Here is a 461,373-nt window from a genome sequence, read left to right as displayed (position 1 = left end):
CTTCCGCCTTCTGCAAGGCCAGCCGTTTAGGAACAAGCTCACCCAGCACCAGCGTGAAATAGGAAAGCACTAAAGTGATAACAATCGTCGAAATCGTCTCCAGCAGATCCAGATCCAGAGGCACCCCCCAACCGTACAGCGTGTCCGCCAGTCTTCCCGCGAAGCTGTCGGCCGCAAAGGCACTCGCCAGAAACCCGGCGAGCGTGATGCCGATCTGAATGGTAGCCAGGAAGTTGCCGGGCTGTTCCAGCAGGGTCTGCACCTGCCGCGCCTTCTTGTGGCCTTCCCCGGCCATATGCTTGATTTTGTTATCGTTGAGCGAGACCAGTGCCATTTCGGAAGCGGCGAAAAATGCATTCACCAGAATCAGAACGAACAGCACCATGATTTCTATGCCCACTTTAGTACCCTCCAGTTATAAATTAGTTTTGGTTAGTTCCAATGCTTTTAGTGCTGTACTTCGGTTTTACCGCTTTTATCCTTGGATGTGAACCAGCCCACGGCACCGATAATGATCAGCACACTGTAGAAGATCAGCTTCCAGAGCGTGGAATGCGCGAAGTCGTGCGAGATAACACCCACGTCCTCATGACCCAGTGTAAGCACGGCCAGCTTGACGCCGACCCAGCCTACAATGGCGAAGGCGGCAATTTCGAGGCCCGGTCTTTCCTTCAGCAGCTTCACGAAGAGGTTCGCCGCAAAACGCATAATGATCAGTCCGATAAATCCGCCCAGGAAGACTACGATAAATTTCCCGCCGTCCATACCGCCGATCGAAGGCAGCGTAGTGTTCGGAAGAGACATCGCCAGAGCAACCGCCGCGAGAATGGAGTCAACGGCGAAGGCGATATCCGCCAGCTCAACCTTCAGTACAGTGCCCCAGAAGCCGGAGACCTTCTTGTCTTTCTTTTCCTTCTCCACTTTCGGTTTAAAGATAATCTTCCGTAAAATGTGGTTAAGGGCGATGAACAGCAGGTACAGCGCTCCGATCGCCTGAATCTGCCATACATCCACCAGGAACGAGATGATGAACAGGGAAGCAAGCCGGAATACAAATGCACCCGCCAGACCGTAGAACAAGGCCTTTTTGCGTTCCTCGTCGGGAAGATGCTTAACCATAATCGCCAGCACCAGCGCGTTGTCCGCTGCAAGCAAGCCTTCCAATACGATTAATAATAAAAGTACCCATCCGTATTCGAGTAGAATCGAAATATCCATATGAAATGCAGCTCTCCTTTAAGTGATTGGTTTGAGGTATTGTACCCTTTAGACAAGTGAACCACTCATCTGTCTTATACCCTTCTGTTTCAGACCAAGAACCGCATCCCCCTCTACGCGTCATATTAAACAAAAAAGACCTCTGCCGGTTAATGGCAAAGGTCTTATGGATATGAAGACCCTTACCGTTAACAGGTAAAGGTCTGGCTAACAACGCTGCGCGCCGCCAACAAAGCCGGAAGATTGACGCCTCCGAATTGACGACTTTGTTGTAAAAGCTACTCCCCTTTAGGAAGATCATTTAATTGTTATTTAAAATATAAGTGATGTACTGGGGATTGTCAAAGGATTTCTTTACGGGCGGCGGGAATGACCACCTGAACCCGGTATTCGGCCTTGGGCCGCACATCGCGGATCAGGCCGTCCGGGGCCAGCGCTCCGTCCACATATACTTCCGTTTCCGTGGCTCCCGGTTCGCGGCGGATTTCGATCTGCAGCACAGCACCCCGGAACTCCCGCTTAAGTCTGGCTTCATTCCATCCGGAGGGAAGCTGCGGCTGAATACGGATGCCTTCGGCCGTCCCCTGGACTCCGAACAGCCCGTCGATCAGGCAGCGGTATACCCAGGGAACCGTGCCCGTATTGAACAGGTGGCTGGAACGCCCTGCCGTCCGCGGGAATTGCCGGTAGGCGCCGCGGTAATAGTTCGGGATGAAGACCGGCAGCTGGCCGCGCTGGACGATATCTTCCATGGACGGGCCGGGCAGCATCTTGCGCAGCAGGCGGTAGGCATTATCCGCCTCTCCCACCGCATACAGGGCATAGATATAGAACGCTGCCGCATGATTATACACCGCTCCGTTCTCGGCGGAGCCGGGATGCTTTTGCGTTACCCGTCCGACATCCTCGCGCATCGCGGTGAAGGAGGGGGCCAGCTTCTCCACGCCGTAAGGCGACTCGAGCTGTTCTTCCACAGCACGGATCAGCTTCGCCTGCTTCTCCGCATCCGCTGCGCCGCTAAGCAGCGACCAGCCCTGCGGGTTAACGAAGATCCGTCCTTCCGTATCCGTACGGATACCGAACCGGACATTGTCGTCTGTAATACCGCGCGCATACCATTCGCCGTCCCAGAAATGGACGTTGGCGGCTTCGTTGGTCCGTTCCGCCTCCAGGCGGTACTCACGCGCGGCACTCTCCCGTCCGCTGGCTTGGCAGATGTCCGCCCATACCTTGAAGGCATAGGCCGTAGCAATCGTCAGCCACCCGGAGACGCCCTTGCCCTTGTAGCCGACCATATTCATCGGATCGCACCAGTCGCCCTGGTTGATATAATTGAGGCCGCGCTCATCCCGGTCGCCGATCAGCCAGCGCATCGCCAGGTCGATGTGCTCGTATACCGAAGCCTCCCGTTCGTCGTCCGCGAACGGAACCTTCTCATCAAGCAGTGCATAATCTCCCGTCTCATCCAGGTAAGTGCTCAGGCATACCGGAAGCCATACGCAGTGATCGGTATGCGGCACCTGATTGATATATTTCAGCTCGGCATCCGGGTGCAGAATGATCCCGTCCGGCATCGCGCCGCTGGCCTTCTGCTGCGCCAGGGCAACCAGGAAGGAATTCCTTGCCGTCTGCGGCTTGATATAGCTCATCCCCATGTTGTCCTGCAGGTAATTGCGGGTCTGGGGATCGGTGCTCAGACGGTTGGTCTGGCCGTGATAGTACATCTGGCGCGGGAGCCAGTGGTTGACGAAGTTATCCAGGCCGGGATCGGGCGTGGCGATCTCAATGCAGCCCCTGCCCTCCCGGACATAAGCGTCATATTCCGTCTCCGCCAGGGCGAATCCATCGGCACCCTCCGTACCGGAAGGCCCGAACATGCGGCTGCGGATAGCCTCGATTTCCTGCTCATCATGGGCCGGTCCGAAGATAAAGCGGTAATCCTCCGCCTCGCCTGGCGCCAGCCTTACCCGGTATTGCAGCGCGCAGACCGGTGTCTCATAACGTGCATCTCCTCCGGCCAGCTCCTCGCTTGCCAGTGCAGAGGGCCGCATAATTCCGCCTTCACCCTCAAACGCTTCGTGGTTGACCTCCCAGGCAGCCGGTTTACGCTCAGCAAGCAGATATGTCTTATCAGCAAAGTTCTTGATCGTGTAATAATCCTTATATTTCTGGTATGGAGTGATGGAGGAACAGATAATAGCCTGTAAATCGGCGTTGTACTCGCCGGACTGGTTCATCCAGGACATGTACCCCACTGTAAAATACGGATAGACGCTTAAACGGCGGGCTGCGGATGAAAGGTTCGTGACTTTGACGCGCCACAATTCCATCGGCTCATCCTTCGTCAGCCGGAGACTCATCTCAACACGAACGCCGTGACACTCTACCTTCCAGTGAATGCTGCTCTTGCCGGCTGCGAACGTATAGCTGTCGGCAGGCACCCGTACCGGTTCATACGGCGCGGAGAAGATTTCCCCGCTCTCCTCGTCCTTCACGAACACGAACCGCCCCGGATGATGGGCATAGTAGGGCTGCTCGGGCTGCATGAAGGTCTTGGCCTCCAGGTTCGGGGCATGTGAATATTTGGCCGGCTCCGGCTGCATAAACTGCGCCACGGCATAGCCGCGGCAATTCATGTGGATCATCATCTTCTCGTTCCATAGAAACCCCGAGGCCTTCGGCAGCAGGGTCGGGCTGGTCAATTCATAGAACTCCTGGTCTTCGGTCGCTCTGATCATTTCTGGATACCTCTTTCCGGTAGATGGATTTATACACTTGCCGATCGGTGCATACGGGCATAAGGCGTATGTACCGGGGGGGAACCCGCATGCTACAGCAGCGGAGACATCAGGCGGGCGGCCGATTCCAGCAGACGCTCGAGGAATTTTTTGTTCATGAAATTCTCATGCTCAATGACCCGGGTCGACAGCAGGTCCCGTTCAAAATCCGCCACGATCCGGGCGACGCTCTCCGTCTGCAGCAGCAGCGCATTGACTTCAAAGTTCAGGTGGAAGCTGCGCATGTCCATGTTGGCCGTGCCGATGGTGGCGACTTCGCCGTCTGTAATCAGCAGCTTGGAGTGGATGAAGCCCTTCTCGTACTCATAGATCTTCACACCCGCCTCCAGCAGCGACGGAAAATAGGAATGGGACGCCAGGAACGGAATCCATTTATCCGGCTTGGCCGGGAAGAGCAGCCTTACATCAAGCCCGGACATCGCTGCTGCGCGGATCGCCGTCAGGATATCCTCATCGGGAATAAAATAAGGGCTGGCGATCCAGACCGATTTCTGGGCGGAGGTAATCATGGAGAAGAAGATATTCTTCAGCGCCCGCCGCTCGTTGTCCGGTCCGCTCGCGATGATCTGCACCGCGCCGTCCCCGGTCGTAAACCGCAGCTGCGGGGAGAGATAGTCCTGCTCCAGAATCTTCTCGCCAGTCGTGTGCATCCAGTCCTGCAGGAAAATAATCTGCAGCGTCCGCACCGCTTCGCCCCGCAGCAGCATATGGGTGTCGCGCCAGAAGCCGTAAGTTTTGCTGCGGCTTAAGTACTCGTCCCCGACATTGAGACCGCCCATAAAGCCGACATCGCTGTCGATGACGACAATCTTGCGGTGATTGCGGTAGTTAACCCGGCTGGAGAAAAAGGATGTCGAATTGCCGTAGGCGGCAACCTGTACACCGGCATCGCTCATCTCCTTCAGGAAAGAATTGGCCAGCTGCATGCTGCCCACCGCGTCATACATGAATCTGACCTTGACCCCCGCCCGCGCTTTCTCGATCAGAATCTGCTGAATCCGCGTACCGATATGATCGGCCCGGAATATGTAATATTCCATGTGGATATGATGCTGGGCGCGCCGCAGCTCCAGCAGCAGCGTGCCGAAGGTCTCTTCCCCGTTGGTGAGAATCCGCGTCTCCGAGCTGAAGGAGATCGGGGAACGGGCAAGCTTCTGGGACAAGCCCAGCAGCTTCCGCTGCTCAGGGGTAAAGACCGACCAGTCCTGATGCATCCGCAGAGCATCGCTCTCGATCCGTTCATAGGCCTGGAGATCTCGCTCCGCCTTTTTGTCATACTTGCGTTTCTTGAATACGTTCTGTCCGAACAGGAAGTAAAAAATCAGGCCGAGCACGGGAATCAGCGCCAGCAGCAGAATCCAGGAAATGGTGGTCGAAGGGTTCCGGTTCTCCATAAATATCCCGAGTCCGATGGAGATTACTGTCAGCGTGGAGAAAATACTGATGATCGTGGCGACGGTGCTGCCGAATATGCCGAAACCGAAATAATAAAAGGCAATTAATGCCGCGATAATGACTAAAGCCTGCAGCCCTCTTCTCATAGATAACCTACCTTCTCTTTCTACCGTTCATCACTGAAAAGACACAATTATATATTACATGAGAAATCCGTTTCTTCCTACTGGTTCCCCGGCAAAATTAAGCGCTGCAGCCTGTAACCAAGACTGCTCCGCCCCGTATTTGTATTGGGCGCCCGGCTGTATTATAATCTTTTCTGACCATTTAGTCATTTCAAGAACTTATTGGTCAGAATAAGGAGTGGTTCCCATCGTTGCCGACAAAACCCATGACCGGAAAGAGCAAATTATCAAGACCGCCATGCAGCTATTCGCTGTCAAAGGCTCATCCTCCACCTCCATGCAGGAGATTGCCGAGCTCTGCGGAATATCCAAGGGCAGCCTGTATCTGGTGTTCAAATCCAAGGAAGAGCTGGAGAACAGCATTTATATATACTGCTTCCGCATGATCCGCGAGCCCCTTGAGCGCGAAGAGCAGGCCATCCGCAGAAGTCCGCGCGAGAAGCTGCGCAACCAGATTGAGATTCTGCTGGTCCATGTCTATGAGCTGCGCGAATTTCTGCAGCGCCAGATCCAGGATTATCTGGGTCAGGGCGTCACGCAGGCGCCGGATTGGCTGCGCAAGAGCAACGGACCGCTGCTGGGCCTGTTCCGGAGCAAGCTTGAGGAAATCTACGGCAAGGAAGCGCTGGCCTATACGGGCGATGTCGGGCTGCTGGCGTGGGGGATGCTTCACGCCAGTGTCATGGCCCTGTTCCAGCAGGAAACGCCGATCTCGATTCCCCGCCTGGCCGACTACCTGATGGATATGCTGGACATCGTCGTCTCCGGCTTGACAGCCCGGCGCCCGGAGCCGCTGTTCTCGGCAGTGATGATGGAATCCTGGCTGCTGAATCACGAGAGCAACGCACAGCAAAGCCCGCTGCAGCTGATCAAGGCGATGAAGACGCTGCTTGGCACGGCGGAAGCCGAGCCGGACCATGACGAGGAAGCTCTGGAGTCCCTGGACGTCATGGAGAATGAAATGCTGATGCCCCACCCCCGCAAAGCCATTATCAAAGGAATGCTTCTGAATCTCCGGGAGGTTCCGCTCCTGCAGAAGGAGCTGGCGGAATTGGAACGGCTGATTTCGCCTTACTTGCAGCAGGCCTGTTATTTCCGCTAGAAAGCGGAGACAGCCAAGAGAGAATAATTCGGATAGCAGTGACTAAAGCTCTGCATCTAAGCTGGTGGCCCATACATACGGCCAGAGAGGAGAAGAAACGTACTTATGAAAAGCCTGATTAATTTCTCACTGAAGAACAAGTTCGCAATCTGGCTGCTTACGGTCATTATCGTATTCGCAGGCTTATACAGCGGGCTGAACATGAAGCAGGAGACACTGCCTAATATCAGCATTCCTTATCTTAGCGTCACCACCGTATATCCGGGTGCCGCGCCGGAGGGCGTCGTCAACGACATCAGCAAGCCGATGGAGCAGACGCTGCGCAATGTCGACGGCGTCAAGACCGTCACGTCGATGTCGCTGGAGAACGCCTCAAGCCTTACCATCGAATTCGATTACGGCACTAATCTGGACAACGCCACCGCGGCTGTCCGGGAGGCCCTCAATGAGGTGGATCTTCCCGACGACGCGCAGAAGCCTTCGCTTTCCCGCTTCAGTCTGAGCTCCCTGCCGGTCATCTCGCTCAGCTTAACGGCGGACGGCAGCGAGGATCTGGAGGAGCTCACGCGCATCGCCGAGAATGACATCCGCCCTGAGCTGGAGGATGTTGAAGGCGTAGCCTCGGTGCAGATTTCCGGCCAGTATGTCAATGAAGTATCTCTGAAGTTTAACCCGGAGAAAATGAATCAATACGGACTGAGCGAAGATACCGTCAAGACACTCGTTCAGGCTAACTCCCTGCGCGTTCCGCTCGGCCTGTTCCAGCTGGAAGATGCGCAGAAGGCCGTAGTCGTGGACGGCAACGTGACCACGGTTGAAGACCTGAAGAATCTGAGCATTCCGGTCGTTCCTTCCGGCGCCGGAGCAGCAGGCGCTGCGGGTGCCGGTGCTGCGGGCGCTGCTGGAGCTGGTGCTGGCACTGCGGGTGCTGGTGCTGCCGGTGCCGCCGGGGCGACTGCCGGGGCTGGCGCTGCGGGTGCCGGTACGGCAGGTGCTGCAGATACTGGTGCTGCGGGCGTTGCCGGCGCAGAGGCTATGGCCGCTGCCGGGCTGCCGACCGTGAAGCTGGGTGACATTGCCGACATTGAAGTCATCGGCACCTCGGAGTCCATCTCGCGCACCAACGGCAAGGAATCCATCGGCATTCAGATCATCAAGGACAACGACGCCAATACGGTTGAAGTGGTTAACGGCGTCAAAGATGCCGTCAAGGAACTGAAGGAGCTGTACCCTTCCGCAAATATCGATGTCATGCTCGACCAGGGTAAGCCGATTGAAGACTCTGTCAGCACCATGCTGTCCAAGGCCGTCTTCGGCGCTTTGTTCGCCGTGCTGATCATTCTGCTGTTCCTGCGGAATATCCGCTCGACTATTATCTCGATTATCTCCATTCCGCTGTCACTGCTCATCGCCGTGCTGCTGCTGAAGCAGATGGACATCACGCTCAATATGATGACCCTCGGCGCCATGACCGTCGCGATCGGCCGTGTAGTCGACGACTCCATCGTCGTCATCGAGAACATCTACCGCCGGCTGTCCCTTTCCGGCGAGCAGCTGCGCGGACGCGAGCTGATCAGCGCCGCTACGCGCGAGATGTTCGTGCCGATCATGTCGTCGACGATCGTCACCATCGCCGTCTTCCTGCCGCTGGCCTTTGTCAGCGGGATGGTCGGCGAGCTGTTCCTGCCGTTTGCGCTGACGATGGTCTTCGCCCTGCTGGCGTCCCTCGTCGTCGCCATTACGCTTGTGCCGGCGCTGGCGCACTCGCTCTTCCGCAATGGACTCAAGAAGGGCAAGCAGACCCACGAAGACAAACCGGGCAAGCTGGCCGGCGGATACCAGCGCATTCTGAGCTGGACGCTGGACCATAAGCTGATTACCTTCGGCGCCGCAGTTCTCCTGCTCGTGGGCAGCCTGTTCCTGATCAAGCCGATCGGCGTCAGCTTCATGCCGGAGCAGGAAGAGAAGAACATTATCATGACCTTCTCGCCGCAGGCCGGCCAGACGAAGGAAGAGGTTCAGGAGCAAGCGCTCAAAGCCGAGCAGTACATTCTGGGCCAGGAGCATCTGGAGCAGCTGCAATACTCCATCGGCGGAGGCGGCATCATGGGAATGGGGTCCGGCAACTCCGGCCTGTTCTACCTGACCTATGAGAGCGATACGCCTGATTTTGAGACCGTCAAAGAAAATCTGATCGAAGGCCTGACCAAGGAAGTGCCTACCGGCGAATGGGGCGATATGTCCGGCCTGGCCGGGGGCGGCCTCGGCGGCAGCACGCTGACCGTCAATGTCTTCGGAGACACGCTGGAGCAGATCAAACCGGTAGCTGACGATATTCTGGCGATTGTCAACGAAGACACCGAGAACTTCAAGGATGCCGACACCAGCCTCTCCGAGTCTTACGAGCAGTACACCATCGTTGCCGATCAGGCAAAGCTCAGCTCACTGGGCCTGACCGCCGGACAAATTGCGATGAAGCTGGCTCCGGTGACCACCCGTCCGGTGCTCACAGAGGTTGACGTGGACGGCAAGAATTACAACGTCTATATTGAAGCCGACACCGAAACGTACAGCAGCATTGCAGAAATGGAGGCCGCCACGCTGACGTCCCCGCTGGGCATCACCGTGCCGATCGGTCAGGTGGCCAGCATCGAGAAGGGCTCTTCGCCGGATACCATTACCCGGATCGACGGCAAGATGACCGTTGATGTGACCGCAGATATTACTGCCAGCGACGTGAACAGCGCCTCCAACCAGGTAAAAGAAAAAATCGATGCCATGGACCTGCCGGAAGGCGTCACTGTCTCCTTCGGCGGGGTGACAGAGCAAATCAATGAAACCTTCGGCCAGCTCGGAGTAGCCATGGCGGCTGCCGTCGCCATCGTATACTTCGTACTCGTCGTAACCTTTGGCGGCGGTCTTGCCCCGTTTGCCATCCTGTTCTCGCTGCCGTTCACAGTAATCGGTGCACTTGTCGCGCTGCTCCTGGCCGGCGAGACGCTGAACGTCTCGGCGCTGATGGGCGCCCTGATGCTGATCGGTATCGTCGTCACCAATGCGATCGTGCTGATCGACCGGGTCATTCACAAGGAGAACGAAGGCATGCCGACCCGGCAGGCGCTGCTGGAAGCCGGAGCAACCCGTCTTCGTCCGATCCTGATGACGGCCCTCGCCACCATCGGCGCGCTGCTGCCGCTGGTTACCGGCCTGGAGAACAGTGCGGGTATCATCTCCAAGGGCCTCGGCGTTACCGTAATCGGCGGTCTGGTCAGCTCCACCCTGCTGACGCTGGTCGTTGTGCCGATTGTGTATGAGTTCCTGATGAAGTTCCGCAAGAACAAGACGGTAGAATAAGCAACAGGTACACCAAAGGGGGTGTTCCAAGCGCCGGGCAATGGCTGCTTGGAACACCCCCTTTTCCATGGGAATATCAATTGACGAGATATAAGAATCGTTCATGCAGTTGAGTGAGAACGGCTCTTTCAAGATTTCAGTACTTGCAGTAACCCTTACCTCCAGCTCATTACTGTCCGCTTAAAGAACCCACCGCTTGCCCTTCCGCTTACACTATCGCTGCCGCGCCGCTCTCCAGCGCTCCCTTGAACTCGCGCAGCATCTTCAGGTCGTACGGCAGGAACTCCTCCAGCATACGGCTGAGTCCAAGATACAGCGGGCTTTCGGTAGCCGCATTCAGGCGTTCGCAGAACTGCGGCGTCCACTTCAGCAGATGCTCCTCCAGGAACTTCTCCTGAATCTCCAGCAGCTGCAGGGCGCTGCGCGCCGAGAAGCTGTTGTACAGCATCCGTTCATGCAGTACAGCCATGAATTCCAGCTCAATCGCAATATGGTCATCGGCTTCGCCGCGGCATTTCTTAAAGACTACCCCTGCCGATGCATACACATCGGACAGCACGTTGCAGAACGCTTCCTCCCTGCCAAGCTGCGCCGCTTCCCGGGTGACGAAGGCACTGGATGAACGCTGGCTCATCAGCCTTGTGTACTCCTGACTCTCTTTCTCGCAAATCCCCGGCAGCATCGCAGGCTCCTGGCTGCACAGATACCGCTTCAGCTCGCGTCCGCCTTCCGTCATCTCCGCCGCGACACTCATCTGCGGATTGCGGCTCCACTGGGCGACCAGCGAAAGCGTCGGCTTTCTTCCGTAGAAATCAACCAGCAGCTGATATATTAGTCCCCGACTTTCCAGCCAACGGTTGAACGTTTCCGGCACGACAAGCGGTGGGACAGTTGATATGGTCATTTTGCAAATCCTCCCTATTGAATTGACCGGGCGTTATATTCCTGCAGAGTGCAGTCGCGCATATCCGGCCTCATAGCTGTTCTCTTCGCAAAAGTGAGCGGTGAATCCATCATTCTTTCCGCACTCCCATTATATCGGAAAAATAAAGCGCTTTCGGTGAGCATTCTTTGACCATTGCCGCAAACCGTCACAATTCTGTTAAATATAGCCTTTCGCAACCCCGCCGGCTCACCATATGATAAAGGTTGCCTTGCCTTGTTGACGTAGAATCAGGCAATCTTTAAAATTTGAGTTAAACCAAGACGACAAAAAAGGGGGCAACGCCATGGAACCGTTGACGGACCCATTTGGAAGACTGCATGATTATCTCCGCATCTCGGTGACAGACCGCTGCAACCTGCGCTGCATTTATTGTATGCCTGCGGAGGGAATGCAATTCCAGCCGCAGGACGAGATTATGAGCTACGAGGAGATCACCGCTGTGGTCCGTGCGCTGGCTCCGCTGGGGCTGCGCAAAGTACGGCTCACCGGCGGCGAGCCGCTGGTCCGCAAGGATCTGGAGAAGCTGGTCGCCATGCTGGCGGATATTCCCGGTATCGAAGATTTGTCGCTTACCACGAACGGACTGCTGCTCCCGGCCAAGGCCGCCGCTCTGCGGGAAGCCGGTCTGTCCCGGGTGAACATCAGCCTGGATTCGCTGCGCCAGGACCGCTTCGAACGGATTACCCGCGGCGGCGAAGTCGCCAAGGTGCTGAAGGGAATTGAAGCCGCCCAGGCAGCGGGCTTGTCGCCGATCAAGCTGAATGTGGTGCTGATGAAAGGCATCAACGACGATGAGATTCAAGACTTCATCTCATTGACCATAAACAGTCCGCTGAATGTGCGGTTCATCGAATATATGCCGATCGGCAGCGCCAGCGATGCCTGGAGGCAGACTTACCTGCCGCTGGAGCGTGTAGTCGCCGCTTGCACGGAAGCCGGGTGGGAAACCGAGGAAGCCGATATGCCCTCCGGCAACGGCCCCTCCCAGAACCGCCGCGTAACCGGCGCCAAAGGCACCTTCGGGCTGATCCATCCGGTCAGCGAGCATTTCTGCGACAACTGCAACCGGCTGCGGCTCACCGCCGACGGCCATATCAAAGCCTGCCTGTACTGGGAGGACGAATATAATGTCCGCCCGCTGACCGGCGATCCGGCGGCTGTGCAGGCCCTGTTCCGCCAGGCGCTCGGCAACAAGCCGCACAACCATGAAATGGCGCTCGCCCTTGAGCGCAAGCAGCAAAGCCACACCCCGACCAAACGCCGCATGTCCCAAATCGGCGGATAGCTGCGGGGTGGCACCCTAGTTAAGCGGCCGCACCTGCCCGGCAACGGGCGGTGCGGCCGTTTTTCATGTCTATCATGGTATTGAGAATTTATGGAAGTGTGGTAAACTTGGGGCGCTGGCTCTACTGGCCAACTCCACCTCTTAAGAGGTGCGCCGTTCCAGAATCCCAAACGAAGAGGTGGACCTTTGCAGCTCATAGTCTTCTATTTTGCAATGTTTCTGATGCCCATCATAGCTTTCTCTTTTATGTACTGTGTGCTCGATCTATTTACAAAAGGTAAGTATGCCGGGCAAAAATTTCTCGCCTCCGTTCTATTTGCACTTTTTGCCTGGACGATATCGGCGTCGCAAGTCTTAAATTTCCAGTGAGCCTGTTCCCTATGCGGAGCGATCAACAAAGCCGCCGGACTTTCCGGCGGCTTGTTATGTAAAATTATATAAACTAAATGTAAATTTTGTCAAAATCTATTGTTGCTCCGGACTGTGGATTGTATGCTTTGGGTGGGTGGGAAAACTTGGTTATCCACCCAGAAGGAGAACTTTTGATGAAATTCCGCAAATATGGGTTCCTTAGCTGTGCCGGCGTGCTGGCCGTTATGTTCTGCCTTTCACTGACCGTTGTCCATGCCCAATCCAAGACGGTGGCAACGCTGGAACGTAAACTTGAGATTCTGGAAAAAGTCCAAATCCCGGGCAGCTACACCCGCCTGCTGATTGGAAAATTGGAGGCGGATTGGCCTAAACTGTTCACGGCAAGAAGCGTTGACGATCTTTTTAACAAGTATGCATTTATGACCTGGTACATCGACGATCAGGCAAGATCACGGTTAAAGGCGCAGCTTAATGATCATGCCTACTATCTGGAGTATGAACAGCTTCTCAAAGCCGGTCTGCTGCCGGCCAAGAAAGTGAATTTGAAGAATGTAAATATCGACTCCTACTCCGGTGATATCATTGCCGTCTCAGGGACCTACGATGTAACGCTCCGGGATGGAACCGCCAGGACATTTAACGTGACGCTACAAGCCGGGAATGAGTCCTTCAGCTATTTCTCTCCGCAGTTCAACATAGAAGAGGGACAAGGGATCGAAACGGCTTCAGCGGAAGAGGAACTGGAGCTGCAATATCAATTCCAGCTGATTAACAGCATAGATACCTACCGCAAGTTATCCAGAGAGCAGCTTTACTTCCTGTTTGATTTGGGGGAGGATGTCCGCTAAAATTCCACCTCAAACTCCACCGACAGCTTCCCCTTGATCACATTGCGCCCAGCATCGAAGGTCGCCGTCAACTCCGCTCCGGCCAGGCTGATTTCATCCAAGTCGATGTGCTTGCGGGTCAGGTAGTATTTGGCGAGTTCGTTTTGGAAGCGGGTGTAGCTGCTGTCCTGAATCTGCTTATTGCGTTTAGTGAACACACTGTAGTAATCCCGGTTAGGGATATAGTCGGAGAACCGCTCAATGATATGATCCACGTTCCAGTGGTAGCGGTTGGCGGTTTCGACGATTTTAAATAGCGCGGTAAAAATCTCATTCTCCTGCGTTGAAACGTATTCTACATATTCCTCCAACACTTCGATCTGCCCGTCCTGAAGACGGTATAGGTATGTATTGGCTTTGCCCCATTCTTGGAATTGCTTAATAGTCAGCTGCGCCTCTTCATCCTTCTCGCGGATCCAGCTGAAATCAGTATAGTTAGGAATAAGTCGAAGTGCGGTCTTGTAATCCCCCATGTTCTCATAAATAGCGGAAATCATAAGTTCAGCATACAAAATATACTTATAAACCGCCTTCTTGTTCGACTCACCACTTTTGTCTCTTTGGTGGTACTGCTTCTTAAGTAGTTCATACTGGATCTTTGCGAGCTTCAACATTTTGTTAGCAAATTGATTGGCTTTATCCCACTGACCTAATGCCGAGTAAGTATTCAATAAATATTTTAAAGCATCTAGTTGATACACTTCCTCCAACCGATCGACATAAGGCTCAAACAAGGCAGCCTGAATCAGATTCTGTTTGGGATCATCGCCAGTATTTATCGTAAACAGCCGGAACTTACACAGTGCCAGCCGTTCGGAATGCTGGAATTTCTCGCTTAAAGCCACATTCTCATATAAAATTGCTGCCGCCTGCCATTTCTTCTGCTCAAACAATTCCTCCGCCAGCTCAAACAGCATGGGGGCGTAATTCAGATCATCCAGCAACCCTTCCACCAGCCGCTCAATACAGTCCATTCGATCCAGATCAGCACAGCGTTCTATAAAAGGGCGGATACGCCGCCACGTTGGTGCGAAGGTATACAGACATTCAACCACATATTTTTCGTAGAAATAATCCTCGGCAAGTCCCAGGGTCTTCGTCACTTTCTCCAAATGATTCATAGCAAACGCCTGCTCGCCTTTCATCACACGGTTGAGCGTGCCGGAATGGACGCCGGTAATTTCAGCAAATTTATTAATTGTAATGTCTTTCTTAGACATGTAGGCGAACAGTTCATCGCGGATAGTGGCTGTTTGCTCCATAGTGAATTCCACCTCTTTTCGCTGGTTTAACAGGCTGTAAAGTTAATTTAAAACTCCACTTCAAACTCCACTGATAACTTACCCTTGATTATATTGCGCTCTGGATCAAAAGTGGCCGACAGGTCAGTTCCGCTTATATTAATATCGCTCTTTTCTATGTGCTTGTGGGTAAGGTAGTATTTGGCGAGTTCGTTTTGGAAGCGGGTGTAGTAATCGTCATAGACTTGTTTGTTACGTTTAGTGAATGGATCAATATGTTCATGATACGGAATAGACGAAGAGAACCGTTCAATGATGTGATCCACGTCCCAATGATAACGATTGGCAGATTCAAGAATACGAAAAAGAGCAATAAAAATCTCATTCTCTTTAGCGGATACATACTCGGCATATTCTTCCACTACATCCCGTTGACCATCCAGAACACGATAGAGGTATGTATTTGCTTTACCCCATTCTTGAAACTGGGTTATCACACGTTTTGCTTCCTGATTATTTTCCTTAATCCATCTTGCATCTGTATAATGTTGAACTAGACTCAGCGCCGTCGTATAATCACCTTTTTCTTCAAAAGCAGTGGAACGAGAGAGGTTTGCATATAAAATGTAACGGTACAATGGTTTTCTTGGACCTTTGCTGTCCTTCCTAGGTGAATTTGTTCTACCATCAGACCGATATTGCATTTCGTAGAGTGTTGTGGCCAGATGTAGTATCTCTTGTGCGAGTGTATCTACCTTATCCCAATCATGTAATGAAGCATATACGTGGACTAAGCTCTCTAAAGCATCTAATCTATTAAATTCATCTAGCCGTTCTGCATATGGCTCAAAAAGAGCAGCTTCAATAAAATTACGCTCCCGGTCATCCCCGATTGAAATGGTAAACAGACGGAATTTGCATAGTGCTAGCCGCTCGGAGTTCTGGAGTCTTTCGGATAAGGCCACATTCTCATAAAGAACGGCTGCCGCTTTCCAATACTTTTGATCGAAAAGCTCCTCTGCCAGCTCAAACAGCATAGATGCATAAGCTAAATCATCCAATAAGCCCTCGACGAGTTGCCTTATACAGTCCACGCGCCCTGCTTCAGCACAGCGCTGGATGAAAGGACGAATACGTCGCCAGGTAGGTGCAAATAAGTAAAGGCACTCATCAACATAACTATCGTAGAAATAGTCTTTTTCAAGTCCAAGTGTTGCTGTAACCTTATCTAAATGTCCCATATTGAAGGCTTGTTGGCCTTTTATGATGCGGGTAAGTGTGGCGGAGTGGATGCCGGATCGTTCAGCGAATTTGTTGATGGTGATGTTGTTTTCAGATATATATGTTGCGATTACATCGCGGATTGTGGAAAGAGGCAAGGAGGTCACCTTCTTATCTATTTGTGGATAATAATAGGCTGATTGCTTACCATGATTCCAATTATCCTGCTAACAATGGGTTAAATGTAAGTCAATCGGTATAAATATTATTTTATCTATTAATGTAAAAATATAGAATGTTCTACTTACCACATAACCTCTCTGATTAACGGATAGCCAAATTTTATGCACAAAAAAAACGTCCCAAGGACGCTCTTTTTGTTAATCAAGAAAAACTTTAATAACCTCCACCGCCATGCCCAAGTGGTTGAATTGTAATAAAATCAGACTGAGCGGCATTATCAGATACGATATTTGATGGCGTAAGCAGCATAAGAAACAAACTAACAAAGGCTAGAAGTGATAGTATCCTTTTTCTTTTCATTGTTGTTGTACACCTCACTGATTAATGTTTTGTACTGCTTTATTTCGTCTTCACTGGCATTAATGCGATATTGCTCGAATAAATTCACGCATTTTATAATATTATCTTTAAAATTTATTTTACATGAAAATTCCAACCCTTTAAACAAGTATTGGATGCCTCTATACTCATTACGTTCCAAATAATAAATAGCTATTTCTATTAGGAAAACGGCATACTGATCAGCAGCCATTTGCTGGTTAACTGGAGTAGAGTATTCCTGATATGAAAAGTTTACTCCGAAACGGTCCAATATATGATCCACATTCCAACGATATCTATTGGCCGATTCGACTATTTTATATACTGCAAAGAAGATTTCATCATCCTTAGTTGAAATATATTCAACGTACTCGTCAAGTATTTCTTTCTGTCCATCCAAAACCCGATATAAATAAGTATTTGCGGTAGCCCATTCCTGAAACATAAAAATTGTTTCTTTGGCTTCCTGGTCCTGTTCCTTTATCCAAGCTCCATCGGCATACTTTGAAACATAATATAGTGCCGTTGAATAATCCCTACGATCCTCATAAACTAAGGAGCGCAAAAGATAAGAATAAAGTATGTATCCATATAATGGCCTTGATGTTTTTCGCTGTTCCTCTCTCTTCTTTCCCGAATGAGAGAATAAGTCATATTGCAGCGAGGCAAGACGATGTAATGTTTTACTTATATCCTCCACCTTATCCCACTGATGCAACGATGAGAAGACATGGGCAAGATCCTTAAGAGCATCCAGCTGATCCATCTCATCCAGCTTATACACATAACACTCGAACAGAATCGCCGCGCGCAGGTTCTTGTTCTGGTCCTCACCGAGGGCGATCTTGAAGAGCCGGTACTGGCAAATGGCCAGCCGCTCCGAGTATTGGTACTTCTCGCTGGCGCTCACATTCTCATATAAAAGCGCTGCCGCTTGCCATTGGCCGAGCTGGAACAGCTCCTCCGCTGTGTCGAACAGCATGGGCGCGTAAGTGAGATTATCCAGAAGGGTCTGTACAATGCGCTCGATGCAGTCCAGCCGGTTCAGCGCCGCGCAGCTCATAATGAAAGGCCGGAGTCTCCGCCACGTAGGAACGGAATAATAGAGGCATTCATCCACATAGAGGCTGAAGAAGAAATCCTGCGGCTTCCCCATTCCCTCCGTAATCAGCTCCAGATGACTCATCGCAATCGACTGCTGGCCGGTAATAATCCGGCTTAGGGTCCCGGAGTTGATGCCGGAGCGGACCGCAAACTGGTTGATCGACATGCATTGCTCCGCTAAGTACGCCGCCAATTGATCCCGAATCATCGTCTTATGTTCCACGGAAAATCATCCTTCCTAATACCCATCTACTAGGAATTTACAGTTATAAATGCAATAGTAAGTGATAATATTCCAATGGTCAATAGAGATTCATTGAACAATCTGTAGCGGCAAAGCACTATTACCTCTTATCTATAACATGGACTCCCATAATTGAACACCCATATACAGTGCAATTCCCCAAATCAGTACAGCCGAAGCCCGGTTGAGCCAGCCGATGAACCATCCCGCCTTATCCAGCCTGCCGAGCATTCTGCCCGCCGCCGCAAGGCCCAGGAACCATATCCACGACACTCCCGCAGCCGCACCGGCAAACACCCAGCGCGCGAGGCCGCTATACTGCAGCGAATTGGTACCGATCACCCCCAAAGTGTCCAGCAGTGCGTGAGGATTCAGCAGAGATACCGACAAGGCATAGCCTACCTGCCCTCTACGTGTGAAACGTTTGGCTTCTCCCTGAGCCGGAGCGGACGCATGCCAGATACTCCAGCCCATATAACCCAGAAACACCACACCGGCGGCATACACAATAGCCGTCAGCCATTCCAGTGACAGGAGGACCAGCGACAAACCGCCGACCGCCGTCCCTATAAGCAGTGTATCACATAATGAGGCGGTCAGGATAACCGGCAGCGCTTGGCGAAATTGTGAATGCAGCGCCCCCTGGTTGAACACGAATATATTCTGCACCCCCAGCGGCAAAATCAGCCCCAAGGCCAGCACAATCCCATGAACAATTGCTTCCGTCATCGTCTGCTACTCCTCTCGGATCGTCGTGGTTAAGATGGTTTCCATCATACGATTAATCCGCGCGGCAGTCACCAGCCAAGTTCCTTTGCGGCACCCAACCAAATGGGACGGCCGGCGAAACCATGGTATACTCTTGAGCATACTATGACTGTGACGTGACATTCAGATGACTATTATAAAAAAAGAAGGTTGAGCTCTATGCATCCGTCCCCGGAACATGTTCATTCCCCTCTCACCGCTGCAGGCGGTGACTGGAGGCCCGACTCCGCTTCACCGGTGCCGCTCTATCAGCAAATATATAACCATTTGCTGCACAATATCAGCGGCGGCGCCTGGCCCCCCGGCACGCGGCTCCCGCCGCAGCGCGAGCTGTGCCGCCGCTACGGGGTGAACCGCAGCACGGTTGCCGCTGCACTCGGCCAGCTGTCGGCCCTCGGGCTGCTGGAGGGCCGCAAGGGCGGCGGTACTTTTGTCGCCGCCGCCCCTGTACCCGGGGCCACAGCCGAGACCGGCGGCTGGGCCGGGTATGTGGAGGAGGGCAGCCATTACCCGAATCTGCCCGGTATTCAGGCGATCAACCGGCTGGAGTTCACAGCCGGTCTGATCCGTCTCGGCACCGGCGAGCCTGCGCCGGAGCTGCTGCCCGCAGAGCGGCTGCGCAGCGTGCTCGGCGGCCTTGCGGCAGGGCCGCTGCCGCCGCTCTCCTACGAGCAGCCGCTCGGGAGCCTGCGGCTGCGCCGGGCGCTCAGCGGCGCGCTGCAAGCCCAGGGAATCGAGGCCGGGCCGGACTCGATTCTGATCACGTCCGGGGCGCTGCAGGGCCTGCAGCTCATCGCCCTCGGACTGCTGCCGCGCGGCTCCACCATTCTGCTGGAGAAGCCGTCCTATCTCTACTCCATTCACGCCTTCCAGTCGGCGGGCGTGAAGTTCAGCGGCCTGCCCATGGATGCGGGCGGGCTGCTGACGGACAGGCTGGCGGCCGTGGCGGGGCGCAGCCGCGCCGCCATGCTCTACACCATCCCCAGCTTCCATAACCCCACCGGCATCCTGATGGATGCCGGGCGGCGCCGGAAGCTGATGGAGGTGACATCACAGCTCGGGTTGCCCATCCTGGAGGATGGGGCGTATCAGGAGCTGTGGCTCGATGCTCCCCCGCCGCCACCCTTGAAGGCGCTGGATACGGACGGCAGGGTGCTGCATCTGGGCACCCTGTCGAAGGCGGCCAGCCCCGGCCTGCGCATCGGCTGGATCGTAGGGCCGGAGCCGGTGGTGCGGCGGCTGGCCGACATCAAGATGCAGACCGATTACGGCGCCAGCTCCCTCTCCCAGCTGGCGGCGGCGCAGTGGCTGGAGGGTGGCCACCACGCCGAGCATCTGGAGACGCTGCGGGAGCGGCTGCGCGGACGGCGCAGGCTCCTGCTGCAGCTGCTGGACACGCATCTGTCCGGCCTGGCGGACTGGAGCATCCCCGCCGGCGGCTTCTATGTATGGACCGCCCTGCGCGGGCAGATTCCGCTGCGGCGGCTGTTCGCCGATGCTTTAAGCGCCGGTCTGCTGCTCAACACCGGCGATTTGTACGACCGCAGCGACAACAGGCATCTGCGGCTGTCCTACGCCTACGCTTCCCCCGCCGAGCTGGAACGCGGGATTCCCAGGCTGGCGGAGATCATCCGCAGACAGATAGGGTAAGCAGGAAGCGGCGAGGCAGCAGCTTGCTCCGGGTCCGAACGCCATTGCCCCTTCATCTTGCGCATTCTAAGTGGATTTTGACCAACTATTTCAGCGTTTTATTGGATAATTGCAGGCCTAGTTGGATTTCCGCCATCTAATTTGAACGCTGTCAGCTACAACCGCCCCGTTTACAGGTGACAACAGATATTTAGTTTGCGGTTCTCCATCTATTTACCGGAATCGGCCCATTTCTCCGGGATTAGTTGGCTAATTTCCAATTAAACCGCCTGACGGGGGTCTGCCCATGCTCAATGGCCCGCTTCCTCCAGCCTCCGGCGGGCGGCCGCGAAATCCTCCGGCGTGTTCACATTCAGCAGCGCCGCCGCGAAGGCCTGCCGGTCACCCGGATAGTCGCTTTCCCGGAAATAGCGTACTGTAATACCTGCCAGCCAGTCCATGACCCGCAGCTGCCCGTTCTCCAGCGCCGCCGTAAGTCTGGGCAGCACGCTGCGGTGGTACAGACCGGCTAGCGGCTGCACCCTGCCGTCCTCACCTGCCGGAATGACGGCCTGCAGCCCGGCCTCTGCTGCGGCAAACTCACTCATCCGGCGCAGCAGCGCCTCCGGCACAAGCGGGAGGTCGCAGGCCAGGACAGCCGTCCATTCCGTGGGCGAAGCGGTCAAGGCGGCGTGCAGTCCGGCCAGCGGCCCCAGGCCCGGATAATGGTCCGGTAGCTGCGGCAGGCCCAGGAAGCGGTAGCCTTCCCGCAGCTCCGGCCCGCAGGCAATCACGACCGTGTCGGCGATCCGCGACAGGACGCCGGAGCAGAGCTCCAGCAGCGGCCGCTCTCCGGCCTTAAGCAGTGCTTTATCCGACCCCATCCGCCGCGAGGCTCCCCCGGCCAAAATAGCGCCCGTTATCTTCATCTTTGCGCCCCTCTTTCCCATTGATTTGTTGATTTCCGCAAAAGTTGGTTTGTATCCCTTTACAACAAATGATACAGTGAAGAAAGCAGGCAGGTTTAGCTACAGACATTGCGGACATTACTGGATGAAATGCACGGCATCTGGCAGAAAGGAGTGCCTAATTTGCAGGCGGACCTTGATAAGCAGCCTTCTTTTACTTCACTGAAATGGTTCAACTTCTTCGTCTATGGCACAGTCGTACTCTTTACCACCTTCTTTCCGCTTTATCTGCAGGATGTCGGAATGAACAAGCTTGAGATCGGGGGTGTGATGTCGGTCGGGGCCTTGGTCTCCATCATCGCCAACCCGTTCTGGGGCATCTGGAGCGACCGCTATCAGAATCTGCCCCGGATCGTACTGATTATGCTCACAGGCACCCTGGCATTATCGCAGCTGGTGTTTCAGGCCAATACATACGAGATGGTATACGTGTCCATCCTCTTGTTCTACTTCTTTCAGGGGCCGCTGTTCGCGCAGAGCAACACCCTGATTCTAAGCTATATCGAGGGAACCCGCCACGGCTTCAATTCATTCCGGGTGTGGGGCTCGCTCGGCTGGGCGCTGACGGCGGTCACCGCCGGTCCGGTTATCCAGTGGGCTGGCGTGTCCGTGCTCTCTTATCTGTTCGCGGCCCTTCTCTGCGCATCCATGCTGGCACTGGTGGCACTGCCCCGGCTGAAAGCCTCCATCGGAACCGCTCCGCTGCCGTTCCGGGGGCTGCAGCAGCATTTTCACCATCCGTTCTTTCTGTGCTTCATCTTCTTCGGGATGCTTGTGGCCTTGCCCAACACGATGAATAACACCTTCGTCTCACTATATATCACGGAGCTTGGCGGCAGCAAATCGGTCATCGGCCTCGCAGTGTTCCTCTCCTCGATTCTCGAGTACGGCGTATTGCTGCTGTGCGGGCGTTACCTGAAGCGCCGGATTTCCGTGCTGCTCGGCTGGCTGGCGCTGGTCAGCGCGCTGTTCGTGCTCCGCTGGTGGCTGATGGCCGGTGCGACCACGCCGCTCAGCGTCGCCTTCATTCAGATTCTGCACTGCATTACCTTCGGCGGCTTCTTTTATGTCGGCACACAGCTGACGATGCTGCTCGTCCCCCGGCCGTACCGCTCTTCGGGACAAGCCCTGTACACCCTGTGCTGGAGCGGCGTGTCCGGCATTCTCGGCGGGATTCTCGGCGGCTGGCTGTATCAGTATCTGGGCGCGCAGAATATGTATCTCTCCGCAGGCTTCCTCACCCTGATCGGCACCCTCGGCTTTGCCTTCATGTGGCTGTTCGTCAGCCGGGGCAGCTACCATCCGCCGTCCGAGCAGGAGGAAGACGTACTGCAGCGGGAAGGGGAATATTCCCGCTGAGCGTATAAACCAAACAGGCTTGGCTCCTTCCGGAAGGGAAGGAGCCAAGCCTTATTTGCATTAACAGTAGAACCGGTTACTTTGCGGGGCCATTGCCGGGGTCCCCGCAAAGTAACCGGAATGCTCTGCGGAGGCCTGCTTCACTTTGCGGGGCTTATTTCCCGGGCTGGAATGAGCTCTTCAGGGAAACCACCAGGTTGAATACCGGCTCTCCCGGACGGGAGTATTTGCTGTCCACATTGAAATAGCCGTGGCGGAAGAATTGGAACTTGTCCTGCGGCACGCTGTCCTTCAGGCCCGGCTCCACAAACCCGTGCAGAATCTGCAGGGAATTCGGATTCAGCTGGTCAAGGAAGCTCGGCTCCGGCTTGCCTTCGGCAGGCTCCAGACCTTCAACCTCGGCGTCGCTGTCCGCTTCCTCGGCCGAAATCAGCGGCTCGTACAGGCGGAATTCAGCCGGCACGGCCTGGCTGGCGTCCACCCAGTGGATGGTTCCCTTCACCTTGCGGCCGGTGAAGCCGCTGCCGCTGCGCGTTTCCGGATCATAGGTGCAGTGCAGCTCAACGACCTCGCCGTTCTCGTCCTTAATGAAGTCGGTGCATTTGATGAAATAGGCGTTCTTCAGGCGCACTTCATTGCCGGGGAAGAGCCGGAAATACTTACTCGGCGGATTCTCCATGAAATCGTCGCGCTCGATATAGATTTCCCGCGAGAACGGAATCTGCCGGTTGCCCATCTCCGGATTCTCCACGTTGTTCTCAATCTCGAAATATTCGGTCTGGTCTTCCGGATAATTCGTAATGACCACCTTCAGCGGCCGCAGCACGGCCATCGTCCGCGGTACAGTCAGCTTCAGGTCCTCGCGGATGAAATGCTCCAGCATCTGCAGATCAACCAGACCCTGGCTCTTGGAAATCCCCGTCTCATGCACGAAGCTGCGGATCGCTTCCGGCGTATAGCCGCGGCGGCGCAGCCCGGAAATCGTCGGCATGCGCGGATCGTCCCAGCCGTCCACATGGCCTTCATCGACGAGCAGCTTCAGCTTGCGCTTGCTGGTCACCGTCTGGGCCAGGTTGAGCCGGCCGAATTCATATTGATGCGGCTCGGCCGGCATATCGCATTCGGCGATGACCCAGTCATAGAACGGACGCTGATCCTCGAATTCGAGCGAACAGAGGGAATGGGTCACATGCTCAATGGCATCCTCCAGCGGATGCGCAAAGGTATACATCGGATAGATGCACCAGGCGTCTCCCGTATTATGATGATGCGAATGCGAAATACGGTAAATGACCGGATCGCGCAGGTTGATATTCGGGGAGGACATGTCGATTTTGGCGCGGAGCACCTTCTCGCCGTCCTTGAATTCGCCCGCCCGCATACGGCGGAACAGATCCAGGTTCTCCTCTATACTCCGCTCGCGGTAAGGACTGTTCTGGCCCGGCTGGGTCAGCGTGCCGCGGTATTCGCGGATCTGCTCGGCGGTAAGGTCGTCGACATAGGCTTTGCCCTTCTGAATCAGCAGCTCGGCGCGTTCATACATTTGACCGAAGTAGTCGGAAGCGAAACGCAGCTCTTCCCATTCGTAGCCGAGCCACTTCACGTCCTCCTTAATGGAGTTCACATATTCCGTATCTTCCTTCAGCGGATTTGTGTCATCGAAGCGCAGGTTGGTTTTGCCGCCGAACTCATCGGCCAGCGTAAAGTTAATCCAGATCGCCTTGGCATGTCCGATATGTAAATAACCGTTAGGCTCCGGCGGGAAGCGGGTGACGACTTCCTTAACTTTACCCGAGCGGAGATCTTCGGTGATGATGTTCTTGATGAAATTGGAGGGGGTAACACGGTTCTCCACAGTGATCAACCTTTCCTTCTGTAATATTACTGCCTTTTACTATGAGCACGTTTCCTATTAATATACCCGTTAAGCGTGGATTGTTCAATAAAATGGCAGGCAAGACGCCGCCGTAATCCCCTTTGACTTCGCTCCCGGCGATGGAGTAGCATGGGAAGCATACAGGCTTGCCGCAGTATCCAAGCCGCATATCAGAACTGTAAAGGGGAGATCGGAATGAAACCCATCAAGCTGAAGAGAGAGCAGCGCGAGCTGATCGCGGAGAACATCCGCGCCTATTTTGAAGCTGAACGGGGAGAAGAAATCGGTACACTTGCAGCGGATCATCTGCTGGAGTTCTTTCTGGGCGAGCTTGGCCCGCATATTTACAATGAAGCGCTGGCCGATTGCCGCACACTGGCACGGGAGCGGATGCAGTCGCTCGAAGAAGACATCTATGCCCTGGAATGGCGCAAGCGCTAACCGCTGCCCGCTGCCCGGTCTGACCTAAGGAGAGGAGACTGCTGCCTTGTTCTATTATGCCATTGATGATGATTTGGTGCTGAAGCTGCTGATGCCGGAGCATGCCCGCCCCATGTTTGCCCTGGTGGAGCGCTCGCGGCCGCGGCTGCGGCGCTGGCTGCCCTGGGTCGACGGCGTCACCGAAGAGTCTCATATCACCGTCTTTGTCAAGAATGCCATCAAGCAGGGAACGGACAACGGCGGTTTTACCGCAGGACTATGGGTGCGAGGCGAGCTGGCCGGCATTATCGGCTTTCATGAGGTCGACTGGCATAACCGCTCGGTGGGCATCGGCTACTGGCTTGGCGAAGGCTATGAAGGCCACGGCTATATGACCAGCGCCTGCCGGATCTTCGTCGATTACGCCCTGCTGGAGATGGAGCTGAACCGGGTCGAGATCCGCTGCGCCACCGCCAACAAAGCCAGCCGGGCCATTCCCGAGCGCCTGGGCTTTATCTTCGAAGGCGTGATCCGCGAAGCCGAGAAGCTGCCGGGCGGCTATGTGAATCACGCCGTCTACGGCCTGCTGCGCAGCGAATGGAAGCTGCTGGGCTAAAGACACGGGAACACCTGCTGCCGCAGCAGCGGCCAGGTAACCACAGCATAAACCCCCGGCATACCTGCCTGCCGGGGGTTATTCCTGAGTAAGCTGAGGCCGCAGAATAATCTGCGCCTGCCGGGCTTTTATTTCCCGTTCAGCCAGGATTTGAAGTCGTCGCGCGTGCTTTGCGCCAGGGTATCCAGTTCGGCCAGCTCCGCCAGCCCGTCCTTTTCCCGGCGGCCATGCTGCATCAGATGCAGCACGCGTCTGACCTTGTGGCCGCCCGCACCGCTCTCCACCTTGACGATGGCGTCTCCCGCCGCAATGGCCCCTTCGCGCAGCACGCGGAAATAGAAGCCGCTGTAGCCGGTGGTCAGCACCTGGGCCGGCATAGCAGATGCGCCGTGCTTCTGCGAGAGCTTGAAGCAGGGAAAGCGCGGCTGGCTTACCTGCAGCAGCGCTGTACCGATTTCGTACACATCGCCGATACATACTTCCGTTTCCAGCAGTCCGCTGACGGTGATATTCTCGCCGAAGGCGGAATACTCCAGCTTCTTGCCGAGCTCCTCTTCCCAGTAAGGATAGTGCTCAATCGGATAGACACAGACCGCTTTGTCCGGTCCGCCGTGGTTCACCAGATCCGCTTGACCGTCGCCGGTGAAGCCCTCTGTGCCTAGGGCTACCGGTCCTTCGACAGGCAGCTTATAAATCCCGGTCTCCAGCGGCTTGCCCCGGTAGTCCACCGTGACGGGCTTCCCGATATTAAGTGATACAACCTCCATCTCCATTCCCTCCTGTCAGCATGCAGTACATAAACACTTCATCGACGTAATGACCGCCCAGATAAAACTCTTCCCGTAACCGCCCTTCTTCGGCAAAGCCGCATTTGCGGTAAAACGCCATCGCAGGTGCATTGCTGGAGAGCACCCGCAGCCGCAGCTTGCGGATGCCGTTCTCCGCCGCATGCCGCTTCACCGCAGCGATCAATTCCCTGCCGATGCCTCTGCGCTGATAATCCGGATGCACAGCAATGTTAATCTCGCAGACATGCCGCTGGCTCTCCATGCCGCTCGGGCAGCCGAATCCGACATACCCGCACAGCCCGCCGTCCTGCAGCGCCACCAGCTGCGAACCGGGCGGCGCATGCAGCAGATAATCCTCACGCGACCGCCACATCAGCGGTCCCGGCGTAGTCTCTTCGGTCCAAATCAGATGATCCAGTACGATCAGCTCCCGGACATCGCGGATCTCCGACGGCCGGATGGTGAGCGGGCCTTTGTTGATCTGTTGCATTCTCGAACACTCCTCGTCTTGCCTCTTCACCGTTCTCCGCCTGTCCCGGCTGCTTAAGACCGGGTTAGGCTGCGCTTCGCTCCAATGCGCGCGGGGAACGGTTGACATAGGCATGAATCAGGAAAAAGCCGACAGACAGCACCGCCATCCCGCAGGCCAGCCAGCCGGTCGGGGCCAGGCCGCCCCGGTCGAACTGGATGCCCATGAGATACGGTCCGATGACCCGGCCCACCGCACCGATCCCCCCGCTTAAGCCAAGGTAGAACGGGGCGCTGCGCCCGGCATGATCAGAGATGAAAGCCGGCGTCGCCGGCGAGATCAGCATTTCGCCGAGCGTAGCCAGCAGCATCGCCAGGAACAGGCCGGCATAGCTAGGCATCAGCAGAATGACGGCATAGCCGCTCAAGTAGAACACCGCGCTGGCCGTCATCTGCGAGGTCGCTGTCGCTGCGAACCAGCGTTTGATCAGGCTGACCACCGGCTGGGCGGCGAAGATCAGGATTCCGTTCAGCGTCCACAGGAAGCCGTACGTCTGCTTCGGCCAGCCTTCCGAGATAATATACGGCGATACGCCTGTATTCCATATCGAGTTCCCGATCAGCAGAAACATGGAAGCAATGGACATATACAGATATATCCGCGTATTTCCCATCAAACGCCAGCCGGAAGGGCCGGGCTGCGTCGCTTTCTTTGCCGCCTGATCCTGCGGAGCGGAGGTACCCACCTTCCGCAGGTAGAACAGGAAGAAGATGGCGAAGACAGCCGAGGTCACACCATTCAAGATAAAGCTCAGCATATAATTGCCGAGGAAGCCGCTGAGCGAGGTGCCCAGCGCCACCCCGATATTGTTGGCGACATAAATCACGTTGAACAGCTCGCCGCGCCGCTCGGCAAAGCGGAAGCCGACAAACCCCTGAATCGCCGGCAGCGAGAGGGAATTGAACAGCCCCACAAGCCCCATGGCAGCGATGAACAGATGCCAGTTCCCGCTTGCCGCCGGCAGCGAGAACAGCGCCAGCGCGTTGAGAGCCAGAGCGCCGACGATCAGCCGCTGCACGCCGACCTTATGGTACAGAGACCCGCCGAGCAGCTGTCCGGCAATCCCGCCCAGGGACTGCACGAGCAGAACGATTCCGGCATCCTTCATACTGCGGCCGAGCTCATCAAATACATACATCGTTACGAGCGGCCACATCAGCGCGCTGCCGGTGGCGTTAATCAGACTGGCAATCAGAAATACTCTGATTTCCTTAGGGTAAGCTTGTAAAAACCGCATGACTACTCTTTCATCCCCTGTTAATTATGTGTCATTAATTCCATCCAGTATCCGTCTTAAACAGGGCCAAGAGCAAGTATTTACACTGACGCATTATCGCGACGCATCAACGAACAGTTTAGTATACTCAGGCCGATCAGGCAACCTGTATCTATGGCCTTCGCATCACAGGCCGGAACCGGCTGCCTCCACCCCTCCATCGCTGAGCCTTACCTCGACGGTAGCGGAGAAGAAGGTCGCACCGCTGCCCATGTCGCTGAGCCGGTCAGGGGTCAGCGTGTTCACCCGCTGCCTCCGGCCCTCGCCTTCCCACCACAGCCCCTGGCTGACGACGGTGCCGGGCAGCATGCTGTCCGTGACCGCCGCCGTCAACTCCACCGTGCCCCGACTGTTGTAGACAATGACCTCAGCGCCCTCGGATATCCCGCGCGCCTGTGCGTCCGCCGGATGAATTTGCAGCACCGGCCGCTTCTCCAGCTGCTGGTGCTTCTCCACGTTGGCGAAGGTAGAGTTCAGGAAATGATGGTTCGGCGGCGACAGGAACATCAGCGGATACGCCGCTCCGCTTCCCGGGCGCCGGACGCCGTCATACCCCTCCTTAAGCGGGGTATACGTAGGCAGCGGAGGCAGCCCCTCCAGCTCCATCGCCCTGGAGTACAGCTCGATCCGGCCCGAAGGCGTGGGCAGCGACTCCAGGAACGCTGCTTGCGGCGTCATATCCAGCTTCACGAACCGCTGCTTCTGCAGCAGCTCCAGCGTCACCCCGTTCAGATAAGGGTTATTCTCATAATCCAGCGCCTCCCGGATCAGCTCCTCATCCGTCTGGCCGAACACGCCGCCGTCAAAGCCCATGGCCTGCCCCAGCAGGCGGAACACTTCAGCGTTGCTCTTGCATTCACCCGGCGCTTCCAGCACGGGCTCCTGCAGCTGTACATAATGGTGCCAGTATGAACTGTACAGATCCGTATTCTCAAAGCTGGAGGTTGCCGGCAGCACGATGTCGGCGTAACGTGCGGTGTCGGTCATGAACAGATCATGCACAACCGTAAACAGATCCTCGCGCGCAAAGCCCTGCCGGACCCGCTCCGAATCGGGGGCCACCACCAGCGGATTGCTGTTGTAGACACAAATCCCCTTGATCGGCTCCTCTGTCCAGGCCAGCGCCTCGCCGATCCGGTTCATGTTCACCGTGCGCACTTCCTTCTGCGGCTTGAGATCTGGCCGTCTGAGTGCGTCTGCATTGGTGGCTGAATAGCCGCTGTTCGACTTGTAGGCACCTCCGCCCCGTTTGCTCCAGGCTCCGACCAGCGCGGGCAGGCAAGCAATGCTGCGCACATTCATGCCGCCGTTGTCATGGTGCTGCAGCCCGTTGCCGATATGGATATACGGCGCCTGCGCTTCCCCGTAAAGGCGGGCAAGCCGTTCGATATCGTCCACGGCGATCCCCGTAATCTCCGCCACCCGCTCCGGCGGATATTGCTGTACATGCTCCCGGAGCTCTTCATGTCCGGTCGCGTACTTCACAAGAAACTCCTCATCGGCGAGCCCGTCGCGGAACAGAATGTGCATCAGGCCGAGCGCCAGCGCTGCATCCGTTCCGGGATACAGCGGCAGGAACCAGTCCCCCCACCGCGCTGTCCGGTTACGGTGCACATCGATGACTACGATCTTCGCCCCCCGCTTGCGGGCTTCCTCCGCATAGACGACCTGATGCATGTTCGTGCTCACGATATTGCCGCCCCAGACGATAATCAGGTCGGCATGCACGGTGTCCTCCGGGCTTGTCCCTCCGTCGAACCCCATCGTGTACTCCCATCCGGCCGTTCCGGCGGCACTGCAAATCGTCCGCTGCAGCCCGCTCGCCCCCAGTGCATGGAAGAAGCGGCGGTCCATCCCTTCGGCCGACAGGATCCCCATGTTGCCGTAGAAGCTGTATGGCAGGATGCTTTGCGCACCGTATTCGTCCATAAGCTGCCGGTACCTTCCGGTAATCTCGGCTATAGCCTCGTCCCAGCTTATTCTTTCAAAGGCGCCCGTCCCCTTGGCACCGGTACGCCGCAGCGGATACAGCAGCCGCTCCGGATGATGAACCCGTCCCGCCATATTCCGCACCTTGTTGCAGATGGCCCCCCGGGTTACCGGATGCTCCGGATTGCCTGCCACTTTGCTGATTGTGCCGTCCTTGACATGCAGCAGCAGCCCGCAGGTATCGGGGCAGTCCAGCGGGCACACCGCCGGATAGATCCCGTCTCTGCTATGAACCATGGCACTGTCCCTCCTTGCTTTCACTCGAATAGTTTCATTGTATAACCCCCGGCGGCACCCGTAAAGAAAACAACGGATTCAGCCTGTTTCGCCCCTCGGTTGCCCGGGTAATAGAGCATATGAAACACTCCCTATTAAATTCGCCGTGAATCCGGTTTCGTTCCCCCGAGCCGGATATGCACGGCGAATTTTGTGTGATCAGGGATTCTTTCTTCCCGATAACGCCAAAACCCCGAATCCTTCCGCGGCCGGGGCCGGAGATCAGATTCAGGGTTCTCTGGATTTTCTTTGATTTTAATAATCTTAAGCGTGCTTCTTCAAGCCGGAAGCGGGTACTTCCGCAGGTGCCGATGCAGCGGCAGGCGCCTTGCGCAGATAAGCCATGTAGTAGGCAAACGCGACGAAGATGGCTCCACCTGTAAGGTTGCCCAGCCATACCGGCACGAAATTGCCGAAATATTGCCCCCAGGTGAAGTGTCCTTCAAATATGGCAGCGGGGATTAGGAACATGTTGGCTACAACGTGCTGGAAGCCGATCGCGACGAAGGCCATCGTCGGAAACCAGATGCCGAGAATTTTGCCGCTGAAATTGTCCGCCCCGTAAGAGAGCCATACCGCAAGCGCCACCAGCCAGTTACAGCCGATGCCGGAGACAAAAGCCTGCAGGAAGGTAACGTCAATCTTGTGCTCCGCCATATCAATCAGCTTCTCCAGGTATACTCCGTCCGAGGTCAGTCCCACCACATGCCCGAAGAAGTAGGCGACGAACAGCGCACCCGCCAGATTGCTGAGGGTAATCAGCACGAGATTCTTGACGACCTCCAGAAAGGAAATCTTCTTCGCCAGAAAAGCAAGCGGCACCGCCATCATATTGCCGGTCAACAGCTCGCCGCCGGCCAGCAGCACCATAATCAGTCCGACCGGGAAGACCGCCGCCCCGATGAAGTTAGCGATGGAGCCCCATTCCGCCGGAGCGCCGGCAATCACGCGAATATCGAGCAGGAAGCCCAGTGAGATGAACGCCCCTCCCAGAAATCCGAGAATCAGGACGGCAGCCAGCGGATTGTGGACCTTCTTGATTCCGTTCTCGACCGTCACTTCCGCAATCTGCTGCGGTTTGTTATAAGCCATGATTCCAATCCCCTTTAAATACTTAAAATTTGTTCCTTTACGCCCATTGTACCGCCATCCCCGTCACAATTACGTGATAATTATCACTTTAAGAAAGGGATCGTGAAATTTTTCACGGGTACGTCAAATTTGAATATTTTTACGCCAACTCGCAAGGAAATATGCTTATGAATACATAAGCTGCCGCATGTGACAGTAAACCCTCTCAAAGAAAATAGCCCTCATCGCTGAGGGCATTTTTCTTCATCCAATCTGTTTGCTTTAAAAATCAAAGTTGTCCGGGTCCGGTCCCACGCGCAGGTGCTGATTCAGACCATCAATGCGTTCCATATCCTCCTTCGAGAGCACAAAGTCAAATATACGCGAGTTCTCTATAATCCGCTGCTCTTTCGTTGATTTTGGAATGGTAATCACGCCGTTTTGGATATCCCAGCGCAGGATGATTTGCGGTACGGTTCTGTTGTATTTACGGGCAAGTCCGGTGAGAACCGGGTCTTGGAGGAGTTGGCCCTGCATGAGAGGGGACCAGGCCTCCAATTGAATGCCGTTCGCTTTACAGAAAGCTTGAAGCTCTTTTTGCGTTAAGCGCGGATGATATTCCACCTGGTTGACCATAGGGTTGACTTCGGCGTCCTGCAGCAAGTCCTGAAGGTGATGAATCTGGAAGTTGCTGACGCCGATTGCTTTTACCATCCCCTCTTTATAGAGAGTTTCCAGCGCCCGCCACGCCTCCTTATATTTACCCGCCACCGGCCAGTGGATCAGATAGAGATCCAAATAATCGAGGCCCAGTCGCTGCAAGCTGGCTTCATAAGCGGCAATTGTTGATTCGTACCCCAAATCGGCATTCCACACTTTGGAGGTGATAAACAGCTCTTTCCTCGCGACTCCCGTCTCCCGGATTGCTTCGCGGATGGCCTGTCCCACTCCGGCTTCATTACCGTAAACGGCGGCCGTATCGATGCTGCGGTATCCATGCCGGATGGCCGATTTCACCGCTTCTGCCAGTTCAGGCCCTTCCTCCACTTTAAATACACCCAGACCAAACCAAGGCATTTTTAGACCATTATGCAGGGTAGTTGTAGCTTGTAAGTTGTTCATCTTCTGTATCCTCCATGTAAAATAGTTTAGGAAATTCGGCATTCAAGCGGCTGCTTGTTCCGGATGTGGTTGTTCGTTCCGTGCAAGCAGCCGGCTCCAGCCGGTCAGAAGAACGGCCGCCAGCACCATCAGGGCGCCAATCCAGGCGGTGTCGGTAAGATCCATAGATTCAGCCGCCTGGCCGCCCAGGAAGGAGCCGAGCGCAATCCCGGCATTGAATGCGGCAATATTGACAGCTGAAGCCACGTCTACTGCCGCAGGGACATAACGCTCTGCCAGCATGACGACGTAGACCTGCAGCCCCGGCACATTCATAAAGGCCAATAATCCCATAAAGAAGATGGTGATTAATCCGGCGATTTTGAAGGGGGCCGTAAAGTACAGGACAAACAGGACCACGGCCTGGACCGCAAACATGTAGAACAGCGCCTTAAGAGGGCTGCGGTTCGACAGCTTTCCGCCAATCATATTTCCGGCTGCAATCGCCAGGCCATATCCGACCAGAATCACAGCCACGGTATTTTCGGCAAAGCCGGTAACCTGCTGCAGCAGCGGGGATAAATAAGTGAAGACCACGAACGTTCCGCCGTAACCCAAAGCCGTAATGATAAAGATCAGCATTAAACGGCCATTGGTGACTAAACGGAGCTGCTCGTTAAAAGAAGTCCGGTTACCCCGGCGCAAATCCGACGGAACCAGAATGCTGTTCGCGAGCAGTGCAAGGAGTCCGGCAACGGTAATCATGAGAAAAGCCAGTCTCCAGCCGAACTGCTGTCCGATGAATGTCCCCAAGGGCACTCCTGTGACAGTGGCTACGGTCAGTCCCGTAAACATGATGGATATTGCGCTGGCCCTGCGGTTCTCCGGCACCAGCTCAGCTGCAATCGTCGAGCCGACTGACATGAAGACACCGTGCGAGAAGGCTGAGATCACCCGCGCCGTCAGCAGCACTCCGATAGCGGGAGCAGCCGCGGCGATGCCGTTTCCGGCAATAAAAATGACCATGATCCAGAGCAGCAATGTTTTACGCGGCATTCTGGAAGTAATGGAAGTAAAGACCGGCGCGCCGAAGGTGACGCCCAAAGCATATAAAGAGACGGTTAAACCGGCGGTCGTAACCGATATATTCAGATCCTCCGACATGAGCGGCAAGAGCCCGACTACTATAAATTCTGTGGTGCCGATGGCGAATGCACTTATTGCCAATGCAAGCAAGGCGAACGTGCTCCGCCTGGTATCTAAGGCCATTGTTCCTTCCTCCTATAATTGAATACTGCCAAGCCCGGCTGCAAATGCTATTATGGGATATAGGATAGATAAAGAGAAGTACGCACTTTAAAGTGATATAGGTACCCGAAAGTGCTATAGGTACTTTTTAGTGCCTTTTTAATAGAGGAGGAGCTTACCGTGCAACAAAAGAAATACAACATCTCCGTAGAAGCTACTTTGGAGGTGATCGGGGGCAAGTGGAAATGCGTGATTCTCTGCCATTTGACGCATGGAAAGAAGCGCACGAGTGAATTAAAGCGACTGATGCCTAACATTACGCAAAAAATGCTGACCCAGCAGCTGCGCGAGCTGGAGGAAGACGGCGTCATTAACCGGGTCATTTACAATCAGGTTCCGCCCAAAGTGGAGTATGAACTCAGCGAATACGGCCGGAGTTTAGAGGGGATTTTGAGCTCTCTCTGCACCTGGGGCGAGAAGCATATTGCCAAAGTATACGGAAATACCTTTGATGTGCTGGAAGAGAGCGTCCTGAATGATCATCTGAAGTAGGGCCGGGACAAACAAATAAGACCGGAGCGCCTTAGCGGCGCCCCGGTCTTGTTTACTTAAACAGCTTATACGTTTACCGGTTCTTTGACGGCTGCGGGTTTCGGCAGGGCGGCCAGGCCGGCGGTGTTCAGGAAGTTCCAAGGCTTGTTGTAATGCGGCTGGAAGAAGAAGTCGATAAAGGCCAGCTGGTCTACCGTCATTTTGTTCTGGATGCAGACCGAGATGGTGTTAATCGACTGGGTCAGGTCCATTTTGGACATAATCTGCGCACCCAGGATGCGGCGGCTCTCCCGCTCATATACAACCTTCAGTTGCACTTCTTCATACGTCGGCATAAATTCCGGACGGTAGTTATCGGTAATCATCACGCTTTCGGCATCGATGCCTTCGGCTTTGGCCGCATCCAGCGTCAGGCCGGTGCCGGCGATGTTGTCCTCGTAAATTTTGATGCCCGAGGTACCCTGGGTACCCATGTAAGGAATCGTGTTGGCGACCAGATTGCGGGCCACCAGTGTGCCCATCCGTACGGCGTTGGTGGCCAGCGGGATGTAGGCATTTTTACCGGTAGGGTTGTAGTGGATAGCACAGCTGTCGCCGGCGGCATAGACATCGGGAACACTGCTCTGCATATAATCGTTAACGATGATTGCGCCGTTCGGCAGCATATCGACCTGGCCCTTCAGGAGCTCTGTATTCGGACGGAAGCCGATGCAGAGGATGACCAGCTCGGTCTCATACTCGCCTTTGTCTGTAATGACCTTGGTCACTTTACCGTTCTCCCCGGCAAAAGAGCTGACCTTCTCGCCCAGCGCCAGCTTGATGCCGTGATCCTCCAGCGAATGCTGGATTGGCGCTGTAAATTCCCCGTCGAGATATTTGCTCAGGATACGGTCCTCGGCGTCGATCAGCAGGACCTGCTTGCCGTTCATCTGGAAGGCTTCCACCAGCTCCACGCCGATGTAGCCTGCGCCGACAACTGTAATATGCTTAACCTGCTGCGCTTTTTCGATGATGGTATTCGAATGGCTGTAGTTCTTCGACAGCAGAATGCCGTCCAGGTCCATGCCTTCAAGCTTCGGCACAATCGGCCAAGAACCTGTCGTCATAATGAGCTTGTCGTACGTATCTGTGAATTCCCGGCCAGTGTTCAGGTCACGGGCTTTTAATGTTTTATTTGCGGTATCAACGGCTGTAACTTCATGGCGCATCTTGGTGGTTACGCCCAGCTCGGCCAGCTTCTCCGGCGAGGAGTAGAACAGTCCCTGCGGATCTTTGATCACCCCGCCCACGTAAAGGGCGATGCCGCAGGACAGGAACGAGATATTGTCGTTGCGTTCATACACGGTAATCTCGGCGTCCGGGTAAAGCTGGGCGGTGTTGACGATGGCTGCGGTTCCGGCGTGGGTACATCCAATGACTGCTACTTTCATGATTTCTTCCTCCTCCATTGTGGTGAACCATATTTATCTGTGTGTCCGTTTGTGATTTAATTCACTTTATGCATTGATTATATTGTGATTTTTGTCACATTACAAGAGCTTTTGTGATTTTTCTCACATTGTTCACATTTTAGCTATCGACCCTGCTATTGCCGCTTGGCTTAGGATTCCCCGCCGGATGGGCATTATAACTGTTCTGTGCAGGAAGTAGAGGAAGGATGAGGAGAGGCAGGCCAGAATTCGCTGAAGCAGGCAAAAGACTGTCTGGAGGGACTGGACCGGTTCAGCGGAGCTCGGCAGCAGGGTATCCCGGGAAAAGAAAAAGCGGGCTCCCTGGGGAGGCCCGCTTACATATGTTTGAGTTAATCTGCTAATGGTGTGACGCATTAGGAGAGTCCTGGTTGAGCCTTCCCTACACCAGTCCGTGGATCACGCCGTCCTCATCGATCCGCAGGCTTTCGGAGGCCGGCTTGGCCGGAAGCCCGGGCATCGTAACGATGCTGCCGGTGATCACGACGGCAAAGCCGGCCCCCAGTGACAACGTAATGTCACGGACGCCCATCGTAAAGCCTTCCGGCGCACCCAGCAGCTTCGGCTGATCCGAGAAGGAATACGGCGTCTTGGCCATGCACACCTGGAGGTGCTGCAGGCCAAGCTTCTCAATCACGGCCAGGCTGCGTTTCGCCGCCGGGGAGAAGGCCACTCCGGAGCCCCGGTACACTTCGGTGACGATTTTGTTGATCTTCGCCGGAATATCCAGCTCATCCTCATACAGCGGGGCATACCGGCTTGCCGTTCCAGAACCGAGCAGCTTCATCAGCTCGCCGGCCAGCTCCGCTCCGCCAGTGCCTCCTTCCGCCCACACCTTGGAGACAGCGCAGGGCACGCCCAGGCGGCGGCAGGCTTCCCGCACTTCCTGGATTTCCGCAGGCGTATCGCCTTCGAAATGGTTGACCGCTACCAGCACCGGCACGCCGAATTTATGCAGATTCTCGATGTGCCGCTCCAGGTTGGCCATGCCCGCGAGCAGCGCCGCGCGGTTATCGGCATAAAGCTCCTCCTTGCGCACGCCGCCGTTATATTTCAGCGATTTCACCGTAGCCACCAGTACGGCCGCATCCGGGGCAAGCCCGGCCTGGCGGCACTTGATATCCATAAATTTCTCCGCGCCGAGATCGGCGCCGAAGCCCGCTTCTGTCACAACGACTTCGCCCAGCTTCAAGGCATACCGGGTCCCGATGACGCTGCTGCAGCCGTGCGCGATATTGGCGAACGGCCCGCCATGGACAATCACAGGCGTCCCTTCCAGCGTCTGCACCAGATTCGGCTTCACCGCTTCCTTCAGCAGCACCGCCATCGCCTCCACGGCGCCCAGATCGCCGGCCGTTACCGGCTGGCCGAGCTGGTCATAGCCGATCAGCATCCGGCCCAGCCGCCGTTTCAGGTCGGCGAGATTCTCACAGAGGCAGAGCACCGCCATAATCTCCGAAGCGGTCGTAATCTGAAACCCCGCCTCCCGGACCGTACCGTTGCCGTCTCCGAGACCGGTCACAATGCTGCGCAGGCTGCGGTCATTCATGTCCATCACCCGTTTCCAGACGATCCGCTGCGGATCAAGACCCAGTGCATTCCCCTGGAACAGATGGTTGTCGATCAAGGCCGCCAGCAGATTATGCGCTGAAGTTACCGCATGGATATCACCGGTAAAATGCAGGTTAATCTCATCCGCCGGCACAATCTGCGCCTTGCCGCCGCCGGTTGCTCCGCCCTTCATTCCAAGGCACGGACCGAGTGACGGTTCACGCAAGGCGGCTACCGCTTTAACGCCTACCGCATTCAGCGCCTGCGCCAGGCCGATGGTTGTAAGTGTCTTGCCTTCGCCAGCCGGTGTCGGATTGACTGCAGTCATCAGGACGAGCTTGCCGTCCGGTTTGTGCTTAAGCTCATCCCATAGGGAGGGGGACAGCTTGCTTTTATATTTTCCGTACAACTCCAGGTGTTCTTCCGCAATCCCTGCTGCCGCAGCCACCTCTGTAATTAACCTCATGCCTCTGTAAAACCTCCTGCCGTTATTATCCTGCCTCCGCGCCGTACTTATGTATAAGACCTGCCGGAGGAAAGGATTCCTATTCAAAGGATACCCGCTCTCTGAAAAGCGTCAAGGAATATTTTCATAATTCTCAGCCGGACAGCTAATCCGAAATAAAAAACCTTCCGGCAACCCTGCTGCAGGCAGGCATTGCGGAAGGCGCATTTCCCATGTACAGAACGTTTATAAACCGGGTCCTAGAGGAGGGACTCAATCAATGTTCTCATCGTTTCGGGCGTCTCCCGGGGCTCGACCCGCGCCACCACATGACCGCTGCGGTCCACCAGGAATTTGGTGAAGTTCCAGGCAATATCGCTGCTTTCGCCCGCACCGGGCTGCTGCTGCTTGAGATAATTAAAGATCGCGCTGGCCTCCGGTCCGTTGACATCCGCTTTGGCAAAGACAGGGAAGGTAACGCCGTAGTTAATCTTGCAGAATTGCTCGGCTTCCTCGCTGCTGCCGGGCTCCTGCCCGCCGAACTGGTTGCATGGGAATCCAAGCACCGCCAGTCCCCGGTCACTATAATCTTCATGAAGCTTCTGCAGCTCTGCATACTGCGGCGTAAGCCCGCACTGGCTGGCCGTATTGGCAATGAGCAGCACCTCGCCGCGATACCCCTCCAAAGGGACTTCCTGCCCTGCCGGAGTAACCGCAGAGTAACCATAGATAGACATTCCGTGTTCCTTCCTTTCCGTTCAAAATTCACCAGACCCGAAGAACCGGACACCGTCCGGCTCTTCCCCATCTTAACTGATAGCAGCCTGAATACAAAATCACACCTGTCCATCCGTCCAAAAGGTGCAAAAACTAACGCTGTCCACCCTGCTGTATTACCGCTTCGGCTTCCGTTCCTGCAGCCCGCAGGCCTTTGCCACCAGCCGCAGGCAATGGAGCCTGTCCTCGAACCTGTGCAAAGGCGCTGCGAACATGATCTCGTCGCAGCCGTATTCGGCCGCCATCGTTTCGAATTGCTGCCGGACCTCTCCGGGCGAACCAACCACCATCTGCTGCCGGTTCTCCCCAACGCGGAAGCGGTCATAAGGGGAGTAGGAGTAATTCAGCGCACTCTCTACAGGCGGCGTGGGAAAAGACCGGTGTTCCCTCTCCAGCTGGACCAGCGACAGATCGATGCTGGACGCAAGCCGGTCTGCCTCCCCGGCTGTCTCCGCACAAGAGACAAAGACGGCTACCAGCGAACGGGGCGCTGCGGCAGCCCCTGATCCGCTGAACCCGGCCCGGTAAGCGCCGAGCGCCTCCGCAATACCGTTGCCGTTAATAAACCGGGCAAACGCATAGCCCGTGCCCGATTGGGCCGCGAGCGCCGCACTGCCCTTTCCGGCGCCCAGCACCCATACTTCCGGCGAGGTCTCAACCTCGGGAGCCGCCTGCAGTCCGGCGTACCGGTGCGGCTTCACCGGGCCGCCCCTCAAATAGGCCAGCAGGTCAGCAATTTGCTCCTCATACAGGCAGTTTCCCTGAATCCGGTTCTCCTGCAGCGCATGAACCGCCAGCGCTCCGCCGCCAGCTGCGCGGCCCAGACCAAGATCGATCCGGCCGGGATAGAGAGCTTCCAGGACGCGGAAATTCTCGGCCACCTTGTAGGCGCTGTAATGGGGCAGCAGCACTGCGCCCGCCCCGACGCGGATATTCGACGTCACTGCGGCCAGATGGGCGATCAATACTTCGGGGCTGGTTCCCGCGAGGCCCGGAGCGGCATGATGCTCCGAAACCCAAAAGCGGTGATAGCCGAGCCGGTCCGCCTCGCGGGCAAGCGCGGCCGTCTGGGCCAGCGCTTCGGCAGGCGTATTCCCCTCGGAGACAGGAGACTGGTCTAGGATACTGAGTTTCATGGCAGAAGCAACTCCCGTCGGCAGATTGTGAGACCCGGTTATTGATCCTATTATAACACTGCCCTCTTTCCGCACGCTTGTCCGGACAGGCAAAAATCCCCGGCAAAGCGGGTTATTCCGATCACAGAATAGCCACACTTTGCCGGGGAATCACCGGCTCTTCGCAAACTCAATGCCTGCATAAACCTTTAGGCAACAGGCAGGTATATACAGGTATATAACAGACACGTATACATTAGCGGCAAAAACTGCCTCTAATTCTTGTCTTCGCCTGACCTCAAGAGAATAAAGGTAAAAACTAACCTTACTTTCTCGGGAATAGCTGTTTTGTCCAAAATCCGCTTAATTAGAGGCAGGAAACTCCACTAATTTACTAAAAATGGACTTCAGGCTGAGATTAGAGGTAGAAAATACCTTTATTTCTGCATTAGTCTGTTCCGGTGCAGACCTATGGTCACCGCACTAGTCCTGGACCAGCTTTACCAGCATATGGGCCAGCCGGTGCCGCTCCTCCTTGGTGCCGACCTTCCACAGCTCCAGCAGCAGCTTCTCTTCGCTGCCCCGCGGCTCTTCATAGGCGGCCAGATAATCGGCAATCTTCTCCGCGGCCACCGCCAGCTGCTCGTCGCTGAGCCCGATTTTGCGGGCCAATTGAACACGCTTTCGCAAATACTCCTTGAACTCCGAGAAGTTGCTCAGAATCCGCTCCCGCTGCTCCGGCTCAATGCGGTCCAGCGCATCGTTGACTCTGCTCATCGTAACATCGCCGTCCTTGCTGACGACATGGTTATGTTCAGACATTAGCGTAGCCTCCTGTTCACTTGCGCGTTTGCTAGTACTTAACCGGGCGGAGGGAAGCTGAATCGTGTCCTTGTCAAGCCAGCACGGGGAGCGCAGGCATCCGGGCTATGAGCGGCTGGTATCAGGTGCGGCATCCAGCATCCAGCAGCCGGGGCGCACCTCTGACATTAGAGCATGAGGCCACCCGGCATTCGGCTATGAGCGGCTAACGGCAGGGCAAAGGCTTTGCACGGGGAGCAGCGCCTGCTACGCAACAAGGCTGCCCCTTCCCGTATTTATCCCGGGTCGAAGCAGCCTTGTCGGCAGGATCGCCAGTTCAGTTGTTTACTGGAACGGCGTCGTAATATTCTTCCAGTGTAATGTTCTTGCTCATAACCTCTCCGGCAATTTCCTTGCCGACATAACGGATATGCCAAGGCTCATATTTATAGCCGGTGATGGACTCCTTGCCTTCCGGGAAGCGGATGATGAACCCGTATTCCTGAACATGCTGGGCCAGCCATTCCGCTTCCGGGGTACCGGCAAAGCAGCTTTCCGCCGCGCATTTGCCGTCACTGCCGGAGATATCAATCGCCAGTCCGGTCTGATGCTCGCTGTGACCCGGCACAGCGCTGTAGGTGCGGGCTTTGGCTTCGCCGTCACGCTTCACATAGTTGTTGAACAGCACCGTCTGCGTGGACTGGGAACGGTAGGCGGACACGCCGGCCAGATGGACGCCGTCCTGCTCCGCTGCGGCGAACAGCTCCTCCAGCGCGCGGGCCGCGGTCTCCCGCAGCATCCGTTTCTCGATCTTCTCGCTGAAGATGAACGGCACATCCGGATACACCAAATCATCCGGCTTATAATCGTCCGGCAGCTTGTACTGCTTGTTGATCAGCGCCGCCAGGCTGTCCGGCTCTGCGGCCGTCTGCACGGCATCGCCATTCCCGGAAGCCGCAGGCGGCGCGCTTGCCGCACCGGGTTCTGCCGCAGGCTCGTCCGTCGCCTGGGGCGACGGGGCCGCTGAAGCGGCGGCCTCATCCGGCACGGCCACCGGTGCATCGCCTGTGCCGCTGCCCTCCGCCGGACCGGCGGAGCCCTGCGGCTCCCCTTCCAGCTGCGGCGGCTGCGAGGCGGCTGCGCCGCTCTCCGGCGCCGCTTGAGGCGAGGTATATTTCCCGACTGCCCATCCTCCGGCTATGACGGCGATGAGCAGAATCACAATCCATCCTTTTCTAGACATAGTACCCGGTCACTCTCCTCTTGCTGAAACTTCTCTCTTTAGTTCTCTAGACAAGCTGTAGGCCAAAAAGGTTTCACTTGCTCTCAAAACAAATGTTACCACAGGGCATCCTGGCGCGGGTTAGGCGCCGCAATGCCCCATGGTAACAAGTGCGGGTCTAAACTGTACAGTTCCTTTATCTGTTGCCGCGGCCGCCGCGCCGGCCGCCGGAGCCGCCGTCCCGGCCGGATCGATTGCCGCCGCTGCGCCCGGCGGCGCCGTTGCCGCCGGCCTTGCCGCCTTTGGCCGGCGCCGGCTTGCCCTTGGACGGGCCGTACTGGAAGCCCGGCCCGTCTGGTCTGCCGCCGCGCGAAGCGGCGGCCTCCCGGCCCTTCGGCGCGGCGCTGCCCGCGCCGCGCTTACCGCCGGCCGCCTGGCTGCGGCCGGCCTTCTCCGCAGGCGCGCTCCAGCCGCCTGCTTCCTTGTCGCGGCCGCGTCCGCCCGGCCGCGCTCCTGCCGCGGCGCGCGGGGCTCCGCTGCCGCGGCCCTGGCCGCGTCCGCCGGAGCCTTTGCGCTCCGGCGCGGCTTCCTGGCGCGCTGCGCGTGCGCCGCCGCCCGGGGCGGAAGTGAATTGGCCATCGCCGAATTCATTCTTCTCATAGCGGCGCCGTTCCAGCCGCTGCGCCGTCTGGCGTTCGATGTCTTCGAGCGCGGCGCGGTCGCGCGGGGAAGCGAAGGTGATCGCCAGACCCTTCCCGCCGGCCCGGCCCGTACGGCCGATCCGGTGGATATAGCTGTCCGGGTCAAGCGGCATGTCATAGTTAAAGACATGCGTCACGCCTTCGACATCAAGGCCGCGGGCAGCCACATCCGTCGCGACGAGAAGCTGCAGCTTCGCCTCGCGGAACCGCTTCATTACCGCTTCCCGCTTCGCCTGCGACAGGTCGCCATGCAGCTCGTCGCAGGCATACCCGGCCGCCTGCAGTGTCTCGTTCAGCTTCGAGACCCGGCGCTTCGTCCGGCAGAAGATCATGGCCAGATACGGCCGGTCCCGCTCGATCAGCGAAATCAGCGCCTGCTCCTTATTGCGGTCGGAGCATTCCACCACCTGCTGGCGGATATTGTCCAGCGGAATCGGCGAATTGCCCTTAATTACAATGTCCAGCGGCTCTTTCATATAATTGGCTGCCAGCCGCTTGATCGCATCCGGCATCGTCGCCGAGAACAGCATCGTCTGGCGGCGGTAAGGCACGGCTGTAATAATCGACTCTACTTCCTCCAGAAAGCCCATATGCAGCATCTGGTCAGCCTCATCCAGCACCAGCATCTTCACGCCGCCAAGATCCAGCGTCTCCCGCCGCAGATGATCCAGCAGCCGTCCCGGCGTGCCGATAATCAGATGGCGCCCGCCCTCCAGCTTGCGAAGCTGCTTCTCCACATCCTGGCCGCCGTACACCGCCAGGATCTTGACCCCGGTATGCCGACCCAGCTTGCGGGCCTCCTCGGTAATCTGCAGCGCCAGCTCGCGCGTCGGCGCCAGAATCAGCGCCTGGGGATAGGCCTGTTCCACCCGGATCTTGTCCATAATCGGCAGCAGAAAAGCCAGTGTCTTTCCTGTCCCCGTCTTCGCCCGGGCGATGACGTCAAGCCCCTGCACCAGCGGCGGAATGGACTCTGCCTGCACCGGTGTCGGCTGTACAATACCCTGACCCTTAAGCAGATCAGTTAATGCTTCTGATACTCCCAAATCCTTAAAACCCGGCAAATGAGCCACCTCACTTAATTAAATTGAATATGCCTACTTGCTGTCCTTGTCCGTTCCATTTCCCTTTATAAGTGAATGCCGGCCGGCAGATCAAACAAAAGCGGAAGAACCCCCTGCCGGAGCTCTTCCGTCCCTTAGGCGCCGGCCGCCGCACCCGCCGGCCTGTAGCATCGGCAAAGACGGCGATCCGCGGACGGCGCTCCCACTCTCATTCGAATTCCAACTTAGCAAGTAATTCCTTCTCATTGTACTTGATCCCGGCGGTTTTGTAAGCACGCCGGGCAGAATAATTCGCAATCCCGCTTACGGCTGCCCCGGCTAGAAACGCCCTGACTTGAAGATGGAGTACAGCAGCCACAATATCATCAGCAGCGCCACCACCGAGCCGATCTCCACCGTGGGGAAGTCCCACAGCAGCGACGGCTCGCCGCGCAGCGAGGAGCCGATAATGAGCCCGGCCATAATGATGGAGAAGGCCAGCAGCACAATGCTGAAGGACAGGCGGTTGCCGACGCGGCTGAACTTATGCTCCAGGTTCTTCAGCTCCGGCAGGCCGACCTCCACCTTCAGCTTGCCCTTGCTGAGCAGCTCGGACAGCTGGCGGGCCTGGGCCGGAAGTTCCACCAGCGTCTCGGCCAGATCGGCCACCCCGCCGAGCAGCTTGCGCTGTAGCCGGCTGCCGCTGAAGCGCTGCTTCATCAGCCTCCGGCCGAAAGGCTCGGCCATCTGCACTATGCTGAATTCCGGGTCCAGACTGGCCACGACTCCCTCCAGCGTCAGCATCGTCTTGCCGAGCATCGCCAGATCCGGCGGGATCACCAGCCTGTGCTTGCGGGCAACGCGGAACAGGTCGTTCAGGGCCTGCCCGATGCTGATCCGCTCAAACGGAATGTCGTAATACGCTTCACGCAGCCGGTCCATGTCGTCATGCAGCGCAGCCCGGTCCACTTCGCCGGGAATCACACCCATGCGCAGAATCGCCCGTACCATGGAATCGGTATTTCTGCGCATGAGGGCGATCACCAGTGCCGACAAAGCATCCTTCATCTCCTCGCTGAGCCGCCCCGCCATGCCGAAGTCGATCAGGGCCAGTCTGCCGTCTTCCAGCAGCATCACATTCCCCGGATGCGGGTCGGCATGGAAGAAGCCGTAGATAAAAATCTGATTCAGCATCATCTCCACCAGCCGCTGGGCGACATCCCGCAGCTCCATTCCCCGCCGCAGAATCTCCCCGCGGTGGTTCAGCGTAAGGCCATCCACAAATTCCATCGTCAGCACCCGCGCCGAGCTGTAGTCCCAATAAATCTCCGGAATATACACGCGGTCCTGTTCTGTCAGCTGGCCCGCAATGCGTTCCGCGTTACGGCCCTCCTGCCCATAGTCAAGCTCGGCCAGCAGGGAGCGCGAGAATTCCTCGGTCATCCGGGTCAGGCCGTATTGCCTGGCCCAGTCCAGCTTGCGCTCGGCCAGGACGCTCAGATCATGAAGGATCTCCAGATCGCGGCTCATCGTGCGCATAACGCCGGGACGCTGGATTTTAACCGCGACCGGCGTCCCCCCGTGCAGCACCGCACGGTGTACCTGACCGATGGATGCGGCGGCAAGCGGCACATCATCGAAGGATTCAAATATGTCCTCAACCGGCAGCTCCAGCTCCTGCTCCACAATACTCCGCGCCGTTTCCGCCGGGAAGGGCGGCACGCTGTCCTGAAGCTTGACCAGCTCCTGAATAATGGAGTCCGGCAGCAAATCCGAACGGGTACTGGCCAGCTGGCCCAGCTTGACAAACGTCGGCCCGAGATCCTCCAGCACGCGGCGGATGCGCTCCCCGAGAGTCACACTTTCATGGACCTCCTGCTTAATCAGCCGGCGCGGCAGGGACAACAGGTGGTGCAGACCCAATTCCTCCACCATATAGCCGAAGCCATGACGCATCAGCGCCATGGCAATGGTCCGGTACCGTCCGGCATGTCTGATGCGCACCGCCATCAGTCGGTGCGCGTATCCGTCAGCGGCTCATCGGGGGAAGCAGCTGGAGCTTCGCCTTCCAGTTCGGCCACACGGGTCTCCAGCGCGGCAATCCGCGCCTCAAGGATGGCGATATCGCTCTGAAGAGGCACCTTCAGTTCTTTAAGCACCCGCTGCACCTGTTCCTGGACCGCCGTCTTGAACATCCCGCGCTCTTCCTCGCCACGTTCCACCAGCCGGTCGACGAGCGCTCTGGATTCCGAAGGGGCCAGCTCCCCCTTCTTCACCAGTTCATCGACAACCTTTTCAATCTTTTCCTTGCTGACCACGGTGAGGCCTACTCCCAAAGAGATCGCTTTTTTAAACAAATCGCTCATGGCTCAATCCTCCCTTGTGACTCCGGTTATGGTTAGAGTATACCCCTTACGGCGGCATTTCTCAAAAGAACCGGATTACCGCGGAATCCGTGCCGCCCATGTAGCGGCCTGCAGGATCAGCTGCCGTACCGCCGGATGGCGGAAAGAAGGCTCATGATGTCCCGGCATTAGATAGACGACCCGGCCCTGGCCGTAACTGTGGCACCAGGCGGCAGGAAGACGTCCCTCTTCCGACTCGTATTCAAGCAGCACGGTTTTCTCAGTAAACGGGTCAAATTCGAACCGGTAAGGTTCCTCGTCCAGCTCAAAATCTGCCAGGCCCTCCGTAATATCATGCTCCAGAACGTTAAATTTTAGTGGCGTATAGGGCGGATGCCCGGTAAATTTGCCGCCGATCAATTGGGCAAGCTCATAGCGCTTCGCCAGCGAGATGCCGTTGTGCAGCACGATCAGTCCCCCGCCGCCGCTTACATAGCTGAGCAGGCCGGCCGTCTGCTGCGGGGAGACCGTCTCATTCCATAATTCATTGTAGGCAATGCATAAATCATAGCCGGACAAATGCTCGCTGAGCAGCAGCTTCTTATTCTCCGAGCATTGTACGGTCAGCAGTTCGCCAAGAATCTCGCCGATTTGCAGATCGACGCCCTGCAGCGGATGAAAGCGGGGATGGGTGTAATCGCCCAGCAGCAGGCATTTTCTCTTATCCATGGATTTCCCTCCTTGTATCTGTCACATCAATTGCCGCATGTTGCTACTATTCTAAGAAAAACTTACGCTAATGTCCATGACTGGCGGAGATTTCCGGCTTATGGCCGGATGCCGCCGCCGGTCATGGCAGAACTTCTTACTTCACAGCCCGTGTTCGGACAAAAGGAATCCCGTCCGCTTCAGGGGACGGGATATCGGCAGCTTAGTATGATCAGCGGCGGGCAGCGAGATAACGGCCCAGCTCGACGAACATGCTGCCCATTCGTTCATGTTCAGGGGCAACAATCCGCGTGATGCCCTCCTCTTTAAGCGATTCGGAGGTGATTCTGCCAACCGACACAGCCAGCACCTTGCCTTCAAAGGCGGCGATCAGCTCCGGCAGGCGGCCCTGTTCACGCGCATACCCGGCCAGGAACCGGAACTGCGGGGCGCTTGTGAAGGCTACGGCGTCCACTTCCCCTGCCAGAATCTCTAGCAGCAGGGTCGCCAAGGCTCCCGGCTCAGGCGGCGTATGCCGGTAAGGCTGAATCTCGCGGACTGTTGCCCCGGATTCCTCGAGCCAAGCCACAATCCGCGGCGCCGATTCCCCGTGCAGCTGCAGGATGACTTCCTTGCCGCGCAAATCCCAGTCCGCCAGGCCGCGGAGCAGGCCGGTTGTACTTCCGTCATCATCCCTCACCACCGGGGTTAGTCCCCTCTTCTTGAGAGCATTTACCGTCTTATATCCCCTGGCGGCTATCGGCGCGCCCGCGAGCACTTCCAGAAAGCGTTCGCTCAGCCCCATCTGTTCAGCCATCCCGAACAGCGCATCCAGCCCCATCCCCGTTGTGAGAATCGCCAGACCGGGAGGATGCTCCGTCCAGTTGACCAGTCCTTCCCGGAGGGCTTCATCGTCCAGGAACACCGTGCCCTGCGCCGGACGGTGCAGCGCCGTTCCGCCCATGTTCTCCACCAGTTTGGCCATTTCCCCCGCCTTGCGCGGCCCGGCCAGGGCGACGGTCACTCCCTTTAGCTGCTCTGCCATAATTCTGCCTCCCTGATATGTTTTGTCTATCAGTATAACGGGAACCCGCAGGGAAAGGGAAGCTTGGGTATTGCAATAAAGCAAGGGTACGCTCCGGGGCCGACGGCCTCTGAGTACAGCACAAAAAGACCGTTCACCCCGAACGGTCCTGCAAAAACAATCTGCTAATTCATGCTCCAGGCCGGGTTCCTTGTCAAGATTGCCGCTTAATTAGCGGCCTTGCTCCTGCAGGAAGGGCAGACGCCTCCAAATACAACGTGGGCATGGGAGATCGCATAGCCGGTCTCTTCCGCAACGCCCTTCATCCATTCCGGCGGCACATGCGTCATCACTTCGTCAACCGCTCCGCATACCTCACAGATAATATGCTGGTGGTCGTCGAGCCGGGCATCGTAACGGCTCGCGGCTTCCCCGAGCTTCAACTCCCGGATCAGCTGTTTGTCGGCGAGATAACGGAGCGAATTATATACGGTACCGTAGGCCAGGTTATGCCCCTGCTCCATCAGCCGGTTCATTACCTCTGCCGCGGTGGGATGGTCATGCGAATTGCGGACGATATCATAAACGGCTTGACGCTGGGAGGTCAAATTCAGACTTTTCATCAACATCATCCTAACTTATTTTTAGATCAAGTATAAATCTTAATGGTTGCTCCGTCAATGTGCGGACTTACTTGATCATACCGGAGTACTTCACCGCGACCTTGGCATCCACCTCAAAGCGGATATGAGGAAACAGCCGCTCCCATATCTCCATTTCCGTTTCGTTGTTCCAGTGGCGGGCCCCATAATGCAGACCCCAGCCAAAAGGGTCGAGCCCGGATTTCTGCACTTTGCTCAGCATAGCTTCTACGTCAGTCCGCAGCTCTTCGGCACCCGAGGCGGAGATTTCATCAAGGAGTTTCTGGTCCGCTTCCGTCTGGGCGCTGTTCTCTTCAATGATCCCTTTGATCCGGATGGTATAACGGATCAGAGGCTCCCCCTCCTGAATTTCGATTTTGTAACTGGATTTGCTGCTCTCCGTGTAATACTGGTACATCCCTCCCTGTACATAAGCCGGGAAATTGGTCCGCAGATTCGGCCGCGTCAGCAAATTAAACAGCCTCGTTTCATCCGCAGTAAGCACCAGCCTTGTTTTGTTTTTGTCGAGCAGCGCAATTTTGTCGATCAGGAACTCCTCTTTGCCCTGGGCTTCTATAATCGGAAGTATGGGGTCTATCCCCTTCTCGTATAGCTTCCTCATCAATTCATAGGTATAAACGCTGGTGATAAAAGGCGACTCCGTTCCTTGTCCGCTCATGGCCATAATCAGCGAATTGGAGGGAATCCGCTCGGACGGCGGTTTGACCTGCAGCACCTCAAGCGCATTCGGACGGCCGATGCTAAAGTTTAAAATCAGCTGCATATCCCGGCGGCGGACCGCCCAGTCGAGTACATGGCCGACGCCTTCCGCCGCCAGTCCGTCCCCTAGCACAATCGATTTGCAGTGAACATAGTCCAGTTCCTTTTCCACCCGGGATTTCATCCGGCGCAGCGCCTCGGAGATGCTGGTGGACTCCTCCGTCAGAATCTGCATTTTCTCTTCGTTCTTGGACACATCCCCCTGGGGGAGCGCCAGCTTCAGGCTGACCTTGAAATCCCCCGCCTCTTGCCCTTTGTCTATGCCGATGGCCACCACAAAGATGCGCCGGTCAATATCCTTGTATTCACAGCCGGTACATAACAGCAGCAGAGCTATTATTCCGCACAGCGCTCTTCTCATAGGCTCCGTCTCCTTGTAACCGCATAGCAGTACAGCAGGAGCAGCAGCAGCGCAATTTCGCCATACCAGCGGACGTCCAGGAATATAACGCCGAAGGTGTTGAGCTCGTACTGGTCCAGACGCATCAGGATCACTGCAGCCGCACAGAATCCGGCCAGAATGGAAGCCTCCTGCCACTTCCGGGCTTTGGCAGCTTTGCGTTTAGGGGCGGGAAACAGGGAGAGCAGCAGTTCCTTCCCCACATGCCAGTGAATGATGATGCTGACCAGCGACAATGTCAAATAGGCCATATAAAAAATAAACAGCATCCGTTCAATAATAAAGGTCTCGATGCGGATGCTGTCGGCTGTGGAAAACCAGGTGTAGATGTGCTTCTCCACCGCTGCCGTACCAAAGAAGCCGATAGGTACAAATAAGGACAGCAGCAGGACAACCAGGCCTTGCAGCGCCACCAGGACGAAGTGAAACGGCTTCAGCTTCAGCTGCTGGAACACCCGGTTAAAGATTGCCAGATTGATATAGCCACTGAACGAGAACGTTGAAGCAAGAAAGCTGTGCCAATTGGGGGCATGCAGCGAGTACGTAAAAGTCTGCAGTACTGAGTCCCAGCAGAAGCTTGGTGTCATTACCGCTTTTATTGTAGCGTACACGATGAGCGGCAGGCTGATCCCCAGCATCATCTCCAGCGTGTAAAGCAGCGAATGCGAGTCTATCCGTACACTGAAGCAAACCACGGCCAGAAAGCTGATCAGCACAAGCAAAGGACCGGTATCCGGACTGATAAAACGCAGAGTGATATCGACGAAAGAAAGCAGTGTGATCAGTCCGGCAATACACCATAGCAATCCGAAGACCATGAGCAGCGGCGGGACCGTAAATTTGGGCAGGGTCGCTGTGAATATCTCCGGTACGCCCATGCCGGGGAACTTACGGATCACGGCAGTGAACAACAGCGTCAGCAGGGTCCCTGCAGCCACGGCCAGCGGGATAGAGGCCTGGGCCCCCGTAAAGCGGCCGTCAATCAGTTCCCTGGGTACGAAATTGACAATATTAATCAGGCTGTTCATCAGAATCAGCCAGAAATAATACCGGTTCTTCGTCATTTCTCCCCGCTTCCCTTCTTCCCGCTCCCCGCAGACTCCAGGGCAAACAACTTGAAATAGGGCTGGCCGAAGCTCCTCTGGCTGCAGAGGTACGCTGTAAAGCCGACAAGGCAGCAGACAACGCCGACAAGACCGGTAGCTATGGCAGCCAGAATAAAGAAATATTTGAGCACACGGATAGAGAAGCTCATCATATTAAGCGGAATCATGAAGTTCGAAATCGCGACGACCGAAACCAGGATAATCATTATATTGCCGACCAGGCCCGCCGCCGTCGCCGCCTGGCCGAGAATCAGACCGCCGACCGTAGTGGCCGTAGGACCGATGGCCCGGGGCAGCCGCAGGCTGGCTTCGGTCAGGAATTCCATCATCAGCAGCATAATCAGCACCTCTACGAACGAGGGATAGGGTACGGTTGCCCGGCTGCCGGCAATCAGAAGTGCAATCTGCACCCGGACAATCTCCGGATTATAAGAAGTAAAGGCAACATAAAGGGCGGGCAGCCATAGCGTCAGGACAACGCCGAGGATACGCAGCAGCTTCAAGAAGCGGCCAACGACGGGCAAATGGATCTTGTCGTCCATCGCGGTAAAGAAATCATTGAAGATCGCCGGAAGAATGATGGCATAGCCCGCCGTGTCCAGCATGACGGCCACCTTGCCCTCCGCCAGGTTGAAGACCACCCTGTCCGGTCTCTCGGTCACAATGGTTTTGGGGAAGATCCGCACTTTATCACCGGATATATATTTGTCCAGTTCCCCGGCAGCCTGCAGAACATCAATCTGCAGCGTGTCCAGCCTTTCCTTCAGTTCAGCCAATACCCGGTGGTCGACCCGGCTTTCGTCATACAGGATGGCTGTTTTGGTCCGGGAAATGTTGCCGATCACGGTCATTTCCAGCTTAAGCTGCGCGGATTGGTAGCGCCGCCGGATCAGGTTCAGGTTCACCGTCAGATCCTCGCCCAGCGCATCCGAGGGCCCCTGCGACACACTTTCGGTCACGGTCTCCCGGACAGCGCCTGCCTCCGCTTTGGGCAGCTCGCAGATAAAGATCCGGCTTCCGCTGCGGATACAGGCGCTGCCGCCCAGCATAAGCTCCAGTGCCTGCTTTCCGTCCACCTCCGTATGGCTGCCGGGTAACCCCCCAAGATAAGCGCCGTAGGCTTCGCCGCTGTCCATCTCGTAGAAAGGCGCAATTACCGCCTGGCTGATGCTTTGCCCGTCCGTAACGCTTTTAATGTACAGCAGCTCTGCCTCATCCGAGGAAGCCTGCAGCTTCCGGTGCTCCAGATCAGCGAATCCGCTCAATTGCTCCTGGATCCACTCCGGAGAAACGCCGGGCTTATGCCGTTGTTCTACCATCGTTCAGTCCTCCTTCAGACCGGTCAAACCCGGAATGCTGTCCTTATTTTGGCATTGTTCACCCTAATTCATGCACATCCGGCGGTCCGGGTTTCTTTTTCAGGAGGGGTGGTAATAAATGAGATGGATGCAGTAATGATGGATTAAATTTAGATGGAGGGATCGCTAATGAGTACATCGAGCAGGCCGCCCCAGGAGCTTCCGCAATTTCCCCAGTCGCTATGGAGAGACAGCACCGAGCTTCCGTCCTTTCCGAGGCTGGCCGAGGATCATGAGACAGAGGTCGCCATCGTAGGCGGAGGCATAACCGGAATTACCACCGCTTATCTGCTGACCAAGGCCGGTTATAAGGTCACTCTGCTGGAAGCCGGCGAATTGCTTGCGGGCACCACCGGCTTTACAACCGCCAAGATTACGGCCCAGCACGGGATGATCTATCAGGATCTGGTCAAGAATTTCGGGGAAGAGCAAGCCCGGATGTACTACCAGTCTAACCAGGAAGCACTGGAGTGGATGCTGGCCACCATCTCCGATCTCAGCATCGACTGCGGCCTGGAACGCGAAGCCGCTTATCTCTATGTCGACCAGGAAGACGACAAGACCCTGAAGAAGCTGGAGAAAGAATTCGAGGCTTACGAGAAACTGCGGATCCCCGGCGAATGGCTGGACCATATTCCGCTGCCGCTCTTGACGAGCGGTGCCATCAAGCTGCCGGCCCAGGCCCGGTTCCATCCGCTGCATTATCTGAAAGCGCTGCTCCAGAAGGTTCTGGACCAGGGCGGCGTCATCTATGAGCACACCACGATCGGCGAACAGGTGGATAAGAACGGCATGCTGACCCTGTATACTGAGGGAAGCAATCATAAAATCGTGTGCCGCCACGCGGTTTCGGCATCGCATTTCCCGTTCTACGACGGCGGCGCCCTTTATTTCTCGCGTCTGCATGCTGAGCGCTCCTACTGTCTGGCCGTTCTGCCGGAGACCGATTATGCCGGCGGCATGTACCTCAGCGCGGGGAATCCGACACGCTCGCTGCGCGCTGTGGAATGGCAGGGCCAGAAGCTGGTCATCGCCGGCGGCGACAATCACAAGACCGGCCAGGGCATCTGCACCTACGGGCATTATGAGCGGCTGGAATCGTTCATCGGGGAGCTGCTGGGCATCCGCTCCATTCCGTACCGCTGGGCCACGCAGGACCTCATTACAATGGATAAGGTGCCTTACATCGGCAAGCCCAAGGAAGACGAGGAGATTTACATCGCCACCGGCTTTGCCAAATGGGGGATGACCACCGGCACGCTGGCGGCGCGGATGATTACAGACGGCATTATGCGCAAGGGCAGCCCTTATACAGAGCTGTACGATCCGTCCCGCTTCAAGGCCAATCCGGGCATCAAGAACTTCATTGTCCAGAACGCCAATGTCGCCAAGGAGCTTGTCGGCGGCAAACTTGAGATCGTGCAGAAAAAAGCGCGTGAGCTCCAGCCCGACGAAGGTGCCGTGGTCTTCCATGACGGCAAGCGGCTGGGGGCGTACCGCGATCCCGAAGGCAAGCTGCACCTGGTGGACAGAACCTGTACACATATGGGCTGTGAATGCGAATGGAACGACGGCGACCGCTCCTGGGACTGCCCGTGCCACGGCTCCCGTTTCTCCGTTGACGGGGATGTGCTGGAGGGTCCGGCGACCGTTCCGCTTACCAAGGTAGAGCCGTGAGGCCCGCGAATGCAGAGGCTGCTTAGGATAGTGTTTCACTTTTCAGGACAGCTTACCGGGAAGGAATAGCAGGACAAAAGAGCAGAGCAGCAGATCTCCGGTTACCGGAGGGCCGCTGCTCTTTTGGTCTTTTTGAATATTATGATCCTGCTTGGTGTACGGACCGTACAGCCCTTATTCCGGCCCAATCAGCGAATTTGCAGACCTTACGGACTGAGATGACTCTATATTAGTTAAACGGACAACTGGATGCGCTATCATTTCTGAACAAAGTCACTGGAGTCCGTTACGCCGGGTAATCTATGCAAAAATGAGAAATAAAGGCGCCTGAGTCCGTTTAGTGGGAACAGCCACACGGGTCGGGTCACCTCCTGAACGTCGAAAAAACCGTCGCAAATTGCCATCTCTTAGCTTGCAGGGCAGCTCCTTCCACACTGCGATATTATCCTCACAGCAAATTATGAAAAACGCAACAAAATACATTGTAATTTACTGGATATGTAGTAACTTAGAATTAATCTGTTTCGGGAACGTTTCCGATATCCGATTGTAAGGGCTTACTTCCCGGAACTCACAGAACTCCCCATAAGTGAAGGAGGTTGCTTTGTGTGACGATATCTTCCCCGGATATTATCCGGGCTGCCGGCATCTCCCGCACCTTCGGCAAGGGCGCCGGCGCAGTAACTGTATTGAAGGATGTCAACCTGTCCCTGCCGGCCGGACGGCTGATCGCCTTCAAAGGAAGATCCGGCTCCGGCAAAACGACACTCGTCAACCTGCTGGGCGCGCTTGACCGGCCGACGGAAGGAACCATCCTTTTCGGCGGCCGGGACATCGCCGCGCTCCCGGAGCGCAGACGCGATGAAATCCGCCGCGGCGAAATGGGGCTGGTCTTTCAGTCATTCGCGCTGATTCCTTTAATGACCGCGCTGGAGAATGTTGAATTTATGCTCCGGATTGCCGGCTACCCGGCCGCAGGGCGCCGCGCCGCTGCAGCTGAGGCGCTGGAGCAGGTCGGCCTGACGCCGCGTATGCATCACCGCCCCTACGAGCTCTCGGGCGGCGAGCAGCAGCGCACGGCCATTGCCAGGGCGATCGCCCACAAGCCGAAGCTGATTCTGGCCGATGAGCCGACGGCCGAGCTGGACAGCCGTACCGGGCTGACCATTGTCAAGATTTTTCGCGATCTGGTGCAGCAAGGCTTGTCGGTTATTCTGACAACCCACGATCCGGCGATCATGGAGATTGTAGATCAGGTATATGAATTGGAGGATGGTCGAATTGTCGCAGTCCACTAGAAGTATTGCCGCCCTGCTCGGCGGCCTGCTGCTGGCCCTGTCACTCCCCGGCTGCTCGCTGCTCCCTGCGGAGGACGGCGAGCTTCAGCCGCCGCTCGTGAAGCCCGCCCAGGAGAATTACCGGACGGCCGCCGCCAAGAAAGGCACCATCACCAAGGAGCTCGGCGGAAATGGAAACTTCGTCTCCGTCTCCACCGAAGCCGCCCAGTATACCGGGCAGGGCGGACGAATCGACAAGATCGCCGTGAGCGCAGGGGACAGGGTACACAAGGGCGATGTAGTGGCGCAGCTCACGCTGGACGGGATGGACCTGCAGCTCAAGGAGCAGGAGCTGGCGCTGGAGCGGGCCAAGTATGCCTACAAGAATACGCCGAAGGAAGATGCCGATGCCCGGCGGATTGCCTCTCTGCAGATGGAGATTGAAGAACTGAAATATAACCGGCTGAAAGCCCAATTCGACAGCAAAATCATCACTGCCGCCATCGACGGGCAGGTCACGTTCGCGGAATCGCTGACTGAAGGCGACCCCGTAGAGCCCTACCAGACCCTGGTCGTTATTTCCGATCCGACCAAGCTGCGTCTCGCTTTGTCTATCGATCCCGGGACAGACCTGAGCAAAGTGGACGTCGGTACAGGGGCTGAGGTGACTGTCGACAAGCAGACCTATCAGGCCAAAGTAGTCCAGACACCGGGCTCCGCCCCGGTCACGCTGAATAAAGAACTGGTCGACAAGAACGCCCGAACCCTTTACCTGGATGTCGAGGGTCTGCCCGAAGATGTAGAGATCGGTTCTCTGGCTGACGTCCGCATCATCACCCAGCAGCGGGACGATGTCATTGTGATCCCCAAGAACGGCCTGCGCACTTTTATGGGTCGCAGCTTTGTCCGTGTGCTGGAAGAAGGCAGCCGCCTGCGGGAGGTCGACGTGGAGGCCGGCATTACCGGCTCCACTGAGGTGGAGATTGTGAAGGGACTTGAGGAAGGCGCAGTAGTCGTACTGCAGTAGCCGCATGCATTGGACGCTGAAGGGGAGGTATACATGGCCCTGTTAACGATGATTTTCCGCAGAATGATCAACAATAAATGGCTGGTGCTCAGCCTGTTCACCGGCATGGTGCTGACCACCGCGCTGGTCAGCACCATGCCGGTCTATTCCGAAGCCATTCTCTCCCGCATGCTTGTGAAGGAGCTCGAGCAGGTTCAGAAGGACAGCAGTAAATATCCCGGAACCTATTATGCCAAGGTTATGCTGGCCGATGACGACGACGGGAAGCGCGTGCGCACCATGCAGAGCCTGGAGAACTACATGCGCGGCAAGGGGGCCGGAAGCTTCGGCCTTCCGGTCCGCGAGCTGGTATCCGAGGTCAGCACCCGGATGATGGATGTAAGCGTGGCCGGGCGCGAGAAGCCCAAGGTCCAGAAGCAGACCGGCGGCATCCGCAGCATTATCGGCCTTGCGGAGCATGTGAAGCTGACCGACGGAAGATTGCCCGGAGACCAGCCGGATAGCGGAGGGGCGTATGAAGTGATGGTGACGCAGCGTACGCTGCAGAAGCTGGACTTCGTCCTCGGCACGGCAATTACGCTGGACGATGATAAGCACAATGTTCACATCAAACTCCGGCCGGTCGGCGTTTTCGAGAATGCGCGGGAGGATGATTTATTCTTCCGCACACCGGGACTGGGCGATTTCAATAATATGTTCGTCATGAACGACAAGCTGTTCCAGACTGAGCTGGATGCCGGCCGGCTCTCGCAGCTGTCCTCGGCCAGCTGGTACGTGGTGATGGACTATACGAAGATGGAAGTCAGCAGCATTGCGCCCTTTCTCTCCGCGAACAAGCAAGTTCAGCAGGCGATTTACTCCAAGGTGCATCCTTACCAGACTTCTATTGAAATCCCGGCCGCCGAAATCATTGAGCGCTATTTCGACCGTTCGCAGCAGCTGGGCCGGCTGATGTGGTCGCTGAACGTTCCCGTGCTGATTATGCTTGGCTTCTACATGTATATGGTATCGAATCTGACTGCCGAGCGGCAAAAGAATGAAATTGCCGTCCTGCTGAGCCGGGGAGCCGCACGCTGGCAGGTGGTGGCCGCCTTCGCCGCCGAAGCCCTGCTGCTCAGCGCAGCGGCGCTGCTCTCCGGCCCTTTTCTGGCGCTGCTGCTGACGAAGATGCTTGGCGCTTCCAGCGGCTTCCTGCAGTTCGTCCGGCGGGCGAGCCTGCCGGCGCATGTCGACAGCGCCGCCTTCGGCTATGCCGCTGCCGCAGCGGGACTCTGCTTCCTGATGTCCCTGCTGCCGATCATCAAGGCGACCCGCGTCAATATCGTCGCGCATAAGCAGCAGGCGGCGCGCCGTCAAGGCAAGCCGCTGTGGCACAAAGCCTTTCTGGATGTGCTGCTGCTGGCCATTTCTTTCTACGGGCTTTACACTTTCGCCAGCCGGCTAAAGAATCTGCAGGAGCTGGGGCTGGCCTCGGACGCCCTGCAGATCGACCCGCTGCAGTTTGTAGTGCCGGCGCTCTTCATTCTGGGCGGCGGGCTGCTGCTTCTGCGGCTGTATCCCCTGCTGGTCCGCCTCCTGTACCGTGCGGGACGGAAATGGTGGCCGCCAGCCTGGTACGCTACGCTGATTCAGGTGGGCCGGGCCGGCAGCCAGTACCAGTTTCTGATGATCTTCCTTATCATTACGCTGGCTACGGGTGTATTCAGCGCCGGCGCGGCCCGGACGATCAACAACAACATGGAGGAGCAGCTCCGCTACAAGAACGGTGCGGAATTCGTACTCACCGCCAAATGGCCAAGCGACGCGCCCGTTGAAGGCGCCGCCGGCCCGTATGCCGAGGTTGTTGCTGTAGACCGCGACTCGATTCACTATACCGAGCCTCCCTTTGATCCTTATCTGCAGTTGCCGGGCGTAGAGCATGCAGCCAAAGTGTTCGTGAAGGAGGAGGCGAAATTTACTACGGAGGAAGGCACAGGCACGGCCAAACTGATGGGCATCGATACCGACGATTTCGGCAATACTGCCTGGTTCTCCCCTCCGCTCCTGGACCGCCCGCTGGCCGATTACCTGAACCTGATCGCCCCGGACTCCCGGGCGGTGCTGATCTCCAGTACACTGGCCGAACAGAATCAGCTGAAGCCGGGCGATTCGCTCTGGATCAGCTGGGGCGATTACAGCTCGCAGCCGTTTGTGGTTTACGGCATTCTGCCGTATTTTCCAACGTATAACCCGCTTCCGCCCGCCGGCTCTGTCCAGGCCTCTGAGGATGATAAAGAGGCGGCTCCCGGTCCGATGCTGATCGTCGGGCATCTGTCACAGATCCAGCTCCAGCTTGCCCTGGAGCCCTATCAGGTGTGGCTGAAGCTGAAGCCGGAAGCGGAAACCGCCGCTTTCTATAAGGGCATTGAGGACACGGATCTGGCTCTGACCGGCATCACCAACACCAGGGAGCAATTGATCCGGCTGAAGAACGATCCGTTTCTGATGGCAGTAAACGGAGTGCTGACGCTGGGCTTTTTGATTTCGGTGCTGGTCACCTTTACCGGCTTCCTGCTGTACTGGATTCTCTCGCTCAAGGGCCGGACGCTGCAAAGCGGAATTATGCGGGCTATGGGTCTATCCCTGCGCCAATTGATCGGAATGCTTGCCCTCGAGCAGGTGCTGACCTCCGGAATGGCGGTGCTCATCGGCGCTCTGACCGGCAATATCGCCAGCCGTCTGTTCGTGCCGAATTTCCAGATCGCCTTCAATCCAGGCAGCCTCGTCCCCCCGTTCCGCGTCATTCTGGCCGCCGGCGATTTCGCCAGACTCTATGTGATTGTCGGGTTTACCCTGCTGCTCGGACTCTGTATTCTGGGCTTCATGTTATCCCGCCTGCGCATCCATCAGGCACTGAAGCTGGGGGAGGATTAAGCGATGATTCATTGCGAAGGTCTTGTCAAAATCTACAAATCCGAAGGCCTGGAGGTATTCGCGCTGCAAGGCCTCGACCTTGTGGTGGAGACCGGCGAGCTGATGGCGATTATCGGCAACAGCGGCAGCGGCAAGTCCACTCTGCTGAATATGCTGGGCGGCCTGGACCGGCCCTCGGCGGGAGCGCTGACGGTGGACGGCAAGAACATGCTGAAGATGAGCGAAGGCGAGCTGGTCCGCTACAAGCGGGAAAGCGTCGGGTTCGTCTGGCAGAACAATGCGCGCAACCTGATTCCCTACTTAACTGCGCAGGAGAATGTGGAGCTGCCGATCCTGCTCCGCGGCCGGCGCAGGAAAGAGCGCGCAGCCGAGCTGCTGGAGGCTGTCGGGCTCAGCCACCGCCGGCACAGCCGGCTGCAGCAGCTCTCCGGCGGGGAACAGCAGCGGGTGGCGATCGCCATCGCGCTGGCCAACAGCCCGAAGCTGCTGCTGGCCGACGAGCCGACCGGGTCGCTCGACACCCGTATGACGGAGCAGATTCTCGATCTGTTCCGTGAGCTGAACCGGACCATCGGCATCACGATTGTCATTGTCACCCATGACCTGCAGCTCGCCCGCAAAGTGGACCGTGTCGTCTCCATCCGCGACGGCAAGACCTCCTCGGAAATGCTCCGCCGCATCTCCTATACGGAGGAGCTGGAGGAGCTGGAACGGGGGATGGAGACGGCTGCGGCCGCCGAGCAATCCCATGTGGAATACGCCATTCTCGATAAAGCCGGGCGTCTGCAGGTCCCGGCAGCCTATCTGGAATCCATCGGAGCCAAGGATACCAACAAGGTCCGCCTGGAGCTGGTGGAAGGAACGATTGTGATGACCCCCGGCAGCTCCGCTGCCGCCGGCAAGAAATAGCGGCGACCGACAGACTGCGGGCGGACGCCGGAATGCAAATAAGGGGATGTCCGGACGGCCATAATATGGCTGCTTGGAACATCCCCTTATTTGTCTGCGGCGGCCCGGAGACAGACTGGGCCGCTGCGCTTTCACCTTAGCGCTCCGCGTTGCCGGGCTGCGCCCGCTCTACTTCATGGTGCTTGCCCGGCCAGAAGGCCAGACGGCCGAACAGCACGGTGAGCGCCGGCACCAGGAACGGCCGGACAATGAAGGTGTCCAGCAGCACGCCGATGGCGGTAATGATGCCGAACTGCACCAGCACCTGGATCGGCAGCGAAGCCAGCACGGCGAAGGTGCCGGCCAGAATAATCCCGGCGGACGTAATAACTGCGCCGGTCTCATTGACCCCTTCGGCGATGGCCTGCTTCAGCGGCATTACTTTACGCTTGTTCCAGATGTTCGAGATCATGAAGATATTGTAATCCTCGCCCAGCGCCACCAGGAAGACGAAGGAATAGAGCGGAATCGCCCCCTGGATGGCATCGGCGCCAAGCACGTAGTGAATGATGAGCCAGCCCAGGCCCAGCGCTGAGAAGAAGGATAGAATGACCGTCGCCACCAGATAAATGGTCGCAGTTACAGAGCGCAGATAAATCAGCAGCAGCAGCGTAATCATGGCAATGACGACAGGGATAATCAGATCTGTATCCCGCTCGCCCAATTCCTTCGTGTCGTACTGCGTTGCCGTCTGTCCGCTAACCCATACGCTCTTGTCCGGATTCGCTACACCGGCGTCGATCAGCGCCCCCTCCGCCGTGTCCAGCAGCGCCGGAATATGGCTCATGGCTTCCAGGGAGTAGGGATTCTCCTTGAACTCGATGTCAAAGCCCAGAATGTCGCTGTTGACCGCACCCTGCTGCGGGTCCGAGACGGTATCCACATAGGACAAGCCGGACAGAATCACCTTCATGTCCTTTCCGTCCACCAGGCCTTCCGTGTCGATCATCAGCTTCGCCGGAGCGAGCTCCCCGGGGGAGAACTGTTCGCCGATCAGATCAAAGCCTTGGCGCGACTCCATATCCTCCGGGAACGAGGACAGCAGGTCATAGGTGAACTTGATGCCTGTGGAGAAGGAGGCCAGCACACCCAGCAGGACGACGGTGATGCCCACAATCGCCCACGGCCGGGAGACCACCAGCTGGCCGACGCCCTTCTTGCGGGGCTTCGGCTGCGGAGCCGGCTTGCCCTTGGCCCGGGCGCGCTCTGCTTCCATCTCAGGCGTGCGAGGGATGAACGGGAAGAAGGACGCCCGCCCGAAGATCGCGAGCAGGGCCGGCACCAGCGTCAGGCTGGCGATGCCCATAATCAGGATCGACAGGCTGAACGGCACGGCGAAGCGGTGATAGGCTCCATATTTCGCCAGCAGCAGAGCGAACAATGCCAGCACTACCGTAAAGCCGCTCATCGCAATTGCGCCGGAGGCCTGGGAGATCGCGCCGAGCAGGGCGCGTCCCTTGCTCTCTTCGACCTTCAGAATCTGGCGGAAGCGGGCAATCAGGAACAGGCAGTAATCCGTTCCGGCTCCGAACAGCAGCACGGTCATAATCGAAACCGCCTGGGAATCGACGGTAATCCAGCCCTCCTGCGCCATCTTGCCCAGCACCGGGCTAACTGCCAGATAAGCAAAGCCGACCGCAATCAGCGGGATCAGGGCCAGAATCGGCGAGCGGTAGATGAGGAGCAGGAACACCAGCACCAGCAGCACCGTGGCGATCAGGAGCGCCACATCGGCATCCTCGAACAGTCCCGTCGCATCAATGGAAATGCCAACCGGCCCCGATACGCGCAGGCTCAGCTCGCTGCCGTCCGCCGGAGCGGATACCGGATCGCTTCCGGTCGTCTCCTGGACCCGCTCCTTCAGCTCGGCTACCGCATCGCCGAGCTCCCCGCTGTCCGCCCCCTTATCGAAGAGCACCGGAGTCACGATCGTGCTGCGGTCCTCCGACAGCGACGCCTGCAGCGCCTGCGGCGGCAGCTGGCCGAACGGCGGTACGAAATTCTGGTGCGCCAGCGGCTCCTGCTCCAGTCCGCCGTAGACGGCAATAATATGTAATAAATCCTCTTCAGTCAATCCGCCTTCCCGGTGCCATACCAGCAGAGCAGGCACACCGCTGCCGGCCGGAAACTCCGTTTCCGCCACCGCCGCCGCGCGGACGGACTGCGCATCATCCGGAAGATTCTGCGCGTTGTTGATCACCTGCGAATTGACCGACGGCCACATCAGCGTCAGCACCGCAATCACCGCGATCCATACTGCAAGCGTGATCCACTTGCTCTTGCTGCCTGCCACCCATTTGCCGTAGCCTGACATCCCTTCACACTCTCTTCCTGTTCCGCAGTCCAAAATGAACCGCGGGTCATTTTTATCCTTATCTTATATACCCCAAAAATTTAAAGCAAATCTTTTTTACGAAAATAATTGAAAAGTTCCTCATAAGATAAAAAAACACCCCTTCTGCACGTTCCGGCCAAGTCGGCAAAAATATGCAAAGGGGCGTTTAGTCGCCGGACTATTCAATTACAGCATTGCCTGTGATTGCCGTTGTTAACCCGCATCCGGCAGATCGCCTTCGGAGAACTGGCTGTTATACAGATCGGCGTAGAAGCCGTTCTGGGCCAGCAGCTCTTCATGCGTTCCCTGCTCAATGACGCTGCCCTTGTTCATCACGAGGATGAGATCGGCATCGCGGATGGTTGAAAGGCGGTGGGCGATCACAAAGCTGGTTCTGCCGTTCATCAGCGTCTTCATCGCCTTCTGGATCTGCACTTCCGTCCGGGTATCGACACTGCTGGTCGCCTCATCCAGAATCAGGATGGACGGATCGGCCAGAATGGCCCGGGCGATGGTCAGCAGCTGCTTCTGCCCCTGGGAAATATTCGTGGCTTCCTCGTTCAGCACCGTATTGTATCCAAGCGGCAGGGTCCGGATAAAGTGATCGGCATGGGCCGCCTTGGCGGCGCGCACCACCTCTTCTTCCGTCGCCCCTTCACGGCCATAGGCAATATTGTCCATAATCGTAACGTTGAAGAGCCAGGTATCCTGCAGCACCATCCCGAATTTGCTGCGCAGCTCGCCGCGCTTCATCGCGGTAATGTTGACGCCGTCGATCAGGATTTCCCCGTCATTAATTTCGTAGAAGCGCATCAGGAGATTGATCAGCGTCGTCTTGCCGGCGCCGGTCGGGCCGACAATGGCGATGGTCTGGCCGGGGCTGACCGCGATATTCATATCTTCAATCAGCGGAGCATCTTCCTTATAGCCGAATTTCACATGCCGGAACTCCACGCTTCCCTCTTCCGCAACCGCCGGACGTTTGGCCGAGGTCTGTACCTCTGGAACTTCCTCCTCTTCGTCCAGCAGCTCGAACACGCGCTCTGCGGAAGCTACCGTCGATTGGATAATGTTTGCGATATTGGCCGTCTGTGTGATCGGCTGGGTGAACTGGCGCGAATATTGGATAAAGGCCTGGATATCCCCGACCTCGATGACCTTGCGGGTGACGAAGATCCCGCCGACCACGCAGACCAGCACATAGCCCAGGTTGCCGATGAACATCATCAGCGGCATAATCATCCCCGACATAAACTGGGCTCGCCAGCCGGAGTTGTACAGCTGCTCATTGATCACTCTGAACTCGTCAACCGACTGCTTCTCACGGCCGAAGGCCTTGATGATCCGGTGGCCGGTGTACATTTCTTCGACATGGCCGTTAAGCTGGCCCAGCGATTTCTGCTGGCTGATGAAGTAGCCCTGCGAACGCTTGGTAATCAGCATAATAACCACGAAGCTCAGCGGCAGGGTAACGACGGTGATCAGCGTCAGCCACGGGCTGATCGTCAGCATCATTACGATGACGCCGACCAGCGTCACAATGGACGTAATCAGCTGCGTCAAGCTCTGCTGCAGCGTGGTGCTGATGTTGTCCACATCGTTGGTCGCGCGGCTGAGAATTTCCCCGTGCGTCCGCGAATCGAAATATTTCAGCGGCAGGCGCTCCAGCTTGCCGTTGATCTGCTCGCGCATATCGAACACAACCTTCTGCGCCACGCCGGACATCACATACTGCTGTATATAGCTGAACAGTGCGCTGAACAAATAGAGGAAGCCCAGCAGAATCAGAATCTGATTAATGTAATCAAAGTCGATCCTGGCCCCTTCCACTCCGGTCATCATACCGTAAGCGCCCTCGAACAGCTTGGTAGTCGCCTTCCCCATCACCTTCGGGCTGAAAATATTAAAGACCGTACTGGCGATTGCCGTAATGAATACAATCAATAACTGCACCTGGCGCGGACGCAGATAGCGGATCAGCCGGCGCAGCGTTCCTTTGAAATCCTTGGCCTTCTCGGCCGGCATCCGCATGCCCGGTCCGCCCGGGCCATGGCCGAAGCCGCCCGGACGGCGCGGAGGGCGCTTGACGCTGTTGTTCGTTTCGCTCATGCTATTTCCTCCTCTGACAGCTGCGAGGATACAATCTCGCGGTACACCTCGCTGTTCTCCATCAGCTCCTGATGGGTACCCATGCCGGCAATCCGGCCTTCATCCAGCACAATGATCCGGTCGGCATCCATCACCGTGCTGACCCGCTGGGCGACGATCAGCACAGTGGCATCGGTTGTCTCTCCCTTGAGCGCAGCGCGGAGCTTGGCGTCGGTCTTGAAATCAAGCGCCGAGAAGCTGTCGTCGAACAGGTAAATCTCCGGCTTGCGGATCAGGGCGCGGGCGATGGACAGCCGCTGCTTCTGCCCCCCGGAGACGTTGGTGCCGCCCTGGGCAATCTCCGAATTGAAGCCGTCCTTCATCGCTGAGACGAAATCGTAGGCCTGGGCCACCTTGGCGGCATGAATGATCTCCTCTTCGGTGGCATCATCCTTGCCGTAGCGGATATTGTCATTGATTGTGCCGGTAAAGAGCACCGCCTTCTGCGGGACATAGCCGATTCTTTGCCGCAGCTCTTCCTGTGTCATCTCGCGGACATCGACTCCATCCACCCGCACGGTGCCTTCGCCCACATCATAGAATCGCGCAATCAGGCTGAGCAGCGTCGACTTCCCTGAGCCGGTACCGCCGATGATTGCCGTGGTCTCACCGGGCCGGGCGCTGAAGCTGATTCCCCGGAGGGCCGCCTGCTCCGCTCCCGGATAGGAGAAGGAGACATCGTCGAATTCGACGTAGCCCCGGTGGCCTTCGTGTCCTTCTTCATTGGCTTTATTTTGCGCAGCCGCCACTGCTGCCACGGAAGGATCCTTGATCTCCGGCTGCATGTCGAATACTTCATTGATACGCAGCGCCGAGGCGGACGCCCGCGGAATCAGGACGAACATCATCGACACCATCAGCAGGGAGAACATGATCTGCATCGCATATTGAATGAAGGCCATCAGTGAGCCGACCTGCAGGTTGCCGTCGCCGATCCGGATACCGCCATAATACAGAATCGCGATCATCGAGAAGTTCATGACAATCATCATGACCGGCATCAGAGCCGCCATCACTTTGTTGACACGGATCGCTGTTTCGGTCAAATCGCCGTTTGCAGCAGTAAACCGCTTGTTCTCATGCTCGATCCGGTTGAACGAACGGATGACCCGGATACCGGTCAGATGCTCGCGCAGCACCCGGTTCAGCGTATCCAGCTTGGTCTGGATCGCCTTGAACAGCGGCAGCCCTTTCGTGCCGATAATGGCAATCGTGCCGACCAGCACCGGAAGGACAACCACAAAGATCAGCGATAGCTTGGCATCCTCGGAGATCGCCATAATGATCCCGCCGATCATCATCATCGGAGCGCCGACCATCATCCGCAGCATCATGGTCAGGACGACCTGGATCTGGGTAATATCATTGGTCGTGCGGGTTATCAGCGAAGCTGTGCCCAGCTTGTCGAATTCCTGCAGCGTAAAATTCTCCACATGCTTGAACATCCGCTCTCGGGTGTTCTTCCCGAACCCTGCGGCCACCTTGGCCGACAGAAAGCTGACGAGCACCGAGCAAATCGCCCCGCCGCCCGCTACCAGCAGCATATAGCCGCCGATCTTCCAGATATAATCACGGTCTCCATGGACAATCCCCTTGTCGACAATGTCGGACATCAGCGTCGGCAGGTACAGATCGCCCATGGATTGCAGGAACACCAGAATGAGCACCGCCGCAATCGACAGCTTGAAAGGACCCAATTGTTTGAACAATTTAATCAAATTTCTCATCTCCGTTCTTCGGTAACCGGTCATCAAAATCAGGCGGGCGATTATCCTTGATGAAGTCATAGACCTTCAGCAGCAGATCGGCCAGCTTGATGCTGTCCTGTTCACCGAGATGCGTCACCAGCCTGTTCATCATCTCATCCCTGCTCTGCTTGACCCTTAAAGTCACAGCTTCTCCGCCCTCCGTCAATTTAATGCGCACCACGCGGCGGTCAAGCGGATCGGCGTGCCGCCGCACCATTTCCTTGGCTTCCAGACTGTTGACCAACTGGGTCACGGTGGGCGGGGTCAGGCCGAGAATGCGGCTGATTCCGGATACTTTAAGCCCTTCGTCCGAGAACTCCGCCTGATTGGCAAGACATATCATTAAAGTCATTTCACTAGGCTTGTGCCCCTGGGCAGTATGCTTCCACTGCGCCTTGTGCATCCGTCTCATCATGGCGATCAGCCTGCGTGCGACTGGATTGTCGTCGTTTCCGCCCCTGCTTACTCCAATGTGTCCCACCTCCATTTTTACTTAGGGTAGCAAATTATTAAACACTTTATTAATTAGGCTTCCTAATTATAATTTCGGCTACCTGCATTGTCAATTGATGAATGCGCTCTCAAGTTTTACAGAACCGGTAACGGTATTTTGCCCAAATAAAAGAGCCCCAACCAGTGGGGCCTATCTCAAGAGGCTTGTCTAATTGGGGATTTGCAGACCATTACTGGATCAGGGCTTTGCCTCTGATGCCGCGCTTGCGGCCGCGCAGGTTCTCCATCATCTTGTTCTGGGCCAGCACGATGTAGCCGTCCAGCCGCTGGCTTAATTCCAGCACGGCGTTGTCGCTGAGACTCCGCTCCTGGGCTACCTCCAGCAGTTGGCTTCTAAGACTCTCTATGGTTACGAACAGCTCGTCCTCTCTGTAATCACATTTACCTTGTTCCCGCGAAGGTTGGTATACTTTCACGATCAGTCACCTGCCTCATTCAGCTTTCTCCCTTTATCATAACGGGTGATGCCAAAAAACAATTTTTCAAAAAAAAGAAAAAAATGTCGTCGAAACGGTGCGCGTTTTGTCCTTGTCAGCTCTCCGCCCGGGGCAAATAACGTTCACCCAGCACCTTCATTGCAAAAGAGATCCACTCGCGGGCGGCAAAGGAGAGATAGCGGTCCCTGCGCCAGATCATGCCCAGCTCCCAGGGAATGACCGGCTGGGTATGCGGAATTACCGCCGTCCGCAAAGGATCCATCTCGCGGCAGATCGTCTCCGGCAGCAGGGCGATGCCCATCCCGGCGGCGACCATCTTGCTGATCAGGTCCCACTGTGAGCTTTCATAGACGACCTTCGGCTGGAAGCCCGCCTTGACGCATTCGGTAATAATCCGGTCATGCAGGGCAAAGTCCTCGCGGAAGAGCACAAACTCTTCCCCGGCCAATTCTCCCAGGGCGGCAACGCTGGCTCCTGCCAGGCGGTGGCCTGCAGGGACCAGCAGCTGCAGCTTCTCTTCCACGAAGGTAAAGCAGTGAAACTTCGCTTCATCCGCCGGCAGCACAATGGCGCCGATATCCAGCAGCCCGCTCTCCACATCGTCTTCCACTTTCTTGGAGCCGTCCTCATGCAGACGGATGGTCACCTCCGGATACATCCGGTGAAACTCTCCGATGACCGCCGGAAAGAAGCTCGCCCCGACCATAGGCGGCAGGCCAATCCGGATATGGCCCCGCCGCAGCTCGCGCAGGCTATCCAGTTCCGAGGAGAGACTGGCGAACGATTCCACGATATTTTGCGCCTTAAGCAGCAGAATCTCGCCGGCATCCGTCAGCCTGATGCTCTTACCTTCGCGGAAAAACAGATCCGCGCCGAGCTCCTCCTCCAGTCCCCGGATCATCTTGCTGATGGTCGGCTGGGAGACAAACAGCGATTCGGCGGCCCGGGAAAAGCTGCCCATTCTGGCTGTCTGCACAAAGTATTGCAACTGGCGGATATCCACTCTTAACGCCCCTATCTATAGACAAATAGAATATCAACTATTCCTATTATTCATTTTACTCATGAAAATAATTATTGTAAACTTTCAATACAATGAAAGGAGCGAAGCCTTATGAACAACATTGCCAAGGGCTTGCTGCAGATCGCCGGACTCACCGTATTCTCCATGTCAGTCAACGCTCTGACCCCTTATCTGCATATTCCGATTCCCGGTAGCATTATCGGGATGATCTTATTATTCCTCCTGCTGGAGAGCGGCATCGTCCGCCTGAGCTGGGTGGAAGCCGGCGCCTCCTGGCTGCTGGCCGAGCTGCTGCTCTTCTTTATACCTTCCGCCATCGGGGTCATGAAATACACCCGTCTGCTGGAAGCCGACGGCCTCCAGGTGCTGGCGGTGGTCGTGGTCGGAACCTTTGCCGTTATGGCCTGCTCCGGTGTGCTTACAGGAGCCATTTACCGCATAAAGGAGCGTCGGGGCTTATGATGTACAGCCTGCTTTTTCTTGGATTAACCGTTGCCGTCTATCTTCTGGCCAAAAAGCTCTACGTGCGCAGCGGCAAAATCTATTGTTCCCCGCTGATCATTACGCCGCTGATCATGATCGGCATTCTGCTGCTCTCCGGAACGTCCTATGAAAGCTACAATGCGGGAGGCAAATGGCTGAGCGATTTGCTGCAGCCGGCAACGGTCGCCTTTGCAATCCCTCTGCATAAAAATTTCAAGGTACTCAAAAAGCACGCCGCCGAAATTGCGGCAGGCGTGCTAACAGGAACGGTTACTGCGGTTCTCTCCTCGATGCTGCTGGCCAAATGGCTGCACTTAAGCGGAGACCTGGCAACCAGTCTGGTACCTCGTTCGGTCACTACGCCGATCGCCATGAGCATCTCGCAGAACATCGGCGGTGTCCCCAGCATTACTGCGGTCTTCGTCATTCTGACCGGCATCCTGGGGACGCTGATGGGGCCGTCCGTCCTGCGCCTCTTCCGCATTGACAACGAAATTGCGCGCGGAGTATCGCTGGGAACCGCCGCGCATGGGACAGGAACCTCCAAGGCCTTCGAGCTCAGCTCGCTGACCGGCACCATCTCCAGTATCGCGATGATTCTGACGGCGCTGTTCTCCATCGGACTGGCGCCGGCGCTGCTCGCGGTTTTCCTCCACTAGGCCGTTCCCGCTTGGGCCGCAGGACCCGTCCGGTCAGCTCCGCTGATCCGGCGGGTCTTTTTTTGCAGGGGCTGTTCGTCACTTTGTAGGACTGCCTTTGGGGTCCCCGCAAAGTACCCGGAATCGGCTTCAGAGCTGTTCGTCACTTTGTAGGGTTAAATTTTTACGGGCAGCCCGCTTTGGGATGACTCATAGGCGGCGCAGGTCACCTTCAGCGTCTTGTACCCGTCTTCGTAGTCGCTGAGGATGCGCGAACGGTCGCCTGTCCGCACAGCGTGCAGGAAGGCTTCGCTTTCCGCTGCGTAGGGATTACCCTCATTGGCGTATTCCGTGCTGTCGCCTTTGCGTACTTCCAGGAGCCGGTCGGGATTCCAGTCAAGCAATCCCGCCTCATTGTAGAAGCTGAGCCCGATGCGGCCCACTCCGTCCGGCAGGACACAGGTGTTGGAGATATTGGCCACGATGCCGCTCGCAAGCTTCAGCGAGACGGTACCGACATCGGCCACCGTCACATTCTCATGGGCTTCATGCATCACACGGTTGCCGAACAGCCCGTAGACCTCCGTCACTTCTCCGGCAAGATAACGCAGCAGATCGACGATATGGGTCGTCTGCTCCGTGAACTGCCCGCCGGATTGCTCCTGGTTGCGCCACCAGGCCACCCCCGGCATGCCGCCCATCCATTGGCCGACGATCATGCCCACCTTGTCTCCGGCCAGCGTCTCCTTCAGCCGGCGGACGTTGTTCTGATAGCGGAAATGATAGCCGACCGAGGTCAGCAGATTGCGTTCCTTGATTTCCTGCAGCAGACTGGCGGGGATTTCAGTAGTTGCCGCCAGCGGCTTCTCGATGAAGAAGGGGATGTCCCTGCGGATCAGCGCCCGTTCAATGGCCCCATGCGACTGCGGAGGCACACAGACATATACGGCATCCAGCTTCTCGGCATCCAGCATGTCCACAATATCCCCGTACCCGGAAGCCCCGTAATTGCGGGCAAGCTGCTCGCCCTTCTCCTTGCTGCTGCCGCACACCGCCTTAAGCCGGACATCGTCCATTCCCGCCAGCAAATCGGCATGCACCTTGGAGAACCAGCCTGTCCCTACCAACCCGATATTCAGTGTCATCTCCCGTACCTCCTGAGGTTTCATAGATTAAAAAATCTGCTTTAATTATACGCGCTTACATCAGCCGATGATAGCGGCTCCATTCCTCGGGAAGCAGCTGCATGTAAGGCTGCCGCAGGAAGCGGTCATCGGCCAGCACAATCGTCCCGCTATCGGTTTCGCTGCGGATCAGCCGGCCCCCGGCCTGCAGCACCTTGCACATGCCCGGATAGACATAAGCATAGTCAAAACCGTTCTTCCCCTGCTCCTGAAAATACTGGCGGAGAATCTCGCGCTCCAGCCCGACCTGGGGCAGGCCGACGCCCACGATCATTACGCCGTTCAGCCGGTCGCCCGGCAGGTCGACGCCTTCGGCAAAGATGCCGCCGAGCACCGCGAACCCAAGCAGCGTCTCGGCGTTATCCGGGGAGAAGGCGGCGAGGAACTCCTCGCGCTCATGTTCCTTCATGCCCGTGCTCTGAACAATCGTGCGCACCTGCGGATATTTTTCCGTGAATACCTCGAAGACGCTGCGCAAATAAGCATAGGAGGGGAAGAACACGAGATAATTCCCCTTGCGCTCTGTCATTCCCTTGAGCGCATCGCTGAGCGGGAGCAACGAGTCTCCCCGGTCCCGGTAACGGGTGGAGACCGGAATGACGGATACCTGCCACTGCTCCGGGTGGAACGGGGAAGGCACGCTCAGGCTGTAGTCCGCTTCACCCGCACCGATCATCTCCCGGTAATAGGACAGGGGCGTAAGCGTGGCGGAGAACAGAATCTGGCTGCGGAAGCCCTTGCCCATCTGCTGCAGCAGGTGAGAGGGGTCGAGGTTGAACAGCTTGAAATAGACATCGCCGCCCCGCACCTCGGCATAAGTGACATACCGCTCATCATAGGTCTTGAAGGTGCGCTGCACACCAAGCACCGCATAGTAGGTGTCCAGCAGCCCTGCTTCCTCTTCCTCGCCTTCGGGCGGGGCTGAAGAAGGCGCGACCAGCTCCTGCTCCGCTTCCAGAGCAAATGCTTCCAGCAGCGCCGGCAATTCCTCCGGATATTCCCGCCACTCGCCTTTGCCCTCTTCTCCGCAGCTTTTGCGCAGCGCAATGAACCAGCCGTTCACCGCCTTGGCAGCACCGCTCAGTCCCTTGTTCGCCGTCTTGTAGCGGCGCTGCAGGGCCAGGAACGGCGCTTTGGTCAGCGAAGCCGAATACATCTCGCGGCCACGGTCAACGAGGTTATGCGCCTCGTCCACGAGCAGCACCGTCCGCCGCTTCCGTTCCTCCGCCAGCCGCTTGAGGCTGATGCGCGGATCGTAGATATAATTGTAATCGCAGATTACCGCATCGCAGGCGTAGGCGGCATCAAGCGAGAATTCGAACGGGCAGACTTCATGCTTGCGGGCATATCCGGCGATGGTCTCCTGGGTCATCAGCGTCTCATGCTCCAGCATGTCCAGCACCGCGGCATTGACGCGGTCGTAATAGCCTTCCGCAAACGGACAGAAGTCGTTGCTGCACAGCCCCTCCTCGCGGAAGCAGGCCTTCTCCTTGGCTGTGATGGTGATCGCATGCAGCCGCAATCCGCTGCGCAGCAGAAGGCGGAGCGCGTCCTGGGCCGCCAGGCGGTTGACGGTCTTTGCCGTCAGATAGAACAGTCCGCCCGCTTTGCCTTCCCCGAGCGCCTTCACCGCCGGGAAGAGCGTCGACATCGTCTTGCCGATGCCTGTCGGAGCCTGGGCGAAAAGGTTGACCCCCTCTGCGATTGATTTATACACGGCGGCGGCGAAATGCCGCTGCCCCTGGCGGTAGGCGGGAAACGGAAACGCCAGCTCCCGGATGCTGCCGTCCCGCTCCGCGCTATGGCGGACCATCAGCCGGGCGTAACGAACATAACCCGCTACGGTCTGCATGGCGAATTCCGCCAGTTCCTCCGCCGAGGCTGTGCGGTATAAGCTCCGCTGCTGCTCCCCTCCGCGCTGGACGTAGGTAAGCTTGATCTGTACCGAGGGCAGCCCGCGCTCCAGCGACAGCATGTAGGCGTACATCAGCGCCTGGGCCCAATGCACTTCTTTACCTTCGGCAAGCTGATCCACCGGTCCGGCCGTCGATTTAATCTCCTCCACCGTTACCGTCCCGTCCCCGGCGGTCAGCAGGCCGTCGCAGCGCCCGTCGATCCGGAAGATCAGCTCCTCATACGGAATTTCCGTCTTCAGATAGACCTCCTTGCTGTCCCCTTCCTTATACTGCCGCTGGATATGCTGGTGAATCCGCGTCCCTTCCGCCAGTGCTGCTGCACTGCGGAAACCGGATTCCAGGCTTCCGCTGCTGTATACATACTCCACAAGGCTCCTTACCGAAAGAGCAATCTCGGGTGTGCCCATAATGCTAACCGCCTCCAAACGATCTGCGCCTTTACACCGACCCGCCGTTTCAGCGCGTATCTGCCGGTATCCTGGCGTCTTCTGAATATAACATCACATTCATCCGCTTATCGTATATCTTACTCCCGCCACGGCGCGCAGCCGCCGTTTCTGTTTTTTGACATTCCTGTGCCAGCGCTGCATAATAAGTTCTATTAAGATGGAATTTATTTGCCTATTGGCGTCTTTCCACTGGAAACAGACGGCATTTCATTTACAGAGAAAGAAGGGGAAATCGTGTCATCCCAAACGGTTAAGCAATGGCTGAAGAAGCCATTTGTGTACTTATCGCTATTGTTCGTCCTTAAGAGCTTCCTAGCCTGGGGCGTTATCTTCGGAGACTGGCTGCCCTGGAAAGCCATATTGACGGAGATTCCTTTTGTCTGGGCGCTGTTCTGCCTGATTGAGCGCTTTGCCTCCAAGCGCAAGCTCGGTTATTACATGACCGTCAATCTGCTGCTGACCGGTATCTTTTTTGCCGCCATTATGTACTTTAAATATTACGGCGTTATTGTCACTTACCATGCGGCCGAGCAGGTCAACCAGGTGACTGCGGTGCGTAACAGCGTATTCTCGCTGATGGACCCGTATTATCTGCTGATCTTTGCCGATGTTGTCCTCTTGGGCATCTACTTCTTTTTTAATAAGAAGGGACGCACCTACAAGAAAGAGAACATCAACCGCAGGAACAGAGCGTGGTTCTACCCTGTTATGTTCGCGGTATCTCTGGCGCTGTGCCTGTTCAATATTCTGCCCAACAAGGCCAGCATGAACGAAATCAAGAAGGCCCAAGAAATGGGTATCCTTAATTATGAGGCTTACACGATCTTTGCTCAAGACAAACCGGAGCAAGTGGATGCCAGCGAAATTACCCAGGAGGTCATTAATGATCTCAAGGGCACCGATCCGGATGCCGTATCACCCTATGCAGGGGCAGCTAAAGGCAAGAATCTGATTATTATCCAGCTGGAATCGTTCCAGAGCTTCCTGCTGGGGCTGAATGTGGATGGGCAGGAGGTTACGCCGAACCTGAACCGTTTGATGAAGGAAAGCCTCTACTTCCCGAACTTCTATCAGATGGTCGGCCAGGGCAACACTTCAGACGCCGAGTTCGTGGTGAACTCTTCCTTCTACATTCCGCCGCAGGGGGCAGCCACGATGGCTTATGTGAATAAGGAGCTGCCGAGTCTGCCGCGCTTGCTGAAAGAGTACGGCTATCAGAGCGCCACCTTCCATACGAACGATGTAGAGTTCTGGAACCGCGGTGAGCTGTACAGCGCGCTGGGCTGGGATCATTATTACGACCATGAATTCTTCGGTAATGAAGATACGTTCTTCTTCGGCGCTTCCGACGAGGTGCTGTACCGGAAGACAGCCGACAAGCTGAAGGAGATGAACGCCAGCGGCCAGCCGTTCTATGCGCAGGTCATCTCGATGTCGGCGCATCACCCGTTCACCATCCCGGCCGAGAAATATCAAATGAAGCTGCCGGAGCGGTATGAGGGTACTTTTGTAGGCGATTATATTCGTTCACAGAATTATGCCGATTATGCCTTCGGCCAGTTCATTGACGAGCTTAAAGCGGATGGCCTGCTGGACAACAGCCTGATTATGGTATACGGGGATCACATGGGCCTGCCGATCTATTCGCTGGATCATGACGACAAGGAACTGATGACGGAAATCTACGGGCATGATTATGAATACGCCCATATGCTGAATATTCCGCTGATGATTCATGCCGAAGGCGCCCTGCAGCCGCAGACGCTGGAGCAGGTGGGCGGTGAAGTCGATATTATGCCGACGGCAGCCAGTCTGCTGGGCATTTCCATGGACGGCCAGATTCATTTCGGCCAGGACCTGCTAAGCCAGAGCTACAACCTGCTCCCGCAGCGTTATTACCTGCCGACAGGCTCATTTATTGCCAGCTCCGGCCTGCTGATTCCCGGCAACAGCTTTGAAGACAATACGCAATACAACCTGGCGGCAGGCGGCAAGGCCCCGGCCGGCACCGAAGACGAATACAACCGCGCGCTGCGGCTGCGCCAGCTCTCCGACAGCTATGTCAGCCAGCTGCCCGACAAAGAGAAGGCCCCAGCCGAATAACCGCAGCTGCCGCAAACAAACAGCCACGACCGTATCCACGGCGTGGCTGTTTGTTTGCGTTCTTGGCTTCAGCGAATTACCGCTGCTGTCTCTCCAGGATCAGATAGTAATCGGCCAGCGTCTGCAGCTCCTCCGGCTTCAGGATAGCCAGGTGCTCCGTCAGCAGCAGCATAAAGCGGCGGTTGGCTTCTTTGAGGGCTTCTTCCCCTTTGGGTGTAATCGTTACAATAACGGCACGGCGGTCATTGGCGTCAGGCGCGCGCCGGCACAGCTCCAGAAGCTCCAGACGGTCCAGCATAACGGTAACCGCGCTGGATTTGACCTCCATCTTCTCGGCCAATTGTATGACACGCGCATTCTTCTCCTGGGCAATCATGCGCAGCAGTCCGAATTGCGGCACGGTGACTCCGATTTCCTGAGGCAGGGACATTTGCGAGGAAATTTTGCGCTGCACTCTCCACATGGATAATCCCAGCTGTTCCACCAACGGATCAATTGTTTGCGACATTCGTTTCAGCTCCAGTCCGTTTATCCTTGTTCAAGCGTACCATTTCGGCAGGCTCCGGTTCAATCCCTTTGTCCCTGTTTGGCCGTTCCAGGCTTTGACTCGCAGGTCAATTAGTAAAAACTTGCATTTTTCGACACAAAATCAGAGCTGCAGGGACTCTGCGTCAAACCGGGGATGCGCTATAATCGAAGACGTGAGTGATAATGGATATCACTTAATAATAATATTCAGTCAGGGTTGGTGGTGCAAATCATGAAATTGGCAACAAAATTAACCTGGATGATGCTCAGCGTGCTGCTGCTGGTCGGATCGTCGATCGGTTTCTTCGGATACCGCGCAGCATTCAAACAGGTGGACGAAGCAGCCGGTATTGAGCTGGTAGGCTGCGCTAATATAACAACCGGGCTTATTGACCCCGCCGACATTGCCGCGCTGGTCGCAGGCGACACCAGCAATGTCTCCGCCATTGAAGACCGGATCGGCTGGATTACCGACCATAAGCCGATATTTAAGGAAGCCTTCATTCTCTCCCTGGACGGCACCATCCTCGCCGCAGACGCCAACCTCAAGGCCAGAGGCTATAAAGCAGGCGACAAGTTCTATTTCGCCGATGAGGACAAAACAAAGCTCACTCAAATGCAGCACTCTGCAGAGGAGCATTCCAACATGCAGCATTCCGCATACTCCAAAGTTTATACATACGACGGGGTCTCGCTCAAGACCGGTTACGGCCCCATTTATCAGGATCATGATCCGAACAAACCGATTGTCGCTTTAATGGCCATCAATTTTGACGGCCCCCTGATTCAAGAACGGACGATGGAAATCCTCTTACAGCCGCTCATTTTCAGCGGCGCAATTCTCATTGTGGCCATTATCGTCGCTTATGTGCTCATCCGCCGCATGGCCAGCCCGTTAACGAAGCTGTCTGCTTCAGTCAACCATGTAGCCAAGGGCGATCTCACCCGTGAGCCGCTGCTGCTTAAGAGCAAGGATGAAATTGGCACGCTGGCCGGAGATTTTAATCAAATGACGCAAAATCTGCGCAACCTGATTACCCAGGTCAATGACACCTCCATGCTGGTAGCCTCCTCCTCCCAGGAGCTGTCCGCCAGCGCCCAGGAAACGAACCGCGCCGGTGAACACAGCGTCAATGTGACGATTGAGCTGGCCGACGGCGCACGCTCACAGCTGGAGAATCTCGAAGGCAGCTACAAGTCCGTGCAGAACATGTCCCGCTTTATTTCCGAGATCGCAGACAACGCGGACAGCGCCGTCCAGAATGCCGAAGACAACGTGCTTAAAGCCCGTGGCGGACGGGAGTCGATGAATTCCACTGTCGAGCAGATGCAGATCGTCGACAGCAGCATCTCCGATTTGTCGGTCAATATCGAAACGCTGGAGAGCCATTCCAAGGAAATCGAGAGTATCGTGGGCGTTATCGCCGGAATTGCCGGAGAGACGAATCTGCTGGCGCTGAATGCCGCCATCGAAGCGGCGCGGGCCGGAGAAGAAGGCCGCGGCTTCGCCGTGGTCGCAGGCTCCGTGCGCAAGCTGGCCGAGCGTTCGGCTCATTCGGCCGCCCAGATCGGACAGCTGGTCACGCTGATCGTCACGCAGATGGAGCAGGCCGGCCATACCATGAAGCGCTCGACGGAGGAAGTCCGGCAGGGTAAGGAGCTGATAGTCTCCGCCGGACAGTCCTTTGCCGAGATCGAGCACTCTGTTTCAGATATGTCAGAGCGCAGCCGGCAGATTTCGGAAACGGTCCGCGAGCTTTCGCTGATTGCGTCGGGACTGGTCGAAGCGATTCAGAGCACCGTCTCCGTCTCCAACCAGACAGCCGAAGGTGCCGAGACCCTGTCCGCCTCGTCGCAGCAGCAGCTGGCCGCCATGCAGGAAGTAGAGGCCTCGGCTGCGTTCCTCTCCTCACTGGCCGAGAAGCTGCAGGTGCTTGTGGAGAATTTCAAGGTGTAGCTTAATCAACTGTTAAACCGAAAGCAGCCGGTCCGCAAAGGGACCGGCTGCTTTTTTCATTGAAATATAGGGTTATAAATCGAAACGGTTAAGCCGTATTCTGCACAAACCATTGTCCGAGCTCGTTGACCGGCATCGGGCGTCCGTAATAGTAGCCCTGCATCACCCGGCAGCCAAGCGACTGCAGAAGCTCGATCTGCTCCGGTGTCTCCACGCCCTCGGCGACAACCTCCATATCGAGATTGCTGGCAATGGCGATAATGTTGCTGATAATCGCCTTCTTGGAATGCATTTTGCTCTTGCGGATAAATACCTGATCGATCTTCAGCGTATTGACCGGAATCTCATCCAGATTGCCCAGGGAGGAGAAGCCCGTGCCGAAGTCATCGAGTGATACCCTGACGCCCAGGGCGCGCAGTTTGGACAGCTGGGCTACCGTCTCCTCCATATTGTTCATCGCGATGGATTCCGTAATCTCCAGCTCCAGATACTGCGGCGCCAGGCCGGAGCGCGTCAGCGCCTCCTCCACCACATCAAACAGGCTGCCGCCGTCGAACATCCGGGCAGACATATTGATGGAGACAGGAACGTTCGCCACATTGGCCTTGTGCCACAGCATGTTCTGTCCGCACACCTCATGCAGCATCCAATAAGTAATCGGAACGATTAGACCCGTCTCTTCGGCAATCGGAATGAACTCTGCCGGCGATACCATACCATGCTCCGGATGGCGCCACCGCAGCAGCGCTTCCAGCCCTACCGTTACATTCATCAGTGAATCCCACTTCGGCTGATAGACGACCATAAACTCTGAGCGGGCCAGCGCCTTGCGCAGATCCTTCTCCAGCGACATCCGCCGGACCTGATTGTTGTTCATCTCCTGATCGAACATGCTGAATTTGTTCTTGCCGGAATCTTTGGAGGTATAAAGCGCGGTGTCGGCAGCCTTCATCAGCGCTGAGCGGTCCGATCCGTGTACCGGAGCCATGCTGATGCCGACGCTGGCCGTTATGTACAGTTCATTGCCCTGGATACTGTATGACCGTTTGATCTCGCGCAGAATGAGCTGCGCGGTCTCCTCGGCCTCCGCCTCTTCACAGTCCGGCAGCGCGATCAGGAACTCGTCGCCGCCCAGGCGGAATACCTTGCCCCTGTCCCTGATTGCGCTGCTCAGCCGTCCGGCGACCTCCCGCAGCAGCAAATCACCGATATCATGGCCCAGCGTATCGTTAATCGATTTGAACCGGTCCAGATCGACAAAGAACACCGCTCCAGGCGTCTTGGACAGAAACTCATTCTGGAAATACCGCTCGAGACCGTGACGGTTCGGCAGGTCGGTCAGCGGATCATGAAAGGCCATCCGCTCCAGCACATGCCGGTCGAGGAAGACCGCCCCGCCGGAAATGGCCAGCATAAACAAGGTTACAAACGACACACCGGTCAACAAAATAACATCGGTATTTAAGAGGTAGGATGTCTTCCCGATCCATTCGTCATAGACCATGGTGCTCGCCCGCAGGCTGGTGTAATGCGTACCCGTAACCGCCAGCCCGATGAACATTGCGGAATACAGCTTCCAGCGGCTGAACCCGGCCTGATCCCTGAACTTGCGGAACAGGAATACAGCCGTGTAGGAAGCTGCCATAGCGATCATAATGGACAGCGCCTGGGCGGAAGGCTCATAGCGGATGTTCCCTGCCGTCTCCAGGGAAGACATTCCGACATAATGCATGGCGGAGATTCCGCCGCCGAGCACGACGCCCCCGGCGAGCAGCTGCCCCAGCCCCTGGCGGGGATGGACGGCGAGACCCAGCGAGACCAGGCTGGCCAGCATGCTGATCAGAAGCGACAGTACCGCCGTGCCCGGATGATAGCCGATATTAACCGGCATCCGGCCGGCCATAAGGCCTACAAAGTGCATGGCCCAGATGCCGCTGCCCAGCACGCATGCTCCGGACAACAGCCACAGGCGGCGGACCCTGCCCGAGGAATGGGAAACCTGTGAAATCAGATTCAGCGCTGAATAAGCGGCCGTCGCCGTAAGCGCAAAAGATAGTAACACAATCCAAACATTATAGTGGATTCCCATTTGATCCATAGTTGACCTCTTCACCGGTTAAATTATCATTATCGCCGCAGTGCATTTCCAAGTCTTTATCATTATACGAATATCAGATAAATGGAAGAGTGGTTTAGACTTCGTAACTGATCTTGAGAATTAACTTTACTGTATTTTACCTTTTATTGGGCCTAAAGTCTAAGTAAATACTGGAACTTGTACCCTTTTTTAAATTGATGCATAAAATGTCCATATTTGGCGCATTCTCAGACCCCGGCGCCCGCCGCCCGTTCTCCCTGCAATGTCTTGTTCCCGAAAGCGGACCGCCAGCCCCAGACGTTGGCCGCTGCCAGAATAACCGAGTAGATAACGATCCCGGCAGGAATTCGGGTAGACAAATAGTGAAGCAGGCCAAACCCGAACATGATAAACAGCAGCAGGAAGGAAATGCCGGTAAATTCCTTGCGGCTCGCCTGCTCGTATTTCTCGGCAAACGGCAGCGCCTGCGGAAAGATGCGCCAGCAGATGACCGAATATAACAGCAATGCCAGCAGGGCCGTCCCTAATTCCGGAATAATCCGGGGACCGAACAGCACGGTGAATATCACGGCCTCCACTGCAAATACCGGCAGCAGCAGCCGCAGCACCGCAGCCTTGAGCACCCCCCGGCTGATCAGCGCCCCGGGCTGCAGCGGCAGCGCTTTATAGATCCAGGCGCCCTTATAGCTTACAGAGTAACGCAGCATCTGGACAACGGTCATCATCAGTAGTGCAGTCCCGTATATCGCGAGATATCCGGGCGAGCTCTTAAGCGAAGAGACACCGCCGCTACCCTGTGCGATATTAAGAATAAATATAAAGGGCAGTGCCATGGACAAACCGACCGTCGGATAGGTCCGCAGTTTGAAATCGCGCTCATTCTTCATCATCGACCAAGTGAAACGGAAAAAAGTCGCCTCCTGCCTGTTCTGGCAGAAAAAGGCCGACAGCCTCCGGGCGAGCACCCCGTTGTCTCTTCCCCCTGCCTCCTCCGCCGCAAGCTTCTGCAGGCTCCGCTCGAACATGGGCATCAGCCGGATGTAAGCTGCCAGAAGCAGCAGCGGCACTGCCAGGGCAAGCAATGTCAAGGCGGTAGTCGCCGCGTTGCCGTTACCGCCGACGAACCATTCAAACGGAGCCGCAAACCAGACCGGCGGAATGGCATAATACCACCAGTCCGGAGTAAAGCTGGTATCCAGCAGACTGAAACTGACCAGCCGGCTGACGAACTGGTAGCCGACTGTAAGTCCGACGGTAAGCACGATTTGCACATAATTGATGATGTCTTTAAGCTTCTCCCCGTCGAACAGCCGCAGAATGACCAGATAGCACAGCGCGGTAAACACCAGAATAAAGCAGTCCAGCAGTATAATACCCGCGCCATACAGCAGAAAGAAAACCACACCCTGGCTGAACAGGGAAACCAGCAGCGAAGGTCCCGCGATCGTAAGCGTAAGGGACATCAGATACAGCAGAATATGTATGCTCTTCGCCATGTTCAGCGTCCGCTTATCTATCGGCTTCGTATGCAGAATGTTCTTCTCCCGCAGATCCAGCATGACGGCAGAGAAATCTGAAATCAGCGTCGTAGAGATCAGAAACATCAGCAGGCCGAAGGTCAGTCCCATTGTAAATATGTAGCTGCCCTTAACAACGACGAACGGGATCAGCACAAGTCCGAACAGCAGGTATATCCAGTGCACGCGCAGCGGTGACCCGGAAGAGGCCTCGGTATCTTTCCGGTTGGCAGCCATCACCGTCGGAGTGCGCCTTCCGTCCATTGTAAGCTTGGTCTGCAGAATAAGCCGCAGCGTCCTGTAATCTACACCGGTCCGGCGGATCAGACCTTCCATCCGGTCAAGCAGCTTCAATGAGTAGAAGTCGTTCACCCGGCCTCACCGTCCATGACGGCGGCGACGAATTCCCCCGCAATATCCCGGTACTGGTCAAACCCGGTCAGCCGGTTGAAGATGCTCTCAAGCGTTCCTTCCGTACTTCTCTCCTGCAGCTCTGCAAAAGTACCGTCGGCCATAAGCTCGCCCCCGTCCAGCAGAATGATCCGGCTGCTGATCTTCTCCACGACATCCATAATATGCGAGGAATAAAAGATCGTCTTGCCCTTGGCCGCCAGCGTTGCGAGAATCTCCTTCACCACCATCACGCTGTTGGCATCGAGCCCGCTGAGCGGCTCATCGAGAAACAGGATGTCCGGATCATGCAGCATACTGGAAACCAGCAGCACTTTCTGCTTCATCCCCTTGGAATAAGAGGCAATCCGCTTGTCATACACCCGCTCCATATCCAGGAGCGCCATCAGTCTTCGCGCTTTGGCTTCTGCCGCCTCATGCGGCAATCCGTAAAGCTCGCCGATAAAAGTCAAATACTCGCGTGCGGTCAAACTGTCGTACATTTCGGCAACCTCGGGTACGTAACCGATCCGTCCCTTGTAAGTGGCGTCCCCACTCTTGATGTCCTTCCCGAATATCCGCACCGTGCCGTTGTAGCCCTCAACCAGTCCCAGCATAATCTTGACGGTGGTGCTTTTGCCTGCCCCGTTGGGCCCGATGTAGCCGATAATCTGCCCTCTGTACACCGCAAGATCAATTCCCCGCAGCACCATCCGGTCGCTGTAATTCATCCATAAGCCGGAAATTTCGATTACCGGCTCTTCTCCCAGATTCATCCCCAGTCTCCTCTCAAGCAGCTGATTGCGTTTCTTCCACCAATAGATAACATTAGAATACTATTCCTATTCTAACAAATCCCAGCCGCTCCTGTTATGAAAAAAACCTCCACGCCGCATGAAGTGCGGCATGAAGGTTCCAGGCAGAGCATCAGGCCAGTACGAGGCGCTCGCGGCGCCGGGCCGATTCCAGACAGGTCTCGATCAGTTTCATATTCAGCACCGGGTCTTCCGGCGCGTGCGCGGGCGCGGCGCCGGACACCGCCGCCGCGAAATGATCCGCCTGGTATACATAGGGATTGGCCCCGGGGGCCTGAATCAGAACAGCCTCATCACCCTTATAAAGGGTGAAACCGGCGTCCTCGAAGCGGGCGTTGAACGGCATCGGAATTTCGATCCGGCCCTCCGTACCAAGCACCTCCAGCAGTTGCCGGTTATAGGCCCACATGCCGCAATCGAAGATCAGGCCAGCTCCGCCGGGGAATTCCACAAGCCCGGAGGCCATCATGTCCACCCCGTCGTGTTCGGGCGAGAACATCGCCTGCACCGTAACCGCCTCCGGCTCCGTCCCGTACAGCAGCCGGGCAGCGCTGAGCGGATAGCAGCCGACATCGTACAGCGACCCGCCGCCCCAGGCCGAGCGGAAACGGATGTTGCCTGTATCCTCCGCGTCGTTGTAGGTGAACGTACCGCGGATCGAGCGCAGTTCACCGATATCGCCGCGGGCGATCATCTCCTGCAGCTGCGCAATCCGCGGATGATGCCGGTACATATAAGCCTCGGCCAGGTGCACCCCGGCGCTGCGGCAGGCCTGAACCATCTCCGCTGCTTCCCGGCTGTTCAAAGCGATCGGCTTCTCGCAGAGCACATGCTTGCCCGCCTCTGCCGCGCGGATGACCCATTCGCGGTGCAAATGATTGGGCAGCGGAATATAGACGGCGCCGATCTCCGGATCGGCAAGCAGCTCTTCATAGCTGCCGTACGCTTTCTCTATGCCGAACTCTTCGGCCACCGGCCTGCTCTTGTCCATACTGCGGCTGGCAATAGCCGTCACGACCCCGCTCTCCGACTCCTGGATGGCGGGAATGACCGCCTTCGTAGCAATCTGCGCGCAGCCGAGGATTCCCCACTTGAGCTTCTGTGCCATTGATGAATGCCCTCCTCATGCAGAATAATAGCAATGGATGCTATTCGTTGTTCCTAATCCTATCATAGCTTGGATCAGGCAGCGAAATAACCCCCCAAAGTGGAGCTTTTGCCTGAGGCAGCCCACAATAGGTGCATGCAAAAAGGCCTCAGCCCCTAAGCTGAAGCCTCTTGGTATGCAGGTTAATTAACGACACTGGAAGGCCAGTTGCCGTACCATGAGTAACCCGTTCTTCTTTCCTGATCAATATCACTTAGCTTGTATTTCACTACTCCGTCACGCCCTACGAAAATAGGCTTGTTGGTACCGATTTCATAAAAGCGTGCCCAAATCGGGGTGGTAACACTGGAATCTTCCACCACGACCACATCATCCGCTGTCTTCACCACACGGATTCCGGTAATTTTCACCGCTTTGAACCAGTCCTCTGCGGCCTTGATAGAAGCGGCGATGGCGGTGGTGGAGCTTCGGGTCTTCAGGAATTTTACAATTCCGACACTTTCATTGGCGCAGAGGGAAGGAACTTCATAGGCCCGGGCGCCCGCAGGCTTCAAGGTAGCAGAGTCATGCTGCTGGCCCCATACAGTCAGCTTACCGCCCACGGTGACCTGGGTTTTCAATAAGCAATCCACAGCCTTGTCCACAGCCTGCTTGCTTTTGCTTGCCAGCGTGCTGTCAATGAAGGAGAAATCGCCCTTCTTATTTGCCACCTCGTCCAGCAGGGTCACGACATTAATCATGGCGTTGTCATTATAGGTGATATGAGTATGATAGCCCGAGCTTTGATAGATTTGCGGGAAGCCGCCATTGGCGTACTGCATGTTCAGCAGGAAATTAATTCCTTTGATAGCCGCAGCCGAATATTGGCTGTTATTCGTTTTTTTGAACTCTGCCGCCAGCCTTCTGATTTCCGTATAAGTAGCCTTGTTGTCAATGGTCGACTTGGCCCAATCGCCGCTTGTCACCGAGTAATCCTTCTTCCAGCCTCCGTCGGACTGCTGATTTTTGATAACGTCTGCAATACTGGCTGTAGTACCTGAAGCATCTGCCGCATACACGCTCCCCGACGGCTGAAGAAGTATTGCCGGAACCGATAAAATCATGGAAAAAGCTAATGCGGCGGCTAGCGTGCCCTTTTTCAAATTCAACATTGTCATCTCATTTATTCTCCTTTGTTAACGTTTTCATAAAATTCAACTTGATTATATTTCAGAGTTTTAAATCTGTCAATTGCATCCATTAATTTAAAATATATGCTTTTTATCCATAGACAAAAGGGACCCCTGCGGGCCCCCTTAAGTTATAAACTGCAATTAAAATGCGGTAACGTTCTGGATCAGAATAGCTGCCATCAGCACAGCGATGCGCGCCGCGCTCATCAGCACGAAATTTTTAACTGACAGGATGAAGGTGGTAGCCTTCTCCTGCTTCTCCTGGAACAGGGAGATATTCCGCCGCAGCGGAAGGATCGTAATCAGCAGCATCACGGTCAGCACCGGATTTATGCCGAGCAGCAGCAGGACAATCAAATCCAGGAACGACACATAATAGAGCAGCCTGAACAGCAGCAGCGCATTCTTGCGTCCGATGTACACCGGCAGCGTATAGCGGCGGTTCTCGATATCATCCTCGATGTCGCAAATATTGTTGGCCAGCATAATTCCGGCAATGCCGAGAATCGCCGGCACCGAGAACCAGAAGAGATAAAGCACTTCCAGCCAGTTCAGCTGCAGGCTGACCCACTGTGGGTTGAAGACCAGCGTAACGAGAGTGTCTCCCGAATGAATATAAGCGGAGATGAAGATAATCACAAAGCCCATAAACAGTCCCGAGAACAGCTCCCCGAGCGGCATCCGCGAGATCGGAATCGGTCCGAAGGAATACAGGATGCCGATCAGGAAGGAGAGCCCGCCGAGCAGAAAGACCAGCAGGCCGGTCTGGGTCACCAAGGCTATGCCCCCGCCCGCAGCCAGCGCCAGCAGTATGGCGATTGTCGCAACTACTGTGCGTTCCCGCAGCCCGTGGCGCACGATGGCGTTATGCGTCTCATAACCGTAGCCGTGCGTTTTGGCAGCTTTTTTGAAATCGTAATAGTTGTTGATCGCCGTCGTCGCCATATCGAAGCTCAGCAGGGATACCAGCATCAGCACAAAGTTCAGCGGCTCAAAATCCTCGAACCGGTACAGCGCATAGAGCGAGCCAAGCAGGAACGGGAGCATACTGGCCACCTTGGTCGGCAGTTCCACAAATCTCAGAAAGCTTTTTACATTCACAAGTGCTCCACCTTTGACTATTCTGCTGTTGTGGTAATGGTGATCGGTGACCAGTCGGCAATGACGGTCTGGCCGTGAACCGAGACGCTGCCCTCAGGCGACAGGTCCTTCTCGGTCATAATGCCCAGCGCCACCGTGAAGCTGTTCAGCTTGACCGGAATGCCCCGCTCGCGTCGCACTTCCTTGCCGTTCACGTAGAAGACGGCCTCGTCCTTGCCATGGTGGTACGTAATCTTGTAGGTGTTGAATTCCCGCGGTTTGAAGTCGGTATCCTCGGTAAAAATGCAGAAATATTTCGTGCCGTCCGTATCCGGAACCTTGACTCCCGGGAAAGGCAAAATGCCGTAAACACTGGCGTACTTATCGTTGCCGGCGAAGAAATCAAGCGCCGCACCCGTTGAGAAGTCCAGCAGGTTCAGGGACACATAACCGTCGTACAGATCTCCCGGCGCCGTTCCCTGAGTGCGTGCGCGGATCTGCAGCTCGAAGCTGATCTCCCCGTTCTGCGGCACCTGAACCGGCTCGGCGGAGTAGTACATATGCTTGGCGTTGTCCAGGATTTGAATCTGATGGTTCTGGCGGCTGAGCTGTGCCCGTACATACAGGTAGCCGTTGCGTACAATGACTACGGCCTCCGGCTCGCGGTAAGCCCAGAATGACCCGTCCGGAAGCTTAAATCCGCCGGTCTTCCATACCTGGCCCTCCGACAGAATGGTATGAAAGTCTCCCAGCACGCTTTGGCTCACAGCCGGCTGCGCATTCTTAATGTCCTTGCTCTGTTTGTCCATGGGTTCTCAGCTCTCTTTCGGCAGGATTAGATAAAGCTCTGGATCAGCAGCGCGGCAGCCATAATGAGGCCGCAGCGCACGGAGGCCTGCTGCGAAGCGCCCATCAGCGGCAGATAAGCCGCGGAGGCGTTAAGCGGCTGCAGGCCGCGGTAGATGTGCACCGGCTGGATGGCGGTGAGCAGCGCAAGCAGCGCATACACCGGCAATACGCCGAGCGCCACGCACACAATCAGGGACACATAGGATATGCCGAGCAGCACACGCGAGAAGATCAGGGCTTTGCGCTCGCCCCAGACGACGACGAGCGTGCGTTTGCCCGCCTGCTTGTCCGCTTTCCAGTGCAGGAAATGATGGTTAAACAGCAGCAGCGTCGTCAAGAGGCCTACGGGCAGCGACAGCAGCACCGGCCGCAGGCTGAATTCGCCGGTCTGGACAAAGTACGAGCCCAGCACAGGCATAATCCCGAAAGCGACGAAGATGGCGAATTCGCTGTACCCCCTGCCGCGGTATCCAAAGCGCAGCGGAGGTGCGACATAGAAGTAGGCGATCAGCCCGCCGATCAGCACGAACCACAGAATCTGCGATCCGCTGGCGATGCTGAGCGTAAGCCCGCAGGCTACGGCTGCAGCCAGCAGCGACCAGGTCAAGATGGCGAACAGCGACTCGGACATCAGCCCTTTGGACAAAAATCCGGAGTTCGTGGAGATCATCCCCGGAGTATTATGCGCCTCCGTGTCGGTGCCGTTGCGGAAATCCCACAGATCATTGATCATATTGGAGAATAAATGCGCCGATACCGCACCGATAAGCGTGATAACAAACAAAAACGGATGGAAGCTTCCCGCCCATACGTAAGCCCCGACAGTTCCCAGGACGACGGGTATAAGCATAACGGGAATCGATCCAAACCGTGTGGCCTTCTTAAATAAAATCCATTTATCCATGCCAAACCTTTCTCCTTCTATTATTATGTGATGTACATCATAGCCAATATATTATACATCAAACTTCGACAGTTTGGGGAGAAATGCGCTGCAAAATATTCCCTCACCATGGTACACTTGCAATGGTGCTTATTTCCTGCATGAATCCTGTAAACCGAAGGGGATCCACATGAAGCTGCGCACGAAATTCTTACTCTACATAGCCGGTATAGCGATTTTTGCCCTGGGGCTGACCTACTTGCTGCTGCATCTGATATTGCTGAACCGGTTTGAAGCTCTGGACGAAGCAGCGCTGCACGGCAAGCTGGATGATGCGGTGACCTCCTATCAAAATGAACTGCAGGCCATGAAGACCGGCCTGCTGCGATATTCGATGTCAGACGGAACCCTGCGGTTTGTCCAATCCGGCGATGCCGCAGACGCAGCTAACGTTGACTATTTAAATGCCACTTTCAGTACGGCAACCTTTGAGCTGAACCATTACGATGTCATTGCCCTGTTAAACCGGGAAGGCGAGCCGGTGTTCGGCGGTATTTACGAGCCGCAGACGGATACGGTGTCGTCGCTTACCGCCGAGCACCGCTCGCTGATCAGGCTGCTTAACAGCCGGATGCCTGCATTCGCCAATAACCGAAGCAGCCGCTCCGGCATCGTCAACCTGCAGGGCGGTCCGATGCTGATTACGTCGACTCCGATCTCCGGCAGCGACGGCACAGGGCCCGCCGCCGGCATGGCTCTCGCCGGACGCTGGCTGCGGCAGGAGGAAATCAGCCGCATCTGGAGGGAATCGCCCTCTGCCATACATATTACCCGCGTTACCTCGGCCATGCTTGCCCAAAGCGGCGGCAGCAAGATCTGGATGAGCTCTGGCCCGGACGGCCTAATGTCCATTCATACCGTAATGGACGATCTCTTCGGCAATCCCGGTGTTGTCCTCTCGCTGGATGCTCCACGCCAGATTTATGAAGGCGGACTGCAGGCCATCAGCCGCTTCCGGGTGCTGTTCTTTGCCAGTACGCTGCTGATCTGCGTCTTCAGCCTGATCTTCGTCAACCGTTTTATTCTTGGCCCGATGAGGCTCCTGATCCGCAATATCCGCACCATCGGCCGCAGCAAGGATCTGTCCATCCGGATCCGCAGAAGCGGAAAGGATGAATTCAGCGATGTGGAGCAGGAATTCAACCGGATGATCGATTCGCTGGAGCAGGCGCAGGATGACCTGCGCCTGCAGTCGATGCTCGATCCGCTTACACAGCTGCCGAGCCGCTCACTCTTCTTCGCCAGGCTGAACGAGGCGATTGATGCCGTCCGGGGCACCGGACGGATGATGGGACTGGTCTTCATTGACCTGGACTATTTCAAGACCGTCAACGACACCTTGGGCCATGACATCGGTGATGGCCTGCTGCGCAAAGTAGCAGGCCGGATCTCCCAGTCGATCGGGGCGCGTGATGTCGTCTCCCGGCTCGGCGGAGATGAGTTCACCATATTACTTGCCGATGTAGAGAGCCATGCCGATCTGATGGAGCAGTTGTCCCGGCTCAAAGCCGCCCTCTCGCAGCCGCACAGCGTCCAAGGTCATCTGCTCTACTGCACCGCCAGCATTGGTGTCAGCCTTTATCCGCAGAACGGGGAAGACGCCGAATACCTCGTCAAGCAGGCCGATCTGGCCATGTTCCATGTCAAGGAGAACGGCCGCAACAATATGTTTCAATACTCCGAGGTGCTGGAAGAGAGCATCCGCCGCAAGAAGGTGCTCTCCAGGCAGTTGCTGTCGGCGGCGGCAAACGGGGAATTCGAGGTGCACTACCAGCCTATTCTTAGCTCCGGCAGCCTGGCCGTTACCAAGGCGGAGGCACTGCTGCGCTGGAACAGCCCGACCTACGGCGCGGTATCCCCTGCCGAATTCATTCCGCTGGCCGAAGCCAGCGGCTGCATTGTCGGCATCGGCGCCTGGGTGCTGCGCCAGGTCTGCGCAGATATGCGCCGGCTGCGCGACCTGGGCCTTGAACTGACGGCGGCGGTGAACATCTCCGCCTTGCAGCTGATGCAGCCCGGATTGTCCGAGCTGCTGCTGGAGCTGCTTGCGGAGTTCAGGCTGCCGGTAGATAGCCTGGAGCTGGAAATCACGGAGAGCGTGCTCGTCTCGGGAGACAGCATCCATCAGTCGCTGCTGCAGCTGCGGAGTCTCGGCTTCCGCATCTCCCTGGACGATTTCGGCACCGGCTTCTCCTCGCTGAGCTATCTGCGGCGCCTGCCTCTGGATGTCATCAAGATTGACCGCTCCTTCATTTCCGGTATGACTCCCGGACCGGAAGGAGACGTGCTGGTCAAGGCGATCATCGAGCTGAGCCATAACCTCGGGCTGAGCGTGGTGTCCGAAGGCGTGGAGTATAAGGAGCAGTTTGATTTGCTCCGGCGGATGGGCAGCGATGAGCTGCAGGGTTACCATATCGGCAGGCCGGTCCGGTTCCCCGAGCTGTTCTCTTTTTTGCTGCAGGAAGGACTGCTTTATAACAAAATCTGAGCCCGTCCACTTCTATATAGGCAAGTCCGGGGCGATATGATATGATAGGCTGGCGATAGCGGCCCGCTCCAGGGCGCCGTTATCGTAGGCGAATATTCGTGAATACATTGGAGGCAAGTATTGTTATGTCAGCGCAACAGCAATCCACCCAATCCGTCAAAATCGTCACCGCCGATCCAAGCGCCATCGGCCTGTTCGGATTGGCCATCGTTACCCTGGTCGCTTCTTCGCAAAAACTTGAAATTACAACAGGACTCAGCTACTGCATTCCTTGGGCACTCTTCCTCGGGGCCTTTGCCCAGCTCTTTGCTTCCATTCAGGATGCCAAGCACAACAATACGTTCGGAATGACCGCTTTCGGCGCCTATGCCTTCTTCTGGTTCGGCATGGCCGGCAGCTGGCTGATCAAGCTTGGCGTATTTGGCAGTACACTGGCTGAGGGCGTTGACCCTAAGCAGCTCGGTTTTGTATTCCTGGGCTATCTGGTGTTCACGCTGTTTATGACACTCGGGGCAACCGAAGCCAACAAGGTGCTGCTGATTATCTTTGTGCTGATTGACTTCCTGTTCCTGGGACTGATGCTCGATTCCTTTGGAGTGGCCGCCGAGTTCTTCCATAAGGTAGCCGCCGTCGCCGAGCTGGCCATCGGCATCGTATCGCTGTACGGCTGCGGAGCCTCTGTGCTGAATGCGCATTTCGGCCGCGTCTTCCTGCCGATCGGAGCGCCGCTCGGCATCTTCAAGAAGTAACCTGGGTTCCGGCAGACTTCTGTCAACCAGTCAGCCTATCATCATGAACAACGGATAAGTACAGCACCCTTCCGGGCGACCGTATTTATCCGTTTTGAATTTTATGAGGCATTATCGGCTTTACCCTTGCGCAATCCCGGCAAAAGTGACATGCTAAAGAAACATCTACGACATAACTCGACATTTTCCAGGTAAAACAGAGCCTTATGGGCTATTAGCACAGGTTTTGTTGAATTACTCAGGTATCGGAGGCACCCCATGGCTTTCATGAACAAAAAGCCTTTCATGATCATCCTCGGCTTTCTGATTGTCCTTCAGCTTGCCTTATTCTACTACTACACTCTCTCAGTCTCCCGCGAATATCGTGCCGAGAAAGCCGACCTATCCTCACAGGCTTTCGCGCTGACATCAAGCATTGAAGAAAAAGCGCTGATCGTTAAAGGAATAAGCTCCTTTGTCCAAACCGCGGGCTTTGACGCCGACCCGGCACTGATCAATCAATATCTGCACAATACATATAATAACTCAGGCCATGTCCTGAGCATCGCCATTGCTCCCCAAGGCGTCATCCGTTATATATATCCTCTTTCCGGTAACACGGAGGTTCTGGGCAAAGACCTGCTGCTCGACTCCGCGTTGTCTACGCCCGGGCTGATCCAGGAGACGATCCACTCCCGCAGCGTAACCATCGACGGGCCCCGTATGCTGGCGCAGGGCGACAAGGGCATTATTATCAGACAGGCCGTCTACAGCGGCAACACCTTTACGGGCATTGTCTCGGTTTCCGTACCTATCGAGGATATCGCCGAGCAGGTGCTGGCGGGAACCTCCACCGGCTATGTTATGAATGAAGAGCGGAGCCTGCTGTTTGGCAGTCCTGTGCCGGAAGACAAAGAACAGATTACGGTGCCGGTGGAGCTTTATAACCAGCACTGGCTGCTGGGGACCCGGCTCTCTCCCCATAAGAAGTGGGAAATCCTGCGCAGTATTCTGTGGATCGAGCTGGCTTTCCTGCTGATCAGCGTGTTTACGCTGTACGTGCTTTGGCAGCAGGGCCGGTTCCACCGTGAGCTGGAGCGGGTAGTGAGCATACGGACCCGCGATCTGCATATATCCAAGCGGCTGTTCGAGAAGCTGGCCCACTATGACAGCCTGACGGAGATCCCGAACCGGCGTTTTTTTATGGACGAATTAGAGCGGCGGCTGCAGTGCACCGAGCCGCTGCAGACTTATACGCTGTTCTTTTTTGATCTCAATAAATTCAAGGAAATCAATGATACGCTCGGCCATTCCACCGGAGACGAAGTGATCAAACAACTGGCGCAACGGCTGCAGGGCGGCAAGCTGCCCTGCGAAATGCTGGCCCGGACCGGGGGTGACGAGTTCGTCATGCTGTTCGGCGATATCCCGCGGGAGCAGATCCCCGATATCGCCGCCGCAATCAGCGGGCTGATCTCGGAGACGCTGCTGGTGGCCGGCGCGCACCTGAGCCTCTCCACGAGCATCGGCATTTCGCTGTACCCGGAGCATTCCCAGAATGCCGAGGAGCTGCTGAATTTTGCGGCCATGTCCATGAATGCGGCCAAGGTGCTTGAGGACCGTAATTATTTCGTATTTGACTGGGCACTGCGGGAGAAGCTGGAGCAGAAAGCGATGATCTCCAAGTATCTCCATACCGCGCTTGAGCGCGAGGAATTCGTCCTCTATTACCAGCCGCAAATGGATGCCAGCACCGGCACTATGGTCGGCATGGAGGCGCTGATCCGTTGGAACCATCCCGAGAAGGGGCTGATCGGGCCGGGCGCCTTCATCGCTGCCGTTGAGGATGCGGGGCTTATGATCCAGCTTACGGACTGGGTGCTGAAGGAAGTATGCCGCCAGCTCTGCGAGTGGAGAGAACAAGGCGTGCCGATTCTGCGGACCTCGATCAATATTTCCAACAGCTGGTTCTATAACCGCAACCTGATTGAGAATCTGCTGGCGCTTCTGGAGCATCACCAGCTGGATACGGATGTACTGGAGTTTGAGATTACGGAGAGCACCGCCCTGCTGGAAGAGCATTATCCGCTGCTCCAGCAGATGCGCGATCACGGGATCGTCGTCTCCATCGACGATTTCGGGACCAAATACTCTTCGCTGAATTATTTGAAGCATTTCCCTGTGAACAAAATCAAGATTGACCGGACCTTCATCGCCGGCATCGGAGTCAGCTCCATCGATGAGACGATCATTAAATCCATTGTGTACGTCGCCTCGCAGCTCGGCTACGATCTGATTGCGGAAGGGGTGGAGACGCCGGAACAGGCTGAATTCCTTGTCCGGCACCAGTGCCCGCATATCCAGGGCTTTCTGTTCTACCCCCCGCTTCCCGCGGATGAAATTATCAAGCTGGTTGCCTGAGCGGGCCGGCCCTTGAGCTTCACAGGATAACGGCAACGCCACTTGGCAGGAGGGGTTATGTGAAGAACGACAGCAGCTACGGTATCTACGGCTTCCGGTTCAGCGAACCGGAGCATCTGCCGCTTCTCAATCTATTCGCTGCAGGACATGAAGCGGAGACACATTCATCCTACCACTGGGACGGGCTGGAACGCAGCGACGGCCCCTTGCTGCTCTTTCAGTACACCATGTCCGGTGCGGGCATCTTCGAGTCCGGAGGCGAGCGGCAACGGATCGGTCCGGGACGAGCTTTTCTGGCCGAGATCCCCGGCGATCACCGCTACTATCATCCCGGCGACGGAGAGGCCTGGGAATTCTATTTCCTGCTGTTCCGTCCAAAGCTGATTCTGCCGATCTGGGAAGAGATCAAGCAGAAGCTGGGCCAGACCCCGCTGATCGACCCGGCCAGCCCGCCGATCCGGCTTATGCGCGATATCGTCCGGGAAGCCCGCGAGGGAAGAATTACCGACGCCTACATCGCCTCCTCTCTGCTGTACCCGTTCATGATGGAGCTTGGCCGTCTGGCCTCCGGCGGAATGCGCCATGAGACGCTGTGGCCGCCTGCCGTTAAGGAGGCCGTCCGCTTCATGGATGCCCATTATGCCGAAATGATTGGCCAGGACGAGCTGGCCCGCCGGCTCGGCGTCTCCAAATTCCATCTGCTGCGCACCTTCAGCAAGCATGTCGGACTGACGCCGAACGATTATCTGAACCGCATCCGGATCGAACGGTCGGTGGAGCTGCTGCGGACGACCGACCTCAGCATCGAGGCCATCGCCGGGCAGGTGGGGTATTCCACGGGCAGCTATCTGATCAAGGTATTCCATAAGCTGACCGGGCAGACCCCCGGCGCCTTCCGTTCCGGGACCGGCAGCCTGCACTATAACCGGCTTTATTTCGACTAAGACCTTCCTCGGAGCAATTTTGTGCTATTCAGAAGACTATATTATCGTGGATATAAGCAATCCGGCTGTTCTATGATGATTCTATAACCGCAACTTTATTTTACAATCAGAATAGAACCGAAGGAGAGCGAATCCAATGAGTCATACCGCTTTTGCGCCCACCCCGCCGATGGGCTGGAACAGCTGGGATTGCTACGGCGCGGCCGTTACGGAAAGTGAAATCCGCGGGAACGCCGAATATATGGCGGCCCATTTGAAAGAATATGGCTGGGAGTATATTGTCGTCGATATCCAGTGGTACGAACCGGGAGCCTATTCCTCACAGTACCGCCCGTTTGTCCCGCTCGAGATGGACGAGTACTCCCGGCTCCTTCCGGCTGTAAACCGGTTCCCGTCCGCTGCCGATGGCCAAGGCTTCAAACCGCTGGCCGATTATGTGCATAGCCTCGGTTTGAAATTCGGCATTCACATTATGCGGGGCATTCCGCGGCAGGCGGCGCATGCAGCCACCGCAATTAAGGGAAGCAGCGCCACTGCCCGCGATATCGCCCACCCGAACTCCATTTGCCCCTGGAACACCGATATGTATGGGGTCGATGCCGCCAAGGAAGGGGCTCAGGCTTACTATAACTCGCTCTTCGAGCTTTATGCCCAGTGGGGCGTCGACTTCGTGAAGGTCGATGACATTGCCGCATCCAGACTGTATGATACGCATCAGCCCGAAATTGAACTGATTCATAATGCCATTATGAATTGCGGCCGCCCTATCGTGCTGAGTCTCTCGCCCGGCCCTGCACCGGTAGAATACGCCGATTTCTTCGCGGACCATGCCAACATGTGGCGCATGACCGATGATTTCTGGGATCACTGGTCGCTGCTGCTCGATATGTTCGACCGCTGCGAGCGCTGGCAGGGCCGGCCGGCCCCGGGAATCTGGCCGGATTGCGACATGCTGCCGCTGGGGCATATCGGCATCCGTTCGGTGGATGGCGGAGGAGCAGACCGCTGGACCCGGTTCACGCCGGACGAACAGGTAACGATGATGACCTTGTGGTCGATCTTCCGTTCCCCGCTGTTCTTCGGGGGTGAGCTGCGGGATAACGATGCCTGGACCAACAGCCTGCTGCAGAACCGCGGCGTGCTGGAGATGCACAGCAGCAGCACTGGCGCACGCCTGGTCAGCCGCAGCGGTGACCGCGTGGTCTGGTGTGCTGACGGCGCAGGCGTCCGCTATGTCGCACTGTTTAACACAGGCGAAGAAGCGCAGAGCGTCAGCGTCTCCCTGCAGGAGCTGAACGCTTCCGCAGGGGCTTCCGCCACCGAGCTTTGGAGCGGAAACGGGCTTACCCTGGAGGCGCCCAGCCTAACCGCCGTGATCCCGCCGCATGGGGCGGCATTGTATCGCGTGCAGATCGGATAAACCAGGGTAGCAAGGGAATAAGCAGAGGAGCGGTTCTCCGGAATGGAGGATCGCTCCTCTTTTGTTCGGATAAGACGAAGCATTGTGTGACAAACGGATATTTCACCGTCCGGCATCCATACTAAGGGCATTCACTAGGCCATGGATGGAGGATGCACAAAATGAGCAAAAAGATTAATCTGCTGATGTTCAGCGGGGAATATGACAAGGCAATGGCCGGCTTGGTGCTGGCCAACACCGCGAGAGATATTGACGTGGAAGTGACGATGTTCTTCGCCTTCTGGGGGCTGTTTCTGATCCGCGATCCGGAAAAGATGACGCTGGAGGACAAGTCCGTCTACGAGAAGCTGATGGATGTGCTTACGCCGAAGGGGCCAAATCAGCTTCCGCTGTCGCGAATGAACTTCAGCGGGCTGGGACGGATGATGCTGGAGGAAATGATGGAGGATCAAGGCGCACCGAAGCTGGTGCATTTCCTGAAGGGAGCGCGCAAGAAGAATATCAAATTCTATGCCTGCAAGCTGTCGGTCGAGATTATGGGCTTCAAGCCGGAAGAGTTCCTGCCCGAGGTAGAGATTATTGATGCAGCGGCCTATTTGCAGGATGCGCTGGAGAGCGACATGCAGTTATTTATCTGAGCACCGCCTAAGCGCCTCCGCCAGTTGCCTGACCGTCATTCAGACGCTTGGCGGGTAGTCACGTAATGCTCCATAGGCATTAACCTATTCCGCCCGGCAGGCATACACTAAGCCCGTGAACAGAAATCACCGGGCTATAGGAGGGATCGTCCATGCCGAGCATCAACCCCGCCGCTTCACTGGAAGCGCCGGCTTCGCTTGATGAGCATTTCGCCTACTTCCGCGGACGTACGGTCGGGATCCGGCAGCACATCGTTACCCCGTACGGCCGCAAGCCGCTGCTGTACGCCGATTGGACGGCCAGCGGACGGCTGTATGAGCCGATCGAGCGGAGAATCCAGGACTCGCTGGGTCCTATGGTCAGCAATCCCCATACGGAATCGAACACAACGGGTCTGACGATGACCCTCGCCTACAATGAAGCGCGCCGCCTCATTAAGGAGCATGTCCATGCCGGAGCGGAGGATGTCCTGCTCTTCTGCGGCACCGGTACCACCGGCGCCATCAACAAGCTGCTGCGCCTGATGGGCATGAAGCTGCCGGAATGGATGACGGCTTCCGTATGCCCGCCCGAGGAACGTCCTGTGGTCTTCGTCAGCCACATGGAGCATCACTCCAACCTTCTGCCCTGGCAGGAGAGTGTTGCCGATGTGGTGACTGTACCTCCAGGGCATGACGGCAGCACCGATATCCGGCAGCTGGAGGAGCTGCTCCTCCAGTACCGGGGCCGCCGGATGAAGATCGGCTCGTTCACCGCCTGCTCCAATGTGACCGGGATCAAGAACCCGTACCACCAGCTGGCAGCTGCGATGCACCGCCACGGCGGAGTCTGCTTTGTGGACTTTGCCGCCAGCGCCCCCTACGACAGCATCAACATGCATCCCGCATCTCCACTCGAGAAGCTGGATGCCGTGTTCTTCTCCCCCCATAAATTCCTCGGCGGCCCGGGCAGCGCCGGCGTGCTTCTCTTTGATGCCCGGCTGGCCGGAGGACGTCTGCCGGATGAGCCTGGCGGCGGAACGGTCGTCTGGGTCAATCCGTGGGGCGGACGCCGTTACATCGACGACCTGGAGATCCGCGAAGACGGCGGCACCCCCGGCTTCCTTCAGGCATTCCGCACAGCATTGTCCCTCAAGCTGAAGGACCAGATGAACGGAGACGGGCGGTGGATGGCTCTGCGGGAGGAGCGGCTGTGCAGCCTGCTGCTGAACGGTCTTGCCGGTATCCCCGGCTGCGACATTCTGGCCGGCGGACAGTCCCGCCGCCACGGCATCGTCTCCTTCATACTGGAGGACGTACACTACAATCTCGTCGTCCGGCTGCTCAACGACCGCTTCGGCATTCAGGCCCGCGGCGGCTGTTCCTGCGCCGGCCCTTACGGGCATCATCTGCTGGGTCTGGACGAAGCGCAGTCCGCACAGATCGCGGCCGCTGTCGGCACCGGCGACCTGTCCGCCAAGCCGGGCTGGGTCAGACTCTCGCTTCATCCGATTATGACGGAGGAGGAGGTCCTGCGGATCGTCGCCGCCGTACGCGACATCGCTGTCCACGCCGGAGCGTGGCGGAAGGATTACCGCTACGACCCCGCTGCCAACAGCTGGCAGCATGCCTGCGGGCCGGATGTGACCTCCGCTTCCGTACGCCGGCTATTCGTTCTGTAGCCGCTCCGCCGCCAGCCGGTCTGCGCGCCGCTGCGCCAGCCTGGCGAACCGGGCTTCAATCGCCTTCACTCCCCACAAAGAGATCCCGATGAACAATAGCACATAAATCAGCTCACCCGGCCGGCGGATAAACCGTTCTGCATCATTTCCGATATAAGTAACGGCAAACACCATAACGGCTTTTCCGGTGGCAACCGCCAGCAGGAAGGAACGCAGGCGCATCGCGGCGAGCCCTGCGGCCATATTGATGACAACGAAGGGTCCTACCGGAAACAGGCTCAGCAAAAACACATAGCTGAAGCCGCTCTGGCGGACCCAGGACATCGCCCGGGCCACCTTCGGACGGCGGGCCCATTTCCGCAAGTAAGGATGGGCGGCGATGGCCCGGATGATGAGAAATGTCGTTACGCAGCCGGCCGTAAGGCCGAGCCAGGAATACAGGAAGCCAAGCCACAGCCCGTATACTGCACCGTTCAAGCCTACGATGGCAATGGTAGGGAGCGGCGGAACAAAGGATTTCAGAAACGTCAGCCCGATCCCGGGCAAGGGCCCGAGCGAGCGGTATTGCTCCAGCAGCTGGCGGAGCCGCTCCTCGGTAAGCCAAGACATAACGTCGAGTAGATACATTTGCAGCGGCTCTCCTTCTCTTTATTTTAAATTCAGAATGATTCGGCCTCCATTATACACTACTTTTCCCCGGCAATTGGGAGTAAAGAATGGGCATTCCCGTGACAATCGCGCCATGTGACGGCTTTCTTACTGGACAAGCGCAAGAAGGCGGAGCTATCATATTTCTATTGATAAAAAGTTCCAGTGTGAGGTATGCATGCCATCGTTTGATTACCGTCTGCTGGCCAAGCGGATGCTTGGTCTCTTATGTATTATATTTCTTACCGCCGCCGCAGCGGCTCCGCTGATGAACCGGACCGGCACCTCCTCCTGTGCGCTCCGCGAGCCGGGGATCATCGATCTTTCCTCCTGCAGCTTCAAGGGCTCCGTGACCTATAAGCTGGACGGGCAGTGGGAGTTCTATTGGAATCAGCTGCTGGAGCCGGAGTCCGCTCTGTTCAAGGCAGCCGGACAAGCCGACTATCAGCCGGTGCCCGCCATCTGGAAGAAGCCCTCAGAGGGCACGCGCAGCGGCCGCTTTGGCTACGCCACATACAAGGTAACGCTGGCGCTCCCTGAAGATATCCATGAATATGCGCTGAAGATCAGCAACATACGCAATGCCAGCACAGTCTATGTGAACGGCGAGGCGCTCGGGTCAAGCGGGGTTCCAGGCAGCTCGGAGACCTCCAGTCTGCCTCAAAACATGCCTTACACGCTGAATTTTCAGAGTACGGACGGACGGGCTGAAATTCTTATCCACATGTCCAATTTCAGCTATGCCAACGGCGGCATCGCCGAATCCATCCGTTTGGGAACCTCTGCGGCCATTGAGGCGCTTCAGGTCCGGAACAGCACCTTTGATGTAGTCCTGACCGTCGGCTTCGCTTTTATCGGCTTTTACTTTATCGGCCAGGGTCTTCAGCGCAAGGAGGATAACGCCTCCATTCATCTGGCGCTATACTGCTTCAACATCGCCCTGTACATGATGACTCACAGTGAGAAAATGCTGCTTTATTACTTTCCGTCCATTCCGTATGAATGGTTCAGCAAACTGCAGCTGCTCACCGGCGTAGCCGGCTTTTATTTTGTCGCCGGATATACCCGCTCACTGTTCCCGAAGCTGTATTCACGGATCTTTTACCGGATTACGCTGGTATATACGCTGGCTTTCTGTACCGTAATGCTCCTGGCCTCCGTCCGCTTCTACTCGGAAACCGCAGGTATTCTGATCGGGTTCAGCTTCATATCCGTCTGCTATACCTTTTATGTAATGGCCAGGGCGGCCTGGCACCGGGAGACAGGGTCGCTCTATCTCTTAATCGGTGTGATCGCTGCGATCATGTTCACCTTGTCGGTAGGTGCCAATCTGTTCCTGGGCATGGATTTCTACGCTATTCTCCCGGTCGCCGGACCGATCTTCATTCTGTCGGAGGCCATGTTCCTGTCGGCCCGGCAAGCGCATGCGTACGAGACCATCAAGCAGCTGTCGCTTGAGCTTGCGCGGAAGGACCGCGACAAGGACGCGTTCCTGCTGAAGACATCCAATGAGCTGAGGACACCGCTGAATGCGGTTATCAACCTCTCCCTGTCGCTCTACGAAGGAGCAGGAGGTCCGCTCAGCGTCTCGCAGCGCGAGGATCTGCGCCTGATTCTGGGAACAAGCCGGAGGCTGGCTTTTCTCGTCAGGGATATTCTGGATTATGAACAAATCAAGGGGCAGCGGATCGTCCTGCACGCCAAGCCTGTCGACATTCAGAGCGCTGCCAGCATCGTGGTTGAGATCTTCGAGTTCCTGAACCCTAAGACAAGCGTCCGGATCAAGAACCGCATCCCTCCGGGACAATATATCGTGGAAGCCGACGAGCACCGGCTGATGCAGATAATCTTCAATCTTCTCGATAATGCACTTAAATTCACTGACCGGGGCAGCGTCATCCTGGAGGCGGAAATACGCGCCGGCCTCGTGGCCGTAACTGTGAGCGATACCGGCAGCGGCATCGCCCCCCAGCAGCTCGAACTGATTTTTCAAGATTATGAACAGGCCAGCGAGAGCGATTCACTGGAACGCGGAGGAGCCGGACTCGGCCTGCCCATCACGAGAAAGCTGGTCGAGCTGCACGGCGGCAGCATTGAGGTAAGCTCCGAGCCGGGCCGCGGCAGCAGCTTCGCCTTCACCCTCCCGCTTGTGCAGGAAGCCGGCTTCGAGGAGGAGCCGGAGAGCCGCGAGCTGCTGCTGAATGCCGTGAAGCCGCCGCCGGAAGCGGCCGGCGACAACTGGAAGTATCCGCAGGCGCGGCCTGCCGGAAGCAGAGAAGCACACGCCCCGCGCATTCTGGTAGTCGATGACGATTATGCCAACCTCAAAGCGCTGACAAATCTGCTGGCGCTGGAGAATTACGCCATTACCAGCCTGCGCAGCGGCGCCGAAGCGCTGGAGCTGCTGAAGGAAGACCGCAGCTTCGATCTGTGCATTATTGATGTCATGATGCCGCAGATGTCGGGCTTCCAGCTATGCCGCAGTATCCGCAGAACCTTCAGCCCGCTGGACCTGCCGATCCTTATGGCGACAGCCGCGCAGGAGCTGCATCTGACCGAGCTGGCGTTCCGCGCCGGCGCGAATGATTTCATCCACAAGCCTTATGCCTGGAACGACCTGAAGGGCCGGGTCAAGACGCTTGTCCAGCTTCGCCGCTCGGTATCCGAGCGTCTGACCTCGGAGATCGCTATGCTGCGCGCGCAGATCAAGCCGCATTTTCTGTACAACGCGATCAACACGATCATCTGGATGAGCACACGCGATCATGATAAGACACGCAGCCTGCTGTATGATCTGAGCAACTTTTTACGCGGCAGCTTCGATTTCAGCAACCAGGAGACCGCGGTTCCCTTTGAGAAGGAACTGGAGCTGATCGAGGCCTACCTGTCTCTGGAGCAGGCCCGTTTCGGCAAGCGACTCCGGGTGGAGTACGACATCGATGTCTTTGAATTCTCGCTTCCGCCCCTGATTGTACAGCCCATTGTCGAGAATGCCGTCCGTCACGGACTGATGGAGAAGATCGGCGGCGGTACCGTAACCCTATCGACAAGACGCCTGGGAAGCAGCATTGTCATTAAAATATCCGATGACGGCATCGGCATGAGTGACGAGCTGCTGTCCGCCTGGATGAAGGACGAGGTCCGTCCGCCGCTTGGCCGGGATACGGGAATCGGGTTAAAGAATATCAACCGCAGACTGCTGAAGCAATTCGGCACACCGCTGCAGCTCAGCCGCAGAACGGGCGGAGGGATCGAGGCCATCATAACAATTCCATGGAAGGATGAGGATTCCTGAATTATTCTGTAATGATTGTTGACGACGAATGGCCGGCACTGGAGCAAATGCGCGAGCTGCTGCTGAAATGCGAAGGCGTGGGAGCAGTGGAAGCTTATGATAATCCGCGCGAGGCGCTGGCCGCCGCGGCGGAACGGAAGCCCGATATCCTGTTTCTTGACATTCAAATGCCGGAGCTGTCCGGGCTGGCCTTTGCCGAGAAGCTGCAGCCCTGCTCGCCGGAAACCGACATTGTATTCGTAACCGCCTACCGCAATTATGCCGTAGAAGCCTTCGAGCTGTCGGCAGCCGATTATCTGCTGAAGCCGGTTGACCCGTCACGGCTGATGAAGACCTGGAGCAAGGTGCTTGCCAAACGGCGCCTGACTGCCGCGGGCAGGCAGCCCCATTCCGCCGCCTCCTTCCGTTTCCTTGGCGATTACTCGGCTACAGGCCCGCAGGGCAGCATTAAGTGGAGCACCCACAAAGCGGAAGAATTATTCGCCTATTTATGGATTCACCGGCAGGGCAGCGTCAATGTGATTCTGAACGAAGTCTTTCCGCAGTGGGATTACGCCAAGGGCAAGCAGTATCTGCACACGACCGTATACCAAATCCGCAAAACGCTCAAGAAGGCCGAACTGGAGCAGATTGAGCTGAGCTTTGACCGCGAAAACTACCGCCTGGAGCCGCTCGGCGTTGCCGGAGACAGCGACAAGTTCAAGGAAGCAGCCGCAGAGGCTTTCCAGAGCGGGAGCCTGGAGCATCTGCGCGCAGCAGTCGAGCTGTATGGCGGCGATTTGCTGCCGGGCCTGGACAGCCTGTGGGTCTATCCGGTGCGCGACAGATACAGACAGACTTTTCTGAAGCTGCTGGAAGGGTTGACGGGAGCACTTATTGAGACCGGACGTTATCAGGAAGCGGAGGATTATGCGAACCGCCTGGTCACGGAGGAGCCGCTGGAAGAGAGCTATACGCTGCAATTAATTTCGGTCTATTACAATTTGGGCAAGCCGCTCAAGGCGCAGCGGCGGTTCACACAATTCAGGGATTCCTATACCGCAGAAATGGGCGACGAGCTGCCGGGCTGGTTTATGGAAGCCTACCGGCAGTTGGGCACAACGATGATGTAACGGACATAAACCTGCTTTTTATGACTTATTCCTCCAGGTTTCGACAATTTATCAGTGCTTTATCAGCATCAGATGATACCATGGGCTTACCCGGCAGCTCGGCCGATGATGATTTGATTGCAGATGTGGAGGATGCAGGATGAAAAGATGGACCGGTTTTAAACAAGTATTCCAGCGCTCGCGGTTTCTCACGCTTATGGTATCCATGATGCATGAGGTCACCGTCGACAGCACGCCTCCCGCCATGACCGTTCAAGTTGTGACCGACAAATCATCCTATTCGCCCGGAGATGAGGTAACCGTCCGGCTGCTGCTCAGCAACTTCGTATCCGGAGATCCCGGCTACAGCTATTTAAATTTCATTGTCCAATACGACAGCGAAGTATTCGACAATTCGGAATATTTGGAGCAATCGACCTACAGTGACTCCGGATTTACGGCCGGCCCACTGGTATCCAATATGTTTCAGTACACTTTCCTGAATCCAGTCGATGGCGGCATCAATTTCGGACGGAACACCAGTATGCGCGGCATCGACATTCAGGTCGAAGCCAAGCATAAGCATACCGCCATTCCCGCCGCTGACCAGACGCTGGTTACCTTCAAGCTGCGCGTTAAGGCAACATCATTGCCCGCTGACGCCGTAATCAGCCTGGCAGGTGAGTTCACCCGCATACGGACCTGCGAAGCCGCAAACAGCGTCTATCTGTACTCCCCGGATATCGCCGAAATTCCGGCCATCCCTGTTTCAATCACGCCTGCAGGCGCAGCGGCCTATCCGTCTGAAGAGAGCTCCGGCCGGCTGGCTTAACCGATCGTTTGTATGTACATCCGCTTCCGGAGCATGCCGCTCCGGGGGCTTTTTTAAACATAAAGCAAGTATATACCGGGGTCCCCGCAAAGTACCTGAATCGACTTATGCCAAGCCCTACTTCACGGGGTAATTTTACCGCTGACAGCTTGTTGACTTTCCGGTATTATACAAAGATATTGGTTATCAATGGATGGGGGGGGGAAGACGATGCATATCCGCACTCCACTTCTGGAGCTACGCAGTACGACTGAATCCGACCTGGACTTTGTCCTGGCAGCGGAACAGCATGCGGACAACCGCCTGTACGTCGGGCAATGGAGCAGAGAACGGCATGCCGCCGCGCTCAGGGATAAGGATATCCGGCACCAGATCATGGTGAATGAACACGGTCAGGCGGCAGGATATGTGATCCTTACAGGCTTTGGGAGTCCCGATTTAAGCATCTGCATTATGCGGATTGTCATTCAGCAGAAGGGACGCGGCCTCGGCTCGGCGCTGCTCGCTTCGCTAACCGAATGGATCTTCACCCACACGCAGGCCCACCGGATTTGGCTCGATGTGAAGGACCATAATGCCCGCGCCCGCCATGTATATGAACGTGCCGGATTCCTTGCTGAAGGTACTCTGAGGGAATGTGTCAAGACAGAGCATGGCTTCGATTCACTGGTCATCATGTCGATGCTGCGCAGGGAATACGAGAAACGATGTTCAATATAAAAACAGACTGCAGTCCTCCGACCACAGCCTTGTTACTGCTATACTGACGATTCCACCGCTTCCTCCGGTGTCCGCTGAATACCGGGAAGCACAGTGGTCACATGCTTGCGGGCATCGGCGGTCAACAGCTGCAGCACTTGCACCGCAGCTACCGGGCCGCTCCGCATGAACTTGACCCGCGCCCCATCCAGATCCTCTTCGATATTGACGATTCTATACCCCTGTTCCAGCAATTCATTGATTTCTCGCCGCTCCTGGTCAAACTCCGTGAATGCCGACATCTTAAACCACACCTCCGCTGACCCGGGGCTGGGAGGGGGCCGGCGCTTCCGCCTCAAACCGCTTGCGGTGCAGATACCGGCCCGCACCGGCAGCGCCGACAAACCGCTTATCACGGATGACGAATTCGCCGCGGCTCAGCACGGATACGGGCTCTCCCCGGATCTCCATTCCTTCAAAAGCACTGTAATCCACATTCATGTGATGAGTTCCGGCAGAGAGCACCCGCGTAACATTCGGGTCGAAAAGCACCAGGTCAGCATCGCTGCCGAGCGCGATCGTGCCCTTCTGCGGAAACAATCCGAACAGCTTCGCGCTGGAGGTAGCGATAATATCGACGAATTTGTTCAGCGAGATGTGTCCCTTGGCCACTCCTTCAGAGTAAAGAACACTGAAACGGTCCTCAATCGTCGGTCCGCCGTTCGGAATCTTGGAGAAGTCGCCGCGCCCGAGTTCCTTCTGCCCTTTGAAGTTAAAGGAGCACTGGTCCGAGCCTATAGTCTGAAGCGTTCCGTTCCACAGCGAATCCCACAGCACCTCCTGGTTCCAAGCTTCCCGCAGCGGCGGCGACCATACATATTTGGCCCCTTCAAAATCCGGCTTCTTCAGCGCCTCCACATCCAGCACCAGATACTGCGGGCAGGTCTCGCCGTAGACGCGCAGCCCCTTCTTCCGTGCTTCGCCAATCTTCCAGGCCGCTTCGGCACAGGTCACATGCACCACATACAGCTGCGAATCGGCCAACCCGGTCAAATAGGCGGCACGCCCGGTCGCTTCCCCTTCCAGCTCCGGCGGACGGGTCAAGGCATGATAGACGGGATCGGTATTTCCGGCCGCCAGCGCCTGATCTACGAGATAGTCGATGACATCACCGTTCTCGGCATGCACCATCACCAGTGCGCCTTCACGCTTTGCGGCCTGCAGCGTCTTGTACAGGGTGCCATCGTCGGCCTGGAACGTATTCTTATACGCCATGAATACTTTCAGCGACGTGATGCCTTCGTTCTCGATGACCTGCGGCAGCTCCTCCAGCACCTTGTCGTTAAGATCCGAGACCATCAGATGGAAGCTGTAATCGATCACTGCTTTATCCTGTGATTTGGCATGCCAGACATCGACGGCCTTCTGCAGCGGCTCACCTTTGGTTGTCAGACAGAAGTCAATGACGGTAGTGGTTCCGCCGTAAGCTGCAGCAATGGTTCCGGTCTCAAAATCATCCGCGGTTACCGTACCGCCGAAGGGCATATCCAGATGGGTGTGCGGATCGATTCCGCCCGGAAAGACGTAACAGCCGGAAGCGTCGATCAGCTCCGCATCCTGCGCCTCCAGGCCAAGGCCAATCCCCTTAATGATTCCGTCTTCAATCAGGATATCCCCGATGTACGTATCCGCCGCTGTGACAATCGTACCGTTCTTAATGATTTTCTTCACCGTTACATCACCTCCGCTGCAGAATAAGTATGGTTCAAATTGCCGATCAGCTGCTGGCGCTGATTCCAGGTCAGCGGCGCGGCTCCGTTGTCCAGGGCAATCATATCAATGGCTCCGTCAGCCGGACAGACGATCGAGCATAAATTGCAGCCGACGCAATCCTCCTCGCGGACCTGCAGCACCGCCTTGCCCTGGGCGTTTGTCAGCATGTCTATACATTGATGCGAGGCATCCTCGCAGGCGATATGGCATTTGTTGCAGTTAATGCAGTTGTCCTGATTGATCCGGGCCACCACTTTATAGTTAAGGTCGAGATCGCCCCAGTTCGAATATTTCGGCACCGATTTGCCGGTCAGCTCGGTGACCGAAGCCAGCCCCTTGTCGTCCAGATAATTGTTCAGGCCGTCGATCATTTCTTCGACGATCCGGAAGCCGTGATGCATAACCGCTGTACACACCTGAATGCCGGTCGCCCCCATCAGCATGAATTCCACCACATCCTGCCAGGTGGAAATGCCGCCGATGCCGGAGATCGGCACGCCGACGCCGCGGTCACGTGCGCATTCAGCGACCATACTGAGGGCGATCGGCTTCACCGCCGGCCCGCAATAGCCGCCGTGCGCCCCTTGGCCGCCGACATGCGGAATCGTGTTCCAGGTGTGAATGTCCACACCGGCCAGGCTGTTAATCGTATTGATCATACTGATGGCATCGGCGCCGCCTTTGACCGCGTGGCGGGCCACCACGGTTATGTCGGTAATGTTCGGCGTCAGCTTCACAATGACCGGCGTGGTCGCCGCCTCCTTAACCCAGTAGGTCTGGGCTTCGACCAGGTCGGGCTGCTGCCCGGAGGCCGCGCCCATGCCGCGCTCGGCCATCCCGTGCGGGCAGCCGAAGTTCAGCTCCAGGCCGTCTACACCAACATCCTCCACCCGCTTGACAATCTCATGCCACTTCTCCCGCTTCGGCTCCACCATCAGGGAAGCAACCACGGCATGATCCGGGAACCGCTTCTTGGTCTCATAGATCTCTTTCAGGTTGACCTCGAGCGGCCGGTCCGTAATCAGCTCAATATTATTGAATCCCGCCACGCGCTGCCCGTTGAAGTGCACCGCGGCAAACCGTGAGGAGGTGTTAATAATCGGATCGCCCAGCGTCTTCCACACCGCACCTCCCCAGCCGGCTTCAAAAGCCCGCTGGACCTGGTAGCCGGTGTTGGTCGGCGGCGCAGAGGCCAGCCAGAACGGATTAGGCGACTTGATGCCTGCGAGTTCGATGCGCAAATCTGCCATTATGGTTCCCTCCCTGTCCTAGTCCCCCGGCTGCTTAGGCCGCCGGGCCTTAACCTGAGCCGTATTATACGGCTGAGCCCACTACACTGTCCTGGCGGCCCGACCATTGCCGGACAATGGCATACGCCGCTTCCTTGCCCTGCTGGGCGGCGGATACGACCATCGCTTCACCTTGACCGGACCCGAAGACTATATCGCCGGCGGCATAGATCTGCGGATCCGACGTCCGCCCGGTGGCGCGGTCAATCCGGACGACACCCCGGTCATGCGCAAGGCCCAGATGCTCGATCAGCTCAGTACGACGCTTCTGGCCGATCGCGATCACTACCGCATCGACCGGCATCAGGAACTCGGAGCCCTCCACCGGCATCGGTGTGAGCCGGCCGTCCTTGCCGGTCTCCCCGGTCAGCTTCATTTGCACGCATTCCAGTGCGGTTACATTGCCCAGCTCATCTCCGATAATCCGCTTCGGCAAGGTCAGCCAGCTGAATTCCACACCCTCCTGCTTGGCGAATTCATATTCAAAGTCATAGGCCGTCATCTCGGAACGGGTCCGGCGGTAGACCATTTTCACATTCTCCGCTCCCAGCCGTACTGAGCAGGTCGCCGCATCAACGGCAGTGTTGCCTGCCCCGATCACCGCTACCCGCATACCCATCAGCTCCAGCGTGGGGACGCCCGTCTTCGTAGTTTCCACCAGCTCAATCGCATCATACACGCCCGTCAGCCGCTCGCCTTCAATGCCGAGCGGCGGCACATAGCCCATGCCTGCGGCCAGGACGATGGCGTCATACTCCGCCTTCAGCTCCTCCGCCGTCACATCCACGCCAACCTTTACCCCGGTGCGGATCTCGACACCAAGCTTCTCCACCTGTTCCACTTCCCAGAGCGAGATGGATTGCGGCAGCCGGAACGAAACGATGCCGTAGGTGTCCAGGCCGCCGGCAAGCGGCTTGGCCTCGTAAATCACGACGCGGAAGCCCTCGCGCGCCAGCTCCCTGGCCGCAGACAGTCCGGCCGGACCGCTGCCGATGACGGCTACCTTGCGGCCGTTCGGAACGCCTGCGCTGAACAGCTGCGTTCCGCTTCGGATCGCCCAGTCGGTCGCATAGCGCTGCAGAAGGCCGATCCCGATCGGTGCTGAGGCGTCATTCAGCACACAGGCCCCTTCGCAGAGCTCTTCGGTAGGACAGACACGGGCGCAGCTGGCACCCACCGGATTGGACTCCATAATGGTGCGGGAGGCGCCTTTGAGATTATCGGTGGCGATCCGCTTGATGAAAGAGGGGATATTAATGCCTGTCGGACAAGCTTTAATGCAGGGGGCGTCATAGCAGTAGAGACAGCGGTTCGATTCTTCGATTGCGCCTTTACGGGTAAGGCCGGGATCGGCCTCGGTGAAATTGCGCATGAACATATCCGGCGTAAATGCGGCTTGCAGAGAAGTGTGTTCCATTCACGTTCCCTCCTTCTGGACATTCCCAGGAACTTTAGCATGGTGGCATAACTATGTTACATTCAGTTACACGAGTTATGAAAAACGCCTTAATATTTTACTTACATTCCTAATCCAATGTAGTAAAATGAGTCTAATATCTCCGACCTCTTGCATTCCTTTCCTTAAAGGTTATATATTCTCACACATCATAATCAAACTATATCATTTCAGCTTTTCGATGCATTAGACACAATGTCTAATTTCAAATGTGTACTTTTTACCTGCGGGAGAGCAGCTTTCGCAGCCGAATCACACACACGAAAGAGCGAGGGGGAAGCTTATGGACTGGGAGCTTGTATTAACGATCCGCGACGCACTGAAGCGGCCGCTGTTTGCGGAAGCCGAGACGATCGGCGGGCGCGGCGGCCTGAGCCGGGCAATCCGCTGGGTCCATGTGCTGGAGAGCGCGAACTTTGACAGCCTGATTCACGGGGAAGAGATGATCCTTACGACGGGTATAGGCATGAGCATGGATCTGCCGGCAGCACTATCGTTTATGCAGAATCTGATCGACAAGAACGCCGCATGCCTGTGCATTGAGCTGGGAACCTGCTTCAGCAGCATTCCGCAAGAGATGACCGACCTGGCCAACGCTTACGATTTTCCGCTGATTGTCTTCACCCGTACCGTCCGGTTCGTCGACATCACACTCGACCTGCACTCCCTCATCATCAACCGCCATCACCGTACGCTGCAGGAGCTGGAGAGCATCTCCCGCGAATTCCACCGCTTAACCCTAACCTCCCAAGGAACGCTGAAAGTTCTGCAATTATTATGCAAAAGCACCCGTACGCAGATTGTTTACATCCAGCCGCAGGGCAAACCGCTGTTTTTTCCGGCGCTGCCGCCCGATGAACAGGCCCCTGTGCTGCAGTTCTTCGATTCTATGGACAAAGAAAGGGAGAATATTCAGCCGGATGCCGCACCTTGCCTCCGTGAGTTCCGGAACAAGAACGTGGCCCTGAAGCCGGTCGGCGCCCTGGATCAGACCTGGGCTTATATTCTGATGATTTCGCTTCAAAAGCCGCAGGAATTCGACTGTATGCTGCTGGATTCCGCCTCCCTGTCCATCGCCCAGGAGCTGCTGCGGACCCGCTACATGGAAGAGCGCAAGCTGTTCTCAGAGAATCTGTGGGTAGATGAGCTGATCAGCGGCCGCATCGAGGACGACAGCCGGGTGAAAGGGCTGGTCGGCCCGGATTACAACACAGTCAACGAGCTGCCTTACCGGGTATGCCTGGTGGAGATCGAGAATCCCCGCGACGTGCACTGGAACAGTTCGGAGAATGATTGGGAATCCATTACCTTCCACCTGTCGCTCATCCTGCGTTCCATCTTCGAGAAATACTCCCTGCGCCCCCTGATCACGCTCAAGAACAACCGCCTGACCGTCATTGCGCTCGACATTCAGTCCAGGCTGCCGGGTAAGCTGCGGCTGCAGCAGGCCCTGGATGCCCTGCTGCACACCCGCTCCGATGAGAAGCTCAAGGACCTGCAGCTCGTCATCGGCGTCAGCAAAGCGCACCGCGGCTTAAAGCAGGCTTACGCCGGATACCAGGAAGCGGTGCAGGCGTTGTCGCTTTATCCTTGTTACCGGAAGCCGATTCTGCTCTACGAGGAGCTTGGCGTCTTCCAGCTGCTGCTGAATCTGAACGACGGCAAGACACTGGAGAACTTCATCCGCAGCTACCTCGGACCGCTGATCGACCACGACCAATCCAAAGGCAGCGAGCTGCTGCTGACGCTGCGCGTCTTCCTAGATCATGACGGCTCCAAGCAAATCGCCGCCCGCAACCTGTTCATAGTCCGGCAATCCCTTTACTACCGCCTCGACAAAATAACGGAGCTATTGGGCGAGGACTTCATGCTGCCCGAGAACCGCATCTCCATCCAGGTGGCCCTGCGCGCATATCAGCTGCTGTATCCCGACAGGCTCACTCTGCCCAGCGCCCGTTCAGCACAGCTTTGAGCGTATCGATAATAAACAGGATATCTTCATCGGTAGAGGACAACGGCGGAGCAACAGTCAGCACATTGTTGAAGCCCGCCACGGTATCGCCGTTCTTGCCGATAATGAGACCTTTCGCCTTGCAGTCGGCAATTACGCCCTTAACAACATCAAGCGGAGCCGGCTGCCTGCTCTGTTTATCCGCCACCAGCTCAATGCCGAGCATCAGCCCGAAGCTGCGGATATCGCCGACAAGTTTATGCTCCCGCAGCGGTTCCAGGCCGGAGGCCAGCCGCTGTCCAAGAACCTCAGCCCGTTCCACCAGCCGCTCCTCCTCCAGCAGCTGCAGATTGCGCAGCGCGAGCGCGCAGGCCGCCGGATTGCCGCCGAACGTATTAACGTGGCGGAAGTGGCCGTAGTCGTCGCTGTTATCCTTGAAGGCCTCATAGAGCTCCTTGCGCACTGCGGTAGCCGAAAGCGGCAGATAAGCGCTTGTCAGTCCCTTGGCCATCGTCACGATATCCGGCTTCACACCATAATTATGATGGCCGAACTTGCGGCCGGAGCGACCGAAGCCGCAGATGACCTCATCCATGATCAGCAGCACGCCGTGCGCACGGCAGATCTCCTGCACCCGGTCAAGATACACCTGATGCGGCACAAGGATGCCGCCCCCGGTGATCGCGGGTTCCATAATGACGGCCGCAACCGTCTCCGCCCCTTCCCAGATGATCATATCCTCGATAGCCTGGGCGGATTGGAGATTGAACGCCTCCACCGTCATCCCGGCCGGGCGGCGGTAGCTGTCCGGCGGAGCCACATGCAGGAACCCTCCGGCAAGGGGTTCATACTTGTATTTGCGCTGTGCCTGGCCGGTGGCGGACAGTGCGCCAAGAGAGCTCCCGTGATACCCGCGGTAACGGGCGATAAATTTATGCCGGTAATGCGCGCCGGTCTGCTGATGGTACTGGCGCACGATCTTGAAGGCCGCTTCATTGGCTTCCGAGCCGCTGTTGGAGAAGAAGATGACGTAATCGCCCTCAAGCCATTCATTCAGCTTCTCGGCCAGGGCGATCGCCGGCATATGGCTCTGCGTCAGGGGGAAATACGGCAGGCTGAGCAGCTGCTGGTAGGCCGCATCGGCAAGCTCTTTGCGCCCGTAGCCCGCATTGACGCACCACAATCCCGACATCCCGTCCAGATAGCGGTTACCGTCCATGTCGGTGACCCAGGAACCGCTGGCCGAAGCCGCAATGAGCGGCGGATTCGCCTCGCTGTACGGCGTAATGTTATGCCATAAATAACGCCGGTCTTTCTGAATCGCCAGTTTGCTTTCATTCTCCAGGCTTTGCACGGCTTTCTCTCCTCTCATCAGTAACGGGCTGTAATCATTTTCTTCCGTGTATAGAATTCCACGCCGTCCCGGCCATTGGCATGTAGATCGCCGTAGAAGGACTGCTTGTAACCGGAAAAAGGGAAGAACGCCATCGGCGCGGGAACGCCCAGATTGACCCCCAGCATCCCGGCATCAATCTTCTCGCGGAACTCACGGACCGCTTTGGCGCTGTCGGTGTAGATACAGGCGCCGTTGGCAAACGGCGACTGATTCGTTACCGCGATGGCCTCGGCCAGATTGCTGACGCGCACCACCGACAGCAGCGGCGCAAAAATCTCCTCGCGCCAGATCGTCATCCCCGGCCGGACATGGTCGAATATCGTCGGCCCCAGGAAATAACCCGGACCCGCCGCAGCGTCATCCCGGCGGCCGTCGCGCACCAGCACAGCATTCTCGCGGATACCCGCCTCGATATAGGACAGGGTGCGTTCCTTGTTCTCCTGGCGGATGACCGGCCCCAGGAAGACACCCTCTTCACTGCCGTCGCCGATCTTCAGTCTGTCGGCCGCCTCAAGCAGCCGCCGTACCAGCTCATCGGCGACACCCTCATGCACGGCGACCACGGAGCAGGCCATGCAGCGCTCGCCGGCCGAGCCGAAGGCGGCGGCGGTGATATTCTTCACCGCATTGTCCAGGTCGGCGTCGGGAAGAACGATGGAATGGTTCTTGGCTCCGGCCAGCGCCTGCACCCGTTTGCCGTGCGCAGTCCCCTGCTTGTAGACGTACTCCGCGACCGGCTGCGAGCCGACAAAAGAGATCGCCCGCACCTCCGGATGCTCCAGCAGCCCGTTCACCACCTCACGGGCGCCGTGCACCACATTCAGCACGCCGGGAGGAAAGCCGGACTCGGCGAACAGCTCAGCCAGCCGGTTCACGAGAAGCGGCGTACGCTCCGACGGCTTCAGCACGAAGGCATTGCCGCAGGCAATCGCCAGCGGAAACATCCAGCAGGGCACCATCATCGGAAAGTTAAACGGCGCAATCCCGCCGATGACGCCCAGCGGATAACGGTACATGCCGGACTCGATGCCGCCCGCGATGTCCGGAAGCTGGCTGCCCATCAGCAGCGTGGGGATGCCACAGGCGAATTCCACGCACTCGATCCCCCGCTGCACCTCACCCCTCGCCTCTTCCAGGCTTTTACCGTTCTCCAGCGTAATCAGCCCGGCCAGTTCCTCCCCATGCTGGACCAAAAGCTGCTGGTACTGGAAGAAATAGCGCGCCCGCTTGGGTGCGGGAACTCTTCGCCAGGCTTCGAAGGCAACACAAGCCGCCCGCACCGCATCGTCCAGTTCTCCGCGCCCGGACAGCGGCACCTGCGCAATCACCTCACCCGTTGCCGGGTTAAATACCTGTTCCAGACGGCCGGAGGAGGATTCCACCCACACGCCGTCTATATAATTACGGACTGTCACCGTCTGTCTCGCCAGTGAGGACACCGTCCACACCCCCTTGCTTCATAGTTGGTTTACCGCCGATTACGATAGATGACCGCCAGGAACAGGCGGCCATCTATGATCAGCAAATATGGACTGCAAATCTCAATACACGCCTGAAGACATGCTTACTGCGCCGCCAGCTCGACAATTTCGTTGGTATAAGCCTCTTCAATATTGGCCGCTTCCTTAATAACTCCGAATTTCAGGGCGATATCGGCAGTCTGCTGGAATGCGGCCGCATCGGTGTAGCCCAGCTTGGCGGGATCAAAGCCCTCCGGCTGGATCAGCTTGGCCACCTCTGTCATCATGGTCAGCTGGTGCTCACGGCTCGTGCTGCCTTCTTCGGCCAGCTTCATCACACTGTCCACAGCCGCTTCAGGATCGGCAATGGCGTCCTTCCAGCCCTTGAGCGAGGCACGGACGAACTTGGCCGCCGTTTCCTTGTTATCCTCCAGCCAGTCTCTGTTGGCGAACAGGTTATCCTCCAGCATCGCTACGCCTTCATCGTTCATGTCAATAACATTCAGCTCCCCGGCCGCAATGCCCGATTCCAGCACCACCTGATATTCGTTATAGGTCATTGCCGATGCGGCGTCGATCTCACCGCCGAGAAACTGGTCCATCGTGAAGCCCTGCTTCGTGAAATTCAGGTCTTTATTGGAATCCAGCTTATATTTATCGAACAGCGCCAGCACCTCGAACTCATTGCCGCCCATCCAGTTGCCGACCTTCTTGCCCTTCAGATCGGCCGGACCGTTAATCCCCGCCTCCTTCTTGGACACGAGCACCAGACCGCTCTTCTGGAAGATCTGGGCAATCTGTACCAGCGGCATTTCCTGCTCCTGGCTGGTCAGCAGACTTGCCACCCAGTCCACGCCGATGTCCGCTGTCCCGCCGGCAACCTGCTGCTCCGGCACGATGTCCGGGCCGCCGGGCAGAATCTCCACCTCAAGCCCTTCCTCGGCATAATAGCCTTTGTCCTTCGCCAGGAAATACCCGGCGAACTGGGCCTGCGGCACCCATTTCAGCTGAAGCCTGACTTTTACGGCTTCCTCAGGAGCCTCCGGACTTGCCGCCGTATCCGGCGCGGCCGTCGACTCTGTGCCGGAAGCATTCGACTCCCCTGCTGCCCCGCCATTATTATTGTTCCCTCCGCAGCCCGCCAGCAGCGAGAGCACCAGCATCAGTGCGGCCAGCAGCAGTATGGCGCGCGGCGTCCCTTTGTTACCTTTCATCATTGCAACTCCCCCTACCCGAATGTAGTCATCCTTCTGAATCTGATGCAGCCAGCCGCCTCACTTGAGATTGTATTATACGGCTCCCCGGCGACTCTCTGTATGACGCCGCAGAAGCCGGCAGTACCGGTAAACAGCATTACGCGCGCCGGGAGGAATGCCACCTGATGAACACTTTCTCCAGCCTCTCAACTATCAGATAAAACAGGACTCCGGCAACGGCTGCCAGAACAATGCAGGACCAGCCGAGCGGCATTTTAGCCACCTTGATCGAGTTGGAGAGCAGGTAACCGAGCCCCCGCGAGGAAAAGAAGAATTCGCCGACAATCGCCCCGATCATGCTCGCCGTCGTATTGATCTTCAGGGCAGTGAATACATACGGCAGACTGTTCTGGATACGGAGATACCGGAAGACCTCCTTCTTGCCGGCGGCATAGGAATGCATCAGATCAAGGGCCAGCGGATCGACCGCCGACATCCCCTTGCAGGCATTGATCGCCATAGCCGCCATGGTCGTGGCCGTGACAATAGCTGCGCGCGAGCCGATCCCGTCGCCGAACCACAGATTCATAATCGGGGCCAGCGCCACAATCGGCACGGCGTTCAGCGCAGCCACCAGCGTCAGGCTGCCGCCGCCCCAGCGCGGCCAGGCCGTGGCCGCCAGGGCAACAACGAAGCCCGAGGCTGAGCCGATCAGCATGCCCAGAACCGCCTCGGCAAGCGTGTAACCTGTGTAAGACAGCAGCAGGCTGAAGTTGTCGCGCAGCGCCTCATAAATGGCTGAGGGCAGCGGCAGCTGATATTTCTTCAGATCAAATAACCGGTGGAACAGCTGCAGCTCCCACATCGCCAGGAACAGCATTCCGGCCAGAAGGGGCAGCCACAATCCCGGACCCGGAACTTTGCGGAACCGCTGCGCAGTCCGGGTCTCTAACTCTGCAGGTAATGATTCATTCCCCGTTGTTATAAGAGATGTTGCCGGTGAACCCTCCATCATTTAGCGCCTCCCTTTGGCCGGAATTCGGGCTGCCACGGCGATACCAGCCGCTCAATCAGACTCATCAGCCCGTAACTCGCCATTCCAAGCGAAGCACCGACAACGACGGTAGACCAGAACATGTACGTATGGGAAGGACCGTAGTACAGATTGCGCAGCATGATGACACCGATGCCGTGCTGCGCCCCCATCAGCTCCACCAGAATGGCGCCCGTGACCGCAAGCGGTGCGGCGATCTTCAGCCCGCTGAACAGGCCCGGAAGCGAGGCCGGCAGACGCAGCTTCCAGTAGACTGCCCAAGGCTTCGCCGCATAGGAATGCATCAGTTCGACGGCCGGAAGATCAACGCTGCGCAGACCGCGCAGCATGTTGAGTGACACCGGGAAGAAGGTGATGTACCCGGAGATAATAATACGGGAAACCTGCTCATCCCGGACGATCCCGTAGATAATCGGAGCCAGCCCGAGGATCGGGATCATCTGCGAAGCGACCGCATACGGAAAAGCGAGCCGTTCTACCGTCCTCGACAGGCTCATCAGCACCGCCAGCCCTGCACCGGCGGCAGCGCCGAGCAGAAAGCCCACGCCGGCATTGCCGAAGGTCGCTCCACCTTCCTTAAGCAGCGTACCGCTGTACTTCCAGAGGGTGGCCGCAACTTCATGGACATATGGCAGCTTGGACTGGGCCAGCGGGACCTTGGCGGCATGCAGCAGCAGCCAGGAGGCTCCTTCCCAGACGGCAAGCAGTCCCATCACCCACACGACGAGCGGCAGTGCGCGGCTGCGCAGCAGGATATGCTGCCCTCTCATCAGCTACACCCCTTCAAAGCTGCCGCGGATGCGGGAGACGAGATCATAGAATTGCTGGCTGTTCCGCATCCCGGACGTACGCGGGCGGGGCAGCGGAATATCCACGACCGCCGACAGCCGGCCCGGATGGGGCGAGAGGACAAACACCCTGTCGGAGAGAAAAATCGATTCCGGGATACTGTGCGTCACGAACACAATGGTGCTGCGCACTTTACTCCAGACGGACAACAACTCTTCATTCAGCCGCTCGCGGGTGAATTCATCCAGCGCAGAGAAGGGCTCATCCATCAGCAGGATTTCCGGCTCCATCGAGAGCGCCCGGGCGATGGCCACCCGCTGCTGCATCCCCCCGCTGAGCTGCCACGGATATTTGTCCGCGAAGCCCTGCAGTCCGACCAGCTCCAGCAGTTCCAGCGCTTTCTCCTCGCGGACGGACTTCTTGACGCCCATCATCTCCAGCGGCAGTGTAATATTATGTTTTACTTTCCGCCAGTCATAGAGAACAGGGCTTTGAAAGACGATGCCGTATTTCCGGGCAAGCCTCGCTTCCTTGGCGCTTTTGCCGGCTACCGTTACATTTCCGCCTGTAGGCGTCAGCAAATCCGCCATCAATCTCAGCAGCGTTGTCTTCCCGCAGCCGGACGGCCCAAGGAGCGATACGAATTCGCCTTTGGCAATATTAAGGGTGACCTGATGCAGCGCCAGCACGTCGGCCGCCTCCGTACGATAGCGCATCTCAACATTGTCCAGCTGAATCTCAGGCATGCCTGCCGTTAAGAGTGACATGTTCAGCTCCCCCTTTGTTTAAGTGTGGTTCATTTTATGTTATATAACATAACACAATTTACCGCTTAAGCACCGATATTCTTATCCGATGTATGATTAACTAACATGTTACACTGTGCTTTACAGACACTCATTAGACAAATCGTAACATTGCATTCCGGAAATTCCGTCATTTTGTCTAGCCTGCCGGCTGCCGGTGTCAATCTTCGTACACTATGCCGATACAATAGATAACCCATCGGTTTGTGTGCCCATGGAATACCGAATGTTATCTATAGCATTTTGTGATACTATTTAATCAATCGCTTACTAAAAATAGGAGACTATAACGCCGATGTTCGATGCCTATACTAAAGGTTCAAAGCCATTAACGCCGTTCCGGCATCCGGGCTTTTCCTTGGCGGCTTCTCCGGTACGGGGGCTATCGCGATGAGTTCACTGATTTCCAATTATATTGTGATCGTCGCTACCTCCGGTGTGCTCAATGCGCTGCTGGCACTGTTCGCCTATTACAAAAAGACCGATTTTTCCGGAATCAAGGCGTTTATCATCACCTCCGCTGCCTCGGCGGTATATACCTTCGGCTTCGCGCTGGAGCTTTCGGGCAGCACCATGCAGGAAATCAGCTTCTGGATCAAGGTGGAGTATCTGGGGATGCCTTATATCGCCCCTTCCGGCCTGATTATGATTATGTACTTTGTCGGTCTGGACAGGCTTGTTACCAGGAAGCTGCTGACCGTGCTCTATTCCATTCCCTGTATCACCACGCTGCTGGTATGGACCAATGACCTGCATCATCTCTATTATCAGTCCATGCACTTCCGGGAAGGCGCGCCGACACCGCTGGTCGATATTGTGATGGGCCCCTGGTATATTATCCAGGGCAGCGTGACCTTCGGCTGCATGCTGGCCGGGATGGTTCTTATACTCTGGCAATGGAACCGCCTTAAGCTGAGCTACCTGCGGCAGCTGATCATCCTGTTTATCGGACAGTTTCTTCCTGCACTCGGCGCCTTCCTCTATCTGATCGACAGCACTCCCTACGGGATGGACCCCGTACCCGTCATTATGAGTGTGACTTCTACGCTTTATATTTGGGCCATCCTCTCCCGCAGCCTGCTCACCGCCGCCCCGATTGCCCGCGAGAACCTGTTCTCCAGCATGCGCGACGGCGTACTCGTCACCGACCGCGGCGATATGCTGGTCGATTATAACAGGGCGGCAACCGAAATGCTGGAGGGGCTTGACTCTTCGGCCATCGGCCGGCCGCTGGCACAGCTGTTTCTGCCCGCCGGCGCCGAAGCTGTGGAATACGTGATGAACTCCGATCCGCTGGTCAGCGGCGAGCGCGAGCTGGCCTGGTACCGGGGTGAAGAGATTTATTATTACCAGGTCAGATCTTCGCCGGTGCAGAAGCATACCGGAGTCTATTCCGGCCGGATGATCGTGCTGATCGACGTGACCGAGCGCAGGCTCCTGCAGGAGAAGCTGCTCCAGCTAGCCACGATTGACAGCCTGACAGGGATCTCTAACCGCACCCACTTCCTGGAATGCAGCCGCAGGGCGCTGGAGGAAGCCAAGGAGTCCAAAGCCCCGCTGTCCATCATTTTGCTGGATATCGACTTTTTCAAGAGCATCAACGACCGCTACGGGCATCAGTACGGGGATCAGGCGCTTCAGCACATCGCCGCCGTATGCGGCCGGCATTTGCGCGGGGAGGACATCTTCGGCCGTTACGGCGGGGAGGAATTTGTAATCTGTCTGCCGCGGATCGCCTTGAAGGAAGCGGCCATGCTTGCCGAGACCATCCGTCAGGGCATTGAGCGCAGCCAGCTCTACACCATGTCCGGCGCCATTCAAGTTACCGCCAGCTTCGGAGTCGTCGAGGCACGGCGTGCCGATACGTCCCTCGAAGAGCTGCTGTCCGAGGCGGACCATGCGCTTTACAGTTCGAAGCGGAACGGGCGCAACGCGGTTCACCTGTACAAAGGCGATGCCATCGTTCATTTCACCAACAACGGATAGACTTCCGCCATCCGCACAAAATTTCGCCCAAAGCAACTTAAACAGCCCTGCTTCCCCCTTATCCGGGAGAGGCAGGGCTATTTGGTCAGCTGTGAACAGGTGCGAGTATTAATCCCCGGCACCGGCAATAAATTCCTCCACACCCGCCAGCAAATCGGCCGGCAGCTCCTCTACGTCCAAATAGGTCTTCATTCCGGCAATGATTGCCTGACGGTCGGACCCGCAGCTTCCGGCCAGCCGGGCAAGCTGCGCCCACGGAGCCAGATCCGCCATAAACTCGCTGCGGCTCATCGGCACCCCATGCGATTCCACGAACCAATCCGCATCGTAGCCGTATACGGTCTCCAGCAGACGCAGGAACCGGGCGCCGTTATAACGCCGCGGTCCGCCGTAGACCGCCGGCCCCAGCGCATCGCCAAGGAACAGCGTCCTGTCCTCCCGGACGTAGAGGATGCAGGAATCCGGCGAATGGTCGCTGTCCACATGCACCAGCTCGCAGGTCACGCCGCCCAGCTGAACCGTCAGCCTGCCGGTGAATACAATATCCGGCGGCAGAATCCGGATATCCCGTTTGTCTCCATACTCCAGCCGGATATGCTCCGCGCTGGCTTCGCTGATCGTCTGCGCCTCCACCAGACGCTGCAGGCACTCATCCGACCAGTCCAGGCCGGCCAGCCCCGCGAGCGTGTCCGCCGCCTCCCTATGGGCCAGCACCGGCACATTCCATGCGGCTATGCCGAAGGAATGGTCCCAGTGCCAATGGGTCAGCGCCATCAGATCAGGCTGCCGCAGGCCGCGTCCGGCCAGCTCTTTCTGGAACAGCCTGGCGTGGGACGGTGAATTGCCTCCGTCCATCAGCAGCGTACGCTGCCTGCCCCCGATCGCAGCCAGCACAGGCCGGTCCGTGTCATGCTCCGCATGCATCAGGAGAATATGCGGGGTAAGCTGTTCAAACCGATGCTCCATATTTCTCAAATCCCTTCGTTCATGAAGTATATCCCCGCCTGCTTTTGGTGATAAAGCACCCATACAGGTGTAACGGATCGTCCGCCCTCCTATGGATTGCATTCTCTTCCATTTTGCCTTTAATTTCAGAAACGGTACACCCCCCTTGTTTGCCGGCACGGCTTTTCAGTTTATATATGTGTTATCTGATGGATAACCGCCGTGAGCCCTGCAAAGGAAAGGAAGGTGCTTCTATGATCAAGATCGGGCTGACCGGCTTCGGAGACCACGAGGAACTGTACGGCAAAATCAAACCGGCTGAACGCCTGCCTACATATAGCGCCCATTTTCCCATTGTGGAAATCGACAGCTCCTTCTATGCGGTCCAGCCGGTCCGCAATTATGCCAAATGGGCATCCCAGACACCGGACGATTTCCGTTTTATCGTTAAGGCTTACCAGGGCATGACCGGACATTTACGGGGCAAAAAAAACTACTATGACACTCCGGAGGAAATGTACCAGGCATTCCATACCTCCATCGGGCCGCTGCAGTCTGCGGGAAAGCTCGCTATGGTCCTCTTCCAATACCCGCCCTGGTTCGACTGCACCCGCGATAACGTAGACCTGCTGCGCGAGACGAAAGAACGGCTGCGCGGCGTTCCGTCGGCTGTAGAATTCCGCAACCAGTCCTGGTACGACGGCGGGATGCGCGAGCGGACCCTGCAGTTTCTGGCGGCAGAGGGCTGGATTCACACCGTCGCGGATGAGCCCCAGGCGGGCAGCGGCTCCATTCCGGTCGTGCCGGTGGCCACGCACCCGGACATGACCTATGTGCGGCTGCACGGCCGCAATGCCGGAGGCTGGAACCAGAGCAGCGATCCGAACTGGCGGGGGCTCCGGTATCTGTACCGCTACAGCACCGCGGAGCTGGCTGAATGGCGGGACCGCCTGCTGGAGCTGCAGAAGAGCTGCCGCGAGCTTTACGTCGTCTTTAACAACAATTCCGGCGGAGACGCTACGGACAACGCCAAAGAGCTGATGTCCATGCTGAATATCGAGGGTGGTCTGGCACCGCTCCAATTGGACCTATTTTAAACAGAGTGGAGGGCAAGGCATGAAAAGGAATCATACGATGATGCAATTCTTTGAGTGGCATGTTGCTCCGGACGGAAAGCACTGGCAGCGGCTGCGCGAGATGGCGCCGGAGCTGAAGGCGGCTTATATCGATTCCGTATGGATTCCGCCCGTCACCAAGGCCATTAATCCCGAGGATACGGGATATGGGGTATACGACCTGTACGACCTGGGCGAATTCGACCAGAAAGGCGCTGTGCGCACGAAGTACGGGACGAAGGAAGAGCTGGTCGAAGCGATTGCCGAATGTATGAAGAACGGTGTCGCCGTGTATGTCGATCTCGTCATGAACCATAAGGCGGGGGCTGACGAAACCGAAGCGTTCCAGGTCATTGAGGTGGACCCCAATGACCGCAACAAGGAAATCTCCGAGCCCTTTGAAATTGAGGGATGGACCAAATTCACCTTCCCGGGACGGGGAGGAGAGTACTCCGCTTTCCAGTGGGACCATACCCATTTTAACGGCACCGATTATGATGCCAGAGAAGAGCGGACCGGCGTCTTCCGGATCGCCGGGGAGAACAAGGCCTGGAACCAGAATGTGGACGATGAGTTCGGCAATTATGATTACCTGATGTTTGCCAACATCGATTACAGCCAGGAAGAGGTCAAGCGGGAGATGATCGAATGGGGCAAATGGCTGGTCGATACGCTGCAGTGCAGCGGCTACCGGCTGGATGCCATCAAGCACATCAACCACGAATTCATCAAAGAGTTCGCCGCCGAAATGACCCGCAAACGCGGCGAGGATTTCTACATTGTCGGCGAATTCTGGAACTCGAATCTGGAAGCCTGCCGTGAGTTCCTGAACACCGTCGATTATCAGATCGATCTCTTCGATGTCTCGCTGCATTACAAGTTCTATGCGGCGTCGCTGGAGGGTGCAAGCTTTGATCTGACCCGGATTTTTGACGATACGCTGGTGCAGACCCATCCCCTCAATGCCGTTACCTTTGTAGACAACCATGACTCTCAGCCTCATGAGGCGCTGGAATCGTGGGTCGGCGACTGGTTCAAGCAAATCGCCTATGCGCTGATTCTGCTCCGCCGCGACGGCTATCCCGTGGTTTTCTACGGAGATTATTACGGCATCGGCGGCCCGGTGCCGGTGGAAGGCAAGCAGGCGGCCATCGACCCGCTGCTGTATGCCCGTTATCACAAAGCCTATGGCCAGCAGGACGACTACTTCGATCATCCGAATACCATCGGGTGGGTGCGGCGCGGCGTGGAGGAATTCCCCGGCTCGGGCTGTGCCGTGGTCGCCTCCAACGGCGATGAGGGCGGGAAACGGATGTTCGTCGGCGAGGAGCGGGCCGGTGAGGGCTGGCAGGATATTACCGGCAATCGCGGCGAGGAGATCGTTATCGGCGAGGACGGCTGGGCGGTATTCCCGGTTAACGGGGGCAGTGTGTCCGTATGGACATTACCCGATGCCGGGGAAGAAGAATAATACATCCGCTGATGCGGCAAGAGGAGAACCCGCGGCCATCAGGCCGCGGGTTCTCCTCTTGTGCTGCACAGCTTCTGTTAGCTGCAAACCTCAGTACTGCACTCCGGAGCCTTCTTCTTCGCTCCAGGAGTTACGCCCGCTGCGCAAAATCCGCTCGATCGGATAGACCTTCCATACCGCAGTCACTACAGCCGCGCATAATACCGACTTCAGCAGATCTCCGGGCAGGAAAGGCCACATCCCCGCCGTCAAGGCCTGGCCAAGCGAACCGATTCCCATCGAATGGGCCAGCCACCATACGCCGCCGGGATAGACAAACAAGGCGCCAAACACAAAATTGACGGTGAGCAGCTTGACGAAAATATGCTTGCCGCCGATCCGCTGTGCGAACAGCCCGATCAGCAGTGCCGCGAACGGCCAGGAGAGAATGTAACCCGCCGTATACCCGGAGAGCATGGCAATGCCGCCGCTGCCGCCGAGCACCGGAAAGCCCGCTGCGCATAAGCCGACAACGATCAGCACGGCCAGCATGCCGTACCGCGCCCCGAGTACGGAGCCGGCCAGCATCACAGCCAGCGTCTGGAGCGTAACCGGTACAGTGGAGATGGGCAGTGCGATTTTGAAATAGCTCAAGGCAATCATAATTCCGGCGAACAAAGCGCTGAAAATTACACCCCGTGTCGTCCATCGGTTCATCGTTTCCGTAACCTCCCGCACCTGCATTCTTCATTTCAACCAGGCTCCTGATCTTTCTTGGACCACTATACCATCCCCTCCCGGATGCATCAATCGTTAGTTCTTGCTATAATCAAGAGCATTATGGAAGACTTGAAGTCGGGAAAGCAGGCACGGACTAATGATCAGAGCGGAGCATTTATCCTTATCCCACCGGGACGGCCAGCGCAGGCTGCCGGTGCTGAAGGACATATCGATACATATCGGGCGGGGAGAATGGCTGGCGCTCACAGGCCCCAACGGCTGCGGTAAATCGTCGTTAGTCCGTACCTTCAACGGCCTGAACCTGCCGGAGCGCGGCAGCCTGAGCGTTGCAGGACTGGACATGCGCTCTCCCGGGAACCGCAGCGCAGTCAAGCGCCGGATTCAGCTGGTGTTCCAGAATCCGGAAGCGCAGACGGTTGGCGCAACCCCCTACGAGGACGTCGCCTTCGGACTGGAGAACCGCGGAGTGCCGCACGGGGAAATGAAGCGGCGCATTGACGGGATACTGGCACAGGTGGGATTGTCCCATAAAGCCGGAGACGCCGTATCCTCCCTCTCCGGCGGGGAGCGCCAGCGGTTGGCCGTAGCCTGCTGCCTGGCGCTGGAGCCGGAGATGCTCATCTTCGATGAAGCTACATCGATGCTGGACCCGGCGGGACGCAGCGGGATTCTGCAGTTCGCCCGCCAGCTGTGGCTTGGCGGAATGGGCGTGCTGTGGGTCACCCAGCGGATGGACGAGCTGGCGGAAAGCCCGCGCATCGCCGTTATGCAGAGCGGCAGGCTGCTCTATGACGGCGATCCGCGGACGCTCTTCTACAGCTCCGGCCTGCCCGGGCAGCTGGCCTGGGAACCGCCGGCCGCTGTGCAGATCGGCCGCCTGCTGCAGGCGCAGGGCTGGCCTCTACACCTGCTGCCGCTGACCGAGCGTGATCTGGAGGACATCCTATGAGTGTGCGGGCCGAACATCTCTACTATCAATACGGGACAGGCCGTCCGGTTCTTCGCGATGTCAGCCTGCACATTCCCGGCGGCACATTAACGGTGCTCTGCGGAATGACCGGCAGCGGCAAATCCACGCTGCTGCGGCTCATGGCAGGGCTTACCGAGCCTGCTGCGGGCACCGTCACCCGGGGAGCAGCTTCGCCGGACACCGCTGCCCTTGTGTTCCAGCAGCCGGAGACGCAAATCTTCACGGGTAGTGTGCAGCAGGAGGTGGAGTACGGGCTACGCCAGCATCATGTGCCCAAGGATCAGCGGAAAGACCTGATCGCCGCTGCCCTGGACCAGGCGGGCCTGCCTTACGGGACGTTCGCCGAACGCTCCCCCTTTCTGCTCAGCGGCGGCGAGCAGCGCCGTCTCTGCATTGCCTGTGCGCTCGCCGTCTCGCCCGGCCTTCTGCTGCTGGACGAGCCGACGGCGGGGCTTGACCCGCAGGCGGCGCAGGCTCTGCTCCAGCTGATACAGGAGCTGCGCGGAAGCGGCGTCACGCTCATTGTCTCTACCCATGATCTGGACAGCTTCCTGCATCTGGCCGACAAAGTGGTCGTGATGAAGCAGGGCGCTGTCCATTATGACGGCCCCGCCGCGCCGCTGCTCGCTGACTTCCGCTTGTTAGAGGCAGCGGGACTTGCGCCGCCGGCCTGGGCACGGATTGGACAGCGGCTGACGCAGCGCGGGCTGCTGGAGCGGATGCCCGGGCATATCGGGGAGCTGCTGGCCGGTCTGGCCGCGCAGCCCCTGCCGGTTCCGGCGGGGGAGGGCCTCCGGCCGGCTTCTGCTCCAGCAGCGGCGGCGGTACCCCTGCCGGACACCGCCGCCGCACCGGAGCCTCCGGATACACCGGCAATGCCAGGCTGGCGGGGACTCGACCCCCGGGTCAAATGGCTGGGGATGGCGCTCGGCTCCTTAACCCTGCTGGGCATGAAGACACTGCTCCCGCTGCTGCTGGCAGCGGCACTGGTCGCCCTGCTGCTTCTCTCCGCAGGCATTTCCCGCAGACGTGTACTGCGCTTCTTCCGCCCGTTCCTGCTCATGTTCCTGTTCATCTGGGCCGTCTCCGGGCTGGAGTGGAGAGCGCCCGATGTTGCCTGGGGGCCGCTGGGCTTCAGTATGGAGGCGCTCAAACGCGGCGGCTTAAGCGTGCTGAAATTTCTGCTGCTGCTGTCGCTGGGCTTCCTGTTCACGGAGACGACCACCGGAGCGCCGCTGCGGGAAGGGCTGGAGTGGGCGATAGCCCCGCTGCGGAAGCTGGGCATCCGTACCCGCAGCTGGTCACTGGCCGTAACTGTAACCCTGCAGTTTGTCCCCTGGATTCTTGACCGGCTGGCCCGGCTGCAGCTTGCCCTGAAATCGCGCAGCGGAAGCGGACGCAGACGCGGACGCTGGAGCCCCCGGCAAATCGCCATGCTGATGGTCCCCCTGCTGATTATGGTCATCGGAATGGGCGATGAGCTCTCCACCGCCGTGGAGTCGCGCGGGTACGATCCGGACAAGCCGCGCAGTGCAGCTATTCAGCTGCAGTGGCGCAGCCGGGATACCGCTGCCTTGCTTGCCGTTCTGCTGGCCGCAGCCAGTCTGTGGTGGTGCTCCCGGATAGCCTGAGCATGCAGCAGCCTCACGCCTGACCTTCAGATAAACGAAGCTGCGGATTTCACAAGGGCAACTACGCCGAATGTCAGCAGAACCACACCGGACAGCTTGTTAAATATGATAAGCCTATAGCGCCCTTGAAGCAGCTTGCTCCGGAACAGAGCAGCCGCTCCCGCCAGGAGAATCCACCATGCCGCCGAACCGAGGAATACGCCACCGACCAGAAACGGTATGTTATTGCCGGTATGCGACAACAGGATACCCGAGGCCCCGAATACGCCCAGAAAAAAGAGGATCGTCATCGGGTTCGACAGCGTCAGCAGAAACGTCATCGTGTAGGATCTCAGCGCGCTTGCGGGAGGAGCGGGCTGTGCGCGCTGGGCGTCTTCCTTATCAGGCACCAATAACAGCGATTTAAGGCCCAAGTAACAAATAAACAATCCGCCAAGCACCTGCAGCGCCAAGCTGTAATCCAATAAAGCTGCGGTCAAAGCGGACAGCCCGAGCCCTGCCACAGTGCCGTATACGGCGTCTGCAGTCGCGGCGCCGAGCCCGCTGGACAATCCGGTTCTAAATCCTCCGGCAATAGTCTTCCTGATGCACAGTATACTGATGGGACCAACGGGCGCCGCAATGGAGAGCCCCAGCAGCATCCCTTTCGCCATCCACTCCCACGGCATGCGAATCACTCCTCTGCTCTATTCCTCTTTCTGTGTAGATAAGATGAAGAACGTGTTGGACCGGACAACGTTGTGCCGGGCTTTAAGCGTATGCGTAATAAACCCTTCCACCCCGGATAAATCAGCCAGCGCCACTTTCAGCAGATAGTCATATTCCCCTGAAATATGATGGCACTCCAGCACCTCCGGCGATTGAATCATGGCCTCCCGGAAACCTTGGGTTTCGGCCGATCCGTGGAGCTGCACGAACATATAGACCACACAGCTCTGCCCCATAGCCTTGCGGTCCAGTTTGACTGTGAACTGATGAATGATCCCGTTTCTTTCCAGCTTCCGGATCCTCTCCGCAATGGAAGGCACCGAAAGATGAATGATTTTGGCGATATCGGAGCTGGTCATCCGGCTGTTGCGCTTCAGCAGTTCCAGGATTTGCAGGTCGATGTCATCCATGCGATTCACTCCTTTTTTGAAAATTATACGATATGTATAAAAAAAGAAAATATAGTCCAATTAAGTACTCATTTTTTTAAGATTATGGGCCAGTCCATTTAAAAAACTTAAATCCGGTCAGCGGAAGCGGCGGACGGACTTAAATTTCTTAACCCTCTTGTTCCAGCGGAAAATGAAAATAGGCCAACCGGCTATTGGTGGAGCCGTAACGGCAGACAGCCTACAGCTTACGGATCGGTGTCGCCAGGGCTATAATAACCTCCAGCAATTTGGCGGCGGCAGCTACGGCGAAGACCGCGCGGGGATCGGCCCATTCCGACAGGGCGGCCCCGGTCATTGCCCCGACAGGCATGGCCAATCGGGTAAGCACTCTCGAGAAGCCGAGCACACGTCCGATCATATCCTGCGGGATCGTCTCTTGCCGCACGGAGGTTACAATGGTATTCCATGCCACGTTACAGGCAGTCACCGCCAGAAAGGCAATGCCGGGTGCCAGCCAGAAGTCACTGACCGCCGCAAAACTGAAACCCGCAGTTCCCAATCCGAGCAGGAGGGGAATCAGCAGGCCCCGGCGGAACCGTCTCTCCAGCGGAACAGCCAAAAGGCTGCCGATAATACCGCCGAAGCCCAGTAAGGTATAATTAAGGCTGCTCTGCCGGGTGTCCAAATGCAAAGTGTTCAGCAGATAGAACATTAATACGCCAAAGGCGGCACTGTAACCGAAATTGCCGATCATCGCCTGGAACGAGAAGGACAAATTAATCTTTGAGCGCACCAGCCACTTAAACCCTTCTCCAATATCGCTGAATATGCTCCTCATGCCGGCCGCCGGGCGGGGGCTGCCCAGACCCGGCATTAACATGAGCACAATGAGCGTACCCCCGAAGGATACCGCATCCAGCCAGAGCGTATTGAAGCCTCCGGTCCAAGCGATAATAACTCCGGCAAGCAGCGGTCCCGTCAGCTCTGCAATTTGGCCTGTCAGCTGGTAAGAAGCGTTGGCTCTCGTCAGCTGCGCAGGCACAAGCTGCGGAATAATGGCCACGACCGACACATCGAACATCAGAGACAGAATGGTGAGCACGAAAGAGATTGCATACAGATGCCAGAGCTGAAGCAGGCCCGCGGTATGCAGCAGGGGAATCAAAGCGACCAGCAATGCCCTGGAAATGTCAGTAACGATCATCAGCTGTTTCCGGTCCCAACGGTCCACCAAGCTTCCTGCGACCGGGCCAAACAGAACGATCGGCAAGACGCTTACCGCATACATAGAGCCCATAACAATACTTGAGTGTGTTAATTCGTAAGAGATCCATGGGATAGCAAAGGTGAACAAAGAATCCCCCAATCTGGAAATAAACATCCCTGCCAGGAACCGGATATAAGAGAGAGGCAGCTCCAGCAGTTTGCGTGCCGGCGCGGCCTGCTCTTCCTGACCGGTTCGCAGGGGTGAAGCGGTTTGACGGGTCATAGATTAACCTCCTTCACTTTGAAGGTGGGATACCGGATGGGTGTGTATGCGGGGGCTGCGTTATGTTAATCAAAGCATAAGTGGTTTTAAAAATATGTGATATTGAGCAAATCATGGGAGGAACAGCATCCGTGGTCAACAGAATTTCACTATAACAAAGAGAGAGCCGCCCCACGGCAAAGGCGCCTCTCTCTTTACTATATAGCAGGAAAGCCCGGAGCTATATCCGGATGTCGAATCTGCCTGCGCTGTCCGTAGTGGCAGCGGCAATTTGCTGCGCGCTTGCTGCAGCGAGCGCCTGGCCGCCGGCCGGCTTCTCCGGCGGCGCTCCGGCACCGGAAGGACCGGAGGCGGCAGAGACGGCAGAAGCGCCGCTCTGTTGCTTTTGGGCGATTTGCGCTTCAATTTGCTTGATTTGCTGCTCAAGCTGCTTCGTCTTGGTTTCCTTTGTTTTTTCGTCGTCCTTGCTGCTCTCGAGCTTCTCCAGCTCGGCTTGAAGCTTCGCCTTCTGCTTCTCCAGCGCCGCTGTATCCGACGTGCTGGAAGAGGTATATGAAGTGGACGCTGCCGAGGTGGCAGATGAAATATTCATGCAAGTCCCTCCTTTCCTCTCTCACTATAATCCTTTCAGCCTAAGCGAACGTTAAAATGCGCTGAAAGTTTGCTGAAAGCTCTCTGGCAATAGTCCGCTCTACTGCCGGGAGGGGAGCATACTGTCCCTTCGTTGCCCGGGATGCATACCCAGCAGCAGTAAAAAAGACCCCCTTACCCGGCCGTATAAACGGCTGGCTAAAGAGGTCTTAGTCTGTTTTAGGCTTGACTGGCTGCCCGGCGCAGCCAGTCGCGGGCGGCTTCTGCCTCGGCTGCGCTCAGCCGGTGCCCCTGATTGCCCCAGTGCGCCGTAACTTCCGCACCGGCGCCTTCCAGCAGCGCCTGCAGCTCCTGCGTCTCCTCCGCCCGGATCAGCGGATCGTTGGTGCCCGCCCCGATGAAGACGGAGACTTCCTGCAAGGAGGGAAGCGTCAGGCCGCGCAGCGGCACCATCGGATGCAGCAGCACCGCGTAGCGGAAGACCCCGCCGTAATGGAAGAGCAGGCTGCCGGCGATGTTGGCGCCGTTCGAGTAGCCGACAGCGGCCAGATTGGCGGAGTCGAAGCCATACTGCGCCGCCGCCTGTTCCAGGAACTGCTTCAGCTCATGCGTGCGGAAGATCAGATCCTCCTCGTCAAAGACGCCTTCAGCCAGCCGCCGGAAATAGCGCGGCATGCCATTCTCTCTGACATTGCCGCGGATACCGAGCACCGAAGAGCCGGGTGACAGCAGCTCGGCCAGCGGCAGCAGATCATGCTCATTGCCGCCGGTGCCGTGAAACAGCACCAGCGTCGGCTGACTCGGGTCCGTTCCTTGATGGTATACGTGGATCATCCCTGCTTCCCCCCGATCTCGCGGATTTCAAACGGCTCCAGATTGGCTTCAATGGCCGCCCGGTGCGGTTCGTACCATGCCGGCAGCTTCAGCTCTTCTCCCAGGGCATCCGGCGCTTCGTCGCGGGCAAAGCCTGGAGGATCCGTAGCGATCTCGAACAAAATGCCGCCGGTTTCCCGGAAGTAGATGGCGTTGAAATATTGACGGTCCTGAACCGGAGTCGGCTGGTAGCCGTGGCTCTCTACCCGCCGGCCCCATTCAAGCTGCTCGGCATCATCCTTGGCGCGCCAGGCGATGTGATGCACAGTGCCTTTCCCGCCGTGGCCGTGCGGCACCGGCTCAGCCTTCAGGTCGATAATGTTGCCGATGTCCGCCGTGGAGCGGTAGCGGATATATCCATTGCCCTCGGCAATCTTTTGCAGCCCCAGTGTCCGGGTGAGTGTATCTGCGGTATGCTCCGGATCGGTACTGTACAGCACCGCGCCCCCAAAGCCTTTAATCGCATGCTCCACCGGTACGCCGCCGAAGGACCAGGCGCTCGGAGTACCTTCTGCGCGTTCGACCAGCTCAATCCGCAGGCCGTCATAATCGGCAAAGGACAAGTAGTCTTCCCCGATCCGGGTAACCTTGGTCACCGGAATATCATAGGCGGCCAGCCGCTGCTCCCAGAAGCCGAGCGAACCGGCGGGCACGACATAAGTGGTGATTCCGACCTGGCCGCCGCCGATCTGGCCTTTGCGTCCCATCGCGAAGGGAAAGAATGTAATGATCGTACCCGGCGCACCGGCTTCATTGCCGAAATAGAGGTGGTAGACCTCCGGGGCGTCGAAGTTGATCGTCTTTTTTACGAGCCGCAGCCCGAGAATCCCGGCATAGAAATCGGCATTGCGCTGCGCATCCCCGACAAAAGCGGTAATATGGTGAATTCCTGCTGTTTGCATAGTCATTATAATAACCTCCCGAAATTGGTTTGAAATCGCAGTAGCTCAGTTCATCAGTTAAACAGCACCGCATCCAGTGAGATGGCACCGGGGCCGGCCAGCGCCACACCGACGGCGACTACAAGCAGCGTCAGCGGGAACTCAATGCCGTTATTGGTCGACCAGAATCCGTTAGGTGCATGCACTTTGATCATCGCCCCCAGCATGGCTCCGGCAATCAGCAGCGCGGCAAGCGGTGTGAGCAGCCCCAGCGTGAACATCAGGCCGCCGACCAGCTCAAGCACACCGGCAGCCACCGCCATAGCAACGCCCGGTTTGATGCCGATGGATTCCATCCAGCCGCCGGTCCCCTTCGGGCCGTAGCCCCCGAACCAGCCAAACAACTTCTGCGCGCCATGCCCGATAAAAGCGATGCCGATCACGAGCCTCATCAATAATAACCCTACACTAACCATTTTTTATCCACTCCATTCCTTTTGATTTAATTATCTTAACCTTAAGATATTTGGCAAAAAAATCTGTGTCCTACATTCCTTGCTTCGGCAAGGCGCGCCGGGGACGATCCAGCCTAAGTTATCGCCCCCGCTGCTATACGCCCTTGCCCAGCTTCTTCAACAGCTCGGTCGCCAGCCGCTTCTCTTCCCCGTTCAGCCCGCCCGTCATGCTGTGAATGGTCGATACATGCTTGGGAAAAATATCATCGAACAGCTCGCGGCCCGCCTCGGTAATCTCGGCATAGGTTACCCGCCGGTCATCGTCGCACGGTACGCGCTTCAGCAGCCCCCGCTTCTCCAGCTTGTCAATGTTGTAAGTGATGCTGCCGCTGGTGATCAGGACCTTCTCACCGATCTGCTGCAGCGGAATCCGGGTTCGGTGATACAGCACCTCAAGCACCATGAACTCGGCTGAGCCCAGGCCGTGGCTCTTCATATCCTTGACCGCCTGGTCCATCAGACTGCGGTAGGCCTTGGACAGAACGACAAACAGCTTCAGCGACATCGCTTCATCCTGGTCGGGAAGATGCACTGTCTCTCCAGTAGTTCCGCTATTCTCGCTCATGGTCAATACCTCCTGAATCAAGAATTGTCTTTAAGTTAATTATCTTTAAGTTAAGATAAATATAAACCCTCATATCCGGTTTGTCAACACTTATGTCTGGAATCCTCTTTTGCAGCACATTTGACCTGTTTCTGAAATCAGCGTAGACTTTTTGTATTATATAAGAAGCTGCTTTTAGCTTTGCGGTTGTAGCGGCATCTTCCCGGCCGATTATCACCATGAGGTTCAACTGGTGGCAGCCCTCGCTGCAATCACCCCTGACCTTACTAATAACAGCAGTCCTGGCTTTACTATAGTCAATATCTGCATCCCCTAAAATCATATCTGCCTGGAGGCTGTTGCCATCATGACGAATCAAGAACCTTTATCCCCGGTTGCCTTACAGTCCGGCAACGGCTCCGCTGCGCCGCGCGTGCTCATCGTGACCGCGGTCGAGGCGGAGCGCGACGCCATCCTGCGCGGCCTCGGCGGCAGCGCCCGCCGCTTCGAGGTGATCGCGGCGGGGGCCGGCACCGCCGCTGCTGCCGCGGGAACCGCGGCGATGCTGGCGGGCGGCCGCTTCGGCTGCGTCGTCAGCGCCGGCATCGGCGGCGGCTTCCCCGGCCGCGCCCCCGTCGGCTCGCTGGTGGTCGCCAGCGAGCTGATCGCCGCCGACCTCGGGGCGGAAACCCCCGAGGGCTTCCGCAGCGCGGCCGAGCTCGGCTTCGGCCGCGTGCTGGTGCCCGCCGCGCCTGCGCAAGCGGCGGCGCTAACGGCCGCGCTGGCCGCGGCCGGCCTGGCCGTCAGCACGGGACCCGTGCTGACGGTGTCGACGGCGACCGGCACCGCAGAGACGGCCGCCGCCCTGCTCGCGCGGCATCCCGGTGCCGCTGCGGAAGCGATGGAAGGCCACGGGGTCGCCGTGGCCGCCGAAGCACGCGGGCTCCCGGTGCTGGAGCTGCGCGCGGTCTCGAACCCGGTCGGTCCCCGCGACCGTTCCGCCTGGAAGATCGGCGAAGCCCTGGACATGCTGTCCAAGGCCGCCGCGATACTGCTGGAGGTGCTGTAATGCATAACGAACTGAATATAGCCTTTTCCCCTTGCCCGAACGATACCTTTGTATTTCACGCCTGGGCGCACGGTCTGGTGCCGGATGCGCCTAAGCTGAAGGTCACCTTTGCCGATATCGATATCACCAACGGCCTCGCCGCGGGCGGCACCGGCCCGGAGGTACTCAAAATCTCCTACGCCGCGCTGCCCTGGGTGCTGGACCGCTACAAGCTGCTGCCTTGCGGCGGTGCGCTCGGCCGCGGCTGCGGACCGCTGGTGCTGGCCCGCAAGCAGGATGGAGCGCCGCTGCATCCGGGTTCGCTCGCCGGACGCCGGATTGCGGTGCCGAGCGAGCGCTCGACCGCGTATCTGCTCTTCCGTCTGTGGGCGGCGCAGCGTGTGCCGGGAGGCCCGGCTGAGATCGTCGTGATGCCGTTCGACGAGATTATGCCTGCCGTCCGTGACGGCAAGATCGACGCCGGCCTCGTGATCCACGAGGCCCGGTTCACCTACCCGTCCTACGGTCTCGAGCTGCTGGCCGATCTCGGCAGCTGGTGGGAGGAGGATACCGGCCTGCCGATTCCCCTCGGGGCGATCATTGCCCGCAGGGAGCTGGACGGAGACGCCATCGCCGGGTGGATCCGCGCTTCGCTGCGCCATGCCTGGGATCACCCGGAAGACAGCCGGGAGTTTGTGATGGGCCATGCCCAGGAGCTGTCGCCCGAGGTTGCGAAATCGCATATCGGCCTCTACGTCAATGATTTTACGATGGATCTCGGCGAAGACGGATATGCTGCGATATCCGCCCTGCTTGGACGGGCTGCGGCAGAAGGGCTTGTCCCCGAATTCGATTTAGCGCTGCTGCGGTAAATTCATTCCCCCAAGGAGGAGATTTCTTTGATTCCTGAAGGCAACCGTAAAGAAAACATCGACCGTTTCCTGGGATTTCAGGATACCTATGACCGCTTCCGTCCGGAGGCGCCGCCGCTTGTAGCTGAGCTGCTGAGCCAGTACCTCGGCGGCCGCCCTGCCCTGGTAGCCGACGTCGGCTGCGGAACCGGGCTGTCGACCCTGATCTGGAGCAGGGCCGCAGATACCGTTTACGGCGTGGAGCCGAATCCCGACATGCTGGGGAAAGCGCTGGAGAAGCTGAGCGGTCTCCCCGCCGGATCAAGCACCGTAACCTTTGTGCAGGGCTATTCGAACAGCCTGCCCTTCGCCGCCGGCTCGCTGGACATCATCACCTGCTCGCAGTCGTTTCATTGGATGGAGCCGGGCAGTACACTTCAGGAGTTCGCCCGCTGCCTGCGGGAGGGCGGCGTGTTCGCAGCCTATGATTGCGACTGGCCGCCGGTGGTTCACCCGCAGGTCGAAGCCGCCTACAACCGATTGGTCGGCCTCGCCGACCGGCTGCTGCAATCATTGCAGCCGGAGGAGGAGCAGGCCAGTAAATGGAGCAAGGAAGGCCATCTGTCGCAAATCCGGGAAAGCGGGCATTTCTCCTATGCCCGGGAGATTGTGTTCCATCATACCGAAAGCTGCGATGCCGATCGCTTCACCGGCCTTGCGCTGAGCCAGGGCGGCCTGCAGACGGTGCTGAAGCTGGCTCCGGACCTTCTGGAACAGGAAATCGCGGAGTTCGCCGGGTTGGTGGAATCCCATTTTGCCGGACGGACCTTGCCGATGCTGCTCGGCTACCGGATGCGGCTCGGCATCAAATAACCCCACAAAGTGAGGCCTTCACGGAAGCTGGCTCAAGTACGTTGCGGGGACCCCGAAAACTTATAGATTCTATATGTTCAAATAACACAAAAGAGGCGTTCCTTCGCGGACGCCTCTTTGTGCTACGTCACCTGCGGGCTTTGCACTCGCTGCTGCCGTAAATTATTTCAGTGCTTCGTAATGCTTCAGCACCGCTTGATGGATGATATGTTCAGCGCCAAGGCCGGTGTACTTGGCCAACGTCCCGGAGACGCCTGTGATATTCAGGGCGGCCTGCAGCTCATCGACCTCCGGATCGCCCTCTGCCTTGAACAGCAGCGCCGCCGCCATCGAACGGGCAAGCGCATCGTAGCTTAGGCCAAGCTTCCAGGCTTGCAGCGCGGGCGACACGAGACGGTCGTTCGGGGACAGCTTGCGGATCGGCGACCGGCCGACCCGGCTGACTTCGTCGGTCAGCGCCGGATTGCGGAAACGCTCAAGGATTTTATCGATATATTTACCGTGCTCTCCGGCATCGAAGCCATGCTTCTTCACCAGCATTGCCCCTGTCTCTTCCAGCACCTCGCGGACCTTTGCCGTTACGCTTTCATCGGCCATGGCCTGCTGAATGGTCTCATAGCCCTCCAGATACCCCAGATACGCCGCCGAGCAGTGGCCGGTGTTTACGGTGAACAGCTTGCGCTCGATGTACGGCTCCAGGTTCTCGACATAATGCACACCTTCCACCGGCTCATAACCCGGCAGCATCTGGGACGCATCGACCACCCACTCATAGAAAGGCTCTACGACCACTTTGAGCGGATCTTCATGCTGCTGCAGCGGAACAATTCGGTCCACTGCGGCGTTCGGGAAGGCCACAATACGGTCCGCTTTCTCGCGGGTAGCTTCATCCAGCTGTGCATACACCAGCTCCTTGAGCTGGGCGCTGCCGCCGATGGCGTTCTCGCAGGCAATGACGTGCAGCGGCGCTTCCGAGGAAGCGAGCCGCTTCTTGATACCCTCCGCTACGGCACCGGCGATGAATTTCAGCACGGTTACGCCGACGGCGGTCGTCACCAGATCGGCTGCGGCAATCGCGTCCACCAGCTCTTCGGCCTGTGCCGCGCTGCTGAGCGCCGTAACATTACCTACAATTACAGTTTCCGCGCCTTCGCTTGCCAGGGTTACCGGATATTCGCCGCGTTCACGCAGCTCCCCGACAACCTTCTCATTGACATCGGCAAACACCACCTGATAACCGGAATGCGACAGCAGCAGGCCGATGAATCCGCGTCCGATATTGCCCGCTCCGAAGTGGACTGCCTTCTTCATGATTTACAGTCCTCCTTCAAAAATCGCAATCAATTCAGCAGGCGTTGCCGCATTCATCACCTTCTCGATGGCGTCGTCTTCCGTGAAGATCATGGCGACATTCGTCAGAATCTCCATATGATCGTTGCCGGCAGCCGCAATACCGATGACTACGAAAGCCGGCTCATCCCCGCCGAAATCGACACCTTCCGGAAAACGGACAATGGACAGACCTGTCGAACGGATATATTGCTTGCCGTCTTTGGTACCGTGCGGAATGGCCAGCCCCCCGCCCATATAGGTTGAGACTACCTCCTCGCGCTCCAGCATCTTGGAGACATACTCCTCGGTTACATGGCCTGCTTCGACCAGAATGCGTCCGGCAATGGTAATTGCCTCAAATTTGTCTTTCGCCGCAGCGTTCATTATCACATTGTTCTCTGTCAAAATACTCATAGGGTCTCTTCCTCTCTATCTTTTATTCTCAAAGAAACGGAGCAATTCGGCCGATAAAAAGGCCCGTATCTCTTCCTCCGTCTTCTCTTGCAGCAGTTCTACCAGTTCAGTATTAAGCAGCATGGAGCTGATCTCGCTGAGCACCTCCAGGCTCTCCTTCGCCAGCTTGCGCGGCGCCAGCATGAGCAGGATGACGCTTACCTCCTGCTCGCCCTCGAGCATCACGGGACTGCGCAGCCGGTAGAGCGTCAGCGACGATTCCCGGACATGGCTGCTGCGCGCATGGAACAGCGCAAGGCCGGTGTCGGGTATCACCTGGCTGCCAAGCCGCTCGCGCTCCAGCAGGCGCTCTACCATCAGATCGTTGTCATCGATGATACCCGCTTCCAGTTGATCGAGCATGGACCGCAGCATGACCGCCAGGGGAAGGCCGGTATTGTCCAGCGGATGGTAACGGAATCGCTCCATCAGGCCGATGATCTCGTCCAGCAGCCCTTTATAGCTGAGCAGCCGCTCCAGCGCACGGTCCGCCGGACTTGCACCGCCGTTCTCGCCCGCTGCACCGCCCGGCTGCTCGCGCAGCGTTGTGTTCTGGATATAGTCCAACAGCCGTACAGTTTCCTCCGGCGTCAACAGCGGACTGATCCGGATATAGCGGTCCCGCGGCAGCGGCAGGTCGATCGTCGAAATGATCAGGTCATATTCCGATTCCGGCATACGTGCGGCTTCATACCAGGAAGCATTGCCGAGAATTTCAATCTGCGGCAGCTCCTTGCTCAGCCTTATCGCCAGCAGTCTGGAGGAGCTAAGGCCGCTGGAGCAGACCAGAATGGCACGCACCTTGCGCTTCAGCTGATTCAGCCGCTCCAGCGAGGCCCCGAAATGCATGACCAGGAAGCCGATTTCCTCATCCGGAATGGACAAATCCAGCTCCAACTCCTCCACCGACAGGCGGATAATCTGGAACAGCTCCTCGTAATCTCTGCGGATCGGATTCAGCAGCGGATTGCGGATCCGGGTTCCCTCCCGGATGCGCCGCAGCGCCGGTTCCATATGCTCCAGCAGTCCTTCACGCAGGGTGCGGTCGCTCTGGAACGGCAGCCCGGTCCGTCTGATTACATTCTCCGTGAGCCGGTACACCAGCTCCATCAGTCCAATATCGCCGTAAGCAGAGTCAGCTGAAGAGAAGGAATCCTGCGCCCGGTCGAACAGACCGGCGATATGCAGAATTTCCGCCTTAGGGAAGCGGATCTTGAGCTCCTCCTCCAGCCTGGCGATAAACTGTTCGGCGCCGGGGATATTCCGGTGCTCCGATTTACGCGAATACCCGGCACTGTCAACACTGTCGATGCCCCGGCCGATCTCCACCCGCCTTACGGCGATGGCAAGGCCAATCAGCAGCTCCATGTAGACAATCTCCGGAAGCTCCAGCGTCCAGCCCCATTCCATATCCCAGAAGGTATTCTCAATTTCAATCAGCCGGTCCTGGCCGACAGCGGTGAGCAGCTTGGCGAACATCGGGTTGCTTTCGGTATGGACACCGTAGCCGACGAGATCAGACTGGTCCAGATGCTCGGCTGCCAGCCGGCTGAGTGCCCGCCGCTTATCGAATTCGCTGCCCTCGATCTCCACCCCGTAGCCCCTGCGCCGGATCAGCCGGAGGCTGAACTTCCGCAGCCAAGGCTCCAGCTCATCGAGATCATAGCTGATGGTAGCCGCGGTAACTTTCAGTGAATGGGACAACGCAAACAGTTTGACCGGTTCCTCAGCCTCCAGCAGCCGGCACAGCTCCATCACTTTACGCTCTTCTCCGGAGTATTCGGCCGGCTTGGCCTCGCGGAGAAAGCGCCGCAGCTCCTCTATCCCTTCCGCCGGCCCCCCAAGCTGGATACCCTTACCCGATTTACGGCTGAGCAGAAGACCAAAGGACTGCAGAATGCGTTCGATTTCCTCCATTTCGCGATGGACGGTTCTGACGCTGACACCGACGCTTCCGGCAATTTCAGCAGCTGTCATCTCTCCTTCGCTGGAAACGAGCAGCGAAATGACCTGCCGCTGCCTTGCGGTCATTTTTCTCATGAAATAAGCCCTCGCCTTAATCGGGAGAAACGCTGGCTGCTAATGCAGCCAACGTATCTCTGTAATGTGGGACTATTTAGTTCTTATTTTAGAAATCAGCGCAGACGTTCAACGAGCTCGTCATATTTCGGACTCTTCAAGAAGTTGTCGATGGAGATATGCTCGGCATTCGGATTGGTCTTCATCGCCCGGTCCGTCAGCGTCTTCTGGGTGACAACAATGTCGGCATCGGCCGGGATTTCACTGACCGCCGAATTGATAACCGTGATGTTGACGCCGGCCCCCTGCAGCTTCTTGCGCAGAACCGAAGCACCCATGGCGCTGGAGCCCATGCCTGCATCGCAGGCGAAGACGATTTTCTTCACTTCGTCCTTGTTGCGGACATTGGCAACTACTGCATTAGCGGCTGCAGCCGGAACGTTGCCTGCTGCCTTCATGTCTTTCACCTTTGCCGTCGCTTCTTCCAGATCCATTTCTTCATCCGCCTGTTTGGAAGTCTTCAGCAGCAGCGCGGCCAGTGCGAACGATACAGCGGCAGCTACGATGACCCCGGCCAATACCGGAATGTATCCGCCCTTAGGCGTCATTGCCAGGTAAGCGATGATGGAACCAGGCGATGGGGAAGCGGTCAGACCTGCTCCCATCAGGTTGAACACGAACGTACCGGAAACGCCGCCGCCGATCACCGCCAGGATCAGGCGGGGATTCATCAGCACATATGGGAAGTAAATTTCATGGATACCGCCTACGAAGTGGATGATAACGGCGCCTGGTGCCGAAGCTTTAGCGGAGCCTTTACCGAACAGCCAGTAAGCCAGCAGGATTCCAAGGCCGGGACCGGGGTTCGATTCGAGCATGAACAGAATCGATTTGCCGTGCTCCAGCGCCTGCTCGATAGCGATCGGGCTCATGATTCCGTGATTAATTGCGTTGTTCAGGAACAGAACCTTTGCCGGTTCGATGATGATGTTGACCAGCGGAAGCAGGTTGTGGTTGATCAGGAATTCAACGCCGTTCGAGAGGACGTTAGTGATGCCTTGCATCAGCGGGCCGATGCCTTTATAGCCTATGAGCGCCAGCGCGCCGCCAAGAATCCCGATCGAGAAGTTGTTGACCAGCATTTCGAAGCCGGCTCTGATTTTGCCGTCTACAGCGCGGTCAAACTGCTTGATGACCCAGCCGGACAGCGGTCCGACGAGCATGGCGCCAAGGAACATCGGCTGATCTGCACCGATAATCACGCCCATCGTTACGATTGCGGCAATAACGCCGCCGCGCTTGCCGTGTACCATGGTGCCGCCGGTGTAACCGATCAGGAGCGGCAGCAGGTATTTGATCATCGGATCTACCAGCGTTGCAAAGTCCGCATTCGGGAACCAGCCCGTCGGAATGAACAATGCAGTAATCAAGCCCCATGCGATAAATGCGCCGATGTTCGGCATAACCATGCCGCTCAGCAGCCGGCCGAATTGTTGAACCTTTACCCGGGCGCCGCCGGTGGAAGGTTGTGTTGCGCCCTTTGTAGCCGTTGTGGCCATTACAAATGCCCCCTTAAAAATATTATTCTAAAGCCCTTGCATTAAGGCTTACTTAGGAATATCGTCCCTATGGCTACATAGTAGTTCAAAGCGCTTTCAGTGTCACGGAATTGAAAACACGCTTTCGTCATGAACATTGTTGACAACATTTAAGAGCTTGCTGGAATAACGGAGAAAGCCCGTCGCTACGCGCTTTCCAGGCCATACTCACAGTTTGTAGTATGCCCTGATCGCCCCTGTATCCATCCATAAATACGACTTCATGACAAACCGTTCCGCCCGCCGGATGCCATTTGCCGCCCTAAAAATAAAAGAGCGTATACGCACGATTTATTTCGCACACAGACGTCTTTTGGCCTATTGCATATTATTAATTTTCGCATCCTGGAATATGGAGTTAGGTTTCTATCTGACCCGCTGTAACCGGACTAATCCAGAAGATTTAGAGCGTATCTATCCGGAGATTTCTGCCCCGAACACCGGCCATGGCGTTAGTGCTGGTTATCCCTATGGCTTTGGTATATACTGTATGTATCGTGTGACGAGGAACGTCCCGGTCTCCCTTAGGTAAGAGGGGAACCGGGACGTTTTCTATTTTCCGGGAGGGGATTACACTGCTGTTTGAGGCTGCACATGAACAATTTATCTCGCGGCATATTGCCGCAAGAGCCGCCGGGGAGCGGCAGGACCGATTAGTGCGGGGACACCGCCATGCGGAGACACTTTTTCTGCGCAATGTCTGGTGGCCGCTTCAGGGGCATTTTGACGGGCTTCACCCCGAGTATGAGGTGGCTGATTGGCGGGGAAGATCTTATTTTGCCGACTTCGCCTGGCTCCCAGGCTACACCAGGCTTCTTATTGAAATTAAAGGCTTCTCCTCGCATGTGCGCGATATGGACCGGCGGAAGTTCAGCAATGAGTTGAACCGCGAGACGTTCCTGTACGCTATGGGTTATCAAGTAATATCCTTTGCCTACGATGATGTGGAACAGCAACCGGAGCAGTGCATCCATTTGCTACGTATGGTGATGAGTCGGTATGAGCCCTCGCGCGCCCCCGTTTCGCAGGCCTTATTGATGGAACAAGAGACGATCCGTCTTGCTGTCCGGCTGGCACGGCCGATCCGGCCCATAGACGTTAAGCAGCATTTCTCCATCGACTATAAGCCGGCAGTCCGCACTCTTCGCGAATTATGCGCCAAAGGCTGGCTCCGGCCAGCTCAGCGGGGCAACGGCGAGCGCATCGTCAGCTACGAGCTGGTCCACGGGGTACTGGAGTATTTCAACTAAAATTTGCTTGAATTACTTGAGGCTTATAGCTTGTCCAAGCCAAATCTAAGGACGGTATGCGCCTCCATTCCCAGCTCTTACTCGCAAGTTAGTTAGTGCATTGCAGCAGCTTGAGCGTTCAAGGTACTAGGTGCTTGTGCATGCTGGCTGGTTGTAGTTACAGTGGTAATTCGGTTCGCTTCAGCAGCCCAGGTTGACACCACCACAGATGCTAATTGGAAAATCGCAAACTAATTTCGCCTTTATTGCGGATTTCAGAAATCTAAGTGGAAAACGTCCAACTAATTCCCAGGTTTTGCGCGTTTGGCCCAGCCATTGCCTGAATTAGTGTGCTGTTATCCACTTAGATGTTCTCCCAACGCTCTCTAAACTCATTTAGTTTGCGAAAATCCAATTAGTTCTGATTGGCATGCGGCTACCCGAATCCACGGCCCGTAGTTGGACCGAGTCTCCGGTGTGTAGCTGGTCTAAGTCTCCGGTTCGCTCTTGAGCAGAGCCTCCGGCCTGCACTTGGGCCGAAACTCCGGTCCGCAGGTTGTACAAAGGGCTGGCTACCTCCGCAGGTTCTCCCGCATGGTCTTCCACATGTTCTCCCTCATGTTCTCCCTCATGTTCTCCCACATGTTCTCCCGCAGGTTCTCCCGCATGGTCTTCCGAGGCTGTCCGCCGGTTGTCCGCAGCTGGCCTCAAACACATGCGCAAAAACGCCCATCCCCATGGGGACAGGCGTTATACAATCTACTTATTCATCTTGAACTTCAGGAACAGCTCATTATAGTGGGCGAGCATCCGCTTGCCGAGGTTGTCGTAGACCTCCAGCCGGTCGGTAATCTCCGCGGGCGGGTAGAACCGCTCATCGCCGGAGATGTCTTCCGGCAGCAGCGCCAGCGCCGGCACGTTCGGCGTGGAATAGCCGACATATTCGGTATTCTTCGCTGCGACGTCCGGACGGAGCATGAAGTCGATGAATTGATGGGCGCCCTCCACGTTGGCCGCTGTACGCGGGATGACCATGTTGTCGAACCAAATGTTCGAGCCTTCCTCCGGTACGACATAATCCAGCTTGTCGTTCTCGTCCATAATCTCGGAGGCGTCGCCGGACCAGACGATACCGGCGGCCGCTTCTTCATTCGCCAGCAGCATCTTGATCTCATCGCCGACGATCGCCTTAATATTCGGAGACAGGCTGTTCAGTTTGGCCAGTGCTTCCTGCAGATGGGCTTCATCCGTATCGTTCACCGAATAGTGCAGGCTGTTCAGCGCCATGCCCATCACTTCGCGGGCACCGTCGACCAGCATGATATTGTTCTTCATCCGGCTGTCCCACAGGGAGTCCCAACTGCTGAAATCCATGCCCTCGGTCAAATCCGGGTTGTAGATTATGCCGACTGTCCCCCAGAAATACGGCACCGAGTACTGGTTGCCGGGGTCGAAGGAGAGGTCCATGAACTGGGAATCAATATTGGCCAGATTCGGAATCTTGCTGTGGTCAAGCGGCAGAAGCAGATCCTCCTCCCGCATCTTGGCGATGGCATAATCGGATGGCACCACGACATCAAAGGTTGTGCCGCCCTGCTCCACCTTGGTCAGCATGGCTTCGTTGGAATCAAAGGTCTGGTAGATCACCGTGATGCCGGTCTCATCCTCGAACTGCTCCAGCAGCTCCGGGTCGATATAATCGCCCCAGTTATAGATAGTGAGCGTATTGCCTCCCGTATAGCCTTCGGCGGAATTCAGCCTGGAGCCCAGATACATCAGCCCGAAGGCGACGATGACAATCGCTGCAAACGCATTGATCAACTGCTTCATCTAGGCACCCCCATTTCGGCGGCGGGCTCGGCGGTCTCCGCTGCGCGGGACGGACGGCCCTTGCGCTGATTGATGAAATAGTACCCGATAACCAGCAGTATCGTGAACAGGAAGATCAGTGTCGACAGCGCATTAATCGACAGGGATACCCCTTGCCGGGCCCGGGAGTAGATTTCAACCGACAGTGTGGAGTATCCGTTGCCTGTAACGAAAAAGGTCACCGCAAAGTCATCCAGCGAGTAGGTCAGCGCCATGAAGAAGCCGCTGAAGATGCCGGGCTTGATAATCGGCAGAATGACTTTGGTGAGTACGTCCCGTCGGGTTGCGCCAAGATCGCGGGCAGCATCGGTCAAGGTCGGGCTCATCTCCTGCAGATGCGGCAGAATCATCAGCACAGCGATCGGCACGCTGAACGCGACATGCGAGAGCAGCACGGATACGAAGCCCAGCTTTATTCCTGCAATGGTGAACAGGATCAGGAACGAAGCGCCGATAATGACGTCCGGGCTGACGATCAGCACGTTGTTCAAGGAGAGCAGCGTGTTCTTCGCCCGGCGGCTGCGGATCCGCTGGATGGCCAGTGCACCGATAACGGCGATTACCGTGGCGATGGCCGAGGACAGCAGCGCGATGACCAGCGTGTTGATAAAGATTATGATCAGGCGCGTATCCTGCAGCACCTCTCGGTAATAGTCGAGCGTAAAGCCCTCGAATTCGTGCATCGTTCCGCCACTGTTAAACGAGTAGTACATCAGGTAGAAGATGGGCGCATACAGCACGGCAAAGACGATAACGAGATACACATTCGCGAATTTGTTCTTGCCTTTCACTTAACGCACCCCTTTCCGTGCGCCGCCGAAGAGCAGCATGAACAGTGCCATAATAGCGATCAGGAAGACCGCCACGGTCGAGCCCATGCCCCAGTCCTGCGTGACGAGGAAATGCTGTTCGATCGCCGTTCCCAGCGTAATGACCCGGTTGCCGGCAATCAGGCGCGTAATCATAAACAGCGACAGCGCCGGAATGAATACCGCCATGCAGCCCGAACGCACCCCGGAAATCGTCAGCGGAAAGATGACGCGGCGGAAGGTGGTCCAGCCGGAAGCGCCCAGATCGCGCGCCGCATCCACCAGCGAGAGGTTGAGGTCCTCCAGGGCGCTGAAGATCGGCAGAATCATGAACGGGATGAAAATATATACCGAGACGAACACAAAGCTGAAGCCGGTGAACAGGATTTGCTGCTCCCCGATGCCCAGCAGGTCAAAGAAATTGTTGACCGGCCCGAAGGTACCGAAGATGCCGATAAAAGCGTAGGCCTTCAGCAGCAGGTTAATCCAGGTCGGCAGAATGATCAGCAGCAGCCACAGCTGCTTGTGCTTGGTCCGGGTCAGCAGATAGGCCGCCGGATAAGCGACAAGCAGGGAGAACAGCGTAATCAGGAACGCATACCAGAAGGAGCTGAGCGTCATCTGCAGATAGACCGGTGTGAAGAAATTGACATAGTTGTCAAGCGACAGATTACCGTCCAGATCAAAGAGCGAGTAGTAGATGACCAGCAGCACCGGCGCGATGACAAACAGGGCAATCCACAAGTAATAAGGGAGCATATAAAACGAACGGCCCTTATTCGTCATGGCTGTCCACCTCGGCATAGGCCTCCAGGCGCCGGTCGAATTCTTCCTCCGTTTCGCCGAATCGCATAACATGAATCGCTTCCGGGTCAAAATAAAGCCCGATCTCCCCGCCTACCTCAGCCTTGCGCGTGGAATGCACCAGCCACTCATGACCGGACTCGTCATAGCAGCTGATCTCGTAATGCACGCCGCGGAACAGCTGGGAATCGACGCGCACGCGCAGCTTGCCCTGCTCCAGCGGAACAATCTCCAGGTCCTCCGGACGGATCACGATCTCCACCGATTCATTCGGACGCAGTCCGGCGTCGGCGCATTCAAAGCGTTTGCCGTTGAATTCCACCAGATAATCCTCGATCATGACCGCCGGCACAATATTCGATTCCCCGATGAAATCAGCCACATAGCTGTTGATCGGCTCATCATAAATGTCGTTCGGCGTGCCGCTCTGCTCGATTCTGCCCTTGTTCATGACAAAGATCCAGTCCGACATGGCCAGCGCTTCCTCCTGGTCATGGGTGACGAAGATAAAGGTGATGCCCAGCCGCTGCTGCATCTCGCGCAAAATATACTGCATTTCCGTACGCAGCTTGAGATCCAGCGCGGACAGCGGCTCGTCGAGCAGCAGCACCTGCGGTTCGTTGACGATGGCGCGGGCGATGGCCACGCGCTGGCGCTGTCCGCCGGACATCTCGTGGATCGCCCGCTGTTCATAACCGGACAGGTTCACAAAGCCGAGGGCTTCCTGCACCTTTTGCCGAATGACCTCCTTCTTCAGCTTCTTGACGCGCAGGCCAAAGGCCACATTCTCGAACACGTTCAGGTGCGGGAACAGGGCATAATCCTGAAACACCGTATTGACCTGACGCTCGTTGGCGGGGATGTGGTTGATGACCTTGCCGTTCAGCGATATCGTGCCCGAGCTCGGTTCAATGAAGCCGGCGATCAGGCGCAGAATGGTGGTTTTGCCGCAGCCGGAGGGGCCCAGCAGTGTATAGAACTTGCCGCGTTCAAGGTCGAAGCTGACCTCTTTTAACACGGGTTCTTCATCGTCATATTGTTTGCTTACCTGTTCAAAAGAAATAATAGTACCTTCCGGAGTAGCTATAGCTAACAACCTCCCTTACCGTATGTAGTACAACCCTATTTTACCCGCTTCCAGCGGGAGACAATCGAAGTGGGCATGCTTAGCGCTGGAGAAGCGACACTTCCTCCCTTCCTTCGACACACATTCAACATTATATAGCATATATGAAGTTTTCCGGATATGCGATAGATAACAATGTAAAATTCCAGCCAATAAAACTTAACAAGTTCGTAAAAACTGCCGTCTGCATCCCCATTTGCAGGTGTTATAATGAAAATCGCTGAAAATAATCATGAATTTCATATATAGAGGAAAGAAGATGACTCCCATGAACGAGGGATGGCAGGACCGGCTTGAGAAGTTCGGAATATCCCTTTATATGATTCGCGTAACCATTGCAGCCACACTCTCCTGGCTGGCGGTATATAGCCTGTACGGAGACCGGTATTTATATTTCGCCCCGCTTGCGGCAATTCTAATCACCCAGGGAAGCGTTAAGGCTTCGCTGGAAAAAGGGGCTTACCGCCTGACCGGCATTGTGCTTGGCGGACTGGTCAGCCTGATCGTCGGTCAATTCCTGGATGTGGGGGTCTGGTCTATACTGCTCATTCTGCTGCTGGGCATCGGCGCCGCCACCGCTTGCCGGATTAATATTCAAGCCGTCTCGCAAGTCGGAGTAACCTCTGTACTTACACTGACATTCTTTCACGACCATTATATTGAATGGCGGGTGGCCGAGACCTTTATCGGCGTGCTGATTGCCCTTCTGATCAATATGATTATCGTTCCGCCCAAGGGGTTCGTCAAGGTAAAAGACATGACACATCAGGGGGCACTGCTGCTTGCGGATGCACTGGGCGGCCTGTGTGCACAAGGACACGGCTCCGCTAAGGCGCAAACGGCGCTGGCGGACTCGGCAAAGCTGCTGGGTACGAGCGCGGTCCGGCAAAAGGAGCTGCTCTATACGCTGGCCCATTGCTCCTGCCGCCGGGAGCTGCAGTCCTTGAACCGGACAACCGGCCGGCTCAAGACGATACATGCCTATGTCAAAGAAATCGGCGAAGAGCTTGCGCTCTTGCCGACGCGGTACGCCGTTGCCGGCGGGATTAGCGAAGCCATGGAAGCTACTGCGGACTGCATCGTCCTGTACGGGGCCGACAGCCAGCCGGACACGGACGGCAAGGCCTCGCTGCCGGAGGCGCTGCGGCGCGCCCGTGAGCTTCAGCTCGCCGCCTTCGCCGGGCTACAGGCCGATTGCCCGATTACGGCGATCCGCGATCTGGGCGCCGTCTTCTCCCACTTGAGCCGGGTGCTGGATGAAATCGAGCGTGCGGATTATGCCGCCTTCCCGGCCGCCGCGCAGCGGGTGCCTTCCGGGGCGGCGCGGTCCGCACGCGCCCGGGGCAAGACGCCCGCCGGGCTGCTCTAAGCTGGCCGCCCTGAGCCTTCTTACAGCTTGAAGCGGCTAAGCGACTTCTGCAGTTCTTCCGAGGTAGCCGCCAGCTCCTGCGAGGCGGCGAACAGCTGGGCCAGCGTATCGGTCTGCCCGCCGGCTTCTCCGGCAACCGCGCCGGCCCGACCGCTGGTACCCTGGGCGATGACCGACACCTCATGCATCGCCGCTGTAATTTCTTCGGCCCCGGCGGACATCTGCTCCGCTGCAGCCGCCATATCCGCGACCCGCTCTGCTACTTCGGCACCGGCCCGCACAATTTCCGCAAACTGTTCATTCGTAATCCCGCTCAGCTCCATTCCGAAGGCCACTTCTGTGGAGATTTCCTGCATGGCTTGTCCGGAGATCAGAAGCTCGCTCTGAATTTGCCCGATCAGGCCGGTAATCTGGACCGATGCCTGGGAGGAATGCTCGGCAAGCTTGCGGATTTCCGCCGCTACCACGGCAAACCCCCGTCCAGCCTCCCCGGCCCGTGCCGCCTCAATGGAAGCATTAAGCGCCAGCAGATGCGTCTGGCCGGATACACCCTGTATCAGCTCCAGGATCCCTGTAATATCCTGCATTCTCTGACCCAACTGCAGCATTTGCCCCTCAGTCTGCTCCACCGCCTGCGCAATCCCGGCCATCCGGCCGCTGAGCCGCTGCATGTGCATAGCGCCTTCCTCCGCCCGTACGCTGGACTCCGCGGTAAGCTCGTTGATTCCGGAGGCCGTCTCGGCGACGCGTGAAATGGCGATGGCCTCTTCCTCCATGGCGAGCAAGCTCTCTTTCAGGCTGACCTGCTGGACGCCTGCCTCGGCCGCAACCTCTTCCGCCACCTGCGCCATACGTCCGGCCTGATCCGTGGTCTGTCTGGCGACAGCCAGCAATTCTTCGGTGGACGCCGTTATTTTATCTGACGCACGGATTCCGTCTTCCATCAGCGCTTTCAGATTAACTCTCATTTCGGCATAGCCCGAAGCCAGCCGGCCCACTTCATCCCCGGAGGCATCGGACACCTCTGCCGTGAAATCGCCCCGGCCTGCGGCCACCAGTGCTGCAGTTATCCGCGACAATCTCATCTTGATACGGCCGATATAATAGAGCAGCACCAGGATACCTGCCGCAGCGGCCAAGCCGCTCAGCAGAATGAACTTGCGCATGAATTCGCCCGTCAGCGTCTGAATCAGATCCTGCGGCGCTCCGACATAAAGGATGCCGACAACCTCGCCGCCTTCACCGCGCAGCGGTTCGTAAGCCGTCTGGTAGGTCCGGCCGACAACAACCGCTTCGCCGAAATAGCTCTCACCCCGGCCGATCACGGCCTCTTCCACCGCTGCCGACACCGTGGTTCCGACGGCACGCGCACCTTCATCGTTCAATACATTAGTGGCTGCACGGGTGTTTCCCCGGAACAGCGTGACCGTACCGCCTGTAGCCTCGGCGATCTGGTCAACAAGTGCATCATTGCCGCTGATCAGCATACCGCCTTTATATAAGGACTCGCCTTCCACCCTCCACTCCCCCGGAAGGCTGCCCTCAAGCAGAAGTCTGCTCATGTTCAAATCGCTTTTTGCTTTTTCCGTACCAAACCGCTCAATAGCATCCTCCATCGAACGGACGGCCACAAACGCGGACAACACGGCGAAGACGACCAGAATTCCCATCACTAGACTGCTGATTTTGGTGGCCATACTTGCGTTTTTCATCTTTTCCCTCTCCCGCTGTCCATATTATTCAAGCCGGGTACAGTCCGCCTCAGAGCGGCTGGATCTACCCTCTTTGCTTTATTTATCGAACACCGGGGGGCCGGTGATTAGCTATTTTTTGTAGGTATGCTTATATTCTCTTTTTTTCGTTCAAATTCTAGAAACAGCAAGCTAACAGATGGCTTTTGAAGGGCAGCATTCCCGACTTACATACTGATTTTATAGTCAATATTACCTAGAATCCGCCATTATAAAATATTTGTAAAATATATAATTATATGTTTTTAAAAACAAATATTTTTATTGATAATTTATTCCTCAAAGACTAGAATTAAGGTTGTTTGCAGATGCATGCTTGCAGTTTCTTTACTATAACTTTCATTTGTCGATTTAAGTCGATTTGTTCGCCTCAATGCTGAGTGTATATCATTATTCGATTTCAAAAGGCAAACTGCCCGAAAGGACAGGACGCAAAGCAATGGGCCTACGAATGCACAAATCCGCATTTACGGTTGCCAGGCTGCCACTTAAGATGCAAGCGGTCCCAGCGGCATATGGTTTACACGGGGCTCCGCTCGCTCTTCTCTGTTAGGAATGCGATTGATTATACGAAAAAGCGAGGTTACTACCATGCCGCAGCACACAGTTGAACGTTTCAGCCATGAATCCCGCCGGGCCGGGCCGCTCGGGACAAGCGGACTCCCGCTTCCCGTTATGGCGGGTTCACCGCCGGACGGTGATACGGACAATGACAAGAATGGCACCATCTTTATACAGAATAACCGCATCCACGTCACGCCGCCGTTGCCTTCCGGCAAGCCGGCCGTAATCTCCGCGATCCACCCTGTAATTCTGAAGATTGCGGGCAAGACGGTGAGTGCTCCCACGGAGATCACCTCGGCTGACCGCCTGACCTGGGAAATCATCGAGAAGCCGCTGTATCAGGTCACTGTATCCGAAGATCAGACCAAGGCTTACTTTACGCTTTACCGGGTGGAGCAGTACGCCTGGAAGCTGACGGATTGCGCCGCAGCAGCCGAAGTGACTGTACGCGCAGAGCCGGACAGCAGCGTGCTGCTGTCTACCCTGACGGTCAACCGGGTGGTCACCGAGCTGAAGGCCAGTCCTATCTTCCGCTTTCTAAATATTCCCGCTCTATATGCGGAGCTGAACTGTCCGACGTACCGGCCGGTCTGCATCGCCGAAGGCAAAGCGCCGGTCCCAGGCAGAAGCGCACGGCTGGACCAGCTGTTTAATGACGAGATTATCGCCGCGTTCCGGCGCAGCAGAGGCAGTGCAGGTACGGTCTCCATACCGCCGGCGGCCGGGATCGGACACATCGTCGCCCGGGTGCTGCCCAAGACAGAAGGCATTCCCGGTTTCGACGTCTGCGGACGGATTCTGCCCGCCCCGCCCTCCCGCGATCTCAGGCTTACATACAAGGATCAGGCGTCATTCCTGCCGGGCGGTAACCTGCTGGCCCTGTGTACGGGACGGCCGCGGTTTCTGGGTGACGGTGATGAAATTGCCATTGATTTCCCCAGGAGCTATATCGTCCCGGAAGATATGGGCCATGGAGCCGTAATGATGTTCGCGGGAGACGTGGTTTTCCCCGGCGATGCCCCGGAGTACACCACTGTGGATGCCTTCGGAAACGTGTACATCTACGGCGATGTCCGCAGCTCTGCCATCGCTGCTACCGGCAGCATCTTTGTCCTGGGCAAGGCCACGGACAGCCAACTTCACGCCGGCTGCTACGGGGTCACTTATAACCGCCTCTCCTTCTGTTGTGCCGTGCTGATCCAGGAAGTCAGCCGCCTGCGGGAAGCCTGTGCACAGCTGGCCCGCAACGTGGAGTCCCGCCAGCAGACCGTTCAATACGGGTATGTGGTCATGCTGCTGCTGGAAGACAAGTATGTTCATCTCCCCCGCCAGCTCCGGGAGCTGCTGGGAATACTGGCCGGTATGGATGCCACTTTTCCGCGCAATACAGGCCCGCTGAAGAGCATGCTGGAAATTTTTCTGCATCCGGGCCAATTTTCCCGGCATATTACCGACAACCTGCTGGACTCATTTCTTAAACAGCTTCAGGATGTCTATGACACAGTCGCCCGGCTGAAGGAGAACGAAGTGATCATTGACATCGCTGAGATCGAGGACAGTACAGTTCTTTCGGGCGGCGATCTCGTGATCCACGGGGCTGGTGTCCGGGAGAGCAAGCTGGCGGCCGGCGGCAGCATCTCTTTCCGCCAGGCTGAAGCCTTCTGCACCGGGTCAAGCGTAGAAGCAGGGCGGCGGATCGAGGCCCAGACCGTCGGAGGAAAGGCCGCCAGGGGCTCCGTACTCATTGCGGGAGAGAGCATCAGCTTCCGGCGGCTACACCGCAGCGGTGTGGCCGTCGGCGAATACGGCACCGCACTTGACGAAATGGAAGAATCTACCGTATTTACGGAGCACAGCCTGAAAGCCTATATTTAAGCCCGGACAGCAATAGCCTGCGAAGCGCCTCTAACGGCATTCGCAGGCTATTATTGTTACTTGCTTATCATGCAGACTCTTCCGGGCTACGCCTCATACTGCGGTCTTTCCAGCTCAAAGGTTTTCCCGACCAGGGAGTAGGACGATCCGGCAAGCCGACTGACAGGCTTCAGCAGGTTCACGTCGATCCGGCCCCCGTGAAGCAGCTCATCGGCAATGTGGAAGCTGAGCACCTCGCCGATCAGCAGGTCGGAGCTGCCCAGTTCAATATATTTTGCCAGACGGCATTCCATGGCGACTTTGCACTCCAGGACCCGCGGAACGTTGACCTGCTCGCCCGCAACCGCCGTCAGGCCAGCCAGCTCAAGCTCGCTGATGCCGTCCGGCGCATTGATGGAGGTATGGTTAATGGCCGCAATATTGTCTTCATCGGCCACATGCACCACAAACTCGCCGCTGCGGATAATATTGCGTGCAGTGTGCTTCGGTTCTCCGTTCGTCTTGCGGATGCAGGAGATCATCACCATCGGCGGTTCATCCCCGACAATGTTAAAGAAGCTGAACGGCGCAGCATTGACTACACCCTCTTCATTTACCGATGTTACAAAAGCGATGGGCCGGGGCAAAATACTTCCGATCAGCAATTTGTAGTTATCATGGGCGGTTTGGCTATCCGCACGGATATGCATATTCCCACTCTCCTTCTGGGTAACTAATGGGTTGTCCGCCGCCTTGCCTGCCCTGTCTGGCGGCCAATGTTCACATTTACCAGGACAATGCTGAATACAATCAGCAGCATGCCGACGACCAGATTGGGCGTGATATGCTCACCCAATAATACAACGCTTGAACCGATGGACACCAGCGGGATCAGGAAGGTGAACGCCCCGACTTTACCGGCCTCCCCTTCATTGATCAGCTTAAAGTAGATCATCCAGCCGAGCGCAATGACGAACAGGGCGATAAACAGCGTGTTGGCGATAAACGCCGGGCTCCAGGTAATGTCCGACCAGCGCTCGACCGCCGAGCCGGCTCCCAGCAGAATCACGCCGCCGATCAGAATCTGCATCGCCGTCAGCCATAGCATATCCACCCGCTGTGCGTTCCGCTTCGTGTAGACGGTGCCGAGCGCCCAGCTCAGCGCGCTGGCCAGCGCCAGCCCAACCCCCGCCGGGGAGAGGCTCCCGGTAAGCCCGCCGATGCTAAGTGCAGCGACACCGGCGAATCCGAGCAGCAGGCCGAAGAGTTTCAGGGCGTACATGCTCTCTCCCAGCCAAATCCAGGCGAAGATACCAAGCAGCACCGGCTGCAGGAATACAATTGCCGAGAACAGCCCTGAAGGCAAATAGCGCAGGCCCACGGTCTGAAAGCCGTAGTACAGCACGATACTGAGCAGCGCCGAACTTAAATAGACCGGCCATAGCTTGGCGAACTGCAGCTTGCCCCGCCGGGGCAGCGCTACGGCTACGAGCAGCAGGCCGCCGATGACCGTGCGGATTCCGGCAAACAGCAGCGGCGGAGCATAGGACAAGGCAATTTTAGAGAGCGGCCAATTGATTCCCCAGACCGCGATCAGGAACAGAAGTAAAAGCATCGTTGTATTGCGTTGTTTCATGAAAGCACCTCTATTTCTATTTTCATCATCCACATGATACAATAATCTTGCTCATAATTGAAATGAATAATAATCATGAGGTGCATAACATAATTGCTATGAATAACAATCAGATCCGCTTGTTCGTGCACATCGCCGAAACCGGCAGCTTCACCAAAGCCGGCCTTGCGCTGAATATGACCCAGCCGGCAGTCAGCCGGGCCATTGGCGCACTGGAAGAAGAGCTGGGTGTCAAGCTGCTGGTACGCGACCGCCGCCATGGCCTCATGCTGACCGATATCGGCAGACGGGTGCTGGTCCTGTTCCGTGAGATCCTCGGCGGGTTCGATAAGGTCGAGCAGGAAATTGCCGCCGAGAAGGGACTCGGGAAAGGGCTGATCCGCATCGGGGCATTTCCGGTTGCCGCCGCCCATTTTCTGCCGAAGATCATCTCGGCCATAGCCTCCAAGTATCCCGATGTTGAGATCCGCCTTTACGAGGGCTCGATCACAGAGATCAGGGAATGGCTGGAGGCGCGGGTCATTGATGCCGGGCTGGTCATTGCTCCGCCGGCGGATTTGCAATCGGTCCCGCTGTACCGGGAGAAGATGTATGCGGTGCTCCCCGAAGCCCATCCCCTGGCCCGCCGCAGCGTCATTGCCGTCCAAGATCTGGAGGATGAGCCCATGCTGATCTGCAGATCAGGTTATGAACCGCCGGTTGTGGACTGGTTCGCGCGGGGCGGCAGCCGGCTGAATGTCAAATACGAGGTGAGCGGTTATCTGACCGCACTCAATATGATCCGGGAAGGACTGGGCATCGGAGTATTATCCGAATTGACCGTTCTGGCGGCCCCGCCGGGCGTCGCCGTCCGCGAGCTGGCGCCTGAAGCTTACCGCGATATTCATATCACGCTCCATTCGCTGGAGGAAGCCTCGATTGCCGTGAAGCTGTTCATCGATACAGCGGTTGCCCTGACATCCGGTAAGCCGCCTTTTCCTGACCCGCAAGTCTAAGCCCGGCCCCATTTATCTGCATTCTGCATAAGGAGTGACTGTACCATGCATTACAACCATTTAGGAAACAGCGGACTCCAAGTCTCCGCTTTGGGTCTGGGAACCAATGCCTTCGGCAAGCGCGCCGATGAAGCTGCCTCCATCTCCATTGTTCATGCCGCGCTGGATGAGGGGATCAATTTCATTGATACCGCTAATATTTATGCCGGCACCGAATCGGAGCGGATCATCGGCCTGGCGCTGGAAGGCCGCCGCAGCGAAGCCGTACTGGCCACCAAGGCCGGGCTGCCCCGGCATCCCGGGCCTGGCGGCAGCGGCTCTTCGCGCCATCATCTGATGCTGGAGCTGGAGGGCAGCCTGCGCCGCCTGAAGACCGATTATGTCGATCTGTATCAGATCCATACGTTTGACCCGAACACGCCGCTGGAGGAAACGCTGCGCACCCTCGATGACATGGTCAGCTCCGGCAAAGTCCGCTACATCGGCGCTTCCAATTACGCCGCCTGGGAGCTGATGAAGGCGCTCGGGATCAGCGAAGCACGCAGCTTCGTAAAATACAGCTCCATTCAGTGCAGCTACTCGTTGGCTGACCGGACGCCGGAGAACGAGCTGCTGCCGCTCTGCCTCGATCAAGGACTCGGGATTATCCCCTATTTCCCGCTGGCCGGAGGCATTCTTACAGGTAAATATACGGCAGGCGGCGAAGCGCCCGCCGGCTCCAGGGCGATGACCGACCCGAACTTCACCCGCTTCTTGACGCCGGAGCGGCTGGAGCTGGGCCGGAGCGTCAGCGCTATCGCCGAAGACATCGGCACATCACCTACAGCCTTGTCCCTGGCCTGGCTGATGCGGCAGCCGGCGGTCTCCACGGTGATTGTCGGTGCAACCCAGACCGGGCAGCTGCAGCAGAACCTGCAGAGCACCCTTCTGCCGCTCGATGCCGGCACGCTGGAACGGCTGGAGCAGGCCAGCCTCCCTTTCCGGCACGGCAAGCCGTTTGCTGTGTACCGGCTGGCCTGACCCTCCGCTAGGCCCTGACACAACCAGCCCGAGCAGACTAATCAAAGGGCGGTCCCTCCCGGTGGTGCATACCCGGAGGGACCGCCGTCCTCTAATTCAGGCTTTCGGAATGGTACTCCATCGTTCGATCAATTGGTCAGGAAGCGTCGAATAACCACTTGCCGCAAATTTTAGAATATTCAAAATAAATCTCCACTGCATGATCCATTATGTTTGCGCGGCCGATCGTCATCGAGTTTGGGTAGGACACCGATTCAATATAGTCATAATCTTCCGGTTCCATCGCGCTAATCAGCTTAAACATAAGGTTCTTCAAATATATGCCAAGTCAATCATGCATCCCAGCGTACAGCACACAGAAGGACCGTTCCCCCCATACCAGGATGGCGGAGAACGGTCCTTCTGTGTAAGATCTATTCTGCAGCGGGCTGCCCGCTTTTACAGGCTTTCCATTCCTTTATTTACGATGTACGGCCCTGTCCCTAATGTTGAGTGCTGATGATCCGCCGGCTGCGCCAGGAAAGGCACACCGCCCTGCGGCACCGGCTTCGCGACATATTCGAAATGGCCGGTTCCGTCCGGCAGCGGACCGCTGGCCCAGCTGCCCTGACTGCTCTCCTCGCCTTCGGAGAGGTTCAGGAATTGGCGCGTTGCCGCTTCCACCGTCTGCTCGCGCGGGAAGGAGGCCGGGGCGATAACGCCCTCCATCTGCTCAATCTCGGCGATTGCCGCTTTCCACTGGTTCTGATGCAGAATATCGCGGGAGATCATGAAGGAGAGCATGTCGCGGATGCCAGGGTCAGTGGTCTGTTCATACAGTCGTACGACCTGTACCAGCCCTTGGGACTCCGCATTCAGATTGGCCCGGAAATCAGCCAGCAAGTTGCCGCTGGAAATAATATATTTACTGTTCCACGGATAACCGTTGCTGTCGGTCGGGGCTGCCCCCATACCGGAGACGATCAAATGCTGAGGATTCGTTCCGCCAAGCACGGCGGCGATCAGCGGGTCCTGGGCTGCAGCGTCCAGCTCGGCAGCCGGCGCGCCGTCCAGCAGCTGGGCAATCATCGTACAGAGCATCTCGACATGGCCAATTTCCTCGGTTCCGATATCCAGAAGCATGTCGCGGTATTTCTGTTCAGCCCGGCAGTTGAAGCCCTGGAACAGGTATTGCATCATTACCGACATTTCACCAAATTGTCCGCCCAGCACTTCCTGGAGCTTACGGGCGTATACCGGATCAGGTTTCTCAGGCTTGGCACGGTACTGGAGTTCCTTGATGTGATAAAACATAGTATGCATCCTCCTTATCCACAAGTGGGGTCTGGTTTTCCTGATTGAATTACCCGCCCCGCCAAAAGTTAATCGGATCGCTCTCCGGTTTTTTTGCCCCGATTTCTGATTGGCATGAAAAAAGGCCGCTCCGGCGGCGGTCATATTGACCGCTGCGGAACAGCCTTTTTCATTTGCACTTTATTACACAGCGGCAATGAACCGCTCCAGATCCTCCTGGACCGTGCTGATGCCGCCGATGCCGAAGTTCTCGACCAGCACCTTGGCCACATTCGGCGACAGGAAGGCCGGCAGCGTTGGCCCGAGGTGGATATCCTTCACGCCCAGGTACAGCAGTGCGAGCAGTACAATAACCGCTTTCTGCTCATACCAGGCAATGTTATAGGTAATCGGCAGATCGTTAATATCATCGAGGCCGAAGACTTCCTTCAGCTTGAGGGCAATGACCACCAGGGAGTACGAGTCGTTGCATTGACCCGCGTCCAGCACGCGCGGAATGCCTCCGATATCGCCGAGCGGCAGCTTGTTGTATTTGTACTTGGCGCAGCCGGCGGTAAGGATGACCGTATCACCCGGCAGCTCCGAGGCAAACTCTGTATAGTAGTTGCGGCTCTTCATCCGCCCGTCGCAGCCGGCCATGACGAAGAACTGTTTGATTGCGCCGGTCTGCACCGCTTCCACGACCTGATCGGCCACATTCATAACGGCCTCATGGGCGAAGCCCCCGATAATCTCGCCTGTCTCAATCTCTTCCGGCGCAGCGCAGCGCTTGGCCTGCTCAATCATTGCCGAGAAGTCCTTCACGCCGTCTGCAGCCGCCGCAATATGCTGCACGCCCGGATACCCTGTATTGCCGGTGGTATACAGACGGTCCTTGTAGCTGTCCTTAGGCGGTACAATGCAGTTTGTGGTCATGAGAATCGGACCGTTGAAGCTGGCGAACTCCTCATTCTGCTTCCACCAGGCATTGCCGTAGTTGCCGACGAAATGACTGTATTTCTTGAAAGCCGGATAATAATGGGCCGGCAGCATTTCGCTGTGCGTATACACATCGACGCCTGTGCCTTCCGTCTGCTTCAGCAGCTCTTCCATGTCCTTCAGGTCATGGCCGCTGATCAGGATACCCGGATTCGAACCCACCCCGATATTGACCTTGGTGATTTCCGGATGGCCGTATGTCGATGTATTGGCCTGGTCAAGCAGAGCCATGACATCGACGCCATGCTTGCCGCATTCCAGCACCAGCGCCGTCAGTTCGTCGCCGCCAAGGCTGTCGTCCAGGGTGGCTGCCAGTGCGCGTTCCATGAACGCATGGGCGCCTTCGTCGCGGTGGTTCAGCACTGCCGCGTGCTCCATATAGGCGGCCATGCCTTTCAGCCCGTAGGTGAGCAGCTCGCGCAGCGAGCGGATATCCTCGTGCTCCGTGGCCAGGACGCCGACCGTTTCCGCCTTTGCCAGCAGCTCTTCTTCTGTCACTGCGCTCCAGACCGCAGCGTCATGACCGGCGCCCGGCACGGAGATTCCCGCTTCCTGCAGCCGTGTGCTCCAGCGGCTGCGGATATCCAGACCTTCCTTGATTTTACCCGTGATGCTTTCAGGATCGAAATTTGCATTGGTAATCGTGATAAACAAGCTCTCTATGATAAACTTCTCCGATGCCATATCCGTCAATCCGTGCTCCCGGCCGCTGTGCGCAAAGATGGCAATGCCTTTCAGCGTATAAATCAGCAGATCCTGCAGTCCGGCTACTTCGCTAGTCTTACCGCATACCCCTTGTATCGTACAGCCCGTACCTTTAGCCGCCTCCTGGCATTGAAAACAAAACATGCTGCCCATTCGCTTCGCTCACTCCTTATTTGGGATTGTCCATGCAAGGCGGGACCTCTCGTCCCGCCTTTACAGTCACTGTTAATTGTAGTAGACTTTCGCCATACAATCGGTAACGGATGTTACCAAACTGCCGGACAGGAGGGAAAAATAATGCGGCCGGACCCCGCCATTCTGCAGGCCTGCCTGCTCTTCCGCGGTAAAACGGCGGAGGAGATCGAGGCGCTGCTTGGGCACATGAGCTACACCGTGCACAGCTACCCCAAGAACACACTGATTCTGGCCGAGGGCGATGTTGCCGACCGGTTGGGTATCGTGCTGGACGGCCGTGTAGAGGTGCAGAAGAGCCATCCGACGGGCAGCGGTGTCACCATCGCCCATCTGAGCAAAGGACAGACCATCGGTGAGGCCGTTCTGTTTCGCCGGGAGAACGTCGTTCCCGCTACCGTAACCGCCGCCGGCGCCTGCATGATCATGTTCATCGGCAAAGCGGAGCTGCTGCGCCTGTTCACTGCCGACACGGAGATGCTTACACGCTTTATCGAGAATTTGTCCGAACGCCTGGTGCTGGTTAACCGCAAGATCGAAATTCTCTCGGCCGGCTCGCTGCGGCGGCGCGTTATCGGTTTCCTGCTGGAGCAGGCGGCACAGCAGAGAACCGAATCCATCCTGCTGTCGTTCAGCCGGAAGGAATGGGCCGAGCATCTCAACACCGCACGCCCCTCACTCTCGCGTGAACTGGGCCAGCTGCGAAGTATGGGCTGGATTGAATTCCAGGGAAACGGCGTTACCCTGTTAAACCGCAAGGCAATGAGCGCTTATATGCGCACTGAGAAATAAGTATGGATTCTCATTCATGGAATGGAGGAAGCGAGGATGGAAAGTTTAACACCTCAGGCGGTGGAGGAGCTGCTCGCGGAGCACGGGCAGTGGTTTCACACAGGAGCGACCCGAGAGGCGGAGTTCCGGATCCGCCAGCTCGGGAAGCTGAAGGAGGCCATCCGCAAGTATGAACCGCGGATTATCTCCGCCCTGCAGCAGGATCTGCGCAAGAGCGAATTCGAAGCCTACGCCACTGAAATCGGCTTTACGCTGGACAGCATCGGCTACATGATGAAGCATCTGAAACGCTGGATGAAGCCGGTAAAGGTCAAATCGCCACTGCATCTCCTCCCTGCCCGCAGCTGGATTTACAGCGAGCCCTACGGGACCGTTCTGATTATCGGCCCGTTCAATTATCCGTTCCAGCTGCTGATCGAGCCGCTGATCGGAGCGATGGCCGCCGGCAACTGTGCCGTGCTGAAGCCGTCGGAGAGCACGCCCGCCGTCTCGGCCGTTGTGGAGGAGATGATTACGGAGACCTTTGACTCCCGCTACATTTCCGTGGTACAGGGGGAAAAAGAAACAACCGGTGCGCTGATTCACGCCCGGTTCGACTATATCTTTTTCACAGGAAGCGTTCCTGTCGGCAAAATCGTCATGGAGGCTGCGGCCAAGAACCTCACTCCCATCACGCTGGAGCTGGGCGGAAAAAGCCCCGTCATCGTCGATGCCTCAGCCAACCTGGAAATTGCCGCGAAGCGCATTGTCTGGGGCAAGCTGATCAATACCGGCCAGACCTGTATCGCCCCGGATTATCTGCTTGTCCACCAATCGGTTGCCGAGAGGCTTATTGCGCTGATTAAAGAGAGCATTACCGCCTTCTACGGCCAGAATATCCAAGGGGGCCCGGATTACGGGCGGATCGTAAACGGGCGCCAACTGCAGCGGATCGCCGGTATGATTGAACAGGATAAGCACAAGGTGATTTATGGCGGAACGGTGGACGCCGCCGACCTTTACATCGAACCGACCCTGCTGTATCCGGCGGAATGGAGCGACGCCGCCATGCAGGACGAGATCTTCGGACCGGTGCTGCCCATTATGGAGTACGGGGAGCTGGGTGAAGCCATTGCCGCCGTCAACAGCCGTCCGAAGCCGCTGGCGCTCTATCTGTTCACCGAGGACCGGCAGGTACGCCGTGAGGTGCTCAGCCGGATTTCCTTCGGCGGCGGCTGCGTCAATGACACGATCTCGCATGTGGCCAGCCCCCATCTGCCGTTCGGCGGCGTCGGGCATTCCGGGATCGGCGGTTATCACGGCAAACACAGCTTCGAGGTCTTCTCCCACCGCAAAAGCATCGTAGACCGTGGTACGAGTCCTGACCTCGGCGTTGTCTATCCGCCCTACGGCAGCAAGATCAAGCTGGCGCGGAAGCTGCTGAAGTAAAGCGGACGGGACTGGGACCGCAGGGGCCGGTTCTATAGCCGGGACCGGCCAGCTATGGGCCGACCGGTCTTAGCATGCCCGGCGGTCGGCCACCCACTCCGCCACTTCATGCTGCGGAATCGGCCGGCTGATATAATAGCCCTGGATCTTGTCGCAGCGGGTGCGTTCCAGGAAGGCAAGCTGCTCAGGGGTTTCCACGCCTTCGGCGGTCACACGCAGGCCCATATCATGGCCGATGGTGACAATGGAACTGGCCAGCGACATATTATTGGGCGAATCGATGCTGTCGATAAACGACTTGTCGATCTTGAGAGTCGTAATCGGCAGCTGCTTCAAATAACTGAGCGAGGAATAACCGGTGCCGAAATCATCGAGCGCAATACCGATGCCCAGCGATTTCAGCGTCTCCAGCTTGCTGCTGATTGCTTCGAATGATTCCATAAAGATGGATTCCGTAATTTCCAGCTCCAGGAATTCCGGGGCCAGTCCCGTATCCCGCAGCACCTCCAGCACCATATCGGCGAAATCATCCAGCATCAGCTGAATGACCGAGATATTGACCGAGATATGATAATGCGGGAAGCCCTGGTCCTGCAATCCCTTGATGAATCTGCAGGCGGTGCGCAGCACCCATTCGCCGATCGGAACGATCAGCCGGCAATCCTCGGCGATGCGGATGAACGTGAGCGGCGATACCCGCCCGAGCTCCGGGCTGTTCCAGCGGATCAGCGCCTCGAAGCCCCATACCTCGCCGGAGGTGGTATCCACCAGAGGCTGATAGTGGAGAGACAATTCGTCATTCTCTATCGCATTCCGCAGATGGCTCTCAATAATCATCCGGTCATCGAAATGCTGCTGCATGGCCTGACCGTAGATGACATACCCCCCTTTGCCCGCTTCCTTGGCTTTGTACATGGCGATATCGGCATTCTTCAGCAGCTCCTCGGCGTTGTGCCCGTTCTCCGGGTATTGGGCAATCCCGATGCTGGCGGAGATATGCACAGTGCTGGTATGCAGCCGGAAAGGCTCCCTGAAGGCCTGCACCAGCGACTCGGCATAAGCATTTACCTCAGAGAGTCCGCCGGTATCCTGGAACAGGATCACAAATTCATCTCCGCCGAAGCGGAAATGCCGGCTGAGCCTGTTCGAGCAGCTAAGCAGACGTTCTCCAACCTGCACGAGCAGCTCGTCGCCAAAGCTGTGGCCCATCGTGTCATTGATGTATTTGAAATTATCGATGTCGAGGAAGAACAGCGCCGCCTGGCCGCCGGCATTCTGGCGGATGAACCGCTGCAGCTCTTCGGTCAGCGACAGACGGTTCGGCAGGCCGCTAAGCGCATCATTATATGCAAGCAGCCTGTACTTCTCTTCGCTCAGCCGGAGGAGCGATTCATTCTCCACCACCTTGTTATACTGCTCCAGCAGCTCATCCTGAAGGGCCGTCAGCTCCTCATAGGTCTGCTCAAGCTCCTGATAGCTCATCTGGAGCTTGCTTTCCACCCCTTTGCGGTCGGTGACATCGACCATGGAGCCGGCGAAGCGCACATATCCGCCCTCCGGGCTGCGCAGCACCTTCCCCCGGGCCTGGAACCACTTGTACTCGCCCGCCTTGCCCCGCATCCGGAACTCGGCGTAGTAATACGCAGTACGCCCCTTCAGATGCAGCGTCCGCTGGCGGTTCTCTTCCTCGGCGTCCTCGGGATGAACCAGGCCCATCCAGCCATTCTCGCTCTCGCCGACTTCACCGCGCTCATAGCCGAGCAGCTCGTACCAGCTGTCCGAGAAATAATATTGCATCGAGCGCATATCCACGTCCCAAATCACGGCATCCGCACCGTACGTGGCCAAGTTGAACCGCTCATTGCTTTGTTCCAGGTTGCGGCGGATTCTTTTGACCAGCTGCACATAAAACAGAAGAACCAATATAAAAGCCACAAGCACTGCAAACGCGGCGGCAATGCTGAGCACCAGTACTTTATAAGTTTCATAGAAGGAGAACGGCCGGTTGATCACTTCGCTGCCGGCAGGCAGCCTGTCTTCCTGTATGCCAAAGTGCTGCAGCTCATTGTAGTCGAACACCTGGCGTACACTGCTGCCTGCAACAAAAGGAATATCACCGGCCCGCTCTCCTGAGAGGACGCGCAGCGCCAGCCCGGCTGCAGTCTGCCCCTGAATCCGTCCGCTGATCAGACTGCCTCCGAAGGCCCCGTGGTTCAGGCCGAAATCATAGATATGATATACAGGGACGCTGCTGTGCTCCGCCAGCTCGCCGGAGAACCGCTCGAACTCCGTAATTCTGCCAGTGGAATCACTGTAGTATGTAGTCATCAGCACAATGCTGTCCGCAGACAGACTGGATGCCTGCTCTAAAATTTCTTCATTGGATAAGGAATTCATCGGAACCACTTCCAGCTTCGGCTGCAGCGCAGCGATCTGGTCCATTACCATTTGTCCGGTCGATAGTCCGCTTTCCGTATTGTCGTATACGACATACACCCTGCGGAGCGCCGGATTGATTTCGAGCGCAAGCTTTACGGTCTGCGCCGGGGCGATGGACTCTATGACACCGGTCAGGTTGTCTTGCTCCTGCAGGCTGGCCGCCCCCAGCTCGTTAATGCCGCTGAAGACAATCGGTGCATCGTTTAACAGCTCCCTGCGGTATTTCATAGCGAAATTAAGCGCGGCATCATCGGTCGTAATGACTGCGTCAAGATGCACATCCTGATATTTGAACCGGATCATCTGGTAGAAATGCTCTAGGCTGCCCGTGCTGGGGTAACGTTTCCAATCCATATACTCGCTGTAAATCACCGGTATGCTTCCGGCTTTTTTAAGCTGCTCCTCTATACCTGCACTCTGATCGTCCGTCCAGGCAAAGCCCTTCTGGTAGGAATGCAGAATGAGCACATTTTGTACCGGCAGTTCCGCAGTGTCTGCATTTGCATAGGCAGAACCGGGCAATGCCGCACCGGCGGTCATCAGGATTAGCGCAAGCCAGCCGGTCAACACCCTGAGGTATAATCTCTTAACGCTCATTCGCACACTCCCATTCCTTTGTCGCAAAGTAACTAACGGGATCCTTCGAGATTTGCGGATTTTTGCCGGTTTCGCCCCATCCTCCTTATGAGCGCCAAACTGCGCTTACTCTTCTTAATTCGGGTTTTCCATTTAATTTATTTATAAGCTTAATTAACTTATTAGTAAATAAAATTCATTGTAAAATATTCCGGGTTCATCTTCATTATATGAGGAATCCGGAGGAGATAAAACAGGCAGGTTAGTTATAGAAGGAAAGTGTTGTATGAATTGAAGAAATGGGAAGAGGAACGGGCGCGGCACCTGCGTTTGGCAGGCTTGATAAAGAGCACGGGTCTGGTCGGATCTTCTGGAAAAAAGCCGTATTTTCGCAGTTTCCCGCGAAATACGGCGATTTTAGTCGCACAAAACAAGACTACTTCATTCAAGGCGGCTTCTTCAGCGCCTGACTAGCCCGCCCGGCTCCCCGGAGGAAGCGGGGCGGTGATTCGGGCCGCCTTCGGGAAAGCCCTCTCCCCCAAGCCTTACCCTAAAGCAGAGCGGTGGTTACCGGCACAGACGGCTGGAGCCGGAGCATACGATCCCGGTGCCGCAGCTCCAGCGCTTCGCCTTCCAGCAGGGTATAGACAACCGAGCTGCGGGTTACGCCGACCTCCAGCAGCCGGCCGGAGAACGTTATTCTGAAGCGGTAGCTGTCCCACCGGGGCGGCAGGCACGGAGCGAAGCTAAGCCCTCCCTCCGACTGACGCATACCGGCAAAACCGTTGACCACAGACATCCACGAGCCGGCCATGGCGGCCATATGCAGCCCGTCCTGGGCATTGCGGTTGATGTCGTCGAGATCCATCCGGACCGTGCGTCCGAAATAGTCGTACGCGCCGCCGAGATCGCCGATCTCTGCGGAGACAATACTGTGAATGCAGGGGGAGAGGGAGGAATCATGCGTAGTAAGCGGCTCATAATAGGCATAATTCCGCCGTTTCTCTTCCAGACTGAACCGGCTGCCCAGCAGAAACAGCACCATGACGAGATCTGCCTGCTTCAATACCTGGTGGCGGTAAATGACCAGTGGGTGATAATGCAGCAATAGGGGGTATTTATCCGCCGGTGTACCCGCGAAATCCCACTGCCGTTTGGAGAGAAACGTGTCGTCCTGCGCATAGATGCCCAGCTTCCCGTCATAAGGAATGTACATGCGCTCCGCAGCTTCCCGCCAGCCCGCAATTTCCTCTGCGCTCAGACCGAGCTCCCGCTGCAGCCGCGCGTAATCGGCGGGATACTCCCGCTGCAGCAGCTGCGCCGTCTCCACGGCATACAGGAGCTGTTCCTGCACCATCAGGTTGGTATAGGCGTTGTTGTTCACAATGGCCGTGTACTCGTCCGGTCCGGTAACGGCATCAATGCAGAAGGCTCCGTCCCGCGCCGGGTTGAAATAGCCGAGATCCGCCCAGAAGCGTGAGGTCTCAAAAAGCATTTCCGCCCCCCGGGAGGCGAGGAAATCCGTATCGCCCGTCGCCTGCACATACTGCTTCAGCGCGTAAGCGATATCGGCGTTGATATGCGCCTGGGCTGTGCCGGCCGGAAAGTAGGCCGAATTCTCCTCCCCGCCGATGGTGCGCCACGGATACAGCGCACCCTTCTGCGACATGACGGCTGCCCGTTCGCGGGCTTTGCCGAGCGTCGCACAGCGGAACTCCAGCAGCGCCCGGGCAATTTCGGGCTTGGTATAGATGAAAAAGGGCAGCATGTACATCTCCGTATCCCAGAAATAATGCCCTTCGTAGCCCTCGCCGGTCAGCCCCTTGGCGGCGATATTCGTCCGCCCGTCCTTGCCCGCCGACTGCAGCAGCTGGAAGGCATTGAAGCGCAGGCCCTGTTGCAGCGCGGCATCGCCTGCGATCTCCACGTCGGCGCGGCTCCAGAAGAGCTCCAGCTCCTTCTGCTGCTCGGCAGCCAGCTGCGCGAAGCCGCTCTCCGCCGCCTGGATCAGCACCGCTGTGCTGCGCTCCGTTAGCTCCGCTTCCGCCACATCCCTTGTGGTATGGTAAGCGATGTATTTGGTCAATCCGGCCGTCTCACCCTGCCGCAGATTCAGCCCGAAGCTGAGCGTCAGCCGCTGGCCGCGCTGCTCCCATTGCCCCTGCCGGCCGGAAGCCACACGCAGCACATGCCTGGCCGCCGTCAGCAGGGCGAAGCCGGTGCGGCGCGTCCGCTGCTTCAGCCACAGCGTCGAAGACTCCGGCGCGCAGCCGGAATCCTCGTACAGCAGGCTCGGCTCGCCGGAGCCCGAGCCCAGGCGGGGGTCACTGCCGCCTGCCTCCTTCACAATCTCCCCGTCGATCGCCGAACGGAGGGTCAGCTCACCGCTGAAGTTCAGGGCCGTTACTTCGTAATCAATAACGGCCAGGTGCTTGTGCCGGAGCGGCACCATCCGCCGGATGCGGAGCTGCACGCGGCAGCCGTCCGGCGACTCCCAGTCGATCTCGCGGTGAAGGATGCCGCCCTGCATATCGAGCCGCCGGCGGTAGGAGTGGACGGTTCCGTGGCCCAGATGAAACTTCCGGCCCGCAAGCTCCAGCTCAATGATCCGCGCATCGGCTACGTTCAGCATCGCGTGATTCCGCTCCGGATACCCGTAGGCCCCTTCCGGATACCGGACCGGCTCCCAGTCATGGAAGCCGTTTAAATAATTGCCCGGCACCGTACTCCCCTGCGATCCATGGTAGCCTTCCTCAAAATTCCCCCGCATCCCGATATAGCCGTTGCCCAGGGCAAACACGCTTTCACTCCGCTGATTATGTTTATCTTCAAAAGCATCCTCGGACAGGCTCCATTCTTCGTACGGGTACAACGCCGGGGGATGCTCATAAGGCTTCCGCTTCATCAAATTTACACTCCTCCCCGCTTTGGTAGTATCGCGCCGGCATCAGACCTAGCCTTTAACCGACCCGCCCATCAGCCCGCGCACGAAATACTTCTGCAGCAGGAAGAAGACCGCCAGCGGCATCAGCATGGAGATGAAGGCGGCGGAGGTAAGCAGATGCCAGTCATTGCCCCGCGAGCCGGCGAGATCGGCGATCTTCATCGACATCACCTGAACCGACGGCTGGTTGCCGATAAAGATCAGCGAGACCAGATAATCATTCCACACCCACAGGAACTGGAAGATGCCGATAGAAGCCAGCGCCGGTACGGACAGCGGCAGGATGAGCCGGCTGAAGATGGTGAAGTGGCTTGCCCCGTCAATGAATGCCGATTCAAACAAATCCTTCGGAAGCTGGCTGATAAAGTTGTACATAAAATAGGTAACCAGCGGCAGGCCAAAGGCGGTATGCGCCAGCCAGATGCCGAGGTAGCTGCCGTTCAGTCCGAGCGCCGTATAATCCTTGAGCACCGGAATCAGCGCCACCTGCAGCGGAATCACCAGCATGGCGATGATCATGACAAACAGCGTTTTGCGGCCGGGGAAGCGCAGCCAGGCGAAGGCGTATGCGGCAAAAGAGGCGATCAGCACCGGAATGACCGTCGCCGGAACGGCGATCGTCAGTGTATTCCAGAACGCCTGCGACAGCCCCGTGCCCTTCTGTACCGTCTCGCTGCCGTCCGCTTCCTTCAGCTTGTATTCCTTGCCGGAGAGCACATTCTTATAGTTCTCGACCGTCAGGTCAGGCACGGTCTGCCAGCCCTGCTCCTGGACATTGACGGTACGGGCCCGGCGGTTCTCCCAGATCAGCTGCTTGCCGTCCGCCTCCACGCCGGCCTTCAGCTGTTCATCGGTATAGGTCTTCCCGTTCACCTCAATCGGTCCGCGCAGATCCACCTCCTTGGAGAGCTGCAGCGTCTCGCCGGCCGTATATTCCTGATGGGGGAACACCTTCCACCAGCCGCTCTGCAGAATATCCGCCGCCGGGCGGAAGGAGGAAATGAACAGTCCCAGTGTCGGTACCAGCCAGATGAAGCAAATCACTCCCAGCACCAGATTGACAACGACCTTACCGCGCTTCCGTTTGCGCTTGACCATCAGAATCCCCCCTGCTTGCGGAACTGGCGCAGATTAATCAGAATTACCGGAGTGACTGCAATCAGCAGCACAATGGCCAGCGTCGAGCCGTACCCGAAGTTGCGGTACATAAAGAACTGCCGGTAGAACTGCGTGGCTACGACCTCCGTATCGTATTGACCGCCCGTCATCACCATGACGACGTCAAATATTTTCAGCGTAAAGACGATAATGGTGGTGGTTACCGTCAGTATGGTGGTGGAGATATAAGGAATCATGATGCGGAAAAAGGTCTTGACCTCCCCTGCCCCGTCCACGCGCGCCGCCTCCAGAATATCCTCGGGCACCCCTTTGATGGCTGCGGAGAAGATGACCATGGCGAACCCGGTCTGCATCCAGATGAGAATAATGATGAGGAAAAAATTGTTCCACGGCTGCAGCATGCTGGTCCAGGCCTGCGGTTCCCCGCCGAAGGCGGTGACGATCGCATTGAGCAGACCGATCTGCTCGGTGCCCGGCTGGTAATAGTATACGAACTTCCAGATCACGCCGGCGGCGACGAAGGAAATGGCCATCGGCATAAAAATAATCGATTTGGCGAGCTTCTCAAAGCTGCTGCGGTCGGCCAGAATGGCAATCAGCAGCCCGAGGACGACGCATGCCAGCGTACCCACGAACACCCAGAGCAGGTTGTTGCGCAGCGCGGTGCCCATGAGACGGTCGCTGAATATTGCCGCATAGTTGGCCAGTCCGACGAATTTCTCCGAGGAGGCATTGAATAAGCTTAAATACAGTGTCCGCAGCGCAGGCAGCACCAGCAGCCAGCCGAGCAGCAGCACCGCCGGCCCCACAAAGACAAAGGGCAGAATACGCCGCCGGAGCCGCTCCGGGTACCGCTCCGCCGCCCAGTTGAGCGTATAGTAAATCAGGTAGACGCCGAGCACGCCCCACAGCACAGCGAGCACAGCCGTGAACAGCGGATTCAGCGCGGAATCCCGGAAGAATACAAAGATCGCCCCGTTGACCGCAATGTTGCCAAGCAGGACAAGCAGGGAGAGCAGCACCGCTCCCGTGCTGATTCTCTGCCGGGTCTGCGGTCCTCCGGTTCCCTGGTTGCGCTTCAGTTGTGTCTCCATATCAGTACCTCCTAATAGAAACAGCTCTGCTAACATACAAGAAGAGGGACAGAACGATTATTATGCCCGTTGTCCCTCTTCTTCCGCTCATGCTTTACATGGCCAATCCGTTAATTGTTCCAGCCTTCCTGAATCTGTTTCAGTGCCTCATCGAGAGTGGCCGTGCCGCTGATATAATCGGTCATCCCTCTCCAGAAGGTGCCTGCGCCCACCTTGCCCGGCATCAGGTCAGAGCCGTCGAAGCGGAGCGTCGAAGCGTCCTGCACCAGCTGTGCCATCCGTTTGTCGGATTCGGACGTATACCAGTCCAGCGAAGCGTCGTTCATCGGCGCGATGACCCCGCCGGATTGCACCCAGTTCTTAATGGATTCGCCGGTAGTGAAGAATTCCATCACCGCACGGACCTCCGGACGGTCATTGAACATGGCGTAGATATCGCCTGCGACCAGCACCGGCTTGCCGTACTGCTCATCGATCGGCGGCAGATAGAACCAGTCATAGTCTTCATCGACCTTGGCCGTTTCCGGGAAGAAGCTGGTGATGAAGTTGCCGAGCATATTGAACCAGGCCTTAGGCGGGTTGTCGAACATCGGCTTCGGTGCATCGCCGAAGGCCGTAGTCACAATGGATTTAGTGCCGCCGTAAACATAGTCCTCGTTCAGCCAGATCTTCGACATAATATCCACGGCATTCTTCACTTCAGGCGAAGTAAACGGCAGCTCTCCGCTTACCCATTTATCATAGTTCTCAGGCGTTGTGGTCCGCAGCATGATGTTCTCCACCCAGTCGGTGGCCGGCCAGCCGGTGGCCGCGCCACTCTCAATGCCGATTGTCCAGGCCGGATCGCCGTCCTTGGCAATCTGCTCAGTCAGCGCCATCAGCTCATCCCAGGTCTGCGGTACGGTATAGCCGGCTTCCTCAAACTGCTTCTTCGGATACCACACCAGGCTCTTCACATTGCTGCGGTTCCAGATCCCGGCCATAATCTTGCCGTCCTTGCCGTCCATCGTGGACATATCCAGCCAGCTCTGATTGTAGTTGGCCTTCAGCTTCTCCTGGTCAAGCACGCCGGTCAGATCAATGACCTTGCCGGTCTTGGCAATGGAGGCGAGCAGGCCGGGCTGCGGGAAGTCGGCGATATCCGGCGCATTGCCGCCGTCTACGCGGACGTTGATGGTCGCTTCGAATTCCTTGGAGCCTTCATATTGGATATCGATGCCCGTCTTCTCTTCAAATTCCTTGATACTGCTCTCGAATTTCACCTGGTCAGCGTCCACAAACGGGCCGAACATTGTAACTTTGGTACCTTTATAATCGCCGTTCAGCGCTGCCGCCAGCGGAGAGGCACCCGGCTCAGCGGCACCACTATTTGCAGGTTCTGCGTTGTTACCTGAATTTTGAGTACTGGTTGCTGCCGGAGGGTCGGTAGGAGCCGCATTGTTGCTGTTGTTGCCGTTGCCGCCGCAGGCGCTGAGCAGCAGGGTAAACGATAGGCCCAGCGTCATGGCCAGGGACAGCTTGCGTTGAGGAGCTTTGTTCATTCTTTAATACATCCCCTTTGAATGATTTAGAGATTGCTCTTCCGTTTGACCTTGGTGTTCAATCCGGATTGCAGTCTTCACCTCCTTGCAAAGCTTTTCAGAGAAAAGAATGGGTTGTATTCAAAATCTGAGGCAGGAATTATGAGGGCTATAGCGCTTACATTTCCATATTACCATAGTGTTCAAACGTTTCCAATACTCTCTATCGGCAATTTTAATTCTTTTTTGCTCATCCTTTCCACCTGCCGGCTGCAGAGCTAACGTTACATATCAGTGTGAAAAGCTTTTCAGAATAATGGGAATACCTCCGGATTTCCGCAGCCGTCCGGATGATTCTGCAGGCCATTTATGCCCTTTCCCTTGAGGATTCTCTTACAATCAGCTTGTGTTCCATCTTCTCTCTGGTTACGGCTACTGCGCCGGTGCTCAGCAGCTCGTGCAGCTTCTCGGCAGCACGGTATCCAAGCTGGTAAATGGGCTGGGCTATGGTCGTCAGCTTGGGAATGAACATGCTCGCCATCCGCAAATTATCGAAGCCGATGACGGACACCTGCCCCGGCACGAGTATGCCGCGGTCCTTTAAATAGGAAACGGCGCCCATGGCAAATTCGTCGGCCACACAGAATACGGCCGTAAGCTCCGGGTAGGCTCCGAACAGCTCATGCGCGGCGTGATACGCATGCTCGAAGCGGTGGTTGGCGAAGCGCGCCTTCACGATGTTCCTCTCCAGTCCCGCTTCCGTCAGCGCCCTCACAAATCCGTTGTAACGCGGCGGTCCGGAGACGGAATTGTCATGATTGAAGCCGATCATGCCAATCTCCCTGTGCCCGAGCTCGACCAGGAAACGGACCGCATCATACGCGGCCTGCTCATCGTCCACCTCTACGGAGGGCACATCAAATTCATCGGAATGCGAAGACACCAGCACGAACGGAATCCGGCAGCCGACAAGCTTCTCGTAGTATTCGGGATACAGTACATCGCTGGCAAACACAATCCCGTCGACCTGCTTCTCGTAAAAAGCGTCGATATAGGACAGCAGGCGCTCCTTATCCCGGTCTGTGTTGCAGATCATCAGACTGTAGCCCAGCTTGATGCAGGCATCCTGCATTCCACGGATGACACCGGAGAAATACAGGTTCTCAATGTCGGGAATAAGCAGGCCCAGCATGTAGGATTTCTTGTAGATGAGGCCTCTGGCGAACCCGTTGGGCTGGTAGCGTAGCTGCGCGATAGCTTCCATCACCCGGATACGCTTGCTCTCGACGACCGTATGCGGTGCATTCATAACCCTGGACACTGTGCTGATCGATACTTCCGCCAGCTTGGCGACGTCTCGAATGGTAGGTTTCATTGCAGCAACTTCCTTTGAGAAAAGCTTTTCACTGGGATTATAGCAAGGGGCACCGGTATTGACAAGAGACTTTTGGTACCGCTTACATTATTTTTTTCCGCCGCCTTGTCCCGGTTCTATTCCTTGCCCAGTGTGCAGCTAAAATCCTGCATATACCGATTGCAACTTACTTAAAGTGTGTAAATAATATTATTTCATGGTATAATTACCGGGTGAATTTGATCTCCACTGCAAATACTGCTAAGTATTGCATATCCGAACAGGAGGGAAGTTTCGTGAAACCATTAAAGGACATTCCTATCTCCGTGCTGGACCTTTCTCCGATTGTGGAGGGAGGGACCGCTGCGGATTCTCTTCATAACACGCTCGATCTGGCCCGTCATGCGGAAGACTGGGGCTACCGCCGCTACTGGCTGGCCGAGCACCACAATATGCCCGGCATCGCCAGCTCCGCCACGGCGGTGGTCATCGGCCATGTCGCGGCCGGCACCCGCACCATCCGTGTCGGCTCCGGCGGCATTATGCTGCCGAACCACGCCCCGCTGGTGATCGCCGAGCAGTTCGGCACGCTGGAGTCGCTGTATCCCGGCCGGATCGATCTCGGGCTCGGCCGGGCACCGGGCTCGGACCAGGCTACGGCCAGGGCGCTGCGCCGCGGGCTCGGCACCACCGGCAATGAATTTCCCGAGCAGCTCAGCGAGCTGCGCGCGTTCTTTGATCCGAACGGTGCAGGCTCCCGTCCGCTTGGCGTGCGCGCTTTTCCCGGCGAAGGCCTGAATGTGCCGATCTGGCTGCTCGGCTCCAGCGGCTTCAGCGCCCAGCTGGCGGCCCAGCTCGGGCTGCCGTTTGCTTTTGCCAGCCACTTCGCGCCGGATTATCTGCTGCCCGCACTGCATCTGTACCGCACCGGCTTTAAGCCGTCCGCAGTGCTGGATAAGCCGCATGTGATGGTGGGTCTGGGAATCACCGCAGCCGACACTGCGGAACAAGCGCGCTACCTGGCTACCTCGCAGCAGCAGCAGTTCCTGAACATTATCCGCGGCCGCACAGGCAAGCTGCAGCCGCCGGTGGACAGCATGGAGGGCATCTGGTCCCCGCAGGAGAAAGCGCTCCTGCTCGACAAGCAGCACTATTCCATTGCCGGTGACCCGTCCGCGCTGAAGGAAAGGCTGCTGCAAATATTCGAGGAAACAGACGCCGATGAGTTCATCATAGCCTCGCAGATTTACGACCATTCCGCGCGCCTGCGTTCCTATGAGCTTGTAGCGGAGCTTTTTAAGGGCAATTAATTTAACCAGCCCATATCTTACAATCGCATATACCTGTTCTGCCGAGCAAGGAATGATCCCGGTTTGGGTGGCTGATGCCATCCCGGGCCCATTTCTTGCTTTTTTTACTTTTCTCCGGGTGTATTGTTCGTTATAAGATCCATACATACTGAATGATGTATTGGAAAAATGAAGAATAGCGGAGGAAACGGATGTATTATTTTGCTAAATATTGATTTTCCCCTGATTTCACCAATAATTATGAGCAAACCGCACTTCTCTTTATTTAAATAATTGATTATACTAAGTTTATTCGTTATAACGAACATTCATAGCCGCTGCCCGCTGTCCCCTCTGCTCCGCGAAACAGGGCGCCAACATGGTAGTATTGCGGAATACCACTCACTTCGCCGAAGGATGTGGAAACCGGCCGAATGAAGCGGGGAAATGTCGCCAAATGCCGGAGGCGCAGAAGCCTCCAGATGAAAGGAGCGGGGAAATGAAGATCAAACATCACTCGGTCTTTATCGGTGCCTATATTCTAATCGTTCTGGCCGGTGTCGTCTGGCATGCCGGAGGGGTAAGCGCCGAAGATACCATCAAGCTGAAGGTGAACTCGCACACAACAAGCCAGGCAGTGATGGATAATATGCAGCCGGGTGACGAGATGAGCTCTGAATATACCGTCATTAACGACGGGAATGAACGGTTTACTTATTACGTGGATTTCAAGTACCAGTCGGGAAGCAAGGAACTGTTTGAAGTTTTGCAGATGACGCTTGAAAAAGAGGGAGTAACCCTCTACTCCGGAGCCATGAGCGCAGCGGAGGGCCGGGTTGCCATCGGCAGCCTGCCCGGGGGCGGACAGGAAAAAATCAGGATGGACGTCATTTTCCCCCCGGAAGCCGGAAATGAGTTTCAGGGGAAGTCGGCCAGCGTTGCTTTTGAGTTCTCCGCTTCTGCGGTGCCGGACCCGACTGCCGGACCTTCGGCCACACCGACGGCTACGGCAACACCTGAGGCCAGCGCGTCTCCTACAGCTACTGCTTCCAGTACACCTGAGGCCAGCGCGACTCCGACAGCTACTGCTTCCAGTACGCCTGAGGCCAGCGCGACTCCGACCGCTACGGCTTCCAGTACGCCTGAGGCCAGCGCGTCTCCTACAGCTACTGCTTCCAGTACACCTGAGGCCAGCGCAACTCCGACCGCTACGGCTTCCAGTACGCCTGAGGCCAGCGCAACACCGACCGCTACGGCTTCCAGTACGCCTGGGGCCAGTGCGACTCCGACGGCTACAGCTACTGTAGTTCCAACGAGCTCACCGGTAACAACTCCGGTTCAGACGGCTCCGCCGGCCACGGCTTCACCAGCCGCTACCGAGGTCACCCTCACCGATGAGCCTGTGCCGATGGGTGCAGGAGGAGATGAGCCTTCACCTGATCCGGGCAGCGCCGGAAGTGTGGATGCAGGCGCTACCGCTACACCGGAACCGGAGATCGTGCTGGAGGACGACGAGCTGCCGCTCGCCGCTCCGGAGGATGACAGCGAGCTTCCGGATACCGCCGGGCCATGGTATAACCTGATCGCGGTCAGCCTGATCGTTGCTGCGCTCAGCATCCTCGCTTTGCGCAAGCTGAGAACCAAGAAATAACGTTATAAGGATTTGGAGGAGAGAGCATGCAGAAGAAGCGTTCCGGTCTGGTCCTTGCCGTGAAGCTGATTCTCATGCTCTCTTTGTGCGTATTGGTGTATTCGGTAATTCAGGTGTTCCGGGGGCCGGCAGAGGCACAGGAAGCCCTCAGCGAATGGACGAAAAAGAGGGAGGAAGCCGTTGCTCCCGTCCAAACCGGGGACGAGATTCCGTTGACTGCCGAAATGGCTGCCATGGCCGAACCGGCTGATCCAGCTGCACCAGGTTCGGCAAACAAAAGCGGAACAGCAGCCGCTGAATATGCGGAGGGAGAAGTAATCGGCGAAATTTCTTTTCCGCGTCTCGGGAAACGGGTCGCGATTCTGGAGGGTACCGGGAAGGCCCAGCTTAAGAAAGGCGCCGGACATTATGCAGGCAGCGCCGTCATCGGCGCAAACGGCAACAGCGTACTGGCCGGACACCGCGATTCCGTCTTCCGGGGTCTGGGGGACCTTCAGGCCGGGGACCGGATCGAGGTAGAGACCGCTGACGGCAGGTTCACCTATGAGGTTACGGGAAGTGTCATTGTAGATGAAGATGCGCGAGGAGCGATCAAGCCGAGTACTGAACCGTTGCTGACGCTGATTACCTGTTATCCTTTCGGCTACGTCGGGCCGGCCCCCGACCGTTATTTGCTGTCGGCCTCCCTGCTCCATGCGGAGCCTTTGGTTGTCCGTTAAGAACGCTCCTTTCGCGGGCAGGCCGCCGGGATGAGTCCGGATGCAGAAAGTGATAATATAGAAGAAGATCTGATTTGAACTAAGGAGCTGAGCGGATTTGAAGGACGAGCTGATCGGGCGTTTTATTACATACGCCACAATGGATACCCAATCAAATGAGGACAACGATACCTGTCCTTCCACACCGGGACAGCTGGAGCTGGCCCATAAGCTGGTGCAAGAGCTGCTGGTATTGGGACTGACCGAGGTTACGGTGGACGAGCATGCCTATGTTATGGCCACTCTGCCGGCCAACACCGACAAGGAGGTTCCTGTCATCGGCTTTCTGGCCCATCTGGACACGGCGACCGATTTCACGGGCAAGGATGTCAAGCCGCAGATTGTCGAGAATTATGACGGCAACGATATCATTCTGAATGCAGCGCAGAATATTATCCTCAGCACGGCAAGCTTTCCGGAGCTGAGCCATTACCGGGGGCATACGCTGATTACGACAGACGGCACCACGCTGCTTGGAGCGGACAACAAGGCAGGCATTGCCGAGATTATGACGGCGATGGCCTATTTGCTGGAGCACCCGGAAATCAAGCACGGCAAGATCCGCGTCGCCTTTACGCCGGATGAGGAGATCGGCCGGGGGCCGCATAAATTCGATGTCGCCAAGTTCGGCGCTTCTTATGCCTATACTGTAGACGGAGGCCCGCTCGGCGAGCTGGAGTATGAAAGCTTCAACGCCGCTGCCGCCAAAATCACCTTCAAGGGCGTCAGCGTCCATCCCGGAACCGCCAAAGGCAAAATGATTAATTCAGCCAAAATCGCGATGGCCTTTCACCTGCGCCTCCCCGCCGGCGAAGCCCCGGAATTCACGGAAGGCTATGAGGGCTTCTTCCATCTGACCTCCATGCAGGGCTCGGCCGAGCTCAGCACGCTGCAGTATATTATCCGCGACTTTGACCGGGCGCAATTCGAGAACCGCAAAGCGCTGCTGGCCACAATCGCCGATGAGTTCAAATTGACCTATGGCGAGGACCAGATAGTGCTCGAACTGCGGGACCAATACTACAATATGCGCGAGAAAATCGAGCCCGTGCGCCACATCGTCGATATCGCCCAAGAGGCGATGGAGAACCTCGGCATCACGCCGGTCATCCGCCCGATCCGCGGCGGCACGGACGGTTCACAGCTGTCCTATATGGGCATGCCTACGCCGAATATTTTCACCGGCGGCGAGAACTTCCACGGCAAATTTGAATACGCCTCTGTCGATGTGATGCTGCAGGCAGTACAGGTGATTGTGGAAATCGCCAAGCTGTTCGAGCAAAAGGCGTAGCCTTCAGCCTCGCAGCTGTCCCGCTGCAAGGAGGGTATCGGCAACGGAGCACCGCTTCTGCTTGAGTCCGAAGTTTTACGGCAACCATTATTGTTGGGCAAAGGCTGCCCCTTATCACCTGCCCCTGTTCCGTTTGGATAATGACGCACTCAGTAAACGCAGCTTTGTCCGATAACGGGCATTACACAGCCATCTCCATGAGCCCCCGGGCCATGGAGATGGCTTTTTATAAGCCCCCGGACGAAAGCCGATTCTCCGCCCCCCGCACTGCACAGTTCCATCTCGTCCAGATCCTGCTTCCCCGATTCTTGTATCTCCTAAACGGACACCAGGGCCTTTATTTCGGGAAATCCTGCCTTCCCTCCCATGCGCAAACTCCTATCAATCACCACCAGATCGAACTGCCTTAAAAGCGTTTACATACGTTCCTCCGGCAGCTCAGCTTTCATTTCAACCCCCCGGCGGCACCCCCGTATGGATATACAGCTGCGTATAAAAAAATGCAGCACCCGTTACGGGTGCTGCGCTCCTCCTGCCTAAGCCGCTTATTTATCCGACAACGATTTCTGCAGGCTGCCGGCGTCGAAGTCCGGCTGTGCTTCGATGGTGGTGTCGCCCGCCGCCTTCGCCTTTTCCAGCGCTGCGTTATAGCGGGCATTCAGATCCTCCAGCTCCTTATCCAGATCGCCGCCGCCAAAAATATATCTGTTGAAGACGTCAACCTTCTTCATGCCCTCCAGACGGCCCTCGGTGATGACGATCGGCGTGGCCGGATAAATGCCGTCATAAGCAGTCGGCAGGAAGTATTCGATGCCCGGAATGTCCGGAGCCTTCGCCGCCGCAGCGACCGACGGGATGACCGATACGCCGTAGCCGCCTTCCTGGTAAGCCACCTGGACTTCATCACTGTACAGCCATTCGATGAACTTCCAGGCCTCTTCCTTATGCCCCGAGTCCTTGCTCATGGCCAGATAGCTGCCGGCGATAACCTGGCTGGCCCCGTTCTGCGTGCCGTCGATAGTCGGCGGCAGCGCTGCGGCCCAGTTGACTTCCGTAGGAAACTGGGTCTTATAGACGCTCGGTTCTACAGAGTGGTTGAAGTACATGCCGATCTTGCCTTGGGCAAACTGCGCGCGCAGCGGATCGATATCCAGCGATTCCGAGCCCGGCAGCATGCTGCCGTCCTGCTCGATCTGGCGCAGCGCCTCGGCTACTTCTTTATACATGCCGAAGTCGAACTGGCCGGTCTGGAAATCGAAGCCCTCAGTGCCGGCATTCTTGCTCAGCGTAGTAATCGGATACGCGATCCGTTCAAAGCCGCTGGAGCTCTTGAAGTTGCCGGCGAAGCCGTAGGCACCGCTGCTCTTGCCGGCTTCCGTAATTTTCTTGGCGTCCTCTACCATCTCCGCCAGTGTAGTCGGCGGTTCAGTAATGCCGGCCTGCTCGAACAGATCGACATTGTAGATCAGCCGCCAGAACTGGCCGATATTCGGCAGGGTGTAGATTTGTCCGTCCACAGTGTTCTTCTCATTGATCAGCACATTCTCGAACCGGCTCTTCATCTCCTCCGACATGTAGCTGTCGAACGATTCCAGATAGCCCTTCTTCACCCAGGTAGGCACATTGCCCGTATCTACCCGGAGAATGTCCGGCGCCTGCTTGCTGGAGAATGCAATATCCACCGACTGGGCGTAATTCTCGGCCATCACCTTCAGCTCAATGTCAATTTCAGGATGGAGCCCTTCATATTCGCTGATCTTCTGCTCAATAAAGTCCGAATCATGACGGTCAATGCTCCAGTATACCAGCTTGGTCTGTCCGGCTGCGGCAGCCGCTTCACCGTTTGCCTCCGTATTGTCCTCCGCAGACGAGCAGGCGGCCAGCGACCCGGCCAGCAACAATGAGGTACCTGCCAGCAGCCATTGTTTTCTAATCATGATGATGCCTCCCTTTGATGTTTGTAATCGCATTCATTTCTTATAAAAATTATAGTTTCCCGCGGGAAACCGGAGTGAAGGAGAAAACAACTATTCAGGGGAGAGGAAATCACTGTTTGCACTCTCCAGGGCCGAGGCGTACTTGGCGCGGAAATCCGTCGGCGTCATGCCGGTGGTTCTTTTAAACAATTCGGTAAAATAAGGCCGGTCCTCATACCCCAGGGAAATGGCGATATCCTGCACCTGCATGCCTTCCAGCACCAGCTCCTTGGCCTTGTCCATTCTCCGGCCGATAATGTACTGGGTCAGCGTCATGCCGGTCTCCTTCTTGAACAGATTGGAGAAATAGCTCGGGCTCAGATGAACATGGCGCGCGCAATCAGCGACCGAGATATTCTCGTGCAAATGGCTGCTGATGTACGCGATGGCCCGCTCTACCAGCACACGCGTCTCACTGGACTGGCGGGCCTGCACATAGCGGCAGCCCTCGCGGCAGAACTCGCGGATCCGGCGGCGCAGCTCCTCAAAGGAGGCCGCCTGGTTCATCGCGGCCAATTGAAGCTCCAGCGCTTTGACCTCTTCGTCCGAAGCCTTCTCCATAAACACACGGTGGACCGCCAGCGCCAGCTCCAGAGACAGCGTCTTGATCATCGCCGGATCGGGCAGAAACGCAGGGTTCATCCATTCCTTCCAGATGACCTCCAGCTGCTCCTCCGCCTGGGCCAGATTGGCCGAACGCAGACAGTACAGCAGCTCCTTCTCTTTGTCATAGGAGTAACGCGGCATGGCCGCCTGGGCACTTCTCTCCTCCGAATGGCGGTACACGCTGTTGCCGCCGCTCAGGAAGGTCTGGGCGAGCGCCGACAACGCCTGGGCGTAGGATGCGGACAGCTCCCCCGTCTCTTCCACCACGCCGCCGAGCCCGATCGACACCGTCTGATAGGTGTGGCGGCCGACATTCTCCCGGCACCGCTCCGCCAGCTGCTCCGGATCCAGCGCTCCGGGCGGATTCATCACAATGACGAACTGGCTGACATGCTCACGGAACACAATGCCCTGGGTGAAGCCGGCCACCGTCTCCTCCAGAATATTCTGGACCGCGAACCGGATCAGCTCTACCTCATGAACGGGCAGCGCAGCGGTACGCTCGGCGAAGAAATCAATCTCCGCCACCATTACGCAGAAGCGCCGGCTTTCCATACGGATGCCGTAGAAGTCCCATTGCTGGGCCTGGCGCTGCTGCCGGGTGCCGTAGCGGATCAGCAGCCGCATATATTCCTGGCGCAGATAGGGGAGGCTTTCCCGCAGCTTCTGCTCCATGCCCCGCATCTGCTCGGCCTGGCTGTGCTCGCGCTCCAGCATCTCCTTGGCCTTGAGCACAGTCTCCAGCACCTGGCATTTGGTGAACGGCTTGACGATCAGGTCGAAGGCCCCCAGCTTGATGGCTTCCTGGGCATAGGCGAAATCGGAGTACCCGGTCAGGAAGATCAGCTTGATCCCCGGAATCTCGGCCTGGATGGTCCGCATCATTTCCAGACCGTCCATGAACGGCATCCGGATATCGGTCAACACGATGTCCGGACGGTGCCGGCGGATTTGCGCCAGCCCTTCCCTGCCGTCCGCCGCCGTAGCGGCGACGGTGATGCCGTGCTCCTCCCAGGGAATCCGCGTGCTCAGGCCCCGGACCACTGCCGGGATATCGTCAACGATGCAAATTTTGATGGATGGATTCATACTGGTTTCCGCCCTCCAAAGGAATTGATAGCGTGGCTTCGGTTTCAATAAACGGCTCGCTGCGGAAAGATAAACTCGCCTCGCGGCCATAATACAGCTGCAGGCGGCTGCAGATATTGGAGAGCGCATACCCTCCGCTGCCGCCCGGTTCCTTCAGCCGCGCGTTCAGCTCTTCCGCGTCGACGCCGGCTCCGTTGTCGCTGACCCTTATCACCAGTCTTCCTTCCACCTCCTCTACGGCAATGCGGATCAAGCCGCCTGTGCGCTTCTCCTTCAATCCGTGGAGAATGGAGTTCTCGACCAGGGGCTGCAGCAGAATCTTCAGTATAGGAAGCGTCTGCAGCTCCGGCGGCGAAGTGATGGTGTATTGGAACAAGCCCTCATAGCACTGCTGCTGCAGGTTCAAATATTGGCGCACATGCTCCAGCTCTTGGCCCAGCGTCGTGATCTCCCGGCCATTGTTCAGACCGAGCCGGAACAGGGCCGACAGCGAGATGACCATCTCTTTGGCGTCTTCATATTCGTCCATTTCGCATTTCCAGAAAATCGTATTTAACGTGTTATATAAAAAATGCGGATCAATCTGCGCCTGCAGCGCCTTGATCTCCGCTTTCCGTTTCTCGTTCTCCGTCTCTTTGACTTCCAGGATCAGCTCGCCGATCCGGTCCAGCATCTGATTGAATTTACGCCCCGCTTCGCCGATTTCGTCCTGAAACGGGCTTTGAAACCGGGCGGACAGGTCCTCCTGCTCGACCCTTGCCATCGTCTTATGCAGCTTGAGCAGCGGGCCCAGCAGCAGGTTCGACAGATATTTCGCAAGCAGCAGCGCCATCCCGATGCACAGGGCCATCACGGTAAGCACGAGCCACTGGATGCTGCGGACAGGCTGCAGCAGCTCCTTCTTGGACTGGTAGCTGACCAGCAGCCAATCGGCGGCGTAGCGGGATTCGGTATAGCTGATCAGCAACGGCCCCGCTCCGGCGGCGCTGTATTCGAAATTGCCGTCCCCTTTTTCCCCCAGCTTGCCCAGGAAATCAGGTGAACGGCTCCAATCCGGGCGCTCCCCGTCCCCGAAGACGCTGGCCCCCGCTTTATTGATCAGCAGAAAGCGTGCGGAGCCCAGGCTGGCTCCGCCGCTGACCGCATCCTCCAGAATGTCTTCGTTGACGTTGACCGCCAGGAAGACATCCGGCACATAGTTCTCGGTAAGCGGCTGCAGCAGCAGGGAGATGACCTGGCGGCCGCCGGCGAACAGCTCATCCGGATGGCTCTCGACCCAATTGGATTCCGGATTGTTGCGGATCCGGTCGTACAGCGAGGTGTCCATGAACGCTACCGGTGTACGGCGCAGTCCGCCGGTGGAGTAGAAGTCGCCGTCCGGCGTCGTAATCAGGATGGAATCGATCGAATTCTCCGTCAGTTGGGCCTGGGTGAACGGGCTCTGCATCAGCGAGAAATTGGCGAAGAAGCGCTCCGTATTATGCGCCGATATATCGCGCATGGCCTGCTTATAGGCCTCGCTGAGCATCATGGTGGATGAAGCGACAATAATCTGCTTCAGCTTCTGGTCGAGCACATTGACCGACTGGACCAGCACGCTGCGGTTCAACTGGGTGGAATTGCGCTCCATCGCCCGCGCCGCGATGCCGTAGGCCAGCAAGCCGGTCACCGCGATGCAGAGCACCGTGAGCGCGGCGAACGAAACCCAGATCCGCTGCTTCAGGGAGGTCCGGTAAATCCAGGCCTTCAGCATGGTGTAACACCTCCGGAGTAGTAGCCGCTTACCGCTATCCCGTCCTTAGCCCTTCACAGAGCCGGCCGTCATCTGCATAAAGGATTTGTTGGCGAAGATGTAGACAACAATCATCGGCAGCATGGACAGGCAGGCCCCGGCCAGCATCAGCTGCGGCTGGGCCGCATCGCCGATGCCGTACTTCAGTCCGGCCAGCCCCACGGTCAGCGTCTGCAGCGCAGGCTGTGTCATCGTGAAGACGAGCGGCAGGATATATTCGTTCCAGGCGCCGCGGAAGGTCCAGAGAGCCGTAACCCCTAAGGCGGGTGTCAGCAGCGGCAAGATAACACGAAAGTATACGCTATAGAAGTTGCAGCCGTCAATAAACGCAGCCTCGTCCAGCTCGCGCGGAACCGCGCGGACAAAGCCGATCAGCATGAAGAACGCAGTGGCATGGGCGCTGATCAGGATGATGATGACGCCCCAGAGCGATTTTTGCAAACCCAGCGCCACCATCAGGTCAAACTGCGGCCGCAGCACTACCGCCCCGATTGAGATGAACAGGGTGCAGGATTGGATCATGACATACAGCTTCTTGCCGATAAAATCGACCCGTGCGACTGCATACGCCGCCATGGTGCCCACCAGCAGGGTGCCGAGCGTCGTAAATACGCTGATGAACACGCTGTTCCAGGTAAAACGGGCGAAGTTCGCCGTATTCCAGGCCTGCAGATAGTTGCCGAACTTCCATTCCTTCGGCAGCATCGTGGTGCCGGTCGTCAGCTCCAGATTCGTCTTCAGCGATCCGAAGAAGGCCAGAATAATCGGAAATAGAGCGAAGGCGGCCACCAGCAGCAGGAAGATCCACAGCAGCGTCCGGGACAGCAGCTTTTTGCTTTTGACGGAACGGGCGGTTTGTTCCACCGTTTTTGGTGCCGCCGCATGCAAGGTACTCAATGGTCATTCTCCTCTCTTTTAGTAGATATCATTCAGTTTCTTGGAAACGTAGAAATAAATCAGCGTAATCAAGCCGACAATTACGGCTGTAGCAAAGCCGACTGCGCTGCCGTAGCCGAACTGCTGGATGCTTGTGCCGCCGCTGGATACCGGGAAGAACAGCTTGTAGAGATAGAGGTACATGACTTCCGTCTTGCCGTAAGGACCGCCTTCGGTCAGCACCATAATGCTCTCGTAGCCCTTGAGCGAGACGGTAATGGCCAGCATAATGATCATCTGCAGCACAGGACCCAGCATCGGCACGGTAATGCTCCACATCTTGCGCAGCGGTCCGGCGCCGTCCAGGGAAGCCGCTTCGTACAGATCCTCGGGAATATTCTGCAGACCGGCGATGAAGAGCAGCATATAGTTGCCGACCGCGCCCCAAATGGCAATGATAATAGCCGTCAGGAGTGCGTATTTCGGCCCCAGCCAGTCAATGGGAGCGGATACAATTCCGGAGCCGACCAGCAGCTGGTTCACCATGCCGTTGTAGGAATTGAAAATGACGTAGAACACAATCGCCATCACCGAAGCGCTGATCACCGTAGGCAAAAAGTAAACTGCCCGCAGCAGCTGCCGGCCCTTCAGGGCGCGGTTCAGGATTACAGCCAGCACGAAGGAGAGGGGCAGCGTAACCAGCAGTTTGCCTCCGGCATAGATGAAGGTGTTGACCACTGAATGCCAGAACTCCTTATCACGGAACAGCCGTTCAAAATTGTCCAGGCCGATATATAGCGGCTCACCGAAGCCCTGATAATCGTAGAACATGTACTTTAAAGCCCAAAAAATCGGATACACCCCGAAGATCAGCGTCAGGATCAGACTCGGGGCGACGAAGGTCCAGGCGTTAATCTGGCGTCTCGCTTGATTCATGTGTATTTCCTCCTGTCATTGTTCTCTTGTCCTATACCTCAATGATAGTTCGCTGCAGGCGAAGCGGTTAGGGGGAAAGCGACTGTGCTTGGGGGGAGAAATCCACTTTTTCATCGTTCATTTCAGTAGCTTTGTCCCCTCCCCTCACGCTGTTTATCCATCCCGCCTCCGCACAGAGGCCAGTTATACTATAGGAAACAAGCAGGCGTAAGCGAAGCATCATTACACATATGAGGGGGCTTGGACAGCCGATGAACACAGCACAAGGCAGCGGAACCGCAACCCGTCCGTTCGGCTGCTACACGCAGGAACAGTTGGGTGCATTACACACCCGGACCGCTGATATCCCGATGATCAAGGAGGAATTCGAACGCCAGCGGCAATTATCCGATCAGTTCGCCGCCAGAGAAGCCGCCTCCGGTCTCCACCGGCTCGGGGCGTACCGGGTGGAGCCGTTTGTCTTCCGTACACCGGCGGATGCCGCATATGTCCGGCTGGCTGTGCTTATACAAGGCGAAGGGGAAGCGCGGATCGGCGGCTTGACCTTCCAGCACTCCGGGCTGGGGCTGCCGGTGAAGCTGGCGAACGGCAGCTTCACGGATGGCCTCGAAGGCTGGCAGGCGGAAGCAGGGGAAGGCAGTCTGGTCTGCCTGGAAGGCATGGCACCGGGACAGGAAGCGCTGGTCGCATCCGGCGCCAATCCGGCCGCACAGACTGCAGCCGATGCTGAGCCGCACTGCGTCTTCATTGCCAACCGCAGGCCGGCGGATGTAACTGCCCTGCGCTATGAGCAGGCTGTACCGGTGCGGCCGGGCGAGCATTACAGCGTACAGACGGCGCTGAGCCTGGACGCTCCGCTGTCCGGCGGCATCTGGGCCGAGGTCACCTTCCTGGACCCGGCGGGACAGCCGCTCGGGACGGCTCTGCCGGACAAGCCATTCAACCGGCCGACACTCACCAACTGGTCATATCTGCTGGAAGCAGCGGGGGCCGACGCCAATCTGTTCATGGTGCAGCAGGAGCTGGAGTACGCCGTAAGGGCGGCCCGGAAGCTGGCCTACATGCTGCAGGACATGCTGCAGGGCATGGAGCTCTTCCGCCGGGACGGCTGGCATGATGACGATACTTATGGGGCGGTTCATATCGGGCGGGGCCTGGCGGTTACCTCGGTCATCTATGACCAGATTGCCGGCTCCGGCGTCCTGCCCTCCGCCGGGCAGGAAGAAATGCTCGCCCGCTTCCGCCACATCGCCGGCATCATGATGGACACCCGGTATTACCGGTTCGATGCGGAGAGCTGGCCGGACGAGAAGGGCGGCAAACGCAGCAACTGGAATGCGGACCGTGCCACCGGCCTCGGCGTGTATGCGCTGCTCTTCCCGCAGGAGGCGCGGTCCGGAGAGTTGCTGGAGCATGCGCTCTCCGTCATCAATTGGCAGCTGCGGGAGGTGGTGGATGCGGACGGCGCCTGGCCGGAGAATATCCGCTATCACGGCGCTGTGCTCCACCGCTACTTCCTGTTCTTCGCCCTGCTGAGCCGGCTGAAGGGCATCGACTATTTCGCCCATGACAAGGTGAAGGCCATGTACCGCTTCCTTGTTGGAACCTCGACCGTCGCTGATGCCCTGCAGCCCGGTCCGGACGGCTGGCCGCGGCTGCTCACCCCGGCGGTGGGCGACGCCAATGTTCAGGAGCAGTGGTTCCGGCTGCTCGGGTATGCCGCCCCGTTCTATGCGGACGAAGACCCGCAGCTGGCGGGAGAAATGATCTGGGCCTGGAAGCGGGGCGGCTCTCCCGTGCGGGACAACGGGGCCTATCCGTTCCCGCTGGCGGCGCTGCTGTATCCGCAGCCGGAGCTGCCGGAGTGCAAGCCGGAGCGGAGTTCCGTGCATTATCCCGGCATCGGGTATGTGATCTTCCGCGAGGAACCCTCGCCGGAGCAGGGACATTACGCGATTTACGAGGCTTCGCCGCTGACGTACCACGCCCATCATGACGAGGGCCACTTCTCGATCTGGGCGGACGGTGTACCCGTCACCCTGGATGCCGGAACCGGCGGCTACTACAACGGCGACAGGCACTGGTATGTGTCCGGCCGCGCCCATAACGTGGTGCAGTTCGCCGGTGCGGACGGACAGTTCCGCAATGGGCCGCTGCAGAGCGAATGCCGGGAGGTCTTCTTCTCGGCACGGGCCGATTATGCCCGCAGCCGCATTCCGGATGCAGGAGCGCAGGAGTACGAGCGGCATTTCCTCTTCGTTAAAGCAGGCTTCGAGGTCTACCTCGTCTGGGACCGGATCCGCGGGGGAGCGGACAGCGTCTGGAACCTGCATACGCTGAGCACCGGCGCCGATATAGACGTTCAGCGCATTGAGGCGGCGTGCCTCGGCGGGATGCGGCTGGACGTTCATATCGCCGAACCGGCCGCGCCTGTCATTACGGCCGGGGAAGGCGCCGTAGCGGGCGGCTACCCGCTGGGAACCCAGCAGCATTTCACCATCAGCGGACAGGCCGGAAGCGATTATGTCATCCTGCTGCAGCCCCGCGCTGCCGACCGGCCGCCGGTAAGCATAACCCTCCCGGATTGCGGACCGCTTCCGGAAGGAGTACGTTTATATGAGGTGACCGGCCGGGACGGGGCACGGCTGATCCTTGCGCTCAACGGCAGCGGACAGGCCGCGCTGATCCGGGTTCCCGGCGGCGGCACAGCTGAGCCGCTGATTGGAACCGGGGCAGCTGTACCCGGGGCAGGAGAATGGCTCCTTCTGCCCGGTGAGCTACAGGCATTTATATTAAATTCAACTAATCAGGAGGAATAGCTAATGAGCAATCTGGGAGTATGGGAACCGGCAGAGCCGGGTGTGAAGCGCTGCATTCTGAATGCCGCAGACAGCCTGATGATGATGGAGGTGCATTTCGAGAAGGGCGCCGAAGGCTATGAGCACAGCCATCCGCATGAGCAGATGAGCTACTGTCTGCGCGGCAGCTTCACCTTCCGTATCGACGGCAGGGAGTATGCGCTGGAGGCCGGCGGCAGCATTGCCATTCCGCGCAATGCCAAGCACGGCGTGACCGCGCTGGAAGACGGCTCGGCGCTGCTGGATGTGTTCACGCCGATTCGCGAAGATCTGCTGAAGCGGTAAACCCTGCTGCGCCCGTTCAAGGGCAGAACATTTCAGGCAAAGAGGCAGCTGCAGCTGCCTCTGAACATATAACGTCGCCGCCCCTCATTCCGGGACGGCGGCGTTTTGCGTAAATATGCGAAAATACTGGTGGTATTTGCAGAATTATTAATGAAAATACTGCATTTTCATGAAAGCTGTGCTACCATACTCTTGGTCTGACATTAACGCTTCTGTAGCGATCACAATAAGAGGAGTACAAGATGGAACAAACGAAGCAACAATTCAGCCTGTTTAAGCTGACCTGGCCAATCTTTCTCGAGCTGTTTCTATTTATGCTGATGGGCAGTGTCGATACATTCATGATCAGCTCGGTATCGGATGATGCCGTGTCCGGGGTCGGGGCGGCGAACCAGATTATTGCCATGGCGATCCTGGTGCTCAGTGTCATCGGCAACGGCGCCGCCATCGTCGTCTCGCAATACCTGGGCTCCAAGAAGCCGCAGGAAGCCGCCCAAGTCACCGGCAATGCCATCACGCTGAACCTCGCGGTAGGTGTCGTGCTCAGCGCCGTGCTGCTGCTGTTCGGCGGCCAGCTGCTGAATGCGCTAAACGTGAAGGGCGACATCCTTGAACATGCCAAGGCATATATTCACATTGTCGGCGGCGGAATTTTTCTGCAGGCGCTGCTGAATGCGCTGGCGACGACCATCCGCACGTACGGCTTCACCAAGCAGACGATGCTGGTCTCCCTGCTGATGAATATCATCCATGTGGCCGGCAATTATCTGCTTATTTACGGACATTTCGGACTTCCGGCGCTGGGCGTAGAGGGTGCAGCCATTTCCACCGTCGCCAGCCGGTTCATCTGCCTGATTCTGTTCTTCCTGCTGCTGTACCGCATTATGGAGATCAAGGTCAAATGGAGCTATTACATCCATCTGTCCCGCAAGTATGTGCAGCAAATTTTCAAGATTGGCATCCCGTCGGCCTTTGAATCGATCACGTATCAATCCTGCCAGCTCGTCTTTACCATGTATATCACCTATCTGGGCGCCGAGGCTATGGCCACACGCCAGTATGCCGTGAATATCTCCAACTACATCTACCTGTTCAGCGTGGCGGTATCCATGGGCACTTCGATCATCGTCGGCCATCTGGTCGGGGCGCGCCGGACGGAAGAAGCCTACTCCCGTGTATTCGCCAGCGCCAAATGGGCGCTGCTGGTCACGGTCGTCATCGATATCCTGATTATTCTCGTCCGCGAGCCCCTCTTCGGTCTCTTCACGGACAACAAGCAGATCATCGCCATGGGGGCGTCGGTTCTGCTGCTTAGCTTCTTTCTGGAGACCGGGCGCACCTGCAATCTGGTCATCATCAACTCGCTCCGCGCATCGGGCGATGCAAAGTTCCCGGTCTACATGGGCCTTATCTCCATGGTGTGCATGAGCCTGCCGCTGGGCTATCTGCTGGTGTTCAAGCTGGATCTCGGCCTGGCCGGGGTATGGCTGGCCACCGCAGCGGACGAATGGGTCCGGGCGATCATTATGTACTTCCGCTGGAAGAGCAGAGCCTGGGAGAAGCACGGCCTGATCCAGCACGACACCGTGCAGCCGGCGCCGGCTGCCGCAGCTGCGCATTGATAAAGAACAGGGCAGGCGTCCCGTCAAGGTCATTTCGACCTGACGGGACGCCTGCTGTGCGTTTATAATGGATTCCAAATCCAGCCACCTGTAAAGGATGAAACCTATGTCCGAGCATCAACCCTCCAAACAAGCCGACCTCGCCCGCTTCAACGCACTGGCCCCGGTGTGGGACAACGGCGGCGAAGCCTTGGCGCAAGCGCAGCGCACCCTTTCGTTCCTCGGCTTCCGGGACGGCCAGTCGCTGCTTGACGTCGCCGCCGGGAGCGGCGTTATCCTCGCTGCACTGCACAGCCTCGGATTGGCCCCGGGCCGCTATCTGGCCGTCGATATCTCCGCGCCGATGCTGGAGGCGCTTCTGCGAAGCTTCCCGGAAGCGGAGAGTCAGTGCGCCGACTTCGAGCAGCCGTTTCAGACGCCGGCCGCCTTTGACCACGTGCTGCTGTATAACAGCATCCCGCATTTCTCTGACCTTGCGGCGGTATTCGCCAATGCGCAGCGCAATCTGCTGCCGGGCGGCTCCTTCATGATCGCCCACTCCCGCACGCGCGAAGGACTGCGCGAGCATCACCGGCGCATCGGCCACAACCCGCAGCGCGAGCCGATTCCGCCGGACGCGGAGCTGGCCCGGCTGGCAGCGGAACACGGCTTCACGGCTGCCATATCCGCAGACGAAGGCTTCTTCCGCTTCGCCTGCATCCGCCTGTAATCCGGCAGCACGGGCGGGCTCCATCTTCGGGCAGACTTCTTGCAGCGGTGTCCCGCCCATCCGCATTCTGCAACGGCAGCTCTTGCCGTCAGTTGCTCTTCTCTACCGCCTCTTTGTTCTTGACGGCGAATTGCTCCGGCGTCACGGCTTCGCCGAACAGCGCCTGGATCATATCGAGATGGACCTGGGCGGCTGTAGGCTTCATCTGCACATCGGCGTACAGCGTGATACTGCTGGCATTGTTCAGCTCGTCCAGCAGCTGAACGTACAATTGCGGCAGCCGGCTGTCCGAGGTATCCACCTTGGTGGCCGGAATGACGCCGGCCGTTGTTACGGAGGCCTCGCCCCAATGGCTCACGAAATACTCCACGAACGCTTTGGCCTCTTCCTCCACCCGCGAAGCCTCGGCTACAAATAATCCGACGCCGGGACCGCCCACCCAGCTGTTGATATCGCCCTTCCCTCCGTCTACTGTCGGGAATTTGAAGAAGCCGACCTTGTCCTTGAATTCCTGCGGAATGTCCGGATTGGCCGTAAAGTTCGGCAGCTCCCACGTGCCGGTCAGATACATAGCCGCCTTTTCATCGGTAAACTCCAGCTTGCCTTCCTCGTTGGATAGCCCGTTGTATCCCGGATTGAATGCTTTCATATTCACCAGATTCTGCACCTCGGCCGCCGCACGGATCAGACCGGGATCATCAAAGGAAACTGCGGCGCTCGTAGCCTTGCTCAGCGTCTCGCTGCCGGCGAGCCGATCGGCCAGATACATATACCAGATAGAGCCCGTCCAACGGTCCTTGTTGCCCAGGGCAATCGGCGCTACCCCGGCATCGGCCAGCGTCTTGACGACCTCCTTGAATTCCTCGTAGGTGGACGGCACCTGAAGATCATATCGTTCAAATATATCTTTGTTGTAATACACCGGACATATATTCAGCTCAATCGGCAGGGCGTAGGTAATGCCGTCTACCTTGTAGGCCTCGGTCGTGCCGGCGACAAATTTATCCTTCAGCTGCTCACCGCCGAGAATATCGTCCAGAGGTGCGAACAGGTCGCCTTTCACGTACGGCTCGATAAATCCGGCCGCCCAGGTAATCCCGACATCGGGGAGTTCATTGGAGGCGGACAGCACCTTCAGCTTGTTCTTATATTGCTCGTTCTCCAGCACTTCCTGCTTAATGTTCACATTCGGATGTTCCTGCTCGTACGCTTCGACAATCTGCGTCACCAGCCTGTACTGCTGTGGGGAGCTGTCTGCCGGCCATGAATGCATCATATGGATCGTGACCTGCTCAGCGGAGGCACTGTTCCCTTGAGCGGCTGGACCCCTGCCTCCGGCGGCCGTATTGCTGCTATCGTTCTCGTCGCACCCGGCAAGGAGGAGCATCAACACAGCGGTCAGCACCAGACCATGGGTCCATATGTTCCTAAGCATTGCCATTACCTCCACTAATCTCGGTTGCGCGGTAAATTGTAACCGCTATCATTCAAATTCTAGCACTGCCTTTGGAGGTTTATAAGAGCACAATGATTGGAAATAACTCCACTTTTATTGGATATTGTCCGCCTGATCGCTGATCCGCTGACGGTAGCGGCTGGGGCTGACTCCTTCGTGCTCCTTGAACACTTTAATAAAATATTTATCCGTACGGTAACCAACGCTCTCGCCGATCTCGGCGACGGAAAGTCTGGAGTTCAGCAGCAGCTCCTTGGCCCGCTGCAGGCGCAGACGCGTCAGATACTCGCTGAACGGCAGGCCCGTCTGTTCCTTGAACAATACGCTGAAATAGCTCGCATTCAGATGCAGGCGGCCCGCCACCTCAGCCATGGTCAGCTGGTCACCCAGATGCCCCTCCACATAAGCCAGCGCTTCCCTGACCGCTTCGCCCATCACGGGCTGATCCGGGTCGATCTCCAGCAGCCTGTGATCCACCAGCTTCTCCAGCTTCTCGCGCCGTTGCCCCTCTTCCTCGTGCTTCAGCGCTTCCTCCGCTACCCGCAGCAGCTCCGCTTTGTCGAGCGGCTTCAGCAAATAATTGAACGCGCCGAGCTGCAGCGCCTGCTGGACGTAAGTGAACTCAGCATAGCCGGAAATCACGATAACCGCCGGCTTGCGGTGGACTGCCGACAAGGAACGGATCAGCTCCAGTCCGCTGACCTGCGGCATCCGCACATCGGTAATGAGCAGGTGGAACCGCTCCTTGAGCAGACGTTCCCGGGCCTCAACGCCGTTCTCGGCTGTCTCTACCGTATAACGTCCGGCCGCCCACTGCTCCAGCGTCTGTTTGATCCCCTGACGGGTCCGCGGCTCATCGTCGACAACCAGGATCGTCTTATTGACCATACTCATCCCTATTCCCTCCGTGATTCGGAATTTCAAAGGCAATAACGGTGCCCTCTCCCGGCTTGCTTGCAATATCAAGTCCCTCTATCTCGCCGTTTCCTCCGCTGTAGTATAGCTTCAGACGGCGCTGGACATTGAAGAGGCCGACGCCCGTTCCCTTCACCGAAATGGAGGGGCCGCCGTCCAGCGTGCGGTACAAGGCGCTCAGGGTGGCCTCGTCCATGCCCGGCCCATTGTCGCTGACGATAATCCGTGTCCATCCCGCCCGTTCGGAAGGCGCAGCCGAGACATGGACACTGCCGCTGCCGATCCGGCTCTCCACGCCGTGCAGAATGGCATTCTCCACAATCGGCTGCACCAGGAGCTTGGGCACCGGCACGGCCTCCTCCGGCGGCGCAAGCTCAATGCTCCAGCTTAGCCGTTCGCCGAGCCGCATCTCCATAATCTGCAGGTACCGCCGCACCTGCTCCATCTCTTCCTTCAGTGTGACCCACTCATCCTTGTCAGAATGTCCGATTATATAACGGAATAGGCGGGACATCACCACGACCAGACCGGCCAGCTCCTCCTCGCCCTTCTCCTCCAGCGACCAGTTAAACGCTTCCAGCGTATTGAACAGAAAATGCGGGTTGATCTGGGCTTGAAGCGCTTTAAGCTCCGTGCGGCTCTGCAGCACTTCCTTCTCATAAACAACGCGGATCAACTCGTTCATATTGGAGATCATCCCGTTATACGTATGATTCAGCTCCCGCAGCTCCATGGTGGATACGGCCTGGGGGTGGGGGCTCGGGGTCAGTACACCCAGCCGCGATTTGCGCATCGCCCGGATCAGATGCATGATCGGCCGGGTGATCATAGTGGAAAGCAGGAAAGACATCACCAGAAACAATACAGCGCCGATGCCGCCCGAGAGCAGCAGCACCGTCTGCAGCACAGATATCCCCTCGGTAACATAGCTGACCGGCGTCAGCACGAGCAGCGTCCAGTTCGTCTTCTCCGACCTCTGCTTGACCTGCACATACTCCTTGCCGTGGAATTCCACAGTCTGCTGTGTACTCTGGAGCAACGGCAGCAGGTTAACGCCGGGATCGCCGCCGCTTCCCAGCAGCCGGCCTTCATCATCGGCCAGCAGGATCGATTCGCCGCTGTCCCCTCCGCTCAGCGGGTCGTTCAGCTGGAAGTAGCTGCGCTGAATCCGGGCCATCAGATAGCCGCCCCGGGAGAACCAGCGGTCCATCAGGCTGACCTGGCGGATCGCCAGCAGACTCTCGTCATCGCTTGGATCAATGCCGATCCAGATCAGGCGGCCTTTTTGCAGATTGGCTTCGCTGATATGCCGGCTGGAAATCCGTGTGCTCAGCGTGCCTTCCTTGATGGGAAACAGCAGCTCATAATTGGCCGTATACAGCTCCAGTGAACCAACGCTCGGCATATAAGTCTGGTAGCTGGAGATAATCTGCAGCAGCGATTGCCGTTGATTGAAGGAGACCTTCTGGCCGTTAAGCTCTTCAAGCAGCAGCTGCTGCACCGTCGGATGGTTGGCAACCTGCTCCATCAGGCTGTCAATCTGGCCGATCAGCGCGTCCAGCCTGCCGCTGGCCTGAACCGCAGTCTGCTGGATGTGGCGCTCGGCGTTATTTTTGAGCAGGGATGATACTCTTTCGTACACAAAGACCCCCGATACCACTAAGATCATCAGCATGACCAGCAGAAAGCCGACGAATATCTGATTGCGCAGCGTATTCAGTTCCTTGAATCTTTCATACACCCTGGCATTCCTTCCTCCCTGACAAATCGCTGACAATGATTTCACTCTTATTCTCCAAAAGCATCCGGGATTGTCAAGCAAAAAAAGCAAAAGCCCTTGAACAAAAGCTTCCCTGCGAAAGGAACTGCTCAAGGGCCAGTATCCGCCGGCGGCGTTCTATTGCACTTCCAGACGACCGGCTAGTCGATATACCCGGCCAGTCCTTTGTCCATCAGATAGTCCATTTCCGCCTCCAGGATCGTCTCGACAGTCAGCTCATCCAGCTTCACGTCGCGTCTTCCGGTAATGTAATCGACCAGATCGTCCATGTCGATATCGACTTCGCCTTTACTGTTCGCTTTGGCGCTGGCCAGAAAATCCTGCTCATGCTTCAGCACCAGCCTGATCTGCTGCGGGTCCGCCTTGCTCTCAGCCGCCAGCACCGCCAGCAGCTCCTGTTCGTTGATCTTCTCGCTCATTTGTCGTTCCACTCCTCCGCGTTTATGCACAGCCATTGTAGCACAGGGAAGACCGGTCCACCAATGCTACCCGTTCCAGCCCGGAATTTGGCGGAGATCGCCGTCAAGAATCTGAAACGTACTGTGAACGGCAACCCCCCGCGGGGAGGAAGCGGTCTGAAGATAACAGGAGTCCAGGCCCATGGCGGCAGCGCCGGCGATATCGGTGCGCGGATCGTTGCCGATCATCAACGCCGAGCTTAAATCCGCACCGTATGTATCCGCCAGATAGCGAAAAAAGAGCGGATCGGGCTTGCTGACTCCGGCTTCCGAGGAGATGGCGATGCCGTCGAACAGCCCGATAATGCCCAGCATCGTCAGTTCGGCTTCGATAAAGGTCTTCTGTCCATTCGAGAGCAGGAACACCTTCTTGCCGCGTTCCCTCAGGCGCTGCAGGATTTCCGTCACGCCGTCGTAAAGAGAGATATGATTCATTGATAACGTCCGTACCCAGCGTACCGTTTCCTGCAGCCAAGCCTCCGAGGGCTGTCCGCCGAGCTGGCCGGCTACTGCGCGGAACACTTCCTCCATTACAAAATCGGGATGCTCGCAGCTCCGGCCAGCCTCCGCCAGCTGGCGGTCCCGCTCGTCCAGGTACCGGCGTTTCAGCTCGGCTGCTCCGGTGCGCATGCCCTGATATCCGAAGTGCAGCGCCAGCCGTTCCCACAATTCCGGACGTTCTTCGTCCGTCTCAATATCAATCAGCGTTCCGTAAAGATCAAAAATATAAGTCTCGTACATATAATCATCACTCCTTCTCTACAGGCGGGACATCTGTTTCAGGCCATGAAGCAGCCGCTCTGCATTCTGATTCCCGTCCATCGTAACGAATTTTGCCATTTCCGGCAATGAGTCCGTTTCTCCGGACTGAAAAACTACTAAATGACCATTAAATCATTAAGTGACACGAAAATCACTGCAACAAAATCGAAGCGCCCTGCGTCAGAGAGCTATACTTACCAAAAATATCACACATAAAGGAGCTTACACCTATGAACCGTTTACTGAAGACCAGCGCTGTTACCCTCACTCTTACGATGGCCCTTACGGCCGGCGCGGCGATTGCTGCCCCTGCCAAAATTACTACTATAAGCAACAATCTGCAGGTAACCTCAAGCACAGCCGCCGGTGCCTACACTGTCACTGTCAACGGAGAAGCTCTTGGCGATACCGGCTACCAGCCTTCCGGCGTGAAGGAGCCGCTGCTGCCGCTCCGCGCGGTGGCCGAGGCCCTCGGTTTTGAATTAAAGTGGAATAATACGACGAAGGCCGTCGATGTCAGCAGAGATAACATTTTCACCACCGTCAAGAGCGGCGAGGACCGTTATGCTGTCAACAAGATGAACACCACGCTGGGGACCGCTCCGGTGAACAAAGATAACAAGCTGTACGTACCGGTGTCTTTCATCAGTGAAGTGCTCCGTCAGACTGTGTCTGTAGAGGGCCATCAGGTCCTGATCTCCACACCTGCGGTCCATGCCAATTCAAGCGGTATTATTACCGTCATCAATAACACCGGAGACTACCAGTCTGTTCAGATTAACGGCGCCGGAACGATAGGAACGGTACTGAACATTGGCGAAGATACCGTGATCCAGGCGGCAGACGGCACCAAGCTCACCCTTAAGGACCTTCATATCGGCATGACGGTCGAAGTCGAGCATGCCAACTTCCAGACAATGAGCCTCCCGCCGCAGACACCGGCCTATGAGATCACAGTCCAGGATACCGGGGTTCAGGCGGACATGCTGGGCACCGACGGCACCGTCCAGGAAGTCACTAAGAACACAGACGGCTCCCTGCGCTTCTTCCTTAAGGGCAACAAGCTTACCGACGGGTCGCAAAGCGAAATTATCCTGAATGTGGATAAAGACACCGTTATCGTCAATGATAAGGGGGAAGCCCTGGACAGCACGGCCTTGGTTCAAGGCGCAAGAGTCGTAGGCTTCTACGGCCCGATGATGACCAGAAGCCTGCCGCCGATCGGCGGGGCCGAGACCATCATTGTTTCCTCCGTGCAGGACGATATTCCAGACTTCACCCAGGACTCGGCTGAGAGCTCCGGTCAGGATACCATCCAGCCCTTCGTTGAGAAATAAATTATAGCTGGCGATATGCAGGCAACACAGCAAAGCCCCCGGTCCCCGCTTATGGCGGGCAAGCCGGGGGCTTTGCCTTATCATTCTTTCTTATGTATGATTCCAAGCCGGCGCAGTTACCCTTTCAACGCTTCCCGCCATACCGGCGGCCGGCCCAGTGTAACCTTGTTCTTGCCGGTTGATTTGGAGATATAGAGCGCATCGTCCGCCTGGCGGTACAGCTCCTCGAAGGTGGCATCCCTGCGCTCGGTATAGGCAACGCCTATGCTGACCGTCAGCCGGATCTGATGCCCTCCGTCCAGGCGGACGGTATGACTGCCCATAGTGATCCGGAAATGCTCGGCTTCCTGCAGGGCCGCGGCTTCGCCCCCGGCGGCAAAGAAGACCGCAAACTCTTCCCCGCCCACGCGGCCGGTAATGCCGCTGTCGCAGTAAACGTTCAGCATTTTCTGGGCGAAATCCATCAGCGCCTTGTCGCCCGCTATATGCCCGTATGTATCGTTAATCAGTTTGAAGTCGTCTATGTCGAATAGCAGCAGCGCCACCCCGCCGCCGTTGTCCGCCAGATGATGCTGCACCAGCCGCATGAAATGTCTGCGGTTATACAGCCCTGTCAGATCATCGACCGTGGCCTGATACAGCAGTTCCCGTTCGTAACGCTTCTTCTCGCTGAGATCGCTCAGCACAATCAGCATGCCCGCGTCCTCGGCTACGCTGCGCTCCGTGGCGATCAAAGAAACACCGTACCAGATCTCATCCGTTCCCGATGCATCAATTTCGAACTGCCCTTCCATCCGCCGTGCGTAATGCACCGCAATCTCCCCGTAATACTCCAGCAGACTGTATATATTTCTGCCCATCCAGCCGTTGCCCTGACCCCCGGTCAGCGTGGACAGCATGGCTTCTGCAGCCTCGTTAGCCACAATAATGTTGTCATGATGATCCGTCAGCAGAATGCCGTCCTTCATATTCTCGAAAATGGTATTCTTCGCCGTAGGATAGATGGCAATCCGGGGATCCCGGAGCAATAAGAAGTAGGCCGCAACCATTGGAGGGAAGTAAGTGAACGCCGTAAAGCCTGTAATCTCAATCTTGAGAAGCGGCAACAGGAAACTGAATACGACAGGGATGGACAGCGAAGCCAGCAGCAGCAGATGGGGCCAAAAGTAAGGCTTGGGCGAGCTCCTGAGCGAGGCGGCCAGCAGATAAACGGCATACAGGCCGATAAGCTGGTCGTACGCAATGAGCATCATGCTGAGCGGCTCCGGATGGACAGCTACCCCGCTCACGCCCGCCACCGTAACAATGCCGATGCTGCTGCGCATCAGTTGATGATAGGAGTCCGTAAAGATAAGCCCAAGGTAAAAGACGACAGGAATACAAAACAAGGCAAGCCGCCTGGCTAGCCCTTCCGAAGATTGGGACACATACTCTTTGACCACCGCGTAAGTCAAGATCGTGCTCAGGAACAGCGGAGGCTGCTGCACATTCTTCCACCACAGTTTGGCTTGCAAAGTAGGCGCGATAACCTCTCCGGCCGTAGATATGAACATTACGCTGACCAGCAGCATCAGAATCCATAGATAGCGTCCCCCCGCATTGCTGCGGCGCCTGTACGATTTGACGCTCATGTAGAGACTTAGAACACTGCCCATTAATAAATAATACGGATAACCCTGCATCCACGGCATGTCATATTTCTCCTATTTTTCAGATAGCTTGGTTCTTATTATATCCTACTCTATCAAACAAATGAATCACTCTTGTAAAAATCTTCAAACCGCAACGAAGACCCCGCAGGCGTCCCGCGGAGTCTTCAAAAGGTGAGAAGCGGTCTATTTAATTATGCCAATTTCCAGTTGCTAGGGGGACCATCCGGAAAACAAGCGCCTGAATCTCGCTCTTGTCTTCTTCTTCCCTTTCAGATAGTACATGGGTTAATCAACTACCTTTCGGAATACACAAGACAAACCTGTTCTTCCAGCCGTTAATTGATACCTGCCACTTCCCACCTGCTTCTTATTACCCGGCAGGGCTGCAGCTCAAACAGCCTGTCACTCCGCCGTCTTCCGCAGCATATGCAGCAGCTCGCTGTCCAGGCGGAAGCCTGCAGCCTCCAGCCATTCCCGGACTTGCAGGTCACCGCTGGAAATGTGTACGGCTCTGAGACCCGGCGGCTTGCCGGCTTCTGCAGCCCGGTGGGCGAACACAGTCCACAGCATTTGTGCCGTAACCTCCCGGGCGTCCGGCACCCCGTCCCGCAGCTTCCCGGGATATAACTGGATGCCGGTAAGCTCGCCGGCCGCCGAGTATTGCCGCCTGAACTGCACATAGCCGATGATAGAGCCGTCCCGTTCGGCAAGCAGGCAGCGCCCGTCCGGAAGGCTGGGCCACAGCGCCTGCCAGGGTGCCGTGTAATCATAGAACGGAAGGGCAGCAGCCGCTGCAGCCGTAGTCTCCCGCAGCTCCAACCGGGCAGCGCCTTCCGGTACGCTACCCGATTGGAGCCCTTTCTCCAGGCTGTAGAAGAGCGTGCTGCCGGCCCCGCGGTATCCGTACTTCTCATACAGGGCGATGGCCTTCTCATTCTGCACAAAAGCTTCAAGGCATGCGGTCCTGACGCCGGCCTTGGCATACAGCGCCAGATTCTCCTCCATCAGGCGGCTGCCGAGCCCTTGTCCGCGGTATTCCGGCAGCACAGCAGTTCCGCCGTTCCAGGCACGCCTCTCCCCGGCGATATCGCGGATCGCGTTCAGCGTAAAGGCCGCCGGTGCGTCTCCGCGCAGCAGTATAACCGAGTGTTCGGGATCAATGCCCTCGCGGGCCATCCGTCCCACATACACCCGGTAATCCATCCTCATATCGGCATAATATCCCTGGAATCCGGCATTCCAGGCGGACAGTGCGGCGCTTAGCGGGATTTCACTAATCATTTTACATTTAAACATTCTGGCATCCCCCTCTCTTTCCTACAGCGCTCTTACGGTGCCGCCGTCACAAATTACCGACTTGCCGGTCAAGCCCAAATCCATACCCTGCGCCTCCTTTATTTCCGTCTTCAGATTAAACCCATTGTAGTACAGGCCGGAAGCGCGGTCCAGAGATGGACAAAAATAGGCGGCGGGCATCGTATCCTGCCCGCCGCCTATTTGGCTGCATAAGTTCTACACATCGTACTCCAGCTGCTTCTTGGCCTGAACAATGAAGTGAAGCGGACTTTCAATTGTGTCCGCAGCATATTCCACAGCCCCGATCTTCAGGGCGAGATTAACCTTGTACTTACCCGAGAATTCCGTCTCATTGAGCTGCTGGAGCCGGAATTTAATCCGCTCGATAACTACCTTAGCCCCTTCGCCGTCGGTGAACAGCAGCAGTCCCCAGGTAGCGTCCTCCTGATCCAGCAGATACAGCGCATCGTTGGTGCGGATGCTTGACTGGCTGAGCTGCGAAACGTCATAGACGGCTTCCGAAAGCTGCTCCTCCGGAATCAGGCGGCGGATTTCGTTCCAGTACTTCACCTTAATGACCAGCAAGGTAAGCGGAATGCCGTAACGGACGGAAATGCCGGCGAACAGCTGCGCATCCTTCTGGAAGGCGGCACTGTTGCGCAGGTCCGTATTCTCGTCCACCGCAGCCAGGCTGGACATTCTCTTCCTCAGCTTCTCATTCTCTGCCTGCAGCTCCCGGCTGCCGGTGGTAAAGAACCACAGGGCGACCGTCAGCAGCGGTGTCATGATCAGCCAGAAGTACGTATGCAGCCCGATGGTCTCACCCAGTGTAACCGTACGGTAAACAATATAGAACCCGTAGATGAAGATGAACGCCAAATTCAGCGTCAGGCCAGCCGTGACAGTAGTGAAATAGGTGACCAGCGCCAGCAGAAAAGCAATCGTCAGGATGATGATATTCTGCAGGTAATCCCCTGGCATGCCGCCGATAAACAGGGTGCAGATGAACACCAGTACCAGAAATGCCAGAAAGCCAAGGTCAACCGCCAGCCCGCGGTTACGTTTCACGCTTATCACCACGTTTCTTCAGATGTTTACGCAGCAGCAGGATGAGTGCTACAAGAACGAAAGCCACGGCCAGAACGACGGCCGCCACAAATCCGAGCACATCGGGCCGGTCCAGTATCCGGTCAACTGCCGACTCCTCATCCGCCGCCGCTGCAGTCTTGAACCGGTAGGCACCGACATTGCCGTCCTTATCCGCAGCCACGCCGTCCCCGAACACCTTCCATTTGCCGGATTCGGTGGAGAGCAGCTGCGCTGCCCGGAACACATTCTCCATTTCCACGCCCGTCACCGCCATAAAGCCCATACCGCGGGCATAAGGCGACTCCACCAGCTGCAGTGTGCCGATTCCGCTGCCGTAAGCTTCTTCAATGCTCATTTTTTCATTGGAGAGTAAGGTTGAGCCGTCGCTGCTGAATTGAAAATACAGCTTATCGTTGTTATCGCGGATCACTTTGTTGTTCTTAAAGGTCCCAATGGCGATCACATTATTATTCTTGAGGTTATCCGCCGCAACATCATCGGTGTAAAAATGCACATCTCCGGCGTTGCCGCCTGTATACCGTCCGAGCAGATTGAACAGGCCGCCCAGTGTCCGGTAGGCGTAATCGTCCATCTCCTGCGGCAGCACGACCGCCACATGGTTATAAATTTCATCGCGCAGGAACGGGTACGGATAGTTGTTGAACAGCAGCTCTGTACGGTCCTTGGTATTCAGCTGCATTGCCGACTCCCTGCTGATATAGGCCCAGGGCATGTCTTCCGTGTTCAGTGAACAGCCGTTGCCCGTGATCGCCAGGTCAAAGGCTACTTTAACCGAGAAATTCCCGGAAACATTTACATTCGGGGGTACCGGCAAATTCAGCGTGTCGCCGTTCGCCAGCTCCTTCTGCAGCTTCTTGCTGCCGATCGGCGTGTCATTGATGCTGACCGTTACCAGCGAGTGCTCGAAATCCAGATTTTGCGCATACCGGAAATCAAGACTGATCCGCCCGGCATCGGCAATGGAGCGGCCCGCCGGCAGCTCTACATAATACGTCTGTTCCCGGTGGTTCGCGCCGGTGAGCTTATCACCTGTTTCAGTAAATGTAAATGTCCGGCTGACCGGTGATACGCTCTGCTCTACCCGGGTCGAGCCGTCCACGATCTTGAGCTCGCTGCCGAGCTGCAGAGCCAGCTCCTGATTGGCGAGCAGCCGGCCCGCTTTGATCAGCAGGCTCTCATCCTTGGAGGTCACCACCAGCACCGGTGCTGTCTCACGGTTCACCAATTGTATCAGCGCCTGTGTGCCAGGATCGGCGCCGGAATCCAGCTTCTGCTTCAGCGCCGCCGGCAGACGGTCATACAGCGCGACCAATACTACAGCCTGCTTATCGGCCACAGTGTCGCTCCGGTAAGGCAGCAGCGGGATCGTTCTATCAGTCAGCGCATTGGCCTTCACCATCCCTGACAGGGCGTAGGCAGCAGCCTCCAGCTCCGATCCTGCGGCATTCTCGGGCACCGTGATCAGGCTCTGGTTCCGAGTTACCGTGTCGGGTCCGGAGAAGCGCGCATAGAAGTCGCTGATTCCCCCGGTTATCGGCTTCTCCGTATATTTGACAGCAATATTGGAGGTGTTGAACAGGTGCAGCCAATTGTCCGGAGCATCATCCACATTGCAGGACAAGGTATTGCCCTGCTCCCCTGTTCCCGTCTGCAGCGAGCCCTGAATGGCGAGCGTATTGACACCCTTCCTCAGAAAGCCCACCGGTGCAGAAATACGCAGCGTCTGCTCTCCGTTGTTCTTAAGGGAAGGCCGGAACGAATAGAATGGACTGCCGTTCAGGGACAGCGTCACACTTGATCGCTGTTCCTCCGTAAGCTGGGAGAGCTGAAAGTGCAGCTCCACCGTTACAGCCTGAACATTCCAGTAATCCATGACGGTAAAGGATTGCTGCTGCGCTTCCGTACTGGACAGCGTATTGCCGCTGCCGGCAAAGGCGGTCTCGTAGGTCAGGCTTCCGCCGCCAGCGGAGGCTGCGGGGGCGGCCTGGACCGCAGCGGCTTGCAGCAGGACAAGAACGAGGCAGAGCGTCCAGCTCACCAGATGTTTTTTGTTCATAATGTTATCTCCTGTATCCTCATTGTACTTGTACTTGCACAGCCGGCAGAGTGTCAGAAGCGTTCGGTTTTGTACCATTTGGCTTCCCGTTTAAAGATCGTGTCTTTGATATAGTTAAGCATTCCGTTCGCGGCCACTACCATCCACAGCTGGCAATAGGAAACATACATCAGCATGATGATGCCCAGATTGGAGAGGCTCATCTCGCCTTTCTCCGTCGTCAGCGTAATGAAGATCCCGACCACAAACAGCAGGATGGCCAAGAGCCACAGAAAGCTGCTGAGTCCGGCAATCGTAGTATGCACATAGCCCATGGCATGCAGGACGAGCAGCGCGTCGGACGTCAGAAGCGAGATCAGCAGCAGAAAGTAGATCGACAGATAGTAGAGAATATCGAAACGGATTTTCGCTGCCTTGCGGTCCAGGAGAAGCGGCAGGTTCTTGACAATGACATACACATTGCCTTTGGCCCAGCGGGTCCGCTGCCGGAACCACACCTTCACCGTCTGCGGCTCCTGCTCCCAGGTGACCGCCTTCGGCTGGAACTTGATCCGGTAGCCCATCCGGTAAATGCGGAAGCTGATTTCCGTGTCCTCGGCCAGCGCTTTGACGTCCCACCCGCCGACCTGCTCCACAATCGAGCGCCGCATAATATAATTGGTCCCGGGAATCGTGCACAGCTTGAACAGCTTCCATCTGCCCGCCTGGGCCATCCATTGAAACGATAAAGTCTCAATATTGATGAACCGGGTCATCAGGCTGGCATCGCGGTTGCGGGTCCGGAACTTGCCGATGACCGCTCCCAGCCGCGGATCACCCGTGATCTCCGCCACCAGCACCCTCAGCGCCGGCCGCTCGGGTGTATTGTCGGCGTCATAGATAGCGATCAGCTCACCCTTACTGCGGGTAAAACCGATATTGAGCGCATTCGATTTGCCTTTTCCGCCTGTATCGGCATCCGTGTTGATCACGGTCAGGCTGCGCTCCGGGTATTTCTGCTGAATCGCCGACAGCAGCCCGGCACTGTTGTCCGACGAATTGTCGTTGATGACGATAATTTCGTAACGGTCATGGGGATAATCCAGCGCAAGCAGCGATTCGACGGTCCGGCCAATCACCTTGCCCTCATTGTGGGCCGGAACCATAACCGTGACGAAGGGGTATTCCCCCTTGATTTCCGGCGGCCCCTCCGCTTCCGTCTGGATGTAATACAAATAACCGGCGATAATCAGCGCCACATTCACCAGCAGCAAGGACCAGATGCAAATCACCGCAATCACCATAAGCACATCTGCAATTGTCATGAGGTTCGCCCGCTTCCTTGTTCCTTGATGGTATAATTCAATATTTCTTCCGGTACAGACGGCGGCCGATCAGCAGCAGCGCTCCAAACAGCAGCAGGGCGAATATAATCACCACGATAAAAAAAGCGCTCTGCACACTGAACAGCTTGGCGAAGCTGACCTTCTGCTCCTCCTGGTATTGATAATTCCCGTCTACCGCCTGCGGAGAATAAGCGACATTCAGCGTCTGCCCGTTAATGGATATTACCCCGCCGGAGGAAACAACCGTATGGTTATCGGTATTCACGCTATGATTCCCCTGCCTATAGTCGGCAAAATTCATCCAGCTCCCCTGCAGACTCTGCAGCATGGCATCCAGTTCCTCCTCCGCCTCCGGCAGCTCCAGCGTAACCGCCGTATCCAGCGGCAACTGCGGCAGGGCTTTACCGGTATGCGGCAAGCCCGTCAGCTCCTCCCAGGTCATGCTGTACAGACTGGAGGCAAAGGACTTCGAGACATTGGTCTCTTCCATATAAAAAATCTGCTCGTCGGGGAACAGCACGACCGAATCAAAGAAGCCCATCCCCGCCGGGGCATACTCCTTGTCATAAGTCCAATAGTTCTCGGCGGCGATGCCCAGCGGAGCCACGCCCGCGTTAACCAGCACATCAATGAAGGTGCTCATCTTGCCGGCAAGCGAACGGTCGCTGCTGTTGATCGGCGGACGGACCGCCGGCGCATTGATGACAATGCTGCCGTTATAAGACTGGACAACCCGCAGCGCCTCCGCATAACGCTCCATGGCCGGGAAGCTGGTGTTGCCGAAGACGGGGCGTACGCTGGCCACAAAGGGAATGCCGCTTTCGTAGAGGCGTTCCGCCGCATGCTCCAGCAGCTCCAAATCGGAGAACGGATAAATCTCCCGGAGCACCAGGTAGGTGTGCGGCGCATCCGTGACTGCGAACCAGTCCCGCAGCACATAGCTCAGGCCCAGCAGCCCGGAGTCGCCTTGAAGGTACGGAACATAGGTGTACCTCCCTGCGCTTACTGCGAAAGGTGCCTGCAGGCTGCCGTCCTCAAGGGACAGGCTGCCATACGGCCGTCCGCCTTTAAAGGAGACGATATACGGCATATCGGACGCCTGAAACGCAAGGCCGGCAATATCCCCGATCGACAAGCTTGCGCTGGTGCCGGGATCGACCGCAGTCTTAAGCGACATCGCCTTACGCAGCTGCTCCGGCACATGATAGCCGATGTGCAGAAGTTGGCCCTGAAAATTTGCCGTATCCCGGGCATATTGCGGGTTTACGGTCTCTATATCACCGTTATTCATTACAGTAATTATCCTGGAATAGCCATCCATCTGCCCCGTCTGATATTCATCGATACTCAGCAGGGTGACTTCCGAGCTGTAAGCGGCCAACAGCCGCTGCAGCTCTGCCACATTGCCTTCTTTGTCCGTGCCGGCGGCAAGGCTGTCATAAAGCAGCAGCACCCGGCCGCCAGCAGCCGCTGCCGCCGGGGCCGGGGGGACAAGCGTGAGCAGAGCGGTCAGCAGGGCCAGCAGCACCATGCCCATGCGCCTCATGCACTCACGCCCTTTCCGGCAGTGGAGCCTTCCGCTGCCGCCGGACCCAGCCGCGGTGAATTCGCAGCCGGGAACTTGCGTTCTGCGCCGAATACGCGGCCCGCGACCCCGGACACCGTCAGCACAAGGACGAGGTCAAACGATAGGGTGAACAGGAACTCGTGCTTGGCAATATCGGCGTCGCCCGCCCCGATAATGGACACGAAGATGCCCGATAGACCGACAAGCATAGCAGCGGCAATCAGCACCAGACGCTGCATGCCCCTGGCATCGCGCAGCTTGACAGCCTGCACAAAGGACGGCATATACATCCCGAGCGTAACCGCCATCCACAGCAGGATGAAGCTGAAGGTCTTAGGCGCCAGACTCTCTTTAAGGATGCTGTACAGGGTGAAGAAGCGGCTCTGCGCGCGGAATTCCTGACCGGCTGACTTCTCATAGTTGCCCATCGCCGCCGGTTTGATCGTATAGGCGCTTTCCGCCGCAGTATCCAGGATTTTAGCGAACTGCCCCGGATGGGCCACATAATATTTGAGGATCGATACGAAGCCGTAATGGTTAAAGAAATCCTGCTGCAGAATTTCCGACTTCACATCTGCCGTGCCGTACTGGTCGTAATATGTGTTTTCCTTGAGAATAGCAAACTGCTTGTCCATTCCGAGGGATTCCAGCGCCTTCTCGGGATTCTCGGAGGTCATCAGCACACCGCGGGTCATCGCGTGATACTGGTTAATATTGACGAACTCATCGGAAATGTTCAGATAGGTCAGTACACCCGCCAGCAGCATGACAGCGGCGGAGGCCGCCGTGAGGCAGCGGAAGAGCCGCTCCTTGCGGACCCAGAAGAGGGACACCGACAGGATGCCGACAATGATGCCCACCGGCGCATTCTGCTGCTTGGAGGTGGTCAGAATCAGCGTGCTGGCAAGCAGCAGGAACAGCAGCGCATAATCGTTGTAACGTCTGCGGTACAGCAGCAGCCAGGAAGCGAAGACAAGAGTCATCGTAATCATCACGGCACTCTCCCCGAAGAAGGAGTTGAAATACGCCGTGTATCCCGTATCGCCGAAGATAAAGATGGCCGCCGCAGCCACTGCCATTCCCCGCCTGCGGGACATCCGACAGGTTAACCCTTCCACCAGCAAGTAAACAGCTGCTGCGTAGAGCATCAGATAAATGGCCGCCTGAAAGCGGATATCGAACACTGTACTGCTGAAGAACAGCTTGTTCAGCCCGATTGCCAGCTTGATAAAGAGCGATTGCGAGGAATGCAGCATCGTGCCGTTCTCGTTGTAATATTGAAAGATACCATATTGCTTGACGAAATAACCGAAATATTGGCTGTCATAATCAGGAAGGTTAAAGTAAAGTCCGTTGCTGTATATAATGCGGAAAAAGTCGCCGTTGTCGGCCATCCCGATAAACGGGGGGACGAACAGCGCCACGATCGTAACCAGCAGCACTCCGGATGCCGCCATGGCGGCGGGCGAAATACGGAGGCCGGCATAAAGGATGCTCTGCCGCAGCGTTGTTTTTACCAGGTTGCCATTCACGCGGTGTCACCTTCCTTCACTTCATTAGTCGATCAGTCGATCATAGGAATAAGCCGTCAGTGCCATCAGATTGTCAAAAGAATAGGCCTCTCCGGTCTCTGCGTTCCCGAACCCGCCAAAGAGCGGACTGGTCCCGTCGGTAATCCGGAATTCGTTCATGCGTTCAATCCCCCGGCGGTACAAGTCCTCATCCCCGGCCGCCCGGCCAATCATCGCCGCCAGCGCATAAATCGCCGTGGACCGGATATCGTTTACCGGCACCCCGTCCCGCGTATATTGCCCGTATAGCGTTCCTGCCTCAACCTGCTGCTTAATGTACCGGAGACTCTGCAGGTTATATCTGCCGGCTTCGGCCAAATGCAGTAGGCTGAGCATGGACTCCACTGTATTTATATTTTCTGAGCGGTAAGTGCCGCTCTCATAATCGAACCGCGTCTCATAAAACGGAAATTGATCCGATATATATCCGTCTTCCAATATTTCTGTCATGTTATGCAGCAGAATCCCGCCGCTGTCGCTAGGAATCGACAAATTTCGCAACACACTTAGATTAATATAACACAAAGTTATAAATTTGTTGGTATTCATGTAAATATTGTCATAAAAATCATACATATATCCATTTTTCACATTGTGCTCATAAAATCGCTGTCCATACTGTTCGGCCGCCTGTGTAAAGCCGCTCTCCTGAAATTTCTCCCCGGCCGCCTGCAGGGCGCCAATCAGCCGTAAATCATCGACCGCAGCGTTGACGGAATACTGCTTCCCGTGCTTTGGGCTATAGCGGTAGCTGAACCCGCCCTTCATATCGAAGGTTTGAGCGGCCTGCTTCCATAGCAGCGTGAAGCGTTCCCTCTCGCCCCGCTGCACCGCACTCTGCATCATCAGGGAGGCGGATTCGCTGAGCACCTCATGACCGGTAGCGGCTCCGTCCGACTGCGCAGTCTCCATGCGATTGGTATACACGCCGTAAGGACCCGTCATCTGAGCGTCAATGAAGGCCAGCAGCTCCTGTTCCTCCCGGCTGTAGCTTACGGAAGGAGCCTGCTCCAGCGATGCAGGAGCGGTTGACGCTATAATGTCCGGTATAACCGGACTGGCATTTCCACTCTCATTGGTACCTCCCTTACAGGAGACCAGCAGGAGAAGGACGAACAGCATTCCGGCGATTTTGACTTTCAGGTTCTTGTTGTCCAAACGTTCACCTCCCGGGTGGACTTACTGTTTTTATATGCACACCCTACCATTTATAACGGTATAAAATATCACAAATTATACTCCAAATGTGTATGAATTGTGTAATTTAATGGTTTTTTCAAAATATTTTTACCATACCTCCAGTAATCTAGACATCCATACATTCCGTTCGCAATAGTCAGCACCGATAATCGAAAAAAGCCGGACAACAACCCTCAATGAAGGGATCGCTGTCCGGCTCGGTTTTTTGATATACCTCAGTCCTATAGCCCTTTGATTCTCCGGTAGGTTTCATCATCGGAGACAATAAACAACTTCGCATCGCCGGGAATCGTCTGCTCCAGCTTGCGGTTAATGCCAAGATCACCACGGTCGGATAGCAGGGTTGCCCCCTGCTGCAGCAAGGCATGAAAAGCGTCGCCGTAGGTTCTCCAGGCAGGATCGCGCGGCACTTCATAGATGTCGTCGCCATGCTGGCGGCTCAGCAGCTGGGTGATTACCTCGGAATTGCCTTCCTGCAGGGCCGACCGCACGGCAAGGCGGGAGACGGCATCATGCGACACTACGAACTCATTGATATGAACATGGCGGAAGTTCTGGATATTCTTCTCCTGCAGAATCTCTACGGTGGTGTGCACCTGCGGTGCAATCCGTTCAATGCTGGAAGCGATCAGCAGCGATTTGCCGTCCACCAGCGAAGGCTCGTCGATCCGGGTATCCCCGAAGATAATCGCCGCCCGGGCTTCATGGATATTTGCCTTTTGCAAAATATCGTCCGCAGAACCGTCCCCGCTGATGAAATGCACCTGCTCCATCTGTTCCAGCGGATGCCGCCCGTTCTCGTCGATAATGACAATCCGGCATTTCGGCTGATAGCAGAGAATTTCATCCACCGCTGCCTGCGTTTTGCGGCTCCAGTTAATCAACACCACATGATCTTTGCCTTGAAAGCTCAACGTTCCGGCTCCTCTCCTCCGCTGCACTTCTCCAAATGCTTCGACAATCTTGCCGATGACCAGACTGAGCAGGCCAATCCCGAAAATATACAGGAACATCGTAAACAGCCTGCCCACCGGCGTGGCGGCATAGAAATCCCCGTAGCCTACGGTAGACATCGTGGTCAGGACCCAATACAAGGCATTGAACCATTGACCGAAGGTATCCGGCTCCAGCAGGAAGGCGATCGTTGCGCACAGCAGGATGAACGCCAGGATGAGCAGTGCAATGGACTTATTCTTGAACTTCATCAGCTTGCCGGTGATTCTGAGGATAAAATGCACCTGTCCGTCCGCCTCCCGCGTATTTGCCGCTAAATAATCAGACTGCTTACCGCAAAGGCGGTACCGACGAATACAAGGCAGAGCATCGTGCCCACGGCCGTGTTGCCCTTCTCCAGCTCCTGCGAAATCCGGAAGCCCGGCGTAAACAGCTCAAACACCCAGTAAGCCACGATCAGGCAGACATAGCCCACGGCGAACCAGAGCATCATGTGCCAGATGGAGGTGTTCGTGTAGGCCGCCACACCGATGATGATTGCCGTTGCCAGGAACTTGCCGCCCAGCGCCAGCGCCACCGCCACATTGCCCTTCTTCAGCTCTTCCATGTCTTTGAATGGCGTCATTAATTGAAAGATAATCATCCCGAGCACCTGCAGCAGAATGATCGTCAATACGCTGACTACCAGGTTAACTACAATCGTCAATTCGCCCACCCCCTGAATTTTGCATAAGCCAAGTCATAATCGGCAAAATCATGCACTTCCTCCAGCACGACGGAGGCGGTCTTCTGTTTCTCCAGCGCCTTATAACGGTCATTGTCGACCGGCTGCTTGATCCGGTTACCCGAAGGCAGCTCCAGTACGGCGAAGTTCCGCGTCTTGCCCTGGTACTCTGTCTGATAGACGCCCACCAGGTCCACATCCGTTGTAATCGACACCTTCAGGTTGGACAGATCATCAATGGCCGCCTGCTGGTCCGGATAGGTCTTCAGCGTATCCCAGGCGGAAAGGCTGATCTCATTCTTCTGGTCCGCCGCCGTCGTCAATTCGGCATCCATGAACTGCAGCGTCCACACTTTATCTCCGGTGGCATAATTGTTGTCGTTAGGCAGCAGTTCGTTGTCGGGCAGGATCGTCATGTCGCTGCCGACCAAGTCGCCGACCGTGCTCTCCACCACGCGATAATCCCACGGTACGGTCGCCACGCTGTCAGTCGTTTCCCCCGAGGGGCCGGTATGAAACACACTGTCCTGATTGCCGCAAGCGCTGAGCAGCATAACCGCTGTCAGCAGCAGCGCGAGCAGCATTCCGGTGCGGGCTCTGCCGGCCCGGGTTCCCTTATTCTTCATCAAGCTCGCTCACTCCTAGCGCGATAAAATGGCTGGCATTGCCCGTTATCGGTCCGCCGGCACGGCCAAGCAATCCGCAGGGCTGCCCGTTTAGGACAAACAGGCCGGTCAGAAGGTGCAATTCCCCATCCGCCGTGTTAATCCGGGCCAGCTCGGTTCTCTTTTGATACACAGTTGGAAATAATACGCTGCTGTCGAAGCCCTCTTCATCCTCCAGCTCCAGCGTCCCTTCTTCGTCGAACAGGCGCACGGAACCGCCTTCGCGCCCGAACACGGATTTGGACACAAAGCCGCCTGTAAATACCGGCTTGTTGTAGGTAGGCAGGAGGTACCGCGAAATGGCTTCCCGCTCCTCGTCACTGAACAGGAGGCCCAGCTCATACATGCCCCAGACTGCAGCGACCAGGCCTTTGGATTGCAGCAGAATGCTGTGGGGCCCATTGAACAATTGCAGCTTGCCGGTCTCGATGGCATAGGCCAGCGCATCGCCGCCCTCATCGACCGCCATCCACTCCTTCGGATACAGCGCAAACATCCGCTCAATGATTACTTCTTCGCCGACGCGCACCACGCCTTCGTCGATCCAAAGATCGAGACAGTCGACACACTGAATATCAAGACCGCTGTGCTTCACCAACGCATCGATGGTCCCCGAGTCTTCCATATGCGAGCCGTAGGCTACACAAGCCGCCGTATCCGGGCGTTCAATGCTCCAGGCTGCCGCCAGCAAATCCTTCATCGCCGCATTGGGGCTGGCTACTCCCGACTGTTCACAAATCCATGGCGTGGCAATGGACGCTTCAACATAGCCGGTAGGCGTATCGGCATTCAGCTCCAGCAGCTTGATCGCGCCGTCATCCGCCACGGCAAAATCAAACCGGGCATAGCGGCTGATCAGCCCCGGCTCCGGCAAAGGGCAATCGTCAAGCATTTGCCAGAGAACAGGCGGGATGCCGATCAGATCATACAGGTCATGACGCCGGTGGACATAGCGGACCGCCTTGTCGAGGATCAGCCACAGACTCTCCGCTGCCTGCATAAGCTCCCGGTACACGTCCCCGCGGAGCACCGCAACGGCGTCCAGCCAATACTCCTCATCCTCCAGATCGGGCCAGGTGAAGCCCAGCTCACGCAGCTTCTCTACCCGGGGTGAACGCTCCAGCTGCGTGTTATCGATGAACCGGAATACGCTTTCCGTCCCTGTCATCCGCCGAACCCGCTGCTCTTGCTCGAGCCGGAGCCTGACCGCGACACCGATCCGGACTTGGAGCTGGAGCTCGAACTGGAGCTCTTGGAGGAGCCTAAGCCGCTGGAAGTGCCGCCCACTCCGCCGGACTTGGTCGATGTGTTTCTTCGTGTAATGGATCCGGTCGCCGATGTGGAGGTCTTCGGCTTCGCTACCGAGCCGGCAACCGGCTTGTTCTGAAAGCTGCCGCTGCTGTAAGTCGGCGGCTTATAGGTGGTCCGTGTTCCGCCGTAATAAGTGGGCCGGTCATTGTACCAGCCTCTGGAGGAGTAATACGAACCGTTGTTGAACAGCATGTGGTAGAGCAGCAGATCATCCCAGCCGAAGCCGGAATTATAGCCGCCGTAATTGTTGATGACCGTCGTTCCTCCGGAGGTCACCGCTCCCGTTCCCTGCTGTTCCACTTCTTCGGCATTCTCCTCAGGGTAGGGAATGTTCCAGTCTACATTGGGGTCAAAGTAAGCCTTGACCTCTTCCGTCGACCACGACACCAGCTTGGGCTCCTCGGCGGAGCCTCCTGCTGCGGCGCCGGCGCCGCCGGGAATAAACATCGCGTTCGCCAGGAGCGCGATCCCCAGCGACGTGGAGAGGACGCGCAGCGGCTTCCCGTCAGGGGTGAAGAAGCGGGAGGACGTTTCCTTCGGCTTGGCGTTTTCATCCTTTTCCATTATGAGTTCTCCTTCCTGGCCTTAGCCTTCCGAGCGCATCGGGACGAGCAGCAGCTCCAGCTTGCCTTCGTCTACATTCAGCCGGCCTTCCACCGCCTCGTACTCCCGTCCGCTGACCACAATATAATTCACATGCTCAAGCGCCGTAATCATATTCATGCTCCATACGCGCTCTTCGATAATGGTTAAGTCGCCGTTCGGTAATTTCTCAAAGAGGACGACCTGCATCCCGTTATCCATTCCAATCCCTTCCCTTCTGATCGCTGTGTCTATGCAACTGATACGCGGCAACCCGCCGATCGTTTCATCTCTCCGCAGCATCAGCCGGTTAATGCGGACTAAATGAAACCGGTATCCGCTGCTGTCTCATAGAGCGGGCGGCAGTTATATTGTCTCTGATAAGGTCCAACTAAATTCTATGGCTTTCCAGTTCTTCCTGCAATCAAAAAAGTCCCAGAACCCAGCTTTCCATCATCCGGTCCGGGCGGATGCCCAGTTCGCTTTCCAGCAGTTCCTTATATTTGTCATAATGCTTCCGGAAGCCGAGCAAATCACCGATATCCGCATAGCTGCGCAGCGCAAGCCGGCAGATCTCCTCCGAGTAAGGATCGATCTCCTGCAAGGCGAGCAGCCGGCCCAGCGCCTGGCGCGGACGCAGGGCGTCCAGCTCGTATTCCGCCGAACGCAGCGCCATCTGCAGGTAACGTGCCTGCAGCTCCTTGCGCCGCGTCTCCGCCCAGCCGTAATGATGCTCGCCCAAATAGTCGCCGCGGTACAGCGCGAGCACCGCTTCCCGGCGATGCCATTCTTCTTCTGTCCGCACCCTATCGCCCTGCCAGCCTTCCTCGAATTGCTGCGTATCCAGCAGCACATTCCGCATCAGCAGCCGGTACCGCTCCTGCGAGAATTCGACAACCACATCCATATTCCAGGTTTTGATCAGCCTGCGGATATGGTATACCGTGGTGTGCAGGTTAGTCAGTGCCTTCTCCGGCTTGAAATCCGGCCAGATCAGATCCACGATGGTATCCTTGAGAATCCATTGCCCCTGATGATGAAGCAGCAGCGCAAAGACCTCCTGAGCCTTGCTCGTCCTCCACTGCAGCTTGCGGCCGGGCTCCTCGCTGTCCAGAAATTCCAGCCGCTTGAAGCACAGTATCGCCTGCTGCCGGCCACTCCCCTCCGGAGCGGCTGTCTCTATCCCGCCGGGCTCCGGGCTCTCGACGAGCCGTTCCAGCGTCTTGCCCAGCCGCTGGGAGGTTACCGGCTTCAGCAGGTAATCGACAGCATTGAGCTCGAAGGCTTCAACGGCGTACTCGGAATAGGCCGTGCTGTAGACAATCCGGATACTGCGGTCCAGACGGGCGATATGCTCCGCCGCCTCCAGCCCGTTCATCTCCGGCATGCCGATATCCAAAAAGACGATGTCCGCCTTCTCCTGCTGCAGATGCTGCAGTCCCAACCGCGCCGAAGTATATTTTCCGGCAATCTCCAGACGCCCGTCCTTGAGCAGCAGACGTTCCAGATGCTGCAGCGCCGGCTTCTCATCATCGATTAGTATTGCTTTCATCTTTTTGCCACCCCTCAGGTTATCCATCCAATGAAGTATTCGTGCGCGGTATCGCATAAGAGATTGTTGTGCCAAGGCCCTCCCTGCTCTGAATCATCAGGCCGGTGCCGTACATCTTAAGCAGCCGCCTCTGGATGTTCCGCAGCCCGATGCCGCCTTCGGCGCGTTCCTCCGACAGCACCTCGGCCACCCGTTCTCCGCTCATGCCGATTCCATTGTCCGTCACGGCAACCGCCAGCTTATCCGGCAGCAGCCTGATGGAGAGGGTCACAGTGCCGCCGGCTTCCTTCTGCATCAGGCCGTGGTTGACGGCGTTCTCCACGATCGGCTGAATGCTGAGCGGCGGCACCAGTTCCCGGATATAGTCGGGAACATCGAAGACGACCCGCAGGCGCTCATCGAAACGTGCCTGCTCCAGCGCCAGGTACGATTTGACCAGGTCAAGCTCCTTGTCCAGCGGGACCGTCTGTCCGCGGCTCTGGAAATCAAAGCTGCTGCGCAAATACTGGCTGAGATCCAGCAGCAGGTCTGTCGCCTTATCGGGGTCCTCCGGACATACCGAAATAATGGCATTCAGCGCGTTATAAAGAAAGTGCGGCTTGATCTGTGCCTGCAGAAATGCGATTTCTGTCTGCACCGAGACGCGGATCGACTTGCGCATATCAAGCAATGTCTGCACCCGTGCCCTGAACTCGCGCAGCTCTACAGGCTTGCTCAGGTAGTCATTGGCCCCGGCCTCAAAGACGGCCTGAATGTCCTGCGGGCGGTTGCCTGCCGTCAGCACAAGAATCGGCAGCTCGGACAGCACAAACCGCTCACGGATCGCCTTGCACAGTACCAGCCCCGGCATTTCCGGCATTACCCAGTTCATAATGACGAGATCCAGCTCCGGGTAATCTTGCATGAAGGCCAGCGCTTCGGGACCGCTTGAAGCAGTAACCACCGTATGGTTCTCCAGCCGCAGCGCATTGGCCAGCACCTGGCGGTTGACCGGGTCATTCTCGACAACCAGTATGAAACAGCAATCCTCCGCTTTGGAGTTTCCGCCCACCGCTTCGCTCTCAGCCGTGACGGCTGTTGTTTCCCAGCCGGTCACTTCCAGATAATCCTGATCCAAAAATGCTGGCCTTTCTTTAATTATCGGCACGGTGAAGGTAAACACCGAGCCCTGTCCCCATTCAGAGTGGGCTGACATCGCTCCTCCGCCAAGCTCTACAAGCTTCTGGACAATATTCAGGCCGAGTCCGTACTCGCGGGATGCCGTTTTTTCGTCGCTGCCATCCGCCGCAGAGACATCAAAGATGCTCCGCAGGCGCTCCGGTGCAATTCCGATGCCCGTATCGGCCAGGGTGACGGCAACACAGCCCTCCTGGACCTTAGCCGACAGCGTAATCGTTCCCCCGGGCGTGTGACTCACCGCATTCGAGAACAGATTGAACAGGATTTGAATCAGCCGCTGCTCGTCGGCGTCCAGCAATGGAAGCTGCGCCGGCAGTTCCAGCCGGAAATCGAGTGCAGGATTGCCTGCCAAATGGCGCGTCACCTCCAGCACGGAGGTAGCCACCGTGCGGAGATCCACCGTCTGCCGCTGCAGGAACAGGCCGCCATGATTCAGGAGGGCAAAGTCGGACATATCATTAATGAGCGACGACAACCGTTTTCCTGTGGACACGATCATCGCCAGTTGCTCGCTTTGTTTGGCATTCAAGGTTCCGGCAGCTCCTTCATTTAAGGTCTGCGCCAAATTGACAATTCCAAGCAGCGGCCTGCGAAGTTCACGGGAGGTTTCCTCCATGAAATTGTCTTTCAGCCCGTCGAGGGACAACAGGCGGCGGGAGAGCTGCTCCACTTCACGGAAAGACGCGGCATATCTGCGGGTGAGCACCATGGCCTGGAACAGCGCAAACAGGATAATCTCGTAAAGCAGCACATAATAATTGAGGCTGAAGCGGGTGATGCTGATCAGATAATATATAATAACGAGACTGAGGCTTTCGATGCTGACCATCATCAGAAACATGTCTTTGGAATTCCTTCGCGTCGCCTGGATCATATAATAGAGCACCAGGCTCAGGCTGATGCCGCCCCAGAGGATCAGCAGCGGCTCCAGATAGCTGAACCAGTAGGCCGGAACAAACACTGCAGTCAGTAACAGCAGGCCCGTCCCCGCTTTGGCCATTCTCATCAGGCCTGCAGAGACTGGATAATTAACAGAATTGGCCATGTAATGCAGCAAATAATAGTACACCAGCGTTGAGGAAGCCAGTTGCAGCTTTAATACAATTTCATAGGGCAGGTCCGGGAGGACGACGGAAACCAGCTTTTCACCGTGGGTCAAAATATACACAAAGGCAGCCATGCAAAATAATCCGAGATACAGCGTAATCCCCCGGCTCGCCCGCACCCGCGAGAACAGCAGCAGGAAAAAGGACAGCAGCAAAAAGCTGAACAGCACGACGCCGTCGGAAAGCAGGGCCACCTCCCGGCTCTTCAGGATGGAATGCTGATCCCCGAAGACGACCGGGGAAATGATACCGCCGGTGCTGTAACTGTAGTTGGCCACCTGGATAACAATATCCACATCGCCTCCTTCTACAGCCGCGAAGCCTGTATACGGAATATTGTTCTGCCTGCCGCCTGCCGGCGTATCTGCCGGCAGGCCGCTGTTGCCGACAAGCTGCCCGTTCAGGAATACCTGGCTCGCCGTCCGGATGTTGCCGACCCGCAGGCCGTAGACCCTCTCCCCGCCGGCAGGCACTTTAAGCTGCAGCCGGTAGGTTCCGTATCCTTTAGCTGCCGGCCTTCCGTCGCCGGTCAAATATGTATTCCATTTCCCCGGCACCTGCACCAGTGCGGACGGCGCCGGACGGCCCCCTCCCGGCTCAATCCCGGTGAAGTCTCCGGGATTCAGCAGAGCATCCGGATAGAACGCCCACTCTCCGTTCAGGCTGACCATTCCGCTCTTGAAATCCCAATCCCTCAGATCGATGACTCCTCCCCGTGCCACGGGCATATCATGCCCGCTCGTGAAGACCTCTACAAGTGCAATCAGCGGTACGATTAATACCAGCAGCAGGCTGGCGACTATGCGTTGCCAATATTTCTTCATTGGTGTGTCCTTCCCGGATGTTTGTATATAAATCTGTGCTGACACTATCTATTAAAGCAAAATGCCGCAGTTCAAAAGGCAAAACAAAAAGCCGATTCCAATTATTTCGGAATCGGCAGCCATTCTTATTATACCTTGCGATTGGCAGTTTTTACTTGGTTTCCGGGGCAACGGCAGAAACGGGCGCTTCTTGGGTCCGGGACAGGAATAGATTCAGGACAATCGCCGTCAGCGAGCCGGAGACGATGCCGTTCTGCAGCAGCATTCTGGCGAATTCCGGCAGCTGGCCGAACATCGACGGCAACACCGCCGAGCCGAGGCCTACGGCAATGCTGCAGGCGGCAATCAGCAGGTTCCCGTCCTTACGCAGATCGACTTCGGAAAGGATGGACATGCCCGAAGCGGCGACGGAACCGAACATGACGATCATGGCTCCGCCGAGAACCGCGTTCGGCACGACCGTGGTCAGCGCGGCCAGCTTCGGCAGCAGCCCCAGCACGACCATAATGCCGCCCGCTGCAAAGATGACGTTGCGGGTCTTGACGCGGGTCAGCGACAACAGGCCGACATTCTGCGAGAACGCCGTATACGGGAAGGCGTTGAACAGCCCTCCGAGCATAATGGCCAGGCCTTCGGAGCGCAGACCGTTTACGATCTGTTTCTGCTCCACCTTCTGGTCGGTGGCTCTGCCTACGGCGAAGTAGACACCGGTCGATTCAACCATGGAAACGATATTAACGATAATCATCGTGAAGATAGCGGTAATATTAAACTCCGGCCAGCCGAAGTAGAACGGCTGCGCAATGCTGACCCAGGAAGCGGTGCCGACGGAGTCGAAGCTTACAATCCCCATGAAGTAAGCAATGACTGTACCAACCACCAGCCCTACCAGAACGGAGATGGAGCGCAGGAAGCCTGTGGCCAGACGGTTCACGGCCAGAATGACCAGCAGTGTAATCAGCGCCAGCAGCAGATTGCGCGGCTGCCCGAAATCGCTGCTGCCCTCGCCGCCGGCCACATTGTTCATCGCCACCGGGATCAGTGAAAGTCCGATAATCGTAACTACCGAGCCGGTCACCACCGTAGGGAAGAACCTCAGCAGCTTCCCGTACAGCGGGGCGGCCAGGACAACGAACAAGCCCGAGATGATAATCGCCCCGTAGGCGGTGGCCAGATTGGAGCCGGAGGCAATGGCGATAATCGGGCTGACCGCCGTAAAGGTACAGCCGAGCACAACCGGCAGCCCGCTGCCGAAATACTTGCTGCCCATGACCTGCAGCAGCGTAGCCAGGCCGCATGTGAACAAGTCCGCGGCAATCAGGTAGGCCATCTGCGTTCCGCTCAGGTTAAGCGCCCCGCCGACAATCAGCGGTACAATCACGGCTCCCGCGTACATGGCCAGCACATGCTGCAGGCCCAAAGTAAACACTTTCTGTTTGCTTAACATTCCGCACTCTCCTTGATCCGTTCTGATATAAAATGGACTTCCCCGGGAGCCATCGAGGCGATCCGGGCCAATGAATGGACACGGATGCCGCGCTTCTCCAGCAGGCTCCGCCCTTCCTGAAAGCTTTTTTCAATCACACAGCCTACGCCCACCAGCTCCGCCCCCGATGCCTCCACGATATCCGCAAGCCCGACAAGAGCAGCGCCTGTGGCCAGAAAATCATCGACAATCAGCACTTTATCCTCCGGTCCCAGGTATCTCTGCGATATGCTGATCCGGTAATCCTCCTGACGGGTGAAGGAATGCACCGGCGCCGAATACACCTCTTCGGACTGGGTGACCGCCTTCTTCTTCTTGGCGTACACAAACGGCACTCCGAGGGCGATACCGGCGGCCATTGCAAACTGGATACCACTCGCTTCCACCGTCAGGATCTTGGTTACCGGCTCCTCGCCAAATATGGCTTTGAACTCGCGGCCGATCTCCAGCGCCAACGCGGTATCCACCTGATGGTTCAGGAAGGAGTCCACCTTCAGCACAGTATCCGATAATATCTGCCCTTCTTCTCTGATGCGCTCTTCCAGTACCTTCACTTCATGAGACCCTCTTTCTGTCTGATTCAATAAAAAAGGACAGATCCCCTGAGCGTTTCTCCTCAAGTGAATCTGTCCTTCCGGTCCCTGTGCGTACGGCAAAGAACCCTGAATGCTATATTCACTCATAGTCGGACAATTACAGTGGTCGTCCGGTAGAAACTTATGGGCCATATCCCCAAGATTATATGAGTCTGTACTTCTATTCGGCTTAAATACCTGTTTATCTTACACGCTCTGTCCGATCCTTACAAGCACAATTTTTTAGCAATCCATGAAAATTTCATGTACCTTTCATATCATTTCATGTTCTTCCCTCTTGCTGGGCAGGCGTTGATTTACGTTCTGCCCGCACCCGGATTGATCACGCTTTGGGGCGGGACGAACTTCTACGATTAACAGCCCGTTTACAAGACAGCAGCAGGCTGTAGGCGGAGGGGGTGGGAGCCACGCGCACAACAGCGATGCCTCCAAACGGCGGCCTGTGGCCCGGCGCAAGCGCAGATAATTCCTTGTTTTGGAAGACTGTACACCATAGCGCCGCAAATCTATTACGATATTGAGACTTAGGGCGGTATTTTTTTTGTCTTTCACGCGCTTTCCAAGCTATAATTAATATTTGAGAAATCTAAATCAAAGGCGGGCGAATATGAACATCAATCAGCAAGTCAGGTTGGCAGCATTTGCCTTCATCGCATTATTCGGCGGCACCGTTATCATAGCATTTACCAATTCTGAAGGATGGGGCAGGATCCTGATTTCCGGGTTCGGCGCCGTCGGCATCCTGCTGGGAGGCACCCTTATCCTGGGAGTCAGCAGGAATATCGCCCGGGGAGTGGAGCGGATTGCCCGGATTACCAGCGATATTGCCCGGGGAACCACTGATATTAACGCATCCTTTACCGAAAGGGACGATGAATTCGGACAGCTGGCCCGTTCCTTTCACAGCCTTGCCGTAGACCTTCAGCATAAGCGCGAAGAAGAGCGTGTCCTGCGGATCAAAGCAGAGGAGCAGGCCTGGATCAACGATCAGGTATCGGAGATTGCGCTGCTGCTGCAAGGCTCAGTGAAGCTGACAAAGGCATCGCGGATATTTATCAGCAAGCTGGCCGGTACCGTCGGGGCCAGTTACGGGGCAATATACTTGAAGAACGATGACCATCTGTTGTTCGCGGCTGGTTATGCTTTTGACGCTGCTGCCGCTCTGGACAAGCCTATCCCGCTCGGCAGCGGGCTGGTCGGACAGTGTGCGCTGGACCGGGAGATCAAGGAGCTGCGTGAGTTGCCCGGCGATTACATCCGCGTCCATTCAGGACTCGGACAGACGGTGCCAAGCCTACTATATCTTGTGCCTGTTCTCTACGAACAGGATGTCGTTGCCGTTATTGAGCTGGCCGGCCTGAAGGAATTCTCTCCGCGGGACCGCCAGCTTATTGAACGCACTGCCCACAATATGGGTGTGATTATCAATACACTGGCCGATGTGGCCCGGATTGAAGATCTGCTGCGTGAATCCCAGCTGCAGAAGGAAGAGCTCGAGGCGCAGACCGAGGAACTGCAGGCCCAGACCGAAGAGCTGTCTGCGCAGACACAGGAACTGGCTGCCCAGACCGAAGAGCTGTCCTTCCAGCGGGAGGAGCTGCGTTTGCAGGCTGAGAGCCTGCTTACGTCCAATGAATCACTGAAGCGGGAAATGGAGCTGACGGCCGAGCAGAAGCTCCACATTGAGGCGCAAACGGCCGAATTGGCCAAGCAGGCCCAGAGTCTTGCCGATGCCAACCTCAACCTGCAGCAGGAGATCGAGCTGACGGCACGCCAAAAGGAAGAAATTGCTGCACAGGCCGGCGACCTGCTCAACCAGAAGGAGGAGCTTGAAGCGCAGACGCTCATGCTCCAGAACCAGACTGTTCAGCTTCAGGAGCAGAAGGAGGAGCTCGAAGCGCAGACGCAGGAGCTTCGGGCGCAGACAGAGGAGCTGTGGGCCTCCCAGGAGAGCCTGCGGCAGCAGGTGGAAATTACCGACCGCCAGAATGCGGAGATTGCCGCGCAGGCGGAAGATTTAGCCGAATCCAACCGCAATCTTAAGCGGGAATTCGAGTTGACCGCCCGTCAGAAGGCGGAAATCTCCACACAGGCCGAGCAGCTGCTGGGCCAGAAGGAGGAGCTAGAAGCACAGACGCTGCAGCTTCAGAAGCAGACCCTCCAGCTCCAGGAGCAGAAGGAAGAGCTGGAGACGCAGACCGAGGAGCTGCGCACCCAGACGGAAGAGCTGACCGTCTCCCAGGAGAGTTTGCAGGAGCAAATCAAGCTGACCGAAGCCCAAAAAGATGAAATCAAGGCCCAGGCCGAGGAAATCTTCCTGGCCGCCCAGTACAAATCGGAGTTTCTGGCCAATGTGTCGCATGAGCTGCGCACTCCGCTGAACAGCCTGCTGATTCTGTCCCAGATTCTTGCGGAGAACAAGGATGGCAATCTCGACACCAAGCAGCTTGAATATGTTCATACTATTTTCTCGGCTGGCAAGGATCTCCTGCAGCTGATCGACGAAATTCTCGATCTGGCGAAGATGGAAGCCGGCAAGATGAGCGTCGTCTTCGAGCCGGTCGTGCTGCAGCATCTGAGCACCCAGCTCTACCGCCATTTCGAGCAGCAGGCCAAGAAGAAGCATATCCGCTTCGATGTCCATTGCGACAGCCGGCTGCCCGAGGCGCTGGTCTCCGACGGCCACCGGATCCAGCAGGTTATGAATAATCTATTGTCCAACGCCCTGAAGTTTACCCCTGAACACGGTTCAGTTTCGTTGTTCATCCGTACAGAGGGCGAAGAGATCGTCTTCTCCGTCAGCGATACCGGCATCGGGATCGCCGGCTCCAAGCTGGAAAGCATCTTTGAAGCCTTCCAGCAGGCCGACGGCACCACCAGCCGCAAATATGGCGGTACAGGCCTGGGCCTTACCATTTGCCGCGAACTGGCATCCATGCTGGGCGGCAGAATAGAGGTCGATTCCGCCGAAGGCAAGGGCAGCACTTTCTCACTCTTCCTGCCGGCAGAGCCTGCCGAAGCGGATATTCAGGCGCTGGTGGCAGCGACAGATTCGTCGCGCAGAGAAGCAGAGCTTGATAAAGCTGCACAGAGCGTCGCCGCAGAAGAAGGCGGCTTCCGCGAATCCTTCATTCCCGACATTTCCATCTCCAACCCGAAGCTGCTGCAGCACAAAGAGATGGACGATGACCGGGAGAATCTGTTGAGCGGCGATACGGTGCTGCTGATTATCGAGGAGGATGCAGAGTTCGCATCCATTCTGCTGAGGCTTGCCCGCAGCAGAGGCTTCAAGGCGATCGTCGCCTTCCAGGGCGACCAGGGTCTGGCGCTGGCCTATGCCTATAAACCCGATGCCATACTGCTTGACCTGCATCTGCCGGTACTCGACGGCAGATCAATTATCAGCCGGCTCAAGAGCCGGCCGGAGCTGCGTCATATTCCGGTGCATGTCATCTCCACCGCCGAAGAGAACCAGCAGAGTCTCGTAATGGGTGCCCTCTCCTTCTGGAAGAAGCCGAGCGATGTGGCCGAGCTGGAGGCCGCCTTCCTGCAGATTGAGACGTATATCCGCCGGCCGGTCAAGAGCCTGCTGATCGTTGAGGACAACAAGACGCTGCGCTCCAGTCTGGTGGAATTTATCGCCCACCCCGACGTGCGCATTGTCGCCGTCGGCACCGGCCGCGAGGCGATGGAACAGCTGGCCAGCCATCATTTTGACTGCATGGTGCTGGACCTCGGCTTATCCGACATTACCGGCTTCGATCTGCTGGAGCAGATCAAGACCAACCGCAAGCTGCAGACGTTGCCGGTGATCATCTATACCGGCAAGGATCTCAGCAAGATTGACGAACAGCGTCTGCGTCATTACGCTGAGAGCATCGTGCTGAAGAACGTACGGTCCATGGAACGGCTCTACGATGAGACCGCGCTTTATCTGCACCGCAAGCATGCCGATCTACCGCGGGACAAGCAGCTGCTGATCGAGAAGCTGCACAACCCGGAAGCGGCCTTCGCCGGCAAGAGCATTCTGCTGGTCGATGACGACATGCGAAATATTTTTGCTTTGTCCAGCGTACTGGAAGGTTATAATATGGACATCGCCTTTGCCCAGAACGGCCGGGAAGCCTTGGAGCATCTGCAGGAGCATCCCGGCGTAGAACTGGTCTTCATGGACATTATGATGCCGGAAATGGACGGCTACGAAACGATGCAGCGCATCCGTTCCATGCCGGAATACGATCATCTGGTGATTATCGCATTGACTGCTCGCGCACTGGAGGAAGACCGGATGAAATGCCTGGAGGCCGGCGCCTCCGACTATATCTCCAAACCGATCAATACCACACAACTGGTGACCGTGCTCAAAGCTTGGCTAATTCAGTAGACTTACATCTTGGCAACCTGGCAATGACATATCGGATCGCGGGAGGAACTATGGAACACCCTGTTTATATTTTGGTTGTGGATGACCGGCCGGACGAAATTCTGTCCATCCAGGCGCTGCTGAGGGATACGCCTTACCGCCTGGTAGGGGCGAATTCGGGCATGGAGGCTTTGAAGTGCTTGCTGGAGCAGGAGTTCGCCCTGATCATTATGGATGTGCTGATGCCGGACATGGATGGATTTGAAACTGCCAAACGGATTAAGATGCGGAAGAAATCCAAGGATATTCCGATTATTTTCCTGACATCGCTGACCTCGGAGCTGGAGAATTACATGATGGCTTATTCGTCGGGAGCGATCGACTTTATGACCAAGCCGTTCCATCCCCTGATTCTGAAAAGCAAAATTGAAGGCTTCGTCCGTCTGTACCAAGCACGCAAAGAACTTGTGCTCAAGACACAGGAGCTGGAGCACGCCAATCTGGTGCTGACTGAGCTGAAGGAGACCGCCGAGGTTGCCCTGCAAATCAAAGGGGGCTTTCTGGCGATGATGAGCCATGAGATCCGCACCCCGCTTAATGGAATTATCGCCATGTCCGACATGCTGCGGACTTCGGCGTTGTCGCAGGAAGACCGCGAGATGGCGGAAATTATCCATACCAGCGGGCATGCGCTCGTATCGGTTATCAATCATATCCTGGACTTCACGAAGATTGAATCGGGCAAAATGGAGCTGGACAATGAACTGTTTAACCTTCATGCCTGCGTGAAGGAGACCGTGGACCTGTTCCGGGCGCTGGCGATTGAACGTCAGCTGCTGCTGTACACCGAAATCGATCCGGATATTCCCCCGCTGCTGCTTGGCGACGGCAACCGCCTGCGGCAGATTCTGAACAATCTGATCGGCAATGCCGTCAAATTCACGTCTAAAGGCGATGTGAAGGTCTCTGTCAGACTGAAGGCAAAGGAAAAAACTACACTCACGCTGGAATTCGTTGTTGAAGATACCGGCATCGGCATTCCTGCGGAGAAGATGAAATACCTGTTTCAGCCGTTTACTCAAATCGATGCAACGATCAACCGCAAATTCGGAGGAACCGGGTTAGGCCTGTCGATCTGCAAAATGCTCGTCGAGCTGATGGGCGGCACGATCTATGCCAGACCGGACATGCCCCGCGGAGCGGCTTTTGTATTTACGATCGAGGTGCAGGAGGGAGCAGCCGAATAACCGGTCTCTCTTAAACCCATAAAGGCAAGCCCCGTTACCGGGAGCTTGCCTTTATTATTGTTACAATTATTGCCCGCCGGCTTCACCGGCAGGAGCCGGATGGGCTGCGACGTATTCCAGGGCATGATAGAGCATTTCCGCCGCTTCGCCGCGGGTGATGGAGTCGCCCGGGTGAAATTGCCCCCCGGTATCCAGACCGGCAATGCCGAGCGCCAGCGCCCGCTGAATGGAGCCGTCATAACCTGAAGTAATCTCCCCGCCGTCGGCAATGTCCACCGGGGCCAGCTTGATCACAGGCAGATTGCTGTGCTGTTCTATCGCCAGGATCAGACGGTGCGTGAATTCCTCGCGTGTCCACTCCTCACCCGGATTGAGATCACGCGGCAGATCAACTCCGTTGACCGCCGCTGTAATCAGCGCCTGGGCGTACCAGCCGCCGTTGTCCGCTTGGCTGAAATAGTCCGTCGCCAGCGGCTCTTTAACAAAGCGGACGGTGTCCAGGTTCAGGTCCAGCCCGTTGACCAGCAGCTCTACTGCCTGGGCAGCGGTCAGGGGCGCGTCTGGCATAAACGCTCCGCCGCCCACACCGTGAAGGATGCCTTTCTGCTGCAGCTCCACAATGTGAGCCTTGGCCGCGTTGCCTTCCAAGTCGGTAAAGTCCGCCCCCGCTGCAAAGCTCTGTGCGCCCATTGTCATTACCGTTACTGCCGTTGCCGCAATAAATATACGGCGCCACTTCTGATTCGCCATCTCCGGCCACCTCTTTTTCGAATATGGAGGGGAATTTCCTCCTTTTTCCTCCAGACGGACAAAGACCGGAAAAGTTGCAGGGCTTCTTGCCCTTCCGTACAATTCCTTCAATCAGTTGCCGACAACGGCAATAAGTACCGGCAGCACGGCAAAGGAAGCCAGTGTCGTCCACACGATGCAGCGTGAGACGAGCGATGGCGAGCTGCCGAAGCGCTCGGCCAGCACCACCGAATTGACGGCTACCGGCATGGATGCCAGTATGAGCAGCACCGAAAACAGCATGCCGGTAATGTTCAGCATCCAAAGAATCAGAGCGGCAATCAGCGGTGCCAGCAGCAGCCGGACAGTCAGTCCCGTCCAAAAGGCCAGCTGCACATTCCGGGCAGTCTGTGCGGCGTTCACCTTGACCATCTGGGCGCCGAGAACGGCCAGAACCACGGGCGAGTAGGCACCTGCCGCCAGGGATACGCCCTGTGCCAGCTCCTGGGGCATCTCCAGCTGCAGCGCGCGCAGCAGCAGCGCCAATGTTGCCGCATAGATTGACGGCAGCGAGAACACGGACTTCACCGCGCTCCGGACAGAGAATTGCGAACGGGCGGCGAAATAGACGCCGATCGTGTTGACGATCACCATCTGGGCGATAACATAGACGGAGGCCTTGTCCAGGCCCAGCTGTCCGAAGGCCAGCAGCACCAGCGGCAGCCCGTAATTCACGCTGTTGGTGAACGTGGATATCAGCGTCAGTCCTGCGGCTTCGGGCTGGGGAAGCCGCAGCATTTTGCCGAGAATAAGGGACAACGCCCACAGCACCAGCAAATTGAGCAGCGAGAAGGCCAGTGTCTTGTAGACATCATCGAAGGAAATCTCCGCCGTAGCCAATGTGTCGAGAATGATCGCCGGGCTGAGGAAATACAGATACAGCATAAGCAGCGGGCCGGTATCCAGGCGTTTGAACTTCCCCAGCAGCACCCCGGCCAGCACGGGAATGGACAAAGGTACAATGACCCCGAGCAGTGTGGACAATACATGTTGAATCACAGAACAGGACTCCTCTGTAAGCAGGTTACCCTCTACTATACCCCCCGCCCGCCGCCTCGTCTAAGACCTGTCAACAATATGCTCCATAGCTTTGGCCTATAGCACAACAAAAATCCCCGTGCTCCTGCCGAAGCGGGAACTGGGGATTGCAGAGTGCAGGCTGCTACAGCTTGATCTGCAGCAGCTCATATTTAATAATACCGACCGGGGCATCAACGCTGATGACATCCCCGACCTTCTTGCCGAGCAATTCTTTGCCCAGAGGGCTTTCATAGGAGATTTTGTTGTCCGACACATTGGCTTCCGCCGGGCTGACCACCCGGTATTCGATTTGTTCGGCGAACTCCAGATCATTCAGGACAACCAGCGAACCCACGCTGACCGCGTCCAGATTCAGGCTGCTTTCATCGACCACTCTTGCTTTGGTCAGCATCTTCTCCAGGGTCATGATCCGGGTCTCCATAAAGGACTGGTCCTCCTTGGCCGAGTGATACTCGCTGTTCTCCTTCAGGTCCCCGTAGCTGATTGCAAGCTTGAGCCGGGCGGCCAGCTCCTTGCGTCCTTCCGACTTCAGATGCCTCAACTCTTCCTCCAGCTGCCGCAAGCCTTCCTTGGTTACAATTACTTCTTCATTGTTGGACATAGTTACAACTCCTAATTCTTCCTGCGTTTTCTTATATTCTACCCCAAATCCGGGAAACATGCGAAATGGAAAACGCAATAATGCCCTGAGCCTTACTCCTCGGGGAGATGCTCTTTGCAGAACTGGGCCAGAAGCTCTTCTTCGTCATCCTCCAAATCGAAGTCCAGCAGCCTGCCGGTCGTCGTCTCCAGCAGATCGTAGGTCACTAAGCTGAACTCACCGCCTTCCACCTTAACAACCGCCCGGATGGAAACCCCGTTCTCCTCATACAGCTCGTCCTCCTCCGGCACGTCCAGCTGAATGAAGAATTCATACCGTTTGCCGCTGATAATCCCGAACGGATCGCGGATATATTCCACGGTATACTCTGTAAACGTCAGCATTGCCTATTCCCTCTTTCTCTCTTAACTGCTTATAACCGCTTTAGCAGCTCCGGCACCTAAGCCTACAGCCTTGCTGCTCTCCTGCTTGGCCGCCGCCCGGTCCTTCTGGATCTGCTTGCTGCGCAGCTGACCGCAGGCGGCGTCGATGTCTGCGCCCTGCTCCAGCCGGGTGCTGACGCTCACGTCCTGCTTCTTGAGCGTATCGAAGAACGCCCGCACCGTCTCCCGCTCCGGCCGCTGATACTGGCCATGCTCATCTACCGGGTTGTACGGAATCAGATTAACATTGGCCAGCTGCCGCCGCTCGCCGATCAGCTCGGCCAGCTCCAGGGCATGCTCCTCACGGTCGTTGACACCCTTCAGCAGAATGTATTCCAGCGTAATCCGGCGTTTCGTCTTCTCCAGATAATAGTCGATGGCCGGCAGCAATTTCTCCAGCGGTATCGCCCGGTTGATCTTCATGATCTGCGTTCGCAGCTCATTATTGGGCGCATGCAGAGAGATGGCCAGGTTCACGCCTACATTCGCATCGGCGAATTCGCGGATCTTGTCGGCCAGGCCGCTCGTCGAGACCGTAATTCCCTTGCCGGCAATCGCCAGTCCCTTATGGTCCTTGACAATCGCCAGGAAATCCAGCAGATTCGTAAAGTTATCGAACGGTTCGCCGATGCCCATGACTACGATATGGCTGACCCGGCGTCCCGGCTCTGTCAGGTCAAGATGCTGCTGCACCTTCATAATCTGCTCAACAATCTCGCCGCTTCCCAGATCACGGCTCTTCTTCAACAGTCCGCTGGCGCAGAAGCTGCAGCCGATATTGCAGCCAACCTGGGTCGTCACGCAGACGGAGAGTCCGTACTTCTGGCGCATCAGCACCGTCTCGATCAGGTTGCCGTCCTTCAGCCGGAACAGAAACTTGACCGTACCGTCCACCGATTCCTGCTTCACATGCTCGTCCATAGTATAGAAGCCGAAATGCTCGGCCATCAGCTGTGCGCATTCCTTGTTCACATCGCTCATCGCCGTAAAATCGGTAATCCGCTTACGGTATACCCAGTCCCACACCTGCAGGGCGCGGGATTTCTTGTGCCCGTGCTCCAGCAGCCAGGCGGTCAGCTGCTCCAGCGTCAATCCATAGATGGATGGTTTATTCATCACTTGCCCTCTTTCCTTAACACAATTCAGATCTATTTCACCTTAGACGGATACATTCATCAACAACTTGACATCATCCTATTGTCTCAAATTTTGTTTATTAAAACAAGGGAAATCCCTGGTGCTGCAGCGTTTATCGCTGATATTACTGCAAAAAAAACGTATTGTACCACAGTTATCAAACAGGGGGTACATCAACAAAAGGACATGCTTTGATGCCGTCAGGCAGGTATACTTAATGGAGGAACCGAATTAAAGCATAGAAATGAGGCGTCACATGCGCAGCAGGAAGCTTGGAATCTTCATTCTGATTATATTTGCAATACATACTATTGAAGTTGTCTACGGACTAATCAAATATAATGAATTCGATTATTTTTCTTTTATTATTGCTGTACTGCTGTGTCTTGCGTTTGTTATAAGCAGAGGCAAGGATCGTGAAACCTAAGAACAGTTCCTTCAAGGAACTGTTCAGGACCCGTTATCATTCTCGTGTGCAAAACGACTATCCTTTAAGCTCAAGTACCTCACCGTTGTACCGCAGCACAAAGACTGGACGGGCCGCATAGGAATGGAAGAGAAACAAATTCCACTTTTTATTCTGGACGAGATTGGATGGCGCAGCCCGGCTGTATTCTTTTAAAATTGTATCGACGTTACTGTCCAATTGCTCAGGATGCTCTACCGGATAATCAGCAGCTCCGGCCGACGGCTCCCAAAGCTCCACCTCAAATTCTTTACGGTCCCCTATCAGATCCTCCGCATATAAATCAACAGCATAGTAAATAGAATCGGCCATGCCCGGAGGTTCTAAGAATCGTTTAAAGAATTCGTATTCCTTATTATTTCCAGTGACGATATTAATCGTCGGCTCATAGGAATCGGAATCATACTGGGGATAAGCAACCGCTATGAAGTGCACCCCATCTTTGGAGATCGCAGAGTAAATGGAGCAATTATCGCCTGTCTCCGTTCCTCGTAGTCTTTCCCCGTACTCCATCCTTAATGACTCACTCATCTGAAAGGATAGGAAGGCGCGGTAATTGATTTCGGCCAGCACATGGTTGGTAAAAGCGTCCTCGCCTTCTCCATCACTCATGATTCTGGCAAGGTATGCATCTCCTTGTTGCATTAGTTTGGCTGCAGCAGTATACCTTTTCCCTTCCTCATGGATATTGACGTTAACCTTCAGTGACTCTGCTGAAGACTGTTCTGGGCTTACAGAATCGTTCTTCTCAAGGTTAAACATAAAGAATGCTGCGCCCCCTACTAACAGTGCCAAACCGACTGCGACCATAACCTTTCGTAGGAACCTCACTTCTCCACCCGCTCATCGTTCAATTTGCTGTACAGAATTCAAAATGAACTGATTCAGCCACAGCCCACAATAGCTTAAGAATAGAAGAATGTTATTCAGCTGTCTGTGAATTTTTGTTAGAAAACTTTCCTTAGACAAGTATGGTTACGCCTGCCTCGGCTTCAAATCCGGCATATTCAGCGCCATGGCGATACTGAACAGCATCCCGTTAGCCATAATAGTGCTAACCTCCACCTCGGGGTGTTCGATACCGGCGGCAGCGAATTTGCTTCTGATCTCGTCCGCAACCGCCAGCATGCCGCTTTGCATCGCCTGCAGAATCGCCTCGTCGCGGATCCCGAGCGCCTGTACCTGCAGCAGAATCTCGCTTGGGTGCGTCTCGGTTAGCTGCTCATAGGAACGGGTGGTTTCGGATAGCAACTGCTCCACAGGTGCCGCAACCGCCCTGAACGTGCGGATCATCCGCTCAAAAGCCCGCTCCAGCGCCGCCACGAACAACTCCTCCTTGTTCTTGAACAGCTTGAAAATATACGGCTGGGAGATCCCCACCTTCTCGGCAATCTGCGCCGTAGTCGCCTTGTAATAGCCATGTTCGGCAAACACTGCTACCGCAGCTTCCAATATCTGCTCCCGCCGGTTCACGGCAGTGGACTCTTCTGTCCTGAAGCGGCCTGAGCCGGTCTGCTTGTTACTCATGATAGCCCACCTTAATAATTGTTATTGATTAATCACTTCTTCGTGAGCAGTATAGCTGTACCTCTGCTAATAATCAACCTGTTCGTGAACATACCGGAAGCACGTCTCAGACGTGCTCTAGAAAATAATTATTGGCCGCCTCCGTATAGGTGGTCGGCGTCCATACGGTCTGTTCCGGCAGCAGATCCGCGCTGACACTTGTTAGCATATACGGGTGCAGCGGCAGAGACTCTTTAACCTTCAGCACATGCAGGCCATCCCGGACAGCAAGGCCATCCGCAATCAGCCGGTGGGCATCAAAGTAAAGCCTCACTCCGGGCGTATAAGGCCGGTCGGGGTCTGTACACACATACCCGAGCTGCCGTGAATTGACGACAATCTCCCCGCAGCCCCCCATTACATCCAGCATGACGTAATCCGAGTAATCGGCCGGCTCAAGCAGCGTCTTCAGCCCGATTTCGTGGACATTACGGCCCCGCCTTCGCAGTTCTTCCGGGGACAGCAGTGCTCCTGCCTGCTGAATATCTGTCCATGCTTCGGCAGTGGTGCTGTGCACCAGGTAATGCGGGTCATGCTCCCGGATTCTGCCGGAACCCGGAACGGCAGGTGACTGCTGAATCTGCGTAAGCATCCGGTCACGCTCGGCGGCTGGTGCTTTGACAATGACCGTCCGGCCGTGGGCATTCTCGTAAGCAGTGAAATCCCGCAGACGCGCCCCGTCACGGTCGATATGCGGATTAACGCTCAGCACATACACTCGGGTACCGGGTATTACATTGGAGTAAAAGGACTGCGTCTCATCGTAGATAAACGCCGACCATTCCGCTCCGTAATTGCCGTCCCTGCTGTAAGGATTATCCGTAAAAGGCGTCCAAGCCTCATCCGCCCATATAATCTTGTCCATCCTCCATCGCCTCTTTTCCATTTTCTGCATTATACAGAAGGGCTGACGAATACACGTTATGTTAAATCACAGTGCGGCAAATGCTTGTTTTCATGGCGGAACAGGTACAAATCGCCAGAGAATTCACCACGCCTGCAAGACTTCCGACTCAGTCACGACAACATTATTTATGCTATCCTTGGACTAAAAAGAGAGGTGATTTCCTTGAGCAAATTCTCCATGATTGCCCAATTTACTGCCCAGCCGGGCGAGCGGGACGCGCTGGCCGCCATCCTGCTGGAGGCTGCGGCAGGTGCCGGCAGCGCTGCGGCCTGCGAGCAGTATATTATTCATTATCCGGCGGACAAGCCGGATGTCATTGTTGTGACCGAGATTTGGAGCAGCGAGGAAGCTCATGCCGCTTCCCTGGCCCTTGCAGAGACGCGGGCCACCATTCAGCGCGCCATGCCGCTGATCGCCGGCGTCGAGTCTACCCGGCTGACCCCGGTCGGCGGTAAAGGAGTGTAGCAGATTGACGGGTTATCGGCCTAGTCAATTTAGTCATTGGTTTTGAATGGGGGAAGACACGGAGCGGATTTACACGGAGTGGATTACACTCCGTGTGTCCGGTTTTCGCATACAATTAGCCAGCTTCCCCCATTGTCGGGTAGCGGTAGACTGGTTCGATCAATTTGCGGCCAGGGCCGAGCTAGGCCCTCCTTTATGGCTAATGGACCCTACAGCCCTTATTTTGCAGAAACAGCCCCATGCCTCAGCCGTAACGGACACAGATGCTGCGATTTGTATGCCACAGCCAGAAATATGAGCTGTTTCCCGAGAATAAGGGCGCTGGGGTCCGTTGCACCGACCAGACCGCAAGAAATCGGGAAATAAGAGCAACTGGGTCCGTTCCTGGTATGGAATATCCGATGCCTTCTCCTGCCGAGGTTTCCGAGGTTTCCGAGGATTCCGGTTCCTCCGCTCAGCTCACTGGCCGGATTCCGGCTGCTGCCCGTTTAATTCGGCCAGCCGGGCGATAATGCGCCGCTTGCGGTAGAGCATCTGTGCTGCTTCCGCCACATCCTCCAGCGCCCTGCGGTTGATGAACGCGCCGAAGAACATGCCGGCCACCGGAACGGCCTGGAAGAGCTTCTTCCAGCCCCAGTTGTCACGGTACAGCGTAACCACCTCCCGCCAGCCCTGGAGCTTCGAGACGGCCGCAGTTGAGCTTGCGGCAATATCGCCGTTGCCGCCTGCCTGCAGCTGCAGTTCATGCAGAATGGTTCTCTTGCCGACGACATCCGAGGAGGCGAACTGCATTACCTTGACCGTGAAGATGCGCTCCGCTTTATCAGCAGGATCATAGCCGTAGCAGAGGCCAATCTCCTGAATAACCTTAAGCGAAAGTCCCAGCACCGCCGGTATGTCGGCGGCAAGGGTGAACACGCCGCCGAAGCCCGTCGTCGCCCCTTGAACGGTTGCGGCATTCCGGCTGCTCCCGCTTAAGGAGCTGGCGGCGGCGTCCATGACCGCCAGCGGATACGGGCCGTGCCCGTCTCCTCCCGCCGCACGGCTTGCCTTATCCAGCAGGCTGCCCACCTTCCGGGCGGCGACCAGATATTTGCCCCCGTTCTGGATGTATGCGCCAAGCTCATCCAGCAGTGCGCCGACTTTGGCATGCACAAATTTCGGAGTAAGCATATCGAAGAGTTTGAACGGCAGCCGGGTGATCCGGTCCCAGATCATCAGCTGGTTCTGCTCCTTCTCCCATTTCTCGATCCCGGCCAACGCTGCCCGCAGCTCTTCCGGCGTCTCCAGACGTGCCTGCTTTGCTCCGTTTTCCTTCATCCTGTCGCCTCCTTGGAATCCCTCGTATCTCTTAACATTATAATCCGCTGCACCCTCCTTTGATTGCAGACAGCCGTACGAATGGAAAAAGGCATTCCCGGCAGCACCGGAAATGCCTTCATTGTCTTAACTCTACTCCGCGCTTCCGCCTGTCTGCTCCCGGAGTGCGGCCAACCGCTCCTTCTCCTCGTTCAGCCGCTCTTCGACCAGATCAACCCCCTGGCCGCCGATAGAGCCTTCCGGCGCATGTCCGTATGCCTCAATCGCATGATCCAGGCTCTGCTCCGCCTGGGCAATCGTCTGCTCGTTCGGATGGCTCAGTGCCTGGGTGATTGCATTGTGCAGCTTGGTTATAGAATCATGCGCCTGATCCACCGTACTGTTGGTGCGCAGGCTCGATTCATAATGCTTCATGAATGTTCCTCTCCTTCCATCGCGCGTTCCCCTTTAGCATGGATGGAAGGCCGCTGAATTATACGAGAAAAATAGCCGTCAGCGTCGTTGCGGCCAGCCCGATCAGCACCGGCTTCAGGTTGCGCCGGGCCAGCTCAAAGGGACTGACGCCGCAGATGGCGGCAGCGGGAATGAGCGCCCACGGAATCAGCGTGCCGCCGCCGACCCAGATCGCGGCCACCTGTCCGAGGGCGGTCAGCGTCGCCGCGCCGGAATGAATTGCCGCCGCGAACAGCTGGGCAATCGAGCCGGCCAGGGAGATGCCGGAGAAGCCCGAGCCGTCCAGCCCGGTGATGCTGCCGATCACCGACATCGTTACGGCACCGACGGCACCGTTCAGCGGCACATGGTCGGCCAGCGCAACGCCCAGGTCGTTGACGATGCCGTGCGAGGCCTCCGGCAGCACCTGGCCGAACAGCTCGGTAAACGCCGCATCGCCAAGATAGAAGAAGGCGGCAATCGGGATGACCGGCCCGAATACCTTGAAGCCAAAGACGAACCCTTCAATCAGGTAGGAGGTCACCTGCTCCAGCCCGCGGTTCCGGTGGGCCAGCAGGGTGACCGTAATGAGGATCAGCACAGCGGTTCCGCCGACAAGGGCAGTAGCATCGCCACCTTGCAGGTTAAGCGCGAACATGGCGGCCACATCAATGAGGAACAGCAGCAGGATGGTCACCGCCAGCTTGCGTTTTAGCCCCGAAGACATATTTACCGGCCCTGGGGATTCGGCGCCTCTCTCCCGGAGCCGCTCCGCTCCCCCTGCCGTCGACACCAGGCCGTCTCTCCAGGTGCCGTTCTTCATATCCCGGCGCATCATCCAGAAGGCCGTAACCGTGGTGACGGTGCCCATTACAATGACCAGCGGCACGCTTGCTTCCATCACGCTGGAGACCGGCAGACCGGCGGCATCGGCGGTCAGCTTCGGGGCGCCCTGAATAATATAATCGCCGGACAGCGCGATACCGTGCCCGAAGAGATTCATTGCCATCGCCGCACCGAGCGCTGGCAGCCCCACCCGGAGCGCCACCGGCAGCAGTACAGCTCCGATCAGCGCGACTGCGGGCGAAGGCCAGAAGAACATCGAGGTCACCAGCATAATCAGGCCGATGCCCCAGTACGCCAGCGCCGGCGTCCGCAGAAACCGGGTCAGCGGCGCCACCATCGTCTCGTTGATGCCCGTAATGATCAGCACCCGGCTCATCGCTACAATAATGGAGATAATCATAATGGTACCGAGCAGTTCTCTGGTGGCATAAATAAAAGAGTTAAAGATGCCCGACACCGACCCGCTCAGCGTGCTGGTCGCCAGCAGTCCAAGCGTAAAAATTCCGGCCACGCAGATCATCGTCGTATCGCGCCGCCGGATCAGCAGCACCATAATAAAAACAATAAACGCCAGGTACACGTAATGGATGGCGGTTAATTGAATGCTCATCGCCGGGAACCCCCTTTCTACCATAGCAGGATGGTGCTATATGCTATGCTGGGGGCTGGGCGGGTGTTCGTTCGCAGTGCTGCTGTTAGACAGCTTTTGCCGCGGCCCGGCGGCACCGCTCAGCAGGTATCCCGCTCCGGTCTGCGGGGTACGGGCCGCAGCGCGAAGTTGTTCATACCCCAAATTCCTCTGTTATGTTATTTTGTATTTAAAATACATATTTGGGAGGTTCGTTATGGTCATCCGCATACGCCGAAGCCCGATATTCGTAGTGATTCTTGCCGCTGCCCTAGCGGTTGTTGCCCTGTCGGCGATGAGCTTAGAAATGAAGGTATTGCTGCCGCTCGGAACAGGATTCGCTCTCTTGTTCAGCCTGATTGCCCTCTATCTCCTGCGCTGTTATTTCATTCTGGAAGAGAATGCGTTCGTCTACGTCATCGGATTTCAGAAAAAACGGATCCCCTATGACACGATTACCCATATCGGACTCTCGGATGACCTTTCCGCCGCTCCTGCCTGGACCACAACGCGGATCGAAATCCTTTCCGCCAATGGGCGTTATCTGCTGTCTCTTCCCGCCCGCAAGGATACTCCCCTGTTTATTGACCGCATCCGGAGCCATTGCCGGCTCGCCCGTATCGACTTGGATAAACTGCCTTCCTTGTAACGGGTTAACCCGCATGATCTCCGGACAGTAAAAAGCCGATAGCCCGGAACCCTGAGGGTACCGTTCTATCGGCTTCTGGAAATGATATTATTGCCCCAGCGCACCGGCTGCGGCAGCCTCGCCGCCCAGGCGTCCGGAGGTGAAGGAATAGCCGATGCCGACGCCGTTGCCGACATAGGTATCGTTGAAGAGCACACCCTCCGATTCCAGGCCGACGGCGTACAGACCCTGCACCGGAACGCGTTTGTCGTTCAGCACCTGGAACTTGGTGTTGACCAGGAGACCGCCGACGGAGCCCAGATTATTAATCTCGGCGATAATCGCGTAATACGGTCCGCTCTCGCCCATCGGCAGCAGGTAATCCTTCGCCTTGCCGAATTCGGTGTCCACACCGGTCTTTGTGGCCTCTTCATAGCTCTTGAAGGCATCCGCGAAGACCGCCGGGTCCATGCCGGCATTCGCCGCAAGCTCTTCAATAGTATTGCCTTTGTAGCCGTCGCCGTTGGCTACCATTGATTCGAAGACTTTGTCCGCATCCGTCCAAGGATTGTCCAGCTTGAACTTGTCGGCGAATGTCGCATAGAATTCCGGCGGCATCCCTGGCAGGCTCGGCGCCTTCACGCCATTCATGCCCTTAGCCTTCAGCGCGTCGATCTGCGACTCGGAGACGATAACCAGATGGTAGGCGCCGTTGAAGGCGCTGGTGTTGGCCGCAGCCACTGCGGTCAGCGTCGCCGCTTCGTCGCGGAATCTCGCGCCGGAAGGACCTACGTTCATAAATGTCGGCAGATAAGTCAGCATCAGCGGGTAGCTGGCCTGGAACGGCTCATACTGCGCTTTCAGCTTCTCGGTGGCTCTGGCCAGCGTCTGGTGCAGCATCTGGCCGCCGAAATTGTCGGGAACCTTCGCGCCGGCCTCCCAGGCCATTTGCAGCCCTTCGCCGATATTCTGGCCCAGGCCGCCATTGACGCCCTCGAAGCCGAAGGCTTCCTTGACCATTTCCTTATTGGCGGCATAGCCGCCCGTTGCCATCACTACGCTCTTGCCGGTGATCTCCAGGGTCGTGCCATCGGCTTTCTCAGCTACTACGCCGGCCACTTCCCCGTTCGCACCCGTAATCAGCTGCTTGGCGGTTGTCTCCGTGATCACCTGTCCGCCGTTCTTCTCCACGGACTCCGCCAGCATGGCGCGGAGCAGATCCTGGCGTGTCTCATACGCCGGAAGCACATGCAGCTGTTCGCCGCCGAAGTTCATGAAGGTGGTCTGGTAGCCTTTGCCGGTCAGCCAGTCGTAGGTCTCGCCGGACTTAGCCACGTATTGGCGGATCGCCGCTGCGTCCACGCGCCAGTGATTATTAACGATCCAGTTGGCGATTTCGTCCTCCACGTTGACTTTCAGTCCGCCTGCGACCGCAGCCGAGGAGTTATAGAACTTGCCGGCCCAGGACAAATTGCTTGCCCCGCCGATGGTCGCGGTCTTCTCGATCAGGATGACCTTCGCGCCTTTGTCCGCCGCCGAGACAGCCGCCGACACGCCGGAAGCACCTGCACCCACGACGACCACATCAGCCGTGAGCTGCTCGGTTTTGCCTTCGCCGGCTTTGACCACGGCTCTCGACTTGAAGACCGCCACATCGCCGCCGGACTGCTTCAGCGCATCCTCCACTGCAGCGAGCAGGGCATTGCTGGTTTCCGAAGCGCCGCTCACGGCATCAACCGCCAGCGTCTGGCCCGCAATGATCTGTTCCTTCACTTTATTGATCGCTTCTACGCCGATGCCTGCGGTTTCATTCTGACTGAGCACCTGAATATCCGTAATGGTCATGGTATCGTCCAGTGTAACTTCAACCTCAATCTTTCCGTCTTTGCCGTCAGCTTCCGCTTTATAGGTTCCTGCTTTAAACGAAGCCGGAATCTCCCCCGCTTCCGCCTGCTGCGTCGCTTCCGGCGATGCAGACGGCTGTTCCGGCGCCGCCGGTTCACTCGAGTTTCCGCTGCAGCCGCCGATAATGGTCAGTATCATCACCAGGCACAGCGAGATTAGCAGCAGCTTGCCGCTTTTTGAGTTACGCACATGCTTCTCCCCCTAATGGATAAATGTCTGCGGTCCTTCTGTTTATCTCCCAGGACCTTCCAGGTTACAGATTGAGTGTAAACCTTGGTGCTGCACCAAGGTCAATGAACGTTATGTGAAAATTTTCTCATACTTTGAAAAGAGTACATTCTCCACGTGCTAAATCGGGATGTTAATCTCCAGATATGTCCGGTTCCGCCCGCAGCTCCGCTCTGTAAACAGAATTTTGCCATAGATGTCCCCGGTAACGGCGTAGCGGTGCTCTCCGGCATAATCCAGCATAAATTGAAACGCCTCCTGCGCGATATATTCGTCATAGCCGTTGGCGATTACCGCAGTTATACAGGTACACGGCCCGATATATTCCGCGCTGGCGCTGACTTCAATGCCAAGCTTCCGCCGGTCCTCTTCCAGCAGGGCCAGCCCCCAGGTATAATCCAGCTCCTTGCTGCCGTCCAGGTCCACGCTGTCCGCAATCCGGAATGAATAGAACGTAAAAGGCAGCAGGTCCATCCACTCCTGAACCGCCGGCCTCAGATCGTCATGCTGCAGCAGCCGGTTCTTGTCCGTCTGCGGAATGCGGTACATTCCGGGCGCCTGCCGGATGCGGCAGCGGTAGAAGGATTCGCCCATGCCGGTCAGCTCCTGATGAATCTCGCTCATCTTCTGCAGCAGCAGCGTACTGCGCCGGATCTCTTCCTCCAGCTGCTCCCTGGCGGCGGCAATGGATTCCACCACCCGCCCGGACGGTGCATCGTTGATCAGCCCGGCGACATCCTGCAGCGGAATCTGCATGCTGCGGTACCATCTGCTGGAGAGTAAATTTCTGGCGTCAAGATCGTCAAAATAACGGTAATTGTTGCGCGAACCCTTGAGCGGGCGGACAATGTCATGCTTCTCGTACAATCGCAGCGTGTCGGCAGTGATGCCGAGCATGGATGCGAATTCCCCAATGGAATATTTCATGTGAGCCCCCAGCTTTGTCGAAATTTATCTTTTATCTCTTAATATATTGGGTGATGGGGGCCAGGGTTTGTGGACTTTGTCACATCGGCCCGGTTGAGTGAACAAGAGGAAGCCCTTACAAGGCAAGTTTGTAGGAGCTCGGGAAGCCGCTTGAATGGGCCAGAACACTTTGGGTTCCCGCTTGGAGAGCCCATCGTTTATACTTGAGGTACCGGAAGCTAAGCGATTCAGATAGAGGAGTTTTGCAGATATGAATCTGAAAGACAAGGTGGCGGGCCTGCCGCTGACCCCCGGGGTATACCTCATGAAGGACAGCCTGGGCCAGGTCATCTACGTCGGAAAAGCCAAGCAGCTGAAGCGGCGGGTTCAGTCTTATTTTTATCAGTCCAAAGGCCATTCGCCCAAGGTCAAGCAGCTCGTCTCGCATATCCGTGATTTGGACGTTATCCTGACGGACACGGAATTTGAGGCGTTTATGCTGGAGTGCCGGCTGATTAAAGAAATCAAACCGATGTACAACCGTAAAATGAAGAATCCGCTCGCCTATACCTACATTGCGGTCCATCAGGAGAAGACCCGGCGGCAGATGGCGGTCAGCTATGATTCCGAGACTCCGGCTGCGGTCCGTCAGTTCGGTCCCTATACCAGCAGAGGCACCGTGGAGCGGGCGATACAGGGCATTAAGGAAAGCCAGCGCATTCTGTGCGGCAGCCCCAATAACAGGGGCTCTTATTGCCTGAATCATTCCCTGGGCTTATGCATGGGCATGTGCGGCGATCCGGCGGTCCTGCCGAAGTATGAAGCGGTTATCGATAAAACCATTGCGCTCCTGGATGGAACGGACACGGAAATACTGGACGAGCTGGAACGGCGGATGAGCGGGGCGGCGGAGCGCTTCGACTTCGAGGGCGCGGCCAAATACCGCGATTATGTCACAGCGGTGCGGGCGCTGCTGCAGAAGGAGCAGGTTATCGGGTTCGCAGAGGCGAGCCGGAATATTGCAGTGCTGGAGCGTATGGAGGGAGAAGTCTTTAAGCTCATTCTGATCAAAGGCGGGAAGCTGCGCTATCAGGGAAAGCTGGAGACCACCGGCATGGAGCTGCGGGAGATTCACCAGCGGGTGCTGGAGACGATCTCAGGCCATTTCACACCTTCGGCTGCAAGCGGACCATCCAAAGTGACCCGGCATGAAATCGACGAAGCCCAGATTATCTATAGTTATCTAAAGGACCGGCCCCAGCAGCATTTGATAATTCTGGAGGAGCACCTGACCCCCGGGCAGAGCGTTCTTCTGTCCACAGCAGTAAGGTCCTGGCTGGAGCCGATATTGGCGGATGGGCAGGAGGAGCCGGACTGAAGCCTTCGCACCCACCATCCACTGCGGCAGCTTAATTGCAGTTTGTACATCTATTTTTATTGCTCAGGTCCTGTTGTCTGTCCTTCATTGTATTTTGTACACTTAACAACAAGCCAACCGGCGTTCCATCTGCAAATGAGCACATTTAACTGCACCAAATACAGCTAAAGCAAAATACCGGAAGAATAACCGCTGTTTAGTTGCACTGTTTACACTTATCCGCTATCCCTTCCTTCGGGAGGCGGTTCTGATACTTTTGCGGGGACCCCGATATATACTTTCTGATATGTTGAACAAAACAGGCACCGCCCAGAGCGGTGCCTGTTTCTTATGTCCTCGTTCACCAATTACTTCGCCGCAAGAATCTCCTTCACGCCTTCATCCAGCGGCGTGAGCGGACGCTGCAGCAGCTTGGCAAGATCGCCGCCCGGATGGTTCAGCGCCCCTTCGCGGATCGCCGCCTGGATGCCTACGACGATCGGCAGCGCCGCCTCGGGCACGCCGGCGCCGGCCATAATCTCTGCGTAAGCCTTATCGTCCACCTGCTGCAGCTTCACCTCTTGGCCCAGCACTGCACCGACCACCGAAGCCAGCTCGCCCTGCGACAGCGGCTCTCCGCCCAGTTCATACACCGTGTTGTGATGCCCTTCGCCGGCGAGCACAGCCGCAGCCGCTTCGGCATAATCCCGGCGGGTAGCCCAGCCCACCTTACCGTCTTCCGCCGAGGTCACCCATGGGGCGCCGGCAGCCGCAGCCTGAATGGAGCCTGCTTCGTTCTCCAGGTACCAGTTATTGCGCAGGAAGGAATACGGGATGCCCGATTCACGGATGAAGCCCTCGGTCGCCTTGTGGACCGGTGCCAGGAACAGGGTGCTGTTGTCGGCATCGCCGACGCTGGTGTAGGCGATGAAGCCCACGCCGGCTCGTACAGCCGCGTCCACCGCCGCCTTATGCTGGCGGATCCGGGTATCGTTGTCGCCGTCAGCCGAAACGATCAGCAGCCGGTCGATGCCGGCGAAAGCCGCAGCCAGACTCTCCGGCTGGTCGAAATCGCCATGACGCACATCAACGCCCTGCGCCTGCAAATGCGCCGCCTTCTCAGGACGCCGCACACTTACAACAATATTCTCCGCCGGTACTGTCTTCAGCAGGGTCTCTGCAACAATGGAGCCGAAATGTCCGGTAGCGCCGGTTAAGCCGATTTTCATCTTCTGATTCCTCCGTTTGCTCAAATAAGTATTTGAATTGCCCGCTAATAATTATGCTATCATAGGAGGTCTTCGCTCCTGTAACCATTGTAGTTACAATTGCTCGCATTGTCAATCAGCTGTCCCCTGCGCTGCGATACCATTTACACGCCGGCTGTCCTGAAATACCGGTAGACCCTTGCCAGTTTGCGCTTATGGCCGCCTTTCGGGCTCTCCATGTTGCCGAATTCGAAGAACTTCATGCTGCGGATGCCCACATAATTGAACAGCGCCCGCTTCATCAGCACTTTATGGGCATTATTCAGCCACAAGAGCGGATAATGGGCCGGGCCCTTCATCGAGGAGACACAGACAACCGACTTGCCCTTCAGCAACCCTTCAGGAAATAAACCGCCTTTATCGCGGTAGGCAAAATTGGAGGCGAACATCCGGTCAATGTAGCCCATAAGCATAGCCGGCGGCCGCCCCCACCAGATCGGATAGACCAGCACAATCCGCTCGGCCCACAGCAGCTGTTCCCGGTATTTGGCCAGCTCCGGATCGGTGTGCATATCCCTGCGCCGCTTGTTCTCCCCGAATACCAGCACCGGATTGAAGCTCTCCGCATACAGATCGAGCACCTGAATCTCCGGGCTGTGCGGGTTCTCCCGGCAGCCGCGGATGACCTCCTGCAAAAAAGCGTAGCTTAAGCTCTGATGGTTGGGATGCGTATAAATGATCAGCGTATTCATGCTGTCCCCTCCTTTAGTTATCTTTTGATAACAAAACAATAGCACTCCGATTATTAGTTGTCAAAAGATAATTGTTTTTGGATAATCTTTTTGCTATGTTGTCTTCTGGAGGTGATTGAAGTGGACTCTAATCCGTTATTTAAAAAATTCGTGGCCTTCAGCGCCGCCGTCCATCAAATTACGAACGATATGACCAAGGATGTGAAGCCGGAGGCGTTGACCCCGGTTCAATATAAAATTCTCGAATATATCGCGGTCAGTCAGCCGGTAACGCTCAGCGAGATCAGCGACTGCATGAATATGTCTATGCCGAACACCAGCCGTGAGCTGCGGAAGCTTACCGAACAAGGGCTGCTCATCAAAGAAACCGATGCTGAGGACCGGCGCAGACAGGGCATTTCCCTGTCCCCGGCGGGACAGGCTATGGTCGATGAAGTGTTCCGGAGAGTCGCCCAGCGGGTCAGCGGACGGATAGCTCACCTGACGGAAGAGCAGCGCCAAGAGATCGAGCACGCGCTCGACCTGCTGCAGGAGAGAATATTCTATGTATAAAATTACCACAGAACCTTTCATCCCCGTTGTAGTCCAAGTGGTATAGAACCCATTCTATCCACAAGGTGATGAATTCATGACAACGATGCACAAGCTTATCCTGCCACTGCTGGCTTTGCCCTTAGTCTCTCTTGCCCCCGCACCGGGTGAGGCGGCAGCCCGGAGTGCCGCAGAGCCGGCGGCGATATCGATTATTCTGGACGGCCAGCCGTTTCAGCCTGACACTGAACCGCTTAATATGAACGGAACGGTGCTCGTTCCGCTGCGCGGGCTGTTTGAGACGCTGGGCGCGGAGCTATCCTGGGACAACGCGTCCAAGACGGTTACTGCAGCCAAGGGGAACACCACCCTGATCTACCAAATCGGCAGCAGAGCCGCCCGGTTGAACGGACAGACCCTCGGCGTCCAGGTTCCGGGCCAGATCCGGGAAGGCCAGAGCCTGATTCCACTGCGTCTCGCCAGTGAAGCGCTGGGCAGTGACGTGGCCTGGCTGCCGGACACCGGCACGGTACGCATTTCCACAAATACCGGGTATGAGACCACCATCGAGCGGGGAGTGAATCTGCGCAGCACCCCGGGTACCACCGAGGAACCGGTGCTTGGAGAACTGCTTCCTTCCGGAAGCAAGGTACATATCCTTAATGAGTCCGGCCCCCTCTGGCTAAAGGTGCGGACAGAGAAAGGCAACATCGGATATATCTCGGCCAAGCCGAAGTATACCGACTATACTAGTGATTCTCTGCTCCGGAAGCAGGGCGAGGCACTGATCGCCTACGGTCTGAACTATACGGGCACTCCGTATGAATTCGGAGCCTCTCCGGACCAGACCGGTACGTTTGACTGTTCTTCTTTTGTCCAGCGGATCTATGCCGATGCCTTGTCGGTGAATCTGCCCCGCGTCTCCTACAATCAGGCCAAAGAAGGAACGGAGGCCGGACTGGATGAGCTGCGCACCGGAGACCTGCTGTTCTTCAGCGCCCGCGGGCTGGACATCGGCCATGTGGCAATCTATGCCGGAAACAATCAAATTCTGCACACCTACTCCAAGGAGCAGGGCGTACATACCGAAGCCTTCGACGGGCAATGGAAGGAACGCTTTGTGACAGCGCGCAGAATTCTATAACGCACAGGACACAAACAACCCCCGCTTTAGAGAGAAACGGCCGGCAAGGGCCGCTTCTCTCCGGAAGCGGGGGTTCATCTTATGCTAAATGATGTATGCGTCCAGTTCTGGAGGAGGCTCTGGCCTGCCGTCCGAATGATGGGTAACACGGTTGCGGCCGTTCTCTTTGGAGCGATACAGGGCGTCGTCTGCCTTCTTGAGCAGGGAATCCGGGGAATCGTTCCCGGCAAACGTGGCGATGCCGATGCTTACTGTAATATCCACCGGCTCCCAGTCGGCTTGGGCGACAGTCAGCCGCAGGTTCTCCGCCGCAAGCTTGGCCTCTGCGGCGTTCAGACCGGGCAGAATCAGCACAAATTCCTCTCCCCCATACCTTGCGACCGTATCCTGCACGCGGCAATGGGCTCTGAGAAGGCTTGCCAGGGACTCCAGCACCTGATCGCCGGCGGGATGGCCGAAGGTATCGTTCACGCGTTTAAAGTGGTCGATATCCACAATCAGGAGCGAGAACGGCTCTGCCGCTGCGCCGCAGCCCTGGAGCGTCTCTTCCAGCTTCTCCTGCAGAAACCGGCGGTTCCGCAGGCCCGTGAGCTTGTCCGTCGTGGACAGCTCCAGCAGAATGGCATTCAGCGCCAGGAGCTCCGTCTGCTTCTGCTCAATTTCCGCGTGCAGCTGCTGCAGGCGCCCAAGCGCCTGCTCCTGCTCCAGGTACGCCTCTTCCAGCCTGGTCTTTGCCCCCCGCAGCTCGAGCTCATAATCCACCCGTTTGTTCATCTGAACCATGACGCAGTCGATAGTCCCGGCATCATCGCGCTTACTGCGTCTTCCGTTCAGAATAAACGGAATGGAATACCCTTCACTGCTTTTGAGGCTGATGAACAGCTCCTCCACATGCCCGCTCAAGTTGATATGAGGATAAAAGTAAGAATGAAAAACCAGCCGGTTAGCTTTGGACATGATGGATTCGATATGCAATTGCAGAAGCGCGGTTCTTGAAAATCCCATCATATCCAGAAAGGTCTGGTTAACATCGGTTATAATTCCTTCGCGGGTCAGAGAAATATACCCGCACGGGGCATAATCCAGCCGTTCATCCATACTGCTGATACCTCTCCATATACATATTCCGGCAGGGGCTTTAACACAGGAACTCGCGGATCAGCGCAACCGTCTCCTCCGGGTGGCTGATATGCGGATAGTGGCCCTTGGCCTTCATCAGGCGGAGCGTGCTGTTCTTCAGCTGCCGGTGCAGGTATTCGCCTACCTCAATCGGCACAATGCTGTCCTCTGAGCACTGCAGAATCAGTGCGGGAACGGAGGACCAAGGCAGCTCGGTCCGGTGATCCGACAGGAAGGTGACTTCGGCGAATTCCCGCGTAATCGCCGGATCTGCTGCAATGAAGCTGCGCTCCAGCTCCTGAGTCAAATGGGGAAGCTCCGGATTATTCATCGCCAGCGGCGCCATAAAGCTGGCCCACCCGCTGAAATTCATCTCCATCATCTCCAGCAGCTCGCGGATATCCTCCTCTTCAAAACCGCCGTAATAATCAGCGCCGTCATTTAAGTAACGCGGGGAAGGACCGATCATCACCAGCCGCTGAAACAGCTCAGGGCGTTCAATCGAGGCCAGCATCCCGATCATAGAGCTGACGGAATGACCCACGAAGATAATATCAGTCAGCGACAGCGCATCAATAATATCAAACACATCCTGTACATAACCGCGGAACGTGCCGTACTTTTCCAGGCTGTATGCCGTCAGATCCGAGTTGCCGGAGCCCACATAATCAAACAGCACCAGGCGGTAGTCTTTTGCAAAAGCAGGAGTAATCATGCCCCACATGCTCTGATCGCAGCCAAACCCATGGGCGAACATCATGACCCGCTTGCCTTCTCCGATTACCTTAACCTTGTTTCTTGCCAATACCTCATTCATTTACGGTATACTCCTTCAATTACACATTCTTTTCATTCTGGAGTTATACCTGAAAAATAGCAAGGAAATCGCTATAGCAATCCCCTTGAACATTCCAGAATATTGTCAAATGGCAGACAATGGACAATAACCGCCGCCTCCGAAGCCGGTGCGGTGCTCCCAATGCTACAGCTTCCGGGCAAATTCATTCAGTTTCCCGGACATCTCCCGGATCTCGTCGATAAAGGCGGAGATTTCCTGCGAAGAGGCCGCCTGGCTCTGGACGATGGCGGCAATGCGCTCGATAGAGGTTCCCATTTGCGCAGTAGCTTCCCGGAAGACCATCAGTGTCCCTTGGATAACCTTGGTCGAGTCCACCGTTTCGCTGGACAGCTTGCGGATTTCACCCGCCACAACGCCGAAGCCCCGGCCCTTATCTCCGGCATGGGCCGCTTCAATCGCTGCGTTGATGCCTAGCAGGTTGGTCTGGCTTGCTACGTTCTTGATCAGCGCCACCACCTGGTCCGTCTCCTTAACCTGCTCACCGGTCCGCTGCGCCAGCTCCAGCAGCCGGCTCGTGAAACCGGCCAACTCGCCGGAGCCGCTGGCCACTTCCGCCAGTCTCCCGCTGGCGGAGGTCAGCGACTCGGCAATCTGGTCCGAGATCTGCCGCAGCTCGCTTTGCCGGCGCAGCTGCACGGCAATGCCGCCGATGGTCCGGCCCTGCGCATCGTGCAGCGGCGTGGCCGTTCCCGTAAACTCGAATCCGTAAAACTCCGCCGGCACCTCGGCCTTAAGTGCCGTGTTGGTGCGGATAGCCTGCGTCAGCGGCTCCTCCGGATGCAGCGGCTGGCCTTGGCGGATATCAAGCCGGATATTCTCACCCGGCCAATAGGCGATAAACTTCTCCAAATCGCATACGGCGATGGACAGATCGGCAGGTACTGCCGCCTTCAGTACCGGAATGGCGGCAATCAGGTTCTCAAGCGATCCGACATTATACATTTATTCTCCCCCTATGCGCATTTACACATTTTACTTTACTAGATATATCGAATTTTTATTGAGAAAAATTTAATTATAATTACATGCGCTGTAATCACCAGCACAAACCTAAACCAATGGCCGGGCCAAATAAGCCGGTTTAAGGCAAAAACCGGCGTGGTAATAGATCTGGAAGTGTTTATTGCCGTAAATCAATGGAGGAGGACACGGATGATGACGCAATCCGGTAAGCCTGAACCGCACACTGCCAGCCCGCATGAACCGTCCGGACTGGCCGCGCAGGGAGTGGACGCAATTGAACAGCTGTCGCTGAGCCTGCTATCTTCCAGCTGGTAGCAGTATTCGGCGAGGAAGGCGACCCTACCGGCGACCCTACCCGGGCCTGGCCGGAGGACCGCCGGCGGATCGACTTCGGGTGCCTGCATATTACGGAGAAGATGCCCGAACCGGAAGGGCTGCTGATGGATCCTGCGGCCATCACCGGGGGGGATGGCCCTGACGGATGATCCGATCCTGCACTACCGGAAGGGTGCCTATGCGGAATCCTATCAGCGGCGCCGGAGCGAGCGGTGACAGGGCTATAGAAGCCGTCCGGCTGCTTGGCAGAACAGGCGGGCCGGGCGCGGGCTTACGGAAGTCCGCGCCCAGCCTTTCGTCTATGCCTGCAGCTTGCGGATAACTACGATTTGACCGATATGATAGGCATTGTGCGCGGCAGCATTGCTGACGATTTCCCACCATGCCGCCGGACCGGGAAAACCGCCCACAGGCTCTTCCAACCGGTCGTCAAGCCGCTCTTCTGCCAGCAGCTCCTGCCATAGCAGCAGCACCTTCGCCAATTCCGCGCGCAATCCGGCAAAGGTGGCCTCCGCCGGAACGATGAAGGTGAGATCGTTGCTTCCTATAGACGGCACTGCATCCAGATGCCCCTTAAAGTATCTGGCTTGCCAAGTCTCATTCCAATAAATCAAATGCCGGGTTATCTCGGCAATGCTGTTCATGCCAGCGCCCGGCTTCCAGGAAGCCTGTGCTTCTGTAATCCCCTCCGTTGCCTGAAGAAACGGAATATACCAGCTTGGATCATTGGCGCTCGCCAGAAACTGATTACTGAGCACCTCTCTGGCATGGATCATCCATCATCACACCCTTTTCTCTCATAATAGTTAAACAGGAGGAATCTATTCATGCAGCTGGCGATGATTATCGTGAATCCCTCTTCGGGAAAAGAGGAAGCGCCCCAATATGCCGAATCGGCACGGTCCGCCCTTCAGGCGGCCGGATATACCGTCACTGTGCGGGAAACGCTCCAGGAGGGCGATGCGGCCGATTATTGCAGGTCTGCCTGCGAGAACGGCTACCACCTTGTCGTATCCATCGGCGGAGACGGTACGCTGCATGAGGTGATCAACGGGCTGGAGCATCAGCCGCACCGCCCGAAGCTCGGCATCGTGCCGCTGGGAACGGTCAACGATTTCGCCCGCGCCTTGCGGATACCGCTGGACCCGGAGCAGGCGGTGTCCGCTCTGACCTCGCCTGCGGTCCATAAAGTTGATGTCGGCCGGATGAACAACCGGCTGTTCATCAATGTCGTCGCCGCGGGTCCCCTCGCGGAATCATTGTCCGGCGTCTCTTCGGAGGACAAGACGAGGCTGGGGGCCCTGGCCTACTTGAAAGAGGGGGTAGGCGCCCTTACGGGAGGCGCTCGCTCCGCCCACCCCTTGTCCATTGCCTATGACGGGCAGCTCTGGGAGGGCCATGCTCCCCTGTTCGTCGCGGCATTGACCAATTCCGTCGGCGGCTTCGAGAAGCTGGCGCCGGAGGCGGCCGTGGATGACGGGCTGCTGCACTGCTATATTTTTCAGGACCTCACGCTGTTCAGCACACTCACCGCTGGCCTGTCACTGCTGCTGGGCAACCTGAAGAACCACAAGGACGTCATCTACTTTAAAGCCAAGCAAGTCAGCATCACTTCACAGGATACGGTGAGGACGAATGTCGACGGTGAAGAGGGGCCTCCGCTGCCTGTCACACTCAGCACCATTCCGCGTTATATCGAAATTATTGTACCGGAGGACAGCGCCGCTGTCCTCTGAAACAACAGGTTACAACTGTTTTATACGCTCATAATAAAGCAAACGGCACGTCCCGTATACCGGAGATGTGCCGTTTGTCGTTATGCTTTCCTTTTGCAAACCGTATTACTTACATGGAAGTCGCTCCTGTACTATCGGAGGTGCCGGTATTTCCGGTGCTTCCGGTCCCGCCGGTGCTTCCCGTACCGCCGGTGCCGCCGGTGCTTCCCGTACCGCCGGTGCCGCCGGTGCCGCTCTGTGCACCCCGTCCCTGCCGGCCGCCACCGCCGCCCATGCCGCCGGTGCCGCGTCCGGTATTGGCTGTAGTTACTCCGGATTCATTCACCCAGGTCGTCACGCTTTCCTGCTCGAAGGTTACCACTTCCGTACCCCCGCTGTATGTTCCGTCCGTGTAAACCCCATCCTTGGCTGTACCTGTTGATGTACCGCCGGTAGAGAGAGTGTATGAAGCGCCTTTCTCTATATCAGGCGAGCTGATGACTACGAAGCGGAAGCTCTTGTCCGGTGCAAAGGCAGCGATCGTATTGCCCTCGCTGTCCTGCAGACGGACCAGCGTGCCGGCTTCCTGCGAATCTGTAAAGGTCATGTTGACCGAAGCCTGTGTGGAGCTGTCCGACGGGCCCTGAGCCATGCCGGCGCTTCCTGCCGCAAGCAGCACACCGCCGGTCAGATCAAAGGTGCCGTCGTAATCGAGCGTACCGTTACCGTCGCCCGTCGGTCCGTTCACAATGACGGTGCCGCCGCTCATCGTCATGGAGCCGTTGGAATCGAGTCCGTCGCCGCCGGCATCCACGTAGAGGTAGCCGCCTGTGATGGTGAGCAGATGATCGCTGGAGCTGCTGAACTGATCCTGCTGCGCCGCTCCGGCTGCCGCATTGCTGTCGTTGCCGCCGGCCACGTTCACGCCGTCATCGGAAGCCACCACACGGGTCTCGCCGCCGGATACGGTAATATTGCCGCCCTCAACGCCTTCATAGCTCTTCGTTATGTTGATGGTACCGCCCGAGATAGAGGTCAGCGCATCGGCATGGACGCCGTCGTCGCCTGCCGCAATCTCCAGCTCGCCGCCCGTAACGGACACATTGCTGTTGCTGTGCAGTGCATCATCCATCGTGTCCAGCGTATAAGTACCGCCGCCCACAATCAGATCGCCGCCGGCTTTAAGTCCCTTGGCACTCGTCGACTCGGTCTCTTCCGTGCCCGTGCCTGCTGCGGCATCGGCTGTTGCCGTGCTTCCCGCAACTTTGCCGCCGTTCGCGCTATCCGTGTCGTTGCCCTCAACCGCCGCCGTACCTGCTGCTCCCGGAGCTTGGCCTGCTGTAGCCCCGTCCGGCAGCGCCGGCGGTTCTTCTCCCTGAGCCGCACCATCCGGCAGCGCTGGCGGCTCTTCACCCGCAGTCACGCCGTCCGGCAGCGCCGGCGGTCCGTCCTGCGTCGTGCCGTCCGCCGAAGTCTGGCCATCCTTGGACCACCCGCCGCCCCCGCGGCCGCCGAACATTCCGCCGCCGCCGAACTGCTCTTCGGTCTTCACTTCGGCGTTAGCGCTGCCGCCGCCGGTCACAATGTTGTACGTGCCGCCATCGGTAATGAGCTGCGTCTCCGCCTGGATGCCGTCGTTTGCGGCGACAATATCGAACGTACCAGCCGCGATGGCGATAAAGCCCTTCTCGGCATCCTCGTCATTGGTCGATTTGATGCCGTCTCCTTCGGCGTTGATTGTAAAGCTGCCGTCTTGAATAGCAATCAGATCCTTGCCGACAATGCCGTCATCCGCCGCCTGCACTTCAATCGTGCCGGAGACGATCTTCACGTCATCCTTGCCGGTGATGCCGTCGTTATAGCTGGCGTTTACCGACAGTTTGCCGGTACCGTTGACGGTCAGATCGGCCTTGCTGAAGATGGCTGCGCTCGGTTCATCAGTGGAAGCATCGGCGAAGACATAAGTCTTGCCGTCGGTAACAGTGTTCTCCGTACCCTCCTGCAGCGTCATAATAACCTTGCCCGCTTCCTTAATATAGACAGGCGCGCTAGTGCTGTTCGCCAGCTCCACACCGTTCAGCACCAGATGAACATTGCTGTCATCCTGGACATCAACGACGATCTGCCCTTCGCTGAGCTTTCCGCTCAGTACATAGGTGCCGCCGGCTGTAATATTCACAGTGCCGCCGGTAGCGGTGGCACCCGTACCGGTAACGGTGGCCCCCGTGCCGCTGAGGGCGATCAGGGTCGCGCTGTCTGCGCTCCAGGCCGTATTCGTGTCCTCTTCATCGAAGCTGACCAGATCGGCCGCCTTCACGCTGGCCAGTTGTACCGCTGCAGACGTGCCGCTCTGCGCGGCCGCCGTAGTCACCGCAGCGCTGCTCACGGCTGTAGAGGCGGTATTCCCTGCGCCGCAGGCGGTCAGGGCTGCGGCCAGCAACAATACAAGACCTGCTTTACTTCCGATTATCCATTTATTCATATAAGGTCAATCCCTTCAAAAGGTTTAATATTCTGTGGTGGTCGGGCTCATCGTCAGCGACAGATCCAGATTACCGTTGCGGGTGCGGATGGCATCCAGGAACTCTTTCTGGCTCGTGCTTTCGTTCAGTCTGACGGTGTATACCAGCTCATACAGGCTACCCAGCTCAGTGGTACGGATTTTCTTCAGCTCATAGCCGACATTGAATCTGGCAAATACTTCAGCAAAAGCCTCCTCATACCCCAGATTCTCGGGTATCGTAACCTTAAGCGTCTTGTCCTGCGTCTTCTTCACGCCGAATCCGGTGCGGTTCAGCAAGACCATGATGATGCAGAGAATAACGGTGAACAGAGCGGCATAACCGAAGGCGCCTACGCCGCAGGCCAGACCGGAAGCCATGGTGAACAGGACGAATGTGATATCCTTCGGATCGCCGGGCGCACTGCGGAAGCGGATGATCGAGAACGCACCGGCCAGGCTGAAGGCTCTCGCGACATTGCTGCCGATCAGCAGGATGATAATGGCCACAATGACCGGCAGCAGCACCATCGTCAGCGTGAAGCTCTGTGTATATCCCGGACTGGTCTTCATATAAGTGAAGCTGATGACTGCGCCGAGCAGGAGCGACAGCAGAATCGTTGTAACGGCAGTGCCGAAGGATAAGGTCGTATCGGTCGAAACTGCGGAAAAAATGGAATCAAGCATATAGGACACGCTCACTTTCTGTTGTTTCAATTTGGCTGTTTCTAATCGTTCTTTTATATTCGTTGCCGTATTTGGAGAAGCTGGTGCGGTACATCCGGTGCTCGGAGAGCATGCCCGCCAGCCAGACCGGAATGGTCTTCTCGGCCTTCACTTCCATCAGCCATTGGCCGGGCTCCAGCAGCGGTTCGCCGTACACCCCGTGCTCCATCTGCAGGTCGCATCTGCGGCTGCGGATATTGGTGTCGAAGGTGATGCGCAGGTCACGGTTATTTTTGCAAAAGAGCGCCTTGCGGTCATACGACAGGTATACCTTCGGCTCCAGTTCATAGCAGCTCAGGAAGTACTTGATTTCCTCAATGACCTGCTTGTTCATGTAATCCTTATATTCCGGTGCCTGTCCGGTGCGGACAAACTCATAGGCTTCATGCAGCTTGAGCGAGGTTCTGCGTTTGTTGACCAGTCCGAACACCTTTTTCTTAATTTCAAGGTACACTTTCGAGTCCTGGTTCGGCACGCCGTAGGCTCTCAGTCTGAGCTTCTCCTTGTACTTCGGCTTGGACAGACTGTTGCGGATCAAGGTGTTGCTCGCCGTATCGTAGTAGATGTTGGTGATGGAGTAGAACTCATGCTGCTTGTTGTAATCATCGGGTTCCATATATTCGAGGAGCTCCGCATAAAGCTTGCGGTAGGCCGCATCATCCAGCAGATACTTATTCTCATAACGGTTGAATACTTCAATCGCCACGGGGATCAATTCCTTTCCGGTGTAAGTTTCATGTCTGTATCTTAGCGCCCTAACCTTTAACGAAGCTTAAATGGTTTTACACAGGGTTGATTTTTTTACACCCGTTTTACAAATGGATGGCGGCCTGTGCGTGCTATAGATGAAGAGATCCGGTTTGGACGGGGCCCGGGCGAATTCTTTCCGCTAAAAAAAGTTCATTAAGGCTCATTAAAGGTAATCTTGCTATAATGGCATCAGTTTAAGGAAGTACACCAAGGAAGCAGAGGATGACAAACCATGCGCATATTGATTGTGGAAGATGAAATTCATCTGGCCGAGGCCGTCACGCAAATACTCAAGAAGCACCATTATTCGGTCGATGCCGTCCATGACGGGAGCACCGGCCTTGATTATGCACTGAGCGGGATCTATGATCTGCTGCTGCTCGATATTATGATGCCGGAGATGGATGGGATCAGCGTGCTGCGGAAGCTGCGCACCAAGGGCGTGGCTACGCCGGTGATTTTCCTGACGGCCAAAGGGGAACTCACCGATATGGTGACCGGTCTCGATTACGGGGCCGACGATTACATCGCCAAGCCCTTCTCCACGGAAGAGCTGCTGGCCAGAATGCGGGCGGTGCTGCGGCGCAGAGGCGAGGTCCTGCCGGATGATGCGCTGAAATTCGGGGATCTGGAGCTGAACACCACCAACCTGCGCCTGAGCGTAGGCGGCAAGGAAATGAAGCTGAACCTGAAGGAAAGCGAGCTGCTGGAGCTCTTGATGACGCGGAAGAGCGCCGCCACCTCCAAGGAGCAGATTATCGAGAAGCTGTGGGGCTTCGATTCCGAGGCGGAGCATAACAATGTGGAAGTGTATATTTCGTTTCTCCGCAAAAAGCTTACGTTCCTCGGCTCATCCGTCCGCATCAGCACCATCCGCAACGTCGGCTATGTATTAGAGGTGAACGGCTGATGTTCAAGAAGCTTAGAAACCGGTTCCTGATCGTGAACCTGGCGACGACCTCGATCATTATGCTGGTCGCCTTTGCGGCGATCTACATCATCAACTACATTGATGTGCGCAGCGATATCGGGATGGATCTGCGGCGGGTCGTGGAGAACTACGAGAAGCCCGGCTTCGGGGGCGGCGACCGCCAGTCTGGCGGCATGGGCGACGGAATAGATGATGGAATGCCGCCGCTGCAGGACGAAGGCAGAAATACAATCGGGACGCCTCCCGAACGCTCGGTATCCTTCATGATCCGTACAGACGCTGATTGGAACATGACGGAGACGCCAGTCTCCCGGTTTACGATGGACGATGAATTCTATGCGGAGGCGCTGCAGGAAGCTGTGGCTGAAGGCAAAGCCAGCGGGCAGTTCACCCTGGACGGCAGCCACTGGATTTATGAGGTGCACCGGGCCAGCGAGGGCAATATGCTGGTCTTCCTCGACATCACCTCCCAGCAGGAAATATTGACGAATCTGATTTATACCTTCACCGTCGTCGGGGTGTTGATGCTGGTGATTTTGTATTTCTCCAGCCGCTATTTCGCCAACCGTTCCATCCGGCCTGTCCAGGAGGCCTTCAATAAGCAGAAGCAGTTCATTGCCGACGCGTCCCATGAGCTGAAGACGCCGCTGGCGGTTATCAATACCAATACAGAGGTATTGCTGGCCAATCCGGAGGAAACGGTGGGCCAGCAGTCGAAATGGCTGCATTACATCAAGTCCGAGACGGAGCGCATGGCCAAGCTGACCAGCGATCTGCTGTATCTGACCGAGATGGACGATTCGCGCGCCAGCATGATCCATGCCCCGTTTGATATCAGCGAAGCGGTAGAGAATATTATTCTGACCATGGAAGCCGTTATCTTCGAGAAGAATGTGGCGCTCGATTACGACATTGAACCGGATTTAAGCGTGCAGGGCAGCAGCGAACAGATCAAGCAGGTCGTCATGATTCTGCTCGACAATGCCGTCAAGTACTCCGGACCCGGCGGCAAGGTGACGCTGCTGCTTCAGAAGCAGCATCACGAGGTGGTGCTGGCGGTGTCCAACACCGGCGAAGGCATCGCGCCCGAGCATCTTACGCGGATCTTCGACCGCTTCTATCGCACCGACACCTCCAGATCGCGCAAGCAGGGCGGGCACGGCTTGGGACTGGCGATTGCCAAGTCGATTATTGATCAGCACCGGGGACGGATTTACGCCAAAAGCGTGCCCGGGGAATCCGCAACCTTTTATGTGCATCTGTCATAACGGGAAGCTTGGAATGGAGCAGCAGCGGCCGGAATTTCACATTCCCGGTGTCCATAGCCAAGCCTCCTGTGAAATTTAAACGTTCCAAGGCAATAGTTCGATTTCCGCACACTAATTCTGCTGGTTCTACGGAATCCAGCAATATAATTCGATTATGGCCACTTAATTTAGAGGATATTGGACTAATCACTCATTTGCACCAATATTAAGTGGCGATTGTCCAACTAAATCTGCAATAAGCTTCTTATAGGTAAAATTAGATGGCGATTGTCCACTTAGACTGCCTGCCGCCTGAATTCTGCTGCAAACAGCGATAATCATCAGGAGACCCGGGAGCGGCCGGCGGCCCGTAGTCTGAAATTTTACGGGTATCCATCTGCGCTATTGCAGGGAAATCTCAAGTTCCACCACTAATAGGCTTACTAAGGCTTTAATGAAGTAAAAACGCCCGGAACCCGCCGGGCGTTTTTTGCTTTTTCCGGAAGAGCGGTAAACGCAGCATAAAAGCACATTTTATACCCATATTATTTGGATTTTATACAGGAATTTTGCAGAAGATTGTAGAATGATTCAATGCGGTACCTCGCAAAAGAATACATAGCAGAAAGTAGTGGTCGGAATGTCGGAGAAATTGCTGGAATTGCAGCGGAGAAACAAGTTGATGGTCTGGCTGTTCTGGGGAACGATGATTCTGGGAATTGCCTTGGCTTCAGGCCAGGTAAGGCAGACGATTGCTCTAACCAGTGTTCCTGTAGCCGTCCTATGCACCATCCTGGTATGGAGAAAGGTCCTCGTCCCGTATACCATGTACATTGTAACGGCCGGATTGAATCTCGACGCCTTTTTCTACATATCGGAAAGCTCCGCCTTCAGCAGCATTTTGTTTCTGTTCTTTGCCCTTGCTTTGGTCTCCATCTATCATGATTACCGTCCGCTCGTGCTCAGCGGTGTGCTGGGACTGGCCATGCTGATTTACTTTTCGCAGACCAAGGACATCTTCCAGGTGGAACGAACCGTTATTTATTGCGCCTATCTCGTCATCACCCTGGCTTCGCTCATCACCCAGAGTCTGATCGGTACGCGGATTCTGAACAGGGTGGAGAGCAGCGCCGTTGAATCGGCAGCCGCCAAGGCTCATACCGAGCAGGTGCTCGATGAAGTGCGCCATTCGGCGGACATTCTCGGACGGTCGGTGGCCAGCCTGCAGACGAATGCCGCCAGCACCGGAGAGATTACCGGCCAGGTAGTCAGCGCCTTCAACGAGATTGCGACCGGCATGGAGACGCAGGCCGTCAGTGTCAATGACATCTCAGGGGCCATTCAACGCGTCGACGGGCATGTCGGCACTGCGGCGGAGACAGCTGTGCGCATGAGTGGCAAGTCAAGAGCCACCGCCGAGCTGACGCAGCACGGCAAAGCCGGCATGGCCGAGCTGACCGGCCGAATCAATGAGATCAACGCTATTGTAACGGGCACATCTGTCGTCATGGGCGAGGTCACTGCCGAGAACGAGAAAATCGGCAGCATCGTTGAGGCGCTGCAGAGCATTGCCGGCCAGACCAATCTCTTGTCCCTCAACGCTTCGATTGAAGCGGCCAAGGCGGGCGAACAGGGACGGGGCTTCGCCGTCGTCGCCACGGAGATCCGCAAGCTGGCCCAGAATGCCCAGGAGGCGTCTACCAACATCTCGGCCATCCTGACGGCCATCCAGCAGAAGGTCGGCCGCGCCGCCGAGCTGGTGGAAAGCGGCCGGTTCATCGTCAAAGCCGGGAAAGAATCCTCGATTATCGCGGAACAGTTGTTCAGCGAGATCGACCTGAACACCGCCGAGCTGCTGGAACAGGCCGAACAGGTGCGCGGCGTCACCGAGAGCCTGCATGCCGCCTCCCAGACGGTCGTGCAGGAGATATCGGCGGTGGCCGCCTTTACGGAACAGTCGGCTGCGTCTGTGCAGGAGGTGCTGGCCAGCTCGCATGAGCAGCAGCAGCATGTGGAGGATATCGCCGGCTCGATCCGTCAATTACATGCACTTACGGCCAAGCTGGAGGAGATTGTCGCCTAGCTGTCCGGTGTACATTATGTTTACGCCCGGAATAGATGAATTTCATCCGCTTCCGGGCGTTTTTACTATAGGGGAAGGAGTTGCTGGGCATTTATGAGAAAGATTGCTTTTATAGCAGCCGATCTATGCTTGATGGCATTCTATTCATTAATCACGCTGCTCTGGATCGAGGTAAAAAGAAGTGATGCTTCATCCTATTATCCCGGGGATATAACGGACGGGGAAAAGCTGGAAACCTTAATATCTTATCCGGCGGTTCTTCTGTTTGTCCTGGCCTTGTTTCTCTGGCCTATTCTCAGGAATTATCCGCACCGGCTTAGATGGGCTGCAATTTCCGTGCTCATTAATTTTCTGGTATATATTCCTTTTCTATACAACTCATTATATTCATAGCCTGCAAATCAGCCGGTCCGTTCGTTGCTCTGATCCAGCGGTACCCTGCCGCTGCTGCCCCCGGCGAACCGCAGCGTCACCACCGTGCCTTCCCCCGGAAGGCTCTCCAGGCTGACCGACCCGCCGTGCCTTTCCATCATCGCCTTTACGATTGCCAGCCCGAGCCCCGAGCCGCCTCCGGCACGGTTCCGCGAGCCCTCGGCCCGGTAGAAGCGGTCAAAGATATGCGGCAGATGGCCGGGTGAAATCCCGATGCCCGTATCGGCTACCGTTACCATCACCTGCCCGGCCCCGCTGCGCAGGCCAATGCTCACCGTTCCGCCTTCCGGAGTGTATTTCAGGGCGTTCTCGATGATGTTGCGCAGCACCCGGCGGCAGGCCTCCTTGTTCATCCTTACCGGCAGGCCGGCCGTCTGACCCCCCGGCTCCAGCTTCAGCTGTACCCCCGGATTAATCTGTGCCAGCTGCGGCAGCAGCTCCGCCAGAATGTCTTCCGGGAAGCAGCTCCCCGCGCTGCCCCCAGGCAGCCCCTGCTCCGCTTCCGCCAGCAGCAGCAGCTGGGAGATCAGCTCCTTCATTCTGCCGGTCTCCTCCGTCATGAAGGTCAGCGACTCTGCCAGCACTTCGGGGGAGCTTCTCCCCCAGCGCTGGATCATATTTGCGTGGCCCTCAATGATGGCGAGCGGCGTCTTCAGCTCATGGGAAGCGTCAGCGACGAAACGGTGCTGCTGCTCAAAGGACACCTCCAGCCGCTGCAGCAGGCCGTTGAAGGTCTCCGCCAGCTGATGCAGCTCGTCTTCCGCCGCCGGCATCTGCAGCCGCTGCGACAGGTTGCCCGCGCCGATGCCGCGCGCCTCTCCAATCATGCTGCGGATCGGCCGCAGCGCTGAGCGGGCAACCAGCCAGCCCGTAGCAACGGCTACTCCGGTAGCGATGACCAGCCCGAACAGGAGAATGCGGCCGATCTCGCCCGCTGCCGCTGCACTGGCGGAGACACCGCGGTCGGTAAGGCGCAGCGTGACATCTCCAAACACCAGCAGCGAGAATTCGCGCTCAGCCTGATGGGCAATGTCCTGTGCATCCGGCTCAGCCGCTCCCGCCTCGGCCAGCACCCGGCCGCCGGAATCAAGCAGCTGCAGCGCCTGTCCATCTCCGAGCTCGGCGGCCATGGACGACAGGTCGGGGTTAAAGACCGCCGCTGCCCCCTTCCCCTTGCCAAGTCCCGGAGTCAGCAGCGACGGCAGAAACCCGACCTCCTTGATCCGCAGCTCAAACTGCTTCAGCTTGGCCTCCAGCAGGTCAGTCTGCTGCCGGTCGCTCCAATGCCGGAAGGTAATATAGACGAACACGCTGAGTACCAGCGCAACAATCAGGGAAGAGAGCGCGATACTGGCGCTGACTTTCCGGGAGAATGTCCAGCTCTTCATGCCCTCACCCTCAGTCCTTCAGAATATAGCCGCTGCCGCGGATCGTATGTATCAGCTTCTCCTCATATCCTTCATCGATCTTCATCCGCACATAGCGGATGTAGACATCGACCACATTCGTCTCGCCGGCGTACGAGTAGCCCCAGACGAGGTTCAGCAGGGCCTCGCGGTTCATCAGCCGGTTCTTATGGGTGAGCAGGCAATGCAGCAGCTCATACTCCCGCTGCGACAGCTCAATCTCCCGGCCGCCGCGGCTGACCTGATGCGATGCCGTATTCAGCGTCAAATCCTTGGCGGACAGCAGTTCACCGGTGTCCGGCGCCTGTAGCCTGCGCCGCAGCGAGCGCATGCGGGCCAGCAGCTCTTCAATGGCAAACGGCTTCGGAATATAGTCGTCGGCCCCGGTATCCAGACCGCGCACCCGGTCACTGACCGTATCGCGCGCAGTCAGCATGAGGATCGGCGTCTGCTTGCAGGCGCGGATTCTTTTGCATACCTCAATACCGTTGATGCCGGGCAGATTCAAATCGAGCAAAATGAAATCAAAGCTCTCTTGAAGCGCCTTCTCTGCACCGCTCAGCCCGTCGCAGGCAACTGCGGTCTCATAACCCTCGTAAGCAAGCTCCAGCTCCAGGAGCCGGATCATGGCAGTTTCGTCCTCAATAATCAAGACACGTTCCTTCAATGGCGGGGTCACCTCTTCGCTGTTCAGCCCATTTTCTTTAATGATAACCCGGCCATCGATCCCGCATCTATAAGATAGGTCCCTTTCCCCAGCTTGCCGGTTATCCGATTCAGGCTGACCGTCAGCGGCAGATCCGTCTTCGGCTTGGCAAACATCGTTTTACCGTCCACCTCCACATCCGCCTTCTCCGGCAGCCGCAAATCAACGTCGCCCACTGTCGTCGACACCGTCCAGTCTCCGCCGACCTTTGCGCTCTCCACTTCCACATTTCCCGTAACGGTATGGGCTTCAATCGAGGAGGCAGCTTCTTCTACGGATAAATTACCGTTCGTTGCCTCCAGTTCAAGCTCTCCCCCGATCCGCTCGGCATCAATACTGCCATTGACCAGGCTGGCCCGGACCTTCCCCTTGGCATCCGATACGCTGATCTCGCCGTTGTTGGTCTCCAGGATGACGGCGCTGTCCACCTGCTGCACACTGACGCTTCCGTTCACCGTCTCCAGCTCGATCGTCCCGGTCCCCGTTACTTGGCTCAAATCAATATTGCCGTTCGTCAGCTTCGCCTCCAGACCGCTGCCCAGCCCCTTCGGAAGGGTTATCGTCAGATGAATCGACGGATTACCGTGTATAGCCCCTGCAGTGTAAGGCTCGCTGTAAGCCTCCAGGCTCAGCACCGTTCCTTCCTCGACGTTCAGGCCGGCTTGTTCAGCTACCGCCTTAGCTTCTTCTTTCCCCAGATTCTTGACTACGACCTCCGTATGTATCTCCAGGTTCTTTCCACTGCCCTGCGTAATGTCAATCGTCCCGTTCACATTGGTAATTTTGACGGTTTTGGTACCGCTGTCCGGCTGGACGCGGGTAGTGCCCAGATCAAAGGAAATACCGGAGCCCGTAACCACACCTTCGCCAAGTGCCGGTTCCGCCGCTGCAAAATCCGATTCATCCAGCTGCTGCGCCAGCGCCGGTCCTCCTTCACTGCAACCCGCCATCACCGCCACCCCCAGACCCATTCCCGCCAGCATAGCTTTCAATTTCTTCTTCATGCTTTGCTCCTCCTCTATACCTGTGATTGATGTTAATGGTATAACAGGAGCGATGAGAAGGACTTTGGAGCGGGATTAGAGTTTGATGAGAAGGAGGCGGACATCAGGGACAAGGGTCAATCCTTCACTGCAAAAAAAAGAGCCGCAATAAGCGGCCCCTCTGCTGTAAAAAGTCGTGTATGTAGAATTTCGGTCCTGCCCGTATTTCAGGCTACTCGTCCGCTTCTTCAGACTCATCGTCGTCGGAGTCATTCTTCTCTCCCGGAGATTCCGCTGCGGCTTTGCGGCTCCACTCCAGGAAGGTAAGAGTATCCTCATCCTCGGGGTCCATCTCGTGTGCCGTTTCAAAGGCCGCCACCGCTTCCTCATTCCGGTCGAGATAGTAATTGGCAAAGCCCACCCGGAAATGCCAGAGCGGATCGTTGCGTCCTTCCTCGCCGATCTTGTTGAACCACTTCAGCGCCTCATTGTAACGCCCCAGGTTATTCAGGGCCCGTCCCAGGTGGCTGGCCAGTTCATCGTCGATGAACATCGTCGGCACTTCCTTGATACGGTCCACTATCTCTTCATATTCATCCGCTTCATGCCAGTCGTTAAGCTGCTGGATCAGTTCATCTCTTGTCATGCGTCACGCCTCCGGTTATCGTTAGAAATCGTTTCCTTATCCTTTACTTTACCATGTCCAGGGCGCGTTTCCCAATGCAAGCGGCGAATGCGGGATAAATTAAATAGATTTGTTTTTTATATGTACATAAAATAACACTTTGATCAATAATGGCTTCAATATAAGAAAGGTGGCCTGCCGCATATGGAGGAAAGTCAGCTGCTTTCACTGGTCAATCAAGCCTATGCCTTGAATATTGAGCAGATCTGTCTGCACCGGCAAATGATCGGGAAGGTCTATGAATTACGCAGCTCTTCACACCGGTATGTTCTGAAAATTTACCGCACGGGCCGCATAAAAGATGCACTGCAGAGCCTGCAGATTCTTGATTATCTGCACGACAAAGGATACCCGGCCGTACCGGTGCGCCGGACACACGAGGAGCATGATCATATTGTGCTCCCCGGTCCGGGCTGGAGCGTCGGTATTCTGTTCGACTTTGTCGAAGGGGAGGTCCCTGACGCCAAAGCTGAGGGCGCCTCCATCTCCCTCATCTCCTTTCATGTTCAGTTTAAAGGAGTCCCCGGACAGCTTCCTGTCCGGGGATGCTTTGATTTGTCCAAAGCTTCACTCCGCCCCCAGCTTCCCCTTGCGCTGCGATGTACGAGCTGCCGAAGTCGTTCCGCTGGGAGAACTGCGGGCAATGGGATGAGCTGGCAGACTTGATTGTGAAGTACACGAAAGCATAGCAGAAGATTTCAATGCCCCATCTGTAATTATATGTTATATAATGGTTCAAAGGAGGTGATTCTTATGTCTGATTTCAATCAGCTCCCTCCCAGTGCCAATTTTACAGATCCCGGAGGGATTAAAGCCAAGCATGATGCCGAAGCGCATCAGTATCATAATGAAGGGGTGCACGGGCTTTGGCGCCAGATCTCCGATACACTGATTGTCGTCGGCATTATTGCAGTGATCTTTATTATTTTCCGGTGGGTTGTATAGCTCCTAACGATAAATAACGGCCATTCGGTGCTTGATGATGCAGGCTGCCGAAGGCCGTTATTTTTTGTTGTATTATTTAAATTTTAAATAAATTAAACCTGATTTAAAATTATGGCTATACACTTTTTACCCATTGTTCAAACTTTCTACACAATCAATAAAGCGTCAGCGGGGTAATTTAATAGGGAACCTACGAATAGTTGTAAATATCATGTCGCTGCCCCAGTCCCGTGAATGGGAAGCTGTCTCCCCGTCCATATTAGTGTTGTACGCCCCTTTCTTGAACGACTTGTGAAATTAATAACCCGCGCTTGACAAATAATAATATCTAGATGATAATAATTATCAATAAAGAAACGCTACATAATTGTTACTCTAAAGCCAGCAGTTGTGTAGAAAACAACCTTAGGAGGAAAATGAATATGTCCCTGATTGGAAAAGAAGTCCTGCCTTTTAAAGCATCCGCCTACCACAATGGAAAGTTTATCGATGTGTCCGAAGCCGACCTTAAAGGCAAATGGAGCGTAGTTTGCTTCTACCCTGCAGATTTCACGTTCGTATGTCCTACTGAGCTGGAAGACCTGCAGAACGAATACGAAACTTTGAAGAGCCTGGGTGTTGAAGTGTACTCCGTCTCCACAGACACTCACTTTACACATAAAGCATGGCATGACAGCTCCGAAGCGATCGGTAAAATCACATACATCATGATCGGCGACCCGTCCCACACCATCTCCCGTAACTTCGACGTTCTGATCGAGGAATCCGGCATGGCCGACCGCGGTACGTTCATCATTGACCCTGACGGCGTAATCCAAGCGGTAGAAATCAATGCCGACGGCATTGGCCGCGATGCCAGCATCCTGGTCAACAAGATCAAGGCTGCCCAGTACGTACGCAACAACCCAGGCGAAGTATGCCCGGCCAAATGGCAGGAAGGCAGCACAACCCTGAAACCAAGCCTTGACCTCGTAGGCAAAATCTAAGGAGCGGATGAAACATGGCGCTTGATGCGGATATCAAAGCACAATTAGCGCAGTATCTCCAGCTCATGGAGGGCGAGGTACTGCTGAAGGTCAGCGCCGGGGACGACAGCGTTTCGCAAGAAACGCTGTCTCTGGTAAATGAGCTGGCCGAAATGTCGTCCAATATTAAAGTAGAACATACCAAGCTCCCGCGCACGCCAAGCTTCAGTGTAAACCGTCCGGGCGAGGATACCGGCGTTACCTTCGCCGGCGTTCCGCTCGGCCACGAGTTCACTTCGCTGGTGCTGGCACTGCTGCAAGTGAGCGGCAGAGCACCGAAGGCAGAGCAGGAGACCATCGACCAGATTAAGGGTCTCAAGGGTGAATACCATTTTGAGACTTACATCAGCCTGACCTGCCACAACTGTCCAGATGTGGTGCAGGCCCTGAATATGATGAGCGTGCTTAACAGCGGCGTTACTCATACGATGATCGACGGCGCCGCCTTCAAGAGCGAAGTGGAAAGCAAAGACGTAATGGCTGTGCCATCCGTCTACCTGAACGGTGAATTCTTCGGCAGCGGCCGGATGACCGCAGAGGAGATTCTCGCCAAGCTGGGCACCGGACCGGACGCTTCGGAATTATCCGACAAGGAACCGTTCGACGTCCTGGTTGTCGGCGGCGGTCCTGCCGGCGCAAGTGCGGCTATCTATGCCGCCCGCAAAGGCATCCGCACCGGCATCGTCGCTGAACGCTTCGGCGGCCAGATCATGGAGACGCTCGGCATCGAGAACTTCATCGGCACGAAGTACACCGAAGGTCCGAAGCTCGCAGCGAGCCTGGAAGAGCATGTGAAGGAATACGAGATCGATGTGATGAAGACCCAGCGCGCCAAGCGCCTGGAGAAGAAAGAGCACATCGAGATCGAGCTGGAGAACGGTGCCGTGCTGAAGAGCAAGACGGTTATTCTCTCCACAGGCGCCCGCTGGCGCAATGTGGGCGTTCCCGGCGAAGCCGAGTTCAAGAACAAAGGCGTCGCCTACTGCCCGCACTGTGATGGTCCGCTCTTCGCCGGCAAGCATGTCGCCGTCATCGGCGGCGGCAACTCCGGGATTGAAGCGGCGATTGACCTGGCAGGTATCGTCAGCCATGTAACCGTTCTGGAATTCATGCCGGAGCTGAAGGCCGATTCCGTACTCCAGCAGCGACTGTACAGTCTGCCTAACGTAACCGTGCATAAGAACGTTCAGACCAAGGAAATTACCGGCAACGACAAAGTGAACGGTATTACCTATATTGAACGTGACACCGGTACGGAGCAGCATATCGAGCTGGAAGGCGTATTCGTCCAGATCGGTCTTGTGCCGAACACCGACTGGCTCGAGGGGACACTGGAGCGCACCCGCTTCGGCGAGATCATCGTCGACAACCACGGTGCAACCAGCATTCCGGGCGTGTTCGCCGCAGGCGACTGCACCAACAGTCCTTATAAGCAGATCATCATCTCCATGGGCTCCGGCGCTACCGCCGCCCTGGGTGCCTTCGATTATCTGATCCGCAATTAAATATCTTTGTATGTTAAATAAGCCGGTTCCGCTGTCTACCCCCATGGACAGCGGAACCGGTTTTTTATTGTCGTCTTTTTCATATATATTAGAAGGAGAAACGTGAATTTCATCTTTCGAGAAAAGGCGGTCCAATATGAACGGACAGAAGCACAGAGTCTGCATTCGTCGTTTATATTACATATACCTGATCATAGGAATAATGCGTACAACCTATCCTGCGAATTTATTGTTGCTGACGGTGAGCTTGTCATTACATCCCGCAAGGAAGCCCTTAACGGTCGTAGACCGGATAATGAAGCCCGCCCAACTCATGGTTATACATTAAGTCATTTGCTCAGTGCGCTAAAGGACTTCCCGGTTGATTCATATCGTGAGCGCACAGAATTCGGACATGAACATGCTGACTTATACGAAATACGGTTAAATTCCGAAGCGCTAATTGTCGGTGAGCATTTTTCATACAATAGTAACGGATTAATAGAGAATGATGGGGAAGGAATTCCTTTCGTCTTATCTCACCTGCGGTGGGGCGAAGTAAAAAATGCTTCTCTGCCTTACCACGACCCTTTGCGCTATTACAGTTATGGAGGAGAAGGAAAGGCTAATCTGTTCTATCGGCCTGAGAATTATTGAACTTCAGGATCAGGGTCTGGAGCAGGCAAGCTCTTACCCGCATCAGCGCAAGCAGCGCCTCCAGATTGATTGCCGCCTGGTCCGCTCTCCCCTCTCCCTGCCAGTACGCGGTGAAGATCATTTGAATACCGCACATTGTGTAGAAGAGGCAGTCCCGCTCCGCCTCCGGCAGTCGTCCCGCCCGCTCATACCCCCGAAGGATTTCTTCTACAAGCCTAAGCCAGTCTTGCCGCTTCTGTTCGTCCTGATAAGCGCTGATCCATTGAGAGGTACATAGATACCCCAGATCGAAGATACGCAAGCCGGCCACCGAGATTTCAAAATCCAGAAAGCCGACGCCACCGTCATCCATCAGCACCATGTTTCCGGGATGCGTATCCCGGTGAATCAATTGCTGAGGAAGCTGTGCCAGTCGCGGAATTCCCGCAGTGACCATTTCCTCCAGTACCGCTTCCAGCTCTTCCAGGCATCCCAATGAATCCCCAGCCGCTCTGCAGTGTGGTATTGCCCAGCCCATCAACTGCTCCGTGAAATCCATGACGGGATAATGATCTATAGCCATATGCCGGAGCCCTTCATGCAGCTTCGCCAGTCCTTGTCCATATACAGCCGCTATTTCCGGTTTCAGTTCGCTGATGATTGCCCCTTTTAGCTCATTGGTAAGCGTATACAATTGTCTTTCAAAAGTTACCCACCGTTCACCACCCGCCGCCGGCAGGGCCACGGCCACCCTTACTCCGTGCTGCTGCAATACCTCTTGAATGGCTGTAATTCTTTGCATGCGTTCTGCGGAATCCGTCTGTTTCAGGTACACAACTCTTCCATCCCCGCAAGTTAAACGCAAAACTTGACCGGACGATCCGCTGACCGCCTCTGCCTCTACAATGGCCGGTAGGCTCCACTGATTCTGCACCCAGGCCAGCAGATGGTTCTGCTCTATAACTTTAGTCATCTCGACTCGCATCCTCCTTCTTTTTCCAATTAGCAATTGTTCTGATTGTATTCCGTTGTGCAAAATCAGCATCAACTGGAGTTTAGTCAGAAAAATATATGATTATTCAAAGTAAGTTTATAGGTAATAATTTATTTCTCCACTATCAGGAGGTTGAACCATGCTTCTTTCTGAAATTCTGCCCGTCGTCGCTTCAATGAACCCCCAGCATGTAGCAATCCAATCAAGTAGTAAAACCTTAACTTACGGAGAATTACACAGCCAGGTCAGCTGCGTTGCCCAAGGCTTGCGTCAGCTTGCGATTAAACCTGGCGACCGGATTGCCCTATTGGGCAACCCCTCTCCGGATCTGGTTATCGCAGAATGTGCTGCAACCGCAATCGGGGCCATCCCGGTAGCCCTATTCCCTTCTTTGACGACTACCGAAACCGTGCAGATTCTGCAGGATGCCGATCCTGCGGCCATCGTCTACGAAGCTGCAGCTTCCGATATTGCCGCAATTGCCGCCCAGTTGCCCCAGGCATTGCTGATATCCTGTGATCCCGGATACGCGCCTAATTCCATTGCACATTTTATCTCTCATTTCCCGCCTCTGACCTCATGGTTTCAGGCAAAACCTGAAGACATAGCGGTCATTATCTACACCGGGGGTACAACCGGCCGCGCGAAAGGCGTCATGCACTCCCATCGCAGTATCAGCCATTGGTCGTTTATGAATCCGGCCAGAGGCGGAGGGCATAACCCGGCCAAAAAGTCCCTTGTCTTCAATCAAGCCCATTTGACCGGACAATTTATCCTCTGGAGCACGTTGTATGAAGGCGGGAGGCTCATTTATCCGGATGCCTATCCGTTTGAAATTGAGGAGATCGCCCGTATCGTTGAACAAGAAGAGATTACATTTCTGGGTACTGTAGGCTCGCAGTTTAAAGATCTTGTCCAGCTCAAAGCCATGAACGCTTCATGCATGCCCTCGCTTCAAGGGATCACCTGCGGCGGTGCACCCATCAGTCCCGGAACTTTCCGCCAAGCAATGGAGGTGTTTCCGGGCGTTCAAATCCTGGAGGTCTATTCTCAGACCGAGAGCGGCCAGTTTATAAGCTTCTTATCCGTTAATCAATGCAGCCGCGAAGGCAAGCTGCATCGCCTCTTATCGGTCGGCAAGCCGGCTGACCTGGCTCTATGGGGCCAGCAGCCGTACAGCATACGCATTATTGACGAGGAAGGCAATGATGCCGCACCGGGAGAGATAGGGGAGATTATCTGCAGTGGCGGGCAAATGATGCTGGGCTATTGGAGGAATTCCACAGATACTGAAGCCTCCCTGCGAAACGGATGGTTACACACCGGAGATATCGGCAGATTGGATGAAGACGGCTTTCTGTACCTTCTGGACCGAAAGAAGGACATGATTATTGTGGATGGACTCAACGTGTTCTGCGCTGAGGTTGAGGCGATCTTAGGCAGGCATCCCGCTGTACTGGAAGTTGCCGTAATAGGGACTCCTCTATCAGATGAAGGAGAACAAGTTACGGCCGTCATTGTGCCACACCAAGGCGCGATGCTTACTCTTCTTGAGCTGCAAGAGTTCTGCACAAATAAACTGGCTGCTTTCAAAATCCCTATGCGGTTAGAGATTGTCGACTCGCTTCCCAAGACAGCCGTCGGAAAAATCAATAAGCCGGAATTACGCAGGCCATTTTGGCGTGGACGGTTACGCCGAATTAATTAATGCCCGGCGCTACCTGCTTAGCTCTATCCTGTTAATCAAAGCCGGATAACCTATTCCGGAGCCTGATGCAGCGCACTTAATGCTTCCTCCCGGCTCGCCGCGAAGAACACCAGCTTGCCTTGATTGCATTCGTAGATGAAATCGTCCAGGCTCTTGCTGTTATAGCGGCTAAAGTCGCCGACAATGGCCAGTTTAAAATGGTAGTTGGTGTACTTCTGCAGGATTTCGCCGGCCAGTCTGGTCCGCAGCTCAAAAAAATCCTCCGTCAGACTGGTCTGCCGGACCAGCATCTTGTCACAATCATAAACATGCCTCACCGTAGCCATCAGGTCGAGCGCATCCTGAACATCATGAAGGACAATGCCGGCGCTGTCCACGACGGCAACCTTGGAGCTGCCTTGTTGATCAATGGTGATTTCCAATTCCATTCCACCTTTTCCTATATCAGAAATTTGTTTACCCTCACTGTATCATAGGCCGCATAAGTTTCAATATTAAAGAACAAAATACCGGCCCTCCGCTCCATCAGGCAAGCGGCAGAGCCGGCAATTTGTTAATCCGGCATCATATCATTAATAATCCGGTTTAATTTAACAGTTCAACGCAGTCATAAACCCATCCGGCGCTCAGCCATGGGCCCAGATCACTGGAGCCGCTGATCGGTGTTATAGACAAGGTATTGGCACCCGATATCAGATAGGAAGAAGGGATGCTCCAGGAGAATGTAGTATTGTTACCCCGGTAAGTACCGATGGTGAAGCTGCGTGAATCCGGCTGCGACGAGGCGCTAGGATTGCTCAGTGCATGGCCATTTATAGTTACACTGGGGCGTCCGTTATTATAGGCTGCTGTAATGCCGATCTTAAGAACGCGGGCAGATGCAGCCTGTGTGGAATTCAAGTTGAAGGTGACCGTCGTCGGGGAATTCTGCGCCCGGAACTGCACCGCCGGGAATTTGTTGGTTGCACTGCCTACCGCATACGTCACCGGTCCCCAGCTTGGATTGCGGCTGTCAGAAGGATGCCGGACCTGAATCGTCTGCCCGTTCAGCAGCTCCCGGGGGGTACCGTCCCAATTACCGATGCGCCAAATGGCGGAAGCGGCGGACGGATCTCCTGTAATCGTCCGGGTATTCAGCGTCGTTGTCGCTCCTGCGTTCACCGTCACACTCTCGGTATACACGGCCAGTTCACCTTTATATACCGTCATGGTATAGCTCCCCGGAATCATTCCTTGCTTGACTGCCGAACCGCTGGAGGTAGTGGATGTCCAATACTGGGCGGTGCTATTCGCAAAACCAACGGTGTATGTGTAGGCCGTATCCATACCGGACAGCCCGTTCAGCACCACATTACCCCGGCTGGATACCCAGCCCTGTAAATTCAGACCCGACATCCAGCTGAAATCCGGCACGGAGGGCGTCCCGCCTGTGGTAAAGATAAGCGCATACGGTCCATGCAGGCCCATCCGCCAATTCTCGGTCTGGGCATGTCCGGAGTTCATATAATTGTAAACTTCGGTATCGCCGCCGCTTTGGAACTGAATGTCACGAAAAAAAGGTCCTCCTGAGCTTTTCTCGCGGTTGCCGTAAGCCATGAATACGCCGACGCCGCTGCCTGTGACTCCGCGAACCGTCAGATCCTTTGCCTGATCGTTGCCATAGTATTTCGAAGTGGTATAACCATTGGCATAGCCGTACACATCCGAACTCTCAATCGCCCCGGTCGAGCCGCGGTTGCTGGAGCCCGCCGGGACACCTGTCAGCACATTGCCGTTGCCGCGGAATATATACCGCAATTCCCCTACAGAAGGCTCAGCAGTCACATAGGTCGCCATGTAAATCGTGTTCTCCCCGCCGCGCGAGGAATAATAATGGGTCAGCGTATCGGTGGATACTGTAATGAGCAGCGTTGATCCCGACGGCGATGTGCTCCAGGTGACATTGGCCGCAGAGCCTAGGCCTGAGGCGATATGTGAGCCTTTTCCGCCCGAGCTGCTCAGTTCGGTACCGTTCAGCTTGCAGGAAGTGATATCGCCGTTGTCTTTATTCACCGTGTAGACAAGCCCTGCGCCTGTGTTCACCACAAGCGAAGTCCCGTTATCCGTTACGTAAATCGTTGCCGCATAACTCTTGGGTGCAGGAATCAGAATCGCGGCGGCAAATAAGGCAACTGCCATGAATATACCAAATGCTTTACGGACTAAGCGTAATTTCACAGATAAGCCCTCCCTATTATTTTGAATGCGCTTACAAAGTGCTCAAAGCTAAAGTATTGTTTAGTTCTTTTTAAAATAAAACAACGTCTTGGGGGAGATATTAATACTCGGGAGCAGAATTTCAGTGAGGCAGGCGTATATGGAACGCGAGGAAATAAGTATAACTATTCTTTAATTATCCTCCCTTCTTAAGGGATTTAGGCATTGCTGAAAGCTAGCATTTCCATCTGTAAGATACCATATAATTACACTTTTAGGCAACATTTTTCAGCCTTTAAATTCAAAGTTTTTTAAAAAAATTCAGATTTACCCCACTTAAATCCACGGTTATACAAAAAGCCCCCTCTACAGTCCTAAGACCACTAGAGCGGGCAAGGTTAAGCTTTACATTCTAAATCACTTTTTCAGGTTTCATCCAGAACGTATTCAGGAACGCTGTTCTAAAACCGGCCTTCTCCATATTCGCATGACTAACGGAACCAAACACCACATCGGTGTACACATTGGTCAGCCCCCGTTCAGCCGCATCGCGCAGCCTATGGTTCAGCAGCGCCGTCTGAAGGCCTCTGCCCCGGAATGCGGCAAACGTGTAATCATTGGTGATATAGCCCTCCTGCCCGCATACGAACAATGACCCCATCGCGGCCGGCTGTCCGTCTATAGAGATCATATAATTAAGAAAATCCGGCCGGTAAAAATAATCCCTGGACCGCTCCACCATCTCCGGACTGAGCACCTTGCCGCCCATCGAATCCGCAATCCAGCGGACATACTCCCCGGCGTTTCCCGCGTGAACGCGCTCAACCGTAACCCGGGGCTCCGCCGTAACCTCTGTCAATTCCGCCAGGAACACCGGCTTCGTCTGCATAAATACCAGCTGCTCTACAGGGATGAAACCTCTGCGGCTCAGCTCGGCAGCCACCTCCTCCTTCATCTGATCCGGAGTGAGATCGAGGAGAGGCGAGGTATGCGGATAACATGCCAGCACTTCGTCCAGACGGTGCAGATCAGCCGGTCCCAGACCCTTAACCCGGTTATAATAGCCGGGCGCCGGATCACCGGGATCGCGCAGCAGAATGCACTGCCCCAGTCTCTGAACCTCAAGTTGCCGGGGCACCTCCACAAGTGAACGCGATGCATTTAATTGAGTCAGTTCGATCTCGATTTGTTCGATTCGGGCGACGTATTGCAGTGGTTTCATGCGCATTCTCCTTTTTTGGCCGATCAACGTAACTATTTCCTACTCTTCCCGTCTAATTATAGTGTAAAAAAAAGGAAGTGGTGAGAGGATGAAAAAAATAAATTATATTTTTATTGTTCTTATATTGCTGGCAATAAACATCGGAGCCGGACCCGGAGCTTCATTGGCCGCTTCCAATCATGCCGCTGCTGCTCTGCTTAACGACATGGGACCCTTCTATCCGATAGATAGCACCACAAGCGTTGCCGCGTCAGCTAAGGGAGTATTTCTCATCGATCTCAGCAGGGATGGCGCCATAAAGCAGTTAGGACAAGGGCAAGCGCTGGATGTGCAGACGCTGACCAATCCGGGTAAGGTAATCCTGTTGACTGCCGGCACCGGGAATACACTTGAGAAGCATGTCTATAATGCGGACGGGCAGGAGCTTGGCACAACCAGGTATCCAATTCATGCTCCAACTGGAGGCAAGGTCAAATGGGCCGCCCCGGCTGCAAAAGTGAACGAACGAATCATGGTGCAGGAGGGAAATCAGTTCACCCTGTACAGCAATACAGGCAAACCTGTCGTCAAATATGATGCTGAAATTAAACCCAAATCATCGTATGAATTCGTAAACATAGTAGATTGGGATTTCTCTGCCTACCCCTATCTGGCAATTAAATATGAGGGACAGCGGATTATGGCCGAGGATTTCTTTGTGCATATCGTCAATCTTTACAGCAAATCAGTCACAAAAGCTCCTATGCTGGAAATCGACCAGCAGCTGCAAATTAACAGCCTGGGCCAATTACACGTATGGAACTCCTATTCCTACGAGGAAATTATGCCTCCCAATGCCACACAGCCTGATCCGGGCGCAGCCCAGTCCTTCTACTCCCTGTTTAGCTTAAGCACCGGCAAGAAGCTTGCTGATCATCAGCGGGTATTCACGCGGGTTGACGGTGGAGCAGAGCTTGGAGGCTGGAATACCCAGCTCGCCGGAGATACTGTATTCGTGCAGGATCTGGCAACGGAACAGTGGAGCCTGTTCCCGGCAAACGGCCAAAAGGCAATCGCCGCAGATCTGACCGGAGTGGCTAAGGGAGCCCGGTTCCTTGGCTTTGACCGGACAACCGGAACGGTTTATTTTCTGACACAGGCTGAAGGGGAGGAGCTTCAGGTAAGTAAAGTTAAAATAAACTAAGCCAGCGAGGACAATGGGAATGAAATTATTACTGAGATTATTGCTGAGTTTATTCATCATAGCTGTAGCGGATCTTAGTTCAGGCTGCAGCCGCCAGGAAGCTGCGGGCGGTATCCGTGAGACGGAACCCGCTGTCTTGACAGCCTCGCCGGCACCGGCTGTGCCGGCCGTTCCGTCACCGTCTCCAGGGGCACAAAGCTTGGCAGCCGTCCCTGCCGAATCCAGTCCGCAATCTGCTAGCTATCTGCATTACTCGCTTAATTCTAACGAAGGCTGGAGGATGGAGGTGGCAGGACTGGGAATGTTCAGCGCGGATAATGCCTTATTTAAGACGGACGACGGCGGAGTGACCTGGCGGAGACTTGCCGATTCCGCTTCGGGCAGTCTGCCCAGCGAGGCAGTATCCGAAATGCTGTTCACCTCATCCAGCAGGGGATGGATGACGGTCAATACTCCGCGGGGCGGTTACAGCGGTTTATTCCGTTCGGACAACGGCGGTGAAAGCTGGTCGCTGGTCAAGCTGGAAGACACGCCGGAGTCGCTTTATTCAGTAGAAATGCCCGTATTCTTCCCTGAAACACATTACGGAATATTGCAGCCGAAGGACATCGCTGAGGAAGACACAATATTCTGGCTCACAGACGATGACGGCGACAACTGGGAAGCCATAAGCAGCAAGCCGTCCGGAACGTGGAAGGAGCTGAAATGGACGGTGCACAGTGAGCGCGGCAATAGTTCCTGGGAGATCGAGATCGGCGGCACAAAGCAGGTATATGACGGGGGGAATAGTTTCCCTTCCTCATAAGCCAAGTAGATAACAGCAAAAAAGAGGCTGCCCCAGCCTCTTCTATATAAAATCATGAGAATGTATCAGCTTCAGCCGCCGGGCCTCTACTACCGCCTCCGCCCGGGAACGGACGCCCAGCTTCTCAAAGATACGCGTCAGGTTATACTCCACAGTACGCTGGCTCATCAGCAGCCTGGAAGCGATGTCCTTATTGCTGCTTCCGTTCGATACCTCCTGCAGAATCTCCTGCTCACGTTCATTAATCGACACTTCCTCCAGCGCCTTCTCTTCCCGCGATTCATTGATCCGGATATCCCGGCGCCGCAGCTGCCGCAGCAAGGAGACCGGCAGGATCGCCTCCCCGCGGAGCGCACAGCGGATGGCATTAAGGAGATGCTCGCGCGTGACGGTCTTGCTCACGAAGCCGGATACGCCGGAGTCGATCAGCAGATTGAAGTTCGGACTGATCTCATACCCGGTATAGATGAGTACCCGGCTTTCGGGCTGGAGGGTAATCATCCGTTTGGTCAGCTCCAGGCCGCTGATCGCCGGCATGTTCAGGTCAAACAGCATCACGTCGAAGTCTTCCGTCTTAACGATCTCCAGCGCCTCCATCGGCGAAAGAATGACCGTGACCTTCATCTCCGGATCCTGCTCAATCATATTCTTCGTTCCTTCGCCAACGGAAGGATGGTCATCAACCAGCAAGATTTTTATCATTCCAATCATCCCTACCCTCTATCGTCGTACTTGGTGACTCCAGCGGCAGCGTGATGCAGACCTCAAGTCCTTCGCCCACTGCCGATTGGAAGGCGATATCGCCCTCCAGGCTGCGCACCCTCTCCTTAATGCCGGACAGTCCCATATGCTGATAGGAATCATTCAGCTCATGCAGTTCCATACCGACACCGTTATCCTTATACACCAGGCGGATTGAGTCCCGCTGTTGTTCCAGCCCGATTTCTACCACCGTGGCTTTGGCATGCTTGCTGGCGTTGCGTAGCAGCTCCTGCACGATACGGAACAGCGCCAGGGTCTGCTCATCGCTTAAACCCGTAATATGATGGCTTGTCTGAAAATCAATCACATAATTCGAGCGGATCTGCGCCTGCTCGAACAGCTGTCCCAGCGCTTCCACTATGCCCATCTCCTTCAGCAGCGGCGGCCTCATCTCATTGCAGGTCTCGCGGATCTGGTGGATGACATCGAGCAGCCCTTCCCGGACGCTCTCCAGCTCACGGTACAGATCCGGCTCAATCGTATGGTCAAGCATAACCGTCTCCAGCTTGCGGTACCAGATCAGCTGGTCCTGCAGGGCCGAATCGTGCAGGTCGGAAGCCAGGCGGCGCCGCTCCGTCTCGGAGAGATTAAAGATCAGCCGCATCACCCAGGGAGAGGCCCCTTTTTGCTTCTGGAATTCCTGCTCCAGATCTTCGATCAAATTCTCGATTAAATAGAGATTCTCATAGACAATAGCGCTGTAATTGGCCAGCGTCTTCAGCCAGCCAAGCTCGTCCAGATTATATTTGGTCCGGTTCTCTTTATCCGCCAGCCACAGGACGTGGAAGGTAGAGCCTTTCTGGCCCATGGCGATACAAAGTCCGGAAGGAACGCTCACAAGCTCTCCGACGGCCAGCTTATGGACAGCCCCGCGCAGAGCAGACATGACAGGCACAGGCACCTCACCGGAATGCCGCTTCCGGCTCCCCGTAAAGCCCGCTTCCCGGTCAATTTCCAGGAAGGCTACCATTCTGACCGGCAGGATGGAGAGAATCTCCTGCTCCAGCACCCGCTCCAGATCGGCCCGCTTCATCACGCGTGAAATCCGGGTCGAGAACCGGTCCAGACTTCCCTGAAAGCTGTACAGATTCTTGTTAAAGCTTGGCCTTAACCGGAAATCAGCATATTCCTTGGTGAATAAAAGTATGGTTACAATAAAATACACCATCAGGAATAACTGTACCCATTTCACCCACGAGTAGTTGTTGTGCTGGGTAATCAGAAATCCGAAGGTGGTAATTAGCGAAGTTGGGATGAAGGCAATAATAATATGGTAAAGGAAACGGCTCAGGACAAAATCAACATCAAACAGCTGCCTTGTCGTGAACATATACAGATATACTACAGGAATGGCCAACAGGAAGATGGAGGCCACCTGAGGGGTCAGCAAGGTAATGCCGAACAGGCTTGGCACACCGAACAGCAGAATAAACGGCATAAATCCAAGCATATGCGCGAGCAGCGTCAGCTTAAACAAGCTCCGCAGCGGAGTGTGGCGTTTCACAACAAACTTCTGGATTAACTTGAAGATAATATAGAGATTCATGAAGATAAAGAAAGGCAGTGTAGGATGCACAGGGATAAAGTAAAGCAAGTTGTAGCCGGTAAAGATTTCGACAAGGGTGACGGCAACAATCATTGCACCGATGCTGTAAAAGCCAGTGAACCATGCGCCGGGAACAAAGGTTTCCTGATACTGCTTCAAATACCGGTCAAGAAACTGCAGGAAGAACACGGGCACCAGCATAAAAGAGACGTTAAACAATGTGTTGCCCAGAATATCTGCCCTTCCCGAGGAAGAGGCGCTGAAATAAGCGAAGCCTGTCGACAAGAAGAAAAGGATCAGATACACCGCGGCCTGGTCGCATTGTTTGCGCCGGTATACAAACAGCGAGAAGCCGGCGAAGAGCAGCAGAGTGCCAAAGGGGACAATGAATTCCAGCAGCAGATTGTCCGTCCCAATCCCTCTGGCTACAGCCAGCGTTATTCTCTCCTGTCCGCCATCGGGTAAGCTGCGGACCAAAGTGATCGTGGAAGCCCCTTCAATCCTGTTAAAGGCCTTGATCGAAGAAAAGGCGGCGGCGGAGCTTCCATTAATCTCTTCAATTATGTCTCCCGGAAGGATTTTTCCGTATCCCCAGTAACCGGGAGGTGTATCCGTTGCCGTGTAATGCCCCTGGCTATCCTTCTTGACATCAGTGCCGATCATCCGGTTCTGCAGTATGTTCTGGGCTAAGTAGACGGCAAGAAGGATAACGATGAAGGTGAAAGCGGCAACCTGTATTTTTCTTCTGGACAATCCGGTTTCCTCCAAATACTGCTGGATTATGCGTTCCAATACATAGCCATACGGGGCTCAGTTTTGCCTACCCGGCAATTCAGCACGTCCACAAACGCTCTTTGCTCCGATTCGCTGAATCCATCCAGTTGAATCTCTCCTGTCTGTACCTGAGCCATCATACTTGGATCTGCCATCAGCTTTTGAACGGTTTCCTTCAACATTGTACATTCCCCCAAACGGTTTATAAGAGGTCTTCCTCTTAATTTCACTATATCAGCAGTTGATAGAGCTGGAAACGACAACCATACTGATAGTTACCGCAAACATTCTTGCGGGTGATTGCGGCGGGTAATTGCGGGCTGACTGCGGGCTGACTGCGGCAGGGTGCGGCAGGTTGCGGCGGGTGTCCGGCTTGGGCCGGCCTTAGTCAGCCATCGCCAGAATCTGCTCCTTCCACTCGGAAGCGAGGCCCAGCCTGCCTACCAGATCCAGATAGTTATAATAGTGGGTCCTCATCCGTACGGAAGAGTACAGCAGTGTGCCGGACTGTTCCAGAATCCGTTCGATTTCTTCTCTGCAGTGGGCTACATCTGCAAGCTGCAGACGACCCTCGAAATAATCAGCGATCCAGCGCTGCTCTCCGGTAATGGACTGTAGCAGGTGCAGCGTCGGCAGCGTCTTCTTCCGGTTCCAGAAATCGTTCTTGTTATCCCAGTTCAGAAGATCGCGGATATCGTTCTTCATCTGGGCCGCAATCCCCAGCTCCTCCGCATAGGCTCTGACCTCTTCAAGGACCTCACCGCCGGCCAGCAGCGTCCCGATGAGACAGGCGGCGGCAAGCAGACCGGCCGACTTCTGCCGCACCATCTCCAGATATGCCTCTTCACTTTCAATATCGTTGAGCAAATCCACCGTCTGGCCATTAATGGCAGCCAGCACCTGTTCACTCATCAGCCCCGCAGCAGCGTTGGCCCTTTCGAGTGGAAAGTTGCCGCTCACCAGCATGTGCTGGGACAGTGTCAGCATCCCGAGCGCAATATTCAGCGCAATTTCGGGACTCAGCCGGCACCATACAGAGTTCTGGTTATCCTTGTCCTGAAGATCGTCGATGATATCCAGGCTCAAGATCATCAGCTCGACTGCAGCCGCCGCCCGGTAAATGTCCTTCCCGGTTCCGCCAAAACCCCGGTAATGCAGCACGGTCATTCGGCCGAAGAGCAGCGTTTCCCGCAGCTTCTCCTCCAGGCAGTTCATTCCTTGCTCCAATAAGTACGGCACCTTAAAAAACGCCCGCAGGCCCGCCCTCATCTCCTGCTCGATCATTTCAGCACAGCCGTCCATCCCAAATAACCCCCCTACAGTTTTCAGCCTTTCAACGCTTCACGGGTTAAGCTTTACTGCCGCGCGTCAGGCCGATTGCCTATTAGGAGGGTATTCTATAATCTATTATTATTTCCTTCTTCTGGATGTTGCGAAACTAAGAACAAAATCCTGTTATATTCACAGCTACCGCTGCGATCCGGCGAGCACCTTTTGCAGAACGGCCTGGATTTCCTCTGCCGAGAAATCCGAGTTCCGGCCGATTTCCGCGGCTTCCCGAAAGGCATGGTACAACAGCTGTTCCGACCGTTCACGGACTGTACATTCCTGCGGACGGCAGACAAAGGTCCCTACGCCTCTACGCGGAACAATCAGGCCTTCCTGCTCCAGCTCCAGGTAGACCCGGCGGATGATCACCTGATTGCAGGATAACTGGCCCGCCAATTGCCGTATAGAGGGCAGCTTCAGACCATGAGGCAGCCGTCCGCTCAGGATCAGCTGCCGCAGCTGCTCCCGGAGCTGTTTTGCCATCGGACCGTCCATCTTTGAGGAGGTTAATAATTCTTCCAGCATATGCATCCCTTTCTTCAAGACTGTTCAGGCTTCAGTGATACTCCGGGGCCGTCCGTTCAAATATCAATTCCAAGTAATCGGCTGCACCATAAACGTATGTACCCGGATTAAAAAGCTGAAACAATCTCCATCCGTCTCGGGCGTGCTCATAGATAATTTTGTGGTAATCCTCCTCCGGCTGACTGCGCAGCAAGCCACCCAGCTCTATTTTGACGAACTTGTACTGATACACTTAGTTCACCTCCTCAAAAATCAGGCAGGACAGCACAGCCGCATCGGCTTCGTCCATGTCCAGCAGTTCACGGACAGCAAGGCCGCTGACAGCAGCCGCCGGCCGGCACTTCCACTCCATTTCACGGGCGCACTGCAATAACTGCTCCGTCAGCCGTCCGCTCTCCAGCAATGTAAGACGGTTCGCCTGCTCGCCTTGCCTCGCACGTAAACGCTGTATGGGGGCTGTAACGAATACCGCCGCTTGAGCCGTTTCCTGCGGCCCTCCGGAGCCAAACAGTGTCCTCCAGATCCCGGAGTCGGCTGCCTTCATGCGCTGTACGGCCATCTCTGCCGGACTGCAGCTGAACAGCCCGGATGCGCCGCTGGCTGCACTGCGGGAGAGGAAATAAAGCTCAATGCCCTCCCGTTCCGTCCCGCCCGCCGCCTGCTTCAAGGTATCAACCTCCAGAAATGGTGAAGCGCCGCTAATGGGCTCCTGGAACTGTTGAAGCTGGGCCAGCAGTTTCAGAATAAACGGGTGCATGGACAATTCCCTTTGATGAAGCCTGTTCATCCCCAGGAGCGGAAGCCCGGCTTCCGTGCTCTTCTGGGCGAACAATTGTTTCAGCATCTTCATCCTGGAGCGGGTAAGCAGCTCAAACTGCAGATGCGCATAAGCCCCGGCCGAATCTATAGGCGTGTACCGCTCTCCCTCCGGTTCAGCTTCAGTGTAAGAGGCGGAAAATCTGATCTGCATTATTATCACATCCTGTGCAGTTTATTTCTTCTTGAAGCTTCGTCACGGAAGAGGATGCGAATACCTATTCTGTATAGCTTAATCATAAGTCATGTTTCGGTACTTTACACCGAAAACCAGGCTACGTCATTCCACAAACGTCTTGCGGAAACGTAAAATAACCCCACAAAGTGGGGCTTTGGCATGGAGTATTCAGGTACTTTGCGGGGACCGCGATATAACGTTCTGATATGTCAGAATAGCCGCCTCTCGGCGGCTATTCTCATTTGATTCTGGCGACGATCTTCCCCTGGACATGCCGTTCGGAGAGGCGGATTAAAGCTTCAGGCACGTCCTCCAGCTTGATCACTTCCTGCAGCTGGGAGGACAGCTTGCCCTGTTCCATCAGCGCCAGCATTTCATCCCCGATTACGGCAAGGTCATGCTCCGCCCGCGGGTCACCGGACCCATGCGCTGCCCCCAAGGCAATTTCGTGGTAGGAGACCACCTTCGAGAACGGCTTGATCCGCGTAAAATCAGGCGGTCCGGCGATATAGACGAGATGGCCCATAAAGGCCAGCAGATCCAAGGACTCGCTGGCGCTCGTGCGGCTGACCGCATCTACCACGGCATCGACGCCGCGTCCGCCCGTAATCGCCATTACACGCTCATTGATATTCTCAGTGCGATAGTCGATGACCTCATCGGCTCCGAGTGACCTCACATACTCATGATTGTGGGCCGAAGCGGTGGAGATCACCTTTTTCCCGGCCAGCTTGGCGAGCTGCACCCCGAATCCGCCCACGCCGCCGGCTCCCCCGTGAATCAGAAGGGTCTCTATCCTCTCCAGCGGCAGCTTCCGGTGCAAGGCCTGATACGCCGTGTATCCTGCGGTCGGAAGAGCTGCGGCATCCTCGAACGTTACGCCGTCCGGAATGCGCGACACCCTGTCCGCATACGCAATTCCATACTCTGCAAAGCCTCCCGGCTTCTTCAGGTCACCATGATAAAGGACGCGGTCGCCGTTCTTCCACCGGGTTACCCCCTCCCCTGTCTCCGCTACCACTCCGGCAACGTCGAGCCCGAGAATATGCGGATAGGTCCAGCTCGGATTGCCTCCTGTGGCTGTTTTGTAGTCAACCGGATTCAGCCCTGCGGCATGTACCTCCACAAGAATCTCGCCCGGCCCTGGTGAAGGAACCGAAACCTCCCCGACCTGCATTTCTTTCCATTCGCCTTTGCCCTGCAACAGCAATGCTTTCACCTGAACATCTGCTCCCTCCTGATGATTTCTCACTCTGTATTACCCGCAATCCGCCTCTAGCAAGGTTATGACCGCAGGTGCGGATTCCGGCCGGATCCATCCCCGCATCATCCGTTCTCCCGCTTGAATCTCTAGGCTCTGACGGCCCCCGGCTGCGCCCCAATCCTTCAGCTCGTAACCGGTGATCTCCTCCATAGCAATGGTTGTGCTTTCTGTAATGATTCCCCGATGATCGATGATCAGTACAACCCGGTTATGATTGACGGCAATAGGCAGAACGAGCGGATAGACATATGAGAACCAATGCCCGGTGATCCAGTCATTGAGCCCGAGGATATAGAGAACCCAGAGCACAGTGACAGCCGCCACATAAAGAGCAATGAATACAAGAAGCCCAATGTGGGGAATCATGCGGGCCTGGTCGTATACGTATACCGGATCTCTGCCTTTTTTCTTAAGCTTATACTGCGCATAACTGTAGATCAGGAACCAAGGCATGATTGCGCAAAAAGCTATATTCAGCAGCATAATGAACACGTACTCCATTGTCTACCCCTGCCTTCCTATAAAATCACTGCGGTGTTCCGATAAATCCCGTCGCAGGCTCAGCATATACGTCTTCCATCTGCGGGTCTATGGTCCATAACTTGGCCATAAGTAAGACATCTTCTTCAGTCGGCAGAGATGGCACCTCAACATCAGTTCCGGTAAAAATAAGGTGATGCTCCATCTCTTCTCTGCTAAGCTTGCCTTCGTTTATCAGCTCTTCACCTGCTTCGCCCAAATAACCGTACGCCCTGACTACGTTCCCGTTAACAGCTTTAGCCCAGGCATGGTATTCAACCACCCGATGCGTACCGAAGTAGCAGGCTTCACCAAATGTGGCGCTTAATTTTAAAATGGCTGTAAGAGGACCGGGGTCTTCACTCTGATTTAAATCCGGCATTTCCAAACTGATTACTAATGTCCACCCCTGAACCGGAGGAGAGATGAAGTAATAGCCAGCATATGCCCCCAGAAGGCCCGTTCTCCAATTGGATACACGCACATTCACTAGATTCAGGTCCTTTATTACCGCTTGGGAATCGCTGGTTTTCACAGCGAACCATTGATTCTTATATCCAAAAGGGATCGGAACGTCCGGAATATCATCAAATGTCATTGCTGCTTCGCTGGAAGCAATTTGACTTTTATTCTCTTCCATTCTTGCGTTGGACGCCCTGCGCTTCAGCCTGTGCAGATACACACCAGCCAATACTAAAATAAGTATCACCCCAAATGCATAAAAGAGGGTCATCACGATTCTCCGTTCCACTGCTATTTTTGTAAAAACAATCAAAGCGGGTACAGTTTCACTATTCGACTACTCCTCTCTTTTTCCTGTTATCTGCAAAAGAAAAACGCCCTGTCTCCAAACGGAGCAGGACGCTATTTGCGCTATACACTTACTGGGCCGATGAAGTGTTCCGGATCGTTACCTGCAGTCCCGACTCCTCCATATATTCCTTTCCCCATTCATACATGAGGTCGAGGATCGGAATCAGGCTCTGGCCGCGCGAGGTCAAGCTGTATTCAACCTTGGGCGGAACGACGGCGTAGACCTTCCGGTCGACGATGCCGTCCTCTTCCAGCTCGCGCAATTGCGTGGTCAGCATCCGCTGTGTAATATCGGGAATCAGCGCCTTCAGCTCACTGAAGCGCTTGGTGCCTTCCTTGCCGAGGTGCCACATAATGATCATTTTCCATTTGCCGCCGATGATGGAGAGGGTCAGCTCTTTCTCGCAGTTAAATACTCTTTCTTCGTTCCGTGACATGTGGGCTCACTCCCTTCCGCCTTACAGCGGTACAATAGTATACTTTTCAACACTATATAATAAAATAGTGCCTACTTTCAAGAAGCGTACTATTGTACTTATAATTAGGGCACGGCAGTGGAACTATAGTCGGGATACACCGAAATGAACGAATCACTAATATACCCAACTCAAGGAGGACATCATAATCATGAAACTTCAGCTTGCACTTGATCTGGTCAATATTCCTGAAGCTAAAGAGGTCGTAGCCGAGGTACAGGAATTCATCGATATCGTAGAAATTGGCACTCCGGTTGTAATCAATGAGGGACTGCATGCCGTTAAAGCCATCAAAGACAGCTTCCCGCATCTCGCGGTTCTGGCCGATCTGAAGGTAATGGACGCCGGAGGCTATGAAGTCATGAAGGCTTCGGAGGCGGGAGCGGATCTAGTGACCGTGCTGGGTGCAACGGATGACTCCACCATTAAGGGCGCAGTGGAAGAAGCCCGCAAGCACGGCAAGCAGATTCTCATCGACATGATCAATGTTAAAAATCTCGAACAGCGCACACGCGAAGTCGACGCCCTGGGCGTTGATTACATCTGTGTGCATACCGGATATGACCTGCAGGCGGAAGGCGAGAACTCCTTCGAACAGCTGCGCGTCATCAAGAGTGTGGTTAAGAATGCCAAGACCGCAGTAGCCGGCGGCATCAAGCTTGAGACACTGCCGGAAGTCATCGCTGCAGCGCCGGACCTGATCATCGTAGGCGGCGGCATTACAGGGCAAGCGGACAAGCGCGCTGCCGCCGCCGAGATGAAACGGCTGATCGGAGCACGCTAAGATGTCTCGGCCAGTGAGCCAACAGTTCGGGCAGATTCTGCAGGAGCTGGAACGCGCTGCGGAACTCCTGCCGGAGGCTGCGGATGACCGGCTGACGCAGGCGATCCTTGGCGCCGGCAAGGTCTTCGTGGCCGGAGCCGGACGCTCCGGGCTGATGATGAAGGCGTTCGCGATGCGGTTGATGCATCTGGGCTTCCAGGCGCATGTGGTCGGCGAGACCGTTACGCCCGGCATTGGCGAGGGCGATCTGCTCCTCCTCGGCTCCGGCTCGGGCGAGACCCGCACCCTGACCGGAATGCTGGAGAAGGCGCAGGCGCTGAAGGCTACCGTCGCTGCGCTGACGATTCAGCCGCAGTCGACGATCGGCTCCGCAGCCGATATCGTCGTGACGCTGCCCGGTGCGCCCAAGGATCAGGCATCGGGCACGGAGCTTACGGTTCAGCCGATGGGTTCCCTGTTCGAGCAGACACTGCTGCTCTATCTGGATGCCGTTATCCTGCGGCTGATGGAGGAGCAGGCCCAGAGCTCCGGCACGATGTATGGCAAGCATGCGAATCTGGAATAAATTTTTCTTCATATAAAATACATGTAAAATACATGAAATAACCCGGATAAATGCACTTTTGCGCTTATTCGGGTTATTTCTTGATTTATACAAGTTGAATTTAAGGGCAGCCACTATTTGCGAACTATAGTTAGAAAATCGCCACTTAATTTCATCTGTATGGAGGATGACCCAAGCTTAGTTGGATATTCGCCACTTAATAGGAGTGAAAATTAATGATTGTTCCGATATCGTCCAAATTAGGTGGCGATAATCGAATTAGCTTGCCGATATCGGTAATAAAGTCAAAATTAGTGGGCGATTATCGACTTAATTGCAGTGAGCGGCAGAGTTGGGCATACCATTCATTATCCTCTTCAACTTCCGGATAATTCGCCGATGTTTCCTTCCTTTCCCTCATCCTATACCAAACTCGCACTGCAGCAGATACTCCTGCTGCGGCTGCCATCCCTACAGCCTGGTCGATTGTTAACTGCGGGGATTCAAGAGCTTCTGATAGAGCTCCCGGGCTTTGCCCGCATCTCCAGGGGGCGCGCGGTCCCGGATTTGTTCCGGGTCAGACAGACGCAGGATCGGCGGCCGAATTTACGGTATCCCCGTCGTCAACCCCACCAACGTCTATCACGTCCCGGTGGTCTACCGGCAGGATTGGCTGGACAAGCTGGGGCTGGCCCTACCGGATACACTGGCTGATTTCGAGAAGGTGATTTATGCCTTTGCGGACGGGGACCCGGACGGCAACGGCATCAGGGATGCCTACGGCTGCAGATACTCGACTATGTCAGCGCCAACCCCGATCCGGACACCGATGCGTCCATGAAGAACGGCATTCAGGGCACACACTGGGAGTGGGCAGATGCGGCGAAGCAGGATATTGTCACGCTGCCTCTCTATGACCAGATGTTCAGCTACACGAATACAATCGGCGCCGGGATCGGCATGACAGCGCCGATCATGCCTACCGGCCGCCGGGAGCAGTGGGCGGCGACCCTGGGGCTGGACCGCGATGGCATCTACAATGCCCTGGAGGTGGCGACGCCCTCCCTGGTCAGGAACGGGCCTGAGCTGCTCAAGCTAAGGGACCAGGCCTACATCGCCTTCATCACCGACGGGCGGCCGCTCGAAGAATTCGGCGAGTTCGTGCAGGAGTTTCTGGCAGCCGGCGGGACCGAGGTGCTGCGGGAGGCGAATGAATCATTTTTTATGAAATGAATTGTGATCTGTCCTCCGGGATTTCCTACATAAGTAGAGGGCGATGCTGCTGACATGATAGAATGTGGAGCCATTCCCATGCTTAGCGCCTCCATCATCTCCCTCACTATAATCAATTCAGGGGGAATTAGAATGGCTAGAACAGCAAGTGCTTACTCAAGCACCATTGACGGATTTAAGGTGGAATCCAATTATTTGCCGGATGGGAACATAACTTTCTGCAACGTCTTCGCGCAGGCTGTAATGAAAGCAATGAGCGCCGCCCTGCCGACGGGTCAAGCCAATGATATTGCAAACGCACTGTATGGAAACGGTACTCCGGGCTGGTACTCGGTTACTTTCCTCGACGCACAGAAGCGGGCAAATCTCGGATACCCGACCGTCGCCCTCCGGGCTGCTTCCGGCAACGGCCATATTGTAGTGGTTAGACCCAAAGGCTCTTCAATCACTACGCTTAAGGAAGTACTGGTAGCCCAGGCCGGCAGATCGAACTTCAACAGCAAAACCATCAACTACTCCTGGCCAGCGGAAGAGCTTCCGGAAGTGAAGTTCTACACACACGATTAAGTAAGTAAGGATTAATCATTTCCCGAATCACTTGGAAATAATCAATATAGCCCTTCCGGTCCCCATGGGAGCGGAAGGGCTATGCCTGTTCATTGGGCTGCAGCTTGCTTAGTCAGCTTTACAGCGACGCCCGACAGTTTGAGCGCAACCGCCGTACCCTGATAGAAATCGGAAGACTCCACAGTGTACTCCAATTTGGTCAGCAGTTTGCCGGAGCGGTCCATGTAACCGAACTTCCCGGAGGAATTGGTCCCGATTCCCACGAGCACCGCCCCTTCCTTAAAGGCAGAAGCTCTGGTGTAAGGACCATAGGGAATGACCAGTTTACCTGAGGTGTTGATAAAACCAATCTGTCCCTTCGCATTGCTCACGTGGGCCAAGCCCTCGCTGAAATTACCTGCGCCGTAATATTGGAAGGGGATCACGGTCTTTCCTTGCTTATTTACGAACCCCCATTTCCCTTTACTGTTCTGCACCGCAACCAGTCCACCGGAGAAGTAGCCCCCCGATTTATAAATATGCGGTATGACCGTATTTCCTTCAGCATTGATATAGCCGTATAGGTCTTTACTGTTTCTCGTGAGCGCCAAGCCATCATGGAAATCTCTTGCATCCGTATAACGATAGGAAATGACTGTTCTTCCCGAACGATCGACATATCCGATGGTTCCTTTCTTCAGATCATAGGATACGGCCAGCCCCTCGGAAAAGCTAAGCTCTGTACTGATTCCCGCCGGTAAATTCAGTTCAGATACGGTCTTGCCAAACCGGTCGATCAGGAGTACCTCCTGTGTGTTTGCCTTCTTCACGGTAGCCACACCATCGGAGAAATAGCCGACCCAACTGTAGATGCACGGAACGGCCAGTTGCCCCAATGTATTCATGTAACCGTAAAGATTGGTGCGCTTATCCTTAACGATCGCTCTTTGCTCATAGAAATCGCTATCAGGCACAAGGTAGTCCGGAATCTGAAAGGCCGGCTGCCCGTTCACATTATAATAAGTGTAGCTGCCGTCCGACAGCAGGGCATACAGCAGGCCATCATGAAATTCCCCGTCGCTGCTGGGGCGGACCACCTGATAATCCAAAGGCTTCTGCGTGATTTGGATCTTGGGTGCAGCCGCAGCCATGCTTGTTGCCGAAATAGCCAGTGCCGGAATCAGGGCGATTAACAATGACTTCAAGATCTTCACTTCATCATCTCCTACTTGTAAGGTTTTCACAAGAAGTTAGACGCGAGGAATATCGATAAGTTGCCAAAATATCCAAATAATCCAAAGAAATAAATGGAGTAAAGGACCCTGGCCATCACAGCCCCCGAAACATCCGCTCCCCCCGGGTCTGTAACGTTCTATACATCCCGCCGCACACGGCCAGCAGCACCAGCCCAATGGCTGCCAGAAGCAAATTGCCGTCCACTCCCGGCAGCAGCAGCGCCGCCGCAAACGGCACAGCCAGACTGATAAAGCCGATCAGCATGGCTACAATGACCGCCGCGCTCTGCTTAATCGCCGTCACCTCACTGGTCCACTCCAGGTTGGGCAGCTTGAGATTGACCAGCACGCCCAGCATGGCGGAATAGCAGGCATAGATGGCCGGAATCACCAGCAGCAGCAGGCTCTCCACCCATCCGGTACGCAGCGATAGGCTCAGCAGCCCCCAGCTGATAACCAGGACCGGCAAGGTGACGGTGAGATTCACCGCGATTTTGCTAAGCAGGATGGTGTGTGCGGGGACAGGCGAGCTTTGAAGAATCCACAGATTCTTCCCTTCAATGGAAATGGAACTGGAGGTAGTGCAGCTTAATGTGACGAAGACCGAAACGACCAGCGGCGCCAGTGTGTTCAGATAATCGGCAAGCTGCGGAACCTCAACCAGCTCCCCCAGCTGATCTGCACTGACGAACAGCAGCGCTACCGCCATCACCAGCAGCATAATCATTCCTATACCCGTGTTCATAACGTAAACTGAAGAGCTGAAATACCGGCGCAGCTCCTTGCGGTACAAGGCCCGCAGCGGCGTCGAAGTCTTCAGGGATTTCATGCGGTAATTCCGGCTTGCCCGGGATGTGGTCAGCCCCGTATGAATCGCTTTGAACCTGCTGCCGAGCACATAGGTAAACAGCAGGAAGGCCAGCAGCGAAATGCCGACAAATAGCAGCAGCGAGCCCGCTTTATACGAACAGACAGCCCCCACATACATGGACGCCAGCGGATACAGCCTGAACACTGATTCGGCCAGCTCTGCCCCCAGATCGGCCAGCACCTGCACCTGTTCCTGCTTATTGATGCTGAAGGAACCGGCCATCAGTGCAATGACAAAAGCAATGGTCAGCACAAGCTGAACCGTCCGGCTCCCTCTGAACCGCGAAGCGATCCAGCTGATCAGCGCACCGATGATCGTTGCCGCAATGATCGGCACCAGCGGAATGCACAGCAGCGTAAGCAGAAAGAGCGGATAATACAGGAAGCCCGGATTCACGTATATGGCGTAGACCGCGCCCGCCGGAACCATCACCAAGAGTGTAAAAAATACATTCAGCGAATACAGCTGCAGCACCCTGCTCGCTACCACTGTACTGGTCTTGACCGGCAGCGACATCACCAGGTCATAGTCCTTGAAGCCGAATAACACGCCGCCGGCCTTGTACACCGTTGTGAAGAATCCGATCAACGAGGTGACAGCCATCATCAGGGCGAGCAGCAGGTCCACCCGGCCTATCGATTCCAGCGTCTGCGCCAGCATATAGCTGTAGCCGAAGGAGAACGCCGCCAGCATCACCACGCAGAGCAGAATTGCTGCGCCCAGGAGCAGCAGATTGTTCCGCTCCTTCCGGTCCCGCGTGTGCAAGGCTTTATTGAGGCCAAAGGAGGACAGCAGCTGAACACGGGTCAATCTCCAGATATTAATCATGCTTGATCAGCTCCAGGAATACTTCTTCAAGACTGTTGTCGCCCGTAACCTCTTCGGTTCTGCCGTGGGTGACGAGCTTGCCCCCTTTAATTATCGCGATTTTATTGCACAGCTTCTCAGCCACATCCAGCACATGGGTAGAAAAGAAAATCGCGCTCCCGCTCCGGCACAGCTCGCCCATCACCGTCTTCAGCGTATGGGCCGCCTGCGGGTCCAGTCCCACAAACGGCTCATCCAGCACCAGCAGCTTCGGCTGATGGATCAGCGCGGAGATGATCGCGAGCTTCTGCTTCATGCCATGGGAGTAGGAGGAGATCAGGTCTCCGAAGCTGGCCGTAATCTGGAAAGCGTCGCCGTACTTCCGGATCCGGGCCTCACGGTCCTCTTTCGAGACGCCGAAGAGATCGGCAATGAAATTGAGATACTGAATGCCGGTCAGATGGTCATACAGATCCGGATTGTCGGGAATGTAGGCGGTGACCTTTTTACAGGCTACTGGGTCTTTCTTAATGGAGATGCCGTCAATATAAATATCGCCCTCTTCAAAATCCAGCACCCCTACCACAGCCCGGATCGTTGTCGTCTTCCCGGCCCCGTTATGCCCGATGAAGCCGTAAATGTCCCCCTGCTCGACTGTCAGATTGATGTCGTCTACCGCCCTTTTGCCTCCCTTATAGCTCTTGGAGTAATGTTTGATGCTGAGGATTTCCTTCATCCCGCTCACGCCCTTTCGATACTTCACAGCAGCGGGCATCCCTGCCCGTCTCCCGAATCATGTAGATAATACGGCTAGCTGCCGAAGATCGTTCATCCCCGGGCAAAGCTTTTTTGCAGGAAGGGGTTTGGTATATTTAGGGGGAAGCCCGAGGTGATCCGTTCATGAGAAAATATAACTGGTCCGCATTCCTGTCCGTAATTGTCCTAAACGTTGAAATCACCTCCCCCGTATGTTACACTGGCGCTGACTATACGCGAAGGAGCTGAAGAGGATAATGTAGGATTTCTTGCTGATGATTAAAGGATGTAGCGGGCAATTTGTGCTGCGCGGATTCTTTAATACGTCCCGGCAAGAAGGTTACTTTATTCTCCTCACTCATGAAATTACCCTTAACCGGCCCTGCGACAGGTCCGTGTTTGCTGTAGGGAATGAGCTGCGGGAAAGGTAACTTTCTTGCGGCTCATTTTTTTATGCATACAGGAGGTGTATTGCTTTATGTCATTGATTCAAGTGACCAACCTGACCTTCGCCTATGACGGCAGCTATGACAATATCTTCGAGAACGTCAGCTTTCAGCTCGACAGCAATTGGAAGCTCGGCTTTACCGGGCGCAACGGCCGGGGCAAAACCACATTCATGAACCTGCTGCTCGGCAAATACGAATACAGCGGGACGATTGCCACGGACGTAAGCTTCGATTATTTCCCTTTTCCCGTGGAGAACAAGGAGAACATGACCATCGACATCATCGCCGACATTTACCCGGACTACGAGTATTGGCGGCTCCAGCGTGAGCTGTCGCTCCTAAAGGTCGACGAAGACGTACTGTACCGCCCGTTTGCGTCACTGTCGAACGGCGAACAGACCAAGGTGCTGCTGGCCGCATTGTTCCTGAAGGAGAACAGCTTCCTGCTGATTGACGAGCCGACCAACCATCTGGACCTCCATGCCCGGAGTCTGGTCAGCGAATACCTGAGCCAGAAACGCGGCTTCATCCTCGTGTCGCATGATCGGGCGTTTCTCGACCGCTGCGCCGACCATATTCTGTCGATCAACAAGACGAGTATCGAGATTCAGAAAGGCAACTTCTCCGACTGGTGGGAGAATAAGGAGCGGCGCGACAATCTGGAGCTGGCCCAGAACGAGCATTTGAAGAAGGATATCAAGCGGCTGTCCGAAGCGGCCAAGCGTACGAGCAATTGGTCGGACGCGGTCGAGAAGTCGAAGAACGGCACCCGCAACTCCGGCTCCAAGCTCGATAAGGGCTACGTCGGCCACAAGGCCGCGAAGATGATGCAGCGCTCCAAATCCATTGAGCAGCGCCAGCAATCCGCCATCGACGAGAAGTCCGGGCTGCTGAAGAACATCGAGAGCTCGGAAAGCCTGAAGATCTCGCAGCTCCCCTACCACAAACAGCAGATGGTCGAGCTGGACGGCGTGTCCATCCATTACGGTGAGCGGACCGTCACGCAGGGCGTGAGCTTCACCATTAACCAAGGCGACCGCATCGCCCTTTCCGGGCCGAACGGCTCCGGCAAATCCAGCCTGCTGAAGCTGATCTGCGGCGAGGACATTTCTTACTCCGGCACGCTTCGCATCGGCAGCCAGTTGCGTATCTCTTATGTCTCCCAGGACACCTCGCATCTGCAAGGCAACCTGACGGATTACGCCCGGAGCAGCGGCATTGACGAGAGCCTGTTCAAATCCATCCTGCGCAAGCTCGACTTCTCGCGCCTGCAGTTCGAGAAGGACATCGCCTCCTTCAGCGGCGGCCAAAAGAAGAAGGTCCTGATCGCGAAGAGCCTCAGCGAGCCCGCCCATCTGCATATCTGGGACGAACCGCTCAACTTCATCGACGTGATCTCCCGCATGCAGATCGAAGAGCTGCTGCTGGCCCACTCCCCCAACATTCTGTTCGTGGAGCACGACAGCGAGTTCTGCCGGAATATTGCGAATAAGGTGGTAGAGCTGGAGGGGTGAGGTTAAACGGAAGGTTGGAAGAACAAGGACAGTAATAGGCAGGGGCTATCTTAAGGCCAAGGAACAGCACGGGAAATTAAGGAGGAGGATTGAATGCTCACGGAGCCTGAGGTTGTAGATGATGGGGTGGACCGCCTCGGAGAGGCCCTGGGGGTTCACGGAAAGCATGTGGGGAGGATACCGAGGTAATAAATACTGGTCAGGTCATTCTCTCCCAACTCTCATTATTGTTTATAAGCTCCTGAAGCCGGACCGGAGCATAATCCACACCGGCATTCAGCATCCGGGTATTGCCCTGGTAGTAACGAAAGGCATCCCCTTCAATTGCGATAAATAATAGCCTGCTGTAAACTTTGACGGCGGTAAATCAAATCGCCGATCATATAAACCTCGTCCTCAACGGTTGCAAACGGTCACTTTAACCTTGAACTGCATCCATGTTCATGTAGTTGATTGCCCACATATGGCCGTCCAAGTCCTCTTTGTCATATGGGTTTATTGTCCAAAAGAAAGAAATAGATGCAAACCTAGTATATCAACGAACCTCTCAACATAGGCTTCTTTAAACTACCTACTTACACTTTCCCCTTAATTAACTTCTTAAAAGCAGTGTATTCATTATTAGATCTTATAAAATTTATTATCTCATTAGCACACTCACCCGATCTCATTAGTTCAGTATTGAATTCCAGATCATATTCCTTAAAGCAATAGACGTTATCGTATTGTGAACTTGCTAAACCAATCTCCCTGTCTCCTCTAAGTTGTTCTCTTCTGGCAAGTTCCTCCTTTGAACATTTAACTACTACGAATATGACCGGGTGATCTGATAATAATTCAATACAAGTATTGAACCATTTGTCATTACCTATAACAGAATCTACAATTACGTTGTTTCCCATCGCTGAAAATAGTATCTTTTAGCTAACACTGTATTTACGAATTTCACAAAGTTTATCCATTTTAAGGTATTCGTGAAGTTGTTGAACAATCCTGCCTGTTCGTTTAACAACCCTTCCGCTGTTTCTTGGGATATCACCTAAATATAAGGATAAGAGCCCATTCCTTTTGTGCGCATGGGTAATATACTATCTTATTCCAATGAGGCCAGGTGATGAATATTGGCAACTTTTGCTGAAGCTCTTCTGATCAAGAATAACATTTCGAAAACCACACTTAAGAACCCGAAGATTCATGGAATCGGGGTCGGGTACTATGATCCCAAACATCCCAAGAAGGGGGCAGCCGTAGTCCTCTACGCCAATGCAGTCAGCAGCACGGCGCTGGGCCTCGGCCGGAGGCTCTCCTCACAAATCAAAGGCAAGACTGTACATGTCCCCATACGGGTAGTGAAGACCGCTCGAATCCGCAGCAACGCAAGCTTCAGGGACCGGATTCGCCCGGTGATCGCAGGCTACAGTATCGGTACCGCAGGCGGATCAGGAACCGCAGGCTTAATCGTAAGCAGAGGCAGTCAGCTGTATATATTCAGCAATAACCATGTCCTTACCAACCCGATCAACTCCCGCAACCGCGCCGAAACTCTGCAGCCCGGCGGAGCCGATGATGGCAGATCACCAAGAGACCGTGTAGGGCATCTGTCGGAGTTCATCCGTCTGTCTACAAGCGGCTCCAACCGCGTTGATGCGGCCTTGTCCCGTCCGGTCCGCAACAGCATTGTCAGTCCGCAGTACGCTACGATAGGTACGATTCCCGGCCATGTCACCTCTTACCGTGTAGGCGACCGCTTCAAAAAGGTAGGGCGGACAACTGGTTTTACCAGAGGAAGAGTAGATTCCGTAAATACAGATGTGCAGGTAGATTATGGTGCAGACGTCGGCGTGCTTACCTTCCTTAATCAATCCATTATTCTGAGTAGTACACCCATATCCCTTCCCGGTGACTCGGGCTCAGTCTGGCTGAGAAATTCGGATAATTTTGCTGCCGCTGTCAATTATGCCGGAACGGCGGACGGAAAGACTTCGGTTTCCTTTCCCGTCGATTGGGCATTAAGCGCACTCCGGGTCCGGGTGGCACGTCCAGCCGGCCAGCGTGCGGGCCGGGTCAAGGTAGTCGATACGCATAAAGACAATGCTGCCTATACCAAGCGCCTCACCGCTAAGGAGCTCTCCAGGCTTAAGGTATCCCAAGCAAAGTCCAAATAAGCCGGGGTTCGCAGAACGGCATTTGCCTGACCCGCACAGTAATTTGGGATGAATCACTACGTACATTCATACAATCTCTTGGTCTGCCTTATTCATAGGATAGATTATCCTACGAACAAGGAGGCGAGCACCACATGCCAAAGAATTCTTCGGCGCTGCGAAGCAAAGCCAAACGTAAAGGCAGAAGAGTCAGATTGCGGGCAAGTAATGTGCGTACCACGCAAAACCTCGGAAATGGTTTCCGCCGTGTTGAGTTCAATCCTGTAACCATCGGAGCAAGAAGCTTTCTTACACTCATTTTATCCGCCGGATCAGGCAGAGCTGTCATTAACGGGGGCTGGACTATTTCCGAATTCGCTTCTGCCTGGCCAACAGACAGCTTCCCGCTCAGCGACACGGAATGGGTGATCATTCTCGAGAACCCTACGGGTGTTGTGAGAGAGGTCATTCCTTTTCTGATTACCAAGTCTCTTAGATAGCAGGTAAGCCAGGAAGAAAAGGTACTGTTCCTTTTACACCGGACAGTACCTTTTGCTTGTTCGGATTGGACTATTTTCGGCGGAGATGGAGATTGACTGGCAAAACCCTCATTCAGGAACTTACAGCGGAAAGAACTATGATGATTACAATTGCTCACTTACAGGGGAGTTGAAAACTTGATGTGGAAGAAATACAAATGGAGTGCTATTGGCGCTGTGGTTGCTGTCATAGCGGTAGCTGCAACGGGTTACCATCTAAATTCCCAAGCGGCGACCATACAACATTTAACCACCGAAGTCGAAATACTCAAAAGCGAAAATGCTGTGATTAAGACAGAGGCAGAGCGTACAGAGGAGCTAGCCACTGGATTGAGAAATTTATTCCCCCAATATGTGCGTGAATCTGAAAGCATTTTGCAAGAACTGGGGACCGTAATCCCCGCATTTCAATACAACACCTCAGAACAAAAGCAAATGATGGACAAAATAAAAGAATGGATACAGAACAACCGGATCAAAGAAGAGGCGGGATTGTCTTTTCTGGACCACAATCGGGTGATTCTAAGCAGGCAGCGATTATCCCCGACCAACAGGCAAAGAATACATAGGCATGTCAGCATTTAAAATGAAAAAGCACAGCGGAGTGTGGGAAGTTTCCCAATACACTGACCAGTTTTAATTCAAACACTCGGTATCCCTTACTTGATTTTCTTGTGATTTCTATTAATTACTATTTTTATTGATGATCTTCATCAAAATTGGATAGTATTTCTCATTCCGTCTGCCACAAGGTGCCGCTGACCAAGAGTGAATGCAAAATCTGCGCCCATTGCTTGATGAGCTGATAACCAGGTTGTAATTCCCGCACCTCCATCACCCTATTAAATAGAAGGAAGTTGATGCAGAGTACAAGGATATGGAGTTATTGATTGTACCCTGCCACTCCATCAGCTAACCCTTCAAAAACCAGATGGAGGTTCTACACATGGGATATCATATTATGGTTAACTTGAAGGCAGATCGTAAGCAATTGGGTTCGCTGAAAATGTACAACGATAGCGGCGCTTTAGTATTTGGTCCAAAACAAGCTCTTGGCCGCTCCGAGTATGACACGAGCTGGTCTCAACCCAACGGTCATACGCCGACCGGTGTATACACTGCAAAAATCTCCGGTCCAATGCCCCAAACTTCGGATAACGAATATTCTTTTGGTCCTTCGAAATATATTGAAATGGATCCTGTCAGCGGCAATGCCCTAATCGCCAAGCAAAATGGCCGTACCGGCCTGTGGATCCATGGCGGTGCTCCCGCAGTAGCAGGTGCCACTTCATATCCGCTGCGTCCGACACATGGCTGCGTAAGACTTTCAAATAATGACCAAGCCAGCCTGATTTATGTTCTTTCGACGCTCGGCGGAGGCGTTGGAAAGGTTACGATTAGTGAAGTTTAATTAAGAGATAACGGGTAATAAGGGTGGGCTCAGGCCCACCCTTATTACCGTTGTCTGCTATTTATTCTGTCTTTGCCGGTAATAGTTCCATCAAGGCGGCTTGTTCCTCTTCTTTAAGATTAGTAATGACTTGGCTAACCTTATGATCCTTCAGGGTGTAGCGGTATAGAATGGTTGGGTTATTGGCATCATCTGTCTTACTCAGGAAATCGAAACCTTGGCCATCCTTATGCCAGACTACTGATGTAATCAGTCTATAATCCTGCTCGGAAAGCTTCGAAAGGCTGTCATCCCCGGTATTGTACAATGCGATGTAACTGGAACCCAAGTTACCCATGCCCAGAGCAATTGTATTCCCGTCAGGGGACCAGTTGTAACTGTCTACCTTTTCACGGAAAGCCTCATCGCTGGTAAGGTCGTTAATTACAGTCTGTTTTCCGCTTTCCAGATTTAGTATAACCAGTCTCGATCTTTCGTGATCTCTCACATGAACAGCTGCCTGATTATTGGACACGCTCACCGACTGAATGCCCAAGGGTTTATTCTCAAGCTCAATAGTATGACTTCCGCTGCCGCTTTCAACCGTTATTGCGCTAATCACGGTATTGGCCTGGGCGGCTTGTTGCCCTTCCGCTTTAGAAACGGCGGCGGTCAGCACCACATCCCCTTCTTTCCAAATGATCTGGTTGTCAGAGGTCTCTATGGCCGGATGGCCTTCTGGAGCAGAATATACCGAGGGGTCAAATGAATGCTTCGTTTGCGGATCAGCGCTTCCGCTGTTAGTCTGAGCTACATTATTCTGATTAGCCGGCTCTGTGAAATTGGAACTATTGTTACTGTTACAACCCAGTATAGAGATTAACGCAAATAAAATAACGGATATTTTCGCGATTTTATTCATCCTTCGCTTCCCATCCTCTCAGGACTGCAGCTAATGTTCAAACCATCGGCTGCCCACAGTGCCATTTATGGCATTATTATCCTTTTTATTTTCTTATTTAGACGCTCATTATTGGAATAAGTTCCACCATAATTGAAAATTTTTATAAACAGGGATGCAAAAAAACTTCAAGAATACTTAGTTCCTGAAGTTTTTTGTTGGATTATGAGCAAGTTTTATTCTCTTTCTCTTTATGGGTTGCCCCGGACCTCTCCACTTCTTCATGCTTCACTCTACTCTTCGAATCCATTTCGCGAATGACCTTCGACAGCCGGTTCAGTGAGTTATCTAACTTATCCAGCTTATCCCCCATTGTTTCCATTAGATACCGAAGCAAGACAAAACAAATGGCTACCGGAAAACCGACATTCGTAAACAAAGAAATGAGCTCATCTGCATTCATCGTTTTCACCCCCTTGTAATAATAGGAAGTAAAAAGATAATTCTTACACTATTCACTGAAAATAAACCATTTATTGTGGTATTGTATTAATAATGAGAACTAGTGTTCCCCTAATGGTTGTAAAACAAATACATAAACTTCCTACATTAATATAAAGGCACAAGAAATAAGGAGATGAATTTCAGATGTACACCATTGAGTATTATCGGCATGAGCTATACAGGATCGCTTGGCGGATGCAGTATCGTACCAAGAGAGATTTTAAACGTGAGGTTCCAATCGTAGCTGGCCCAGAATTAATGGAGCCTTCCTTCTCAGAACAATCCGAAAACAAAATAGTCATGCAACAATATATAAATGAGCTAACCTCTGAACTGGGAAAGAGAGTGATTCATGAGATTTATGTAAACGATAAAACGGAAACACAAGTTGCACGTGAACTCCAAATAAGTCAGCAGGCGGTGAGCAAATGGAAAAAGAAGATGATCGGGGAATTATATCAGAAGATGAATTTCTAAAGCTGTTGTCTCTTGTACAGGAACAAAACGATGAAACAGCTACCTTAAAACTGCTTGATTTGTATGAACAGGATATCATTCGTTTATCCAAATATATGCGGATGCCCAAAGAAGAGGCTATCCAAGGTATGAAGGTAGAGCTCCTGGAGCTTTTGAAAAAGAAGCGCCCCTCCCGGTCTTGACCTTCCTGTGCTGTGGACATACCGGAAGAAGGCCATCCCGCAAGGGATGGCCTTCAGTCTAACCGCCCGTATCCGCCGCTTCCTAGAACGGATTCGTCGCAATGAAGCTCGCGTTCTTCACATAGACACGCGGGTTCAGCTTCAGCTGGTCGATGATGAACTCGGCCAGGTCTTCCGGCTGCACGAACTTGGAGTCGTTGTTCTCCTTGATCAGGTTCAGGTCGAGCGCCAGATCGGTGGCGATCGTGCTCGGCGTCAGGGCCGAGACGCGAATGTTGTTGCGGCGCACTTCCTGGGCCAGCGATTCGGTGAAGCCGATCACCGCAAATTTGGAGGCGCTGTAGGCGCTGGAGGTGGCTGCGCCGCTCAGTCCGTTGGTCGAGGAGATATTGATGATATCTCCGGCATTCTTCTCAATTAATTGCGGCAGGACGGCACGGGTAACATAGTAGGTCCCCATAACGTTAACGTCGATCATGCCCTTCCATTCTTCCGGGTCCATCTCCAGCACCGTACCGAAGGTGGCGATCCCCGCATTATTAATGAGAATATCCGCTGCGCCCAGCTCGTTCTTGAGCGTCTCAACCGCAGCGTCCACTTGCTCTTTGGAGGCGATATCGGCAGTGGCATAAGCCGTCTTCACACCATAGCCTTCAAGCTCCGCAGCCAGCTCCTTCAGTGCCGATTCCGTTCTTGCCAGCAGTCCCACATGTACGCCTTCCTTCGCCAGCGCAACTGCGGTTGCCTTGCCGATTCCTCTTGCTGCTCCGGTGACAATTGCTACTTTGCCTTGCAATGATTGTGCCATTAAGCAGGCTCCTCTCCATTCTTCTATACAAATCATCTTCCATTATACTATGTCCGGACAGGCGGAGCGAAATGCCCCGCTCGATCTTGACATTCAGAAAATCGCCTTATTTGGCAATCCTCGCAAATTTAATTACCACTTTTTTATTGACACCCCGTCCAATAGCCTATATATTTTACGATAATGAGAATCATTATCGAGAATTTCTTATCAATTGAGATGACAACAAAAACACTACATAAAGGATGGGGTCACACACATGAATACTGCACGAAAGTTTACTTTCAAGACATTGCTTGTTCCCTTTGCACTTACACTGGCGCTGGTTGGCTGCGGCAACAACAACACCGCTTCGAACAATGCCGCATCTCCTGAACCGTCAGCAAGCGCTGCAGCCACTACGGCACCAGCCGCTACGGAAGCGCCTGCTGCAGACGCTGTACAATACCCGATCACGATCAAGAGCGCCCTGGGCGAAGCTGTCATTGAGAGCAAGCCGGAACGTGTCGTCACCATTCAATGGGCGAACCATGACATTGCGCTTGCGCTGGGCGTTGTGCCTGTAGGCTTCTCGGCTGCGAACTTCGGTGTTCAGGACGACAGCGGATTGCTGCCTTGGACCAAAGAGAAGCTCGACGAGCTGGGCGTAACCGATCCGAACGTGTTCCAGGACACCGACGGCCTTGATTTCGAAGCCATTTCCGATGCCGATCCAGATGTCATTCTGGCCGCTTACTCCGGGATCACACAGGAAGATTACGACACCCTGAGCGAGATCGCTCCGGTTGTAGCTTATCCGACATCCCCTTGGACAACCACCTGGCGTGAACAGGTGCTGCTGAATGCCGAAGGCATGGGCATGAAAGCCGAAGGTGAACAGCTGATCAAGGATACCGAGGATATGGTTAAGGAGAAGCTGAGCCAATATCCGCAAATTGCCGGCAAGAAGGTCGTATGGGTTAACTTCTCAGCCGAAGATCTGTCCCAGCTGCATATCTATACGCCAATCGATTCCCGCGTCTCGTTCCTGTACGAGCTGGGCATGGAATATCCGGAAAGCATCACCAGCCAGATTACCGATCCGACCAGCTACTCGCTGAATCTGAGCGCCGAGAATGTTGAAGCGCTTTACGATGCGGATATCATCGTCGGCTATGGCAATGACGAACTGCTGAAAGCACTCCAGGCCGACTCCCTGCTGGGCAAAATCCCGGCCATTGAAAGAGGCTCCGTAGCCTTCATCGACAGTGACACTCCGCTGGTTGCAGCCGGAACACCGAATCCGCTGTCCATCGCTTACACCATCGATGAATACCTGGCATTGATCGGCGGAGCTGCTGACAAGATCAATGAGTAGCACTACAGGCTCCGGGACGAAACGCCCGGCCCTGCATATCCCGCGCCATTTCACCAGAATACTGGTGATTGGCGCGGTTTTGTTGGGTTTATGCATAGTTGCCTCTCTGGTCTTTGGCGCACGGACAATAAGCTTCAAGGAATTGATGGACGGGCTCTTTCATCCGGATGCGGAGTCCTTCGGAGCGAATGTCGTCCGCAAGCGGATCTCCCGGACGGTATTCAGCTTATGCTGCGGCGCGGCGCTGGGCGTGTCCGGCGCGCTGATGCAGTCCGTCACCCGCAATCCGATTGCCGATCCAAGCATACTCGGAGTGAATACCGGCGCATCCCTGTTTGTGGTATGCGGCATCGCCTTCCTGAATGTAAGCTCAGCCAGCCAATATATTTGGCTCGCTCTGGCGGGAGCCGCCTTAACAGCATTATTCGTGTTCGGCATAGGCTCCATGGGACGCGGCGGAGCCACCCCCATTAAGCTTGTCCTGGCGGGGGCCGCCACCAGCGCCGCCCTTTCTTCCCTGGTTACCGCGATTCTGATTCCGCGCTCCTATGTCATGGACCAGTTCCGGTTCTGGCAGGTGGGCAGTGTCGGCGCGGGAAGCTGGGGCAGCATTTCGACGTTCCTGCCGTTTCTGGCCCTCGGACTATTGGTCGGCTTTATCTGCGCTCCGGCGCTGAATGCGCTGGCGCTGGGCGACGATGTGGCCACGGGCCTTGGCGTGCGCACCGGAACACTGCGGCTGATTGCCGCGCTCGCCGGCGTGCTGCTCTGCGGCGCAACCACGGCCCTGGCCGGGCCCATCGGCTTCATCGGGCTGCTGGCGACCCATGTCATCCGCCTGCTGCTCGGACCGGACCTGCGGTTCGTGATTCCGATGTCGGCGCTCTCCGGCGCCGTCATTCTCACCTTGGCCGATGTGGGCGGCAGGCTGATCGGCCGCCCCGGCGAGCTTGAGGTCGGTGTAGTTACAGCATTCATAGGAGCTCCCATCCTAATCATCGTAGCCATTAGATCGAAAGTGCGGTCCTTATGACAAATCAACCTATTGAAATGATTATGACAGGCCGGCGGCAACGTCAGCGGCGCTGGCTCCTTGTTACCATAACCCTGGCCGTGCTGGCATGCGCACTGTGCGTCGCCATGCTGCTGCTGGGCAACACCATTTATCCGCTGAAGGATGTCATCCGGGCGCTGTCGGGAGAACAGCTCAAGGGTGTATCCTTTGCCGTAAATACGATCCGTCTGCCGCGGATGCTGGCCGGTCTGTTCGCCGGCTTCGCCTTCGGGGTGGCCGGCTACATCTTCCAGACGATGCTGCGCAATCCGCTGGCGAACCCGAATGTCATCGGCATCACCTCCGGCTCCAGCGCGGCAGCCGTCTTCTGTATCACCATGCTGCATGCCTCGGGCGCGATGGTGTCCGTTGCTTCGGTCGTTGCCGGCCTGGCTACCGTCACCCTGATTTATTTCCTGTCGCGGGGCCGGTCCTTCTCCATCGGACGGCTGATCCTGGTCGGCATCGGGATTCAGGCCATGCTTGACGCTGTGATCTCTTATCTGCTGCTGGTCAGCGCGGAGCAGGATGTTCCCGCTGCCATGCGCTGGCTGTCGGGCAGCCTGAACGGCTCCCATCTGAAGGAGCTTCCGCCCCTGGTCATTGCCGTACTGATTCTAACGCCAGTCGTCGTTGTAATGGGCAAGCATCTGGGCATCCTGGAGCTGGGGGAACAAGCGGCTACCTCGCTCGGGGTACATGCAGACAAGACCCGGATCGCGCTGATTGTCAGCTCTGTCATCATGATTGCCATTGCTACTGCAATTACCGGTCCCATCGCCTTCGTCTCCTTCCTGGCGGGGCCGATCGCCAAGAGACTGGCCGGGGCCGGGTTCTCGAATGTCATTCCGGCAGGCCTGGTCGGCGTGAACCTGGTGCTGGCGTCCGATCTGATCGGACAGTTCGCTTTTGAGTACAGATTCCCTGTGGGGGTCATTACCGGATTGCTCGGGGCACCGTATCTGATCTATCTGCTGATCCGGATGAATCGAAAGGGAGAATTATAATGACGGCTACACATCTTTTTCAAGCGGAACAACTGGTGGCGGGGTATGATAACAAGCCGGTCATTCAAGACATAAGCCTGGTCATCCCCAGCAACAAAATCAGCGTCATCATCGGCTCCAACGGCTGCGGGAAGTCCACGCTCCTGAAGACGATGGCCCGGCTGCTCAAGCCTGTCTCCGGAGCCATCACACTCGACGGGAAGCCGATCAGCAAGATTCCGCCGAAGCAGCTGGCCCGGGTTGTCGGACTGCTGCCGCAGTCGCCGATAGTACCGGAGGGCATCTCGGTGGCCGATCTGGTGGGACGGGGCCGCTTCCCGCACCAGTCCCTGCTCGGCGGCTGGTCCAAGAAGGACTATGAAGCCGTGGCTGAAGCGATGGAGATCATGAACATTACCCAGTTCGCCAACCACAACATTGACGAGCTCTCCGGCGGCCAGCGCCAGCGCGTCTGGATTGCCATGGCCCTGGCGCAGCAGACGGATATTCTGTTTCTCGACGAGCCGACGACCTTCCTCGATATCACCTATCAGGTGGAAATTCTCGATCTGCTCACCGATTTGAACCGCAAGCACGGCACAACGATCGTCATGGTGCTGCATGATATCAACCTGTCGGCCCGGTATGCCGACCATATCTTTGCGCTCCATAACGGCCGGCTGGTCGCCGAGGGTACACCGGCAGAGGTGGTTACAGCCACACTGGTCAAAGACATCTTCGGGCTGGACTGCTCGGTCATCCCGGACCCGGTTGCCGGCTCACCGATGGTCGTGCCAAGAGGCCGGTATCACGTAAACGTCTGATTTTAAGTTTAAATAAAGGAGGCCTCCCCAAGCGGGATGGCCTCCTTTTATTGTCGCTGTCTATACTCTTGTTTCGATTACCGGGGCCTCCTGGACGTTCTTCGGCTTCCGGGTCCGGATGGCATACAGCGCATACAGCAGAATGAACCAGATCGGCGTACACAGTACAGCCGGACGCGTCTCGCCGGAGATCAGCATGATGATGAGAATGGCCGCGAACAAGGCCAGCACCGCGTAATTGATAAACGGCGTGAACGGCGCTTTGAACCTGGAGGCTGCGTGCAGATCGGCACGGGTCTTTTTATACTTGATATGGCTGATCAGGACAACGCCCCATACCCAAATGAAGCAGATGGCGCTGATGGTGGTGACAATCTCAAACGCCTGACCCGGAATCAGCTTACTCAGAAGCGCACCTGCCGAGATGACCAGCGTCGATACGAACAGCGAGTTGGCCGGAACGTGATTCTTGTTCAGCTTGCCGAACTGCGCCGCCGCCTGATCCTTGCGGCTCAGGTTATAGAGAATCCGGCTCGTCGAGAACATGCCGCTGTTGCAGGCCGATGCAGCCGAGGTCAGGACGACGAAGTTAATAATTCCCGCGGCGACGGGAATACCGACCAGCGTAAAGGTGCGCACAAACGGGCTTTCCGCCGGGCTGAGCTGCGTCCAAGGATTAATACACAGCAGTACAAAGAGCGCTCCGACATAGAAGAACAGAATCCGCAGCGGGATTTTGTTGATCGCGGAAGGGATATTTTTCTCCGGGTCCGCCGTTTCCGCCGCCGATACCCCTACCAACTCCACGCCGACATAGGCGAAGACAACCATCTGGAACGAGAACAGGAAGCCGGTAACCCCATTCGGAAATATCCCCCCGTGCTGCCACAGATTGCGGACCGTTACCGACCCGGCATCCGTCTTGAAGCCCATCACCAGCAGGACAATGCCTAGCCCAATCAACGCGAGAATGGTCACGACCTTGATCAGCGCGAACCAGAATTCCAATTCCCCGAAGTTCTTGACGGTCATTAAATTAAGCGCCAGCAAAACAATCAGACAGATGACAGCCGGCACCCACTGCGGAATATCGAACCAATACTGCACATAGACGCCGACCGCAATGACATCGGCCATCGCCGTCATAATCCAGCAGAACCAGTAAGTCCAGCCGGTAACGAACGCCGCTCTTGGCCCCAGATAATCCTCGGCAATATCCGTGAACGACTGATAGCCCGCCTTGGAGAGCAGCAGCTCCCCCAAAGCCCGCATGACGAAGAAAACAGCGATCCCCACAATTAAATAAGTGATCATGATGGAAGGCCCCGCCTTCTCAATCGCTTTTCCCGAACCGAGGAACAATCCCGTGCCGATGGTGCCGCCAATCGCGATCAGCTGAACATGCCGGTTGGCGAGCTCTCTCTTTAACTCTGTCTGTGCCATGCTTTCTTCCCCCTTAATGTGTGCACTGCCTTGAAGAACATAAAAAAAAGAGACTGGATATCATCCAATCTCCCGGTACGAAAGAATATCAAAATAAGATTCGCCCTGCGGAATGCGGACCGCCTGACGAATATTACTCGGTACTCTTCTGTCCTTTTGCCTGAGATTGTGAACCCTTCGGCGCCGCGGTTGACCCGCAGTCTCTCCAGAAGCTGCTCCTGCTATAGTGTGATCCATAGCAATCATAGCCTGTGAATGTATTAAATTAGTGAAGCGGTGTTTCCGTTCTTGCTATGCTAACATATTACTCGCGGTGTGAGCAATCATTCTGTGAAAAAAGTCTCTCCGGTGCGCTGCGATCTTGCCCTGCCAATCACTAATTTTGCCTGGATTTCGCTGCAAGTACCGGTCCAATACGGCTCCAAGCCAAGAATCAGGCCCAAAATGTAAAATTAAATATGAAAAAATAGCTAATTATTTTGGTACATTTTCTCTGTTGCTGCTGATACGATATTGTCACTACGAATGAAAGGGGTTACAATTTTGCAGATTAAGAAGACGAACCGAACCAAAAAAGCAGCTGTTTTTCTGATGACTTTTGCAACCGCTTTTTCGATGATTGTTCCGGCCTCACTGGTTTCGGCAGACCCGGCGGCCGAGGTTAATTACCTTCCTCCGGGAGGCGAGAACTGGAACAAGCTCAAGGATATCGAGATTAAGGATACCGGGTGGGGCTACGGCTCAACGGTTACGCAAGAAGTCTATCAGGAGCAGAATGCCCGCAAAATCGTAACAAGTGACTACTGGGCTGACCAGTTAACTGTAAACGGTTGGCAGTCCTTTGATTTCAGCGCCTATTCGGGCGGTACGCTGGAGTTCGACGTAGCCGGTTCACAAGGCGGTGAAAGCTTCAGCATCGGTTTCCGCGATGTCGTTCATGAGCGGTCTGACGGCAACGGCGGCTTCTTCAAGGATGAGGATGCCAATCCTGAGGAGACTAATATTGACGCGCTGGTTCATGTTAGCGATTACATTACTGTGACAAACGAGTGGCAGCATGTATCGATTCCGTTAAGCGATATTTTTAACAGTGCTCCTCTCTTCGATGAAGGCAAAATCCAGTTATTAAAAATCACCGGCGATAATACGCCCATTACCTTCTGGATCAGCAATATTAAAGTGACCTCCCCCGACACGGAACGGAGCTACGCTCCGATTAAAGTGAATCAGGTCGGCTATTTGAACTATGGGGAGAAGTATGCCAACGTCAGCGGTTATTACAACGAACTGTCCGCTGTGGCCGGTACCCCGTTCCAGGTCAAGCGGACTTCAGACAACAGCATCGCTTATGAAGGCACTCTGTCTCTTGTAGCCGCTTACGACGAACTGTCCGGTGAAAAAGTGTTAAAGGCCGACTTCTCCGCACTCAATGAGAGCGGCGCATACTACATTACGGTTGACGGTGTTGCCGAGCCATCCGTTCCGTTCGAAATTGGAGCAGATGTCTATGACAGCCTGCTGACCGATGTGCAGAAATTCTTCTATTACCAGAGAGCGAACGAGGATCTGCTGCCGGAGAACGCCGGGGAATTTGCCCGTACCGGCCTGCATAAGATCGACGCCGATCTCCCGCTGCAGTCCGATCCGGCACAGACGAAGGATGTATCCGGCGGCTGGTGGGATGCAGGCGACACGGGGAAATATGTAACCGCTGCCGCGACCGCTGTGTCCGATTTGCTCTGGGCGTATGAGAACTTCCCGCAGCAATTCTCCGACAGTCAGCTGAATATTCCGGAGAGCGGCAACGGCATTCCGGATCTGATTGATGAAATCAAGGTGGAGACCGATTTCTTCCTGAAAATGCAGGATGACGCTTCCGGCGGCTTCTATGCCTATGTCATCCGCGAGCCTCAGCCGAAGCGCTTCCTCATGGACGGCACCGGCGAGGAGAGCATTATCCCGACCGCGCAAACCGCTACAACCGTCGGGGCGCTGGCGCATGCCTATCATGTGTTTAAAGACGTGCCGGGTCTGGAAGAATATGCGGACACCCTGCTGGCCTCAGCCGTAAGAGGCTGGGACTATCTCGCCGCCCATCCGGAATTCATTGCACAGCCGGACGGACCTTACAATGACAACGAGGACCTGAACGACCGTTTCTATGCGGCGGCTGCACTCTACAGAGCTACAGGCGAAGCGCGGTACAGCGATTTCGTAGTAGCCCATTATGAAGAATTCGCTTCCAAGTTCGAAACGACCGATTTCTCGCACGGCATCGGCAGCATGGAGCTGATCGGCTTCTATCATTACCTGAGCGCTGCTGCGCCAAGTGAAGAAGTGAAAGCATGGTTCGTGCCTAAATATCAGGAGTGGAGAAGCACAGTAATCGATACTGCCACCAATCAGGCGGTATGGCGCAACTCCACGGACAAGGGCTTCTATTGGGGCGCCAACGCCAATGTCGCGGGCGTAGCGATCAGCCTGGATATCGGCAGCCGGATTATCGGTGAATATGATGAGCAGAATCTTCAGGTCGCCAGCGGCAACCTCAATTACCTGCTGGGCATTAATCCGCTGCAGCTCAGCTTCATTACGGGTTATGGCGAGAACCGTGTTCATATTACCCACCATGAGATTTACATGCGCGACTTCATCGCCGAAATGCCAAACGGCTATATGCCGGGCGGCCCGAACAATAACGGTAAGTTCAACTTCCCGGCCAAAGCCTACAACCAGGCTACTGTGGACTGGGAGAGCAACGAGCAGGCGCTGAACTATAACTCGCCGCTCACTTATCTGACTGCGTTGTTAACCGATGAGCAGAATCCGGCGCCTGCGGAAAGCATTCAATTTCCGGACGGCGAAAGCGCGTTGCTGTCTGAGGGTCAAACCCTGAAGCTGAAAGCTACTGTAACACCGGATACTGCGACCTACAAAAAGCTGTTGGTTGCCTCTGGTGACAGCAGCATCGCTACAGTAAGCAATGTCACATATGCCGAAGACACGGGTGTAACCACCATTGACGTAACTGCGGTCAAGACAGGCAAAACTGTAATTACCGTTCAGTCGCTTGACGGCAAAGTAAGCGCACAGTATCAGCTGGAAGTGAAGCCCGCTGATGTTACGCCGGGTCCTGCACAGCCGCCAAGCACAGGAACTGGCTCCTCCGGAGCTTCCGGCAACAGCGGAACGCAGACGGTCACCGTATCTGAAGAAGCGCTGAAGACAGCGGCAAGCAAGGCTGTGGACGGCAAAATTACCATCCCGGTAGAAACGGCAAGCGGACAGACGAATGTTGCTGTGGAGATTTCCGGCGACTGGCTCCGCACGCTGGATGCGGCTTCCGTCCAGTCTGTATCTCTGGAAGTGCTTGGCACTGCCCTTGAGCTGGACCAGACCCTGCTGAAACAATGGTTCGCGGGTAGCGCGAAGAAGCTGTCCGTCGGCGTTGCCTTGGCCACCTCCGAGGGACTGTCCAATACAGTACGCACCCTTCTGGGCGACAGCCCGGTCTATGATCTGACCCTGAAGGTAGATGATACCGCTGCCCAGTGGTCCGGGCATCCGGTAACCGTGAAGCTTCCGTACACACTCAAGGCAGGCGAGCAGGCCGGCCAGGTTGTTGTGTACAATGTGGACAACGGAGCCGTTGTCGTCAACAACGGTATCTATGACGCACAGTCCGGCCAGGTTGTGTTCCAGCCGGAGCACTTCAGCAAATATGCTGCCGTTTATACGAATGTGAGCTTCAATGATATTGGCGCGCTTCCTGCCGCCACAAGCGATGCCATCCGCGCGGTTGCCGCCCGGGGCGTTATCATCGGCAAGGGTGCGGGCCAGTACGATCCGCAAGGCAAGCTGACCCGCGCCGAGTTCGTGCAGATGCTGGTGAAGTTCTTTGACCTTGGCGATGCTGCGGCCGTCAGCAAGCTCAGCGACGTGAAAGCGGGCGCCTGGTATTACAGCGCCGTCGCCTCGGCTGAGAAGCTCGGCATTGTGCAGGGCAGACCGGATGGCACGTTCGGCACGAACGATGTGCTGAGCAGACAAGAGATGGCAGTACTGCTCCACCGTGCCCTTGTGGCCGGCGGGTATACGCTGAAGCAGAGCGCGACGGCTGCTGCAGCCTTCGCCGACCAGGCGGCCATCGCAGCTTATGCCCAGGCGCCTGTGGCAGCATTGCAGCAGGCCGAGGTACTGAGCGCAGACGCCGGCAGCAACTATGGGCCGAAGACGCAGGTGAACCGTGCGGAAGCGGCAGTGCTGCTCTATAACTTCCTGCTCGCTAAGTAAAGCTGCTCCACTGGGGGATAGCGGCTTCGGAAAAGCAATGGGTATTCAAAAAAAGCATCCGCAACAAGGGCACTTGTTCTCGACAAGTGCCCTGTGCGGATGCTTTTTTCTATTCAGCTGTAAGCTTTGCTAATCCTGAGCCTGCGGTTCTCCGCGGCTCCCAAGAAATTGGAGAAAGATGTATACCCCAAGCAGTGCAACGACGATCCCCGACCAGAAGAACCAGACCTGAACCCCGAACCGGTCCGCGACCGGACCCGCCAGCGCCAAACCAATCGGGGAAGAGAGCATTCCGAAGCTCGTGACGAGCGAGAGTACGCGGCCCAGGGTTTCCGGCTCGTAGGCCTTCTGGATCATCGCCATGTAAGGGCCGTTGAACAGCGGCGCCGCCGCCCCCATGAAGAAGGACAGGACGGCGAAGGCCCAGAACCTCCCGCTCCCTACCACCCCGCTCAGCACACAGGTCAGACCGATCAGGACCAGACTCAGGCTCATGTAGGTGGAATCCCTCCACTTCGAAGCCAGCACGGACAGCAGTGCGCCGCCCAGAATCATCCCGATGCCGAAGACCGCTTCGATCAGGCTGGCGCTGTATCCCCCGCGTCCGAAATGCTCCAGCGTCATCAAGGGGAACAGCATGGCCAGCGGCATGAACACCACGCTGAAGACCGCCATCACCGCGGTGATGATAACAATCGGCTTCGCGGAGACGAAGGTTCTCCAGCCGAGGGCAAACTCCCTGCGGAACGACGGCGTTTCAGTGATCTCAGGCTTCGGCTGATGAATACGGACCAGCAGCAGCATGACATTCGCAATGAGGGCCCCGGCCACATCAAGCAGGAGCACCGTCCCGAGCGAGGTGGCCGAGTAGACGGCGATGCCAAGCGCCGGGCCCAGGATGCTGGAGGCCGAGAAGACCATCTGGTGCCAGCCCGCCACCCGGGTCAGCTGCTCCTCCGGTGCAATCAGCGGAACCGCCGCCTGGAACGATGGCGCGTGGAAGGACGAAGCCGCCGAGCGGATGAATAGGATCACATACACGACCCACAGGCTGGGTTCTCCCCATAAGTAATAAGCGCCCAGAATGAGACTGGAGACGGCGATCAGGCTGTCCGAGATCATCATCGTCAGCTTGCGGTTCCAGCGGTCCAGCCAGACGCCGATGAACGGCCCCAGCAGCGCCTGCGGCAGGAAGCCGACCAGGCCGGCAATCATCAGCACCGCAGCCGATCCCGTCGACTCCGTCAGATGCCAGATGATTGAGAATTGCACCATTGATGAAGTCAGAATCGAGAAAATCTGTCCGCTGAAGATCAGCGCGAAGGTCCTTTTCCAATGCATAACAGGTTCCTCCTTATTTCGCTCTTAATAGGCTTACTGTATTCTTACTTCAGCCGTAGCAGCTGTCCCTTCTTAAGCACATACACCTGATCGGCAACCCTCTCCACCAGACGGGTGTCATGGGATATAAACACAATCGTGCCCGGATACTCCCGCATCATGGTCTCCAGCGCCTCCATTGCCGGAATATCCAGAAAGTTACCTGGCTCATCCAGCAGCAGAATGTTGTAGCGGCCGAGCAGCAATTTGGCAAGCTGCAGCTTGATGATCTCCCCGCCGCTGAGCATGGACAGCTCCTTGCGGACATCCTGCGGGGTGAACCCCATCGATGACAGCACCGCCCGAATATCGGGTACGGAATACTCACTGTCCTCCTGCATATAAGCCAGGACATTCTCATTGCGCATGAATTTGTAGCCGGTCTGGTCAAAATAACCGATCTCCGCCTTCGGCGCTAACACGACACCGTCCTCGCGGCTGCGGATCATGTTGAGCAGCGTCGTTTTTCCGGCTCCATTGCCGCCGGTGATGGCAATCTTGCCTCCGAGCGGGAACTGGAAGGACACCCGGTCAAGGATCACTTTGTCTCCCAGCTGCTTGCAAAGCTCATGGCCCGCAACCGGGATGGGATGGTGCAGCTCCAGCACCCGGCTCCGGCTGAACTGAACGTTCCGCAGCTCTTCAGGGGCGCTGATCTCACCAAGCGCTTCGATTCGCCGTTCCATCTGCCTGGCGGCCGTATGCAGCTTCTTCTGCTTGCTGCCCTGCGATTTCTGGTGGGCAAGGCGCCCGCCGCTTTCGGTGCTGTTTTTCCCGGCTGTTCTGGACTTCTGGTCGAGCCTGCGGGCCTGTGCCTTCTTCTCGGAGATCGCCTGCTCCAGCCGCTCCCGCTCCGCCTCAGCCTGTTGATACTGGGTCATCCGGCTGCTGCGCTCAGCTTCCTTCTGTGCCAGATAATCGGAATACCCGCCCCAATATTCGGTGATCCGTCCGTCCTTCAGCTCCCAGATTTTATCGACAACCCGGTCCAGCAAACCACGGTCGTGGCTGATGATCAGCAGCGCTCCCGTGTAAAGCTTCAGCCGGCTGACCAGAAAATCAATTGCTGCGCGGTCCAGATGGCTGGTTGGTTCATCCGCCATAATGCCGTGTACGTTATCCTCCAGCGCCTGGGCAATCTTCAGCCGTGTCTCTTCTCCGCCGCTCATCATCTCCGCCTGGACCCGGCTAATCCCCAGCTTGCCCATGAGGGCGTAATCCTGCACCTCCCGGACAGCCGCCTCCTCCAGTTGAGGGATATAGGCAAATGTCCCTTCCCTTTCAATCTTGCCATACTGCAGCGGTATATGACCCAGCAGTGTCTTAAGCAAGGTGCTCTTGCCGGCCCCGTTCACGCCAACCAGGCCGATCCGGTCATAAGCGTACAGCTCCAGCCGGTCGATATCGAGCACATCGCGCCCCATATATTCCACAACAATCTCTTCTGCCTTTATCAATAACATATATACTCCTCCTCCGAAATCGCAGTTTCCGTCTTGGGGAATCGCAGGCTGACCTGCGATTTGCGAAGGGGGATTATATGAAGAAGTACCAGTGCATACCTCGCATCGTCATCTTGGTGGCTCCTTTCCTGTTCATTTGCACATTTGCAGCAGCAACAAAAAAGCAGACCGCGTCCACAGGGGGCCAAGGTCTGCTTATATTGACGTGCTCGAACACAGCGAAACAGGGCGTAGCTAGATCAGCCGTCCGGATCGCAGTCCATGTCCTCATACGTAAACATAAGCAACTCAAAAAAGCCCACCATAATCGAAAAATCGAGTGGTTACATCCGCTTCTCTGACTGCTTAGCGTAAACGCATGAAATACACCATGGACCGCCATCCTCCTTTTCATTAGATAGCCGTAGCTTACCATCGCATCCGGGAACTGTCAATTCCCCGATCTTCCCGTTTTCCACTTGCCTTCTATGCAAAAGAAAAAGCGAATAAGCACAGCTTATCCGCTCCGTGAAATAACATTACTTAATCACAACGTACTCCAGGTTCACCAGCTTGGCATAGGCCACGATCTGGTCTGTTGTGAGGTTCAGGGACACCACGGTATGGTGGCCGCCGCCGTTCTCGATCCAGGCCTTTACACCGTCCTGGAAGTTCGGCTTCACCTTCCACAGCACGCGGGCTACCGGCAGCTTAGGCGCCGGAACCGTCGGTTCGAAGGCTTCAACTTCGTTGATCAGCAGCTTGTAGTGCGTGCCGAAGTCGGCCATCGATACTACCACGCCTTCGCCGGCTTTACCGTCGAATACGAGGCGGGCCGGGTCTTCGCGGTCGCCAATGCCCAGCGGCGATACAAGCACCTTCGGTTTGTTGCTGGCCAGGCTTGGATCAACCTCAAGCATATGCGATTGCAGAATGGCTTCCTGTCCGGCAGCCATTTCATAGGTGTAGTCTTCCATAAAGCCGGTGTTCTGGTTGTGGCTCATGACCTTCAGCAGACGGTCGAGGGCAGCGGTCTTCCAGTCGCCTTCGCCGGCGAAGCCGTAGCCCTGGGCCATCAGGCGCTGTACAGCCAGACCCGGAAGCTGCTTCATGCCGTGCAGGTCTTCAAAGTTCGACGTAAAGGCATTGTAGCCGCCTTTGTCGAGGAAGCGTTTCAGTGCGATTTCATAGCTGGCCTGCACCTTAACGCTGGCTTCCCATGCTTCCTTGCTGTAATCGCCGTAGTCGAAGTCATACAGCTCTGCGTATTCCGCGAACAGTGCGTCGATTTCTTCTGCGGTTACCGCGTTCACCACTTCCACCAGGTCGCCGATGCCAAAGTAGTCCACAGTCCAGCCGAATTGAATTTGGGCTTCGACCTTATCGCCTTCGGTAACGCCAACGTTGCGCATGTTGTCGCCGAAGCGGGCTACCTTGATGTTGAAGCTTTCGTTGAAGGCAACGGCCACGTCCATCCAGTCGGCAATTTGCTTCTGGACTTCAGGGCGTTCCCAGTAGCCGACAACCACTTTGTTCTGCTTCTGCAGACGGGCGTTGATGAAGCCATATTCACGGTCGCCGTGGGCGGCCTGATTCAGGTTCATAAAGTCCATGTCAATGGTCGCCCATGGAATGCTCTCATTGTATTGCGTAGCCAGATGAAGCAGCGGCTTCTGCAGCAGCTTCGTGCCGCGGATCCACATTTTGGCCGGGGAGAAAGTATGCATCCAGGTAATAACGCCGGCTACCTCGTCGCGGTAGTTGACTTCCTTCATAATGGAAGTGATTTTGTCCGCGCTGACGGCCAGATCCTGCAGGACCAGCGGGTAAGGCAGAACGCCGCTCTTGTTGAGGGCATCGGTCATTTCCTGGGCGTGTGCTTTAACTTCTGCGAGCGCTTCTTCCCCGTACAGATGCTGCGATCCTACGACGAACCAGAACTCTTTGGCGATTGCTGTTGACATGGGTGTTCATCCTCTTTTCATTATTTTGATAGGTTATATAGGCTGTTCTTAAAATGCACTTTCACGGCGAAGTACGCAACTGCGGTGAATGCTTGGACTTCCGGCCGCTGTTGTCTGCAGATTTCTTTGATTCATACCGTTATTCACGGTGGAAATCTGCAGACAGCCGATGCTTCCGAAGCGAGCTTTCCTGCGGAAAGCTTTCAGGCGGGCGCTACCGCTCCTCCAGTTCCAAACTTCCCCTCCGTTGCTTCCGCCTCTTTGTATTTCTTTAAATCAGCTTATATAACTTATTTCTGTCCGTAGTAAGCATCCTTGCCGTGCTTGCGCAGGTAATGCTTATCCAGAATGCGCTGCGGGAGCTCCTCGGCGAAATGGTTCAGCTCGCGGGCGAACAGGTTCATCTTGGACACTTCCTCCAGCACGACGCTGTTCATGACTGCGGTATGGGCATCCTTGCCCCAGGTGAACGGCGCATGCCCTTTCAGCAGGACACCGGGAACGGCCATGACGTCAAGACCGCGCTGCTCGAAGGTCTCAATGATAACCCGTCCGGTTTCGTGTTCATAGCCGCGGTCGATCTCTTCCTGGGTCAGGAAGCGGGCGCATGGTACGGAGCCATAGAAGGTGTCGGCATGCGTCGTACCCATCACCGGCACGTCCAGTCCGGCTTGCGCCCAGATGGTCGCCCAGGTGGAGTGGGTGTGCACGATACCGCCGATTTCCTTATAGTGCTTATAAAGCACGGCGTGTGTCGGCGTATCGGAGGAAGGACGCATTTCGCCTTCCACCACGTTTCCGTCGAAATCGACAACGACCATGTCGCTCGGCTTCATCTTGTCATAGCTGACGCCGCTCGGCTTGATCACGAACAGTCCGCTCTCGCGGTCCACCGCACTGACATTGCCCCACGTATATTTCACCAGTCCGTGCTTCGGCAGGTCGAGATTGGCCTCATAGACCTCTTCCTTCAGTCTCTCTAACATGCTATTCCCTCCAGTTCTCTGCCAGATGATCTACAGCGGCCTGCTCAATGGCGAGGCCCTTGATATAGCGTTCCATGAAGAGTTCAAAGCCGGCCACATCAGCCGCATCCGGACGAATTTCTTGTCCTTCCGTATCCTTGAACACCATGTTCTCCAGGTAATCGTCCAATTGCTCCTGGGCGGCCTTGTCTTTCATATAGGCAGCCAGAATCGCCATCCCCCATGCCCCGCCTTCACCGGCCGTCGACATGACGGAAATCGGCACGCTCAGTGCAGCAGCTACCATCTTCTGTCCGACGACAGGGGTCTTGAACAGCCCGCCATGCGCCAGAATGCTGTCAATTGCCACATTTTCCTTCTGGGTCAGGATATCCATGCCTACCTTGAGTGCGCCGAAAGCGGAGAACAGATGCGTGCGCATAAAGTTGGCCAGATTGAACCGGCTTTCCGGCGAACGGACGAAGAGCGGACGCCCCTTCTCGATGCCGGTGATGTTCTCACCCGAGAAGTAGCCGTAGCTGAGCAGACCGCCGCCGTCGGCGTCCGCCTCCAGCGCCTTGTTGAACATCACGCTGAACAGCTCGGCCGAATCGGCCTTCTGCCCCATGGCTTCATAGAACTCGCGGAACAGGCCCATCCAGGCGTTGATATCGCTGGAGCAGTTGTTGGCATGCACCATGCCGACCGGGCTGCCGTCCGGGGTCGTAACCATGTCGATCTCCGGATAGACGGTAGACAGATCTTTTTCCAGAACGATCATGGCAAACACCGAAGTGCCTACAGAGATGTTACCGGTCCGTTTCCGCACACTGTTGGTAGCTACCATGCCTGTTCCGGCATCGCCTTCGGGAGGACACAGCGGAATACCCGCCTGCAGGTCCCCGGAAGGATCGAGCAGCTGCGCTCCGGCTTCCGTCAATTCACCGGCCTGCTCGCCTGCACTATAGACCTTCGGCAGAAGGTCCTTCAGCTTCCAGGGGTAGCCCTTGCCCGCAACGAGCTCATCGAACTGCTGCACCATCGCCGGATTGTAATCCTGCGCAGCCTCATCAATCGGGAACATCCCGGAAGCATCGCCGATGCCCAGCGCCTTGTTGCCGGTCAGCAGCCAGTGGATATATCCGGCGAGCGTAGTCACGAACTCAAGCTGCGGCACATGCTGCTCTTCATTCAGAATGGCCTGGTACAGATGGGCAATGCTCCAGCGCTCCGGAATGTTGAACTGGAACAGCTCCGTCAGTGCCTTCGCTGCTGCGCCGGTTGTGGCGTTACGCCAGGTGCGGAACGGAACCAGCAGCTCACCCTTGTTGTCAAAGGCCATGTATCCATGCATCATCGCCGAGAAGCCGATCGAACCGACCGTCTTCAGAGTGACTCCATATTTGTCTGCAACCTCCTGCTTCATTTCACGGTAAGCGGTTTGCAGACCCTTGTGAATATCCGCCAGGTTGTATGTCCAATAACCGTCTATGAGCAGATTCTCCCACTCATAGCTTCCCGATGCGATGGTCTCAAACCGAGAATCAATCAGCACCGCCTTGATACGTGTGGATCCAAATTCGATTCCAAGTGCCGTTTCCCCCTTGGCAATCGCTTGCTGAATGTTCTGATCCATGCCCACGTTACTCCCCTCTGTGACAACTGAATTTACAATTAGTATTGCATGAAGAAGGCGCTTTCCCTTATTAACAGCCCTAGTATATTTTTTGTTCGTACATTTGTCAATACATAACTAAAGATATACATACAAATATTCATGAACTCGGCTGATTCCCACATGTTTTTCAAAGATTATGTTTATCCGGTGCAGGGAATACCTTATAATAAGCAAGCGACCGTGTTAAAATATGTACATACAACTTTTAATATAATGTAAATTTGCATACGAACAACAGTGAAAGAAGTGAATATAGATGAAGCCAAAGTATCAGGTCATCCTTGAAGATCTAAAGAGCGAAATCCTCTCGGGGGCTTACAGTGTCGGGGAGCAGATCCCCACCGAATCGGCGCTTCAGGAGCGGTATAACGTCAGCCGGCAGACGGTCCGCAAGGCGATTCTGGAGCTGTCCAATGACGGCTTTCTGCGCAGCGAGAAGGGCTCAGGGACCTATGTCAGCAACCAATACCGGGCCAAAGCCAGCGGCAATGCCAAGGGGCGGACGATCGGCGTGATTACGACATACCTGTCGGATTATATTTTTCCTTCCATTATCCGGGGAATCGAAGGCCGCCTGAATGAAGACAATTATTCGCTGCTGCTTGCCAGTACCAATAATGATGTCGCCCAGGAAAAGAAAGCGCTGGAGATGATGCTGTCCTACGGGGTGGACGGACTGATTATCGAACCGACGAAGAGTAACCTGTATAACCCGAATATTGCCTACTATTTGTCTTTTAAAGAGCGGAATGTGCCTTTTATTATGATCAACGCCTATTATGAGGAGCTGGAGGTGCCGTATCTATGCCTCGACGACGTGCAGTCCAGCTATCTGGCGACCCGCGAGCTGATCTCCAAAGGGCATACCCAGATCGGCATTATCGCCAAGATGGACGATCTGCAGGGCAAATACCGCATGAAGGGTTACATCAAAGCGCTGGGCGAAGCCAAGCTGCGGTTCCACCCGGAGCAGGTCCTCTCTTTCGACACGGAGACGAAGCAGGACTTGTCCGTTAACCTCAAGCAGTATCTGTCCGACAACAGAGACACCCTGACGGCCATTGTCTGCTACAACGATGAGGTGGGCCTGGAGGTCGTCAATGTGTGCAGACAACTGGAGCTGTCGGTTCCGGAGGATCTGTCGATTATCGGCCAGGACAATTCCTATATTGCCAAGAATGCCAGCATCAAGCTGACGACGCTGACCCATCCGCAGGAGCAAATGGGCCGCGATGCCGCCGACTGGGTCATCCGAAAGCTGCAGGGGAAGAAGGATCTGAAGGACAACGTGTACTATCAGCCGGTGCTGGTTGAGGGCGAGACGGTGAAGGAGCGCAATGAATAGGGTTTGAATAAATAGATAGTACACAAGGCACCCGGCGGGGTGCCTTTCTTGCGTTACTGGCCGGCACGATGTCGGGAACGGACTGCACAGGAATGATTTTTACCGGTTATTCCCTTAACGCAGGAATTTGTCATCTGCCTCACCAGGAGGGTAGAATAAGGGCTAATGCCAATCTGGATTTTCAGAGAACGGAGGAGATTATGGAATTTATTCAGCAGCAGCTTCTAAGTTTGGGAGCCGGTCAGACAGCAGCGTCGTTTCTCGCCCGTATGATTATGCTTCTAGGCATTGCAGCTATCTGCATTCTGGCTCATTACATCACCCGGAGAGTAGTCCTGAAGCTTATCGCCAAATCCATCTACAGCAACAACAAATACCAGTGGGATAATATTATGCTGGAGCGTAAGGTCTTTCATAAGCTGTCCCACCTCGTTCCCGCCATTATCATCTATTACTCTGCGCCGGCCTTTCCCGACTATCAGGAGCTCATTATCAAGGCGGTCATTACCTATATCATTATCGTAGTGCTCCTGGTGGTGGATGCCCTCTTAAGTGCAGTGAATGACATTTACCGGACCTTCGAGGTTTCCAAATCCAAACCGATCAGGGGATATATCCAGGTTATCAAAATCTTCGCTTTTGCCGTCGGTGCCATCTTGGTCATTGCCAATCTGATCGAGAAGAGTCCGCTGCTGCTGCTGAGCGGGATCGGTGCGCTGTCGGCAGTCATTATGCTTGTCTTCAGGGACTCCCTGCTGGGGCTTGTAGCAGGCGTTCAGCTGGCATCCAACGATATGGTGCGGGTCGGCGACTGGATTGAGATGCCCAAATACGGGGCGGACGGGGATATTATCGATATCTCGCTGAATACCGTAAAGGTGCAGAACTGGGATAAGACCATCACCACCATTCCCAGCTATGCCCTGATCTCCGACTCCTTCAAAAATTGGCGGGGGATGCAAAATTCCGGCGGCCGGCGGATTAAACGCTCGATCTGTATCGATACCGGCAGCATCGGCTTCTGTACGGAGGAAATGATCCGTAAGTTCAGCAGCATCCACTATTTGTCGGAGTATATTCAGAGCAAGCGAACTGAAATTGAACACTTCAACAGAGCTAAACAAATCAGCAGCTCGGACAAAATCAACGGCAGAGCGCTGACGAATATCGGCGTCTTCCGCATCTATATTCAGCAGTATCTCTGCCATCATCCGCAGATCCACCGGGACATGAGCATCATGGTCAGACAGCTGGCTCCCGGAGAAACCGGGCTGCCCCTGGAGATTTATGCCTTTACGAGCGATATACGGTGGTCGGAATACGAGAGGGTTCAAGCCGATATCTTCGATCATATTCTCTCGGTCGCGCCCGAATTTGGCCTGCGGGTATTCCAGAAGCCTAGCGGCAGCGATATGCAGAGCCTCCTGAAGACGCCTGCCCAGGCAGCGTTATAACATTTAGTGTACAAGTGATGAGGACAGCCCTTTCCCTGGCGGGAAGGGGCTGTTTCGTTATGCGAGGGCATAAACTGCCGTCCTCCCTGTCTCATTTCTCGCCGTAAAAAACAGCCGCTCTTAGTACAATAAGCAGGAGGAGTTACATACCCTGCATTTTATTCACAATTTCGCCATAAAGATGGTTTAAAAAACCGGCCCCCGGCCTGTTAATCCATATGAAAGGAGAGGGAGCCGTGGACGACGCCGAACTGTTTGAACGCATACGCAGCGGGGATACGGATGCGCTGAACCGCCTGATCGAACGCCACTACGACAGCATCCGGCGCTATTGCTACTGGAAGACCCGGCGGGCGGACCTGGCGGAGGACCTGACGCAGGAAACGTTCTACCGCTTCTGCCGGTCGCTTCCCGGCTACACCCATAAGGGCAAATGCCGGGCTTACCTGTATACCGTCGCCCGCAGGCTGTGCGGCGACGCGCTGCGGGAGCAGCCGCCCGAGCCCATGGAGCAGGTGCCTGAGGCGAAGCTCGGCTCATCGCTCTCCGCCGAGGATGAGGCCGGGGCGCATTTTCAGTCGAAGGAGCTGCAGCGGGTGCTGCGTGAACTGCCGCCGGAGCTGCAGGAGGCCGTCATCCTCCGCTACAGCTACGGGCTCCGCTACCGGGAGATCGCCGCAGTAACCGGCGTCCCCCTCTATATGGCCCGGATAAGGGTGGAGCGGGCACTTACCGCAATGAAGAAGAGAATGCGAGAGGAGGACTCGGATGAACATGAACCGGAAAGAGCTCGCCAAGCAGCTGCAGGCTCCCCCTGCTCCGAAGCCTGACGAGACGCGGTTGAAGCAGACTTTTGAGACCGCAGCCCTGATTCTTGAGCAGACGCGGCGCGGGGAATTGGCGCAGCGCAGCAGCGGCTGGAGCTTCTTTCTCCGGCAGCTGCATTTTATCGGCTGGAAGGTCTGGCTTAGCCATATCGCGCTGTTGCTCGCTGCCCTGCTGCTGGCGGTAAGAGTTCCGCCGGGTGCATTCGCCGACCGCTGGCAGCTGCTCGCTGTCCTGTCCACCGTCTCGCCGCTGCTGGCCCTGACGGGCATGCGCCTGCTCGCCCGCTCCTACGCCTGCCGGATGGCCGAGCTGGAGATGAGCACCTTGTACTCGCTGGAGCGGCTCTTCCTGTCCCGGCTGTGCCTCTTCGCCATCGCCGATGTTGTCGGCATCTCCGGCCTGGCCGGTTGCCTCAGCCTGGCCTGGGGCCAGCAGCTCAGCCATTTGCTGCTCTATCTCTTCACTCCGTTTACGGTTGCGGCGGCAGGCTGCTTATGGCTGTTCAACCGGCCCCGCATCCGGGACAAAGGCTCGGCCTGCTCCTTCTTCACTGCACTGCTGCTTACTGTGCAGCTTGCCGGAGCCTTCCGTTCTCCGGCCGGAGGCGGCCTGAATGAGCTGCTGTACGGTGGCGGTTCGGCCCCTGGAGCCTGGCTGTGCGTGCTCCTGCTATCCGGAATCACGGCTTTCGCCCAACTGCACCGGATGCTCCGCGGCTTCCGCCGGGCGGAAGGCGCAAAGGCCTTGTAGATTGAAGGGGCTTATGGACGGTATTGATGGTACCGGTATTGCGCGCAGCTCCGTTAACAACCAGAAGTATAGTTGGATAATCGCTATCTAATTTCACCTGATTGGCGATTATCACCATTTTAGTTAGATAATCGCCACTTAATTGGAGTGAAAATCAATGCGTTCGCCAACATCGGCCAAATTAAGTAGCGATAATCCAAATAGATGGCTGAAAACGGTAAGAACGGCTAAATTAGTGTGCGGAAATCCAACTATTACCTTGACCAAGCCGCGTCTAAGGACAGTGTGCGCCCCCATCTCCGCTCTTACCCGCCAGGTATATGGTGCGTAGCTGCAATTTGATGCGTTGAAGGTGCTAATATCTTGAGCAAGCCAAATCTAAGGATAGTATTACGCCGCCATCCCCAGCTTTTACTCCCAAGGTAGATGGTTATAGCTGCAATTTAAGCGGTCAAGGTGCTCAGTAGGTTCAGGAGATGTCTGAGCCCGGCCGCTGCGGCTCCACTCCTGCCATTTCCAAGCTTACATTCTATGTTATACCGTGTTTATCCCACCCTAGAAAGGGGCCTATCTCATTATGGAACTGACGCTCCAGGCCGTCAGCAAGCGTTACGGCAAAGCATCGGCCGTAGACAACATATCGGCTCACCTGTATCCGGGCGTCTACGGACTGCTCGGCGCGAACGGCGCCGGCAAAACAACCCTGATGCGCATGATCTGCGGCGTTCTCTCGCCCACCTCCGGCCATATTGCGCTGGACGGGCAGCCGATCGCCTTACTCGGCGAGAAGTACCGCGATCTGCTCGGTTATTTGCCGCAGGATTTCGGCTATTACCCGGACTTTACGGCCCGCGAATTTATGCACTATATTGCAACGCTGAAGGGGCTCACGCCCAGCGCCGCCAAACACCGGACGGCAGAGCTGCTCGAACGGGTCTCGCTGGCTGACGCCTCCCGCAAGAAGATCCGCACCTTCTCCGGCGGCATGAAGCAGCGGCTCGGTATTGCACAGGCGCTGCTGAACGATCCCGGCATCCTCGTCCTCGACGAGCCGACCGCCGGGCTTGACCCGAAGGAGCGGATCCGCTTCCGCAATATGATCGCCGATCTGGCCAAGAACAAGATCGTGCTGCTGTCCACCCACATCGTCCCCGACGTCGAGCAAATCGCCCATCGGATTCTGATGATGAAGAAGGGCCGTATCCTCATGAGCGGAACCGCCCAGCATCTTACCGCCAGCATGGAGGGGCATGTATGGCTGTGCCGCCTGCCCGAGCAGGAAGCCGAGCGCTTCAGCCATGTCCATCTGGTCAGCAGCCTGAAGCATGAAGGGAACGAAGCCGAGCTGCGCGTCATCTCCGCCTCCCCTGCTCCGCCCGCTCCGGGCGCAGTTCCGGTTGCACCGACTCTGGAAGACCTGTATCTGTTCCACTTCCATGAGGAAGCGGACCCGCTGGTAGCGAAGCGAAAGGAGGAAGAAGCTTGAATACCTTAACCGGTTATGAGCTGCGCAAGCTTATCCGCCGCAAATCCACCCTCTTCGGGCTGCTCGGTATTCTCATTGTGTCGGTGCTCTGTACGGTTGTGCCCGCCTTTCATGAGCAGTCTTATGATGCAGACGGAAAGGTAACAGGTCTTGCTGCCATTAAGCAGGAGAAACACTATGCCCGAAATTTCCGGGGAGATCTGACGCCCGAGGTCTTCTCCGGGACGGTTGCGCACTATCAGCAGATATTGAGAACTGCAGACAGGGTTACCGACGGAGGCATTTCCTATCTTGGAAATGAAGGCTTTTTCGCTACCTATCCTGATTATCCGATTCTAGGCCTCTTACGTTCAGGGTTCTCCCCAACCACAGAATACGACTATTTCGTAGTCGATACCCTTGCTCCTGAGAAAGCCGCCACCTTCTATGAACAACGGACAGCGTATATTGAGGGCTATCTGGAGCAGAACCCCGAAGGCATAACATACTCCGATGCTGACAAAGCAACCTTCCGGCAGATGAACGAACGGATCAGTGTTCCGCTGAAATTTGATTATGCCAAAGGCTGGTATATCATCCTGGTGAACTCCAGCATCTTCTTTCTTATCGCCTGCTTCGTGCTCAGCATCTGTGCCGCCCCCGTCTTCTCCTCTGAATACCAGAGCGGAGCGGATGCCATCATCCTCTCGACCCGGCACGGCCGGGGCAAGCTCATCCGGGCGAAGATCAACGCCGCGCTCCTGTTCTCCAGCGGCATGTTCCTGCTGGGATGGCTTATCGTGCTTGCCTTGGCTTTAAGCATCTATGGGGCTTCGGGTTGGGACTCGTCTTTCCAAATTCTCGACACGCGGCACCTCTTCTCGCCCTATCCCTTCACTGTGCTCGGCGCCTTTCTCCTGACCACACTGATCGGCTGGCTGGCCTGTCTGGCGATGGTAAGCTTCACTCTGCTGCTGTCTTCCAGAATGCGCACACCGTTCTCCGTTATGATCTGGTGCGTTGTGCTACTCTTTACTCCTCTCTTTATCCCGGAGAGCAAGGAGCAACTATTCAATCATCTGCTGGCGCTTTTGCCGGGCAGACAAACAGAGATTTTTGAGACTTTTCGCGGATATGACCTGCTTCATCTCTTGGGCCTCAGTGTCCCGCTGCCGTATGCTATTGGCTGGACCGCCCTTCTTATGACCGTCCTGTGCCTCCCCTTCGCCTGGCGCGGCTTCCGGAAGCATGAGGTGAGCTGAGAAGGTATCCGGGGAATTCCTGACATTTTCGACTTCATCGAGATCGATTAATTGTAACCAATTCTTAAATCGCTTATAGACGGCGTTCCCATGGATCATGACGATGTTTGATCAGCATTGATCTTATGATGCCTCAGCCCGGCCAATAGCGTCCCCATCGCCTCCACCAGCCGCTAAGCCGTCATGCTGAATGAGCCGCAGCGGAAGCTTGACGACACCAACGCAGTAATGTTTGTCTTCTGCGGAATTTTGCAGGAGCGGAACCATCCGGCAGCTAAACCGCAGACAGCAGTCGATCCAATCTTCCAACATCCCGGCCTGGGCATAACGGACAGCCGACTCCACCGGGGAGCATAGGTTAAATGTCCGCCGTTCTTCTTGTAGATGATTTTTTTGATGGAATCAAAAGACAGAAAATACTCATCCGACAGCTCCGACACCGTTACATGCGCATACTTGTTGCGGATCATATGATTGCGCCGCTACAGCTGATCCCGGTAACCGGGGTCTCGCCCCACCCCTGGCGGTTGTGTGATAGAATAAACAAATTCACCAGGGTATAACTTCCAGGAGCTCTTTCGTTCAGCTGTTCATTACGAAACGGGAGGAATAGGTATGGGTGTACGCAACTCCACGTACAATTTTCAGAACGTCAGTGACCGTGTTGGAGCCGAGGCAGAGCTGCTGCGCTTGCAGGAACAGGCGCTGATGGGCTGGAACAAGGAATTCCGCACGCTGCAAGGGTTTGGATTGTCAGACGGAATGAACATTCTGGAGGCCGGGGCGGGACCGGGGTTCGTAACCGGGCAACTGCTGAGGCATCTGCCGAACAGTAAAATTACGGCGCTGGATATTGATGACAACTTGCTGGAAACAGCTAGGCGCAGGCTGGGGGATGTGCCTGAAACAAGGCTGCAGCTCACGCAGGCTTCCGTATACGAAACGGGTCTGCCCGGCAATACATATGATTTCGTGATTGCCCGTCTACTCTTTCTTCACCTGCATCAGCCGCTGCAGGCGGCAATGGAGCTTAAGCGTGTGCTTAAGCCGGGCGGCAAGCTCGCCATTATTGATATCGATGACGGCGTCTTTGGGGCGTTGTCCCCTGACCTCGATGTCCTGCCTTCCATCTTGAACAAACTCGCCCGGCAGCAGGCGGCGCGCGGGGGAAACCGCCATATCGGACGAAGCCTGCCGCGCCTCCTGGCCGATTCCGGCTTCCAGGACACCGATATGGACGCTGTTATCCAGCACAGTGATTTGCACGGCATCGAGGGCTTCAACTGCCAGCTGGATATCGGCCGGTTCAAGGCCTTCTGCCAGCAAGGCATTATTACTGAAGAAGAGTATGACGCGCTTAACACGGCCTATGAGCATTTCACAGCATCACCGGATGCCCATGCGATGATGCTCTTCTTTATGGCCTGCGGGTCCAAGCCGGCAGACTAAGCCGCCGCTCCGGTCCATCCAATAGACAAAACAGCCGTACGGAGTATTCCTCCGTACGGCTGTTGTCTGTTCAGGCTGCTTCCGGCAAGCGGATTATTTCCAGATCTCTTCGGCAATCTCCTTGATGAACGCCAGCTTGCGCCACTGCTGCTCTTCGCTCAGGTGGTTGCCTTCTTCCGTGGAAGCGAAGCCGCACTGCGGGCTCAGGCAGATCCGGTCCAGATCGACGTATTGCTGCGCTTCTTCAAGCCGTTTCAGGATGTCCTCCTTATTCTCCAGCTCGCCGAACTTGGAGGAGAAGAGACCCAGCACTACCTGCTGGTTGTCCTTCAGATAACGCAGCGGCTTGAAATCGCCGGCCCGGTCGGTATCGAACTCCAGATAGAAGCCGGAATAGTTGTCGATGCCCAGCAGCGTCTGTACGATGGGCTCATAGCCTCCGCCTACTCCGGCAAACGTCGATACATAGTTGCCGCGGCACACATGGGTTGTAACCACAAGATCCTCCGGCAGGCCGGATACAACGGCTGCATTCAGCCCGGCCAGCTCCTTGGCATACTCGGCTACGTCTACTCCGATCTGCTCCATGATGGCGATATACTGCTCGTCGCAGAGTGCTCCCCAGGTGCAGTCGTCGAACTGGAGGCTGCGGCAGCCCGCAGCGTAGAGATCAAGCGCCGCCGCTTTGTACGCTTTGGCAATATCGGCCAGCAGCTCTTCCCGGCTCGGGTAAAGCGCGTTCGTGCTTTCCTTATTCTCCACGCGGTCCAGCTCGAACAGGAGTTGCGCCGCCGCAGGCACCGACTGGCGGGCGACAACATCGTCGCCGGCAATGCTGTTCAGGAAGGTGTAGTGAGCTACGAAGGGATGGCTGGTGTAGCTGATTTTTCCGGTCAGGCGGGCGGTTTCCGGTCTTGACTCCGCACCGTTGAACTGGTAGCCCTGATCGATGATCGTCCGTTCCACGCCGTCAAAGCCCCAGAAGAAGTCCAGATGCCACCAGGAGCGGCGGAACTCGCCGTCGGTTACAGCCTTCAGGCCCACCTCTTTCTGTTTCTGTACCAGCTTCACGATCTCGGCGTTCTCCACTTCCTTCAGTTGCTCCGCGCTGAGCTCACCGTTCTTGAATTTCAGTCTCGCTTCTTTGAGCGCCGCCGGGCGCAGGAAGCTGCCAACAATATCGTAACGGAACGGTGTAATGGTCCGTTGTTTGGGTTCGGTCTGAGTCGTCATAGGGCAATCTCCTCATCGGTTAAATGTTAAATTTAATATAGCATAACCGGAAGGTATGACTGTTCTACCAATGCCCTATGACAAGTTATAGGGTAGGGCTATAGCAAGATTATGTCCGCTGTTTGAGGCCTTTAACGATGAGCCACACGGGAAATGCAATCTCAAATATCGCCCCCGGAATATACAGGATAGAGCCGCTCTCTTGCCCGAGAAGCGTCAGACAGCCGCTCACCAGCAGGGCCGCATACCCGGCGTAACCGAGAATGGACAAGAACCGCGGAATCAGCCGCGAGCGGTAGAGCACCGTGCACAGCAGCAAGCTGCCCAAGCCCAGCATAATCATGGCGATTTGAAAAAATACGGAGTACCCTTCCAACAGCATACTCGCAGCAGTAACATCATACGGCTCCCGGGCATTCCCTCCAGCGATAAAGTCCTTGCTGAGTGCAAGAAGGAGCAGAGGCGCCGCTGCGCTTAACAGGAGCAGTACGGATTCGATCAGCCGCGAGCCGAAGTACCCCAGCGCGAACGCCTCGTTGTATTTTTTCAGAATCGGGTACAGCAGCATGCCAATCGCCACCACCGCTATAGCGTTAATGAGCTCCAGAAAGAAGCCTGCCCAGACCGTTGTCCGTTCCGGATACAGACCCGCAAGCAGCTCCGGACGGTCCAGCACCGGTTCCAGAAGCCCGCTCCCCAGTAAATACACACCTGTCGACAAAAGAAACAGTAAGCCAACCCCTCTAGACACGTTCTTCATCTGACCCACCCCCGGCTAATGTAATAGCAGTATAGCCTGAGGAGAATTGGGAGCTGTAGACACTTTAGTGTGGTTTACGGGTGTCCGGAATCAGTTTCCATTCCGTGGCCCGGGCCACCGCCTCCGTTCGTCGCTGTACCTGCAGTTTCTCAAAAATCCGGCGGTTATGCCCTTTGACCGTGTCCAGGGCCAGATAAAGCCGCTCGCCAATCTCTCGGTTCGACAGACCCTTGGCAATCAGCTCAAGCACCTCAAGCTCCCGGGGGCTAAGCGGCTCGGCCAGGCGGCTGATCTTCTCTTCCCAGTTGCCCGCACGTTCCAGGCCAAGCTGCGCCTCACCCAGAGCCGGGAGCGGCAGGCTGCCGCCCAGGCGCAGCGCCTCCCGGTAGTAGCCGGCTGCCAGGCTGCGCTGATTCTCCGCTTCCTCGATCTGGCCAAGGCCGGTCAGTGCCATGACCGCCATCAGTTGATGGCCGAGCCTTCGGCTGTTCGTGATGACTTCGCTGAAGGCCTCGCGGGCAGCCGGATAGAGAAGGCGCCGCTGGCAGGCCACGCCCAGCATCCAGGCGGCTGCCGTCCGGACAGGCAGATTGTCCGGACGCAGATACGCAAGCGCCCGGCGCGACTCTACGATCACCTCATCAATTACGGTTTCTGTATTGAAGCCGGTCTCTGAGCCGCCGTTTACAGAGGCGATCAGCCCCACAAGCCTACCGGTACTGTCGTCCAATTCCTCACTTTGGAGGCTAGCCTCTGCGGTCTGTAATTGTTGTTCGGCGCTGTCCAGGCTGCCGTTCAGCACCAGTGACGCCAGTGTGGCCCGGGTGGCTGCAATCAGCCCGTGCAGTTCCCTGACACCGGCATCCTCTTCTGCCCCGGCCAAGGCTGCTTCGGCAGAACGCAGCTTCTGTTCGGCGCCCGTCGGCTTGCCTGCTATCAGCAGAGCCGAACCATACATTACCCACAAGGCGGGCCGGGCATCCAGTTCCGCTGCAGGCAGAGACCCCAGCCATTCTAGTGAGCTACCCGCCGCTCCGCGGAGATGCAGCGGCATTCCCCTGCCCTCCAGCAGATTGGCGGAGCGCCCGATATCCCCGGAAGCAGCGGCATGGCGGAACGCTTCAATCTCATCGCCCTGCTGTTCGTACCAGACGCTTGCCCGTAGATGCAGCTCTGCGATATTTCCCCCTTCCGGGCCAGTCTGTAGCTTCCTGCGGAGAGCCTCGGCGAACAAATGGTGATAACGGTACCACCGCCGTTCGCTGTCCAAGGGTACGATAAACAGATTCCGGCGGTCCAGCTCACTTAAGATTTCCCGGCCGGGAACCTCCGCGCCGGGCAGAAGCTCATCACAGAGCGCACCGCATAGGCGGCTGAGGACCGAGGTCCGCAGCAGGAACCTTTGTACCGCCGCCGGTTGCCGCTGCAGAAGCTCTTCCACCAGATAATCAAGCACATAACGGTGGCTGCCCGTGAATGAGCGGATCAGCCGGTCTGCGTCCGGTTCCCCCTCCATAGAAAGTGCCGCCAAATGCAGCCCGGCAATCCAGCCTTCGGTGCGCGTCTCCAGTAAGGCGATTTGCTCCGGGGCCAGGCTAAGTCCCCTGCTGCGGTTCAGGAAATCCTCCGCTTCCGCGCGGGTAAATCTCAGATCGCCGGACCGCAACTCGGTCAACTGGCCGCGCACGCGCAGCCGGGCCAGTGGAAGCTCCGGGTCTTCGCGGGTCGTAATAACCACATGCATCTGCGGGGGAAGATGTTCCAGCAGGTAGGACATCGCCTGGCTGACCGGCCCTGACTCCGCTGCATGATAGTCATCGAGCACAAGAATAAACGGCTCCGCAACGCCCGCAATCTCATTCACGAGCGCGGCCAGAATCACCTCGACCGGCGGCGGCTGAGGCGTCGACAGTACGGCAAGCAAGCCTTGGCCGAGATCCCCTCCTAGCGTCTGCAGGGAGGAGAGGATACAAGCCAGAAAGCGGCCCGGCTCGCTGTCCCCCTCCTCCAGTGACAGCCAGGCCGCCGGCCGCCCGCATCCGGCGAGCCATTCACAGACGAGGGCCGTTTTCCCGTAACCTGCGGACGCGGAGATCAGGGTCAACCTGCGGTACAGGCCCTTGTTGAGTCTGTCGGTCAACCGCTGACGCAGCACCGCTTCCGGCCGGGGCGTGGGAATGTAAAGCTTAGTGGCCATGACAGGCGTAGACATTGTTGGGCGCCCCCTTAGTGATATGGTGTTTATACTTGCATCATAAACGGATTACAGAGCGCTGGAAATATGTACGGTGTAATGCAGCTGTAACTAAGCTGGTCATTTCTTGGTGTACAAATTGGAAATATCTTAGTTACGGCGGCAAAATGTATAGCTATAAACTTACAGCTAAGTAGCTAATTGACCATAAGAGCCTTACAGACAGCATTTTTCTGATTCTGCTGGCAACCCTTGAGCCGATTCATGGCTACAGAATCATGCAGGTTGTTCAGGAAATGACTGCGGGCAGCGTCGAGATCGGCCCGGCGACCATGTATACCACGCTCAAGAAACTAAAACAGGCCGGATGGATCGCCGGAACCGGCGAGGAAGACTCGAAAATTCTTTATCAGATTACAGCTGAAGGAAGCACCCTACTTCAAGAGAACTTTGAGCGGAGAATCAAGATCGTGGAAATTGCCAAGCAAGCATTTCATTCAGGAGGGAAATTGTATGGCTAAATACCGGATGAGCAACGGATGGGCAATATCACCCGGGAAGGATATGCTTCTGCTGAAGCGAATGAGCCGGCAGGGCTGGCATGTCACCGGAATGAAGGGCATGCTCTACAGTTTTGAACAAGGCGGGCCGCATGATTATGATTACGCCTTGAACATGGAAGAGAGAGTCACTCCGGAAATGATGGCTTTATTTGAAGCCAGCGGCTGGACACCTGTTGTTGCCTTTGACGGATTGCAGATTTTCCGGGCAGAGGCTGGTGCTTCTCCCATATTCAGCGATTCGGAGTCGGAGGCTGAGCTGCTTAGCAAGAACAGGCAGCAGTACGGCAAATGGTCTCTCGTTCCATTCTGTTTGGCGATCATCTGCTTTATTCTGAAGAATCAAGTGGAAGAAGCGGAAAGGCTCTTCTTCTGCCTGGGGCTGTTCATGCTGGTATGCTTTGTCTTCACCTTCTTCCCGTTCATTGGCTTAAGCCTTTCTTTGCGCAAGAAGAGAAGTCAGCAAGGCTAATCCCCCTGAATTCCCGCCGGTAGGCAAATCAAATACGCCAAGCCGTCTCACCACGGTGAGTGCGTCTTGGCGTCTCAAGCAGGTCTACTCCACAACTGGCACAGTCTCTATAACCGATTCGCCGGGTCTCCCGCTGGTGTAGTCAATGGTGCGCTTCAGCAAATCGACCTCGTAAAACTGCACCCCGGCAGCGGCCATATCCTTAAGAAAGTCGGCAAAAGGCGTGCGGTGCTCCTGATGATGCGCTAGTCCCCGTTTAACGGCTTCCGCCTGATAATTCCCTGCAACCTCAAGATTTGCAGCCGCATCATCATTCCGTTCCTCATACTCGCCGCCCTTGCCGCTGAATACGGTGCCGTTATCCGCTATGCTTGTCCGGTAGGAAACGACGCCGGCTGCAAGCAAGGCCTGAAACGTCTTTGGATAAGGCCACCGCTCCCGTTTGGACACTTCGCTGATTCGTTTAACCTCTTCGATATTCATGGGCACCGCTCCTTTATTCATACCTCTATGCGGCTGATATCATACTGTTTACCGTGCAAAATAGATAAATCCGGCTATTTCAGGGGCCGCTATTGCTTACGGACCGTACAGCCCTTATTTCGGCAGAAAGCCCCCTTTTGCAGCATTAACGGACTCAGATGGACCCTATTCCAGCTCCGCATGCTGATTATTGCAGGTTGCCGGATGATCTGCTTCACAACTTCACAAACACCCTACTGATACACCCAAATCCCCGCCACGGTCATCACTGCAGGCAGCGCAGTATCGTCGACCTCCACATGGTCGTACCACCCGCCCACCGCCAGGTTCAGCAGCAGATAAAAGCGCCGGTCAAACGGCATCACGCCCGGCTCCAGCCGGCGTTCCGCGTAGCAGTGGCCGTCCACCAGCCAGCGGATCGACTCCTCGCTCCATTCCAGCGAATAATCACGGAACTCGTTAATCGTCCCGCTCTCCAGCTCATAAATGAACTCCTCGACGACCTTATGCTCCATGTCCGGCCCGTAATGCAGCGTCCCGGCGATCTGCCGGGGCAGGCGCCCCTTCGCTTCCAGCATGTCGAGCTCCCCGGAGGCCGGCCAAGGGCCGTAAGCCTGATCCTGCGGCAGCAGCCAGACCGCAGGCCACAGGCCCGCTCCAATAGGCAGCTTCGCCCGCACAACCAGCCTGCCGTAGCAGAACGAGAAATGATTCCTCGTATCCAAACGTGCGGAGGTATAGGCGAAGCTGCGGCCTGCCTGCCTGATTGGTTCACGGCATGCCCGGAGGTTCAGACCCTGTTCATCGAAATACAGGTTGTTCTCCTGATTCGTATAGTATTGCTGCTCGCCGTTGCCCCAGCCCGGAAACACAGGTTGGTCGTTATGATCAAGCAGATCATTGCCCAGACGGATGTTCCAGTCCTGCAAATTTCTCCCGCCCTGCACGAAATCCTGCTTCCATACCAGCTTGCCCATGGACCCCACACTCCTCTCATTTAAACACAGCATACTGCATTCGCGCCCCGGCAGCGCGGAATCCAAAAAATTGGGATACCGCCAAAAACGGTGGCCTTTTTTTCCGGGGCTCTTTTTCTTACGATGAAGAGGAAAGGGGGGACACACGAAACATGTTTCAATTCCGCACAGCACAAATGAAAGCGTTCTTAAGGCAGTGGCAGCTGCAAAGCATGGTCATTCCGGGCATCGTCTGGATGGTGATCTTCTGCTATCTGCCGATGTTCTGGCTCATCATCGCCTTTATGGATTACAGTATTGCAAAGCCCCTGCTGGAATCGCCGTTTGCCGGGCTGAAGCACTTCCAGGATTTCGTCACCGATGACCGGTTCTGGCGCTCGATCCGCAATACGCTGGGGATGAGCACCATCAAGCTGGTGCTGGGATTTCCGATTCCGATTATTTTTGCGCTGCTGCTCAATGAAATCCGCAGCCTGCGCTTTAAGCGGACGGTGCAGACGATTTCGTACCTGCCGCATTTTATCGCCTGGACGATCTTCGGCGGGATTGCGCTGAACTGGCTGGGCGAAGGCGGCGTGATCAATCAGGTAATGATGGGGCTGGGGCTGCAGGAGCGCGAGATCCTGTTCAACAGCGATCCAAAATACTTCTGGTGGATTACCTTCTTCACCGATACGCTGAAGGAAACGGGCTGGAGCGCCATTATCTATATTGCCGCCATCTCCGGCATCGACCCGGGGCTGTATGAGGCCGCCGAACTGGACGGGGCGAACCGCTGGCAGCGCATGTGGCATATTACGGTGCAGAGCATCCGCCCGACGATCGCCGTCCTGTTCATCCTCGCCGTCAGCGGCATCCTCGGCAGCAACTTCGAGCAGATCTTCATGCTGAAGAACAACATGAACATGAAGATGGCGGAGAGCCTTGATCTTTACATTTACAACATGGGTCTTGTGTCGGGACGACATTCCTTCTCCACGGCCGTATTGTTTGCCCGCTCAATCGTGGCGCTTGGACTATTGTTTATCGCGAACCACACCTCCAGGAAGCTGACGGGCGAGAGTATTTACTAGAAAGGGGGGAGAGAGATGGAAAGACGCGCAAGATTCCGGAGAATTGGCGGTTTTGAGGTCTGCAATACCCTGCTGATGCTGGGAGTCTGCTTCCTGACGCTGTACCCGATGTGGTTCGTGCTGATGAACTCGCTGAATGCGCCGGAGCAGGCAATGCTGGGCACCGTCAACCTGATCCCGGAGAAATGGTCACTGGCCAGCTACAGCGTTGTATTTAATGACAAGACCTTGATGCACGGCTTTGTGGTTACTACGCTGCGCACAGTCATCGGATCGGCTGCCCATGTGCTGTTTACCGCTATTGTAGCCTACGGGATGAGCAAGACGACGCTGATCGGCCGCAAGGTATACATGAAGATCGCCCTGATTACGATGCTGTTCTCCGGCGGACTCATTCCTACGTTTATCCTCATGACGAAGCTGGGCTTATATGATAACTTCTGGGTATTCGTCATTCCGGGGATGTACAGCTTCTTCAATATGGTCATCTTCATGAGCTTCTTCCGCACCATCCCTGACAGTCTCGAGGAATCGGCCAAGGTGGACGGGGCTTCGGATTACGGCGTGCTGTTCCGGATCGTACTGCCCAACAGCATGGCGGTCATCGCCACCATCTCGTTGTTCTCGGCAGTCTACCACTGGAACGATTATTATCAGGGTGTCATCTATATCCGCTCGCAGGAGCTTCTGCCAATGCAGACCATCCTCTACAAAATCATCGCCGAGAACTCCATGTCCTTCATGCAGCAGCAGGCGATGGCCCAGTTCGGGGCAAGGCTGCCCGGCAATTCCATTAAGTTCGCCTCCATGATGGTGGCAACCCTGCCGATTCTGCTGTTCTACCCCTTCATTCAGCGCTATCTGGTCAAAGGGGTAATGATCGGCGCGATTAAAGGGTAAGCGAACCAAGCAGATCCATTGGACCAACCTATCATCAGCCAACAGCTTTTATACGAAAGGATGATTCTTTGATGAAGCGCATTTCGATTAAAAAAAGCCTGACCCCCATGCTGGCCGTCATGCTCTCCTTGTCCCTGGCCGCCTGCAGCGGCAGCTCCGGCAATAATGAAAGCGCCCCCTCGGCACAGCCGACGGATGCGGCCCAGGAGACGCAGAACGAACCGGCGCTGAACCCGGAGGAGCCGGCCTGGAAGCTGGACACGAGTCCGGTCGATCTGACCTGGTTCGTCGGCGCCAACTGGTACGCCCATACCTGGGGCGAGAGCTTAACCTCCAAGTATGTCACGGAGAAGACTGGCGTCAACGTTAAGCTGGAGGTGCCCTCCGGCGAGGCGAACGAGCAGATGACGCTGATGATGACCTCCGGCCAGCTGCCGGACCTGATCTCGATGGGTTCGTGGGAAACAGCGGTCAAGAAGCTGTGGGAAGGCGACCATGTTTATGCCCTGAACGAGCTGGCCGACCAGTATGACCCGTATTTCTTCAAGGTTGCGGGTGACGGTACGCTGAAATGGTACCGTCAGGAGAACGGTAACACCTACGGCGTTCCGAACGACTCCTACAGTCCGAATCTGATGCACGAAACGGGCATGACGGCCGCCAACCAGACGTTCCTGGTCCGCAAAGACCTGTACGAGGAAATGGGCAGCCCGGACCTCAGCACCCCGGAGGGCTTCCTGAACGCGCTGCAGCTGCTGAAGGACAACTATTCCGAATATAAAGGCCAGCCGATGAGCCCGTTCTTCGCCCAGGGCAATGTACCGTACGGCATGACCGAATACCTGCAGAATCTGCTGGCTGTTCCGCATGAGAAGGACGGCAAGGTCTATGACCGTGTGACCGATCCCGAATATATCACCTGGCTGAAGACCTTCCGCACCGCCTATGAACGCGGGCTGCTTAACGTGGACTTCCTCGTCGATTCCGATACGCAGGTAGAGGAGAAGACGAATAACGCCCGCTACTTCATGATGGTCCGCGAATGGACCGGCATGACGGCCGTCAACCCGATGCTGGCGGCCAGCGCCAATCCGGATTCATATTATATTGCCGTAGACGGGCCGCAGAATAGCAGCGGCGGCAGCGCCAAGCTGTTCCCCGGCAACATGGACGGCTGGATGGTGACGATGATCAGCAAATCGACCAAGAATCCGGAGCGGGCCATCCGTTTCCTGACCTATCTCGCCAGCGAAGAAGGCCAGCGCGACCTGTTCCTCGGCAAGGAAGGCGAGACCTGGGAAACCGTGGACGGCAAGCCGCAGCTGAAGGCGGACATGGTCAGCCTGATCGACAGCGATATTGAGACCCTGGAGAAGGAGTACGGCGTACTCGACACCTACTGGATGATGCGCAATCCGGTCATTGTGAACCAGTGGCGGCCGGAGAAGGCGCCGGTCATCAAGCAGATGGAGGACTTCGCCAACGCCCAGGCCGACATTGACAGCGGCATCTACAAGGGGCTGGACCCGCTGGGCGATTCCGAGGTGGCAGTAGCCTGGTCGCGCATCTCCCAGAACTGGGAGGAAGTGATGCCGGAGCTGATTACGGCCAAGGATGAGGCGGCTTTTGACAAAATCTTTGCGGACTTCCTGGAACGCCGTGACAGCTACGGCTTCCAGCAGGTCATGGAATTCCGCCAGACCGAGCTGGATGCGCGGAAGGCAAAGATGGCGGATTAAGGATGTACCGGCCGGCTGTCCCGAGGGCAGCCGGTCTTACCCGCTTGTACGGAGGACAGCGAAGCGGCACCGTTCCCGGTATAACCCGCCTGCGAACCGGTAAACCATGGTATATTACAGGGTGGGGGGGATGAGAGTGAAGGCTGTGTGGACGAGGATACGAAGACTTTACCGCAATTCGCGCATATCGCAGAAATTATTCCTGGCCTTCAGCCTGATGATCGCCATTCCGGCCATTATCGTGTCCTTTCTGTTCATCCGGACCCAGGAATCCCAGCTCTACAAGGATGCCATGGCTACCGGCGCAAGCCACGTCTCGCGCCTCGAGGAGCAGCTGCGCAGCCGCCTGGCTGTTCTTGAGAACGCTTCCTCAACCGCACTGACCCAGAAAGCGTTCGTGGATTTCATCCACTCCGATATGCAGGCCGACGGCCTGCGGCTCGTCAAATTCAGGCAGAATCAATATGAGCAGATGCATAATATTATCCAAAGCTATGATCTGGTCAGCCAGATCAGCTTCTATGTCGATAACCCCGGCCTGCATGAAATTTGGCCGGAGATTTACCGTTACGACCGCTTCTGGCCGCAGGATTACTGGATGTCGCTGCGCGAAGAGGGCGGTGCCGGCTACCGCTTATTCTCCTTACAGGACGACGGGCAGACGTTATCTTATTACCGGCTGGTGCGCCTGCAGGGACAGTCGTCCAGGCGTCCCACTGTAATGGAGATCAGGGCGGCGCACAGCGAGTTCTTCAGCAGCGTTCTCGAAGAGACGGAAGGCCATTTCTTCTCTGTCGTCATGGACGGGAGCGATCCTTCCCGCCGTGTATATAACGGCTCGCATGTATTTGCCCTGAATGCGGGGGAGGAGCTGGACGGCATTCTCGGCCGAGTCCACGGGAAGCTGGACGCGCTGCAGCAGGGCAGTCCCGTCAAGGTCCGCGCCGGCGACCAGCTGTACTATGCGCTGTACCGTTACATCGCACCGCTGGACGCTTATGTCATCGACATCGCCTCCCATCAGGACCTGATGAAGGGTCCGCGCAGCTGGTACCTCCTGGTGACAGCCATTGCGGCCTGCGTGCTGCTGATGATGCTGCTGCTCGTCTCCTATATGACCCGGCGTATCTTCCGCCGGCTGGAGATGGTGCTGGCTTCCATGCGCAAGGTGCGCCGCGGCCAGCTGGATGCCAAGATTCACACCGGTCTCGGCGAGAACGAGCCCGGCGATGAAATCGACTTCGTCGCCGTCAGCTACAACAGCATGCTGGATGAAATCCAGCGCCTGATGACGCAGGTCGTCGATAAGCAGCTGATTGCCAAGAACGCGCAGCTTCATTCGCTGCATTCGCAGATCAATTCCCACTTCCTGTACAACGCCCTGGAATCCATCCGGATGCGTGCGGAAGTGGAGCGGCAGCCGGCCATCGCCGGCGCGCTGGTGTCGCTCGGGGCGCTGCTGCGCTACAGCATGCAGTGGCGCGGCGACACCGTCAATCTCGGCGATGAGCTCGCCAATATTGAGAGCTATATCCGCTTCATTAACTTCATGGAGGGCAGCGGCTTTGAGCTGCGGGCGGAGCTTCCGCCCGAGGTGCTGCGCTACCCGATTCCCAAGATGTGCCTTCAGCCGATTGTCGAGAATGCCGTGCATCACGCTTCGCCGCCAGGAGGCAGCGTGACTATTGAAATGAACGTCAAGGTGGAGAACAACCTCATGCTGCTGATTGATATCCGCGATAACGGCACCGGCATAGACCGGGATACGCTCAGCCGCCTGCAGGAGGCGCTGGCGGACAATGCCGACCGCCCGATCACTGCAAGCCGGAACGGGCTGGGCCTGGAGAACGTGCATAAACGGCTGCAGCTGCATTACGGCGAGGGCTGCGGACTCGCTATCGACAGTGTGCCGGGGGCATATACTTGCGTCACAATACGTTTACCTTGGGAACAAGTCAGTCTGGGGGGATGGTAACGAGCATGATGAATATGCTGATTGTTGACGATCAGAAGCATATCCGCGACGGCCTGCAGGCGATGGTCTCGCAGTTCCCGCTGCAGCCGGACCGCATTTACTGCGCGGCGAACGGGGCTCAGGCGCTGGAGCTGCTGCGCTGTAACAGCATCCAATTGGTCCTTACAGATATCCGCATGCCCGATATGGACGGCCTTGCGCTGATGGCGCAGACGCGGGAAGAGCGCCTGCCTGCCGATTATCTGATTATCAGCGGGTACGGCGATTTCGCTTATGCCCAGAAAGCCATGGAGCTGGGGGCCAAGGGGTATCTGCTCAAGCCGGTCAACCGGGAGGACCTGCAGGCTTCGGTGGAGCATGTCTGGCAGGAAATCCGCACCCGGCAGGAGCTGTCGCGGGACATGGAGCAGCTCTCCCGGCTCGTCCGGGAGACGGACCGCAAGGAGCTGAGCCTGTATATGCAGGGCTCAGCCAGCGACGAGGCATGGGTGGAGGAGACGGAACGCCAGCACCCGTCCCTGTGGCGCAGCTACCGGCTATGCCTGCTGCGCGAGGAGCGCCGGATTCACCAGCCGGGCGCCAGCAGCGCCCACAGCATGGAATCCATGGCCTACCGCGTGTACGGCAGCGAAGGCTGCATCTGCCTGCAGCACCGCCCGCACCTGATTCTGGCGGTCGATGCCTCCGCCGATACAAGCAGGCTGCCGGAGGCGCTCAAGGCCGCGCAGATCGGCGCCGCCGCCGTGATGACCGGCCCGCAGCAGGGCCTGCGGGCCCTGCCCGGCGCGTACGCCGAGGTACAGGAGCTGTACCGGCACAGCTACCTGTTCCCCGACCTGCGCTGCCTGCTGCCGGAGCGGACGGCGGGCCTCGCGCAGCAGTGGCAGCTCCCCCACGAGGAGCTGTACGCCTTGTTCCGCTTCGTGGGGGCCGACAGCGGCGGCAGGATCGCCGAGGGAATCTCCAGGCTTTTTCATAAAGATGTGCTGCAGCGATACCACATTCAATACACCGAGCGCCTGTGCCGGGCCGTAGTGCAGATGCTTGAAGAGTACGAGTGGGTGATCCGTCCTTACATGGGGGAAGAGGCGCTCGATATCGGGTCGCTGCGCAACCTGTACGACTATCAAGGGATACGCGATTACATCCAGGCGCTTCAGCAGCAGATGCTGCGGCTGAACCAATACTATTACGAGTTCAAATGCAGCTACCGCAACTCGCAGGACCTGAATGAGGCGATCCGCTTCATTCACGAGAATTACCACAAGCCGCTGGACCTCGCCATGGTCTCCAACCATGTGTCGCTGAACTATGCGTATTTCTCTAACCTCTTCAAGAAGAATGTCGGCAAGGGCTTCGCCGAATATTTGCGCGATGTGCGTCTGGATAAAGCCCGCCGGCTACTGGCCGATACGGACTACAAGATCGTGGAGATTGCGCCGCTGGTCGGATATGAGAGCTACAAAAGCTTTACCCGGGCCTTCCGTGAAGTCATGGGCATGCAGCCCACGGAATACCGGCAGCGGATGCAGCGGAAATAAGCCGGGATAACCGAACCGCAGACACCTTATGTACTGCCGCAAGGCGGAGCATAGGGTGTTTTCTTTACGCGCATCAGCCTGTCAGAGTCCTAATCCAAAATAATGGGCCTTCAGCTAAAATCCTGTACCTTTCACCCATTTCTTCCAAAGGCTAGAATATAAGTGTATTCGTGATGTAAGCGGTTTCTGTAAGGCTAAACTATTTCATAAGGAGGGTAATTATGCAACGAGTGTACAGGGCTGAACCCGGATGGACACGCAGAGTATGGAGCCTCTTCCTCACGCTGGCGCTGGTGGCCTCAGTCTTCCTGTTACCGGCTTCCCGGATGCAGGCGGCCGGCACCACCGTCACCTCAATGGCGTATTTCTCGGCAAATGACGGGCCGGTGATCACCAAATCGGGCGTAGGGCAGGCCAGCTACGGCTTTGTGATGCCGATCTTCAACGGCGGGGCCGCCACCTGGAGCGACGTCTCCGGCGATGTGGGTGTCAAGGTGAAGAAGAACGGCAACTGGGTAGACATCGACAGTGCCGGAGGCTTCGTCTATAACCAGAACTGGGGACACTGGAGCGACGGCGGCGCGAACGGCTACTGGTTCACGCTGGGCGCAACCACCGAGCTGCAGCTCTACTCCAAAGCGAACAGCAATGTGACGCTGAACTACACGCTGGTGTTCCAGAACGTCAACACGGCAACCATTACGTCGATGACACCGACCCAGGGGCCGGTGCTTACGGCAGGCTTCACCGGCAGCGCCGGATTTACGTACCCAGTCTTCAACAATAACCCGGGGCTCATCTATGATGCGGTGGCCCATGATCTGAAGGTGTACGTGAAGCCGGTGAACAGCAGCCAGTGGATTGACATCGACAACAATGCGGCCAGCGGCTGGATCTATGACAGCAACTTCGGCCAGTTCACCGAGGGAGGCGGCGGCTACTGGTTCACCGTTACCGAGTCGATCAACGTGAAGCTGGCATCGAAGACCTCTTCGGCCAGCCTGATTTACACGATCAACTTCAACAAGCCGGTCCGGGGCTCCTTCGTGCTCTCCGCCTATGACGGCACCACCTACACGGCAGATAACAGCGGCGCCATCGGCATTCCGCTGCCCAAGATCGACGGCACAGCAGCCATCGGCAGCGAGCTCGGCAATTTCGTGTACCAGATCAAGAAGAACGGTCAATGGGTGGAGCTCAGCAATTCCAGCCTGAGCGGCTTCATTTACTCGGGCAACGGCTACAATAACATGTCCTCCGCCAACCAATGGGGCTATTGGGCCGACTATATCTATGGCCTCTGGTTCCAGCCGATTCAGGAGAACATGGAAATCCGCATCGGCTATCCCTTGAACGGACAGAGCGGCGGCAATGTCGGCAGCAATTATGTGGTTTACAATTTCATCGGCAATCCGAATGCGCCGCGTCCCGACGAAACGGACCAGGAGGATATCGCCCTCGGCACACCGAATGATCCGGCCATCGCCGGAATGAATCTGATCTGGCAGGATGAGTTCAGCGGCACCGCGCTCGACACCAGCAAATGGAATTATGAGACCGGCTACTATATCAGCAGCGACCCCAACAGCTGGGGCTGGGGCAATGCGGAGCTGCAGCATTACACAAGCAGCACGCAGAATATCTTCGTAAGCGGCGGGCAGCTGAACATCCGCGCCCTGAACGATCACCGCTCGTTCCCTCAGGACCCGAACCGCTACGCCGAGTATTCCTCCGGCAAAATCAACACCAAGGACCATATGTCCCTTGAGTACGGCCGCGTGGACATCCGCGCCAAGCTGCCGACCGGCGACGGCATCTGGCCGGCGCTCTGGATGCTGCCGGAGGATTCCGTATACGGCGCCTGGGCCGCCTCCGGCGAGATCGACATTATGGAAGCCAAGGGGCGGCTTCCCGGCACGACCAGCGGCGCCGTCCACTTCGGCGGCCAATGGCCGGTGAACCGCTATATCGCCGGCGAATATCACTTCCCGCAGGGGCAGACCTTCGCGAACGACTACCATGTCTACTCTATGGTGTGGGAAGACGACAACATCAAGTGGTATGTGGACGGTAAATTCTTCTTCAAGGTCAGCCGTGAACAGTGGTATTCCGTGGCCGCGCCGAACAACCCGAATGCGCCGTTCGATGAGCCGTTCTACCTGATCATGAACCTGGCCGTCGGCGGCCATTTCGACGGCGGCCGCACACCGGCGGCATCGGATATCCCGGCCACGATGCAGGTTGACTATGTACGGGTGTATAAGGAGGGCAGCAGCGGCGGAAACCCCGGCAACCCGGGCAGCGTTGCCGTGACCGGCGTTACCGTGGCCCCTTCCGCTTCGCAGGTGGAGGTCGGCAAGAGCATCCAGTTAACCGCCAGCGTAGCCCCGGCCAACGCCACCAACCAGGCCGTCGCCTGGTCGGTTTCTAACCCGGGTGTAGCCTCGGTTAACGCCAGCGGCAGCGTCACCGGGCTTGCACCGGGCACCGTTACCGTAACAGCCACCACGGCCGACGGCGGCAAGACCGCTGCCGGCACAGTCACGGTCGTGACACCGCCGCCCGTCACCGTCGTCATCGGCGACAGCGTGCGCGGACTGAAGAAGACCGGCAACAACCTGCTCTTCTACGTCAACGGCGCCACCTTCGCCGACCTGCACTACAAGATCAACAACGGTGTGCAGATGAATGTCGCCATGACCCATAACGGAAGCGGCAACTTCACCTATCCGGTTCTAAACCTGAAGCAGGGAGATAAGGTGGACTACTTCTTTACCTACAACCCCGGCCAGGGGGCGCTTGACACGCCGTGGCAGACGTATGTGCATGGGGTAACGCAGGGCGTGCCGGAGTAAGCGGCTAATTAAGCGGCGCAGGCGGAAATACGAAGAACCAAGCGATGCTGAGCGCATCGCTTGGTTTTTTAGACACAACATTATTTCGCAAGCGCATCTGATCTGATGATAAAAGCAAATTCCTGCTGCTCATCTCCGGTGTTAATGATCAGGAGAAAGCCCCTTAACAGCCTGCCGGGCTCATAATCGCTGCTGTCTGAACTGAATTTTGAGCTTAGATTCTCATTGAGCTGAAAGGTCCCTGCATGGTTATTTACTTGAATGCTTACCGTTTCGGTGGCTAACGATGAATATTTGATGGTGCCGTCCTCATTCAGCACGTAATCATATAACACATAATCCTCCGGGGGAAGTTCCCCGAAGTCTATGGACACCTCCTCACCGATTGGTAGATAGGGAACCGCTATATCCTCATCCGCCATAATGGACTCGAATAGTGCGGATTGATCTTTGCCCACAGGAGTTCCCTCGTTCTTTTTCACCGTATCCGTCAAGTCAGTGCTCCCGGCCTTTACAGCAATGCTTGACGGCCCGGCAGCAGGCAGATGTCCTTCATCCTTCTGGGAACTGCATGCCGAAAGCACAATCACTAAGGCTAACCATAGCAGGTGCGACAGGCGAATGCTTTGATTCTTCATGGATGGCTTCCTCCCCGTATTGTAGATTACTCCGAATCTCTTTCCGCTTTGGCATGATCCCTCCCGTTTGATCCCCCGCTTCTCATGGGCACAATAAAACTAACCGCTCCCATATACCTGCCCATATCTCATCCGGCGCCTCCTTGAGCTGCATATCCCCGCCCAGGAACAGCAGCCAATGAACCATTTCGGCCACTTCCCCGGGAGCATTCACGTTGATATAGGTCTGCAGACGGGCCGTAGTCTGGTAGGGGTCCATATAAGAAAGCGACATCTTCAGCGGATGGTATTTCTTGTACTGGGCGATTGCCTTGGGCCCCAGCGTCAGGACAAGGTTAACACCCTCCTCCTGCCTGCCCAGCTTCACCAGAATCTTCTTCCGGGTCAGCCGCTTCTTCGGTGAATACGGCCGGACACTGGTAAGGTTGTCGACAGGGAGAATCCGCCGCTTCTCCTCCTTCAGATCGAAGCCTTCGATCAGCCAAAGGCCTTTTTCATGATACAGGTGCAGCAGATATATGGGGTAAGACTGCTCCCCCTGCTCCCCGTTAAGGGTAGCCCATAAATAGCTGTCCGCAAGCAGGAGCCTGATCAGCTCCTCCAGCATGGGATGGGGCAGGTCCGATAATTCCAGCAGATCGGGATTATGGGGGTTGGTTCCTTGAAAGAGCAGGATTTGATTCAGGTGGACAAGGTCCTCCTGCTGGTTCTCCGAAATCAGGCCGAGCAATTTCTCGGTCAGAGACTGACGGCTTGTTAAATAGGGAAGCTGCTGGTTCCGGGTGGCCATAAAGGCGATGAACAGCGCTTTAATCTCATTGTCGGTGAACCGGACCGGGGGCAGAACGGAGTTGCTCATGACAAAGTAGCCCCCATCCCTCCCCGCTTCAGCGACCAGCGGCATCCCCATGGCCTCAATCTCCCGGATATCTCGGATCGCCGTCGAACGGGAGATATGAAATTCCCTCATAATTTCCGGAATCGTAAAGTGAGCCCGGTTGTTGATATACCGCATCAGGGTGTTAATCCGTTCCGTTTTTTTCATCGGGGCTCCTAAATGGTTTCATTTTTTGACATGTTATAAGGTTATTATAGTCTCATCAAGTGAAATGACAATTCATTTGAACTCTCGAGGAAGAAAGAAGGTTGCGAACTTGGCCAATTACACGCTGGAAGAGAAAGACGCATTTACCGTTTTAGGAATCGGAACTGAACTGGAGAGCGAATACACGGATTACTCGGGGATCAACAAAGAGAAGGAGGACTTCTGGTCGGCTGTCAGACAGGACGGCAGGCTTGCCACGTTACAAGCCATCGCCGCCAATGACTATATATTCACCGTGAACGAAGCCGTAAATAACAAGATGATGCATTACGCCGGCGTGCTGACAGAAGCGACAATTCCGGAAGCGACCCGGGTGATCCATTTTCCCAAGGGAAGTTATCTGGTGGTGCAAGGAGAGGGAAAGACCTCACAGGAGCTGAGCAATACGCTTACCGGCATCGCCTTTGGACAAGTTCTGACGGGGGCTACGGACTTCGCCTATGTCGGCGGACCGAATGCAGCGGTTGAGATGGGGCAGCGGGACGGCGTATTCTTTGGGGAAATGTGGATTCCTGTGGTGAAGAAATAACCTTCGGGAGGGATGGAATTGTCCAGTATCGTTGATTTCAAGAATGTGACTACATCAGGCCTGGAGTCATCGCCTGTCGCGGAAGCGCTGGCCGGTCTGCGTGCCAATGAGGCCCGCTACTTTATGAACAAGTACAAGCATGAATTTACGGTGGTACCGGCTAGTGAAAGCCGGGAGACCCTGGATTACGTGAACCGGGTGTTGAAGGAAGAACGCAATCTTGAATTTGCGGCCAAGCCCCTGGAAACCTCGAGCTTTCAGGTGGAGAATATCCGCTGGGCCTATGTCTTCTATGAGGATGGCCTGGAGGTCAATGTGATGTATACGGTGGATGATCCCAAGAAGCGGGCTGTCGGCTTCAAGCTCTCGGAGGGGATGGAAATCCCGCAGGAGCTAGAGGGAAAGTTTAAGTTTGCCCGTCAAAAGTCAAAGCTGGCCGGAACCATCCGGGGCTCGTTCTTTGTCATCAAAAAGGAGTATTAAACAGCGGGGGCGGCATGCCCCCCTCCTCCTCCACGCTGCAGCTAAGAGTCTGCACTCTCTTTTTGCCAACCGCTTATAAATACTCCCTCTTATACATTAAAGTAATCTGCCCCGCTATATATTCCGCGCTGTACTGGCTGCCTTCCTTGATCCACCACGTAATGATTCCCAGCAGCGACGCTGCCACAATATCCACGGCGGCCGCCTTCCTAGCGGAATTGCCGTACTTCGCCTCTCTGCGTCTTTCTATCGTATCCTTCAGCAGATTGGATAAATGCTTCTTAAAGCCCGGATACTCCACCAACACCGCAAATACCTTCCTATGCTCATAAAAATAATTCAGTAACGTGACCAGCTGCTCCTGCTCGTTGCTGCTCTGTAGCTGTAACAGCGGCTCAATGTTCTCGGACAGGTCGGCGAAGATTTCATGTACGAGCTGGCGCAGCAAGTCGTTAATATCCTCATAATGCAAATAAAACGTGGCCCGGTTGAGCTCTGCACGCTTGGCAATTTTCTGGACGGTCAGCTGCGAAATCTCCGGATTGTCGGCCAGGAGGGAGAAGACCGCCTGCTTCAGCATTTTTTTGGAGCGTACGGCCCGGGGATCTGTTCGTTTAGGTTCGGTCATTTCGGCCCCCTGTGCTTGATGATTTGGGTTTTCAGCAACGGATTGACCCTGTTCTGTCGCATAGTCAACAATTTCAGCGGAATTGCGAATAGGAATCGGGCGGGAACACTGCTATCATACATTTTATTGACACACTGTCGAAAAAGCAATGAAGGAAGGACTGCATGATGCAAGAGCAAGGTACGAACAAAATAAACAAAGGAATTCTGCTGACCATTCTGATCCTTGGCTGCTTCTTATCCACGCTGAATCAGACGCTGCTGAATGTCGCCTTAAGCAACCTGATGGATGTATTTGAGGTCACGGCCGCCACCGTACAGTGGATTTCCACCGGATTTATGCTGGTGAACGGGATTCTGATCCCGGTTACCGCTTATTTAATGAGACGCTTTACGACACGCCAGCTGTTTATCAGCGCCATGTCATTCCTGCTGGCCGGTTCGGTCATTTGTGCCGCGGCGCCAAGCTTTATGGTGCTCCTGCTGGGCCGGATGATTCAGGCTGCCGGGGCAGGGATTGTTATGCCGCTGATGATGAGCGTGGTGCTGGCCATCTTCCCTGCCGAGAACCGCGGGAGTGCGATGGGCCTGCTGGGGCTGGCGATGATCTTTGCACCGGCCATCGGGCCGACCCTCTCCGGCTTTATCGTCGAGTACCACTCCTGGCGCTGGCTGTTCATCGGCCTGATTCCGCTGGTGGCCATCGTGATCGCACTGGCATTTAAGTTTCTGGTCAATGTATCGGAGACGGCGAAGCCGAAGCTGGATGTGTGGAGTGTGCTGTTATCAACCGCAGGCTTCGGCCTGATTCTGTACGGCTTCAGCAGTGCAGGCAGCAAGGGCTGGGACGATGCAGTGGTCATCCTGTGTCTGGGCTTCGGGATTGTGGTCACGGCCCTGTTCTGTATCCGGCAGATCAAGTCCGCCGACCCGCTGCTGAACCTTTCGGTCTTCCGTAACAAAATCTTCACCATCACCTCGCTGATCAACGTACTCGTCACGATGATGATGTACGCCGATATGATCCTGCTGCCGATTTATCTGCAGACGGGCCGCGGCTTCACCGCCTTCGATGCCGGACTGCTGCTGCTGCCGGGCGCGCTGGTCAATGCCTTCATGTCGCCGGTCACCGGCAAGCTGTATGACCGCTTCGGCGCGAAGCCGCTGTTCCTCATCGGCCTGCTGCTGATTATTCCGTCCATGTGGGCGGTTACTGACCTGACGGAATCGACGACCTATACGTATCTGATGATCCGGACCATTGTTCTGCGGATCGGTCTTAGCTTCATCACCATGCCGCTGAATACGGCCGGACTCAATGCGCTGCCCAGGGAGCTGGGAACGCACGGCACCGCCGTGAACAACACCGTCCGGCAGATTGCCGGCGCCATCGGTACGGCCGTTGTAATCACCATCTATACCGTGCAGGCCAAGGGCCATGCTGCTGCGGTCCTGCAGAGCAATCCGTCGGCACCTGCCGAGCGCCTCAGAACCCTTACGTCCATCTTGGGAGCGGGCGACGCCTATTACTTTATGATGATTCTCGCGGCAGTGGCGTTTGTGATCACCTTCTTCTTCATGCCGACGAAGAAGAAATCCCGGAAGGAAGCCCTGGCCGCCCCGGCGGGCCAGGAGAATCCTCAGATATAACTTACAAAAGAGCCGTGGTCTTCTCCTGATGGAGAACCACGGCTCTGCTGTTTATCACCATATATTATTCCCAGTTCCTCCGGAACAACCGGGAAGGCCGGTGTCCCGCATTCTCGGTATAATGGTCGGTCTCAGCGACGAGGTCGGCCACTTTACGCCGGAAGGCCGCTTTCAGCAGCTCCTTGTCCAGAATGACCTCATACACCTGCTGCAGCTCGGTCAAGGTGAACAGCTTCGGCATCAGATGCAGGGCAATATCGGTGTCATTGGTCTGTTCGCGCAGACGCTCGATGGCATAGGCGATGATCTTGGCGTGATCAAAGGCCAGGCCGTCATTGGACTCTATAGCGTATTCGGTGGACCTGGAGGTCGGTGTGGCCGTTACGGTCCGGCTGATGACCGCCGCCAGCTCTTCCTCCTCGCTGCCCATCTTAAGCTCGTAAGTCCATGTCTTAACGTAGCCCTCGTCCAGCAACTCCTTCTGCTCCCGCAGCAGCCGGTAGCTCACCTTGAACCAGGCGGCGTCATCGGCATCATCGCCCGCTGTTAACTGAAACCGGCTGCTGTCGATCAGCGCCATATAGCTGCAGCTGATGACCCAGGTCCGGGGGTCCCGCCCGACATCGGTAAAGGTCCGCAGCTGCTCCAGGTAGACTTCACTTACTCCGGTCTCCTCGCTCAGCTCCCGCGCCGCCGCCTGATCGGCCGTCTCGTCCGGCCGGAGGAACCCGCCCGGCAGCGCCCATTTGCCCAGGTAAGGATGCCCTCCCCGGCGGATAAGCAGGATGCGCAACGCTTGTTCCGGAAGCTTGCGGTAATTGTCCGTCTCCGTCTTCGTCACGGTGAAGATCACCATATCTGCCGCCACCGAAGGCCGCTCATAGTCCCCTGCCTTGTACTGCGCCAAAAACTCCTGCTCCGTTAACCCGTCGCGATCCCTTACTTCCAACTTCTTCGCCTCCCTGATTCGTTTCTTCTATTGTGGCAGTTCTCCGAAATAATTGCTATAAGGCTTGAACGCTGCCAGCACTTCGTCGACCTTGCGCATGCGCTCCTCCAGCGGTCCCCTCAGCGTAATATAAGGAATCCGCCGCTCTTTCAGGTCCGCGATGATCTGCTTATGGAACACATGCCGCTTCTGATCGCCGCTGCGGTCCCACGTATCGTCGTAAGGAATGTCGTCATCGCACAGGAAGAACAAATCGTACCGCTGCGCATTCTCCAGGGCCAGCCGGGTCAGCAGCTCCGGAGCACACCCGTGGTAATCCAGCGCGTACATGTACGTGGTGATTGCATTGGTATCGGCAAACAGGTACCGGTCCGCGTCCAGGAGCGCCCGCTCTTCACGCTCGATATGGCCCAAGGCAATCTCATCAAAGGCTGCAAGGCTAATCCGGCGGTCCACCTGATGCTCTGCCCAATAATCCCGCCCGTATTCCCCGGCAAAGGCCGTCCGGTACCGCCGGGCCAGCGCTTCGGTAATCGTGGATTTACCGGTGGACATCGCTCCCACGAACACGACCTTGGTGATCAGATCGCGGTACACCAGATCACTGACATAGTCCCTGTATTTATAAGGATCGGAACGGACCATCGTAGCCGATACCGGTACCCGCTCACGCGCTTCATCCACCCTGCGGTCTATGGCGCCTAAGGCAATGCTCATATGCCTGCCGTAGAACTCGCTCGAATAGAAGTGGGTCACCTGTTCGCCCTGGAGCAGCCCCAGAATATACTGCTCTTCCCGGATCTCATGCTCCCTGTCGTCCGAATACCCGTCCGGACCGTCCCAGGCTTCAATGACCCGCATTGCCGGATATAGCTTGCGGATCCAGTTCGCCCGGATATGCAGCGGAATAGGCGAAACTGCCGTCTCGTAGATTACAACGATTAATTCGTCGACTTCCTGCAGCGCCGTTTCGAACATATACTGATGCCCCTTGTGCAGCGGCGCAAACTTCCCCAGCGTCAATCCAAGCGTCTTCATGCCAGTGCCTCCTTAGCGCCTTTATTCCAATTATAGTAGCCGTATACCGCGTTGATCAGGTACGCGCTCCACATGACGATCATCAGCGGGCCTTCGCCGCTGCCCTCCGCCGTCCGGATGATCCACAGCAGCACTGTGAACATATTCAGCACGATATACACCAGCCATTGCTCCTTGAACCGCCGCACCATTAAGAGGGTAGCCACAATGGATAACACCGTTGTAATGGCATCGATGTAAGGCGAGTTCTGCCCGGCAATGAACGATAAGCCGAACCCCAGCAGCAGACAGCCGGCAATGCATACTGCCCCGACGAGAAGCATGCCTCTCAGCTCCATCTGGCGCATGGACAGCTTGCCGTCCGTCAGATTCTTCCGCCACATGTAAAAGCCGATCACATTCATCGGAACGAAGAACAGCAGATTCAGCATCACCTCGCCGAACAATCCGTTGATATAAGCCAGATAGGCGTAGCCGAAGGTGTTATACATGCCGAACACATAGCTCATCAGCTTGCCCTTGGCCGTCAGCACCACGCACAGCACTCCGGTAATAAAGACCGTAAATCCGAATAGAGAATCCCCCGATAACACCGTAAACACGACGGCAATCCCCGTAAAAGCCACCAGCCAGACGAGCTCGAACAGCTTCCAGCTTCCCAGAGCTTTCTTCATATTGCATCCCTCCATTTTCCCTGATTGGTCTTGCTGCGAATCCCTGGACGACACTCTTAGTAACTTATTGATATTTTCATTTTGTTACTAACAATATAAACGATGCTCCGGCTGATTGCAAGCCTGGTTTTCCTGGCCGCAGGATAAATCCGATCTTATTCTCACCGCACAAAAAAAGAGCTGTTCCCCGGCAGCCTTCGCCCGCAACAACTCTTTTCTCTATATGAGGATATTTAGTCAAAGAGTGACGTAACACCAAGTACAGCCAGCAGGAGTACGCCAATGCCCAATAAAACACCTCCTGCTAGCGAATATCCGGCTTCGCGCTGAAACGTTGCGGTGCCGGGTCCGCCGGGTGCAGGCGGTCCGGGCTTCGCTGCCACGCCTTCCTGACCGGTGCGCTGGCCGGTACGCCGCCGCTGGTAACCGATAATGAGCAGCACGGCTCCGAGCAGACACAAGAAGCTGCCGGGATAGACAAAGGCCATCCACAGGTTTCCCATAGTACACCTCCCGCCGTAGTTGTCTTGCTTTATACTTAACCCCGATGCAATGGGCAAACAAGGCCTTATCTAAAGTTCGTTAACATCGGAGTGTAGCCGGTCATTTGCTCAATAGAAAAAAGCCCATCCTGCGATGGACTTCCCTGTTATGTATCTGCGTTGTCTCTACCCCTGATGAAATTCCCGTCTTGCTTCCTGCTCGGCAAGGATCTCCTTGTCTTCTGCGTTATCCCTGGTCACCTTCTGCACGCCGATGGCGCTGTAGGAGATGAGCAGAATAACCGCGATGTAATAGCCTTTCACATTTAACTGGAATGGAGCGTTATACAGGCCAATGAAAAACATGGCATACCCGATGACCAGCCCGGCAATCGCCATACCGGTGAAAGCCGCTGTGTTGCGCATCCGGTGTCTGGGATTCTCAAGACGCATTTCTTTATCCTCCGAATTGTCCCGGACTACCTTCTGCATGAGAATACAGCTGATCGTAATCAGCACCATACACAGCAGATAGTACCCTTTCACATTCAATTCCCAGTTGTCGTTGTACACCCCCAGACAGAATAGGAAGAGTCCCGCCCCCAAGGCAAAATAAGATACCAGTGTAAAAGCTGTCGAGTTGCGTTTGCGGTACGTTTGATTCATTTGACGAATCCTCTCCCCTACAGAATCGAATGGCTTTATTCCTTCTCCACTATACCGTGGAACATTGTTGGAGTTCTACCCTGCCAAGGGGTATTTTGGAATAATTTCAGACATTTTCGCCTTAACGTACTCCTTAAAACCAAACACCCCTGTCACGCCCTTCTATACGAAGGGCAGTGGCAGGGGCTGCCGCCAGACAAGTGTATCTATGCCTTAGTCCGTAATACTCACACTTCCAAACACAGCCTTGTTCCGCGCATCGTCTCCCGGATTGCTGAGCGCCAGGCCGATGTACACCTGGCGGCTCATCGGAATCTGCACGCTGCCGACCTTCTGCCAGCGCTTGCCGTCCGATGAGATGGAGCCGGTGAAGGTATTGCCCTTGCGGCTCAGCTTCAGCCAGCTGGGAGCAGCGGCATCCGCGGTCTGGTCGACCGTGCTGCCTGCAGCCTCTGTGCGATACTGGAAGGTGGCGCCATTCTCGGGTGTAAGCATCATATCGGCATGCTTCGCACTGTTGACCAGCGACTCGCGGATCATGACGCCGGCCTTGGCCCAGCCGTTCATACGCTCTGCCGACCGCACCTGAACCACGATCTCCGCATCGTCTTTCACTGGCTTATAGACATAATTCAGCTGATCCGCCCGGCCCCAAATATCCGTGGAGGTGCTGCTCAGCGTAAATTGCTTCTTGGATGTATTGTAGGTGGTATTCCCCGGCATGGAGCCGATATTTCTGGCCTTCCAGCCTGCCGGCAGCTGAGCCGGATAGTCCTGTTCACCCGGAGTGGACCAGTCCGGTGTCGGCCAGGTGATGCGCTCATTGATTTTGGCCAGCTCGCTTTCCGGCCAGGTTCCATAGGCAAAGAACGATAAGCGCTGCACGTCCGGATAGTTCTCGCGGATTCCCTGATAAATCTCCTGATATTCATCATCGGTCCAGTCATTGTCCAGCGTCGGCACAATGGCCACCCCGGTGCCGCTGATCCGGTCGCTCGTATCCTTCAGGATGCCGTACTCCGTGCTGTACACCCAGTCGCTGTCGAAGTCCCAATCGTCAAAGTACGCCATCGGGGCGACAAAATCAATGTAGTCCTTGAACTCGGCTACATTCTGCCCCACCTCAATAAACTCCGGCGGCAGAATATATACGCCAAGCTGCATATCCGGATTGGAGGACTGGGAAATATCGTCACGGATATCGCCTACATACTGGCCGATTTGCTCGGTCCGCCATGTATTCCATTGCTGCCGACGCGCTGAATCGGCAGCGAAATCAATCGTGAGCGGTGAATACCCGAACTCCGCCTCATATTTGTCCACCGTGTAATCGCTGACGTCCATGTTGTAATTATCGAAGCGGATCCAGTCCAGCACCACGCCGTCAACCGGATAATTCTCGATTACTTCCTCAATGATGGAGCGCTCATAGGCCTGCACTTCATGGTGAATCGGATTGACGAAGTATTCGTTGCCGTTCGCGCCCGTAAACGGAGTCTGTACCCCGTCCACAAGCGCCTGCATCTGCCATTCCTCATGCTTCAGGAAGGCCTCCTGATCATGGAACTGGGGAATCCAGGCATGAACCTTAATTCCTGCCGCATGAGCTGCCGTAATCACTTCCTGCAGGGCATCGAAATTCTCGTAGCCCTGCGCGATCGGGGCAATATCACTCTGGTAGAAGACCCGCCCGGACGGAACCTCATCATCTTCATCCTGCTTCACATTCATGCTGATGACATCGACGCCATAACGCTCGGCCATGGCCACAAAATTATGGACATCCGCCGTGTTTCTGAACTGGTTTACCGTTCTTACAATAACCTCCGTTTCAAAAGGGGGATTCTCCCCCTCCGCAGCCTGAACCGGAACAGCAGCACCCGCTATCGAAGAAACCAGCACCAAGCTTAACCCGGCCATGAGCTTCGTTTTCAGTGCAAATGTCATATTCCCGCCTCCATAAAATAGTCTTATTCAGCTTGCAAACAAGAATTATTTCGTTGCGTTGATCTTCTTGACATTCTCCTGCCATCTTTCCGTCTTGAACTGCAGCAGCTTATCCAGCCCGGCTTTATTGGCGTTCTTCTTCGCCGTCTCCAGCGCCGACAGCACCTCTTCATCCGACTTCGCCTGCACCATCTGCGCGAAAGCCAGGGTATGAATATCCTGAATATTCTGGGCGATGATGCCGGCCTCCGTATCCGGAACCGGGTCGGTATTGACGAACTCCGTAATGTCGAGCGCAGTCTTCCAGGTCACCGTGGACTGCGCCACAGTCTCCCATGATTTCTGGTTGGCAGACAGCGAGGCTTCGAGGGCCATCTTGGCCGTATCGATAAAGGTCGTATTGCCCGCCCAGTTAAAGTCCTCGAATTTGCGCATCGTTTCCGTACGCTCGTTGGCTGATGTTGTCTTGTATTTCTCGTTCGGAATCGGAGCTCCGTCCGCATCCTCTTCATCCCAGTACAAGCCCTTCGGACCGAAGAAGAGCACCTTCTGTCCCTCCGGACCCGTAATCCAGTCAAAGTAAGCGAAGATGGCCTCCGGGTCCTTGGCGTTCTTCGTAATGACATTAACGTTCCAGCCCAGCGTCTCAAAGCCGCTGACAAACACCTGTGTTTTATCTAATCCGGCTTTATGCACCGGCCAGATAATTTCATAGCCGCTGTCCGGATTGCTTGCCGTCAGCGCCCGGTGTCCTTCCGCTCCGTACGTCGTGATGTTGGATTCGACCATGACCGCTACCCGCCCAGTATTTACCTTTTCTTTAACCGCATCCTGGGTCTGCTGCAGCGCGTCCTGGGTAATCAGCCGTTCACGGAACAGCTTATTGATATAGAGCATCATTTCCTCAAAAGCAGGATCATCATAAATCGGAAGCAGCTTGTCGCCTTCCGGATAGCCCAGCAGGGAAATGAATTTGCTGGTGGCATTCTCCCGGAAGCCGCCGTACATAATTTCAAGCCCTGCCCCCTTCTCACCGACCTCCAGCGGCACCACATCCGGATACTTGTCGCGTACCTGAAGCAGATACTGATACAGATCGTCGAAGGTTTCCAGCTTCGGTTTGCCGAGCGCGTTGTAAATATCTTTATTGACCATCCAGCCGCCGTTGCCAAATTGCCCGGAGGTATACCAGTTCGGGATCTGATAGATCTTGCCGTCCTCGGAGCGCAGCAGGTTCAGGGTGGACTCTTTAACATATTTCTTAAAGTTTGGATACTTCTCATAATAATCATCCAGCGCAACAAGTCTTCCGGCCTGCACCAGCCGTTCCACAGTGGATCCCCGGTCCGTGAAGATGACATCCGGCAATTGTCCGCTGACAATCATCGTGTTCAGCTTCTCCGCCGACGCCCCTCCGGATTGTATCGGTTCCACCGTAACCTTCCGGTTCTCCTGAATCCATTTCGTTGCCTCATTGTCTCCCCAAGGTGCTGTCGTAAGCCAGTCATAGTTTCCATAGAAGCTGAAGGTAGTGGGTTTAATTCCGCTGCCGTCATCAGCGGCTGCCGTGTTATCCGAATTTCCTCCGCTTGTATTCTGCGATGCGTCAGAATTCCCGCCTCCGCTGCAGGCCGTAAGAAGCAGCAGCAGAGAGACTGTCAGAAGCGATACCCCTTTTAAGCGATTGCGCATTCGTTTCCCTTCTTTCTATACAAGATGGAGACTGCTATTCTTTCAATGAACCAATGAGCACACCCTTAACGAAATACTTCTGGAGAAAAGGGTACGTTAGAATAATCGGAATCGTAGCGATCATCATCGTCGCCATGGTCAGCGACTTCGTGGTAACCGTACGGTTCCGGTTCATATGATCCAGGGCAATGGCATTGGATGACCCGATTTCGGTCATAATGTTGGAGTTCATAATTTGCCGCAGCAGGGTCTGTATGGGAAGCAGATGGTCCTTGGTAATATAGATCGCTCCTGTAAACCAGTCGTTCCAGTAACCCACCGCCGTAAATAAAGCAATCGTAGCGAGTACCGGGCCGGAGACAGGAATGACGATCCGAAAGAAAATACCGTAGTTGCTGCAGCCGTCGATCTTGGCCGATTCCTCCAGCCCGTCAGGCAGCGCGGCGAAGAAGGTGCGGATTACAATCATGTTATAGACGCTGATGATCCCCGGAATAATCAGCACCCAGAAGGTGTCCAGCATTCCCAGCGCGCGGATCAGCATATACGTGGGGATCAGCCCTCCGCTAAAAAACATGGTGACCATGAAGAACACCATATATTGCTTGCGGAACAGCAGGGTCTTCTTGGACATGCCGTAGGCTAACAGGGCCGTGAAGAAGACGGACAATGCTGTGCCGCTCAGGGTTCGCAGAATCGTAATCATGAAGGAATTCAGCAGGCGGTGGTCCTGAAACACAATGTAATAGTTCTCTAGTGTATACGCTCTTGGCCACAGCGTTACGCCGCCGAGCGCCGTATCGCTCCCTTGGTTAAAGGAGATGACCAGCGCGTTCCAGAATGGATAGAGCATGATCACCGACATCAGTGTTAAAAGGAGATAGATCGTCCGCTGCATCATTTTGTCGCCCAGGCTTAGTCTCATTGTTCACCCCTCCTATAGGTTGCAGGTCTACCAGAGACTGACGTCGGCCCGGCGGGCGATCTTGTTGGCTGTCACCAGCAGAATTACACTGATTACCGCTTTGAACAGCCCTACCGCTGTCGCATAAGAGAATCTGGCATTGAGTATCCCCACACGGTACACATAGGTGTCGATTACATCGGAGTAAGGCCGCAGAATGGGGTTGGTGGCCAGCAGCAGAATGTCCTCAAAGCCCGCACTGAGCAAATTGCCGATGGCCAAAATCATAAAGATGATAATAACAGGAGCAATACTGGGGAGTGTAATGAAGTAAATTTGCTTAAACCGGCTTGCGCCGTCTATCGAAGCGGCCTCATACATAGCAGGGTCAACGCCGGCGATCGCAGCCAGGTAGACAATGCTCCCGAATCCGATCTCCTTCCACACATTGACGCTCACCAGAATCGACCAGAAGTATTCCGGGATCGCCAGAAAGTTCACCGGCTCCTCGATCAGATTCAGCCGCTCCAGCAGGAAGTTCACCGTTCCGTTGTCCACGGACAACAGCGAGAATACAAAGCCGGATACGATGACCCAGGACAGGAAATATGGCAGGTAGCTGACCGTCTGGACCACGCGTTTGAAGGCCATATTCCCGACCTCATTTAGCATCAACGCAAGCAGGATCGGGGCAGGAAAGGTAATGACCAGCTTCAGCAGGCTGATGACAATCGTATTTCGCATCACATTCCAGAACTCGGGCGCCTCAAAGAACATTTTGAAATTCATGAATCCGGCCCAGGGGCTTTCCAGAATGCCGTTAAAAATATCGTACTGCTGAAACGCCATCACCACACCGTACATCGGGATATAGCTGAATATTGCCACAAAGATAATTCCCGGCCAAACCATGGACTGTAAATCCAACTGATTGGTCAATTTCTTCCATACATTTGGTTTAACGGCCGCCTTCATCCGCTCTTCCTCCTCTGTCGCCCTCTAGTGAAATAACGGCAAGTACGGTTTGTTCTTCTCCAGCATTTCATCCAGCAGCTGCTTCGCCACAGTAACCGATGGCCCCAGCGGATGATGGACCAGTGCCTGGAGGGCAATATCGCGGTCTCCGTGCACGGCGGCCTCTACGGTCAGGCTCTCGTATTGCTTGACTGCCGCCAATAGACCTGTGACGGACGGCGGAATCTTGCGCAGCGGAACCGGCAGCGGACCTTGCTTGGTCACGATACAGTTCACTTCAATCGAAGCATCGTCCGGCAGGAAGCCGATAATGCCGCCATTGCGTACATTCAGCGTCTGGATATCGCGGGAATCATTATAAATGGAGCGCATCAGCAGTACGGCCGCCTCCGAGTAATAGGCCCCGCCGCGCTGCTCCAGCTGCTTCGGCTTCTCCTTCAGCTCTTCGTTCCGGTATAGCTGAAACAGCTCTTCCTCGACCTTCTTTACCACCTCAGCACGTGAGCCGGTCGTGGCCGCCGCTTCCTTCTGCTCCTCCAGCATGGCATCCGTCATATAGTAGTAGCTCAGATAATAGGAGGGAATCGCCTGTAGTCCGTTCAGGAATGCGTGGTCCCAGGAATCGAACGGCACATTACTCGCCTTGTAGCTCTGCGGATAGTCAATGAGCTCCTGCAGCTTGCTCTCTCCGTCAATGACGACATCCGATACCCAGTGAAGATGGTTGATGCCAACAAACTCGGAGTAAATCTTCTCGATTGGAAGCCCGAAGAACCCGGAGAGCCATTTTTGAAAACCGATCGGCGAGTTGCACAGGCCTACACTCTTGACCGAAGAATATTTGTGAACCGCCTCGGTCACCATGCCGGCTGGATTCGTGAAATTGAGCAGCCAGGCATCGGGAGCAAGCTCCTCGATATCCTTGCAGATCTCCAGAATGACCGGAATCGTCCGCAGGCCCTTCATCATTCCTCCCGGTCCGGTTGTTTCCTGGCCGATAACATTGTACTGAAGCGGAATGAGTTCATCCCATTTGCGCGCTTCCAGCATCCCTACCCGGATCTGCGTGCAGACAAAGTCCGCTCCCGCGATGGCCTCCCTGCGGTTCAGCGTCTCCACGACTGTAATCGGCAGACCGGACTTAGCAACCATACGCTTGCTCAGCTCCGCAATGGTATGCAGCTTCTCTTTCCCTTCCTCAATGTCTACGAGCCATACTTGCCCGACGGGGAGCTCTTGGTGATGCAGGATGATGCCTTCCATAAGCTCGGGGGTATACGATGATCCTGCCCCGATGACAACCAGCTTCAATGTTTCCTCCATGAGAGACCCTTCCTTCGTCTTTTTCATTTTGGTGGGGGCTATATAAATTAAACCAATACTTTTTCCGCTAGGGACGGCCATGACTGCAGAGAATGTTTGGACCTCCGGCCGCTGTTGTCTCCAGATTTCTTAATTTGTACCGCTATTCGCGGTTGAAATCCGGTGACAAAGGCGGACGCTTCCGCTCCTCCAGTTCCAAACTTCTCTTCCGTCAATTGCCCCATCCTGGATAGTTTTAAGTTCACTTTATATAGCCTGTTTGGTGGGGGATATGCCCCATGGACAGGCGGTCAAGGATCTCGTGATCGACCTGCAGACCGCTGTTCTCCATCGCCAACACGACCGAGCCGACAACCGGCTCACGGGTTAATAGGCTAAGGGTGCCATTGGGAGCCGCTTGCTTCACTCTCTGCTCAATGGCCCGCCGGATCATGCCGGAGCGGTCTCCCTTGGTCAGCAGGCTTCCGGCAAGAACAATGTCAAAGGTATCCTTCTCCATCGCCAGCTGCCGGATGGTCGCCGCCGCGGCTAACCCCAGCTCATCCCCTTGCTTGACCAGCAGTTCTGTTGCAACCTGGTCCCCCTCGTCGGCCGCCTGAAACAGCAGCTCGGCAATATGGGCCGGCAATTCCCTGAAATGATCCAGATAATCTTCCCGCAGCTTCGAAACATTGGGATAGCCCAGCAATTGAAGTAAGCGCTCCGTCAGCACCGTCTTGCTCTCTCTTCCCTCATCTGCCCGCAGAACACTGCGGAACACCTCGACACTTAAATCATAGCCGCCGCCAAAATCGCCGAACCGGTAGCCGAACCCCCCGCATTGGTAGGTAGCTCCTGCGGAATTCTTACCGGCACAGTTGACGCCCGACCCGCAAATCAGCACAACCCCGTAGCTCTTCTCAGTCCCTGAACGCAGCGCATTCCAGGTGTCGCAGGATATCTCAGTCCGCGGAAGGCCAAGCCGGCCGACAATGGGCCGCAGGATCTGGAAATCCGCCTCTCTGTCCGCTCCAGCCAGACCGAACCAGGAGTACTCCAGCTGCTCCTTGGCCAGGCCAGACGCCTTAAGCGCCTCCGATACGGCCTGCTGCAAGCTGTCCTCCGCCTGCCCGCGGTTCTTCTGGTGATTTCCGTTCCCTCCCCGGCCTGCGCCGATGACCCTGCCCTGTTCATCGGCAATCATGGCGTAGGTCTTGCTGCCCCCTGCATCCACTCCCAAGTAATACTTCACTGATCGTTCACTCCTACTATTCAGGTTAATCTTACAGATGCGGTCGACTCACGCACGAGAAGCTGAGGAGCGAGCTTCGTGACAGCGGGCGGCATCACCTCCCCATGAATCAGCTTCATCAGCAGGTCAACGCCGATACTGCCCATTTGCGCCTCCGGCTGCCTCACCGTCGTCAACCGGGGATAGAATTCACCCACGAACTGCTGGTCATCAAAGCCGACTACCGAGATATCATGGGGAACCCGGAATCCCTCTTCGCGCAGCGCCTGAACAACCCCCAGGGCAATAAAGTCATCCCCGCAAAAGAAGGCAGTCGGCAGCTTATCCTCACGCATCCATCGCTTGGCCACCTCATAGCCTCCGCTTACCGTAAATCCGCAGGAGTCTGTGCCAAAGGAGGTTAAACCCGCGTCCTCCAGCGCCTGAACGAAGCCCCGCTTGCGCTCCGCTACACTCAGGAATACCGAGGGACCGCCAATATAAGCAATTTGAGTATGTCCAAGACCGATCAGGTGCTTGGTGGCCTCATACCCGCCCTTGTAGTTATCGACCACCACGCTGGGAACATCCTCGTGCTGGAACTGGTTATCCAGGAGGACAACCGGAATATTCTTTCGCTTCAGCTCTTCTACATATTCCTTCTCTTCAAGCGGGGACAAGAGAATAATTCCGTCCACACGGTCCTTCTGAAACAGAAAGTTAGCGCCCCCGTCTTCATCCTCGGCAATGGACAAGGCCAGGAAGTACCCCTGCTCTGCCAGCTTCCGGTTCACTACGCGAATCACCCGGTCATAGAAGGAGTCGTTAAAGTTGGTAATCGACATTCCGATGACCCCCGTCTTACCGCGCACGAGACTCCGCGCTGCGGAATTGGGCTGATAATTCAATTCCTCCATCGCCTTCTGCACTTTCCGCCGGTTGGATTCACGTACAGACGGTGAATTGTTAAGCACTCTGGATACGGTCACTACTGAGAGTCCTGATTTTTTGGCTACATCATGAATGTTCATTTAGTTCTTTCTATACCTCCCGCCCGCAAAAGTTTAAACGTTTTAACTTTTGGGCTAAAATAAAAATCTCTTACATATTCTGATACATCTGCGTCACGACTGATAAATCGTACAAGACGTGTAAGATTAGTCTTTGGCAAAATACTTGGAAACCGGCCATAAAGTTTAAAGGTTTTAATTTGGTTTGATATTATCATCAACCCTAACTGCCGTCAATACATAACCTTCCATCAAATTTAATATTCTGGAAACAAACTCACGGCAGGTCTTGAAATTTTTAGGGTTAAAGGGTACACAGATATATGCATTTTCATCCAGATTGTGGACTATCCATCGGTGACGTGGTACGTCATTGGTTGTATAATTAATGTAATTTACTGTTATCTCAAAAGAGTAATAATATCATTTGATTTCAAGCTAAACATTTCGAATCTTGAGGTGATCCGATGAGTTTAAGGTCTCATGACAGTTTTATCCGATTAACAGAACTATTATTAAAACATAATTACAAAGAAGCGTATCCATTATTGGAGTTGGAATTGAAGGAAATTGAACAAGATCAGGTAATCCGTCTTTATAATATAATCAGATTATTCTGTTTATTCGGACAAAGTACATACTTAAGACCCAAAATAGCAAGAATGCATGTCAAGCCTTGGATACTTAGCCTGTTAGACATCCTGCTGTTAAGCGGAAACGAATCTCTTCCGGAAAATAAACTTGCTAAGCAAGCCGGTCTGTCAGCGGGTCTGGCTGCATTGCTGCAGGTAAGACATGAAATGGAATATAAACGATACGACCGCATGGAACAGTTGCTCAGGATAGATCATTCATACAATACCGCATCCGAATGGATTTTCATGCATGTAATCGCCCTGTACCGGCTGAATCGGCAGGAGGAGGCGATACAACTGTTGAATCATGCTCCTTTGCTTGATGGCGAAGTCGGCGTCTTGTCTGTTAAACTGCAGAACAAACCGGACGGGCATTTGATCCAAGAGTTGGAGGAGCGGATCAGGGGAGACTTTCAAGCTTCCCTGCCATCACCTAAGCTTTTGAAAGCTAAAAAGGGCCTGGGACGTCCTATTCATGCAGGCGGTGAATTTGAAACATTAAAGAAACATAAACTGCATATGATCGGAATTGGCATTCTTTCGCGGATACTCGAAGCTCATGCCCCCACTTCAGAGTTGTGGGAACGCTTAGCGTATTTCTACACCATGATAGGGAAGGTAGACTTTTCATTTGAGTGCTACTACGAGGCTGCTCTTCAACGCAACAGACACAATAGCTGGCTGGAGTTGTTTAAATTTTGCGAGAGCAATCATATGTGGTTTGAAGCTTGTCTAGCCCTGCTGCAAGCCTTGTACCTGAGGCCAACCGAAAAACGGACAGTCAACAACATGAAATATATACTGGACGAGCTTCAGTATCGGGAGATGCAGGATGAAAAGGAGAGTTCGATTACAGTCTCATATGACATTTTGCGTGAGATTAGCGAGTTGGCCAAGCTGGTTCAGATGAAATCTGAGTTCTCAGCTTTCTATCGCCTTATGGGTGTTGTGAATACGTATAAGGGCGAGTATGATACAGCATCTAAGCTTTACCGCAGCGAAATAAAAAGCGAAGATGAGCTGCCCATTGCCTACTTGGCAAAGATCGGAATATGGCAGATGAAACGCGGCTTTCTGCAGGATGCCGGAATCACATTCGAAGAAATACTGAAGCAGGATAACGAGAATCCATTTGCACAAACTGCATTGCGGATCGTAGAAAACAATTCGGAAATCGGTTGGATTCACCCTGAGCTTCTAAAGGTCATTTCGAAATATCAAAAGCCCTCCTTCGACGAATTGAATTTGTTGGAAGATATGCTTATTCGCGAGAAGGGGTTGGACGCAACGCTCAGCCAGATGGACCTTCTCCGCGAACTGTTTCCCGAGGACGTACCGATTCTAATCCGGTGCTCCCGCCTCTACGAGATGAAACAGCAACCGGAAGAGGCGTTCTATCTCATTAATGAATCTCTGAACAAGCTTGTAAGCGATACGATGATGGTCAAATCTTGCCTGTTCTGTTTTCAATACGGATATTCAAACAAGGCCAAATATATCTGGGATCACTTCAATTCAGAGCTGCAACGTCAGGACCCGATATCTCACAAGCGTGTTCAGCGCTTGTATGAGGACATCACCCAGTTGTATATGCAACTGGAACCCAGTGAAGAGGAGCACTTTCGGAAGCTTTGCTCCAGTCTCCGGGCAGATGAAGCTGAAGCGCTGCAGCAACCTGATTTCTATTCCTTTATTGCCAAAGCGCTCTCTGAAACTGATGAAGCGGAGATGGCGCATCGCAACTTCCGGGCGCTGCTCTTGAAGCATTTGCTCGTGCAGTTCGGCAAATGTAATTGGAGCTTTTTTGAACTTAACGAAGCCAGTACGGGGGCTGTATTCCCGGAACTGTCCGGGCTATTGAAACGAGTACGGCAGGGGCTGAAAGACGGGCAGTTGTCAGAAGCCGACATTACGGAGGCAGCCGCAATGCTGCTCAAAAATGATCTTCGGATGAACAAGGTACTGATGGATGACGCCTTGAACAGCCGCCGGCCATTGTATTTGTCCATGGTCATCGACCTGTTCATTCTTGTATCTGAAGGTTTACGCGGCTGGATTGCAGCGGAAATCTATAATAAGGTCATTTCTTGGGATCTCCCGGACGAACAGATCACCGAATGGTTCAACCAGTTAATCGAAATAGACAAAGAACCGAGGCAAATCAAACATCTTGCTTTTCATTACTATCGCCATTGCCAGTGGGATCGGGCATATGAGCTATATGACCGGCTGCTTCAACAATTTCCGAATAATGAATCTGGAAAAGTCCGTAAATACAGAAATGCGTGCTTTCTGCTTGCGCCATCCATGGCCAAGCTTCCGATAGAGGAACATTTGACGGATTGTGAATTCCTGCACGCAGTGAATTATATTATGAGTTCAGAAATAACTAAGGAGAACGCACACGATATCAGTTTATTCCCGGGACGGCTTCTGAAGGAGAACTACAAAGCAATTCTCCTCGGATTAGAGGCACAGTATGCCAATCGCTTTGAAGAGGCGCTTAACCATTATCAAGTGCTCAAAACAAGTTGCCGGGATGCCTACCAAGAATGCATATCCCGTTTGCTGCGGGCCGTGAAGTATAACGAGCCGGATCATAACTTGCGGTTTCACTTGGAATTCGAGCTGTTAGAACTCGTCGGAGTTCCGGAACAACAGGAAGAGCACGGCGCTGCTGACGAGGAGCTTGAGGACATTATTTCCGACAAAACCGATTCCGGCCTGATCATTGCCCATCTGGAGGACCAACCACCGTTAGCACGCGAGTATCCTGAAGGGACGCAGTTGAAGAAGTCTCTGCCCCTTGCAACCCCCGATCTGCAGGAGATGGCTCCGGCACTCTGGCGCGATTATGAGGATTTTGATTTTTCAGTGTTCACATCGGATCATATGACTACAGACGAGATGGTTAGGAGCCTGGAGCGCACGAACAACCCTGGACAACGCCGAACGCTGTACTTCCGGCTTGCACGCTATCATCAAGACAGCGGCAATACCTTAGAGACAGCGAAATATATCGGTTATGCAGGGAAAGAGAGCGCTATATTGAGCAGGAAGGGAAGGGATATGGACCGGCTCCGCGTTTATGCCTTCGAATCCCTTTCCCTTCTTTACCGAATCGGCAAGAAAGGGCAATTATTATTAATCAAAGAGATTCTCTGGAGTATGTCGCAAATTGGCGATGTACAGCAAATAACGACAGCAGCCCCAATCGTGGGTTCACTGCACGAATATTCAGAAGGGGTCAACCGTCACGTAAGATACGTGCTGAAGAAGCTGTCTGATGTATCGGAGCGTGTACAGCAGTATGTCTACTCCGAGAGTCCTGTGGACAGGGTGCAGTATTATCACTTCATCGTCGGCGAATTGAACGAGGCACGAAGCTATACGAAGAAAAATGTAACAGAAATGGACTTCAAGGATGTGTTGAGCCGGCTTCTTGTGAATTGGCATAACATCTTCCAGGAAGAGTCCAAGCGGGTGATGGAAACGCCGCAGATTATCGTGAAGCTGCAACACAATGTCATTCGTAAACAGGATGCCGTTTTCATCGATATTACTAATAACGGCAACAGCCCGGCCCAGAAGGTCACCATAACAATGGATTTGCGGGGAGCCGGTAAAGTCAAGGGAAGTAATGATTATCGTGAAATTGGCACGATTCACAGTAAGGGCATATGTCCGCTGCGTTTCGACTGTGAGATGTGGCAGGACGGGGAGACGATGATCGACGTTACCGTGACATATTCGGACCTTCGCCGCGCGTCGGAAATTCAAACGCATACGTTCGTTCTGAAAGTTCATGACGAACAGGATGAGTTTAAGATTATCACCAACCCCTATGTCACAATAGTCGTGTCAGGGGCTGAGCATTTTTATGGACGGTTGAATATCCTCGACTCCATTTATCAGAAGATTAACGGGAGTGTCTTCGATGTTCCAATCGTCCTGCATGGCCTAAGGCGGGTAGGTAAGACGTCTATATTAAATCATCTTCTGGAGAAGTTCCCGGAAAAGAACAAGAATTTCTTGCCTGTACTGGTTGATTCGCAAGGTGAGAACAGACACCGTTCTACGGATAATCCAACGGCTTTCCTCGTCTATGAGGCAATTGTCCGTACTATTCATAGAGCGATGCGCAGACGGAAGCTGATGCTTCCACTGCCGCCGTTTGAGCGGTTCAGCAAGCATCCTCTAAATGAGCTCAACTACTTTTTCGATGAGATTGAAGATGAATTCCCTGAACTGATGATTATTCTTATGTTCGATGAATTTGAAGGAATCATAGCCGGGGTAGAGACAGGGGAATACGACCCCTTCCTGCTAGACTATATCCGCAACCAGATTCAGCATCGAAGGGGACTGCTGCGCTTTATTTTCACCGGGGCAGATCATATCCGCGAGAAACTTCGCACCTACTCATCGCAGATGTTCCATCTGCTGAAGGAAGTTGAGGTGTCCTTCATGGAGGAAGACGAAACGAAGGAGATGATCGTTAATCCACTGCTGAACCAGGTGACTTATCTGGAGCACAGCGTGGATCATATTTACCAATTGACGAACGGACATCCGTACTATACAAAAGTAATCTGTCACGCCTTGATCGAGAAATTAAACGATGAGGAGCGAACCTACGTCCATTTGGCCGATGTGTTGCAGGAAGTTGAGGTGTTGGAGAAGCGCGGGGACTACACCTACATCTGGGATATGGTATTCCACTTGGAGAAAATCATTTTGTCTATTTTAGCGAATGATACCTCTCATATCAAAGAGCTGATACCACTTCATGTACTTCTCGGTAAACTGGAGGAATATGTAAAATTCAACGTTGTAACCGTACAGAACAGCTTGCTGCGGTTAATCGATCTGAACGTCATCGTTGAAAAGACGTCTGCGAGCGGCGATAAGGCTTACCGGATTACAGCCGACCTCTACCGTAAGTGGTTCCGTTACCATAAGCCGTTATATATCACGCTCCAGGAGGTAGATATCCGTGAATTCATTTAACCCGTATCTTGACAAAAGAGCGGTCTCCCAATACGAACAGCTGGTAGGAAAGAAAGCGAAAAAAATGCAGGATAAAATTTTCGCTTCTTACATCAATGTTTCCTACACGCCAAGCTTGGCGCTGATCGGCCATAAAGGCATGGGAAAGTCCTCCCTGCTGGCCGTCATTGAGACGTTAAAACGTCGGCGCATTACCAACGACCGCATGACTGTTGTGGTCTCGCTTGATTTGAGGGAACTTAACCCAACGCAGCAATCGAATGACCTGGCCCATGGATTCTTCGCGATTTTATATAACCAAATATTGCGTGAAGTGCGGCGGAATACAGAATTTCGGGACGTATGGTCAGAGGAATGGAATGATATCATTGAAGATTTGAGGAGGGACGGCCGAGACTATCCGCAGAACGTATTGCTGGAATTTCTGAGATATTTGAGGGAAGTCGGCTATAAGTGCATGCTGGTCCTTGACAATTTTGAAAAAGCTGCATACGAGGCGAGGCTGAAAGAAGACGACTTTAATATTCTGAGATCGCTCGGTGATAACCCGATCTACAACGTGGGATATATTGTTGCGGCCTATCAGCATTTAAAGCATGTGTCGGTTGCGATGCAGATGTCACGATTTGACGAAATCTTTAAACACGAATATATTGCGCCTTTTGCCGGAGATGATATTGCCGTATTCGCCAAAGACTTGCTGGAGCTCAAAAAAGGCGACTACCCCGAGTTGGCCAACTGGCTGGAGCGGGTTAGCGGCGGGAATCCAGCTTTGTTGAAGCTTGCGTGTGAAATGGTGTATGAAGATGATCCGGCAGAAGGCATCCGTTGGACGCTGGATGGACTGACCGGGCAGGTGGCTACAAGAGGGGAAGGCATTCTGGAGTCATTCTGGGATTATACCTCGCAGGTGGAGAGACTGGCGTTATCTGCTTGTGTGACCGGGGATCCCATACGCACAATGCCGCAAGAACTCCTTGACCGAGGGATCGTGAAGCTCACAGATGAAGGCTCCTACGTTCTTTCTTCGAGCTCGTATGAATTATATCTGCGCCGTAAACTGGAGGACGAAGAGCAGGCGCTAACTGTCCAGCATGCGGAAACCGCTGTCTCCGCTAACATGATATCAGACATCTCCAACCACGAACCGTTGTTAACCGGATATCGCGAGGATTTGGCGAAGTTGGCCATGTTTCTGCAGTTAAAGATTGAAAGTCAAGAGGAACGTATCGTTGAAAAGGTCTCGGAAGCCTTAAATCAATTTTCATACAAGCTCATTGGAGATTTCCAAGACCTAAAGCAACAGCTTCTGCTTCACGGGGGCGTGCCGGTCGAAGAAGACGATGAGGCCTATGCCACTTTCGCTGATCAAGTAAAATCCCATGTATCATCGCTTATCAAGATCCGCGACGTGTCGAAGCTCCGCCATGCCCAAGGAACTGCGCTACGACGAATACTTGGTTCGCTGAATCCTCAATCGGCTGAGTTTATGATGACAGGCGAACTGTTATACGACATGCTGGCCGAAGTAGATATGGATTTGGCCCCTGTCAGCATCTGTTATTGCCGCAGCATAGAGCTGGAAATCAACGCCCGATTGTTCACCTATCTGAAATCCAACCATCCGACAGGAAGACTGGGTACGGATAGCAGAGTTGGAGATACACATGTCACCAGTATTATGCTGGGGCAATATTTATATTTAATCAACAGGGATTCGAACAGACTCGCCATACAAAGTTACCTGTCATCAAACGGCATCAATATTTCTAAATTCACCAATATACTGAATAAGGTCAACGAGATTCGCAGGAAAACCGCACATTCGAGCCGTATCTCACGTCAAGATTTGGATTCGATCCGCAATTACTGCATCGGGATTTCCGAACAGAATAATTTAGTTCTAACCATAATGAAGTTACCCCATTTATAAATTTTTTTAGAATAATGAACTCCTCCGTGTCATCCCTCTTCAAGTAGACAGTACGAAAAGAGTAAACGTACGCAGCGGCCGATTAACGATATCTAACCCGATGGCGTTCAATTGGGACTCATGGTCTTGTTCACTGTCTACCTGAAGGGGATAATATCAATTCTCCAGATGGCATTCCTACCTCTCCTGCTCCTTAATCACCTGCTCAATCCCGAGCAGGATCAGTTTCAAGCCGAATTCGAACGCCCCGTCGGTTCCCATCAGCTCAAACAGCCCGTTCATGAACATTCTCCGGAACAGTCCTGCGTCCGCCTCGCCCATGGAGTCCAGTAGGCGAATCATCTCCTCACCCGGAGGCGCTCCCTTATCCTTAAGCATAACGGCGACATTCCGTTCATGCTGATAATCGTCCAGTACGAAATAGAAAACATAATTTACAAGCGTAGTCACCACTTGCATTTTCTGTGCTTGGTCAAGCGGCGTTGATTCCACGCAGAGCAGCATACGGTTGGTGAACCGGATGATGTCCGGCTCGTGGGGCAGCGTCATCATCATGAGCTGCGTCGAGCAGGGATACCGGCGGAGCACGCTCCGTACGGTTTCCGCAAGCCCTGTCAGCTGCTCCTTCCAGTCCCCGCCGGAGTGGAACTCCTCCAGAATGACCCGCGATACCTGATTGGCCAGGCGCTGGTACAGATTCTGCTTGCTTTTGAAGTACCAGTACAGAGAAGGAGCCTGAATCCCCAGCCTGTCCGCCAGTCGTCTCATGCTGAATTTCTCGATGTCCTCTTCCCCCAGAAGCTCCCATGAGGCTTCCAGAATCCTGTCCTCCGAAATTTGCGGCTGCTGCTTTTTCATCGTTATCCGTCCTTTTATCTAACAGTGTAAGTTTATGCTTTACAGGTTTATAGTCTCATGTTATCATCTAACACTGTAAGGTTCAATCTAACGCTGTTAGATTAGAGAAAAAAGAAAGAAGTGATCCTTAATGGATTCAGAAAACCTGTATTATTTTGAAAAAGCGCCGGTCACCAAAGCCGTAGCCCACTTCGCTGTCCCGATGATGTTAGGCACATCCATGAATGTCATTTACTCCATCTTGAACGCCTATTTCCTGGGCACTCTCCACAATACGGCCATGTTGACTGCACTTGCGCTGACCTTGCCGCTGTTCGCCATCCTAATGGCGCTGGGCAACCTGATCGGCATGGGCAGCGGCACCTTCATCTCCCGTTTGCTGGGTGAGAAGCGAACGGATGAGGTCAAGCATGTTTCTTCCTTCGCTTTTTACAGCAGCCTGGTTCTTGGTCTTATCGTAACGGCTGCAGGTCTGCCGCTGATCGATTCCATCGTTCATGGTCTGGGGGCAACGCCTGACTCCTTCGGGTACACTAAGGACTATGTCACAGTAATGCTGATCGGTTCGCCATTCGTCGTATTGTTTTTTACGCTGGAGAATATCGTGCGCTCGGAGGGGGCGGCCGTCACATCGATGATCGGTATGATGCTCAGCGTGGTGGTAAACATCATCCTCGATGCGCTGGTCATCTTCGTATTCCACTGGGACGTGATCGGCGTTGCCTCGGCTACAGTGATTTCAAACCTGGTTGCGAGTGTATATTACGCCTTCCATATGGGGCAGAAGAGCCAATTCCTAACAGTCTCTATCCGATGGTTCAAGGCTAGCAAAGACATTCTGGGCAATGTGTTCAAGATCGGCGTTCCCGTCTTTATTATGAGTATCTTTTTGGGGGCTATGTCGCTCATCTTTAACCACTATCTGGTCGTATATGGCGATTCAGCCGTAGCGGCTTACGGGATTTCGTCGCGTTTGCTGCAGTTTCCCGAATTCATTCTGATGGGGTTATGCGAGGGAGTCGTGCCGCTGATTGCTTTCTCTTTTACAGCGGATCGATTGCGGATGAAGCATACCACCCTATTTACAATTAAAACGATTGTCGCATTGGCAGCCGTCTTCGGCCTCATCGTCTATCTGGTTTCCGATCACTTGATCAGTCTCTTTACCAATGACCCGCAATTAATCGAGATGGGCAGCTACATTCTTCATGTGACCTTCTTGTCCTTGTTCATTACAGGGATGACCACCTTGTTCACCGGGATCTTCCAGGCCACAGCGCAGGGAACGGCCGCTTTTATTATGTCGGTTATTCAAGGGGTTACGCTGATTCCGGTGCTCTACCTCGCCAATCAAACGAACGGCTTCCACGGGGTGGTCTGGTCGCTTGTCATTGCCGATGCTGTCGCCTTCCTTGTCGGTGCGGTCATGCTTTATGCTCTGCGAAACAAATTGCAGCCGGAGCTGGAGAGTCTGGTGCAGTAGAAACGAAGCTCTGCCGCCTGCTCAACAAAAGAAGGTGCGGACAGCCGGTTCATCACCATACGCTTAACGCACCTTACTATTTTGGCTAAATCCACGCGTTGAAATGGCCTTCTGAATCTACTGTCGCCGTCCGCGGGTCGGTCAGACCGATGCCCTTGAAGCCGCCTTTTCCTTCAGTACGCCAGAGCGGGGGATGATCTTGAAGCGGAGGAACCGGCACAAAGCCAGCCGGGGTGGTACTCCCGCTTCTCTGCACCAGCTGAGCCTCCAGCAGCCGGATTTGCCGCTGCAGCTGCTCCCGGCGGTAAGGGGTCTGCATCTCGCTGCCCTGCGCCGCATTCACCTTATCCAGCTCCTGCATCAGCCGGTTACGCTGCTTCTCCAGAGAACTGACATCACTCTGCGTGCCGCCGTAGGCCGCAATCGCCTGCACTGAGCTGATACCTGATACGATCTGTACCGCCATGATCGGTCCCTCCGTTTCTTCGGCTCTGCTACCCAACCCGCCAAATCCGAAAGTTCTAATCATCTCTATTACCCGTACGTTTCCGCTATGACAACATTCCAGGCTGCAAACCGGCAATAACCGTCGTATAGTCCTAGTTCTTAACAGCCTTTACCGGCTCAAGCAAAACCAAATGGTACTCATTCCTGGAACCTTCGGGTTTATCATTGCCCCATCACCATGAGGAGAGTTCACTGATCGAAGGTCTCATCCATATGCTTGCCTCGTACATCAGAGGTACCTGCGAGCTTAAATCTGCCCTTTACCTTTTCATACGTGTAATTGATATTTGGTTCATCCGCATAGATTACATTCGCTTGGTAATCTCCAGACTTAAAGCTGTAGAGCCCCTCGATTTCTTTAATGTCACCTTTTCTGAACAGTCTGTCAGTTGTCAGATAGGTTAGCACCTCATTTGCAATTTCGTTCTTTTTTTGAGGCAATCCATTGAGCCCTATATAAATGCCGCCTACTATCGCTAAAAGCACTAATGAATCCATTATTAAACGCTTAGTCCTCTTCAAAAAAAGTCCCCCACCTTTGCAGCAGTATAAACCCATTTACACTATACCATATATTGGATTTTATAAAGATTCCGGGACTTTACCCGGCCATGAGCCGGAGACGCAGCACTTACCTTTTTATATTTTCTGAAAAAATTAATAATTAAATTTAAAATGCATTAAAATTGTCCGTTCTTTTGCCGATAATAACTATCCTTACACAATTACAGACTACATATGGATAGGGAGCTGCAGGCATGGACATCTTAGAAAGCTTACTGAAGGCATTGCCGTTTTTTACCCAAACCTTACGCGAAAAGGCCAATCTTGTCGTCTACGACCGGACGAAGGTGCTTTTTTTCGTGCAGACCCGGGACTTTATGCTGGAGCAAAAGGTTGGCGATCCGCTGATCCCGCAGTTTCAGAATTTTGGGGCCTTGACTAACGGCCGCGAGCCAAGTCTCGTACATATCAGTGACGAATTATACGGGTTCCCTCTGGATACGATTAATATTCCGATTACCAATGACAACAATGAGGTTGTGGCGGTGCTCTGCGCAACTTATGATCAGAGCAACCAGCACCAGCTTAATGCTGTTGTGGACGATAATCAGCACATCTCGAACGAACTGATTGATATGGTGCAGCATGTGGCGGCACATGCAGAAGAGCTTCAGGCCGCCAGTGAGCAGATTCTGCAGAACACAAAGCTTGCTGTGGAGAATGCCGGGAAGGTCTCCCAGGTATCTGCCCTGATCCGCGAAATTTCGGAGCAGACCAATCTGCTGGGCCTGAATGCAGCCATTGAAGCAGCCCGTGTAGGCGAAGCCGGCGCAGGCTTTGGTGTGGTGGCCACGGAAGTGCGGAAGCTTTCTGTACATTCCAGACAGGCTACAACAGGTATCGAGGCCGCATTGAAGGAAGTTCAGCAATCCATAAGCAAGATGGAAGCGGAAATCAGCCAGATCTCCGCCTCGGCGGCGGAACAGGCTTCTCTGGTCGAGGCCTTCACCCAGGTGATTGAACGTCTTCACCTATCCAGCGAGAAGATGCTGGGTGTGTCGGGCAATTTGATTAAATATTCGGTGGAGTAACGGCCTGGCCGCAATAGACCCACACAGCAAAACAGCGATCCTCCAATCATGAGGGATCGCTGTTTTGTAGTTTTATAAGTGTATGCACCCGTTCACTTTTGGACAGCTTATGAAGAACATCTTTGATCTTATGGACATCAAGGAGCGATACTTTTGCTTAAATCCCATATGATTCGCAGCTTGTTTCTTTATATTTTCCTTCTGATCGTTATATCCCTGCTGATTTATGTCCCCGTGACGATCGGGCTCGCGGATAATTCCGATTTTAACCGGACGATGAGAGCCTTCAACCTGACATCGATTACCGGGGTCCGGTATTGGAGTGCTGAATATCAGTACAAATTATCCGCCCCCGCCAGTGTGACTCACTATTTTAAAAAGTTATTTCTACCGGTTACAAATAACCCTGCGGAATATTACTCCACGCAATTTATGTTTACGAAGGCAGCGCTGTTCTTCAACGCCTTAGCCAACAAGCTTTTTCATCGCCCCCCTGCCGTGTTTCATCTCTTTTTTCAAACAGTTCAGTATATTATTATTTACGCCTTGGCCTTGGTTTTGTTTATGAAGGAAAAGTGGAAAGACAATGCCTATGCCGATATTGCTGTTAAAGCGGTTTTTGCTTTGATCTTTTTAGATGGCGGCTATTTGGGTTACTTTAACTCTTTCTATGGAGAATCAACGACGCTTATTTTTCTGATTCTATCCTTTATCCTGCTTCTGTATCTGGAAAAGAATAAGAGCAGCTATGGGGTCTATATGGGCTTGATCCTGTCGCTTTTCATTTTTTCCGGATCCAAATCAGCCAACTTCCCTTCGACCTTGTTATTGTCTGTTCCCCTTGTTTACCACGTAATCAAACATGAGAAGATAAGAAAGAAAATCACCATCTGCGTTCTGGTGGTTGTAATGCTCATTGCTTCTTTCAGCTACTATGTGAAGCTAACACCGCAATGGATGAAAAAGGATACTGCCTTTCAATCTGTTTTTTTCGGTGTTCTATACAATAATCCGGCGCCGGAGAAGGCTGCCCAGGCTTTAGGTTTACCCCGGCGGCTGGCCGGGTTCGAATCCATGACCGCTTACAACTGGCACTCCTTACATCCGGATCAGGAACGGGATATCCCTTTGGGAGATTTGTTATCTGAGCGCATAAGCCAAATTGGAATTTTAAAATATTACTTAACACATCCCGCCTTCTTCGCAGAAAAATTGGATATAAGCGCCGAGGCGGCATTACCTCTCAGACCTACGTATTTAACTAATATCCAATTACCTTCTGCTCAGGCGGACTTACTATTCGATGATCGAATGAATGTTTGGGAGAGCATCAGAAAGCATTTTTCAGGCGTGGCCTCGCTATTTCTATGTCTTATCCTCGTCCTGTCTGCAGCGAATGTGGCTGCCCTGCTGAGAAGAAAGGCCGGCTTATACAGCATCCTGCTGCGGTTGGCACTGATGGGGGCGGCAGCCGGGCAATTCATTGTCCCCATTGTAAGCAATGGTAACGCGGATTTACAGAAGCATATGTTTTTATTTAATGTGCATTTGGATATCCTGATTATCGTTTTGCTGCTGGACCATCTTGATTTTAAGAGCCGGACATTCAGGCGGGCAGGCATTGCCACTGTTGCCTTTCTGATTATTATTGTCTTCGAACCGGACCGGCCGGAGCTGCTGGCCCTTGGCCGTATAGATGGCAGGCCCATTGAGTGGTATGTTCTAGAGAGAGACAACGGCTGGGTAAAGGTAATCGCTAAAGACGCCTTATACCGCAGCGCGTACGATGAAACATCGAACGATTATACGAAAGCAAGCATTCATGGAAGTTTGAACGCCATTTATCTGGATAAATGGTTTACGCGAGATGAGCAGAGCCGCATTCGAAATGCAGAATACTACGCGATATGTAACGGCAATCATTCGCATCAGGCAGATGCGGGGGACCGGCCCCATTACTGGTTCTCGCCCATCAAATATGCAGCTCAGGACAGTCGGCGGGCATTTAGGAAATCCTATGCTGCATATTTATCATTACCGTCCGTAGATGATGTGCAGCAGCTTTTTAAACTCTCCAGGACCGCTTCCGTATTACCCGTTGATTATTGGCTCTCCACCCCATATTACAGCAGCACCGACAAATCGCGGGTCGTTGCTTCCGACTATCAGATCTATCACCGCAAGGTGAATGCTGTACTGGGAATACGGCCGGTCATGTGGATCAGGAACTGACCATTCGCCGCCCTGCGAAATCACAACAAAGAGAACAGCCCGCAGGCTGTTCTCTTTGTGCTGTCCGCCCTAGAAACAGGTAAACGAGCGGACCTGATTCAAATCAATGCCGAAGTACCCCCAGAAGAAACCGAACCATCTGAACCCGGCAATTGAATTACGTCCGACGAATACCGGGTAGAACCAGAATTGCTCGCCGTTGTTCAGCCAAATGTATGTGTTGCGGAACAGGCAGCGTCTGATCCCGCCGGGGTCGATGGCAAATGCGGTGGCCGACATCTGCGGGATGAATTGCGGTGGAGGGGCTGTCGGTGCTTGAACACCGCCCGGTGCTCCTCCCGGTGCACCCCCTGGAGTTCCGGGAAATCCGCCTCCCGGCACGCCAGGTCCGCCCGGCGCTCCTGGAAAGCCTCCGCCCGGTCCCGGTGTTGGAAAGAATCCCATATGTGATCGCTCCTTTCAATGAGTAGGCATAATCATCATATGCACTCGCGGAGAGGGCGCCTGGGCGGATTTATATTTCCGGAATATAAATATAGACAAATGTCCACTTATGCCGAGCTCTAATTTAACTTAATAACGGCCTAGCCTCTTTTAGGCTTCAAGTTCCGTATAAATTTGAAAAGTTACACCAAATTTGTCCGTTACATCGCCGAACCCGGGGCTGAAAGGTTCTTCTTTAAAGGGTAGATTGACCTGGCCGTCCTGCCGCAGGGCTTCATATATTCGTCTCGAATGTTCCACTTCGTTTGATGTAATACAGATGGTCACCCGTTTCCCGGTTCCAAGAGGTGTACCGCCTGGCGCATCTGAGAGCATCAGCTCTGCTCCACCGACTCTTACCCTGGCATGTGCCACTAGACTCCTCAGATCATCTGTGAACGTATCAGGCATGTCCGGCATTTCACCGTAAGTCGTGAGGGAGAGGACTTCTGCACCCAGGGCTTGCTCATAAAATTGGATAGCGTCCTTCACGCGTCCCTCCAAAGTAATATAGGGGGTAAGTTTTACCGTCATAGCTTGTTCCTCCTCGAGATTGGATTGAATCGGATTAGGGATTCATAAGTATAGACGATCCCGAAGCCGCAAAATCATCGGTATGACCTCAAAAGATCTGAATCTGCTTCTAACCCAACCGGTATTCCCAATCGAGTAAATCAGTGCATGAATACTATCAAAACAAAGAAAGCAGTGAGACGGTCCCTTGGGATCGGCTCACTGCTTCTGAAGTCATTTTTTATGGAGTCAGTTTATCTGGATTGTATTTCGCGCGGAACTTGTTCGCAATATAGGTCTCATAAATCTCCCGCTCAACCGGGTCCTCTACGAGATACACCTCGATCTTCACCACTTCATCCCTGTGGTTTTTGATCGGCGAGACGGTATCCTCAAAATGCTTCTTAATCCGCTGCCGCAGCTTCCGGGCCTTGCCGACAAAGAGCAGTTCATCCTTGCTGTTGTAGAACATGAAGAACCCGCCCAGTTCCCTGGTGATCAGGTGAAAATCCGTAAACCCGTAAATGTGGCTCATTGCAGGAGCCTCTTGCTTGTAAATGGTTACTTCTGGCGTTGGAATCGTAATATTTATCAACTGTTGTCACGTCCTCTTAACGTATAGACTTCTATCGTATCATAGATGCTGGTCATTCGTCTTCCTGTCAGGTAAATCAACCTGCTTACCTCTCTCCTAATGGTCCAGAGGGAGGTTATCCGACAACAAATCCGGGTTGTCCTTGAGCAGCTCTGTTACCACTTTTGCCACCGATGCCGCATCGCATACCCTTACCACGGCGTCGCCGAGCCGCCCCTTGATCATTGCCCCCTTCTCTTCAAGCACCTCGTCCAATTTCCAAAAATGCTCCGACCAGGACAGCCCGCAATGTCTGCGCGAAGGTACGGGAATTTCCGTTCCATCCGGCAGAACCGTGTACAACATTTCATGGCTATCCGTTAACCTTCCTGGGATGTCTACCCACTCCTCGACTCCATGAATGAAGGTGTTGCGTCTTAAATCCACTCCGACCAATAGAATTGTTGCCTGCCGGTCGAGCAGCTTTCCCCAGGCGGAGCCTCTGGCACAGGGTGTATCGAACCGGTGGTCGCCGGTCGTGAACTCTTCCGCATCCCGGCCGAGCGCAGCTACCGAGTGGGTCGGATGCCACGAGCGGACGACTTCCGGCCGCTTCCGGAACAGCTCGGGCAGAATCCCCACGCACACCGGTGAACGTTCGACGTAAAATCTCGGATTCTCCGCGCGGATATAAGACCACGTATGGGTGGGCAACACCAGCAGTCCCTCATACATATATTCTGAAAAAGCATCCAGAACCGTATCCGCTCCGCCCTCGACCTGCCCCAGACTTTTCATCGAGGAATGGACCAGCAACGTTCCTTCACGGTCAATGCCTAGCTGCTGCAACTGTGCTATGATGCTCTCTTTCGTATGCATCCTGCTCTTCCTCTCACATGTATGTTTCTTGTCTGCTCACCTAATAGTAACAGATTATCTGATGGATTCCACCGCCTGCTGATGGCAAGTTAACAGACCTGACCGCTCTATGCAAAAAAAACAGCACCGTACTCTTCAATAATGAAGAGCATGGTGCTGTTTATAGTGCATCATGGCCAGATTCCTTTCGTTCCTTATTCCTTAGACAGCCGGATCGCCAGCTGCTTAATCTTATGGCCACGAATCTGAAAATAGAAATCCAAATAAAGAGGGTCCGGAAGACCGGTTTTGTCAAAATCCCCGTCAACCTTAAACACCACTATGGTTTCTTCCTCATGCTGTTTATCCTGTTTCGGTTCAAGCGTTATGTTAACACCGAAGTGATGTTCGGCACTCCATTTCGTTATAGCAGCTTTGCCTGTCCATTCTTTGCCTTCATCGAGGACAAGCGCATCTTCCGAGAAGCAATCGACATAAGCCTCCGGATCGGGTTTATTGGCAGCAGCTATAAAATCTTGTATAACTTGCGGAAGCAGAATAGTCTCCATAAGATCAACTCCTTTGTAATTTCGTTAAATGGTGCGGATGGTTCCGCCGTCAATGACATACTCACAGCCCGTAATATAAGAGGCTCTGCTTGACGCAAGGAAGGCGGCAAGCTCGGCAACCTCCTCTGGCTGGGCCGGCCGGCCGAGCGGAATACCGCCAAGCTCATCCATTAACTGCTGGCGGGCAGTCAGATAGTCCGTTCCGGCTTGTTCAGCCATTCTTCCGATTAACCGTTCCGCAGCTTCCGTTTCCGTAAATCCCGGTGCGAGCGTGTTGACTCTTATCCCCATAGGGCCGAATTGGGTCGCCAGGTTCTTACTGTAGTTAACGAGCGCAGCTTTGGCAGCTGAATAAGGCATGGTCATGTTGCCGGGAAGCTTACGTTGAATAGAGGAGATATGGACAATCACTCCGCTTTGCTGTTTAATCATGTAAGGCAACAATCCACGATCGAGGCGGACGGAAGCAAACAGGTTGGCATTAAACGTCGTTTGCCAATCTTCATCGGTTAAAGCTAACGCCCCTGCTGTGCTTGTTGAGGAACCTCCCACATTGTTAATCAAAATATCCAGGCCGCCGAATCGGTTAACCGTCTCCTGAACAATATGATCCGCGCCTTCCGGAAGGCTCACATCGGCTTGAATGAACCCTACACCCTCCGGTAATGCTTCGGGCAGTGATCTTGCCGCAGCTATTACTTCAGCTCCCGCTGCATACAAACGCTTCACGATCGCCCGGCCGATCCCCCGGGTTCCGCCGGTCACCAGAGCTCGTATACCTGCAAACTCCTTGCTCATATCCAATAAGTCCGGGCAGTTATCCATTGTTCTGCTGACTCCTCCTTTGTAGATTTGAATACAAGGCTATTTTAATCAACAGAACCTGACAGCTGCGTGTCCAGTTATCTAAAATATGTCGGCGAAATCCCGATTTTTTATATTCGAACCTCAAATTCTTTAACATAAACAGCGTTGCCAGTAACTTCTATGGTATCACCATTTGTGACAGTGACTCCGATTCTTCCATCCCTTCCGATTTCCTGACCTTGCTCAATCAAAAGGTTAAATGTGGACCTGGAACCTTCTATATATCTGGCATAATAAGCCCCCATGACTCCGGAAGCAGTACCAGTCACTGGGGAAAACGCCTATTGTTTGGTTTCATTCTTTCAAACGCCGTTAGGCTCTTTATGGGAACCAATAATGTCCATGTTCCTGTACTCCCATAAACGGTTGGTAATTCGGTCTCAATATCCTCTTCTTCAATCTCCATTGAAAGGGCCAACTCATGAATTGAGCCTCTGAATTCCAGAAATTGAGGAGGGGCTTGTCTCATTGTTATGTAAATTCCGTCCTTTAAATGAAGTCTTACCGGTAGGATTCCTGCTTTTGTCTCAATGGTGAGATCCGTTTTATCCTCTAACAGCCCTTTTGTGGCCAACGCATAGATAGTTGCCATCGTTGCGTGACCACACAGGTTTATTTCATGCCCCGGAGTGAAGTAACGGATGCCTAAATCAGCCTTATCTGATTTAAGCGGGAATGCCGTTTCGTTAAACCCTACTTTTGTGGCCACCTCTTGCATTTGCTCTTCAGTAAGATCTCCGCCATCTAAAACTACCCCTGTCAGTCAGTGTTACGTTCACGATCACCGTATCGGTGCGGCTTCCATTCACTGCCGACGTTGCCGTGATCGTTGCAGCGCCTTCGCCTACTGCCGTCACAACGCCGTCTGCATCTACTACGGCAACACCCTCATCGTCTGAACTCCACACAACCGGAATGCCAGCCGATAATGCGTACGTCTCACCCATCAAGAGATCAATCGAGTTCAATAAACATAAAAAGCGCCTGTATCAGGCGCGTTGATGGATAACTCGCTATCATAAACTTCACTAACTAATCTCTCTTTTCATTAATTTCTTAAATGCAGAGTAATCCTGATCGGATTTAATAAAACTTAATATTTTATCGGCACATTCTGTTGGATTCATCTCTTCAGTATTTACTTCTAGATCATATTCTTTAAAGGAATATACTTTGTCGTACTGGGAACTCGCTAGTCCAATCTGTCGGTCTCCTCTGATTTGCTCTCTTCTAGTGAGCTCTTCCTTCGAGCATAATACGCCTACAAACAGTGTAGGATGATCGAACAATAGATCCAGGCAGTCATTAAACCGCTTGTCATTGTCGAAGACGGTATCGACGATTACATTCAAACCCATTTCTGAAAACAATTTAATGGTTGCAAAATACAATGAGTTTATGGGATCAAAAAGTATTTTCCCTACATCATCCACTTCCCTTGTAGGTTCAATATCTGGAAATTTATTATCAATAAAATCATTGTAATTGCCAAAGAAATCATCTATGGATAAACGATGAAAAGGAATCCCTTTTTGCTTGGTCAATTCCATAGAAATACTGGTCTTTCCTGAACTTGAAGTTCCGTTCATCAACACAACGAGTCCTTGCTTCAAACAAATCCCCCTCCAATATAGGCATATTTATCGTATTATTCTTCACATGCACTAAGATTTTACAATGATAAGCTTAATATATGCCTTACGATATTTTAGGAGGTAATAGAATGAGCAAGTACGACGAAGCCATGAAGCTCCTGGAAGAACAAGCGGGTAACAAGGACGGCCTGATCTCTCTGTCCACCATCGCGCTGGAACCGGGGGCCAATGGCAAAAGCCGTCCCGCCGCCCGCATTGTGGACGCCTATTATGAGGACGGCGCGTTCTACACCGTCACTTACGCGACCTCAGGCAAGATGCAGCAGATCGCCCAAAACCCCGAAGTCGCCGTTTGCATCATTGTCGAGAACTTTACGGCCGATGGTATCGGTGAAAACCTGGGCTGGGTAGGTGAGGAGAAAAACGCGGAGATGATGACAAAGCTGCGCACAATATTCGCCGAGTGGTATAACGAAGCCAACAACGACGAAGACCCTAACACATGCCTGCTGCGCATTCGCCTGACAAAGGGCCTGTGGAATGACGCCCATAGAGGGATCAGAAATGAGATTGATTTTGTCAATAAGACGGCAACCTAAATGGCCTGTGTGGTTCGCCTTATGGGATTAAGGTGAAGCAGACATTTGATAACCGCAAAATCTGTTACGGCAATCTACCTATATCCTCTAGTTAATTTCCTGCCCATCCTTTCGACTGCTCCCGGACCAGTGAGAGAAATGCTGCCGCTGCTGGCGACAGCGTCTCCTGCTTCCGGGTACAGACAGCAATCGGATTCAGCAGCGAAGCACCATTGACCATCACACGGTCCACCTCCCCGCGCTCCACATTGTCCCGTACGGCCAGGGAGGAGATAAAGATGGCTCCGTAGCCTGCCATAACCGCCCGAACCATCTCGTTCACCCCGTTAAATTGCAGACCGACCTTGGGAGGATTCACGTTCAAAGCCCGGCACAAGGAGAAGAGACGCTCCCGGGTAGAGCTTCCCTCTTCACGCAAAATGAAGGGAACCTTCATCATTTCCGCTAATGTAATTTCCCTCCCGGCATATGGATGGTTTTTGGGTACGATAAACCAGAGCTCGTCCTCCAGAAGCTCCTCCCATTCGATGCCCGGCTGCTCCTCCCAGCCGCCTCCGTAGACGGCCACCTCCGCATCGTACTGCAGTAGGCCTTCCACCGCTTCCCGGGAGTTGGCCGTGGTCAGGACCACCTCCACGGAAGGATGCTCCTGCTTGTAGAGAGCCAACCATTCCGGCAGCAGCAGATTGGCTGGCAGATAGGTGGCGACGATCCGCAGGATACCGCTGAACCCAGCCTTGTATTCCCGGACCGCTTCATCCAGCTCACGCTCGAGCGCAAACAACCGTTTGGCGTGGCTGGCCAGCATCTGACCCGCATCGGTCAATAGAATGCCACGCCCCTTGGAGGCCAACAACTGGATGCCCAGCTCCTTCTCCAGGTTGCGTACCTGGGCCGTAACCGCAGGCTGGCTGATCCGTAGTTCCTCCGCGGCGCGGGTGACTCCGCCTTTTTCGGCAATGGTGTGGAATATTTTAAGGGCATGAAGATTCATAAGACAACCTTCCTTCTACATCAAAATTGATGAAAAACGAAAATATATATATTTTTCTGATGAATCGTTATGCTTTATTGTATGGGTTAAGGAAAATTTTCACAATAGTTCAGCATTAATTAACAAGGAGAGAAAAAAGCCATGAGTAAAACCAAAATCGTCTGTACCATCGGTCCCTCCAGTGAAAGCCCCGAAATACTCCGGAAGCTGATTCAAGCCGGTATGAACGTTGCCCGCCTGAACTTCGCCCACGGAGAGCTGGACGAGCACGCGGAGCGCATCCGCCGCATCCGGGAAGCGGCCAAGGAGCTGAACCAATACGTTGCTGTCCTGCTCGACATTAAAGGTCCGGAAATCCGCATCGGCAAAATGGCCTCGGACTACGCGGAGCTGGTACCGGGTGAAACCGTGGTTCTGAGCACCGAGGAAGTGCTCGGCACCAAAGAACGCATCCAAGTCACCTACAAGCAGCTGCCCCAAGATGTGAAGCCCGGCAGCATCATCCTGATCGATGACGGTCTGATCCGTCTGGAGGTCGTAAAGGCCGAAGGCACCGAAATCACCTGCCTCATCAAGAACGGCGGCAAGCTGAAGCAGCGCAAGGGCGTCAACGTTCCCGGCGTCAAAACCAGCCTTCCCGGCGTAACCGAGAAGGACGTCCGGCACATCAAGTTCGGCATTGAGCAGAACATCGACATCATCGCCCAATCCTTTGTCCGTAAAGCCGAAGACATTCTCGAGATCAAACATATCCTCAGCGAGCATAAGGCCAGCCATATCCAAGTCATCGCCAAGATCGAAAATGACGAGGGCGTGGAGAACCTGGACGCCATCCTGAGTGTAGCCGACGGCCTGATGGTTGCCCGCGGCGATCTGGGCGTGGACCTGCCGGTGGAGGACGTGCCACTGGTTCAGAAAGAAATGATCCAGAAGTGCAACCTGGCCGGTAAACCGGTCATCACCGCCACCCACATGCTGGAGTCCATGCAGATGAACCCGCGTCCGACCCGTGCGGAAGCGGGCGACGTCGCCAACGCCATCTTTGACGGTACCGATTCCGTCATGCTGTCCGGCGAAACCGCCGCAGGCAAGTACCCGCTGGAGTCCGTCGAGACCATGGCCCGCATCGCCGCCCGCGCCGAGTCCGTCCTGGGACGCTACGGCCGCTGCAGCTACAAGGGTGACGAAGCTGCCACCGACGTAACCGGTGCCATTGGCGAAGCCGTTGCCCGCACCGCCATCGTGCTCTCCGCCAAGGCCATTATCGCCTTGACCGAAAGCGGCTTTACCGCCCGAATGATCGCCAAGCACAAGCCGGCTGTACCGGTCATCGCCGTATCCACCAAGGAGAGCGTGCTGTACGCCCTGTCCTTGACCTGGGGTGTAACCCCGCTGCTTCGTAGCGAGACCGCTTCCAGCACTGATGCAGCCGTAGCAGCCGCCGTTGAACTGGCCAAGTCGGCCGGTTACGTACAAGATGGCGACATGGTGATCATCACTGCCGGTGTCCCTGCAGGCTGCACGGGAACCACCAACCTGCTGCGGGTTCACCAAGTAGGCGAAGCGCTCTAAAAACTAAAACATCCGTAGTAGAACCGTTGGACTGTAAAAACGAAAGGAGCTGTCTCAGCAGCTCCTCCCCCGCCTAATATACCTTCTTCAACATCGCAATTACATCATCCAAGGTAAGGCCGAAGGATTTGTAGTAGGAGGTGTCGAGAAGCATTTGCTTTGAGATCATTTCATCACGAATTTGCAATTTCCGATCGGAGGACAGTTCAGCGACGAAACAGCCTTTTCCCGTTATGGTATGGATCAATCCGCATCTCTCCAGTTCTTCCCACGCCTTTTTAACAGTAATCACGCTGATGCTAAGCTCCTGAGCCGCCTGCCGGATCGGTGGGAGACAATAGCCGTTTTCCAACTCTCCTTTGAGAATCTGGGCGCTGATTCGCTCGAAAAGCTGCTGGTAAATCGGTTTGTCCGATGTGTTCGATAGCGCAATGTTCATTAGAGTTCCACTCGGAGGAATCGTTTGACCGCGAGCCGGGAGGCCATGATCGAAAGCGCCGCAAAAATCATAATTCCGGCGATCAGAATGAAGGCTTGGAGCGTCACTTGTTGCGTACCGGTACCATAGAAAAGATCATTCACAACCGGACTTTGAATACCGAGCCACTGGGCGATTCCGGCGAACAGCATAGCGGCTGTAACAGCGGCGAACAGCGCCCAACCGAATTTATAAGCCGTCTTATAAAACATTGGAATAAAGATGAGATTGAAGATCGCAAGCATGACCAGGTTTAGCCCCCAGAAACCCATATTTGGCGGGAAGAAATAATAGGTTACGTCCGGATATAAGACCATCGAAATGGAACCGAAGATCGCGGCAATCACAATATGCAGCAACTCTAAGCCGACGATAACGGCTACCCTTGCCTTTACCATATCCCGTTTGGCGACAGGCAACACTGACGTAAACATCAAATCGTTTTGCGCTTTAAATTGGTTAAATAAGTTAGGAATCGTAATCCAGCAGAAGTACAGCAGGACAATAAAGTAGATCCAACCGGGAATGAGCATTAATGCGCCAATCAAGAAAGGGAGTATGAAGAAAAAGGGCGGCACGGCCAGCCTTACATCTTTCAACACCAGGTTATACATATGCATCCTCCTTCTTCGCGAAATAGACCATGATTTCCTCAAGGCTCGGTGTGGCAGCCTTCATGTTCCACGAATGTTCGTAGTCCCCCGCAAGAATCAACCCCGTAAATCCAAAAGAATTCATCTTGTAGGAGATCAATCTGTCCTTCACTTGGTTCAGTTGAGTTGCAGCACCATTTAGAAGAAGATAGGATTCTTTGAACTCCTCCTTCTCACCACTGCGGACGATCTGCCCATCCTCAATAAAGGTTATAAAATCAGCGCACTTCTCCAAATCTGAAGTAATATGCGTCGAGAACAAAATGCTGATCTCGCCGTCAGCGACCAGTCCTTGAAAAATATCCAACAGTTCATCCCTTGCAACCGGATCAAGCCCGCTTGTCGGTTCGTCGAGGATGAGAAGCTTGGCCCCATGGGACAAGGCAATGGCAATACTGTATTTCACCTTCATTCCCGTCGATAACTCGGCAATCCTTTTGTTTTCATCCAACTTGAATTTCCGGAGGTAAATGCGGTACGTTTCATCGTCCCAATGGGCATAGAACTTCTTAATTACATCAGTCAAGGCCTTCACTTTGCATCGGGTGTAGAATTCTGCACCGCCCATGGCGTACCCAATTTCCTGCTTCAGTTCAAACTCGTGATTGGCCATATTTTTCCCGAATACGTGAATTTCCCCGCTATCCATGCGGGTCATATTCAATATTGATTTTATCGTCGTGGTCTTCCCTGCGCCGTTCGCACCGATAAACCCCATAATGTAGCCTTTCTCCAATTGGAACGAGACATTTTTAAGTTGAAAATTGGGGTAACTCTTATTTACGTTTCGAATGTCTAACGCAAGCACTTCTTACATCCCTCCTCAGTAGATTGTGTATACCGTGTATGCACAATATATTATAGAGAGGCGGTCCTGTCAATACTCACCATGAAAATCTCCCCGAAATACTCGTAACGAATTCACGCCCTACGAGCAGAGCTGGAGTAGAACACTTCCCCATGCATATGCTGAATGCTGTCCCAGAGAGCGGGATTGGTCGTGTCTGGAGAACGATTCTCCAGAATGGCCTGGTATAGAGCGGTCTTCTCTTCCAAATGGGCAACGTGCAGTTTGGCTTCCTCGAGCTTAGCCAGCGCAGCTTCTTTATGCTCCATCATGAGTGTGTACCGCTTAAGAATGGTCGAATCCCCTTCGAGACATAAATCGATATACATTTTAATGACATTGATCGGCATTCCGGATTGCTTGAGACATTTGATGCCCTGCAGCCAGTTGATCGATTCTCCATCAAATAATCGGATATTATTCTCATTGCGCTGTACGCTTGGCACCAGACCTTTATCCGTGTAAAAGCGCACGGCGTGCTCGGTGAGTCCCGTGATCTGAGCGGCTTCTTTGACCGTATACATTTGAATTCCCCCTAAAAAATGAATAATAGCCTCTTGCCTTCGTGTAACACGAAGGTACTAAGCTTATTGTAATGCAACTGAGCCGTAATCGGAATTCCCGCTCCAGTCCCAAATTTCCGGGATACGCTACGCGCCGATTGCCGTTATCCATCTGATCCATAGGAGGAATTTCCATGCAAACTGTAACGTTGAACAACGGTGTGAAAATGCCGATCCTAGGCTTTGGTGTCTACCAGATTCCCGACGCTGATGAGTGCGAGCACGCGGTGTACGAAGCATTGTTGGCCGGTTACCGCTTGATCGACACCGCCGCCGGTTACCTTAACGAGGAAGCGGTCGGACGCGCGATCAAGCGCAGCGGTGTACCGCGTGAGGAGCTGTTCATTACCACCAAGATTTGGGTTCAGGACGCCGGCTACGAGAGTGCCAAGCTTGCTTTTGCAAAATCCATAGAGAAGCTGCAGCTCGACTATCTCGATCTGTACCTGATTCATCAGCCGTTCGGCGATTACTACGGCACCTGGCGCGCGATGGAAGAGCTGTACCGTGAAGGCACAATCAAGGCCATCGGGGTCAGTAACTTCATGCCGGACCGACTGATGGACCTCATTGTGCATAACGAAATTGTCCCCGCCGTTAACCAGATCGAAACGCACCCGTTCCACCAGCAGACAGAAAGCGCTGCTTTCTTGAAAGAGCAGGGCGTGCAACACCAGTCGTGGGCACCGTTCGCTGAGGGACGAAACAACATGTTCAGCAACGAAGTGCTGACCTCGATTGCGGAAAGACACAACAAATCCGTCGCCCAGGTCGTGTTGCGCTGGCTTGTTCAGCGGGGGATTGTTGTCATTCCAAAATCGGTACGCAAGGAGCGGATCGTTGAAAATTTCGAGATTTTCGATTTTGCGTTGAGCGCGGATGATATGGAACACATTTCCGCACTCGATACGCGGGAGAGCCTATTCTTATCGTACCGCGATCCGGCAGTCGCCAAGATGATGGGCAACTGGAGAGTCGAACTGTAAACCTTGGTGCGGTTAAGCCATGAAGAAAGGACAGGGCGGGTGCCTCTGTCCTTTCGTTTGGTATCATACGTATGGGCGGAATTGGGCGATATAGAAAGTAACTACCTCATATTAAGCCTTCTTAATGACTAACATACTGTTAGCCCCCTTCTGAAACTCATAAGGAACTTTGATTTCTTCCGTAATGCAACCTTGACTTTGTATGAAATCGACCAACTTATCCAAATGTTCATACTTATTGCAAGATAGGTCAGTTAAAGGAAATATACGCACTTCATCTCTTGTTACACGTAATAACTCCTGAAGTGATTGCACGTGGAAATCGTAATCCAACCTATCAGAGTACATAAACAAGAAATGGGCGGAAAGAGTTAATTCAAATTCATTATCTTTGAAGGGCAATACAGGCAATACAGCAGGAACATACCGATGGGGGAACTCTCTCATGTCATTCGAACAATTATTTAACGCTTGTATTCTCTGCTGTTTTAACCCTTCTGCCGATTTAAAATAATCCCATAAGTAATTACTTTGTGCATTTTCCAAATTTATCATAACGTGTTCAATATCATCAATTCCTTTTCTAACAAGTTGCTCACAAGGATGATAATAAGCAATGTCAGTTGCAGTAGCATCTGCACCTATTTTGTTTGCAATTGATGTAAAAGAGCATGCACCCGCAGGACAATCAAGAATCTTCCGACCACGCAACTCCTCTTGAGACAGGTTGAACATCTGCATATACTCATCAAAGGTTCTCCCAATAAAAACAACACGGCTTAAATCCAATTTTAACTCTGCTCTACTCATCTCATCTCACCTTTTCTCAACTATTCTAATGTCTAGCTTGAGGATACTTTACCAATATTTATTTAATTATGCAAACCTTTTTATTTGAATCGCTAAGAGTCAATTTGTGGCGACTGCTCAACCTCCAAGCCTTGTTACCACTACAACTATCAGTACAATAATTCCGAGCCAAATCAGCCAGATTACCGGGTGACCGATATTGTATGATTAGGATAATGGGGATAGCGAAGCTTTCTGTAACCATAAAATATGACCAAGCACGGCGGAAAGTTACGTTTTGGAGATTATGATAGCAATTTTTTTAGCGTATGATTCTTCACATACAATAAGATTTTGCAATAATAAGCTTCATAATATATACCTTACTACACTTTAGGGGAATAAGGCGTACTGCTGATTATTTATTTTCCGTACGGGAGTTCTTTCGGAATGGAGAGACTATGAAAAAATTTATTGTCTTTATGGTTGCATTACTTATCCTGTTCACCGGATTCGCAACACCAAGTTATGCATTATCAGATTCGCAATCCGATTCAATACAAACATTACTCGATGATGCAAGCCGTATATCAGGTGTACCGGGAATGTCAATCTCAATACTTGCAAACAATGAGGTGCTCTACTTTTCTTCCGGGTACGCAGATCGTGAAAAGGGACTGTCGGCAAGCGAAAATACTCTATATGAGCTAGCTTCGGTAAGTAAAGCTTTTACCGGTGCGGGTATTCTGCTGATGGAAGAACAAGGACTGCTGTCAATGTCAGACCCTATCCAGAAATATTTGCCTTGGTTTACATTAAAGTATCAGGGGAAACACGTTGATATGCAAAATATTACACTCAATAACTTTTTACACCATACTAGCGGCTTAACAAATCGCCGTCACAGTCAAAACATTCCACAAGGCAATACGCCGGATATGTTGCAAAAAACCGTAGAAATGCTCGTAGATTCTGAATTGTCGTTCTATCCTGGTAAGCAGTATACTTACGGAACTGTTAATTATGACGTATTAGGTCTGGTTATTGAGATGGTGTCGGGACAAAGCTATGAGGACTTTATGAGAGAACAGGTATTTCAGCCGCTCAGTCTTCACCAGACGTATGTTTATAAAGAAGATGCTCAAGCCACCGGACAGTTGGCACAGGGCTACCGTTCTTCCTTTTTTATGACAACTCCATATAACGCGCCGGATTATTCCGGGAATAAACCCGCAGGCTACATCATTTCTTGTACAAAGGATATGGCGCGTTGGATGGGCATACAGATGGGTATTGTGCAGGACATACCCGAAATATTCCATACGGTTATCGAAAAATCACATCAGGGTGATATGTCTGTTCCGGCTGTCAATGAAATGTATTATGCGGCGGGCTGGTCGGTAAATGCCAACCAAACGATTATAGAGCACCCAGGGGGCAATCCCAATTTTGGAACCGAAGTAGCCATACTGCCAAATGAACGAACAGCTATCTGCTTGCTGACCAACGGCGCAAATATCAATAGAAGCATGGTACTAAAAGTTAAAGATATATTAGACGGCAATCTGACTCAGTCATATGAAATAAGCGGCACACAGCTTTTGGATATCATTTTGTCGTCTACCACAATTATTCTTTGCCTATTGGCTGTTCTGTTCTTTCTCTTAGGATTACGCAGAAGGAAAACGAATGCGCGGCAGCCAATGACAAAAAAGCGAGTAATCGTAACAGCTATTTTGCTGATTGCTACGATTGTCCAGTGTATACTGTTCTATGCATTAGATTGGTCAACGATACTTATTTGGCAAACATATAGTGTTCTTACCGCTTTGATTTCGTCGGCATTATTAACAGCAAGCATTACATGGTTTGTATACACTCACCGATATAATGCCTCCTTCCGAAAATAAGCATTTCATTGATAGGGTTCTCCGCGATGGCTGGAAACGGCAAGTTTTTAAGCCACCCTTTTGGGATGGCTTTAATTGAGCTCTTTACATCAGTTACACTTTACGTACCGCAAACCATAATTCGATATCATTGAGGCCTGGATTTGTGAGAGCCATCCTTTAAAGCAGCTTAATGATCTCTCCCAGCTCATCGACCAATCCTTTTGCAAGTTCAAAATGGTTATCTTTTAATGCCAACTCTATTTTCATTTCAACCGACTTTTTCTTTTGTTCCGTTTCCAAATAGTCTCGATTAAAGTGACTCGCATAAATCATCTGTCTAAATTTTCTCATGCTCATTTTCCTAATCTTCTTATCGTCAATGATTAACACATAATGCATGCCGTTTACGACCGAATAGAAATCATGAGAAACCATCAGAATCGCACCTTTATAGTCTTCGATGGCTTTCTCCAGTGCGATCTGTGCATAGATATCCAAATGGCTTGTCGGTTCGTCAAGAAGCAGAATGTTTGCCTTGCTGGCAGACACTTTGGCCAACTGAAGCATGTTTTTTTCTCCACCGGATAAGGATTCGATCTTTTGATTAAGGATTTCCCCTTCAAAGCCGTAGTTCGAAAGATACGCTCTAATCTCATCATAAGTGTTAAACCCGGCATCAATGAACTCATCCAGTATAGTGTTCGAATCCTTGAGCGTTTCGCCTTGAAGCTGGGATAAATAAGCCACTTTCACATCAGCATTTATCTTAATTGAATCATGATTATTTTTGAAGATTTCTCGGAGTAAAGTCGTTTTCCCGGTACCGTTTGCACCGATAATGGCTACTTTATCTGTAGATTTTATTTCAAAGTTAACATTTTCTAAAAGCAGCTCATTGAAGGCAATGCTGTAATCATGGACTCTTACAATAGTGGTGTCTTCCATTTCATGATCCATACCAAATGTAATATCCGGCTGCTTAATATCGACAAACGGCGCTTTAATTCTACGTGCTTCCAATCTTTCTTGAAACTTCACTCTAGCTTTTAACGCTCTGCCTCTGGAAGCTTCTGAATTATAAGTCGCGATCGCTCTAAGATTATCGATGATGCTGTCGTATCTCTCGATCTCTTCTGCTTCAGCGACTGCGATTTCTTGCAGCTCAATTTTGGTCTGAAGCAACGAGAAATGATATTCGATATACCGCCCGTCAAACTCTTGGATCTCCTTGTTTTCCAGATGTATGATTTTGTTAAAACAATGATTGAGCAAATAGCGGTTGTGCGTAACGACCAGCAGCATTCCTTTGTGGGAATTGATCAATTTTTTAAGCGCATTTAGGTTTTCAAAGTCTAAAAACACATCGGGTTCGTCCATGATCATCAAATCAGGACTGCTCAACATTTCTTTGATGACTTGAATAAGTTTGAATTCCCCGCCGCTCAGAGCAGATACGCTAAGGTCCTTTAGCTTCATGAGGTTGGTCAGGTTGAGCTGCTTATTGATGTTATTTTCGAAATTATCCCCATCCATTGAAGCGAATGCGTCCAAAGCCAATTGAAGCTTTTCCAGCAGTGAATCCATATCCGATGTGGTTGCCATTTCCGCATAGATCGACGTGATTTCATCTTGGATCTTAATAAATTTTTCTCCGATATATTCAAAAACGGTCATTTCTTTATTTTGCTCGACTTGAGAGAACTGGCTGACATACCCGATTGTACAATCCGGGTCGATCTCCAATTTGCCCTCAAATAAATGTCTTTCCGGGTCCATGAGTATATCGATCAGTGTACTTTTCCCACTGCCGCTTGTTCCGATAAAGGCGCAGTGTTGTCCCTCTTCAAGCTTAAACGAAATGTCCTGATATAGCTCTTTTTGCGGAAACGAAAAGGATAAGTTATCAACTTTTATCATATGGTTACCTTTCTCAAAAACGATAGTGGTGACGGGCTGCCTACAAAATCTCTTTATTAAAATGTCCTCTTGTGTCTGTTTCCGGATTAAAGACAGCCTGATTCATTGAGCCATTTAATTTACCTGACGCCATATTAATGACTCTCACAACCTGTTCTTTAGATTCAACTGTGAAGTTTAATCTGAACGCCTCGATTCCTTTGAGGTTTGGTAGCTCATCCAGAAGATTAAGCGTCTTCCCATTAAGGAGAGTCGTTGTGCAATCATCATGGGAAATGATAGGGAACGTTCCGTGCTCATCTTTTAACTCATAGCTCTTTGTTTTGCAAATTCTGCATTGGTTCATTTTTTTCATCGGACAATATTTTGTAAACATCAAAGGAGCCTTGCCATATACATTCATTTCCAGTGCAGGATAGCCATCATTTTCTTCATAATAGGCATTCATTAAATCTTCAATTTGGCTCTTATTTAATTCATAAGATAAAGTGACTCGTTTTGCACCTAATTTATATAATTCATAGCAACTGGTAGCATTAATAACATTTAGTGAATAGTCCGTAACAAACGGATTCGTTTCTCTGTAGTAATAAATTCCGCCATATCCTCCGATTAGGAGCTGCCCTTCTTTTTCCTTATAATCATTCTGATTTCTTCTAACCACATTTTCAAAATAGATTTCCTTAATTCCACAGCTCACGCAAGCATCATACTGTTCCTTAGTCGTTACAGAGGCCGTAAGGTATGGTTTTTCAGGGGCAAAGCTTATTTTTTCTTTTGCTTTCAAAGCCTTGGTTCTTTTCTTCTGACTGTTAAGCTTTAAATCATATAAGCCCAGTACAATATCTCTTCTTGCTGCATTTAACAGTTTAGCTGGAATAAATGCATTGCATTCCTCATAATCGACATGATGAAGTTGGAATATCGTATCATTTAATCTTGAGAATTGCTTGATTACCTGGTCTATGGTTGTGGGATTATTAATGGCTTCGCCCAGTATTTCCTCGCTTTCATATGAATAATTAAAGCCTAAGCCCTCCGCATCTATGCGAAGCTTTGAATCTGGATATGCATATACTCGAATATCGAGCTTAAACCGCTTGAATTCTTTTTCCAGTGATGATTCTAATTCTTTGTGATAGAAATAATCCTTCGTTTTATAGACTAAATCTCCCGTAGACATCTTTTCTTTGATTTTGATATAGCAGACATCATCTGCTTTGTTGATTAATTCGCCATCTTTATCATACAGTTTTGCAACCGTTAAATTAACATCTTCATGGTTGTGACTTATTCGGATGTTATCATTTTGATTTAGAGGACGTGTAAGTGTTATTTCATACGTATCTTTAACAATTTTGCTGATTGTTCCAATTTCATAACCAAAGTTATTCGGTCTTATGATGTTTGTAATATTTCTCCTATCTTCGCGAAACAAATATCCTTTTGTAAATGTTCGATTGAAGGTTTTTTTTAGATTTTCTTTATCTTCTTCGGTTATTTTATGATCCAAGGCCATGCGATATTTGGATACAACATTAGCCACATACGTAGGATCTTTCATTCGACCTTCTATTTTTAAAGAATCGATTTCTTTTAAATCATCGATATAATCGATTGTGTTTAAGTCCTTAGTAGATAGAATATAGCTTTTCCCTAAAGATGTATCTGTTGTCTTATCCATTAGTTCATACTCCTTACGGCATGAACCCACACATCTTCCGCGATTTGCGCATCGATAGCCGCTCAATCCTGACATTAGACAGTTTCCCGAATAAGATACACATAAAGCGCCGTGAACGAAAATTTCTAAAGGGATTTCCGCTATTCTTTTGATCTCTTTTACTTTTTTAATCTCAACCTCACGGGACAGAACCACTCTTTTAGCACCCAGTTCTTTAAATAATAAAGTTCCGTCTACATCGTCTATTCCCATTTGAGTTGAACAATGTGCTTCCATATCAAGAAAGTTCTCAACGATATAATCGAAAGCAGCTAGGTCCTGGACGATAATGCCATCAACACCGATTTCATTTAATTGGCGGATCTGTTCTTTCATCTCTTCCACTTCGTTCTCGAAAACGATGGTATTCATGGTAACATAGATTTTAACGTCCCTCAGGTGCGCATACGTAACAGCCTCTTTTAACGACTCTAAATCAAAATTAGAGGAGTACGCACGTGCACCAAATTTTTGCATTCCTAAGTATATGGCATCACAACCATTCGAAATTGCAGCTTTTAAAGCCTCCATACTTCCTGCTGGAGCTAATAACTCAGTCATTTCTTCCTCCTTATGAGCCATAAATTACACGCTAGTTAAAGCGACATTACTTTATCCTAGTTAAGATGGATAATACGATAATAACTACTATAAATCCGATAAATGATGTTATGACTGCTCCCTAGTAAATCAATAAAATTATTAAAAACCAAATTTCACGATTAATCATAAAATAAGAACTACACTTAAGCTACAGCAAAACGCACAAGCCAATGGCTTGTGCGTTTGTTTCTAACGACCTTATATTCCTAGAGGTGCAAAAGTTCAAAGCATTTCTGAACTAGCTCCCTTCAAGGCAAATCGTCATTATATAGCACAAAAAACTTGCACCTACTTATGATACGGTTCACCGCGCTATCTGTAACGGCAAGTTTCAAGGTCATCCTTTGCTGAAAAACATATTCTTTATGCAACCTGATATATGCACATGAACAGAAAGCTTTGCCTAGCCGTCACATCTCCCGTCATGATGGGTATAAAGAAAATCCAATATGTCTGCATTAAGCGTTTTATGGAAATGTTCGCGATCAAAGCCTGGGGGGTCTTGAGAAGGGAGAAACGTCGGGCTCTTCATCGATTCCGGAAAGGGGCTTGAGTTTTTCCTTGTTGATAATCAAGGGGTCGAGGGTTACTCCGTAGAGCAAATGCCACATCCCGGATTCATCCAATGCTTTCTTCTCCATGGTCCGAAACAACGTGTCTACGATTCTAAGATCGGAATGAAACAATTCGTACGCGGCAAGAGTCAATCTCCGCCTCCTGATATAATCTGAGACGGTGTTTCGTGTAACGGATTGAAAGATTCGGTGGAAATGATAGGGGGAGTATCCTACCCATTCTGCAATTTCTTCGGCTGTGGTCTTTTCTATCAGATGAAAGTTTTAGGGCCATCCTTAGTCTCCCTCATCTATGAAGAAAGGACAGGGCAGTCGCCCCTGTCCTTCTTTGCTTTACCTAAATTTTTCTATTATATATTTTAACTGTTATTGGAGCGACAATCATAACAAGGAGTATGCCGATAAAGATGGTCATTGATGCGCTTGAAGTGAACTCTCCATGATTGGCTAAATCTTTAAAAGCTGTGACCAAATAAGTAATAGAATTATGTTCAGCTACGCTCCGCAAAAAATGGGGCAACGTATCAATAGGCACGAAGGCGTTGGATAGGAACGACATCATCATGGTGACCATTGTCGAAATACTAGAGATCGTTGCTGCGGATTTGGATACCAGACCAATCAATGCAAACACCCAACTGATGGCGCATGCGCCGAATATGGCCAAAAGCGAAGCGACGATCAACCACCCAAACCCGGCTTCCGGACGCCATCCAAGAATGTAGCCCGTACCGATCGAGAAAAAAGCCGCCGCGACATATCGTAAAATATCTGATGTTACTAAACCAGCCAGTGGAGCAATCCGGACAATGGGTAATGATTTAAACCGATCAAAAACGCCAGTATCCAAATCCTCCCGTAATTGCGTGCCCGTTGCCGCTGACGACATGACCAGTGTTTGAATGAGAATTCCCGGCACGATGATTGGCAAGTATCCTTGTACACCTCCAGCAATCGCACCTCCGAACAGATAAGAAAAGACGATCATGAAGAAAATAGGTATTACGGTTACATCGATCAATTTATCAGGATTATGTTTGATTTTCAGGATATTTCTTTTTGCCATTACAACAATATCATACAGAGCGCTCTTTAAGTTGTTTTGTTTGCTTATCACAGATTCCATGTTTATCTCCCCTAATTATTTAGTTAGTTCCAAAAAAACCTCATCAAGCGTTGGTTTTCTAACCGAAAACTCTTTGATTTCTATATCTTGCTGAGTTAAATCTAATAGTAATCTCGTCATCACTTTCGTGTCTGCCAGCTTAACGGTCAATTTGGTTCCTTCGGGTGAAATCATAGCCTCCTGAGCGATTTCCGCCTTGATTAGTCCTTTGGCTCTTTCGGCGTCCCTCATATACTCCAGAGTAATTTCAAATTGGGTATCGCTTAACAAAGATTTCAATTCATTCGGCGTTCCCTGAGAAATGATTCTTCCATGATTAATTATCGCCAGTCGATCTGCTAGTTGATCCGCTTCCTCCAAATACTGAGTTGTCAGCAAGATCGTTGCCCCGTCGTTTGCCAAGTTGCGGATCACTTCCCACATCTCTCCCCGTGTGCGTGGGTCTAAGCCCGTTGTCGGTTCATCAAGAAAAATGAGTGGAGGCTTCACGATTAAACTCACCGATAAGTCCAACCGTCTACGCATCCCGCCCGAAAATTCACGAATCGGTCGATCCTTTGCCTCGGTTAATGAAAACTGGTTGAGTAGTTCAAGAGCCCTCGCTTTGGATTGACCCGCTGATAAACCATTTAATTGCCCAAAGAGCCTCAAGTTTTCCATCGCGGTCAATTCCTCATCAACGGTTGCATATTGGCCCGTCAAGCCAATCAAGCTTCGAACCTTTCGGGCGTCTTTGGTGACGTCTTTACCAAAAACCATCGCTTTGCCTTTTGACACTTTAGTAATCGTTGCAAGCATTCGTAAGAAAGTTGTCTTTCCTGCACCATTCGGACCCAGAATACCGAAGATCTCTCCTTTCTTAATATCCAAAGAAATACCATCGACTGCTCGCTTGTTAGGAAATTCTTTAACGAGCTCTTTAGTTGAAACGGCTAGCTCTGTCATTCTGTTTTCTCCTTTGCACATTTAATAAGGGTACCTTAATAATAAAATAAGGTACCCTTACTAAATTGTCAACAACATAATTTGAATTACTTCGGTGACCTGATAAAATAGAGGGGTATGGAGAACGAATAAGGGGAAATTATTGTGGATGAAAAACAATTGAACATTGATATAACCACTAACTTTATGAAATATAGTGATTTACTTACGGCGTTCTTAAAAGAAAACATACTTAATGGCAGCAGCGTGTTTACCTCTCTAAATCGAGGGCAAGGGAAAATATTGAGTATCCTTCATCAGACACCAAATATTTCCCAAAAGGAATTAGTCAATCAATTGGATATGCGCCCGCAATCTGCTTCCGAAATGATTAAAAAGCTAGAAAAAAAGGGATTCATCGAGCGGTATAAATCTGAAGAGGATCAACGCGTGATGATGATTACGCTAACTAAAGCCGGCAAAGTCGTTTTAAATCAAACCGGAGATTTTCAGCCTGTATTTTTAAATGTTCTAACGATGGACGAAAAACAACAATTTAATCGAATACTCGAAAAACTTGTATCCGAAATTGAACCCGAAGTCGCGAAATTTCGAAACAAGCATTAAGGCGTCTTTTCCGGAGAAGGTAGGTTGCAAAAATCAAAGGGAGCCGTCCCTAAGTCGATGATTTGGGGACGGCTCCCTTTACTGTTTACCTCACTTTTTGCTTGCTATTAATTTTTTGGGACAATCCAACGTATTGCAGAGCAAATTTCGCCCTACTTATGATACGGTTCACCCCGATTGATCTTCACCGCGCGATAAATCTGCTCGGTCAGCACCAGCCGCATGAGCTGATGGGGCAGCGTCATGCGGCCGAAGCTCATGCGCTGCTGCGCGCGGCGCATCACCTCATCGGAGAGCCCGTGGCTGCCCCCGATGACGAACACGACATGGCTCGTCCCGTAGGTGCCGAGCCGGTCGAGTTCCGCGGCAAGCTCCTCGGAGCTCCAGAGCTTGCCGTCGATTGCGAGCGCAATGACATGCGCCTCGCTCTTGATGTGCGCAAGGATGCGCTCGCCTTCGCGCCCCTTGACCTGCACAACCTCCGCGTCGCTGAGGTTGTCCGGGGCCTTCTCATCGGGGACCTCGATGATCTGGAACTTCAGGTACGGCGTCAGCCGCTTCGCGTATTCGGCAATGCCGTCCACCAGATATTTTTCCTTCAATTTGCCTACGCCGATAATTTGAATAAGCATGTTGTCCTCCTGTCGGTAAACCCTCTATATAACAGCAAAAGGACGCATCAGCACGTCCTTCGCATCTTCGCGATTTCTCTTCAGTTCTACCATACTTTCAGGTAAAAGGAAACCTGCCGGGTGTTATATAATAAGGAATAACTGAGTAAAACTGATTTCCTGGAGCGTGCTTATACATGACATCCGCACTTAGAATTACACGTTATTTGTTCAGCGCAGGGGTCGTCCTATTTGTCTTACTGATTTTTATAAATCCTTCATACTCAACCTACAGCTTCTTGATGTATATGAGCTTAAGCATAACGCTGTTCTTGCAAGCCATTGAATCCTATGTTGGACAAAAGTACCCGCAGGGTACAAATTTATTATTAGTTATCGCTGCAATGATGTGCATGTTGGCCTCCACCTTGCTTCTTTAGCCCGCCACATACAACAATCCCCTGCTCTTCGATCCGGAAGAGGCAGGGGATTTATTTGACCAGCTAGGCTAAGCACATCGGTTACACAACCAGATACTCCGCGTTCTTCTCGCATTCTGCACATTTCGCCGGCGGGTCCCAGTCCGAGAACTCGGTCTCCTTGAGGTCCACCACATCCGGTGCATCCTCATACTCGTCCACAAATTTATCGATGGCCAGCTCCACATGTTCCTTACATACTACATACATTCAATCAAGCATCCCTTTCTGTGCCGCGCTTCGTAGTCTTCCTTCTTCTGTTCTACCACACTTCCCGGCAAAAAGGAACCTCCCGGGCCGCATTTCACCCGATCTGCCAAGAACCGTCCGTCAGGCGCGCTGTTGTTCCGGCAGCTTAAACCTGCATTCACCATTATGCGCCTTCCGCTCCTGTCCCCTCTTCTTCCTTACGCCCGCTCTGCAAACTCCCGTACCTCCCCGGCAATCAGCTGCAGCGCCCCCCGCCAGAAGTCCGGCGAATGGACATCAATATCCAGCAGCAGCGCGGCATCGCGAATGTTGGCAGTACCTGTGGCAGCCAGGAATGACCGGTAGCGTCCGGCGAAATCTCCGCCCTGCTTCTTATACTGCGCATACAGTCCTTTTGAAAAAAGCAGCCCGAATGAATACGGGAAGTTCAGAAACTCGTTCCCCGCCATATAGTATCCCGCCTTGCTGATCCACTGATACGGATGAATACTGCCTGGTTCCACGCTGTCTCCGTACGCGGCAGTCATGGACTCCAGCATCAGGCCGTTCAGTTCCTCTACTGACAGCGGGCCGCTTCTCCGCTTCTCATACAGTCTGCTCTCGAACAAATAACGGGCATAGAAATCAACAATGTAATACCCGCTGTCTGACAGGCTTCTCTCCAGAAGGGCCAGGTCTGTTCCGGCAGCGGCCCGGTTCAGGAGCTCCTGATGGACCAGACTTTCGCAAAAGATCGAGGCCGTCTCGGCCACCGGAACCGGATAGTCGGTATTCAGCATGCTTTGCCCAGCCAGGCAGCTGCTATGGTACGCATGCCCGATCTCATGGGCCAGCACACTGACATCCACGGGCTGACCGGTGAAGCTGGTGATGATCCGGCTCTCGCCAAGTGGAAAAATATCGACGCACATCCCGAAGCTACCTTTACCGCTGCGCGGCTCGGCATCGATCCAGCGGCGCTCGAAGGCTGTGCGGGCGAAGCCGCCCAGTTCTTCACTGAAGCTGCTGAATGCGGAGCTGATGATTTCCGCCGCCTCGCGGTAGGATAATCTGCCGGACTGCTCCGCGCCGAGGGGCGCGAACACATCATGAAACGGCAGCGCACCGGCGTGCCCGAGCAGCTCCGCCTTCTTGGCATAGTAGCGGTGGAAGACCGGCAGGCTCTCCGCCACCGTCTCCAGCATTACTGCAAGCGTCCGCTCATCCATCCGGGAAGCGGCCAGCACCTTATGCAGCGGCGAAGCGTAGCCGCGCAGCTCATAGATGGCCGCAGCCTCGCCGGTTACAGCATTCAGGCAGGCAGCGCTCTGCCCGGCCACACTGCGGCAGGCCTCATGCTCGGCAGCCGCCGCAGCCGCCCGGACGGCCGGATCGGCCTCATAGGCGAGGTTCCGCAGCTCGGAGAGGGACAGGCTCTGCCTGCTCCCCTGAAGCTCTACCTCCGTCCGCAAGGTAGACAGCGTCTGCATATAGAGTCTTTCCCAGGCCTTGGACCCGGTCAGCTTCATCCGGGCAATGGCCGCTTCGGCCTCTTCGCCAAGCCGGTAACGGGACTGCTCCCGCAGCCCGCGCAGATAAAAGCTGTGCTCGCCGAGATAAGCCGACGATTCCAGAAGTCTTGCAAACTCCGGACCGTCCAGATGGTTTAACCACTTGCCGAAGCATGCCAGGCCCTCATCGGCCTCCGCTGCCGTCTCCTCCAGCTCGTCCATCATGCCCGCCGCTTCCTCATTGCCGCCTTCCGCGCTGTAGCGGAGTTCGGCATAGCTGAACAGACAGATATAGACGCTTTTATAAGCATTGTACTGCTTCAGGAAATTCTCCGTCCGTTCCGCAGCATTCTGCTCATCGTTCAAATGAACCGCAGACCAAGCCTTCAGCCCGGCAGCCAGCCGTCCGGACAGCTCCCGGTCATCCCGGAATTTCTCCGACTGAAAACCTGGATACAGGCTCTCCAGTTCCCACGTTAATTCCATATATATAACATCCCCCTGTTATCTCATTAGATTACCAACAGGTCTGATTATCTTTCCGCAGCATCTTACATGCTCACACCTCTTCCGCTTCCTTAACAACCGCTCCATTATATCACGGCAGCAAGATTATAAATGTGAGGTGCACCCTAGCCCTCTTTTTCCGGCACGTATAAGGGTTATTTGTCACACACTCTCCAAAATTGTATATTATGTAATTTTATTGATTTAAGTGAAACTTATCCTATTGGAAGGCGTCTAAAGATAAAGGGGTACTATTGAACTTGATAAAAAACCATTAGGTATCCGGTCAGTGAGTTTGTCCAACAATAATCACTTGGCTGTCCATGTGAGAGACCATGAGGGATCAAGATTGATTATATTAAGTCTTTCAGACGGAAAACAGAGTGTATTAAATGGCCTGCCTAGTAATGGAGTTTTCAGTGAAAAAATAGATAGCTACAATTGGTCCCCCGATGGGAATACCATTGCTTTTGGCTTTGGTGACTTGGGCTCCAGTTACATTGCACTGTACAACACTGAGGACAGCGCCTTTTTGAGTCTTTCTGAGCAAAACTTTATACTGATTACATCCGTAATATGGCACAAGGATGGTCAAGGATTCGATTTTTTAAGCAACACAGATAATGCTGACAATCCAGTAATTATTTACCGGTATACCGTAAAAGATAATTCGATCCATAAGGTAACTGATCATCTCACTGAACAAGAGCAAACAAGCTTAACAACAGAATTTTTACCAGTAAAAGTAGAATAAACACTGGTTCATTTGAAGCAGAGCAAGGATGGGCTTAAGCCCATCCTTACTCTGCGTTTAAGATTAACTTTCAATGATAGTAACCTTACCAGTGCCCCCGCCCAAACTTGCAAGAACATAGATCAGGCTGCCTTGGTCATCCTCAGAAAGTCTTACGCAACCATGCGTCGGACGCAGCGGATAGTTAATTGCACCTGGCTTGGCTGATAGAGACGCAGATTATACCAGATAGCTCTATATCACTGTATGCTGCATCAACCGCCTTCTATTGAATAGGGTAATAGAGGTTAGGGATTTACAACCTGGATTCATTTTATAAAAAGTTAATACATTCTTGATTGCGACAAGTGTAACGCGATATTATGATGATTATAAATTCTGCCAAGTCAAGGAGTGCCTGCCATGATTAATCCGTCCATTACCGAAGGAGTCATCCGCACACGCACCAAGCTTCGCCAAGACTTACTGATTTCGATTCTTGATGAATTTGATGAACACATTATGGGACTGGACCCGCACAGCCGGGCCGGAAAGTACCGTAAAATGGCGCAAAGCGCCTTCTCGTTCTACCGGGGCAGCGCTTATCTGTTTTATTTTGACGCTACGCGCCAGTACTTCCCCTATCACACCTCCGGAGAGCGGCCGACCTGGATTCAGGGGGATTTGCATTTTGAGAATTTCGGGGCCTTCCGCAGCGAAGACGGAGAGATCGTCTATGATGTGAATGATTTTGACGAAGGGTATGTCGGCTCCTATCTGTATGATCTCCTGCGGATGTCGGTCAGCATCGCGCTTGTCGGGCGCCAGCTGGGGCTTGACACGGATGGGCAGCTAGGCAGTATCGGGGAATACATACAAGCCTACCACCGGCAGATTCGCCGCTTCGCCCAAGGCAAGGACGACCCCGAGAAGTTCCTGATGAACCAAAGACAAGCCAAGGGTCCGGTGCGCAAGCTGCTCCGCAAGCTGGAGAGACGGCGTCAGGGGCATTTCCTGGAGAAGGTAACGGCGCAGATGCAGACCGGGCGGGTGTTTCTGGAGAACACCGAGCTGGCCATACCGGAGCTTGCCGAGCAGGAGCAGCTGGAGCAGGCGTGGAGCTTTTATCTGGATACGATTCTCGCCCCTAAGGAGAACAAGGACCATTACCGGATCAAGGACATTGCCGTGAAGCACGGCTCCGGTACGGCATCGATTGGCCTGGACCGCTTCTATGTGCTGATTGAGGGCGACGCGGGAGCGGAAGAGCTGGATGATACAGTGCTGGAGGCCAAGGAGGTGCGCGTGCCGGTGCCGGCCTATTTCCTGCCTTACTCCGAGTCGTTCTGGAGCTTCTTCGCCCATCAGGGGAAGCGGGTCGCGGCAACACAGCAGGCGATGCATCATAAGGCCGATCCTTACCTCGGTTTTCTTACGCTGGAGGGCCGCTATTTCTACGTGCGGGAGCGTTCTCCTTACAAGAAACGCCTGAAGCTCCAGGACATTTCGGATCGCGAGGATATGGAGCGGGTGCTGGAGAGTATGGGCCGCCTGACCGCCAAAATGCATGCCCGCGCCGACGCCGATGTGAACAAGGGCATTCTTGCCTACCACAGTGAGAAGGAGATTGCCGCCGCCATGGGGCCGGATGCCGATGCGTTTGCCAAGTATATCGCCGAGTGGGCTTACTCCTATGCCAATCAGGTGGAGAAAGATTATGCCATGTTCACCGAATGGGTACAGGAGCGCTTCGGTGTCGGCTTGCCGGAGGTACCGGTGGAAGACACGGCGGTCCATGATGCCCTCGCTCAGGAGGAGCTGGTTCAGGAGGAGCTTGTGGATGAGGAAGCCGCGTCTGGGCCTCTGGTGACTGAGGATGCCGTGCCGGAAGCAGACGGAGAGCGCGAACTGATACGGGATGAGGCAGCGGCGGCGGTGGAAACAGCGGCTCAGGATCATCCGGTGCAAGACGGGGCAGCCGGAATTCCACCGGTAGAGGATGTTCGGGGTGCAGAAAGACCGGATGAGAGCGAGTTGGTCCGAAATGAATCTGTAGAGGAATCCCAGATCGAAGAACCACCGGCAAAACCCAAGCCCGCCCGCAAGCCCCGGGCCCGTAAGGCTTCCCCTCAGAATCCGCCGGAAGCCACCGCGCCAGTGGACCTACCGGCCGATGATACTTTGCGCAAGAATTCTGGGGAATCCCATAACCTTTAGTTTTGCACAGCCGACGTATACTGGGATAATCTAAAGCAGCCAGGCAAGCTCACAAGGAGCGGTCTGGCTGTTTTTTGATCATGCCTATGAATAACCGCCCGCAGCACAAAAAGCTCTCCCCGCTCCAGTCAAAGAGCGGAAAGAGCTTTATTCAAACCGGGTAATCCCCTTCCGTTACCCAGTGTATCCTTCTTCCATCAGCCGGCCTTACTCTGCCGCTGCCTGATTAAAGCCCTGCGGGCGGTCCAGCTCATACAGCTTGCGGTAGCGCGGCTGCGATGCCATCAGCTCCGCATGCGTGCCGCGCATCTCGATGGCGCCGTTCTCCATGAAGATCACTTCGTCCATCTGTTCCGCGCCCACCAGGTGATGCGTGACCCAGATCAGCGTCTTGTCCTGCATGGCCTCGAACATTGTGGAGAGCAGCTCGCGCTCGGTGCGCGGGTCGAGCCCCACCGTCGGCTCGTCAAGCACGACGACCGGCGTGTTCTGCAGCAGGATGCGCGCGAGCGCGATCCGCTGCCGCTCGCCGCCGGAGAACCGCTGCCCCGCTTCGCGCACCGGGGTGTCATACCCCTGGGGCAGCGAGGCAATCAGGCCGCCCAGCCGGGCGAGTGCGGCCGCCTGCTTGACGGCGTCATCCGGCGCATCCGGATCACCGAGCCGGATATTGTTCGCCACCGTGGTGTCGAACAGATGCGGGCTCTGGTTCAGCACGGCGATGATGCCGGGGATGTGCTCGCCGTAGGCGGCCGCGTCCAGGCCGCCGATCCGCACCGTGCCGGCGGCAGGCGCCAGCACGCCCTGGATCAGCTTCAGCAGCGTGGATTTCCCCGCGCCGCTGCGCCCGATGACCGCGATCTTCCTTCCCTGCGGAATATCGATGCTGACATTGCGGACGGACCATTGTCCGTCCGCCTCATAGGCGAATCCGGCATGATCCAGCCGGATGTGCACCTGCCCGCCCGCTTTGGCGGCGGCGGCAGCCTGGGCCGCCTGCTCCGCTGTCTCCGGCGTGACGGTGAACAGAGCGGCCCGCGGCACATCGGCCGCACTGCGCTCTACACCGTCCAGCCGCTCCAGCGAGCTGGCATACTGCGGAAGCTTCTCGACCGCTTCCGACACCGGCAGGAAGGCATCCGCCACCGGAAATACCACAAGTGCGAAGGCGGCAATCAGCGTTCCGGCAATGGCGCCGCTCTCGTATTCGCCTGCCGCCCAGTAGATCATCGACAGCACGGCCACCCCGACCACCGCCTGGCCAATGAACATGCGCACGCGCGCCCAGCGGCGCAGCGCGCCGTCAGTGCGGGCGACCGTCTTCTCGTCCGCTTCATACGTTTCGACGAACTGCGCCTGCCGTCCGCTGATCATCCAGTCTTCCATGCCGAGCACAGCATCGGTCAGCTTCTGGTAGAGCCGGTTACGCTCGGTCTTGACCAGCCGCTGCCGCTTCTGGGTGAAGAACAGCGAGATCAGCGGCAATACCACCACCAGCACCAGAATATAGAGTGCCATCAGCAGGGCAAAGGCCCAGTCGAACGTGCCCAGGGCAATGACAGCAGCACCGTAAATCAGAAGCGCAATCACACTCGGAAAGACGGTCCGCAAATAAACATTCTGCAGATATTCAATGTCTTCGGCCAGCATGCCAAGAATATCGCCGGTACGGAAACGCGAGGAAAGGAACAGCGCCTGCGGCTCCAGAACCTTGTACAGCCGGATGCGCATCTTCGAGAGCACCCGCAGAATCGTATCATGCCCGACCAGCCGCTCCACATAGTGGATGACCGCCCGGCTGGTCCCGAAGGTGCGTACGCCGACGATCGGCACATAGATCATCAGGATGTTCTCCGGCGGAATCGACGCCTTGGAGATCAGAAAGCCCGAGGTATACATCAGCGATGAAGCCGAGAATATCGTCAGCGCACCCAGGGCGATGATCAGCAGGAAACGCCAGAAATAACCCGAAACATATGGGGCAAACCATCCTTCACGTTTCAACGGACTCCCTCCCCTTGCGCCTCAACCAGCTCGTAATAAGCACCCTTGCGGGCCAGCAGCTCATGGTGTGTGCCGGCTTCGGCCACCCGTCCCTGCTTCATCACGACAATCAGATCCATGTCGATCATCCAATGCAGGCGGTGCGTCGCCAGGAACACCAGCTTGCCCTCGAACAGGGGCAGCATCGTTTCTTTCAATTCATATTCCGTCTCAATATCGAGGTGAGCCGTCGGCTCGTCCAGCAGCATCACCGGACGGCTGCTCAGCAGCGAGCGGGCCAGCGCCACGCGCTGCTCCTGGCCGCCGCTGAGCGAACGTCCGCCGCTGCCGATTGGCTCGTTCAGTCCGCCCGGCAGTGACTCCACCAGCTGCGACAGCCCCGAGGCCGACACAACAGCGGCCACCTCTTCCTCCATAGCCTCCGGATGATAGAAACGCACATTATCGGCCAGCGTACCGCTGAAGATGTACGGTCGCTGCGGAATGTAAGAGGTCTGCTTGCGCCAGGCTTCAGCGGTCAATGCGCTGAGGCGCTTGCCGTTCAGCGCCAGCTCGCCGGACGAGGGATGCAGGAAGCCACCGAGGATATCGATCAGCGTCGACTTGCCCGCACCGCTCTCTCCGATAATGCCGATCTTCGCGTTTCCGTGGAATGCAAGATTGACCTCTTCCAGTGAAGGAATGCCTTCAGCTTCATATTGCACACCAATGCCCCGCAGCTCAAGAGTACTGCCCGGACTCCAGCTGAATACAGCATTGTGGCCGGCCGGTACTGCCGGCGCTGCGGCTTCGCCGGTATCGAGCAGCCTGGCTTCTACGGTATTGCGGTCGATAATATCCTTCATGGCCTCGCCGGCCTCCTTACCATCCAGCGTAGCATGAAAGTCCGCCCCTACCAGCCGCACCGGCAGGAAATACTCAGGCGCCAGAATGAGAATCGTCAGCCCCGTCACAAGGGTCATTTGTTCATTAACCAGCCTGAGACCCAGGCTGACTGCGACTGAGGCTACCGACAGCATCGTAAAGAAGTCCATCGCGAAGGACGAGAGAAACGCCACCCGGAGTGTCCGCATGGTCGCCGAGCGGTAGCTGTCACTGACCTTGGCGATGCTGTCCGCATGGCTGCGGCTGCGGCCGAGGAATTTCAGCGTCTCCAGCCCGCGCAGCGAATCCACGAAGTGATTGGACAGTGTGCGGTACGATTTTAACTGGCGGTCCATCTGCTTGCGGGCAGTGACACCGATGAGAATCATGAACACGACGATAATCGGCATGGTCAGCGTAAGAATCACCCCGCTCGCCGTATCCAGCGTGTATACATAGACCAACAGCAGCCATGGGGTGATCCCCATCCCTACCATACGGGGAATAATCAGCTCCAGATAAGTGCGGAACTTGGTCACTCCCTCCAGAACCATCGTAACCAGCGTCCCGGTTCCCCGGTTGCCGGCAAGCCGCGGTCCCAGCTGGAACAGCTTGTCCATCATTTGTTTCCGCATGCTGCTGCCGGTTGCCTCCGCAAAACTATAGGAGACACGGCTCATCAGCATCGCGCAGGCATGGCGGACCAGAAACGCAAGAAGGAACAAGAGCGTCTCGGCCCCTTGTTCCTTCAGCGGTTCTCCCGCGAACAGCGCGGAGACAACCCCTGCCAGCGACTTCGCCAGCAGGATAATGGATAAGCTTTGCACCAGGGTAAGGAAGCCTACGATCAGGAAGACCGGTTTAACTCCTTTGTACCCAAGCAAATTTTTATCCATCAGTATTCCAGATGCTCCTTCTCGTGAACCCGTTTATGGAAAATGAAATAACTCCAAATCTGATAGCCCAACACGAACGGCAGCAGCGACAGCGCTACAATCGTCATCACCTTCAGCGAATAGTGGCCGGAGGCGGCGTTAGTAATCGTCAGGTTGAATGCCTGATCGATCGAGCTGATCATTACCCGCGGGAAGAGTCCCACGAAGATGGACAGTACTGACAAGGCCATCACCGCTCCCGTCATGCCGAACGCCCAGCCGTCTCTCTTCTTGCTCATGAAGTAACCGGACAGTACAAAGGCGGCAATGCCCAGCACCACCAGCACCCACAGCAGGGCTCCGCGCTGCTCGAAGATGTCGGTCATGAAGTACGTCATGGCTACAAAAATGACTAGCAGTGCAGCCAGCGGCAGCAGCAGCGTCCGCGCCAGCTTGCGTGCCCGCGCCTGCAGATCGCCGAACGTCCGCAGCGTGGTGAACATCAGGCCATGCACCAGGCACAGCAGGACAACGGTGATACCGGCCACAACCGTATATCCGTTCACGATATCGAAGAATCCGGCATGCATTTGCATATCGGCGTCGATCGGCAGCCCCTTGATGAAGCTGGCGAATACGACGGCGAGCAGGAACGGCGGCAGCAGGCTGCCGAAGAAGATGCAGGCATCCCAGGTTCTCTTCCAGGCCAGCGAATCCCGCTTGCCTCTGAATTCAAAGGCCACACCGCGGGCAATCAGCGCCAGCAGGGCAAAGACAAACGGAATATAGAAGCCGCTGAACAGCGTTGCGTACCAGTTCGGAAAAGCGGCAAACATCGCGCCTGCCCCCGTCAGCAGCCAGACTTCATTGGCATCCCAGAACGGACCGATCGAGTTAATCAGCACCCGGCGCTCGGTATCATTCTTGGCGAGAATTTGCGTTTCCATCCCTACGCCGAAATCGAAGCCTTCCAGGAAAAAGAATCCGATAAACAGTACGGCAATCAGTACGAACCAAAGTTCATTAAGAGAAAGCATGCGACGATCCCTCCTTGTTGTATGGATCATGCGCTACGCCATGATCGTTATCCATGGCATAAGGGCCTTTTTTGATCACTTTGATGAAGAGTCCAATCAGCACCGCGCCGAGAATAGCGTAGATAGCTGTAAAAGAAATGACCGAGAACAGCACCTGACCTGCAGTCACATTCGGCGATACACTGTCTTCCGTTGTCATCAGTCCAAACACCGTCCATGGCTGGCGGCCGATTTCGGTCATAATCCAGCCCGAAGTATTGGCAATCGGCGGCAGGAGCAGTCCCCACAGCATGAAGCGCATAAACCACGTATTCGGACGGTCCATCTTCTTACGCCACATCAGGAACATGGCATACAGGCCCAGCACAACCATCAGCGATCCGGCAGCGACCATAATCCGGAAGCTCCAGAAGGTGGTCCGTACCGGCGGGATATAGTTCCCCGGGCCATACTGCTGTTCATATTCCGCCTGCAGCGTGTTCATCCCTTTGACATCACCGGAGAACTTGCTGTAGGAGAGGAAGCTCAGCATATACGGGATCTTGATCTCCCCGCTGTTTGATTTATTGTCAGGATCGATATTGGCGATAACGGTCCAGGCCGCCGGGTCACCGCTGTCTTCCCATAGACCTTCGGAAGCCGCCATTTTCATCGGCTGGGTTTCTACCAGATATTGCGCCTGGGCATGGCCGGCAACGGCTACACCAATCGAAGAGACAATCCCGACGATAGCGGCAATTTCAAATGATTTTCTGAAAAATGGAACATCCTGCTTCTTGAGCAGCTTATATGCACTGATGCCTGTTACCAGGAAAGCGCCTGTAGCATAGGCAGCCAGCACCGTATGCGGGAACTCCACCAGTAATTGTCCGTTCGTAATCAGAGCAAAGATGTCGTTCATTTCGGCACGGCCGTTGTTCATTTCAAAGCCCACCGGATGCTGCATGAACGAATTGGCGGTCAGAATCCAGAAGGCCGACAGCATCGTGCCGAAGGCTACGAGCCAGATCGACAAGAGATGCACCTTCTTCGAAACTTTGTCCCAGCCGAAAATCCAGATACCAATAAACGTTGATTCCAGGAAGAAGGCAAGCAGCGCTTCTACCGCCAGCGGTGCACCAAAGACGTCACCTACAAAGCGGGAATAATCCGACCAGTTCATTCCGAACTGGAACTCCTGAAGAATCCCTGTTACTACACCTACTGCAAAGTTAATGAGAAACAGCTTTCCCCAAAACTGTGCCATTCTCTTGTACTCTTCGTTGCCTTTGCGGACATACATGGTCTCCATAATTGCGATGATGAGCGCAAGTCCGATCGATACCGGTACAAAGAAATAATGAAAAATCGTCGTCGACGCAAACTGGATGCGTGACAGCATTACTGTATCCATACTGCTCCCCTTCCTTCTCCCCATTTCATATGTCTATTCTGTCAAAAGATTAACAGGTAAAGTGTGATAATTATCACATTATACACCCGTATTTCGGGGCTAAAAATAATAAATTTGTGACAAATGTCACAATATTGTGTTTAGAAAGCAAAAAAAATGAGACGGTTTTATGACCATCCCATAATTTCACAGACTATGCAGTTTTTTTATTATAAGGGTTGCAGTCAGGTAATGGAAATGCCTTTCTTCTGCGTTTTGGAATCGCCGCTTGAATTCAGCAATTGGGGCAGCATCTTCGTGCTGCGAACCATAGGGGCATGACAAAGGGGGCAGACTGGTGTTTCTTCGAACACAAAGTTATCCCTCATCCATCCGTTACAGCCGTCATTGGTGCAGGACCAGATCGCTGTATCCACTTCCGGTATTTCCTCCAAAGGCTTTTTTCGGTAGTTCATTGCCGATCCTCCCTCCTGTACTCCGCCTGTGACTTTATGAGCCGGGCAAAGCGGGTTGTGGTATACAAAAAGACCGCCCCGCTTGAAGCGGGGCGGTTCCTTCTATTATTACAGTTTTACAACGTTTTCGGCTTGTGGTCCACGGTTGCCTTGAACAACGTTGAATTCAACGCGTTGGCCTTCGTCCAAAGTTTTGAATCCGTCGCCGACGATTGCGCTGAAGTGAACGAATACGTCGCTTCCGCCTTCAACTTCGATGAATCCGAAACCTTTCTCTGCGTTGAACCATTTAACTGTACCTGTTTGCATGTGTGTTACCTCCACAAATTTAAATTAATATGTTCTTTTTATCTTCAGACAAAGAAAAAATTCACACATTGAAAAGGGTTGTAAGCATTTGACAGCCCTTTTCAATACGAGAATTAGGTATCAACACTACGATTATTCTCATGTTACCACACCTCAATAACAAAGGCAAGCTGGCTTTCCGGTTTTCTACGTTTATGTTCTGATTAGGTTGTTTTGACAATGTAAATGCTATCAGAAACATATTATCAACCCATATTTCTTAATTACCCTGCCCGGCATGCTTTGAAACAAGCTTAGCGAAAAGTTCGGGCCGGCTGGTTCCAGCCGGCCCGCTGCTTTGTTATTATATACGCCGTTTCCCGCTTTTATTCCTGCGGCTTCTCCAGAAGTTTCACTGTCACCTGATGCGGCTCGCCATTGCGGTAAAAGGTGATCTTCAGCTCATCGCCGATCTTCGTCTGCTCGTACAGGTATTTGCGCAAAGACAGCGTGGAGGTAATCGGCGTGTCATCAAACTTGGTAATGACATCGTTGAACTGAAGGCCCGCTTCCTTCGCCGGCCCCACCGAATCCAGAACGACCACGCCATCCTTGACGCTGCCGGGAAGATTAAGCTCTTTGATCTGATCATCTGCCAGCGGCACATAAGGATTGTTCAGATCAACTGAGTATACGCCGAGATAAGAACGGGCAATCCTGCCACTCTTCACCAGCTCATCAGCCGTCTCTATTACATGATTGACGGGAATCGCGAACCCGAGCCCCTCGACGCCAGTGTCGGAAATCTTCATCGTGTTGATGCCGATCAGCTTGCCGTCGAGGTCGACCAATGCGCCGCCGCTGTTGCCTTCATTGATGGCGGCATCGGTCTGAATGACCGCCTGCTCCCAGTCGTACACACCGTCCTGATTCAGTGACACCGGAATGGTCCGCTCGGTATAGCTGACAATGCCGGATGTAAGCGAGTCCCCCAGTCCGAGCGGATTGCCGATGGCAATGACCGTCTCGCCGAAGCGCAGCTGGGAGGAATCCCCGATCTGGGCTACCGTATTAATGCCCTTAGCATCCACCGACAGCACAGCGATATCGGTGACTTTATCCGTGCCGACCAGCTCGGCTTTGTGCGTTTCTCCATCCACCGTAACTACTTCCAGGCTGCCGGAACCCTCTATGACATGATTATTAGTGATAATTAGGGCCTTCTTATCGTCTTTGCTATATATTACGCCTGAGCCCAGTGCGGACTCGTCGAGAATATTCAGTTCCTCGTTGTCTTCTTTATGATTAATAATGCTGACGACCGCAGGACGGACAACCGCCGCAGCCTGAACAAGCCGCTCAAAGGGGTCCTGGGCGCTGACCGCCTGGCTGGCTACCGGAACAGCCGCCTCCGGCTCCTCCCGGGTCAGATCTCCTGTGACCAGCCCGAACAGCAGTACAGCGACCACTGCACTGACTACGGAGCTGATGACCGATACCTGCCAGGTCGCGAGACCTCTGCGTTCACTGCGCGACCAGCCGCGGCTGTTGCCGTATCCAGGTGTCTCCTGCCTTTTGCTGGTTCGCCGCGATACCTTCGTAGAATAGAAATCGTCGTCAAACAGTCCCAACCTTAACCTCTCCCCTCTATGGCCATACGCATTCATCATTGAACGCCAAGCAACTGTGCTTCCCGCTTCTCCTATAGACTGCCGGCAGCGTCAAAATGTTCTACTAATCATTCACCATAAACGGGATGAATGCCTACGCGCAGGAAATCTTCTGCCAGCGGCAAGGACAGCGAAATTGCTAGCTTTTGAGCGGAATATTTTGCAGCTTCAAAGACTACAATACATATTAGAAGAATTGCACGAAATTTTGGCACAGGATCTTTCTACCTGATTGTATCACAGCAGGTTGCGCTTCCCGACTATTGTTTTTCGGAAAATACCGGTAAATTCCTGTAACAACGCTTAACGTTATTTCGAAAAGGAGGTTTAATTATGGACTCATTTTCCACCAGTATGGATTTGGTTCAGTTTATCGGCAAGCTTGGCGATCTGAAGGATGAACATTACCAGCTGATCGTGGTCCAAAGTGCCTTAATTGAACTGATGATTGAGAAAGGCCTGATTTCGCGTCAGGAGCTGGAGCAAAGAATCACCGAAACAGACCGGCTTATGATTGGCTCACCTTATCCCATGGCGTAGGCTGATCATAGAATGTATCGCACAGTTTAAACTCGCTGTCCTTGTAGAAGCATCCCCTGTCCTCCATGCCTCCGCGCACGGACATTTTGGCCAGCTCCATCATGTTGTGGTCACGGCTTAAATGGGCGAGGTAGGTACGCTTGGTGCGCCCCGTCAGGATCTCGCTGAGCACCGCACCGGCTGCATCGTTTGAAAGATGTCCAAGATCGCCGAGAATCCGCCGTTTGGTGTTCCATGGATAACGGCCCATCCGCAGCATTTCGATATCGTGGTTGGCCTCAAGCACCAGCACATCAGAGCCCTCCATCGCCGTCCGCACTTTATCGCTGACATAGCCGAGATCTGTGGCTACGCAAAGCTTCTCTTTGCCGTCATAGAAATTGTACCCCACCGGCTCCGCAGCATCATGGGAGATGGCGAACGATTCTACGCGCATGCTGCCGAAGTCCCGGTATTGGCCGGTCTCCAGCACGATCCGGTTATGCTCGGGAATGTTCCCGATGCCCTTCTCCAGCGCTCCCCAGGTTCCCGAATTGGCATAGATCGGCAGGTCATACTTGCGGGCAATTGCCCCCAGCCCCTTGATATGGTCCGAATGCTCATGGGTCACAAGAATGCCGTCAATATTGTGGCCGGTCATCTCGCGCATAGCGAGCAGCTCCTCAATCCGCTTGGCGCTGAGCCCTGCGTCAATCATCAGCGTCGTTTCCCCGTTGTGCACCACCGTAGCATTCCCGGTTGATCCGCTGGACAGTATTGTAAACGAAATTCCCATTTCCCTCTCCTGCTCCCTTTACTCTGTTGTCTTGGGACTAATGATGTCCGCAGTAATGGCATCTACATAATAGGCGCTGCCATCCTGCAGCATAAACCGCCACATCGGCGAAGCCACCTGGCTCTCGGAATTAAACAGCTCCCCGTAATAGCCGAGCTCAATGGCATTGACGACCGAATCGGCCGGAAAAGATTTTTCAATCAGGCTGCTCAGCGCCTGGGATGCCGGCAGCACCTTCTGGACCTCATCTCCGCCCCCGGCCGCGCCGAGCTCAATTTGCGGATGGCGGTAAGCTACAATCTTCTGATCGCTGTTAATCAGCTCCAGCTTTACTCTGAACAAGGGCCATTTGTTGTCGACCAGGGGATGAAGCACATGCTTTCCGGGCTCGCTCTCATTCTGGTAGAACCGGTAATTGGCAATATCGGAAATCTCCGGCTCCAGCAGCTTGCTGAGCTCTGAAAACGAAGAATAGATCAGGGCGCTGTCCACCGGCTCTTTCAATGCTACCGGCGGTGCGGTCTGCTCCTCCCCGGAATAACGGTAGGTGATCGGCGGCAGCTGCGGCGTAGCGGCCGGTATCGGGCACAAGACCCGGATCCCCTTTTGCTCCATCACGGCCTTCGTTTCTTCCGACAGGGAGGTGAAGTCCAGATTGGCACTGGCCTGATCGCGCAGATCCAGCCACAGCTGATAACACAGCAGCAGATTCAGTACAAGGAACGCATAGATAAGCACGCTCTTGGCTCTTCCCCAATCCATTACTCATCCCCTCCTCCCTATTGGAATTTTAAAGCTGCCCCCATGCAGGGGATTAATCCAGAACTACGGTACTGTTGTCACTTAGGGTAACCTGCCACACCGGAACAAGCTGCAGCTTGTCCACGTCCAGCGATGGCATGTATGCAGGCGTCAGATCCTTAATAGACAGCGTCAGATTCAGATCATTCAGCCTAGTCCGCAGCTCCTCGCCGCCGGGCAAATGGGCAATGGTCTTTACCGCTTTCTCTTCTTCCAGATAAATCAGGGAGCGTTCATAGGAAGAGACGGTGCCCTGCTGAAGTTCAAGCTGGATCTCGCCGTACCGCAGTCCCGGCTTGCCCACAATCGGGTAAGATCCGTAATACTGCTGAAAGACGACGCTGCGCTCCTCCTGCCGGTCTTCTTCGGCCGTCGCCAGCCGGTATTCCCCGTTCCACCCGCCATGCTCGTTCACGAAGTCGACAGCCTCCAGCGCATCGGTGGCCGGCGTGCTCTCCCCTGCCGGCAAGGCCGCCGGGTCGCTGTAGCTCATCCAGTTCTGTTCATCGACCTGCAGACTGCGTTTACTGTCGGTGTAGATTTTTGAGCCGTCCTTCTCCGGTATATAGCGGGTACTGCCGGCATCGAAGAACAGATTGCTCTGCATTTGCTCAATGGTATACATACCGATCGGCAGTTCGACCTCCAGCAGCTGCAGCGGCGACTCGGGTACATAATAGGTATCGTTGACCACAGTGTACGGGGTCAGATTCTGCCCGAAATCCACATGCTGCTGCACGTCCTGTACCGTCAGGTCGGCTTTGGCTGCCTCATACACAATGTCCCCCCGGGTACTGAAGAATACCGCATGGGTCTTGGCGTCATTCTTGCCGTTGTAAATCCATATCCGGTTGATGCTCTCGCCCTCAAACAGCGAGTCCGGCGACAGCTGCATGATCCGCTGCAGCAGCGTTACAGGTATACCTTCCCCGAACGACAGCTCAATGCCGGAATTCTCGCGGCGGATTTTGTTCCAGTCGAAATCCTGTACAGCCCGGCGCTGGAAACTCTCAAAGCCGCGTCCTTTAATCCGGTTCAGAATCAGATCGTAGAAGGCCGCACCCGGATAGAATAAGGTGTGCCGGTTTTCACCCATATGGATTACCATTCGTTCCGGATACAGCAGATTCTCCACGTTCTGCTCCGGCCCCATATGGTCTGTCTTCACGTATAAGCTCTCCGACATGACCGCCGAATCGCTGCCCGGCAGCCGGTAAATCAGATAATAGCTCTCAATCAGGCTGCCGAAGACCAGCAGGGCAAGCAGCCAGGATTTGATTTTCTCCTTCACAGCTCACTCCTCCCTTGCTGCAAAAGCGGCAGCGTAAACGTAACCAGCGAGCCCTGATTCAGCTCGGATTGCAGGGAAATGGAGCCTCCGTGTGCTTTGACAATTTCCCGGGCAATGGACAGTCCGAGGCCCGTCCCGCCCATATTGCGCGAACGGGCCTTGTCCACCCGGTAAAAACGCTCAAATATGCGCTCGATATCCTTCTTCGGAATCCCGATCCCGGAGTCGCGCACTGAAATTGCAAGCATGCCTTCATCGTTCTTGCGCGCTTCCAGCTCAATGGCTCCGCCTTCCGGCGTATATTTTAAGGCGTTGGACACCAGATTGCCCAGCACCTGATCAATCTGATCGCGGTCCAGCCAAGCGGAGGCGACCTCTTTGTGTACGTTGGTTCCGATACGTATCCGCTTCTGGCGCAGCTGGAAGGAGAAACGGTCGGCTACATCATCCAGCATTTCGAAGATATCGGTCTGCTGAATGCGCAGACTCGACTCCTTCGAATCCAGCCGTGAAAGATGCAGCAGATCGGTGACCAGCCGGATCATCCGCTCGGTCTCATTGCGGATAACACCGACGAACCGTACCGCCAGCTGCGGGTCTTCAAGCGCTCCGTCATCAAGCGCCTCCGCGTAGCTCTTAATGGTTGTCAGCGGCGTCCGCAGTTCATGGGAGACATTGGCGACGAATTCGCGCCGCGATTCCTCCAGGTTCTCCTGCTCGGTAACATCCTGCAGCACAGCGATGGTGCCCGCGATGCCGCGGCCCTCGCGGCGGTGAATCGGTGTGAAGGTGACGCGCACAATGTTTGCTTCCGCGCCGTCCATCGGGGTTAAGCGCAGCATCGCTGACTGAGCGTTGCCCTGTGCTAGGGAGCCGGACTGCTCATGGTCCAGTCCCAGCAGCTCGTCGAGCGGAGCGCCCTCCGGCAGCGGGTTCTCTGAGCCGAGCATGTGCGCGGCCCGGGTGTTCATCAGGATGACCCTGTTATTCTCATCCGTTGCCACAACGCCATCGCTCATGTTCGCCAAGATGGAAGCCAGCTTCTCCTTCTCTTCTTCATTCTGCGACAAGGCTTCATGCAGCCTTCCCGTCATATAGTTGAACGCCTGGCTCAGCTGTCCGATCTCGTCATTGCCGAATACCGGCATCTTGCGGTTAAAACGCCCCTCAGCCACCGCCGTAGCATGCCGGGTCATCTCCTTGATCGGATGCGTGATGGTATGGGCCAGAATCACGCCCAGCACCGCCGTCAGCGCCAAGGCCAGCAGCAGACCCGATAGAAAGACATTGTTAATCCGGCTGATAGTAGCGTACAAATCCTTCATATCTGCAGCAATATAGATGGCACCTACTACCTTATCGCCGGATAACACAGGCTTGGCGACCACCTTCTTACGGACATTGTCGTCAGCAATAATATATTCCTCATTGTCGCTGATGCCCTGCAGCGCACGGTTGACTACGGTCTGTGTATTCCGCTGCCCGATAATATCGTTCTGCGAAGCGACAGAGGTAGTGATAATCTTACCGCTCGCATCCAGCACCTGTATCTCGGCTCCGCTGATATACAGATTGTTGACCATTCCGCGCAGGCTTTCCACCACGCCATCTTCGTCGGCGGTTCCCGCCTCGCTGCCGAATTTATCGGCGGTCAGAATCGAGAGCATTTCCGCCCGTGCCTTCAGGTCTTTGGTGAAGTTATCTGTCAGCGAATTCTTCATCGAACTGACGAAATAGACGCCGATAAGCTGCATGGCGATCAGAATGAGCAGCACATAGATCATAATCAGCCTGGCCTGAATCGTCCGGAAAAAGGACAGCCCCTTCATCCCAGGCCCCCGTTTTTCGGGCTATGCATCAAATATCCGAGGCCACGCCGGGTAAAGATATATTCGGGCTTGCTTGGATTCTCTTCAATCTTCTCTCTCAGACGGCGGATCGTCACGTCCACTGTCCGCACATCGCCGAAATATTCAAATCCCCATACCGCCTGCAGTAGATGCTCGCGGGTCATCACCTTGCCGGCATGGCGGACCATATAGTAGAGCAGTTCATATTCACGGTGGGTCAGGTCCAGCGGTTCGCCGTCCTTATAGACCATATACATATCGGTATCGATAAACAGTCCGAAATGATAGACACCCTGCTTCGTCTCCGGCTTCTCGCTGAGGGCCTCGGCCTGCACCGGCTTCTGCTGGCGCCGCATCTGAGCCTTCACTCTGGCCAGCAGCTCACGCGTGCTGAAGGGCTTGGTCACATAATCATCCGCTCCAAGCTCGAGGCCCAGCACCTTGTCAATTTCGCCGTCCTTGGCCGTTAGCATAATGATGGGAATATCCAGATGTGCGGAACGCACCTCGCGGCACACATCCATCCCGTCCTTCCCCGGCAGCATCAGATCCAGCAGCATCAGATCGGGCCGCCTGGTCAGGGCCAGATCAACGGCACTGTTGCCGTCGAACGCACAGATGACCTCATAGCCTTCCTTCTCCAAATTAAACTTTAAGATATCGGCAATAGGCTGTTCATCGTCTACTACCAGAATCGTTCCCATCTGCATGGCTCGGCTTCACCTTTCTAAGCGTTGTTAAACCCTTTCCCTTTATTCTAACATACCTGACCGGGCGTCACATCCCATGAAACAAGTGAGCCGCCCGGAAAATCCGGGCGGCTCATAAAAATATTGGATGATTTCAGTAGGATTATTTCAAATACTTCATCGGATTGACGGCCGTGCCGTTCTTGCGGATTTCAAAATGCAGGTGTGTGCCTGTCGAACGCCCGGTGCTGCCCATAATGCCGATCTTGCTGCCCTGAGACAGCTTCTGGCCGACCGATACCGAGATGCTCTTCAAGTGTCCGTAATAAGTTACATAGCCGTTCTTATGATTGACGATAACCACGTTGCCATAGCCGCTTTGCGTTCCGGCAAAGGTGACGACCCCGGCGTCGGCGGCCTTAATCGTCCGGTTACCGGAGACGAGATCGACGCCCTTATGGGCGCGGCCCCAGCGTTCGCCGAAGCTGCTGGAAATCGATGCGCCGCTGACCGGCCAGGCGAACATGCCCGTTCCCTCACCGACAACTTTGGTGCCGCTGTAGACCACTTCCGGCAGTGAAGCCTTCACAACCGTCTGGCCCAGCCACTCTTCCTTAACGACAATGCCGTTCTCCTTGGTGACACGGTACTGCATTTCCTTCAGTCCCGTCTGGCCCGGACGCACAACCTTGCGTTTACCGGCAGCCAGCTGGTCGCTCTTGCGGATTTCAACCTCCGGCTCGGTCACGACCTGCTCCGTCACCTGCTCGACAGTGACCACCGTCAGATCAGGCTGCGGCACCGTCAGCTGCAGCTCATCGCCGATCTGCAGAGTCAATTCCTTAACGGCAGGGTTATTGCGGAAGATCTCATCCTGTGTAATTCCGAAACGTGTGGCAATAGCTGAAACGGTGTCGCCCTCCTGCACAGTATAGACGAGCGGTTCTTCATCGCCTTCCGTCAGTGTCTTGACGGCCTCTTCCACGGTCAGCACCTTGTTGGGGTCAGCTTTGACTGGAACAATCGAGACCTCTTCGCGAATTTCAGCCGATTCCAGCTTGTCCGAATCTGCGGCGGACACCGAACTTGATGCCGCTGTCTTCATCAGGGTAACACCGGCGCTGGCGACAGCCTGCGGCGCATAATGCTGCTTGACGGCCTCCAGAACCGCATTCGCCGTCTCCTGGTCTTTGACAATGCCCAGTGCTTCCCCGTCTACGGTCAGCTGCACACCAATCGCATACGCCTTAAGCATGCCGTCCAGCTTCTTCAGTGTCGCTTCGCTGTCCACTTCCGGCTTGAATGCCTGCTCCTGCTCTGTCGTAATGCCTTCTGTTTGGAGCACCATCACCGAATCAGGATACTTTTGCTGATATTCCTCCCGTTTCTCCTCAAACAACTGATTGAGGTCCGCCTGCTGATAGATCTTGCCGACCTCCTGGCCTTTGACCAGCACCTTGTAATAAGTTTCCGTATTTGCGGTCACATACTTCTTCTCTGCTCCGATCAAAAATGCGCTCACCAGCACCAGTCCGGCGGAAGCCACAATCCAGGAGCGCCGCAACCTGCGGGATCTGGTTTCTTGAACGTAGACATGAGTTTGCCCGGAAGCACCGTTATCCGGCCGCTCTTCTGCGCTGAACCCTGCAGGATCCTGCAGTTTCCCCGTCCCACGCATAAACTTAAATCCTTTCATGAAACTCTCCCTTTCAGCCCATCCCTCTCTGCCACAACCAGGATGTCCAAGCTTGTTGTACGACCCCTTATATATATAATTGCTGCGTCTATATTTATAGTTTTGTGTGAGTCTGAGTCTTCCGGGATTTATAAATTTTTAATAACAAAAAGGTTACAAAAAATTAACCCCTGCTAGTCCTTTTTTACTGTACCATAGCCGCTTGAACGATTTCAACTTGGTTATCATGACAAAACCCGCGATTTTCGCGGGTTTTGTCCGTAAATATAGGCTTTAAACAGGGTTGCTGTGTCCAAAAAGTGACAATTTTCAGTTGCCGTCGCTTTCGTTAATATTTGGTGTAAGCATTTTCATTAACTGATCATATTCCTCAGATTCCACGTACTTAGCAATAATATCCTGTAGTTCCTTAACTTCACTCTCTGTTAAGCCGTCTTCCATCGCCGTAGAGATCTTCTGCATTTCCTCCTGCGGCAGCTTATTCATTAATATATTAAAAATACTGGCTTTCTCCGAGGAAGGCAGGCTGTCCTTCATCTCGCCCATAGCCTCCGGCGTCATAACCAGCTGCTGGTCGAGCACGTTGCCTCCCCCTTGCGTCTCCGTGCTGCTTACCCCGCCCATGACCGGTATGGAGTTCTCCGGCACCTCCTCCTCGGCCGGTTCTTCGGTGTCCTGGCCGCCCTCAGAGACAGCCCCGCTTTCCTGAGCCCCCGTGCCGCTGCCGGTATCTTCTTGTTGCCCTCCGCTGTTGTCGCCTGTACCGGTAATCGCCTGCACCAGCCCGCCGATTCCCGGCCCGGGCGTACCCAGATCAATACCAAGGCCGCTCAGCACGGATTGGATATAGGTCTGTACGACTATGGCCGTAGTCGCAACAGACAATGCGCTGGCCAATACGACGATCAGGCACACTCCCAACGCACGTTTCAGCAATTTCATCTTCTTCACTCCCTCGCATCTGCCTTCCTATTCTTCCAGTATTGACTGGAAGCAGCAGAGGGAAACCTATCTCAACCCCACAAAGTGATGTTGATCCACCGAAGCTAATCCGGGTACTTTGCGGGGACCCCAACAACCTGCCCCACAAAGTGATGGCGATACACTGATGCTAATCCGGGTACTTTGCGGGGACCCCAACATCCTGCCCCACAAAGTGATGTTGATCCACCGAAGCTAATCCGGGTACTTTGCGGGGACCCCAACATCCTGCCCCACAAAGTGATGGCGATTCACTGGAGCTAATCCGGGTACTTTGCGGCGGATCACTCCCGGTTAACGCAAAAAAAAGAGACCCGGCACGGGTCTCTTTCACAATCAGCGTATCATTATTCGTAAATCGGCAGTACCTGGTTGGTCTGCTCGCGGTTACGGCCTACCGAGAAGATGGCAATCGGGATACCGGTCAATTCAGCTACACGCTCCACGTAACGGCGGGTATTGGCCGGAAGGTCTTCCAGCGTCTTAGCCGAAGTGATATCCTCGCTCCAGCCCGGCAGTTCTTCGTACACTGCTTCGCATTCCGCCAGCATTTTGAGGCTGGCCGGATAATGAGTAATAACCTCGCCCCGGTATTTATAGCCGGTGCAGATCTTTACCGTTTCCAGTCCGCTCAGCACGTCCAGTGAATTCAGCGACAAGCCGGTGATTCCGCTGACACGGCGCGCATGACGCACCACCACGCTGTCGAACCAACCCACCCGGCGCGGGCGTCCAGTTACGGTGCCGTACTCATGGCCGGTCTCACGGATGTAATCACCGATCGAATCATTCAGTTCAGTAGGGAACGGTCCGTCGCCGACACGGGTCGTATACGATTTGGCAACACCGATAACCTGCTTGATCTTCGACGGGCCAACGCCGGAACCGATGCATACGCCTCCTGCCGAAGGATTGGAGGACGTTACAAACGGATAAGTACCTTGGTCGATGTCAAGCATTACCCCTTGTGCACCTTCGAACAGCACTTTGGAATCCGCGTCGATAGCATCGTTCAGCACCACCGAAGTGTCGGTCACATAGCTGCGCAGCACTTCCGCATAGCCCAGATATTTCGTCAGCACCTCTTCAACCTCAAGAGGATCTGCTCCGTATACCTGCGTGATAATCTGGTTCTTTTCCTGCATCAGATGGCGCAGTCTCAGCTCGAACTCTTCGGCATCCATCAGATCGGCGATACGGATTCCGTTGCGGGCCGCCTTGTCCATGTAGGCCGGGCCGATGCCCTTACGGGTAGTGCCGATCTTGTTCGGCCCCTTTCGGTCTTCTTCCAGTGCATCCAGCAGCATATGATATGGCATAATGACATGGGCGCGGTCGCTGATCACCAGGTTCTTAGTGTCAAAGCCGTTCTCATGAATATAATTAATCTCTTGAATCAGCGCCTCCGGATTGATAACCATCCCGTTGCCGATAACGCAGGTCTTCTCTTTATAAAATACACCCGATGGAATCAAGCTCAGCTTGAACTTCTTTCCGTCAATCAGAATCGTGTGACCGGCATTGTTACCTCCTTGATATCTGGCGACCACATCTGCGCTTTCCGCCAGAAAATCCGTGATTTTCCCTTTGCCTTCGTCTCCCCATTGTGTTCCCACGACGACTACCGTTGACATGTTCATTCCTCCGTAGGTGCTGGCAGCACCATTATTTTTCATAATATGGGCTCCGCACAGGCTTCTTATGTACGCCGCCCTCCGGACACCAAGCGGTTTAACCCGCTAAAGCACAATAATCAGTGTACCAGTGCGACTTTTCAAAGTCAAATAAAAACGAACGATCACACCATAAAAAGTGTGATCGTTCGGATATTGTGCGGAAATCGCCTAACCTGCAAACGGCTCCGCATGAGCCCGCTCGTAGTTGACGAATTTGTTGAAATTTTTCAAAAATACCAGCTCTACTGTGCCTACCGGGCCGTTACGCTGTTTGGCAATGATGATTTCGATGATGTTCTTCTTCTCGGTCTCCTGATTATAGTAATCATCACGGTACAGGAACGCTACGATATCGGCGTCCTGCTCTATGGAGCCAGATTCACGAAGGTCACTCATCATCGGCCGCTTGTCCTGCCGCTGCTCTACCCCGCGGCTAAGCTGAGACAGGGCAATGACCGGAACATCCAGCTCGCGGGCAATCTGCTTCAGCGTACGGGAGATTTCCGAGACTTCCTGCTGGCGGTTCTCGCCCGGTTTGCCGCGGCCCTGAATGAGCTGCAGGTAGTCGATGACAATCATCCCCAGCCCCTTCTCCTTCTTCAGCCGCCGGCATTTGGCCCGGATATCGGTGACCGTAACGCCCGGCGTATCATCGATATAGATCTCCGATTCGGCCAGCGAGGCGATTCCCATGGTAAGCTTGGACCAGTCGTCATCGTTCTTAAACTCACCGGTACGCATAATATTGGCGTCAAGATTAGCCTCGGCACAAATCATACGCTGCACCAGCTGGGCCGCCGACATTTCCAGACTGAAGATCGCTACGGTCTCTTTGGCGCGGACCGCCACATTCTGGGCAATGTTAAGCGCGAACGCCGTCTTGCCGACGGAAGGACGCGCCGCCACGATAATCAGGTCGTTTCGCTGGAAACCGTTCGTCATCTTGTCCAGGTCGGCGAACCCCGACGGAATCCCCGAGGTATTGCCTTTATTCTGATGCAGCAGTTCAACGCGCTCGAAGACCTCCATTACCACATCACGGATAGCAATGAACCCGCTGCCGCTCCGCCGGTTAGAAATCTCGAGAATCCGCCGCTCGGCGTCGCTCAGCATAATGCCGACGTCTTCGCCGCCAGTGTAGCCTTCGCTCACAATCTGGGTCGCGGTACGGATCAGCCGCCGCAGCATTGCCTTCTCTTCAATAATCTGGGCGTAATAATCGACGTTAGCCGCAGTCGGTACTGCATGCGCCAGCTTGGCCAGATAGCTGACTCCGCCGATGTCCTCGAGCTCTCCCTTATCCTGTAGCCTTGACGTTAGCGTAACTAGATCGATCGGCTGGTTCTCTTCTCCGAGCTGTATCATGGCATCAAAAATCATTTGATGCGCCTTGTCGTAGAAATCTTCGGGATTCACCCGCTCCATCGCTGTGATCAGCGCTTCATCCTGCAGCAGAACGGCACCGATGACAGCCTGCTCCGCCTCCAGGTTCTGGGGAGGAACCCGATCGAAAAAGAGATCTCCGCCCATCTTACTCCTCCGTAACCTGAACCGTGAACCGGGCTTTCACTTCGGAATGCAATTTCACATTAACCAGAAACGTGCCGATATGACGGATCGGATCATTCAATTCAATCTTGCGCTTGTCGATGACAATGCCGTTCACCGCTGCCAGCGCTTCAGCAATCTGCTTGCTGGTAATGGCGCCGAAGAGACGTCCGCCTTCACCGGCCTTTGCCTTGATGGTCAGGGTCAGCTCATCCAGCTTCTTGCCGAGCTGCTGGGCCTCTTCCTTCTCCTGCTCCTTCTTGCGCTGTTCGGCTGCCGCCTGGTTCTCCAGCGTCTTCACGTTGCCATCTGTCGCTGGACGCACCAGTCCGCGCGGCAGCAGGAAGTTCGTAGCGTAGCCTTCCGATACCTCTTTAACTTGTCCTTTTTTGCCTTGACCCTTCACATCTTTTATGAAAATGACCTTCATTCGAAAAGCCCCTCTTTCGCTTCAATTTCCGCCAGCACTTCAAGCAGTCTGGCTTCTGCTTCCTTGCTTGTTCCTTCCAGCTGGACTGCAGCATTGGTTAAATGTCCGCCGCCGCCCAGCTTCTCCATAACCACTTGGACATTCATCCGTCCAAGCGAGCGGGCACTGATGCCGATCAGGCCATCCGGCCGCTCGCTGATGACGAACGAGGCGACCACATTCGTCATTCCCAGCAGCGTATCCGCCGTCTGGGCGATTAGAAGCTGCGGGATCTTCTTGCCCGGCTCCGCTACGACCAGAGCGATATTGTCGTAAATCATCCGGGCATTCTTAATAATTTCCGCTTTGGAGATATACTCCTGCAGGTCTTCCTTCAGCATACGCTGGATAAGAACCGTATCCGCGCCAATCCGGCGCAGGAACCCGGCCGCTTCAAACGTACGCGAGCCCGTATGAAGGGCAAAATGCTTCGTATCCACCGTAATCCCCGCCAGCAGCATGGTGGCCTCAAGCGGACTGAGCCTGATCTTATCATGGATGTATTGCAGCAGCTCCGTGACCAGCTCGCAGGTAGAGGACGCATACGGCTCCAGGTAGACAAGCACCGCATCGTTGATGAACTCCTCGCCCCGGCGGTGATGATCCACCACCACGATCCGGCTGGCATAATGGACCAGACGTGCCTCCATCGTCATCGAGGCTTTATGGGTATCGACAACAATGAGCAGTGTATGCTCGGTCATCATCTGCAGTGCCTGCTCAGGAGTGACAAAGGACTTGTACAATTCATCATCTTTGCGGATCTGCTCCATCATCCGGGTAATCGACGGGTTGGGCGGCTCCATCACGATGCTTGCTTCCACATTGTACATCTGCGCGGCCTTAAGCAGCCCGATGGAGGCGCCGACCGCGTCGATATCCGGTATCCGGTGCCCCATAATCAGCACCCGGTCGCTCTCCTGCATCAGATCGCGGAGCGCATGGGCGATGACCCGGGCCCGCACTCTCGTGCGTTTCTCGGCGGCATTGCTCTTGCCGCCATAGAAGGAGAGGCGCTGGCCTGCCTTGACGGCCGCCTGGTCTCCCCCCCGGCCCAAAGCCATGTCGAGACTGGACTGCGCCAGCGCGCCCAGCTCGCTGGCCGATTCAGCGCCGTATGCCAGCCCGATGCTGAGCGTCATCGGTACCTTGAGGTCGGCTGTCATCTCGCGGACCTCGTCAAGAATGACAAACCGGCTCTCCTCGAGCGCCTGCAGACTACGGTGATTCAGCAGCATCAGATACCGCTCTGAAGACAGGCGGCGGAGATATACATCGAACATCTTGCTCCATTCGGTGATTTCGCTCGCTACCTTGGCAATCAGAGAAGTGCGCTGCTGATCATCCATGCCCTGCGCCGCCTCATCCAGATTGTCCATCATGACAATCCCGATCGCCAGCTTCTCTTCCTCGTACCGCTCCCGCAGCACCACCAGCTCGGTGATATCGTATAGATACAGCAAACGTTCGCTCTGAATAATTACAACCTGATAATAACGGTCATTGACCGTAATTTCTTGTCTAATCTCTTTAATACCCTGCTCTTTATCTTTGCCATCCCGCTTATGCGCCGGATTCCCTGACACAGAAGCCATAATATCCGGCATCAATTCCTGCAGCGCTTCACCCACTAGCGTCTTACGGGCAAAGATCTCCCCGGCATTGCGGTTATGCCACTCTACGGTGCGGTCCTCGCCGTATAGCATAATCCCCAGCGGCAGCATGCTGACCGCTTCACCCTCCACCCTTTTAATCCGGAAGGATAGCCCGTTAATATACTCCACCAGATTGCGCCGGAACGAAATTTCCGCCTTCAGCATAGAGAAGCACATGGTACCGGCCAGAAAAAGGCTGGCCACACCCAGGACCCAATTGTAGATACTGACCACAATAATCAGGACCAGCAGCAGCATAAATGCCCAGACGGTATGGTAGCCGTGCCAGCGCCGCAGCAGAAATTTAGGCATGAGCTCTCACCCTATCGTTTCGATTTCGTTATAAGCTGTCTCAGCGGCATCGCCAGATCAATGACCCCGATAATCCAGAGCCCCGGAAACAGGATGACCGGAATGGACAGCACCAGCGCCACGGCCTTGCTCCATTTACGTTCATAGACCAGGAAGAACAGAAAGCCGATAGTCTGAATCTTGAAGACGATCCGTAAGAGCGGCAGCAGGTTCGCTGTTATCATCGACATAAAGCCGCTTTCCGCACTGCCGAACAACAAGGTGATCACCACGCCGATCAAATAATACCAGATAAAAGAACGCGGCAATCTCCATTCACGGGCCGGCTTCAGCTTGGGTACAGCGTACTCCATGCTGTTTAGAATCGGGCGGACAATGGAATGGGTAATGACCGAGAGCAGAAAAGAGCTCACTATGAGCGTCATCGGAATAATCTGAACCGTCCAATAACTGAGGGTGTGAACATCCGCCGAGGTGAACCCGAGATCATTCATCAGCGGATTGGCCGTACCGAGATCGGTCAACGGAGCCAGCGCAGTCTGCATCATGTCATTGACATATGTGGAAAGGTCAAAATTAAACAGCAGCGTCCCGAGCAGCAGAATCAGTAAATACTCACCTAATATGGCAAACATGCCGGCAAGAATCGTGGACATTGCGGAGGCACGCTTCTTATACCAGCGTCCCATCACGAGCGCCGGAATCAAAAAATAGACGGCGAGCAGAACATACACCGGCGAAATGAGCCCGACGATCAGCAGCACCGGAAGCACATGTAAGATAAACTGTTTTGTATTTAGAGCAGTAAAGAGCACCACGGCCGGAATAAACATGAATAGTGTGGTGATAATGAGCAGCGGGGTTGACAAGGACAGCAGTAGTAGCAGGTAAACGATGCTCCAAGCCACGGATGTCCAGCGAAATTTCAACAGTATTCACCTCTTACGCATATGTTCTTCTAATGCAGATATATCCTGATACCATTCTTCAAGCTGATGTCCTTCCTGCCTATGTTTTCGCAGCTTTTCCAGCAGCAGGTCATCAAGCTCGCGGTAAGAAAGGCCGAGTCTGCGCCCCAGAATATAGGAACTCATCACCAGGCTGGCCAGGCTGTCGCCTACCCGGGCTGTGCTGCCTTCCCACATTGCTTTGAACAGCCGGGAGACCTGATCGATCACTTCGGTCTTCAACCACTCAATTACTTTGGCGCGTTTGGCTACATCGAGGTCCTTTGGCACATTGGGCACGTCTCTCTACCTCCGGAAAAAGCATTATTCTCCATTATAGCATAAATATATCCGGGCTACACTGGAGCATCCGGGTGCAGGAATTCAGCCGGGTCACCGTGCGATGGACACTCCCGGAAACAGGATCCCGTTCTCGAAAAAGGCCCGCATTTCCGCCACTTTCGGAAGTACAGGCCTGATTGGCATGCCTTTGCTCAGTCACAGCAGATAAGCTATACGGATTCCTGTGACTGGCGGGCGACCACATTTTCGCAATATTCAATGATTTGGCTGCGGCGGACAATACCGATGAATTTATTCATATCATCGACCACCGGGACAAAGTTCTGCACTTTAGCCAGCTTGATGAGGTCCTCCATGTCAGCCTCAATCGATACAGGACGGTTATTCACGCGTAAGGGAACATCCTTCAGCAAATACTTAGAGGCGTTTTCAAAAGTAACCTCGCCTTCTGAATCCTTCATATACCACAGCAAATCGCCTTCCGTAACCGTACCGGCATATTCTCCGCTCCGGGTAAGTATCGGCACCGCCGTATAACGGTGAAACTCCATCCGCTCCAGTGTCTGGCGCAGCGTGGAGTCAAGGGTCACGCAAGCCACTTCCTGTTTGGGAAGCAGGAAAAACGCAATATTCATCTCTTGATCCTCCTCAAAGAGTACGAAGGGATTAATTCGTAATTCGGCAGAAGCATCCCTTTGCTCATACGTAACAGCCAGGGAATACGTTCCACTTCGTTATTATACCATCCCGAGACAATAAGCAGCAGCCACTGACTTTTTCCATGGCTGCTGTCTGCTTATCTATATTTGGTGCTATCCCGGGGTTCTTACTGGGCTTCGGCAGTTGCTTTGGGTTCAAGCGCATTAGCCGCCTTGCCCGGCTCAATCAGCTGGCTGACCGGCGTGCCCGGATTCATCCAATTGTCGATCATCGTTCTGGCTTCATTCAGATCCTCTTCATCCGCAATATCGTAATACAAACCGTTGATACGTTTGCCTTCACCCATTACCGTAAAGCTGGAGATATCCATGTCCTTGCCGCTCATGAATTTCTTCGCCAGACTGATGATGGTAGAGGGCTCGATATCGGTTTTGAAATTGTCGCCCATAATTTCCAGCAACTCGGGAATTTTTCCGATTTGGCTGATGGATAACATTTTATTCGCGAACACATCAATAAAGACCTGCTGGCGTTTCGTACGATTAAAGTCGCTGTCCTCGCGGTACCGCGTATAATTCAGCGATTCTTGGCCGTTATAGCTGGACTTGCCGCCTTCAATCGTAAACTTCTCGTGGTCTGCCCCTTTATTTTCAATATCCTTCTTGATAGGCAGCGGCAGGCCGCCGATGGCGTCGACTGCATCCTTCAGACCCTGGAAATTGATCGTTGCGTAGTACTGAATATCATGTTCGAGCAGCGCTTCCAGCGTGTCCTTAGCCATCTGCTGTCCGCCAAAGGCATAAGCATGCGTGATTTTGTCCAATTTATTATCTTTATACCCGATGATTTCAGTATACGTATCACGTGGAATGGAGATCAGCAGCACTTTGTAATCCTCGGGGCGGATAACCGCGTAGATCATTGTATCCGAGCGGGCAACCTCGTTGTCCCGCTGGTCGGTACCCAGCAGCATGACAGAGAACGGGTCGCTTTCCAGGGCAACCGGTTCCGGCTTCACCTGCTCATTCACTTTGGTGTCCTGATCCAGCGGTTGATAGGATTCCTGCTGTAATTTATCCTCAACCTGATCCGCCAGGAACAGATCAAAGGCAAGTACCGTCAGCGGCTTGCGGAACAGAAAGCCTCCGGCCACGATCAGTACAAGAACAATAAGAGGTATGATATACCTTTTCTTCAATTTCATTTTTTTCATGGTCAGACCTTCTTTTATGATGGAATATACAGGCTACTTAATAAGCCTGCAATCTATTTATAATGCTTGCCTGCGCTTCCAGGCACTCATGACTTGGGCTGTTCTCAGTTGTCTTGCTCCCCTTCCGGCTGTTAGTGTTCCCCCTTTCAGGAATTAGGGTCGCCTATGATTGTAGAATAAACCTGGAAATGACCTTTGACACACAAACAATATTTCTATTGTAATCACTCTGCACATAAAAAGAAACAACAAATAACGACAACATTCTGCCCACTATTGTATGCCTTACCTTATGTTGTTATAGTATATGACGGTCAAAACACCGAATTGTTTTACTTTGGTCAATATATTTATCTCCGGGATATTCAGTCCGCAGGCTTACAAAGAGGACCGGAAGCTGCGCTTCCGGTCCTGCATATCGTCTACTTTGATTCATCAATCCACCATTTGTACGGCTCCAAAATAATGCTCATGGAGTTAACCCTCACCCCCTGCAGACGGTTACTCACTGCGGTGATTCTTGTCCGTTCGGCAATAAAGATCACCGGTACCTCTTCATTAATTAGTTTCTGCCATTCGTTGTAAATCTGCTTACGGTATTTCGGATCATAGGCTTTTGAGCTTACGCCTTCGCTGATCAGGTGGTCGCTGCGCTCCGAATACCAGCGCGGATAATTCCATACATCATCCTGGCGCCACAGACCTGTAGGATCAGGATCACTAGCCAGTCCCCAGACGCCGTTAAACAATTCCACGTCCGGCTCATCCTGCTCCACCGCTTCGTAGAAAGCATTCATTTCCTTCAGCCCGCCGCCGTTCAGCTGCACATCAAGCCCAACCTCCCACCAATTCAGCAGAATGGCCTCTGTCCTGGCTTCCGCGCTGGTGCTTCCGCTCATGGCATCATACCGGATTCTAAACGGATTTCCCTGCGGATCTTCGCGCAGCCCGTCTCCGTCCACATCCTTATACCCGGCCTCATCGAGCAGAGACTTTGCCTTTTCCGGATCATACGGATAGGTATTGATTTCTTCGTCGGCAATTTTGGCCCAACTGGAGCTGGGGATCGGTGTTTCGATCAGGTTGCCCAGCCCGTAGGAATAATCGTCGATGAGGCTCCGGCGGTCCAGCGCATAATACATGGCCTGGCGCAACCGCTTGTCGGTGAACTTCGGATTGTCCATTACGTTCTCCTGTAAGTTCTCATCCCAGTGTCCAAACTTAAAGCCTATGTATTCGTAAGCCAGCTCCTGCGATTGCAGCACGCTGATCTGCGGATTGCCGCTTAGGGTAGAGAACTGGTCACGCGGCGCTGCAGCGATATCCACTTCTCCTTGCTCAATCAGCGCGGTCAGCGCTCCTCCGTCAACAACCTTGTATACTACCCCATCCAGCAGAGCCTGGCCGCGGTGGTAATTGTCGAACCGCTGCATCACCACCTGCAGGCCGGGCTCGATGCTCACGACCTCAAACGGACCGATGCCAATCGGCTGTTTGCGGACCTGATCACTGTCCGGCATATCTTTGACGGCCACGCCGGTGTAATATTTCTTATTCATCGGGTACGGCCAAAGATTGGTGATTGTATTAACGCGGGCGGAGTTCATTGTAATTTTCAGCGTGTAAGGGTCGATCACTTGTATGCCGGAGATATCTTTGGCCGTTCCCGCATGATAAGCATCGGCCCCCTTGATCATCTCCACGCTGTAAAATCTTGACCCTGTATAGTCGGGACTTGCAATCGTCTCCAGGGCGAACTTCCAGTCTTCCACTGTCAGCTCATCGCCGTTGTGCCAGCGCACGCCTGGTTTAATCCTGAACGTAAATACCGTGTGGTCTTCCGACTCCTGCCAGGAAGCGATATTGGGTACCGTCGTAAGATCGTCCCTCACTGTAAACATACTTTCAGTAATAAATTCCAGGACATTTGTGTCATCTTCTCCCTCGACAAATGCCGGCTCAAACAATCCCTGAAACGCCGAGGTATAAGCAAAAGTGGCTGTTCCACCTGCTTTGGGCTGATTCTTCTCCTCATGCACTGCCATATCGGGCAGGCTGAAGGTTCCTGATGCCGCACACGCCGTAAGTATAAATGCGAGTACAAGTACTGCTGCTATTATTTTCTGCTTCTGCATCTGTGCCTTCCTTTCCTCTGTTCCTGCAAGCTGGGCACTTTGCTTTATATCCTGTCTATTTTTGTAAGCATTTCCTTTGTTATATCATCTATATATCATGCACTGCATAAATTTCAATTTCGGAAAATTTAATACTATTATAGAGAATAAACAAAAATCGCTGTATTGTGAAGTATACATTTGACATCAGTACAGGTGTACAGTCGGCTGCTGTAGTCAGCGAAAGCAAAAAATCTGCCCGCTCAGGGCAGATTTTAAGGAATGTTTCAGTTGTCATCCTCATCTTTAATAATGGTCAGTCCTTCTACATGACGCTTACTCATCAGCTTGCGTTTCTTGCGGTTTTCCTTGCTCTCAAAAATAATATCAAAATCATAATCGTCCGGATACAGTTCATCCTTGGACAGGTAAGGCTTCAGCCGCTTATGGTTGATCCGCAGCTTGTGCTTCTGCACCATCACGCCGACCATTCCCATACTGTCCCGTTTGGCATACACAATCCCGCTCTTGCCCAGCGAAGTCACATATACCGCATCGCCGATCTCAAAGGCCGGTGCGGCCGCTTTCGCAGCTGCAGATCCGCTGCCTGTAGTGTCTTTCACATCCGCCTTATCCGCTTGCGAATTATCAGGCAGGTTGACTCCCGGCTCCTTTCGGTCATCCAAGTACCGGGCCGGCGCTTGCGCAGTACCCTGCCAGGCTCCCCCTGCTCCTCCATCCACCCGCTGCCCGGCGATGAGTTCTCCGGAGCGCTTGATGACCGCTTCCGGAATTCCCAGCCTGCCGGCAATCTGCAGCGCATAGCTTTCGCCCGCTTCACCTATCGTCAGCTTGTAAAGCGGCTGCAGCGAGTTCTTATCGAACTCCATCCGCGCGTTCTCAAAGCCTGCTGTTGCGGCCGCAAAGGCCTTGAGCTCATTGAAATGGGTGGTAACAATGATATTGGCCCCCCGGCGGTTCAGCTCCTCCAGGATGGCTATGGACAATGCGAAGCCTTCCCCGGGATCGGTGCCTGCCGCCAGCTCATCAATCAGCAGCAGCACACCGGGACTTGCCTGGCGAAGCATACCTTCTATGCTTCTCATTTGTGCCGAGAAGGTACTCAGCGACTGGGTAAGGCTTTGCCCGTCACCAATGACACTGAATATCCCTGTGAAGACCGGAAACTGGCTGCCTTCCTCTGCCGGGATAAGCATTCCGGATTGGTGCATAGCCGCCAGCAGGCCGACCGTCTTCAGCACTACCGTCTTTCCGCCTGTGTTCGGTCCGGTTATAATCAGTGACCTGTAGCCGCGGCCGAATTCCAGACTGACCGGAATCATCCCCGCCAGGAGCGGATGACGCCCACCGTTCATCCGCAGAACCCCGCGGTCATTCAATACGGCCTTTCTTGCTCCTAGCGTGCGTGCATATTTCGCCTTAGCGAAAATAAAGTCATACACTCCCGTGACCTCAATGTTCCCGGCCAGGGCTGCCTGCTCCCGTTCGACAAGCCCGCTGAGCATGCCGAGAATGATGTGCTCTTCCCTGGCCTCATCGGCAGCCAGCAGCTCCAGCTCGCCCTGCAGAGCGGCGATTTCATCCGGCTCCACATAAACCGTCTGCCCGCTGGTCGATTGATCCAGCACCGCCCCCTTGATCAGCTTGTAATACTCCTTCTTTACCGGTAAGACGTATCGCCCGCCGCGCATACTGACCAGATTCTCCTGCAGAATCGACCGGTGGCGTGCCATCAGCCCATCCAGCTTGCGCTGCAGCCGCTCCTTGGCTACCGCCAGCTTCTTGCGTGCCCGCTCCAGCCCCTTGCTGGCATGGGTCTCAATGACCCCAAAGCGGATACAGCGCTCGATCTCCTCCTTGAGAGGCTTCAACTCCTGCAGAGAAACCGCGTAGGAGGCAACCCGCGGTGAGCTCTGCTCCTTCGTCGACATATACTTACGCAGTTGGGCGCAGCTTCCGAGAAACACGGTCAGCGCCGTAAGCTCCTGCTCCGAGAATAAATATCCGCTGCCGAGCAGCGACATCAGAACGTCCATCCCTTCCAGTGAAGGGATCGGTACGCTGGCTCCGCGATCCAGCAGCTCTCTGGCCTCCTCCGTCTCCTCCAGTGCCCGCTGGATCGCCGGGGGATAGATCATGGGAACGAGTTCGTCCACCTGTCTCCTGCCTTCATAAGATACAACGTACCGTGCCAATTCTTCTTTAATTACACCGTATTCCAGTTGATCCAATTGTTGTACGTTCACTTTAGCTCCTCCTTTATTCATGCCTGTAGCCCGAATATTTTCTGCCCTAACGCAAAAAAAGGGCAAAGACAGCCACTGCGGCTGTCCTTGCCCTCCTGTCATTATGACTATGTTCCCTTAACGCAAAAAAACCGTGCTGCAAGAGCACGGTTAATCACAAAGAGAACAATAGCCCTAAAGAGGCCATGTTGACGCTTCGCGTGTTCTTAACTAAATCATCCACCCTTACCCGCATAAATTGCAGGTTGACAGACTTTAACAAAGCTCCCTGCCGCGCATTCGCGGACCGGAACTGCCAGTCTATCGGGTGATATGAAATTGCTTAGTTAAGAACGAACCCCGTCATCAAAATTTCCCCTTTGGTTAGGATATTTGTAATTTACTACATTACATACTGTACGTCAATGGCCGATAAAGCAATTCATGACCCAGGTGATCCCGTTTCTGACATCGGAGACCTGTCCATGCAGCGCGCCGAAGAAGGTTTTTTGCAACTCTACAGATACTTTGCCGCCATCAGCCTTGAGCTTGTCATATATACCTTGAAGCTGTTCTTCCGTGTCCAAATGCAGAATAATGCTGACATTCTCTGTCTTCGCACCCCGCCCATAGTCATCGGAGAAATGAATCAGCGTCTGGCCCAAATGCAGCTCTGCATGCAGCCATTTGCCTTGATGCTCGTTGAGCACCTTAATGTCTCCCCCCAGCACACTCTGGTAATATTCCACCGATTCCTGCACCTGTTCAATAATTACATAGGGGCTTGCACTGATCATTCGTATGCCTCCAGTTGGTTTATGATGTAGCAGCAGTCTATACTGTCGTTCTAGATTATATCCGAAGAAACCAGCTTATACTACCAGTTCTGCCCTTATATATAAAAAAGCAGCCGGATGATCCGGCTGCTTCGTTATTATACGTCTTATTCTGTTGTGTAAGGCAGCAGCGCGATTTGACGCGAGCGCTTTACAGCAATAGTCAGAGCGCGTTGGTACTTGGCACTGGTGCCAGTTACACGACGAGGCAAGATTTTGCCGCGTTCGCTGATGAACTTCTTCAGAAGCTCAGTGTCTTTATAGTCAATGTGAGTAATTTTGTTCACAGTGAAGTAGCACACTTTCTTGCGCTTGTTACGTCCACCACGACGAGCTGGCCGCTTGTCGTTGTCTCCGCCTTCTCTTTGTTTGAAAGCCATGTCCGTTTCAGTCCTTCCTAATTAAAATGGCAAATCATCGTCCGATATGTCGATCGGTTTTCCATCGCCGGAAAAAGGATCCTGTTGATTGTTGCTGCGCGAGAAATTATTATTTCCGCGTCCACTGTTACCGCCACCGCCATAGGCTGGTTCTTCCGGCATACCTGCTCCGCTCGATGAGTTACCACCATCGCGGTTCTGCGAAGATTCCAGGAAACGGACATTATCGGCAATGACTTCGGTTACGTATACACGCTTACCTTCATTATTTTCGTAATTCCGTACTTGGATGCGTCCTTCCACGGCTGCCAGACGTCCTTTGCGCAAGTAATTGGCACAGGTCTCCGCCAGCTGTCTCCAGGTTACAATCGGGATGAAGTCCGCCTCGCGTTCACCGTTCTGGCCCGTAAAATTGCGGTCTACGGCAAGCGTAAACTGCGTTACGGCAACACCAGCAGGGGTATAACGAAGCTCCGGGTCACGGGTCAACCGACCGATCAAAATGATACGGTTCAACAATTCTAGTCCCCTCCTTTACAGCGATTCACTACAAAGCTTGTCAGATGCTTAGGCAACGTCGTTCGTAATGAGATAACGAATTACTTCGTCGGAAATCTTCATGATACGCTCAAGCTCAGTAACTACTGCAGGTTCTGCAGTGAAGTTAACCAGAACAAAGACGCCATCACGGAACTTCTTGATCTCATACGCAAGACGGCGTTTACCTTGCACTTCGTGCTTTGTAATTTCTCCGCCGTTGGAGATGATGCCTTGGAATTTTTCGACTGCTGCTTGAACGGCTTCTTGCTCAAGATCAGGGCGAATAATGTACATCACTTCATATTTGCGCATATGTTTCACCTCCTTATGGTCTGAGGCCCCTGATCAATGTCAGGAGCAAGGAACGAGCACAAATGTAAACTCGCACCGTATTACTATACCAAACCGGCTCTGCAATTGCAAGTAAAACAAAGCGGGACGGCAGGAAAAGGTATCCCCGCCACTACATGAACCTTCTTCACACAGCGCACAATATTCAATGCACTTACTTACCTAAAGGAGGGCAATATCTATGGGCGAGCAGACTGAATTTGAAAAAGGCGACAAGGCGCCGAATCCCGGCATTTATACCGAAGTGGGCGAAGCGCGCAGCTTTCACACCCAGATCCAGAATCCGAAGCGCATTGAGATGAAGCGTGGGGACACCTTCCCGGAAACGACCAATAAGGACCGCAAGTGGAAAAAGGTCGAGAAGGCGCGGGTCCATTAATTTTTCAGCAGCCATGTATAAACGAAAGCAATCTGCACATAATATACTCAGGCAGTACAAAAGAGAGGTGTGGTTCCATTGGATCTCACAGGGTTTCTGAATAAAGCAACTATTGTACCACGGGAAGCGTAAGGCGCTCCTTAAAAAAGAGCATTCACCTTGAGCACTGCCCATTCACTTTAGAAGCTGCAGACAGACAAAATCCGTTCATCAATGATGTACTGCCTCCTAAAGAGGGACCCTTGCGGTCCCTCTTTTTGTTTCAACCCCACAAAGTGAAGTGAATACCAACGCAGCTTATTCCTATTACTTTGTGGGGACCCGAAGACATCTTAAACTCGCAACAAAAAAGCCTCCGCTTAGCGGAGGCTTTGGTTATTTATTAACTAACTTATATATGCTGAGGTGGCGGAGAGGGTGGGATTCGAACCCACGCACGCTTTGACACGCCTAACTGATTTCGAGTCAGCCCCCTTGGGCCTCTTGGGTACCTCTCCGCAGCAAGATTTATTATAGCACTGTATTTATTATTTTGCAAGCATTAAATATTTGTTGCTGTATCCCCTTCCGCAGACCGCAGCACTTTCTTCATATTCTTCTCGAATTTGGCCCGGGGAATCAGAACACTGTGCTGGCAGCCGACACATTTAATCCGGATATCCATCCCCATACGGATGATTTCCATTTCATTGCTGCCGCAGGGATGCGGTTTCTTCATCTGCACAATATCGCCCAGCCCGAAGACCTTGCGTTCCATTACTCATCACCCTTTACGATTTTTGGCCGTCTGCTTCCGATGCTGCGGCAATTTGCTTGATCAGGCGCAGCGCCTCCGACTGGGTATCACGCGGGTCTGACTGGGCAAGTTGCTCTTTCTCCGCCTGTTCCCTGGCTTCACGCTCTGCTGCTTCTTTCGCTGCTGCCTCTGCCTTTGCCGCTTCCAGCGCGCCCTGTTCCTCCAATGCCTGCTTAATGTCAGCCTGAATTTGCCGTTCTGCGGATTCCCTGCCATTGGGCAGACAATTGGCCGCCACGCGGATTACAAACTCAGAGGTACTCATGGATTGAATACCAAGAATATTCGGATATTCAATAACACTGGGATTCCGTTCTTCGATGCCTTTCAGGGCATTGCCGATCAGTGCCAGGGTTGCTTCCAGACCCCGCTCCATCTTCACCGGTACGTCTACCACAGCCAGCGCATTGGCCAGCGAGTAATTGGTGATATTGACGATAGAGCCGTTCGGGATGATGTGCACCTCACCGGTCGTACTCAATAGTTTTGTTGTCCGCAGACCAATCATCTCTACAGTTCCTTTATAATTCCCGATCTGGATAACGTCGCCGACTGCGAACTGGTCCTCAAAAATAATAAAGAAGCCCGTAATTACATCCTTGACCAAACTTTGTGCACCGAAACCAATTGCCAGACCGGCCACACTGGCACTTGCCAGAAGCGGTCCAAGCTGGAAGCCAAACTCCGAGAGGATCAGCATGATCATAATGAAATTACAGATGACCGTCACTACATTCTTCAGCAAGCCCCCGACGGTAGTGATCCTCCGGTTGTTAGAGAGCAATCTCCCCCCTTTACTCTCACTCTCCATAGAGCGGTCAATCACTTTACTGACAATCTTGATAACAATTCGGGTCAGTATAAAGATGGCCAGAATCCGGATTCCGGCAAACATGACATTGGCCCACATATCGGCATCGGTAAACCAAGCCCAGATTTTATCGCTAAAGGTGACTACACTTTGTATGGTTTGTTCAGTAGGGTCCGCGGCATTCAACAGCCATTGGTTCATCCAATCTCCTCCTGTTCCACGATTATTGCATATCCGCCGCCGTCCCCGGTTCTTCCGTAAATCCCGCGAATTTCGATCGACTGCTCCTTAATAAGGGTGCAGACCGGTTCCAGTGCGTTTCGGTAAAAGGCAATGGACATGGCACAGCCTGCCGTAATCTCTTTGGGAGTCGGGAAGATATCGATTTCTATTTCAGCGTATTCCAGCAGCATTTCCGCCCGCAGTGCCTGCTGGGTGGAATCAAAGGCAATCAGCAGTTCTCCCTCCATCTTCTCGCCTCCCTCTTTCGGTTTGTTGTTCAATCTCTTGACCGCGAAGTATAAAAACTCTTATACATCCATATACTAGGATCATCAGCAAAGCTCTTCCGCACAGCAGCGCCTTTGCACGATTATAAGCTTTTTCTGGAATAAATTAAATAGCGTGATATTTTCGTATAATTCCCGCCCAGAAAGGAAGATTGTATGAACCTCTTTTCCAAAGCCGCTCCCTTGCCGGAGCCTTCCTGCTTAAAAATATCCCATGAGGATCCCGATATTTATTCGGCGATCACGCACCGCCTGCTGTTTCACTTTTCCCGCACCCGTCCGGACACTCCAATTGTCGTTGTCTGTGTGGGTACAGACCGTTCTACGGGTGATGCCCTTGGTCCGCTGGTCGGTACGGCACTGGCCCGTTTCCATAGCCCTTTGTTTCATCTTTACGGCACATTAGATGAGCCGGTCCACGCCGTTAATCTGGAGGAGACCCTGAGTCTTATTCACGAAAAACACCGCAATCCGTTTATCATTGGAATCGATGCTTGTCTTGGTCATTCAGCCAGCGTCGGCTGCATCCAGGTCGTCGAAGGGCCGCTTAAACCGGGTGCCGGCGTTAATAAGCAGTTGCCTCCGGTAGGAGATATTCATTTGACGGGAATCGTAAACGTCGGGGGATTCATGGAATATTTTGTGCTTCAGAATACCAGACTGAGCCTTGTTATGCGCCTATCCGATATTATCGCAGCCAGCTTATACTCCGCCTTAAAGCAATGGTGTCTGCATGCTAACTCTGCTGCAACGCGAGAGCAATAACCTCTTTTTCCTCCGGCGATAAAGGATACTGCGACGCTCCCCCTTCAAGGGGTTTAGAATAAATATATGAATTTTCACGGTTATGCAGACTGGTAAGAACTACACCGCTATGGTTATCATCCAGAATCGCCAGCGAGAAGCTCATATCATTACCGCGTTCGCCAAAAGCATTGTACCGTTTCATCGCCATCTTAGATTTCATCCCGCGCATTTTAGCATGTGCCGCTTCAATTTGCGTTTTCTGTTCCCGTTGTCCCTCTTCGAGCATGTCGGCCTGGTTCTTCAAGTCAATCAGCAGGCTTTCCAGATCCTCCACGCCGCTGCCTGCCATCATCGCTTCGTATCTGCGGCGCATTTTGCGCAGCTTCACACTTTGGCTAATCATTATAATCAGTATGATAAAAACAATAAAACACAAAGCCATCAGCACTACTGCCAATTGCTCGCTAAACAACTCATTTAATTCTGACATCGCTTGAACCATCCTTTATTATTGTCTGCTGCCGCGGCCATACCGCTCCCTCATGGCGTCGAGCAACCGCTGTATATCCGCTTCTGTTGTGCTCACCCCTACACTTACTCTAACCGCACCGCTTTCCAGTGTGTCGGCCGATTGATGGGCAAGCGGCGTACAATGCATTCCGGCACGAACGGCTATATTATACTCACGGTCCAGACAGTGGGCAATCGCCGCCGAATCCTCTCCCTCAATTACAAAGGACACTATTCCTGTACGTATTTCCCCCAACTCTGGCCCAAGCAATCTCAACCCAGGAATGTCCGACAGCCCCTCGATCATCTGCTGTGTCTGCAGCCATTCTTGATGATGTATATTTTGCACCCCTAAATTACGGATCACCTTCAAACCGGCCAACAGACCGGCAATCCCCACCGCGTTCTGCGTTCCTGCTTCATACCGGTCAGGCCGCACATTCGGTTGCATGCTATTCTCAGACTGACTTCCCGTCCCGCCAAACAGCAGCGGCTCTAAATCCAAGTGCGGTGAAATATAAAGCCCCCCGGTCCCCTGTGGTCCAAGCAGTCCCTTATGACCGGGGAAAGCGAGCAGGTCAATATTCATCCGTTTAACATCAATTTCAAGCGATCCCGCGCTTTGTGCTGCATCCACCAAAAACAGTGCACCGCGCGATTTGGCGATATCTCCAATCTGTCCTACCGGCAATACGCTGCCAAGCAGATTAGAGCTATGGTTACATATAACCATTCGTGTATTCGGCCTAAACGCCTGTTCAAGCTTACGCAAGTCCACTTGCCCTTTCCGGTTCACCTGCAAGTAATCGACTTCAATGCCGATCTTGTTGCGCAAGTATTCCAGCGGACGCCGCACAGAGTTGTGTTCAGTCATCGTTGAAATGACATGATCCCCTGGTTGAAGTGTGCCCCTTATGGCCATATTTAGCCCCATTGTTGTGTTATGGGTGAAGGCAATATCCTGGGAATTTGTCACTCCAAACAATTCACTAAGCATACTTCGTGCACGCACGAGTACTCTCCCGGTCCCGACAGCCAGGGAATGATTGCCACGGCCAGCATTCGCGCCGGAGTTTTGCAGCGCATCCATCATCGCAGCGGCCACTTCCGGCGGTTTGGGCCACGAAGTAGCCGCATGATCCAGATAAACCATGTGTTGCATGATCTCCACCCCCATCCTCTATAGTATAAAAAACATACTCCTCCATATCCATTCCCAGGATATCTCAGAGTATGTTCACGAATACTAACCGATTCGCATTAATTCCCCAGCATTTCAAGAAGTCTTTCCAAATCCTGCGCACTGTAATAATTGATTTCAATTTTACCTTTGTCTTTTCCTTGCTTAATCTTTACCGTTGTTTTGAATCTCTCACGTAAAGTTTCTTCTACATTATTGATATAGGGATCAACCTTCACTGTCTTAACTTTAGCAGCATTCGTCGGCTTCCGATCCAGGTTCTTGACGATCTCTTCCAACTGGCGAACGTTCCATTCTTGCTCGACGCATTGCTTAGCCAATTCTTTTATAGTTGCGGGATCCTTAAGTCCAACAATAGCACGGGCATGTCCCATTGAAATTGTTCCACGTGAAACATATTCCTTTACTTCTTCGGGCAGTGTCAGTAATCTCAAAAAATTAGCAATATGCGATCTTGATTTGCCAACCTTTAAGGAAAGTTCTTCCTGCGTCAAGGAAAATTGATCCATTAACCCCTGATAGGCGACCGCAATTTCCATCGCATTTAGATTCTCGCGCTGCAAATTCTCAATCAGGGCAATCTCCATAACCTGTTGGTCGCTAAATGAACGAACCACAGCTGGAATGGTTGCTTTGCCGCAATATTGTGACGCCCGGAAACGGCGTTCCCCGGCGATGATTTCATAGCCTTTTAGTACGCTGCGAACAATAATCGGTTGAATAACGCCATGCTGTCTGATTGATTCAGCTAATTCATGAATGGCATCTTCATCAAAATTCTTTCGCGGTTGGTAAGGATTGGCCCGCAACTGACTCAGTGGGATTTCAACCACTTTATCATCTTCATTAATAGACAATGAAGGAATCAGAGCATCCAGCCCTTTGCCTAAACGTTTACTCATAGGAGATCACTTCCTTTGCCAGCTCTAAATACACTTCCGCCCCTTTGGACCGGGTATCATAGGTTATAATGGACTGGCCATGCGACGGTGCCTCGCTAAGCCGTACATTGCGGGGAATAATGGTTCGATATACTTTTTCTTGAAAATACTTCTTCACTTCTTCAATCACCTGAATACCGAGATTGGTCCGGGCATCGAGCATTGTCAATAATACGCCCTCAATCTTCAAATGGGGATTCAGGTTCTTCTGCACGAGACGGACTGTATTGAGCAGTTGGCTGAGCCCCTCCAGCGCGTAATATTCACATTGAATCGGAATAATGACAGAGTCTGCGGCAGTCAATGAGTTAATCGTAAGAATACCTAATGATGGCGGACAATCAATAATAATATAATCATAATTGCTTTTCACAGCGTGAAGAGCTTTCTTGAGCTTCAATTCACGGGAAATGGTAGACACTAATTCAATCTCAGCCCCGGCCAGTTGGATCGTTGCCGGTATAATATGCAGGCCTTCGATTTCCGTCTCTAAAATCGTTTCTTCCGGGTTGGCTTCATTAATTAGAATATCATATACGCAATTGGCGACATCAGCCTTATTGACGCCAACGCCGCTGGTTGTGTTGCCCTGTGGGTCTATATCGACTAATAGCACCCGCTTCCCCAGGGTAGCCATTCCGGCTCCCAGGTTGACGGAAGTTGTAGTTTTTCCGACACCGCCCTTTTGGTTTGCTATGGCAATAATCTTGGACACTAAGTTCACCTCGAATTGTTAGAAAGAGTCATCTTGTAGATCGTAAGTTGTAGCGTTGTAACCGCCTTGCATTGGAACATCCTTGCACTGATTTTGGATTTCCACACCAAGGTATATACTCCGAGGCAGGTCACAGAAAAGGCGGCCAATCACCTCAGGGCCGCCTTCAGCTTTTGAATCCATCTATCGTTTTGGGATCTGAATGACAATCTCGTAATGGTCTCCACGATCGTTTTCTGAAGTCTTAATCTCCATACCCGATCCGGATACCATGTCAATGGATTGACGGATGGTATTAAGTGCGAGACGGACATCTTTAGTATACGATATCCGTTTCGCTTTCTTGGTTTGCGAGGAGGCTTTGTAGAAGGCAATTCTGGCTTCCGTCTGCTTTACATTCAGCCCTTTGGAGATGATCTCACCAAGCACCTTCAATTGCATTTCAACACTGTCAAGCGACAATAGCGAACGGGCATGACGCTCTGTAATTTGCCGTTCCATTAAAGCGGTCTTTACTTCTTCCGGCAGCTGCAGCAGGCGGATTTTATTGGCGATCGTGGACTGGCTTTTGCCAAGCCGTTGTGCAAGGCTCTCCTGGGTCAGTTGATGTAAATCTATAAGTTTCTGGTAAGCAATGGCTTCTTCAATGGAAGTCAAGCCTTCACGCTGCAAATTTTCAATTAGAGCAATAGAAGCAGCCTGTGAATCATTAAACTCACGCACAATGGCGGGAATTGACTCCAGCCCCAGCTTCTTCACAGCACGCCAGCGCCGTTCACCGGCAATGATTTCATACTTGGAATCTCGGTAGCGTACCACGATGGGCTGAATCACACCATGAGTTTTGATGGTCTGACAGAGCTCCTCGATCTTCTCGTCATCGAATATGGTCCGGGGCTGATAAGGACTGCTGATGACCTCATGAACCGGGATTTGTTTGATCTCTTCTCCGCTGCTCCGCTCAGTAAATCCAAAAAGCTTGGTGAATTGTTCTTTCATTCCGTTCATTACCACCTAGTTTCATTATAGTACGATTCTTTTGACTCTTACGAACAAAAAGCAGATCGTACGGTTCGGGGAAGGAGTATGTCATGGTTCTGCATTTATGTTGCTTTATCAGGACCGATGACAATACTTCATCCAGCAGGAGCCGGATCATCCCGGTTGATTGCTGCTTAACTACTATTTCTTCAAAAGTCTTACTATATTATTCTATCACTTTTCTGCCAATAATCCTATTCTCCGTTTAGACCTATTTTTCCTGTTTCATCATTGATTTCGCATGAATTTATAAATTTGATTCACAAAAAAAAAGATCAAGCTCTCTGCGAGAGAACTTGATCTTTGTGTTATATGTTTCCATTCCTATTGTTTCACGTGAAACAATTAAATGAGCGGTGACTTGGCAGGAATTCCCGCCTTACGGGGATACTTAGCAGGAGTAGCTCCGTTTTTGTGAATCAGCACGATGTGGCGATCAGAGTCCTCCACCGGAAGCCGGAAAGCTTCCACCCGATCGAGAGCTGCGCGCAATTCCTTAAGGCTCTTTCGTGCTTCTGCTACTTCTTCAGTAGGATCACTGCCCTTCATGGCTGCGAATACCCCGCTCTGACGGGTAAAGGGCAAGCAGAATTCATTGAGGAGCGCCAGCCGGGCAACTGCCCGTGCTGTTACAACATCATAAGCGTCACGGTGAGCCGGCTGTCTGGCGATATCCTCAGCCCGGCCGTGAATTAGTTCAACTCCGGTTAATTTTAATTCATCACATATGTGCTGCAGGAAGCTAATCCTTTTAGCCAAAGAGTCAACGATGGTCAGCTTTATATGTGGAAAAGCAATTTTTAAGGGTATACCAGGGAACCCGGCGCCAGATCCAATATCGGCGAGCCGCTGAACCTCCTCCATATTTAAATAGAACGAAAGTGAAAGCGAATCATAGAAATGCTTCATATAGACCTGGGCCCGTTCTGTAATTCCGGTCAAATTCATTTTCTCATTCCAGGATACCAGTTCCTGATAATAAAGCTCAAACTGCGATAACTGAGCTGAAGACAGCTCTATCCCCTGCTGCTTCAGAAGGGCCGTAAACTGTTCTGTAATCTGATCCATTGCTTATCCTTTCGCTGCCGTCACACGGTTATAGTGCTCCAAATAGACCAGCAGAATAGAAATATCCGCAGGCGTTACACCCGAGATACGGGAAGCTTGGCCGATGGAGATTGGAGCAATTTTCGTCAGCTTTTGGCGCGCTTCCATTGCAAGTCCATGAATATCGTTATAATTAATATCTTCAGGGATTTTCTTCTGCTCCATCTTTTGCAATTTCTCTACATGCTGCAGCTGTTTCTCGATATAACCGGCATACTTGATTTGAATCTCAACCTGTTCCTTCATCTCGTCATCCAAATCCTCAGCAGATGGTGAGATCCGGTCTACAAAGCTGTATTCCACTTCCGGACGGCGCATCAGGGTCAGCAGATTGCTGCCATCAACAATTGGGGCCGAGTTGAAATCGGCAAGTGCTTCATTTACCTCATTCGGTTTTACCTTAGTCTCCTGTAACCGGGTGATCTCACGTTCAACGCGGGCTTTCTTATCGGTAAATGCAGCATAACGTTCCTCGGTAATCAGACCAATATCATACCCGATAGGCGTCAGGCGCAGATCGGCATTGTCATGGCGCAGCAACAGCCGGTATTCGGCTCGTGAGGTCAGTAGGCGGTAAGGTTCATTGGTACCTTTGGTGACCAGATCATCGATCAGTACCCCGATATATCCTTGCGAACGGTCAAGCACCACCGGCTCCTTGCCCTGGACTTTGCGTGCAGCGTTAATTCCAGCCATAATCCCTTGGCCTGCCGCTTCCTCATATCCGGAAGTTCCGTTAATCTGACCGGCTGTAAACAGCCCCGGTAAACGTTTCGTTTCCAGGGAAGGCCACAGTTGGGTAGGTACCATCGCATCATACTCAATAGCATAACCATTGCGCATCATTTCAACCTTTTCCATTCCCGGTATGGAACGCAGAATAGCCAGCTGTACATCTTCGGGAAGACTGGTGGACAGTCCCTGCACATAGTATTCGGAGGTATTCTTCCCTTCCGGTTCGAGGAAGATCTGATGCTTTGATTTATCGCTGAAGCGCACAACCTTATCTTCAATCGATGGGCAGTACCGTGGGCCTGTTCCTTCAATAATACCGGTGAACATCGGTGCGCGATGCAGATTGTCGTTAATAATCTGATGCGTCACCTCCGAAGTATAGGTCAGCCAGCATGGCAACTGCTCATTGTTGGATGACTTCGTTTCGTAGGAGAAGAACTTGGGGTGTTCGTCTCCAGGCTGGATCTCCGTCTTCGAAAAATCAATGGTATCTTTATGAACACGCGGCGGTGTTCCGGTCTTGAAGCGTACGAGCTCAAAGCCCAGCTCCCGCAAATTCTCCGACAGCTTCACGGAAGGCTGCTGGTTGTTCGGGCCGCTCTCATACGTCAGTTCACCCATGATAACCTTGCCGCGCAGATAAGTTCCCGTGGTCAGTATAACAGTTTTGCTGTGATATACTGTTCCAGTCTTGGTAATGACTCCGGAGACATGACCATCCTCGACGATCAATTCCTCCACCATTCCCTGACGAAGCGTCAAGTTTGGTGTCTTCTCCATCGTTTCTTTCATCGTATGCTGGTACAGAAATTTGTCAGCCTGGGCCCGCAGAGCATGCACCGCCGGACCTTTGCCTGTATTCAGCATCCGCAGCTGAATAAATGTCTTGTCAATATTGCGGCCCATTTCACCGCCGAGGGCGTCAATCTCCCGCACGACATGGCCTTTGGCCGGTCCGCCAATGGATGGGTTGCATGGCATGAATGCGACCATATCCAGATTTATTGTAATCATCAGCGTGCGGCAGCCCATCCGGGCCGCAGCCAGGGCGGCTTCGCAGCCGGCATGGCCTGCACCGATGACGATTACGTCATAGCTGCCTCCATCATAACTCATGAATGTTTACCTCCTGATTGTGAAACAGCGTTAAGCACCGTTTCCGTTAGTATATAGTCTACAGGTCTTCCGCTCAGAAAGACTTGTTATTTACCTAAGCAGAACTGCGAGAAGATCTGATCCAGCAGCGAGTCTGCGGCGGTGTCGCCGATTATTTCGCCAAGCTGCTCCCAGGCCAGCCGCACATCAATTTGTATCATATCAATCGGCACCAGCATGTCTGCAGCCTCATATGCATCCTGCAGGGACTTACGGGCCTTCTTGAGCAAGGCAATATGCCGGACATTGCTGACATAGGTCAAATCGCCGGATTCTAGCTTGCCTCCGAAGAATAATGCGGAGATAGCTTCCTCCAGCTTATCCAGACCCTCCTCCTCCAGCACAGACATCGGAACAATGCTATCTTCATTAAAAAAGTGAAGAAGCTTTCTTTTGTCCAGACGGGGCGGTAAGTCCATTTTATTCATGATCACCAATGCTTGTCTACCGTGGATTTGTTCCATCAGTGCCAGCTCGTCTTCATGCAGCTCTTCGCTGGCATTCAGCACGAGGAGAATAAGGTCGGCCTCACTGAACGCCGCTTTGGAGCGCTCTACGCCAATCTTCTCCACAATATCCATGGTTTCGCGTATTCCCGCAGTATCTAACAGTTTAAGCGGAATATTGTTAATTGTTACATATTCCTCAATCACGTCCCGGGTTGTCCCGGGTATATCGGTCACAATGGCCTTATTGTCACGGGCCAGCGCGTTAAGCAGCGAAGACTTGCCAACATTCGGACGTCCGACAATGGCCGTTGTGATGCCTTCACGCAAAATTTTTCCTTCACCCGCTGTCTTGAGAAGCTTATCGATACCCTCCATCACTTCCCGGCTCTTGTCCTTGATGAATTCGGCCGTCAGTGCCTCCACGTCATGCTCGGGATAATCAATATTTACTTCGATATGAGCCATGGTCTCGATTAAAGTATGGCGCAGCGCCTGAATCCGCTGGGACAGCGAGCCGCCAACCTGCTTCAAGGCCACTGAGAATGCCCGGTCCGACTTGGAACGGATCAAATCGATTACCGCTTCAGCCTGGGATAAATCAATCCGTCCGTTCAAAAAGGCACGCTTGGTGAACTCGCCCGGCTCTGCCAGCCGGATGTCCTGCTGAAGCAGCAGGTCCATCACTCTTCTTACCGATATGACCCCGCCATGCGCGCTGATCTCCACCACGTCTTCGGTCGTAAATGAGCGCGGCCCTTTCATCACGGTAACCAGCACTTCCTCCATCTGTTCACCGGTCTCCGGCTGGATGATATATCCGTAATGCACCGTATGTGATTCCGCTTCCGTCAGCGGAATACGGCTGCGGAACAGCTTGGCCACTTCAGGGATCGCCTGGGGCCCGCTGACCCGGATAATGGCAATGCCTCCCTCACCCAAAGCCGTAGATACGGCAGCGATAGTGTCACTTATCATAGTGTAGGTTCACCCCTCTAATCCTTAATTTCTACAAAAAAACAATGACCCCTTACACGGTCAAGGAGTCATTGCGGCATTATTGATCTTTACTTCAAGGTAATAACGACACGGCGGTTCGGTTCTTCGCCCTTGCTCGAGGTGCTCACCTGCTGGTGATCCTGCAGTCTGGAATGGATAATCTTCCGCTCCTGGGGAGACATAGGCTCCAGCACAACCTCTTTGCGGGTGCGGACCACACGGCCCGCGAGCCGGTCGGCCAATTCCTCCAGCGTCTTCTTGCGGCGCTCACGGAAGTTCTCGGCATCCAGTACCAGACGGACGAAGCTGTCAGAGTACCGGTTGGCCACAATATTGGCCAAGTATTGCAAGGCGTCAAGCGTTTGTCCTCTTCTGCCGATCAAGAGACCCAGATCCGGACCGGATATTTGCAGAATCGTTGTTTCCTTGGTATGCACGATTTCCACTTCCACCGTAAGCCCCATGGTTCTTGCGACATCCACAATGAAATGAACAGCCTCTGTATAAGCCTCTTCCACGGAATGTCCCGAATCTTGGCGTGGCACGCCGCCTTCCGCCTCCTGGTTGCTCTTGCTTGCTGGCTGCTGAGGCAGTGACGGAGCACTCGCCGCTGATACCGGTGCGGCTTCAGGAATCAAGGTAAGCTCCACCTTGGCATCCTTCGCACCGATCAAACCAAGGAATCCTTTGGATGGCTGTTCAAGTACGTTGACCGTGACCCGGTCCTTCTGAACTCCAAGCTGATGAAGTCCACGTTCAACAGCTTCTTCAATGGTTTTCCCTGTCGCGACGACTTTGCTCATTTTGACTTTTTAGCCTCCTTTACCCCTTTGCCGCTATTGCCCTTGCTTGCGGAAGCACCCGATTTGTTCTTCGATGAGTTGCCAGCCTTGCCGCTGTTGTTCTTCGCGGCTGTAGCACTGTTCTTGCTCTTGGCGGAAGGAGTATCATCCTTAGCATTTCCGTCACCTTGGACAACCACAGGTGTCTTTCCGTTGTTGCGGTACAAGAAGTAGTTCTGGATAATGGTATACACATTGCTATAGAACCAGTAAAGCGGCAACGCAGCCGGGAAATTGTAAGACATGATGAAGATCAGTACCGGATAGACCATCATCATGAACTGCATTGGCCCCTGCTGCTGCACCGGATTCATCTTGGTCATCATGCGTGTCTGCAGGAACGTTGTAGCAGCTGCGAGCAGCGGCAGGATGAACATTTTGTCCGGTTCGCCAAGCTGCAGCCACAAGAAGGAGTGCTCTCGCAGATCCGGATTATAATAGATTGAATTGTACAGGGCGATAAAAATCGGCATTTGCACGATCAGCGGCAGACAGCCGGCCATCGGATTGACCTTGTTCTCCTGGAAGAGACGCATCGTTTCCTGCTGCACTTTTTCCGGCTGATCTTTATATTTTTTCTGGATCTTCTGGAGCTCCGGCTGAATGGCCTGCATCGCACGCGAGCTTCTTACCTGTTTAAGGGTAAGCGGCAGAATCAGCGTACGGACGATAATCACCATTACTAGGACGGCTAGTCCATACTGTCCGTTAAACCATTTGGCAAACGTATCAAGGGCGATGGCGAAGTAGTACACAACGTTACTCTGCCAAAAGCCTCCGTTCTTCAAATCTTCCGTGGTGTGCGTAACCGTAGACGAAGGCGCGCACCCGGATAGAACAGCAATCAGCAATACCATTACCCCGAGGAGAAGAAACTGTTTTCCCCGTTTAGTCTTCAATAGAGACACCTCAAAACCCCTCTCATAAACATTCCATTGCACCGTAAATCATACCATAATTATGAATACAAATAAACAAGCCGCTTACGCAGGCGCTACTTACGTGAAGCCTTGAGGAGCTTGGCTTTGCGCAGTACATGAAGCGCACTTTTCTCCAGCTCGGCGTAATTCATGGCGAGTGCTCCTTTTCTTACGATAAACACCATATCCAGACCGCCTGCGATCTCCTCCTCGTGATGGCGGATGATTTCCTTCACGAGTCTTCGCATCCGGTTGCGGACAACGGCGTTTCCGACCTTCTTGCTGACCGACACCCCCAGCCGGAACCGCTCCACCTCTTTTCTGCTGAACCAATACACCACAAACTGATGATTGGCAAATGACTTCCCATGGCGGTATACGCGGCTGAAGTCGGCACGGTTTCGTAATCGTAAACGTTTGTGCACGGGAATCTCCTATTCATCGGCCGGATGTTCATCATTCCGGCAAATTTGCTACTAATTTAGTATGGGCAGCGATGCGCTGCAGTAAACCGCATGCCGCCATCACCAGTCAGACAATTGAACATCAAAAAAGCTCCGCAAAGAGCGGCGTGGCATTCTCTGCAGAGCTTGTACAATGGCTTGGCAACAAGAAGAACCGGCTGCGCGCTTCGGGCAGAAGCCGCCCTTCCTTTTCGGGATACTATATATAGAAGAAATTCATCTGCCTCAGATTTGTTTCGCCCATATATCTAAAAGAACCCCACCTGAGTGGGGTATTCACATTTAAAAAAGGACCACTGCAGTGGTCCCAGGCGGCCTAACCTTACGCACTCAGAACTTTTCTGCCTTTCAGGCGGCGGGCTGCCAGCACTTTACGGCCGTTCTTTGTGCTCATTCTTTTGCGGAAACCATGTACCTTCTTGCGCTTGCTTACATTCGGTTTGAACGTGGGTCTCATGTATTGCACCTCCCTTACAGGAACTTATTACTGTCATATTTATCAGAAACGGACTAAGCCGTCCTTTATTTAAGGACAGTATCATTTCTTATCATCAATTAGCGCGGTATATCCTCACAGAAAACACCTTTATATATTTAACCATAACCTCCAGCCAAAAGTCAACCTATACCTCGCCGATTCTCCCCCTCTTTTACAGCAGCATTATCCACAACCCACTGCGAAAAAAACAGAAATCCACAGGAATCTACAGTTATCCACCTGTGATTAAAAAAGAAAGTCGACTGCTCCCGAGTGAGCACAACCTGTGTACAAAAAAATAATCCACATGACGGAACCTGTCGAACCATGAACAAATTATCAACAATATGTAGTGGTGTTCCTAAAAATTATACACAAGTGATTGAATTTGTGGATAAAATAGCGAGGCTCATTGAAAAACAAGGGTGGTTTTGCTATGATGGTATTACTTTTGAATGTGAATAGGTTTGTTTGTTCTATATATTATCAACAAGCTGTGGATAAAGTTGTGAACAAATCAAATTTATCCATATTTTTTTGTCTCTTTATATTGCACATTGGGGATAAGATGCAGCACAAACCCATTTTCTTCGACATTTCCACTTCTTGGCTGACGCCACATTTGGAAGATTTAAAGGAGTGACAGTCTGTGGACAGCCATACTTCCGAATTATGGCAGCAAATTTTATCAATCATCCAAACTAAACTGAGCAAGCCGAGCTTTGATACCTGGTTCAAGGCGACGAAAGCGATCAGCTTCAGTCCTCAGGGCCTAATTATCTCGGCACCCACCACCTTTGCTGTCGAATGGCTGGAGAGCCGTTATACCAAGCTTGTGGGCGCCACAGTTTACGAGGTAACCGGCGAACAGGTCGACGTTAAGTTTGTCATCGAGGAGAGCAAGCCGGCAGAACCTGTCGTGCAGCCGATGGCCGCATCACCTGCGGTATTGCGTGAGGAAGCGCAAACTCATCTCCTGAATCCCAAATACACGTTTGATACCTTCGTCATCGGTTCCGGCAACCGTTTTGCGCATGCGGCTTCCCTCGCTGTCGCCGAAGCGCCGGCCAAAGCCTACAATCCGCTGTTCCTGTATGGCGGCGTAGGACTCGGCAAGACCCATCTCATGCATGCCATCGGGCACTATGTGCTGGAGCACAACCCCAACCACAAGGTGATCTACATCTCGTCCGAGAAATTTACGAATGAATTCATCAACTCCATCCGTGACAACCGCGGCGAAAGCTTTCGCAACAAGTACCGCAACGTTGACATCTTGCTGATTGACGATATTCAATTCCTGGCCGGCAAAGAATCGACGCAGGAGGAATTTTTCCATACGTTTAATGCGCTCCATGAGGAACGCAAGCAGATCATCATCTCCAGTGACCGTCCGCCCAAGGAAATCCCTACCCTGGAAGAGCGGCTGAGATCCCGGTTCGAATGGGGACTGATCACTGATATCCAGCCGCCCGATCTGGAGACGCGGATCGCCATTCTGCGCAAGAAGGCCAAGGCGGAGAATCTCGATATTCCGAACGAAGCGATGATGTACATTGCGAACCAGATTGATACGAACATCCGCGAACTGGAAGGCGCGCTGATCCGGGTGGTTGCCTATTCGTCCCTGACCAACCAGGATGTAACGACGCATCTTGCAGCCGAAGCGCTGAAGGACATCATTCCGTCCAGCCGGCCGAAGATGATTACGATCGGGGATATTCAGCAGAAGGTCGGGGAGTATTACAACCTGCGGATGGAAGACTTCAAGGCACGCAAACGGACCAAGGCTGTGGCCTTTCCGCGGCAGATCGCGATGTACCTGTCCCGTGAATTGACCGATTATTCACTGCCCAAGATCGGTGAAGCCTTCGGGGGGAGAGACCATACGACGGTTATTCACGCGCATGAGAAGATCACACAGTCCATCAAGGTAGACCAGGAGTTGTACAAAGTGGTAAATAATTTGGCGGAGAAAATTAAAAATCCTTCCTAACGGGAATAACAAGCCTATACACAAACTATACACATGTGGGTAGGCTTAATTTTATGCGTTTCCGGCAGTTATCCACATATTCGTCGCCCCTACTACTAATACTATTAAATAACTATAATAATTCTTCTTCTAAAGCGTAGCCGGGAGAGACACTAAGCAAGCACCACCATTTCCAATTTTCCAGCTAGGAGTGAAATCATGAAAATCAGCATTCTTAAAAATGAACTCAACGAAGCCATAGGACATGTATCCAAGGCCATTTCCAGCAGAACCACCATCCCCATTCTCACCGGCATCAAATTTGAGGTCGGCTACCAGGGCGTAACATTGACTGCAAGCGACACGGATATCTCCATCCAGTCCTTCATTCCTGCAGAGAATGACAGCCAGACCGTTGTCAAGGTAGACCAGCCCGGCAGTGTGGTGCTTCCGGCCAAGTTCTTCGTTGAGATTATTAAGAAGCTGCCGTCCAAAGAAATCCAGATGGAAGTCAAAGAGGGCTTTCAAACCTATATTTCTTCCGGCTCCACCGAGATTCAGATCGTCGGTCTTGATCCGGAGGAATTCCCCGTATTGCCAAACATCGAAGAGAACGATACCATTTCTTTGCCTGGAGATCTGCTGAAGAATATGATCAAGCAGACCGCATTCTCGATCTCCACCCAGGAAACAACGCCTATTCTGACCGGCATCCTGTGGAATCTGCACGACAATGAATTCAAGTTTACCGCCACCGACCGTCACCGCCTGGCCACCCGTGCGGCTAACCTTGAAGGTACAGAGAATGTTCACTTCAGCAATGTCGTCATCGCCGGCAAGACGCTGAACGAGCTGAGCAAGATCATTCCCGATCAGAATATGCTCGTGGACATCGTCGTAGCCGATAACCAGGTTCTGTTTAAACTTGACAAGGTGCTGTTTTATTCGCGTATTCTGGACGGGGTATATCCGGATACTTCTAGAATTATTCCGACAGCCTACAAAACAGAACTGACTTTGGATACAAAAAAACTGACCGATTCCATTGACCGCGCTTACCTCTTGTCCCGTGAAGAGAAAACGAACATCGTACGGATGCAGACGCTGGAGAACGGCGATGTAGAAATCTCCTCCAGTTCCTCTGAGCTCGGCAAGGTGCGTGAAGAACTGGAAGTTATTGATTTTAAAGGTGAACCGCTCAAAATCTCTTTCAACTCGAAATATATGCTGGATGTCCTCAAAGTGGTGGAAAGCGAACAGCTGCTGATCGCCTTCACTGGGATGATGAGCCCGATCATTCTGAAGCCGCTCGATGACAGCCGCAGCCTGTATGTTATTCTGCCTTACCGCACCACCAACTAACACCTCACCCGGGCGTTGAATGCCTTGTGGATAACCGGTGGAAAGGATTATAGTCATGAAAAAAATACTTATCCACAGTGGATATATTAAGCTGGACCAGTTTCTGAAACTCGCGGATTGCGTATCCACAGGCGGCATGGCCAAGGCGCTACTGCAGGAAGGCCAGGTGCGTGTAAACGGGGAGCCGGAAGATCGGCGTGGCCGAAAGCTGTATCCAGGTGATACAATAGAGGTTCAGGACCAAGGCACTTTCGCCGTCGAAGGCGGAGGAGCACAAGAGTAGACCGCTATGGGAGGCAGGGCTCGTGTTTGTTAAAAATATCGGATTGCAGTATTACCGGAACTACGGGCTGCTGCGTCTGGAGAATCTGGGCGATGTGAACCTGATCCTCGGTCAGAACGCCCAGGGCAAAACAAACCTGATGGAGGCCCTGTTCGTTCTGGCCATGACGAAGAGTCACCGCACCTCGAAAGACCGGGAGTTAATTTCGTTCGATGCGCCGGCGGGAGCAGCACATATCGCCTGTGAAGTGGAACGGAAGTACGGGGATCTGAAGCTCGAGCTGATTCTGTCCGCACAGGGAAAGAAGGCTAAGATCAACGGACTGGAGCAGCGGCGGCTCAGTGAATTTATCGGCTCGCTGAATGTCGTCATGTTCGCTCCCGAGGATTTGGAGATTGTTAAAGGCACCCCCGGAATCCGGCGGCGCTTTCTTGATATGGAGATTGGACAGGTGCAGCCAAGCTACCTGTTTCATCTGCAGCAATACCAGAAGGTGCTTCTGCAGCGGGGAAATCTGCTGAAGCAGCTATGGGGCAAGGAGAGTACGGCCAAGGATCTGCTGGAGATCTGGGATATTCAACTTGCGGAGCATGGTGTTAAAATTGTCCAAAAGCGGAAACAATTCATAAAGAAGCTGCAGAAGTGGGCGGAAGATATTCACCGCAGCATTACCAGCGGCGGAGAAGAGCTGAAGCTACACTATGTGCCTTCTTTTGGAGACCGTGATACCGAAGATGAAGCTGTCTTATTGGACAAATTTATGTTAAAGTTATCACAAACGAGAGAACAGGAAATCAGGCGCGGCATGACGTTGACGGGCCCCCACCGGGATGACCTGTCCTTTTTTATCAATGGCAGGGAAGCGCAGGTTTACGGTTCCCAGGGACAGCAGCGCACAACCGCCCTATCGCTGAAGCTGGCGGAGATTGAACTGATCCATGAGGAGATCGGGGAGTATCCCGTGCTGCTGCTGGACGATGTGCTCTCGGAGCTGGACCCTTTCCGGCAGACACAACTGATCGAAACCTTTCAAAGCAAAGTCCAGACCTTTATCACCGCGACCGGTGTGGAAGGCTTAAATACAAATAAGTTAAAAGGCTCGAATTTGTATCATGTTACGGGTGGCCAAGTGGAGATTTAGAGAGCGGAGGAAGAGCATGTATATTCATTTGGGCGGGGAGAAGGTTATCCGGTCCTCGGAGCTGATTGCTATTTTTGATATCTCGATTGAGAAATCGTCCAAGGTATCTAAGCAGTTTATGGTTCATTCCCATCAGGACAAACGTTTGGAACGCATCGGCGATGAGGAAGCGAAATCCATCATCGTCACGAAGAATATGGTCTATTATTCCCCCATTTCCTCCTCTACTCTCCAGAAAAGAGCAAGAATGCTGTTGGAATTATAAGTTAAGATTTGTATCTCAAGAGATCATCAGAAAGAAGTAGGTGAAGGCATTGTCAATGAATCAACCGACATATGATGAAAGCCAGATTCAGGTGCTTGAAGGGCTGGAGGCTGTCCGGAAACGTCCCGGTATGTACATTGGCTCTACCAGCGCCAAAGGTCTGCATCATCTGGTATGGGAGGTTGTCGATAACAGTATCGATGAAGCGCTCGCGGGCTTCTGCGACCGCATCCAAGTGATTATTCATGAGGACAACAGCATTACCGTTATCGATAACGGACGGGGTATTCCTGTCGGCGAGAACGTAAAGCTGAAGAAATCGACGCTGGAAGTCGTCATGACCGTTCTTCATGCGGGCGGCAAATTTGGCGGCGGCGGGTACAAAGTATCCGGCGGTCTTCACGGTGTAGGGATTTCGGTTGTCAACGCCTTGTCGGAACGGGTGGAAGTCACCGTTAAACGCGACGGCCATGTATACCGGCAGGAATATAGACGCGGCACGCCGCAATATGATATTCAGATTATCGGGGATTCAGAGGAGACGGGTACCACCACCAAATTCCTGCCTGATCCGGAGATTTTCACCGAAACCACAGTCTATGACTATACTACGCTGCTTACCCGTATCCGTGAGCTGGCGTTCCTTAACAAGGGAATTGAGCTCTCGCTTCTGGACGAACGGACCGGTGCCTCGAACACCTTCCGGTACGACGGCGGTATTGTGGAATACGTGAAATATTTGAACGAGAAAAAAGAAGCGCTGCATGAGGAGCCGATCTACGTGGAAGGCGCACGGGATATGATCCAGGTGGAAGTCGCTTTACAATATAACGATTCTTATACAGAAAATATTTATTCATTCGCCAATAATATCAACACCCACGAAGGCGGCACCCATGAATCCGGTTTTAAGAGCGCGCTGACGCGGATTATTAACGATTACGCACGCAAAACCGGTGTGATCAAGGACAGTAACTCTAACCTTACCGGCGATGATGTGCGCGAGGGTCTGACCGCGATTATCTCCGTGAAGATTCCTGAGCCGCAGTTTGAGGGACAGACCAAGACCAAGCTGGGGAACAGCGAAGTGCGCGGTATCGTGGAATCCTTGTTCGGCGAGAAGCTGCAGGAGTTTCTGGATGAGAATCCGGCGGTGTCCCGGAAAGTGCTGGATAAGGCACTACAGGCGTCCAGAGCCCGGGAGGCTGCCCGTAAAGCCCGTGAACTGACCCGCCGTAAGAGTGCACTCGAAGTCAGTGCGCTGCCTGGCAAGCTGGCAGACTGTTCCTCTAAGGATGCCTCCATCAGTGAGCTGTTTATCGTCGAAGGCGACTCCGCCGGCGGATCGGCCAAGCAAGGCCGGGACCGGCATTTCCAGGCGATTCTGCCGCTGCGCGGCAAGATTCTCAACGTGGAGAAGGCCCGTCTGGACCGCATCCTGTCCAATGCTGAAATCCGGGCGATCATTACCGCTCTAGGGACCGGCATCGGCGATGATTTCGATATTGCTAAAGCCCGTTACCACAAGGTCGTCATTATGACTGACGCCGACGTGGATGGGGCCCATATCCGTACCCTGCTGTTAACCTTCTTCTACCGCTACATGCGGAAGATTATTGATGCCGGCTTTATCTACATTGCCCAGCCGCCGCTCTTCAAGATTGAACGTAATAAAGTGATACGCTATGCGCAAAGCGAGAAGGAACGCGACGATATCATTGCCTCCTTCGGCGAAGGCGTGAAGGTCAACGTTCAGCGCTATAAAGGGCTTGGAGAAATGAATGCGACACAGCTCTGGGATACAACGATGGATCCTGAGAGCCGCAGCATGCTGCAGGTGACGATTGAGGACGCCATTTTGGCCGATGCAATCTTTGATACGCTGATGGGCGACAATGTTGAGCCACGGCGTGATTTCATTCAGGAGCATGCTCAATCGGTACGGAACCTGGATATTTAATTTATATGATTTTATTATCATGAAGAAAGAACCTCCGCTCCTATGTTCTGCTAATAGTGAGCCGGAGGTTCTTTTGCGTATAATTAACGTCTGGAGTAAGTCTTACGGCTGCGTGATGGGGAGGAGCGGGTTTTACGGAAACGTCCGTAGGCTACGGCATATCTGTGTATACGTCGGTAAATCCTCTTGTCCGGAAACGTTTTAAATATCATTACTGCCGGGAGGGTGTTAACCTCAAGCAGCCACAGATCATGGTGCTGATCCAGTGCCACATCAAGGCCGATTTCTTTGATGCCCGGATATGCCGTTTCGAGTTGGGCACCGATCCTGATTCCCAAGGCTTTCAGTTCCTGCAAGGTATTGTGTATCTCCAGAGGACTCATATGTGGTTTAAACAGCGTCTTTACTTGATGTATGCTCCCTCCGTTGTGGTAGTTCGTAACAATCTTTTGCGGTGCAGCCAATCTGCCAAGCATTCCAGTCGTTTCCCAGGCTCCTTCCGGATTCTTCTGGGTAAGTACCCGCAGATCAAACGGCCGTTCTTCATGGCGCAGCAAATCAATTCCTTGCTGAATGAGATAGGTACGCCTGCCCAGCTTGGGCACAATTGCGGCATGCAGCTCTTCCAGTGAATTGAAAGCCTCTGCTTCCAGCCCGTAGCGCAGAACATACATGAGCTTCGGTTCTATACGTTCCGATGCTTCACACCCTTCGGATTGACCGGCGTGTACAAGATTCTGCTGCCCGCTTGGCTCCAGGCTCACCATGCGGCGCTGGACCCGCATAACGCCGATTCCGTATGTGCCGCGGTCCGGCTTAATATATACCGTCTCGTATAATTCAAGCAGTTCCCGAAGGGATGTCTGACTGTATTTTCGCGTATCCGGAATGTAGGCTGCCAGAAGGCGGTTCTGCAGAATGACTGTGGTTTTGGCCCATTTACTGGACACCCGTTGAATCTTCATGAGGCACCTCCTTCATTATTGCGGGGCTGTTAATACTAAGCTGAAATGTCAGGACAAGCTAGCTAAACAATGGTATAATATTAGGATATGGGGTTACGTCTTTATTACTGTAACAGGGCCATATCGCTACTCTTTTTGTCTGTATAGTCTATGTACCGTGTGTTTTGGCGGAGAGGGCGTATATCCTTATCGGGCGAAAAAGAAATACGAGTGAAGTCACAAAAGCTAGCGTGTTTAATTGTGCAGTTTTTGTGAAAGTAATATAATTAGGGGTAGCGGTTTTTTTAACTGAAGGAGGTCCAGCAACTCATGGCTGAACAAAATAACCCGCAAATTAAGGACCGGGACATTGGTATGGAGATGCGCGAATCCTTTATGGATTACGCCATGAGTATCATTGTAAGCCGGGCTTTGCCGGATGTGCGGGACGGAATGAAGCCGGTTCACCGACGTATTCTGTTTGCGATGTCGGAATTAGGCATGTTCTCGGATAAGCCTCACAAGAAGTCGGCAAGAATCGTGGGTGAGGTTATCGGTAAATACCATCCTCACGGAGATTCCGCTGTTTATGAAACGATGGTACGGATGGCGCAGGATTTCTCGATGCGCTATATGCTTGTAGACGGACACGGAAACTTCGGTTCGATCGACGGTGATATGGCCGCAGCTATGCGTTACACAGAAGCCCGTTTGTCCAAAATCGCCGGCGAAATGCTTCGCGATCTTAATAAAGAAACCGTCGATTTCGTGCCTAACTATGACGGTGAAGAACATGAGCCTGCCGTATTGCCGGCCCGTTTCCCCAACCTGCTCGTCAATGGGGTGTCGGGGATTGCAGTAGGTATGGCCACCAATATTCCGCCGCATAACCTCGGTGAAGTTATTGAGGGTGTACAGGCGATGATCAAGAATCCCGACATAACACCTATGGAATTGATGGAATATATCAAGGGACCGGATTTCCCGACGGCCGGCTACATTCTTGGTCGTGAGGGCATCCGTCAGGCCTACCGTACGGGCCGTGGCGCAGTTACGATGCGTGCGAAAGCAGACATTGAAGACAATAACGGCAAGGCGCGCATTATTGTGCATGAGCTCCCTTACCAGGTTAATAAAGCCAGACTGATTGAGAAAATTGCCGAGCTGGTACGGGAAAAGCGGATCGAGGGAATTACGGATCTGCGCGATGAGTCGGACCGCAACGGCATGCGCATCGTCATTGAAATGCGGCGCGATGTCAATCCAAGTGTACTGCTGAATAATCTGTACAAGCATACGGCGATGCAGTCAACCTTCGGGATTAACATGCTGGCCATTGTCAACAATGAACCGAAGGTGCTCAACCTGCGCGATATGCTGTACCACTACTTGCAGCATCAGATTGAGGTTATCCGCAGACGGACCATCTTCGATCTGAAGAAGGCGGAAGCGCGGGCTCATATTCTGGAAGGCCTGCGGATTGCGCTGGATAATCTGGACGAAGTGATCGCCCTGATCCGGGCTTCCCGCACCACAGAAATTGCACGTGACGGGTTGATGGAACGTTTCCGTCTCAGCCTGGAGCAAGCTCAGGCTATTCTCGATATGCGGATGCAGCGCCTAACCGGACTGGAACGCGAGAAGATTGAGAATGAATATAATGAGCTGATGGGCAAGATTGCTGAATACAAGGAAATCCTGGCCAACGAGCACCTGGTGCTGGAGATCATTAATAATGAGCTGCAGGAGATCCGTGACAAGTACGGTGATGAACGCCGCACCGAAATTACCGTAGGCGAAGAGAGCATTCTCGACGAGGATCTGATCCCGCGTGAAGAAGTGGTCATTACCATTACGCATACGGGGTATATCAAGCGTCTGCCGGTGAGCACGTACCGCAGCCAGAAGCGCGGCGGCCGCGGCGTCATGGGAATGGATACCAAGGATGAGGACTTTGTGGAGCATCTGTTTGTCAGCAACTCCCACAATTACCTCATGTTCTTCACTGACAAGGGCAAAGTATACCGGATTAAGGCCTATGAAATTCCGGAGCTCAGCCGGATTGCCCGGGGGACGCCGATTATCAACCTGATTCAAATTGAGCAGGGCGAGAAGATCAGCGCCGTCATTCAGGTGGAGGAAGCGGACAGCGACAAATATCTGTTCTTTGCAACGCGTGAAGGCATTGTAAAGAAGACCCCGCTTGAAGACTACTCCAACATCCGCAAGGGTGGTCTGATTGCCATTCATTTGCGTGAAGAAGATTCGCTGATTGAGGTGAAGCTGACTGATGGAGAGCAGAACCTGATCATTGGTACGGCTAAGGGCATGTCCATTACGTTCTCTGAGACAGATGTCCGTTCAATGGGCCGCAGCGCAACAGGGGTTAAAGGCATTACGCTGGACGACGATGATCATGTCATCGGTATGGACTGCGTGAACAAGGATCTTGACGTACTGATTGTTACCGCCAAAGGTTACGGAAAACGTACTCCGGCTTCCGATTACCGTTCCCAGACCCGCGGGGGTAAGGGGATCAAGACAATTAATCTCACGGAGAAAAACGGTCTTGTGGTTGGGCTGAAGGTCGTCAAAGACGATGAGGATCTGATGATCATTACCACAAGCGGAACGTTGATCCGTACCAGCATGGACGGCATTTCAACAATGGGACGCTATGCGCAGGGCGTGAAGCTGATCAACATCCGTGAAGATGACGCAGTAGCCACACTTTGCCGCGCTGACAAAGAGGAAGAGCTTCCGGATGAGAATGCGGAAACTTCAGGCGCTGATGGCGGCCTGGACTCCGGTTCCGAAACAGAGGCAAACGTGGAAGCGGCCGAAGCGCAAGGCGAGGATCGCGAAGAAGATACGTTGGAATAAGCAGGACATAGAGCACAGATTTCGTTTAGGCGGAATTTGTGCTTTTTTATATAGAATTAAACCATGTTGGATAAAATAAAGTTCTGCAACGGCACCGCGATATCTAGTCGCATTTAGCCTTCCATACTATAATTAAAGTATTGAACTAAACAGATTTCTTCCGAACCGTTCCACAGAAGTAGAGGGGCTGAATGTATGCCAAGTGTACCCGTAGCAGAGCTCAAATTAGGCTCGAAAATTATTCAAGATGTTGTTACCCCGTTGGGCGGAACGTTGTTCACCAAAGGAAAGGTAGTTCTGCCGCGCGATATCGAAATTTTACAGGCATTCTTAATTCAGCAGGTTGACATTGAAGGCGCCCAGGGAGACAACAAACCAGCTGAACCGGCAAAAGTAGCAGTAAAACAGCCGCCGCTGAAGCCTGGTGCCACAATCAATGAAGCGGCGCTGTCCAGGAACAGCTCATCGCTTCACGACGAGTATGAAAAAATGCTGGTAATGATTAAGAAGGTTTACCAATCCGCTGCCGCGGCACCTTTGCCTATCCTGGAACTAAGGGGACAGCTTGAGGCTTTACTCAGCCAACTGAAAGATTATCATGTATTGAAATTTACTCCCCGGGCAATATCAGATCAGGACTATAATTACCACAATGCCGTACTATCGGCTTTAACCTCATATAGAATTGCCCAATGGTGCGGACATCCTCAGAAGGATTGGATGCAGGCAGCCTTTGCCGGTCTGCTTCATGATATCGGAAATGTAAAAGTGGACTCAGGACTATTACATAAGCCTACACCGTTGTCTTCGGCTGAATTGGAGGAAGTCCGCCGGCATACAACCTACGGCTATCAATTGCTGCGTAATGTAACGGCGATCAATGAGGGCGTGCGCTTATCGGCGCTCCAGCATCACGAGAAAATTGATGGGTCGGGCTATCCGCTGCGTCTTGAAGGCAGCCAGATTCATTTCTATGCCAAGATTGTCGCCGTAGCTGATATCTTTCATGCCATGACCCTGAAGAAGGCTTACAGAAGTGCTCAGTCGCCTTATTTGGTGCTGGAACAATTGCAGAAAGAGAGCTTTGGAAAGCTTGACCCCGTAATTGTCCAGACGTTTATTCAGAAGACAACAGACCTATACAACGGAACACGTATCCGTCTAAGCGATGGCCGTCATGGGGAGATCATATTTACAGATCGCAGCAACCCTACGCGTCCAATGGTGCAGGTTGAGGGCAGAATAGTAAATCTGATGCTGGAGCGGGAATTGTACATTCAAGAGATCATTGCATAGCTGAAGTAGAGATATCAACCGTGTTTACCGGTTTACTGCAAATTTTCAGGTGCGCCGGTAAGCACGGCTATAATAATCTCAAAAAAACACTTGCAATAACTCCATGAACATGGTATATTCTAATTCCGGCCAAGAAAGATCAAATGGTTGCTCGAAAAAGAAATTAAAAAAGAGCTTGCATTGGTCGGCTGGATATGATATAGTATAAGAGTTGCTGGTGATGAGAAATTGATCGAACGCAACAATGTTGATCTTTGAAAACTGAACAACGAGTGAGTATTGGAATTCACCTCATTGGTTTCAATAAAGTGATTCCACAAATGAGAATTTATTCTCGTCAGTTTCAAAATGAGCTATCAGCTTATTCGATAGATTTTCGGATGGTTATTTTCTCGAAGCGATTCGGGTGAAGTAGCCGTTCGAAAAAACCTTATTGGAGAGTTTGATCCTGGCTCAGGACGAACGCTGGCGGCGTGCCTAATACATGCAAGTCGAGCGGAGTGATGAGGGAGCTTGCT

At 54.7% G+C, this 461,373-nt stretch carries 396 protein-coding genes, 1 tRNA gene, 1 rRNA gene, 3 pseudogenes and 3 riboswitches (1 of these 404 only partly in view); of the genes and pseudogenes, 134 read left to right on the top strand and 267 right to left on the bottom strand.

The features are described 5' to 3' along the window. From F1381_RS04880 to cls, 4 genes are all read right to left on the bottom strand, one after another. Positions 1-400 carry the 5' portion of a hemolysin family protein gene (locus F1381_RS04880; protein WP_151733696.1) on the bottom strand. Its footprint begins 929 nt before the window's first position, so 400 of the gene's 1,329 nt are visible here — the first part of the coding sequence; it begins with the start codon at positions 398-400; the stop codon falls past the left edge of the window. A gap of 47 nt (positions 401-447) precedes the next feature. Next, positions 448-1,218, bottom strand: coding sequence for a TerC family protein (locus tag F1381_RS04875; RefSeq protein WP_151733695.1), 771 nt, complete (start codon positions 1,216-1,218; stop codon positions 448-450). Positions 1,219-1,559: 341 nt separating this feature from the next. Beyond that, on the bottom strand, positions 1,560-3,956 hold the full coding sequence (locus tag F1381_RS04870) for a GH36-type glycosyl hydrolase domain-containing protein (protein ID WP_151733694.1): 2,397 nt from the start codon (positions 3,954-3,956) through the stop codon (positions 1,560-1,562). A gap of 92 nt (positions 3,957-4,048) precedes the next feature. Further along, positions 4,049-5,557, bottom strand: a complete 1,509-nt coding sequence (gene cls, locus F1381_RS04865) for a cardiolipin synthase (RefSeq protein WP_151733693.1) — start codon at positions 5,555-5,557, stop codon at positions 4,049-4,051. A gap of 217 nt (positions 5,558-5,774) precedes the next feature. Between cls and F1381_RS04860 the strand changes: the two genes are divergently transcribed. Beyond that, complete coding sequence (locus F1381_RS04860; RefSeq protein WP_151733692.1) at positions 5,775-6,698, top strand: TetR/AcrR family transcriptional regulator; 924 nt, start codon at positions 5,775-5,777, stop codon at positions 6,696-6,698. 105 nt (positions 6,699-6,803) lie between these two features. After that, complete coding sequence (locus F1381_RS04855) at positions 6,804-10,052, top strand: efflux RND transporter permease subunit (RefSeq protein WP_151733691.1); 3,249 nt, start codon at positions 6,804-6,806, stop codon at positions 10,050-10,052. A 208-nt stretch (positions 10,053-10,260) separates the two neighbouring features. Here the strand turns inward: F1381_RS04855 and F1381_RS04850 are convergent, their stop codons facing one another. Further along, entirely contained in the window at positions 10,261-10,956 is a 696-nt protein-coding gene (locus tag F1381_RS04850; RefSeq protein ID WP_151733690.1) for a TorD/DmsD family molecular chaperone, read from the bottom strand. A gap of 325 nt (positions 10,957-11,281) precedes the next feature. On the opposite strand from F1381_RS04850, the gene moaA reads away from it, so the two are divergent. Together moaA and F1381_RS04840 are read left to right on the top strand one after the other, a co-directional pair. Further along, positions 11,282-12,283: a GTP 3',8-cyclase MoaA gene (gene moaA / locus F1381_RS04845; protein WP_151733689.1), complete on the top strand. Its 1,002-nt coding sequence runs from the start codon at positions 11,282-11,284 to the stop codon at positions 12,281-12,283. Positions 12,284-12,828: 545 nt separating this feature from the next. Then, a complete protein-coding gene (locus tag F1381_RS04840) occupies positions 12,829-13,503 on the top strand; it encodes a hypothetical protein (RefSeq protein ID WP_151733688.1) in 675 nt (224 codons plus the stop codon). Here the strand turns inward: F1381_RS04840 and F1381_RS04835 are convergent. The 4 genes from F1381_RS04835 to F1381_RS04820 all read right to left on the bottom strand — a co-directional run bounded on the left by F1381_RS04835 (position 13,500) and on the right by F1381_RS04820 (position 18,645). Further along, on the bottom strand, positions 13,500-14,804 hold the full coding sequence (locus F1381_RS04835) for a helix-turn-helix domain-containing protein (protein ID WP_151733687.1): 1,305 nt from the start codon (positions 14,802-14,804) through the stop codon (positions 13,500-13,502). The genes F1381_RS04840 and F1381_RS04835 overlap by 4 nt on opposite strands. Before the next feature lie 47 nt (positions 14,805-14,851). Beyond that, positions 14,852-16,162, bottom strand: coding sequence for a helix-turn-helix domain-containing protein (locus tag F1381_RS04830; RefSeq protein ID WP_187355198.1), 1,311 nt, complete (start codon positions 16,160-16,162; stop codon positions 14,852-14,854). Between the two features lie 344 nt (positions 16,163-16,506). Next, positions 16,507-17,895 (bottom strand): helix-turn-helix domain-containing protein, encoded by a 1,389-nt coding sequence (locus tag F1381_RS04825; RefSeq protein ID WP_343043385.1) that lies wholly within the window; start codon positions 17,893-17,895, stop codon positions 16,507-16,509. Positions 17,896-18,027: 132 nt separating this feature from the next. Continuing rightward, entirely contained in the window at positions 18,028-18,645 is a 618-nt protein-coding gene (locus tag F1381_RS04820) for a LysE/ArgO family amino acid transporter (protein WP_151733685.1), read from the bottom strand. A gap of 198 nt (positions 18,646-18,843) precedes the next feature. Here F1381_RS04820 and F1381_RS04815 point away from each other — a divergent pair, with 198 nt between their 5' ends. Further along, complete coding sequence (locus F1381_RS04815) at positions 18,844-20,334, top strand: aminotransferase-like domain-containing protein (protein WP_151733684.1); 1,491 nt, start codon at positions 18,844-18,846, stop codon at positions 20,332-20,334. Positions 20,335-20,624: 290 nt separating this feature from the next. Here the strand turns inward: F1381_RS04815 and mobA are convergent, their stop codons facing one another. Further along, positions 20,625-21,242: a molybdenum cofactor guanylyltransferase gene (gene mobA / locus F1381_RS04810; protein ID WP_187355197.1), complete on the bottom strand. Its 618-nt coding sequence runs from the start codon at positions 21,240-21,242 to the stop codon at positions 20,625-20,627. Between the two features lie 129 nt (positions 21,243-21,371). Here mobA and F1381_RS04805 point away from each other — a divergent pair, with 129 nt between their 5' ends. Further along, positions 21,372-22,640, top strand: coding sequence for an MFS transporter (locus F1381_RS04805; RefSeq protein WP_187355196.1), 1,269 nt, complete (start codon positions 21,372-21,374; stop codon positions 22,638-22,640). Positions 22,641-22,794: 154 nt separating this feature from the next. Here F1381_RS04805 and F1381_RS04800 read toward each other — a convergent pair whose 3' ends face one another. Further along, positions 22,795-24,495 (bottom strand): glutamine--tRNA ligase/YqeY domain fusion protein, encoded by a 1,701-nt coding sequence (locus tag F1381_RS04800; RefSeq protein ID WP_151733681.1) that lies wholly within the window; start codon positions 24,493-24,495, stop codon positions 22,795-22,797. Between the two features lie 216 nt (positions 24,496-24,711). Here F1381_RS04800 and F1381_RS04795 point away from each other — a divergent pair, with 216 nt between their 5' ends. Further along, complete coding sequence (locus F1381_RS04795; protein WP_151733680.1) at positions 24,712-24,957, top strand: DUF2164 domain-containing protein; 246 nt, start codon at positions 24,712-24,714, stop codon at positions 24,955-24,957. A 46-nt stretch (positions 24,958-25,003) separates the two neighbouring features. Further along, positions 25,004-25,552, top strand: a complete 549-nt coding sequence (locus F1381_RS04790; protein WP_151733679.1) for a GNAT family N-acetyltransferase — start codon at positions 25,004-25,006, stop codon at positions 25,550-25,552. Between the two features lie 128 nt (positions 25,553-25,680). Here the strand turns inward: F1381_RS04790 and F1381_RS04785 are convergent, their stop codons facing one another. The 7 genes from F1381_RS04785 to F1381_RS04755 form a co-directional block, all read right to left on the bottom strand. Beyond that, positions 25,681-26,325, bottom strand: a complete 645-nt coding sequence (locus F1381_RS04785; RefSeq protein ID WP_187355195.1) for an MOSC domain-containing protein — start codon at positions 26,323-26,325, stop codon at positions 25,681-25,683. Further along, the gene (locus F1381_RS04780) at positions 26,300-26,830 is read right to left on the bottom strand and encodes a GNAT family N-acetyltransferase (RefSeq protein WP_151733677.1); all 531 of its coding nucleotides are present in this window, start codon (positions 26,828-26,830) and stop codon (positions 26,300-26,302) included. The genes F1381_RS04785 and F1381_RS04780 overlap by 26 nt, the downstream gene beginning before the upstream one ends. A 64-nt stretch (positions 26,831-26,894) precedes the next feature. Next, positions 26,895-28,106: an MFS transporter gene (locus F1381_RS04775; protein WP_151733676.1), complete on the bottom strand. Its 1,212-nt coding sequence runs from the start codon at positions 28,104-28,106 to the stop codon at positions 26,895-26,897. Positions 28,107-28,271: 165 nt separating this feature from the next. Continuing rightward, positions 28,272-30,371 carry a molybdopterin-containing oxidoreductase family protein gene (locus tag F1381_RS04770; protein ID WP_151733675.1) on the bottom strand — a complete coding sequence of 700 codons (2,100 nt, stop codon included), beginning with the start codon at positions 30,369-30,371 and terminating at the stop codon, positions 28,272-28,274. A gap of 303 nt (positions 30,372-30,674) precedes the next feature. Next, on the bottom strand, positions 30,675-31,502 hold the full coding sequence (locus F1381_RS04765) for a formate/nitrite transporter family protein (RefSeq protein WP_151733674.1): 828 nt from the start codon (positions 31,500-31,502) through the stop codon (positions 30,675-30,677). Between the two features lie 261 nt (positions 31,503-31,763). Then, a complete protein-coding gene (locus F1381_RS04760; RefSeq protein ID WP_151733673.1) occupies positions 31,764-32,603 on the bottom strand; it encodes an aldo/keto reductase in 840 nt (279 codons plus the stop codon). Positions 32,604-32,645: 42 nt separating this feature from the next. Next, a complete protein-coding gene (locus F1381_RS04755; RefSeq protein WP_151733672.1) occupies positions 32,646-33,851 on the bottom strand; it encodes an MFS transporter in 1,206 nt (401 codons plus the stop codon). Positions 33,852-34,010: 159 nt separating this feature from the next. Between F1381_RS04755 and F1381_RS04750 the strand changes: the two genes are divergently transcribed. After that, positions 34,011-34,382 (top strand): winged helix-turn-helix transcriptional regulator, encoded by a 372-nt coding sequence (locus tag F1381_RS04750; RefSeq protein ID WP_151733671.1) that lies wholly within the window; start codon positions 34,011-34,013, stop codon positions 34,380-34,382. Positions 34,383-34,447: 65 nt separating this feature from the next. Here F1381_RS04750 and F1381_RS04745 read toward each other — a convergent pair whose 3' ends face one another. The 15 genes from F1381_RS04745 to F1381_RS04675 all read right to left on the bottom strand — a co-directional run bounded on the left by F1381_RS04745 (position 34,448) and on the right by F1381_RS04675 (position 51,829). Next, the gene (locus tag F1381_RS04745) at positions 34,448-35,812 is read right to left on the bottom strand and encodes an FAD-dependent oxidoreductase (RefSeq protein WP_151733670.1); all 1,365 of its coding nucleotides are present in this window, start codon (positions 35,810-35,812) and stop codon (positions 34,448-34,450) included. Between the two features lie 421 nt (positions 35,813-36,233). After that, positions 36,234-37,868 (bottom strand): formate--tetrahydrofolate ligase, encoded by a 1,635-nt coding sequence (locus tag F1381_RS04740; protein WP_151733669.1) that lies wholly within the window; start codon positions 37,866-37,868, stop codon positions 36,234-36,236. A gap of 239 nt (positions 37,869-38,107) precedes the next feature. Then, positions 38,108-38,584 (bottom strand): glutathione peroxidase, encoded by a 477-nt coding sequence (locus F1381_RS04735; protein WP_151733668.1) that lies wholly within the window; start codon positions 38,582-38,584, stop codon positions 38,108-38,110. Between the two features lie 156 nt (positions 38,585-38,740). After that, positions 38,741-39,760 (bottom strand): LLM class flavin-dependent oxidoreductase, encoded by a 1,020-nt coding sequence (locus F1381_RS04730; RefSeq protein WP_151733667.1) that lies wholly within the window; start codon positions 39,758-39,760, stop codon positions 38,741-38,743. A gap of 462 nt (positions 39,761-40,222) precedes the next feature. Then, positions 40,223-40,561 carry a DUF3243 domain-containing protein gene (locus F1381_RS04725; protein WP_151733666.1) on the bottom strand — a complete coding sequence of 113 codons (339 nt, stop codon included), beginning with the start codon at positions 40,559-40,561 and terminating at the stop codon, positions 40,223-40,225. A gap of 316 nt (positions 40,562-40,877) precedes the next feature. Beyond that, positions 40,878-41,783 carry a M15 family metallopeptidase gene (locus F1381_RS04720; RefSeq protein ID WP_151733665.1) on the bottom strand — a complete coding sequence of 302 codons (906 nt, stop codon included), beginning with the start codon at positions 41,781-41,783 and terminating at the stop codon, positions 40,878-40,880. A gap of 175 nt (positions 41,784-41,958) precedes the next feature. Then, positions 41,959-43,527, bottom strand: a complete 1,569-nt coding sequence (locus F1381_RS04715; protein ID WP_151733664.1) for a DEAD/DEAH box helicase — start codon at positions 43,525-43,527, stop codon at positions 41,959-41,961. Between the two features lie 318 nt (positions 43,528-43,845). Next, positions 43,846-45,516, bottom strand: coding sequence for an ABC1 kinase family protein (locus F1381_RS04710; protein ID WP_151733663.1), 1,671 nt, complete (start codon positions 45,514-45,516; stop codon positions 43,846-43,848). Then, positions 45,516-45,872: a phasin family protein gene (locus F1381_RS04705; protein WP_151733662.1), complete on the bottom strand. Its 357-nt coding sequence runs from the start codon at positions 45,870-45,872 to the stop codon at positions 45,516-45,518. The genes F1381_RS04710 and F1381_RS04705 overlap by 1 nt, the downstream gene beginning before the upstream one ends. A gap of 75 nt (positions 45,873-45,947) precedes the next feature. Next, positions 45,948-46,580, bottom strand: a complete 633-nt coding sequence (locus F1381_RS04700) for a ThuA domain-containing protein (protein ID WP_151733661.1) — start codon at positions 46,578-46,580, stop codon at positions 45,948-45,950. Positions 46,581-46,791: 211 nt separating this feature from the next. Continuing rightward, a complete protein-coding gene (locus F1381_RS04695; protein WP_151733660.1) occupies positions 46,792-47,604 on the bottom strand; it encodes a uroporphyrinogen-III synthase in 813 nt (270 codons plus the stop codon). A gap of 206 nt (positions 47,605-47,810) precedes the next feature. After that, positions 47,811-48,206: a Fur family transcriptional regulator gene (locus F1381_RS04690; protein WP_151733659.1), complete on the bottom strand. Its 396-nt coding sequence runs from the start codon at positions 48,204-48,206 to the stop codon at positions 47,811-47,813. A gap of 67 nt (positions 48,207-48,273) precedes the next feature. Beyond that, on the bottom strand, positions 48,274-49,365 hold the full coding sequence (locus F1381_RS04685) for a Ger(x)C family spore germination protein (protein WP_151733658.1): 1,092 nt from the start codon (positions 49,363-49,365) through the stop codon (positions 48,274-48,276). Further along, positions 49,362-50,468 (bottom strand): GerAB/ArcD/ProY family transporter, encoded by a 1,107-nt coding sequence (locus tag F1381_RS04680; RefSeq protein WP_151733657.1) that lies wholly within the window; start codon positions 50,466-50,468, stop codon positions 49,362-49,364. Before F1381_RS04680 ends, F1381_RS04685 begins: the two co-directional genes overlap by 4 nt. After that, positions 50,465-51,829, bottom strand: a complete 1,365-nt coding sequence (locus F1381_RS04675) for a spore germination protein (protein WP_151733656.1) — start codon at positions 51,827-51,829, stop codon at positions 50,465-50,467. Before F1381_RS04675 ends, F1381_RS04680 begins: the two co-directional genes overlap by 4 nt. A 168-nt stretch (positions 51,830-51,997) precedes the next feature. Here F1381_RS04675 and F1381_RS04670 point away from each other — a divergent pair, with 168 nt between their 5' ends. The 5 genes from F1381_RS04670 (at position 51,998) to F1381_RS04650 (ending at position 59,671) form a co-directional block, all read left to right on the top strand. Further along, positions 51,998-53,545 carry an FAD-dependent oxidoreductase gene (locus F1381_RS04670; protein WP_151733655.1) on the top strand — a complete coding sequence of 516 codons (1,548 nt, stop codon included), beginning with the start codon at positions 51,998-52,000 and terminating at the stop codon, positions 53,543-53,545. 608 nt (positions 53,546-54,153) lie between these two features. After that, positions 54,154-54,843, top strand: coding sequence for an ABC transporter ATP-binding protein (locus tag F1381_RS04665; protein WP_246187907.1), 690 nt, complete (start codon positions 54,154-54,156; stop codon positions 54,841-54,843). Then, positions 54,827-55,849, top strand: a complete 1,023-nt coding sequence (locus F1381_RS04660) for an efflux RND transporter periplasmic adaptor subunit (RefSeq protein WP_187355194.1) — start codon at positions 54,827-54,829, stop codon at positions 55,847-55,849. Before F1381_RS04665 ends, F1381_RS04660 begins: the two co-directional genes overlap by 17 nt. Positions 55,850-55,882: 33 nt before the next feature. Beyond that, complete coding sequence (locus F1381_RS04655) at positions 55,883-58,762, top strand: ABC transporter permease (protein ID WP_151733652.1); 2,880 nt, start codon at positions 55,883-55,885, stop codon at positions 58,760-58,762. A 3-nt stretch (positions 58,763-58,765) separates the two neighbouring features. Beyond that, positions 58,766-59,671: an ABC transporter ATP-binding protein gene (locus F1381_RS04650; RefSeq protein ID WP_151733651.1), complete on the top strand. Its 906-nt coding sequence runs from the start codon at positions 58,766-58,768 to the stop codon at positions 59,669-59,671. A gap of 136 nt (positions 59,672-59,807) precedes the next feature. Here the strand turns inward: F1381_RS04650 and F1381_RS04645 are convergent, their stop codons facing one another. The 6 genes from F1381_RS04645 to cidR all read right to left on the bottom strand — a co-directional run bounded on the left by F1381_RS04645 (position 59,808) and on the right by cidR (position 67,894). Further along, positions 59,808-62,024: an MMPL family transporter gene (locus F1381_RS04645; protein ID WP_151733650.1), complete on the bottom strand. Its 2,217-nt coding sequence runs from the start codon at positions 62,022-62,024 to the stop codon at positions 59,808-59,810. Positions 62,025-62,258: 234 nt separating this feature from the next. Next, positions 62,259-64,154: an ABC transporter ATP-binding protein gene (locus F1381_RS04640; protein ID WP_151733649.1), complete on the bottom strand. Its 1,896-nt coding sequence runs from the start codon at positions 64,152-64,154 to the stop codon at positions 62,259-62,261. Further along, positions 64,151-65,911: an ABC transporter ATP-binding protein gene (locus F1381_RS04635; RefSeq protein WP_151733648.1), complete on the bottom strand. Its 1,761-nt coding sequence runs from the start codon at positions 65,909-65,911 to the stop codon at positions 64,151-64,153. Before F1381_RS04635 ends, F1381_RS04640 begins: the two co-directional genes overlap by 4 nt. Continuing rightward, positions 65,904-66,428, bottom strand: coding sequence for a MarR family winged helix-turn-helix transcriptional regulator (locus F1381_RS04630; protein WP_151733647.1), 525 nt, complete (start codon positions 66,426-66,428; stop codon positions 65,904-65,906). Before F1381_RS04630 ends, F1381_RS04635 begins: the two co-directional genes overlap by 8 nt. Before the next feature lie 196 nt (positions 66,429-66,624). Further along, complete coding sequence (locus tag F1381_RS04625) at positions 66,625-66,870, bottom strand: aspartyl-phosphate phosphatase Spo0E family protein (RefSeq protein ID WP_246187906.1); 246 nt, start codon at positions 66,868-66,870, stop codon at positions 66,625-66,627. Between the two features lie 115 nt (positions 66,871-66,985). Next, positions 66,986-67,894 carry a cidABC operon transcriptional activator CidR gene (gene cidR / locus F1381_RS04620; RefSeq protein ID WP_151733646.1) on the bottom strand — a complete coding sequence of 303 codons (909 nt, stop codon included), beginning with the start codon at positions 67,892-67,894 and terminating at the stop codon, positions 66,986-66,988. A 111-nt stretch (positions 67,895-68,005) separates the two neighbouring features. Between cidR and F1381_RS04615 the strand changes: the two genes are divergently transcribed. Further along, the gene (locus tag F1381_RS04615; RefSeq protein WP_151733645.1) at positions 68,006-68,377 is read left to right on the top strand and encodes a CidA/LrgA family protein; all 372 of its coding nucleotides are present in this window, start codon (positions 68,006-68,008) and stop codon (positions 68,375-68,377) included. Next, entirely contained in the window at positions 68,374-69,057 is a 684-nt protein-coding gene (locus F1381_RS04610; RefSeq protein WP_425495242.1) for a CidB/LrgB family autolysis modulator, read from the top strand. Before F1381_RS04615 ends, F1381_RS04610 begins: the two co-directional genes overlap by 4 nt. A 155-nt stretch (positions 69,058-69,212) precedes the next feature. Here F1381_RS04610 and F1381_RS04605 read toward each other — a convergent pair whose 3' ends face one another. Beyond that, positions 69,213-70,181 carry a Gfo/Idh/MocA family protein gene (locus F1381_RS04605; protein ID WP_151733644.1) on the bottom strand — a complete coding sequence of 323 codons (969 nt, stop codon included), beginning with the start codon at positions 70,179-70,181 and terminating at the stop codon, positions 69,213-69,215. Positions 70,182-70,236: 55 nt separating this feature from the next. Next, on the bottom strand, positions 70,237-72,543 hold the full coding sequence (locus tag F1381_RS04600; protein ID WP_151733643.1) for an ATP-dependent DNA helicase: 2,307 nt from the start codon (positions 72,541-72,543) through the stop codon (positions 70,237-70,239). Between the two features lie 273 nt (positions 72,544-72,816). Between F1381_RS04600 and F1381_RS04595 the strand changes: the two genes are divergently transcribed. Continuing rightward, complete coding sequence (locus tag F1381_RS04595; RefSeq protein ID WP_425495249.1) at positions 72,817-74,688, top strand: LTA synthase family protein; 1,872 nt, start codon at positions 72,817-72,819, stop codon at positions 74,686-74,688. Between the two features lie 76 nt (positions 74,689-74,764). Here the strand turns inward: F1381_RS04595 and F1381_RS04590 are convergent, their stop codons facing one another. After that, on the bottom strand, positions 74,765-75,196 hold the full coding sequence (locus F1381_RS04590) for a MarR family winged helix-turn-helix transcriptional regulator (RefSeq protein ID WP_151733642.1): 432 nt from the start codon (positions 75,194-75,196) through the stop codon (positions 74,765-74,767). 252 nt (positions 75,197-75,448) lie between these two features. On the opposite strand from F1381_RS04590, the gene F1381_RS04585 reads away from it, so the two are divergent. Further along, positions 75,449-77,173, top strand: coding sequence for a methyl-accepting chemotaxis protein (locus tag F1381_RS04585; protein WP_151733641.1), 1,725 nt, complete (start codon positions 75,449-75,451; stop codon positions 77,171-77,173). Between the two features lie 88 nt (positions 77,174-77,261). Here the strand turns inward: F1381_RS04585 and F1381_RS04580 are convergent, their stop codons facing one another. The 8 genes from F1381_RS04580 to F1381_RS04545 all read right to left on the bottom strand — a co-directional run bounded on the left by F1381_RS04580 (position 77,262) and on the right by F1381_RS04545 (position 87,106). Next, positions 77,262-79,271, bottom strand: a complete 2,010-nt coding sequence (locus F1381_RS04580; RefSeq protein ID WP_151733640.1) for a putative bifunctional diguanylate cyclase/phosphodiesterase — start codon at positions 79,269-79,271, stop codon at positions 77,262-77,264. A gap of 227 nt (positions 79,272-79,498) precedes the next feature. Further along, a complete protein-coding gene (locus F1381_RS04575; protein WP_151733639.1) occupies positions 79,499-81,160 on the bottom strand; it encodes a hypothetical protein in 1,662 nt (553 codons plus the stop codon). Next, positions 81,157-81,954, bottom strand: coding sequence for an ABC transporter ATP-binding protein (locus F1381_RS04570; protein WP_151733638.1), 798 nt, complete (start codon positions 81,952-81,954; stop codon positions 81,157-81,159). Before F1381_RS04570 ends, F1381_RS04575 begins: the two co-directional genes overlap by 4 nt. Positions 81,955-82,105: 151 nt before the next feature. Next, complete coding sequence (locus F1381_RS04565) at positions 82,106-83,101, bottom strand: Gfo/Idh/MocA family protein (RefSeq protein ID WP_151733637.1); 996 nt, start codon at positions 83,099-83,101, stop codon at positions 82,106-82,108. Between the two features lie 182 nt (positions 83,102-83,283). Then, positions 83,284-84,258, bottom strand: coding sequence for a pectate lyase (gene pelA / locus F1381_RS04560; RefSeq protein ID WP_246187904.1), 975 nt, complete (start codon positions 84,256-84,258; stop codon positions 83,284-83,286). 156 nt (positions 84,259-84,414) lie between these two features. Continuing rightward, a complete protein-coding gene (gene menA, locus F1381_RS04555; protein WP_151733636.1) occupies positions 84,415-85,374 on the bottom strand; it encodes a 1,4-dihydroxy-2-naphthoate polyprenyltransferase in 960 nt (319 codons plus the stop codon). Between the two features lie 17 nt (positions 85,375-85,391). Continuing rightward, positions 85,392-86,162: a DUF6081 family protein gene (locus tag F1381_RS04550; RefSeq protein WP_151733635.1), complete on the bottom strand. Its 771-nt coding sequence runs from the start codon at positions 86,160-86,162 to the stop codon at positions 85,392-85,394. A 26-nt stretch (positions 86,163-86,188) separates the two neighbouring features. Then, positions 86,189-87,106, bottom strand: a complete 918-nt coding sequence (locus F1381_RS04545) for a prenyltransferase (RefSeq protein WP_151733634.1) — start codon at positions 87,104-87,106, stop codon at positions 86,189-86,191. A gap of 169 nt (positions 87,107-87,275) precedes the next feature. On the opposite strand from F1381_RS04545, the gene F1381_RS04540 reads away from it, so the two are divergent. The 7 genes from F1381_RS04540 (at position 87,276) to F1381_RS04510 (ending at position 97,445) form a co-directional block, all read left to right on the top strand. Next, the gene (locus tag F1381_RS04540; RefSeq protein WP_151733633.1) at positions 87,276-89,633 is read left to right on the top strand and encodes a bifunctional diguanylate cyclase/phosphodiesterase; all 2,358 of its coding nucleotides are present in this window, start codon (positions 87,276-87,278) and stop codon (positions 89,631-89,633) included. Positions 89,634-89,758: 125 nt separating this feature from the next. After that, complete coding sequence (locus F1381_RS04535) at positions 89,759-90,382, top strand: acetate uptake transporter (RefSeq protein ID WP_151733632.1); 624 nt, start codon at positions 89,759-89,761, stop codon at positions 90,380-90,382. A gap of 267 nt (positions 90,383-90,649) precedes the next feature. Beyond that, the gene (locus tag F1381_RS04530; protein ID WP_187355193.1) at positions 90,650-92,782 is read left to right on the top strand and encodes a putative bifunctional diguanylate cyclase/phosphodiesterase; all 2,133 of its coding nucleotides are present in this window, start codon (positions 90,650-90,652) and stop codon (positions 92,780-92,782) included. A gap of 59 nt (positions 92,783-92,841) precedes the next feature. Next, entirely contained in the window at positions 92,842-93,726 is an 885-nt protein-coding gene (locus F1381_RS04525; protein ID WP_151733630.1) for an AraC family transcriptional regulator, read from the top strand. A gap of 136 nt (positions 93,727-93,862) precedes the next feature. Beyond that, positions 93,863-95,146 carry a glycoside hydrolase family 27 protein gene (locus F1381_RS04520; protein WP_151733629.1) on the top strand — a complete coding sequence of 428 codons (1,284 nt, stop codon included), beginning with the start codon at positions 93,863-93,865 and terminating at the stop codon, positions 95,144-95,146. A 161-nt stretch (positions 95,147-95,307) separates the two neighbouring features. Beyond that, complete coding sequence (locus tag F1381_RS04515; protein ID WP_151733628.1) at positions 95,308-95,784, top strand: DsrE/DsrF/DrsH-like family protein; 477 nt, start codon at positions 95,308-95,310, stop codon at positions 95,782-95,784. 152 nt (positions 95,785-95,936) lie between these two features. Further along, complete coding sequence (locus F1381_RS04510; RefSeq protein WP_151733627.1) at positions 95,937-97,445, top strand: aminotransferase class V-fold PLP-dependent enzyme; 1,509 nt, start codon at positions 95,937-95,939, stop codon at positions 97,443-97,445. Here F1381_RS04510 and F1381_RS04505 read toward each other — a convergent pair. Beyond that, positions 97,431-98,054 carry a TVP38/TMEM64 family protein gene (locus tag F1381_RS04505; RefSeq protein ID WP_425495241.1) on the bottom strand — a complete coding sequence of 208 codons (624 nt, stop codon included), beginning with the start codon at positions 98,052-98,054 and terminating at the stop codon, positions 97,431-97,433. The genes F1381_RS04510 and F1381_RS04505 overlap by 15 nt on opposite strands. A 217-nt stretch (positions 98,055-98,271) precedes the next feature. On the opposite strand from F1381_RS04505, the gene F1381_RS04500 reads away from it, so the two are divergent. From F1381_RS04500 to F1381_RS04485, 4 genes are all read left to right on the top strand, one after another. Further along, the gene (locus F1381_RS04500) at positions 98,272-101,388 is read left to right on the top strand and encodes an ATP-binding protein (protein ID WP_151733625.1); all 3,117 of its coding nucleotides are present in this window, start codon (positions 98,272-98,274) and stop codon (positions 101,386-101,388) included. Positions 101,389-101,399: 11 nt separating this feature from the next. Beyond that, positions 101,400-102,500, top strand: a complete 1,101-nt coding sequence (locus F1381_RS04495; RefSeq protein ID WP_151733624.1) for a response regulator — start codon at positions 101,400-101,402, stop codon at positions 102,498-102,500. A gap of 139 nt (positions 102,501-102,639) precedes the next feature. Beyond that, positions 102,640-103,311 carry a hypothetical protein gene (locus F1381_RS04490; RefSeq protein WP_151733623.1) on the top strand — a complete coding sequence of 224 codons (672 nt, stop codon included), beginning with the start codon at positions 102,640-102,642 and terminating at the stop codon, positions 103,309-103,311. Between the two features lie 210 nt (positions 103,312-103,521). Beyond that, a complete protein-coding gene (locus F1381_RS04485; RefSeq protein ID WP_151733622.1) occupies positions 103,522-104,031 on the top strand; it encodes a GNAT family N-acetyltransferase in 510 nt (169 codons plus the stop codon). A gap of 38 nt (positions 104,032-104,069) precedes the next feature. On the opposite strand, the gene F1381_RS04480 is transcribed toward F1381_RS04485, so the two are convergent. The 4 genes from F1381_RS04480 to F1381_RS04465 all read right to left on the bottom strand — a co-directional run bounded on the left by F1381_RS04480 (position 104,070) and on the right by F1381_RS04465 (position 108,489). Continuing rightward, positions 104,070-104,312: a hypothetical protein gene (locus F1381_RS04480; RefSeq protein WP_151733621.1), complete on the bottom strand. Its 243-nt coding sequence runs from the start codon at positions 104,310-104,312 to the stop codon at positions 104,070-104,072. 1 nt (position 104,313) lies between these two features. After that, on the bottom strand, positions 104,314-105,741 hold the full coding sequence (gene hydA, locus F1381_RS04475) for a dihydropyrimidinase (protein WP_151733620.1): 1,428 nt from the start codon (positions 105,739-105,741) through the stop codon (positions 104,314-104,316). Between the two features lie 2 nt (positions 105,742-105,743). Then, positions 105,744-107,033 carry an NAD-dependent dihydropyrimidine dehydrogenase subunit PreA gene (preA, locus tag F1381_RS04470; RefSeq protein WP_151733619.1) on the bottom strand — a complete coding sequence of 430 codons (1,290 nt, stop codon included), beginning with the start codon at positions 107,031-107,033 and terminating at the stop codon, positions 105,744-105,746. A gap of 64 nt (positions 107,034-107,097) precedes the next feature. Then, entirely contained in the window at positions 107,098-108,489 is a 1,392-nt protein-coding gene (locus tag F1381_RS04465) for an NAD(P)-dependent oxidoreductase (protein WP_151733618.1), read from the bottom strand. Between the two features lie 322 nt (positions 108,490-108,811). Between F1381_RS04465 and F1381_RS04460 the strand changes: the two genes are divergently transcribed. Next, positions 108,812-110,500 (top strand): PucR family transcriptional regulator, encoded by a 1,689-nt coding sequence (locus tag F1381_RS04460; RefSeq protein WP_151733617.1) that lies wholly within the window; start codon positions 108,812-108,814, stop codon positions 110,498-110,500. Here F1381_RS04460 and F1381_RS04455 read toward each other — a convergent pair. From F1381_RS04455 to F1381_RS04430, 6 genes are all read right to left on the bottom strand, one after another. After that, the gene (locus F1381_RS04455; RefSeq protein WP_222850416.1) at positions 110,466-111,851 is read right to left on the bottom strand and encodes an aspartate aminotransferase family protein; all 1,386 of its coding nucleotides are present in this window, start codon (positions 111,849-111,851) and stop codon (positions 110,466-110,468) included. The two genes, F1381_RS04460 and F1381_RS04455, sit on opposite strands and share 35 nt — an antisense overlap. Next, on the bottom strand, positions 111,851-113,314 hold the full coding sequence (locus F1381_RS04450; protein WP_151733615.1) for a CoA-acylating methylmalonate-semialdehyde dehydrogenase: 1,464 nt from the start codon (positions 113,312-113,314) through the stop codon (positions 111,851-111,853). Before F1381_RS04450 ends, F1381_RS04455 begins: the two co-directional genes overlap by 1 nt. A gap of 125 nt (positions 113,315-113,439) precedes the next feature. Beyond that, entirely contained in the window at positions 113,440-114,549 is a 1,110-nt protein-coding gene (locus tag F1381_RS04445) for an ABC transporter substrate-binding protein (RefSeq protein WP_246187903.1), read from the bottom strand. 139 nt (positions 114,550-114,688) lie between these two features. Then, entirely contained in the window at positions 114,689-115,546 is an 858-nt protein-coding gene (locus F1381_RS04440; RefSeq protein WP_246187902.1) for an ABC transporter permease, read from the bottom strand. Next, entirely contained in the window at positions 115,543-116,355 is an 813-nt protein-coding gene (locus F1381_RS04435; RefSeq protein WP_151733614.1) for an ABC transporter permease, read from the bottom strand. The genes F1381_RS04440 and F1381_RS04435 overlap by 4 nt, the downstream gene beginning before the upstream one ends. 3 nt (positions 116,356-116,358) lie before the next feature. Beyond that, positions 116,359-117,141 (bottom strand): ABC transporter ATP-binding protein, encoded by a 783-nt coding sequence (locus F1381_RS04430; protein WP_151733613.1) that lies wholly within the window; start codon positions 117,139-117,141, stop codon positions 116,359-116,361. Positions 117,142-117,570: 429 nt separating this feature from the next. On the opposite strand from F1381_RS04430, the gene F1381_RS04425 reads away from it, so the two are divergent. After that, entirely contained in the window at positions 117,571-119,166 is a 1,596-nt protein-coding gene (locus F1381_RS04425; RefSeq protein WP_151733612.1) for a histidine kinase N-terminal 7TM domain-containing diguanylate cyclase, read from the top strand. Positions 119,167-119,274: 108 nt separating this feature from the next. On the opposite strand, the gene F1381_RS04420 is transcribed toward F1381_RS04425, so the two are convergent. Then, positions 119,275-120,132: an MBL fold metallo-hydrolase gene (locus F1381_RS04420; RefSeq protein WP_151733611.1), complete on the bottom strand. Its 858-nt coding sequence runs from the start codon at positions 120,130-120,132 to the stop codon at positions 119,275-119,277. 233 nt (positions 120,133-120,365) lie between these two features. Between F1381_RS04420 and F1381_RS04415 the strand changes: the two genes are divergently transcribed. Together F1381_RS04415 and F1381_RS04410 are read left to right on the top strand one after the other, a co-directional pair. Next, positions 120,366-121,208, top strand: a complete 843-nt coding sequence (locus F1381_RS04415; protein WP_151733610.1) for a DUF72 domain-containing protein — start codon at positions 120,366-120,368, stop codon at positions 121,206-121,208. 19 nt (positions 121,209-121,227) lie between these two features. Beyond that, complete coding sequence (locus F1381_RS04410; protein WP_151733609.1) at positions 121,228-122,697, top strand: alpha-amylase; 1,470 nt, start codon at positions 121,228-121,230, stop codon at positions 122,695-122,697. A 90-nt stretch (positions 122,698-122,787) separates the two neighbouring features. Here F1381_RS04410 and F1381_RS04405 read toward each other — a convergent pair whose 3' ends face one another. Beyond that, entirely contained in the window at positions 122,788-123,393 is a 606-nt protein-coding gene (locus F1381_RS04405; protein ID WP_151733608.1) for a biotin transporter BioY, read from the bottom strand. A gap of 160 nt (positions 123,394-123,553) precedes the next feature. Here F1381_RS04405 and F1381_RS04400 point away from each other — a divergent pair, with 160 nt between their 5' ends. Next, a complete protein-coding gene (locus F1381_RS04400) occupies positions 123,554-124,366 on the top strand; it encodes an ATP-binding cassette domain-containing protein (protein ID WP_151733607.1) in 813 nt (270 codons plus the stop codon). Beyond that, on the top strand, positions 124,363-126,018 hold the full coding sequence (locus F1381_RS04395) for an ATP-binding cassette domain-containing protein (protein WP_151733606.1): 1,656 nt from the start codon (positions 124,363-124,365) through the stop codon (positions 126,016-126,018). The genes F1381_RS04400 and F1381_RS04395 overlap by 4 nt, the downstream gene beginning before the upstream one ends. Before the next feature lie 26 nt (positions 126,019-126,044). On the opposite strand, the gene F1381_RS04390 is transcribed toward F1381_RS04395, so the two are convergent. The 9 genes from F1381_RS04390 to F1381_RS04350 all read right to left on the bottom strand — a co-directional run bounded on the left by F1381_RS04390 (position 126,045) and on the right by F1381_RS04350 (position 132,390). Next, on the bottom strand, positions 126,045-126,686 hold the full coding sequence (locus tag F1381_RS04390; RefSeq protein WP_151733605.1) for a LysE family translocator: 642 nt from the start codon (positions 126,684-126,686) through the stop codon (positions 126,045-126,047). An 18-nt stretch (positions 126,687-126,704) separates the two neighbouring features. Next, a complete protein-coding gene (locus F1381_RS04385) occupies positions 126,705-127,136 on the bottom strand; it encodes an Lrp/AsnC family transcriptional regulator (protein WP_151733604.1) in 432 nt (143 codons plus the stop codon). A 220-nt stretch (positions 127,137-127,356) separates the two neighbouring features. After that, positions 127,357-128,607 (bottom strand): MFS transporter, encoded by a 1,251-nt coding sequence (locus tag F1381_RS04380; RefSeq protein ID WP_151733603.1) that lies wholly within the window; start codon positions 128,605-128,607, stop codon positions 127,357-127,359. Positions 128,608-128,827: 220 nt separating this feature from the next. Further along, entirely contained in the window at positions 128,828-129,199 is a 372-nt protein-coding gene (locus tag F1381_RS04375; protein ID WP_151733602.1) for a FlxA-like family protein, read from the bottom strand. Positions 129,200-129,417: 218 nt separating this feature from the next. After that, positions 129,418-130,032 (bottom strand): alpha/beta hydrolase, encoded by a 615-nt coding sequence (locus F1381_RS04370; protein ID WP_151733601.1) that lies wholly within the window; start codon positions 130,030-130,032, stop codon positions 129,418-129,420. After that, entirely contained in the window at positions 130,029-130,979 is a 951-nt protein-coding gene (locus F1381_RS04365; RefSeq protein ID WP_151733600.1) for a ring-cleaving dioxygenase, read from the bottom strand. Before F1381_RS04365 ends, F1381_RS04370 begins: the two co-directional genes overlap by 4 nt. A 47-nt stretch (positions 130,980-131,026) precedes the next feature. Further along, positions 131,027-131,428 (bottom strand): DoxX family protein, encoded by a 402-nt coding sequence (locus F1381_RS04360; protein WP_151733599.1) that lies wholly within the window; start codon positions 131,426-131,428, stop codon positions 131,027-131,029. A gap of 133 nt (positions 131,429-131,561) precedes the next feature. Next, positions 131,562-132,032 carry a MarR family winged helix-turn-helix transcriptional regulator gene (locus tag F1381_RS04355; protein WP_151733598.1) on the bottom strand — a complete coding sequence of 157 codons (471 nt, stop codon included), beginning with the start codon at positions 132,030-132,032 and terminating at the stop codon, positions 131,562-131,564. After that, a complete protein-coding gene (locus tag F1381_RS04350) occupies positions 132,019-132,390 on the bottom strand; it encodes a hypothetical protein (protein ID WP_151733597.1) in 372 nt (123 codons plus the stop codon). The genes F1381_RS04355 and F1381_RS04350 overlap by 14 nt, the downstream gene beginning before the upstream one ends. On the opposite strand from F1381_RS04350, the gene F1381_RS04345 reads away from it, so the two are divergent. Genes F1381_RS04345 through F1381_RS04335 form a run of 3 tightly spaced genes read left to right on the top strand, consistent with a single transcriptional unit; the run spans position 132,379 to position 134,783 of the window. Further along, positions 132,379-133,080 carry a futalosine hydrolase gene (locus tag F1381_RS04345; RefSeq protein ID WP_151733596.1) on the top strand — a complete coding sequence of 234 codons (702 nt, stop codon included), beginning with the start codon at positions 132,379-132,381 and terminating at the stop codon, positions 133,078-133,080. The two genes, F1381_RS04350 and F1381_RS04345, sit on opposite strands and share 12 nt — an antisense overlap. Before the next feature lie 11 nt (positions 133,081-133,091). Next, positions 133,092-133,931: a 1,4-dihydroxy-6-naphtoate synthase gene (locus F1381_RS04340; protein WP_151733857.1), complete on the top strand. Its 840-nt coding sequence runs from the start codon at positions 133,092-133,094 to the stop codon at positions 133,929-133,931. A 27-nt stretch (positions 133,932-133,958) separates the two neighbouring features. Then, entirely contained in the window at positions 133,959-134,783 is an 825-nt protein-coding gene (locus F1381_RS04335; RefSeq protein ID WP_151733595.1) for a class I SAM-dependent methyltransferase, read from the top strand. A gap of 162 nt (positions 134,784-134,945) precedes the next feature. Here F1381_RS04335 and F1381_RS04330 read toward each other — a convergent pair whose 3' ends face one another. The 4 genes from F1381_RS04330 to F1381_RS04315 all read right to left on the bottom strand — a co-directional run bounded on the left by F1381_RS04330 (position 134,946) and on the right by F1381_RS04315 (position 140,146). Continuing rightward, positions 134,946-136,094, bottom strand: a complete 1,149-nt coding sequence (locus F1381_RS04330; protein WP_151733594.1) for a mannitol-1-phosphate 5-dehydrogenase — start codon at positions 136,092-136,094, stop codon at positions 134,946-134,948. A 3-nt stretch (positions 136,095-136,097) separates the two neighbouring features. Beyond that, entirely contained in the window at positions 136,098-136,529 is a 432-nt protein-coding gene (locus F1381_RS04325) for a PTS mannitol transporter subunit IIA (protein ID WP_151733593.1), read from the bottom strand. A 15-nt stretch (positions 136,530-136,544) separates the two neighbouring features. Next, entirely contained in the window at positions 136,545-138,608 is a 2,064-nt protein-coding gene (locus F1381_RS04320) for a BglG family transcription antiterminator (RefSeq protein ID WP_151733592.1), read from the bottom strand. 95 nt (positions 138,609-138,703) lie between these two features. Then, complete coding sequence (locus F1381_RS04315; RefSeq protein WP_151733591.1) at positions 138,704-140,146, bottom strand: PTS mannitol transporter subunit IIBC; 1,443 nt, start codon at positions 140,144-140,146, stop codon at positions 138,704-138,706. 614 nt (positions 140,147-140,760) lie between these two features. Here F1381_RS04315 and F1381_RS04310 point away from each other — a divergent pair. After that, complete coding sequence (locus F1381_RS04310; RefSeq protein WP_151733590.1) at positions 140,761-141,435, top strand: DUF559 domain-containing protein; 675 nt, start codon at positions 140,761-140,763, stop codon at positions 141,433-141,435. Between the two features lie 738 nt (positions 141,436-142,173). Here F1381_RS04310 and F1381_RS04305 read toward each other — a convergent pair. Genes F1381_RS04305 through F1381_RS04290 form a run of 4 tightly spaced genes read right to left on the bottom strand, consistent with a single transcriptional unit; the run spans position 142,174 to position 145,992 of the window. After that, a complete protein-coding gene (locus tag F1381_RS04305; RefSeq protein WP_151733589.1) occupies positions 142,174-143,244 on the bottom strand; it encodes an ABC transporter substrate-binding protein in 1,071 nt (356 codons plus the stop codon). Next, positions 143,241-144,074 carry an ABC transporter permease gene (locus tag F1381_RS04300; protein WP_151733588.1) on the bottom strand — a complete coding sequence of 278 codons (834 nt, stop codon included), beginning with the start codon at positions 144,072-144,074 and terminating at the stop codon, positions 143,241-143,243. The genes F1381_RS04305 and F1381_RS04300 overlap by 4 nt, the downstream gene beginning before the upstream one ends. Next, entirely contained in the window at positions 144,075-144,878 is an 804-nt protein-coding gene (locus tag F1381_RS04295) for an ABC transporter permease (protein ID WP_151733587.1), read from the bottom strand. Continuing rightward, positions 144,868-145,992 carry an ABC transporter ATP-binding protein gene (locus F1381_RS04290; protein ID WP_151733586.1) on the bottom strand — a complete coding sequence of 375 codons (1,125 nt, stop codon included), beginning with the start codon at positions 145,990-145,992 and terminating at the stop codon, positions 144,868-144,870. The genes F1381_RS04295 and F1381_RS04290 overlap by 11 nt, the downstream gene beginning before the upstream one ends. A 298-nt stretch (positions 145,993-146,290) precedes the next feature. On the opposite strand from F1381_RS04290, the gene F1381_RS04285 reads away from it, so the two are divergent. After that, complete coding sequence (locus tag F1381_RS04285) at positions 146,291-147,391, top strand: FUSC family protein (RefSeq protein ID WP_187355192.1); 1,101 nt, start codon at positions 146,291-146,293, stop codon at positions 147,389-147,391. 20 nt (positions 147,392-147,411) lie between these two features. Here the strand turns inward: F1381_RS04285 and F1381_RS04280 are convergent, their stop codons facing one another. Continuing rightward, on the bottom strand, positions 147,412-149,103 hold the full coding sequence (locus F1381_RS04280) for a methyl-accepting chemotaxis protein (RefSeq protein WP_151733584.1): 1,692 nt from the start codon (positions 149,101-149,103) through the stop codon (positions 147,412-147,414). Between the two features lie 435 nt (positions 149,104-149,538). After that, a riboswitch (cyclic di-GMP riboswitch) is annotated at positions 149,539-149,631 on the top strand. Positions 149,632-149,703: 72 nt separating this feature from the next. Between F1381_RS04280 and F1381_RS04275 the strand changes: the two genes are divergently transcribed. Then, positions 149,704-151,581: a flagellar assembly protein A gene (locus F1381_RS04275; RefSeq protein ID WP_187355191.1), complete on the top strand. Its 1,878-nt coding sequence runs from the start codon at positions 149,704-149,706 to the stop codon at positions 151,579-151,581. An 86-nt stretch (positions 151,582-151,667) separates the two neighbouring features. Here F1381_RS04275 and F1381_RS04270 read toward each other — a convergent pair whose 3' ends face one another. Both F1381_RS04270 and F1381_RS04265 read right to left on the bottom strand, forming a co-directional pair. Continuing rightward, the gene (locus F1381_RS04270) at positions 151,668-152,270 is read right to left on the bottom strand and encodes a flavin reductase family protein (RefSeq protein ID WP_151733582.1); all 603 of its coding nucleotides are present in this window, start codon (positions 152,268-152,270) and stop codon (positions 151,668-151,670) included. A 23-nt stretch (positions 152,271-152,293) separates the two neighbouring features. Beyond that, on the bottom strand, positions 152,294-153,196 hold the full coding sequence (locus F1381_RS04265; protein WP_151733581.1) for a DMT family transporter: 903 nt from the start codon (positions 153,194-153,196) through the stop codon (positions 152,294-152,296). A 98-nt stretch (positions 153,197-153,294) separates the two neighbouring features. Here F1381_RS04265 and F1381_RS04260 point away from each other — a divergent pair, with 98 nt between their 5' ends. Both F1381_RS04260 and F1381_RS04255 read left to right on the top strand, forming a co-directional pair. Then, positions 153,295-154,191 carry a LysR family transcriptional regulator gene (locus F1381_RS04260; RefSeq protein ID WP_151733580.1) on the top strand — a complete coding sequence of 299 codons (897 nt, stop codon included), beginning with the start codon at positions 153,295-153,297 and terminating at the stop codon, positions 154,189-154,191. A 45-nt stretch (positions 154,192-154,236) separates the two neighbouring features. Then, entirely contained in the window at positions 154,237-155,211 is a 975-nt protein-coding gene (locus F1381_RS04255; protein WP_151733579.1) for an aldo/keto reductase, read from the top strand. A 438-nt stretch (positions 155,212-155,649) separates the two neighbouring features. Here the strand turns inward: F1381_RS04255 and F1381_RS04250 are convergent, their stop codons facing one another. After that, the gene (locus F1381_RS04250) at positions 155,650-156,504 is read right to left on the bottom strand and encodes a manganese catalase (RefSeq protein ID WP_151733578.1); all 855 of its coding nucleotides are present in this window, start codon (positions 156,502-156,504) and stop codon (positions 155,650-155,652) included. Positions 156,505-156,687: 183 nt separating this feature from the next. After that, complete coding sequence (hcp, locus tag F1381_RS04245) at positions 156,688-158,340, bottom strand: hydroxylamine reductase (RefSeq protein ID WP_151733577.1); 1,653 nt, start codon at positions 158,338-158,340, stop codon at positions 156,688-156,690. Positions 158,341-158,484: 144 nt separating this feature from the next. On the opposite strand from hcp, the gene F1381_RS04240 reads away from it, so the two are divergent. Together F1381_RS04240 and F1381_RS04235 are read left to right on the top strand one after the other, a co-directional pair. Beyond that, positions 158,485-159,171, top strand: coding sequence for a Crp/Fnr family transcriptional regulator (locus tag F1381_RS04240; protein ID WP_151733576.1), 687 nt, complete (start codon positions 158,485-158,487; stop codon positions 159,169-159,171). A 36-nt stretch (positions 159,172-159,207) separates the two neighbouring features. Then, positions 159,208-160,599 carry an aldehyde dehydrogenase gene (locus F1381_RS04235; protein ID WP_151733575.1) on the top strand — a complete coding sequence of 464 codons (1,392 nt, stop codon included), beginning with the start codon at positions 159,208-159,210 and terminating at the stop codon, positions 160,597-160,599. Between the two features lie 69 nt (positions 160,600-160,668). On the opposite strand, the gene F1381_RS04230 is transcribed toward F1381_RS04235, so the two are convergent. Then, positions 160,669-163,635, bottom strand: coding sequence for an ABC transporter substrate binding protein (locus tag F1381_RS04230; protein WP_151733574.1), 2,967 nt, complete (start codon positions 163,633-163,635; stop codon positions 160,669-160,671). 278 nt (positions 163,636-163,913) lie between these two features. Here F1381_RS04230 and F1381_RS04225 point away from each other — a divergent pair, with 278 nt between their 5' ends. Next, on the top strand, positions 163,914-164,084 hold the full coding sequence (locus F1381_RS04225; RefSeq protein ID WP_187355190.1) for a hypothetical protein: 171 nt from the start codon (positions 163,914-163,916) through the stop codon (positions 164,082-164,084). A gap of 80 nt (positions 164,085-164,164) precedes the next feature. On the opposite strand, the gene F1381_RS04220 is transcribed toward F1381_RS04225, so the two are convergent. The 5 genes from F1381_RS04220 to F1381_RS04200 form a co-directional block, all read right to left on the bottom strand. Beyond that, the gene (locus F1381_RS04220; protein WP_151733572.1) at positions 164,165-166,519 is read right to left on the bottom strand and encodes a glycoside hydrolase family 65 protein; all 2,355 of its coding nucleotides are present in this window, start codon (positions 166,517-166,519) and stop codon (positions 164,165-164,167) included. 48 nt (positions 166,520-166,567) lie between these two features. After that, positions 166,568-167,656 (bottom strand): carbohydrate ABC transporter permease, encoded by a 1,089-nt coding sequence (locus F1381_RS04215; RefSeq protein ID WP_151733571.1) that lies wholly within the window; start codon positions 167,654-167,656, stop codon positions 166,568-166,570. Then, positions 167,656-168,771, bottom strand: coding sequence for a carbohydrate ABC transporter permease (locus F1381_RS04210; protein ID WP_151733570.1), 1,116 nt, complete (start codon positions 168,769-168,771; stop codon positions 167,656-167,658). Before F1381_RS04210 ends, F1381_RS04215 begins: the two co-directional genes overlap by 1 nt. A gap of 110 nt (positions 168,772-168,881) precedes the next feature. Then, entirely contained in the window at positions 168,882-170,312 is a 1,431-nt protein-coding gene (locus F1381_RS04205) for an ABC transporter substrate-binding protein (RefSeq protein WP_151733569.1), read from the bottom strand. A 346-nt stretch (positions 170,313-170,658) separates the two neighbouring features. Next, positions 170,659-171,666, bottom strand: a complete 1,008-nt coding sequence (locus tag F1381_RS04200; RefSeq protein WP_151733568.1) for a LacI family DNA-binding transcriptional regulator — start codon at positions 171,664-171,666, stop codon at positions 170,659-170,661. 275 nt (positions 171,667-171,941) lie between these two features. Between F1381_RS04200 and F1381_RS04195 the strand changes: the two genes are divergently transcribed. From F1381_RS04195 to pepT, 4 genes are all read left to right on the top strand, one after another. Continuing rightward, complete coding sequence (locus F1381_RS04195; RefSeq protein ID WP_151733567.1) at positions 171,942-172,955, top strand: LLM class flavin-dependent oxidoreductase; 1,014 nt, start codon at positions 171,942-171,944, stop codon at positions 172,953-172,955. 478 nt (positions 172,956-173,433) lie between these two features. Beyond that, the gene (locus F1381_RS04190; RefSeq protein ID WP_151733566.1) at positions 173,434-174,585 is read left to right on the top strand and encodes a hypothetical protein; all 1,152 of its coding nucleotides are present in this window, start codon (positions 173,434-173,436) and stop codon (positions 174,583-174,585) included. Positions 174,586-174,611: 26 nt separating this feature from the next. Then, positions 174,612-175,304, top strand: a complete 693-nt coding sequence (locus F1381_RS04185) for a class D sortase (RefSeq protein ID WP_151733565.1) — start codon at positions 174,612-174,614, stop codon at positions 175,302-175,304. A gap of 97 nt (positions 175,305-175,401) precedes the next feature. Continuing rightward, complete coding sequence (pepT, locus tag F1381_RS04180) at positions 175,402-176,634, top strand: peptidase T (protein WP_151733564.1); 1,233 nt, start codon at positions 175,402-175,404, stop codon at positions 176,632-176,634. Positions 176,635-177,179: 545 nt separating this feature from the next. Here the strand turns inward: pepT and F1381_RS04175 are convergent. The 5 genes from F1381_RS04175 to F1381_RS04155 all read right to left on the bottom strand — a co-directional run bounded on the left by F1381_RS04175 (position 177,180) and on the right by F1381_RS04155 (position 183,909). Next, positions 177,180-178,571 (bottom strand): ABC transporter substrate-binding protein, encoded by a 1,392-nt coding sequence (locus F1381_RS04175; protein ID WP_151733563.1) that lies wholly within the window; start codon positions 178,569-178,571, stop codon positions 177,180-177,182. Positions 178,572-178,661: 90 nt separating this feature from the next. Next, the gene (locus F1381_RS04170) at positions 178,662-180,305 is read right to left on the bottom strand and encodes a response regulator (protein ID WP_187355189.1); all 1,644 of its coding nucleotides are present in this window, start codon (positions 180,303-180,305) and stop codon (positions 178,662-178,664) included. Continuing rightward, complete coding sequence (locus tag F1381_RS04165; RefSeq protein ID WP_151733561.1) at positions 180,274-182,058, bottom strand: sensor histidine kinase; 1,785 nt, start codon at positions 182,056-182,058, stop codon at positions 180,274-180,276. Before F1381_RS04165 ends, F1381_RS04170 begins: the two co-directional genes overlap by 32 nt. Positions 182,059-182,103: 45 nt before the next feature. Next, positions 182,104-182,922: a carbohydrate ABC transporter permease gene (locus F1381_RS04160; protein WP_425495248.1), complete on the bottom strand. Its 819-nt coding sequence runs from the start codon at positions 182,920-182,922 to the stop codon at positions 182,104-182,106. 90 nt (positions 182,923-183,012) lie between these two features. Continuing rightward, positions 183,013-183,909: a carbohydrate ABC transporter permease gene (locus F1381_RS04155; protein ID WP_151733559.1), complete on the bottom strand. Its 897-nt coding sequence runs from the start codon at positions 183,907-183,909 to the stop codon at positions 183,013-183,015. 251 nt (positions 183,910-184,160) lie between these two features. On the opposite strand from F1381_RS04155, the gene F1381_RS04150 reads away from it, so the two are divergent. From F1381_RS04150 to F1381_RS04135, 4 genes are all read left to right on the top strand, one after another. After that, entirely contained in the window at positions 184,161-186,728 is a 2,568-nt protein-coding gene (locus tag F1381_RS04150; protein ID WP_151733558.1) for a heparinase II/III domain-containing protein, read from the top strand. A gap of 3 nt (positions 186,729-186,731) precedes the next feature. Beyond that, on the top strand, positions 186,732-187,052 hold the full coding sequence (locus tag F1381_RS04145; protein WP_151733557.1) for a cupin domain-containing protein: 321 nt from the start codon (positions 186,732-186,734) through the stop codon (positions 187,050-187,052). 242 nt (positions 187,053-187,294) lie between these two features. Next, positions 187,295-188,674, top strand: a complete 1,380-nt coding sequence (locus F1381_RS04140; protein WP_151733556.1) for an MATE family efflux transporter — start codon at positions 187,295-187,297, stop codon at positions 188,672-188,674. Positions 188,675-188,771: 97 nt separating this feature from the next. Beyond that, complete coding sequence (locus F1381_RS04135) at positions 188,772-189,383, top strand: class I SAM-dependent methyltransferase (protein ID WP_151733555.1); 612 nt, start codon at positions 188,772-188,774, stop codon at positions 189,381-189,383. Between the two features lie 88 nt (positions 189,384-189,471). Here the strand turns inward: F1381_RS04135 and F1381_RS04130 are convergent, their stop codons facing one another. From F1381_RS04130 to F1381_RS04110, 5 genes are all read right to left on the bottom strand, one after another. Beyond that, entirely contained in the window at positions 189,472-190,818 is a 1,347-nt protein-coding gene (locus F1381_RS04130; RefSeq protein ID WP_151733554.1) for an extracellular solute-binding protein, read from the bottom strand. Positions 190,819-190,932: 114 nt separating this feature from the next. After that, entirely contained in the window at positions 190,933-191,733 is an 801-nt protein-coding gene (locus tag F1381_RS04125; protein WP_151733553.1) for a response regulator transcription factor, read from the bottom strand. Continuing rightward, positions 191,717-193,495 carry a sensor histidine kinase gene (locus F1381_RS04120; protein WP_151733552.1) on the bottom strand — a complete coding sequence of 593 codons (1,779 nt, stop codon included), beginning with the start codon at positions 193,493-193,495 and terminating at the stop codon, positions 191,717-191,719. Before F1381_RS04120 ends, F1381_RS04125 begins: the two co-directional genes overlap by 17 nt. Before the next feature lie 179 nt (positions 193,496-193,674). Next, the gene (locus F1381_RS04115; RefSeq protein WP_151733551.1) at positions 193,675-193,953 is read right to left on the bottom strand and encodes a hypothetical protein; all 279 of its coding nucleotides are present in this window, start codon (positions 193,951-193,953) and stop codon (positions 193,675-193,677) included. A gap of 66 nt (positions 193,954-194,019) precedes the next feature. Continuing rightward, the gene (locus F1381_RS04110; protein ID WP_151733550.1) at positions 194,020-194,733 is read right to left on the bottom strand and encodes an HAD family hydrolase; all 714 of its coding nucleotides are present in this window, start codon (positions 194,731-194,733) and stop codon (positions 194,020-194,022) included. Positions 194,734-194,984: 251 nt separating this feature from the next. On the opposite strand from F1381_RS04110, the gene F1381_RS04105 reads away from it, so the two are divergent. Next, the gene (locus F1381_RS04105; RefSeq protein ID WP_151733549.1) at positions 194,985-196,091 is read left to right on the top strand and encodes a copper amine oxidase N-terminal domain-containing protein; all 1,107 of its coding nucleotides are present in this window, start codon (positions 194,985-194,987) and stop codon (positions 196,089-196,091) included. A gap of 116 nt (positions 196,092-196,207) precedes the next feature. Here the strand turns inward: F1381_RS04105 and F1381_RS04100 are convergent, their stop codons facing one another. The 18 genes from F1381_RS04100 to F1381_RS04015 form a co-directional block, all read right to left on the bottom strand. Next, positions 196,208-197,782: a histidine kinase N-terminal 7TM domain-containing diguanylate cyclase gene (locus F1381_RS04100; protein WP_151733548.1), complete on the bottom strand. Its 1,575-nt coding sequence runs from the start codon at positions 197,780-197,782 to the stop codon at positions 196,208-196,210. Between the two features lie 363 nt (positions 197,783-198,145). Further along, positions 198,146-199,039 (bottom strand): GNAT family N-acetyltransferase, encoded by an 894-nt coding sequence (locus F1381_RS04095; protein ID WP_151733547.1) that lies wholly within the window; start codon positions 199,037-199,039, stop codon positions 198,146-198,148. 216 nt (positions 199,040-199,255) lie between these two features. Continuing rightward, a complete protein-coding gene (locus F1381_RS04090) occupies positions 199,256-200,107 on the bottom strand; it encodes a diguanylate cyclase domain-containing protein (protein ID WP_151733546.1) in 852 nt (283 codons plus the stop codon). Then, a complete protein-coding gene (locus F1381_RS04085; RefSeq protein ID WP_151733545.1) occupies positions 200,097-202,205 on the bottom strand; it encodes a cellulose biosynthesis cyclic di-GMP-binding regulatory protein BcsB in 2,109 nt (702 codons plus the stop codon). Before F1381_RS04085 ends, F1381_RS04090 begins: the two co-directional genes overlap by 11 nt. A gap of 53 nt (positions 202,206-202,258) precedes the next feature. Continuing rightward, the gene (locus tag F1381_RS04080) at positions 202,259-203,509 is read right to left on the bottom strand and encodes a glycosyltransferase family 2 protein (RefSeq protein ID WP_151733544.1); all 1,251 of its coding nucleotides are present in this window, start codon (positions 203,507-203,509) and stop codon (positions 202,259-202,261) included. A 37-nt stretch (positions 203,510-203,546) separates the two neighbouring features. After that, the gene (locus tag F1381_RS04075; protein WP_151733543.1) at positions 203,547-205,076 is read right to left on the bottom strand and encodes a hypothetical protein; all 1,530 of its coding nucleotides are present in this window, start codon (positions 205,074-205,076) and stop codon (positions 203,547-203,549) included. Then, positions 205,073-206,629, bottom strand: coding sequence for a glycan biosynthesis hexose transferase WsfD (gene wsfD / locus F1381_RS04070; protein WP_187355188.1), 1,557 nt, complete (start codon positions 206,627-206,629; stop codon positions 205,073-205,075). The genes F1381_RS04075 and wsfD (F1381_RS04070) overlap by 4 nt, the downstream gene beginning before the upstream one ends. A 24-nt stretch (positions 206,630-206,653) precedes the next feature. Then, positions 206,654-207,826 carry a glycosyl hydrolase family 8 gene (locus F1381_RS04065; protein ID WP_246187901.1) on the bottom strand — a complete coding sequence of 391 codons (1,173 nt, stop codon included), beginning with the start codon at positions 207,824-207,826 and terminating at the stop codon, positions 206,654-206,656. A 263-nt stretch (positions 207,827-208,089) separates the two neighbouring features. Next, positions 208,090-209,106: a potassium channel family protein gene (locus F1381_RS04060; RefSeq protein WP_151733542.1), complete on the bottom strand. Its 1,017-nt coding sequence runs from the start codon at positions 209,104-209,106 to the stop codon at positions 208,090-208,092. A gap of 29 nt (positions 209,107-209,135) precedes the next feature. After that, positions 209,136-209,528 (bottom strand): DUF350 domain-containing protein, encoded by a 393-nt coding sequence (locus F1381_RS04055; RefSeq protein ID WP_151733541.1) that lies wholly within the window; start codon positions 209,526-209,528, stop codon positions 209,136-209,138. After that, a complete protein-coding gene (locus tag F1381_RS04050; protein ID WP_151733540.1) occupies positions 209,525-210,172 on the bottom strand; it encodes a hypothetical protein in 648 nt (215 codons plus the stop codon). Before F1381_RS04050 ends, F1381_RS04055 begins: the two co-directional genes overlap by 4 nt. Continuing rightward, positions 210,162-211,379 (bottom strand): glutathionylspermidine synthase family protein, encoded by a 1,218-nt coding sequence (locus F1381_RS04045; RefSeq protein WP_151733539.1) that lies wholly within the window; start codon positions 211,377-211,379, stop codon positions 210,162-210,164. The genes F1381_RS04050 and F1381_RS04045 overlap by 11 nt, the downstream gene beginning before the upstream one ends. Beyond that, complete coding sequence (locus F1381_RS04040) at positions 211,376-212,086, bottom strand: hypothetical protein (RefSeq protein WP_151733538.1); 711 nt, start codon at positions 212,084-212,086, stop codon at positions 211,376-211,378. Before F1381_RS04040 ends, F1381_RS04045 begins: the two co-directional genes overlap by 4 nt. A 21-nt stretch (positions 212,087-212,107) precedes the next feature. After that, entirely contained in the window at positions 212,108-212,326 is a 219-nt protein-coding gene (locus F1381_RS04035) for a hypothetical protein (protein WP_151733537.1), read from the bottom strand. 202 nt (positions 212,327-212,528) lie between these two features. Continuing rightward, entirely contained in the window at positions 212,529-213,656 is a 1,128-nt protein-coding gene (locus F1381_RS04030; RefSeq protein ID WP_151733536.1) for a response regulator, read from the bottom strand. Positions 213,657-213,675: 19 nt separating this feature from the next. After that, positions 213,676-216,765 (bottom strand): hybrid sensor histidine kinase/response regulator, encoded by a 3,090-nt coding sequence (locus F1381_RS04025; protein ID WP_151733535.1) that lies wholly within the window; start codon positions 216,763-216,765, stop codon positions 213,676-213,678. A 151-nt stretch (positions 216,766-216,916) separates the two neighbouring features. Continuing rightward, positions 216,917-218,212 carry a nucleobase:cation symporter-2 family protein gene (locus F1381_RS04020; protein WP_151733534.1) on the bottom strand — a complete coding sequence of 432 codons (1,296 nt, stop codon included), beginning with the start codon at positions 218,210-218,212 and terminating at the stop codon, positions 216,917-216,919. Next, positions 218,206-218,805, bottom strand: coding sequence for a xanthine phosphoribosyltransferase (locus F1381_RS04015; RefSeq protein WP_151733533.1), 600 nt, complete (start codon positions 218,803-218,805; stop codon positions 218,206-218,208). Before F1381_RS04015 ends, F1381_RS04020 begins: the two co-directional genes overlap by 7 nt. Positions 218,806-218,913: 108 nt before the next feature. Next, positions 218,914-219,017: riboswitch (purine riboswitch) on the bottom strand. Between the two features lie 437 nt (positions 219,018-219,454). Between F1381_RS04015 and F1381_RS04010 the strand changes: the two genes are divergently transcribed. Both F1381_RS04010 and F1381_RS04005 read left to right on the top strand, forming a co-directional pair. Further along, a complete protein-coding gene (locus F1381_RS04010) occupies positions 219,455-223,231 on the top strand; it encodes a response regulator (RefSeq protein ID WP_151733532.1) in 3,777 nt (1,258 codons plus the stop codon). Between the two features lie 50 nt (positions 223,232-223,281). After that, positions 223,282-224,457: an ATP-binding response regulator gene (locus F1381_RS04005; protein ID WP_151733531.1), complete on the top strand. Its 1,176-nt coding sequence runs from the start codon at positions 223,282-223,284 to the stop codon at positions 224,455-224,457. 66 nt (positions 224,458-224,523) lie between these two features. On the opposite strand, the gene F1381_RS04000 is transcribed toward F1381_RS04005, so the two are convergent. The 8 genes from F1381_RS04000 to F1381_RS03965 form a co-directional block, all read right to left on the bottom strand. Beyond that, positions 224,524-225,207, bottom strand: coding sequence for an S-layer homology domain-containing protein (locus tag F1381_RS04000; RefSeq protein WP_151733530.1), 684 nt, complete (start codon positions 225,205-225,207; stop codon positions 224,524-224,526). Between the two features lie 111 nt (positions 225,208-225,318). Further along, complete coding sequence (locus F1381_RS03995) at positions 225,319-226,245, bottom strand: AEC family transporter (RefSeq protein ID WP_151733529.1); 927 nt, start codon at positions 226,243-226,245, stop codon at positions 225,319-225,321. A 163-nt stretch (positions 226,246-226,408) separates the two neighbouring features. Continuing rightward, on the bottom strand, positions 226,409-226,888 hold the full coding sequence (gene greA, locus F1381_RS03990) for a transcription elongation factor GreA (protein WP_151733528.1): 480 nt from the start codon (positions 226,886-226,888) through the stop codon (positions 226,409-226,411). Between the two features lie 92 nt (positions 226,889-226,980). Further along, on the bottom strand, positions 226,981-227,271 hold the full coding sequence (locus tag F1381_RS03985; RefSeq protein ID WP_151733527.1) for a DUF6509 family protein: 291 nt from the start codon (positions 227,269-227,271) through the stop codon (positions 226,981-226,983). A gap of 21 nt (positions 227,272-227,292) precedes the next feature. Next, positions 227,293-228,426, bottom strand: coding sequence for a dual-specificity RNA methyltransferase RlmN (rlmN, locus tag F1381_RS03980; protein WP_151733526.1), 1,134 nt, complete (start codon positions 228,424-228,426; stop codon positions 227,293-227,295). A 505-nt stretch (positions 228,427-228,931) separates the two neighbouring features. Further along, the gene (locus F1381_RS03975) at positions 228,932-229,708 is read right to left on the bottom strand and encodes a hypothetical protein (protein WP_187355187.1); all 777 of its coding nucleotides are present in this window, start codon (positions 229,706-229,708) and stop codon (positions 228,932-228,934) included. A 180-nt stretch (positions 229,709-229,888) separates the two neighbouring features. Beyond that, positions 229,889-230,440 (bottom strand): TetR/AcrR family transcriptional regulator, encoded by a 552-nt coding sequence (locus F1381_RS03970; RefSeq protein ID WP_151733524.1) that lies wholly within the window; start codon positions 230,438-230,440, stop codon positions 229,889-229,891. A gap of 106 nt (positions 230,441-230,546) precedes the next feature. Beyond that, the gene (locus F1381_RS03965) at positions 230,547-231,344 is read right to left on the bottom strand and encodes a hypothetical protein (protein ID WP_151733523.1); all 798 of its coding nucleotides are present in this window, start codon (positions 231,342-231,344) and stop codon (positions 230,547-230,549) included. Positions 231,345-231,539: 195 nt separating this feature from the next. On the opposite strand from F1381_RS03965, the gene F1381_RS03960 reads away from it, so the two are divergent. Further along, positions 231,540-231,851 carry a putative quinol monooxygenase gene (locus F1381_RS03960; RefSeq protein WP_246187900.1) on the top strand — a complete coding sequence of 104 codons (312 nt, stop codon included), beginning with the start codon at positions 231,540-231,542 and terminating at the stop codon, positions 231,849-231,851. 459 nt (positions 231,852-232,310) lie between these two features. On the opposite strand, the gene F1381_RS03955 is transcribed toward F1381_RS03960, so the two are convergent. The 3 genes from F1381_RS03955 to F1381_RS03945 form a co-directional block, all read right to left on the bottom strand. Continuing rightward, positions 232,311-233,171 (bottom strand): EcsC family protein, encoded by an 861-nt coding sequence (locus tag F1381_RS03955; protein ID WP_151733521.1) that lies wholly within the window; start codon positions 233,169-233,171, stop codon positions 232,311-232,313. Positions 233,172-233,303: 132 nt separating this feature from the next. Continuing rightward, positions 233,304-233,585, bottom strand: coding sequence for a hypothetical protein (locus F1381_RS03950; protein ID WP_151733520.1), 282 nt, complete (start codon positions 233,583-233,585; stop codon positions 233,304-233,306). A gap of 58 nt (positions 233,586-233,643) precedes the next feature. Then, positions 233,644-235,059, bottom strand: a complete 1,416-nt coding sequence (locus F1381_RS03945; protein ID WP_151733519.1) for a hypothetical protein — start codon at positions 235,057-235,059, stop codon at positions 233,644-233,646. 235 nt (positions 235,060-235,294) lie between these two features. Between F1381_RS03945 and F1381_RS28115 the strand changes: the two genes are divergently transcribed. Continuing rightward, positions 235,295-235,726, top strand: a complete 432-nt coding sequence (locus F1381_RS28115) for a PH domain-containing protein (RefSeq protein WP_187355186.1) — start codon at positions 235,295-235,297, stop codon at positions 235,724-235,726. Positions 235,727-235,813: 87 nt separating this feature from the next. Here the strand turns inward: F1381_RS28115 and F1381_RS03935 are convergent, their stop codons facing one another. Continuing rightward, entirely contained in the window at positions 235,814-237,799 is a 1,986-nt protein-coding gene (locus F1381_RS03935; RefSeq protein ID WP_246187899.1) for an FAD-binding protein, read from the bottom strand. Between the two features lie 159 nt (positions 237,800-237,958). Then, the gene (locus F1381_RS03930; protein WP_151733517.1) at positions 237,959-238,765 is read right to left on the bottom strand and encodes a MerR family transcriptional regulator; all 807 of its coding nucleotides are present in this window, start codon (positions 238,763-238,765) and stop codon (positions 237,959-237,961) included. A 250-nt stretch (positions 238,766-239,015) separates the two neighbouring features. Here F1381_RS03930 and F1381_RS03925 point away from each other — a divergent pair, with 250 nt between their 5' ends. Next, positions 239,016-240,122 (top strand): UvrB/UvrC motif-containing protein, encoded by a 1,107-nt coding sequence (locus F1381_RS03925; protein WP_151733516.1) that lies wholly within the window; start codon positions 239,016-239,018, stop codon positions 240,120-240,122. A 347-nt stretch (positions 240,123-240,469) separates the two neighbouring features. On the opposite strand, the gene F1381_RS03920 is transcribed toward F1381_RS03925, so the two are convergent. Then, positions 240,470-241,330 carry an SDR family oxidoreductase gene (locus tag F1381_RS03920; RefSeq protein WP_151733515.1) on the bottom strand — a complete coding sequence of 287 codons (861 nt, stop codon included), beginning with the start codon at positions 241,328-241,330 and terminating at the stop codon, positions 240,470-240,472. A 143-nt stretch (positions 241,331-241,473) separates the two neighbouring features. Next, positions 241,474-242,061 carry an NAD(P)H-dependent oxidoreductase gene (locus tag F1381_RS03915; RefSeq protein WP_151733514.1) on the bottom strand — a complete coding sequence of 196 codons (588 nt, stop codon included), beginning with the start codon at positions 242,059-242,061 and terminating at the stop codon, positions 241,474-241,476. 120 nt (positions 242,062-242,181) lie between these two features. Between F1381_RS03915 and F1381_RS03910 the strand changes: the two genes are divergently transcribed. After that, positions 242,182-242,613, top strand: a complete 432-nt coding sequence (locus tag F1381_RS03910; RefSeq protein WP_151733513.1) for a MarR family winged helix-turn-helix transcriptional regulator — start codon at positions 242,182-242,184, stop codon at positions 242,611-242,613. 76 nt (positions 242,614-242,689) lie between these two features. Further along, positions 242,690-243,736 carry a C40 family peptidase gene (locus F1381_RS03905; protein ID WP_151733512.1) on the top strand — a complete coding sequence of 349 codons (1,047 nt, stop codon included), beginning with the start codon at positions 242,690-242,692 and terminating at the stop codon, positions 243,734-243,736. 84 nt (positions 243,737-243,820) lie between these two features. On the opposite strand, the gene F1381_RS03900 is transcribed toward F1381_RS03905, so the two are convergent. From F1381_RS03900 to F1381_RS29050, 3 genes are all read right to left on the bottom strand, one after another. Continuing rightward, positions 243,821-244,834 carry a sensor domain-containing diguanylate cyclase gene (locus tag F1381_RS03900; protein ID WP_151733511.1) on the bottom strand — a complete coding sequence of 338 codons (1,014 nt, stop codon included), beginning with the start codon at positions 244,832-244,834 and terminating at the stop codon, positions 243,821-243,823. 40 nt (positions 244,835-244,874) lie between these two features. After that, on the bottom strand, positions 244,875-245,672 hold the full coding sequence (locus F1381_RS03895; protein ID WP_151733510.1) for an alpha/beta fold hydrolase: 798 nt from the start codon (positions 245,670-245,672) through the stop codon (positions 244,875-244,877). Positions 245,673-245,837: 165 nt separating this feature from the next. Then, positions 245,838-246,656, bottom strand: a complete 819-nt coding sequence (locus F1381_RS29050) for a methyl-accepting chemotaxis protein (protein ID WP_151733509.1) — start codon at positions 246,654-246,656, stop codon at positions 245,838-245,840. Between the two features lie 213 nt (positions 246,657-246,869). Here F1381_RS29050 and F1381_RS29045 point away from each other — a divergent pair, with 213 nt between their 5' ends. Beyond that, entirely contained in the window at positions 246,870-246,992 is a 123-nt protein-coding gene (locus F1381_RS29045) for a hypothetical protein (RefSeq protein ID WP_281349874.1), read from the top strand. A 320-nt stretch (positions 246,993-247,312) separates the two neighbouring features. Here the strand turns inward: F1381_RS29045 and F1381_RS03885 are convergent, their stop codons facing one another. Continuing rightward, a complete protein-coding gene (locus F1381_RS03885) occupies positions 247,313-247,789 on the bottom strand; it encodes a DinB family protein (protein ID WP_151733508.1) in 477 nt (158 codons plus the stop codon). 51 nt (positions 247,790-247,840) lie between these two features. On the opposite strand from F1381_RS03885, the gene F1381_RS03880 reads away from it, so the two are divergent. Further along, positions 247,841-248,749, top strand: a complete 909-nt coding sequence (locus F1381_RS03880) for a diacylglycerol/lipid kinase family protein (protein ID WP_151733507.1) — start codon at positions 247,841-247,843, stop codon at positions 248,747-248,749. Between the two features lie 109 nt (positions 248,750-248,858). Here F1381_RS03880 and F1381_RS03875 read toward each other — a convergent pair whose 3' ends face one another. Genes F1381_RS03875 through F1381_RS03865 form a run of 3 tightly spaced genes read right to left on the bottom strand, consistent with a single transcriptional unit; the run spans position 248,859 to position 252,660 of the window. Further along, a complete protein-coding gene (locus F1381_RS03875; protein WP_151733506.1) occupies positions 248,859-251,210 on the bottom strand; it encodes a carbohydrate-binding domain-containing protein in 2,352 nt (783 codons plus the stop codon). Positions 251,211-251,234: 24 nt separating this feature from the next. Beyond that, positions 251,235-251,915, bottom strand: a complete 681-nt coding sequence (locus F1381_RS03870; RefSeq protein ID WP_151733505.1) for a DUF4956 domain-containing protein — start codon at positions 251,913-251,915, stop codon at positions 251,235-251,237. Further along, a complete protein-coding gene (locus F1381_RS03865; protein WP_151733504.1) occupies positions 251,908-252,660 on the bottom strand; it encodes a polyphosphate polymerase domain-containing protein in 753 nt (250 codons plus the stop codon). The genes F1381_RS03870 and F1381_RS03865 overlap by 8 nt, the downstream gene beginning before the upstream one ends. 276 nt (positions 252,661-252,936) lie before the next feature. On the opposite strand from F1381_RS03865, the gene F1381_RS03860 reads away from it, so the two are divergent. From F1381_RS03860 to F1381_RS03850, 3 genes are all read left to right on the top strand, one after another. After that, complete coding sequence (locus tag F1381_RS03860) at positions 252,937-253,614, top strand: response regulator transcription factor (RefSeq protein ID WP_151733503.1); 678 nt, start codon at positions 252,937-252,939, stop codon at positions 253,612-253,614. After that, complete coding sequence (locus F1381_RS03855) at positions 253,614-254,903, top strand: sensor histidine kinase (protein WP_151733502.1); 1,290 nt, start codon at positions 253,614-253,616, stop codon at positions 254,901-254,903. The genes F1381_RS03860 and F1381_RS03855 overlap by 1 nt, the downstream gene beginning before the upstream one ends. Before the next feature lie 619 nt (positions 254,904-255,522). Next, positions 255,523-256,965, top strand: coding sequence for a methyl-accepting chemotaxis protein (locus F1381_RS03850; protein ID WP_151733501.1), 1,443 nt, complete (start codon positions 255,523-255,525; stop codon positions 256,963-256,965). A gap of 401 nt (positions 256,966-257,366) precedes the next feature. Here F1381_RS03850 and F1381_RS03845 read toward each other — a convergent pair whose 3' ends face one another. The 4 genes from F1381_RS03845 to F1381_RS03830 form a co-directional block, all read right to left on the bottom strand. After that, a complete protein-coding gene (locus F1381_RS03845) occupies positions 257,367-258,785 on the bottom strand; it encodes a sensor histidine kinase (RefSeq protein WP_151733500.1) in 1,419 nt (472 codons plus the stop codon). A 10-nt stretch (positions 258,786-258,795) separates the two neighbouring features. After that, positions 258,796-259,470 (bottom strand): response regulator transcription factor, encoded by a 675-nt coding sequence (locus tag F1381_RS03840; RefSeq protein WP_151733499.1) that lies wholly within the window; start codon positions 259,468-259,470, stop codon positions 258,796-258,798. Between the two features lie 23 nt (positions 259,471-259,493). Next, positions 259,494-260,513 carry a DUF4097 family beta strand repeat-containing protein gene (locus F1381_RS03835; protein WP_151733498.1) on the bottom strand — a complete coding sequence of 340 codons (1,020 nt, stop codon included), beginning with the start codon at positions 260,511-260,513 and terminating at the stop codon, positions 259,494-259,496. Positions 260,514-260,724: 211 nt separating this feature from the next. Then, on the bottom strand, positions 260,725-261,138 hold the full coding sequence (locus F1381_RS03830; protein ID WP_151733497.1) for a tetratricopeptide repeat protein: 414 nt from the start codon (positions 261,136-261,138) through the stop codon (positions 260,725-260,727). A 183-nt stretch (positions 261,139-261,321) separates the two neighbouring features. Between F1381_RS03830 and F1381_RS03825 the strand changes: the two genes are divergently transcribed. From F1381_RS03825 to F1381_RS03805, 5 genes are all read left to right on the top strand, one after another. Beyond that, on the top strand, positions 261,322-261,843 hold the full coding sequence (locus tag F1381_RS03825; RefSeq protein ID WP_151733496.1) for a phosphotransferase: 522 nt from the start codon (positions 261,322-261,324) through the stop codon (positions 261,841-261,843). 87 nt (positions 261,844-261,930) lie between these two features. After that, on the top strand, positions 261,931-262,122 hold the full coding sequence (locus tag F1381_RS03820) for a hypothetical protein (RefSeq protein ID WP_151733495.1): 192 nt from the start codon (positions 261,931-261,933) through the stop codon (positions 262,120-262,122). A gap of 422 nt (positions 262,123-262,544) precedes the next feature. Further along, the gene (ahpC, locus tag F1381_RS03815; protein WP_151733494.1) at positions 262,545-263,108 is read left to right on the top strand and encodes an alkyl hydroperoxide reductase subunit C; all 564 of its coding nucleotides are present in this window, start codon (positions 262,545-262,547) and stop codon (positions 263,106-263,108) included. A 14-nt stretch (positions 263,109-263,122) separates the two neighbouring features. Beyond that, positions 263,123-264,652: an alkyl hydroperoxide reductase subunit F gene (gene ahpF / locus F1381_RS03810; RefSeq protein ID WP_151733493.1), complete on the top strand. Its 1,530-nt coding sequence runs from the start codon at positions 263,123-263,125 to the stop codon at positions 264,650-264,652. A 102-nt stretch (positions 264,653-264,754) separates the two neighbouring features. Beyond that, positions 264,755-265,288 (top strand): hypothetical protein, encoded by a 534-nt coding sequence (locus tag F1381_RS03805; protein WP_151733492.1) that lies wholly within the window; start codon positions 264,755-264,757, stop codon positions 265,286-265,288. On the opposite strand, the gene F1381_RS03800 is transcribed toward F1381_RS03805, so the two are convergent. Continuing rightward, positions 265,257-266,240, bottom strand: coding sequence for a phosphotransferase enzyme family protein (locus F1381_RS03800; RefSeq protein WP_187355185.1), 984 nt, complete (start codon positions 266,238-266,240; stop codon positions 265,257-265,259). The genes F1381_RS03805 and F1381_RS03800 overlap by 32 nt on opposite strands. A 160-nt stretch (positions 266,241-266,400) precedes the next feature. On the opposite strand from F1381_RS03800, the gene F1381_RS03795 reads away from it, so the two are divergent. After that, complete coding sequence (locus F1381_RS03795) at positions 266,401-267,969, top strand: class I adenylate-forming enzyme family protein (RefSeq protein ID WP_151733490.1); 1,569 nt, start codon at positions 266,401-266,403, stop codon at positions 267,967-267,969. A 50-nt stretch (positions 267,970-268,019) separates the two neighbouring features. Here F1381_RS03795 and F1381_RS03790 read toward each other — a convergent pair whose 3' ends face one another. The 3 genes from F1381_RS03790 to F1381_RS03780 form a co-directional block, all read right to left on the bottom strand. Next, positions 268,020-268,391, bottom strand: a complete 372-nt coding sequence (locus tag F1381_RS03790; protein WP_151733854.1) for a DUF4180 domain-containing protein — start codon at positions 268,389-268,391, stop codon at positions 268,020-268,022. Positions 268,392-268,554: 163 nt separating this feature from the next. Beyond that, a complete protein-coding gene (locus F1381_RS03785) occupies positions 268,555-270,186 on the bottom strand; it encodes a rhamnogalacturonan lyase B N-terminal domain-containing protein (RefSeq protein ID WP_151733489.1) in 1,632 nt (543 codons plus the stop codon). Positions 270,187-270,577: 391 nt separating this feature from the next. Continuing rightward, on the bottom strand, positions 270,578-271,387 hold the full coding sequence (locus tag F1381_RS03780; RefSeq protein WP_187355184.1) for a GNAT family N-acetyltransferase: 810 nt from the start codon (positions 271,385-271,387) through the stop codon (positions 270,578-270,580). Positions 271,388-271,511: 124 nt separating this feature from the next. On the opposite strand from F1381_RS03780, the gene F1381_RS03775 reads away from it, so the two are divergent. Together F1381_RS03775 and F1381_RS03770 are read left to right on the top strand one after the other, a co-directional pair. Beyond that, a complete protein-coding gene (locus F1381_RS03775) occupies positions 271,512-272,570 on the top strand; it encodes a hypothetical protein (protein ID WP_187355183.1) in 1,059 nt (352 codons plus the stop codon). Between the two features lie 19 nt (positions 272,571-272,589). Then, positions 272,590-273,375 carry a WD40/YVTN/BNR-like repeat-containing protein gene (locus tag F1381_RS03770; RefSeq protein WP_151733486.1) on the top strand — a complete coding sequence of 262 codons (786 nt, stop codon included), beginning with the start codon at positions 272,590-272,592 and terminating at the stop codon, positions 273,373-273,375. 42 nt (positions 273,376-273,417) lie between these two features. Here F1381_RS03770 and F1381_RS03765 read toward each other — a convergent pair whose 3' ends face one another. The 11 genes from F1381_RS03765 to F1381_RS03720 form a co-directional block, all read right to left on the bottom strand. Further along, positions 273,418-274,077 carry a response regulator gene (locus F1381_RS03765; protein ID WP_151733485.1) on the bottom strand — a complete coding sequence of 220 codons (660 nt, stop codon included), beginning with the start codon at positions 274,075-274,077 and terminating at the stop codon, positions 273,418-273,420. Continuing rightward, positions 274,055-276,436, bottom strand: coding sequence for a sensor histidine kinase (locus tag F1381_RS03760; protein WP_151733484.1), 2,382 nt, complete (start codon positions 276,434-276,436; stop codon positions 274,055-274,057). The genes F1381_RS03765 and F1381_RS03760 overlap by 23 nt, the downstream gene beginning before the upstream one ends. A gap of 26 nt (positions 276,437-276,462) precedes the next feature. Then, positions 276,463-276,639, bottom strand: coding sequence for a competence pheromone ComX (comX, locus tag F1381_RS28110; RefSeq protein WP_187355182.1), 177 nt, complete (start codon positions 276,637-276,639; stop codon positions 276,463-276,465). A 202-nt stretch (positions 276,640-276,841) separates the two neighbouring features. Continuing rightward, a complete protein-coding gene (locus F1381_RS03755) occupies positions 276,842-277,759 on the bottom strand; it encodes a polyprenyl synthetase family protein (protein WP_151733483.1) in 918 nt (305 codons plus the stop codon). A 165-nt stretch (positions 277,760-277,924) separates the two neighbouring features. Continuing rightward, positions 277,925-278,269 carry a GntR family transcriptional regulator gene (locus tag F1381_RS03750; protein WP_187355181.1) on the bottom strand — a complete coding sequence of 115 codons (345 nt, stop codon included), beginning with the start codon at positions 278,267-278,269 and terminating at the stop codon, positions 277,925-277,927. A gap of 73 nt (positions 278,270-278,342) precedes the next feature. Next, entirely contained in the window at positions 278,343-278,543 is a 201-nt protein-coding gene (locus F1381_RS03745) for a DUF4177 domain-containing protein (RefSeq protein WP_151733481.1), read from the bottom strand. Beyond that, on the bottom strand, positions 278,544-279,281 hold the full coding sequence (locus F1381_RS03740; protein WP_151733480.1) for a nitroreductase family protein: 738 nt from the start codon (positions 279,279-279,281) through the stop codon (positions 278,544-278,546). It abuts the gene before it with no gap. Positions 279,282-279,543: 262 nt separating this feature from the next. Beyond that, on the bottom strand, positions 279,544-280,524 hold the full coding sequence (locus F1381_RS03735; protein ID WP_151733479.1) for a zinc-binding dehydrogenase: 981 nt from the start codon (positions 280,522-280,524) through the stop codon (positions 279,544-279,546). A 39-nt stretch (positions 280,525-280,563) separates the two neighbouring features. Beyond that, positions 280,564-281,070 carry a hypothetical protein gene (locus F1381_RS03730; protein ID WP_151733478.1) on the bottom strand — a complete coding sequence of 169 codons (507 nt, stop codon included), beginning with the start codon at positions 281,068-281,070 and terminating at the stop codon, positions 280,564-280,566. A gap of 25 nt (positions 281,071-281,095) precedes the next feature. Then, positions 281,096-281,863 carry a hypothetical protein gene (locus F1381_RS03725; RefSeq protein ID WP_222850415.1) on the bottom strand — a complete coding sequence of 256 codons (768 nt, stop codon included), beginning with the start codon at positions 281,861-281,863 and terminating at the stop codon, positions 281,096-281,098. A gap of 106 nt (positions 281,864-281,969) precedes the next feature. Then, positions 281,970-282,338, bottom strand: coding sequence for a winged helix-turn-helix transcriptional regulator (locus tag F1381_RS03720; RefSeq protein WP_151733476.1), 369 nt, complete (start codon positions 282,336-282,338; stop codon positions 281,970-281,972). A 190-nt stretch (positions 282,339-282,528) separates the two neighbouring features. On the opposite strand from F1381_RS03720, the gene hxlA reads away from it, so the two are divergent. The 5 genes from hxlA (at position 282,529) to F1381_RS03700 (ending at position 285,505) form a co-directional block, all read left to right on the top strand. Further along, positions 282,529-283,161, top strand: a complete 633-nt coding sequence (hxlA, locus tag F1381_RS03715) for a 3-hexulose-6-phosphate synthase (RefSeq protein WP_151733475.1) — start codon at positions 282,529-282,531, stop codon at positions 283,159-283,161. Between the two features lie 13 nt (positions 283,162-283,174). Further along, complete coding sequence (gene hxlB / locus F1381_RS03710) at positions 283,175-283,726, top strand: 6-phospho-3-hexuloisomerase (protein ID WP_246187898.1); 552 nt, start codon at positions 283,175-283,177, stop codon at positions 283,724-283,726. 511 nt (positions 283,727-284,237) lie between these two features. Continuing rightward, positions 284,238-284,546: a hypothetical protein gene (locus F1381_RS28105; protein ID WP_187355179.1), complete on the top strand. Its 309-nt coding sequence runs from the start codon at positions 284,238-284,240 to the stop codon at positions 284,544-284,546. Further along, entirely contained in the window at positions 284,543-284,938 is a 396-nt protein-coding gene (locus tag F1381_RS28100; protein WP_187355178.1) for a type 2 periplasmic-binding domain-containing protein, read from the top strand. The genes F1381_RS28105 and F1381_RS28100 overlap by 4 nt, the downstream gene beginning before the upstream one ends. Positions 284,939-285,070: 132 nt before the next feature. Beyond that, positions 285,071-285,505, top strand: a complete 435-nt coding sequence (locus F1381_RS03700; RefSeq protein WP_151733473.1) for a hypothetical protein — start codon at positions 285,071-285,073, stop codon at positions 285,503-285,505. An 89-nt stretch (positions 285,506-285,594) separates the two neighbouring features. Here the strand turns inward: F1381_RS03700 and F1381_RS03695 are convergent, their stop codons facing one another. The 3 genes from F1381_RS03695 to F1381_RS03685 all read right to left on the bottom strand — a co-directional run bounded on the left by F1381_RS03695 (position 285,595) and on the right by F1381_RS03685 (position 289,124). Next, the gene (locus F1381_RS03695) at positions 285,595-286,698 is read right to left on the bottom strand and encodes a WG repeat-containing protein (protein ID WP_246187897.1); all 1,104 of its coding nucleotides are present in this window, start codon (positions 286,696-286,698) and stop codon (positions 285,595-285,597) included. 115 nt (positions 286,699-286,813) lie between these two features. Beyond that, on the bottom strand, positions 286,814-288,418 hold the full coding sequence (locus F1381_RS03690) for a putative ABC transporter permease subunit (RefSeq protein WP_151733472.1): 1,605 nt from the start codon (positions 288,416-288,418) through the stop codon (positions 286,814-286,816). Beyond that, positions 288,411-289,124, bottom strand: a complete 714-nt coding sequence (locus tag F1381_RS03685; protein WP_151733852.1) for an ABC transporter ATP-binding protein — start codon at positions 289,122-289,124, stop codon at positions 288,411-288,413. Before F1381_RS03685 ends, F1381_RS03690 begins: the two co-directional genes overlap by 8 nt. Before the next feature lie 507 nt (positions 289,125-289,631). On the opposite strand from F1381_RS03685, the gene F1381_RS03680 reads away from it, so the two are divergent. Next, positions 289,632-291,116, top strand: a complete 1,485-nt coding sequence (locus tag F1381_RS03680) for an Lsa family ABC-F type ribosomal protection protein (protein WP_151733471.1) — start codon at positions 289,632-289,634, stop codon at positions 291,114-291,116. A 575-nt stretch (positions 291,117-291,691) separates the two neighbouring features. Here F1381_RS03680 and F1381_RS03675 read toward each other — a convergent pair. After that, positions 291,692-292,018, bottom strand: a complete 327-nt coding sequence (locus tag F1381_RS03675) for a phosphotransferase-like protein (RefSeq protein WP_151733470.1) — start codon at positions 292,016-292,018, stop codon at positions 291,692-291,694. Between the two features lie 216 nt (positions 292,019-292,234). Between F1381_RS03675 and F1381_RS03670 the strand changes: the two genes are divergently transcribed. The 4 genes from F1381_RS03670 to F1381_RS03655 all read left to right on the top strand — a co-directional run bounded on the left by F1381_RS03670 (position 292,235) and on the right by F1381_RS03655 (position 295,210). After that, positions 292,235-293,281 (top strand): chymotrypsin family serine protease, encoded by a 1,047-nt coding sequence (locus tag F1381_RS03670; RefSeq protein ID WP_151733469.1) that lies wholly within the window; start codon positions 292,235-292,237, stop codon positions 293,279-293,281. 134 nt (positions 293,282-293,415) lie between these two features. Next, positions 293,416-293,760 (top strand): hypothetical protein, encoded by a 345-nt coding sequence (locus F1381_RS03665; protein WP_151733468.1) that lies wholly within the window; start codon positions 293,416-293,418, stop codon positions 293,758-293,760. 177 nt (positions 293,761-293,937) lie between these two features. Further along, complete coding sequence (locus tag F1381_RS03660; protein WP_151733467.1) at positions 293,938-294,384, top strand: hypothetical protein; 447 nt, start codon at positions 293,938-293,940, stop codon at positions 294,382-294,384. A 361-nt stretch (positions 294,385-294,745) separates the two neighbouring features. Further along, positions 294,746-295,210 carry a L,D-transpeptidase gene (locus F1381_RS03655; protein ID WP_151733466.1) on the top strand — a complete coding sequence of 155 codons (465 nt, stop codon included), beginning with the start codon at positions 294,746-294,748 and terminating at the stop codon, positions 295,208-295,210. A 61-nt stretch (positions 295,211-295,271) separates the two neighbouring features. Here F1381_RS03655 and F1381_RS03650 read toward each other — a convergent pair whose 3' ends face one another. Together F1381_RS03650 and F1381_RS03645 are read right to left on the bottom strand one after the other, a co-directional pair. Continuing rightward, positions 295,272-296,111, bottom strand: a complete 840-nt coding sequence (locus F1381_RS03650) for a protein tolB (RefSeq protein WP_151733465.1) — start codon at positions 296,109-296,111, stop codon at positions 295,272-295,274. A 202-nt stretch (positions 296,112-296,313) separates the two neighbouring features. After that, positions 296,314-296,553: a hypothetical protein gene (locus tag F1381_RS03645; protein ID WP_151733464.1), complete on the bottom strand. Its 240-nt coding sequence runs from the start codon at positions 296,551-296,553 to the stop codon at positions 296,314-296,316. Positions 296,554-296,738: 185 nt separating this feature from the next. On the opposite strand from F1381_RS03645, the gene F1381_RS03640 reads away from it, so the two are divergent. Together F1381_RS03640 and F1381_RS03635 are read left to right on the top strand one after the other, a co-directional pair. After that, positions 296,739-297,071, top strand: a complete 333-nt coding sequence (locus F1381_RS03640) for a sigma-70 family RNA polymerase sigma factor (RefSeq protein ID WP_151733463.1) — start codon at positions 296,739-296,741, stop codon at positions 297,069-297,071. Then, on the top strand, positions 297,023-297,253 hold the full coding sequence (locus F1381_RS03635; RefSeq protein WP_246187896.1) for a hypothetical protein: 231 nt from the start codon (positions 297,023-297,025) through the stop codon (positions 297,251-297,253). The genes F1381_RS03640 and F1381_RS03635 overlap by 49 nt, the downstream gene beginning before the upstream one ends. 82 nt (positions 297,254-297,335) lie before the next feature. Here the strand turns inward: F1381_RS03635 and F1381_RS03630 are convergent, their stop codons facing one another. Further along, positions 297,336-298,061 carry a 3-ketoacyl-ACP reductase gene (locus tag F1381_RS03630; protein WP_151733462.1) on the bottom strand — a complete coding sequence of 242 codons (726 nt, stop codon included), beginning with the start codon at positions 298,059-298,061 and terminating at the stop codon, positions 297,336-297,338. A gap of 259 nt (positions 298,062-298,320) precedes the next feature. On the opposite strand from F1381_RS03630, the gene F1381_RS03625 reads away from it, so the two are divergent. Genes F1381_RS03625 through F1381_RS03610 form a run of 4 tightly spaced genes read left to right on the top strand, consistent with a single transcriptional unit; the run spans position 298,321 to position 302,282 of the window. Next, positions 298,321-299,418, top strand: a complete 1,098-nt coding sequence (locus F1381_RS03625; RefSeq protein WP_151733461.1) for an iron-siderophore ABC transporter substrate-binding protein — start codon at positions 298,321-298,323, stop codon at positions 299,416-299,418. Then, the gene (locus F1381_RS03620) at positions 299,411-300,451 is read left to right on the top strand and encodes a FecCD family ABC transporter permease (RefSeq protein WP_151733460.1); all 1,041 of its coding nucleotides are present in this window, start codon (positions 299,411-299,413) and stop codon (positions 300,449-300,451) included. The genes F1381_RS03625 and F1381_RS03620 overlap by 8 nt, the downstream gene beginning before the upstream one ends. Further along, positions 300,448-301,479, top strand: a complete 1,032-nt coding sequence (locus tag F1381_RS03615; protein ID WP_151733459.1) for a FecCD family ABC transporter permease — start codon at positions 300,448-300,450, stop codon at positions 301,477-301,479. Before F1381_RS03620 ends, F1381_RS03615 begins: the two co-directional genes overlap by 4 nt. Beyond that, positions 301,479-302,282 (top strand): ABC transporter ATP-binding protein, encoded by an 804-nt coding sequence (locus F1381_RS03610; RefSeq protein WP_151733458.1) that lies wholly within the window; start codon positions 301,479-301,481, stop codon positions 302,280-302,282. Before F1381_RS03615 ends, F1381_RS03610 begins: the two co-directional genes overlap by 1 nt. Before the next feature lie 60 nt (positions 302,283-302,342). On the opposite strand, the gene F1381_RS03605 is transcribed toward F1381_RS03610, so the two are convergent. Beyond that, positions 302,343-303,725: an amino acid permease gene (locus F1381_RS03605; protein ID WP_151733457.1), complete on the bottom strand. Its 1,383-nt coding sequence runs from the start codon at positions 303,723-303,725 to the stop codon at positions 302,343-302,345. Positions 303,726-303,863: 138 nt separating this feature from the next. After that, a riboswitch (glycine riboswitch) is annotated at positions 303,864-303,944 on the bottom strand. A gap of 306 nt (positions 303,945-304,250) precedes the next feature. Here F1381_RS03605 and F1381_RS03600 point away from each other — a divergent pair. Next, positions 304,251-308,018 carry a glycoside hydrolase family 9 protein gene (locus tag F1381_RS03600; protein WP_187355177.1) on the top strand — a complete coding sequence of 1,256 codons (3,768 nt, stop codon included), beginning with the start codon at positions 304,251-304,253 and terminating at the stop codon, positions 308,016-308,018. A 129-nt stretch (positions 308,019-308,147) separates the two neighbouring features. Here the strand turns inward: F1381_RS03600 and F1381_RS03595 are convergent, their stop codons facing one another. The 5 genes from F1381_RS03595 to F1381_RS03575 all read right to left on the bottom strand — a co-directional run bounded on the left by F1381_RS03595 (position 308,148) and on the right by F1381_RS03575 (position 315,405). After that, positions 308,148-309,359, bottom strand: coding sequence for an MFS transporter (locus tag F1381_RS03595; RefSeq protein ID WP_151733455.1), 1,212 nt, complete (start codon positions 309,357-309,359; stop codon positions 308,148-308,150). Positions 309,360-309,403: 44 nt separating this feature from the next. Continuing rightward, positions 309,404-310,861: a ribosomal protection-like ABC-F family protein gene (gene abc-f / locus F1381_RS03590; RefSeq protein ID WP_151733454.1), complete on the bottom strand. Its 1,458-nt coding sequence runs from the start codon at positions 310,859-310,861 to the stop codon at positions 309,404-309,406. 518 nt (positions 310,862-311,379) lie between these two features. Then, complete coding sequence (gene araA / locus F1381_RS03585) at positions 311,380-312,804, bottom strand: L-arabinose isomerase (RefSeq protein ID WP_151733453.1); 1,425 nt, start codon at positions 312,802-312,804, stop codon at positions 311,380-311,382. A gap of 290 nt (positions 312,805-313,094) precedes the next feature. Further along, positions 313,095-313,790 carry an L-ribulose-5-phosphate 4-epimerase gene (locus F1381_RS03580; protein WP_151733452.1) on the bottom strand — a complete coding sequence of 232 codons (696 nt, stop codon included), beginning with the start codon at positions 313,788-313,790 and terminating at the stop codon, positions 313,095-313,097. 1 nt (position 313,791) lies between these two features. Then, entirely contained in the window at positions 313,792-315,405 is a 1,614-nt protein-coding gene (locus tag F1381_RS03575; RefSeq protein ID WP_151733451.1) for a xylulokinase, read from the bottom strand. 298 nt (positions 315,406-315,703) lie between these two features. Between F1381_RS03575 and F1381_RS03570 the strand changes: the two genes are divergently transcribed. The 6 genes from F1381_RS03570 (at position 315,704) to F1381_RS03545 (ending at position 322,551) form a co-directional block, all read left to right on the top strand. Continuing rightward, positions 315,704-316,792, top strand: coding sequence for a GntR family transcriptional regulator (locus F1381_RS03570; protein WP_151733450.1), 1,089 nt, complete (start codon positions 315,704-315,706; stop codon positions 316,790-316,792). Positions 316,793-316,992: 200 nt separating this feature from the next. After that, positions 316,993-318,246 (top strand): mechanosensitive ion channel family protein, encoded by a 1,254-nt coding sequence (locus F1381_RS03565; protein WP_151733449.1) that lies wholly within the window; start codon positions 316,993-316,995, stop codon positions 318,244-318,246. A 236-nt stretch (positions 318,247-318,482) separates the two neighbouring features. Further along, on the top strand, positions 318,483-319,076 hold the full coding sequence (locus tag F1381_RS03560) for an RNA polymerase sigma factor (protein WP_187355176.1): 594 nt from the start codon (positions 318,483-318,485) through the stop codon (positions 319,074-319,076). Next, positions 319,015-319,824, top strand: a complete 810-nt coding sequence (locus F1381_RS03555) for a hypothetical protein (protein WP_151733447.1) — start codon at positions 319,015-319,017, stop codon at positions 319,822-319,824. The genes F1381_RS03560 and F1381_RS03555 overlap by 62 nt, the downstream gene beginning before the upstream one ends. 577 nt (positions 319,825-320,401) lie before the next feature. Then, positions 320,402-321,310, top strand: coding sequence for an ABC transporter ATP-binding protein (locus F1381_RS03550; RefSeq protein ID WP_151733446.1), 909 nt, complete (start codon positions 320,402-320,404; stop codon positions 321,308-321,310). After that, positions 321,307-322,551, top strand: a complete 1,245-nt coding sequence (locus F1381_RS03545) for an ABC transporter permease subunit (protein ID WP_151733445.1) — start codon at positions 321,307-321,309, stop codon at positions 322,549-322,551. Before F1381_RS03550 ends, F1381_RS03545 begins: the two co-directional genes overlap by 4 nt. 173 nt (positions 322,552-322,724) lie before the next feature. On the opposite strand, the gene F1381_RS03540 is transcribed toward F1381_RS03545, so the two are convergent. After that, complete coding sequence (locus F1381_RS03540) at positions 322,725-323,021, bottom strand: hypothetical protein (protein ID WP_151733444.1); 297 nt, start codon at positions 323,019-323,021, stop codon at positions 322,725-322,727. Positions 323,022-323,166: 145 nt separating this feature from the next. Here F1381_RS03540 and F1381_RS03535 point away from each other — a divergent pair, with 145 nt between their 5' ends. Further along, entirely contained in the window at positions 323,167-324,000 is an 834-nt protein-coding gene (locus tag F1381_RS03535) for a methyltransferase domain-containing protein (RefSeq protein ID WP_151733443.1), read from the top strand. A 93-nt stretch (positions 324,001-324,093) separates the two neighbouring features. Here F1381_RS03535 and F1381_RS03530 read toward each other — a convergent pair whose 3' ends face one another. The 3 genes from F1381_RS03530 to F1381_RS03520 all read right to left on the bottom strand — a co-directional run bounded on the left by F1381_RS03530 (position 324,094) and on the right by F1381_RS03520 (position 328,205). Continuing rightward, positions 324,094-325,233 carry a 5-methyltetrahydropteroyltriglutamate--homocysteine S-methyltransferase gene (locus F1381_RS03530; RefSeq protein WP_151733442.1) on the bottom strand — a complete coding sequence of 380 codons (1,140 nt, stop codon included), beginning with the start codon at positions 325,231-325,233 and terminating at the stop codon, positions 324,094-324,096. A gap of 109 nt (positions 325,234-325,342) precedes the next feature. Beyond that, entirely contained in the window at positions 325,343-325,993 is a 651-nt protein-coding gene (locus F1381_RS03525) for a DUF4386 domain-containing protein (RefSeq protein ID WP_151733441.1), read from the bottom strand. 64 nt (positions 325,994-326,057) lie between these two features. Beyond that, complete coding sequence (locus F1381_RS03520; RefSeq protein WP_151733440.1) at positions 326,058-328,205, bottom strand: helix-turn-helix transcriptional regulator; 2,148 nt, start codon at positions 328,203-328,205, stop codon at positions 326,058-326,060. 182 nt (positions 328,206-328,387) lie between these two features. Between F1381_RS03520 and F1381_RS03515 the strand changes: the two genes are divergently transcribed. Together F1381_RS03515 and F1381_RS03510 are read left to right on the top strand one after the other, a co-directional pair. Further along, the gene (locus F1381_RS03515; protein WP_343043387.1) at positions 328,388-328,708 is read left to right on the top strand and encodes a PadR family transcriptional regulator; all 321 of its coding nucleotides are present in this window, start codon (positions 328,388-328,390) and stop codon (positions 328,706-328,708) included. After that, positions 328,701-329,219, top strand: a complete 519-nt coding sequence (locus F1381_RS03510) for a DUF2812 domain-containing protein (protein WP_151733438.1) — start codon at positions 328,701-328,703, stop codon at positions 329,217-329,219. The genes F1381_RS03515 and F1381_RS03510 overlap by 8 nt, the downstream gene beginning before the upstream one ends. An 84-nt stretch (positions 329,220-329,303) precedes the next feature. Here the strand turns inward: F1381_RS03510 and F1381_RS03505 are convergent, their stop codons facing one another. Beyond that, positions 329,304-329,702, bottom strand: a complete 399-nt coding sequence (locus F1381_RS03505) for a DUF1398 family protein (RefSeq protein ID WP_187355175.1) — start codon at positions 329,700-329,702, stop codon at positions 329,304-329,306. A gap of 233 nt (positions 329,703-329,935) precedes the next feature. Further along, a complete protein-coding gene (locus F1381_RS03500) occupies positions 329,936-330,679 on the bottom strand; it encodes a glycoside hydrolase family 16 protein (protein WP_187355174.1) in 744 nt (247 codons plus the stop codon). Positions 330,680-330,831: 152 nt separating this feature from the next. Between F1381_RS03500 and F1381_RS03495 the strand changes: the two genes are divergently transcribed. From F1381_RS03495 to F1381_RS03470, 6 genes are all read left to right on the top strand, one after another. Continuing rightward, the gene (locus F1381_RS03495) at positions 330,832-331,752 is read left to right on the top strand and encodes an ABC transporter permease (RefSeq protein WP_151733435.1); all 921 of its coding nucleotides are present in this window, start codon (positions 330,832-330,834) and stop codon (positions 331,750-331,752) included. A gap of 15 nt (positions 331,753-331,767) precedes the next feature. Continuing rightward, positions 331,768-332,652: a carbohydrate ABC transporter permease gene (locus tag F1381_RS03490; protein WP_151733434.1), complete on the top strand. Its 885-nt coding sequence runs from the start codon at positions 331,768-331,770 to the stop codon at positions 332,650-332,652. A gap of 71 nt (positions 332,653-332,723) precedes the next feature. Then, positions 332,724-334,391: an extracellular solute-binding protein gene (locus F1381_RS03485; protein WP_151733433.1), complete on the top strand. Its 1,668-nt coding sequence runs from the start codon at positions 332,724-332,726 to the stop codon at positions 334,389-334,391. 136 nt (positions 334,392-334,527) lie between these two features. Continuing rightward, positions 334,528-336,366, top strand: a complete 1,839-nt coding sequence (locus tag F1381_RS03480; RefSeq protein WP_187355173.1) for a sensor histidine kinase — start codon at positions 334,528-334,530, stop codon at positions 336,364-336,366. A gap of 5 nt (positions 336,367-336,371) precedes the next feature. Next, positions 336,372-337,907: a response regulator gene (locus tag F1381_RS03475; protein WP_187355172.1), complete on the top strand. Its 1,536-nt coding sequence runs from the start codon at positions 336,372-336,374 to the stop codon at positions 337,905-337,907. A 221-nt stretch (positions 337,908-338,128) separates the two neighbouring features. Further along, positions 338,129-340,762, top strand: a complete 2,634-nt coding sequence (locus F1381_RS03470) for a family 16 glycosylhydrolase (RefSeq protein WP_151733430.1) — start codon at positions 338,129-338,131, stop codon at positions 340,760-340,762. Positions 340,763-340,842: 80 nt separating this feature from the next. On the opposite strand, the gene F1381_RS03465 is transcribed toward F1381_RS03470, so the two are convergent. Together F1381_RS03465 and F1381_RS03460 are read right to left on the bottom strand one after the other, a co-directional pair. Further along, positions 340,843-341,400, bottom strand: coding sequence for a hypothetical protein (locus tag F1381_RS03465; RefSeq protein ID WP_151733429.1), 558 nt, complete (start codon positions 341,398-341,400; stop codon positions 340,843-340,845). Between the two features lie 82 nt (positions 341,401-341,482). Continuing rightward, positions 341,483-342,445, bottom strand: a complete 963-nt coding sequence (locus F1381_RS03460) for a helix-turn-helix transcriptional regulator (RefSeq protein WP_151733428.1) — start codon at positions 342,443-342,445, stop codon at positions 341,483-341,485. A 109-nt stretch (positions 342,446-342,554) separates the two neighbouring features. Here F1381_RS03460 and F1381_RS03455 point away from each other — a divergent pair, with 109 nt between their 5' ends. Together F1381_RS03455 and F1381_RS03450 are read left to right on the top strand one after the other, a co-directional pair. Further along, the gene (locus F1381_RS03455; RefSeq protein ID WP_151733427.1) at positions 342,555-343,034 is read left to right on the top strand and encodes a GyrI-like domain-containing protein; all 480 of its coding nucleotides are present in this window, start codon (positions 342,555-342,557) and stop codon (positions 343,032-343,034) included. A gap of 18 nt (positions 343,035-343,052) precedes the next feature. Continuing rightward, a complete protein-coding gene (locus tag F1381_RS03450) occupies positions 343,053-343,517 on the top strand; it encodes a phage tail protein (RefSeq protein ID WP_151733426.1) in 465 nt (154 codons plus the stop codon). A gap of 73 nt (positions 343,518-343,590) precedes the next feature. On the opposite strand, the gene F1381_RS03445 is transcribed toward F1381_RS03450, so the two are convergent. Beyond that, positions 343,591-344,145, bottom strand: a complete 555-nt coding sequence (locus F1381_RS03445) for a TetR/AcrR family transcriptional regulator (protein WP_151733425.1) — start codon at positions 344,143-344,145, stop codon at positions 343,591-343,593. 167 nt (positions 344,146-344,312) lie between these two features. Here F1381_RS03445 and F1381_RS03440 point away from each other — a divergent pair, with 167 nt between their 5' ends. Beyond that, on the top strand, positions 344,313-345,794 hold the full coding sequence (locus F1381_RS03440) for a DHA2 family efflux MFS transporter permease subunit (RefSeq protein ID WP_151733850.1): 1,482 nt from the start codon (positions 344,313-344,315) through the stop codon (positions 345,792-345,794). Between the two features lie 64 nt (positions 345,795-345,858). Here the strand turns inward: F1381_RS03440 and F1381_RS03435 are convergent, their stop codons facing one another. From F1381_RS03435 to F1381_RS03380, 13 genes and pseudogenes are all read right to left on the bottom strand, one after another. Continuing rightward, positions 345,859-346,743, bottom strand: a complete 885-nt coding sequence (locus tag F1381_RS03435) for an NUDIX hydrolase (RefSeq protein WP_151733424.1) — start codon at positions 346,741-346,743, stop codon at positions 345,859-345,861. 27 nt (positions 346,744-346,770) lie between these two features. Then, entirely contained in the window at positions 346,771-347,781 is a 1,011-nt protein-coding gene (locus F1381_RS03430; RefSeq protein WP_151733423.1) for an AAA family ATPase, read from the bottom strand. Continuing rightward, a complete protein-coding gene (pnuC, locus tag F1381_RS03425; RefSeq protein WP_151733422.1) occupies positions 347,778-348,455 on the bottom strand; it encodes a nicotinamide riboside transporter PnuC in 678 nt (225 codons plus the stop codon). Before pnuC ends, F1381_RS03430 begins: the two co-directional genes overlap by 4 nt. 233 nt (positions 348,456-348,688) lie before the next feature. Continuing rightward, the gene (locus F1381_RS03420) at positions 348,689-348,958 is read right to left on the bottom strand and encodes a hypothetical protein (protein WP_151733421.1); all 270 of its coding nucleotides are present in this window, start codon (positions 348,956-348,958) and stop codon (positions 348,689-348,691) included. 165 nt (positions 348,959-349,123) lie between these two features. Beyond that, positions 349,124-349,390 carry a YiaA/YiaB family inner membrane protein gene (locus F1381_RS29225; RefSeq protein WP_425495247.1) on the bottom strand — a complete coding sequence of 89 codons (267 nt, stop codon included), beginning with the start codon at positions 349,388-349,390 and terminating at the stop codon, positions 349,124-349,126. 30 nt (positions 349,391-349,420) lie between these two features. Next, positions 349,421-349,603 (bottom strand): annotated as a pseudogene (locus tag F1381_RS29220) (YiaA/YiaB family inner membrane protein); the annotation flags it as partial. Positions 349,604-349,816: 213 nt separating this feature from the next. Continuing rightward, positions 349,817-351,550: a family 10 glycosylhydrolase gene (locus F1381_RS03410; RefSeq protein WP_151733419.1), complete on the bottom strand. Its 1,734-nt coding sequence runs from the start codon at positions 351,548-351,550 to the stop codon at positions 349,817-349,819. Positions 351,551-351,595: 45 nt separating this feature from the next. Beyond that, positions 351,596-353,242 carry an extracellular solute-binding protein gene (locus F1381_RS03405; RefSeq protein ID WP_151733418.1) on the bottom strand — a complete coding sequence of 549 codons (1,647 nt, stop codon included), beginning with the start codon at positions 353,240-353,242 and terminating at the stop codon, positions 351,596-351,598. Between the two features lie 34 nt (positions 353,243-353,276). Beyond that, positions 353,277-354,167, bottom strand: coding sequence for a carbohydrate ABC transporter permease (locus tag F1381_RS03400; RefSeq protein ID WP_151733417.1), 891 nt, complete (start codon positions 354,165-354,167; stop codon positions 353,277-353,279). Between the two features lie 27 nt (positions 354,168-354,194). Further along, positions 354,195-355,121: an ABC transporter permease gene (locus F1381_RS03395; protein WP_151733416.1), complete on the bottom strand. Its 927-nt coding sequence runs from the start codon at positions 355,119-355,121 to the stop codon at positions 354,195-354,197. Positions 355,122-355,145: 24 nt separating this feature from the next. Then, positions 355,146-356,444, bottom strand: a complete 1,299-nt coding sequence (locus F1381_RS03390) for a 6-phospho-beta-glucosidase (RefSeq protein WP_151733415.1) — start codon at positions 356,442-356,444, stop codon at positions 355,146-355,148. 241 nt (positions 356,445-356,685) lie between these two features. After that, positions 356,686-357,675 carry an N-acetylglucosamine kinase gene (locus F1381_RS03385; protein ID WP_151733414.1) on the bottom strand — a complete coding sequence of 330 codons (990 nt, stop codon included), beginning with the start codon at positions 357,673-357,675 and terminating at the stop codon, positions 356,686-356,688. A 20-nt stretch (positions 357,676-357,695) separates the two neighbouring features. Continuing rightward, the gene (locus tag F1381_RS03380; protein WP_151733413.1) at positions 357,696-358,685 is read right to left on the bottom strand and encodes a LacI family DNA-binding transcriptional regulator; all 990 of its coding nucleotides are present in this window, start codon (positions 358,683-358,685) and stop codon (positions 357,696-357,698) included. Between the two features lie 539 nt (positions 358,686-359,224). On the opposite strand from F1381_RS03380, the gene F1381_RS03375 reads away from it, so the two are divergent. Beyond that, a complete protein-coding gene (locus tag F1381_RS03375) occupies positions 359,225-364,309 on the top strand; it encodes an ATP-binding protein (RefSeq protein WP_151733412.1) in 5,085 nt (1,694 codons plus the stop codon). After that, complete coding sequence (locus F1381_RS03370) at positions 364,296-366,242, top strand: AAA family ATPase (protein ID WP_151733411.1); 1,947 nt, start codon at positions 364,296-364,298, stop codon at positions 366,240-366,242. Before F1381_RS03375 ends, F1381_RS03370 begins: the two co-directional genes overlap by 14 nt. A gap of 177 nt (positions 366,243-366,419) precedes the next feature. Here F1381_RS03370 and F1381_RS03365 read toward each other — a convergent pair whose 3' ends face one another. Further along, on the bottom strand, positions 366,420-367,100 hold the full coding sequence (locus F1381_RS03365; protein WP_151733410.1) for a TetR/AcrR family transcriptional regulator: 681 nt from the start codon (positions 367,098-367,100) through the stop codon (positions 366,420-366,422). A gap of 130 nt (positions 367,101-367,230) precedes the next feature. Between F1381_RS03365 and F1381_RS03360 the strand changes: the two genes are divergently transcribed. Continuing rightward, positions 367,231-368,583 carry an MATE family efflux transporter gene (locus F1381_RS03360; RefSeq protein ID WP_151733409.1) on the top strand — a complete coding sequence of 451 codons (1,353 nt, stop codon included), beginning with the start codon at positions 367,231-367,233 and terminating at the stop codon, positions 368,581-368,583. Positions 368,584-368,668: 85 nt separating this feature from the next. Here the strand turns inward: F1381_RS03360 and F1381_RS03355 are convergent, their stop codons facing one another. Beyond that, the gene (locus F1381_RS03355) at positions 368,669-369,049 is read right to left on the bottom strand and encodes a FlxA-like family protein (RefSeq protein WP_187355171.1); all 381 of its coding nucleotides are present in this window, start codon (positions 369,047-369,049) and stop codon (positions 368,669-368,671) included. 230 nt (positions 369,050-369,279) lie between these two features. After that, a complete protein-coding gene (locus F1381_RS03350; protein WP_187355170.1) occupies positions 369,280-369,588 on the bottom strand; it encodes a DUF3139 domain-containing protein in 309 nt (102 codons plus the stop codon). A gap of 260 nt (positions 369,589-369,848) precedes the next feature. Here F1381_RS03350 and F1381_RS03345 point away from each other — a divergent pair, with 260 nt between their 5' ends. Together F1381_RS03345 and wsfD (F1381_RS03340) are read left to right on the top strand one after the other, a co-directional pair. Continuing rightward, positions 369,849-370,685, top strand: coding sequence for a methyl-accepting chemotaxis protein (locus tag F1381_RS03345; RefSeq protein ID WP_151733406.1), 837 nt, complete (start codon positions 369,849-369,851; stop codon positions 370,683-370,685). A 168-nt stretch (positions 370,686-370,853) separates the two neighbouring features. Then, entirely contained in the window at positions 370,854-372,917 is a 2,064-nt protein-coding gene (wsfD, locus tag F1381_RS03340) for a glycan biosynthesis hexose transferase WsfD (RefSeq protein ID WP_187355169.1), read from the top strand. Between the two features lie 69 nt (positions 372,918-372,986). Here the strand turns inward: wsfD (F1381_RS03340) and F1381_RS03335 are convergent, their stop codons facing one another. From F1381_RS03335 to F1381_RS03295, 9 genes and pseudogenes are all read right to left on the bottom strand, one after another. Continuing rightward, a complete protein-coding gene (locus F1381_RS03335) occupies positions 372,987-373,361 on the bottom strand; it encodes a collagen-like protein (protein ID WP_151733404.1) in 375 nt (124 codons plus the stop codon). Between the two features lie 150 nt (positions 373,362-373,511). Then, positions 373,512-373,934, bottom strand: a complete 423-nt coding sequence (locus tag F1381_RS03330; RefSeq protein WP_151733403.1) for a VOC family protein — start codon at positions 373,932-373,934, stop codon at positions 373,512-373,514. Between the two features lie 220 nt (positions 373,935-374,154). Beyond that, the gene (locus tag F1381_RS03325; protein ID WP_187355168.1) at positions 374,155-374,508 is read right to left on the bottom strand and encodes a nucleotide excision repair endonuclease; all 354 of its coding nucleotides are present in this window, start codon (positions 374,506-374,508) and stop codon (positions 374,155-374,157) included. A 96-nt stretch (positions 374,509-374,604) separates the two neighbouring features. After that, entirely contained in the window at positions 374,605-375,366 is a 762-nt protein-coding gene (locus F1381_RS03320; protein ID WP_151733401.1) for an AAC(3) family N-acetyltransferase, read from the bottom strand. A gap of 194 nt (positions 375,367-375,560) precedes the next feature. Continuing rightward, the gene (locus F1381_RS03315) at positions 375,561-375,914 is read right to left on the bottom strand and encodes a nuclear transport factor 2 family protein (protein ID WP_151733400.1); all 354 of its coding nucleotides are present in this window, start codon (positions 375,912-375,914) and stop codon (positions 375,561-375,563) included. Positions 375,915-375,938: 24 nt separating this feature from the next. Further along, positions 375,939-376,739, bottom strand: a complete 801-nt coding sequence (locus F1381_RS03310) for an SDR family oxidoreductase (RefSeq protein WP_151733399.1) — start codon at positions 376,737-376,739, stop codon at positions 375,939-375,941. 110 nt (positions 376,740-376,849) lie between these two features. Next, positions 376,850-377,538: pseudogene (locus tag F1381_RS03305) on the bottom strand (PhzF family phenazine biosynthesis protein); the annotation flags it as partial. Continuing rightward, positions 377,507-377,728: an Ig-like domain-containing protein gene (locus tag F1381_RS03300; RefSeq protein WP_151733398.1), complete on the bottom strand. Its 222-nt coding sequence runs from the start codon at positions 377,726-377,728 to the stop codon at positions 377,507-377,509. The pseudogene F1381_RS03305 and the gene F1381_RS03300, both read right to left, overlap by 32 nt. Positions 377,729-377,809: 81 nt before the next feature. After that, positions 377,810-378,394 carry a chloramphenicol phosphotransferase CPT family protein gene (locus F1381_RS03295; RefSeq protein ID WP_151733397.1) on the bottom strand — a complete coding sequence of 195 codons (585 nt, stop codon included), beginning with the start codon at positions 378,392-378,394 and terminating at the stop codon, positions 377,810-377,812. Positions 378,395-378,504: 110 nt separating this feature from the next. Between F1381_RS03295 and F1381_RS03290 the strand changes: the two genes are divergently transcribed. Next, entirely contained in the window at positions 378,505-378,975 is a 471-nt protein-coding gene (locus tag F1381_RS03290; RefSeq protein WP_151733396.1) for a pyridoxamine 5'-phosphate oxidase family protein, read from the top strand. A gap of 91 nt (positions 378,976-379,066) precedes the next feature. Here F1381_RS03290 and F1381_RS03285 read toward each other — a convergent pair whose 3' ends face one another. Further along, positions 379,067-379,969, bottom strand: a complete 903-nt coding sequence (locus tag F1381_RS03285) for a LysR family transcriptional regulator (protein ID WP_151733395.1) — start codon at positions 379,967-379,969, stop codon at positions 379,067-379,069. 141 nt (positions 379,970-380,110) lie between these two features. Between F1381_RS03285 and pyk the strand changes: the two genes are divergently transcribed. Continuing rightward, complete coding sequence (gene pyk, locus F1381_RS03280) at positions 380,111-381,541, top strand: pyruvate kinase (RefSeq protein ID WP_151733394.1); 1,431 nt, start codon at positions 380,111-380,113, stop codon at positions 381,539-381,541. A 73-nt stretch (positions 381,542-381,614) separates the two neighbouring features. Here pyk and F1381_RS03275 read toward each other — a convergent pair whose 3' ends face one another. The 4 genes from F1381_RS03275 to F1381_RS03260 all read right to left on the bottom strand — a co-directional run bounded on the left by F1381_RS03275 (position 381,615) and on the right by F1381_RS03260 (position 384,043). After that, positions 381,615-381,980 (bottom strand): GntR family transcriptional regulator, encoded by a 366-nt coding sequence (locus tag F1381_RS03275; RefSeq protein WP_151733393.1) that lies wholly within the window; start codon positions 381,978-381,980, stop codon positions 381,615-381,617. Next, on the bottom strand, positions 381,980-382,633 hold the full coding sequence (locus F1381_RS03270) for an ABC-2 transporter permease (RefSeq protein ID WP_151733392.1): 654 nt from the start codon (positions 382,631-382,633) through the stop codon (positions 381,980-381,982). Before F1381_RS03270 ends, F1381_RS03275 begins: the two co-directional genes overlap by 1 nt. Further along, positions 382,626-383,480: an ABC transporter ATP-binding protein gene (locus tag F1381_RS03265; RefSeq protein WP_151733391.1), complete on the bottom strand. Its 855-nt coding sequence runs from the start codon at positions 383,478-383,480 to the stop codon at positions 382,626-382,628. Before F1381_RS03265 ends, F1381_RS03270 begins: the two co-directional genes overlap by 8 nt. Positions 383,481-383,593: 113 nt before the next feature. Further along, positions 383,594-384,043 carry a MerR family transcriptional regulator gene (locus F1381_RS03260; RefSeq protein WP_151733390.1) on the bottom strand — a complete coding sequence of 150 codons (450 nt, stop codon included), beginning with the start codon at positions 384,041-384,043 and terminating at the stop codon, positions 383,594-383,596. Between the two features lie 173 nt (positions 384,044-384,216). Between F1381_RS03260 and F1381_RS03255 the strand changes: the two genes are divergently transcribed. Further along, positions 384,217-385,068: an aldo/keto reductase gene (locus F1381_RS03255; protein ID WP_151733389.1), complete on the top strand. Its 852-nt coding sequence runs from the start codon at positions 384,217-384,219 to the stop codon at positions 385,066-385,068. Positions 385,069-385,179: 111 nt separating this feature from the next. On the opposite strand, the gene F1381_RS03250 is transcribed toward F1381_RS03255, so the two are convergent. Continuing rightward, positions 385,180-385,878: an SAM-dependent methyltransferase gene (locus tag F1381_RS03250; protein WP_151733388.1), complete on the bottom strand. Its 699-nt coding sequence runs from the start codon at positions 385,876-385,878 to the stop codon at positions 385,180-385,182. Between the two features lie 440 nt (positions 385,879-386,318). Between F1381_RS03250 and F1381_RS03245 the strand changes: the two genes are divergently transcribed. Next, a complete protein-coding gene (locus F1381_RS03245; RefSeq protein WP_151733387.1) occupies positions 386,319-387,767 on the top strand; it encodes a serine hydrolase domain-containing protein in 1,449 nt (482 codons plus the stop codon). A gap of 159 nt (positions 387,768-387,926) precedes the next feature. On the opposite strand, the gene F1381_RS03240 is transcribed toward F1381_RS03245, so the two are convergent. The 6 genes and pseudogenes from F1381_RS03240 to F1381_RS03215 form a co-directional block, all read right to left on the bottom strand. Then, on the bottom strand, positions 387,927-389,666 hold the full coding sequence (locus tag F1381_RS03240) for an ABC-F family ATP-binding cassette domain-containing protein (RefSeq protein ID WP_151733386.1): 1,740 nt from the start codon (positions 389,664-389,666) through the stop codon (positions 387,927-387,929). 40 nt (positions 389,667-389,706) lie between these two features. Next, positions 389,707-391,950, bottom strand: a complete 2,244-nt coding sequence (locus F1381_RS03235; protein ID WP_151733385.1) for a U32 family peptidase — start codon at positions 391,948-391,950, stop codon at positions 389,707-389,709. Between the two features lie 445 nt (positions 391,951-392,395). After that, positions 392,396-392,542 (bottom strand): annotated as a pseudogene (locus tag F1381_RS28735) (alpha/beta hydrolase family protein); the annotation flags it as partial. Next, positions 392,478-392,795 carry a helix-turn-helix domain-containing protein gene (locus F1381_RS29215; protein WP_425495246.1) on the bottom strand — a complete coding sequence of 106 codons (318 nt, stop codon included), beginning with the start codon at positions 392,793-392,795 and terminating at the stop codon, positions 392,478-392,480. The gene F1381_RS29215 and the pseudogene F1381_RS28735, both read right to left, overlap by 65 nt. Positions 392,796-392,904: 109 nt before the next feature. After that, positions 392,905-393,693, bottom strand: coding sequence for an ABC transporter permease (locus F1381_RS03220; protein WP_151733384.1), 789 nt, complete (start codon positions 393,691-393,693; stop codon positions 392,905-392,907). 15 nt (positions 393,694-393,708) lie between these two features. Then, entirely contained in the window at positions 393,709-394,638 is a 930-nt protein-coding gene (locus F1381_RS03215; protein ID WP_151733383.1) for an ATP-binding cassette domain-containing protein, read from the bottom strand. Positions 394,639-394,782: 144 nt separating this feature from the next. On the opposite strand from F1381_RS03215, the gene F1381_RS03210 reads away from it, so the two are divergent. Next, complete coding sequence (locus F1381_RS03210; protein WP_151733382.1) at positions 394,783-395,244, top strand: MarR family winged helix-turn-helix transcriptional regulator; 462 nt, start codon at positions 394,783-394,785, stop codon at positions 395,242-395,244. A gap of 152 nt (positions 395,245-395,396) precedes the next feature. On the opposite strand, the gene rlmH is transcribed toward F1381_RS03210, so the two are convergent. From rlmH to F1381_RS03195, 3 genes are all read right to left on the bottom strand, one after another. Beyond that, complete coding sequence (gene rlmH, locus F1381_RS03205) at positions 395,397-395,876, bottom strand: 23S rRNA (pseudouridine(1915)-N(3))-methyltransferase RlmH (RefSeq protein WP_151733381.1); 480 nt, start codon at positions 395,874-395,876, stop codon at positions 395,397-395,399. A 500-nt stretch (positions 395,877-396,376) separates the two neighbouring features. Further along, positions 396,377-396,544: a CxxH/CxxC protein gene (locus F1381_RS03200; protein ID WP_082452016.1), complete on the bottom strand. Its 168-nt coding sequence runs from the start codon at positions 396,542-396,544 to the stop codon at positions 396,377-396,379. A gap of 197 nt (positions 396,545-396,741) precedes the next feature. Continuing rightward, positions 396,742-398,520 (bottom strand): M3 family oligoendopeptidase, encoded by a 1,779-nt coding sequence (locus tag F1381_RS03195; RefSeq protein ID WP_151733380.1) that lies wholly within the window; start codon positions 398,518-398,520, stop codon positions 396,742-396,744. 370 nt (positions 398,521-398,890) lie between these two features. Between F1381_RS03195 and F1381_RS03190 the strand changes: the two genes are divergently transcribed. Next, the gene (locus F1381_RS03190) at positions 398,891-399,295 is read left to right on the top strand and encodes a hypothetical protein (RefSeq protein ID WP_151733379.1); all 405 of its coding nucleotides are present in this window, start codon (positions 398,891-398,893) and stop codon (positions 399,293-399,295) included. Between the two features lie 402 nt (positions 399,296-399,697). Then, positions 399,698-401,491 carry a DUF2252 domain-containing protein gene (locus F1381_RS03180; RefSeq protein ID WP_151733378.1) on the top strand — a complete coding sequence of 598 codons (1,794 nt, stop codon included), beginning with the start codon at positions 399,698-399,700 and terminating at the stop codon, positions 401,489-401,491. Positions 401,492-401,698: 207 nt separating this feature from the next. Here the strand turns inward: F1381_RS03180 and cydC are convergent, their stop codons facing one another. From cydC to F1381_RS03145, 7 genes are all read right to left on the bottom strand, one after another. Then, a complete protein-coding gene (gene cydC, locus F1381_RS03175) occupies positions 401,699-403,495 on the bottom strand; it encodes a thiol reductant ABC exporter subunit CydC (RefSeq protein ID WP_151733377.1) in 1,797 nt (598 codons plus the stop codon). Next, on the bottom strand, positions 403,492-405,255 hold the full coding sequence (cydD, locus tag F1381_RS03170; RefSeq protein ID WP_151733376.1) for a thiol reductant ABC exporter subunit CydD: 1,764 nt from the start codon (positions 405,253-405,255) through the stop codon (positions 403,492-403,494). The genes cydC and cydD overlap by 4 nt, the downstream gene beginning before the upstream one ends. Beyond that, positions 405,255-406,271: a cytochrome d ubiquinol oxidase subunit II gene (gene cydB / locus F1381_RS03165; RefSeq protein ID WP_151733375.1), complete on the bottom strand. Its 1,017-nt coding sequence runs from the start codon at positions 406,269-406,271 to the stop codon at positions 405,255-405,257. The genes cydD and cydB overlap by 1 nt, the downstream gene beginning before the upstream one ends. Continuing rightward, positions 406,258-407,664 (bottom strand): cytochrome ubiquinol oxidase subunit I, encoded by a 1,407-nt coding sequence (locus F1381_RS03160; protein WP_151733374.1) that lies wholly within the window; start codon positions 407,662-407,664, stop codon positions 406,258-406,260. Before F1381_RS03160 ends, cydB begins: the two co-directional genes overlap by 14 nt. A 224-nt stretch (positions 407,665-407,888) precedes the next feature. Continuing rightward, positions 407,889-408,119: a cold-shock protein gene (locus F1381_RS03155; RefSeq protein WP_150272683.1), complete on the bottom strand. Its 231-nt coding sequence runs from the start codon at positions 408,117-408,119 to the stop codon at positions 407,889-407,891. Between the two features lie 108 nt (positions 408,120-408,227). Continuing rightward, a complete protein-coding gene (locus tag F1381_RS03150) occupies positions 408,228-408,428 on the bottom strand; it encodes a cold-shock protein (protein ID WP_036592608.1) in 201 nt (66 codons plus the stop codon). Positions 408,429-408,793: 365 nt separating this feature from the next. Then, positions 408,794-410,038: a S1C family serine protease gene (locus F1381_RS03145; RefSeq protein WP_151733373.1), complete on the bottom strand. Its 1,245-nt coding sequence runs from the start codon at positions 410,036-410,038 to the stop codon at positions 408,794-408,796. A 372-nt stretch (positions 410,039-410,410) separates the two neighbouring features. On the opposite strand from F1381_RS03145, the gene F1381_RS03140 reads away from it, so the two are divergent. Continuing rightward, positions 410,411-410,617, top strand: a complete 207-nt coding sequence (locus tag F1381_RS03140; RefSeq protein WP_151733372.1) for a hypothetical protein — start codon at positions 410,411-410,413, stop codon at positions 410,615-410,617. On the opposite strand, the gene F1381_RS03135 is transcribed toward F1381_RS03140, so the two are convergent. The 21 genes from F1381_RS03135 to rpsF form a co-directional block, all read right to left on the bottom strand. Continuing rightward, positions 410,586-411,392: an MBL fold metallo-hydrolase gene (locus tag F1381_RS03135; RefSeq protein WP_151733371.1), complete on the bottom strand. Its 807-nt coding sequence runs from the start codon at positions 411,390-411,392 to the stop codon at positions 410,586-410,588. The genes F1381_RS03140 and F1381_RS03135 overlap by 32 nt on opposite strands. Before the next feature lie 18 nt (positions 411,393-411,410). After that, complete coding sequence (gene yycI, locus F1381_RS03130; RefSeq protein ID WP_151733370.1) at positions 411,411-412,154, bottom strand: two-component system regulatory protein YycI; 744 nt, start codon at positions 412,152-412,154, stop codon at positions 411,411-411,413. A 52-nt stretch (positions 412,155-412,206) separates the two neighbouring features. After that, positions 412,207-413,484, bottom strand: coding sequence for a YycH family regulatory protein (locus F1381_RS03125; protein ID WP_151733369.1), 1,278 nt, complete (start codon positions 413,482-413,484; stop codon positions 412,207-412,209). Next, positions 413,481-415,313 (bottom strand): cell wall metabolism sensor histidine kinase WalK, encoded by a 1,833-nt coding sequence (walK, locus tag F1381_RS03120; protein ID WP_151733368.1) that lies wholly within the window; start codon positions 415,311-415,313, stop codon positions 413,481-413,483. The genes F1381_RS03125 and walK overlap by 4 nt, the downstream gene beginning before the upstream one ends. Next, positions 415,310-416,044, bottom strand: coding sequence for a response regulator YycF (yycF, locus tag F1381_RS03115; protein ID WP_151733367.1), 735 nt, complete (start codon positions 416,042-416,044; stop codon positions 415,310-415,312). The genes walK and yycF overlap by 4 nt, the downstream gene beginning before the upstream one ends. Positions 416,045-416,186: 142 nt before the next feature. Next, positions 416,187-417,719: a M23 family metallopeptidase gene (locus tag F1381_RS03110; RefSeq protein ID WP_151733366.1), complete on the bottom strand. Its 1,533-nt coding sequence runs from the start codon at positions 417,717-417,719 to the stop codon at positions 416,187-416,189. A gap of 309 nt (positions 417,720-418,028) precedes the next feature. After that, positions 418,029-418,661: a hypothetical protein gene (locus tag F1381_RS03105; RefSeq protein WP_151733365.1), complete on the bottom strand. Its 633-nt coding sequence runs from the start codon at positions 418,659-418,661 to the stop codon at positions 418,029-418,031. Positions 418,662-419,047: 386 nt separating this feature from the next. Then, complete coding sequence (locus F1381_RS03100) at positions 419,048-420,334, bottom strand: adenylosuccinate synthase (protein WP_151733848.1); 1,287 nt, start codon at positions 420,332-420,334, stop codon at positions 419,048-419,050. Positions 420,335-420,544: 210 nt separating this feature from the next. Further along, positions 420,545-421,906, bottom strand: coding sequence for a replicative DNA helicase (gene dnaB / locus F1381_RS03095; RefSeq protein WP_151733364.1), 1,362 nt, complete (start codon positions 421,904-421,906; stop codon positions 420,545-420,547). 1 nt (position 421,907) lies between these two features. After that, positions 421,908-422,354 (bottom strand): 50S ribosomal protein L9, encoded by a 447-nt coding sequence (gene rplI / locus F1381_RS03090; protein ID WP_151733363.1) that lies wholly within the window; start codon positions 422,352-422,354, stop codon positions 421,908-421,910. Next, positions 422,351-424,360 carry a DHH family phosphoesterase gene (locus F1381_RS03085; protein ID WP_151733362.1) on the bottom strand — a complete coding sequence of 670 codons (2,010 nt, stop codon included), beginning with the start codon at positions 424,358-424,360 and terminating at the stop codon, positions 422,351-422,353. The genes rplI and F1381_RS03085 overlap by 4 nt, the downstream gene beginning before the upstream one ends. Positions 424,361-424,371: 11 nt before the next feature. Beyond that, the gene (locus F1381_RS03080) at positions 424,372-425,289 is read right to left on the bottom strand and encodes a DUF2232 domain-containing protein (protein ID WP_151733361.1); all 918 of its coding nucleotides are present in this window, start codon (positions 425,287-425,289) and stop codon (positions 424,372-424,374) included. Between the two features lie 6 nt (positions 425,290-425,295). Next, on the bottom strand, positions 425,296-425,598 hold the full coding sequence (locus tag F1381_RS03075; RefSeq protein WP_187355209.1) for a MazG-like family protein: 303 nt from the start codon (positions 425,596-425,598) through the stop codon (positions 425,296-425,298). A gap of 221 nt (positions 425,599-425,819) precedes the next feature. Continuing rightward, complete coding sequence (locus tag F1381_RS03070) at positions 425,820-426,245, bottom strand: CBS domain-containing protein (RefSeq protein WP_151733359.1); 426 nt, start codon at positions 426,243-426,245, stop codon at positions 425,820-425,822. A 191-nt stretch (positions 426,246-426,436) separates the two neighbouring features. After that, complete coding sequence (locus F1381_RS03065; RefSeq protein WP_151733847.1) at positions 426,437-427,474, bottom strand: LCP family protein; 1,038 nt, start codon at positions 427,472-427,474, stop codon at positions 426,437-426,439. Between the two features lie 431 nt (positions 427,475-427,905). Further along, complete coding sequence (gene opp4A / locus F1381_RS03060) at positions 427,906-429,528, bottom strand: oligopeptide ABC transporter substrate-binding protein (RefSeq protein WP_246187894.1); 1,623 nt, start codon at positions 429,526-429,528, stop codon at positions 427,906-427,908. A gap of 356 nt (positions 429,529-429,884) precedes the next feature. Then, entirely contained in the window at positions 429,885-431,864 is a 1,980-nt protein-coding gene (locus tag F1381_RS03055; protein WP_151733357.1) for an endonuclease MutS2, read from the bottom strand. Between the two features lie 401 nt (positions 431,865-432,265). Further along, positions 432,266-432,640, bottom strand: coding sequence for a VOC family protein (locus F1381_RS03050; RefSeq protein ID WP_151733356.1), 375 nt, complete (start codon positions 432,638-432,640; stop codon positions 432,266-432,268). A gap of 146 nt (positions 432,641-432,786) precedes the next feature. Beyond that, a complete protein-coding gene (gene rpsR, locus F1381_RS03045; protein ID WP_019914552.1) occupies positions 432,787-433,059 on the bottom strand; it encodes a 30S ribosomal protein S18 in 273 nt (90 codons plus the stop codon). A gap of 21 nt (positions 433,060-433,080) precedes the next feature. Continuing rightward, positions 433,081-433,578 carry a single-stranded DNA-binding protein gene (gene ssb / locus F1381_RS03040; protein WP_151733355.1) on the bottom strand — a complete coding sequence of 166 codons (498 nt, stop codon included), beginning with the start codon at positions 433,576-433,578 and terminating at the stop codon, positions 433,081-433,083. A 48-nt stretch (positions 433,579-433,626) separates the two neighbouring features. After that, entirely contained in the window at positions 433,627-433,911 is a 285-nt protein-coding gene (gene rpsF / locus F1381_RS03035; protein WP_151733354.1) for a 30S ribosomal protein S6, read from the bottom strand. A 220-nt stretch (positions 433,912-434,131) separates the two neighbouring features. Between rpsF and F1381_RS03030 the strand changes: the two genes are divergently transcribed. Further along, complete coding sequence (locus F1381_RS03030; RefSeq protein ID WP_151733353.1) at positions 434,132-434,329, top strand: YjzC family protein; 198 nt, start codon at positions 434,132-434,134, stop codon at positions 434,327-434,329. Between the two features lie 406 nt (positions 434,330-434,735). On the opposite strand, the gene F1381_RS03025 is transcribed toward F1381_RS03030, so the two are convergent. From F1381_RS03025 to F1381_RS03010, 4 genes are all read right to left on the bottom strand, one after another. Continuing rightward, positions 434,736-434,826 (bottom strand) — tRNA-Ser (locus tag F1381_RS03025). Between the two features lie 44 nt (positions 434,827-434,870). Beyond that, positions 434,871-435,086: a DUF951 domain-containing protein gene (locus F1381_RS03020; protein ID WP_151733352.1), complete on the bottom strand. Its 216-nt coding sequence runs from the start codon at positions 435,084-435,086 to the stop codon at positions 434,871-434,873. 13 nt (positions 435,087-435,099) lie between these two features. Further along, entirely contained in the window at positions 435,100-436,137 is a 1,038-nt protein-coding gene (locus F1381_RS03015; RefSeq protein ID WP_151733351.1) for a mechanosensitive ion channel family protein, read from the bottom strand. Continuing rightward, the gene (locus F1381_RS03010; protein WP_151733350.1) at positions 436,134-436,406 is read right to left on the bottom strand and encodes a putative Se/S carrier protein; all 273 of its coding nucleotides are present in this window, start codon (positions 436,404-436,406) and stop codon (positions 436,134-436,136) included. Before F1381_RS03010 ends, F1381_RS03015 begins: the two co-directional genes overlap by 4 nt. A gap of 195 nt (positions 436,407-436,601) precedes the next feature. On the opposite strand from F1381_RS03010, the gene yyaC reads away from it, so the two are divergent. Continuing rightward, positions 436,602-437,210 (top strand): spore protease YyaC, encoded by a 609-nt coding sequence (gene yyaC / locus F1381_RS03005; protein WP_151733349.1) that lies wholly within the window; start codon positions 436,602-436,604, stop codon positions 437,208-437,210. Here yyaC and F1381_RS03000 read toward each other — a convergent pair. From F1381_RS03000 to rpmH, 12 genes are all read right to left on the bottom strand, one after another. Further along, complete coding sequence (locus F1381_RS03000; RefSeq protein ID WP_151733348.1) at positions 437,182-437,682, bottom strand: DUF4446 family protein; 501 nt, start codon at positions 437,680-437,682, stop codon at positions 437,182-437,184. The two genes, yyaC and F1381_RS03000, sit on opposite strands and share 29 nt — an antisense overlap. A gap of 18 nt (positions 437,683-437,700) precedes the next feature. Next, positions 437,701-438,864 (bottom strand): aminotransferase class V-fold PLP-dependent enzyme, encoded by a 1,164-nt coding sequence (locus F1381_RS02995; protein WP_151733347.1) that lies wholly within the window; start codon positions 438,862-438,864, stop codon positions 437,701-437,703. Between the two features lie 98 nt (positions 438,865-438,962). After that, positions 438,963-439,805: a ParB/RepB/Spo0J family partition protein gene (locus F1381_RS02990; protein ID WP_151733346.1), complete on the bottom strand. Its 843-nt coding sequence runs from the start codon at positions 439,803-439,805 to the stop codon at positions 438,963-438,965. Continuing rightward, complete coding sequence (locus F1381_RS02985) at positions 439,798-440,559, bottom strand: ParA family protein (RefSeq protein WP_151733345.1); 762 nt, start codon at positions 440,557-440,559, stop codon at positions 439,798-439,800. The genes F1381_RS02990 and F1381_RS02985 overlap by 8 nt, the downstream gene beginning before the upstream one ends. Before the next feature lie 183 nt (positions 440,560-440,742). Further along, on the bottom strand, positions 440,743-441,558 hold the full coding sequence (gene noc / locus F1381_RS02980; protein WP_151733344.1) for a nucleoid occlusion protein: 816 nt from the start codon (positions 441,556-441,558) through the stop codon (positions 440,743-440,745). A gap of 387 nt (positions 441,559-441,945) precedes the next feature. Further along, the gene (gene rsmG / locus F1381_RS02975; protein ID WP_151733343.1) at positions 441,946-442,668 is read right to left on the bottom strand and encodes a 16S rRNA (guanine(527)-N(7))-methyltransferase RsmG; all 723 of its coding nucleotides are present in this window, start codon (positions 442,666-442,668) and stop codon (positions 441,946-441,948) included. Positions 442,669-442,671: 3 nt separating this feature from the next. After that, positions 442,672-444,558 carry a tRNA uridine-5-carboxymethylaminomethyl(34) synthesis enzyme MnmG gene (gene mnmG / locus F1381_RS02970; protein WP_151733342.1) on the bottom strand — a complete coding sequence of 629 codons (1,887 nt, stop codon included), beginning with the start codon at positions 444,556-444,558 and terminating at the stop codon, positions 442,672-442,674. Between the two features lie 86 nt (positions 444,559-444,644). Beyond that, positions 444,645-446,021, bottom strand: coding sequence for a tRNA uridine-5-carboxymethylaminomethyl(34) synthesis GTPase MnmE (gene mnmE, locus F1381_RS02965; protein WP_151733341.1), 1,377 nt, complete (start codon positions 446,019-446,021; stop codon positions 444,645-444,647). Between the two features lie 89 nt (positions 446,022-446,110). Beyond that, on the bottom strand, positions 446,111-446,845 hold the full coding sequence (gene jag, locus F1381_RS02960) for an RNA-binding cell elongation regulator Jag/EloR (protein WP_151733340.1): 735 nt from the start codon (positions 446,843-446,845) through the stop codon (positions 446,111-446,113). Then, positions 446,842-447,792, bottom strand: coding sequence for a YidC/Oxa1 family membrane protein insertase (locus F1381_RS02955; protein ID WP_151733339.1), 951 nt, complete (start codon positions 447,790-447,792; stop codon positions 446,842-446,844). The genes jag and F1381_RS02955 overlap by 4 nt, the downstream gene beginning before the upstream one ends. 86 nt (positions 447,793-447,878) lie before the next feature. After that, entirely contained in the window at positions 447,879-448,229 is a 351-nt protein-coding gene (gene rnpA / locus F1381_RS02950; protein ID WP_151733338.1) for a ribonuclease P protein component, read from the bottom strand. A gap of 361 nt (positions 448,230-448,590) precedes the next feature. Further along, positions 448,591-448,725, bottom strand: a complete 135-nt coding sequence (gene rpmH / locus F1381_RS02945; protein WP_019914530.1) for a 50S ribosomal protein L34 — start codon at positions 448,723-448,725, stop codon at positions 448,591-448,593. A 670-nt stretch (positions 448,726-449,395) separates the two neighbouring features. On the opposite strand from rpmH, the gene dnaA reads away from it, so the two are divergent. The 6 genes from dnaA to gyrB all read left to right on the top strand — a co-directional run bounded on the left by dnaA (position 449,396) and on the right by gyrB (position 455,732). Next, positions 449,396-450,742 carry a chromosomal replication initiator protein DnaA gene (dnaA, locus tag F1381_RS02940; RefSeq protein ID WP_151733337.1) on the top strand — a complete coding sequence of 449 codons (1,347 nt, stop codon included), beginning with the start codon at positions 449,396-449,398 and terminating at the stop codon, positions 450,740-450,742. 198 nt (positions 450,743-450,940) lie between these two features. Then, positions 450,941-452,083: a DNA polymerase III subunit beta gene (gene dnaN, locus F1381_RS02935; protein ID WP_151733336.1), complete on the top strand. Its 1,143-nt coding sequence runs from the start codon at positions 450,941-450,943 to the stop codon at positions 452,081-452,083. Positions 452,084-452,138: 55 nt separating this feature from the next. Next, positions 452,139-452,366 carry a S4 domain-containing protein YaaA gene (yaaA, locus tag F1381_RS02930; RefSeq protein WP_151733335.1) on the top strand — a complete coding sequence of 76 codons (228 nt, stop codon included), beginning with the start codon at positions 452,139-452,141 and terminating at the stop codon, positions 452,364-452,366. A 22-nt stretch (positions 452,367-452,388) separates the two neighbouring features. After that, positions 452,389-453,507: a DNA replication/repair protein RecF gene (gene recF, locus F1381_RS02925; protein WP_151733334.1), complete on the top strand. Its 1,119-nt coding sequence runs from the start codon at positions 452,389-452,391 to the stop codon at positions 453,505-453,507. Between the two features lie 16 nt (positions 453,508-453,523). Then, complete coding sequence (gene remB / locus F1381_RS02920) at positions 453,524-453,772, top strand: extracellular matrix regulator RemB (RefSeq protein ID WP_151733333.1); 249 nt, start codon at positions 453,524-453,526, stop codon at positions 453,770-453,772. Positions 453,773-453,827: 55 nt separating this feature from the next. Beyond that, the gene (gyrB, locus tag F1381_RS02915) at positions 453,828-455,732 is read left to right on the top strand and encodes a DNA topoisomerase (ATP-hydrolyzing) subunit B (RefSeq protein WP_187355167.1); all 1,905 of its coding nucleotides are present in this window, start codon (positions 453,828-453,830) and stop codon (positions 455,730-455,732) included. An 83-nt stretch (positions 455,733-455,815) separates the two neighbouring features. Here the strand turns inward: gyrB and F1381_RS02910 are convergent, their stop codons facing one another. Next, entirely contained in the window at positions 455,816-456,697 is an 882-nt protein-coding gene (locus F1381_RS02910) for a YheC/YheD family protein (RefSeq protein ID WP_151733331.1), read from the bottom strand. A 309-nt stretch (positions 456,698-457,006) separates the two neighbouring features. On the opposite strand from F1381_RS02910, the gene gyrA reads away from it, so the two are divergent. The 3 genes from gyrA to F1381_RS02895 form a co-directional block, all read left to right on the top strand. Continuing rightward, entirely contained in the window at positions 457,007-459,559 is a 2,553-nt protein-coding gene (gene gyrA, locus F1381_RS02905; protein ID WP_246187893.1) for a DNA gyrase subunit A, read from the top strand. 195 nt (positions 459,560-459,754) lie between these two features. After that, positions 459,755-460,855 carry an HD-GYP domain-containing protein gene (locus F1381_RS02900; protein WP_151733330.1) on the top strand — a complete coding sequence of 367 codons (1,101 nt, stop codon included), beginning with the start codon at positions 459,755-459,757 and terminating at the stop codon, positions 460,853-460,855. A 430-nt stretch (positions 460,856-461,285) separates the two neighbouring features. Next, positions 461,286-461,373: ribosomal RNA gene (locus F1381_RS02895) — 16S ribosomal RNA — on the top strand; the annotation flags it as partial.

This window comes from Paenibacillus tengchongensis, assembly GCF_008973665.1.
Lineage (GTDB): Bacteria > Bacillota > Bacilli > Paenibacillales > Paenibacillaceae > Paenibacillus_AQ > Paenibacillus_AQ tengchongensis.
Note: the sequence above shows the minus strand (reverse complement) of the source record. Positions and strands in the feature narration are given on the sequence as shown.

Coding starts and splice junctions, on each gene's coding strand:
- F1381_RS04875 (WP_151733695.1), bottom strand. CDS start 1,218: ATGGATATTTCGATTCTACTCGAATACGGATGGGTACTTTTATTATTA.
- F1381_RS04870 (WP_151733694.1), bottom strand. CDS start 3,956: ATGATCAGAGCGACCGAAGACCAGGAGTTCTATGAATTGACCAGCCCG.
- cls (WP_151733693.1), bottom strand. CDS start 5,557: ATGAGAAGAGGGCTGCAGGCTTTAGTCATTATCGCGGCATTAATTGCC.
- F1381_RS04855 (WP_151733691.1), top strand. CDS start 6,804: ATGAAAAGCCTGATTAATTTCTCACTGAAGAACAAGTTCGCAATCTGG.
- F1381_RS04850 (WP_151733690.1), bottom strand. CDS start 10,956: ATGACCATATCAACTGTCCCACCGCTTGTCGTGCCGGAAACGTTCAAC.
- moaA (WP_151733689.1), top strand. CDS start 11,282: ATGGAACCGTTGACGGACCCATTTGGAAGACTGCATGATTATCTCCGC.
- F1381_RS04840 (WP_151733688.1), top strand. CDS start 12,829: ATGAAATTCCGCAAATATGGGTTCCTTAGCTGTGCCGGCGTGCTGGCC.
- F1381_RS04835 (WP_151733687.1), bottom strand. CDS start 14,804: ATGGAGCAAACAGCCACTATCCGCGATGAACTGTTCGCCTACATGTCT.
- F1381_RS04820 (WP_151733685.1), bottom strand. CDS start 18,645: ATGACGGAAGCAATTGTTCATGGGATTGTGCTGGCCTTGGGGCTGATT.
- F1381_RS04815 (WP_151733684.1), top strand. CDS start 18,844: ATGCATCCGTCCCCGGAACATGTTCATTCCCCTCTCACCGCTGCAGGC.
- mobA (WP_187355197.1), bottom strand. CDS start 21,242: ATGAAGATAACGGGCGCTATTTTGGCCGGGGGAGCCTCGCGGCGGATG.
- F1381_RS04805 (WP_187355196.1), top strand. CDS start 21,372: ATGCACGGCATCTGGCAGAAAGGAGTGCCTAATTTGCAGGCGGACCTT.
- F1381_RS04795 (WP_151733680.1), top strand. CDS start 24,712: ATGAAACCCATCAAGCTGAAGAGAGAGCAGCGCGAGCTGATCGCGGAG.
- F1381_RS04785 (WP_187355195.1), bottom strand. CDS start 26,325: ATGGAGATGGAGGTTGTATCACTTAATATCGGGAAGCCCGTCACGGTG.
- F1381_RS04780 (WP_151733677.1), bottom strand. CDS start 26,830: ATGCAACAGATCAACAAAGGCCCGCTCACCATCCGGCCGTCGGAGATC.
- F1381_RS04775 (WP_151733676.1), bottom strand. CDS start 28,106: ATGCGGTTTTTACAAGCTTACCCTAAGGAAATCAGAGTATTTCTGATT.
- F1381_RS04770 (WP_151733675.1), bottom strand. CDS start 30,371: ATGGTTCATAGCAGAGACGGGATCTATCCGGCGGTGTGCCCGCTGGAC.
- F1381_RS04765 (WP_151733674.1), bottom strand. CDS start 31,502: ATGGCTTATAACAAACCGCAGCAGATTGCGGAAGTGACGGTCGAGAAC.
- F1381_RS04760 (WP_151733673.1), bottom strand. CDS start 32,603: ATGAACAACTTACAAGCTACAACTACCCTGCATAATGGTCTAAAAATG.
- F1381_RS04755 (WP_151733672.1), bottom strand. CDS start 33,851: ATGGCCTTAGATACCAGGCGGAGCACGTTCGCCTTGCTTGCATTGGCA.
- F1381_RS04745 (WP_151733670.1), bottom strand. CDS start 35,812: ATGAAAGTAGCAGTCATTGGATGTACCCACGCCGGAACCGCAGCCATC.
- F1381_RS04740 (WP_151733669.1), bottom strand. CDS start 37,868: ATGAGGTTAATTACAGAGGTGGCTGCGGCAGCAGGGATTGCGGAAGAA.
- F1381_RS04735 (WP_151733668.1), bottom strand. CDS start 38,584: ATGTCTATCTATGGTTACTCTGCGGTTACTCCGGCAGGGCAGGAAGTC.
- F1381_RS04730 (WP_151733667.1), bottom strand. CDS start 39,760: ATGAAACTCAGTATCCTAGACCAGTCTCCTGTCTCCGAGGGGAATACG.
- F1381_RS04725 (WP_151733666.1), bottom strand. CDS start 40,561: ATGTCTGAACATAACCATGTCGTCAGCAAGGACGGCGATGTTACGATG.
- F1381_RS04720 (WP_151733665.1), bottom strand. CDS start 41,783: ATGTCTAGAAAAGGATGGATTGTGATTCTGCTCATCGCCGTCATAGCC.
- F1381_RS04710 (WP_151733663.1), bottom strand. CDS start 45,516: ATGGCGGTGCGCATCAGACATGCCGGACGGTACCGGACCATTGCCATG.
- F1381_RS04705 (WP_151733662.1), bottom strand. CDS start 45,872: ATGAGCGATTTGTTTAAAAAAGCGATCTCTTTGGGAGTAGGCCTCACC.
- F1381_RS04700 (WP_151733661.1), bottom strand. CDS start 46,580: ATGGATAAGAGAAAATGCCTGCTGCTGGGCGATTACACCCATCCCCGC.
- F1381_RS04695 (WP_151733660.1), bottom strand. CDS start 47,604: ATGGCAGAGCAGCTAAAGGGAGTGACCGTCGCCCTGGCCGGGCCGCGC.
- F1381_RS04690 (WP_151733659.1), bottom strand. CDS start 48,206: ATGAAAAGTCTGAATTTGACCTCCCAGCGTCAAGCCGTTTATGATATC.
- F1381_RS04685 (WP_151733658.1), bottom strand. CDS start 49,365: ATGAGAAGAGCGCTGTGCGGAATAATAGCTCTGCTGCTGTTATGTACC.
- F1381_RS04680 (WP_151733657.1), bottom strand. CDS start 50,468: ATGACGAAGAACCGGTATTATTTCTGGCTGATTCTGATGAACAGCCTG.
- F1381_RS04675 (WP_151733656.1), bottom strand. CDS start 51,829: ATGGTAGAACAACGGCATAAGCCCGGCGTTTCTCCGGAGTGGATCCAG.
- F1381_RS04670 (WP_151733655.1), top strand. CDS start 51,998: ATGAGTACATCGAGCAGGCCGCCCCAGGAGCTTCCGCAATTTCCCCAG.
- F1381_RS04655 (WP_151733652.1), top strand. CDS start 55,883: ATGGCCCTGTTAACGATGATTTTCCGCAGAATGATCAACAATAAATGG.
- F1381_RS04650 (WP_151733651.1), top strand. CDS start 58,766: ATGATTCATTGCGAAGGTCTTGTCAAAATCTACAAATCCGAAGGCCTG.
- F1381_RS04645 (WP_151733650.1), bottom strand. CDS start 62,024: ATGTCAGGCTACGGCAAATGGGTGGCAGGCAGCAAGAGCAAGTGGATC.
- F1381_RS04640 (WP_151733649.1), bottom strand. CDS start 64,154: ATGAGCGAAACGAACAACAGCGTCAAGCGCCCTCCGCGCCGTCCGGGC.
- F1381_RS04630 (WP_151733647.1), bottom strand. CDS start 66,428: ATGGAGGTGGGACACATTGGAGTAAGCAGGGGCGGAAACGACGACAAT.
- F1381_RS04615 (WP_151733645.1), top strand. CDS start 68,006: ATGAACAACATTGCCAAGGGCTTGCTGCAGATCGCCGGACTCACCGTA.
- F1381_RS04610 (WP_425495242.1), top strand. CDS start 68,374: ATGATGTACAGCCTGCTTTTTCTTGGATTAACCGTTGCCGTCTATCTT.
- F1381_RS04605 (WP_151733644.1), bottom strand. CDS start 70,181: ATGACACTGAATATCGGGTTGGTAGGGACAGGCTGGTTCTCCAAGGTG.
- F1381_RS04600 (WP_151733643.1), bottom strand. CDS start 72,543: ATGGGCACACCCGAGATTGCTCTTTCGGTAAGGAGCCTTGTGGAGTAT.
- F1381_RS04590 (WP_151733642.1), bottom strand. CDS start 75,196: ATGTCGCAAACAATTGATCCGTTGGTGGAACAGCTGGGATTATCCATG.
- F1381_RS04585 (WP_151733641.1), top strand. CDS start 75,449: ATGAAATTGGCAACAAAATTAACCTGGATGATGCTCAGCGTGCTGCTG.
- F1381_RS04580 (WP_151733640.1), bottom strand. CDS start 79,271: ATGGATCAAATGGGAATCCACTATAATGTTTGGATTGTGTTACTATCT.
- F1381_RS04570 (WP_151733638.1), bottom strand. CDS start 81,954: ATGAATCTGGGAGAAGAGCCGGTAATCGAAATTTCCGGCTTATGGATG.
- F1381_RS04565 (WP_151733637.1), bottom strand. CDS start 83,101: ATGGCACAGAAGCTCAAGTGGGGAATCCTCGGCTGCGCGCAGATTGCT.
- pelA (WP_246187904.1), bottom strand. CDS start 84,258: ATGACAATGTTGAATTTGAAAAAGGGCACGCTAGCCGCCGCATTAGCT.
- F1381_RS04550 (WP_151733635.1), bottom strand. CDS start 86,162: ATGGACAAACAGAGCAAGGACATTAAGAATGCGCAGCCGGCTGTGAGC.
- F1381_RS04545 (WP_151733634.1), bottom strand. CDS start 87,106: ATGGATAAATGGATTTTATTTAAGAAGGCCACACGGTTTGGATCGATT.
- F1381_RS04540 (WP_151733633.1), top strand. CDS start 87,276: ATGAAGCTGCGCACGAAATTCTTACTCTACATAGCCGGTATAGCGATT.
- F1381_RS04535 (WP_151733632.1), top strand. CDS start 89,759: ATGTCAGCGCAACAGCAATCCACCCAATCCGTCAAAATCGTCACCGCC.
- F1381_RS04530 (WP_187355193.1), top strand. CDS start 90,650: ATGAACAAAAAGCCTTTCATGATCATCCTCGGCTTTCTGATTGTCCTT.
- F1381_RS04520 (WP_151733629.1), top strand. CDS start 93,863: ATGAGTCATACCGCTTTTGCGCCCACCCCGCCGATGGGCTGGAACAGC.
- F1381_RS04515 (WP_151733628.1), top strand. CDS start 95,308: ATGAGCAAAAAGATTAATCTGCTGATGTTCAGCGGGGAATATGACAAG.
- F1381_RS04510 (WP_151733627.1), top strand. CDS start 95,937: ATGCCGAGCATCAACCCCGCCGCTTCACTGGAAGCGCCGGCTTCGCTT.
- F1381_RS04505 (WP_425495241.1), bottom strand. CDS start 98,054: ATGTCTTGGCTTACCGAGGAGCGGCTCCGCCAGCTGCTGGAGCAATAC.
- F1381_RS04500 (WP_151733625.1), top strand. CDS start 98,272: ATGCCATCGTTTGATTACCGTCTGCTGGCCAAGCGGATGCTTGGTCTC.
- F1381_RS04495 (WP_151733624.1), top strand. CDS start 101,400: ATGATTGTTGACGACGAATGGCCGGCACTGGAGCAAATGCGCGAGCTG.
- F1381_RS04490 (WP_151733623.1), top strand. CDS start 102,640: ATGAAAAGATGGACCGGTTTTAAACAAGTATTCCAGCGCTCGCGGTTT.
- F1381_RS04485 (WP_151733622.1), top strand. CDS start 103,522: ATGCATATCCGCACTCCACTTCTGGAGCTACGCAGTACGACTGAATCC.
- F1381_RS04480 (WP_151733621.1), bottom strand. CDS start 104,312: ATGTCGGCATTCACGGAGTTTGACCAGGAGCGGCGAGAAATCAATGAA.
- preA (WP_151733619.1), bottom strand. CDS start 107,033: ATGGCAGATTTGCGCATCGAACTCGCAGGCATCAAGTCGCCTAATCCG.
- F1381_RS04465 (WP_151733618.1), bottom strand. CDS start 108,489: ATGGAACACACTTCTCTGCAAGCCGCATTTACGCCGGATATGTTCATG.
- F1381_RS04460 (WP_151733617.1), top strand. CDS start 108,812: ATGGACTGGGAGCTTGTATTAACGATCCGCGACGCACTGAAGCGGCCG.
- F1381_RS04455 (WP_222850416.1), bottom strand. CDS start 111,851: ATGAGAGGAGAGAAAGCCGTGCAAAGCCTGGAGAATGAAAGCAAACTG.
- F1381_RS04445 (WP_246187903.1), bottom strand. CDS start 114,549: ATGAAAGGTAACAAAGGGACGCCGCGCGCCATACTGCTGCTGGCCGCA.
- F1381_RS04440 (WP_246187902.1), bottom strand. CDS start 115,546: ATGATGGAGGGTTCACCGGCAACATCTCTTATAACAACGGGGAATGAA.
- F1381_RS04435 (WP_151733614.1), bottom strand. CDS start 116,355: ATGAGAGGGCAGCATATCCTGCTGCGCAGCCGCGCACTGCCGCTCGTC.
- F1381_RS04430 (WP_151733613.1), bottom strand. CDS start 117,141: ATGTCACTCTTAACGGCAGGCATGCCTGAGATTCAGCTGGACAATGTT.
- F1381_RS04425 (WP_151733612.1), top strand. CDS start 117,571: ATGAGTTCACTGATTTCCAATTATATTGTGATCGTCGCTACCTCCGGT.
- F1381_RS04420 (WP_151733611.1), bottom strand. CDS start 120,132: ATGGAGCATCGGTTTGAACAGCTTACCCCGCATATTCTCCTGATGCAT.
- F1381_RS04415 (WP_151733610.1), top strand. CDS start 120,366: ATGATCAAGATCGGGCTGACCGGCTTCGGAGACCACGAGGAACTGTAC.
- F1381_RS04410 (WP_151733609.1), top strand. CDS start 121,228: ATGAAAAGGAATCATACGATGATGCAATTCTTTGAGTGGCATGTTGCT.
- F1381_RS04405 (WP_151733608.1), bottom strand. CDS start 123,393: ATGAACCGATGGACGACACGGGGTGTAATTTTCAGCGCTTTGTTCGCC.
- F1381_RS04400 (WP_151733607.1), top strand. CDS start 123,554: ATGATCAGAGCGGAGCATTTATCCTTATCCCACCGGGACGGCCAGCGC.
- F1381_RS04395 (WP_151733606.1), top strand. CDS start 124,363: ATGAGTGTGCGGGCCGAACATCTCTACTATCAATACGGGACAGGCCGT.
- F1381_RS04390 (WP_151733605.1), bottom strand. CDS start 126,686: ATGCCGTGGGAGTGGATGGCGAAAGGGATGCTGCTGGGGCTCTCCATT.
- F1381_RS04385 (WP_151733604.1), bottom strand. CDS start 127,136: ATGGATGACATCGACCTGCAAATCCTGGAACTGCTGAAGCGCAACAGC.
- F1381_RS04380 (WP_151733603.1), bottom strand. CDS start 128,607: ATGACCCGTCAAACCGCTTCACCCCTGCGAACCGGTCAGGAAGAGCAG.
- F1381_RS04375 (WP_151733602.1), bottom strand. CDS start 129,199: ATGAATATTTCATCTGCCACCTCGGCAGCGTCCACTTCATATACCTCT.
- F1381_RS04370 (WP_151733601.1), bottom strand. CDS start 130,032: ATGATCCACGTATACCATCAAGGAACGGACCCGAGTCAGCCGACGCTG.
- F1381_RS04365 (WP_151733600.1), bottom strand. CDS start 130,979: ATGACTATGCAAACAGCAGGAATTCACCATATTACCGCTTTTGTCGGG.
- F1381_RS04360 (WP_151733599.1), bottom strand. CDS start 131,428: ATGGTTAGTGTAGGGTTATTATTGATGAGGCTCGTGATCGGCATCGCT.
- F1381_RS04355 (WP_151733598.1), bottom strand. CDS start 132,032: ATGAGCGAGAATAGCGGAACTACTGGAGAGACAGTGCATCTTCCCGAC.
- F1381_RS04345 (WP_151733596.1), top strand. CDS start 132,379: ATGACGAATCAAGAACCTTTATCCCCGGTTGCCTTACAGTCCGGCAAC.
- F1381_RS04330 (WP_151733594.1), bottom strand. CDS start 136,094: ATGAAGAAGGCAGTCCACTTCGGAGCGGGCAATATCGGACGCGGATTC.
- F1381_RS04325 (WP_151733593.1), bottom strand. CDS start 136,529: ATGAGTATTTTGACAGAGAACAATGTGATAATGAACGCTGCGGCGAAA.
- F1381_RS04320 (WP_151733592.1), bottom strand. CDS start 138,608: ATGAGAAAAATGACCGCAAGGCAGCGGCAGGTCATTTCGCTGCTCGTT.
- F1381_RS04315 (WP_151733591.1), bottom strand. CDS start 140,146: ATGGCCACAACGGCTACAAAGGGCGCAACACAACCTTCCACCGGCGGC.
- F1381_RS04305 (WP_151733589.1), bottom strand. CDS start 143,244: ATGAAGCAGTTGATCAATGCGTTTGCAGCGATTGTCATCGTCGCCTTC.
- F1381_RS04295 (WP_151733587.1), bottom strand. CDS start 144,878: ATGACGAATAAGGGCCGTTCGTTTTATATGCTCCCTTATTACTTGTGG.
- F1381_RS04285 (WP_187355192.1), top strand. CDS start 146,291: ATGAACGAGGGATGGCAGGACCGGCTTGAGAAGTTCGGAATATCCCTT.
- F1381_RS04280 (WP_151733584.1), bottom strand. CDS start 149,103: ATGAAAAACGCAAGTATGGCCACCAAAATCAGCAGTCTAGTGATGGGA.
- F1381_RS04270 (WP_151733582.1), bottom strand. CDS start 152,270: ATGCATATCCGTGCGGATAGCCAAACCGCCCATGATAACTACAAATTG.
- F1381_RS04265 (WP_151733581.1), bottom strand. CDS start 153,196: ATGAAACAACGCAATACAACGATGCTTTTACTTCTGTTCCTGATCGCG.
- F1381_RS04260 (WP_151733580.1), top strand. CDS start 153,295: ATGAATAACAATCAGATCCGCTTGTTCGTGCACATCGCCGAAACCGGC.
- F1381_RS04255 (WP_151733579.1), top strand. CDS start 154,237: ATGCATTACAACCATTTAGGAAACAGCGGACTCCAAGTCTCCGCTTTG.
- F1381_RS04250 (WP_151733578.1), bottom strand. CDS start 156,504: ATGTTTTATCACATCAAGGAACTCCAGTACCGTGCCAAGCCTGAGAAA.
- hcp (WP_151733577.1), bottom strand. CDS start 158,340: ATGGGCAGCATGTTTTGTTTTCAATGCCAGGAGGCGGCTAAAGGTACG.
- F1381_RS04240 (WP_151733576.1), top strand. CDS start 158,485: ATGCGGCCGGACCCCGCCATTCTGCAGGCCTGCCTGCTCTTCCGCGGT.
- F1381_RS04235 (WP_151733575.1), top strand. CDS start 159,208: ATGGAAAGTTTAACACCTCAGGCGGTGGAGGAGCTGCTCGCGGAGCAC.
- F1381_RS04230 (WP_151733574.1), bottom strand. CDS start 163,635: ATGAGCGTTAAGAGATTATACCTCAGGGTGTTGACCGGCTGGCTTGCG.
- F1381_RS04225 (WP_187355190.1), top strand. CDS start 163,914: ATGGGAAGAGGAACGGGCGCGGCACCTGCGTTTGGCAGGCTTGATAAA.
- F1381_RS04220 (WP_151733572.1), bottom strand. CDS start 166,519: ATGAAGCGGAAGCCTTATGAGCATCCCCCGGCGTTGTACCCGTACGAA.
- F1381_RS04215 (WP_151733571.1), bottom strand. CDS start 167,656: ATGGTCAAGCGCAAACGGAAGCGCGGTAAGGTCGTTGTCAATCTGGTG.
- F1381_RS04210 (WP_151733570.1), bottom strand. CDS start 168,771: ATGGAGACACAACTGAAGCGCAACCAGGGAACCGGAGGACCGCAGACC.
- F1381_RS04205 (WP_151733569.1), bottom strand. CDS start 170,312: ATGAACAAAGCTCCTCAACGCAAGCTGTCCCTGGCCATGACGCTGGGC.
- F1381_RS04200 (WP_151733568.1), bottom strand. CDS start 171,666: ATGAAACCTACCATTCGAGACGTCGCCAAGCTGGCGGAAGTATCGATC.
- F1381_RS04190 (WP_151733566.1), top strand. CDS start 173,434: ATGAAGATCAAACATCACTCGGTCTTTATCGGTGCCTATATTCTAATC.
- F1381_RS04185 (WP_151733565.1), top strand. CDS start 174,612: ATGCAGAAGAAGCGTTCCGGTCTGGTCCTTGCCGTGAAGCTGATTCTC.
- F1381_RS04175 (WP_151733563.1), bottom strand. CDS start 178,571: ATGATTAGAAAACAATGGCTGCTGGCAGGTACCTCATTGTTGCTGGCC.
- F1381_RS04170 (WP_187355189.1), bottom strand. CDS start 180,305: ATGAATCCATCCATCAAAATTTGCATCGTTGACGATATCCCGGCAGTG.
- F1381_RS04165 (WP_151733561.1), bottom strand. CDS start 182,058: ATGCTGAAGGCCTGGATTTACCGGACCTCCCTGAAGCAGCGGATCTGG.
- F1381_RS04155 (WP_151733559.1), bottom strand. CDS start 183,909: ATGAATCAAGCGAGACGCCAGATTAACGCCTGGACCTTCGTCGCCCCG.
- F1381_RS04150 (WP_151733558.1), top strand. CDS start 184,161: ATGAACACAGCACAAGGCAGCGGAACCGCAACCCGTCCGTTCGGCTGC.
- F1381_RS04145 (WP_151733557.1), top strand. CDS start 186,732: ATGAGCAATCTGGGAGTATGGGAACCGGCAGAGCCGGGTGTGAAGCGC.
- F1381_RS04140 (WP_151733556.1), top strand. CDS start 187,295: ATGGAACAAACGAAGCAACAATTCAGCCTGTTTAAGCTGACCTGGCCA.
- F1381_RS04135 (WP_151733555.1), top strand. CDS start 188,772: ATGAAACCTATGTCCGAGCATCAACCCTCCAAACAAGCCGACCTCGCC.
- F1381_RS04130 (WP_151733554.1), bottom strand. CDS start 190,818: ATGCTTAGGAACATATGGACCCATGGTCTGGTGCTGACCGCTGTGTTG.
- F1381_RS04125 (WP_151733553.1), bottom strand. CDS start 191,733: ATGAGTATGGTCAATAAGACGATCCTGGTTGTCGACGATGAGCCGCGG.
- F1381_RS04115 (WP_151733551.1), bottom strand. CDS start 193,953: ATGAGCGAGAAGATCAACGAACAGGAGCTGCTGGCGGTGCTGGCGGCT.
- F1381_RS04110 (WP_151733550.1), bottom strand. CDS start 194,733: ATGTACGAGACTTATATTTTTGATCTTTACGGAACGCTGATTGATATT.
- F1381_RS04105 (WP_151733549.1), top strand. CDS start 194,985: ATGAACCGTTTACTGAAGACCAGCGCTGTTACCCTCACTCTTACGATG.
- F1381_RS04100 (WP_151733548.1), bottom strand. CDS start 197,782: ATGCCGTGGATGCAGGGTTATCCGTATTATTTATTAATGGGCAGTGTT.
- F1381_RS04095 (WP_151733547.1), bottom strand. CDS start 199,039: ATGTTTAAATGTAAAATGATTAGTGAAATCCCGCTAAGCGCCGCACTG.
- F1381_RS04085 (WP_151733545.1), bottom strand. CDS start 202,205: ATGAACAAAAAACATCTGGTGAGCTGGACGCTCTGCCTCGTTCTTGTC.
- F1381_RS04080 (WP_151733544.1), bottom strand. CDS start 203,509: ATGACAATTGCAGATGTGCTTATGGTGATTGCGGTGATTTGCATCTGG.
- F1381_RS04075 (WP_151733543.1), bottom strand. CDS start 205,076: ATGAGGCGCATGGGCATGGTGCTGCTGGCCCTGCTGACCGCTCTGCTC.
- F1381_RS04050 (WP_151733540.1), bottom strand. CDS start 210,172: ATGAAGAATAAGGGAACCCGGGCCGGCAGAGCCCGCACCGGAATGCTG.
- F1381_RS04045 (WP_151733539.1), bottom strand. CDS start 211,379: ATGACAGGGACGGAAAGCGTATTCCGGTTCATCGATAACACGCAGCTG.
- F1381_RS04040 (WP_151733538.1), bottom strand. CDS start 212,086: ATGGAAAAGGATGAAAACGCCAAGCCGAAGGAAACGTCCTCCCGCTTC.
- F1381_RS04035 (WP_151733537.1), bottom strand. CDS start 212,326: ATGGATAACGGGATGCAGGTCGTCCTCTTTGAGAAATTACCGAACGGC.
- F1381_RS04030 (WP_151733536.1), bottom strand. CDS start 213,656: ATGAAAGCAATACTAATCGATGATGAGAAGCCGGCGCTGCAGCATCTG.
- F1381_RS04025 (WP_151733535.1), bottom strand. CDS start 216,765: ATGAAGAAATATTGGCAACGCATAGTCGCCAGCCTGCTGCTGGTATTA.
- F1381_RS04020 (WP_151733534.1), bottom strand. CDS start 218,212: ATGTTAAGCAAACAGAAAGTGTTTACTTTGGGCCTGCAGCATGTGCTG.
- F1381_RS04010 (WP_151733532.1), top strand. CDS start 219,455: ATGAACATCAATCAGCAAGTCAGGTTGGCAGCATTTGCCTTCATCGCA.
- F1381_RS04005 (WP_151733531.1), top strand. CDS start 223,282: ATGGAACACCCTGTTTATATTTTGGTTGTGGATGACCGGCCGGACGAA.
- F1381_RS04000 (WP_151733530.1), bottom strand. CDS start 225,207: ATGGCGAATCAGAAGTGGCGCCGTATATTTATTGCGGCAACGGCAGTA.
- greA (WP_151733528.1), bottom strand. CDS start 226,888: ATGTCCAACAATGAAGAAGTAATTGTAACCAAGGAAGGCTTGCGGCAG.
- F1381_RS03985 (WP_151733527.1), bottom strand. CDS start 227,271: ATGCTGACGTTTACAGAGTATACCGTGGAATATATCCGCGATCCGTTC.
- rlmN (WP_151733526.1), bottom strand. CDS start 228,426: ATGAATAAACCATCCATCTATGGATTGACGCTGGAGCAGCTGACCGCC.
- F1381_RS03970 (WP_151733524.1), bottom strand. CDS start 230,440: ATGAGTAACAAGCAGACCGGCTCAGGCCGCTTCAGGACAGAAGAGTCC.
- F1381_RS03965 (WP_151733523.1), bottom strand. CDS start 231,344: ATGGACAAGATTATATGGGCGGATGAGGCTTGGACGCCTTTTACGGAT.
- F1381_RS03955 (WP_151733521.1), bottom strand. CDS start 233,171: ATGAAGGAAAACGGAGCAAAGCAGGCACGTCTGGAGACGCCGGAAGAG.
- F1381_RS03950 (WP_151733520.1), bottom strand. CDS start 233,585: ATGAAGCATTATGAATCGAGCCTGCGCACCAACAGTACGGTGGATCAG.
- F1381_RS03945 (WP_151733519.1), bottom strand. CDS start 235,059: ATGAGCATTCAATTAACCGCCATCCATTACGTGTACCTGGCGTTTATT.
- F1381_RS28115 (WP_187355186.1), top strand. CDS start 235,295: ATGGTCATCCGCATACGCCGAAGCCCGATATTCGTAGTGATTCTTGCC.
- F1381_RS03930 (WP_151733517.1), bottom strand. CDS start 238,765: ATGAAATATTCCATTGGGGAATTCGCATCCATGCTCGGCATCACTGCC.
- F1381_RS03925 (WP_151733516.1), top strand. CDS start 239,016: ATGAATCTGAAAGACAAGGTGGCGGGCCTGCCGCTGACCCCCGGGGTA.
- F1381_RS03920 (WP_151733515.1), bottom strand. CDS start 241,330: ATGAAAATCGGCTTAACCGGCGCTACCGGACATTTCGGCTCCATTGTT.
- F1381_RS03915 (WP_151733514.1), bottom strand. CDS start 242,061: ATGAATACGCTGATCATTTATACGCATCCCAACCATCAGAGCTTAAGC.
- F1381_RS03905 (WP_151733512.1), top strand. CDS start 242,690: ATGACAACGATGCACAAGCTTATCCTGCCACTGCTGGCTTTGCCCTTA.
- F1381_RS03900 (WP_151733511.1), bottom strand. CDS start 244,834: ATGGATGAACGGCTGGATTATGCCCCGTGCGGGTATATTTCTCTGACC.
- F1381_RS03895 (WP_151733510.1), bottom strand. CDS start 245,672: ATGAATGAGGTATTGGCAAGAAACAAGGTTAAGGTAATCGGAGAAGGC.
- F1381_RS29050 (WP_151733509.1), bottom strand. CDS start 246,656: ATGTATAATGTCGGATCGCTTGAGAACCTGATTGCCGCCATTCCGGTA.
- F1381_RS29045 (WP_281349874.1), top strand. CDS start 246,870: ATGACGCAATCCGGTAAGCCTGAACCGCACACTGCCAGCCCGCATGAA.
- F1381_RS03885 (WP_151733508.1), bottom strand. CDS start 247,789: ATGATCCATGCCAGAGAGGTGCTCAGTAATCAGTTTCTGGCGAGCGCC.
- F1381_RS03880 (WP_151733507.1), top strand. CDS start 247,841: ATGCAGCTGGCGATGATTATCGTGAATCCCTCTTCGGGAAAAGAGGAA.
- F1381_RS03875 (WP_151733506.1), bottom strand. CDS start 251,210: ATGAATAAATGGATAATCGGAAGTAAAGCAGGTCTTGTATTGTTGCTG.
- F1381_RS03870 (WP_151733505.1), bottom strand. CDS start 251,915: ATGCTTGATTCCATTTTTTCCGCAGTTTCGACCGATACGACCTTATCC.
- F1381_RS03860 (WP_151733503.1), top strand. CDS start 252,937: ATGCGCATATTGATTGTGGAAGATGAAATTCATCTGGCCGAGGCCGTC.
- F1381_RS03855 (WP_151733502.1), top strand. CDS start 253,614: ATGTTCAAGAAGCTTAGAAACCGGTTCCTGATCGTGAACCTGGCGACG.
- F1381_RS03850 (WP_151733501.1), top strand. CDS start 255,523: ATGTCGGAGAAATTGCTGGAATTGCAGCGGAGAAACAAGTTGATGGTC.
- F1381_RS03845 (WP_151733500.1), bottom strand. CDS start 258,785: ATGAAGAGCTGGACATTCTCCCGGAAAGTCAGCGCCAGTATCGCGCTC.
- F1381_RS03835 (WP_151733498.1), bottom strand. CDS start 260,513: ATGAAGAAGAAATTGAAAGCTATGCTGGCGGGAATGGGTCTGGGGGTG.
- F1381_RS03830 (WP_151733497.1), bottom strand. CDS start 261,138: ATGACAAGAGATGAACTGATCCAGCAGCTTAACGACTGGCATGAAGCG.
- F1381_RS03825 (WP_151733496.1), top strand. CDS start 261,322: ATGGAGGAAAGTCAGCTGCTTTCACTGGTCAATCAAGCCTATGCCTTG.
- F1381_RS03820 (WP_151733495.1), top strand. CDS start 261,931: ATGTCTGATTTCAATCAGCTCCCTCCCAGTGCCAATTTTACAGATCCC.
- ahpC (WP_151733494.1), top strand. CDS start 262,545: ATGTCCCTGATTGGAAAAGAAGTCCTGCCTTTTAAAGCATCCGCCTAC.
- ahpF (WP_151733493.1), top strand. CDS start 263,123: ATGGCGCTTGATGCGGATATCAAAGCACAATTAGCGCAGTATCTCCAG.
- F1381_RS03800 (WP_187355185.1), bottom strand. CDS start 266,240: ATGACTAAAGTTATAGAGCAGAACCATCTGCTGGCCTGGGTGCAGAAT.
- F1381_RS03795 (WP_151733490.1), top strand. CDS start 266,401: ATGCTTCTTTCTGAAATTCTGCCCGTCGTCGCTTCAATGAACCCCCAG.
- F1381_RS03780 (WP_187355184.1), bottom strand. CDS start 271,387: ATGAAACCACTGCAATACGTCGCCCGAATCGAACAAATCGAGATCGAA.
- F1381_RS03770 (WP_151733486.1), top strand. CDS start 272,590: ATGAAATTATTACTGAGATTATTGCTGAGTTTATTCATCATAGCTGTA.
- F1381_RS03765 (WP_151733485.1), bottom strand. CDS start 274,077: ATGATAAAAATCTTGCTGGTTGATGACCATCCTTCCGTTGGCGAAGGA.
- comX (WP_187355182.1), bottom strand. CDS start 276,639: ATGTTGAAGGAAACCGTTCAAAAGCTGATGGCAGATCCAAGTATGATG.
- F1381_RS03755 (WP_151733483.1), bottom strand. CDS start 277,759: ATGGACGGCTGTGCTGAAATGATCGAGCAGGAGATGAGGGCGGGCCTG.
- F1381_RS03750 (WP_187355181.1), bottom strand. CDS start 278,269: ATGGCAAAACAGCTCCGGGAGCAGCTGCGGCAGCTGATCCTGAGCGGA.
- F1381_RS03740 (WP_151733480.1), bottom strand. CDS start 279,281: ATGCAGATCAGATTTTCCGCCTCTTACACTGAAGCTGAACCGGAGGGA.
- F1381_RS03730 (WP_151733478.1), bottom strand. CDS start 281,070: ATGGAGTACGTGTTCATTATGCTGCTGAATATAGCTTTTTGCGCAATC.
- F1381_RS03720 (WP_151733476.1), bottom strand. CDS start 282,338: ATGTCACGGAACGAAGAAAGAGTATTTAACTGCGAGAAAGAGCTGACC.
- hxlA (WP_151733475.1), top strand. CDS start 282,529: ATGAAACTTCAGCTTGCACTTGATCTGGTCAATATTCCTGAAGCTAAA.
- F1381_RS28100 (WP_187355178.1), top strand. CDS start 284,543: ATGAAGAACGGCATTCAGGGCACACACTGGGAGTGGGCAGATGCGGCG.
- F1381_RS03700 (WP_151733473.1), top strand. CDS start 285,071: ATGGCTAGAACAGCAAGTGCTTACTCAAGCACCATTGACGGATTTAAG.
- F1381_RS03690 (WP_151733472.1), bottom strand. CDS start 288,418: ATGATTAATATCTGGAGATTGACCCGTGTTCAGCTGCTGTCCTCCTTT.
- F1381_RS03680 (WP_151733471.1), top strand. CDS start 289,632: ATGTCATTGATTCAAGTGACCAACCTGACCTTCGCCTATGACGGCAGC.
- F1381_RS03675 (WP_151733470.1), bottom strand. CDS start 292,018: ATGGGAAACAACGTAATTGTAGATTCTGTTATAGGTAATGACAAATGG.
- F1381_RS03665 (WP_151733468.1), top strand. CDS start 293,416: ATGCCAAAGAATTCTTCGGCGCTGCGAAGCAAAGCCAAACGTAAAGGC.
- F1381_RS03655 (WP_151733466.1), top strand. CDS start 294,746: ATGGGATATCATATTATGGTTAACTTGAAGGCAGATCGTAAGCAATTG.
- F1381_RS03650 (WP_151733465.1), bottom strand. CDS start 296,111: ATGAATAAAATCGCGAAAATATCCGTTATTTTATTTGCGTTAATCTCT.
- F1381_RS03645 (WP_151733464.1), bottom strand. CDS start 296,553: ATGAATGCAGATGAGCTCATTTCTTTGTTTACGAATGTCGGTTTTCCG.
- F1381_RS03640 (WP_151733463.1), top strand. CDS start 296,739: ATGTACACCATTGAGTATTATCGGCATGAGCTATACAGGATCGCTTGG.
- F1381_RS03635 (WP_246187896.1), top strand. CDS start 297,023: ATGGAAAAAGAAGATGATCGGGGAATTATATCAGAAGATGAATTTCTA.
- F1381_RS03630 (WP_151733462.1), bottom strand. CDS start 298,061: ATGGCACAATCATTGCAAGGCAAAGTAGCAATTGTCACCGGAGCAGCA.
- F1381_RS03625 (WP_151733461.1), top strand. CDS start 298,321: ATGAATACTGCACGAAAGTTTACTTTCAAGACATTGCTTGTTCCCTTT.
- F1381_RS03620 (WP_151733460.1), top strand. CDS start 299,411: ATGAGTAGCACTACAGGCTCCGGGACGAAACGCCCGGCCCTGCATATC.
- F1381_RS03615 (WP_151733459.1), top strand. CDS start 300,448: ATGACAAATCAACCTATTGAAATGATTATGACAGGCCGGCGGCAACGT.
- F1381_RS03610 (WP_151733458.1), top strand. CDS start 301,479: ATGACGGCTACACATCTTTTTCAAGCGGAACAACTGGTGGCGGGGTAT.
- F1381_RS03605 (WP_151733457.1), bottom strand. CDS start 303,725: ATGGCACAGACAGAGTTAAAGAGAGAGCTCGCCAACCGGCATGTTCAG.
- F1381_RS03600 (WP_187355177.1), top strand. CDS start 304,251: ATGAAAGGGGTTACAATTTTGCAGATTAAGAAGACGAACCGAACCAAA.
- F1381_RS03595 (WP_151733455.1), bottom strand. CDS start 309,359: ATGCATTGGAAAAGGACCTTCGCGCTGATCTTCAGCGGACAGATTTTC.
- abc-f (WP_151733454.1), bottom strand. CDS start 310,861: ATGTTATTGATAAAGGCAGAAGAGATTGTTGTGGAATATATGGGGCGC.
- araA (WP_151733453.1), bottom strand. CDS start 312,804: ATGTCAACAGCAATCGCCAAAGAGTTCTGGTTCGTCGTAGGATCGCAG.
- F1381_RS03580 (WP_151733452.1), bottom strand. CDS start 313,790: ATGTTAGAGAGACTGAAGGAAGAGGTCTATGAGGCCAATCTCGACCTG.
- F1381_RS03575 (WP_151733451.1), bottom strand. CDS start 315,405: ATGGATCAGAACATTCAGCAAGCGATTGCCAAGGGGGAAACGGCACTT.
- F1381_RS03570 (WP_151733450.1), top strand. CDS start 315,704: ATGAAGCCAAAGTATCAGGTCATCCTTGAAGATCTAAAGAGCGAAATC.
- F1381_RS03565 (WP_151733449.1), top strand. CDS start 316,993: ATGGAATTTATTCAGCAGCAGCTTCTAAGTTTGGGAGCCGGTCAGACA.
- F1381_RS03555 (WP_151733447.1), top strand. CDS start 319,015: ATGAACATGAACCGGAAAGAGCTCGCCAAGCAGCTGCAGGCTCCCCCT.
- F1381_RS03550 (WP_151733446.1), top strand. CDS start 320,402: ATGGAACTGACGCTCCAGGCCGTCAGCAAGCGTTACGGCAAAGCATCG.
- F1381_RS03540 (WP_151733444.1), bottom strand. CDS start 323,021: ATGATCCGCAACAAGTATGCGCATGTAACGGTGTCGGAGCTGTCGGAT.
- F1381_RS03535 (WP_151733443.1), top strand. CDS start 323,167: ATGGGTGTACGCAACTCCACGTACAATTTTCAGAACGTCAGTGACCGT.
- F1381_RS03530 (WP_151733442.1), bottom strand. CDS start 325,233: ATGACGACTCAGACCGAACCCAAACAACGGACCATTACACCGTTCCGT.
- F1381_RS03525 (WP_151733441.1), bottom strand. CDS start 325,993: ATGAAGAACGTGTCTAGAGGGGTTGGCTTACTGTTTCTTTTGTCGACA.
- F1381_RS03520 (WP_151733440.1), bottom strand. CDS start 328,205: ATGTCTACGCCTGTCATGGCCACTAAGCTTTACATTCCCACGCCCCGG.
- F1381_RS03510 (WP_151733438.1), top strand. CDS start 328,701: ATGGCTAAATACCGGATGAGCAACGGATGGGCAATATCACCCGGGAAG.
- F1381_RS03505 (WP_187355175.1), bottom strand. CDS start 329,702: ATGAATATCGAAGAGGTTAAACGAATCAGCGAAGTGTCCAAACGGGAG.
- F1381_RS03500 (WP_187355174.1), bottom strand. CDS start 330,679: ATGGGCAAGCTGGTATGGAAGCAGGATTTCGTGCAGGGCGGGAGAAAT.
- F1381_RS03495 (WP_151733435.1), top strand. CDS start 330,832: ATGTTTCAATTCCGCACAGCACAAATGAAAGCGTTCTTAAGGCAGTGG.
- F1381_RS03490 (WP_151733434.1), top strand. CDS start 331,768: ATGGAAAGACGCGCAAGATTCCGGAGAATTGGCGGTTTTGAGGTCTGC.
- F1381_RS03485 (WP_151733433.1), top strand. CDS start 332,724: ATGAAGCGCATTTCGATTAAAAAAAGCCTGACCCCCATGCTGGCCGTC.
- F1381_RS03475 (WP_187355172.1), top strand. CDS start 336,372: ATGATGAATATGCTGATTGTTGACGATCAGAAGCATATCCGCGACGGC.
- F1381_RS03470 (WP_151733430.1), top strand. CDS start 338,129: ATGCAACGAGTGTACAGGGCTGAACCCGGATGGACACGCAGAGTATGG.
- F1381_RS03465 (WP_151733429.1), bottom strand. CDS start 341,400: ATGAAGAATCAAAGCATTCGCCTGTCGCACCTGCTATGGTTAGCCTTA.
- F1381_RS03460 (WP_151733428.1), bottom strand. CDS start 342,445: ATGAAAAAAACGGAACGGATTAACACCCTGATGCGGTATATCAACAAC.
- F1381_RS03445 (WP_151733425.1), bottom strand. CDS start 344,145: ATGACCGAACCTAAACGAACAGATCCCCGGGCCGTACGCTCCAAAAAA.
- F1381_RS03440 (WP_151733850.1), top strand. CDS start 344,313: ATGCAAGAGCAAGGTACGAACAAAATAAACAAAGGAATTCTGCTGACC.
- F1381_RS03430 (WP_151733423.1), bottom strand. CDS start 347,781: ATGAAGACGCTTGGATTGACGCTGGGGAAGTTTGCGCCGCTGCACAAG.
- pnuC (WP_151733422.1), bottom strand. CDS start 348,455: ATGAAGAAAGCTCTGGGAAGCTGGAAGCTGTTCGAGCTCGTCTGGCTG.
- F1381_RS03420 (WP_151733421.1), bottom strand. CDS start 348,958: ATGGGAAACCTGTGGATGGCCTTTGTCTATCCCGGCAGCTTCTTGTGT.
- F1381_RS29225 (WP_425495247.1), bottom strand. CDS start 349,390: ATGCGTCTTGAGAATCCCAGACACCGGATGCGCAACACAGCGGCTTTC.
- F1381_RS03410 (WP_151733419.1), bottom strand. CDS start 351,550: ATGACATTTGCACTGAAAACGAAGCTCATGGCCGGGTTAAGCTTGGTG.
- F1381_RS03405 (WP_151733418.1), bottom strand. CDS start 353,242: ATGCGCAATCGCTTAAAAGGGGTATCGCTTCTGACAGTCTCTCTGCTG.
- F1381_RS03400 (WP_151733417.1), bottom strand. CDS start 354,167: ATGAGACTAAGCCTGGGCGACAAAATGATGCAGCGGACGATCTATCTC.
- F1381_RS03395 (WP_151733416.1), bottom strand. CDS start 355,121: ATGAAGGCGGCCGTTAAACCAAATGTATGGAAGAAATTGACCAATCAG.
- F1381_RS03390 (WP_151733415.1), bottom strand. CDS start 356,444: ATGGAGGAAACATTGAAGCTGGTTGTCATCGGGGCAGGATCATCGTAT.
- F1381_RS03380 (WP_151733413.1), bottom strand. CDS start 358,685: ATGAACATTCATGATGTAGCCAAAAAATCAGGACTCTCAGTAGTGACC.
- F1381_RS03365 (WP_151733410.1), bottom strand. CDS start 367,100: ATGAAAAAGCAGCAGCCGCAAATTTCGGAGGACAGGATTCTGGAAGCC.
- F1381_RS03360 (WP_151733409.1), top strand. CDS start 367,231: ATGGATTCAGAAAACCTGTATTATTTTGAAAAAGCGCCGGTCACCAAA.
- F1381_RS03355 (WP_187355171.1), bottom strand. CDS start 369,049: ATGGCGGTACAGATCGTATCAGGTATCAGCTCAGTGCAGGCGATTGCG.
- F1381_RS03350 (WP_187355170.1), bottom strand. CDS start 369,588: ATGGATTCATTAGTGCTTTTAGCGATAGTAGGCGGCATTTATATAGGG.
- F1381_RS03345 (WP_151733406.1), top strand. CDS start 369,849: ATGGACATCTTAGAAAGCTTACTGAAGGCATTGCCGTTTTTTACCCAA.
- wsfD (WP_187355169.1), top strand. CDS start 370,854: ATGATTCGCAGCTTGTTTCTTTATATTTTCCTTCTGATCGTTATATCC.
- F1381_RS03335 (WP_151733404.1), bottom strand. CDS start 373,361: ATGGGATTCTTTCCAACACCGGGACCGGGCGGAGGCTTTCCAGGAGCG.
- F1381_RS03330 (WP_151733403.1), bottom strand. CDS start 373,934: ATGACGGTAAAACTTACCCCCTATATTACTTTGGAGGGACGCGTGAAG.
- F1381_RS03320 (WP_151733401.1), bottom strand. CDS start 375,366: ATGCATACGAAAGAGAGCATCATAGCACAGTTGCAGCAGCTAGGCATT.
- F1381_RS03315 (WP_151733400.1), bottom strand. CDS start 375,914: ATGGAGACTATTCTGCTTCCGCAAGTTATACAAGATTTTATAGCTGCT.
- F1381_RS03310 (WP_151733399.1), bottom strand. CDS start 376,739: ATGGATAACTGCCCGGACTTATTGGATATGAGCAAGGAGTTTGCAGGT.
- F1381_RS03300 (WP_151733398.1), bottom strand. CDS start 377,728: ATGGGTGAGACGTACGCATTATCGGCTGGCATTCCGGTTGTGTGGAGT.
- F1381_RS03290 (WP_151733396.1), top strand. CDS start 378,505: ATGAGCAAGTACGACGAAGCCATGAAGCTCCTGGAAGAACAAGCGGGT.
- F1381_RS03285 (WP_151733395.1), bottom strand. CDS start 379,969: ATGAATCTTCATGCCCTTAAAATATTCCACACCATTGCCGAAAAAGGC.
- pyk (WP_151733394.1), top strand. CDS start 380,111: ATGAGTAAAACCAAAATCGTCTGTACCATCGGTCCCTCCAGTGAAAGC.
- F1381_RS03275 (WP_151733393.1), bottom strand. CDS start 381,980: ATGAACATTGCGCTATCGAACACATCGGACAAACCGATTTACCAGCAG.
- F1381_RS03270 (WP_151733392.1), bottom strand. CDS start 382,633: ATGTATAACCTGGTGTTGAAAGATGTAAGGCTGGCCGTGCCGCCCTTT.
- F1381_RS03260 (WP_151733390.1), bottom strand. CDS start 384,043: ATGTATACGGTCAAAGAAGCCGCTCAGATCACGGGACTCACCGAGCAC.
- F1381_RS03255 (WP_151733389.1), top strand. CDS start 384,217: ATGCAAACTGTAACGTTGAACAACGGTGTGAAAATGCCGATCCTAGGC.
- F1381_RS03250 (WP_151733388.1), bottom strand. CDS start 385,878: ATGAGTAGAGCAGAGTTAAAATTGGATTTAAGCCGTGTTGTTTTTATT.
- F1381_RS03245 (WP_151733387.1), top strand. CDS start 386,319: ATGAAAAAATTTATTGTCTTTATGGTTGCATTACTTATCCTGTTCACC.
- F1381_RS03240 (WP_151733386.1), bottom strand. CDS start 389,666: ATGATAAAAGTTGATAACTTATCCTTTTCGTTTCCGCAAAAAGAGCTA.
- F1381_RS03235 (WP_151733385.1), bottom strand. CDS start 391,950: ATGACTGAGTTATTAGCTCCAGCAGGAAGTATGGAGGCTTTAAAAGCT.
- F1381_RS03220 (WP_151733384.1), bottom strand. CDS start 393,693: ATGGAATCTGTGATAAGCAAACAAAACAACTTAAAGAGCGCTCTGTAT.
- F1381_RS03215 (WP_151733383.1), bottom strand. CDS start 394,638: ATGACAGAGCTAGCCGTTTCAACTAAAGAGCTCGTTAAAGAATTTCCT.
- rlmH (WP_151733381.1), bottom strand. CDS start 395,876: ATGCTTATTCAAATTATCGGCGTAGGCAAATTGAAGGAAAAATATCTG.
- F1381_RS03200 (WP_082452016.1), bottom strand. CDS start 396,544: ATGTATGTAGTATGTAAGGAACATGTGGAGCTGGCCATCGATAAATTT.
- F1381_RS03195 (WP_151733380.1), bottom strand. CDS start 398,520: ATGGAATTAACGTGGGAACTGGAGAGCCTGTATCCAGGTTTTCAGTCG.
- F1381_RS03180 (WP_151733378.1), top strand. CDS start 399,698: ATGATTAATCCGTCCATTACCGAAGGAGTCATCCGCACACGCACCAAG.
- cydD (WP_151733376.1), bottom strand. CDS start 405,255: ATGGATAAAAATTTGCTTGGGTACAAAGGAGTTAAACCGGTCTTCCTG.
- cydB (WP_151733375.1), bottom strand. CDS start 406,271: ATGCTTTCTCTTAATGAACTTTGGTTCGTACTGATTGCCGTACTGTTT.
- F1381_RS03160 (WP_151733374.1), bottom strand. CDS start 407,664: ATGGATACAGTAATGCTGTCACGCATCCAGTTTGCGTCGACGACGATT.
- F1381_RS03155 (WP_150272683.1), bottom strand. CDS start 408,119: ATGAACTACCGAAAAAAGCCTTTGGAGGAAATACCGGAAGTGGATACA.
- F1381_RS03150 (WP_036592608.1), bottom strand. CDS start 408,428: ATGCAAACAGGTACAGTTAAATGGTTCAACGCAGAGAAAGGTTTCGGA.
- F1381_RS03140 (WP_151733372.1), top strand. CDS start 410,411: ATGGACTCATTTTCCACCAGTATGGATTTGGTTCAGTTTATCGGCAAG.
- F1381_RS03135 (WP_151733371.1), bottom strand. CDS start 411,392: ATGGGAATTTCGTTTACAATACTGTCCAGCGGATCAACCGGGAATGCT.
- yycI (WP_151733370.1), bottom strand. CDS start 412,154: ATGGATTGGGGAAGAGCCAAGAGCGTGCTTATCTATGCGTTCCTTGTA.
- walK (WP_151733368.1), bottom strand. CDS start 415,313: ATGAAGGGGCTGTCCTTTTTCCGGACGATTCAGGCCAGGCTGATTATG.
- yycF (WP_151733367.1), bottom strand. CDS start 416,044: ATGCAGATGGGAACGATTCTGGTAGTAGACGATGAACAGCCTATTGCC.
- F1381_RS03110 (WP_151733366.1), bottom strand. CDS start 417,719: ATGAAAGGATTTAAGTTTATGCGTGGGACGGGGAAACTGCAGGATCCT.
- F1381_RS03105 (WP_151733365.1), bottom strand. CDS start 418,661: ATGAAATTGCTGAAACGTGCGTTGGGAGTGTGCCTGATCGTCGTATTG.
- F1381_RS03100 (WP_151733848.1), bottom strand. CDS start 420,334: ATGTCAACGGTAGTCGTCGTGGGAACACAATGGGGAGACGAAGGCAAA.
- dnaB (WP_151733364.1), bottom strand. CDS start 421,906: ATGGGCGGAGATCTCTTTTTCGATCGGGTTCCTCCCCAGAACCTGGAG.
- rplI (WP_151733363.1), bottom strand. CDS start 422,354: ATGAAGGTCATTTTCATAAAAGATGTGAAGGGTCAAGGCAAAAAAGGA.
- F1381_RS03085 (WP_151733362.1), bottom strand. CDS start 424,360: ATGCCTAAATTTCTGCTGCGGCGCTGGCACGGCTACCATACCGTCTGG.
- F1381_RS03070 (WP_151733359.1), bottom strand. CDS start 426,245: ATGAATATTGCGTTTTTCCTGCTTCCCAAACAGGAAGTGGCTTGCGTG.
- F1381_RS03065 (WP_151733847.1), bottom strand. CDS start 427,474: ATGAAATTGAAGAAAAGGTATATCATACCTCTTATTGTTCTTGTACTG.
- opp4A (WP_246187894.1), bottom strand. CDS start 429,528: ATGGCAGTGCATGAGGAGAAGAATCAGCCCAAAGCAGGTGGAACAGCC.
- F1381_RS03050 (WP_151733356.1), bottom strand. CDS start 432,640: ATGATCAGTGCAAGCCCCTATGTAATTATTGAACAGGTGCAGGAATCG.
- rpsR (WP_019914552.1), bottom strand. CDS start 433,059: ATGGCTTTCAAACAAAGAGAAGGCGGAGACAACGACAAGCGGCCAGCT.
- rpsF (WP_151733354.1), bottom strand. CDS start 433,911: ATGCGCAAATATGAAGTGATGTACATTATTCGCCCTGATCTTGAGCAA.
- F1381_RS03030 (WP_151733353.1), top strand. CDS start 434,132: ATGGGCGAGCAGACTGAATTTGAAAAAGGCGACAAGGCGCCGAATCCC.
- F1381_RS03020 (WP_151733352.1), bottom strand. CDS start 435,086: ATGGAACGCAAGGTCTTCGGGCTGGGCGATATTGTGCAGATGAAGAAA.
- F1381_RS03015 (WP_151733351.1), bottom strand. CDS start 436,137: ATGAACCAATGGCTGTTGAATGCCGCGGACCCTACTGAACAAACCATA.
- F1381_RS03010 (WP_151733350.1), bottom strand. CDS start 436,406: ATGGAGGGAGAACTGCTGATTGCCTTTGATTCCACCCAGCAGGCACTG.
- yyaC (WP_151733349.1), top strand. CDS start 436,602: ATGAACCTCTTTTCCAAAGCCGCTCCCTTGCCGGAGCCTTCCTGCTTA.
- F1381_RS03000 (WP_151733348.1), bottom strand. CDS start 437,682: ATGTCAGAATTAAATGAGTTGTTTAGCGAGCAATTGGCAGTAGTGCTG.
- F1381_RS02995 (WP_151733347.1), bottom strand. CDS start 438,864: ATGCAACACATGGTTTATCTGGATCATGCGGCTACTTCGTGGCCCAAA.
- F1381_RS02990 (WP_151733346.1), bottom strand. CDS start 439,805: ATGAGTAAACGTTTAGGCAAAGGGCTGGATGCTCTGATTCCTTCATTG.
- noc (WP_151733344.1), bottom strand. CDS start 441,558: ATGAAAGAACAATTCACCAAGCTTTTTGGATTTACTGAGCGGAGCAGC.
- rsmG (WP_151733343.1), bottom strand. CDS start 442,668: ATGGATCAGATTACAGAACAGTTTACGGCCCTTCTGAAGCAGCAGGGG.
- mnmG (WP_151733342.1), bottom strand. CDS start 444,558: ATGAGTTATGATGGAGGCAGCTATGACGTAATCGTCATCGGTGCAGGC.
- mnmE (WP_151733341.1), bottom strand. CDS start 446,021: ATGATAAGTGACACTATCGCTGCCGTATCTACGGCTTTGGGTGAGGGA.
- jag (WP_151733340.1), bottom strand. CDS start 446,845: ATGAGCAAAGTCGTCGCGACAGGGAAAACCATTGAAGAAGCTGTTGAA.
- rpmH (WP_019914530.1), bottom strand. CDS start 448,725: ATGAGACCCACGTTCAAACCGAATGTAAGCAAGCGCAAGAAGGTACAT.
- dnaN (WP_151733336.1), top strand. CDS start 450,941: ATGAAAATCAGCATTCTTAAAAATGAACTCAACGAAGCCATAGGACAT.
- yaaA (WP_151733335.1), top strand. CDS start 452,139: ATGAAAAAAATACTTATCCACAGTGGATATATTAAGCTGGACCAGTTT.
- remB (WP_151733333.1), top strand. CDS start 453,524: ATGTATATTCATTTGGGCGGGGAGAAGGTTATCCGGTCCTCGGAGCTG.
- gyrB (WP_187355167.1), top strand. CDS start 453,828: ATGAATCAACCGACATATGATGAAAGCCAGATTCAGGTGCTTGAAGGG.
- F1381_RS02910 (WP_151733331.1), bottom strand. CDS start 456,697: ATGAAGATTCAACGGGTGTCCAGTAAATGGGCCAAAACCACAGTCATT.
- gyrA (WP_246187893.1), top strand. CDS start 457,007: ATGGCTGAACAAAATAACCCGCAAATTAAGGACCGGGACATTGGTATG.
- F1381_RS02900 (WP_151733330.1), top strand. CDS start 459,755: ATGCCAAGTGTACCCGTAGCAGAGCTCAAATTAGGCTCGAAAATTATT.